410 protein-coding genes, 13 tRNA genes, 1 other RNA gene and 2 pseudogenes (1 of these 426 running past the window's edge) are annotated in these 450,959 nt (G+C 71.1%); 165 read left to right on the top strand and 261 right to left on the bottom strand.

What is annotated here, in order from left to right; all coding sequences use genetic code 11:
- Together glgC and serB are read left to right on the top strand one after the other, a co-directional pair.
- A protein-coding gene (gene glgC / locus CFK38_RS11010) for a glucose-1-phosphate adenylyltransferase (protein WP_096803108.1) crosses the window boundary here: on the top strand, positions 1-969 show its 3' portion. 273 nt of this gene lie to the left of the window's left edge; the window shows 969 of its 1,242 coding nt (coding positions 274-1,242); its start codon lies off the left edge, out of view; the stop codon is at positions 967-969.
- Positions 966-1,634: a phosphoserine phosphatase SerB gene (serB, locus tag CFK38_RS11005; protein WP_096803107.1), complete on the top strand. Its 669-nt coding sequence runs from the start codon at positions 966-968 to the stop codon at positions 1,632-1,634. The genes glgC and serB overlap by 4 nt, the downstream gene beginning before the upstream one ends.
- 22 nt (positions 1,635-1,656) lie before the next feature.
- Here the strand turns inward: serB and CFK38_RS11000 are convergent, their stop codons facing one another.
- Entirely contained in the window at positions 1,657-2,145 is a 489-nt protein-coding gene (locus CFK38_RS11000) for a SixA phosphatase family protein (protein ID WP_245851008.1), read from the bottom strand.
- An 84-nt stretch (positions 2,146-2,229) separates the two neighbouring features.
- Positions 2,230-2,955 carry a beta-ketoacyl-ACP reductase gene (locus CFK38_RS10995; RefSeq protein ID WP_096803105.1) on the bottom strand — a complete coding sequence of 242 codons (726 nt, stop codon included), beginning with the start codon at positions 2,953-2,955 and terminating at the stop codon, positions 2,230-2,232.
- A 184-nt stretch (positions 2,956-3,139) separates the two neighbouring features.
- On the opposite strand from CFK38_RS10995, the gene CFK38_RS10990 reads away from it, so the two are divergent.
- From CFK38_RS10990 to CFK38_RS10970, 5 genes are all read left to right on the top strand, one after another.
- Positions 3,140-4,822 carry a hypothetical protein gene (locus CFK38_RS10990; RefSeq protein WP_096803104.1) on the top strand — a complete coding sequence of 561 codons (1,683 nt, stop codon included), beginning with the start codon at positions 3,140-3,142 and terminating at the stop codon, positions 4,820-4,822.
- On the top strand, positions 4,819-5,331 hold the full coding sequence (locus tag CFK38_RS10985) for a hypothetical protein (RefSeq protein WP_096803103.1): 513 nt from the start codon (positions 4,819-4,821) through the stop codon (positions 5,329-5,331). Before CFK38_RS10990 ends, CFK38_RS10985 begins: the two co-directional genes overlap by 4 nt.
- A complete protein-coding gene (locus CFK38_RS10980; protein WP_096803102.1) occupies positions 5,328-6,284 on the top strand; it encodes an SURF1 family cytochrome oxidase biogenesis protein in 957 nt (318 codons plus the stop codon). Before CFK38_RS10985 ends, CFK38_RS10980 begins: the two co-directional genes overlap by 4 nt.
- Positions 6,256-7,068 (top strand): glycerophosphodiester phosphodiesterase family protein, encoded by an 813-nt coding sequence (locus tag CFK38_RS10975; RefSeq protein WP_096803101.1) that lies wholly within the window; start codon positions 6,256-6,258, stop codon positions 7,066-7,068. The genes CFK38_RS10980 and CFK38_RS10975 overlap by 29 nt, the downstream gene beginning before the upstream one ends.
- A gap of 168 nt (positions 7,069-7,236) precedes the next feature.
- Positions 7,237-7,587 (top strand): RNA polymerase-binding protein RbpA, encoded by a 351-nt coding sequence (locus CFK38_RS10970; RefSeq protein WP_096803100.1) that lies wholly within the window; start codon positions 7,237-7,239, stop codon positions 7,585-7,587.
- Positions 7,588-7,665: 78 nt separating this feature from the next.
- Here the strand turns inward: CFK38_RS10970 and CFK38_RS10965 are convergent, their stop codons facing one another.
- The 9 genes from CFK38_RS10965 to CFK38_RS10925 form a co-directional block, all read right to left on the bottom strand.
- Positions 7,666-8,238: an FxsA family protein gene (locus CFK38_RS10965; RefSeq protein WP_096803099.1), complete on the bottom strand. Its 573-nt coding sequence runs from the start codon at positions 8,236-8,238 to the stop codon at positions 7,666-7,668.
- Between the two features lie 36 nt (positions 8,239-8,274).
- A complete protein-coding gene (locus CFK38_RS10960) occupies positions 8,275-9,030 on the bottom strand; it encodes a polyprenol monophosphomannose synthase (RefSeq protein WP_096803098.1) in 756 nt (251 codons plus the stop codon).
- Position 9,031: 1 nt separating this feature from the next.
- Entirely contained in the window at positions 9,032-10,681 is a 1,650-nt protein-coding gene (gene lnt / locus CFK38_RS10955) for an apolipoprotein N-acyltransferase (RefSeq protein ID WP_096803097.1), read from the bottom strand.
- Positions 10,678-11,496, bottom strand: coding sequence for a hypothetical protein (locus CFK38_RS10950; protein ID WP_245851006.1), 819 nt, complete (start codon positions 11,494-11,496; stop codon positions 10,678-10,680). The genes lnt and CFK38_RS10950 overlap by 4 nt, the downstream gene beginning before the upstream one ends.
- A 35-nt stretch (positions 11,497-11,531) precedes the next feature.
- A complete protein-coding gene (locus tag CFK38_RS10945; protein WP_096803096.1) occupies positions 11,532-14,486 on the bottom strand; it encodes a DEAD/DEAH box helicase in 2,955 nt (984 codons plus the stop codon).
- Entirely contained in the window at positions 14,483-15,442 is a 960-nt protein-coding gene (locus tag CFK38_RS10940; protein ID WP_096803095.1) for a diacylglycerol/lipid kinase family protein, read from the bottom strand. The genes CFK38_RS10945 and CFK38_RS10940 overlap by 4 nt, the downstream gene beginning before the upstream one ends.
- On the bottom strand, positions 15,439-16,350 hold the full coding sequence (gene tatC, locus CFK38_RS10935; RefSeq protein WP_245851004.1) for a twin-arginine translocase subunit TatC: 912 nt from the start codon (positions 16,348-16,350) through the stop codon (positions 15,439-15,441). The genes CFK38_RS10940 and tatC overlap by 4 nt, the downstream gene beginning before the upstream one ends.
- A gap of 100 nt (positions 16,351-16,450) precedes the next feature.
- Positions 16,451-16,822, bottom strand: coding sequence for a Sec-independent protein translocase subunit TatA (gene tatA, locus CFK38_RS10930; RefSeq protein ID WP_096803093.1), 372 nt, complete (start codon positions 16,820-16,822; stop codon positions 16,451-16,453).
- 132 nt (positions 16,823-16,954) lie between these two features.
- The gene (locus CFK38_RS10925; RefSeq protein ID WP_245851002.1) at positions 16,955-18,970 is read right to left on the bottom strand and encodes a WYL domain-containing transcriptional regulator; all 2,016 of its coding nucleotides are present in this window, start codon (positions 18,968-18,970) and stop codon (positions 16,955-16,957) included.
- Between the two features lie 66 nt (positions 18,971-19,036).
- Between CFK38_RS10925 and CFK38_RS10920 the strand changes: the two genes are divergently transcribed.
- A complete protein-coding gene (locus CFK38_RS10920; protein WP_096803091.1) occupies positions 19,037-20,152 on the top strand; it encodes a DUF3866 family protein in 1,116 nt (371 codons plus the stop codon).
- Positions 20,153-20,164: 12 nt separating this feature from the next.
- On the opposite strand, the gene CFK38_RS10915 is transcribed toward CFK38_RS10920, so the two are convergent.
- The 16 genes from CFK38_RS10915 to CFK38_RS10840 all read right to left on the bottom strand — a co-directional run bounded on the left by CFK38_RS10915 (position 20,165) and on the right by CFK38_RS10840 (position 36,683).
- Positions 20,165-20,629 (bottom strand): PH domain-containing protein, encoded by a 465-nt coding sequence (locus CFK38_RS10915; protein ID WP_096804324.1) that lies wholly within the window; start codon positions 20,627-20,629, stop codon positions 20,165-20,167.
- Between the two features lie 7 nt (positions 20,630-20,636).
- On the bottom strand, positions 20,637-21,494 hold the full coding sequence (gene hisG / locus CFK38_RS10910; protein ID WP_096803090.1) for an ATP phosphoribosyltransferase: 858 nt from the start codon (positions 21,492-21,494) through the stop codon (positions 20,637-20,639).
- A gap of 96 nt (positions 21,495-21,590) precedes the next feature.
- The gene (locus CFK38_RS10905) at positions 21,591-21,854 is read right to left on the bottom strand and encodes a phosphoribosyl-ATP diphosphatase (RefSeq protein WP_157697014.1); all 264 of its coding nucleotides are present in this window, start codon (positions 21,852-21,854) and stop codon (positions 21,591-21,593) included.
- A 64-nt stretch (positions 21,855-21,918) separates the two neighbouring features.
- A complete protein-coding gene (pnuC, locus tag CFK38_RS10900) occupies positions 21,919-22,626 on the bottom strand; it encodes a nicotinamide riboside transporter PnuC (RefSeq protein WP_096803088.1) in 708 nt (235 codons plus the stop codon).
- A gap of 18 nt (positions 22,627-22,644) precedes the next feature.
- Positions 22,645-23,331 (bottom strand): ribulose-phosphate 3-epimerase, encoded by a 687-nt coding sequence (gene rpe / locus CFK38_RS10895; RefSeq protein ID WP_096803087.1) that lies wholly within the window; start codon positions 23,329-23,331, stop codon positions 22,645-22,647.
- On the bottom strand, positions 23,328-24,911 hold the full coding sequence (locus CFK38_RS10890; protein WP_096803086.1) for an RsmB/NOP family class I SAM-dependent RNA methyltransferase: 1,584 nt from the start codon (positions 24,909-24,911) through the stop codon (positions 23,328-23,330). Before CFK38_RS10890 ends, rpe begins: the two co-directional genes overlap by 4 nt.
- Entirely contained in the window at positions 24,908-25,861 is a 954-nt protein-coding gene (fmt, locus tag CFK38_RS10885; protein WP_096803085.1) for a methionyl-tRNA formyltransferase, read from the bottom strand. Before fmt ends, CFK38_RS10890 begins: the two co-directional genes overlap by 4 nt.
- A gap of 28 nt (positions 25,862-25,889) precedes the next feature.
- Entirely contained in the window at positions 25,890-28,079 is a 2,190-nt protein-coding gene (locus CFK38_RS10880) for a primosomal protein N' family DNA-binding protein (RefSeq protein WP_245851000.1), read from the bottom strand.
- Positions 28,049-28,432, bottom strand: coding sequence for an FKBP-type peptidyl-prolyl cis-trans isomerase (locus CFK38_RS10875; protein ID WP_096803083.1), 384 nt, complete (start codon positions 28,430-28,432; stop codon positions 28,049-28,051). Before CFK38_RS10875 ends, CFK38_RS10880 begins: the two co-directional genes overlap by 31 nt.
- 30 nt (positions 28,433-28,462) lie before the next feature.
- On the bottom strand, positions 28,463-29,416 hold the full coding sequence (locus CFK38_RS10870; protein WP_157773455.1) for an FKBP-type peptidyl-prolyl cis-trans isomerase: 954 nt from the start codon (positions 29,414-29,416) through the stop codon (positions 28,463-28,465).
- A gap of 105 nt (positions 29,417-29,521) precedes the next feature.
- A complete protein-coding gene (pafA, locus tag CFK38_RS10865) occupies positions 29,522-30,937 on the bottom strand; it encodes a Pup--protein ligase (RefSeq protein WP_096803081.1) in 1,416 nt (471 codons plus the stop codon).
- 4 nt (positions 30,938-30,941) lie between these two features.
- Positions 30,942-31,130 (bottom strand): ubiquitin-like protein Pup, encoded by a 189-nt coding sequence (locus CFK38_RS10860; RefSeq protein ID WP_096803080.1) that lies wholly within the window; start codon positions 31,128-31,130, stop codon positions 30,942-30,944.
- Between the two features lie 41 nt (positions 31,131-31,171).
- A complete protein-coding gene (gene dop / locus CFK38_RS10855; RefSeq protein WP_096803079.1) occupies positions 31,172-32,857 on the bottom strand; it encodes a depupylase/deamidase Dop in 1,686 nt (561 codons plus the stop codon).
- Positions 32,854-34,428: a proteasome ATPase gene (arc, locus tag CFK38_RS10850; RefSeq protein ID WP_096803078.1), complete on the bottom strand. Its 1,575-nt coding sequence runs from the start codon at positions 34,426-34,428 to the stop codon at positions 32,854-32,856. The genes dop and arc overlap by 4 nt, the downstream gene beginning before the upstream one ends.
- Before the next feature lie 28 nt (positions 34,429-34,456).
- The gene (locus CFK38_RS10845; protein WP_218192308.1) at positions 34,457-35,524 is read right to left on the bottom strand and encodes a tRNA (adenine-N1)-methyltransferase; all 1,068 of its coding nucleotides are present in this window, start codon (positions 35,522-35,524) and stop codon (positions 34,457-34,459) included.
- A 43-nt stretch (positions 35,525-35,567) separates the two neighbouring features.
- Positions 35,568-36,683: a M50 family metallopeptidase gene (locus tag CFK38_RS10840; protein ID WP_172895784.1), complete on the bottom strand. Its 1,116-nt coding sequence runs from the start codon at positions 36,681-36,683 to the stop codon at positions 35,568-35,570.
- Between the two features lie 94 nt (positions 36,684-36,777).
- Between CFK38_RS10840 and CFK38_RS10835 the strand changes: the two genes are divergently transcribed.
- The gene (locus CFK38_RS10835) at positions 36,778-37,587 is read left to right on the top strand and encodes a PAC2 family protein (RefSeq protein WP_096803075.1); all 810 of its coding nucleotides are present in this window, start codon (positions 36,778-36,780) and stop codon (positions 37,585-37,587) included.
- A 15-nt stretch (positions 37,588-37,602) separates the two neighbouring features.
- Here CFK38_RS10835 and mshC read toward each other — a convergent pair whose 3' ends face one another.
- The 3 genes from mshC to CFK38_RS10820 all read right to left on the bottom strand — a co-directional run bounded on the left by mshC (position 37,603) and on the right by CFK38_RS10820 (position 40,227).
- Positions 37,603-38,853, bottom strand: a complete 1,251-nt coding sequence (gene mshC / locus CFK38_RS10830) for a cysteine--1-D-myo-inosityl 2-amino-2-deoxy-alpha-D-glucopyranoside ligase (RefSeq protein WP_096803074.1) — start codon at positions 38,851-38,853, stop codon at positions 37,603-37,605.
- 34 nt (positions 38,854-38,887) lie between these two features.
- The gene (locus tag CFK38_RS10825) at positions 38,888-39,760 is read right to left on the bottom strand and encodes an undecaprenyl-diphosphate phosphatase (RefSeq protein ID WP_096803073.1); all 873 of its coding nucleotides are present in this window, start codon (positions 39,758-39,760) and stop codon (positions 38,888-38,890) included.
- 164 nt (positions 39,761-39,924) lie between these two features.
- A complete protein-coding gene (locus tag CFK38_RS10820; RefSeq protein ID WP_096803072.1) occupies positions 39,925-40,227 on the bottom strand; it encodes a DNA primase in 303 nt (100 codons plus the stop codon).
- Positions 40,228-40,392: 165 nt separating this feature from the next.
- Here CFK38_RS10820 and CFK38_RS10815 point away from each other — a divergent pair, with 165 nt between their 5' ends.
- Positions 40,393-40,671 (top strand): DUF5703 family protein, encoded by a 279-nt coding sequence (locus CFK38_RS10815; protein WP_096803071.1) that lies wholly within the window; start codon positions 40,393-40,395, stop codon positions 40,669-40,671.
- A gap of 6 nt (positions 40,672-40,677) precedes the next feature.
- On the opposite strand, the gene CFK38_RS10810 is transcribed toward CFK38_RS10815, so the two are convergent.
- Together CFK38_RS10810 and CFK38_RS10805 are read right to left on the bottom strand one after the other, a co-directional pair.
- Positions 40,678-41,025: a GntR family transcriptional regulator gene (locus tag CFK38_RS10810; protein WP_096803070.1), complete on the bottom strand. Its 348-nt coding sequence runs from the start codon at positions 41,023-41,025 to the stop codon at positions 40,678-40,680.
- Positions 41,022-41,933, bottom strand: a complete 912-nt coding sequence (locus CFK38_RS10805; RefSeq protein WP_096803069.1) for a hypothetical protein — start codon at positions 41,931-41,933, stop codon at positions 41,022-41,024. Before CFK38_RS10805 ends, CFK38_RS10810 begins: the two co-directional genes overlap by 4 nt.
- Positions 41,934-42,065: 132 nt before the next feature.
- Here CFK38_RS10805 and CFK38_RS10800 point away from each other — a divergent pair, with 132 nt between their 5' ends.
- Positions 42,066-42,569, top strand: coding sequence for a hypothetical protein (locus tag CFK38_RS10800; RefSeq protein ID WP_096804323.1), 504 nt, complete (start codon positions 42,066-42,068; stop codon positions 42,567-42,569).
- Between the two features lie 12 nt (positions 42,570-42,581).
- Here CFK38_RS10800 and CFK38_RS10795 read toward each other — a convergent pair whose 3' ends face one another.
- The 14 genes from CFK38_RS10795 to CFK38_RS10730 form a co-directional block, all read right to left on the bottom strand.
- A complete protein-coding gene (locus CFK38_RS10795) occupies positions 42,582-43,448 on the bottom strand; it encodes an RNA methyltransferase (RefSeq protein ID WP_096803068.1) in 867 nt (288 codons plus the stop codon).
- The gene (locus tag CFK38_RS10790) at positions 43,445-43,912 is read right to left on the bottom strand and encodes a tRNA (cytidine(34)-2'-O)-methyltransferase (protein WP_096803067.1); all 468 of its coding nucleotides are present in this window, start codon (positions 43,910-43,912) and stop codon (positions 43,445-43,447) included. Before CFK38_RS10790 ends, CFK38_RS10795 begins: the two co-directional genes overlap by 4 nt.
- 92 nt (positions 43,913-44,004) lie before the next feature.
- Positions 44,005-44,090 (bottom strand) — tRNA-Leu (locus tag CFK38_RS10785).
- 92 nt (positions 44,091-44,182) lie between these two features.
- Entirely contained in the window at positions 44,183-44,578 is a 396-nt protein-coding gene (locus tag CFK38_RS10780) for a hypothetical protein (RefSeq protein ID WP_096803066.1), read from the bottom strand.
- Between the two features lie 98 nt (positions 44,579-44,676).
- Complete coding sequence (locus CFK38_RS10775) at positions 44,677-45,537, bottom strand: shikimate dehydrogenase (RefSeq protein ID WP_096803065.1); 861 nt, start codon at positions 45,535-45,537, stop codon at positions 44,677-44,679.
- Positions 45,537-46,697, bottom strand: coding sequence for an endolytic transglycosylase MltG (gene mltG, locus CFK38_RS10770; RefSeq protein ID WP_096803064.1), 1,161 nt, complete (start codon positions 46,695-46,697; stop codon positions 45,537-45,539). Before mltG ends, CFK38_RS10775 begins: the two co-directional genes overlap by 1 nt.
- Positions 46,697-47,248 carry a Holliday junction resolvase RuvX gene (gene ruvX, locus CFK38_RS10765; RefSeq protein WP_096803063.1) on the bottom strand — a complete coding sequence of 184 codons (552 nt, stop codon included), beginning with the start codon at positions 47,246-47,248 and terminating at the stop codon, positions 46,697-46,699. The genes mltG and ruvX overlap by 1 nt, the downstream gene beginning before the upstream one ends.
- A complete protein-coding gene (alaS, locus tag CFK38_RS10760) occupies positions 47,245-49,953 on the bottom strand; it encodes an alanine--tRNA ligase (protein WP_096803062.1) in 2,709 nt (902 codons plus the stop codon). Before alaS ends, ruvX begins: the two co-directional genes overlap by 4 nt.
- Before the next feature lie 154 nt (positions 49,954-50,107).
- Complete coding sequence (gene rpsD / locus CFK38_RS10755) at positions 50,108-50,734, bottom strand: 30S ribosomal protein S4 (protein ID WP_096803061.1); 627 nt, start codon at positions 50,732-50,734, stop codon at positions 50,108-50,110.
- A gap of 148 nt (positions 50,735-50,882) precedes the next feature.
- Positions 50,883-52,268 carry a replication-associated recombination protein A gene (locus CFK38_RS10750; protein WP_096803060.1) on the bottom strand — a complete coding sequence of 462 codons (1,386 nt, stop codon included), beginning with the start codon at positions 52,266-52,268 and terminating at the stop codon, positions 50,883-50,885.
- Between the two features lie 104 nt (positions 52,269-52,372).
- Positions 52,373-54,085: an HNH endonuclease signature motif containing protein gene (locus CFK38_RS10745; RefSeq protein WP_157773454.1), complete on the bottom strand. Its 1,713-nt coding sequence runs from the start codon at positions 54,083-54,085 to the stop codon at positions 52,373-52,375.
- Positions 54,086-54,589: 504 nt separating this feature from the next.
- Positions 54,590-55,690, bottom strand: a complete 1,101-nt coding sequence (locus CFK38_RS10740) for a quinone-dependent dihydroorotate dehydrogenase (RefSeq protein WP_096803059.1) — start codon at positions 55,688-55,690, stop codon at positions 54,590-54,592.
- Between the two features lie 33 nt (positions 55,691-55,723).
- On the bottom strand, positions 55,724-56,164 hold the full coding sequence (locus CFK38_RS10735; protein ID WP_096803058.1) for a hypothetical protein: 441 nt from the start codon (positions 56,162-56,164) through the stop codon (positions 55,724-55,726).
- On the bottom strand, positions 56,161-56,523 hold the full coding sequence (locus CFK38_RS10730) for a hypothetical protein (protein WP_096803057.1): 363 nt from the start codon (positions 56,521-56,523) through the stop codon (positions 56,161-56,163). Before CFK38_RS10730 ends, CFK38_RS10735 begins: the two co-directional genes overlap by 4 nt.
- A 63-nt stretch (positions 56,524-56,586) precedes the next feature.
- On the opposite strand from CFK38_RS10730, the gene CFK38_RS10725 reads away from it, so the two are divergent.
- From CFK38_RS10725 to sucB, 3 genes are all read left to right on the top strand, one after another.
- Positions 56,587-58,065: a leucyl aminopeptidase gene (locus CFK38_RS10725; RefSeq protein ID WP_096803056.1), complete on the top strand. Its 1,479-nt coding sequence runs from the start codon at positions 56,587-56,589 to the stop codon at positions 58,063-58,065.
- Positions 58,066-58,212: 147 nt separating this feature from the next.
- Positions 58,213-59,616, top strand: a complete 1,404-nt coding sequence (gene lpdA / locus CFK38_RS10720; RefSeq protein WP_096803055.1) for a dihydrolipoyl dehydrogenase — start codon at positions 58,213-58,215, stop codon at positions 59,614-59,616.
- A gap of 28 nt (positions 59,617-59,644) precedes the next feature.
- On the top strand, positions 59,645-61,456 hold the full coding sequence (gene sucB, locus CFK38_RS10715; RefSeq protein WP_096803054.1) for a 2-oxoglutarate dehydrogenase, E2 component, dihydrolipoamide succinyltransferase: 1,812 nt from the start codon (positions 59,645-59,647) through the stop codon (positions 61,454-61,456).
- Between the two features lie 109 nt (positions 61,457-61,565).
- On the opposite strand, the gene CFK38_RS10710 is transcribed toward sucB, so the two are convergent.
- Complete coding sequence (locus CFK38_RS10710) at positions 61,566-62,999, bottom strand: hypothetical protein (protein WP_157773453.1); 1,434 nt, start codon at positions 62,997-62,999, stop codon at positions 61,566-61,568.
- An 81-nt stretch (positions 63,000-63,080) separates the two neighbouring features.
- On the opposite strand from CFK38_RS10710, the gene lipB reads away from it, so the two are divergent.
- From lipB to CFK38_RS10695, 3 genes are all read left to right on the top strand, one after another.
- On the top strand, positions 63,081-63,779 hold the full coding sequence (gene lipB, locus CFK38_RS10705) for a lipoyl(octanoyl) transferase LipB (RefSeq protein ID WP_096803052.1): 699 nt from the start codon (positions 63,081-63,083) through the stop codon (positions 63,777-63,779).
- A gap of 63 nt (positions 63,780-63,842) precedes the next feature.
- Positions 63,843-64,865 carry a lipoyl synthase gene (lipA, locus tag CFK38_RS10700; protein ID WP_096803051.1) on the top strand — a complete coding sequence of 341 codons (1,023 nt, stop codon included), beginning with the start codon at positions 63,843-63,845 and terminating at the stop codon, positions 64,863-64,865.
- 32 nt (positions 64,866-64,897) lie between these two features.
- Positions 64,898-65,653 carry a DUF4191 domain-containing protein gene (locus CFK38_RS10695; protein WP_096803050.1) on the top strand — a complete coding sequence of 252 codons (756 nt, stop codon included), beginning with the start codon at positions 64,898-64,900 and terminating at the stop codon, positions 65,651-65,653.
- A gap of 392 nt (positions 65,654-66,045) precedes the next feature.
- Here CFK38_RS10695 and CFK38_RS10690 read toward each other — a convergent pair whose 3' ends face one another.
- Positions 66,046-66,480 (bottom strand): RDD family protein, encoded by a 435-nt coding sequence (locus CFK38_RS10690; protein WP_096803049.1) that lies wholly within the window; start codon positions 66,478-66,480, stop codon positions 66,046-66,048.
- Positions 66,481-66,660: 180 nt separating this feature from the next.
- Here CFK38_RS10690 and glnA point away from each other — a divergent pair, with 180 nt between their 5' ends.
- The 11 genes from glnA to CFK38_RS17165 all read left to right on the top strand — a co-directional run bounded on the left by glnA (position 66,661) and on the right by CFK38_RS17165 (position 74,393).
- Positions 66,661-68,091: a type I glutamate--ammonia ligase gene (gene glnA, locus CFK38_RS10685; RefSeq protein ID WP_096803048.1), complete on the top strand. Its 1,431-nt coding sequence runs from the start codon at positions 66,661-66,663 to the stop codon at positions 68,089-68,091.
- A gap of 143 nt (positions 68,092-68,234) precedes the next feature.
- A complete protein-coding gene (locus CFK38_RS10680) occupies positions 68,235-69,395 on the top strand; it encodes a tyrosine-type recombinase/integrase (protein ID WP_096803047.1) in 1,161 nt (386 codons plus the stop codon).
- A complete protein-coding gene (locus CFK38_RS10675; protein WP_096803046.1) occupies positions 69,392-69,808 on the top strand; it encodes a hypothetical protein in 417 nt (138 codons plus the stop codon). The genes CFK38_RS10680 and CFK38_RS10675 overlap by 4 nt, the downstream gene beginning before the upstream one ends.
- A 154-nt stretch (positions 69,809-69,962) precedes the next feature.
- Positions 69,963-70,163, top strand: coding sequence for a helix-turn-helix domain-containing protein (locus CFK38_RS10670; protein ID WP_096803045.1), 201 nt, complete (start codon positions 69,963-69,965; stop codon positions 70,161-70,163).
- Between the two features lie 131 nt (positions 70,164-70,294).
- Positions 70,295-70,747 (top strand): hypothetical protein, encoded by a 453-nt coding sequence (locus CFK38_RS10665; protein WP_096803044.1) that lies wholly within the window; start codon positions 70,295-70,297, stop codon positions 70,745-70,747.
- Positions 70,748-70,944: 197 nt separating this feature from the next.
- A complete protein-coding gene (locus tag CFK38_RS10660; RefSeq protein ID WP_177371012.1) occupies positions 70,945-72,042 on the top strand; it encodes a recombinase RecA in 1,098 nt (365 codons plus the stop codon).
- A complete protein-coding gene (locus CFK38_RS10655) occupies positions 72,039-72,221 on the top strand; it encodes a hypothetical protein (RefSeq protein ID WP_096803043.1) in 183 nt (60 codons plus the stop codon). The genes CFK38_RS10660 and CFK38_RS10655 overlap by 4 nt, the downstream gene beginning before the upstream one ends.
- Before the next feature lie 89 nt (positions 72,222-72,310).
- Positions 72,311-73,045 (top strand): hypothetical protein, encoded by a 735-nt coding sequence (locus CFK38_RS10650; protein ID WP_096803042.1) that lies wholly within the window; start codon positions 72,311-72,313, stop codon positions 73,043-73,045.
- Positions 73,042-73,434, top strand: coding sequence for a helix-turn-helix domain-containing protein (locus tag CFK38_RS10645; RefSeq protein WP_245850997.1), 393 nt, complete (start codon positions 73,042-73,044; stop codon positions 73,432-73,434). Before CFK38_RS10650 ends, CFK38_RS10645 begins: the two co-directional genes overlap by 4 nt.
- The gene (locus CFK38_RS17170; RefSeq protein WP_157773452.1) at positions 73,431-73,592 is read left to right on the top strand and encodes a hypothetical protein; all 162 of its coding nucleotides are present in this window, start codon (positions 73,431-73,433) and stop codon (positions 73,590-73,592) included. Before CFK38_RS10645 ends, CFK38_RS17170 begins: the two co-directional genes overlap by 4 nt.
- A gap of 153 nt (positions 73,593-73,745) precedes the next feature.
- A complete protein-coding gene (locus tag CFK38_RS17165) occupies positions 73,746-74,393 on the top strand; it encodes a hypothetical protein (protein WP_157773451.1) in 648 nt (215 codons plus the stop codon).
- A gap of 27 nt (positions 74,394-74,420) precedes the next feature.
- On the opposite strand, the gene CFK38_RS10640 is transcribed toward CFK38_RS17165, so the two are convergent.
- Positions 74,421-74,750 carry a hypothetical protein gene (locus CFK38_RS10640; protein WP_096803041.1) on the bottom strand — a complete coding sequence of 110 codons (330 nt, stop codon included), beginning with the start codon at positions 74,748-74,750 and terminating at the stop codon, positions 74,421-74,423.
- Positions 74,751-74,987: 237 nt separating this feature from the next.
- On the opposite strand from CFK38_RS10640, the gene CFK38_RS10635 reads away from it, so the two are divergent.
- The 6 genes from CFK38_RS10635 to CFK38_RS10610 all read left to right on the top strand — a co-directional run bounded on the left by CFK38_RS10635 (position 74,988) and on the right by CFK38_RS10610 (position 81,579).
- On the top strand, positions 74,988-75,314 hold the full coding sequence (locus CFK38_RS10635) for a 2Fe-2S iron-sulfur cluster-binding protein (protein WP_096803040.1): 327 nt from the start codon (positions 74,988-74,990) through the stop codon (positions 75,312-75,314).
- A gap of 347 nt (positions 75,315-75,661) precedes the next feature.
- Complete coding sequence (locus CFK38_RS10630; protein WP_096803039.1) at positions 75,662-76,867, top strand: ROK family transcriptional regulator; 1,206 nt, start codon at positions 75,662-75,664, stop codon at positions 76,865-76,867.
- A 147-nt stretch (positions 76,868-77,014) separates the two neighbouring features.
- Positions 77,015-78,319: an ABC transporter substrate-binding protein gene (locus CFK38_RS10625; RefSeq protein WP_157773450.1), complete on the top strand. Its 1,305-nt coding sequence runs from the start codon at positions 77,015-77,017 to the stop codon at positions 78,317-78,319.
- Complete coding sequence (locus CFK38_RS10620; RefSeq protein WP_096803037.1) at positions 78,316-79,269, top strand: carbohydrate ABC transporter permease; 954 nt, start codon at positions 78,316-78,318, stop codon at positions 79,267-79,269. Before CFK38_RS10625 ends, CFK38_RS10620 begins: the two co-directional genes overlap by 4 nt.
- Entirely contained in the window at positions 79,262-80,128 is an 867-nt protein-coding gene (locus CFK38_RS10615; RefSeq protein WP_096803036.1) for a carbohydrate ABC transporter permease, read from the top strand. The genes CFK38_RS10620 and CFK38_RS10615 overlap by 8 nt, the downstream gene beginning before the upstream one ends.
- Before the next feature lie 26 nt (positions 80,129-80,154).
- The gene (locus tag CFK38_RS10610; RefSeq protein WP_096803035.1) at positions 80,155-81,579 is read left to right on the top strand and encodes a sulfatase family protein; all 1,425 of its coding nucleotides are present in this window, start codon (positions 80,155-80,157) and stop codon (positions 81,577-81,579) included.
- Positions 81,580-81,646: 67 nt separating this feature from the next.
- On the opposite strand, the gene CFK38_RS10605 is transcribed toward CFK38_RS10610, so the two are convergent.
- The 8 genes from CFK38_RS10605 to CFK38_RS10570 form a co-directional block, all read right to left on the bottom strand.
- Positions 81,647-81,988 carry a YciI family protein gene (locus tag CFK38_RS10605; RefSeq protein WP_096803034.1) on the bottom strand — a complete coding sequence of 114 codons (342 nt, stop codon included), beginning with the start codon at positions 81,986-81,988 and terminating at the stop codon, positions 81,647-81,649.
- 89 nt (positions 81,989-82,077) lie between these two features.
- A complete protein-coding gene (locus CFK38_RS10600) occupies positions 82,078-83,736 on the bottom strand; it encodes an ABC transporter permease (protein WP_096803033.1) in 1,659 nt (552 codons plus the stop codon).
- Positions 83,733-84,707 (bottom strand): ABC transporter ATP-binding protein, encoded by a 975-nt coding sequence (locus tag CFK38_RS10595; protein ID WP_096803032.1) that lies wholly within the window; start codon positions 84,705-84,707, stop codon positions 83,733-83,735. The genes CFK38_RS10600 and CFK38_RS10595 overlap by 4 nt, the downstream gene beginning before the upstream one ends.
- Complete coding sequence (locus CFK38_RS10590) at positions 84,704-84,940, bottom strand: helix-turn-helix domain-containing protein (RefSeq protein WP_096803031.1); 237 nt, start codon at positions 84,938-84,940, stop codon at positions 84,704-84,706. Before CFK38_RS10590 ends, CFK38_RS10595 begins: the two co-directional genes overlap by 4 nt.
- A 100-nt stretch (positions 84,941-85,040) precedes the next feature.
- Positions 85,041-85,958, bottom strand: coding sequence for an exosome complex component (locus CFK38_RS10585; protein ID WP_096803030.1), 918 nt, complete (start codon positions 85,956-85,958; stop codon positions 85,041-85,043).
- Between the two features lie 149 nt (positions 85,959-86,107).
- The gene (locus CFK38_RS10580; RefSeq protein WP_096803029.1) at positions 86,108-89,233 is read right to left on the bottom strand and encodes a bifunctional [glutamine synthetase] adenylyltransferase/[glutamine synthetase]-adenylyl-L-tyrosine phosphorylase; all 3,126 of its coding nucleotides are present in this window, start codon (positions 89,231-89,233) and stop codon (positions 86,108-86,110) included.
- A 28-nt stretch (positions 89,234-89,261) separates the two neighbouring features.
- Positions 89,262-90,599, bottom strand: coding sequence for a glutamine synthetase family protein (locus CFK38_RS10575; protein WP_096803028.1), 1,338 nt, complete (start codon positions 90,597-90,599; stop codon positions 89,262-89,264).
- A 39-nt stretch (positions 90,600-90,638) separates the two neighbouring features.
- Entirely contained in the window at positions 90,639-91,196 is a 558-nt protein-coding gene (locus CFK38_RS10570) for a hypothetical protein (protein WP_157773449.1), read from the bottom strand.
- 175 nt (positions 91,197-91,371) lie between these two features.
- On the opposite strand from CFK38_RS10570, the gene panB reads away from it, so the two are divergent.
- Positions 91,372-92,199: a 3-methyl-2-oxobutanoate hydroxymethyltransferase gene (panB, locus tag CFK38_RS10565; protein WP_096803027.1), complete on the top strand. Its 828-nt coding sequence runs from the start codon at positions 91,372-91,374 to the stop codon at positions 92,197-92,199.
- 25 nt (positions 92,200-92,224) lie between these two features.
- Here panB and CFK38_RS10560 read toward each other — a convergent pair whose 3' ends face one another.
- Positions 92,225-92,443, bottom strand: a complete 219-nt coding sequence (locus CFK38_RS10560; RefSeq protein ID WP_245850995.1) for an SPOR domain-containing protein — start codon at positions 92,441-92,443, stop codon at positions 92,225-92,227.
- A 37-nt stretch (positions 92,444-92,480) separates the two neighbouring features.
- Between CFK38_RS10560 and map the strand changes: the two genes are divergently transcribed.
- Positions 92,481-93,368, top strand: coding sequence for a type I methionyl aminopeptidase (gene map / locus CFK38_RS10555; protein ID WP_096803025.1), 888 nt, complete (start codon positions 92,481-92,483; stop codon positions 93,366-93,368).
- Positions 93,369-93,497: 129 nt separating this feature from the next.
- On the top strand, positions 93,498-94,325 hold the full coding sequence (gene ppgK, locus CFK38_RS10550) for a polyphosphate--glucose phosphotransferase (RefSeq protein ID WP_096803024.1): 828 nt from the start codon (positions 93,498-93,500) through the stop codon (positions 94,323-94,325).
- 43 nt (positions 94,326-94,368) lie between these two features.
- Here the strand turns inward: ppgK and rnpB are convergent.
- Positions 94,369-94,731: RNase P RNA component class A (gene rnpB / locus CFK38_RS10545), an RNA gene on the bottom strand.
- Between the two features lie 199 nt (positions 94,732-94,930).
- Between rnpB and CFK38_RS10540 the strand changes: the two genes are divergently transcribed.
- The 3 genes from CFK38_RS10540 to CFK38_RS10530 all read left to right on the top strand — a co-directional run bounded on the left by CFK38_RS10540 (position 94,931) and on the right by CFK38_RS10530 (position 96,670).
- Positions 94,931-95,254: a PadR family transcriptional regulator gene (locus CFK38_RS10540; protein ID WP_096803023.1), complete on the top strand. Its 324-nt coding sequence runs from the start codon at positions 94,931-94,933 to the stop codon at positions 95,252-95,254.
- Between the two features lies 1 nt (position 95,255).
- Positions 95,256-95,786: a PspC domain-containing protein gene (locus CFK38_RS10535; RefSeq protein ID WP_096803022.1), complete on the top strand. Its 531-nt coding sequence runs from the start codon at positions 95,256-95,258 to the stop codon at positions 95,784-95,786.
- A gap of 104 nt (positions 95,787-95,890) precedes the next feature.
- Entirely contained in the window at positions 95,891-96,670 is a 780-nt protein-coding gene (locus CFK38_RS10530) for a YaaA family protein (protein WP_157773448.1), read from the top strand.
- A 25-nt stretch (positions 96,671-96,695) separates the two neighbouring features.
- Here the strand turns inward: CFK38_RS10530 and CFK38_RS10525 are convergent, their stop codons facing one another.
- Genes CFK38_RS10525 through CFK38_RS10515 form a run of 3 tightly spaced genes read right to left on the bottom strand, consistent with a single transcriptional unit; the run spans position 96,696 to position 99,282 of the window.
- A complete protein-coding gene (locus CFK38_RS10525) occupies positions 96,696-97,544 on the bottom strand; it encodes a Nif3-like dinuclear metal center hexameric protein (protein WP_157773447.1) in 849 nt (282 codons plus the stop codon).
- A gap of 5 nt (positions 97,545-97,549) precedes the next feature.
- Positions 97,550-98,008, bottom strand: a complete 459-nt coding sequence (sufU, locus tag CFK38_RS10520) for a Fe-S cluster assembly sulfur transfer protein SufU (protein ID WP_096803019.1) — start codon at positions 98,006-98,008, stop codon at positions 97,550-97,552.
- On the bottom strand, positions 98,005-99,282 hold the full coding sequence (locus CFK38_RS10515; RefSeq protein ID WP_096803018.1) for an aminotransferase class V-fold PLP-dependent enzyme: 1,278 nt from the start codon (positions 99,280-99,282) through the stop codon (positions 98,005-98,007). Before CFK38_RS10515 ends, sufU begins: the two co-directional genes overlap by 4 nt.
- 111 nt (positions 99,283-99,393) lie before the next feature.
- Between CFK38_RS10515 and CFK38_RS10510 the strand changes: the two genes are divergently transcribed.
- Complete coding sequence (locus CFK38_RS10510; protein WP_245850993.1) at positions 99,394-99,708, top strand: hypothetical protein; 315 nt, start codon at positions 99,394-99,396, stop codon at positions 99,706-99,708.
- Between the two features lie 66 nt (positions 99,709-99,774).
- Here CFK38_RS10510 and CFK38_RS10505 read toward each other — a convergent pair.
- Positions 99,775-99,848: transfer RNA gene (locus tag CFK38_RS10505), tRNA-Val, on the bottom strand.
- Between the two features lie 34 nt (positions 99,849-99,882).
- Positions 99,883-100,302 (bottom strand): DUF3052 domain-containing protein, encoded by a 420-nt coding sequence (locus CFK38_RS10500; protein ID WP_096803017.1) that lies wholly within the window; start codon positions 100,300-100,302, stop codon positions 99,883-99,885.
- A 311-nt stretch (positions 100,303-100,613) separates the two neighbouring features.
- Between CFK38_RS10500 and aceE the strand changes: the two genes are divergently transcribed.
- The 5 genes from aceE to CFK38_RS10475 all read left to right on the top strand — a co-directional run bounded on the left by aceE (position 100,614) and on the right by CFK38_RS10475 (position 107,133).
- Positions 100,614-103,361 (top strand): pyruvate dehydrogenase (acetyl-transferring), homodimeric type, encoded by a 2,748-nt coding sequence (gene aceE, locus CFK38_RS10495; RefSeq protein WP_096803016.1) that lies wholly within the window; start codon positions 100,614-100,616, stop codon positions 103,359-103,361.
- Positions 103,362-103,476: 115 nt separating this feature from the next.
- Positions 103,477-104,430, top strand: coding sequence for an ACP S-malonyltransferase (locus CFK38_RS10490; RefSeq protein ID WP_096803015.1), 954 nt, complete (start codon positions 103,477-103,479; stop codon positions 104,428-104,430).
- A 1-nt stretch (position 104,431) separates the two neighbouring features.
- Complete coding sequence (locus CFK38_RS10485) at positions 104,432-105,433, top strand: beta-ketoacyl-ACP synthase III (RefSeq protein WP_096803014.1); 1,002 nt, start codon at positions 104,432-104,434, stop codon at positions 105,431-105,433.
- Positions 105,434-105,569: 136 nt separating this feature from the next.
- Entirely contained in the window at positions 105,570-105,818 is a 249-nt protein-coding gene (locus CFK38_RS10480; protein WP_015775709.1) for an acyl carrier protein, read from the top strand.
- Between the two features lie 73 nt (positions 105,819-105,891).
- Positions 105,892-107,133: a beta-ketoacyl-[acyl-carrier-protein] synthase family protein gene (locus tag CFK38_RS10475; protein ID WP_096803013.1), complete on the top strand. Its 1,242-nt coding sequence runs from the start codon at positions 105,892-105,894 to the stop codon at positions 107,131-107,133.
- A gap of 122 nt (positions 107,134-107,255) precedes the next feature.
- On the opposite strand, the gene CFK38_RS10470 is transcribed toward CFK38_RS10475, so the two are convergent.
- From CFK38_RS10470 to CFK38_RS10450, 5 genes are all read right to left on the bottom strand, one after another.
- Positions 107,256-107,747 carry a DUF3145 domain-containing protein gene (locus CFK38_RS10470; RefSeq protein WP_096803012.1) on the bottom strand — a complete coding sequence of 164 codons (492 nt, stop codon included), beginning with the start codon at positions 107,745-107,747 and terminating at the stop codon, positions 107,256-107,258.
- A gap of 89 nt (positions 107,748-107,836) precedes the next feature.
- A complete protein-coding gene (def, locus tag CFK38_RS10465) occupies positions 107,837-108,328 on the bottom strand; it encodes a peptide deformylase (protein WP_096803011.1) in 492 nt (163 codons plus the stop codon).
- Positions 108,325-108,807: an OsmC family protein gene (locus CFK38_RS10460; protein WP_096803010.1), complete on the bottom strand. Its 483-nt coding sequence runs from the start codon at positions 108,805-108,807 to the stop codon at positions 108,325-108,327. Before CFK38_RS10460 ends, def begins: the two co-directional genes overlap by 4 nt.
- A 72-nt stretch (positions 108,808-108,879) precedes the next feature.
- A tRNA-Asn gene (locus tag CFK38_RS10455) sits at positions 108,880-108,951 on the bottom strand.
- 67 nt (positions 108,952-109,018) lie between these two features.
- Complete coding sequence (locus CFK38_RS10450; protein ID WP_157773445.1) at positions 109,019-110,155, bottom strand: LacI family DNA-binding transcriptional regulator; 1,137 nt, start codon at positions 110,153-110,155, stop codon at positions 109,019-109,021.
- A gap of 168 nt (positions 110,156-110,323) precedes the next feature.
- Between CFK38_RS10450 and CFK38_RS10445 the strand changes: the two genes are divergently transcribed.
- Positions 110,324-111,595 carry a glycoside hydrolase 5 family protein gene (locus CFK38_RS10445; protein WP_245850991.1) on the top strand — a complete coding sequence of 424 codons (1,272 nt, stop codon included), beginning with the start codon at positions 110,324-110,326 and terminating at the stop codon, positions 111,593-111,595.
- 82 nt (positions 111,596-111,677) lie between these two features.
- A tRNA-Ile gene (locus CFK38_RS10440) sits at positions 111,678-111,751 on the top strand.
- Between the two features lie 116 nt (positions 111,752-111,867).
- On the opposite strand, the gene CFK38_RS17160 is transcribed toward CFK38_RS10440, so the two are convergent.
- From CFK38_RS17160 to CFK38_RS10430, 3 genes are all read right to left on the bottom strand, one after another.
- Complete coding sequence (locus CFK38_RS17160; protein WP_157773444.1) at positions 111,868-112,032, bottom strand: hypothetical protein; 165 nt, start codon at positions 112,030-112,032, stop codon at positions 111,868-111,870.
- A 172-nt stretch (positions 112,033-112,204) separates the two neighbouring features.
- A complete protein-coding gene (locus CFK38_RS10435; RefSeq protein ID WP_157773443.1) occupies positions 112,205-112,867 on the bottom strand; it encodes a class I SAM-dependent methyltransferase in 663 nt (220 codons plus the stop codon).
- On the bottom strand, positions 112,864-114,288 hold the full coding sequence (locus tag CFK38_RS10430) for a dihydrolipoyl dehydrogenase family protein (protein WP_096804317.1): 1,425 nt from the start codon (positions 114,286-114,288) through the stop codon (positions 112,864-112,866). Before CFK38_RS10430 ends, CFK38_RS10435 begins: the two co-directional genes overlap by 4 nt.
- 160 nt (positions 114,289-114,448) lie before the next feature.
- Between CFK38_RS10430 and CFK38_RS17790 the strand changes: the two genes are divergently transcribed.
- Positions 114,449-114,580: a hypothetical protein gene (locus tag CFK38_RS17790; RefSeq protein WP_275542277.1), complete on the top strand. Its 132-nt coding sequence runs from the start codon at positions 114,449-114,451 to the stop codon at positions 114,578-114,580.
- 105 nt (positions 114,581-114,685) lie between these two features.
- Positions 114,686-114,844: pseudogene (locus CFK38_RS17895) on the top strand (helix-turn-helix domain-containing protein); the annotation flags it as partial.
- Positions 114,845-115,050: 206 nt separating this feature from the next.
- Here the strand turns inward: CFK38_RS17895 and CFK38_RS10420 are convergent.
- Positions 115,051-115,383, bottom strand: a complete 333-nt coding sequence (locus CFK38_RS10420) for a transposase (RefSeq protein WP_420835777.1) — start codon at positions 115,381-115,383, stop codon at positions 115,051-115,053.
- Positions 115,384-115,452: 69 nt separating this feature from the next.
- Positions 115,453-116,046 carry an OsmC family protein gene (locus CFK38_RS10415; RefSeq protein ID WP_338025006.1) on the bottom strand — a complete coding sequence of 198 codons (594 nt, stop codon included), beginning with the start codon at positions 116,044-116,046 and terminating at the stop codon, positions 115,453-115,455.
- A 253-nt stretch (positions 116,047-116,299) separates the two neighbouring features.
- On the opposite strand from CFK38_RS10415, the gene CFK38_RS10410 reads away from it, so the two are divergent.
- Positions 116,300-117,136, top strand: coding sequence for a CHAD domain-containing protein (locus CFK38_RS10410; RefSeq protein WP_157773442.1), 837 nt, complete (start codon positions 116,300-116,302; stop codon positions 117,134-117,136).
- Between the two features lie 10 nt (positions 117,137-117,146).
- Here the strand turns inward: CFK38_RS10410 and dnaG are convergent, their stop codons facing one another.
- From dnaG to dusB, 3 genes are read right to left on the bottom strand one after another with little or no spacing between them, the layout of a single operon-like run.
- On the bottom strand, positions 117,147-119,114 hold the full coding sequence (gene dnaG / locus CFK38_RS10405; RefSeq protein ID WP_096803005.1) for a DNA primase: 1,968 nt from the start codon (positions 119,112-119,114) through the stop codon (positions 117,147-117,149).
- Between the two features lie 4 nt (positions 119,115-119,118).
- A complete protein-coding gene (locus tag CFK38_RS10400) occupies positions 119,119-120,456 on the bottom strand; it encodes a deoxyguanosinetriphosphate triphosphohydrolase (RefSeq protein WP_096803004.1) in 1,338 nt (445 codons plus the stop codon).
- Positions 120,457-120,460: 4 nt separating this feature from the next.
- Entirely contained in the window at positions 120,461-121,708 is a 1,248-nt protein-coding gene (gene dusB / locus CFK38_RS10395) for a tRNA dihydrouridine synthase DusB (RefSeq protein ID WP_275542276.1), read from the bottom strand.
- Between the two features lie 195 nt (positions 121,709-121,903).
- Between dusB and CFK38_RS10390 the strand changes: the two genes are divergently transcribed.
- Positions 121,904-122,998, top strand: coding sequence for an LLM class flavin-dependent oxidoreductase (locus CFK38_RS10390; protein ID WP_096803003.1), 1,095 nt, complete (start codon positions 121,904-121,906; stop codon positions 122,996-122,998).
- Between the two features lie 25 nt (positions 122,999-123,023).
- Here CFK38_RS10390 and CFK38_RS10385 read toward each other — a convergent pair whose 3' ends face one another.
- Positions 123,024-124,415: a glycine--tRNA ligase gene (locus CFK38_RS10385; protein WP_096803002.1), complete on the bottom strand. Its 1,392-nt coding sequence runs from the start codon at positions 124,413-124,415 to the stop codon at positions 123,024-123,026.
- A 138-nt stretch (positions 124,416-124,553) separates the two neighbouring features.
- Between CFK38_RS10385 and CFK38_RS10380 the strand changes: the two genes are divergently transcribed.
- From CFK38_RS10380 to CFK38_RS10360, 5 genes are read left to right on the top strand one after another with little or no spacing between them, the layout of a single operon-like run.
- Entirely contained in the window at positions 124,554-125,582 is a 1,029-nt protein-coding gene (locus CFK38_RS10380) for a metal ABC transporter substrate-binding protein (protein ID WP_245850990.1), read from the top strand.
- Positions 125,579-126,343 (top strand): metal ABC transporter ATP-binding protein, encoded by a 765-nt coding sequence (locus CFK38_RS10375; RefSeq protein ID WP_245850987.1) that lies wholly within the window; start codon positions 125,579-125,581, stop codon positions 126,341-126,343. The genes CFK38_RS10380 and CFK38_RS10375 overlap by 4 nt, the downstream gene beginning before the upstream one ends.
- On the top strand, positions 126,340-127,263 hold the full coding sequence (locus tag CFK38_RS10370; protein WP_096803000.1) for a metal ABC transporter permease: 924 nt from the start codon (positions 126,340-126,342) through the stop codon (positions 127,261-127,263). Before CFK38_RS10375 ends, CFK38_RS10370 begins: the two co-directional genes overlap by 4 nt.
- Positions 127,264-127,298: 35 nt before the next feature.
- Positions 127,299-127,778, top strand: a complete 480-nt coding sequence (locus tag CFK38_RS10365) for a Fur family transcriptional regulator (protein ID WP_096802999.1) — start codon at positions 127,299-127,301, stop codon at positions 127,776-127,778.
- On the top strand, positions 127,775-128,350 hold the full coding sequence (locus tag CFK38_RS10360) for a DedA family protein (protein WP_096802998.1): 576 nt from the start codon (positions 127,775-127,777) through the stop codon (positions 128,348-128,350). Before CFK38_RS10365 ends, CFK38_RS10360 begins: the two co-directional genes overlap by 4 nt.
- A 79-nt stretch (positions 128,351-128,429) precedes the next feature.
- Here the strand turns inward: CFK38_RS10360 and CFK38_RS10355 are convergent, their stop codons facing one another.
- Positions 128,430-129,239, bottom strand: coding sequence for an isoprenyl transferase (locus tag CFK38_RS10355; RefSeq protein ID WP_096802997.1), 810 nt, complete (start codon positions 129,237-129,239; stop codon positions 128,430-128,432).
- 29 nt (positions 129,240-129,268) lie between these two features.
- The gene (recO, locus tag CFK38_RS10350; protein WP_096802996.1) at positions 129,269-130,003 is read right to left on the bottom strand and encodes a DNA repair protein RecO; all 735 of its coding nucleotides are present in this window, start codon (positions 130,001-130,003) and stop codon (positions 129,269-129,271) included.
- Between the two features lie 211 nt (positions 130,004-130,214).
- On the opposite strand from recO, the gene CFK38_RS10345 reads away from it, so the two are divergent.
- Positions 130,215-130,931: an EcsC family protein gene (locus CFK38_RS10345; RefSeq protein WP_096802995.1), complete on the top strand. Its 717-nt coding sequence runs from the start codon at positions 130,215-130,217 to the stop codon at positions 130,929-130,931.
- Complete coding sequence (gene thpR, locus CFK38_RS10340) at positions 130,931-131,521, top strand: RNA 2',3'-cyclic phosphodiesterase (RefSeq protein ID WP_096802994.1); 591 nt, start codon at positions 130,931-130,933, stop codon at positions 131,519-131,521. The genes CFK38_RS10345 and thpR overlap by 1 nt, the downstream gene beginning before the upstream one ends.
- 28 nt (positions 131,522-131,549) lie before the next feature.
- On the opposite strand, the gene CFK38_RS17785 is transcribed toward thpR, so the two are convergent.
- Together CFK38_RS17785 and CFK38_RS10330 are read right to left on the bottom strand one after the other, a co-directional pair.
- On the bottom strand, positions 131,550-133,862 hold the full coding sequence (locus CFK38_RS17785; RefSeq protein ID WP_275542275.1) for a M28 family peptidase: 2,313 nt from the start codon (positions 133,860-133,862) through the stop codon (positions 131,550-131,552).
- An 86-nt stretch (positions 133,863-133,948) separates the two neighbouring features.
- A complete protein-coding gene (locus tag CFK38_RS10330) occupies positions 133,949-134,875 on the bottom strand; it encodes a LysR family transcriptional regulator (protein ID WP_096804313.1) in 927 nt (308 codons plus the stop codon).
- 91 nt (positions 134,876-134,966) lie between these two features.
- On the opposite strand from CFK38_RS10330, the gene CFK38_RS10325 reads away from it, so the two are divergent.
- Positions 134,967-136,031 carry an EamA family transporter gene (locus CFK38_RS10325; RefSeq protein ID WP_157773441.1) on the top strand — a complete coding sequence of 355 codons (1,065 nt, stop codon included), beginning with the start codon at positions 134,967-134,969 and terminating at the stop codon, positions 136,029-136,031.
- 33 nt (positions 136,032-136,064) lie between these two features.
- Here the strand turns inward: CFK38_RS10325 and leuA are convergent, their stop codons facing one another.
- From leuA to CFK38_RS10295, 6 genes are all read right to left on the bottom strand, one after another.
- On the bottom strand, positions 136,065-137,888 hold the full coding sequence (leuA, locus tag CFK38_RS10320; RefSeq protein ID WP_096802993.1) for a 2-isopropylmalate synthase: 1,824 nt from the start codon (positions 137,886-137,888) through the stop codon (positions 136,065-136,067).
- A gap of 184 nt (positions 137,889-138,072) precedes the next feature.
- Positions 138,073-139,071, bottom strand: a complete 999-nt coding sequence (era, locus tag CFK38_RS10315; protein ID WP_245850983.1) for a GTPase Era — start codon at positions 139,069-139,071, stop codon at positions 138,073-138,075.
- The gene (locus tag CFK38_RS10310) at positions 139,061-140,395 is read right to left on the bottom strand and encodes a hemolysin family protein (protein WP_096802992.1); all 1,335 of its coding nucleotides are present in this window, start codon (positions 140,393-140,395) and stop codon (positions 139,061-139,063) included. The genes era and CFK38_RS10310 overlap by 11 nt, the downstream gene beginning before the upstream one ends.
- 45 nt (positions 140,396-140,440) lie before the next feature.
- A complete protein-coding gene (gene ybeY / locus CFK38_RS10305; protein ID WP_096802991.1) occupies positions 140,441-140,902 on the bottom strand; it encodes an rRNA maturation RNase YbeY in 462 nt (153 codons plus the stop codon).
- Entirely contained in the window at positions 140,899-141,951 is a 1,053-nt protein-coding gene (locus tag CFK38_RS10300; protein WP_096802990.1) for a PhoH family protein, read from the bottom strand. The genes ybeY and CFK38_RS10300 overlap by 4 nt, the downstream gene beginning before the upstream one ends.
- Complete coding sequence (locus CFK38_RS10295) at positions 141,948-142,322, bottom strand: histidine triad nucleotide-binding protein (RefSeq protein ID WP_096802989.1); 375 nt, start codon at positions 142,320-142,322, stop codon at positions 141,948-141,950. The genes CFK38_RS10300 and CFK38_RS10295 overlap by 4 nt, the downstream gene beginning before the upstream one ends.
- A gap of 75 nt (positions 142,323-142,397) precedes the next feature.
- Between CFK38_RS10295 and CFK38_RS10290 the strand changes: the two genes are divergently transcribed.
- The 10 genes from CFK38_RS10290 (at position 142,398) to CFK38_RS10245 (ending at position 151,344) form a co-directional block, all read left to right on the top strand.
- On the top strand, positions 142,398-142,940 hold the full coding sequence (locus CFK38_RS10290; protein WP_096802988.1) for an NADPH-dependent FMN reductase: 543 nt from the start codon (positions 142,398-142,400) through the stop codon (positions 142,938-142,940).
- Between the two features lie 603 nt (positions 142,941-143,543).
- Positions 143,544-143,768, top strand: a complete 225-nt coding sequence (locus CFK38_RS10285; RefSeq protein ID WP_096802987.1) for a Flp family type IVb pilin — start codon at positions 143,544-143,546, stop codon at positions 143,766-143,768.
- A gap of 131 nt (positions 143,769-143,899) precedes the next feature.
- The gene (locus CFK38_RS10280; RefSeq protein ID WP_096802986.1) at positions 143,900-144,289 is read left to right on the top strand and encodes a TadE/TadG family type IV pilus assembly protein; all 390 of its coding nucleotides are present in this window, start codon (positions 143,900-143,902) and stop codon (positions 144,287-144,289) included.
- A complete protein-coding gene (locus CFK38_RS10275; protein WP_096802985.1) occupies positions 144,286-145,269 on the top strand; it encodes a pilus assembly protein TadG-related protein in 984 nt (327 codons plus the stop codon). Before CFK38_RS10280 ends, CFK38_RS10275 begins: the two co-directional genes overlap by 4 nt.
- Entirely contained in the window at positions 145,266-146,057 is a 792-nt protein-coding gene (locus CFK38_RS10270) for an RcpC/CpaB family pilus assembly protein (protein ID WP_096802984.1), read from the top strand. The genes CFK38_RS10275 and CFK38_RS10270 overlap by 4 nt, the downstream gene beginning before the upstream one ends.
- Positions 146,054-147,244, top strand: a complete 1,191-nt coding sequence (locus CFK38_RS10265; protein ID WP_096802983.1) for a CpaE/TadZ family protein — start codon at positions 146,054-146,056, stop codon at positions 147,242-147,244. Before CFK38_RS10270 ends, CFK38_RS10265 begins: the two co-directional genes overlap by 4 nt.
- Positions 147,245-147,426: 182 nt before the next feature.
- A complete protein-coding gene (locus CFK38_RS10260; protein WP_096804310.1) occupies positions 147,427-148,872 on the top strand; it encodes a TadA family conjugal transfer-associated ATPase in 1,446 nt (481 codons plus the stop codon).
- A complete protein-coding gene (locus CFK38_RS10255; protein WP_096802982.1) occupies positions 148,869-149,798 on the top strand; it encodes a type II secretion system F family protein in 930 nt (309 codons plus the stop codon). Before CFK38_RS10260 ends, CFK38_RS10255 begins: the two co-directional genes overlap by 4 nt.
- 6 nt (positions 149,799-149,804) lie before the next feature.
- Positions 149,805-150,695 (top strand): type II secretion system F family protein, encoded by an 891-nt coding sequence (locus CFK38_RS10250; protein ID WP_096802981.1) that lies wholly within the window; start codon positions 149,805-149,807, stop codon positions 150,693-150,695.
- Between the two features lies 1 nt (position 150,696).
- Entirely contained in the window at positions 150,697-151,344 is a 648-nt protein-coding gene (locus tag CFK38_RS10245; RefSeq protein ID WP_096802980.1) for a prepilin peptidase, read from the top strand.
- A gap of 83 nt (positions 151,345-151,427) precedes the next feature.
- Here the strand turns inward: CFK38_RS10245 and CFK38_RS10240 are convergent, their stop codons facing one another.
- From CFK38_RS10240 to hrcA, 3 genes are all read right to left on the bottom strand, one after another.
- Complete coding sequence (locus tag CFK38_RS10240; protein ID WP_096802979.1) at positions 151,428-152,216, bottom strand: 16S rRNA (uracil(1498)-N(3))-methyltransferase; 789 nt, start codon at positions 152,214-152,216, stop codon at positions 151,428-151,430.
- A 36-nt stretch (positions 152,217-152,252) separates the two neighbouring features.
- On the bottom strand, positions 152,253-153,380 hold the full coding sequence (gene dnaJ, locus CFK38_RS10235) for a molecular chaperone DnaJ (RefSeq protein ID WP_096802978.1): 1,128 nt from the start codon (positions 153,378-153,380) through the stop codon (positions 152,253-152,255).
- Between the two features lie 102 nt (positions 153,381-153,482).
- Complete coding sequence (gene hrcA, locus CFK38_RS10230) at positions 153,483-154,520, bottom strand: heat-inducible transcriptional repressor HrcA (protein WP_157773440.1); 1,038 nt, start codon at positions 154,518-154,520, stop codon at positions 153,483-153,485.
- A gap of 145 nt (positions 154,521-154,665) precedes the next feature.
- On the opposite strand from hrcA, the gene CFK38_RS10225 reads away from it, so the two are divergent.
- Positions 154,666-155,547: a DUF3097 domain-containing protein gene (locus tag CFK38_RS10225; protein ID WP_096802976.1), complete on the top strand. Its 882-nt coding sequence runs from the start codon at positions 154,666-154,668 to the stop codon at positions 155,545-155,547.
- 156 nt (positions 155,548-155,703) lie between these two features.
- A complete protein-coding gene (locus tag CFK38_RS10220) occupies positions 155,704-156,468 on the top strand; it encodes a DUF4870 domain-containing protein (protein WP_096802975.1) in 765 nt (254 codons plus the stop codon).
- Positions 156,469-156,537: 69 nt separating this feature from the next.
- Here CFK38_RS10220 and CFK38_RS10215 read toward each other — a convergent pair whose 3' ends face one another.
- From CFK38_RS10215 to CFK38_RS10185, 7 genes are all read right to left on the bottom strand, one after another.
- Entirely contained in the window at positions 156,538-156,918 is a 381-nt protein-coding gene (locus CFK38_RS10215) for an iron chaperone (RefSeq protein WP_096802974.1), read from the bottom strand.
- A gap of 22 nt (positions 156,919-156,940) precedes the next feature.
- On the bottom strand, positions 156,941-158,110 hold the full coding sequence (gene hemW, locus CFK38_RS10210; RefSeq protein WP_096802973.1) for a radical SAM family heme chaperone HemW: 1,170 nt from the start codon (positions 158,108-158,110) through the stop codon (positions 156,941-156,943).
- Entirely contained in the window at positions 158,107-158,862 is a 756-nt protein-coding gene (locus CFK38_RS10205) for an MOSC domain-containing protein (RefSeq protein WP_096802972.1), read from the bottom strand. Before CFK38_RS10205 ends, hemW begins: the two co-directional genes overlap by 4 nt.
- A 40-nt stretch (positions 158,863-158,902) precedes the next feature.
- On the bottom strand, positions 158,903-160,783 hold the full coding sequence (lepA, locus tag CFK38_RS10200) for a translation elongation factor 4 (protein ID WP_096802971.1): 1,881 nt from the start codon (positions 160,781-160,783) through the stop codon (positions 158,903-158,905).
- Positions 160,784-160,903: 120 nt separating this feature from the next.
- A complete protein-coding gene (locus tag CFK38_RS10195; protein WP_096802970.1) occupies positions 160,904-161,536 on the bottom strand; it encodes a M23 family metallopeptidase in 633 nt (210 codons plus the stop codon).
- A gap of 11 nt (positions 161,537-161,547) precedes the next feature.
- Positions 161,548-162,465, bottom strand: a complete 918-nt coding sequence (locus CFK38_RS10190) for an alpha-E domain-containing protein (protein WP_245850979.1) — start codon at positions 162,463-162,465, stop codon at positions 161,548-161,550.
- A complete protein-coding gene (locus tag CFK38_RS10185; protein ID WP_157773439.1) occupies positions 162,452-164,098 on the bottom strand; it encodes a circularly permuted type 2 ATP-grasp protein in 1,647 nt (548 codons plus the stop codon). The genes CFK38_RS10190 and CFK38_RS10185 overlap by 14 nt, the downstream gene beginning before the upstream one ends.
- On the opposite strand from CFK38_RS10185, the gene CFK38_RS10180 reads away from it, so the two are divergent.
- Together CFK38_RS10180 and rpsT are read left to right on the top strand one after the other, a co-directional pair.
- Positions 164,097-164,774: a type II toxin-antitoxin system PemK/MazF family toxin gene (locus tag CFK38_RS10180; protein WP_338025005.1), complete on the top strand. Its 678-nt coding sequence runs from the start codon at positions 164,097-164,099 to the stop codon at positions 164,772-164,774. The two genes, CFK38_RS10185 and CFK38_RS10180, sit on opposite strands and share 2 nt — an antisense overlap.
- A 320-nt stretch (positions 164,775-165,094) precedes the next feature.
- The gene (gene rpsT, locus CFK38_RS10175) at positions 165,095-165,361 is read left to right on the top strand and encodes a 30S ribosomal protein S20 (protein ID WP_096802967.1); all 267 of its coding nucleotides are present in this window, start codon (positions 165,095-165,097) and stop codon (positions 165,359-165,361) included.
- A gap of 100 nt (positions 165,362-165,461) precedes the next feature.
- On the opposite strand, the gene holA is transcribed toward rpsT, so the two are convergent.
- The 8 genes from holA to CFK38_RS10135 form a co-directional block, all read right to left on the bottom strand.
- A complete protein-coding gene (gene holA / locus CFK38_RS10170) occupies positions 165,462-166,448 on the bottom strand; it encodes a DNA polymerase III subunit delta (RefSeq protein ID WP_096802966.1) in 987 nt (328 codons plus the stop codon).
- Between the two features lie 34 nt (positions 166,449-166,482).
- On the bottom strand, positions 166,483-168,846 hold the full coding sequence (locus CFK38_RS10165; protein ID WP_096802965.1) for a ComEC/Rec2 family competence protein: 2,364 nt from the start codon (positions 168,844-168,846) through the stop codon (positions 166,483-166,485).
- A complete protein-coding gene (locus tag CFK38_RS10160; RefSeq protein ID WP_096802964.1) occupies positions 168,843-169,643 on the bottom strand; it encodes a ComEA family DNA-binding protein in 801 nt (266 codons plus the stop codon). Before CFK38_RS10160 ends, CFK38_RS10165 begins: the two co-directional genes overlap by 4 nt.
- Positions 169,644-169,780: 137 nt before the next feature.
- Positions 169,781-170,476, bottom strand: coding sequence for a vitamin K epoxide reductase family protein (locus CFK38_RS10155; RefSeq protein WP_096802963.1), 696 nt, complete (start codon positions 170,474-170,476; stop codon positions 169,781-169,783).
- 49 nt (positions 170,477-170,525) lie between these two features.
- Positions 170,526-171,518: an NAD-dependent epimerase/dehydratase family protein gene (locus CFK38_RS10150; protein WP_096802962.1), complete on the bottom strand. Its 993-nt coding sequence runs from the start codon at positions 171,516-171,518 to the stop codon at positions 170,526-170,528.
- Entirely contained in the window at positions 171,515-174,217 is a 2,703-nt protein-coding gene (locus tag CFK38_RS10145) for an alpha/beta fold hydrolase (RefSeq protein ID WP_420835776.1), read from the bottom strand. Before CFK38_RS10145 ends, CFK38_RS10150 begins: the two co-directional genes overlap by 4 nt.
- Positions 174,211-175,242: a 3-oxoacyl-ACP synthase III gene (locus tag CFK38_RS10140; RefSeq protein ID WP_096802961.1), complete on the bottom strand. Its 1,032-nt coding sequence runs from the start codon at positions 175,240-175,242 to the stop codon at positions 174,211-174,213. The genes CFK38_RS10145 and CFK38_RS10140 overlap by 7 nt, the downstream gene beginning before the upstream one ends.
- Positions 175,243-175,349: 107 nt before the next feature.
- The gene (locus CFK38_RS10135) at positions 175,350-176,330 is read right to left on the bottom strand and encodes a sugar phosphate isomerase/epimerase family protein (protein ID WP_096802960.1); all 981 of its coding nucleotides are present in this window, start codon (positions 176,328-176,330) and stop codon (positions 175,350-175,352) included.
- Positions 176,331-176,396: 66 nt separating this feature from the next.
- Here CFK38_RS10135 and CFK38_RS10130 point away from each other — a divergent pair, with 66 nt between their 5' ends.
- Positions 176,397-177,638 carry a GNAT family N-acetyltransferase gene (locus CFK38_RS10130; protein ID WP_096802959.1) on the top strand — a complete coding sequence of 414 codons (1,242 nt, stop codon included), beginning with the start codon at positions 176,397-176,399 and terminating at the stop codon, positions 177,636-177,638.
- Between the two features lie 27 nt (positions 177,639-177,665).
- Positions 177,666-178,274 carry a thymidine kinase gene (locus CFK38_RS10125; protein ID WP_096802958.1) on the top strand — a complete coding sequence of 203 codons (609 nt, stop codon included), beginning with the start codon at positions 177,666-177,668 and terminating at the stop codon, positions 178,272-178,274.
- Between the two features lie 47 nt (positions 178,275-178,321).
- Here CFK38_RS10125 and CFK38_RS10120 read toward each other — a convergent pair whose 3' ends face one another.
- A complete protein-coding gene (locus CFK38_RS10120; protein ID WP_096802957.1) occupies positions 178,322-178,708 on the bottom strand; it encodes a hypothetical protein in 387 nt (128 codons plus the stop codon).
- Between the two features lie 302 nt (positions 178,709-179,010).
- Between CFK38_RS10120 and CFK38_RS10115 the strand changes: the two genes are divergently transcribed.
- Together CFK38_RS10115 and CFK38_RS10110 are read left to right on the top strand one after the other, a co-directional pair.
- A complete protein-coding gene (locus CFK38_RS10115; protein ID WP_245851296.1) occupies positions 179,011-182,466 on the top strand; it encodes a bifunctional proline dehydrogenase/L-glutamate gamma-semialdehyde dehydrogenase in 3,456 nt (1,151 codons plus the stop codon).
- Between the two features lie 272 nt (positions 182,467-182,738).
- Positions 182,739-183,821: an acyltransferase family protein gene (locus CFK38_RS10110; protein WP_096802956.1), complete on the top strand. Its 1,083-nt coding sequence runs from the start codon at positions 182,739-182,741 to the stop codon at positions 183,819-183,821.
- A 94-nt stretch (positions 183,822-183,915) separates the two neighbouring features.
- Here CFK38_RS10110 and CFK38_RS10105 read toward each other — a convergent pair whose 3' ends face one another.
- Both CFK38_RS10105 and CFK38_RS10100 read right to left on the bottom strand, forming a co-directional pair.
- Entirely contained in the window at positions 183,916-184,815 is a 900-nt protein-coding gene (locus CFK38_RS10105) for a hypothetical protein (RefSeq protein WP_096802955.1), read from the bottom strand.
- 721 nt (positions 184,816-185,536) lie between these two features.
- Positions 185,537-186,925 (bottom strand): UTP--glucose-1-phosphate uridylyltransferase, encoded by a 1,389-nt coding sequence (locus tag CFK38_RS10100; protein ID WP_096802954.1) that lies wholly within the window; start codon positions 186,923-186,925, stop codon positions 185,537-185,539.
- 119 nt (positions 186,926-187,044) lie between these two features.
- On the opposite strand from CFK38_RS10100, the gene metG reads away from it, so the two are divergent.
- The gene (gene metG, locus CFK38_RS10095) at positions 187,045-188,844 is read left to right on the top strand and encodes a methionine--tRNA ligase (RefSeq protein ID WP_096802953.1); all 1,800 of its coding nucleotides are present in this window, start codon (positions 187,045-187,047) and stop codon (positions 188,842-188,844) included.
- A 76-nt stretch (positions 188,845-188,920) separates the two neighbouring features.
- Positions 188,921-190,138 carry a Fic family protein gene (locus CFK38_RS10090; protein WP_096802952.1) on the top strand — a complete coding sequence of 406 codons (1,218 nt, stop codon included), beginning with the start codon at positions 188,921-188,923 and terminating at the stop codon, positions 190,136-190,138.
- A 22-nt stretch (positions 190,139-190,160) separates the two neighbouring features.
- On the opposite strand, the gene CFK38_RS10085 is transcribed toward CFK38_RS10090, so the two are convergent.
- From CFK38_RS10085 to CFK38_RS10065, 5 genes are all read right to left on the bottom strand, one after another.
- A complete protein-coding gene (locus CFK38_RS10085; protein ID WP_096804307.1) occupies positions 190,161-192,032 on the bottom strand; it encodes a transketolase in 1,872 nt (623 codons plus the stop codon).
- A gap of 107 nt (positions 192,033-192,139) precedes the next feature.
- Complete coding sequence (locus CFK38_RS10080) at positions 192,140-192,871, bottom strand: PIG-L deacetylase family protein (RefSeq protein ID WP_096802951.1); 732 nt, start codon at positions 192,869-192,871, stop codon at positions 192,140-192,142.
- A gap of 62 nt (positions 192,872-192,933) precedes the next feature.
- Positions 192,934-194,238 (bottom strand): O-acetylhomoserine aminocarboxypropyltransferase/cysteine synthase family protein, encoded by a 1,305-nt coding sequence (locus CFK38_RS10075; RefSeq protein WP_096802950.1) that lies wholly within the window; start codon positions 194,236-194,238, stop codon positions 192,934-192,936.
- Between the two features lie 68 nt (positions 194,239-194,306).
- Complete coding sequence (locus CFK38_RS10070) at positions 194,307-194,945, bottom strand: DNA-3-methyladenine glycosylase I (protein WP_096802949.1); 639 nt, start codon at positions 194,943-194,945, stop codon at positions 194,307-194,309.
- A gap of 16 nt (positions 194,946-194,961) precedes the next feature.
- Complete coding sequence (locus tag CFK38_RS10065; protein ID WP_096802948.1) at positions 194,962-195,813, bottom strand: siderophore-interacting protein; 852 nt, start codon at positions 195,811-195,813, stop codon at positions 194,962-194,964.
- A gap of 75 nt (positions 195,814-195,888) precedes the next feature.
- Here CFK38_RS10065 and CFK38_RS10060 point away from each other — a divergent pair, with 75 nt between their 5' ends.
- Positions 195,889-197,388: a phytoene desaturase family protein gene (locus tag CFK38_RS10060; protein WP_096802947.1), complete on the top strand. Its 1,500-nt coding sequence runs from the start codon at positions 195,889-195,891 to the stop codon at positions 197,386-197,388.
- 147 nt (positions 197,389-197,535) lie between these two features.
- Positions 197,536-199,002 (top strand): peptide MFS transporter, encoded by a 1,467-nt coding sequence (locus tag CFK38_RS10055; RefSeq protein ID WP_420835793.1) that lies wholly within the window; start codon positions 197,536-197,538, stop codon positions 199,000-199,002.
- Between the two features lie 13 nt (positions 199,003-199,015).
- Here the strand turns inward: CFK38_RS10055 and CFK38_RS10050 are convergent, their stop codons facing one another.
- Positions 199,016-200,416 carry a hypothetical protein gene (locus CFK38_RS10050; protein WP_096802946.1) on the bottom strand — a complete coding sequence of 467 codons (1,401 nt, stop codon included), beginning with the start codon at positions 200,414-200,416 and terminating at the stop codon, positions 199,016-199,018.
- Positions 200,417-200,580: 164 nt separating this feature from the next.
- Here CFK38_RS10050 and CFK38_RS10045 point away from each other — a divergent pair, with 164 nt between their 5' ends.
- Positions 200,581-201,108 (top strand): HNH endonuclease, encoded by a 528-nt coding sequence (locus tag CFK38_RS10045; RefSeq protein WP_096802945.1) that lies wholly within the window; start codon positions 200,581-200,583, stop codon positions 201,106-201,108.
- A gap of 85 nt (positions 201,109-201,193) precedes the next feature.
- The gene (locus CFK38_RS10040; protein WP_157773438.1) at positions 201,194-202,729 is read left to right on the top strand and encodes a UDP-N-acetylglucosamine 1-carboxyvinyltransferase; all 1,536 of its coding nucleotides are present in this window, start codon (positions 201,194-201,196) and stop codon (positions 202,727-202,729) included.
- Between the two features lie 58 nt (positions 202,730-202,787).
- On the opposite strand, the gene CFK38_RS10035 is transcribed toward CFK38_RS10040, so the two are convergent.
- Together CFK38_RS10035 and CFK38_RS10030 are read right to left on the bottom strand one after the other, a co-directional pair.
- Entirely contained in the window at positions 202,788-204,434 is a 1,647-nt protein-coding gene (locus CFK38_RS10035; RefSeq protein WP_096802943.1) for a sodium:solute symporter family protein, read from the bottom strand.
- Entirely contained in the window at positions 204,431-204,871 is a 441-nt protein-coding gene (locus CFK38_RS10030; protein WP_157773437.1) for an OsmC family protein, read from the bottom strand. Before CFK38_RS10030 ends, CFK38_RS10035 begins: the two co-directional genes overlap by 4 nt.
- 116 nt (positions 204,872-204,987) lie before the next feature.
- On the opposite strand from CFK38_RS10030, the gene CFK38_RS10025 reads away from it, so the two are divergent.
- The gene (locus CFK38_RS10025) at positions 204,988-205,710 is read left to right on the top strand and encodes an MgtC/SapB family protein (RefSeq protein WP_096802941.1); all 723 of its coding nucleotides are present in this window, start codon (positions 204,988-204,990) and stop codon (positions 205,708-205,710) included.
- 21 nt (positions 205,711-205,731) lie between these two features.
- On the opposite strand, the gene CFK38_RS10020 is transcribed toward CFK38_RS10025, so the two are convergent.
- From CFK38_RS10020 to CFK38_RS17295, 6 genes are all read right to left on the bottom strand, one after another.
- The gene (locus CFK38_RS10020; protein WP_096802940.1) at positions 205,732-207,645 is read right to left on the bottom strand and encodes an FAD/NAD(P)-binding protein; all 1,914 of its coding nucleotides are present in this window, start codon (positions 207,643-207,645) and stop codon (positions 205,732-205,734) included.
- Positions 207,642-208,457, bottom strand: a complete 816-nt coding sequence (locus tag CFK38_RS10015; RefSeq protein WP_096802939.1) for an ABC transporter ATP-binding protein — start codon at positions 208,455-208,457, stop codon at positions 207,642-207,644. The genes CFK38_RS10020 and CFK38_RS10015 overlap by 4 nt, the downstream gene beginning before the upstream one ends.
- Positions 208,454-209,554, bottom strand: coding sequence for a FecCD family ABC transporter permease (locus CFK38_RS10010; protein WP_096802938.1), 1,101 nt, complete (start codon positions 209,552-209,554; stop codon positions 208,454-208,456). Before CFK38_RS10010 ends, CFK38_RS10015 begins: the two co-directional genes overlap by 4 nt.
- Positions 209,551-210,618, bottom strand: a complete 1,068-nt coding sequence (locus CFK38_RS10005) for an ABC transporter substrate-binding protein (RefSeq protein ID WP_096802937.1) — start codon at positions 210,616-210,618, stop codon at positions 209,551-209,553. Before CFK38_RS10005 ends, CFK38_RS10010 begins: the two co-directional genes overlap by 4 nt.
- A gap of 32 nt (positions 210,619-210,650) precedes the next feature.
- The gene (locus CFK38_RS10000; protein WP_096802936.1) at positions 210,651-211,820 is read right to left on the bottom strand and encodes a peroxidase-related enzyme; all 1,170 of its coding nucleotides are present in this window, start codon (positions 211,818-211,820) and stop codon (positions 210,651-210,653) included.
- A 220-nt stretch (positions 211,821-212,040) separates the two neighbouring features.
- Entirely contained in the window at positions 212,041-212,196 is a 156-nt protein-coding gene (locus CFK38_RS17295) for a hypothetical protein (RefSeq protein WP_089063947.1), read from the bottom strand.
- Positions 212,197-212,527: 331 nt separating this feature from the next.
- On the opposite strand from CFK38_RS17295, the gene CFK38_RS09990 reads away from it, so the two are divergent.
- Together CFK38_RS09990 and CFK38_RS09985 are read left to right on the top strand one after the other, a co-directional pair.
- Positions 212,528-214,081 carry a DUF1846 domain-containing protein gene (locus CFK38_RS09990; protein ID WP_096802935.1) on the top strand — a complete coding sequence of 518 codons (1,554 nt, stop codon included), beginning with the start codon at positions 212,528-212,530 and terminating at the stop codon, positions 214,079-214,081.
- An 18-nt stretch (positions 214,082-214,099) separates the two neighbouring features.
- The gene (locus tag CFK38_RS09985) at positions 214,100-214,345 is read left to right on the top strand and encodes a hypothetical protein (protein WP_096802934.1); all 246 of its coding nucleotides are present in this window, start codon (positions 214,100-214,102) and stop codon (positions 214,343-214,345) included.
- Positions 214,346-214,370: 25 nt separating this feature from the next.
- Here the strand turns inward: CFK38_RS09985 and CFK38_RS09980 are convergent, their stop codons facing one another.
- The 10 genes from CFK38_RS09980 to CFK38_RS09940 all read right to left on the bottom strand — a co-directional run bounded on the left by CFK38_RS09980 (position 214,371) and on the right by CFK38_RS09940 (position 224,679).
- Positions 214,371-215,123: a ZIP family metal transporter gene (locus tag CFK38_RS09980; protein ID WP_096802933.1), complete on the bottom strand. Its 753-nt coding sequence runs from the start codon at positions 215,121-215,123 to the stop codon at positions 214,371-214,373.
- Positions 215,124-215,186: 63 nt separating this feature from the next.
- The gene (locus CFK38_RS09975) at positions 215,187-216,017 is read right to left on the bottom strand and encodes an endonuclease/exonuclease/phosphatase family protein (protein ID WP_245850977.1); all 831 of its coding nucleotides are present in this window, start codon (positions 216,015-216,017) and stop codon (positions 215,187-215,189) included.
- A 106-nt stretch (positions 216,018-216,123) separates the two neighbouring features.
- Positions 216,124-217,392 (bottom strand): hypothetical protein, encoded by a 1,269-nt coding sequence (locus CFK38_RS09970; RefSeq protein WP_096802932.1) that lies wholly within the window; start codon positions 217,390-217,392, stop codon positions 216,124-216,126.
- A 52-nt stretch (positions 217,393-217,444) separates the two neighbouring features.
- Positions 217,445-217,573: a hypothetical protein gene (locus CFK38_RS17780; protein WP_275542274.1), complete on the bottom strand. Its 129-nt coding sequence runs from the start codon at positions 217,571-217,573 to the stop codon at positions 217,445-217,447.
- On the bottom strand, positions 217,570-218,703 hold the full coding sequence (locus CFK38_RS09965) for a cysteine desulfurase family protein (protein ID WP_096802931.1): 1,134 nt from the start codon (positions 218,701-218,703) through the stop codon (positions 217,570-217,572). Before CFK38_RS09965 ends, CFK38_RS17780 begins: the two co-directional genes overlap by 4 nt.
- Positions 218,704-218,712: 9 nt before the next feature.
- Positions 218,713-219,594, bottom strand: a complete 882-nt coding sequence (nadC, locus tag CFK38_RS09960; RefSeq protein WP_096802930.1) for a carboxylating nicotinate-nucleotide diphosphorylase — start codon at positions 219,592-219,594, stop codon at positions 218,713-218,715.
- On the bottom strand, positions 219,588-221,180 hold the full coding sequence (gene nadB / locus CFK38_RS09955) for an L-aspartate oxidase (protein WP_096802929.1): 1,593 nt from the start codon (positions 221,178-221,180) through the stop codon (positions 219,588-219,590). The genes nadC and nadB overlap by 7 nt, the downstream gene beginning before the upstream one ends.
- 2 nt (positions 221,181-221,182) lie before the next feature.
- A complete protein-coding gene (gene nadA / locus CFK38_RS09950) occupies positions 221,183-222,490 on the bottom strand; it encodes a quinolinate synthase NadA (protein WP_096802928.1) in 1,308 nt (435 codons plus the stop codon).
- A 27-nt stretch (positions 222,491-222,517) separates the two neighbouring features.
- A complete protein-coding gene (locus tag CFK38_RS09945; protein WP_096802927.1) occupies positions 222,518-223,204 on the bottom strand; it encodes an NUDIX hydrolase in 687 nt (228 codons plus the stop codon).
- A gap of 209 nt (positions 223,205-223,413) precedes the next feature.
- Entirely contained in the window at positions 223,414-224,679 is a 1,266-nt protein-coding gene (locus CFK38_RS09940; RefSeq protein ID WP_096802926.1) for a hypothetical protein, read from the bottom strand.
- Between the two features lie 196 nt (positions 224,680-224,875).
- Here CFK38_RS09940 and CFK38_RS09935 point away from each other — a divergent pair, with 196 nt between their 5' ends.
- From CFK38_RS09935 to CFK38_RS09925, 3 genes are all read left to right on the top strand, one after another.
- Positions 224,876-226,525, top strand: coding sequence for an NERD domain-containing protein (locus tag CFK38_RS09935; RefSeq protein ID WP_096802925.1), 1,650 nt, complete (start codon positions 224,876-224,878; stop codon positions 226,523-226,525).
- A 159-nt stretch (positions 226,526-226,684) separates the two neighbouring features.
- Entirely contained in the window at positions 226,685-228,010 is a 1,326-nt protein-coding gene (locus tag CFK38_RS09930; RefSeq protein WP_096802924.1) for a M20/M25/M40 family metallo-hydrolase, read from the top strand.
- Positions 228,010-229,416, top strand: coding sequence for a DUF3100 domain-containing protein (locus CFK38_RS09925; RefSeq protein WP_096802923.1), 1,407 nt, complete (start codon positions 228,010-228,012; stop codon positions 229,414-229,416). The genes CFK38_RS09930 and CFK38_RS09925 overlap by 1 nt, the downstream gene beginning before the upstream one ends.
- A 13-nt stretch (positions 229,417-229,429) precedes the next feature.
- Here CFK38_RS09925 and CFK38_RS09920 read toward each other — a convergent pair whose 3' ends face one another.
- The 3 genes from CFK38_RS09920 to CFK38_RS09910 form a co-directional block, all read right to left on the bottom strand.
- A complete protein-coding gene (locus CFK38_RS09920) occupies positions 229,430-230,812 on the bottom strand; it encodes a short-chain fatty acid transporter (RefSeq protein ID WP_245850975.1) in 1,383 nt (460 codons plus the stop codon).
- A 192-nt stretch (positions 230,813-231,004) separates the two neighbouring features.
- Positions 231,005-232,300: a TM2 domain-containing protein gene (locus tag CFK38_RS17600; RefSeq protein WP_096802922.1), complete on the bottom strand. Its 1,296-nt coding sequence runs from the start codon at positions 232,298-232,300 to the stop codon at positions 231,005-231,007.
- Between the two features lie 224 nt (positions 232,301-232,524).
- Positions 232,525-234,054, bottom strand: coding sequence for a polysaccharide pyruvyl transferase family protein (locus tag CFK38_RS09910; RefSeq protein ID WP_096802921.1), 1,530 nt, complete (start codon positions 234,052-234,054; stop codon positions 232,525-232,527).
- A 116-nt stretch (positions 234,055-234,170) separates the two neighbouring features.
- On the opposite strand from CFK38_RS09910, the gene CFK38_RS09905 reads away from it, so the two are divergent.
- The 4 genes from CFK38_RS09905 to CFK38_RS17775 all read left to right on the top strand — a co-directional run bounded on the left by CFK38_RS09905 (position 234,171) and on the right by CFK38_RS17775 (position 238,076).
- Complete coding sequence (locus CFK38_RS09905; protein WP_096802920.1) at positions 234,171-235,172, top strand: MDR family NADP-dependent oxidoreductase; 1,002 nt, start codon at positions 234,171-234,173, stop codon at positions 235,170-235,172.
- A 109-nt stretch (positions 235,173-235,281) separates the two neighbouring features.
- Positions 235,282-237,165, top strand: a complete 1,884-nt coding sequence (recQ, locus tag CFK38_RS09900) for a DNA helicase RecQ (protein WP_096804303.1) — start codon at positions 235,282-235,284, stop codon at positions 237,163-237,165.
- Positions 237,162-237,359 carry a hypothetical protein gene (locus CFK38_RS09895; protein WP_096802919.1) on the top strand — a complete coding sequence of 66 codons (198 nt, stop codon included), beginning with the start codon at positions 237,162-237,164 and terminating at the stop codon, positions 237,357-237,359. Before recQ ends, CFK38_RS09895 begins: the two co-directional genes overlap by 4 nt.
- Before the next feature lie 48 nt (positions 237,360-237,407).
- Entirely contained in the window at positions 237,408-238,076 is a 669-nt protein-coding gene (locus CFK38_RS17775; protein WP_275542273.1) for a (deoxy)nucleoside triphosphate pyrophosphohydrolase, read from the top strand.
- Between the two features lie 6 nt (positions 238,077-238,082).
- Here the strand turns inward: CFK38_RS17775 and CFK38_RS09885 are convergent, their stop codons facing one another.
- The 5 genes from CFK38_RS09885 to CFK38_RS09865 form a co-directional block, all read right to left on the bottom strand.
- The gene (locus CFK38_RS09885) at positions 238,083-239,777 is read right to left on the bottom strand and encodes an ABC transporter ATP-binding protein (RefSeq protein ID WP_096802918.1); all 1,695 of its coding nucleotides are present in this window, start codon (positions 239,775-239,777) and stop codon (positions 238,083-238,085) included.
- Positions 239,774-240,805, bottom strand: a complete 1,032-nt coding sequence (locus CFK38_RS09880) for an ABC transporter permease (protein WP_096802917.1) — start codon at positions 240,803-240,805, stop codon at positions 239,774-239,776. The genes CFK38_RS09885 and CFK38_RS09880 overlap by 4 nt, the downstream gene beginning before the upstream one ends.
- Before the next feature lies 1 nt (position 240,806).
- Positions 240,807-241,889 carry an ABC transporter permease gene (locus CFK38_RS09875; RefSeq protein ID WP_096802916.1) on the bottom strand — a complete coding sequence of 361 codons (1,083 nt, stop codon included), beginning with the start codon at positions 241,887-241,889 and terminating at the stop codon, positions 240,807-240,809.
- A complete protein-coding gene (locus CFK38_RS09870; RefSeq protein ID WP_096802915.1) occupies positions 241,886-243,532 on the bottom strand; it encodes an ABC transporter substrate-binding protein in 1,647 nt (548 codons plus the stop codon). Before CFK38_RS09870 ends, CFK38_RS09875 begins: the two co-directional genes overlap by 4 nt.
- Before the next feature lie 175 nt (positions 243,533-243,707).
- Positions 243,708-244,670 carry a squalene cyclase gene (locus CFK38_RS09865; protein WP_096802914.1) on the bottom strand — a complete coding sequence of 321 codons (963 nt, stop codon included), beginning with the start codon at positions 244,668-244,670 and terminating at the stop codon, positions 243,708-243,710.
- A 61-nt stretch (positions 244,671-244,731) separates the two neighbouring features.
- Between CFK38_RS09865 and CFK38_RS09860 the strand changes: the two genes are divergently transcribed.
- The gene (locus tag CFK38_RS09860; RefSeq protein ID WP_096802913.1) at positions 244,732-245,928 is read left to right on the top strand and encodes a benzoate/H(+) symporter BenE family transporter; all 1,197 of its coding nucleotides are present in this window, start codon (positions 244,732-244,734) and stop codon (positions 245,926-245,928) included.
- Here CFK38_RS09860 and CFK38_RS09855 read toward each other — a convergent pair.
- The 3 genes from CFK38_RS09855 to CFK38_RS09845 form a co-directional block, all read right to left on the bottom strand.
- On the bottom strand, positions 245,902-246,276 hold the full coding sequence (locus CFK38_RS09855; protein WP_096802912.1) for a DoxX family protein: 375 nt from the start codon (positions 246,274-246,276) through the stop codon (positions 245,902-245,904). The two genes, CFK38_RS09860 and CFK38_RS09855, sit on opposite strands and share 27 nt — an antisense overlap.
- 78 nt (positions 246,277-246,354) lie before the next feature.
- Complete coding sequence (locus tag CFK38_RS09850) at positions 246,355-247,374, bottom strand: NYN domain-containing protein (protein ID WP_096802911.1); 1,020 nt, start codon at positions 247,372-247,374, stop codon at positions 246,355-246,357.
- A gap of 38 nt (positions 247,375-247,412) precedes the next feature.
- Positions 247,413-247,763, bottom strand: a complete 351-nt coding sequence (locus tag CFK38_RS09845; protein WP_096802910.1) for a cupin domain-containing protein — start codon at positions 247,761-247,763, stop codon at positions 247,413-247,415.
- Between the two features lie 111 nt (positions 247,764-247,874).
- On the opposite strand from CFK38_RS09845, the gene CFK38_RS09840 reads away from it, so the two are divergent.
- The 6 genes from CFK38_RS09840 to CFK38_RS09815 are packed head-to-tail and all read left to right on the top strand — an operon-like array spanning position 247,875 to position 252,468.
- A complete protein-coding gene (locus tag CFK38_RS09840; protein ID WP_096802909.1) occupies positions 247,875-248,297 on the top strand; it encodes a TOBE domain-containing protein in 423 nt (140 codons plus the stop codon).
- Positions 248,294-249,064, top strand: coding sequence for a molybdate ABC transporter substrate-binding protein (gene modA / locus CFK38_RS09835; RefSeq protein ID WP_096802908.1), 771 nt, complete (start codon positions 248,294-248,296; stop codon positions 249,062-249,064). Before CFK38_RS09840 ends, modA begins: the two co-directional genes overlap by 4 nt.
- Positions 249,061-249,831, top strand: a complete 771-nt coding sequence (locus CFK38_RS09830) for an ABC transporter permease (protein ID WP_096802907.1) — start codon at positions 249,061-249,063, stop codon at positions 249,829-249,831. The genes modA and CFK38_RS09830 overlap by 4 nt, the downstream gene beginning before the upstream one ends.
- Positions 249,828-250,838 carry a sulfate/molybdate ABC transporter ATP-binding protein gene (locus CFK38_RS09825; protein ID WP_096802906.1) on the top strand — a complete coding sequence of 337 codons (1,011 nt, stop codon included), beginning with the start codon at positions 249,828-249,830 and terminating at the stop codon, positions 250,836-250,838. The genes CFK38_RS09830 and CFK38_RS09825 overlap by 4 nt, the downstream gene beginning before the upstream one ends.
- The gene (locus CFK38_RS09820; RefSeq protein WP_096802905.1) at positions 250,835-251,455 is read left to right on the top strand and encodes an endonuclease III domain-containing protein; all 621 of its coding nucleotides are present in this window, start codon (positions 250,835-250,837) and stop codon (positions 251,453-251,455) included. The genes CFK38_RS09825 and CFK38_RS09820 overlap by 4 nt, the downstream gene beginning before the upstream one ends.
- The gene (locus CFK38_RS09815; RefSeq protein WP_096802904.1) at positions 251,452-252,468 is read left to right on the top strand and encodes an NAD(P)H-dependent flavin oxidoreductase; all 1,017 of its coding nucleotides are present in this window, start codon (positions 251,452-251,454) and stop codon (positions 252,466-252,468) included. Before CFK38_RS09820 ends, CFK38_RS09815 begins: the two co-directional genes overlap by 4 nt.
- Before the next feature lie 83 nt (positions 252,469-252,551).
- Here the strand turns inward: CFK38_RS09815 and CFK38_RS09810 are convergent.
- From CFK38_RS09810 to CFK38_RS09755, 12 genes are all read right to left on the bottom strand, one after another.
- Positions 252,552-252,624 (bottom strand) — tRNA-Ala (locus CFK38_RS09810).
- A 52-nt stretch (positions 252,625-252,676) separates the two neighbouring features.
- Complete coding sequence (locus CFK38_RS09805; RefSeq protein WP_096802903.1) at positions 252,677-253,309, bottom strand: histidine phosphatase family protein; 633 nt, start codon at positions 253,307-253,309, stop codon at positions 252,677-252,679.
- Positions 253,306-253,683 (bottom strand): ribosome silencing factor, encoded by a 378-nt coding sequence (rsfS, locus tag CFK38_RS09800; RefSeq protein ID WP_096802902.1) that lies wholly within the window; start codon positions 253,681-253,683, stop codon positions 253,306-253,308. Before rsfS ends, CFK38_RS09805 begins: the two co-directional genes overlap by 4 nt.
- Positions 253,680-254,270, bottom strand: a complete 591-nt coding sequence (locus CFK38_RS09795) for a hypothetical protein (protein ID WP_096802901.1) — start codon at positions 254,268-254,270, stop codon at positions 253,680-253,682. Before CFK38_RS09795 ends, rsfS begins: the two co-directional genes overlap by 4 nt.
- Positions 254,267-254,842 carry a nicotinate-nucleotide adenylyltransferase gene (gene nadD / locus CFK38_RS09790; RefSeq protein ID WP_245851294.1) on the bottom strand — a complete coding sequence of 192 codons (576 nt, stop codon included), beginning with the start codon at positions 254,840-254,842 and terminating at the stop codon, positions 254,267-254,269. Before nadD ends, CFK38_RS09795 begins: the two co-directional genes overlap by 4 nt.
- A 35-nt stretch (positions 254,843-254,877) precedes the next feature.
- Positions 254,878-255,066, bottom strand: coding sequence for a hypothetical protein (locus CFK38_RS09785; RefSeq protein ID WP_096802899.1), 189 nt, complete (start codon positions 255,064-255,066; stop codon positions 254,878-254,880).
- An 89-nt stretch (positions 255,067-255,155) separates the two neighbouring features.
- Positions 255,156-256,427 carry a glutamate-5-semialdehyde dehydrogenase gene (locus tag CFK38_RS09780; RefSeq protein ID WP_096802898.1) on the bottom strand — a complete coding sequence of 424 codons (1,272 nt, stop codon included), beginning with the start codon at positions 256,425-256,427 and terminating at the stop codon, positions 255,156-255,158.
- Between the two features lie 94 nt (positions 256,428-256,521).
- Positions 256,522-257,667, bottom strand: coding sequence for a glutamate 5-kinase (gene proB / locus CFK38_RS09775; protein WP_096802897.1), 1,146 nt, complete (start codon positions 257,665-257,667; stop codon positions 256,522-256,524).
- A complete protein-coding gene (obgE, locus tag CFK38_RS09770; RefSeq protein ID WP_096802896.1) occupies positions 257,664-259,196 on the bottom strand; it encodes a GTPase ObgE in 1,533 nt (510 codons plus the stop codon). Before obgE ends, proB begins: the two co-directional genes overlap by 4 nt.
- A 101-nt stretch (positions 259,197-259,297) precedes the next feature.
- Positions 259,298-259,552 carry a 50S ribosomal protein L27 gene (rpmA, locus tag CFK38_RS09765; protein ID WP_089063990.1) on the bottom strand — a complete coding sequence of 85 codons (255 nt, stop codon included), beginning with the start codon at positions 259,550-259,552 and terminating at the stop codon, positions 259,298-259,300.
- 34 nt (positions 259,553-259,586) lie between these two features.
- The gene (gene rplU / locus CFK38_RS09760; RefSeq protein WP_089063991.1) at positions 259,587-259,895 is read right to left on the bottom strand and encodes a 50S ribosomal protein L21; all 309 of its coding nucleotides are present in this window, start codon (positions 259,893-259,895) and stop codon (positions 259,587-259,589) included.
- Positions 259,896-260,146: 251 nt separating this feature from the next.
- Positions 260,147-262,921 (bottom strand): Rne/Rng family ribonuclease, encoded by a 2,775-nt coding sequence (locus CFK38_RS09755; protein WP_096802895.1) that lies wholly within the window; start codon positions 262,919-262,921, stop codon positions 260,147-260,149.
- A 370-nt stretch (positions 262,922-263,291) separates the two neighbouring features.
- Here CFK38_RS09755 and CFK38_RS09750 point away from each other — a divergent pair, with 370 nt between their 5' ends.
- The 5 genes from CFK38_RS09750 to CFK38_RS09730 are packed head-to-tail and all read left to right on the top strand — an operon-like array spanning position 263,292 to position 270,453.
- The gene (locus CFK38_RS09750; RefSeq protein WP_096802894.1) at positions 263,292-264,848 is read left to right on the top strand and encodes a cytochrome ubiquinol oxidase subunit I; all 1,557 of its coding nucleotides are present in this window, start codon (positions 263,292-263,294) and stop codon (positions 264,846-264,848) included.
- Positions 264,849-264,867: 19 nt separating this feature from the next.
- Complete coding sequence (gene cydB, locus CFK38_RS09745; RefSeq protein WP_157773435.1) at positions 264,868-265,950, top strand: cytochrome d ubiquinol oxidase subunit II; 1,083 nt, start codon at positions 264,868-264,870, stop codon at positions 265,948-265,950.
- Complete coding sequence (gene cydD, locus CFK38_RS09740) at positions 265,950-267,635, top strand: thiol reductant ABC exporter subunit CydD (RefSeq protein WP_096802893.1); 1,686 nt, start codon at positions 265,950-265,952, stop codon at positions 267,633-267,635. The genes cydB and cydD overlap by 1 nt, the downstream gene beginning before the upstream one ends.
- Positions 267,632-269,296 (top strand): thiol reductant ABC exporter subunit CydC, encoded by a 1,665-nt coding sequence (cydC, locus tag CFK38_RS09735; RefSeq protein ID WP_096802892.1) that lies wholly within the window; start codon positions 267,632-267,634, stop codon positions 269,294-269,296. The genes cydD and cydC overlap by 4 nt, the downstream gene beginning before the upstream one ends.
- Positions 269,293-270,453 carry a sensor histidine kinase gene (locus CFK38_RS09730; RefSeq protein ID WP_096802891.1) on the top strand — a complete coding sequence of 387 codons (1,161 nt, stop codon included), beginning with the start codon at positions 269,293-269,295 and terminating at the stop codon, positions 270,451-270,453. The genes cydC and CFK38_RS09730 overlap by 4 nt, the downstream gene beginning before the upstream one ends.
- A 3-nt stretch (positions 270,454-270,456) precedes the next feature.
- Here CFK38_RS09730 and CFK38_RS09725 read toward each other — a convergent pair whose 3' ends face one another.
- The 10 genes from CFK38_RS09725 to CFK38_RS09680 form a co-directional block, all read right to left on the bottom strand.
- Positions 270,457-271,092, bottom strand: a complete 636-nt coding sequence (locus tag CFK38_RS09725) for a response regulator transcription factor (protein ID WP_096802890.1) — start codon at positions 271,090-271,092, stop codon at positions 270,457-270,459.
- A 13-nt stretch (positions 271,093-271,105) separates the two neighbouring features.
- A complete protein-coding gene (gene mutM / locus CFK38_RS09720; RefSeq protein ID WP_096802889.1) occupies positions 271,106-272,056 on the bottom strand; it encodes a bifunctional DNA-formamidopyrimidine glycosylase/DNA-(apurinic or apyrimidinic site) lyase in 951 nt (316 codons plus the stop codon).
- A 4-nt stretch (positions 272,057-272,060) separates the two neighbouring features.
- On the bottom strand, positions 272,061-272,813 hold the full coding sequence (gene rnc, locus CFK38_RS09715; RefSeq protein WP_096802888.1) for a ribonuclease III: 753 nt from the start codon (positions 272,811-272,813) through the stop codon (positions 272,061-272,063).
- Positions 272,813-273,400 (bottom strand): YceD family protein, encoded by a 588-nt coding sequence (locus CFK38_RS09710; RefSeq protein ID WP_096802887.1) that lies wholly within the window; start codon positions 273,398-273,400, stop codon positions 272,813-272,815. The genes rnc and CFK38_RS09710 overlap by 1 nt, the downstream gene beginning before the upstream one ends.
- A gap of 31 nt (positions 273,401-273,431) precedes the next feature.
- Positions 273,432-273,923 carry a pantetheine-phosphate adenylyltransferase gene (gene coaD / locus CFK38_RS09705; RefSeq protein WP_096802886.1) on the bottom strand — a complete coding sequence of 164 codons (492 nt, stop codon included), beginning with the start codon at positions 273,921-273,923 and terminating at the stop codon, positions 273,432-273,434.
- A gap of 32 nt (positions 273,924-273,955) precedes the next feature.
- Positions 273,956-274,336, bottom strand: a complete 381-nt coding sequence (locus CFK38_RS09700; RefSeq protein ID WP_096802885.1) for a DUF3224 domain-containing protein — start codon at positions 274,334-274,336, stop codon at positions 273,956-273,958.
- A 3-nt stretch (positions 274,337-274,339) separates the two neighbouring features.
- Positions 274,340-274,912 (bottom strand): GNAT family N-acetyltransferase, encoded by a 573-nt coding sequence (locus CFK38_RS09695; RefSeq protein ID WP_157773434.1) that lies wholly within the window; start codon positions 274,910-274,912, stop codon positions 274,340-274,342.
- 53 nt (positions 274,913-274,965) lie between these two features.
- The gene (locus tag CFK38_RS09690; protein ID WP_245850973.1) at positions 274,966-276,579 is read right to left on the bottom strand and encodes an HNH endonuclease signature motif containing protein; all 1,614 of its coding nucleotides are present in this window, start codon (positions 276,577-276,579) and stop codon (positions 274,966-274,968) included.
- A gap of 413 nt (positions 276,580-276,992) precedes the next feature.
- Positions 276,993-277,571 (bottom strand): 16S rRNA (guanine(966)-N(2))-methyltransferase RsmD, encoded by a 579-nt coding sequence (gene rsmD / locus CFK38_RS09685; protein ID WP_096802884.1) that lies wholly within the window; start codon positions 277,569-277,571, stop codon positions 276,993-276,995.
- Position 277,572: 1 nt separating this feature from the next.
- On the bottom strand, positions 277,573-279,792 hold the full coding sequence (locus tag CFK38_RS09680) for an ATP-dependent DNA helicase RecG (protein ID WP_096802883.1): 2,220 nt from the start codon (positions 279,790-279,792) through the stop codon (positions 277,573-277,575).
- A 274-nt stretch (positions 279,793-280,066) separates the two neighbouring features.
- Between CFK38_RS09680 and rpmB the strand changes: the two genes are divergently transcribed.
- Complete coding sequence (gene rpmB, locus CFK38_RS09675; RefSeq protein ID WP_096802882.1) at positions 280,067-280,264, top strand: 50S ribosomal protein L28; 198 nt, start codon at positions 280,067-280,069, stop codon at positions 280,262-280,264.
- A gap of 94 nt (positions 280,265-280,358) precedes the next feature.
- A complete protein-coding gene (locus tag CFK38_RS09670; protein ID WP_096804299.1) occupies positions 280,359-281,102 on the top strand; it encodes a Type 1 glutamine amidotransferase-like domain-containing protein in 744 nt (247 codons plus the stop codon).
- A gap of 3 nt (positions 281,103-281,105) precedes the next feature.
- Here CFK38_RS09670 and CFK38_RS09665 read toward each other — a convergent pair whose 3' ends face one another.
- From CFK38_RS09665 to thiL, 3 genes are all read right to left on the bottom strand, one after another.
- Positions 281,106-282,053 (bottom strand): GNAT family N-acetyltransferase, encoded by a 948-nt coding sequence (locus CFK38_RS09665; protein ID WP_096802881.1) that lies wholly within the window; start codon positions 282,051-282,053, stop codon positions 281,106-281,108.
- Positions 282,054-282,063: 10 nt separating this feature from the next.
- Positions 282,064-283,140, bottom strand: a complete 1,077-nt coding sequence (locus tag CFK38_RS09660; protein ID WP_096802880.1) for an NAD(P)-dependent alcohol dehydrogenase — start codon at positions 283,138-283,140, stop codon at positions 282,064-282,066.
- Positions 283,141-283,203: 63 nt separating this feature from the next.
- A complete protein-coding gene (gene thiL, locus CFK38_RS09655) occupies positions 283,204-284,229 on the bottom strand; it encodes a thiamine-phosphate kinase (RefSeq protein WP_096802879.1) in 1,026 nt (341 codons plus the stop codon).
- 39 nt (positions 284,230-284,268) lie between these two features.
- Between thiL and CFK38_RS09650 the strand changes: the two genes are divergently transcribed.
- Entirely contained in the window at positions 284,269-284,766 is a 498-nt protein-coding gene (locus tag CFK38_RS09650; protein ID WP_096802878.1) for a DUF3515 domain-containing protein, read from the top strand.
- A gap of 17 nt (positions 284,767-284,783) precedes the next feature.
- Here the strand turns inward: CFK38_RS09650 and CFK38_RS09645 are convergent, their stop codons facing one another.
- The 7 genes from CFK38_RS09645 to leuC all read right to left on the bottom strand — a co-directional run bounded on the left by CFK38_RS09645 (position 284,784) and on the right by leuC (position 291,806).
- Complete coding sequence (locus CFK38_RS09645) at positions 284,784-285,899, bottom strand: D-alanine--D-alanine ligase family protein (RefSeq protein WP_096802877.1); 1,116 nt, start codon at positions 285,897-285,899, stop codon at positions 284,784-284,786.
- 14 nt (positions 285,900-285,913) lie between these two features.
- Positions 285,914-286,924, bottom strand: a complete 1,011-nt coding sequence (locus CFK38_RS09640; protein WP_096804298.1) for an NAD(P)H-dependent glycerol-3-phosphate dehydrogenase — start codon at positions 286,922-286,924, stop codon at positions 285,914-285,916.
- On the bottom strand, positions 286,924-287,727 hold the full coding sequence (locus CFK38_RS09635) for a lysophospholipid acyltransferase family protein (RefSeq protein WP_096802876.1): 804 nt from the start codon (positions 287,725-287,727) through the stop codon (positions 286,924-286,926). The genes CFK38_RS09640 and CFK38_RS09635 overlap by 1 nt, the downstream gene beginning before the upstream one ends.
- Positions 287,724-288,302: a DUF2867 domain-containing protein gene (locus CFK38_RS09630; protein WP_096802875.1), complete on the bottom strand. Its 579-nt coding sequence runs from the start codon at positions 288,300-288,302 to the stop codon at positions 287,724-287,726. The genes CFK38_RS09635 and CFK38_RS09630 overlap by 4 nt, the downstream gene beginning before the upstream one ends.
- Positions 288,303-288,304: 2 nt before the next feature.
- The gene (gene murA / locus CFK38_RS09625) at positions 288,305-289,624 is read right to left on the bottom strand and encodes a UDP-N-acetylglucosamine 1-carboxyvinyltransferase (protein WP_096802874.1); all 1,320 of its coding nucleotides are present in this window, start codon (positions 289,622-289,624) and stop codon (positions 288,305-288,307) included.
- Between the two features lie 109 nt (positions 289,625-289,733).
- Positions 289,734-290,342 (bottom strand): 3-isopropylmalate dehydratase small subunit, encoded by a 609-nt coding sequence (gene leuD / locus CFK38_RS09620; protein ID WP_096802873.1) that lies wholly within the window; start codon positions 290,340-290,342, stop codon positions 289,734-289,736.
- A gap of 24 nt (positions 290,343-290,366) precedes the next feature.
- Positions 290,367-291,806, bottom strand: coding sequence for a 3-isopropylmalate dehydratase large subunit (gene leuC, locus CFK38_RS09615; RefSeq protein ID WP_096802872.1), 1,440 nt, complete (start codon positions 291,804-291,806; stop codon positions 290,367-290,369).
- A 141-nt stretch (positions 291,807-291,947) separates the two neighbouring features.
- On the opposite strand from leuC, the gene CFK38_RS09610 reads away from it, so the two are divergent.
- Positions 291,948-292,682, top strand: coding sequence for an IclR family transcriptional regulator (locus tag CFK38_RS09610; RefSeq protein WP_096802871.1), 735 nt, complete (start codon positions 291,948-291,950; stop codon positions 292,680-292,682).
- 24 nt (positions 292,683-292,706) lie between these two features.
- Here the strand turns inward: CFK38_RS09610 and CFK38_RS09605 are convergent, their stop codons facing one another.
- From CFK38_RS09605 to CFK38_RS09580, 6 genes are all read right to left on the bottom strand, one after another.
- Positions 292,707-293,525 (bottom strand): universal stress protein, encoded by an 819-nt coding sequence (locus tag CFK38_RS09605; protein WP_096802870.1) that lies wholly within the window; start codon positions 293,523-293,525, stop codon positions 292,707-292,709.
- A gap of 91 nt (positions 293,526-293,616) precedes the next feature.
- Positions 293,617-293,689, bottom strand: a tRNA-Glu gene (locus CFK38_RS09600).
- Positions 293,690-293,717: 28 nt separating this feature from the next.
- Positions 293,718-293,790 (bottom strand) — tRNA-Glu (locus CFK38_RS09595).
- Positions 293,791-293,825: 35 nt separating this feature from the next.
- Positions 293,826-293,897: transfer RNA gene (locus CFK38_RS09590), tRNA-Gln, on the bottom strand.
- Positions 293,898-294,079: 182 nt separating this feature from the next.
- Entirely contained in the window at positions 294,080-295,600 is a 1,521-nt protein-coding gene (gene gltX, locus CFK38_RS09585) for a glutamate--tRNA ligase (RefSeq protein WP_096802869.1), read from the bottom strand.
- Between the two features lie 46 nt (positions 295,601-295,646).
- Positions 295,647-296,423 (bottom strand): fumarylacetoacetate hydrolase family protein, encoded by a 777-nt coding sequence (locus tag CFK38_RS09580; protein ID WP_096802868.1) that lies wholly within the window; start codon positions 296,421-296,423, stop codon positions 295,647-295,649.
- Positions 296,424-296,556: 133 nt separating this feature from the next.
- Here CFK38_RS09580 and CFK38_RS17155 point away from each other — a divergent pair, with 133 nt between their 5' ends.
- Positions 296,557-296,733, top strand: a complete 177-nt coding sequence (locus tag CFK38_RS17155; protein ID WP_157773432.1) for a hypothetical protein — start codon at positions 296,557-296,559, stop codon at positions 296,731-296,733.
- Between the two features lie 150 nt (positions 296,734-296,883).
- Positions 296,884-297,561: a PH domain-containing protein gene (locus CFK38_RS09575; protein WP_096802867.1), complete on the top strand. Its 678-nt coding sequence runs from the start codon at positions 296,884-296,886 to the stop codon at positions 297,559-297,561.
- 201 nt (positions 297,562-297,762) lie between these two features.
- Here the strand turns inward: CFK38_RS09575 and CFK38_RS09570 are convergent, their stop codons facing one another.
- Positions 297,763-298,305, bottom strand: a complete 543-nt coding sequence (locus CFK38_RS09570; protein ID WP_157773431.1) for a DUF2199 domain-containing protein — start codon at positions 298,303-298,305, stop codon at positions 297,763-297,765.
- A gap of 178 nt (positions 298,306-298,483) precedes the next feature.
- Here CFK38_RS09570 and CFK38_RS09565 point away from each other — a divergent pair, with 178 nt between their 5' ends.
- Positions 298,484-299,467: a 3-methyladenine DNA glycosylase gene (locus CFK38_RS09565; RefSeq protein WP_096802865.1), complete on the top strand. Its 984-nt coding sequence runs from the start codon at positions 298,484-298,486 to the stop codon at positions 299,465-299,467.
- Between the two features lie 21 nt (positions 299,468-299,488).
- The gene (locus CFK38_RS09560; protein WP_096802864.1) at positions 299,489-302,050 is read left to right on the top strand and encodes a DEAD/DEAH box helicase; all 2,562 of its coding nucleotides are present in this window, start codon (positions 299,489-299,491) and stop codon (positions 302,048-302,050) included.
- 78 nt (positions 302,051-302,128) lie between these two features.
- Here CFK38_RS09560 and CFK38_RS09555 read toward each other — a convergent pair whose 3' ends face one another.
- From CFK38_RS09555 to ilvD, 16 genes are all read right to left on the bottom strand, one after another.
- Positions 302,129-302,437, bottom strand: a complete 309-nt coding sequence (locus tag CFK38_RS09555; protein WP_096802863.1) for a hypothetical protein — start codon at positions 302,435-302,437, stop codon at positions 302,129-302,131.
- Positions 302,438-302,535: 98 nt separating this feature from the next.
- Positions 302,536-302,820 carry a DUF6457 domain-containing protein gene (locus CFK38_RS09550; protein ID WP_096802862.1) on the bottom strand — a complete coding sequence of 95 codons (285 nt, stop codon included), beginning with the start codon at positions 302,818-302,820 and terminating at the stop codon, positions 302,536-302,538.
- The gene (gene narI, locus CFK38_RS09545) at positions 302,820-303,551 is read right to left on the bottom strand and encodes a respiratory nitrate reductase subunit gamma (RefSeq protein WP_096802861.1); all 732 of its coding nucleotides are present in this window, start codon (positions 303,549-303,551) and stop codon (positions 302,820-302,822) included. Before narI ends, CFK38_RS09550 begins: the two co-directional genes overlap by 1 nt.
- The gene (narJ, locus tag CFK38_RS09540; RefSeq protein WP_096802860.1) at positions 303,548-304,369 is read right to left on the bottom strand and encodes a nitrate reductase molybdenum cofactor assembly chaperone; all 822 of its coding nucleotides are present in this window, start codon (positions 304,367-304,369) and stop codon (positions 303,548-303,550) included. The genes narI and narJ overlap by 4 nt, the downstream gene beginning before the upstream one ends.
- Entirely contained in the window at positions 304,369-306,006 is a 1,638-nt protein-coding gene (narH, locus tag CFK38_RS09535; RefSeq protein ID WP_096802859.1) for a nitrate reductase subunit beta, read from the bottom strand. Before narH ends, narJ begins: the two co-directional genes overlap by 1 nt.
- 35 nt (positions 306,007-306,041) lie before the next feature.
- Positions 306,042-309,794 (bottom strand): nitrate reductase subunit alpha, encoded by a 3,753-nt coding sequence (locus CFK38_RS09530; protein WP_096802858.1) that lies wholly within the window; start codon positions 309,792-309,794, stop codon positions 306,042-306,044.
- Between the two features lie 63 nt (positions 309,795-309,857).
- On the bottom strand, positions 309,858-311,081 hold the full coding sequence (locus CFK38_RS09525) for an MFS transporter (RefSeq protein ID WP_096802857.1): 1,224 nt from the start codon (positions 311,079-311,081) through the stop codon (positions 309,858-309,860).
- Positions 311,082-311,330: 249 nt separating this feature from the next.
- Positions 311,331-311,873, bottom strand: coding sequence for a glycine cleavage system transcriptional repressor (locus CFK38_RS09520; protein WP_096802856.1), 543 nt, complete (start codon positions 311,871-311,873; stop codon positions 311,331-311,333).
- Between the two features lie 48 nt (positions 311,874-311,921).
- Complete coding sequence (gene cimA / locus CFK38_RS09515) at positions 311,922-313,550, bottom strand: citramalate synthase (protein ID WP_096802855.1); 1,629 nt, start codon at positions 313,548-313,550, stop codon at positions 311,922-311,924.
- A 5-nt stretch (positions 313,551-313,555) separates the two neighbouring features.
- Positions 313,556-314,647, bottom strand: coding sequence for a branched-chain amino acid aminotransferase (locus CFK38_RS09510; RefSeq protein ID WP_096802854.1), 1,092 nt, complete (start codon positions 314,645-314,647; stop codon positions 313,556-313,558).
- Positions 314,648-314,696: 49 nt separating this feature from the next.
- A complete protein-coding gene (locus CFK38_RS09505; protein ID WP_096802853.1) occupies positions 314,697-315,794 on the bottom strand; it encodes a 3-isopropylmalate dehydrogenase in 1,098 nt (365 codons plus the stop codon).
- A 35-nt stretch (positions 315,795-315,829) separates the two neighbouring features.
- Positions 315,830-317,437, bottom strand: coding sequence for a phosphoglycerate dehydrogenase (serA, locus tag CFK38_RS09500; RefSeq protein ID WP_096802852.1), 1,608 nt, complete (start codon positions 317,435-317,437; stop codon positions 315,830-315,832).
- Positions 317,438-317,607: 170 nt separating this feature from the next.
- Positions 317,608-318,639, bottom strand: coding sequence for a ketol-acid reductoisomerase (gene ilvC, locus CFK38_RS09495; protein WP_096802851.1), 1,032 nt, complete (start codon positions 318,637-318,639; stop codon positions 317,608-317,610).
- A 105-nt stretch (positions 318,640-318,744) separates the two neighbouring features.
- Positions 318,745-319,260, bottom strand: a complete 516-nt coding sequence (gene ilvN / locus CFK38_RS09490; protein WP_096804297.1) for an acetolactate synthase small subunit — start codon at positions 319,258-319,260, stop codon at positions 318,745-318,747.
- Between the two features lie 71 nt (positions 319,261-319,331).
- Positions 319,332-321,089 carry an acetolactate synthase large subunit gene (locus CFK38_RS09485; protein ID WP_096802850.1) on the bottom strand — a complete coding sequence of 586 codons (1,758 nt, stop codon included), beginning with the start codon at positions 321,087-321,089 and terminating at the stop codon, positions 319,332-319,334.
- Between the two features lie 323 nt (positions 321,090-321,412).
- A complete protein-coding gene (gene ilvD / locus CFK38_RS09480; RefSeq protein WP_096802849.1) occupies positions 321,413-323,245 on the bottom strand; it encodes a dihydroxy-acid dehydratase in 1,833 nt (610 codons plus the stop codon).
- Between the two features lie 118 nt (positions 323,246-323,363).
- Here ilvD and CFK38_RS09475 point away from each other — a divergent pair, with 118 nt between their 5' ends.
- Positions 323,364-324,194 (top strand): helix-turn-helix transcriptional regulator, encoded by an 831-nt coding sequence (locus tag CFK38_RS09475; RefSeq protein ID WP_096802848.1) that lies wholly within the window; start codon positions 323,364-323,366, stop codon positions 324,192-324,194.
- A gap of 150 nt (positions 324,195-324,344) precedes the next feature.
- Here CFK38_RS09475 and gatB read toward each other — a convergent pair whose 3' ends face one another.
- Genes gatB through CFK38_RS09455 form a run of 4 tightly spaced genes read right to left on the bottom strand, consistent with a single transcriptional unit; the run spans position 324,345 to position 328,512 of the window.
- Complete coding sequence (gene gatB, locus CFK38_RS09470; protein WP_096802847.1) at positions 324,345-325,856, bottom strand: Asp-tRNA(Asn)/Glu-tRNA(Gln) amidotransferase subunit GatB; 1,512 nt, start codon at positions 325,854-325,856, stop codon at positions 324,345-324,347.
- Positions 325,856-327,376, bottom strand: coding sequence for an Asp-tRNA(Asn)/Glu-tRNA(Gln) amidotransferase subunit GatA (gene gatA, locus CFK38_RS09465; RefSeq protein ID WP_096802846.1), 1,521 nt, complete (start codon positions 327,374-327,376; stop codon positions 325,856-325,858). The genes gatB and gatA overlap by 1 nt, the downstream gene beginning before the upstream one ends.
- Positions 327,377-327,380: 4 nt before the next feature.
- Positions 327,381-327,677 carry an Asp-tRNA(Asn)/Glu-tRNA(Gln) amidotransferase subunit GatC gene (gatC, locus tag CFK38_RS09460; protein WP_096802845.1) on the bottom strand — a complete coding sequence of 99 codons (297 nt, stop codon included), beginning with the start codon at positions 327,675-327,677 and terminating at the stop codon, positions 327,381-327,383.
- A 10-nt stretch (positions 327,678-327,687) separates the two neighbouring features.
- Complete coding sequence (locus tag CFK38_RS09455; protein ID WP_096802844.1) at positions 327,688-328,512, bottom strand: GNAT family N-acetyltransferase; 825 nt, start codon at positions 328,510-328,512, stop codon at positions 327,688-327,690.
- A gap of 87 nt (positions 328,513-328,599) precedes the next feature.
- Between CFK38_RS09455 and CFK38_RS09450 the strand changes: the two genes are divergently transcribed.
- Positions 328,600-328,836: a hypothetical protein gene (locus CFK38_RS09450; RefSeq protein WP_096802843.1), complete on the top strand. Its 237-nt coding sequence runs from the start codon at positions 328,600-328,602 to the stop codon at positions 328,834-328,836.
- A 62-nt stretch (positions 328,837-328,898) separates the two neighbouring features.
- The gene (locus CFK38_RS09445; protein WP_096802842.1) at positions 328,899-331,094 is read left to right on the top strand and encodes a RecQ family ATP-dependent DNA helicase; all 2,196 of its coding nucleotides are present in this window, start codon (positions 328,899-328,901) and stop codon (positions 331,092-331,094) included.
- Positions 331,095-331,138: 44 nt separating this feature from the next.
- Here the strand turns inward: CFK38_RS09445 and CFK38_RS09440 are convergent, their stop codons facing one another.
- The 3 genes from CFK38_RS09440 to mnmA all read right to left on the bottom strand — a co-directional run bounded on the left by CFK38_RS09440 (position 331,139) and on the right by mnmA (position 336,045).
- On the bottom strand, positions 331,139-333,718 hold the full coding sequence (locus CFK38_RS09440) for an NAD-dependent DNA ligase LigA (protein WP_157773570.1): 2,580 nt from the start codon (positions 333,716-333,718) through the stop codon (positions 331,139-331,141).
- 69 nt (positions 333,719-333,787) lie between these two features.
- Positions 333,788-334,912 carry a hypothetical protein gene (locus CFK38_RS09435; RefSeq protein ID WP_096802840.1) on the bottom strand — a complete coding sequence of 375 codons (1,125 nt, stop codon included), beginning with the start codon at positions 334,910-334,912 and terminating at the stop codon, positions 333,788-333,790.
- The gene (gene mnmA / locus CFK38_RS09430; protein ID WP_096802839.1) at positions 334,909-336,045 is read right to left on the bottom strand and encodes a tRNA 2-thiouridine(34) synthase MnmA; all 1,137 of its coding nucleotides are present in this window, start codon (positions 336,043-336,045) and stop codon (positions 334,909-334,911) included. The genes CFK38_RS09435 and mnmA overlap by 4 nt, the downstream gene beginning before the upstream one ends.
- Positions 336,046-336,366: 321 nt before the next feature.
- Between mnmA and CFK38_RS09425 the strand changes: the two genes are divergently transcribed.
- Positions 336,367-336,831, top strand: coding sequence for a phosphotransferase family protein (locus CFK38_RS09425; RefSeq protein ID WP_096802838.1), 465 nt, complete (start codon positions 336,367-336,369; stop codon positions 336,829-336,831).
- A 27-nt stretch (positions 336,832-336,858) separates the two neighbouring features.
- Here CFK38_RS09425 and CFK38_RS09420 read toward each other — a convergent pair whose 3' ends face one another.
- The 7 genes from CFK38_RS09420 to CFK38_RS09390 all read right to left on the bottom strand — a co-directional run bounded on the left by CFK38_RS09420 (position 336,859) and on the right by CFK38_RS09390 (position 343,663).
- Positions 336,859-338,061 (bottom strand): cysteine desulfurase family protein, encoded by a 1,203-nt coding sequence (locus CFK38_RS09420; protein WP_275542271.1) that lies wholly within the window; start codon positions 338,059-338,061, stop codon positions 336,859-336,861.
- A 43-nt stretch (positions 338,062-338,104) separates the two neighbouring features.
- Positions 338,105-339,031 carry a hypothetical protein gene (locus CFK38_RS09415; protein WP_096802837.1) on the bottom strand — a complete coding sequence of 309 codons (927 nt, stop codon included), beginning with the start codon at positions 339,029-339,031 and terminating at the stop codon, positions 338,105-338,107.
- Positions 339,028-340,023 (bottom strand): vWA domain-containing protein, encoded by a 996-nt coding sequence (locus tag CFK38_RS09410; RefSeq protein WP_096804295.1) that lies wholly within the window; start codon positions 340,021-340,023, stop codon positions 339,028-339,030. The genes CFK38_RS09415 and CFK38_RS09410 overlap by 4 nt, the downstream gene beginning before the upstream one ends.
- A complete protein-coding gene (locus CFK38_RS09405) occupies positions 340,023-341,039 on the bottom strand; it encodes a vWA domain-containing protein (RefSeq protein WP_245850971.1) in 1,017 nt (338 codons plus the stop codon). Before CFK38_RS09405 ends, CFK38_RS09410 begins: the two co-directional genes overlap by 1 nt.
- Positions 341,036-341,554, bottom strand: a complete 519-nt coding sequence (locus tag CFK38_RS09400; RefSeq protein ID WP_096802835.1) for a hypothetical protein — start codon at positions 341,552-341,554, stop codon at positions 341,036-341,038. Before CFK38_RS09400 ends, CFK38_RS09405 begins: the two co-directional genes overlap by 4 nt.
- On the bottom strand, positions 341,541-342,437 hold the full coding sequence (locus tag CFK38_RS09395) for a DUF58 domain-containing protein (RefSeq protein ID WP_096802834.1): 897 nt from the start codon (positions 342,435-342,437) through the stop codon (positions 341,541-341,543). Before CFK38_RS09395 ends, CFK38_RS09400 begins: the two co-directional genes overlap by 14 nt.
- Positions 342,438-342,508: 71 nt before the next feature.
- Positions 342,509-343,663 (bottom strand): AAA family ATPase, encoded by a 1,155-nt coding sequence (locus CFK38_RS09390; RefSeq protein WP_096802833.1) that lies wholly within the window; start codon positions 343,661-343,663, stop codon positions 342,509-342,511.
- A gap of 271 nt (positions 343,664-343,934) precedes the next feature.
- On the opposite strand from CFK38_RS09390, the gene glgX reads away from it, so the two are divergent.
- The 3 genes from glgX to glgB all read left to right on the top strand — a co-directional run bounded on the left by glgX (position 343,935) and on the right by glgB (position 350,493).
- On the top strand, positions 343,935-346,169 hold the full coding sequence (gene glgX, locus CFK38_RS09385) for a glycogen debranching protein GlgX (protein ID WP_096804294.1): 2,235 nt from the start codon (positions 343,935-343,937) through the stop codon (positions 346,167-346,169).
- A 63-nt stretch (positions 346,170-346,232) separates the two neighbouring features.
- The gene (locus CFK38_RS09380) at positions 346,233-348,260 is read left to right on the top strand and encodes an alpha-1,4-glucan--maltose-1-phosphate maltosyltransferase (protein ID WP_096802832.1); all 2,028 of its coding nucleotides are present in this window, start codon (positions 346,233-346,235) and stop codon (positions 348,258-348,260) included.
- A 1-nt stretch (position 348,261) separates the two neighbouring features.
- Positions 348,262-350,493 (top strand): 1,4-alpha-glucan branching protein GlgB, encoded by a 2,232-nt coding sequence (gene glgB, locus CFK38_RS09375; protein ID WP_172895780.1) that lies wholly within the window; start codon positions 348,262-348,264, stop codon positions 350,491-350,493.
- A gap of 68 nt (positions 350,494-350,561) precedes the next feature.
- Here the strand turns inward: glgB and CFK38_RS09370 are convergent, their stop codons facing one another.
- The 3 genes from CFK38_RS09370 to CFK38_RS09360 all read right to left on the bottom strand — a co-directional run bounded on the left by CFK38_RS09370 (position 350,562) and on the right by CFK38_RS09360 (position 353,410).
- Positions 350,562-351,461, bottom strand: a complete 900-nt coding sequence (locus tag CFK38_RS09370) for a co-chaperone YbbN (protein WP_096802831.1) — start codon at positions 351,459-351,461, stop codon at positions 350,562-350,564.
- A gap of 75 nt (positions 351,462-351,536) precedes the next feature.
- The gene (locus CFK38_RS09365; protein ID WP_096802830.1) at positions 351,537-352,625 is read right to left on the bottom strand and encodes a DUF8094 domain-containing protein; all 1,089 of its coding nucleotides are present in this window, start codon (positions 352,623-352,625) and stop codon (positions 351,537-351,539) included.
- On the bottom strand, positions 352,622-353,410 hold the full coding sequence (locus CFK38_RS09360) for a hypothetical protein (RefSeq protein WP_245850970.1): 789 nt from the start codon (positions 353,408-353,410) through the stop codon (positions 352,622-352,624). The genes CFK38_RS09365 and CFK38_RS09360 overlap by 4 nt, the downstream gene beginning before the upstream one ends.
- A 204-nt stretch (positions 353,411-353,614) precedes the next feature.
- Between CFK38_RS09360 and nucS the strand changes: the two genes are divergently transcribed.
- Together nucS and CFK38_RS09350 are read left to right on the top strand one after the other, a co-directional pair.
- Positions 353,615-354,331: an endonuclease NucS gene (gene nucS / locus CFK38_RS09355; protein ID WP_096804292.1), complete on the top strand. Its 717-nt coding sequence runs from the start codon at positions 353,615-353,617 to the stop codon at positions 354,329-354,331.
- 74 nt (positions 354,332-354,405) lie between these two features.
- A complete protein-coding gene (locus CFK38_RS09350) occupies positions 354,406-355,635 on the top strand; it encodes an N-acetylglucosamine-6-phosphate deacetylase (RefSeq protein WP_096802829.1) in 1,230 nt (409 codons plus the stop codon).
- A gap of 30 nt (positions 355,636-355,665) precedes the next feature.
- Here CFK38_RS09350 and CFK38_RS09345 read toward each other — a convergent pair whose 3' ends face one another.
- The 22 genes from CFK38_RS09345 to lysA all read right to left on the bottom strand — a co-directional run bounded on the left by CFK38_RS09345 (position 355,666) and on the right by lysA (position 379,019).
- Positions 355,666-356,112 (bottom strand): DUF2550 family protein, encoded by a 447-nt coding sequence (locus CFK38_RS09345; RefSeq protein WP_096802828.1) that lies wholly within the window; start codon positions 356,110-356,112, stop codon positions 355,666-355,668.
- Positions 356,113-356,130: 18 nt separating this feature from the next.
- Positions 356,131-356,412 carry a F0F1 ATP synthase subunit epsilon gene (locus CFK38_RS09340; protein WP_096802827.1) on the bottom strand — a complete coding sequence of 94 codons (282 nt, stop codon included), beginning with the start codon at positions 356,410-356,412 and terminating at the stop codon, positions 356,131-356,133.
- Positions 356,409-357,881 carry a F0F1 ATP synthase subunit beta gene (gene atpD / locus CFK38_RS09335; RefSeq protein ID WP_157773430.1) on the bottom strand — a complete coding sequence of 491 codons (1,473 nt, stop codon included), beginning with the start codon at positions 357,879-357,881 and terminating at the stop codon, positions 356,409-356,411. Before atpD ends, CFK38_RS09340 begins: the two co-directional genes overlap by 4 nt.
- Positions 357,882-357,943: 62 nt before the next feature.
- Positions 357,944-358,855 (bottom strand): F0F1 ATP synthase subunit gamma, encoded by a 912-nt coding sequence (locus CFK38_RS09330; RefSeq protein ID WP_096802825.1) that lies wholly within the window; start codon positions 358,853-358,855, stop codon positions 357,944-357,946.
- A 72-nt stretch (positions 358,856-358,927) separates the two neighbouring features.
- Positions 358,928-360,553, bottom strand: coding sequence for a F0F1 ATP synthase subunit alpha (gene atpA / locus CFK38_RS09325; RefSeq protein WP_096802824.1), 1,626 nt, complete (start codon positions 360,551-360,553; stop codon positions 358,928-358,930).
- Positions 360,554-360,651: 98 nt separating this feature from the next.
- A complete protein-coding gene (locus CFK38_RS09320; RefSeq protein ID WP_096802823.1) occupies positions 360,652-361,467 on the bottom strand; it encodes a F0F1 ATP synthase subunit delta in 816 nt (271 codons plus the stop codon).
- Positions 361,468-361,476: 9 nt separating this feature from the next.
- Positions 361,477-362,022: a F0F1 ATP synthase subunit B gene (locus CFK38_RS09315; RefSeq protein WP_096802822.1), complete on the bottom strand. Its 546-nt coding sequence runs from the start codon at positions 362,020-362,022 to the stop codon at positions 361,477-361,479.
- A gap of 11 nt (positions 362,023-362,033) precedes the next feature.
- Entirely contained in the window at positions 362,034-362,264 is a 231-nt protein-coding gene (gene atpE, locus CFK38_RS09310; RefSeq protein ID WP_089064063.1) for an ATP synthase F0 subunit C, read from the bottom strand.
- Between the two features lie 79 nt (positions 362,265-362,343).
- Positions 362,344-363,087, bottom strand: coding sequence for a F0F1 ATP synthase subunit A (atpB, locus tag CFK38_RS09305; protein WP_096802821.1), 744 nt, complete (start codon positions 363,085-363,087; stop codon positions 362,344-362,346).
- Between the two features lie 269 nt (positions 363,088-363,356).
- Positions 363,357-363,857, bottom strand: a complete 501-nt coding sequence (locus tag CFK38_RS09300) for a Cg1360 family ATP-synthase-associated protein (RefSeq protein ID WP_096802820.1) — start codon at positions 363,855-363,857, stop codon at positions 363,357-363,359.
- On the bottom strand, positions 363,841-364,965 hold the full coding sequence (locus CFK38_RS09295; protein WP_096802819.1) for an MraY family glycosyltransferase: 1,125 nt from the start codon (positions 364,963-364,965) through the stop codon (positions 363,841-363,843). The genes CFK38_RS09300 and CFK38_RS09295 overlap by 17 nt, the downstream gene beginning before the upstream one ends.
- Positions 364,962-365,960, bottom strand: a complete 999-nt coding sequence (locus CFK38_RS09290) for an L-threonylcarbamoyladenylate synthase (RefSeq protein WP_096802818.1) — start codon at positions 365,958-365,960, stop codon at positions 364,962-364,964. The genes CFK38_RS09295 and CFK38_RS09290 overlap by 4 nt, the downstream gene beginning before the upstream one ends.
- A complete protein-coding gene (gene prmC, locus CFK38_RS09285) occupies positions 365,957-366,862 on the bottom strand; it encodes a peptide chain release factor N(5)-glutamine methyltransferase (protein WP_096802817.1) in 906 nt (301 codons plus the stop codon). Before prmC ends, CFK38_RS09290 begins: the two co-directional genes overlap by 4 nt.
- Positions 366,862-367,998, bottom strand: a complete 1,137-nt coding sequence (gene prfA / locus CFK38_RS09280) for a peptide chain release factor 1 (protein ID WP_096802816.1) — start codon at positions 367,996-367,998, stop codon at positions 366,862-366,864. Before prfA ends, prmC begins: the two co-directional genes overlap by 1 nt.
- A gap of 225 nt (positions 367,999-368,223) precedes the next feature.
- Complete coding sequence (rpmE, locus tag CFK38_RS09275; RefSeq protein WP_096802815.1) at positions 368,224-368,436, bottom strand: 50S ribosomal protein L31; 213 nt, start codon at positions 368,434-368,436, stop codon at positions 368,224-368,226.
- A gap of 131 nt (positions 368,437-368,567) precedes the next feature.
- On the bottom strand, positions 368,568-369,551 hold the full coding sequence (locus CFK38_RS09270; RefSeq protein ID WP_096802814.1) for a LacI family DNA-binding transcriptional regulator: 984 nt from the start codon (positions 369,549-369,551) through the stop codon (positions 368,568-368,570).
- Positions 369,548-371,560, bottom strand: a complete 2,013-nt coding sequence (locus CFK38_RS09265; protein ID WP_096802813.1) for an aldo/keto reductase — start codon at positions 371,558-371,560, stop codon at positions 369,548-369,550. Before CFK38_RS09265 ends, CFK38_RS09270 begins: the two co-directional genes overlap by 4 nt.
- A gap of 230 nt (positions 371,561-371,790) precedes the next feature.
- Complete coding sequence (rho, locus tag CFK38_RS09260; RefSeq protein WP_218192307.1) at positions 371,791-373,815, bottom strand: transcription termination factor Rho; 2,025 nt, start codon at positions 373,813-373,815, stop codon at positions 371,791-371,793.
- A gap of 329 nt (positions 373,816-374,144) precedes the next feature.
- A complete protein-coding gene (gene thrB / locus CFK38_RS09255; RefSeq protein WP_096802811.1) occupies positions 374,145-375,059 on the bottom strand; it encodes a homoserine kinase in 915 nt (304 codons plus the stop codon).
- Complete coding sequence (thrC, locus tag CFK38_RS09250; protein WP_096802810.1) at positions 375,056-376,114, bottom strand: threonine synthase; 1,059 nt, start codon at positions 376,112-376,114, stop codon at positions 375,056-375,058. Before thrC ends, thrB begins: the two co-directional genes overlap by 4 nt.
- Before the next feature lie 4 nt (positions 376,115-376,118).
- Positions 376,119-377,486: a homoserine dehydrogenase gene (locus CFK38_RS09245; RefSeq protein ID WP_096802809.1), complete on the bottom strand. Its 1,368-nt coding sequence runs from the start codon at positions 377,484-377,486 to the stop codon at positions 376,119-376,121.
- Between the two features lie 120 nt (positions 377,487-377,606).
- Positions 377,607-379,019, bottom strand: coding sequence for a diaminopimelate decarboxylase (gene lysA, locus CFK38_RS09240; protein WP_096802808.1), 1,413 nt, complete (start codon positions 379,017-379,019; stop codon positions 377,607-377,609).
- Positions 379,020-379,359: 340 nt separating this feature from the next.
- Between lysA and CFK38_RS09235 the strand changes: the two genes are divergently transcribed.
- The gene (locus CFK38_RS09235; protein WP_096802807.1) at positions 379,360-381,636 is read left to right on the top strand and encodes a bifunctional alpha,alpha-trehalose-phosphate synthase (UDP-forming)/trehalose-phosphatase; all 2,277 of its coding nucleotides are present in this window, start codon (positions 379,360-379,362) and stop codon (positions 381,634-381,636) included.
- Between the two features lie 52 nt (positions 381,637-381,688).
- On the opposite strand, the gene CFK38_RS09230 is transcribed toward CFK38_RS09235, so the two are convergent.
- The 3 genes from CFK38_RS09230 to CFK38_RS09220 form a co-directional block, all read right to left on the bottom strand.
- Positions 381,689-381,764 (bottom strand) — tRNA-Arg (locus CFK38_RS09230).
- 78 nt (positions 381,765-381,842) lie between these two features.
- Positions 381,843-382,901 (bottom strand): tRNA (adenosine(37)-N6)-threonylcarbamoyltransferase complex transferase subunit TsaD, encoded by a 1,059-nt coding sequence (gene tsaD, locus CFK38_RS09225; RefSeq protein WP_096802806.1) that lies wholly within the window; start codon positions 382,899-382,901, stop codon positions 381,843-381,845.
- Entirely contained in the window at positions 382,898-383,707 is an 810-nt protein-coding gene (locus CFK38_RS09220) for a M23 family metallopeptidase (protein WP_096802805.1), read from the bottom strand. The genes tsaD and CFK38_RS09220 overlap by 4 nt, the downstream gene beginning before the upstream one ends.
- Before the next feature lie 375 nt (positions 383,708-384,082).
- On the opposite strand from CFK38_RS09220, the gene CFK38_RS09215 reads away from it, so the two are divergent.
- The 5 genes from CFK38_RS09215 (at position 384,083) to CFK38_RS17890 (ending at position 390,912) form a co-directional block, all read left to right on the top strand.
- On the top strand, positions 384,083-384,904 hold the full coding sequence (locus CFK38_RS09215) for a response regulator transcription factor (protein ID WP_096804291.1): 822 nt from the start codon (positions 384,083-384,085) through the stop codon (positions 384,902-384,904).
- Positions 384,901-385,995, top strand: a complete 1,095-nt coding sequence (locus tag CFK38_RS09210; protein WP_096802804.1) for a sensor histidine kinase — start codon at positions 384,901-384,903, stop codon at positions 385,993-385,995. Before CFK38_RS09215 ends, CFK38_RS09210 begins: the two co-directional genes overlap by 4 nt.
- A 123-nt stretch (positions 385,996-386,118) precedes the next feature.
- On the top strand, positions 386,119-389,991 hold the full coding sequence (locus CFK38_RS09205; protein ID WP_096802803.1) for a multifunctional oxoglutarate decarboxylase/oxoglutarate dehydrogenase thiamine pyrophosphate-binding subunit/dihydrolipoyllysine-residue succinyltransferase subunit: 3,873 nt from the start codon (positions 386,119-386,121) through the stop codon (positions 389,989-389,991).
- 81 nt (positions 389,992-390,072) lie between these two features.
- A complete protein-coding gene (locus tag CFK38_RS09200; RefSeq protein ID WP_096802802.1) occupies positions 390,073-390,717 on the top strand; it encodes a GDSL-type esterase/lipase family protein in 645 nt (214 codons plus the stop codon).
- 120 nt (positions 390,718-390,837) lie between these two features.
- Positions 390,838-390,912, top strand: a complete 75-nt coding sequence (locus CFK38_RS17890; RefSeq protein ID WP_369832988.1) for a 50S ribosomal protein bL37 — start codon at positions 390,838-390,840, stop codon at positions 390,910-390,912.
- A 122-nt stretch (positions 390,913-391,034) separates the two neighbouring features.
- Here CFK38_RS17890 and rsrA read toward each other — a convergent pair whose 3' ends face one another.
- Together rsrA and CFK38_RS09190 are read right to left on the bottom strand one after the other, a co-directional pair.
- Positions 391,035-391,379 carry a mycothiol system anti-sigma-R factor gene (rsrA, locus tag CFK38_RS09195; protein WP_096802801.1) on the bottom strand — a complete coding sequence of 115 codons (345 nt, stop codon included), beginning with the start codon at positions 391,377-391,379 and terminating at the stop codon, positions 391,035-391,037.
- Complete coding sequence (locus tag CFK38_RS09190) at positions 391,376-392,101, bottom strand: sigma-70 family RNA polymerase sigma factor (protein WP_096802800.1); 726 nt, start codon at positions 392,099-392,101, stop codon at positions 391,376-391,378. Before CFK38_RS09190 ends, rsrA begins: the two co-directional genes overlap by 4 nt.
- A 277-nt stretch (positions 392,102-392,378) precedes the next feature.
- On the opposite strand from CFK38_RS09190, the gene CFK38_RS09185 reads away from it, so the two are divergent.
- The 6 genes from CFK38_RS09185 to CFK38_RS09160 all read left to right on the top strand — a co-directional run bounded on the left by CFK38_RS09185 (position 392,379) and on the right by CFK38_RS09160 (position 398,491).
- Entirely contained in the window at positions 392,379-392,945 is a 567-nt protein-coding gene (locus CFK38_RS09185) for a hypothetical protein (protein ID WP_096802799.1), read from the top strand.
- A gap of 4 nt (positions 392,946-392,949) precedes the next feature.
- Positions 392,950-394,275 (top strand): 3-phosphoshikimate 1-carboxyvinyltransferase, encoded by a 1,326-nt coding sequence (gene aroA, locus CFK38_RS09180; RefSeq protein WP_096802798.1) that lies wholly within the window; start codon positions 392,950-392,952, stop codon positions 394,273-394,275.
- Complete coding sequence (gene rsgA, locus CFK38_RS09175; protein ID WP_096802797.1) at positions 394,272-395,339, top strand: ribosome small subunit-dependent GTPase A; 1,068 nt, start codon at positions 394,272-394,274, stop codon at positions 395,337-395,339. The genes aroA and rsgA overlap by 4 nt, the downstream gene beginning before the upstream one ends.
- A 99-nt stretch (positions 395,340-395,438) precedes the next feature.
- Positions 395,439-396,233 carry an inositol monophosphatase family protein gene (locus tag CFK38_RS09170; RefSeq protein WP_096802796.1) on the top strand — a complete coding sequence of 265 codons (795 nt, stop codon included), beginning with the start codon at positions 395,439-395,441 and terminating at the stop codon, positions 396,231-396,233.
- Between the two features lie 117 nt (positions 396,234-396,350).
- The gene (locus CFK38_RS09165) at positions 396,351-397,571 is read left to right on the top strand and encodes a pyrophosphate--fructose-6-phosphate 1-phosphotransferase (RefSeq protein WP_096802795.1); all 1,221 of its coding nucleotides are present in this window, start codon (positions 396,351-396,353) and stop codon (positions 397,569-397,571) included.
- A 32-nt stretch (positions 397,572-397,603) separates the two neighbouring features.
- Positions 397,604-398,491, top strand: a complete 888-nt coding sequence (locus CFK38_RS09160) for a C2 family cysteine protease (protein WP_157773429.1) — start codon at positions 397,604-397,606, stop codon at positions 398,489-398,491.
- Between the two features lie 34 nt (positions 398,492-398,525).
- Here the strand turns inward: CFK38_RS09160 and CFK38_RS09155 are convergent, their stop codons facing one another.
- The 3 genes from CFK38_RS09155 to CFK38_RS09145 all read right to left on the bottom strand — a co-directional run bounded on the left by CFK38_RS09155 (position 398,526) and on the right by CFK38_RS09145 (position 402,571).
- Positions 398,526-399,155 (bottom strand): SGNH/GDSL hydrolase family protein, encoded by a 630-nt coding sequence (locus tag CFK38_RS09155; protein WP_096802793.1) that lies wholly within the window; start codon positions 399,153-399,155, stop codon positions 398,526-398,528.
- A gap of 67 nt (positions 399,156-399,222) precedes the next feature.
- Positions 399,223-399,296: transfer RNA gene (locus CFK38_RS09150), tRNA-Met, on the bottom strand.
- Positions 399,297-399,469: 173 nt separating this feature from the next.
- Positions 399,470-402,571 carry a UPF0182 family membrane protein gene (locus tag CFK38_RS09145; RefSeq protein ID WP_245850969.1) on the bottom strand — a complete coding sequence of 1,034 codons (3,102 nt, stop codon included), beginning with the start codon at positions 402,569-402,571 and terminating at the stop codon, positions 399,470-399,472.
- A 154-nt stretch (positions 402,572-402,725) separates the two neighbouring features.
- Here CFK38_RS09145 and CFK38_RS09140 point away from each other — a divergent pair, with 154 nt between their 5' ends.
- The gene (locus CFK38_RS09140; RefSeq protein WP_096802792.1) at positions 402,726-403,253 is read left to right on the top strand and encodes a PPA1309 family protein; all 528 of its coding nucleotides are present in this window, start codon (positions 402,726-402,728) and stop codon (positions 403,251-403,253) included.
- Positions 403,254-403,292: 39 nt separating this feature from the next.
- On the opposite strand, the gene CFK38_RS09135 is transcribed toward CFK38_RS09140, so the two are convergent.
- Complete coding sequence (locus CFK38_RS09135) at positions 403,293-403,784, bottom strand: single-stranded DNA-binding protein (RefSeq protein ID WP_096802791.1); 492 nt, start codon at positions 403,782-403,784, stop codon at positions 403,293-403,295.
- Positions 403,785-404,074: 290 nt separating this feature from the next.
- The gene (locus tag CFK38_RS09130) at positions 404,075-404,704 is read right to left on the bottom strand and encodes a superoxide dismutase (protein ID WP_096804289.1); all 630 of its coding nucleotides are present in this window, start codon (positions 404,702-404,704) and stop codon (positions 404,075-404,077) included.
- A gap of 182 nt (positions 404,705-404,886) precedes the next feature.
- Here CFK38_RS09130 and CFK38_RS09125 point away from each other — a divergent pair, with 182 nt between their 5' ends.
- The 4 genes from CFK38_RS09125 to CFK38_RS09110 all read left to right on the top strand — a co-directional run bounded on the left by CFK38_RS09125 (position 404,887) and on the right by CFK38_RS09110 (position 410,939).
- Positions 404,887-409,599 (top strand): ATP-dependent helicase, encoded by a 4,713-nt coding sequence (locus tag CFK38_RS09125; protein ID WP_096802790.1) that lies wholly within the window; start codon positions 404,887-404,889, stop codon positions 409,597-409,599.
- The gene (locus CFK38_RS09120; RefSeq protein WP_096802789.1) at positions 409,599-410,522 is read left to right on the top strand and encodes a DNA-formamidopyrimidine glycosylase family protein; all 924 of its coding nucleotides are present in this window, start codon (positions 409,599-409,601) and stop codon (positions 410,520-410,522) included. Before CFK38_RS09125 ends, CFK38_RS09120 begins: the two co-directional genes overlap by 1 nt.
- A gap of 43 nt (positions 410,523-410,565) precedes the next feature.
- Positions 410,566-410,641 (top strand) — tRNA-Arg (locus tag CFK38_RS09115).
- 28 nt (positions 410,642-410,669) lie between these two features.
- Positions 410,670-410,939 carry a hypothetical protein gene (locus tag CFK38_RS09110; RefSeq protein WP_096802788.1) on the top strand — a complete coding sequence of 90 codons (270 nt, stop codon included), beginning with the start codon at positions 410,670-410,672 and terminating at the stop codon, positions 410,937-410,939.
- Here the strand turns inward: CFK38_RS09110 and CFK38_RS09105 are convergent.
- On the bottom strand, positions 410,893-411,420 hold the full coding sequence (locus CFK38_RS09105) for an acyl-CoA thioesterase (RefSeq protein ID WP_096802787.1): 528 nt from the start codon (positions 411,418-411,420) through the stop codon (positions 410,893-410,895). The two genes, CFK38_RS09110 and CFK38_RS09105, sit on opposite strands and share 47 nt — an antisense overlap.
- Positions 411,421-411,535: 115 nt before the next feature.
- On the opposite strand from CFK38_RS09105, the gene orn reads away from it, so the two are divergent.
- Positions 411,536-413,434 (top strand): oligoribonuclease, encoded by a 1,899-nt coding sequence (gene orn / locus CFK38_RS09100; RefSeq protein WP_096802786.1) that lies wholly within the window; start codon positions 411,536-411,538, stop codon positions 413,432-413,434.
- A gap of 13 nt (positions 413,435-413,447) precedes the next feature.
- Here the strand turns inward: orn and CFK38_RS09095 are convergent, their stop codons facing one another.
- Positions 413,448-413,798: a thiamine-binding protein gene (locus CFK38_RS09095; RefSeq protein WP_096802785.1), complete on the bottom strand. Its 351-nt coding sequence runs from the start codon at positions 413,796-413,798 to the stop codon at positions 413,448-413,450.
- Between the two features lie 181 nt (positions 413,799-413,979).
- Between CFK38_RS09095 and CFK38_RS09090 the strand changes: the two genes are divergently transcribed.
- The 3 genes from CFK38_RS09090 to CFK38_RS09080 all read left to right on the top strand — a co-directional run bounded on the left by CFK38_RS09090 (position 413,980) and on the right by CFK38_RS09080 (position 416,407).
- Positions 413,980-414,963, top strand: coding sequence for a diaminopimelate dehydrogenase (locus CFK38_RS09090; RefSeq protein WP_096802784.1), 984 nt, complete (start codon positions 413,980-413,982; stop codon positions 414,961-414,963).
- Between the two features lie 155 nt (positions 414,964-415,118).
- Positions 415,119-415,194: transfer RNA gene (locus CFK38_RS09085), tRNA-His, on the top strand.
- A gap of 469 nt (positions 415,195-415,663) precedes the next feature.
- Positions 415,664-416,407 carry an SDR family NAD(P)-dependent oxidoreductase gene (locus CFK38_RS09080; RefSeq protein WP_096802783.1) on the top strand — a complete coding sequence of 248 codons (744 nt, stop codon included), beginning with the start codon at positions 415,664-415,666 and terminating at the stop codon, positions 416,405-416,407.
- 63 nt (positions 416,408-416,470) lie between these two features.
- Here CFK38_RS09080 and CFK38_RS09075 read toward each other — a convergent pair whose 3' ends face one another.
- Positions 416,471-418,081: an FAD-dependent oxidoreductase gene (locus tag CFK38_RS09075; RefSeq protein WP_096802782.1), complete on the bottom strand. Its 1,611-nt coding sequence runs from the start codon at positions 418,079-418,081 to the stop codon at positions 416,471-416,473.
- A gap of 240 nt (positions 418,082-418,321) precedes the next feature.
- On the opposite strand from CFK38_RS09075, the gene CFK38_RS09070 reads away from it, so the two are divergent.
- Complete coding sequence (locus CFK38_RS09070; protein WP_096802781.1) at positions 418,322-420,841, top strand: GcvT family protein; 2,520 nt, start codon at positions 418,322-418,324, stop codon at positions 420,839-420,841.
- 40 nt (positions 420,842-420,881) lie between these two features.
- Here the strand turns inward: CFK38_RS09070 and CFK38_RS09065 are convergent, their stop codons facing one another.
- A complete protein-coding gene (locus tag CFK38_RS09065) occupies positions 420,882-421,655 on the bottom strand; it encodes an IclR family transcriptional regulator (RefSeq protein ID WP_096802780.1) in 774 nt (257 codons plus the stop codon).
- A 104-nt stretch (positions 421,656-421,759) separates the two neighbouring features.
- Here CFK38_RS09065 and CFK38_RS09060 point away from each other — a divergent pair, with 104 nt between their 5' ends.
- The 5 genes from CFK38_RS09060 (at position 421,760) to CFK38_RS09040 (ending at position 426,938) form a co-directional block, all read left to right on the top strand.
- On the top strand, positions 421,760-423,016 hold the full coding sequence (locus CFK38_RS09060; RefSeq protein ID WP_245850968.1) for a glycine cleavage T C-terminal barrel domain-containing protein: 1,257 nt from the start codon (positions 421,760-421,762) through the stop codon (positions 423,014-423,016).
- A 1-nt stretch (position 423,017) separates the two neighbouring features.
- Complete coding sequence (locus CFK38_RS09055) at positions 423,018-423,857, top strand: methylenetetrahydrofolate reductase (RefSeq protein WP_096804287.1); 840 nt, start codon at positions 423,018-423,020, stop codon at positions 423,855-423,857.
- 107 nt (positions 423,858-423,964) lie between these two features.
- Complete coding sequence (locus tag CFK38_RS09050) at positions 423,965-424,741, top strand: GTP pyrophosphokinase (RefSeq protein WP_096802779.1); 777 nt, start codon at positions 423,965-423,967, stop codon at positions 424,739-424,741.
- Between the two features lie 97 nt (positions 424,742-424,838).
- On the top strand, positions 424,839-425,630 hold the full coding sequence (locus CFK38_RS09045; protein WP_096802778.1) for an NAD-dependent epimerase/dehydratase family protein: 792 nt from the start codon (positions 424,839-424,841) through the stop codon (positions 425,628-425,630).
- A gap of 123 nt (positions 425,631-425,753) precedes the next feature.
- The gene (locus tag CFK38_RS09040) at positions 425,754-426,938 is read left to right on the top strand and encodes a cytochrome P450 (protein WP_096802777.1); all 1,185 of its coding nucleotides are present in this window, start codon (positions 425,754-425,756) and stop codon (positions 426,936-426,938) included.
- Positions 426,939-426,998: 60 nt separating this feature from the next.
- Here the strand turns inward: CFK38_RS09040 and CFK38_RS09035 are convergent, their stop codons facing one another.
- Positions 426,999-427,838: a maleylpyruvate isomerase family mycothiol-dependent enzyme gene (locus CFK38_RS09035; protein WP_096802776.1), complete on the bottom strand. Its 840-nt coding sequence runs from the start codon at positions 427,836-427,838 to the stop codon at positions 426,999-427,001.
- A gap of 143 nt (positions 427,839-427,981) precedes the next feature.
- Here CFK38_RS09035 and CFK38_RS09030 point away from each other — a divergent pair, with 143 nt between their 5' ends.
- The 5 genes from CFK38_RS09030 (at position 427,982) to CFK38_RS09015 (ending at position 432,042) form a co-directional block, all read left to right on the top strand.
- Positions 427,982-428,197, top strand: coding sequence for a heavy-metal-associated domain-containing protein (locus CFK38_RS09030; protein WP_096802775.1), 216 nt, complete (start codon positions 427,982-427,984; stop codon positions 428,195-428,197).
- Positions 428,197-428,334 (top strand): hypothetical protein, encoded by a 138-nt coding sequence (locus CFK38_RS17150; RefSeq protein ID WP_157773428.1) that lies wholly within the window; start codon positions 428,197-428,199, stop codon positions 428,332-428,334. Before CFK38_RS09030 ends, CFK38_RS17150 begins: the two co-directional genes overlap by 1 nt.
- A 56-nt stretch (positions 428,335-428,390) precedes the next feature.
- On the top strand, positions 428,391-430,730 hold the full coding sequence (locus CFK38_RS09025) for a heavy metal translocating P-type ATPase (protein WP_096802774.1): 2,340 nt from the start codon (positions 428,391-428,393) through the stop codon (positions 430,728-430,730).
- Entirely contained in the window at positions 430,727-431,080 is a 354-nt protein-coding gene (locus CFK38_RS09020) for a metal-sensitive transcriptional regulator (protein WP_096802773.1), read from the top strand. The genes CFK38_RS09025 and CFK38_RS09020 overlap by 4 nt, the downstream gene beginning before the upstream one ends.
- Positions 431,081-431,238: 158 nt before the next feature.
- On the top strand, positions 431,239-432,042 hold the full coding sequence (locus CFK38_RS09015; protein WP_245850967.1) for a TetR/AcrR family transcriptional regulator: 804 nt from the start codon (positions 431,239-431,241) through the stop codon (positions 432,040-432,042).
- Positions 432,043-432,133: 91 nt separating this feature from the next.
- On the opposite strand, the gene CFK38_RS09010 is transcribed toward CFK38_RS09015, so the two are convergent.
- Positions 432,134-433,027: an SDR family oxidoreductase gene (locus CFK38_RS09010; protein ID WP_096802771.1), complete on the bottom strand. Its 894-nt coding sequence runs from the start codon at positions 433,025-433,027 to the stop codon at positions 432,134-432,136.
- 59 nt (positions 433,028-433,086) lie between these two features.
- Entirely contained in the window at positions 433,087-434,289 is a 1,203-nt protein-coding gene (locus CFK38_RS09005) for an alcohol dehydrogenase catalytic domain-containing protein (RefSeq protein WP_096802770.1), read from the bottom strand.
- A gap of 265 nt (positions 434,290-434,554) precedes the next feature.
- Between CFK38_RS09005 and CFK38_RS09000 the strand changes: the two genes are divergently transcribed.
- The 4 genes from CFK38_RS09000 (at position 434,555) to CFK38_RS08985 (ending at position 437,597) form a co-directional block, all read left to right on the top strand.
- Positions 434,555-435,295 (top strand): GAF and ANTAR domain-containing protein, encoded by a 741-nt coding sequence (locus CFK38_RS09000; RefSeq protein WP_096802769.1) that lies wholly within the window; start codon positions 434,555-434,557, stop codon positions 435,293-435,295.
- A gap of 85 nt (positions 435,296-435,380) precedes the next feature.
- On the top strand, positions 435,381-436,430 hold the full coding sequence (locus CFK38_RS08995; protein ID WP_096802768.1) for a TetR/AcrR family transcriptional regulator: 1,050 nt from the start codon (positions 435,381-435,383) through the stop codon (positions 436,428-436,430).
- 130 nt (positions 436,431-436,560) lie between these two features.
- The gene (locus CFK38_RS08990; RefSeq protein WP_096802767.1) at positions 436,561-437,334 is read left to right on the top strand and encodes an ABC transporter ATP-binding protein; all 774 of its coding nucleotides are present in this window, start codon (positions 436,561-436,563) and stop codon (positions 437,332-437,334) included.
- Between the two features lie 186 nt (positions 437,335-437,520).
- Positions 437,521-437,597 (top strand) — tRNA-Lys (locus CFK38_RS08985).
- 74 nt (positions 437,598-437,671) lie between these two features.
- Here CFK38_RS08985 and CFK38_RS17885 read toward each other — a convergent pair.
- Positions 437,672-437,896 (bottom strand): annotated as a pseudogene (locus CFK38_RS17885) (helix-turn-helix domain-containing protein); the annotation flags it as partial.
- A 301-nt stretch (positions 437,897-438,197) separates the two neighbouring features.
- On the opposite strand from CFK38_RS17885, the gene CFK38_RS08975 reads away from it, so the two are divergent.
- Both CFK38_RS08975 and CFK38_RS08970 read left to right on the top strand, forming a co-directional pair.
- Positions 438,198-439,304 (top strand): IS110 family RNA-guided transposase, encoded by a 1,107-nt coding sequence (locus tag CFK38_RS08975; protein ID WP_096802321.1) that lies wholly within the window; start codon positions 438,198-438,200, stop codon positions 439,302-439,304.
- Positions 439,305-440,052: 748 nt separating this feature from the next.
- A complete protein-coding gene (locus CFK38_RS08970; protein ID WP_096802766.1) occupies positions 440,053-442,158 on the top strand; it encodes an endo-beta-N-acetylglucosaminidase in 2,106 nt (701 codons plus the stop codon).
- Between the two features lie 202 nt (positions 442,159-442,360).
- Here the strand turns inward: CFK38_RS08970 and CFK38_RS08960 are convergent, their stop codons facing one another.
- Positions 442,361-442,906, bottom strand: a complete 546-nt coding sequence (locus CFK38_RS08960) for an ATP-binding protein (protein WP_245850966.1) — start codon at positions 442,904-442,906, stop codon at positions 442,361-442,363.
- 105 nt (positions 442,907-443,011) lie between these two features.
- Here CFK38_RS08960 and CFK38_RS08955 point away from each other — a divergent pair, with 105 nt between their 5' ends.
- A complete protein-coding gene (locus CFK38_RS08955; protein ID WP_096802764.1) occupies positions 443,012-443,323 on the top strand; it encodes a hypothetical protein in 312 nt (103 codons plus the stop codon).
- A 20-nt stretch (positions 443,324-443,343) separates the two neighbouring features.
- Positions 443,344-443,682, top strand: coding sequence for a hypothetical protein (locus CFK38_RS08950; RefSeq protein ID WP_096802763.1), 339 nt, complete (start codon positions 443,344-443,346; stop codon positions 443,680-443,682).
- 97 nt (positions 443,683-443,779) lie between these two features.
- Here CFK38_RS08950 and CFK38_RS08945 read toward each other — a convergent pair whose 3' ends face one another.
- The 4 genes from CFK38_RS08945 to CFK38_RS08930 form a co-directional block, all read right to left on the bottom strand.
- A complete protein-coding gene (locus CFK38_RS08945; RefSeq protein WP_157773427.1) occupies positions 443,780-445,195 on the bottom strand; it encodes an integrase core domain-containing protein in 1,416 nt (471 codons plus the stop codon).
- Between the two features lie 77 nt (positions 445,196-445,272).
- On the bottom strand, positions 445,273-446,535 hold the full coding sequence (locus CFK38_RS08940) for an IS256 family transposase (RefSeq protein WP_096802761.1): 1,263 nt from the start codon (positions 446,533-446,535) through the stop codon (positions 445,273-445,275).
- Positions 446,536-447,089: 554 nt separating this feature from the next.
- Positions 447,090-448,571, bottom strand: a complete 1,482-nt coding sequence (locus tag CFK38_RS08935) for a beta-N-acetylhexosaminidase (protein WP_275542298.1) — start codon at positions 448,569-448,571, stop codon at positions 447,090-447,092.
- A 365-nt stretch (positions 448,572-448,936) separates the two neighbouring features.
- On the bottom strand, positions 448,937-449,191 hold the full coding sequence (locus CFK38_RS08930) for an ATP-binding protein (protein WP_275542268.1): 255 nt from the start codon (positions 449,189-449,191) through the stop codon (positions 448,937-448,939).
- Positions 449,192-449,481: 290 nt separating this feature from the next.
- Here CFK38_RS08930 and CFK38_RS08925 point away from each other — a divergent pair, with 290 nt between their 5' ends.
- Complete coding sequence (locus tag CFK38_RS08925; RefSeq protein ID WP_096802759.1) at positions 449,482-450,378, top strand: NAD-dependent epimerase/dehydratase family protein; 897 nt, start codon at positions 449,482-449,484, stop codon at positions 450,376-450,378.
- A 103-nt stretch (positions 450,379-450,481) separates the two neighbouring features.
- Entirely contained in the window at positions 450,482-450,898 is a 417-nt protein-coding gene (locus CFK38_RS08920; RefSeq protein WP_096802758.1) for a YchJ family protein, read from the top strand.
- Positions 450,899-450,959 lie beyond the last annotated feature (61 nt).

Raw genomic sequence — 450,959 nt, 5'->3', positions numbered from 1 at the left:
CGCATGGGCAAGCACTGGTTCCGCGGCAGCGCCGACGCTATCGCCCAGTCGCTGAACCTGATCTACGACGAGAATCCCGAATACGTCATGGTGGTCGGCGCCGACAACATCTACCGCATGGACTTCTCGCAGATGCTGGAGGCCCATATCGAGTCGGGGAAGTCCTGCACCGTCGCCGCGATCCGGCAGCCGATCGAGATGTCCGACCAGTTCGGCGTGATCGAGACCGATCCGTCGGACCCCACCACGATCAAGGCCTTCGTGGAGAAGCCGACGGAGACCGCCGGACTGGCCGACGACCCGAGCTCGATCCTCGCCTCGATGGGCAACTACATCTTCACCGCCGATGCCCTGGTCGAGGCCGTCACCCGGGATGCGGGGGACGACTCCTCCAAGCACGACATGGGCGGGGACATCGTCCCCTCCTTCGTCGCGCAGCAGGATGCCGCGGTCTACGACTTCATCCACAACGACGTGCCCGGCTCCACCGATCGCGATCGGGACTACTGGCGGGACGTCGGCACCCTGGACGCGTTCTACGAGGCGCACATGGATCTGATCTCGATCCATCCCGTCTTCAACCTCTACAACGACGAGTGGCCCACCTTCACCGGGCATCGCAACGCGCCCCCGGCGAAATTCGTGCATGCGGGGCCCGGGCGTGTCGGCTCCGCGGTCGACTCCGTCATCTCCCCCGGCGTGGTCATCTCCGGTGCCCAGGTCTCGAACTCCGTGCTCTCCCCGGGCGTCCGCATCAACTCCTGGTCGAACGTCTCCGATTCGGTGCTGATGGACGACGTGACCGTGGGCCGCCACTGCCAGATCCATCGGGCGATCATCGACAAGTCCGTGGTGGTGCCGCCGCGCACCCAGATCGGACTGGACGCGGAGAAGGATCGCGCCCGCGGCTGGGTGGTCACCGAGTCCGGCATCACGGTGCTCGGCAAGGGCACGGTCATCACGCCGTGACGGTGCAGCGGCCGGTCCCGGCGACCGGGCTGCTGGTCTCCGACGTCGACTCGACCTTCCTCACCCAGGAGGTGATCGAGCTGGTCGCCGAGCATGCCGGGGTGCGCGACCAGGTCGAGGAGATCACCACCGCCGCCATGCGCGGCGAGCTGGACTTCGCCCAGTCGCTGCGCGCCCGGGTGGCGCTGCTGGCGGGCTTGGAGGAGTCCGTGCTCGCCGAGGTGCGGGCCGTGCTGGTGCCGACGCCGGGAGCCCTGGAGCTGGTGCGTCGTGCGAAGGAAGCCGGCTGGGTGACCGCGCTGGTCTCCGGGGGGTTCCACGAGGTGATCGACGAGCTCGCCGCCCAGGTGGGGATCGACCACGTGCGCGCCAACCGCTTCGAGATCGTCCAGGGCCGCTTCACCGGGAGGGTGACGGGTCCGATCATCGACGGCGCCGCGAAGCGGCGCACCCTCGAGGAGCTCGCACGGCGTCACGGCGTCCCCGCCGCACGGATCGTCGCCATGGGCGATGGGGCCAATGATCGCGAGATGCTCGCCGCCGCCGGGACCGGGATCGCCTTCCGGGCCAAGCCGGCGCTGCGGGAGGTCGCCGACGTGGTCATCGACGGGCCCTCGCTGCTGGAGGCCTGGCCGCGTCTCGAGGCGGCAGCAGCGCACCGCTGAGCCCGCTGACGCGGGCGTCCGTTCAGGGGCGGACGATGGTGTGCAGCGTCAGCGAGGCCTCCTCGAGGCTCCTCCAGCCCTCCAGAGACCCCGAGAGCACCGCCATCGCACCGGTGGGCATCCCGATCCGGGCCTGGGCGACCGCACCCGCCTCGGAGTCGTCCGCGGCCAGCAGCGAGGTGAGGGTGGAGATCGTCGGCTCGTGGCCGACCACCATCACCACCGGGTGATCGGCTTCCACGCCGTGCACCAGGGCCAGCACATCGGCTGCCCCACCGGAGTAGATCTCCTCATGGAAGGAGACCTCGCCGTCGAACCCCGGCATCGCCGCAGCCGTGGCCTCCCAGGTCTGGATGGTCCGCACGGCGTCGGAGACCAGCACCCGGGAGAGCTGCACGTTCTGCGCGTCGAGGTACTCCCCCACCAGCTGTGCCTGGGTCAGTCCCCGATCGGCCAGCGCGCGTTCGTGGTCCGGCCGGCCGGAACCGCTCTCCGCCTTGCCGTGACGCATCAGGAGCAGCAGACGACTGTCAGGGTCGGAAGATGACATCGGGTTGGGTTCACGCCTTACGTCGGAAGTGGTGCGAGGACTGGGTCAGTGTCCCATGCCGAGACCGCCGTCGACGGGGATCACCGCACCGGAGATGTAGGCGGCATCATCGCTCGCGAGGAAGGTGACCGCCTTGGCGACCTCGACGGGGTCGGCGAAGCGACCGGCCGGGATGGCCTTGCGATAGGTGTCCTGGAGCTCCTCCGGCAGGGCCTGGGTCATCTCGGTGTCGATGTAGCCGGGGGCGACCACGTTCGCCGTGATGCCGCGGGAGCCGAGCTCGCGGGTGAGCGCGCGGGCGATGCCGATCAGACCGGACTTGGAGGCGGCGTAGTTGACCTGGCCGGGAGAGCCGTACAGCCCCACCACGGAGCTGATGAGCACGATGCGGCCCTTCTTCGCGCGCATCATCGACTTGATGACCCGCTTCACGGTGCGGAAGGCACCGGTGAGATTGGTGTCCAGCACCTTCTCGAAGGAGTCGTCGCTCATCCTCAGCAGCAGCTGGTCGTCGGTGATCCCGGCATTGGCGACCAGCACCTCGATCGGTCCGTGCGCCTGCTCGACGGTCCTGATCGCGGCATCGAGGCTGTCGCCGTCGGTGACGTCCGCGGCCACGGTGAGCGCACCCTCCGGGCCGCCCACGCCGGACCTGCTGGTGACGGCCACCTTGTGCCCGCAGCGGAGGAACTCCTCGGCGATCGAGCGGCCGATGCCCCGATTCCCTCCGGTGATCAGGACACTGCGCGGCTCGGTGATGGCGTCGGTCATGCGAACTCCTGGGTGAGTGATCGGGGTGAGTGATCCGTGAGGCCTTGATCGGTCTCGAGGGACGATGTCAGAGCACAGGGCTGACGCCTCGACGCAGCCCTGTGCTCTACGATACGTGGCGAGAGAGTGTCGGGATCCGAGGGGGAGCCCGTCCATCCCACATCGCCCCGGAAGGTGCTACCCGATGGCTTACCGCTTCAACCCTCCGCCGAACTGGCCGATCGAGGATGCGGGCTGGAGCCCGCCTCCCGGATGGCAGCCCGATCCGTCCTGGGGACCGGCACCGGAGGGGTGGAACTTCTGGGTGGCCGAGGAGCAGCCGCCCGCTGCTCCGGCCCGGTCCGACGTGCCGGCTCAGTCCGACGTGCCGGCCCAGTCCGAGGCACAGGCTGCGGCCGCCGCCGAGGAGGATGCCACCCGGGTGGTCTCCACCGGCCCGCGCGACGAGGCCGCCGAGCCCACGGAACCGGCAGCATCGCAGGCACCGGCCGGTCAGTACGGGACGACGGATCCCTATGGAGCGGCGGCGCAGCGGGCGGACGCACCGTCTGCTCAGGACTCCCCCGGCCACCGGGCGGCCGCGACGGAGGGCGTCGCGGCTGGTGACGGTGCCGCTGACGACGACGCCACCCATGTCGCAGGCTCGGGCCAGCACGCTGCCGGGACCGGCCCGCAGGAGGGCCAGGCCGGCGACGGCGCCCCGCAGACGGCCGAGTACCAGGGCCCCGATCTGGAGGCCGACCTCGCACAGCAGGCCCCCTACGAGTCCGCAGCACCTGCTGCCGGTGCCGCGCACGACGCTCCCGCAGCGCAGGACGGACAGCACGGCGAGGACTCCGGTGCCGCCGCGGCCGGTGGCATGGCCGCAGGTGCCGCCGCAGCTCATAGTGCCGGGGACTCCGCTCAGCAGCCCACCGGCCAGGCAGCCGCCGCGCCGGGCTACGGCCAGGCCTCTCCCGCTCCCGGCTACGGCCAGGCCTCCCCGGCCCCCGGCTACGGCCAGGCCTCTCCCGCCCCCGGCTACGGCCAGGCCTCTCCCGCCCCCGGCTATGGCCAGGCGTCGCCCTCGGGCTACACGGGCCAGGGCTCCGCTGCGGACTACCCGGCCGCGGGATACGGGCAGGCCTCCCCCGGCGTCGACTCCGGCTCCCACTGGACGGCCTCGACCGGCGCCGGCGAACCGCCCCAGAAGGGCTTCCTCCGGCGTTTCTGGTGGCTCGGCTGCCTGCTCATCCTGCTGCTCGTGCTGATCCTGCTGATCGCCGGTGGCATCTGGCTGTTCACTCGCGACGGCGACAGGGAAGCCGGTGGCGGTGGCCAGACCACCACCAGCCAGGAACAGACCACCGGTGATGAGACCACCGAGGCCGCCACCTCCGCGGAGGAGGAGCCCACCGAGGAACAGCCCACCGAGGAGGAGACCACCGAGGAGGAGCCGATCCCCACGGATCTGCCCACCATCGATCCCTCGGCCGAGGCCACGGAGGTCGTGGGCTCGGACGGCAGCGGCACCCTGGCCGTGCACATGACCTATGTGCCTGCGACGGAGCTCGAGACGACGTACGGCACCGTCGAGGAGCCCACGAACGGCGAGGAATACCTCGTGCTCACCGCCAAGATGACCGTCGAGGAGGGCATGATGAGCTTCAATCCCGCGCAGTTCGACGTCATCACGCCCTACGGTGGTGCGGTCTCGCGCTCCTCCGAGAGCTACTCCCTGAAGGGCGCCGGCACCGGTGGTCCCCTGGAGTTCAGCGCGGGTGAGGAGTACACGTTCCGGATCATCTTCGATGTCAAGCGCGCCGAGGGCCTCACCCTCCAGTTCGACGCCTACGTCGACCAGTACCGGTGGGACGTTCCTGCGTGACCCAGGGCCGGAGCTTCAACCCGCCGCCGAACTGGCCGGAGCCGCCGCACGACGGCTGGATCCCGCCGGCCGGCTTCAGCCCCGGGCGCTCCTGGGGGCCGGTCCCGGCCGGGTGGAGGCTCTGGTCGTCGGCCACGCCCGAGGGGCGCGGGTCGGCACCGCTGCAGGCCTCTGAGGACGTCCCGGCCAGCGGGGCCCGGCCGCGCCGTCGGGTCGACCGCTACCCCGTGGCCGTCCTCAACCCCGGCATGTGGGCGGACAACCACCTCGAGAGCGAGGACTACGGCTTCCCGCCCGCAGCGCCCCGCACGGACCGCCCCCGCCTGCGCCTCGGCGTGACCATCGCGGTCACGGCGCTGGGCTTCGTGCTCGCCGCCGCCACCGCGCTCATGTTCGTCATGATCGTGGACTTCGGGATCGAGGACCTCGCCGGGGTGCTCGACGGTGCCGCCGGGCACCTGGACGCCGCCGCAGCCGGAGCCGGGGCCGGCTCACCGGTCCACGGATGAGGACGACCTCCTCCCGTCGCGAGATCCTGCTGAGCCGCGAGACCCTGCTGGGTCTGGTCGCCGTGCTGGTGCTCGCAGCGGCCTGCGTGCTGCTGGGCCTGTGGCAGTTCGGCCGCTATGAGGACCGTGCGGAGCAGGCCGCGGTGATCGAGTCCCACTACGACGCCGCCCCCGTGGCCCTCGACGAGGTGCTGCCGGACATCGAGACTCCGCTGCCCGTGAGCGACGAATGGACCCCGGTCGAGCTGCACGGCAGCTACTGCACGAGCGATGACTGCGTGCTCTACGTGCGCAACCGGCAGCTCTCGGGCCGGGTGGGCTTCTGGCAGCTGGTGCCCTTCCGTGCCCAGGACGGCGCCACCGTGCTGGTGGTGCGCGGCTGGGTGCCCTCGGTCAGCGGCACCTCCCAGCCGGCCGATCCGGCCCCGGTGCCCGAGGGCGAGATGACCGTCACCGTCCGGCTGCGCCCCGCCGAGCCGGTGCTGGACCGCGAACCACCGCCGGGGCAGACCCATTCGGTCAACCCCCGCCAATCCGCCGAGCTGATGGGCATATCGACCCAGGAGCTGGTCACCGGCGCCTACGGGGAGCTGGCCGCAGAGGAACCGCCCGGGGTGCGGCCCACCGCGCTGCCCTATCCCGACACCTCGCTCGGCCCGCACCTGTCCTATGCGTTCCAGTGGTGGGTCTTCGCGCTCTTCTTCCCCGCCGCGCTGATCTACCGCACCCGCCGCCAGTTCCAGGACCTCGCGGCCGAGGAGCAGCAGGCCGCAGAAGCGGACACCTCGCCGCGCGGCGGCCCCGGCACGGCCCCCGGCGAGGACGGCCCCCCGCCCGCGGCGCGGCCCGCCCGTCGCACCGCAGATCATCGTCCCCGACGCGCCGTCCGCACCCGGCGCCGGGGCCAGGACGAGGAGGAAGAAGATGCACTCATCGACGAGCAGCGGCCCTGAGCGAGGACGGGCGTCCCGCTCCCGGTTCCTCCCCGGCCCCCGCCCGCGTCGCATCGCCCATCGCGGGCTCGCGACCGACGGGGCCGAGAACACCCTGCGCGCCTTCGAGGACGCGCTGCGGGCCGGCGCCGACATGCTCGAGACCGACACCCGCGCCACGCGTGACGGGCTCGCCCTCGCGGTCCATGACGAGGACCTCCGACGCATCGCCGGGGATCCTCGCCGGATCGCTGAGCTCAGCGCTCACGAGGCGGGCTCCGTGCGGCTGGCCGGCGACGAGCCGCTGGCCATGCTCGAGGACGTCCTGGGCACCTTCGGCGACGTGCCGGTCAACATCGACATCAAGGCCGCCTCGGCCATCGGCCCCGCGGTCGCGGCGATCAGCCGCACCCGCAGCGCCGACCGGGTGTGCGTGGCCGGCTTCGACGGGGATGTGGTCCGCAAGACCCTCGCGACACTCCACGCCGCCACCGGCGTCACCGCGATGCGCAGTCCCTCGCGCGGAGCGATCGGCAGCTTCCTCGCGGCCCGTGCGGTCGAGGCCCCGCAGGCCGTGATCTCCCGGCTCCTCGCCCCCTACGGCGCGCTCCAGGTCCCCGAGGCCCACCGCGGTGTGCAGATCGTCACCATGGCCAACATCGCCGCCGCTCACCGGGCGGGCTGCGAGGTGCATGTGTGGACCGTCGATGACCCGCGGACCATGCAGGAGCTGCTGGTCAAGGGCGTGGATGGTATCATCACCAATCGTGTCGATCTGCTCTCACAGCTGCTCGACGGCGCCTGAGAACCAGCGCTCTGCCGGGACCGGTCACCGGTGCCGGGAACAGAATCGGTCCCGCCGGCGTTGACAGCACCGGGTATCGCCGACGCGCCACCCACAGACCTCACCCGCCACAGATCCCACCGGACGGCCCGCCGTCCGACACCACCCCCGGCAGGAAGCGAGAACCGTATGAACAGCCGCAGCCTGCGAGGCACCCGACTGGGCTCCCTCTCCATGGAGACCGACGAGGGCGTCCTCGCCGCACCGCGCCAGGAGGCCGTCTACGACTGCCCCAACGGCCACACCATCGTCCTCCCCTTCTCGGTCGAGGCCGACGTCCCCGCCACCTGGGTGTGCCGCTGCAACGCCTCCGCGCTGCTGCGTGACCACGAGCGGCCGGAGGCGAAGGTCGGCAAGCCCGTGCGCACCCACTGGGACATGCTGCTCGAGCGTCGCAGCGAGGAGGACCTCCAGGTGCTCCTGGACCAGCGCCTCGAGCTGCTGCGCGCCGGCAAGCTCCATCAGCGCCGCAACCTCTGACCAGCTCCTCCGAACAGCGCCCCCGCTGCCGCCTCTCGGCGGAGCGGGGGCGCTCGTGCTGTGGGACGCGCCCGGTGATCAGTCCTGGATCAGGGTGGGCGGGGAGTCCTCGCCCCGGCCTCGCGGCTCGTTGTCGAGGATGATCTCACCGTCGATCACGCCGGTGCCGGAGCGGCGGTAGAGCACGGTCCGTGCCCCCGCGGCGCCGCTGCCCAGGCCCATCGCCTTCACGGAGCGCCGCTGGACGGGGGTCAGCAGCAGCACGACCCCGATGAGATCGGTGAGGATGCCGGGGAAGAAGAAGAACAGCGCGGCCACCAGGGTGAACGCGGGCCGCGAGAGGTGGTCCTGGACGTCGCCGCGGCCGCTCACCGCCCGCAGCAGGGAGCGCAGGCGCACGAACGACTGCTGACCGGCGGCGACCAGCAGAGCGATCCCGATCACCCACCCGACGGCGATGGCCAGCACCGCCCACCACAGGCTGGTGCTGATCCCGATGAGCACCAGGATCGTGAGCTCGACCAGGCCCAGCACGACGACCAGGACGGGCCCCAGCGAGCCCCATCGCGAGCCGCGGCGTGAGGCGGGAGTCCCCGCCGGGGTGGTGGGGCGCGACGAAGCGCCCTGGCTGGAGGGCTGCTGTGCGGTCACGAATGCTCCCTTCCTGGGGCGTCGGATGGGTCCAGGCTAGCGCAGGGCCTTGCGAAGGCCCTGGGTGCGACGTGTCAGTCCCCAGGACGTCACCTTCACCAGCGCCTCCCGCACGATGCGTCCGGACATCTTGCTCGCGCCCGCAGTGCGTTCGTCGAAATCGATCGGGACCTCGGCGATCGCGGCGCCCAGATCCCGGGCCCGGCGGGTCATGTCGATCTGGAAGCAGTAGCCCTGGGAGGCGATGTCCGTGGCGATCAGCTGCGCGAGCAGCTCGGCACGGAAGACCCGGTACCCGGCGGTCGCATCACAGACGCCGAGGCCGAGCAGCGCGCGGACGTACAGGTTCGCGCCGCGGGAGAGCAGCAGGCGGTGCAGCGGCCAGTCGTGCACCGCTCCGCGCGCCACCCAGCGCGAGCCGATCGCCAGGTCGGCGCCGCGCCGCACCGCCTCGAGCAGACGGGGCAGCTGCTCCGGGCGGTGGGAGGCATCGGCGTCCATCTCCGCCAGCTGCCGGTAGCCGCGCTCGAGGCCCCAGGCGAAGCCCGCGAGGTAGGCCGGTCCCAGACCCTGCTTCCCGGCCCGGTGGAGCACGTGCACGGCCGGGTCCTTCGCCGCGACGGAGTCCGCCCAGTCACCGGTCCCGTCCGGCGAGGAGTCGTCGACCACCAGGACGTCGGCCGTCGGCACCGCCGCGCGCAGGCGCGCGAGCGTGCCGGGCAGCGCCTCCCGCTCGTCGTAGGTGGGGATCACCACGAGAGTGGGCGGCAGGGGGGCGTTGGACGGATGCACGTCAGTCTCCTCGGCGGCGGCGGCGGCGGGTGGTGGTGCGGGCGAGGGCCCGACGCTCGCCGCCCAGTGCGGCGAGCAGGCCCACAGCGCCGACGGCGCTGAGCCCGATGGCGATCCAGGGCCCGGCGGCGACCGCAGGGGTGATGCCGGTGCGCAGCGGGACATCGGCCAGCAGCGCCCCCTGCTCCCAGTGATCGATGAAATCGATCCGTCGGCCGGTGGGGCCGTAGATCGCCGAATGCCCGACGGTGGAGATGTGCACCACGCTGCGACCGGACATCACGGCCATCACCTTGGCCTGGGCGAGCTGCTGGATGGCTTCGTGGGAGTCGCCGAACAGGGCATTGTTGGACTGGACCACGATCACTTCGGCGCCGCCCTCGACCACGTCGTGGACCAGGGAGTCGTAGGCGATCTCGAAGCAGATGAGGATCCCGACCCGGTCCTGCCCCTGTCCCAGGGCGTCGAGATCCATCACCCCGACCTCCTCGCCCGGAATCATGTCGAGGGAGACCAGATCGACCTTGTCGGAGAGCCGGCTGAACAGTCCCCGCATCGGGATGTACTCGCCGAAGGGCACCGGATGGCGCTTGGAGTACGCGTACGGGGAGGTGTGCTCGGGGGTCAGCAGCACCGATTGGTTCAGGCGCTCCTCCTCCCCCACCCGCACCTGGGTGCCGACGAGGAGCGGGGCGTCGGCTTCCGCCGCGACCCCCGTCAGCTGCCGCGCCAGCTGCGGGTCCTGCCGCGGGTCCCAGCCCGTGGAGTCCTCGGGCCAGACGATCAGGTCCAGCTGGATGCCGTTCTGGTCGGTCCGCTCGAGCACGTCGCGGGTGACGGCGAGATGGTTGGCGAAGACGTCCTCGGGCATGGTGTACGAGACCGGGTCGATGGCGCTCATCGAGCCCTGGATCGCGGCCACCGTCATCGTGGGCCGGTTCACCGGAGCCCGGTTCACCGGATGCGGTACCACGACGGTGGCCAGCACCGCGGCGACCGCGATCGCGAACGGCCACACGCCCGAGAAGCCGGTGAAGCCGCGGCGGCGGCGTCCCAGCACGGCGAGGGCACCGAACAGGAGCAGCTGGCCCAGCAGGGCGACGACGAACCCGAGCCCGGCGATGCCGATCCAGGGGGCGAGATGCAGCAGCGGGGAGTCCGCGAGGGCGAAGGCGCTCGCGCCCCACGGCAGGCCTCCCCAGGGGGCGCTGCTGCGCAGGGCCTCGAGCGCCACCCACAGCGCGGAGACGACGATCGCGCTGGTCAGGCACAATCCCCGGCGCACCATCACGGTGCGGGCCAGCAGACCGAAGACCACGATGTACAGCGCCTCGAACACGCCGAGCGCGATCCAGGGCGTGGCCCCGGCATAGGTGCTGGCCCACGCGGTGAGGGGGACGAACAGCGCCAGCCCCCACAGCAGCGAGACCAGGGCGGCGAGCCAGAGGGAGCGCACCAGGAGACCGGCGCCGAGCAGGGCGATCGCAACCGGCAGCAGCATCCAGAGGTCATAGGGCGGGAAGGCCAGCAGGGCGCAGGCTCCGCCCCCCGCCCCGCACAGCAGCGCGACCGGCCACGGGGTGGGGTCGAACTCGTCGCGGGCCCTCGCCGAGCGCCGACGGGTCCCCGCCGCCGCAGCGGTCGCCGTCACGCCTCGGCCCGCCCGCGGGGAGCGTCCGCGAGGCGGTCATGGAGGATCCTGCCCTCCACCACGGTGCGCAGCGCGCGCGGGGTGCCCTGGTCGAGATCCGGCAGCAGCGGCGTGCGCGAGCGCGGATCGGTGGACCAGCTGTCCACGCGCTCGGCGCGGGACTGCACGGTGAGGTCCCAGGGCTCCCAGAGCACGAAGGTGGCGGGCAGGCCCGTCTGCAGGCTGCCGGGGTGACGGTTCCCGGCGACCCGCTGACCGCCGCGGGTGGCGGCGAGGAAGGCGGCGCGGTCGCTGATCCGCTGCTCGGCCGGGCTGGTGCGAGCGGCACCGCGCACCCAGTCCCAGGGATCGGCGGACTCGGGCACCCCCGCGGAGCCGAAGGCGAGCGGGGTCCCCTCGGTGACCAGGTCCAGGTAGTCCGCGCTCTCGGTGACCGGGGCGATGATCCGCACGCCCTCCCGCTCCCCGGTGGGGCCGGGCAGGCGCAGCACGATGCCCCGGGCGGCGGCGTCCGTGGCGGTGGCCGGGTCCGGGTCCTCGCCGTCCGCGGTGGCGGCGGCGTCGACGAAACCGGGCGTGACCAGGCAGCCGGTGGCATCGATGCGCTGGACGTCTCCGTGGAGCATGCGGCCGGTGTCCTCCGGGCCGGTCCAGGCGATCAGCCCGTCGGCGACCAGCATGGCGGAGGCCTCGGGGTCCTTGGCGCTGTACAGCACGATGCCCGTGTAGAGCGTCGGGGGCGCGATCCGGCCCGCGGCGTCGTGCGGGTCGGCGGTGTCTGCGGCGGCGTTCGCGAAGGTGTCTTTCTGGCTCACGGTCCCCAGCCTCTCGCGTTCTCCTGGGAGAAAGCTCAGCGGTCGATCTCCTGTGCCACCAGGCCCCGGCGCACGGCACGGATGGACTGCCGGGCCACCGGGCCGAGCTCCTCGTCGGCGGTGAGCTGATCGAGCAGGTCGATGACCTGTCGGCAGTGGCGCACGAAGTCCCCGGGCGGCAGGTCGTTGCCCTCGAGCGCCGCGGCCAGGTGCGCGCCCCGCGCCCAGCGGTGGACGATCGCGGCGATCGCCGGATCCGGAGCGGTGGTCGGGGTGATGCCGTGGCGGGCCTCGGCGGACTGCAGCGCGGCGGCCAGACGCATCGAGGCCGCGAGCGCGGCGTCGACAGCGGGATCGGGGATCAGCTCGGGAGCACGGTCGTCGCGGCGGGTCTCATGGACCGCGGCGGAGACCACGGCCGCCAGCCCGGCGGGATCCAGACCCGTCCAGGCGCCGTGCTCGAGGCATTGCGCGATGAGCAGGTCGCGGTCGCTGAACAGCCGCCGCAGCCGCAGCCCGCTGGCGGTGGGGTGCAGCTCCTCGCCCTCGGGGCCCGCGGGCGCGAGATAGCCGAGCTCGCTCAGCAGATCGGTGAGGCGGTCGAACTGCCGGGCCAGGGAGCTGGTGCGGCCGCGGATGCGCCGCTGGACGCCCTCGAGCTCCCCGCGGGACTTCCGCCACCGGCCCACCCAGCGCAGATGGGACTCGAGATCGGGGCAGGCGGCGCAGGGATGCGCGGCGAGCTGCTCGCGCAGGGCGAGCAGCTGCTCGTCGGTGGCGGCGGTCGACGGGCTGCGACCGGCGCGGCGACGCACCTCGGCACGAGCATCGTCGTCCTGCCCCGCCAGGCGCTGACGCAGGGCGGCGGCGGTGTCCTTGCGCACCCTGCCGCTGCCGAGCGAGTCCTGGCGCGGGAGCCGCAGCGTGTCGATGACGGCGGGTGGGGAGGGCACGTCCCCGGGGCGGAGGCTGCGCCGGCGTCCCTCGGTGTCCAGCAGGTCCACCTGCGGGCCGCCGAGCACCGCACGGTCGACCTCCAGCACCACCGCATAGCCGCGGCGCTTCCCGCCGGGCAGGGCGATCACCTCGCCGCGGCGGAGGTCGCCGAGCACGCTGCGGGTGCGGTCCCGGTCCCGCTCGGCCCGGGCCCGGGAGAGGGCCTTCTCCCGGTCGGTGAGCGCCTCCTGGAGCCGTGCGTACTCCAGCAGGTCCCCGCGGTCGCAGGTGACCGCGGCACGGTAGTCGTCGGCGGTGTCCTCCAGCTCGCGGGCGCGACGGGCCAGGCCCACCACGGAACGGTCGGCCTGGAACTGGGCGAAGCTGGTCTCGAGGGTCTCCCGGGCGCGGGAGAGGTCGAAGCGGTCCAGCAGGTTCACGGCCATGTTCGGGGTGGGCCGGAAGGCGGAGCGCAGCGGGTAGGTGCGCTTGGAGGCGAGGGAGGCGACGGCCGGGGCATCGAAGCGCGGACCGGCGAGCACCACGGCGTGACCCTCGGTGTCGATGCCGCGGCGGCCCGCCCGGCCGGTGAGCTGCGTGAACTCCCCCGGTGTGAGGTCCGCGTGATCGACGCCGTTGAACTTCACCAGCTTCTCGAGCACCACGGAGCGGGCGGGCATGTTGATCCCCAGCGCCAGCGTCTCGGTGGCGAAGACCACCTTGATCAGGCCTCGGGCGAACAGCGCCTCGACGACGCTCTTCAGCAGCGGGAGCATCCCGGCGTGATGGGCGGCGAAGCCGTCCAGCGCGGCCCGCCGGAAGGTGTCCAGCGAGAGCACCTCCTCGTCCTCGATGCCGATGCCTCCGAGCTGCTCGTCCAGCACCGCGCGGATCTCCCGGCGCTCGCGGTCGTCGGTCAGGCGCAGCCGGGCCCGCGCGCACTGCTGCACCGCGCCGTCGCAGCCGGCGCGGGAGAAGATGAACATGATGGCGGGCAGCAGCGCGGCATCGTCCAGCAGCTCCACGACGTCCGGCCGCCGCGGCGGGCGCAGGGCACCGCCGGATCGGTCCCCGTGGCGGTGCGGTCCGGCTCCCGGGCCACCTCCCCCGCTCCGCTCGCCCCTGCCGCTGTCGCCGCCGCCCTCGTACGGGCCGCGGCCCTTGCGCAGGTGCGGCGGACGGTGCTGGCCGGAGCCGCGGGGGCGGTGCCTGCCGCCGGTGCCCTTGCGCCCCCGGTATCCCCTGCCCCGGGCACCACCGGTGCGCTCATCGACCGGGAGGGAGAAGGAGGTGACGCGCTCGATCTCAGGATTGACCCGGCGGTCCCCGCGCGCCCCGGGGCCCTGGGAGACCACCGCCTCCCCGTCGGCGTCGACGAACAGGTCCAGCAGCTCGTCGCCGACCACGACGTGCTGCCACAGCGGCACCGGCCGGGTCTCGGAGACGATGATCTCGGTGCTGCCGCGGACCTCCTGCAGCCAGGCGCCGAACTCCTCGGCGTTGGACACGGTCGCGGACAGCGAGACCAGCCGCACCGAGCCGTGCAGGTGGATGATGACCTCCTCCCACACCGGGCCGCGCATCCGATCGGCGAGGTAGTGCACCTCGTCCATCACCACGAAGCCCAGCCCGACCAGCAGGTCCGAATCGGCGTACAGCATGTTGCGCAGCACCTCGGTGGTCATCACCACCACCTCGGCCTCGGGACGGATCGAGGTGTCCCCGGTGAGCAGTCCCACCCGGTCCGCACCCAGCCAGTCGACCAGCTCGCCGAACTTCTGGTTCGACAGGGCCTTGATCGGGGCGGTGTAGAAGACCTTGTGCCCGCGGGCCAGGGCCAGGTGCACGGCGAACTCGCCCACCACGGTCTTGCCGGCTCCGGTGGGTGCGGCGACCAGCACGGAGCTGCCCCCCTCGAGGGCGCGGCCGGCCGCGAGCTGGAAATCGTCCAGGGTGAAGGGATAGCGGGCGGTGAAGGCCGTGAGCTCGACAGCGGCGCGTTCCTGCTCCGCCTCCGTCTTCCATCGCGCGTAGCGTTCCGCGGGTGAGGTCACTGCGAGTCCTTGGGATCGGCGGTCATCGACCCTGACGGCTCCGCGAGCAGACGGACGGCGCCGGGCAGCACGCGGGCGGTCAGCGGCAGCAGCTCGCGCGGCTCCCCGTCAGCGTAGGCGCGCAGCATCCGCCCGTGGCGGAGGCCGATGGTGAGCTGCTCGACGGGGCGGATGTCGACGGCGGACAGCGAGGTGTGGGTGCCGGCGAAGACCCGGGGGAACAGACGCAGCAGCTGCCGACGGCCGATGCCGGAGACGGTGGCGAGCTCGAGCACCCCGTCGTCGATGCGGGCGTCCGGCACCATCCGCATCCCGCGGCCGAACATTCCCGTATTGCACAGGGTCAGCACCGTCGCGTCCAGCTCGATCCGGTCGCCGCCGTCGATCTCCATCCAGAACGGCAGGGGCGTGAACGCGCGCAGCTCGCGCAGCACGGCGGTGGTGTACCGGACGGTGTGCCCGGACCGGGCCCGGTTCGCACGCGCGTTGACCAGGGCGTCGAAGCCGAGGTTCAGGTTGCCGAGGGCGAGGGAGCGATGTCCCGGCCCGGAGTGCCCGGCGGCGGTGATCTCGATCGCATCGACGCTCACCACCGGCCGGGACAGCGCGTGCAGCAGTGCCCGCGTGGAGCTCTCCGGGTCGTTGACGGCCAGCCCGAGCGAGCGGGCGAAGTCGTTGCCGCTGCCGACCGGGACCACGCCGAGGCGCACCGGGCTGCCGGCGACGATCTCGGCACCGAGCGAGACGGTGCCGTCCCCGCCCACGACCACCAGGGCGGTCAGCGAGTCGCGGATGTCCTCCGCGCGCGCCCGGGCCACGGCGGCCGACGGGCCCGAGAGGTCGACCACGGAGATCCCGGCCAGGCGCAGGAGGTGATCCACCTGCCGGCCGATGCGGTGAGCGGTCCCCTGTGCCGCCGTCGGGTTCGCGAGCAGGCCCACCCGGAGCCTGCTCACCGCCGGTCCTCGTCAGTGTCGTCCAGACGCGACGGCCCCTCGACCTTCTCCACCTCGTCATCGATGCTGCTCGCTTCATCGTCCGCGAGGTCGGCGTCGCCGGAACGGCGACCCACGCGGCGGTCGTGGAGCAGTGCGATGACGATCGCGCCGAAGAAGAGGCTGGCGATCGCGGCGGACATCGCGATCAGGGTCACCGGCTCGGGGGTCGGGACCATGACCGCGGTGAAGGCGAAGCTGAGGAAGATGATCCAGCGCCATGCCTTGAGCATCGCCTTGCCGCTGACCAGGCCCATGAAGTTCAGCAGCACCATCACCACCGGGATCACGAAGGCGACGCCGAAGGCGAGCATCGTCTTGATCAGCAGTGCCAGGTACTGGTCGTAGGGGATGATCTGGGAGGTCGAGCCCTCGGTGGGGGTGAAGCTCATCAGCACCGGCACCAGCTGGTTCACGGCCCAGTAGCCGGCGAGGCAGCCGAGGAAGAACAGCGGGATCGCGGTGCCGAAGAAGCCGATCGCGTACTTGCGCTCGTTCTTGTGCAGACCCGGCATCACGAACAGCCAGATCTGCGCGATGATCATCGGCGAGGACAGGATCAGGCCGATGTAGGCGGCCATCTGCAGCTTGACGTTCAGACCCTGGCCGACGCCCTGGAAGTTGATCAGCGCCTGGAGGTCGGAGTCCTCTCCGGCGGCCTCGATCGGCGCCTTGACGGCCTCGAACACCCAGGGGAACAGGAACCAGCCACCGATCGAGAGCAGCAGCACGGTGATCGCGCTGATCATCAGCCGGTTGCGCAGCTCGACCAGGTGCTCGCCGAGGGACATGCGTCCCTCGGGATCCCGGCCCGGCCTCGTCACGGGCTTCGCCTCGGCCGGCCCGCGTCCCTGCGTATCACTCGCCACGGATCTGCTTCCTCCCAGCGCTCCGGGCCCGATCGATCACTGGACCGGGTCCGTCGTCGAGGGCGCGGTGCGCGCCCAGATGCTCGGTCGCGACGCCGTCTCAGTCGCGACGGTAGGAGTCGTCGTCATCGCGGGACCGGATCGGCTCGCGGTCGTGATCGCGGTCATCGCGGGGGTCGTACTCGCGGTCATCGCGCGCGCGGCGATCGTCGCGATCGTCGCGGGTATCGCGGGCATCGCCCTCGCGGCGGTCGTCACGTGAGCGCGAGGAGCGGGACGGGCGGTCGAGCTCCTCGTCCTCATCGGCCTCGGCGGGCTTGTCGTCACCGCGGAGCTCCTCGACCTCGCTCTTGAAGATGCGCATCGACTTGCCCATGTTGCGGGCGAGACCCGGGAGCTTGTTGGCTCCGAACAGGAGGATCACCAGCACGATCAGCAGGACGATTGCCCAGGGGTTGCGGAAGAAGTTCATGGAAGTACCTTTCAAAAGCGCCATGACACAGCGCGGGCACCCCTATCATCCCACAGCGGACGGGGCGCCGAACGAACCGCCCCGGTGACGATCCGGCCCACCGCGCGGCGGGCCGTCCCAGAGTAACGGCAGTTACCGGGTGTGACGTACAGCGCCGCCGCGTGCCACGGTCACGATCGTGTCTCTCAGCGGGTCCGGCGCGAGCACCTCGGCGGCGCCGGCGGATTCCAGCACCGCATCCACCAGGGGAGCCAGCACCGGCTCGACCAGGCGCGCGTAGGTCGCCCCGCTCCCGCCCTCGGCCCCGTCCGCGGCATCCCGCAGCTCGACGGCGTCGAAGGATTCGGCGATCCAGTGCGCGGCCGGGGCCAGCCGCAGCCACACCTCTCCCTCGACGCGACCGGCCAGCACCGGACCCTCTCCCGGTGCCGGACGAGTCATCTCGGTCCCGGCGGGCAGCAGCTCCACGATGCGGTCCAGGCGGAATCGGCGCTCCCCCTGCGCCAGCTCGCAGTGCGCGAGCAGGTAGGAGCGTGCTCCCACGGTCTCGATGCGCAGCGGCCTGATCCGCCGCACGCTGGTGCCGGCGCGGTCCGTGGAGGAGTAGCGGATCGTCAGCCGGGCGTCCTCGGAGCCGGGTTCGGCGCGCAGGGCAGCGTGCACCGCCGTGAGCACCTGCTCGGCCCGGTCCGCGGTGCGGGCGGCCCGCTCGTCGGCCGAGGTCGCTGCGGCGATCTCGCTGCGGGTGGGGACCTGCGGCCCCTCCGACGGCTCCGCCGTGCCCTCCACCACGGCCAGCAGCTTGGCGCGGGCGGACTCCACCACCTGCGCGGTCTGCCCGGCGGCGGGCTCGAGCGCCGCGAGCCCGGCGAGCAGCGCCGTGCTCTCCACCGCGCTGAGGCTCAGGGCGCGGCGCAGCGGCTCGGCGTTGCGCACCCGCACCGTGCCGTGCTCCCATTCGGCCTCGATGAGGTCCTCCCAGCCGGTGCCCATGTCGCCGCAGACGAAGAGCACCTGCAGATCGGTGATCAGCTGCTTCTCGGTGATGCCCAGCGCCTCGGAGAGCTCCGCCAGCTGGACCTCGTCGCGGGACATGACGTACGAGGCGACGGAGATCAGCCGGGAGAGATGGTCTCCGCTCTGCGGCGAGACCCGGATCCGGGCCGGGAGCCGGGCGGCCGCACGGTCGAGGGCCGTGAGGTCCGCCGCCCCCTCGTGCGCCTCGGCGATCACCGTGAGCACCGCGGCGAGCTCCTCGCGCCAGCCGATCGGCGCGAGCAGTTCGAGCCAGCGGACGTCGGACAGCAGCAGGCGGCGCACCGCCGGCCGCGGCAGCTCCGGCAGGCGGAAGGTCTCCGCCTCCAGGGTCGCGCCGGCGCGGTCCCGCAGGGACAGCGCCTTGAAGGGTGCGGCGCGGAGCAGCGCCGAGTCCCGGTCATCGCTGTCGAGCATCCTCTCGAGCACCTCGGCGAGCTCGATCTGCTCGGGACGCAGCCTGACGGCGACGCCCGCCTCGGTGGGGAACGATTCGATCCGGGAGGCCCGGAACACGCGGGGCGCCTCGCGGTCCCGGTCCCAGCCGTGGAGGTACCAGTGGCCGTCGTGGACGCCGACCACCCACGGCTCGATCCGACGCTCCGCCGGAACGCCGTGGGTGCCGCGGTACATGAACCGGATGCCGTGCCCGGAGACCACGGCCTGGAGCAGCGGAGTGAGCACGGGCAGGGACTCGACGGCCCCGCGGGGTGTGCGGCGCAGCAGATCGGGGTCCGCATCGTGGCCGAGGCTGAGGAGCTTCGCGCGCACGCGGCGCGCCGCTCCCCCGGCGGCGGCGGTGTCCCAGGCGCGGCTCGCCGCGAGCAGCACCGTGTACTCCTCGGTGGTGAGATCGAGCACCGCGCCCGAGCGGGCCGCGTCGATGCGGTAGTGGACCGTGTTCTCGTCCAGCAGGTCGCGCTCGGTCACCAGCGGCAGGCCGAGCTCGATGATCGCGGCCTTGTCACGCTCGAACATCCGCTCCGCGGCCTGGTCGGAGACCGCCTGGGCATAGTCGGGGATCACCCGGAACAGCTTCGCGCGGTCGATCCGACGGCGCGAACCGATCGTCATGATGACGTTGAGCAGTCTCTCCACACTCTTCGAAGCCACGGCGTCAGCGTATCTCCCCGGGAGCGCGGGGCGGGACGATATGCCGTCGCGGCCTAGGCTGGGGCCATGCTGCGATGGGAACGGGGAACCGTGAAGGCCGCTCTGGGGTCCTGGCCCGGGGTGGATCGGCTCGAGATCGAGCTCGAGGGCGGCGCGGAGATCCTCACCGCGATCGCCTACCGGGAGCTGACCGGGTGCCCGGAGCCGGGCGAGACGGTGCTGCTGAACACCAATGCCGTGCGCCGCGAGCTGGGCACGGGCGGCGACGCCATGGTGGTGGCGCGCCCGGAGGTGCTGCCGGAGGCGGAGGCGATCGACGGGCACATGGTCAAGGCCCGCTACACCCCGATGCAGACCATGGTCGAGGCGATCGACGACCCCGCCAGCGAGCACTACGAGACCCTCCGCTCCGCCAAGCGCCTCGAGGGCATGCCGGTGATCGTCGCGGATCTGCACTCCTCGCTCCCCGCGCTGATCGCCGGGATCCGCGCCCAGCGCCGCTCCCTGCGCATCGCCTCTGTGCACACCGACGCCGCGGCGCTCCCCGCGGCCTACTCCCGCAGCGCGGCCCGGCTGCGCGAGGCGGACCTGCTCTCGGCGGTGATCAGTGCGGGGCAGTCCTTCGGCGGCGACCTCGAAGCGGTCACCGTGCACTCCGCCCTGCTGGGGGCCAAGCACGTGGTGGGCGCCGATGTCGCGATCGTCATCCAGGGACCCGGGAACCTGGGCACCGGGACCGGCTGGGGCTTCTCCGGGGTGCAGGCGGCGGAGGCCCTCCACGCCGCCGCGGTGCTCGGTGGCCGGGGCGTGGCCACCCTGCGGGTCTCCGAGGCCGATGAGCGGGAGCGGCATCGCGGGCTGTCCCATCACTCCTCGACCGTCTACGGACGGGCTCTGCTCACCCCGGTGCAGCTGCCGGTGGTCCCGCGCCACGACTCCCGTTACAACGGTTTTCATGAGTCGGTGCGTAAACAGGTGAAATCCACGATCCTCAAGCCGGCGAAGAAGCGCGGCGTCCTCCATCAGCTCACCGAGGTGGATGCGAAGGGTCTGCGTGATGCGCTCGAGGAGATGCCGGTGCGGATGACCACGATGGGCAGGACCCTCGCCGAGGACCCCTCCCCCTTCCTGTATGCGGCGCTGGCCGGGCGCTGCGCCGCGAAGCTCGCCCCCGGTGAATGAGGCAGGGACGGCTCAGGAGGGCGGGGCCTCCCCGCGCTCACGGATCAGCGCCTGCAGCTGATGGGCGGCCGCGATGGCCCGCTTCCCGTCATAGCGCTGGAGCGCCTGCAGCGGATGGGTGTGGCCGTCGGCCAGGTCGAGATGGGCCCACGGATCCCCCATCGGGAAGCTGATCCCCAGCACCTCCGGCCATTCCAGCGTGCGCGTGCGCATCAGGTTGCGCACCTCGAGCTCGTCGGGGCGGGCGGTGATCTTCACCGAGGCCTCGAGGTGGCAGAAGAGGAACACCAGCACGCCGACCGCGAGCAGACCGAGCCGGCCTCCCCACTGGAAGCTGGTGATCATCACCGCTCCGCCGATCATGCCCGCCATCACCACGACCGCGCTGAAGTAGGCGGCTACCCGCACCGCGCGGGGGCGCAGCACGATCGTGGCCCGCTGCTCCCCGCCGACGGCGTCCGCTCCGGGGGTGCGCATCGACATCTCAGATGCGGCAGGCCTGGATCGCGGTGACCAGGATGGCGCGGGCGCCGGCATCGTAGAGCTCGTCCATCATGCGGTGGGCGGAGCCGCTGTCCACCATCGCCCGCACCGCGGACCACTCCCCGCCGTGCAGCGGCGAGACCGTGGGCGACTGCAGCCCGGGCGTGATCTGCACCGCCCGCTCGAGGAGGGCGGAGGGGATGTCGTAGTCGAGCATCACGTACTCGCGGGCCACCAGCACGCCGCGGATGCGACGGGCGAGCACGTCCAGGGAGTGGGCGGCCTCCTCGTCGAGCTCCATGCCGGGGCGGGAGAAGAGGACGGCCTGGCTGGTCATGATCGATTCGCCGAAGGGCTCGAGCCCGGCCTGGCGCAGCGTGGTGCCGGTCTCGACCACATCCGCGATGACGTCCGCGACGCCGAGGCGGATCGAGGACTCGACGGCGCCGTCGAGGTGGACCACCTCGGCGGTGATGCCGCGCTGGGCGAGGTAGTCCTCGACGAGGTTCTCGTAGCTGGTGGCGATGCGGGCGCCCTGCAGCTCGGAGACGTCGCTGCGGGTGCCGGCGGGGGCCGCGAAGCGGAAGGTCGACCCCGCGAAGCCCAGCGGCAGGATCTCGTCGGCCGGGGTGCGGGAGTCCAGCAGCATGTCCTGGCCGGTGATGCCGACGTCGACGGTGCCGGAGCCGACGTACACCGCGATGTCGCGCGGGCGCAGATGGAACAGCTCCACGCCGTTGTCCTCGTCGACCACGACGAGCTCCTTCGCCGTGCCGCGGCGCCGGTATCCGGCCTCCTGCAGCAGGTCGGCGGCGGGTTCGGAGAGAGCGCCCTTGTTGGGGACGGCGATGCGGAGCACGGATCCTCCTCGGCCGCTGCGGCGGCCATGGGACGGGATGGGACGGGAGATGCGGGAGGGACAGCGGCGTCAGGGCCGCGACGAGCGGCCGACGGCTCAGAGCTGGCGGTAGACGTCCTCGAGGGAGATGTCCTTGGCGATCATCATCACCTGCAGGTGGTAGAGCAGCTGGCTGATCTCCATCGCGGCGTCGTCCTTGGACTCGTACTCGCAGGCCATCCACACCTCGGCGGCCTCCTCGACGATCTTCTTGCCGATCTGATGGACACCGCCGTCGAGTTCGCGGACGGTGCCCGACCCCTCGGGTCGGGTGCGGGCCTTGTCGGTGAGCTCGGCGAACAGCGCCTCGAAATCCTTCACGCCCCCAGGGTACGCGTCCGGGTCGGGCGCGCGCGCCGTCGCCCGCCCGCCGGACAGCAGCAGCTCAGTCCCGGCGCACCGTGGGATCCAGGTGGGCGGTCTCGACCGTGACCCGGGCCTGCTCCAGATCGTGGCGGTTGCGCACTCCCCACCAGATGAAGAAGCCCATCAGGGTGAAGGCGCCGTAGAAGAGATACATGAACGCACTGGCGTAGTAGCCGGCGCTCAGCAGCAGCGGGACGCCGACGATGTCCACGGCCACCCAGATCAGCCAGAACTCGACCCAGCCCTTGGCCATGCCGAAGGTCGCCAGCAGGCTGCCCATGAAGATCCAGGCATCGGCCCAGACCGGCTCGTAGGAGCCCAGGATGCGGAACAGCGGGGTGAGCGCGGCGGTGCCGCCGACCAGCACGACGATGAGCAGGGCGCGGGTGCCCCAGGAGGCCCAGCGCGGCTCGACCGCGGTGCCGTTCGCGTCCCGGGCCTGTCGCCAGCGGACCCAGCCGTAGACCGCGGTGGCGATGAACATCACCTGGCGTCCGGCCTGGCCGTAGAGGTCCACCGGGTTCGGGCTGCCGAACACGGTGCCCAGGAACACGGTCAGCAGCAGGGCGTTGCCGATGATGCCGACGGGCCAGGCCCAGACCTTCCGTCGTATCCCGCCCAGCGCGCTGAGCAGTCCGAAGACGTTGCCCAGCACTTCGCGCAGGAGCAGGAACTGGCCCCCTTCGAACTGGATGCGGGCATCGAAGAGCCACTGCAGAAGGTCCATGTCGCCGTTGCCGCGGGGTCAGTGGGTGGGGTGGCGCTGTGCGAGCTCGCGCAGGGCGGAGATCTCGTCCGCGGCGTCCTGGGCACGGTAGATCGCCGACCCGGCGACGAAGACGTTCGCGCCGGCCTCCGCGCAGCGCTCGATGGTCTCGCGACTGACCCCGCCATCGACCTGGATCGACACCTCCAGGTTCGACTCGCTGATCGCCGCGCGGGCGCGGCGGATCTTCGGGAGCATGGACTCCAGGAAGCTCTGCCCGCCGAAGCCCGGCTCGACGGTCATCAGCAGCAGCATGTCGAACTCGCCGATGATGTCCAGCAGGGGCTCGACGGGGGTGGCCGGTCGCAGTGCGACCCCGGCCTGGACGTTCTTGCGGCGCAGGTCGCGGGCGAGCTTGACGGGCGCGCGGGCGGCCTCCAGGTGGAAGGTGACCGAGGAGGCCCCGACCTCGGCGTAGGCCTGGGCCTCGGTGTCGGCCTCGGCGATCATCAGGTGCGCATCGATGGGCAGCGTGCTGCGCTGCACGATCTGCTCGACCATCGAGGGGCCGAAGGTCAGGTTCGGCACGAAATGGTTGTCCATCACGTCGACGTGGACGCTGTCGGCGGTGGAGATCCGCTCCAGCTCGGTGCCGATGGACATGAAGTCGGCGTTGAGGATGCTGGGGTGGATGAAGTGGCCGTCGGTCGAGTACGGGGTGTTCATGCCGCGGTGGTTCCTTCCTCGGTGGGGGCGGGCCGCTTGCGCAGCAGATGGATGTACATCGCGTCGGTGCCGTGGACGTGGGGCCACAGCTGCACGGCGGGCCCGTCGCCCAGCTCGATGTCGCCGCGCGCGGCGGGCAGCACCCCGGCGCGCACGGGGTCTCGGGCGTCGAGCTCCTCGATGTCCTGGCGGGTCTTCAGCACATCGGCGACGATCAGGCGGGTCTCGGCCAGGTGCGGGGAGCAGGTCACGTAGGCGACCACTCCCCCGGGCGCGGCGGCATCCAGGGCGGAGGTGAGCAGCGCGCGCTGGAGGGTGGTGAGCTGGCCGATGTCGGCGGGGGTGCGGCGCCAGCGGGCCTCGGGGCGGCGGCGCAGCGCGCCCAGGCCCGAGCAGGGGACGTCGGCGAGGACCCGGGAGAAGCGGCCGGGCAGCTCGGCGCCGATCGCGGTGCCGTCGGCGGTGCGGGTGGTGATCTCGCAGCCGGCCTCCTGCAGGGTGGCGACGGCCCGGTCCACCAGCTGAGTGCGGTGCTCGGCCAGCTCGACGGCGAGCAGGTCCGCGTCGTGGTCGACGGTGAGCCCGCCCAGCAGCGCGGCCTTCCCGCCGGGTCCCGCGCAGAGGTCGAGCCAGTGATGGTCCTCGGCGAGGACGAGGTCATCGGCGCCGAGGGCGAGGGCGAGGGCGGCCAGCTGACTGCCCTCGTCCTGCACCGCGACGCGTCCCTGCGTGACCGGGTCCATGCCGCCGGGATCGCCCGAGGGCCAGGAGGCGGCGAAGACGGACAGCCGGCCCGGGCTCGCGCCGTGGTCGATGAGCTCGTCGAGGTCGGTGAGGCCCGGGCGCATCACCAGCGAGACCGCGGGGGCCGCGTTCTGGGCCGCCAGCAGCTCGTCGATCTCGTCCCGGGAGCGGCCGTGACCGGCCAGGGCGTCGCTGAGGGCGCGCACCACCCAGCGGGGGTGGGAATGGACGACGGCGAGGTGGCCGGTGGGGTCCGTCGAGCGGTCCGGGGCGACCTGGGCGATCCACTGCTCGCGGTCCTGCTCCCCCACCCGGCGCAGCACGGCGTTGGCGAAGCCGGCGGCGCCGGCGCCCACCACGGAGCGGGCCAGGGCCACGGTCTCGGAGGTGGCGGCGTGCCGCGCGACGCTCATGTCCAACAGCTGGTAGGCGCCCAGGCGCAGCACGTCCAGGAGCGGAGGATCGAGCTTCTCCAGCGGGCGGTCCACGCAGGCGGCGAGGATCGCGTCCAGCCGGCCCTGGGCGCGCAGCGCGCCGTAGAACAGCTCGGTGGTGAAGGCGGCGTCGCGGCCGGAGACCTGATGGGTGCGCAGCAGGCGGGGCAGCACCAGGTTCGCGTAGGAGTCCTCCTCGCGCACCAGGCGCAGGCCTTCGAACGCGACCTGGCGGGAGGGGGTGGAGCGGCGCGAGCGCTCGGAGGGGCGGGAGTCGGAGTAGCCGCGGCGCGGCCCGCCCTGGCCGCGGGCGCCGGAACGGGTGCGTCCCTGCTGGTCGCGGGGGCGTCCGTGGTCATCGCGTCGGCCGCGGCCCTCGCCGCCTCGTCGTGCCTCACTCATGCGGTCTCTCCGTCCTGCTGGTCCGTGGTGAAGCGGGCGTGCTCGGCCAGGGCCGCGCCGCGAGCCCAGTCCGCAGCCCGCATCGGCCGCTTGCCGGCCGGGGCGAGGGTGGACAGGGCGATGACGTCGGTGCCGGTGCCCACCAGCACCTGACGCTTGGTGGTCTCGATCCGGCCGGGCGCCAGCGGCGCGTGCTCGGGGGCCAGTTCGACGCCGAGGAGCTTGGTCCGCGCGCCGTCCAGCAGTGTCCAGGCGCCGGGCTGGGGGCTCATCCCGCGGATATGGGCGGCGACCTGCTCGGCGGGTCGGGTCCAGTCGATGCGGGCCTCGGCGGTGGACAGCTTCGCGGCGTGGGTGGCGAGGGAGTGATCCTGGGGCGTGAACGTCGCGGTGCCGTCCGCGAGGGCGTCCAGCGCCTGCAGCAGCACGCTCGCGCCGTCCTCGGCCATCCGCTCCAGCAGCTGCCCGGCGGTCTCGAACTCGCCGATGGTGGTGGGGGCGGTGGTGAGGAGGTCGCCGGTGTCCAGGCCCTGCTCGATCCGGAACACGCTCATCCCGGTCTCGCGCTGCCCGGCGAGCACGGCCCGCTGGGCGGGGGCGGCGCCTCTGAACTGCGGCAGCAGGGAGAAGTGCAGGTTGATCCAGCCGTGGCGGGGGATGTCGAGCGCGGCCTGCGGGATCAGGTTCCCGTAGGCGACCACCGGGGCGACATCGGGCGCGAGGTCCCGCAGCTGCTGCTGAACCGTCTCGTCGCGCAGCGTGGCGGGGGTCAGCACCGGCACCCCGGCCTCGAGGGCGAGGGCCTTGACCGGGGAGGGGGCGAGCCTGCGGCCGCGTCCGGTGGGGGCGTCGGGCTGCGTGAGCACGCCGACCACCTCGTGGTGGGAGTCGAGCAGGGTGCGCAGGGAAGGGAGGGCGGCCTCGGGGGTGCCGGCGAAGAGCAGACGCATGATGCTCCCAGTCTACGGGGCCGCCGGCTCAGAAGACGTCGGGCGGATCCAGCCGCACCCGCAGCGAGCCCTTGGCCTTGCGGGCGCTGCGGGCGGCGATGCCGGCGCGCAGCGCATCGGCGAGCTCCCGGGAACGGGACGGTTCCAGGCGCACCACGGCGCGGGAGCGGCCGGCGGCGTCCGGGCCCTCGAGATCGACCGGGCCGAAGACGTCCGTGCCGTCGGGCAGCTCGACGGTCTCCAGGAAGGTTCGGCAGGCCTCCCGCTCCCCCACGATCTCCGCGACCCGGGAGAACGGCGGCAGGTCCAGCTCGTGGCGGTCCGCGAGCACCCGGTCGAGGAAGACGGTGGAGCGGTGGGCGACCAGGTCCCGGATCGCGGGCAGGGTGGAGGTGCCCACCACCAGCACCTCTCCCCCGTCCTCGGCGCTGCGCACCAGGGAGATCGCGCCGCGCCAGCGCCGCACCGCCTCGACGTCCGCATCGAAGGCGGCGCGGCCCAGCAGCGCGTCCGCATCCAGCAGCAGGCCCGCGGCAAAGCGGCCGGCGGGTGCCGGTTCGGCGCCGGGGGTGGCGACGATGATCGCCCGCTCCGGGACCGCGTCGTCCGCCAGCGCCCCGTGCGCGCCGCCGGCGACCTTCAGGGGCGTGTCGGGGAAGGCGCGGTGCAGCTCCTCGGCGGTGCGGGTGGAGCCGACGACCATGGCCCGCACCTGGGTGCGGTCGCATTCAGGGCAGCGGTAGCCGTCCTCCCGGCGGCCGCAGACCCGGCAGTGCAGCGGGCCGTTGCGTCCGCTGAGGGACAGCGGGGCGGAGCAGTGGGGGCACTGGGCGCGGGTGCGGCAGAAGGTGCAGGCGATCGCGGGCACGTAGCCGGAGCGGGGCACCTGCACCAGCACCGGGCCGTGCTCGAGGCCCCGCCGGATCACCTTCATCGCCTCCTGCGGCAGGCGGGAGCGGCCCGAGGGCCCTTCGCGCTCGCGCAGGTACTCGTCCATCGCCACGATCCGGGGGCGGACGGCGGTGACCGGTCCCGGCACGGGCTCCAGGCGGGCGAGGTAGCCGTGGTCGGCGAGGGCGCGCAGCGTCACCGAGTCGCTCGCGGCGAGGAACAGCAGCGCGCAGCGCTCCTCGGCGGAGCGGCACTGCAGCACGGTGCGGGTGTGGGGGTAGGGGGCGCGGGGCTCCTCGAGCAGGTCGTCCGCCTCGTCCCAGCAGATGGCCAGGGCCAGGTTCGCCACCGGGGCGAAGGCGGCGGAGCGGTTGCCCAGCACCACCCGGGTCGCGCCGCGCAGGATGCGGCGGAAGATGCGATAGCGCTTCTCCGGACCCTCGGCGCCGGAGAGCACCTCATGCTCGATGCCGCGCTCGGTGAGCACGCGGGACAGCCGGGCGACGTCCCGCTGGTCGGGGGCGACGACGAGGGCACCGAGAGCGGCGTCGAGGTCGGCGATCGCGTCGGCGGCGACGGTGGTCCAGGTGTCGGCGGCATCGAGGGTGAGGCTCGCGCGGGGCACCGGGCCCTCCGGGCTGCCGGCCCGGGCGAGCAGCGCGGAGAGGCCCACATAGCGGTCGCCGGGACGGGGAGCGGCGGCGGGGTGCTCGGTGCCTCCTGGGTCCTCGGCCTCCGCGTGCTTCTCCTCCGCGTCCTTCTCCTCCGCCGCGCGATCGGCCTTCTCGGCGCGGGCGTGGCGCGGGGGCAGGGCCAGGCGCAGCACGTCGCCGACGGTGCCGGCGCTGCGTGCGGCCACCTCCTCGCACACGCGCATCATCGCGGGGGGGACGACGACATCCTCGGAGACCAGGCGGTGCAGCGGGGCCAGGGCCCGGTCGGTCGAGGGCCGAGCGAGGCGCTCGAGGATGATGCCCTCGGTGTCCTTCCCGGAGAACCGCACGCGCACCCGCATGCCGGGTCCGGCAGCCGCGGTGGTGGGGGTGACCGCGTACTCGAAGGGGCGGTCCAGGTGCGGCAGCACGCCCACCAGGTGCACGCTGGCCACCGGCAGGTCGTCGACCACCTCGAAGCCGGCCGTGGTGCGCAGCCCGGAGGCCCGGGTCGCGGCATCGCGGCCCGGGTCGCTCGGCGGGGCGGCCGGCGGGGAGGGAGCGGGAACAGGAACGGCGGGGGCCGCGAAGAGGGACTCCTGCCCTCCTGCGTGCTCCCCCGCCGTCCCCTCGGCGGAACTGCTCAGCGCTTGTGCACCGCCACCAGGTCGCACACGAAGATCAGCGACTCGTGCGGGGCGATCACCGGCGGGGCGCCCTGGGCGCCGTAGCCGAGGGAGGCGGGGATGTCGAGGCGGCGACGACCGCCCACCTTCATGCCCTGCACGCCCTGGTCCCAGCCGGAGATGACCTGGCCCACGCCGAGCTGGAAGCGCAGCGGCTCGCCGCGGTCCCAGGAGGCGTCGAACTGCTCGCCGGTGGAGTGGGAGACGCCCACGTAGTGCACGTCGACGACGTCGCCGCGGCCGGCCTCCTCGCCGTCACCGACGATCTCGTCGGTGCTGAGCAGCTCGGTGGGCGCCTCGCCCTCGGGGAAGTCGACCTCGGGCTTGCTGCGATCGGTCATGCGGTCCTCCTGTGTGGTGTGGGGGATGGTTCAGTCGTTGGTGTGGGCGGCATCGAGCACGTCGATCACGAAGAGCAGGGTCTCCCCGGCGAGCTCGCCCTGGTCACGGTAGGCCTCCGCGGGCGGGATCACCAGCATCACCTGGGAGCCGACGGGCAGGTCCAGCAGGTTCTCGTCCCAGCCCTGGATGACGCCGCCCTCGCCCTGCACGAAGGAGAACGGGGCCCCGCGCTCCCAGGACGAATCGAACTGGGAGCCGTCGGACCACTTCCAGCCGGTGTAGTGCATGGTGAGGTAATCACCTGCCCGGGTGGTGTCCCCGGTGCCGACGATCAGGTCCTCGCGCACCGTCGAGGTGGGCGCCTCGCCCTCCGGCGGTGCGTCCAGGGACGGGGCGCCGTTCTCGGCGAGGGTGACGGTGGGGAACGTCCCGGAGGGCTCTGCGGGCTCGCCCTCCGCGCGCAGCGGGGAGACGATGCGGTCGACGTCGGCGACCTGCAGCAGCGAGTAGGCCTGGCCGTCCGCGGACTGCTGCCACCCGGCCATCACGAAGCGGGAGCCCACGGCCATGGTGGTGAACACGTCGAAGGCGGCCTGACCGATGCTCTCGGCGGTGACCTGGACGCCTCCGGCCGGTGCTCCCTGCCACCAGGACTGCAGGGTCTTCCCGGTGGAGGCGTCGACGTACTTGTGGCGCCAGATGATGGTGTCACCCTCGGCGATGGTCTCCCCGTCCCCGGGGACGACGACCTTCGCGTCGGCGGCCGTGATCTCGAGCGGGGCGGTGAACTCGACCGTCGGCTCGGCGCCGAGTTCCTCGCTGACGGTGACGCCGGCCAGCGGGTCGCCGCCGCCACCGCCGTCGGAGGCCCCTCCGGCGTCGGAGGCCCCGCTGCCGTCTGTGCCCTCATCGGTGCAGGCGGCGAGGCCGATGGCGGCGGTGGCGGCGAGGGCGGTGGTCAGCAGCGTGCGGCGGCGGATCAAGTGAGGGCCTTTCGGATCGGTGGGCCCGTAGCGGGCACGGCACCAGGGTACGGGGCGGAGGATGAGCGTTCGCGGAGTGTGGCGGAGCGCTCGGTCGGCACCCGCTCAGGCGAAGGGCATCGGCTGCGCCGGCGCCGCGGTGCCCTGGGAGCGGATCTCCGCCAGCAGGGCATCGACCGCCGGCAGCTCGGTGGTGAAGGGGTCCAGCACCTGGATCGGCATCGCGCCGGGCCGGGTCAGACGCAGCGTGGTCCAGTCCACGACGTGGTCCACCCCGTGCTCCTGGGCGGCGGTGACCACCTGGCCACGGAGATGCGCCCGGGTGGTGGTGGGGGCCGTGGTCCGGGCCGCCTCGATCCGTGCCTCCGCGAGCCGCTGCGGGGCGAGGCCGCGGCGCTGCAGCGCAGCGAAGACGCCCTGGCCGGGATCGATGTCGTGGTAGGCCAGGTCGAGGCGCTCGATCGCGGGATCACCGAGGTCGACGCCTCGGCGCTCGGCGACCTGGGTGAACAGCCGCTCCTTGATCGCCCAGTCCAGGTTCTGTGCGGCCCAGGTGCGGTCGCCGGTGCGGACCGTATCGAGCGCCCGCTGCCAGGTCTCCAGCACTGCCTGCTCGGACTCGTCGGCGAACTCGGTGACATGGTCCAGCCACCGCTGCTGGACCTCGAGCGCGGTGGTGGTGCCGCCGCCGGCGAGCGGCAGCGGGGCGGTGCCGGTGAGGTCGCGGGCCACGGCCCGGATGGCGGTGATGTCGTCGTGCAGCGCGAGCTCGGGCAGGGCGCGACCGGACTCGATCGCGCGCAGCACCAGGTCGGTGGTCGCGAAGCGGAGGTGGGTGGAGACCTCGCTCATGGTGGAGTCGCCGACGATCACATGCAGGCGACGGAACCGGGTGGGATCCCCGTGCGGCTCGTCGCGGGTGTTGATGATCGGGCGGGTGCGGGTGGTGGCCGAGGAGACCGCCTCCCACATGTGGTCGCTGCGGCGGGAGAAGACGAACTGCGCCGGCGCGCCGCCGGCCGCGCCGTCCTCCGGCTCGGAGCGCACCACTCCCCCGGCACCGGTGACGATCTGGCGGGTGACCAGGAAGGGCAGCAGGTAGCGGGGCAGGCGGGTGAACTCGCCGCGGCGGTCCACCAGGAAGTTCTCGTGCGAGCCGAAGGCGTTGCCGGCGGAGTCGACGTTGTTCTTCAGCAGGTGGATGCGGGCGTCCTGGCCGTCGGCGGCGAGGCGCTCGTTGGCCTGGGCGGCGAGGTCCGCGAAGATCCGGTCCCCGGCGCGGTCCTGGGCGACCAGGTCCCACCAGTCGTCGCATTCGGCGGTCGCGTACTCGGGATGCGAGCCGACGTCGAGATAGAGGCGGGCGGCGTTGCGCAGGAACACGTTCGAGCTGCGGCCCATCGCCACCACCGGGCGGAACAGCTCCCGGGCCGCAGCCTCCGGCTCGAGCGCCCGCGAACCGTCTGCCCGCACGCACACCAGTCCGTACTCGGTCTCCAGACCTCCCACGCGACGCTTCATCGGGTCACTGGCCGCCCTTCTGCACGAAGGAGCGCACGAAGGTCTCGGCATTGGATTCGAGCACCGAGTCGATCTCGTCGAGCAGATCGTCCGCCGCCTGGGCGGAGGCGAAGGTCTGCCCGCCGGTGACGGCGTCGGCGCTCTGCTCGTCGTCGCCGCCTCCGCCGGGGGCGTTCAGGGACTGCTGGGACATGATGTCCTCCTCTTCTCTGTCATCGATCGATTGCCAGGGGGTCAGCTGTGCTCGACGGCTCGGCGCAGGGCATCGAGGATCCTCTCGGGATCGTCGGCAGGGTCGATGCCGTGCTGGGCGCACCAGGCGGCGGAGCCCAGAGTGGGGTCGGCCAGGCGCAGCCGATGCCCGCCGGCCGGACCGGCCAGGGTGATCGCATCCCAGCCGGCCGAGGGGACCTGGGCGCGGTGCGCGGCGATGAGCCCGCCCCGCAGGTGGGCGCGGGTGCTGGTGGGAGCGGTGCGCACGGCGGCGTCGACCTCGTCCTGGCTGACCAGGGTGGGCACGGCGCCGGCGGTCCGCAGCTTGTCGTACAGGCCGCGGCCGGGCCGCAGATCGGAGTACTGCAGGTCCACCATCGCCAGGCGCGGGTCCTCCCAGTCCAGGCCGTGGCGGGAGCGAAAGCGCTCGAGCAGCTGGAGCTTGGCGACCCACTCCACCCTCTCGGCGGCACGCATCGGGTCCTCCGCGAGCAGGTCGAGGATCTCGCCCCAGCGGCGCAGCACCTCGACCGTCTCCGCATCGTCGGGGTCGGCGACCGCGGCGAGGGCGTCGAGCAGGAGGCGCTGGATCTGCAGCGCCGTGAGCTCGCGCCCGTCGCTCAGCGCGACCGTGGTGCGCAGGCTGGGATCGTGGCTGATGGCCCGGACCGCGGCGACCGGATCGGCGAGCCTCAGGTCGGGGAGGATCGCGGTGCCGGTGCGATGCTCCGCCTCGAGTGCGGCGAGCATCAGCGAGGTGGTGCCGAGCTTGAGGAAGGTGGACTCCTCCAGCAGGTTCGCGTCACCGATGATCAGGTGCAGGCGGCGGAAGCGGGTGGGGTCGGAGTGCGGTTCGTCGCGGGTGTTGACGATCGGCCGGTTCAGGGTCGTCTCCAGCCCCACCTCGGCCTCCATGAAGTCGGCGCGGGAGGAGAGCTGGAAGCCGGCACGCTCGCCCCGGGTGCCGAGTCCCACCCGTCCCGCGCCCACCAGCACCTGCCGGGTCGTCAGGAAGGGCAGCAGTGCCGTGACCACGCGCTCGAAGGGCACCGCGCGGTCCACGAGGTAGTTCTCGTGGGTGCCGTAGGAGGCGCCCTTGCCGTCGGTGTTGTTCTTGTACAGGGCCACCTCGGGGATGCCGTCGGCCGCGGCGAGGATCGCCATCGCCCGCCGGGCGATCTGCTCCCCCGCGCGGTCGGTGACCACGGCCTCGCGGGCGCGCAGCACCTCGGGCGCGGAGTACTCGGGATGCGCATGGTCGACGTACCAGCGGGCCCCGTTGCGCAGCACCGCGTTGCCGATCGAGCGCTGGGTGGCCCAGGCGAGCACCTCGGCGTCGTCCCCGTCGGGGGCGATCTCCGGCCCGGCCAGCGGCAGGTCCCTCTCGACGCTGGGCACGTGGGCGTCGCGCACCTCATCGGTGAGCTGGCTGGGGTGGGCGGCGGCGCGCTGCAGCTCGAAGCCGCGGGCGTCACGCAGCGGGGTCTCGTCGCCGTAGTCCCAGCGCACGCGGCGGCCGCGCTCTCCCTCGAGGGGGTCGAGCAGGGCGTAGGCGCCCACCACCAGGTGGGAGAGCAGGATCGAGGAGCCGGCGCCCGAGCGGGCACGGTCCTCCATCTCGGCATGGACCACTCCGAACTCGGTCTCGATGCCCATCACCCGCTCGGTGGTCAGCGCGGGGACGGTGTCCTGGGGCAGCTGGGTCATGCCGTGCCCTCCTCCTCGGTGGAGCTGTAGGTGCGTCCCTGCAGCGGGACGATCGCCTCGACGCGGCGCCTCCCGCCGCCGGGCAGACCGGTCACCCGGGCCCAGTCCTCGGGGTGCGCGGCCGAGGGCATGTCCTCGTTCTCGACGAACTCGGCGGTGATCGCGTCGTGCAGGTGCTGGGAGCCGACACCGACGTCGCCGGTGGCCAGCTGGTCCTTCACCGCCCTCTTCTTCGCCCGGTCCACGATGTTGCGCAGGGTGGCACCGGAGACGAAGTCGCGGAAGTGGAGGGTGTCCTGCCCGCCGTCGGAGTACTCGACCCGCACGAACGCGGAGGCCGGGCCCTCGTCGTAGATCTCGCGGGCGGCGAGATCCAGCAGCTGCTCACGGTCCTCGCGCACCGGTACGGTCTCGTCCAGGTAGAGGGAGAGGATGTCGCGGCCGGCGCGCTGGTTGGGGCGACGCACCCGGATCTTCACGTCGAGCCGACCCGGTCGCAGGATCGCCGGGTCGATCATGTCCTCGCGGTTGGAGGCGCCGATGACGATGACGTTGTCCAGGCCCTCGACACCGTCGATCTCGGCCAGCAGCTGGGGCACGATCGTGGTCTCGACGTCGCTGGACATGCCGGTGCCGCGGGTGCGGAACAGCGCCTCCATCTCGTCGAAGAAGATCACCACCGGGTGGTCGGCCGCCGCCTTCTCCCGGGCGCGCTCGAACACCAGGCGGATCGACCGCTCGGTCTCGCCCACGTACTTGTTCAGCAGCTCGGGGCCCTTGACGTTGAGGAAGGCGGAGTTCTCCAGCGCCTCGGCGACGCTCACCCCGCGCACCTCGGCGCTGCGCAGCACGAGCTCATGGGCGACCGCCTTGGCGATCATCGTCTTGCCGCAGCCGGGCGGGCCGTACAGCAGCACGCCCTGCGGCGGGCGCAGGCCGTAGGTGCGGTAGAGGTCCTGCTGCAGGAAGGGCAGCTCGACGGCATCGCGGATCGCCTCGATCTGCTCGCCCAGCCCGCCGATCTGGTCGAAGGAGACCTCCGGGACCTGTTCGAGGACGAGGTCGGTGATCTCGGCGCGGTCGATCCGCTCCAGCACCAGCTGGGACTTGAGGTCCACCAGCACGTGGTCGCCGGGGTGGAGCTGCTCGTCGGTGAGGGTGCCGGCACGGCGCAGCACGCGGGTGTCGTCGGGGGCCACGGCCACCAGCAGCCGGGAGTCGGCCAGCTCCTCGACCACGGGCACCACGTTGCCGGCGTCGCTCGGGGCGACCGCCTCCACCGCGGCCAGGGCCTCGTTCAGCCGCAGCTCGGCACCCGGGGTCAGCGCCTCCAGGTCCAGGGAGGCGGAGGTCGCCACCCGCAGTCGGCGGCCGTGGTGGAGCACGTCGATGGTGGTGCCCTCGCAGCGGCGCAGGAAGGTGGCGTAGGAGTTCGGCGGGTCGCCGACCCGTTCGAGGTCGTTCTTGAGCTCGACGATCTGCGCCCGGGCGGAGCGCAGACCCGCGATCAGGCGGTCGTTGTGGTCCGCGAGCTGCTCGAGCTCGGTGGTCATCTCGGCGTAGGTCTTCATCCTGCGGCGTTCTCCTTCCCGAGGGCGATCAGCGGTCGCGTCCCTGTCGGATGTCGCGCAGTGCGCGCTTGAGCTTGCGCGGGGCGACGCCCCGCTCGCCCACGTCCTGCGTGCTCCATTCGCCCTCGGAGCCGCCGAAGCCCTCGTTGTCGGGATGGCTCAGCTCCTCCTCGAGGCGGGAGCCGGGCGCCGGGCGGGTGGTGCGGCGCAGCGCCTGAGTGCCGTGGGCGGTGCGACGGGCGGTGAGCAGGAAGCCGGTGTGGGCGTTCATGCGGTGCTCGGGGCGCACGGCGAGCCCCTCCAGGTGCCAGGGGCGCACGAAGGACTCCCAGGCAAAGGGCTCGGTGAACTCGCCGTGGGCGCGCAGCGCCTCGGCGGTCCGCGAGAGCTGGGTGACGGTCGCGACGTATGCCAGGAACACGCCGCCGGAGACCAGGACCTCCGCGGCGGAGTCCACGCACTCCCAGGGGGCGAGCATGTCCAGCACCACACGGTCCACCGCGGGTTCCTCGGGCGAGAGCGCGGGGGCGAGATCCTGGAAATCACCGACGGACAGCTCCCAGGCGGGGTGCTCGCCGCCGAAGAAGGTCTCGACGTTCTCCCGGGCCACCTCGGCGAAGTCCTCGCGCCGTTCGATCGAGTGCACCGACCCCTCGGGGCCGACGGCACGCAGCAGCGCAGTGGTCAGGCCTCCGGAGCCGACGCCGGCCTCGAGCACCCGGGCCCCGGGGAAGATGTCCCCCCACATCAGGATCTGGGCGGAGTCCTTGGGGTAGATGATCGCGGCACCGCGGGGCATCGCCAGCATGTAGTCGGCGTAGAGGGGCCGCAGCGCCTGGTACACGATGCCGTGGGAGTTCTCGACCACGACCCCGTCCTCGGCGCCGATGAGCTGGTCGTGGCGCAGCACCCCGCGGTGCGAGTGGAACTCGCCGCCGGGCCTGAGGGTGATGGTGTGCAGTCGGTTCTTGGCGTCGGCGAGCTGGACCTTGTCGCCGAGGGCGAAGGGTCCGGTGCGATCCAGACCGCGTCGGGGCGCGCGGGGCGCGGGACCCGGTGCCCCGTCGTGGGCGGCGGGCTGCGGCTGATCAGTCATGCGTTCCAGCATATGGCCCGGGCCGTCGCAGCCACCATGATGTTCACCGTCCGCGCAGGAGTGCGTTGACGTCCGCGCTCAGGATCACACCGCGGGCGGTGCCGTCCTCTGCCAGGACCAGGTAGGCGGGGGCGGGATGCGCGAGCATCGCGCCGATCAGGTCATCGCCGCGCAGCGTGGCGGGCAGCGCCCCGATCTCGCCGATCGCCCCGGCGACTGCGAGGACCGGGGTCGCCGCGCGCTGTGCGAGGGGGACGGCGGCGGCCGCGGCCGGGTCGATCCGGGAGGCCCGGCCGACGGTGCCCGGTCCCGTGGCGGTGCGGTCCAGGATCAGCACCGAGGAGAGATCGGCGGAGGGGTCGAGGTCCGACAGCGACGCCTGGTGCGGGATGATCCGCACGGGCGTGGCGAGGGAGGCGGCGTCCAGGGAGCGGATGCGGCCCTGCAGCGCGGCTCCGGTCAGCGCCTGCGTGGCGCCCTGCCAGAGCATGCCGGCGATCAGCAGCGCCCAGACCAGGGTCAGCAGGGAGAAACCGCCGGCACCGCCGGCGCGCACGATCCGCCACAGCGGATAGGCGACCACCGCGACGGCGATCCCGCGTCCGAGCCAGGCCGTGATCCGGGTGCCGAGCTCAGGGCTCCTCAGGACCGCTCCGAGCAGCGTCTCGAGGGCGCGGCCGCCGTCCATGGGCAGCCCGGGCAGCAGGTTGAACACCGCGAGCACCAGGTTCAGCCAGGAGCTCACCGAGAAGAACACGTCCGGGGAGCTGCCGGGATCGGCCTGCTGCACGGCGGCGAAGCACAGCCCGGCCAGCAGCAGGTTCGCGGCCGGACCGGACAGCGAGACCAGCAGGGAGCCGAGCGCCGGCATCTGCCGGGAGCGGTACTGCGTGTGCCCGCCCCACAGGGTCAGGGCGATGTGATCGACGCTGGCACCGAAGGCGCGGGCGACCAGGGCATGGGCGGCCTCGTGCACGAGGACCGAGACGATCATGAACAGCCCGATGCCGATCGCCAGCAGCACCGCCGTGGTCGGTGCGATGCCACCGCGGGAGAGCGAGGGGTACATGATGACCGCGAAGAGCAGCACGGTGAGCAGGGTGCCGGGGCTGACCCGCACCGGGGGCAGCGGCCCGAGGCGCACCGTGGGGCTGGTCATGATCGGTCTCCTCCGCCGCCGGGGCGGGGATCCCCAGGCAGGCCGAGGATAGCCCGTGATCCTGGACCGGGGATGAGGTGCCTATGATGGGGTGATGAGTCGAATCGCCATCACGGCTTTCAGCGGATGGAACGATGCCGGCGAGGCAGCCACCGGGGTGATCGAGCATCTGCACGAGGTCTGGCCCACCCGGCCGGCGGGCGCGGTCGATGCTGAGGAGTTCATCGATTTCCAGGTCAACCGTCCCGAGATCCACACCACCGAGGACGGTCTGCGGGTCGTCGACTGGCCGGACACCCGTGTGCACCTGGTGACCCCGCCGCGCGGGCCCGAGATCGTCACCGTGATGGGTCCTGAGCCCTCGTTGCGCTGGAAGCGCTTCTGCGATGAGGTGCTCGAGCAGCTGCAGGCGCTGGATGTCAGCTCCGTGATCGCGCTCGGGGCCCTGCTCGCCGACTCGCCCCACTCCCGGCCGCTGCCCGTCTCCGCCCATGTGGAGCCGGTGCCCGCCGAGCCCGTGAAGGGGTCCGAGCTGTACACCGGTCCGATCGGGGTGCCCACGATCCTGGCCCGGCGCACGGCCAGCGCCGGGCTGCGCACCACCAGCATCTGGGTGCAGGTCCCCCATTACGTCTCGCAGAACTTCTCGCCGAAGGCGGTGCTGGGACTGATGCGGGAGGTGCAGGACCTCGTCAGCGCGCCCATCCCGCTCGACGAGCTGATCGAGGACGCGGAGGCCTGGGAGCGCGGGGTCGACGAGCTGGCGCGCACCGACGAGGACGTGGCCGAGTACGTCGCCCGTCTGGAGCGTGCCCAGGACGCCGCCGGGCTGCCGGAGGCCAGCGGCGACGCGATCGCCAGGGAGTTCGAGCAGTTCCTGCGTCGGCGCCGCGAGTCCGAATGAGCTCGTGCCCGGCGCTCAGCTCTCGAGCGTGATCCCGAACAGCGCGTCGAGCGCGGCGGGGACATCGTCGGGCCCGGGGGCCGCATCGTCCGCGCGGGGGACGGGCCTGCCCTCGGCCCAGGCGTCCAGCGCCTCGAGCGCGCGAGCGGTGTCGAGGTCGTCGCGCAGGGCGGCCCGCATCTCCTCGACCGTCGCCGGGCAGCGCTCGCCGCGGCGGGCGGCGTCGCGGTAGCGCTCCAGCCGGACGGTCGCCTGCTCGAGCTCCTGCTCGGACCACTCCCAGTCGCTGCGGTAGTGGTGCGCCATCAGCACCAGGCGGATCGCCATCGGATCCACGCCGTCGCGCACCAGGCGGTGCACGAACACCAGGTTGCCCAGTGACTTGCTCATCTTCTCGCCCTGGTGGGCGACCATGCCGCTGTGCGCGTAGGCGGCGGCGAAGGGGCGTCCCAGCGCCACGGAGTGGGCGGCGCTGAGGTCGTGGTGGGGGAAGATCAGATCGCTGCCGCCGGCCTGGATGTCGAAGGGCAGGCCGATCGCCTCCTCCGCGATGCACACGCACTCCACGTGCCATCCGGGCCGGCCGCGGCCGAGCTCTGCGGCGTCCCAGGCGGGCTCGCCCTCGCGCTCGGCCCGCCACAGCAGCGGATCGAAGCGGCCGCGCTTGCCGGCGCGGTCCGGGTCGCCGCCGCGCTCGGCGAAGACCTCGAGCATCTGCTCCTCGGACCAGCCGGAGACGTCCCCCAGGGCTCCGTCGACGGAGAGGTCGAGGTACCAGTCGGGGCCGGCGGCGTCGTTCGCCTCCACCGGGTAGGCGCGGCCCCGCTCGTGCAGGGTGCGGACCACGGCGATGATCTGCTCCATCGCCTCGCTCACGGACCGGTAGGTCTCCGGAGCGATGATCCGCAGCGACTCCATGTCCTTCGTGAACAGCTCCACCTGGGAAGCGGCGAGCTCGCGCCAGTCCACCCCGTCGCGGTCGGCGCGCTCGAGCAGCGGGTCGTCGACGTCGGTGATGTTCTGTGCCGTCTCGACCTGGTACCCGGTGTCGTGCAGCGCCCGTCGCATCAGGTCGGCGGCGTGGTAGGTCGCCGCGTGGCCCAGGTGGGTGGAGTCGTACGGCGTGATGCCGCAGACGTACAGCCGGGCGGTCCCCGGGGTGAGCGGGAGGATCGGCACGACCCTCCCGGCACGGGTATCGAACAGCCTCAGCGGCACACCGGAGGCGGGGAGGGGATCAAGAGCGGGGGAGGTCCAGGAATGCACCCGTCGATCATACGATCAGCCCGCCGTGAACTGCTCAGGCTCCGCCCAGCGGGTCGATCACACCGAACCAGAGCAGGCCCAGCAGCAGCAGTCCCGCGATGACGCGGTAGACCACGAACATCAGGTAGGAGTGATTCGTGATGATCCGCATGAACCAGACGATCACGGCGTAGCCCACGCCGAAGGCCACCACGGTCGCCACCACGATCGCCATCAGGGAGGGCTCGCCCGCAGCGGCGGCCGCAGCCCTGCCGTCGGAGGTCAGCAGCGCCGGCACCTCCTTGGCCGCCTTGTACAGGCCGGAGGCGAACACCGCCGGGACGGCGAGCAGGAAGGCGTAGCGGGCGGCGGCCTCGCGCTTAAAGCCCATCAGGAGCCCTGCGGTGATGGTGCCGCCGGAGCGGGAGACCCCGGGGATCAGCGCCAGCGCCTGTGCGAGGCCGAAGAGGATGCCGTCGCGCACGGTGAGCTGGGTGAGCTCCTTGCGCTGCGGGGCGATCCGGTCGGCGAGCCCCAGCAGCAGGCCGAAGAGGATCAGCATCGCGGAGGTGATGTAGAGGTTCCGCAGGCTGTAGTCGATCTGGTCCTCGAACAGCAGCCCCAGCACACCGATCGGGATGGAGCCGAGGATCACCAGCCAGCCCATCCGCACGTCCGGATCGGAGTGCGGGACCTTGCCCGCCAGGGCCCGGAACCACTTGCCGATGATGCGGCTGATGTCGTTCCAGAAATAGATCAGCACCGCCGTCTCGGTGCCGAGCTGGATGATCGCGGTGAACGCCGCGCCGGGGTCCTGCCCGGGATCCAGCAGCTCGCCGACCACGCGCACGTGGGCGCTCGAGGAGATCGGCAGGAACTCGGACAATCCCTGGACCAGCCCCAGGATGACCGCCTCGATGAACGACATGAACTCTCCTCGATCGATTCAGGGATCCGACGCTGACGCGGTGCGGCGACTGCGGGCCCCGCACAGAGTACGCGGCGCCGGGCGGTGGGCCCGGCGCCGCGCAGCGCAGCAGTGGTGAAGAGTACGTGGAGGTACCGGGGAGGAGCCCCGGGTGGAGCCGGCGATCAGCGGCCGGAGTCGTCCTCGTCGTCGTACTCGCCCTCGTCGTCCTCGTCGTCCTCGAAGTCGTCGAGGTCGTCGAAGTCGTCATCGTCGTCATCGTCGTCATCGTCGAAGACGATCAGCGGCGTGGCGATCTCGTAGGCGTCGAAGAGGGCGTCGTCGTAGGCGTCGAAGGCCGTGGCGAGCTGCTCCGTGGCCGCATCGAGAGCGGGATCGTCATCACCGCGCGAGGCGGCGGCCGCCTCGTAGTGACGTTCGAAGGCAGCGATCAGCGCAGCAAGAGCGGAGCGAGGATCCGAGTTCATGCTTGGACGGTACATCGTCCGACGGCACAATGGACAGTGGGACGAGCTTCTCGTGATCGGGAGACCGCTCACGGATCGGGACTCGCCCCCGGGACAGCCCGCCGATGCGGCGCGAGGACGGCTGTCGCAGGTCATGACACAGCGCATCGAGCACAGGAGAACAGGTTGATCCGACCCCGCACACCCCTCGTCGCCGGCGTCCAGCACGTCGCTGATCCTCGCCAGTGGCGTGATCTCCCCGTCGAGCGGGGACGGCGCGCCGAGGACTACGAGTTCCGGATCCTGACCGTGCCGAGCGGCACCTCCATCGGGCAGGTGCGGGCGGAGCTGGCCGAGCAGGCGGAGTACGGACGCTGGGAGCATGCCCGCACGCGCCTGTACGTGGGCGGGGGCCGGAAGGTCTGGATGCGGCGGCGCATCATCCGCGTCAGCTCCACGCTGTAGGGCACGTCACCAGGTCATGCGCAGCACCCGCGCAGCCTCCTCGAGCGAGAGGCCCTCGCTGCGCGCCGCGCTCGCCAGCCGGCGGGCCGCCTGAGCGACGGTCGAGGACACCGGCGCCGCCTGGTCGCTGACCCGGGTCCCGGAGCCGACCCGGGAGACGAGCAGACCGTCGGCCTCCAGCGAGCGGTAGGCCTTCGCCACCGTGCCCGGCGCGACCCCGAGGTCCGAGGCGAGCTGACGGACGGACGGCAGATGCTCGCCCCGGCCCAGCCGACCGGTGGTGATCAGGCCGCCGATCTGATCGTGGATCTGCCGGGCGGGGCTCCCCTCCGCGGCGGACAGCGTGATGATCATGACGGCACGGAGACGCGGGAGGCCGACGGAGCGGGCACCGCGGTCAGCAGCGTGAACACCCACAGTGCGAGGCCGAGGATGCCGGCCACCTGCGCCAGGACGTCCAGGGGCCCGGTGAGGGCGGAGAACGGCGTGGAGGCGGAGAAGGGCAGCCGCTCGCCGGAGACGAAGGAGCCGCTCACCCGCGAGGTGTTCGCGAGGGAGTGCAGGATCGACTCCAGGTGCAGCAGCAGTGCCCCGAGCGCGACCCGCACGGCATTCGTGCTGCGCAAGCGCCGCTCGGTGACGTCGGCGGCCTGCGCCGTGGCCAGCGGTGGTCGCGCGATCCGCGACAGCGTCCACCAGGTGGCCGCGCACAGCAGCACCCACAGCACCGACGGCACGAGCGAATAATGCCATCCATAGATGGTCGCGCCGATCGCGCCGGGCCCGACATCGACGATGTACATCGCGTACTCACCTGCATCGTTCGGCTGCGAGGCCATGCCGGCCGCGAACGTGAGGCCGACGATCAGGGCGAGGACGCCCAGGAGCGCGCCGAGCCACCGGGTGCTGAGGAACGAGCGCCAGGTGCGAGGCGCCAGACGTGCCCCGGTCGGGGTGCTGGAGCGCGGGCGGACCACGGCGAACGGGATCAGGACCAGCAGCCCGAGGACCAGCGGCAGCGCGAAACGCCAGTCGATCAGCGACCGCCACAGCGCCGAGGGCGCGTCGATCCACAGCGGGGCCGCGCCGAGGAGCGGGTGCACCGCCATGACCAGAACCGCGACTCCCGCCATCGCTGCAGTGGGGACGCGGCCGACGAGGACGGGACGGGCACCGCGCCGGTTGACCGACCAGGCGGCGGCGCCGAGCAGGATGCTCGCCAGCGTCGGCCAGAGCAGTGTCCACAGCAGCATCCAGGGCATCACGCACCTCCAAGGTGTATCAGTGTCATGATACGCAACGTCACAGTTCCCTGGTACATATGGGGCGCTCGGGCCGTCCACAGTCGCGCCCCGGACTCCCCGGTGCCCGCCTGCTTCTGATGCAATGGCGTGGTGCCCGAGATCTCCCCGTCCCTGATCGGCGTGCTGCTGGTGGTGTATCTGCCGCCCGCGGCAGTGCTGTCCTGGGTCGACGGCCGGGAGCATCGGCTGCCGAATCGCTGGGTGGCCCTGCTGACCGGTGCCGTGGGGACGGCGCTGCTGGTGATCGGGCTGCTGCAGCCCGCGCTGCGCGAGGGCCTGCGCACTGCGGTGGTGCTCGCCCTGGTGCTGGGTTCCGGGGCGATCCTGGTGGCGCTGATCGCCCCGACCCTGCTGGGCATGGGCGATGCGAAGACGCTCCCGGTGGTGGCGCTGATGGCGGCGTCGCTCGGCGGCGAGGTGCTGATCGCGGCCCTGCTGGGCATCGCGCTGCTCGCCGGCATCCTGGGGATGGTGGTGATCGCCGTGACCCGACGGTCCGGGGTGCGCTTCGCCCTCGGCCCGGTGCTCCTGGCCGGACCGTTCCTGGGCCTGCTCGGCGCTCCGCTGGTCCGTGCCGCGCTGGGCGGGGCCTGAGGTGCTGAACGCTCAGCCGTGCCGGGTGCTGCGGCGCTGACGCCGGATCTCGTAGAGCGCGATGGATCCGGCCACTGCCGCGTTCAGCGAGGACGCGGAGCCGCCGATCGGGATCTCGGCGACGACGTCGCAGGCCTCCCGCCAGCCTGCGCTCATGCCGACGGTCTCGTTCCCGATGACCACCAGGGTGGGCCCGGAGAGGTCCTCCGCGGACAGCTCGTGCCCGCCCGCCTCATCCAGCCCGAGCACCGTCCACGGCTCCCCCAGCGCTCTGCGGGTGCCGAGCCAGTCCAGCACCTCCCGGTGGGAGGGCACCCGCAGCACGGGAAGGGCGAAGATCGACCCGGTGCTGGCACGGATGGCCGCAGGATCCCAGGCATCGGCACTGTGGCCCGTGATCAGCAGTGCCTCGGCGCCGAGGGCATCGGCCGAACGGGCCAGCGATCCGATGTTCCCCGGACCGGAGGGACGGTCGAAGACCACCACCACCGCGGTGTCCGTGGGGGTGAGCCGGTCGAGAGCGTCCGAGGGCACCGCGGCCAGAGCCAGCAGCTCCGGCGCACCGTCCTCCCGCTCCCCCAGCTCGGCCATCAGCTCGGGGGCCAGCTCCACCACCGGGCCGGGAGGGTCCTCGAGCAGGTCCCTTGCCCAGCGGGAGGGCTGGGCACGGCCATCGGACAGCAGCGCCCTGATCTCCACCCCGTGGGCGATCGCCAGGGTGATCGGGCGCACGCCCTGGATGATCATCTCCCCGCTGCGGGAGCGCTTGGTGCGATTGCTCAGCAGCGACTGCCACTGCTGGAACAGGGCGTTGCGGCGCTCCAGCCGCGCCGGCAGGGACGAGCGGTGCTCGCGCGCCGCCGGGTGTCGGCGGCTCATGCTCCGGCCCCGTCGTAGCCGAGCTGTCGCCAGGCCTCGTAGACGGCAATCGAGACGGCGTTGGCGAGGTTGAGCGACCGCCGTGCGGGCAGCATCGGGATCCGTACCCGGGAGGTGATCCGCGGATGGGCCAGCACCTCCTCGGGCAGTCCGGTCGGTTCGGTCCCGAACAGCAGTATGTCCTCGCGGGAGTACTCGATGCTGTCGAAGGTGACGTCGGTGTGCGCGGAGAAGGCGAAGACCCGGGCCTCCGGCAGCGTCGCCAGCGCCTGCTCGGCGTCGGCGTGGATGCTCACGTCGGCGAGATCGTGGTAGTCCAGCCCGGCCCGGCGGAGCTTCGCGTCCTCGAGGTCGAAGCCGAGCGGTTCGATCAGGTGCAGACGGGCGCCGGTGACGGCGGAGAGCCGGATCGCGTTGCCGGTGTTCCCGGCGATGACCGGTTCATGGAGGAAGACGTGGACCATGACGCAGATTCTCCCACGCAGGCGAGAACGGCCGAGCATGCGGACGGACGAAGAACCCCGATCCACAGCAGTGGATCGGGGCTCATATCGAGTGTCCGAGGGGGGACTTGAACCCCCACGCCCTAAAACGGGCACTAGCACCTCAAGCTAGCGCGTCTACCAATTCCGCCACCCGGACGGGTGTTCGCCGCAGCGACGAGAGCAGATTAGCACGGCATCCGGGGTCCGCCGACACCGAAAGCGGCCCTGCCAGCGGGAACGTGAAGACAATCACGCCGGGACGTCGACCCGGTGACGCACCATGATCCCCTGCAGCACGTCCAGCACCGCATCGGTGCTGGTGGTGAGCGCAGACGGAGTCGGCTCCTGACGCTGCTGGGCGAGGTGCAGGCGCTCTGCGAGGTCCTGGAGCGCGGCCGCCGCGAGCACAGTCATCGTCGGGTCGGGGGTCCCGAGGGCCGCAGGGTCCCACGACTCCATCTGGGCGAGCAGGTCGAGGAGCTCATCGGCGGCTTCGCACCGGCTCGGCGTGAGCAGATCCACCCGGGCACGCGCCGCCAGGGCGGTGCAGCGACGCAGCAACATCGTGGCCGTCTCGGAGTCGGGCTGGATCAGATCCCCCGCATCGACCAGATCGTCGTGACGTGCCCCCCGCGCGAGCTCCATGGATGACCTCTCGTGTTCTGTACGGGCTCCCCAGGAGCCGATGCGACGCCCATCACTTTACTCAAGCTTGACCCTCTCGGGCAAGCCCCCGACGGCCGTCAGCCCGGTGGTTCCTGCGGTCGGCGACCCAGCTCCTCACGAGCTGCGGCGAGCATCTGCGCCACCGGTGCGGCGGGGACCCCGAGCATGGAGCGCAGCTGCATATCGGCCTGGTGGGCGAGCATCTCGAGCCCGTCGGCGACCTCTCCCCCGGCCTCGGCGACCACGGCCGCGAGCGGAGCGGGCCAGGGGTCGTAGAGCACGTCCAGCAGCACGCCGGTCCGCGGGAGGGACGGCAGCGTCCGCCACTGCGCCGCCACCGCACGCGCACCGTCGATCGCCAGGGCGCTGACCACCATGTCGGCCGTGAGCACCTCGTGCTGCCGGTCCCAGGGGATGCGCCGGACCTCCGCACCGAGCCCCCTCGCGAAATCCTCGAGCGGGGTCAGCTTCTCCGCCGATCGGGCGGAGAGCAGCACCGTGTCCACGCCGAGCCCGATGAGAGCGGCGACGGCACTGAGCGCGGTCGCTCCGGAGCCGAGCACGGCCCCGCTGCCGCCGGTCCCCCCGCCGTGGTCCCGCAGCGCGGCCATGATGCCGTGCACGTCATGGTTCTCCGCACGCCAGCTGCCGTCGTCCCGGCGCAGAAGGGTGTTGGCCACCCCGAGGGACCGAGAGGTGGCGTCGGTCTCCGCGGCCAGGGCGAAGGCCTCGGGTTTGCCGGGCATCGTCACGCTGAGCCCGGACAGCTCCCGGCCGGGGCCGTGCACCAGGAACTCCTCGAGCATCCCGGCGGGCACCTCGAACCGGGTGTACTGGGCATCACGGATCCCGAGTGCGGCATATGCGGCGCGGTGCAGTGCGGGCGAGAGCGAGTGACCGACCGGGGAGCCGACCACGGCGAAGCGGCGCGGTCCCATCAGTTCGCTGCTTCCCAGGCCTGCCACTCCTCGACGTTCTCGGTGTGCTCCGCCCAGGTGGCCGCGAACTTCGTCTCCCCGGTCTCCCCGTTCACGCTCACGAAATAGAGCCAGTCGCCGGCCGGCGGATCGACCGCGGCATCCAGGGCGCCCGCTCCGGGGGACGCGATCGGACCGGGCGGGAGCCCCGCGTGGCGGTAGGTGTTGTAGGGGTCATCGGAGGCACGCTCCTCGTCGGTGGTGGCGACGCTCCCGGACTTCCCGGTCGCGTAGTGGACCGTGGAGTCGAACTGGAGCTTCATCGGGGAACCGTTCGCCTCCCCCACGCCCTCGAGCCGGTTCTCGATGGTGCGCACGACCTTCCCGTAGTCCTCGGGCCTGCGCACCTCCATCTCCGCGAGCGAGGCGATGGTGAGAGTGCGATGCCACTGGTCCTCGGGGATCTCCCGGGCGGTGAGCTGCTCCTCCATCCGGCTCCACATCGTCGCGATGACATCCTCTGCGGAATCGTCCTCGTAGATGTCGTAGCGGCCGGGCCACAGGTAGCCCTCGAGGCTGCCCGCCTCGTTCTCGGGGACGCCGTAGGAGGTGTAGTCCTCCGCCGCGGCCTCGAAGTCCTCGACGGGGATCTCGGTCTCGGCGGCGAGCACCTCCCAGATCTCGCTGAGCCGCTTCCCCTCGGGGATGATCACCCGGTGCCCGGCCAGGTTCGACGGATCCATCAAGGCGTTCAGCGCATCCGCCGAGGTCATCTCGAGGCGGAGCGAATAGATGCCGGGCTCGATCGTGGAGGCGTCCGGGGTGTTGCTGAAGAGATTCACGAACGGCCCGGTGGCTTTGATGACCCCCTGCTCCACCAGCGTGTTCGCGATCTCGGCGCCGGTATCTCCCGAGGCGACCTCGACCTCGACCTCACCGTGGCCGGGTCCTTCGAAGTCCTGGGCCTCGTTCTCGACGCTGACGTTGGAGGTGATCCAGCGGTAGCCCTCGAACCCTCCGTACGCGAGACCTCCCACCACCAGCAGCACCAGCAGCACCGGCAGCGTGCGCCGCAGGAATCCCCCGCGTCGCGGAGCCCGCCGACGACCGTGCTCCGCGCTCTGCTTGGGCTCGCCCTGCGTCTCCGCGAGCTCGCGGAAGGAGAGGTCCTCCTCGTCCATCACGCATCCTCCTGGCTCGGTTCCTCGGCGATCGCGGGCTCGGCGGGCTCAGCCTCGACCCTCTCCCCGGCGCGCGCACCGGTGGACCGCTCGATGTCCAGCGCCTGCTGGAGGATCATCACGGCGGCGACCTGATCCACGACCTGGCGGTGCTTCCGTCCCTTGCGGCCCGAGCTGTGCAGCGCCTTGTGCGCCGAGACGGTGGTCAGTCGTTCGTCGATGAGCCTGACCTCGATGCCCGAGGCATCTCCCGCCAGCGACTCGGCGAGCTCCGTGGCGAAGTCCCGTGCCTTCTCGGCGGCAGCGCCCTCCGAGCCGTTCAAGGATCTCGGAAGCCCCACCATGATGGCATGCGCCTCGGATTCTCGCGCCTCCTGCACGACCCGCCCGACGGCCGTGCCGCGCTCGAGGGTCTCGACGGGGGTCGCGATCATCCCCTCCAGGTCGCTGCGCGCCAGCCCGACGCGGACGTCTCCCACATCGACCCCGAGCCGGGTGCCCCGGGGCAGGCCCGGGCGCTCGTCGGCGGACTGGCTGCCGTGCGCGCTCATGCGGTGCGCGCCGCCGCGATCGCCTCGCGCACCGCGGTGAGCGCCGAGGGGATGCGCACGGGATCGCCGCCGCCGCCCTGCGCCATATCGGGCTTGCCGCCGCCGCGGCCGCCCATGGCCTCAGCCGCGCCGCGCAGGATCGCGCCGGCCGCCAGCCCCCGCTCACGGGCCGCGGCGTTGGTGGTGATCACCAGTGCCGCTCTACCGCCCTCGTGGCCGGCGACCGCCACGGTGGCCGGCTGATCCTCACCGAGACGGCTGCGCAGATCCAGGGCGAGGGTGCGCAGGTCGCCGGCGGCGACGCCCTCGCCGGCGTCGTGGGCGAGCAGACGCACGCCGTCGACGTCGACCGCGGTCTCGACCAGCTTGCCGGCCTCGGCCTGCAGCTGCTGACCGCGCATCGCCGCCAGCTGCTTCTCCATGTCCTTCATCCTCTGGGTGAGGGAGCGGACGCGCTCGGGCAGCTCCTCGGCCGCACCGACCTTCAGCAGCTCGGACAGCTGGGAGACGAGGGCGTGCTCCTTGGCCTGGTGGCGGTAGGCGGACAGACCCACCAGCGCGTCCACGCGCCGCACCCCGCTGCCGATCGAGGCCTCACCCATCAGCTGCACGGTGCCGATCGCACCGGTGCTGTCGACATGGGTGCCGCCGCACAGCTCACGCGACCAGTCTCCCCCGATGGACACCACCCGGACGATGTCACCGTACTTCTCACCGAACAGCGCCTGCGCGCCGAGAGCCTTCGCCTCGTCCAGCGACATCTGCTGGTCGGTGACGGTCAGCTCGTCCTGCAGGAGCGTGTTCACGCGGCCCTCGATCTGCTCGAGCACGGACTTCGGCACCGCCTGGCCGTACCGGAAGTCGAAGCGCATGCGTCCCGGCGAGTTCTCGGAGCCGGCCTGGGTGGCGCTGCCGCCGAGCTCCTCGCGCAGCGACTCGTGGACCATGTGGGTCGCGGTGTGTGCCCGGGCGATCGCCCCGCGCCGCTCCGCATCGATGGTCGCGACCGCAGCGGCGCCCTGGGCGAGTTCCCCCTCGACCAGGCGTCCGCGGTGCACGATCAGCCCGCGCACGGGCCTCTGGACGTCATCGACCTCGATCAGGCCGCCGCCGGTGAGGGAGATCTGGCCCTGATCGGCGAGCTGCCCACCGGACTCGGCGTAGAACGGCGTGGAGGCGAGCACCACCTCCACCTGGGCCGGCGCCTGGACGGAGTCGACCAGTGCCCCGTCCACCAGCACGGACTCGACCGTGGTGGCGACCGTGTCCTCGGTGTAGCCGAGGAAGGGGACCTCGCCTCCGCGCTGAGTGAGCAGGCGGTTGTAGAGAGCGGTGTCGGTGTGTCCGGCCTTCTTCGCCGCGGCGTCGGCCCGGGCCCGCTCTCGCTGCTCCTGCATCGCGCTGCGGAAGGCGTCGGCGTCGACCTGGAGCCCCACCTCGCCGGCCATCTCCATCGTGAGGTCGATCGGGAAGCCGTAGGTGTCGTGGAGGCGGAAGGCGTCCTCGCCGGGCAGCACGCGACCGCCCTCCTTCTTCACCGCGCCGGCGACGTCGTCGAAGATCGTGGTGCCGGTCTCCAGAGTGCGGCGGAAGGCCTCCTCCTCGGCGTAGACGATCTCGCTGATGCGCACGAAATCCGCCTCGAGCGCCGGATAGGACTCGACCATCAGGGACTTCGAGATCGGCAGCAGCGCGGGCATGGTCCGCTCGGAGTAGCCCAGCAGCCGCATCGAGCGCACCGCGCGACGGATCAGGCGGCGCAGCACGTAGCCGCGGCCCTCGTTGCCGGGGCGCACCCCGTCGGCCACCAGCATCAGGGCGCTGCGCACGTGATCGCCGATGATGCGCAGGTGCACGTCGTCCTCGCCGTCGGCGCCGTAGACGCGACCGGAGAGCTCCTGGGCCTTCTCGATGACCGGGAAGATCTGGTCGATCTCGTACATGTTGTCCACGCCCTGGAGCAGGTAGGCGACGCGCTCCACCCCGAGGCCGGTGTCGATCGACTTCTGGTCGAGCTCGCCGAGCAGGGGGTAGTCCTTGCCCTTGCCCTCACCGCGCAGGAACTGGTCGAAGACCAGGTTCCAGATCTCGATGTAGCGGTCCTCGGCCTTCTCGTCTCCCGGCCATTCGGGGACGGTCCCGGTCACGGCATCAGGCCCGTACTCCGCGCCGCGGTCGTAGTGCCACTCGCCGCAGGGCCCCGCCGGTCCCGGCTGGCCGGTGTCCCAGAAGATCTCCTCGCGGGGCAGGCGCACCACCCGCTGCGGGTCCAGGCCGACGACCTCGGTGACGTGGCGGTAGGACTCCTCATCCTGCTCCCAGACGGTGAACCACAGCCGCTCCGGGTCGAAGCCGAGCCCGCCGTGGTCCTGATCGGTGGTGAGGAACTCCCAGGAGTAGTCGATCGCACCGGTCTTGAAGTAGTCGCCGAAGGAGAAGTTCCCCGCCATCTGGAAGAAGGTTCCGTGGCGCGTGGTGCGGCCGACGTTCTCGATGTCGTTGGTCCGGATGCACTTCTGGACGCTCGCCGCGCGCGGGTAGGGCGCCGTCTCGGTGCCGATGATGTACGGGATGAAGGGCACCATCCCGGCGATCGTGAACAGGATCGAGGGATCGGAGGACACCAGCGAGGCGCTGGGCACGATCTCGTGGTCCTTCTCGGCGAAGAAGTCGAGCCAGCGGCGGTGGATCTCGGAGGTGCGCATGAGGGTGAGGTGTCCTTCCTGGGCTGCGCGCGGCGCGGCAGCGGCGGAGTGCGAGAGGGACGGAGGTCAGGGAGCCGTCAGTGGTGACACGAAGGCCCCGGTCAGGGTACCGGAGTACACCCGCCGGGGCCTGTCGCGCCGCGGTTCTACGAGGTCAGCGCGCGTAGTACTCGACGACCATCTGGACGTCGACGGTCACGGGGACCTCGGCGCGCTTGGGGCGCGCGACGAGCTGGGCCTTCAGGTCCGACAGCTCGACCGAGAGGTACGACGGGACGGTGGCCAGCACGTCCGAGTTACCACCCTCGGCGGCGATCTGGAAGGGCTCCATCGCCTGTGACTTCGGCTTGATCTGGATGGTCTGGCCCGGCTTCACGCGGAAGGAGGGACGGTCCACCAGCTTGCCGTCGACCAGGACGTGACGGTGCACGACGGCCTGACGGGCCTGCAGGGTGGTGCGGGCGAAGCCGGCGCGGAGGACGAGCGCGTCCAGGCGCATCTCCAGCAGCTCGACCATGCTCTCACCGGTCAGACCCGGCTCCTTCTTGGCGTCCAGGTAGGCGCCGTGCATCTGCTTCTCGCGGATGCCGTACTGGGCGCGCAGACGCTGCTTCTCCTTGAGTCGCACGGCGTAGTCGGACTCGGTGCGGCGGCGGGCACGGCCGTGCTCGCCCGGGGGGTACGGGCGCTTCTCGAAGTACTTGACGGACTTCGGGGTCAGCGGGAGCCCGAGGGCTCGGGAGAGACGCGCCTGGCGGCGCGCACGGTTGACGTTGGTCACGAGGTGTACCTCTTGTTCGCGTGTGGTGAATCCAGTCTTGCAGCCGCGGATTCAGCGACCCACACTACCGCAGCCGACACTCCCGGTCCACGACCGACGGCCCTGGTCACACGGAACCTCCTGTGTGGTCGCTCACGCTGGGCGGAACTCAGCTCGTCGTCGTGCCCGGAGGCCGCGGCCGCAGGATCCCGCGCAGCACCTCGACCCGGCGGGCGGTGCGCTCCTCGTGCCCGTGGGTGGTGGGCCGGTAATAGTCCACCCCCACCAGGTCGTCGGGGGCGTACTGCTGGGCGGCAACGGCATGCGGCGCGTCGTGAGCGTACTGGTACTCGACCCCGTGGCCGAGCTTCTCCGCCCCGGAGTAATGGGCATCGCGCAGGTGGGCGGGCACGCCCTGCCCCCTGCCGGCGCGCACATCGGCGATCGCGGCGTCCAGCGCCTTGTAGGAGGCGTTGGACTTGGGCGCCGTGGCGATATGGACGACGGCCTGGGCCAGGGGGATCCTGCCCTCGGGCATGCCCAGCATCTGCACGGCCTGCATCGCGGCGACCGCGACCTGCAGGGCAGAGGGGTCTGCCATGCCCACCTCCTCGCCGGCGGCGATCACCACCCGGCGGGCGATGAAGCGAGGATCCTCCCCCGCCTCGATCATGCGGGCCAGGTAGTGCAGGGCGGCATCCACGTCGCTGCCGCGCATAGATTTGATGAACGCGCTGGTGACGTCGTAGTGCTGATCGCCGGCCCGGTCATAGCGCACGGCGGCACGGTTGACGGCCTGCGCGAGGGTGGCGGCATCGATCTCCGCGGAGTCCTTCATCAGCGCCGCGGCGGCGGCGGCCTCGAGGGAGGTGAGGATCTTGCGGGCGTCCCCGCCGCCCAGTCGCAGCAGCGCCTCGCGGGCGTCGTCGGTGAGAGAGACGGAGCCCTGCAGGCCTCGCTCATCGCTCAGCGCGCGATCCACGAGCGCATCGAGGTCCTCCCGCTCCAGCGGGTCGAGGGTGACCATGATCGAGCGCGACAGCAGCGGGGAGATCACGGAGAACGAGGGGTTCTCGGTGGTCGCGGCGATGAGGGTGACCCATCGGTTCTCGACGCTGGGCAGCAGGGCGTCCTGCTGGGACTTCGAGAAGCGGTGCACCTCGTCGACGAACAGGACGGTCTCGCGCCCGATGGTCCGCAGGCGGGAGCGGGCCTGGTCCACGACCTCTCGGATGTCCTTGACCCCGGCGAGCACTGCGGAGACCTCCACGAACTCGCGATCGCCGGACTGTGCGACCACGTAGGCCAGAGTGGTCTTCCCGGTGCCGGGCGGGCCCCACAGGATGACGGAGGCGGGCGCGGTGCGGGAGTCGTCGGTGGAGACGAGCCGCCGCAGGGGGCTGCCCGGTTCGAGGGCGGCGTGCTGACCGACGACCTCCTCGAGGGTGCGCGGGCGCATCCGCACCGCGAGCGGTGCCCGGTGGTCCCGGTTGCGGTCCGACAGGGTGCGCGGCGCCGGCGCGTCACCGCTGAGGGAGAAGAGGTCCTCGTCCATCCCCTCAGGGTAGGCGGGATCCCTGACGGCCCGCGTCACAGCCCGGCCGCACCGCAGAACGCAGGCTGCACCGGGCCCGGGGCAGGGGGCTTCCCCGGGCCACATCAGAAGGGTGGTGGGCCCAGTTCTCCCCAGGGTTCCGGGGGCTTCTCGGGCTCCTGCGGTGGCGGGCGGTGTCCCCCTCGCAGCAAGGGTGGTTCCCAGGCGAAGTACTCGAGCGGCGGATCCTCCGCGATCTCCGTCGGTTGCTCGGGAGGGAGCACCTGACCTGGACTGCTGGATCCCGGGGGTTCGGGGCCAGCCGATCCGGGTTCTGTCGGCACCGAAACGGTGACCGGCTCCCCGGCATGGGTGCCGCGCAGGAAGCAGGTCCAGGCGCATGCGAGGTCCTGGGCGATCTGGAGGCTCGCGGTGTCGAGATCATCGATCACGGTCACGACATCGCCGTCGCGACTGACGACCCAGCGGGTGCGGCCGGGCTCGGTGACGGCGGTGGGCAGCCGGGTGGGGTCCAGCAGGCCGGCCGTCTTGTCGAGGTGGTGCTGCCAGCACAGCAGGTGGAGGTTCTCGATCTCGGTGAGGGCTCCCGCGTCAGGCGTGCCGCGCCGGCATTCTTCGATGTGATCGCATTCGGAGGCCCAGGAGGTGGGCCGGGTGCATCCCGGCACCGCACACAGGCTGTTGCGCATCCGAAGATGCTCGAGCATCGCCGTCGAGGGCAGGTACCTCGTCGCCGCCAGCGGCAGGAAAGCACCACTGGTGGGATCGGTCAGCACGCGGTACCAGGCACCGGTGCTGCCGGCGAGGGAACGGGCCATCGACGGCGGCAACGGGATGGTGCCCTCCAGACTGCCCGGCTCATCCGAAGCACCCAGCAGCGTGAGCGCAGGAACCGTGATGTTCAGCCGGAACCGCTCGGTGGGGATCTGGACTCCGTCGACGTCCAGCGTCGCCGAGCTCATCAGCGCGAAGCGCAGCTGGGTCAGGGGCGTGGCCTTCCCCGAGGCCAGGACGAGACCGTCCGGGTCATGCGGAATGGGGGTGCCCTCCCGCAGGGCGGTGCGCTGGGCGGTCTGGACCGCGCGAGCGGACTCGTCCAACTGCTTCCACTGCGCGAGGATGTCGGGGATCGGACCGCTGATCTGCACGGTCCCCATCCCCGGCTCGTTGCTGGGCAGGAGCTCGACACTGCGAGTGAGACCGTCGAGAGGATCAGGCCGCTCCTCGCGCTGCTCGAGCAGGGCGATGAGCTTCTTCAGCAGGGTGAAGAAACGTTCCGGACTGATATCCGGGGACCAGGACGCGACAGCGACATCCAGATTCCTGCGAGAATCATCCGTCAAAGAGCGTGAGGATTTCAGCATCTTCTGGAACCAGGTCGACGGCAGAACCCCGGACTCCAAAGCTGCGAGGCAGCGCGGGAACAGGTGCACCGCCTGATAAGCATCGCGGAGATACCAGCCAGCAGCACCGGTGGTCACTCGCAGAGCGAGGGCGGCACGCGTGGCGTCCACGGAATCGACCTCGGTGACCTCCTCGTACTCCCCGTCGTGCTCGTAGAGCTCGGCCAGGGCCCGATGCTTCTCCGCCAGGCAGCGGGCCTCCTGCTTCTCCGCATCCCAGACGCGCTGGGTCGCGGCGCTGAGCTGGGGATCATCCATGCTGCGGCCGCGCAGGGGAAGGTCCTCGCGGGTGAGTTCCTGACGCGCATCGACGTTCCGCAGCCGCGGCGGCAGGGACGCCAGGAACGCCGCTTCAGCAGCCTCATCGCGGCCGTCCGCGTCGAACGGCGACGGCGGTTCCTCGATCGCGCTCATGCCCCATCACCCCCTCGACTACCTCGCGTCGGCCCGCTGTCCGAGCGAACCACGAGCGACGGGCTCCGATGCCCATCCGACACCCCGATTCTATCGAGACACCCCGACACTCGACAGCGGCCAACTCAATTGTGGATAACCCCGTGCAGGCGAGCAGGGAGAGATTCCGGAATGCGCAGAGCAGGAGGCCACGAAAAGATCCCGAGGGATCGGAGAGACATTCTCCCCTCCACAGCACTGGGTTATCCACACTGGGCTGGTGCGGGGCGCGGCCACGTACACAGAGAGCCGCCCGCAGGCCCTTCTCGCGCCGGGGTTTCATGGGCGAGCGCCCGGAGCAGCGCGGCGCCCTCGCCCGCTCACGAGCTCCCGGTGCACGCCCGGGGGCGTGCGCGGACGCGCTCGCGAGCGTCGACACGGACACGCGGACGTCGACACGCAGTCGCCGACAGGAGGAGAGCCGGCGCGACGCCGCCATCCCCACCGTCAGCCCACCAGCTCGACTCAGCCGACGAGCTCTCGGGCGATCCGGCCGGGCCAGGCCGGACCCTCGTAGATCATCGCGGTGTAGCCCTGGACCAGGTCCGCGCCGGCGTCGAGCCGCTCCTGCACGTCCTGGGCGGTGCTCACTCCCCCGCAGCTGATGATCACGGCGTCCTCCGGAAGTGTGGCGCGCAGCAGCGCCAGCACCTCCCGCGAACGTGAGGCGAGCACCGGGCCGGAGAGCCCACCGGCGCCGATCTGCTCGATCCGGGCACGGTCGGTGTTCAACGACTCGGGACGCGCGATGGTGGTGTTCGTGGCGATGACGCCGGCCAGTCCGGCCTCGGTGGCGAGACGGGCCACCGCCTCCACGTCCTCGTCGTGCAGGTCGGGGGCGATCTTCACCAGCACCGGCACGTTGCGCCGCAGGCGGGTGCGGGTCCGCTCGGCCTCCTGGACCACGGCCTCGAGGATCGGGCGCAGCATCGCGACGCTCTGCAGGTCGCGGAGGCCGGGAGTGTTGGGGCTGGAGACATTGATGGCGAGATAGTCGGCGTAGGGGGTGAGCAGTCGGGCGGAGAAGCGGTAGTCCTCCGCGGCGTCCTCGAGAGCGGTCACCTTGGACTTGCCGATGTTCACCCCGATCACGGCCCGCTGGCCGCGCTCGGAGCGACGGGCCCGGGCGAGTCGCTTCGCGAGGGCTCGTGCCCCGTCGTTGTTGAAGCCCATGCGGTTGATCAGTGCTCTGTCCCCCACCAGCCTGAAGGAGCGCGGTCGCGGGTTGCCCGGCTGCGCCTTCGCGGTCACAGTGCCCACCTCGACATGGCCGAAGCCGAGGTCCAGCAGCGCCAGCGGCACCTCGCCGTCCTTGTCGAAACCGGCGGCCAGTCCCAGCGGGCTGCGATGCTCGGCGCCGAGCACGCGCCGGGTGGCGCGAGCGTCGTGCATCGGATCCGGGACGGAGAACGCGGCGCGCAGCAGTGCGGGGCCGCCCGGCATCGCGTGGGCAGCGGCCAGCGCCCGCACCGTCAGCCGATGCGCCTGCTCAGGATCGAACCTGCGGAGGACGTGCCGGAAGAGGAGGGAGTAGGGCCCACGGTGCAAGGGGTCGTCGGAGGTCACGAGGAGTACGGTACGCGGTCGGCAGGGCGTGTTTCAGGCCACAGGTCCCGCGGCCCTGTCGTGCCGCCTGCTGCGGCGCAGATACAGGAGTGCGACCACCGGCAGCAGCAGGGGGACGAAGCCGTAGCCCTGCCCGAAGTGGCCCCAGACCGTGGCATCGGGGAACAGTGCGGGATCCAGGAGCGTCAGCGTGCCGACGATCAGCACGCCCGCCAGCTCCGCCAGGCACAGCCTGCGGGCCAGCGCGGAGCGTCGACCGTGGCGGACCAGCGCGATGGTCACGGCGATGTAGGTGACGGCCGCCAGCAGGGACAGCACATATGCGAAGGGGGCGAAGGAGAAGTCCCGCAGCACCTGCACCAGACTGCGTGCGGTCGCCGAGATCGCGAAGATGCCGTACACGGCGATCAGGACGATCTCGAACCCGCGGCCGCCGCGACCGGTGGCCGCCTCGGTGGTGTGCGGAGCGGTCATGCGAAGCCTCCTGGCCAGATCTGGTGCAGTCTCATCAGCAGCACGGCGCTGACCAGGGCTCCCAGCCCGGTGACCAGGCTTCCCCAGCGGCTGCGCTCGAACAGGCCCATCCAGCCGCCGCCCACCACGAGCACCACGGCGGTGATCAGATAGCCGTACAGCGTGATCGGGTCCTCAGGAGTTCCGCCGCCGAGATCGCGCAGACCCAGCGCGAGCCCGAGCACCACCCAGCCGACGGCCAGCAGCGCGCAGGCGCCCAGCAGCACCAGGTCCGCGTTCAGCTCCCGCAGCGCGTAGTAGAGACCCAGCAGAGCGGTCAGCCCGCACAGCACGGCCACCACGATGCTCAACGCCGCCATGGGTCCTCGGTCCTCCTCCGTGGGGCGCGGACACCATGTCCGACCCGCCCCTACGATAGAGGCATGCCCACCATCACCATCACCGAAGCATCAGTGCGCGACGTCGACACCGACGTCCTCATCCTCCCCCTGCTCGCCGGCGCCGACGACGCCCCGGCGACCGTCCCCGGATCCCCCGAGATCTCCGAGGCCATCGCCGGTCTCGACGCCTCTTCGGCGCGCGGCGATCTGTACCGCATCCCGTCCTTCGGACTGGCCGCCGCGAGCTCGCTGCTGCTGGTCGGCGTGGGTGACGAGGATCTCGCCGAGGTCTCCGCCGAGGACCTGCGCCTGGCCTTCGGCACCGCCACCCGCTCCCTGAGCGGCGTCGAGCGCGCCGCCGTCGCGCTGCCGACGGGCTCCGCCGACCAGCGCGCCGCTGCCCTCGAGGGCGCCGCACTGGGCGCCTACGCCTTCGTGGCGCACAAGTCCGGCACCGGCGCCTCCGCCCCCAAGGCCGCGCTCGGCTCCCTGAGCCTGGTCGCCGAGGGCGAGGCCGACGCCGCCCGCGCCGCGGTGGACCGCTCCACCCTGCTCTCCGAGGTGGTGGACACCGTCCGCGATCTCGTCAACACCCCGCCGAACCTCCTCTACCCCGCCTCCTTCGCGCAGCGCGCGGAGGAGCTCGTCGCCGATCTGCCCGTGACGGTCACGGTGCTCGACGAGGAACAGCTCGCCGAGGGCGGCTACGGCGGCATCGTCGGGGTGGGCCAGGGCTCGGCCCGTCCGCCGCGCCTGGTGCGTCTCGAGTACGCCCCCAAGACCGCGAAGCGCTCGGTCGCGCTCGTGGGCAAGGGCATCACCTTCGACACCGGCGGCATCTCGCTCAAGCCCGCACCCGGCATGGACGACATGACCTCCGACATGACCGGCGCCGCGACCGTGCTCGGCGCGACCATCGGTGCCGCCCGCCTGGGCCTGGACGTCAAGGTCACCACGTATCTGGCGCTGGCCGAGAACATGCCCGGCGGCGGCGCCCAGCGCCCCGGCGACGTGGTCACGATGCGCAACGGCAAGACCGTCGAGGTCCTCAACACCGACGCCGAGGGCCGGATGGTCATGGCCGACGCCCTCGTCGACGCGGTCGCCGAGGAGCCGGATCTGGTCATGGACGTGGCCACGCTGACCGGTGCGGCCGTGGTCGCCCTCGGCAAGCGCACCGCCGGTGTGATGGGCACCGAGGACGCCCGCGCGCTGGTGCTCACGGCCGCCGGGACGTCGGGCGAGCCGTTCTGGGCGCTGCCCTTCCCCGCCGAGCTGCGCGCGGACCTCACCGGGCGGGTCGCCGACCTGCGCAACATCGGCGAGCGGCCGGGCGGCGCGCTCTCGGCCGGCATCTTCCTCTCCGAGTTCGTGGACGAGACGCCATGGGCGCACCTGGACATCGCCGGCCCGGGCTTCGCCTCCTCGCCGCTGGGCTACATGGGCAAGGGCGCGACCGGGATGAGCACCCGCACCGTGCTGCAGGTCCTCGAGGACCTCGCCACGGGGCCCGCAGCGTGATGCTCACCGCATTCAGCACGACCTGAACAGGCCGAGCGGTCTTCTCGGCGCCGCCCGGTGGCCTAACATGGGGCACGCAGGCGGCGCCGTCGGCCAATCGGGTCCGAGCGGGTCGCGGAGTACACGTAGACACCGAGGAGCACACAGGTGGCGGAGACAAGCACTGACCAGTTCGACGTCGTGATCCTGGGCGGTGGCAGCGGCGGCTATGCGGCCGCGCTGCGCGGAGCCCAGCTCGGCCAGAAGATCGCGCTCGTGGAGAAGGACCAGCTCGGTGGCACCTGCCTGCACCGCGGCTGTGTCCCGACCAAGGCGATGCTGCACGTCGGCGAACTCGCCGACGCCCCCAACGAGGCGGCCGCCGCAGGCGTCGACCTCACCCTCAACGGCATCGATGCCACGAAGGTGCTGGGGTTCAAGGACAAGATCATCGGCAGGCTCCACAAGGGCCTGCAGGGCCTGGTGAAGTCCCGCAAGGTCGAGTACGTCGAGGGCTTCGGCACGCTCACCGGCCCGAACACCATCTCGGTCGAGACCGGGTCCGGCACCCGCACCCTCACCGGCAAGAACATCATCCTCGCCTCCGGCTCCTACTCGAAGACCCTCCCGGGCATCGACCTGGGCGGGCGCTTCCTGGACTCCGAGGCGGCGCTGCAGCTGCCGGAGATCCCGAAGAACCCGATCATCCTGGGCGGCGGCGTCATCGGCGTCGAGTTCGCCTCGATCTGGAAGTCGCTCGGCGCGGAGTCCGTGACCATCGTCGAGGGCTTGCCCCACCTGGTCGCCAATGAGGACGAGGCGCTGTCCAAGGCCCTCGAGCGCGCATTCAAGAAGCGCGGCATCACGTTCTCGCTCGGCGTCTTCACCGAGAAGGCCGAGCAGACCGACACCGGTGTGAAGGTCACCCTCGCCGACGGCAAGGTCTTCGAGGGCGACTACCTGCTGGTCGCCGTCGGCCGTGGCCCCGCCACCTCAGGCGTGGGCTACGAGGAGCAGGGCATCGAGATGGATCGCGGCTTCGTGCTCGCGGACAAGGAGACCCTGGAGACCAACGTCGCCGGCGTCTACGCCGTCGGCGACATCGTCCCCGGCCTCCAGCTCGCCCATCGCGGCTTCGCGCAGGGCATCTACGTCGCCGAGCGGATCGCGGGGCTGAACCCGGCTCCGATCGTCGAGTCCGGCATCGAGCGCATCACCTACTGCGAGCCCGAGGTCGGCTCGGTGGGTCTGTCCGAGAAGCAGGCGAAGGAGCAGCTGGGCGAGGACGCGGTCGAGGTCTACGAGTACAACCTCGGCGGCAACGGCAAGTCCCAGATCCTCAACACTGCCGGTTTCATCAAGCTGGTCCGCGAGAAGGACGGCCCCATCATCGGCGTCCACATGATCGGCTCGCGCACCTCGGAGCTGATGGGCGAGGCACTGCTCATCGTCAACTGGGAGGCGTACCCCGAGGATGTCGCCTCCCTCGTCCACGGCCACCCCTCGCAGCACGAGGCCCTGGGCGAGGCCGCGCTCGCGCTCGCCGGCAAGCCGCTGCACGCCCACGCCTGAGCCCGTCTTCCCAGGAGGAGAGAACCCCATGTCTGAAACCGTGAAGATGCCGGCACTCGGTGAATCCGTCACCGAGGGCACCGTCACCCGCTGGCTCAAGGCCGTCGGCGACACCGTCGAGATGGACGAGCCGCTGCTCGAGGTCTCGACCGACAAGGTCGACACCGAGATCCCCTCCCCCATCGCGGGGACCGTCGAGAAGATCCTGGTCGAGGAGGACGAGGACGCCGAGGTCGGCGCCGATCTCGTCGTCATCGGCGACGGCTCCGGGTCCGAGAGCTCCGGCTCCGACGACTCCGATGCCGAGGCATCGACCGAGGAGGAAGAGGCGCCCGCCGAGGGCGAGGACCTCGCCTCGGACGACACCGTCGCCCCGTCGACCGACGATGAAGAGGCCCCCTCCGCCGAGTCGGAGAAGCCCGCTGATGACGCAGATGACGCCGACTCCGGCGCATCCGGTGGTGCCGCCTCCGGCGAGGACATCACCATGCCCGCGCTCGGCGAGTCCGTCACCGAGGGCACCGTCACCCGCTGGCTCAAGGAGGTCGGCGACACCGTCGAGGTCGACGAGCCGCTGCTCGAGGTCTCGACCGACAAGGTCGACACCGAGATCCCCTCCCCGGTCGCCGGCACCCTGCTCGAGATCAAGGTGGCCGAGGACGAGGACGCCGAGGTCGGCTCCGTGCTGGCCGTGATCGGTTCGGGCGATGCCGCTCCGGCCAAGGCCGAGGAGAAGCCGAAGGCTGAGGAGAAGAAGCCCGAGGAGAAGCCGAAGGCCGAGGAGAAGAAGCCCGAGGAGAAGCCGAAGGCCGAAGAGAAGAAGGCCGAGGAGAAGCCGAAGGCCGAGGAGAAGAAGGCCGAGGCACCAGCAGCTCCCGCTCCGCAGGCGGCTGACGCTGTCTCCGGGGCCGAGTCCTCCGGCTACGTCACCCCGCTGGTGCGGAAGATGGCGTCCGAGGCGGGCGTGGACCTCTCCTCCGTGAAGGGTTCCGGTCTGGGCGGTCGCATCCGCAAGCAGGACGTGCAGGAGGCGATCGAGGCGCAGAAGTCTGCCGCCGAGGCACCTGCCGCCGCTGCTCCCGCCGCTGCTGCCCCGGCAGCAGCGAAGGTGGAGGTCTCCTCCAAGCGCGGCACCGAGGAGAAGATGCCGCGCATCCGCAAGGTCATCGGCCAGCGGATGACGGAGTCCCTGCACGAGATGGCGCAGCTGACCACCGCGGTGGAGGTCGACCTGACCCGTATCGCCAAGCTGCGTGCCCGTGCCAAGGAGGACTTCGCCGCCCGTGAGGGTGCGAAGCTCACCTACCTGCCGTTCCTGATGATGGCCGCGATCGAGGGTCTGAAGACCTACCCGCAGCTGAACTCCAGCATCGACGGCGACAAGATCGTCTACCACGGCTCGGAGAACATCGGCATGGCCGCGGACACCGAGCGCGGTCTCGTGGTCCCGGTGATCAAGAACGCCGGCGACCTGAACCTGGCGGGCCTGGCCCGTCAGATCGGTGACCTCGGCGGTCGGGCCAAGGGCAACAAGCTGGTCCCCGACGATCTGTCCGGTGCCACCTTCACCGTCACCAACACCGGTTCCGGCGGAGCACTGTGGGACACCCCCATCGTCCCCGCGCCGCAGGTCGGCATCCTCGGCACCGGCACCATCACCAAGCGTCCGGCGGTCGTGCAGAACGCCGAGGGCGATGACTCCATCGCCATCCGCTCGATGATGTACCTGTTCCTCTCCTACGACCACCGCATGGTCGACGGCGGCGACGCCGCCCGCTTCCTCACGTACATGAAGAAGCGGCTCGAGGAGGGCGCATTCGAGGGTGAGCTGGGTCTGTGATCCGGTGAGTCGCTGAGCGACATCGACGCGAGCTGCCGCGGCGGCGAGCGTCCGGGGAGGGCCCCGGCACCACCTGGTGCCGGGGCCCTCCCCGTCGTCGGATGACCGTTCAGGATGCCCCGGACTCCCGGTTCGTCGTGAGCGCGGCGGCGCTGACGACGCGCCACTGCTCCCCGTCCCACCGCAGGAGCATCCGGATCGTGGCCGGCTCGGTGGCAGGCACCGTCGCGGTCCCACCGTCGGCCTCCTCGAGATGGAGCTCCTCCATCGAGGTGACGGCATGCAGCACTGCGGTATCTGTCGCGCCCGGCTGCTCGATGACCTGTGCGGCGTGCACCACGGGCCCTCCCGCCCGGACCGTGATGCCGGAGTAGGCGTCGCGGATCCGCTCGTCCTCGACCAGCGCGACGCTGCCCCGGGCCGAGGTCGGCAGATCGGACATGCCGGTGACGTAGGCGTGGCGCGAGCCGGCCAGTTCCGCCACGAGCAGCTGCGGATCCTCGATTCGTGGTGCAGGTCGGGGCGCGGCGTCGGCGGGAGCCGTGGCCACGGGATGCTCTCCGTCGGTGCTCGTGACGGCCCGGTCCCGGGCCCACCAGGCCCCCCAGCCCATGGTGCCCATCAGCAGCACCAGTGCGCCGCTGAGCACAGCGGTGCGGCGCAGGCGCGGCTGCCGCAGCACCTCGTGGATCGAGGACAGCACCCGCTGTCCGGCTCCGGAGCGAGCGGGGGACGATGCACAGCGTTCCTGGGCGACGGACGGCGGCGGACGCGTGTCCTCGGTGTCCCGGCGGCGCCTGCGCGGGACCGGCAGGGTGGGCTGCGGAGGAGCTGACAGAGACGGAGCCTCCCCCGCCCCCGCGGCGGGCAGCTGCGCGGGGTCATCGCCCAGCAGCAGTGGGTCCTCCTCGGTGCGCCGGGGGTCGAGGTGCACGCGTCGACGCAGGGTGCGGTCCTGGTCCTCGAGCACGGAGTCCGCCCAGCGACGATCCTCCTGACGGGCGGAGAGGCCCTCGTCGCGGCGCAGCCCGCGCAGGTCCAGCAGCAGCACCGTGCCGTCGGCTCGCGCCCCCAGCCCGCGGGCGTGCGGTGCACCGAGCACCCAGCCGCGCTCGTGCACAGCACCGATCAACGCATCCACCGACTCCCGGGCACGCGCCAGGGCGCGCCGCTCCCCCGTCGGCGGTGTTCCCCTCTCGGCCGCCCGTCGGCCGCCGTGGCGGCTCAGCGCGGGGGCCGCCTCCCGCAGATACCCCTCCTCCTCGAGCTCGAGCACCGCCGGTGCAGCGGTGATCCCGGCGACCTCCAGCGCCGCCAGCAAATGGACCTCCTCCCGGATCCGCCCGCGCTCCTCCTCGTCGAGACCGCGCACGCGCACCGCATGCGAGGACGTACCCGCTCCCAGCAGCTGCTCCTCGCGGCTTCCGTCGACGCTCCGGTGCCCGGCCTCCTCGAAAGCCGCTGTGGCCCGTCTCACGTGACGCGCCGCCGGCTGCGAAGACAGGGCCGGTCGCGAGAACCTCTCGTCATCGAAGTCGTCCATACCGGCAGTGAACCCCATCCGGTCCCGCCACCCTCGTGGCTATCCACAACGTCCAGGTGAGGCGCGGAGTAACCTGGGCGGGTGCTCGACGTCATACGCCTCGGATTCAGCGAACCCCTGCCCGGTGGAGACCGCCATGCGGAGTTCGGCCTGCCGCCGGGGCCCGTCGACTACCGCGCCGCCTGGGCGGTGCAGCGCGCACTGCATGCCGAAGTGGTGGCCGGGACCCGCCCGGACACCCTGCTGCTGCTCGAGCACCAGCCGGTCTACACCGCAGGCAAGCTCACCCGAGACCATGAGCGCCCCCGGGACGGGGCCGAGGTGGTCGACATCGACCGCGGCGGGAAGATCACCTGGCACGGACCGCAGCAGCTGGTCGGATATCCGCTGGTCAAGCTGCCGATCCCGATCGACGTGGTCGGATTCGTGCGCGATCTCGAGCGTACCCTCATGGGCGTCTGTGCCGCCGTGGGCGTGGACACCGTTCCCGTCGAGGGGCGCAGCGGAGTATGGGTGACCCCCCGGGACGAGGAAGCTCGCAAGGTGTGTGCCATCGGCATGCGGGTGTCGAAACGTGCGACGATGCATGGGTTCGCGCTGAACTGCGCGAACGACCTGTCCTGGGCGCAGAACGTGATCCCCTGCGGCATCGATGACGCCGGGGTGACGAGTCTGAGCCGCGAGGCCGGACACCGCATCGCGGTGGCGGACGTCGTCGAGATCGCCGCGGAGGCGGTGCACGAGCTGGTGGCGCACCGCACCTCGGCCCGCCCGGTCTGAGGCGACGGAAGAGCACGGCAGGTCGATAGACTCCATGGAACGTCGAGATGAGGAGGCAACAGGGTGACTACCGCCCCCGAAGGCCGGCGCCTGCTGCGCATCGAGGCACGCAATGCCGAAGTCCCGATCGAGCGCAAACCGGAATGGATCAAGACCCGCGCCGTGATGGGTCCGGAGTACACCGCGATGAAGAAGCGGGTGCACGGTCAGGGCCTGCACACGGTGTGCGAGGAGGCCGGCTGCCCCAACATCTTCGAGTGCTGGGAGGATCGCGAGGCGACCTTCCTCATCGGTGGCGACACCTGCACCCGCCGCTGTGACTTCTGCAACATCGCCACCGGCAAGCCGATGGCCGTGGACCCGATGGAGCCCTTCAAGGTGGCGCAGTCCGTCCAGGAGATGGGTCTGCGCTACTCGACCATCACGGGCGTGGCCCGAGACGATCTCGAGGACGGCGCGGCCGGCCTCTTCGCCCGCACCTGCGAGCAGATCCACGCGATGAACCCCGGCACCGGGGTCGAGCTCCTGATCGACGACATCAAGGGCAACGGCCAGCACCTGGAACAGGTCTTCGAGGCGAAGCCGGAGGTGTTCGCCCACAACCTGGAGACCGTGCCGCGGATCTTCAAGCAGATCCGCCCCGCCTTCCGGTACGAGCGTTCGCTCGATGTGATCTCGATGGGCAAGGCCGCCGGGATGATCACCAAGTCCAATCTCATCCTCGGCATGGGTGAGACGGACGACGAGATCCTGGACTCGCTCCAACGCCTGCGCGACGCCGGCTGCGACATCATCACGATCACGCAGTACATGCGCCCCTCCAAGCTGCATCACCCGATCGACCGCTGGGTCAAGCCCCAGCAGTTCGTGGCGCTGTCCGTGGCCGCCGAGGAGATGGGGTTCCTCGCCGTGATGGCGGGGCCGATGGTCCGCTCCTCCTACCGCGCCGGCAAGCTCTGGGCGCAGGCGATGCGGAAGCTCGGCCGGGAGATCCCGGAGAACCTCCTTCATCTCGATTCGAACCAGCCCGCCCGTCAGGAAGCTGCGAGCGTCGTCGCTCGCACCCAGCAGGCCGCCGCGAGCTGACGCCCGCCCGGCCCCGAGAGGACTCACCGCCCATGGCTCGCACGTCCGAGACCAAGCCCGAGAAGGGCTCGAAGAAGAAGCAGAAGCTGAACCCTGACGGCACCAAGAAGCAGGGCCGCATCAAGCAGATCATCGAGGTGTTCAAGTACACCCAGGAGGTCGACCGCACCACCCTGCCGTGGATGATCGCGGCGATCCTCGGTGCGATCGCGCTGGGTGTGCTGGTGAGCTGGCTGGTGCTGAACAGCCCCTGGTACGGCATCTTCATGGGCCTGGCGATCGGCCTCCTGATCGCCATGATGATCCTGGCCCGGAAGGCGGAGCGGGCGGCGTTCGGCCGCATCAAGGGCCAGTCCGGTGCGGCGCTGGCGGCGATGCAGTCCATCCGCCGGGGCTGGAACGTGGACGAGGAGCCGGTCCAGATCGATCCCCGCAGTCAGAAGATGCTCTTCCGCGCCTCGGGCCGGGCGGGCATCGCGATGGTGGCGGAGGACTCCTCGAGCATCTCCATGAAGATGCTCGAGAAGGAGCGCCGCAGCATCCGCCGGGTGCTCCAGCACGACAACGTCCCGGTCCACCAGATCGTCGTCGGCGACGGTGACGGCGAGGTGCCCCTGCACAAGCTGCCCAACTACATGCAGCGCATGAAGAAGCAGCTGACCAAGGATGAGGCCGCCCAGGTGACCAAGCGCCTGAACGCGCTGCGCCGCTCGCTGCGTCAGTCAGTGCCCAAGGGCGTGGACCCGATGCGCGCCCGACCGAACCGCAAGGCGATGCGCGGCCGCTGATCCCGGTCCGGAACCGCTCACAGCCCTCTCCCGTCACGACGGGAGGGGGCTGAGTGTTTCCCGCCCCACCACTCGACGACTGCTGCACACGGCACGCCCCTTGCCCTCTGAACGGGACGGAAGGTCGCACTCGGTGCTCGCCACGCGCTGCTCGGTACTCGCCACGCGCTGCTCGGTGCTCGCCACGGGCCACGGGCTCGTGATCACCTCCGCCACCCGACCCCACCGTGACCTCACCGTGACGTTCGTTACCGTTTCGTGACACACTGCGTCTGCGCAGGTCAAAGGGATGTCGGGTCAGCGGGGGTGCGGGGCTCGACACCGTATCGCGCAGGTGTCGCGGGGGCGGCGGAGTGCCGAGCGGAGCATGCCGCGAGCTCGACCGGCAGGCGTCAGACCGTGACGACCGCGGTGCCCGCGACCACATCGTGCAGCGGCTGGGAATCACGGTTCCAGACCACCGCCGGCAGCAGCAGGAGCATCAGGGTGGTGCGCACCAGCGCGCGCAGGACCATCGGGGAGCGACCGGTGACCGGCAGCACCCGCAGCCTGAGCACGAACTGACCCGGCGTCGCCCCGAAAAGGCTCAGGAACAGCACGTTCACCGCGAAGAACAGGACCAGGTTCGCCAACGCGTCCCCGGAGAACACCAGGGCGGAGACGAGCATGCACAGGCCCCAGTCGATCGCCAGCGACAGCGGCCTCCTCCAGAAGGGCGCGACGGAGCCCGGGCCCTGCGGGGGCAGGCCGAGGGAGGAGCCCTTGACGTATCCCTCCTCCACCGGAGGGCCGTCCATCCATGAGCCGAGGTCCTTGCGATCGATCACGCCCCGAACCCTAGTTCCCGCACCTGGACGTCCGGTGCGCTCGCGGAGGTGCCGCGCGCCACAGCGCCTAAGCTGGGGGCACCCGAGTTCGGGCCCCACGCGGGTCGCCGGAGCTCGCCAGGTGATGCCCCTCGGGGTCCGACAGCACAACACGCGCCGAACGGCGCGGATGGAGGAGATGTGTTCAACAGTCCCAGCGAGGTCGTGAAGTACATCGAGGAGGAGGACGTCGAGTTCATCGACATCCGGTTCTGCGATCTTCCCGGCGTGATGCAGCACTTCAACATCCCCGCGAGCACCTTCGATGAAGAGGCGATCGCCACCGGCCAGCTCTTCGACGGTTCCTCGATCCGCGGGTTCCAGGCGATCCACGAGTCCGACATGAAGCTGATCCCGGATCTGGAGACGGCCTACCTGGACCCGTTCCGCGAGCGCAAGACGCTCATCATGAACTTCTCCATCGTGGACCCGTTCACGGACGAGCCCTACTCCCGGGACCCCCGCACCGTCGCGAGCAAGGCCGAGGAGTACCTGAAGTCCACCGGGATCGCGGACACCGCGCTCTTCGCCGCCGAGGCCGAGTTCTACATCTTCGACGACGTCCGCTTCAAGACCGGCGTGAACTCCGGTTTCTACAGCATCGACTCCGACGAGGCGGTGTGGAACACCGACCGTGACGAGTCCGAGTTCGGTGGCAATCAGGGGTACAAGACGCGCCTGAAGGGCGGGTACTTCCCGGTGCCGCCCAACGACCAGATGGCGGATCTGCGTGACGAGATCTGCGCCGTGCTGGAAGAGACCGGCCTGCAGGTCGAGCGCGCTCACCACGAGGTCGGCACGGCGGGCCAGCAGGAGATCAACTACCGCTTCAACACGCTGCTGCAGGCGGCCGACGACGTCATGAAGTTCAAGTACGTCGTGAAGAACACCGTCTGGGACGCGGGCAAGACCGCGACCTTCATGCCCAAGCCCCTGTTCGGCGACAACGGCTCGGGGATGCACACCCACCAGTCGCTGTGGAAGGACGGCGAGCCGCTGTTCTTCGACGAGCGCGGCTACGGCGGCCTCTCCGACATCGCCCGCTGGTACATCGGCGGGATCATCGAGCACTCCCCCTCCCTGACGGCCTTCACCAACCCCACGGTGAACTCCTTCAAGCGACTGGTGCCCGGCTTCGAGGCCCCGGTGAACATGGTCTACTCGGCCCGCAACCGCTCGGCCGCGATCCGCATCCCGGTCACCGGTGCCTCTGCGAAGGCCAAGCGCGTGGAGTTCCGTGCACCGGACCCCTCGGCGAACCCGTATCTGGCCTTCGCCGCGCAGCTGATGGCCGGTATCGACGGCATCCGCAACCGGATCGAGCCGCCCGAGCCGATCGACAAGGACCTGTACGAGCTGCCGCCGGAGGAGCACAAGGCGATCAAGCAGCTGCCCGAGTCCCTGGGAGCCGCACTGGACGCCCTCGAGGCGGATCACGACTTCCTCACCGAGGGCGATGTGTTCCCCGAGGACATGATCTCGACCTGGATCGAGCTGAAGCGCACCACGGAGATCGACCCGTTCCGCTTCCGCCCGCACCCGCACGAGTTCGAGCTCTACTACGACATCTGAGCCGTAGGGGCCTGGGAATGCTTCGCTGACCTGCCTGTTTCCGGGGTGCTGCCTGCACAGTAGCACCGTCGTGCAACAGAACCGAGTGGAACCGAGTAGCCTCGGTGTATCGCACGGTTATTGCACGAGCAGGAGGCAGCCCCATGGCAGCGAAGCGACGACGGACCCGCCGATCCTTCGGGGCGGTGCGGAAGCTCCCCAGCGGGAGATACCAGGCGAGCTACCTGGACCCCGCAGGGCAGCGCCGCGCCGCCCCGTCGACGTTCACCGCCAAGATCGACGCCGACGCGTGGCTGTCCGTGCAACGCGCCGCCCTGGAGACCGGATCATGGCGGGGCCGCGACGACCGGGTCACCGTGGGCGAGTACGCGCAGCAGTGGCTGCCGACGCACCAGGTGCGCGAGCGGACCCGCTACCACTACGGCGTGCAGATCGACCGATGGATCGTCCCCACGTTCGGCACGACGCCGATGGTCGACGTCACCCCCGCGATGGTCCGCAAGTGGCTGTCCATCTTCCCCGCCGACAAGCCCGCCGCCCGCGCCAACGCGTACCGAGTCCTGGCCCAGCTGTTCCGTGCAGCAGCCGATGACGGGATCGTCGCCGAGTCCCCCGTCAGGGTGCGCGGGGCAGGCCAGTACGAGCGCAAGCGCGAGGGTCACGCGCTCACCGTCGCCGACGTGTCCGCCCTCGCCGGGAAGGCCCCCGAGGGGCGGCAGCTGGCGATCCTGCTGGCCGCGTACTGCGCGCTGCGCCCCGGGGAAGTCCTCGGGCTGCGCCGCCGTGACGTCGACACCAGAGCGCACGCCCTGAACGTCCGAGAGACAGCGTCCGCTGTGCATGCCGGATCAGCGCGCATCGGCCCCGTCAAGACGTCATCGAGCGTCCGCACGGTCCACTACCCCGCCGAGCTGCACGAGCAGGTGCTGGCACAGCTGCGCGACCATGCGACCGATGGGCCGATGGGGCACCTGTTCCCCTCGCCGCGTGACCCGGCGCAGCCGCTGTCCTACACCGGCTACCTATACATGTTCCGGCGTGCTGCCGAGGCTGCGGAGCTGCACGACGTGAAGCCGCACGACCTGCGCCACACCGGGGCGACGCTTGCAGCCGCGACGGGGGCGACTACGCGGGAGCTGATGTCCCGCCTGGGGCACACCTCCCCCACCATCGCGATGGGCTATCAGCACGCCGTCAGGGAGCGTGACCGCTCCATCGCGGACGCCCTGGGGGCAGCGCTCGCCACGGTGAGCACGAGCGATGAGACGACCAGCAGCGAGACGGCCGGAGGCGATGACCGATGAGCAGCATGCAGCAGATGATGACGGCAGCGCTGGCAGCTGAGCCGGGCGTGCCGGACCTCCTGGACCGGCTGTGCGGAGACACGGGGCGGTCGCCGTTGATCCGGCTCACGTGCAAGGGCCGCGAGCGCCGGACGCAGCGGCACGACACCGGGGCCGCGCTGCGGTTTAAGCGGACCGGGGACGGCTGGACGCTCACCGGGGGCCGCGACAGCGTGGCCGGTCCCGGCGTGGACACGGACGGGCACGTCACGGTCACGGTGCAGTGCGCCGAGTGCAGTACAGCAACGCTGCGGGCAGGCCGCGAGGCACTGGGGCCGATGCTGACGGCCCTGGTCACGTGGGAGAAGCGCCGGGTCGAGTTGGCAGTGCAGGGCATCACAGACCCGGGGACAGTGCGCGTCGCCTGGCACTGACCGGAACCGACGCGTGCTAGCGTGAATGCTCCAACGTTCGGCGAGCACGGTCGCCACCAGTACAGGGCCACCAGCAGGTGGAACGGCGGCGCGCAGGCGTAGCAGCTCCCGGTGACATAGCGCAGCATGCGCTGATCACTCGGGAGCTTTTCTCATGCCTGACACCCTGACAGGCCGGTACGTCACGCAGTCCACAGCGGCTGAGTACCTGAACGTCACCGACCGCACGATCCGCAACCTCATTGCACGGGGGGACCTCACCGGGTACCGCCTCGGAGCACGCGCGATCCGCGTCGACCGGGCCGAGCTGGACGCCCTGCTGACCCCGATCCCCACGGCGGGTGATCACCGGTGACCACCGCAACAGAAAGCCGCCCCGGTCAGGCAACCGGGGCGGCCCAGAACGACCGAACACGCACCCCTGAGTCTATCGTCCCCATCCCCGTCAGCGTCGACCTGAGCACCCTCCCGCGAGTCGAGGTCGCAGTGGCCGGGGCGATCCTGCACACGATCCCGCAGGAGGCCCGTCAGGCGTTCCGCAGGATCACAGCGGGCGACTTCACCAGTGCCCCGCTGCGCGTCGCTGTACGGGCCGCACACGCCGTCCTGATGAGCGGTGACCGGGTCGAGCCGATGACGCTGGGGCAGCACGCGCAGGACCGTGCGTTCATCCGCCCCCAGGACCGGCACCGGTTCGACGCCCTGGTGTTCGATCTGCACGGCGTCGACGGGTCCCCCATGGCTGCGGGCGGGCTGTGCATGATCCCGGCACTGATCGAGGCGACCGTGCGCCGCCGCGCCGAGGAGTACGCGCAGCGCGTGCAGCAGGCCGTGGACGAGTGTGCCGCCGACGAGCTGGCCGTGGTGCTGGTCGACCAGGGCCGCGCCCTGGAGGACGCCGCCCGCCGTCTCACCGGGGAGGAGGTGGCACCACGATGAGCCGCGAATACCTGGCCGACGAGGACCGGGCAGCCCTGGACGCTGTGACCGCACAGTGGGCCACCGCCCCCGACCTGACCAGCAGTTCCCAGGTTCCCGAGCGGTTCCCGGAACCCGGAACCGGTGGGAGCAGCGCAGCGGTTCCCGGTTCCCGACCCCCTATGTGGGAACCCGGGAACCGCACAGACCGGTCCGATGTGTCAGAACCTCATCCCCTGTACGCCGATGTCGCCGCGCTGCTGAACGGCACCATGCCGGACCCTCCAGCACCGGCGATCCTCGCCCGGTCCGACGGGCACGCGCTGTTCTACACGGGACAGGTCAACCTCGTGTTCGGTGATCCCGAGTCCGGGAAGACGTGGGTAGCGCTCGCAGCAGCCGCCGAGGCTCTGCGCGACGGCGGCAGCGCCCTGGTCCTGGACCTTGACCACAACGGCATGCAGGCCACCGTGCAGCGGCTGCTGATGCTGGGGGCACCCGGCGGGGCACTGTCCGACCTCCAGCGGTTCCGGTACGTCGAGCCGGAGGACGCACCGCACCTGGTGGACGTCGTCGCCGACGTCGTGGCCTGGCGACCCGATGTCACGGTCCTGGACTCCATCGGGGAACTACTCCCCCTGTTCGGTGTCAGCTCCAACAGCCCCGACGACTTCACCATGGTGCACTCCCGCGTGATGAAGCCGCTGGCCGCGAAGGCTGACACGGCCCTGATCGCGATTGACCACCTGGCGAAGAACAGCGAGTCCCGGGCATTGGGAGCGACCGGCACCGCAGCGAAGCGCCGAGCGATCGGCGGTGTGTCCCTGCGCGTGAAGCTGCTGGAGGCGTTCACCCCGGGCCGGGGCGGCGCAGCCCTGCTGACGATCCACAAGGACCGGCACGGCGGTCTGCGCGCCGTCTCCCCCGCCGAGGACAAGGAGCCGGTGGCGGGGACGTTCAAGCTGTCCACCGTCGACGGGGCGACGTCCTGGAGGGTGCACGCCCCTGCGGGCGGGGAGCGGAACCCTGCCGAGGCTGCGGACCCTGCCGACGTCGACGCGCTGCGGCAGATGGACCCGCAGCCGGTGTCGGTCCGGGACGTGCAGGAGCGGATGACGTGGCGACGCTCCCGGGCCGCTGACGCGCTGCGGGAGTACCGACGAGTTTCTGACACATCGGCGGAGTCTGTGCGGTTCCCCGGTTCCCACACCCAGGGTGCGGAACCCGGAACCGCTCCCGGCGCGACCCGCTGCGCGGCCTGCGGTGAGCCGTCCACCTACCCGATCCACCCCACCTGCGAGGAGGCCCCCCGATGAGCCCCCTCGCAGGCCCCGTGCGGGTCACCCCGTATCTGTGGAACCGGCACCAGGTCGACGCCGAGGCGGGCGTCATGCTCCAGGGCCGGAACGGGCGCGTGTTCATCCCCGGCGACGAGCTGCGCAGCCTCGCCGACGAGCTGCACGACATGGCCGACCTCCAGGGGGTCGACCAGTGACCCCCGCAGCACGGCCCCGGGCACCACCACCAGGCCCCGCCACCGACCACCAGCAGGACCACTCACCACGTCCCGAAAGGACACGCACCATGATCAACACCAGCCAGCTCCAGGGCGCATTCCTCCAGTACCGCGCCGACCAGGTCGCCGCCGAGAAGATGCACGACCCCGACCTGACCCCCGAGGCGAACCGGCAGCGGCAGACCGAGGCCCGCGCAGCAGCCCGCGCCAAGCTGCGCGAGGCGATCCCGCAGCGGCCCGACGGACCGGACCCCCGCGACGCCGTCACCGCAGCACTGGCCCCCACCACGGCGGACGGCATCGCCGTGCTGGCTCACCAGCGGGCGAAGGTAGACGCCCTGATGGACGCGGGCAGGAACATCCTCCAGGTGATCCAGCAGGCCGACGTGACCCGCCTCGCCGCGATCCTGGACGCCGCCGAGACCAGCGAGCGGGTCCTGTCGTCGTCCGACCCCGAGGGCGTGCAGGCCGAGCTGCGCGGGGCCGTGTTCGATCGCCTCGCCGACCTCGGGCACGAGGACGCCGTGAAGGCCGCCGAGTCCCACGCCGACCAGGAGGCCACCACGGCATGGGCCGACGCCCTGGAGGCCCTGGCAGACGGTCAGGAGCCGGACGGGGCGGTGCAGTCCGCGATCTACCGGCACGACGTCGCCGCCTACCGGGGCACGTTCGGGCTGGTGTCCTCGCCGGAGGAAGCCCGCACCCTCGCCGACGCGCAGAGGCGCGCCGCACAGGACGGCATTCGCGAGCGGGTAGCGCAGCAGGCGGACCGCTCCAGGGACCTCATGGGGTCGGACCGGTGACCGGGCGCAGCGTGGCCCGGATCGAGCGTGCGAAGCGTGACGCAGCGATCCTGGAGTCCCTGGCGCAGGGCCGCACGCAGCGGGAGGCAGCCGAGCGGCACGGCGTGTCCAAGACGACCGTGCAGCGGGTCCTGTCCACCATGCAGGAGACCCTGCCTGAGCAGACCGTAGCCCGTGACCTGATGATGTCGAGGTTCGCCACCTACCGGGCGCACCTGTGGCCCCTGCTGGAGCAGGACCCCGTGCGGACAGTCCCGCGGCTGCTGGAGGTCGACCAGCTGGAGGCCCGCACCCGCGGCCTGATGGACCCGCAACAGGGCAACGGCACCGCCGAGGTGCAGGGCATGCTGGCAATGCTGATCGGACGACCTGCAGGGGGCACGGCATGACCCGGCTGGAGCAGCTGCGCGAGCAGTGGGCGGGCGACCTCGCACGGCTAGAGGACGGTTACGCCGAGGCCCTGGAGACCGGAGCGGACCAGGGCCGAGTCGCGCAGCTGGAGGGCATGATCGCCGCGTACCAGCAGACCATCCGCGACGCGGCCTGACAGGGCACAGGACGGCCCCCGATCCCATCACCGGTACCGGGGGCCGTCCCCTATCTCCTGGCCCATCGGAGCGAGGGACTGCGCCGTCGGATCTCATCTCTCGATCCCGACACTTATGCCGAGGCGCAGGCCCCGAACAGCTAGCATCCAGACATGGAGAACTCACTCAGCATCTGGATCTCAGGTGGCTCTTTCGTTCTAGCTTTCGCCGCCTTCCTTGCGGTGATCTGGCAGATCATGCGCGAATACGCCTCGCGCCCAATTGACGGAATGTATGTCGGAAAGAATGAGATCCTGGAGGCGGAGCAATACACTGACTACTTCGTGAACGTTGGAATTATGGGCCCGAAGAATGCGCATGAGGTGCAGTTCGTAGTGTGGGGCGGTTCCGTAATCGGCCCCTGGCCCGAGATTCGCCGGTCTATGACCGCCGATTCTGAACCGATGGCCGCCATAGTGCGAGTCCACCACGGCGAAAGAGTACAGGTTGGCCTCTCATACTTAGACAGTGGCTTGCTCCTTGCGAGGGGAGTAGGTCGAGCCTCAAGAAGGGACCTTGAGCGGGGACCGGAATCGTACGAAGTCTGGCAATGGTCGCTCTGGCAAGGGTTGCCTCGACGTGGCGCTAAGGCCGAGCGCGGCAAGTGGCGGACAGTAGACAAACATTACATTCCATCCAAAATGGGTTTCCCGGCAAAAGAGCGGCCTTACGCCCGACACCTCCCCATACCGGACGACTATGCAAGCAATATCCCTGGATTCCAGGATTTCCTTGACGAAGAGGAAGTGAATGATGCGTGACTATACAGCGCGGAGCAGGACTTCTCGTCAGCCGAGTGCGTCATTGCCATAGGCCGTAGGGTCCTGCAGGGCCGCCGGGTCACCGTCGTCGCTAAGGACGTGCAGCAGCACGCCGAGGTGATCCCGCAGCGCCGCGGCACCAGCAGGGGTGAGAGCGACGTCGCCGACGTGGATCAGTGGTCCGCCGTCGGCCGCCCCACCGAGGACGGCCTGGACGTCGAGCACGGGGGTGAGCCGTTCGGCGGTCTCGAAGTAGCGGGATTGGGTGGCGGGGCAGCCTGACAGGGTGTCGGTGAACATGCGGGCGCGGAGCTGGTGGACGATCTGACGGGCGGCGTCGTCGTGCATCTCGGTCATCGTGAGTCCTCTCGTCATCACCCCGTGAAGCACGCTAGTTGCACGCGATTCTGTTCGTGCTGGTCAGCGACACTCCGTGCGTTACTACGACATCTGAGCCGCGAGGCCCGTCTGTCGACGAAGGCCCCCGCTCCCAGCGCTGCTGAGGGCTGGGGCCTTCTCCGTGCGCGATGGGCGCGGCATGCCGCAGGAAGGAACCGATTGGCCCTGAGCGCCTCGAGGGTATGGAATAGGGGCATGAGCACCATCATGATCACCGTCATCGACCGCGAAGGCGCCGAGCACTCCGACGTCGACTGGGAGGACGACGAGTCCCTCATGGAGTGCCTCGTGCGCAACAGCTTCCCGATCCTCGCCACCTGCGGCGGGAATGCCTCCTGCTCCACCTGCCACTCCTTCCTCGACCAGGTCTCCTTCGAGACCGCCGGGGAGATCGACGAGGACGAGGCCGATGTGCTGGATTCCCTCACCGAGGACGAGCGCGAGCCCACCTCACGGCTGACCTGCCAGGTCCCCTGGGACGAGGACCTCGAGGGCGCCGTGGTGAGGATCGGACCCTTCTGATCCCACCGGTGCGGCCGGGCGCACCATGCGCGACGACGGATAGCCCAGCTCCCCTCTTCTCGCTGCTCAGATCGGCCAGGAGCCCGGTGTCGGCCGCAGCGCCCCTCCTCGTACCCCTCGACAGCGTTCTTCCCGCGTCCGCGGTCACGGTCCTGCGCGCACGTCGGTCGGAGGACGCCGGGACCCGCTCGAGGGTCCCGGCACCGAGGAGGGCGTCCAGCAGGTCGGTGAGCACGACCCGGCCCATGCCCGGATCGGGCAGACGGTGCACCTGCGGTTCGACCGGTGGGCCGTCGCAGATCAGGGCTGTCCATGCTGTCCGGAACCGCGCCGATTAGCATGCAGCCATGACGCAGCGAAACTCCGTGACCCCGCTCATGCGCACTGTGCGGGACCAGCACGTCGGAGCCATCCTGCGCTGCATTCTCAGCGGCCCGGTAGCACGCAAGGAGCTCGCCCGCCGCACCTCCATCAGCTTCACCACGATCACCCGGCTGGTCTCGGCACTGCTGGCGGCCGGTGTCATCGAAGAACTGCCCGTGCAGCAGAACGGCCGCGGCGCATCGGGCCGTCCGCAGATCCCACTCGGCTTCCCCTCCCCCGGACGACTCGTCGTCGGGACCCACGTCCACGCCCATTCGACCACCGCCACAGCCTTCACCCTGACAGGTGAGCCCATCACCTCCGCGCTCGTCGAACATCCGGCCACCGACCCGGCCCCGGTCCTCGCGGCGAGCGTGGCCCTCACGGAAGAACTGGTCGCGAAGGTGGGACGCGAGAACGTGGTCGGGGTCGGCGTGAGCACGGGCGGTGTGGTCGACTTCGACTCCGGTGCAGTGCTGTCCAGCCCGCAGCTGGGATGGACGGACGTCTCATTGCGCACGCCCTTCGAAGCGGCGCTCGAACTGCCGGTCGTCGCGGACAGCTCCGTGCGCGCCCTCGCCATGAGCCAGCTGCAGCAATCGGGAGACGGCGAGACCTCTGTCCTCGTGATCCACACGGCCGGATGGATCAGCGCCGCACTGATCGTGGACCACCAGCTGCATCGCGGCCCCGGGGCGAGCGCCGGCACGATCGCACACCTGCCCGTTCCCGGCGGGCCCGGCGCCCCGTGCCCATGCGGGTCCGTCGATTGCCTCGGCGTCGTGGTCACCGACGAGGCCGTCCTGCAGCAGGCGATCGGCCTGAACGCCCTGCCGGGAGGTTCCGAATGGTCAGACATCTACCGAGCACAGGCGACGAATGCACAGGTCGGTGCGCTGGTGCGTCGACGGGCCGAGCAGCTCGGCCGCGCCGTCGCCCATCTGGTGGAGGTGATGAATCCGGATCTCACCATCGTGGCAGGGCTGATCGGGGCTCCCGAGGATGTCGAACTCTGCTTGGGCACCGCGACCGCCGCCTGCACCCGCTCGCTCGGCGACATGCCGCGGATGATCCGCCATTGGCGGGTGGTGGGGAACGAATGGGATCGCGCCTCGGCGGCCCTCGTCCTGGACGATTACCTGCGGCGCCCCACGCATTACGAGGCCGCTCTCGTCGGCGGAGGCCGGTGAGCACAGAGCGCTTCGGCAATTAATCGCCCCCTTGACACTAATGTCGGTCGGCGAGAGGATCGGGGTGTGCGGGAAGGGTCACCACCCCGTGCGAGGCAGAGCATGAACCACGGGGCGATGATGCCCCCCACTCGAGGGAGAACTCTCATGCGATCACTCACCCGCCGCTCACTCCTCGGTCTGACCACAGCAGCTGCCGTCTCGGGTCTGGCCGCCTGCGGCGGTTCGTCCTCGACTCCCGGCGGCTCGGACACGACCTATTCCGCCGCGCCGGAAGACCTCACCGCAGAACTGCGGTACGCGATCTGGGACAAGGCGCAGGAGCCGGCGATGCAGAAGATCGTCGACGGCTTCACCACGAAGTTCCCCAACATCACGGTCTCCATCGACGTCTCCGAGTTCGGCAGCTATTGGACGAAGATCCAGACCGAGGCATCGAGCGACTCCCTGCCGGACGTGTTCTGGATGAACCCCCCGAACTTCCAGCTGTACGCACAGAACGAGATCCTGATGCCGTTGACCTCGATGGTCGACGGCGGCGCTCTCGCCAAGGAGAACTACACCCCGGCGGTCTGGGATCTGTACCGTCTCGACGATGTCCAGTACGGCGTGCCCAAGGACAACGATGCGATGGCGATCTGGTTCAACAAGAAGCTGCTGAAGGAGTACGGGGTGGACGAGCCCGCCGAGGGGTGGACCTGGGAGGACCTCCGGGCTTCGGCGGAGGCCGTCGTATCGGGCTCCGGGGGCGACGTGTACGGATTCAGCGGCCCCGTCAACTCCGCCGGCAATCACTCCTGGTACAACTCGGTGCACCAGGCCGGCGGCTACATCCTCAACGAGGATCACACGGCCTGCGGGTACGACCAGCCGGGCACCGTCGAAGGGGTGACCTTCTGGCGGGATCTGCTCGCCGATGGGCTGTCGCCGAGCATCAAGCAGCTCACCGACACCTCCTTCGACGACTGGTTCTCCTCGGGCAAGCTCGCGATGGCCGCCGGCGGGACCTGGCAGACCCAGCCCTTCCTCGAGGCGCTCGGCGACGACCTCGGGGTCATCTCCTGGGCGGCCGGCAGCGCCGGCAATCAGGTGTGCGTCAGCGGGCTGAGCAACGTCATGCCCGCAGTCTCGAAGAACCCTCAGGCGTCGATGGCCTTCCTCGAATACCTGGGCGGCGAAGAGGCTGCGATCGCGCAGGCGGAGTCGGGTGTGGTCATCCCTGCGTTCAACGGTGCCGCGGATCCGTTCTACGACTCGATCGAGACCCTCGATCTGAGGGTCTTCGAGGACGCGATCGCCCAGGGATTCTCGAACCCCGCGACCAAGAACACGAAGGAGTGGCAGAGCGTCGAGCTGGAGATGCTGCTGCCGGTGTTCACGGGCGAGGCCGAGGTCGAGAGCACCTGCGAGGAGCTGTTCACCACGATCAACAACCTGCTCGCGAAGGAATGAGCGCCCCGCCGACGGCTCGGTCCTCCCGCAGTGCTCCCTCGACGGACGCCGGTCAGGCCCGGCGCCGCTCGCGCCGACTGCGCGGTTCACCACTGTGGCCCGCGCTGTTCCTGGCTCCCACGCTGCTGATCCTCGGCGTCTTCCATCTGTGGCCGGGCGTCCAGACGCTCTGGTACAGCTTCACCGAGTGGGGCGCCTTCGGTGGGACGACCTTCACCGGCATCGCGAACTACGCGCGCATGCTCAAGGATCCGGAGATCATCAGATCCTTCCTCAACACGGCGGTCTTCACGCTGATCGTCATGATCAGCATCCCGATCGGCACCGTCCTGGCGTCGATGATCGAGCGTCCCGGCATGCGGTTCCGCTCGCTGTACCGGACGTTGTACTTCATCCCGTTCGTGACCATGCCGGCCGCCGTCGCGATCGTCTGGAAGATCATCTTCAACGGCGATTTCGGCGTGGCGAACTGGCTGCTGAGCCTCATCGGGATCAGTGGCCCCTACTGGCTCTCGACCCCTCCCTTCGCACTGATCGCGGTCTCGATCGTGGGGATGTGGAGTGCCATGGGTTTCAATCTCATCCTGCTCAGCGCCGGGGTGCGGGAGATCCCACGGGAGCTCTACGAGGCCGCCGAGATAGACGGAGCCTCTCCGCTCAGGCAGTTCTTCTCCGTGACGGTCCCGCTGATGACCCCATCACTGTTCTTCGTCACGATCATCACCGTGATCCAGGCATTCCAGCAGTTCGACCTGATCTTCATCATGCTCGGTACGAACAACATCGCCCTGCCCGAGACCCAGGGTCTCGTGTTCATCTTCTATGCCCAAGCGTTCATCAACAACGACAAGGGCTATGCGGCCGCGATCGGAATTCTGGCCCTCGTGGTGATCGGCCTGCTCACGATGCTGCAGTTCCGACTCCAGAAGCGATGGGTGCACTATGACTGACCTCGCGACGAAGCCTTCGCATCCACCGACGCGCCGCCCCGGCCGCCGCAGCTACGGGACCGCTCTGACACACACCGTGCTGCTCGTCGGTGGCGTGGTCATGGTGATGCCCCTGCTCTATCAGCTGATGATGAGCCTGTCCTCGAACGCCGAGGTGCAGTCCGTCCCGCCCAGCCTGTGGCCGGAGCGGCTTCAGTGGCACAACTACGCCGACGTCTTCTCCACCATCAATTTCGGGCACCAGCTGTACATCAGCATCCTCATCACCGTCATCCGCGTGATCGCACAGGTGCTCCTCGCGTCTCTGTCCGGCTATGCCTTCGCGCGCATGCGCTTCCGCGGCAACGGGGTGCTGCTGGCGATCGTGCTGTCGGTCATGATGATCCCGCCCCAGATCTATCTGATCTCCCAGTATCAGCTCATCCATCAGCTGGGCTGGTTGAACACCGTCATGGGCATCGTCACTCCCGGCCTCGCCACCGCGTTCGGCACGTTCCTGATGCGGCAGTTCTTCCTCGGCCTGCCCGATGAGCTCGAGGAAGCGGCACGGCTGGACGGCGCGAATCCGTTCCAGATCTTCTCGCGGATCATGATGCCGCTGGCGCGCAACGGGATGTTCGCGCTCGGGATCATGACCACGATGTGGTCGTGGAACGAGCTGCTGTGGCCGCTGGTGATCACCACCGATGACACCGTCCGGCCCTTGAGCGTGGGCATCGCCAACCTGCAGGGACAGTACGAGAGCGAGTATCCCCTGATGATGGCGGCCTCTCTGATGGCCATCGCCCCGATCCTGATCCTGTTCATCGTCTTCCAGAAACGCGTGATCGCCGGCGTCGCTCGGACCGGCATCAAGTGACGTCCCCACCCGTGAGTCGAGGCCCCATGTCCCGCCCGAACATCCTGCTCATCCATTGCCACGACCTCGGCCGGCACCTCGGCTGCTACGGCGTGGACAGCGTGGTCTCACCGCATCTGGACGCCCTGGCGGCACAGGGCGTCCGTGCCACCAACATGTTCGCCGCAGCTCCGCAGTGCAGTCCGTCCCGAGCAGCGCTGTTCACCGGGCGCTGGCCTCATGCCAACGGGGTGATGGGGCTGACCCACCGATCCTTCGCCTGGGACCTGCACCCCGAGGAGAAGCATCTGGCCCAGCTGTTGCGCGCCGGTGGGTACCGCAGCGAGCTGATCGGTGTGCACCACGAGTCGCGAGCCGCTTCCGACGAGGTGATCGCCGAGCGCCTCGGCTTCGATCGCGTCCGCACCGGGGGCCTGGCGGAGGTCGTCGCCGAACGAGGGGTCGAGGCGCTGCATCGCTTCGCCCGCAGCGATGAACCGTTCTATCTCCAGGTCGGGTTCCAGGAGCCCCATCGGCTTCCCGGTCACCGGGACGAGAAGGGGGTGATGGGTTTCCTCGGGGATCATCTGTCTCCCGACACCAGCCGGGGCGTGCACGTGCCCGGCTATCTCGCCGACGACGACACGGCCCGGGCGGAGCTGGCGGAGCTGCAGGGCGCGATCCGGGCGATGGACGCAGCGGTCGGCTCCGTGCTGAGGGCGCTGGACGACCTCGACCTGGCTGAGGACACGATCACGATCTTCACCACCGATCATGGACTCGCCCTCCCTCGCGCCAAGTGCTCGTTGTACGACCCGGGATTGGAGATCGCGTTCATCGCCCGCTGGCCCGCCGGCGGCTGGAGCGGAGGGAGCTCGATCACCGGGGCGCTGAGCAACATCGACGTCGCGCCGACGCTGCTGGAGGCCGTGGGCCCGCCCGCCGGACCTGGACGCACGATGCACGGCGAGAGCTTCGCGGCGGCCCTGGCCGGTGAGCAGCCCACCATCGGCCGGGAACACGTCTTCGCGGAGATGACCTACCACGACTACTACGATCCTCGGCGCTGCGTGCGCACGGACGAGCTCAAGCTGATCGCCAATTTCAGCTCCGCTCCGGGGTACATGGACCCCAGCCAGTCGTGGCGGCGCCGCTGCACACCTCGCGAGCCCAGCTACGCGCACGAGGACTACCACCCCAGCCTCGAGCTCTACGACCTGCGGAACGACCCATGGGAGCAGCACGACCTCGCCGAGGACCCGAGCCACGCCGATCTTCTGGCGGAGCTCAGCGAACAGCTGTTCGCATGGATGCAGCAGACAGGTGACCCATTGCTCCACGGCCCCGTCGGGAATCCCCTGGCGTCTCACACCCGCACTCTCCTGCAGGCTCCGAGACAGGACGGGGAGCGGTTCGGCTCACGGCCGACCGTCGTCGCTGACGGACCCGTACGTGAGATCCTCGACGGCTGAACGGGCCCCGCGGTGGATGACGGCGAGCGTCGCTGCCCATCACAGCGTCGTGGTGCGGCGCCGCTCCTCAGCTCTCGGGATCATCCCCGAACACCCGCACCTCCTGCGCGCAGCGGCAGGCGGCGGCGAGCTTGCGCGCCCACTCCAGCGCCTCCTCGCGAGTGGCGACCTCGAGCACAGCGAAGCCGCCACCCAGATGGCGGGTCTCGGCGTAGGTGCTCTCGAGCACACCGCCGGTGCCGTCGACCATCACCGGCGGCACGCTCTCGTCGATCCCGCCGCCGAAGATCCAGGCACCTGCGGCCTTCGCCTCTCGCACCACAGCATGGGAGTCGTCAGCGACCTCCTGCAGGTCGGGCTCCTGGACCCTCATCGCGCGGCTGGGGAAGGAGATCAGATACGTCGCCATCGGGTCCGCCTCTCATCGGCCCCGGGGCTCTGCCGCCGCCGGGACTCTGCCTGGTGTCGGGGAAGTCTCCTCCCCCGGCGTCGGCGCCGCTACCCCGCGGCCAGATCCCGTCGCCGCACCGCCACCAGGCCCACGGTCACCAGCACCACGGCGAGGACGCCCATCACCAGCAGCGGGAGCCAGTCGAACTCCGCCGAGGGCAGCAGCGGGACGTGATGCAGCGGAGAGACGTCCAGCGCCGCCTCGGGCAGTCCCAGCAGGTCCCCGAGGAAGACGACCAGCGCGGCATAGACCACCCACGCCCAGGCGAGACCCGTCAGGCGCAGGTGCAGGCCGTACAGGGCGAGCGCGAAGGCACCGCAGAGGGCGATGGCGGGCAGATAGGCGAGCGCGGCGAGGGTCATGTCGCCGATCCAGACGGTGTCGTCGGTCGCGGCCCAGACCCCGAGCCCCACGCCGAGGCCCAGCAGCACCTGCAGCGCTGCCGCCTCCAGCAGCACCACCAGGAACCAGGTCCCGGCCAGGCGCACTCGAGAGGTCCCGCCCGCCAGCGCACCGGCCAGGCGCCCGGCGGTCTCCTCGCTGCGCATCCGCAGTGTCCCGGAGACGATCAGGACGGCCGGGCCGATCGCCAGCATCCTCAGCACGTACGCGGAGAACGAGCCGGTGAGGTCGTCCATCGAGATCGGTGCCCACTCCCCGATCGCCGGGATCTCCGCGACGACGTCCGTGAGCGAGGAGGCGAGCGAGCCGAAGGCGAGTGCGAAGAGGAACAGTCCGATCGCCCAGGCGATCATCGTCCCGGTCACCAAGCGTCGGGCGAGCCCGCCCGGGGCGAGCAGCGCGGCAGATGCAGAGGCCGGGCCTCCGGTGGCGGCCCGGAGCCCCGAGCCCACGTCACGACGACGGGACAGCACCCCGGCCACCACCAGCAGGGCGATCACCGCCGCGAGGGAGACCAGCAGCGGCCACCAGCGAAGGTCCACGAACACGCGGGTCTGCTGGGCCCAGGCCAGCGGCGAGAACCAGGACAGCCACGAGCCCTGCCGGTCGATGACGTCCCCGATGCCGCGCACCATGAACGCGAGTGCCAGCAGCCCCAGCGCCATCCCGGTGGCGGTGCCGGCATGCTCGGTCAGCTGAGCCGTCACCGCCGCGATACCGGCGAAGACCATCCCCGTCAATGCGGTCGCGAGCCCGAAGGCGAGAGAGTCCGCCGTCGCACCGCCCACCAGCAGGGTGCCGATCGCGACTGCGGCGCCGGGGGCGGCGTTCGCGATCGTGACGACCACCAGGGCCGCGACGCCGGGGGCGAGCCGCCCGGTGGGCAGAGCCCGGGTCATCTCCAGCCGTCCCGCCTCCTCCTCGCCGCGAGTATGGCGCACGGTCAGCAGCACGCTCATGATCGCGGCCGGGATGAGGATGTACAGGAACAGCTCATTGGCCACCATCGCCCAGAGGGTGTACCGGTCCATGGCGAAGGCAGGGCCCGTCATCATCACGGCGGAGGGGTTGTCCAGCAGGGCCGCCCGGGCGTCGAGCGCGCTTTGATCGGGATAGGCCTCCTCGATGGCGAGGATTGAGGCGGGCACCAGGACCAGCATCGCGAGTGTCCACACGAGCACCGCGCGGCGGGAGAGCCGTCCGTACAGCCGCTCCAGGGATCCCAGCCCCGTCAGCGGGGAGGCGGGGACCGGAGCGGCCCGATGGGTGGGCCGAGTCGACGGCCGACGGGCAGCGGTGGTCAAGACTCCTCCTCTCCGTCGGTGTCGGCGGCGAGGTCGTCGCCGTAGTGGCGCAGGAAGAGATCCTCGAGGGAGGGCGGGGTGATGGTGAGGCTGGTGGCCTGCATCTGTGCCAGCACGGGCAGCACGTCGTGGACGGCGGCGTCGTCGACGTCGAAGCGCAGGCGGTCCCCGTCGACGACCAGATCGTGCACACCCCCGGTCGCCGCGAGCTGCGCGGTGTCCGCGCCGCTCGTCGCGGCGACGGTGGAGCGGGTGAGGTGGCGCAGCTGGGCGAGGGTGCCGGACTCGACGTCCTTGCCGGCGCGGATGATGGTGACCGTGTCGCAGAGCTTCTCGACCTCGGCCAGGATGTGGCTGGACAGCAGCACGGTGCGCCCGTCGGCCCGCAGACGGACGACCTCGTCGGTGAAGATCGCCTCCATCAGCGGATCCAGTCCCGAGGTGGGCTCGTCCATGATGTACAAGTCCACGTCCCGGGAGAGCGCGGCGACCAGCGCGACCTTCTGCCGGTTGCCTTTGGAGTAGGTGCGGGCCCGCTTGGTGGGATCCAGCTCGAACCGTGCGATGAGCTCCTCGCGACGGCGCCGATGCGCAGCCCCCCTCTCGCCGCGGGTGAGCACGTCGATCGCCTCTCCCCCGGTGAGGTTCGGCCACAGGTTCGTGTCCCCCGGCACGTAGGCGAGGCGGTGGTGGATCTGCACGGCGTGGGTCCACGGATCCATCCCGAGCACATCGGCGGTGCCGGAGGTCGCCCGCAGCAGTCCCAGCAGCACGCGGATGGTGGTGGATTTCCCGGCGCCGTTGGGCCCCAGGAATCCGGTGACCTGCCCGCGCGGCACGGTGAGGTCGAAGCCGTCCAGGGCGCGGGTGCGGCCGAACGTCTTGGTGAGATCCCGCACCGTGATCGCGGCATCGGGGGTGGCGGAGACAGGGGTGGCGGGTTCCGGGCTGGTGCTGCCGGTGGTGGTCATGCGGCGTTCCCGCCGGTCATCAGGTCGAGCTCGTTCTCCCTGGTGACCTCCGGTGCCCGTCGGTCGCAGGCAGCGAGCAGCTGCTCGCGGGAGCCGTAATGGTGGATGAGCAGGCCCGCACTGACCCGGGCGCCCGAGGCGACGGCCCGCAGCGACGCCGAGAGCCCGTCGGCCGCGAAACGCTGCGGTGCAGCGCGGAGGATGCGCTCGTCGGCGGATGTCGCAGGTTCCATGGCGACCTCCGAACGATGGTCGAACTGACGTTCAATACACCATACGCGTGGTCGACGGAGGGCACGGGAGTTCGCTGTCTCGTGTCGGTGGAGCCGGAGCTCAGCCCAGCGCGTCCATCCCGCCCTTGGCCTTCAGCAGCGACAGCAGCAGGTCCTTGGGGCCGGTGGCGGGCTGCAGCGCGCACTGGTCGGGATCGAAGGACCAGCTGGCCCGCAGGGCGCGGAACACCTCGAACTCGGCATCGCCGGTGCGCAGCGGCACCGCCTGGTAGCCGCCGGCCTCCGGCAGGTGGATCACGAAGGCACCGGTCAGGTCCGGCATCTCCCGGGTGGTGCCGTCGTTGTCCAGCAGCAGCTCCGCCCGGCACACCGCCACGCCCTGCAGCGCGTAGTCGCCGCGCACCTTCTTCGAGGTCTTGATGTCGGCGCTGAGCTGGGTGTTGCCGATCTTCACGATCGCATCGGTGGTCCCGGCATAGCCCACGGTGTGGTTCACGACGGTCTGCTCGACCTCGAGGAACTCGGGCTGGAAGTCGTCCAGGAAGCGGGCGTAGCCGTCCAGCCGCACCGCGACCCGGGCCAGCAGCGCCTGCGGATCCTGCTCGGCCGCGAAGCAGCCCTGCTCGGTGCGCATCTGCTCGACGATCGCGCCGATCCCCGCGGCGTCGGGGCGGGTGCCGCTGGTCCCCCACTCCTCGCACACCGCGTGCACCAGGGTGCCGAAGTCCGCAGCGGTGCGGGTGTACTCCGGGGCGGCGGCCGCGATGCGCTTCTGGCTGCCCCAGCGGTCCCGGGTGACGCGGGAGATCTCGGCGGCGGCGCGGTGGGGATTGCGATCCAGCCAGGAGTACATCTCCAGCGCCCGCTTCGAGGCCATGGTCGCGTACCAGCCCTGCAGGAAGTCCTTCGCCCGCGCTCCCGCGACGGTGGTGATCGAGGGGTACATCAGCGGGCCGTCGGGCTCGAGGCGGTACATGCGGCCGCGCGGGGTGTCGGCACTGAGGGAGGGCGTGGTCATGGGTCCTCACGGTGGCGGGCGACGCCGGACGGCGTCGGGACGATCGATGGACACCGTACGCCGCGGGGCGCGCGGCCGGGGCGGGATCCGCAGCGGACGCGCCGAGGCACGACCACGGATCACATCGCGCGGTGTCGTCGGGAGGGGGATCAGTCCTGCGGACCGAAGATGACCTCCTCGGCGACGCTCCGCGCCCGACGGGTCACGCGCAGGTAGCGCTCCTCGAGCTCGGAGGCGGAACCGTCGGCCCCGTCGATCAGCAGCGCCAGCGCGCGCAGGTCGTGGCGGTCGGTGGGCAGCACATCGCCCTCCTTCCCCTTCCACAGGAACAGACTGCGACGGATCTGCCAGCCCAGCGTCCAGGCCTCGGTGAGCTCCTTGACCTCCCGCACCGGCAGCAGCTCCGCCTGCGCCGCCGACTCCAGCTGTTCGAGGGTCCGCGGGGTGCGCAGCCCCTCGACCTCATGGCCGTGCTCGAGCGCGAGGATCTGCGCGGTCCACTCCACGTCCGTCATGCCGCCACGGCCGAGCTTCACGTGACGGGACGGGTCCGCATTGCGGGGCAGTCGCTCGGACTCGACCCGCGCCTTCATCCGGGTGATCTGCCGCCGCGCGGAGGCCGACAGCCCGCCCGCGGGGTAGCGGTGCCGGTCCATCTCCTCGCGCAGCTGCTCGGCCACCGCCTCGGAGGCGACGACGGGCCGCGCCCGCAGCAGGGCCTGCTTCTCCCAGGTCTCGGCGTCCCGACGGTAGTAGTCCCTCCAGGACTCGAGGCTGCGCGCGAGCGGCCCGACCTTCCCCTCGGGTCGCAGATCCGCACTGACCCGCATGTCCGCGCGGGCGGTGGGAGCGTTGAGGATCTTCTGGGTCTGGGTGGCGACCGCCCCGGCGATCTCCACGGCAGCCTTCCCGGCCCCGCGGTCGACCACGACGAACTGCACGTCGGCGTCCGAGGAATACCCCATCTCGCGGGCACCGAAGCTGCCCATGGCGATGATCGCCATCTCGATGCGCAGCGCCCGGGCGGGATCGGAGCGCTTCTCGCGCAGGCGCAGCGCCGTCCCGACGTCGATCTCGGGCTCGCTGTCGAGGGTCTCGGCGTCCTCTCCCACCGCGTCCCGCTCGCGGGCCACCACGTGCAGCGCCACCAGCATCCCGGCCTCGAGCACCGCTTCGGCGAGGTCGGTGAGGGCCCGTGCGACCTCTGTCGGGCTCGCCACGCCGGTGAGGTGGGCCAGGGCGATGCGCAGCAATTCCCGATTGCGGGTGCGGCGCAGCACGTCGCGGGCCTCCTCGGCCTCGTCGACCCGGGAGATCACGGCGAGGAACTCGCGTCCCAGCACGTCACGGGCGAGCGGTCGCAGCTGGGAGTCGCGGGCGAGCCAGCGCACCCCCTCGGGGATCTGCTCGAGCTGCTCGCCGACGTAGCGGCCCGCGGAGAGCACCCCGGTGAGCCGTTTGGCGGCGAGCCCGGAGTCGCGCAGCAGGCCCAGGTACCAGTGCGCCGAGCCGATGGTGTCCGAGAGCCGGCGGAACGCCAGCAGCCCCAGATCCGCATCGACGCCGTCGGCGAACCATTCGAGCATGGCCGGCAGCAGCTGGCGCTGGATCTTCGCCCGCCGGGAGATGCCCTCCGTCAGTGCTGCGATGTGGCCCAGGGCGCGGGCGGGATCGCGGTAGCCGATCGCGGCCAGCCGGGCGGAGGCGTCCTCCGTGCTCAGCCGGATCTGGCCGTCGCTGAGCCGGGAGGCGGTCAGCAGCAGCGGCCGGTAGAAGATCTCCTCGTGCAGCTGTCGCACCCGGCGCCGGGTGCGCTGATACCGCTGGTGGAACTCGTCGGGCGTCATCCGCAGGCTGCGGGCGAGGCGGCGCAGGTCCGACGCGGCCGTGGGCAGCACCTGGGTGCGGCGCATCCGGTGCAGCTGCAGCCGGTGCTCGACGCAGCGCAGGAAGCGGTAGGCCATATCCATCTCGGCCACGTGATCGCGCGAGATGTACCCGCCCTCGCCGAGCCGGGCGAGGGAATCGAGGGTGGAGCGGCCCTGCAGCACCTCATCGGCGCGGCCGTGGACCATCTGCAGCAGCTGGACGGTGAACTCCACGTCCCGCAGCCCGCCCGGGCCGAGCTTCAGGTTGCGCTCCACCTCGGCGCGGGGGATATGGGCGACCACCCGGCGGCGCATCGCCCGGGCATCCTCGACGAAGCCCTCGCGGGTGGAGGCCTGCCACACCCAGGGCTCGACCATGGTCTCGAAGCCGTCGCCGAGCTCCCGGTCGCCGGCGGCCGCCCGGGCCTTCAGCAGGGCCTGGAACTCCCAGGACTTCGCCCACTCGGTGTAGTAGCGGCGGTAGGAGGCCACGGTGCGCACCAGCGGGCCGTCCTTGCCCTCGGGCCGGAGGTTCGCGTCGACCTGCCACAGCGATCCCTCCCCGGTCCGTTCGGAGCAGGCGCGGGCGAGCTCACGGGCCAGGGCGGAGCCGATGGCGACGAGGTCCTCCTCGACCTCGGAGCCGATCTCGCCGTCCTCGGCCACCAGGTGCGCGGCCGGGGCGACCACATGCATGACGTCGACGTCGGAGAGGAAGTTCAGCTCACGTGCGCCGGTCTTGCCCAGCGCGATCACCGCCCAGCGCACGCTCCGGTGATCCTCCACGGTGGCGCGGGCGATCGCGGAGGCCGCCTCGAGCGCCGCATCGGCGAGGTCGCTGAGGGCCCCGGAGACGCGGGGCTGGAGGTCGACGGGATCCGCGGAGCAGACGTCGGCCGCGGCGATCTGGGTGAGCCGGCCGTGATAGGCGATGCGCAGGGCGTCGCGCACCTCCCGACCGGAGTCCCCCGCCACCGGCACCTCGGCATCGGGATCAGCGCCGACGGCCTCGAGCAGGTCCCGTCGCACCGCATCGGCCGCGACGGCCAGCTCGTCGTCCCCCTCGCGCAGCAGGGCGAGCTTCTCGGGATGGCGGGTGAGGAAGTCACCGAGCGCCACCGAGGTGCCCAGCAGGGTGATCAGCCGCTGCCCGGCCGAGCCCTCCTGACCGATCCCGTCGAGGAACTCCGTCAGCAGGGCGTCCTGACCGTCCTGCTGCGCCGATTCCGCCAGCCGGAGCAGTCCCAGCACGGCGTCATCGCCGTCGGCGGTCCGGCCCAGCGCCGCCGCGGCGCCGTCCCCGAGTCCGGCCAGAGCCGGCTCGTCCAGGAACCGGCGCACCCGGTCGGTGCTGCTGAATCCCAGGCGGGCGAGGACTCCGGTGGTGGTGGGTGGGTCGGTGCTCACGGGCTCTCCTCTCTCTGACGCGGCGCCCTCAGACGCGGCTGAAGGTCGAGCGCAGCTCGTGGTCGGTCACCTGCTCGCGATAGCGCTGCCACTCCTGGCGCTTGTCCCGCAGGAAGAACTCGAAGACCTGCTCCCCCAGGGTGCCGGCCATCAGCTCCGAGCCCTCGAAGGCCTCGAGCGCACGGAAGAGGTCCGTGGGCAGCGGCTCGATGCCCATCGCGCGACGTTCGCGCTCGGTGAGATCCCAGACCGCGTCCTCCGAGCCCTCGGGCAGCTCGTACTCCCCCTCGATGCCCGCCATCCCGGCGGCCAGCAGCGCGGAGAAGGCGAGGTAGGGATTGGCCGAGGAGTCCAGCCCGCGGAACTCGACCCGGGAGCTGGTGCCCTTGGTGGGCTTGTGGAACGGCACCCGCACCAGGGCGGAACGGTTGTTGTGGCCCCAGCAGATGTAGCTCGGCGCCTCCTGCGCTCCCCAGAGGCGCTTGTAGGAGTTCACCCACTGATTGGTCACGGCGCTGTACTCGGGGGCGTGCCGCAGCAGTCCGGCGATGAACTGCCGGCCCATCCGGGAGAGGCCGTACTCGGCGCCCGGGGCATGGAAGGCATTCTTGCCGCCCTGGAACAGGGAGAGGTGGGTGTGCATCCCGGAGCCGGGCTGGTCGATCATCGGCTTGGGCATGAAGGTGGCCACCTGCCCCATCGACAGGGCGACCTCCTTGACCACGGTGCGCAGGGTGAGGATGTTGTCGGCGGTGGTGAGCGCATCGGCGTAGCGCAGGTCGATCTCGTTCTGACCGGGGCCGTTCTCGTGGTGGGAGAACTCGACCTGGATGTTCATCGCCTCCAGGTGCTGGATGGCGGTGCGGCGGAAGTCCTGGCCCTGTCCGCGGTGGACGTGGTCGAAGTAGCCGGCATGGTCGATCGGCCGCAGCGGTTCCCCCTGCCGATAGGGCTCCTCGAAGAGGTAGAACTCGATCTCGGGATGGGTGAAGAACTCCAGCCCCTTCTCCTCGGCGCGGCCCAGCGCGTCGCGCAGCACGCGGCGCGGATCGCTGGCGGCGGGCTCGCCGTCCGGGGTGAGCACATCGCACATCATCCGGCCGGTCGCGTTGGTCTCCCCTCGCCAGGCCAGCAGCTCGAAGGTGGCCGGGTCCGGGCGCAGGATCATGTCCGACTCGAAGCTGCGGGTGAGGCCCTCGATGGTCGAGCCGTCGATGCCGATGCCCTCGGTGAAGGCGGTCTCGAGGTCCGACGGGGAGATCGCGATGGACTTCAGCGTCCCGGCGATGTCGCAGAACCAGAGCCGGATGAACCGCACATCGCTGTCGGAGACCGTGCGGATGACGTCGTCGTGGAGATGTCCCATGCGCCCAGTGTGCCTCAGCGCGGTGGACGAGAGCAGCGCTCAGAAGGGGATGACGAGGTACCAGCGGCCGTCGTCCCCGGGGGCCATCGGGATGCCGAGGTCGTTGCCGAGCACGCTGAGGGAGACGGTGCCGTCCCCGTTATCGCTCGCCTCGACCATCGAGGTGTCGATCGCATCGAAGGCCCCGGGCGCGAGCTGCTCGGCGCGATCGCCGATGACCGGCTCCACCCCGTCGACGCAGTCCTGGAGGCGCTCGCCCTCGGGGGCGGTCCCGGTGGAGGGGTCCAGGACCATGCCGCAGGCGGCTTCCCAGTCCTGATCGTCGAGCACCTGCAGCACCTCGACGAAGCGCTGGGAGGCGGCCTCGAGCTCCGCGTCGCTGAAGGGGCTCTCCCCTCCCCCGTCGCTCGCCGGGTTCTCGGTCGCGGCCTCGGTGGTGGGGGCGTCGGTCGGCTGGTCATCCGCCTCCGCCGACGGGGACTGCGGTGCGCTCGGGGACGCCTCCTCGCCGCCGGTGCAGGCCGCGGCTCCCCACAGCAGGGCGATGGCCCCCATGCCGGTGGCGGTGCCCCGCAGAATGCTGCGCATCGTCGTCACGACGGCTCTCCTCCCAGGCCGCCGCGGTGGCGACCGGCACCAGACTCGCACAGTCCGGCGCGCCGGTGACAGCGCCGCCGGGTCGCGGCGGCGGGATCGACGAGGATCGGTGAGCAGGCGACGAGGATATGCTGGCCCGCAGACCATTCGTCCCGTTCACCGCCAGGAGCGTCCCGTGAGCACTGAGCCCTCGGCCGGCATCGCCGGCCCGGCCACGATCCGACTGCGACACCTGAAGCAGGCCAAGGAGCAGGGTCGGCCCTTTGCGATGCTCACCGCCTACGACCAGTTCGCGGCGAAGGCCTTCGAGGCCGCCGGGGTCGAGGTGCTCCTGGTGGGCGACTCCGTGGGCACCACGGTGCTCGGCTACGACTCGACCACCTCCACCACGCACCAGGACATGCTGACCTTCACCGGCGCAGTGGCCCGCAGCGTCACCCGTCCCCTGGTGGTCGCCGATCTCGCCTTCGGCACCTACGAGGCGGGTCCCGACGATGCGCTGCGCCACAGCGTCGAGCTGGTGCGCGCCGGGGCCGGCGCGGTCAAGCTCGAGGGCGGTGAGGAGGTGGCGCCTCAGGTGCGGGCGCTGGCGCGGGCGGGGATCCCCGTCTTCGGCCACCTCGGCTTCACGCCGCAGTCGGTCAATTCGCTGTCCGGGCACCGGGTGCAGGGCCGGGACCCGGAGGGCGCGCAGAAGATGCGCGAGGATGCGCTCGCACTGCAGTCGGCGGGCGCGGCGGCGATCGTGCTCGAGCTGGTCCCGGCGGCGGTCGCCGCCTCGGTCACCGCGTCGCTGGCGGTGCCGACGATCGGCATCGGGGCCGGCCCCGACTGCGACGGTCAGGTGCTGGTGTGGCAGGACATGGCCGGGCTCTCCGGCTTCCAGGGGAAGTTCGTGAAGACGTTCGCGCAGCTGCGCCCGCAGCTCGAGCGGGCCGCCCAGCAGTACCGGGCCGAGGTGGCCGAGCGCAGCTACCCCGGACCCGAGCACTCCTTCGAGTGAGCCTGCGGGAGACGGATCGGACAGCTCAGCGCGGCCCGTCGGAGCCCGAGCCCTCGCTCCCGTAGCCCTCCCACTGCGCGTTCTCCTCATCCCAGGACTGATTGCGCTCCGCCGCGGTCTGCAGCGCGCGCTCGGCCTCCGCGCGCGTGGCGTAGGGGCCCATCAGCTCCGTGCCCGGGGACTGGTGCCCCTCCTCCACGGTGCCGTTGGTCAGGTTGAAGTAGTACTGCGTGCCCTCGGTCACGTCGGTCTCCTTCGAAGTCGGTGAGAGACTGGTAGGCATGACTGTAGAGCAGGAATGGTTCCGTCCCGAAGACCGCGAGGTGCTCGTGCCGGGCGTCCCCACCCCACGCCGCCCCGTCCCCGGGAACATCGAGCGCCCGGAGTACGTCGGCAAGGACGAAGCCGTCTCCGACTCCGGTCCGTTCGTCCAGAGCGCCGATGTGATCGCCCGGGTCCGGGAGGCGTCACGGATCGCGGCGCTCGCGCTGCAGGCCGCCGGCGAGGCCGCACAGCCGGGCGTGACCACCGACCACATCGATGCGGTCGTCCACGACGTGCTGCTCGAGCACGGCGCCTACCCCTCGACGCTCGGCTACCTGGGCTTCGAGAAGTCCTGCTGCACGAGCCTGAACGAGGTGATCTGTCACGGGATCCCCGATTCCACCGTGATGCGATCCGGGGACATCCTCAACGTCGATGTCACCGCGTACATCGGCGGGGTGCACGGCGACTGCAATGCGACCTTCCTGGTGGGCGATGTCCATCCGCGCGCCCAGGAGCTGGTGGAGCGGGCCCACGAGGCGATGATGCGCGGCGTCAAGGTGGCCCGCCCCGGCCGTGAGGTCAACGTGATCGGGCGCGTGATCGAGAAGTTCGCCGCCCGGCACGGCCTGGAGTCGGTGCAGGACTACACCGGCCACGGGGTCGCCGAGGGGTTCCACAACGGACTGATCATCCCCCACTACGATTCCGCCCCGCTGTTCGACGACGTGATCGAGGAGCACATGACCTTCACGATCGAGCCGATGATCACCCTCGGCTCCCAGGCCTGGGAGATGTGGGACGACGGCTGGACCGTGGTGACCAAGGACCGTTCCTTCAGCGCGCAGTTCGAGCACACGATGCTGATCACCGCCGAGGGCCCGGAGCTGCTCACGGTGGTCTGAGACCGCGCGCTGAACTCCCCCTCCCCGGGGTCGGCGCGCGGGTATCCTGGGCCGCCGTGAGCACCGCCGCATGCGGTGCCTCGACCTGCAGGGCGACCTCTCGCCCGCCCACGGCACACAGGAGACGCGATGAGCAAGAAGGCCTTCGGGATCGACATCGGCGGGAGCGGCATCAAGGGGGCCCCGGTGGATCTGTCCAGCGGCGAGCTCGCCGCGGACAGGCTGCGCATCCCCACCCCGCAGCCCTCCACCCCGGAGGCCGTGGCGGACACGGTCGCGGAGCTGATCGCCTCCTTCGACATCGCCACCGATATGCCGGTGGGCGTCACCTTCCCCGCCGTGATCAAGGCCGGGGTCGCCCAGACCGCTGCGAACGTCGACAAATCGTGGATCGGGACCGACGTCGACGCGCTGCTGACCGCGCGCACCGGCCATGATGTCTTCGTGGTCAACGACGCGGACGCGGCCGGGATCGCCGAGATGAAGTACGGCGCCGGGCGCAGGACCTCCGGTGTGGTCCAGGTGATCACGCTCGGGACCGGCGTGGGCAGTGCGACCTTCGTGGACGGCACCCTGGTCCCCAACACCGAGCTCGGCCATCTGCTGCTGCACGGCGACTCCGCCGAGCGCTACATGGCCAGCTCCATCAAGGATGAGCAGGATCTGGACTGGGAGACCTGGGCGGGCCGACTCCAGGAGTACTTCTCCCACCTCGAGTTCCTGTTCAGCCCCACCCGCATCATCGTCGGCGGCGGGGTCTCGAAGAAGCACAAGCATTTCCTGCCCCTGCTGGACCTGAAGACCGAGATCGTGCCGGCGACGCTGCGCAACGGGGCCGGCATCGTCGGTGCCGCGGTGCTCGCGCACCGCGAGGAGAAGGCCCTGCTGAAGGCCGATGAGAAAGCGGCGAAGAAGGCGGAGGAGAAGGAGCGGGCGAAGCGCGGGGCGGCGAAATAGCCCCGGCGCGCACCCCGCGCCGCACCCCGTGCAGGGTGCGGGGCGGACCAGCCGGCCTGTAAGCCGGGTTCTGTGATCGGCAGCCATCCCTCTACGATCGCCGTCGCCGACGACCTCCAGCGGTCCACCCGGGAACTCGGGCCGGCGCCCTCGAACGTTCCCTGTCTGACCTTGCTCCCGGTGGGGTTTACCGTGCCGACCTCGTCACCGAGGCCGCGGTGGTCTCTTACACCACCCTTTCACCCTTACCGCCGCGCCCCGAGGGGTGCGGCGGCGGTCTGCTCTCTGTGGCACTGTCCCGCGGATCACTCCGGGTGGGTGTTACCCACCACCGTGCCGGATGGAGCCCGGACTTTCCTCGGCCCCGGGGCCGGAGCCCCGAGGACGCGGCTGCCCGGCCGACTGGTCCAGAACTCAGCATACCGGTCAGCCTCAGCATCTCTGGCCGGGACGTCCCCGCCGAACTCCCCCGACACGGAGCTCCACGCCTCCACCTCGGCGACGCACCAGAGCTGCGCCTCCCCCCACGCGCTGAGGAGAGGCCCATCGCCCGCGCGAACCCTGGGGTGTTGCACACAGGTACTAGGACGCAATACAGTACCGGCATGGAGAACAGCTCGAAGCTGACGGCCCTCCGTCGAGGCCTGCTCGAGCCACTGGTCCTGGCCGCGATCGAACCCCACCCCCTCTATGCGGCGGAGATCGCCGCAGCGCTGCGCGAGGTCGGCTTCCCCGTCCAGGAAGGGACGCTGTACCCGCTCCTGAACAAGATCCGGCGCGATGGGCTGCTCGCCCATGAGTGGCAGGAGTCCCCGGCCGGACCGCCGCGCAAGTACCTGAGACTCACGGAGTCCGGCACCGCGCAGCTCACGGAATTCCGCGCGTACTGGATCCAGCTCACCCACATGCTCGAGACGATCGGACCCTGACATGGACGAGACCGCACGTATCCGCCTGAGCGGACATTCCGACGCCTTCGAAATCAGCAGAAGCGCCCGGGAGCTCCTTCTCGACTACCTCGCCGACGCACGCTCCTCCCTGGCGACGGAGCCGGACGGCGATGAGACCGTCCGAGAGCTCGAGTCCGTGATCGGTGAGCGGCTCAGACAGCTCTCTCACGACGCGACCGGACCCCTCGACACCGCCCGGATGACCGAGGTGTTGACCGGCATGGGACCGGTGGAGAGTCCGCACTCCGCAGCCGCCTCGCCCCTCAGAGAACCGCGGGGTCGGTTCTGGTGCCGCATCGACAGCGGGAAGTGGTTCGGCGGGATCTGTCTGGGCCTCGCGGCACGAGGCGAGTTCAGGGTCGATTGGGTGCGCACCATCCTCTTCTTCCTCCTGCTCGCCTCCGGCGGCCTGCTCGCCCTGGTGTATCTCGCACTCCTGCTGGTCCTGCCCCGTGTCCCGTCGGTGGAGGATTATGAGCGACTGGTCGAGTCTCCGCGCTCGCCCGCATGAGCGGACGTCCACCCCACCCGTCCGCACTGGACGCCGTCGCGACGTGCCGAACATCTCCCGGACCCTGACCAGCACCTGCCATGCCAGCGGCCCAGAATGGTCATGTGCTGATCCTGCTGCCGCCCTCGGAGGCCAAGACCCGTCCCACCGCTGATGGCGCTGATCGCCTGGATCTCGAGACGCTCGGCCTGCCGGAGCTGACCGCGGCGCGCAGCACCGTCCTGCGGGCCGCCCAGCGCACCGCAGTCGGGGCGGACGGCGCCGCCAAGCTCGGGGTGCCTGACTCGTCCCCCGAGCTCCTGGACCGCATGGCGCGGATCGAGTCCGAGCCGACCGCCGAGGCTCTGTCCGTCTACTCCGGTGTTCTGTACGAGCAGCTCCGGAAGGACCACTCCCCCGCCGAGGATCGTCGGGTGCTGGTCCAGAGTGCACTGTTCGGGCTGGTCGACGCCGGCGCCGACCGGATTCCCGCCTATCGGCTCTCGGCCGGCTCGACCCTCTCCCGCCTCGGCAAGGCCGGGTCCTGGTGGGCCCCACGTCTGAAACCACTCGTCTCCGAGCTGCACAGGGAACAGGCAGAGGGCGACTCCCCGCTGGTCATCGACTGCCGCTCCGGCTCGTACCGCTCGATGATGGCGATGCGCAGCGGCCAGGGCGTGCGCGTGCTCGAGGTGTCTCCGGTCCAGGAGCGCTCCGGGGTGAGAAAGGTGATCTCCCACGACGCCAAGAGGTATCGAGGATTGGTGACCAGAGCCCTGCTGGCAGCGGAGCGGACACCGACCTCGGCTGATGAGCTCGTCGACGTCGTCCGCAGCACCTTCGACACGCACCTGCAGGTCGAGCTCGACGGCGACCGGCTGGTCGTCGTGGACCGGGTGGGCTGAGACCGTCCTCGGCCGGCGTGGGCATTCAGCCGACGCGCCCGCCCCAGGGGTCGGTGGTGTGCTGGCTGAGGCGCACCTCGAGGCCGGGCAGCGCCTCGGCGAGCAGCTCCTGAGCCAGCGGCAGCCAGAGCGCCTCGCTCGCGGCATGGGGCACATCGATCAGCGCCGGGACCGCCGCTGGATCGGCGGCGGAGTCCAGATGCTCGAGCGCGGGGTGATGGCGCAGGTCCGAGGTGATGTACATGTCGGCCCCGGTGGTCGTGGCCGCCTCGAGGAAGGAGTCGCCGGCCCCGGGGCAGACGGCGACCGTGCGCACCTCCCGCTCGGCGTCACCGGTGTGCAGGATCCCGCGAGCGGTGGCCGGCACACGGTCCGCGATCGTGGCCGCCAGCTCCCCCACGGTGGTGGCCACGGGCAGGGAGCCCACAGCGCCCAGGCCGAAGCGGCTCGAGCCGTGCGCGGCCTCCTCCGCGGTCTCCCCCGGCAGCAGCGGCTGCGCCGCGCGGAGATCCAGCAGCGAGATCCAGGCTCCGACGGTGCCGCGGGTGGAGCGGTCCACGTTGGTGTGCCCGCACCACAGGGCGGTGCCGTGCCGCAGCAGGTGGGTGACCACGGCGCCCTTGCCGTCGTCGGCCGGGAGGAAGCTCGCCCCGCGCAGCAGCAGGGGATGGTGGGTGATCAGCAGCTCTGCGCCGCGGTCCACCGCCTCGCGGGCCACCGCGACCGTCGGATCCACCGCGAGCAGCACCCGCTGCACGGCCGCGCCCCGCTCCCCCAGCACCAGACCCACCCGGTCCCAGGCCTCCGCCCAGTCGAGCGGGTAGGCGGCCTCGAGGATCCCGGTCACGGAGCCGACGCTCTGCGGTGCGGTCACCGCGCTCACGCTCCCAGGGCGCGGGTCTCGACCAGCGCCGCCTGATAGGCCTTCCAGGGCATCAGCACGCACTTGACGCGGGCCGGGAACTTCGCCGCCCCCAGCAGTGCGATCCCGTCGCCGATGAGCTCCTCGTCCCCGTCGATCCGCCCGCGCGAGCGCATCGCCTCCTCGAAGTGAGCCTGGACGGGCTCGATCTCGTCGACTGTCCGCCCGATCAGCAGGTCGGCCATGATCGACGCGGAAGCTCGGCTCATGGCGCAGCCGACGGCGTCGTAGGAGATGTCCTCGATCCGCTCCGTGCCGTCCGCGGACAGCTGCAGGCGCAGGGTGATCTCGTCCCCGCAGGTCGGATTGACGTGCTGGACCTCGGCGCCGAACGGTTCTCGCAGACCGGCGTGCAGGGGGCGCTTGTCGTGCTCGATGACGAGCTCGGTGTACAGGGCGGAGAGAGGTGTGCTCATGAGAAGGATCCGAAGAACTCGACGGTGTGGGCGACGCCCGCGACGAAGGCCTCGACCTCCGCCTCGGTGGTGTGGACGGAGAAGCTGGCACGGGTGGTGCCGTGCAGGCCGAAGCGGCGGTGCAGCGGCCAGGCGCAGTGGTGGCCCACCCGGACCTGGAGGCCGAGCGAGACCAGCACCTGACCGACGTCGTGCGGGTGACGGCCGGCGACGTCGAAGGAGACCGCACCGGTGCGCTGCGGGGAGGCGGCCGGACCGATGACCCGCACCCCGTCGATGCCGGCGAGGCCGGTCAGCGCCTGCTGGGTGAGCGCCTGCTCGTGAGCGGCGACGGCTTCCATGCCGAGGGCGTCGAGATAGTCGCAGGCGGCGGCGAGGCCGACGGCCTGGGAGACCGGCGGGGTACCGGCCTCGAAGCGGGCGGGCGGCTCCGCATAGGTGCTGTGGTCCATCTCGACGATCTCGATCATGGAGCCGCCGGTGAGGAACGGCGGCATCTGTTCGAGCAGCTCATAGCGTCCCCACAGCACGCCGATGCCGGTGGGACCGAGCATCTTGTGCCCGGACAGGGCGACCAGGTCGACCCCGAGCGCGGCCACGTCGACGGGCATGTGGGGCACGGACTGCGCCGCGTCCAGCACGGTCAGGGCGCCGACCGCCCGGGCGGCCTCGACCAGGCGCTCGACGGGAGTGATCGTGCCCAGCACGTTGGACTGGTGGGTGAAGGCGACGACCTTGGTGCGCTCGGTGACCAGGGAGGAGAGGTCCGTGAGGTCGAGGGTGAAGTCCTCGGCCACCGGGATCCAGCGGAGCCGGGCCCCGGTGCGGCGGGCGAGCTCCTGCCAGGGCACCAGGTTCGCGTGGTGCTCCATCTCGGTCACCAGGATCTCGTCGCCCTCGCGCACCCGCAGCCGCTCGGGGGTGGAGTCGTCCCCGCTGCCCAGGGAGTGGGCGACGAGGTTCAGCGCCTCGGTCGCGTTCTTGGTGAACACCACCTCGTCCGGCGAGGGCGCGCCGAGGAAGTCCGCGACCCGTTCGCGGGCGCCCTCGTACGCATCGGTCGCCGCGCCCGCCATGCGATGCGCGCCGCGCTTGACCGCGGCATGGTCGTGGGTGAGATACGCGACCTCGGCGTCGAGCACCGGGCGCGGCCGCTGCGAGGTGGCGCCGCCGTCGAGGTAGATCATCGGGGTGTCCGGATCGAGCATGCGGGACAGGATCGGGAAGTCTGCTCGGATCGTCTCGACGTCGAACTCTCTGCTGCGTGCACTCACCTGCGCGACTCCTCCTCCACGTCGGCCCTGCCGGGGCTGCGCGGGGTGCGGAGCGGACCGGCCCGGGGGGCCGTCCCAGTCTAGGTCCCCTCCCAGGAGGAGGTCCGGGCCATGAGACCCTGGGCACGGACGGCATCCGCCGCCGGCCCGCATCCGATCCTCAGCCCGTCCGGAGGCAGCACCATCGACACCCTCATCCTGCTCGCCCTGTTCGTGGCGATCCTGGTCTCCGTGGTCGTCCTCATCGGTCGCATGCTCGTGCGGCGTCGCGAGCAGCGCGAGCGCTGGGAGGCCGACGGGCGTCCGGAGCCGGTCCCCCGCACCGCCGAGCAGCGGGAGCAGGATCGGAAGACTGCGATCACCTGGGGCTGCCTGCTGATCGCGGTGCCGGTCGCGCTGGTGCTGCTGTACACGGTGACCCGCTGATCGGTCCCGTGCGACACGGAAGGCCCCGGCCTGCACCATCGGTGCTGGGCGGGGGCCTTCTGTGCGTGGGTCGTGAGGGGCTCGAACCCCCGACCTTCTGGGTGTAAACCAGACGCTCTGACCAACTGAGCTAACGACCCGGGCGGGGGCGCACCCCCGTGACCGCGGCGGCGGTCAGTTGGTCCGGCTGGCCAGGCGGGTGCCGGTCCAGTCCGGGGCCAGGCTCATCGAGCTCATCACCCGCAGACCGGCGACCCCGGCGCTCTCCTGGATCTCGCCGGGCATCACGTGCCCGTCCCGACCCGCCTTCGGGGTCAGCACCCACACCGGGGCTCCGGCGTCGATGTTGCGCAGGGTGTCGACCATGGCGTCGGTGAGGTCACCGTCGCCCTCGCGCCACCACAGCACGACGGCGTCCACGATCTCCTGGGTGTCCTCGTCCTCGAGCTCGTCACCGATGAGGTCCTCGATCGCGTCACGCAGATCAAGATCGACATCATCGTCGTAGCCGATCTCCTGCACGATCTGTCCCGTGGTGAAGTTCAGCGCCTCGGACAGGGAGCTGGACGAAGGGGCGTCGGACGACGGTGACAAGAAGGGACTCCTTACGAACGGTGGCAATGCATGAATGCGCCGCGTCCATGAGGGCACAGTGGCCCGAGGTCGGGTGGCGCGCGGCTGAGTCTATGTCACCTCACACCTGGACGCATCACGGGACGAGTGTCCCGCTCCGGGCACCGCGGAACAGCGATGTCCGGTGTGTCACAGAGGTGAGGGGAGTGTGAACGTCCCGCGCCGCCACGGCGACGGTAGGCTTGAGCGCACCGAGGCCGAAGGAGCCGGGCCCACCGGCGATCCTCAGCTCCCACGGCCGGTCCGTCGCCTCCCGTAGAGAGAAGGACAGTGTGACTTCGCACGAGACTCCTCGTCCCATCGGCATCAATCTGCCGAGCCATGCCCAGGATCCGGATCCGGAAGAGACCCGGGAATGGCTGGATTCGTTCGACGGTCTCGTCGAGCATCGCGGCTCCGAGCGCGCGTCCGAGATCGTCCAGAGCGTGATCCAGCACGCGCGCGAGGAGGACATCCATCTCCCCGAGTCGCTGACCACGGACTACGTCAACACGATCGACGCGGATCAGCAGCCCGAGTACCCCGGTGACGTCGAGCTCGAGAAGGAGCTGCGGAACATCAACCGCTGGAACGCGGCGATGGTCGTGCACCGCGCGCAGGCCCCCGGCATCGGCGTCGGCGGCCACCTCTCCAGCTACGCCTCGATCGCCACCATGTACGAGGTCGGCTTCAACCACTTCTTCCGTGGGCGCAACCACCCCGGCGGCGGTGACCACGTCTTCTTCCAGGGCCATGCCTCCCCCGGCATCTACTCGCGCGCCTTCATGATGGGACGCCTCTCGCAGGAGGATCTCGACGGCTTCCGCCAGGAGGTCTCCAGCGAGCACGGCATGCCCTCCTACCCGCATCCCCGCGCGATGAAGGACTTCTGGGAGTTCCCGACCGTCTCGATGGGCATCGGCCCGGTCGCCGCGATCGAGCAGGCCTCCTTCGACCGCTACCTGCAGAACCGCGGACTGAAGGACACCAGCGAGCAGCACACCTGGGCCTTCCTCGGCGACGGCGAGATGGACGAGGTCGAGTCCCGCGGCGCGCTGCACATCGCCGCCAAGGAGCACCTGGACAACCTCACCTTCGTCGTCAACTGCAACCTGCAGCGCCTGGACGGCCCGGTCCGCGGCAACGGCAAGATCATCCAGGAGCTGGAGAGCCAGTTCCGCGGTGCCGGCTGGAACGTCATCAAGGTGATCTGGGGCGCCGGCTGGGATCCGCTGCTGGAGAAGTCCACCGACGGTGCGCTCATCGACCTGATGAACGCCACCCCGGACGGCGATTACCAGACCTACCGTGCCGAGGACGGCGCCTTCATCCGTGACAACTTCTTCGGTCGCGACCCGCGCACGAAGGCGCTCGTGGAGGACCTCTCCGACGAGGACATCTGGTGGAAGCTCAACCGCGGCGGCCACGACGCGAAGAAGATCTTCGCCGCCTTCCAACAGGCCACCACCCAGCGCAACGGCAAGCCCACCGTGATCCTCGCCCACACGGTCAAGGGCTACCGTCTGGGCAAGAACTTCGCGGGTCGCAACGCGACCCACCAGATGAAGAAGTTCACGGCCGAGGACCTCAAGGGACTGCGCGACGCCCTGCGCATCCCGATCAGCGATGAGCAGCTCGAGTCCGGCGGCGTCTACGACGCGCCGTTCTACCTGCCGGACGACGACACCCCGGTGATGAAGTACCTCAAGGAGCACCGTGAGGCCCTGGGCGGCCCGGTCCCCTCGCGCCGCACCGAGCACAAGCCGCTGAACCTGCCCGGCGACAAGGCCTACGAGGTGGTCAAGCGCGGCTCCGGCAAGCAGGAGATCGCCTCGACGATGGCGCTGGTGCGCCTGCTGAAGGACCTGATGCGGGACAAGGAGACCGGCAAGCGCTGGGTGCCGATCGTCCCCGACGAGGCCCGCACCTTCGGCATGGACTCGCTGTTCCCGACGGCGAAGATCTACAACCCCGACGGTCAGAACTACCTCTCGGTGGATCGTGACCTGCTGCTGGCCTACAAGGAGTCGACCTCCGGTCAGATCAAGCACATGGGCATCAACGAGATCAGCTCCACCGCGGCGTTCACCGCGGCCGGCACCTCGTACGCCACGCACGATCTCCCGATGATCCCGTTCTACATCTTCTACTCGATGTTCGGGTTCCAGCGCACCGGCGACTTCTTCTGGGCCGCCGGTGATCAGATGGCCAAGGGCTTCGTGATCGGTGCGACCGCGGGCAAGACCACGCTCGCCGGCGAGGGCCTGCAGCACATGGACGGCCACTCGCCGATCCTGGCCTCCACGAACCCCGGCGCGGTCATCTACGACCCCATCTACGGGTACGAGCTGGGCCACATCATCCGCGACGGCCTGCAGCGCATGTACGGCGAGGACGACCGCGTGGCGGAGGTCTTCTACTACATCACGGTGTACAACGAGCCGATGGTGCAGCCGAAGGAGCCGGAGGACCTGGACGTGGAGGGGCTGCTCAAGGGCATGTACCAGCTCGAGGCCAAGCCCGAGGGCGACGGTCCCGAGGCGCAGCTGCTCGCCTCCGGCGTGGGCGTCCCGTGGGCGCTGCACGCCCGTGAGCTGCTCTCCGAGGACTGGGGCGTCCGCGCCAACGTCTGGTCGGTCACCTCGTGGACCGAGATGCGCAAGGAGGCCCTGGAGGTCGAGAAGCACAATCTCCTGCATCCCGAGGACCAGCGCACCCCGTGGATCTCCCAGCGTCTCGAGGACGTCCCGGGACCGTTCGTCGCCACCTCCGACTACGACTTCATGGTCCCGGACATGATCCGCGAGTGGATCCCGGGCGCCTACGGCGTGCTCGGGGCCGACGGCTGGGGCTTCTCGGACACCCGCCCGGCCGCCCGTCGCCACCTGAAGATCGACGCCCACTCGATGGTCGTCAAGGCCCTCCAGCTGCTCGCCAAGGAGGGGAAGGTGGACCCGTCGGTGGTCCGCGAGGCCATCGACAAGTACGACCTGACGAACGTGAACGCCGGCCAGTCCGGCTCGTTCGGCGGCGAGTCCTGATCATCCCGTCGGGCCGCCCGTCCTCGGCGACGGGCGGCCCGGCGGTCCCTTCCATCGTCGGCCCGTCTCGTCGTGCGAGCGGGCCGTCCCCCGTCTCTCCCCCCTGGAGGTCCCCGTGCTCGCGATCGTCTGTCCCGGACAAGGGGCGCAGAAGCCCGGTTTCCTGAACCCGTGGCGCGAGCTGCCCGGCGCGGAGGAGGCGCTGGCTGCGATGTCGGCACCGGCGGGCATCGATCTGCTGCGCCACGGCACCGAGTCCGATGCGGACACGATCCGCGACACCGCCGTGGCCCAGCCGCTGCTGGTGGCGGTCGGCATCATCGCCGCCTCCTCCCTGTACCAGGACCAGGACCTCCCGGCGCCCGAGGCGTTCGCCGGCCACAGCGTCGGGGAGCTGACGGCCGCCGCGCTCGGCGGAGTGCTCAGCAACGAGGATGCGATGCGCCTGGTCGCGGTGCGCTCGCAGGCGATGGCGAAGGCCGCCGCGGCCGAGCCGACCTCGATGGCGGCCGTCGTCGGCGGCACCCGCGAGGACGTCCTGGCGACGATCGAGCGCCACGGCCTCCATGCGGCCAACCTCAACTCCGCCGCCCAGGTGGTCGCCGCCGGCTCGGCCGAGCAGATCGCGGCCCTGGCGGAGGACGGCCCGGTGAAGGCGCGCGTGATCCCGCTGCCGGTCGCCGGCGCCTTCCACACCCCGTACATGGCCGGTGCCCGCGAGGAGCTGGCCGCCTTCGCCCCGAGCCTGTCCCCTCAGGATCCGACGGTGCCGCTGATCTCGAACGCGGGCGGCGAGGTCATCAGCTCCGGTGCCCGGTACCTCGAGCTGATCGTGGACCAGGTCGCCTCCCCCGTCGACTGGGAGGCCTGCATGGCGGCGCTGCGCCGTCGCGGCGTCACCGCGATGATCGAGGTCGCCCCCGCCGGCACCCTGACCGGGCTCGCCAAGCGCGAGCTCAAGGGCATCGCCCTGATGAACCTCAACACCCCCGATGACCTCGACGCCGCCCGCACCCTGGTGCGCGAGCATGCCGGCATCACCGCCGCCCCCACCGCCCAGGAGAACTGACATGGCCGTCTCCCTCACCACCCAGCCCACCGTCGCCGGTTCGCAGGTGCTCGCCTTCGGCGCGGCCCGCGGTGACCTGGTCGTGCCCAACGACGACCTGGTCGGGCCGATCGACTCCTCCGACGAGTGGATCCGCCAGCGCACCGGCATCATCACCCGCAAGCGGGCCAGCAAGGACGTCGGCGTCAAGGATCTCGCGCTCACCGCCGCGCAGGAGGCGGTCCAGCGCTCCGGCATCGACCTGGAGACCCTCGACGCGATCATCGTCTCCACGATCACCTTCCCGTACCAGACGCCGTCGCTGGCCACGCTGCTGGCCGGGCAGCTGGGCCGGCCCGACGTCATCGCCTACGACATCTCCGCGGCCTGCGCCGGCTTCGCCTACGGCATCGGCCAGGCCGATGCGCTGATCCGCTCCGGCGCCGCTCGCAACGTGCTGGTGATCGGTGCGGAGAAGCTCTCCGACGTCGTCTCCCCCACCGACCGCTCCATCTCGTTCCTGCTCGGCGACGGCGCGGGCGCCGCGGTCGTCGGCCCCAGCGAGACGCCGAAGATCGGCCCGACCGTGTGGGGCAGCGACGGGGACCACTGGGACACGATCCGCATGACCGGCTCGCTGACGGGCTTCCGCGACGGCGAGAACGGATGGCCGACCCTCGAGCAGGACGGCCGCACCGTGTTCCGCTGGGCCGTCTGGCACACCGCGGAGAAGATCCGCGAGATGCTCGACAAGTCCGGTCTGGCCGTCGAGGACATCGACGTGTTCGTGCCCCACCAGGCGAACATGCGAATCATCGACGAGCTCGCCAAGCAGCTGAAGCTGCCCGAGGACGTCGTGATCGGCCGCGACATCGCCGAGACCGGCAACACCTCGGCCGCCTCGATCCCGCTGGCCACCCACCGGTTGATCGAGGAGGGAGCGGCGAAGAGCGGTGACGTGCTGGTGCAGTTCGGCTTCGGCGCGGGCCTCGCCTATGCCGGCCAGGTGCTGATCCTGCCCTGATCCGGCCCCGATCCGTCCTCAGTGACTGTCAGCCGCGTCACGCCACGCGGTGGACACATTCCCCACCGACCAGTTACCCGCCGGTAGCATGGGTAGTCTGTGACCGCCACACATCCGCACACCTGAAGGAGCACCCATGGCACACACCGAGAACGAGATCCTCGAGGGCCTCGCCGAGATCGTCAACGAGGAGACCGGTGTCGCCACCGAGGACGTCAAGCTCGAGAAGTCCTTCACCGACGACCTCGACATCGACTCCATCTCGATGATGACCATCGTGGTCAACGCCGAGGAGAAGTTCGACGTCCGCATCCCCGACGAAGAGGTCAAGAACCTCGCCACCGTCGGCGACGCCGTCAAGTACATCGAGGGCGCTCAGAACTGAGCCCCGCCTGACGCCCGGGACGCTCCCGTCCCGGGCGTCGCCGTCTGCCTGCCGCCCCGACCCGGAGGTCCGTATGCCCGCTCCCCGTTCCCGTGTCGCCGTGACCGGCCTCGGCACCGTCAGCCCGCTCGGCGGTGACGTGACCTCCACCTGGGAGGCAGCCCTGGCCGGGACCTCCACCGCGCGCACCTTCGACAACGACTGGAAGGAGCGCTACGGGCTGTCCGTGGACTTCGCCTGCCAGCTGGTCCCCGGTGCGCTCGACTCGCTCAGCCGCCCGGAGTCCCGGAAGCTGGACCCCTCCGGTCAGTACTCCATGGTCGCCGCGCGCGAGGCCTGGGCCGACGCCGGCGCCCCCGAGGTCGCCCCCGAGCGGCTCGGCGTCGTGGTCGGCACCGGCATCGGCGGGATCTGGACGACGCTGGACCAGTGGGACGTGGTGCGCGAGCGCGGCGCCCGCCGGGTCAATCCGTTCACCGTCCCGATGCTGATGGCCAATGGCTCGGCCGCGCAGATCTCCATGGAGCTCGGTGCCCGTGCCGGCGCGCATACCCCCGTCTCCGCCTGCGCCTCCGGCGCCGAGGCCGTGGCGCTGGGGATGGCGATGATCCGCGACGGCCGTGCGGACGTGGTCGTCGTCGGCGGCACCGAGGCGTCGATCCATCCGATGACGATCGCCGCCTTCGCGAACATCCGCGCCCTCTCGACCCGCACCGATGACCCCGAGCACGCCTCGCGTCCCTACGACGTGGACCGCGACGGATTCGTCCTCGGCGAGGGCGCGGCCATCCTGGTCCTGGAGAGCGAGGAGCACGCCGCCGCCCGCGGGGCCCGCGTCTACGCCTACGCCGCCGGTCGCGGCATGGCCTCGGACGCGCACCACATCTCGGCGCCGTCGGCCGAGGGCCAGGCTCGCGCGGTGCGCGAAGCCGTGGAGGATGCCGAGCTCACCGCCCGCGACGTCGTCCACGTCAACGCCCATGGCACCTCGACCCCGCTCGGCGACATCAACGAGCTGTGCGCGGTCTCCGACGCGCTGGACGGGGTCACCGACCAGATCGTGGTCACCTCGACCAAGTCGATGACCGGTCACCTGCTGGGCGGCGCCGGAGCACTGGAGTCCGTGTTCTCGGTGCTGGCCGCGCACCACCGGACGGCACCGCCGACCATCAACATCGACACCCTCGATCCCGAGGCGCAGATTCGGGTCGCGCAGAACACCCCGGCCGAGCTGCCCGGCGGCGACATCGCCGTGCTGAACAACGCCTTCGGCTTCGGCGGCCACGACATCGCCGTGGTGTTCACCAGCGCCTGAGCGGCACTGCCGCGCCGACGCGGGCGGCCTGGGACGGCACGAGGCGTCACGGCCTCGAGAACGAGGTGCGGAGCACCTTCCTCACCGGAAGGCGTTGCGCACCTCGTCCTCGTGCGGGGAGCTCAGCTGACGCGGTGCAGCCAGCGCATCGGCACGCCCTCGCCGGCGTGACGGTAGATCTCGAGGTCCTCGTCCCAGGGACCGCCCAGGGCGATGCCGAGCTCGCGGCGCAGCGCCACCGGATCGTCGCCGGCCCGTTCCAGGCAGGTGCGCACATGGTCCTCGGTGAGCACGATGTTGCCGGCGTGGTCCGTCGCCGCGTGGTGGATGCCGAGCTCCGGCGTGCAGCTCCAGCGCGCGCCGTCTACCGCGGAGGTTGATTCCTGGGTGACCTCGAAGCGGACCTCGTGCATGCCGCGCAGGGCGCTGACCAGGAGCGCGCCGGTGTCCTCGCGTCCGCGCCAGGTCATCTCCGCCCGCTGCAGCCCGCGACTGACCGGCTGGTCCTCCCAGCGGATGCGTGCGGGCGCGCCGAGGACTCCGCTGGCGGCCCATTCGATGTGCGGTGTGAGGGCCCGCGGAGCGGAGTGGATGTACAGAACGCCCTGGGTCATCTCGTTCCTTCCGGTGTCCGATGCGTCTTCCCCAACGAATCGGTACTGCGGAGGGATCTGATGACAGCGAGTGCCTGTCCATGCAGAGCTTAGAGGGTCTCCCTGATCTGGCGCAATGCGCGCTTCTTCACGGAGCGTTCGAGGCCGTCGATGTAGAGGACCCCGTCGAGGTGCCCGACCTCGTGCTGGATGAGCCGCGCCACGAGGCCCTCCCCCGCCAGTTCGATCTCCTGCCCCTCGACGTCCATGCCCACGCAGCGTGCGTAGGCGGAACGGGTGCGCGGGAAGAACAGCTCGGGCACGGAGAGGCAGCCCTCGTCGTCGTGCTGCAGCTCCTCGGAGAGCTCGACGATCACGGGATTGAGGATGCAGCCCAGGCCGCCCTCCTCCCCGAGGTTCCAGGAGAAGGCGCGCAGGCTGATCCCGATCTGGTTGGCGGCCACGCCCGCGCGGCCCTCGTCGTCGACGGTGTCCAGCAGGTCCTGCACCAGGGCACGGGTGCCATCGGTGATCGTCCTGATCGGATCGCAGGGGGTGCGCAGCACCGGATCGCCGACGATGCGGATGGGGCGGACGGTCATGCCTGTCCCGTCTGCGGGGTGTCGGGCTCCTCGGTGCCGAGGACGCGGTGGGTGACCTCCGCGCCGCCCGCGACGGTGCGCTCGACCGTGCAGCCGGCGGCGACCGCGCGCCCGAAGACCGTCACCACGGCGGCGATCTCCTGCGCGGTGAGCCCCTCGAGCGGGAGCTGCACCTCCTCGGCGATCGTGAGGTAGCGGTTCTGCTCGTCGTCGGAGGTGCCGTGCGCCCACAGCCGCATGTCGTGGTCCTCGCCGAGGCGGCGGGAGAGGTTCGCGTCGCTGCTCATGCCGGCGCAGCCGATCAGGGCGAGCTTCAGCAGCTCTCCGGGGCTGATCTCCCCCTCGCCGTGCCCGATCGGGATCTCGACGCCGCGCTGGTTGCAGCCCTTCAGCGTGCGTTCTCCGGTGCGGTCCGCCCAAACGCTGCCGGGACCGAAGTTCCCCGGGAGCTCGAAGCGATCATCGGGGACGGTGTGCATCGTCCTTCTCCTTCGCGAGAACCATCTGGACATGAGACAGCCCCGGGGATCCCCCGGGGCTGTGCTCCTGTGCTCCCGCACTTGGATTCGAACCAAGAACCGCTCGATTAACAGTCGAGTGCTCTGCCGTTGAGCTATGCGGGATCGACCTGCACGACGATAGCAGGGATCCGGGGCGCTCCGCATCCCGGAACCCCGCCTCGACCGGCCACTATGACGAAGGTAACCCCGCGTCGGAGGCCTCAGGGACCGCCGGTGCGGGCGCCGCCCCCTCGGGCCGCGTGGAGTCGCGCACCACCAGCACGGGCTCGATCGCCCGGGACTCCTGGACCGACTCCGCAGAGGAGCCGCGCCGGTTCCGGCTCGCCCCGATCACCTCGAGCAGGCGGGTCGCGGCGACCCGGCCGTACTCGATGGCCGAGCGGCCGATGGCGGTGATCGGAGGGCGGTGGGTGCGGGTCAGCGCCGAGTCCTCGTAGCTCGCGACCGCGACGTCCTCGGGGATCCGGGACCCGGCCTCCTCCAGCACATGGGTTCCGGCCAGTGCCATCTCGTCGCTGTCGAAGACGATCGCGGTGGGAGGCTCCCGGCGGGCCAGCAGTGCGGCGGTGGCGACCTCGGCACCGCGCGTGCCGAAGCCGGCGTCCTGCGTGATCGCGTCGATGCCGAGCTCGGCGCAGCGCTCGGTGAATGCACGATCACGCAGCAGGGTGTGGAGGAAGTCCTCGTTGCCCGCCACGCGTGCGAGACGACGGTGGCCGAGTCCCGCCAGATGATCCACCAGCAGACGGGTGGCGTGGGCGTCGTCGACGTAGACGGAGGGCAGGGAGCCGTGGTGGCCAGGGCCGCCGACGACGAGTGCGGGCAGCCCGAGGTCCTCGAGCGCCGGGATGCGGGGATCGTCCTGCCGCAGATCCACGACCACCACGCCGTCGACCCGGCGCTGCGCGAACCAGCGGCGGTAGGTCTCGATCTCCGCGTCGGTGGTCTCGACGATCTTCATCTGGAGCGAGTAGTCGCGGCGGCTGAGGACCTCCTGCAGCCCGGCGACGAAGGCGCCGAAGAACGCCTCGGTGCCGAGCACCTCCGCCGGCCTGGCCAGCACCATGCCGACCGTGAGCACCGGGGCCCCGGCGAGGGCGCGGGCGGCGGGCGAGGGCTCCCACCGCAGCTCCGCAGCGATGGCCATGATCCGCTCCCGGGTCGCGTCCGAGACTCCGGACCTGCCGTTCACGGCGAGGGAGACGGCCGCCGGGGTGACCCCGGCGCGACGGGCGATGTCCGCGATCGTGACGCGCTGGCCCCGGCCGCTGCCCGACTGCCGCGGCTGCTTGCTGGTGGTCATCATCCACCCTCTCCGGCCGACATCACGGCATCGGCCCACAACGTCAACTAAACCGCTATAGTAGCAGGAAGCGCCCGAGACGGCACCGGGCCGACGATATCCGGCGATCCGGCGACCACCTCCGGCGCGTCGCTGCGCACACCGCCCCCGAGCATTGTCCGACGGAAGGACATGATGTCTGCCTCCCCGCATACCCCGACCGGCACCGCTCCGGTGCGTTTCGGTGTGAACTACACTCCGCGGCAGGGATGGTTCCATTCCTGGCTCGACCTGGACCTGGACGCCGTCGGAGAGGACCTGACCGCCGTCGCGTCCCTCGGCGCCGATCATATCCGTCTGTTCCCGCTGTGGCCGCTGCTCCAGCCCAACCGCACCCTGATCCGCCCCCGCGCCCTCGATGACGTGCGCGCCGTGGTCGACATCGCCGCGCAGCTCGGGATGGACGTCGTGGTCGACGCGATCCAGGGACATCTCTCGAGCTTCGACTTCGTCCCCAGCTGGTTGGCGACCTGGCACCGCCGCAACATGTTCACCGACCCCGAGGTGGTGACGGCCACCGCCCAGCTGGTGCGCGCCCTCGCGCAGCGGCTGGCCGACGCCCCGAACCTGCTGGGCCTCTCCCTGGGCAACGAGGTCAACCAGTTCTCCGCCTCCAACCATCCCGACCCCGACGGCCTCACGGTCCCGGAGGCGGAGGCCTGGACGCGGACGCTCCTGGACGCCGCCCGCGACGGTGCCCCTCAGGGGATGCACACCGTGGCCAACTACGACGCCGCCTGGTTCATGGACGACCACGCCTTCACCCCGGACCAGTCCGCACAGCTCGGCGACGCGACCGTGGTCCATTCCTGGATCTTCGACGGCACCGGCCAGCGCTACGGCGCCCGCTCCCACGAGGTCGCCCATCGCACCGAGTACTACCTCGAGCTGGCTCGTGCCTTCTCCCCCGCGCCGGAGCGTCCGCTCTGGCTCCAGGAGGTCGGCGCCCCCCGCAGCATCCTCGAGGAGACGGACGTCCCGTGGTTCGTGCGCAGCACCGTCGAGAACTCGCTGCAGTGCCCTGAGCTCTGGGGCATCACCTGGTGGTGCTCGCACGACGTCTCCCGCTCGTTGGCGGACTTCCCGCCGCTCGAGCACACCCTGGGCCTGTTCGACGAGGACGGCCGGCTCAAGAACTCCGGCGCCGCCTTCCGGGACGCCATCGCCGCGGCTCGCGAGCAGCCTGCCCCGGCTCCCCGGGGACGTGCGATCGACCTGCCCGTCGGCCCGGACCCGCTGCTGCTGCGCAGCGCGGCAGCGCCCGGCGGCTCGGTCTTCGAGCAGTGGATGGAGGCCTCGCGCGCCGGGGAGCGGCCCACCCTCCGTGTGGTCCGCGAGCTGGCCGACGTCACCGCCGGTGACACCCGCACCGGCGGGGCGGCAGCGACGCGCGTCAGCCTCTGACCGCGACGGATGGCTCCCGGTGGCCGGGCAGGTCACCGGGGGTCTCCGTGATAGATTCCTGACCGCCCTGCACGCAGGGTACGGGCCAGTAGCTCAGCCGGTCAGAGCAGCGGACTCATAATCCGTCGGTCGCGGGTTCAAGCCCCGCCTGGCCTACCTGACCTGCAGTTTCACTCCATTCGGGACGTAGCGGAACCTGCAGGAGCGAGTTGAGAGCGCGAGATGATCTCTCTGTCTCGCATGCGCGACTGCTGCGGCACCGCGCGTGCGCATCAGCCGGACCGGGTGCCGTGGCCCTCGGCATCCGGTTCGGCGCGGAGCCGGTCGGCGATCTCCTCCTCGGGTCGGGGCGCGATCTTCTCGTCGTCCTCGAGCTCGGGGATCGGTTCCTCCCCCGGAGCGGGGTCGTACTCAGGCTGCTCACGTGGTGCGATCATCACAGGTCCTCCGATGCCGTGGCACTCCAGAATACGTTCACCGTCCCGCCACGTCGGCTCCTTCGTCGTCTCACGGGCGATGAGCCAGGATCCGTCGGATAGGGATGGGCATGGTGCGACCACGCCGCGACATCCTGCGCAGGTAGTGAGCGACCTCGCTCTCGCGCGCCGCCTAAGGTCCGCGCAGATAGAACGATGCGGCTGCCTCGGCTGCGCGATCGGCGCTGAGCTCGCACCGATACGTGCGGCGGATGTCCTCCCTCACCGCAAGGCCGTTCTCGGCGAACAGGCGACGAGGCCGCCGCAGCAGCGGGTCGTTGCGGTAGCTGAGAGGTCCGCGTGCGGCGCGGACCAGCCCGGCTCCGAAGACGAGATCACCGAGCCCGGTCGGTGTCGTCGGGACGATCGCGACGAAGACCCCGCCGGGGCGGAGGGCGCGGCGGACCTCTCCGAGCACGGCGGAGAGATCGGGCAGGATCATGAGCGCCATCGAGCAGACGACCGTGGCGGCGATGCCCGTCTGCACCGGCAGTGCGTGTGCAGATCCCTGGGTGATCCGGTGTGCACCACGGTGCCGAGCGAGGTCGAGTTCGGCGCTGGAGAGATCCACGCCGAGGTATCGACCCGCGAGGCGCGGGCTCCAGAGCGGCGCGCTCCCGCAGGCGACATCGACGACGAGCCCGCTGCCACCGACAGCGTCGGCCACCCAGTCGTACGGCGTGGTGCCACGGGCGTCGAGGCTGTGGGAGAGGAGGCGTTCTGTGATGCCCGGGCGGTCCGCATGGAAACCGGCGAGGTAGGCGTCCCACTCCGCGCCTGCGCCTGGCTCATTCATCTGCGCTTCACGCCCCGCCGGGCGCGCCATGAGGCACGGCGGCGCATCAGCGAGGCGAGACGGCCGGCCATGCCTTCTCGGAGCCGACGCTGCGACTCCTGGATCGCAGCGTTCCAGAGCCCGTCGCTGTAGGTCGGGTACGAATGCATGACGGACGTCAGACGCTGGACGGTGATGCCCTGGTCCACGGCCAGGGTCAGTTCGCCGAGGGTCTCGCCCGCTCGCGGGCCGACGATCGTGCCGCCGAGGATCCGACCGCGCCGGTCGACGATGATCCGGGTGAAGCCTGCTGTGTCGTCCTCCGCGACGGCACGGTCCACGTGCACGTGTCGCACGGTGGCGACGCGGTCACGGCCCGTCGGCTCCTGCGTGCCGACGGACGCGATCTCCGGTGCCGTGAACAGCACTCGGGGCGCTCCTGCGTCGTGCATCGTCCTGCGGGTCCCGAGCAGTGCGTTGCGCGCCGCGACGGCGCCGCTGACGCCGGCCACATGGGCGTGCTTCGGGAGCCAGGTCACATCACCTGCGGCCCAGATGGACGGGTTGTCCGTGCGCAGGGTGGGATCGCAGGAGATCCAGCCGCAGTCATCGGTCTCCACGCCGGTGGCGATCAGCCCGAGCTGATCCACGCCGGCTCGTCGCCCGGTCGCGACGAGGACCCGGTCGGCGTCCACGCGGGTGCCGTCGTCGAGCAGCGCCGCACACTCCTGGCTCGCGTCGCGATGGAACCGGACCACGCAGCGGCCGGTGAGGACGCGGACCCCGTCGACCTCGAGAGCCGAGCGCACGAGCTCCCGAGCCTCAGGGATCTCGCCCGGGAGGATGTCTGGGCCACGGAGGATGATCGTGACCTGCACGCCGAGGCGGGCCAGCGCCTGCCCGAGCTCACAGGCGATCGCACCGCCCCCGACGACGACCATCCGTTCGGGAAGCTCACGGAGCTCCCAGATCGTGTCGCTGGTCAGTGGGTCCACCTCGGCCAGGCCCGGGATCCCGGGCACGCTCGGACGCGATCCGGTCGCGACGATGGCGCGGGTGAACTCGACCGAACGCCCGCCGACGATCATGGATTGGTCCCCGGTGAACATCGCCTCGCCCTGCAGCGTCCTCACGCCGATGCCCCGCAGGGCCTCGGGAGAATCATCCGGCGCGATGCTCTCCCTCGCGCTGTCGATGCCGGTGAACACGTCGTGAGCCTCGAGAACTCCAGCGCTCCGACGGCGGGCAGGTGGCGCCCGGCGCGCCTGGGCGATGAGCGACTTGGACGGCACGCACCCCGTCCACAGGCAATCGCCGCCCCAGCGGTGCCGCTCGATCAGCAGCACCTCTGCGCCGAGCAGCCGTGCGGTCCTCGCAGCGGTCAACCCGGCGCTGCCGGCACCGACGACGACCAGCTCCCAAGGCTTCTCATCAGGCTCCATCGGCATCCCTTCCGGTCATGGATCGTGTCTGGAGGATCGATCGCCATCGCATTCCGGCAGACTACGCACCGTCACTCTCGGCTCCTGTGCGCTCGATCACCGAACGTCGCCCGCGAGATCTCTAGTGTCAGGCCATCAGATCAACGATGGGAGAGACACCATGACTGCTCACACTCTCGACTCCACCGGTCATCGCACCGCAGCCGCAGGACGTCCGACCCTGGCCGGTGCGCTCGGCGGCGTTGCCGGCGGGCTCGTCTTCGGCACGATGGTGTCTCTGATGGGCCCCTGATCTTTGCGCTCCTCACCGCAGAAGTCACCATCCTGATCAGCAGGGGGCGGGCATGAACGAGATCGACCCACGGGGCGCTTCTCACGCACCCCGCACGTCCAGCTCACCCACGAGCAGGTCGCCGGAGTGATCGGAGCGACCTGGGAGGCCACCAGCCGGGTGTTCGGCGACTTCGCCGTGCGCGGGCTGATCCGGTCAGGACGAGGCCGCGTCCTCCTCACAGACCCCGCCGGACTGCGTCTGCTCGGACGAGACACGGCTTGATGAGCCCTCTCGAGGGGTTCCGGTGTCATTCCGGGGCCGACGACTGCTGTCCAGTCGGCTCGGATGATGTGGTGACTGGACACGCCAACTGCCGGCGGCTCCGCTGCCGTGACACCACAGAATACGTTCCGCAGCCCGGGTGCGGGTCCGGCCAGGGGTCCGAGGGCGGCAGGGTGTCCAGGATCGCGGCCGTCACACCGGTGGCCTCAGCGATGGCGAAGGCGGGGTGCGGCGGGTCCATTCCCGGTAGCGGCGGTCGATGTCGGCGCGTTTCGCCATGGGCCCAGGGGGTTGTGCGCGGCAAACACCTCGACCACCCCGGCGTGCACGTCGGACCTGACCAGACGGACTCCACCACGCCCGCGGCCGACCTGGTCAGCGACGAGCCTGCACCAGGCTGCGCCCATCTCGAAGGTGGCGACGTGCATGCCGGGGAATTCGCGATGCCCGTCGCCGTTGACGCCGGTCGCGACCAGGACAACGGCGTTGATCACCCGTCCGCCCTCGCAGCGCTTCGTCGGCAGCACGTCCGCGGCCACGAATATGAGCGGGCCACAGAGCTGATGGACGCCGGCCCGATGTCCGTGATCAGTTCGGCATGACAGTGATCAGGCGCGGATGACGGTGGTCTTGACCGGGGTCGGATTCTGGAAGATGTCGAGCACCGGGCAATGGGCATCGACGGCTTCGCGCAGCTCGTCATAGCGCTCGTTCGTCTCCGGTCCGGAGATCTCGATGTCGAGCCGCACCTCGGAGAACCCGGCGCGCACGGACTCGTCGGCGCCGAACAGTCGCGCCGCGTCCAGATCGGCCTCGGCCCTGATGACGATGTCGTCGAAGGGAATTCCGAGCTGCTGCGCGTAGAGGCGATAGACGACGACCTGGCAGCCGACCAAAGCGCCCAGGGCGTATTCGACCGGGCTGCTCCCGATGTCATCGCCGGCCAGCACCGCAGGCTCGTCGACGACGAAGGAGTGCTTGCCGGCACGCACTGTCGTCGCGACTGAACCGGCGCCGATTCCTTCGACCGCGTAGTTCAGATGGGCGTTCGAGCGATTGGCATCGATACGCTCGGCCCACGCGTTTCCGGCGTCCGTGAGCCGGGCGGCGCGATCCTCGACGGTGATCTCGGGGACGGCGGACTGGATGCTTGCGGTGATCGTCATGACGTCGACGATAGAAGTGCCTGCTGCGGGCGCCAAGAGGAGCGAATTCTGCCGTCATCGAGCGTCATATGGCGCCATTGTGGTTGCCGACCGGATCCACCTCATCGACTCTCTCGAAGGGGGATCTTGGCGCCCGTCTTCGCTGGTCATGAGAGGATGGTGCCGTTGATCCGTCAGTCGCGGATTCACGCCCCACCTGGCCGACCGGACCGTACACCGCATGGTCGATGCGTCGGTCAGTTCTCCGTGGTGAGAGCCGACCGGCGTCTCCGTCTCGCAGGAAGTGTCGATGTCTCACGAGGATGCACTGACCGCTTACGTCCATGAGCACGCCGAGCGCGCGGCCCAGGGGCTGCTGCGCATCGAGCGCGCCGGTGAGGACGAACTGGAGCGGGAGCTGACGGTCGAGGCCGTGCACGAGACCCGCACCTCGCTGCGCCGCCTGCGGGCGACCCTGCGCACGTTCCCGGAGTCCTTCGCGCACGCCCCCGTCGCCGCCACCACGACCGACCGCGACCTGCGGTTCGTCGCCCGCACCCTCAGCGAGCTGCGCGACACCGACGTGCTCGCTCAGGATCTGCTCGCGCAGGTCGAGGCCCTGCCCGCCTCGCTGGTCCTCGGCCCGGTCCGGGAGGAGCTCGCCGACGCGCTCGCCCAGCGACGTCGGACCGCGGTCGCCCACGTCGCCGCACGCCATGGCAGAGCGCGCTGGCGCGGTGCCGTGGACCAGCTCGGGTCGTGGCAGCAGGATCCGCCGCGCCTCGTCGAGCGGGAGCCGCTGCGCCTGCTCGAGGGCGTACGGGACGAGGTCCGCGCACGGCTCCGGTCGGCGGACGGCGAGCCGCACGCCCTGCACTCGGCCCGCAAGGCCGCCAAACGCTGGCGCTATGCCGCGGAGCTCCTGCTCCCGGTGGAACCGGGCGCCGCCGCGCACTACGACGCTGCGACGACGGTCCACGTCCAGCTCGGGTTGATGCAGGACGCGGTGGTGGCCACGGGATTCCTGCTCGAGCATGCGCACGCCGGCGGAGCCCGCGGTCACAACGCGTTCACGACCGGGCTGCTCCACCAGCGCGCCCAGCAGCGGATCCAGGACATCGCCGCACAGGCTCCGCATCTGCTCTGAGCGTCGTCGGTCAGTCCTGCAGCGCACGCAGCGCTCGGCGGCGGCCCTGCACCTGAGCCAGACGCGCCATGATCTCCTGGTGGCGCTCGGCGTCGGAGGGGTCGGTGCGCTGCAGGCGCTGCTTGAGCACCGAGTACTCGCGGGTGAGGGACAGCTCCGCGAGCCGGTCCAGCAGGGAATGCGCGAGGCGCCGCAGCCCGTCCTCGTCCCGCGCCGGCAGGTCGAGGTTCGCGATCTCCACGATCAGCGGGCGCACCGTCTCACCGGCGATCTCCAGGACCTGTTCGAGATAGCGGGCGGCATGGAGCTGCCCCTCCACGGCATCCAGCAGGGTGCCGGCGGCGAGCATCACGTCCCAGACTCCCTGCAGCGCCGAGACGTGGAAGGCGTCGTCCGGCAGGGTGGCGACCTTCTCGGCCTCCAGTAGCCGCGGGGCCTGGAGCATCACCGCGAGCGACTGGGTCTCGACCTGGCCCACGGGGTCGCGGGGGCTGACCACATCCGCGAGGCGGGCGGCCGGGATCGCAGGCTCCTCGCCCGCGGCTCCGGCGGCCGGGGTCTCCGGGGCGGGCCGCTGCGGCTCCGTCCGCTGGGCGGCGCGCCCCTCGCTGCGGGCGGCGTCGTGCACGGCCCGCAGCACCGTGCCCTCGTCCATCCCCAGCCAGCCGGACAGCCGCCGCGCGTACTCGGGCCGCATCGCCCGGTCGCGGATGCGGGCGACCACCGGGGCGGCCATCCGCAGCGCGGTGACCTGGCCCTCGACGGTGTCGAGGTCGACCTGGGAGATGGCGGTGCGGATCGCGAACTCGAACAGCGGCCGACGGGTCTCGATCAGTTCCCGCACCGCCTGGTCGCCCTGCTGGATCCGCAGCTCGCAGGGGTCCATGCCGCTGGCCTCGACCGCGACGTAGGTCTGGGCGACGAAGCGCTGGTCCTCCTCGAAGGCGCGCAGCGCGGCCTTCTGCCCGGCGGCGTCGCCGTCGAAGGTGAAGATCACCTCGCCGGCCAGTCCTCGGCCGTCCGTGTTCAGCCGCAGTCCGGCCGAGGGGTTCGAGTCCCCCATCACCCGGCGCACGATCTTCACGTGCTCGGGGCCGAAGGCGGTGCCGCAGGACGCGACCGCGGTGGTGACCCCGGCCAGATGGGCGGCCATCACGTCGGTGTAGCCCTCGACCACCACCACCCGGTGCTGGGAGGAGATCTCCTTGCGGGCGATGTCCAGGCCGTACAGCACGCTGGACTTGTGGTAGATCGCGGTCTCGGGGGTGTTGAGGTACTTGGGACCCTTGTCGGACTCCAACAGGCGGCGCGCGCCGAAGCCGATGGTGTTGCCGGTGATGTCGCGGATCGGCCAGACCAGACGGCCCCGGAAGCGGTCGTAGACCCCGCGCTGGCCCTGGGAGACGAGCCCGCTGGCGGTCAGCTCCGCCTCGGTGAAGCCGCGTCCCCGCAGCACTCCGGTCAGCGACTCCCAGCCCTCGGGCGCGAACCCGACCCCGAAGTGGGCGGCGGCCTCCTGGTCGAAGCCGCGCTCGGTGAGGAATCGGCGCCCCACCTCGGCGGCCGGGGTGCCCAGCTGCTCGCGGTAGTACTCCTCGGCGATCGCGTGCGCGTCCAGCAGCCGGCGCCGGGTGCCGAAGTCAGGACGGTCGCCGCGGCCCTCGCCGGTATCCTCGTACTGCAGCTGGACGCCGTAGCGGGCGGCCAGCATCTCGACCGCTTCGACGAAGCTGAGGTGGTTGACCTTCTGGACGAAGGAGATCACGTCCCCGCCCTCGCCGCAGCCGAAGCAGTGCCAGTGGCCCAGCTGCGGGCGGATGTTGAAGGAGGGGGTCTTCTCGTCGTGGAAGGGGCACAGGCCCTTCATCGAACCGATCCCGGCGGTGCGCAGCGTGACGTGCTCGGAGACCACCTCGTCGAGCCTCGCGCGTTCGCGCACGGAGTCCACGTCGGCGCGACGGATCAGTCCCTGGGCCACGGGCTCAGAGCTCCGGTCCGAGGCCCGGCAGCGGGGTGTCCGCGGCGGTCACGTGGGAGACGGCGCGGTCGAAGAGCGCGCCGTGCAGCTGGCGCGCGGTGACATCGGTGAAGGAGGCGATCTGATCGACCACCACGCGGCGGCGGCCGTCGTCGTCGCCCGCATCGTGCCAGAGCTCGGTGAACAGGGGGCTGAGGTACTGGGTGCCGGTGTTCCACAGCCGCGAGTAGAGGTCCTGGATGATCTCCTCCTGCGCCTCGTAGACCGGCTGCTGCGAGGCGGCGGACATCACGTACGCAGCCGCGAGGCCCTTGAGCACCGCGATCTCGAGATGGGTCTGCTCGGGCACCACCATGTCGCCGCTGTAGCGGGAGAGCGGGCCCTCGCCGTGGGCGCTGCGGGTCGCGACGATCGCGGAGCGGGTGAAGCGCCCGATGAGCTGGCTGGCCATGTTCTTCAGCGCAGCGGCCGAGCGCATCGAGCCGGTGAAGGAGGCCAGCCAGCTCGGTTCGGCCTCGAGCCGGGTCAGCGCCGCATCGAGCTCCGCGATGGACTCGCCCGGCATATACCAGTCCTGGACCACGTACAGGGCCGCGGCGCGCTCCATCGGGTCCTGCAGCGCCTGCAGATCTATGGTGCGACCGGTGATCGCGTCCTCGATGTCGTGCACGGAGTATGCGATGTCGTCGGCGAGGTCCATCACCTGCGCCTCGAAGCACTGGCGCCCCGGCACCGCGCCCTCGCGCGCCCAGGTGAAGACGTCCAGATCGTCGGCATAGGCACCGAACTTCGGCGAGGCGGGGTTCGGGCCCTGCCCTCGGGTCCAGGGGTACTTGATCGCCGCATCGACGCTCGCCCGGGTGAGGTTCAGTCCGTAGGGCCGCTCCTCCCCCACCAGCTTGGGCTCCAGCCGCGTGAGCAGGCGGAGGGTCTGCGCGTTGCCCTCGAAACCGCCGAAGTCGGCGGCGAGGGAGTCGAGCACCTTCTCCCCGTTGTGGCCGAAGGGCGGGTGGCCGAGGTCGTGGGAGAGGCAGGCGGCATCGACGATGTCGGGATCGCAGCCGAGCTCCGCCCCGATGTCACGGCCCACCTGCGCGACCTCGAGGGAATGGGTGAGGCGGGTGCGCACGAAGTCGTTCGCCCCCGCGCCGAGCACCTGGGTCTTGGCACCGAGCCGGCGCAGCGCCGAGGAGTGCAGCACGCGGGCACGATCGCGCTGGAACGGGGTGCGGGCCTGGGACTTGGGCGGCTCGGACACCCAGCGCTCGAGATCGTGCGCGGTGTAGACCGCAGGCGGTGGCACATCGCCCACCGCCGACGGTGGCGCGGGGTGCAGGGACATCGGCTCAGCCCCCCGACGTGTCGAGCTCGGCCTCGTGGAGGCGGGCGGCGTGCTCAGTGCTGAGCTCGCGGGAGGTCATCCAGCCCTCGGGCACGTGCGCCTTCTTGGGCGTGCCGGCGCGGCCGCGCGGGCCCTCCACGGCGGCGCCCGGGTAGGGACTGGCCAGGTCGAGCTCGGCGAGCTTCGCGTCGAGGTCGGCGAGGGACTCCATGGTGGCCAGGCGGTGCCGCATCTCCCCGCCGACGGGATAGCCCTTGAAGTACCAGGCCACGTGCTTGCGCAGGTCGCGCACGGCGCGGCCCTCGTCCTCGTAGTACTCCACCAGCAGCTCGGCGTGGCGGCGCAGGATCGTCGCGACGTCCCCCAGCGTGGGGCGCACCCGATCGGGCTTCCCGGCGAAGGCGGCGGCCAGATCCGCGAACAGCCAGGGCCGGCCCTGGCAGCCGCGGCCGACGACGACGCCGTCGCAGCCGGTCTGCTCCATCATCTCGATCGCGTCCTCAGCGGACCAGATGTCGCCGTTGCCGAGCACCGGGATGTCGGTGACCAGCTCCTTGAGCTCGGTGATCGCCTGCCAGCGCGCCTGGCCGGAATAGTGCTGGACCACGGTGCGGCCGTGCAGCGCGATCGCCGCGGCCCCGACCTCCTGGGCGATCAGCCCGGCGTCGCGGAAGGTGCGGTGCTCGTCGTCGATGCCGATGCGGGTCTTGACCGTGACCGGCACCTCGGGGCCGGCGGCCTGGACGGCGGCGCTGACGATGCGGGTGAACAGCTCGGTCTTCCACGGCAGCACACCGCCCCCGCCGCGACGGGTGACCTTGGGGACGGGGCAGCCGAAGTTCAGATCGATGTGGTCGGCGAGATCGCGCTCGCGGATCATCTCCACCGCACGGCGCACCGTGGCGGGGTCCACTCCGTACAGCTGCACCGAGCGGGGCGTCTCCCGCTCCCCCATGGTCACCAGGCGCCAGGACTCCTTGTGGTCCTCGACCAGGGCGCGCGTGGTGACCATCTCGCCCACGTACAGGCCGCCGTCGTCCTCGCTGTGCAGCGCACCGAACTCACGGCACAGCAGGCGGAACGCCATATTCGTGATCCCGGCCATCGGTGCCAGCACCACGGGGGTGTCGATGGTGTGCGGGCCGATCGTGAGGGCGCGACGGGCCGCGCCGGTGCCCGGCACGGACGTGGAGCCGCGGGCCGGGGCGACGGTGGGGCGGAGCGCCTGGGGTGCGGTGTCGAGGGTGGTCATCGTCTCGATTGTCCCATCTGGCACTGTCACCCGGGAGGGGTGGCGGGGGTGATGTGCATCGGCACCCGATGGGGAGGAGGGAACCGGGCTGTTGGTCCTGGGCCGGAGGCGGGAGCGACGGGATGATGGGAGCAGCGGCGCACCCGTCCCTTCCCCGCCCTCGCGCCGACCGTCGCACGACGAAGGAGGCACGAGATGACCGCCAGGACGCCCGGACTCCGCGAGGCCCCGCGCATCGGCTTCGTGGCCCAGATCGAGCACACCGGCATCCGCTCCGAGGGAGGGACCGTCACCAGTGACGGCCTCGAGCAGGGCATCGAGCTGTTCCTCGCCGCCGAGGACCTCGGGTACGACGTCGGGTACGTGCGCACCCGGCACCTGCAGGACACGCTCTCCTCCCCGCTGCTGTTCCTGGCGGCGCTGGGGCGGCGCACCGCCCGGATCGAGCTCGGCACCGCGGTGATCCCGCTGCGCTTCGAGAACGCGGGCCGGCTCGCGGAGGACCTCGCCACTGCGGACCTGCTCACCGGGGGCCGGCTCCGACCCGGCGTGAGCTCCGGCCACTCGGCGCACGAGGCGATGTACACCCGCGCCTTCGGGGCGGTGCCGGAGCGCGCCGAGCACGTGGACCGGGTGCTGCACGATCTGGTCTCGCTGCTGGACGGGGAGATCGTCGCGGGCGCCGACCGCCACGTCGAGGAGCTCGCGGCCGGCAGCCCGCTGCGCCTGCAGCCGCAGGTGCCCGGGCTCCGCGACCGGCTCGCCTACGGCGCCGCCGATCCGCGACGGGCGGCGAGGGCGGGAGCTCTCGGCCTCCGCCTGCAGCTGGCCACCATGGCGCCGGACGACGGCTCGGGGCGTCCGTTCGCCGAGCTGCAGCTCGAGGCGCTGGAGGCGTATCGCAGCGCCTCGCGGGAGGCGGGCCATGGCGAAGGGCACGTGATGGTCAGCCGCCAGATGATCCCGGTGCGCAGCGACGCCGAGCTGGAGCGCTACCTGACCCTCCTCCCCCGGGAACGTGCCCCGGAGGCCCGGATCGTCGGCGAGCACCGGGGCCGGGAGATCGGCGGGCACGAGGCGGTGTTCAGCGAGGTGGTGCTGGATCAGCCCGCGGCGGTCGCCCGGGCGCTGTGGGAGGACCCGGTGGTCCGCGCCGCCGACGAGATCGTCCTCGTGCTGCCGCTCGGGGCGTCGCTGAGGGAGCAGCAGGACCTGCTGCGGACCTTCGGGGCGCTGGTGGTCCCGCCGCTGCAGATGGTGCTCTCCCGCGGCGGCGGGGCGGCGGGCTGAGCCGGCCGCGCCGCCGCGAGGCCGTTCAGGCCCCGATGAGGCGCGCGGCGAGGTAGGACTCGACCTGGTCCAGCGCCACCCGCTCCTGCGCCATGGTGTCGCGCTCGCGGATGGTGACGGACTGGTCCTCGGCGGTCTCGAAGTCGACCGTGAGGCAGAACGGGGTGCCGATCTCGTCCTGGCGACGGTAGCGACGACCGATCGCCTGGGTGACGTCCAGGTCGACGTTCCAGTGCGTGCGCAGCCGGTCGGCGAGCTGGGTGGCGCGCGGCACGAGGTCCTCGCTCTTGGACAGCGGCAGCACGGCGACCTTGACCGGGGCGAGGCGCGGATCGAGCTTGAGCACGGTGCGCTTGTCGACCCCGCCCTTGGCGTTGGGGGCCTCGTCCTCGCAGTAGGCGTCGACCAGGAAGGCCATCATGGCGCGGGTGAGTCCGAAGGAGGGCTCGATGACGTACGGCGTGAAGCGCTCATCGGCGGCCTGGTCGAAGTACTGCATCTTCGTTCCCGAGCCCTCGGTATGGCTGTTCAGATCGAAGTCGGTGCGGTTGGCGATGCCCATCAGCTCGCCCCATTCGCTGCCCTGGAAGCCGAAGCGGTACTCCAGGTCGATGGTGCCGGCGCTGTAATGGGCCCGCTCGTCCTCGGGGACATCGAAGCGGCGCAGGTTGTCCGCGTCGATGCCGAGGTCGATGAACCAGTCCCAGCAGGCCTCGACCCACTCCTTGAACTGCTGATCGGCCTGGGCCGGCGGGGTGAAGTACTCGATCTCCATCTGCTCGAACTCCCGGGTGCGGAAGATGAAGTTGCCGGGGGTGATCTCGTTGCGGAACGCCTTGCCGACCTGGCCGATGCCGAAGGGCGGCTTCTGGCGGGTGGCGGTGACGACGTTGAGGAAGTTCACGAAGATGCCCTGCGCGGTCTCGGGACGCAGGAAGTGCAGGCCCGCCTCGTTGTCGACCGCGCCGAGGTAGGTCTTGACCAGGCCGGAGAACTGCTGCGGCTCGGTGAACTCGCCGCGGGTGCCGCAGTTGGGGCAGGCGATCTCAGCCATGCCGCCCTCCGGGGCGCGGCCCTTCTTCTCCTCGAAGGCCTCCAGCAGGTGGTCCTCGCGGAAGCGGTTGTGGCAGCTCTTGCACTCCACCAGCGGGTCGGTGAAGGTCTCGAGGTGACCGGAGGCCTCCCACACGCGCTTGGGCAGGATGATCGAGGAGTCCAGGCCCACCATGTCGCCGCGGGACTGCACGAAGGTGCGCCACCACTGCTTCTTGATGTTCTCCTTGAGCTCCACGCCGAGCGGGCCGTAGTCCCATGCGGAGCGGGTTCCGCCGTAGATCTCACCGGCCGGGAAGACGAAGCCGCGCTTCTTGGCGAGTGCGATGACGTTGTCCAGCGTGCTGGCGGGGGCCTTGGCCACGGGGAGACTCCTGGTGACGGTGGGGGGACGGAACCGTCCCAGCATAGTCATCCGGCAGGCTGTGACGGTCCCCACGCGAGGCGTCCCGGAGCGGTAGTCGACTTGCGCAGCTCCGGCCCGCTGGTGAGAATGATTGTCATGATGCTGTTGCCCCGCCCCTCCCGGCGCACCCTCCTGTCCGCCGCCGGCCTCGGTGCCGGTGCCGCGCTCCTGGCCGCCTGCGGCGGCGAGAGCGGGGCGGCGGAGGGCAGGCTGTCGGTCGTGACGTCGGCCTATCCGCTGGCGTACCTGGTCACGCGGATCGGCGGCGAGCATGTCGCCCTGGTCGATCTCACCTCCCCCGGGGTGGACGCCCACGGCCTCGAGCTCTCCATCAAGCAGGTCCTCGCCGTCGAGCAGGCTGATCTGGTGCTCCAGATCCCCGGCTTCCAGACCGCGCTCGACGATGCCATCGCCTCCCACGGCGGGGACAACGTGCTGGACATCTCCTCGGTGCTCACCCTGCTGCCGGCCGCCGCCGCGACCGCCCATGAGGAGCACAGCGGGCAGAGCGAGGAAGAGCATGCCGAGCACGCCTCCGACGGCGGCGGCGATGCCCCTGAAGGACGGGAGGGACATGAGGGCCATGAGGGCCATGAGGGCCACGACCATGGCCCGGACGACCCTCATCTCTGGCACGACCCGGTGCGGATGGCGGAGCTCGCGGACGCCATCGGTCGACGGCTGGGAGAGCTCTCCCCGCAGAACGCGCAGGTCTTCACCGACGCGGCCACGGCGCTGCGCACCGAGCTCGAGGCGCTCGATGCCGAGCTGGCGGAGTCCTTCGGCGCGATCGAGGGCGAGAAGGCCTTCATCACCAGTCACGCGGCCTACGCCTACCTGGCCGAGCGCTACGAGCTCCACCAGATCGGCATCGCGGGCGTGGACCCGGAGACCGAGCCCTCCCCGCAGCGGCTGCTCGCCCTCGAATCCGTCGTCCAGGAGGAGGAGGTCACCACGATCTTCTTCGAGACGTCCGCCTCGCCGAAGGTCGCCCGGACCCTCGCCCGGAACCTCGGCCTCGCCAGCCAGGAGCTGGACAATCTCGAGACCCAGCAGTCACCGGAGAGCGATTATCCTCAGGTGATGCGGAAGAACTGTGCCGAGCTCGTCGCGAGCTGGACGTGAGCGACCACCCCGTGCCCGTCATCGAGGTGGCCGGGGCCTGTGTGGACCGCGCCGGCCAGCGGGTGCTGCACGATGTCGACCTGCGCATCGACTCCGGCGAGCTGGTCGCCCTGCTGGGAGCCAACGGCTCCGGCAAGTCCACGCTGCTGCGAGCCGTGGTGGGGGTGCTGCCCCTGGCAGCGGGTTCCGCGCGACTCTTCGGAGCCCCGGTCCAGCGCGGCACCTCCCACGACCGTCTCGGCTACGTCCCCCAGGAGACCTCCGAGACCGGATCGATCCCGGCCACCGCCAGGGAGACGGTCGCCAGCGGTCTGCTGGGTGCCCGCTCCTGGTGGCCCAGCGCCCGGGACCCCCGGGTGATGTCCTCCCTCGAGGCCGTCGGGATGGCTGATCTCGCGGGCCGTCCCATCACCCGGATGTCCGGCGGCCAGCGCCGCCGCGTGATGATCGCCCGCGCCCTGGTGCGCGACCCCCGGCTGCTGGTGCTCGACGAGCCCTTCTCCGGGGTGGACGTGCCCACCCAGGACCTGATCGCCGAGCTCTTCCGGGAGCTCTCCGCCGCAGGGACCACCATCCTCGTGGTCCTGCACGAGACCGGGCCGCTGGCCGGCGACATCCGCCGCGCCGTGGTGCTCGACCACGGCCATGTCGTCCACGACGGCGCCGAGCGCGACCGCCCCCGTCTGGACCCCGGCCACGACCACCCCGAGGACGCCGCCCCGCTGGACGAGTGCCTCGGACAGGAGATCCACCCCCTATGATCTCGCCCCTCGACATCCTCACCTCCGACCTGCTGCGGTATCCGCTGATCATCGCGGTGCTCATCGGGCTCACCGCGCCCGTGGTCGGCACCTACCTGGTCCAGAAGCGGCTCTCCCTGCTCGGCGACGGCCTCGGCCACGTGGCCCTGACCGGCGTGGCCGTCGGCTGGCTGGTGGGCGCATGGACGAGCGCCACGCCGGCGGACCTGCTGGCGATCCCCGGGGCGCTGGCCGCCTCGGTGGTCGGCGCGCTGCTGATCGAGTACGTGCGCGAGGTCAGCCACACCAGCCGCGACGTGGCGCTGGCGATCCTCTTCTACGGCGGCATCGCCGGCGGTGTGGTGATCATCCAGCTCGCCGGTGGCACCTCCCAGAACCTGATGGCCTACCTCTTCGGCTCGCTGTCCACCGTCACCGCACCCGACGCGCTGATCTCCGTCGTGCTCGCGCTGGTGGTGCTGGGGATCGGGGTGGGGCTGTCCGGCCTGCTCGCCGCGGTCACGGCGGATGAGGAGTTCGCCCGCGCCTCCGGTCTGCCGGTGCGCACCGTCAACATCCTCGTCGCGGTCATGGCCGCCTTGACGGTCACCCTGTCGATGCGGATCGTCGGCGCGCTGATGGTCTCGGCCCTGATGATCGTGCCGGTCGCGGCCGCGCAGAATCTCGTGGTCGGCTTCACCCGCACCATGCGCACGGCCATGGTGATCGCGGTGCTGTGCTCGCTCGGCGGGCTGCTGGTCACGGTGTACGTGGACCTGCCGCCGGGCGGTGTGATCGTGCTGCTGACGATCGCGGTCTACGCCCTCGGGCTCGTCGTCCGCGCGCTGCGTCCGGCCCGGGAGCATCCGGCGGTCACCGGTCCCGGACCCTCCCGCTCCGGCAGTGCGACCCTCACCGCTCGTGCAACGCACCACCACTGATAGAAGTCCCGATGAGCTTCAGGAACAATGAGGCCATGCAACGGAACACCCGCCAGCGCGCCGCGATCCTGGAGACGCTCGCGCGGCAGGACGACTTCCGCAGCGCCCAGCAGATCCATGAGCAGATGAAGGCCGACGGGGAGACCGTGGGCCTGGCCACGGTGTACCGCAACCTCCAGGTCCTCTCCCGCTCCGATCGGCTCGACGTGCTGGTCGCCGGCGATGGTGAGGCCCTGTACCGCCAGTGCGAGGACACGGGGCACCATCATCACCTGGTGTGCCGCGAGTGCGGCCGCACGGTCGAGTTCCTCGCCCCGAAGCTCGAGAACGCGATGACCGCGATCGCCGACGAGCACGGCTTCACCGACGTGGACCACACCCTGGAGGTGTTCGGACTGTGCGGCGACCATGCCGGAGGCGAGGCGGCGGCCGATGAGAGCCCCGACGGGCACGCGGAGACGGACTCCGAGGACGACGACGCGGAGCCCGACGAGGACGGTGCCCGGACCCGATGATGGAGTGGATCCAGGAGATGCCGCTGCTGCCCGCGGTGGCATTCCTGTACGTGGTGATCTGGTGCCGTGCCGGCGCCACGTATCTCCTCGGTCGCGGGGCCCGCAGGGCCGCGAGCCGTGGCCGCGTCGCCGACTTCCTCGACTCGCCGAGAGTCACCCGTGCCACCGGGCTGATCCACCGCTGGGGCGCTCCCGTGGTCGCGCTGAGCTTCCTCACCGTCGGCTTCCAGACCGCGGCGAACGCGGCAGCGGGCCTCACCGGGATGCCCGCCAAGCGCTACCTGCCGGCCCTCGCGATCGGCGGGCTGGCCTGGGCACTCATCTACGCCACCGTGGGCCTGGTGGCGTTCACGGCCTGGTTCGAGCTGTTCCTCGTCTCACCGTGGGGCGCGGTCGCGGTGCTCGCGCTGCTCGTGGTGCTGATCGCGGTGCTGCTGCGGCACAGGCGCCGCACCGCAGGGCTCAGCGGCACAGGGCTCAGCGGCGCCGAGACCTCGCGGTCGGTGGCCGAGGAGCAGTCGGCGGAGCTCGGCGCGGAGTCGGCGGCACCGACCCAGGAGCCGCGCCCCTGAGCAGCCCGGGCCGAGGGCGTCGCCAGGGGTGGCCGGTGGTAGCCGGCGGCGATGCCGGGAGGTCCTCGAGGCCGCCCGCTCAGCCCGGCGCCGTCTCCTGATCGGGAGCGTCGACCGCCGCCCCGTATCGACGGTCCCGCCGGGCGTACTCGGTGATCGCGCGCCACAGCACACGGCGGTCCACATCCGGCCAGAGCTCGTCGACGAAGACCAGCTCGGCGTAGGCGGCCTGCCACAGCAGGAAGTTGGAGGTGCGCTGCTCACCGCTGGTGCGCAGGAACAGATCCACATCCGGCATGTCCGGGTCGTCCAGGTGGCGGGCGAAGCTCTTCAGCGTGATGCCCCGGCCGCTGATCCGCCCGGCGCGGGCCTCCTCCGCGATCTCGCGCACGGCGTCGACGATCTCCGCCCGACCACCGTGGTTCACGCACATGTACAGCGTCATCCGAGTGTTGGTGCGGGTGAGCTGCTCCGCCTCCCGCAGCTCCTTGATGACGCTCCCCCACAGCCGCTGCTCGCGGCCGATCCACTTGATCCGCACGCCCCAGGAGTTCAGGGTGTCCCGCTGGCGGCGCAGCACGGAGCGGGAGAAGCCCATCAGGAAGCGCACCTCCTCCGGGGAGCGCTTCCAGTTCTCGGTGGAGAAGGCGTAGGCGCTCAGGTGCGTGACGCCGATCTGGAGGGCGCCGGCGACCACGTCCAGCAGGGCCGCCTCCCCGGCCTCGTGCCCTGCCGTGCGGGGCAGTCCCTGCCGGTTCGCCCAGCGCCCGTTGCCGTCCATGACCACTGCGACGTGGCCGGGGACGGTGGGCGCGGGCAGCTGCGGGGGCCGGGCACCGCTGGGGTGCTCGTACGGCTCCTGGTACCCGTGTCGGGTCGCAGCGGGCATCTGTCCTCCTGAGGGGTGGCGGCGGGCGCTCAGCGTTCTACGTAGTGCAGGGAGCGCACCGAGCGCTCGAGGTGCCAGGTGATCGTGTCGGTGATCAGACGGCCCGCCTCATGCTGGACCGCGTCCTCGGCGCCGAGCACATTCTCCCAGTCCCCGGCGAGGAGGAAGATCATGTGCTCGATCGCGGCCTGGCGCACGGCGATCGCCCCGGGCCGGCGGCACGGCGTGCACACCAGACCGCCCGCCCGGATGTCGATCGCGTGGTGGGGGCCGGCGGCCCCGCAGGAGGCGCAGACCCGCAGCTCCGGCGCCCAGCCGGAGACGGCGAGGGTGCGGATCAGGAACGAGTCCAGCACCAGGGGCGGCGGGATCCGGCCCTCCCCCATCGCGCGCAGTGCCCCGACCAGCATCAGGAAGCCGCGCTGATTCGGGTCGACCATCTCGTCGGTGAGCCGGTCGGTGGTCTCGAGCATGGCGCTGGCGGCCGTGAAGCGGCCGTAGTCGGCACTGATGCCCACGGCGAACGCCTCGATCGTCTCCACCTGGGTGACGGTGTGCAGGGACTTCCCGGCGTGCAGCTGGAGGTCCACCAGGGTGAAGGGTTCCAGGCGCGCCCCGTAGCGGCTGCCGGTGCGGCGCACGCCCTTGGCGACCGCGCGCACCTTCCCGTGGCGGCGCGTGAGCAGCGTGATGATGCGGTCGGCCTCACCCAGCGGGTGGGTGCGCAGCACGATCGCATCGTCACGGTAGAGCTTCTGGAGCATGGTGGTCAGAGCCTACGGCCCGCGGCCGTCGGCGCCGGGCATGCAGGCATGGTGTCGGCCGGGAGGTGGCTCACCCCAGTGCCTGCTCCCCGGCTCTCCTGCCGCACCGAACGGTCAGGAGGGTCACCCGCGAGCACGCGGCACGGCATGATGGCGACATCAACTGTCGCACCGTGCTCGGGCGGTGCCTCACCACAGGAGGGCAGCCGCCATGGGGATCTTCTCGATGCTGAGCCGTGACGAATCGGCCAGGAGCACCGCGCGCGAGGCGCTGCAGGAGGCTCGCCGCGGCGGGGAGTCGCCGCAGGGCGGAGCCCTGGAGCGGGTGGTGACGCTGATCCGCGACATCGGACTGGACGGGAAGCTCACCTATGCCTCGGCCACGGACATCGCCCAGCGGGCGCAGCGCGGACGCGGACGCCGTCGTCCCCGGGTCGCGGTGCGTCGCATCGTGCGGCGGCACCGCCGGGGAGTGACCGCGGGCGGTTTCGTCACCGGGCTCGGCGGTTTCGTCACCCTGCCGCTGCTGCTGCCCACCAATGTGGTCGAGTTCTACGTCCAGGCCACCCGGATGGTGGGGGCGATCGCGGCGGTGCGCGGCTACGACCTGCAGGACGAGGAGGTCCGGGTACGAGTGCTGGCGGCACTGCTCGGGGAGGAGTCCGGGGACGTGCTGAAGAACGTCGGCCTCGGCCCGATCGCCGGGGTCGCGACGCGCAGCCTCGCCACGCGCCTGCCGTCCTCCCCGCAGTCGCAGGTGGCCAGCGCCATCGGCGGGCGGCTGCTGCGCCGCTTCGGTCTGCGCTCCTTCCGGCTGTTCGGCAAGGCGATCCCGGGGCTGGGTGCCGTGATCGGTGCGCTCTCCGACCGGTCCCAGCTGAACCGGATCGCCGCCGCCGCGAAGAAGAGCTTCCCGCCGGTGTCCTGATGCGGGTCTTCGTCGCGCTGCGGCCCGCCCCGGCGGCGCTGGAGCATCTGGACTCGGCGCTCGAGGAGGTGCGCGCGGGCGCGGGCCGGGCGCTGCGCTGGGGTGACCCCGCTCAGTGGCACCTGACCCTCGCCTTCCGGCCGGACCTCCCCGGCGGAGCGCTCGCGGACGCCGTCGATCATCTCGCCATCCTCGCCGCCCATCATCGGCCGCTCCGGCTCGAGCTGAGCGGGGCGGGGGTGTTCAGCGCGCGTGCGCTGTGGATCGGGGTGGCCGGTGACACGGAGGCCCTGGCCGCGCTGATGGGCGAGAGCCTGCTGGAGGGTGAGGGCCGTGAGCGTCGGCGCGCGCATCTCACCGTCGCCCGGGTCTCCGCGCGCGCTCCCCGGGCGCCGCGCCGGCGGCGTCGTGGCGAGGCCCCGCCCCCGGATCCGACCCAGCTGCTGCTGGCGGACGCCGTGCGGGCGCTGTCGGTGTATCGGGGGCCGACGTGGGAGGCGAGCGAGCTCGAGCTGGTCGAGTCCGTGCTCGGCCAGGGCCGTTCCGGCGGGCCCCGCCACGAGGTGCTCGCCACCGTGCCGCTGGGGTGAGGCGCGGCGACGGACGGTCGAGCACCGCTCAGCGGGGCACGGGGACGCTGACCTCCATGCGCGGCTGGACCAGGGAGACGTCCGCCCCCGGCGCGGTCCAGCCGGCGGCGAGCGTCGGGTCATAGCTCCGCTCGACCAGCGTGAGCTGCGCCGCCGGGGCGGCGGTCGCCGTGATGCTCACGCGCTGCCCGGCGCGGACCCCGTGGACCCTCAGCTCCTGGACGCCGTCACCTGAGGCCACGGGGACCCCGTCGACGGCGATGTCCCTCAGCATCCCGCCGTCGGCCTGCAGCGCGAGCGATGAGGCGTCCCGCGGGGCATCGATCGTGATCTCGAGGGCGCCGTCGGCGGTGTCCTGCACCTCGACGGTCGGCGCGGCGACGTCCGAGTCCGCGGAGGTGCCGTCCAGGGCGCGCCCCCAGGCGGTGGTGCCGGTGACCTCCCAGGTGGTGGCCCCGGTGATGCCGTCCACCTGCGCGATGACCTGCTCCTGGGTCGGTTCCGGGGCGGCGAGGGTCCAGGCGGTGCCGCCGATGGCCAGGCCGAGGGCGAGGACCGCGGGCAGCACCGGGATCAGCAGGCGGTGGGGCCGACGCACGGGCCGGTCCTCTGCCGCAGCGACCGCCCGTCCGTGACGGGCGGGGGCGCCCGCGAGCAGCAGCGGCCCTGCGGCGCCGAGCCCGATCAGCGCCGTGCCGGCCAGACCCCCGGCCGCGGAGGCGATGCCGAACTCGGCCAGCGCCGACAGCTGGGTGCCGAGCATCCAGGCCGTCGGCAGCAGCGCGAGCACCCGCACCACCAGGCCCGGCAGCGGCGGCAGCACGGTCGCGAGCAGCACGCCGAGCGCCGCGATCGCGGCGGGCAGGATCATCGAGCTGCCGAGCGTGGGCGAGGAGATCGCGAGCACGGCCAGCAGGACCGTGACGCTCAGAGCGCCGCCGAGCAGGGCGGAGGCCCGTGTGATCAGCAGCCGGGCGAGCACCCAGCCGGCCACCGCCGCGGTCGCGGCGACCAGCAGCTCGGCGATGAGGAAGGGTTCTGCCCGCACCGGTTCATGGGTGGACCGGGAGAGCATCGCGGGGGTGGCCTCGGCCGTGGCCGACCACAGGAAGAACGCGCCGAGCGCCCCGCCGACGAGCACCAGCAGTCCCAGCACGGCACCCAGGGCGGCGCCGGGCAGGGACGCCTCCCAGCGCCTGCGGCGCACCAGCAGCGCGGCGAGGATCGCGAGCGGTGCCAGCACGCCCAGGAGGGTGACCAGCAGTGGCGGCACCTGCACCACGCCCCAGGGGGCGGTGGTCTGCACCGGGTGCTCGTCGGCGCGCTGGCGGAGGTCGGTGAGGTCCCGGTCGCCGAGGTCGCGGGACAGCGCCAGGGTGAGGTCGCCGTAGTGCTGGAGGGTGGCGGGGTCGAGGTGCGCGGCATCGTCCTGCGCGGAGTGGTACGCCCAGGAGTCGTCGATGATGGCCATGTCCATCCCCCACCAGCCCGCGTCCCGGTAGGAGCTGAAATCCGTGTAGTTCGGGATGATCGCGAACAGCGCGTCGGTGAAGGACTCGAACTCGGGGCTCGGGGCCGCACCGATCACAGCGTGCATCGGTCCGCTCGCCCGGGTCACCAGCGGTCTGCCGGAGATGCCGCGGGCCTCGTGGTTCAGCACCACCACCGGCGCGGTGAGCTCCTGGCCGGGGCCGGCCAGGTACGCGTCGGAGCCCAGCAGTCCGCGCTCCTCACCGTCGACCAGCAGGATCACCAGGTCGTTGCGCACCGCCTCGGGGCCGAGCGCACGGAGGGTCTCGAGGATCACCGCGAGACCCACGCCGGCGTCGGCCGCTCCGGGGGCGCCTGGCACCGAGTCGATGTGGGTGGCCAGCACGAGGGTGCCGGTGGGGTCGCTGCCCGGGCGGGTGGCGATCAGGTTCCGCACGTACCCGGCGGAGGCCTCGCCCTCGCCCGTGCGCAGGCCGCGGCCGATCCCCTCCTGGGTCTCGGTCGAGAAGCCGAGGGCGGTCAGCTGGACGGCGAGCTCCGCATGGGCCCGGTCGTTCTCGCTCGAGCCGACGGGGCGCGGCTCGGCGACGATCGGGGCGACGGCCTGCTGGGCCCGCTCGGCGCTGAAGACGGACTGCGGGGCGGAGGCGTCCCGGGGTGCGGGCAGACCGCGGAACGCGAACCCGGCCACGACCACGGCGAGCAGCACCAGCAGCAGGAGCCCTCCATGCCAGCGGGGCGCCGGGGCGAGGTGGACCGGTGCGGCGCGGTGGCTCGGGGCACCGCTCATCACGGTCGCGTCGGTCGCAGCACGCCTGCCGGAGGCACCGTCGTCGGGCGAAGTCGTCATGGGGACTTTCTATCCCCTGCGCGGCGCAGCAGCCCCCGCCTTCCGACAACGATGCCGGATCGTGTCGTCTCGCCGCCGACAGAGCCTCAGGAGCCGAGGGCCTCGAGGCCGTCGAGCCCGGTGAGCCCTCCGGCCGCCTCGAGCAGTGCCGTCCGGAAGGCGAGCAGCGAGGGATGCCCGGCCGCACCGGCCCGGGCCGCGGTGTAGAGCGACCGGTGGGGAGCGCCGGGCAGGCGCACCACCCGCGTGCCGCCGAGGTGCTCCGAGGCGATCAGCCCCGGCAGGAAGGCCACGGCATGCCCGGTGCGGACCAGGTGCACCTGCAGCAGCGGGTCGGGCGTGTCGAAGCGGACCCGCGGCTCGATCCCGGCCTCCCGCAGATAGGTGCGCGACCAGGTCCCGGTCCGGGAGGGGGAGGGGTCCAGCGCCCAGGGGGCGTCCGCGAGTTCTGCGAGGCCGTGGACATCGGCCCACGGGCCGGAGTCCGGCAGCACCAGCAGCAGGGGGTCCCGCAGCACCGCCTCCCGGTCGGTGCCGCGCCGCACCACCTGCTGACCTCCCGGGTAGTCCTCCCCCAGGATCACGTCGTAGCGGTGGGCGAGCAGACCCTCGTAGGCGGCATCGACCTCCTGCTGGGCCATCTCGAGATGGAGGTCCGGATACTGCTGGGCGAGCACGCTGACGGCCGCGGGGGCGAGGGCGATCATCGGGGTCTGGAAGGACGCCACCCGCAGCAGCCCGCTCGCCTCCCCCTGGGCGCGGGCGAGCTCCGCCTCGGCCGTCTCCAGCAGGCCCAGCATCTCCTCCGCGCGGCGCGCCAGCTGCACACCGGACTCGGTGAGCACCACCCGTCGCCCCACCTGCAAAAAGAGGGTGACCTTGGTCTCCCGCTCCAGTTGGGAGAGCTGCTGGGAGACCGCGGAGGGGGACATCGAGTGGGCGCCGGCGACGGCGGTCATGGTCTGCAGCCTGCGCAGTTCGTGCAGCAGGAACAGACGGTGCAGGTTCAGCATGGATCCCCCGACTATCGTGAAGTTCTGCTTCAGTGTATAGGTGGGGAACATTCGCTGGACCTGGCGGGATCGGAGTGGGCACAGTGGAGCCGTGACGACTTCCTCCCCCTCTGCCCCGACGTCCTCGACCGCCGCCGCCCCGACGCCCTCGGGTCCCTCCCGCGGGGTGCCGATGACGCCGGTCCTGTTCATCCTCGGCTCCTGCTTCTCGCTGCAGTTCGGGGCGGCGCTGGCCACCCAGCTGTTCCCGGAGATCGGCTCGTGGGGCACCACCGCTCTGCGCCTCGGCATCGCCGCGATCGTGCTGCTGGTGATCGTGCGCCCGAAGCTGCATCGATTCACGCGCCAGCAGTGGATCGCCGTGATCCTCTTCGGCGTCACCATCGGCGCGATGAACGGCGCGTTCTATGCCTCGATCGAGCGGATCCCGCTGGGCACGGCCGTGGCGATCGAGTTCCTCGGCCCGCTCACCGTCGCCGCGGTGCTCTCCACCCGCCGCAGCGACCTGCTGTGGGTGCTGCTGGCCCTGGCCGGTGTGGGCCTGTTCGGCGTGGAGTCCTTCACCGGGGCGGCGTCACTGGACGCGATCGGCGTGGTCTTCGCTCTGGTGGCGGCCGTGTTCTGGGGCCTGTACGTGCTCTCCAGCGCCCGGGTGGGGCAGCTGGTGGCCGGGCAGGACGGGCTCGCCGTCGCCATGGCGATCGGGGCGCTCGCGGTGCTGCCGCTGGGTGCCTCGGGCGCCGCCGCCGGGATCATGGACCTGCGGCTGCTGGGCCTCGCCGCCGGCACCGCGCTGCTCGCCTCGGTGCTCCCGTACACGCTCGAGCTCACGGCGCTGCGGCAGCTGCCCCGTCACGTCTTCGGCATCATGCTCAGCCTCGAGCCCGTGGTCGCCCTGCTCGCCGGTGTGCTGCTGATCGGTCAGGACGCCACTGCGCTGCGCATCACCGCAGCGGTGCTGGTGGTGGCCGCGAGCACCGGCGTGACCCTCACCGCCCGCCGCAGCACCCCCGAGGAGCCGCAGCCGGTCGACGAGGCCCCCGGGTGGGACCTGCCCACACCCACCCATGCCACGGTCACCGGCGAGATGCAGGCGCTCACCGAGGAGGAGCTGTGGGCGTCCGAGGACGCACCGGAGACGGAGCGGCGCGGCTGAACGCCGCGCCGCGCCGCCCCAGGCGCCGGCGGCTCAGTGCCGGGCGCGGTGCTCGCGGTTCAGCGCCGAGGTGATCGCCTCGAGGGACGCGCGGGTGATCGAGCCGTCGATGCCCACGCCCCAGAAGATCCGGTCACCGATCTCGCACTCGACGTAGGAGGCGGCCAGGGAGTCGTCGCCCTCGGCCAGCGCGTGCTCGGCGTAGTCGAGGATGCGCACGTCGATCTTCCGCTCGGCGAGGGCCTTGACGAAGCCGTCCAGCGGGCCGTTGCCGATGCCGGTCACCTCGTGCACCTCGCCGTCGACCACCAGCGAGACGGTGATGCGGTCCGAGCCGTCGCCGGTGGATTCCTGGCGCACGTCGCGGAAGCTGTAGTGGCCCCAGCGCTGCGATGCGTCGCGGGTGGGCAGGTACTCGTCGGTGAAGACGTCCCACAGCGTCGAGGGGCTCACCTCGCCGCCGTCGGCGTCCGTCCTCTCCTGCACGATGCCGGAGAATTCGATCTGCAGGCGCCGCGGAAGTTCCAGGCCGTGCTCGGTGCGCAGCAGGTAGGCCATGCCGCCCTTGCCCGACTGCGAATTCACGCGGATGACGGCTTCGTAGGAGCGGCCCAGGTCCTTGGGGTCCACGGGCAGGTAGGGCACCCGCCAGACCAGAGAATCGACGTCCGCTCCTCGGGTGGCGGCATCGACCTCCATGCGCTCCAGGCCCTTCTTGATGGCGTCCTGGTGGGAGCCGGAGAAGGCGGTGAACACGAGGTCGCCGCCGTAGGGGCTGCGCTCGGGCACCGGCATCTGGTTGCAGTGCTCGACGGTGCGGCGCACCTCGCCCAGGTCCGAGAAGTCGATCTGCGGGTCGATGCCCTGGGTGAACAGGTTCAGGCCCAGGGTCACCAGGTCCACGTTGCCGGTGCGCTCCCCGTTGCCGAACAGGCAGCCCTCGATGCGGTCGGCGCCGGCCAGGTAGCCGAGCTCCGCCGCCGCCACGCCGGTGCCGCGGTCGTTGTGGGGATGCAGGGAGAGCACCAGCGAGTCGCGGCGATCCAGGTGCCGGTGCATCCACTCGATCGAGTCGGCATACACGTTCGGGGTCGCCATCTCGACGGTCGCCGGCAGGTTGATGATCATCTTGTCGTCCGGCGTGGGCCCCACGACCTCGATCACGGCATTGCACACCCGCAGCGCGTACTCGAGCTCGGTGCCCGTGTAGGACTCCGGCGAGTACTGGTAGGTGACCCGGGTGTCCGGGACGGTCTCCTCGTACTTCTTGCACAGCAGCGCGCCCTGCACGGCGATGTCGAGCACCGTGTCCTCGTCGGCGCGGAAGACGACGTCGCGCTGGACGACGGAGGTGGAGTTGTACAGGTGCACCACGGCGCGCTTCGCCCCGGCGATCGACTGGTAGGTGCGTTCGATGAGGTGCTCGCGGCACTGGGTGAGGACCTGGATCGAGACGTCCTCGGGGATGCGGTCCTCCTCGATGAGGGTGCGCACGAAGTCGAAGTCGGTCTTGGAGGCGGAGGGGAAGCCGACCTCGATCTCCTTGTACCCCATCTGCACCAGCAGCTCGAACATCCGCAGCTTGCGCTCGGCGTTCATCGGGTCGATGAGGGCCTGGTTGCCATCGCGCAGGTCCACCGCGCACCAGCGGGGGGCGCGGGTGATGCGGCGGGTGGGCCAGGTGCGGTCCGGGAGCTCGACCTGGATCTGCTCGTGGAAGGGCAGATACTTGTGGATCGGCATGCCCGAGGGCTGCTGCGGTGCGTCGCCGGTGGTGCCGAGGACGGGCGCGGCGGGGTCGCCGTCCGCCGCCACCGGGGCGACCGCGGTGGTGCTGGTGGTCGTGGAGTCAGTCATCTGGGGGTCCTTCTCGCTGGAGTACCGGTCGCCGGACAACACTTCAGCCGCGGCGGGGTCCCGGCGTTCAGGTCCCGTCGCGGCGGCTAAGCAGGAGCAGCGATCCAGGCATGTGCGTCACGGTAGCACCGCGCGCGAGCCGGTTCGGCCCTGCTCACGATACGAACATCGTCTGCGGGGCCGGTCAGAATCCCAGCCGGCCCAGCTGCTTGGGATCGCGCTGCCAGTCCTTGGCGACCTTGATCCGCAGGTCCAGGTGCACCTTCCGGCCCAGCAGGTGGTTGATCTCGGCGCGGGCGCCGGCGCCGACCTCCCGCAGCCGGGAGCCGCCCTTGCCGATGATGATGCCCTTCTGGCTGTCGCGCTCGACGAACAGGCTCGCCCGCACCACGAGACGCCCGGTGCCGGGCTCGACCGGGGTGAACGCATCGCCGTCGGGATCCACCTCGACGACCTCCTCGACGACCACCGCGATGGAGTGCGGCAGCTCGTCGCGCACGCCCTCCAGGGCGGCCTCGCGGATCAGCTCCGAGATGCGGTCGTCGCGCGACTCCTCGGTGAGCTGATCGTCGGGGTAGAGCTGCGGGCCCTCGGGCAGCTGGGCGGAGATCACGGCCAGCAGCACGTCGACCTGGTCGCCCTTCTTCGCGGAGATCGGGACGATCTCGTCGAAGCCCATCAGCTGGTCCACCGCCATCAGGTGCGCGGCCAGCACGTCGCGGCCCACCAGATCGGTCTTGGTGACGACGGCGACCACCTTCGGGCCGCGGCGGCCGCTGCGCAGCTCCACCAGATCCTCGGCGATGAAGCGGTCGCCCGGGCCGATCTTCTGGTCGGCGGGCAGGCAGAAGCCCACCACGTCGACCTCACCGAGGGTCTCGCGCACCAGGTCGTTGAGCCGTTCGCCGAGCAGGGTGCGGGGGCGGTGCACGCCGGGGGTGTCCACCAGGATGATCTGGGCGTCGTCACGGGTGACGATGCCGCGGATCGCGCGGCGGGTGGTCTGGGGCTTGGTGGAGGTGATCGCGACCTTCTCCCCCACCAGGGCATTGGTGAGGGTGGACTTGCCGACGTTCGGCCGGCCCACCAGGGCCACGAAGCCGGAGCGGTGGGCACCCGCACCCCCGTCGTCCTCCGTCCGTCGCTCCTGGTCCTGCTCGTCGTGCTGCTGCTCAGCGGTCATCGTCGTCCTCCTGGGCATCGCCCGGCTGCTCGTCGTCCTGCGGGGCCCTGCGCACCAGCACGGTGGACAGGCGTTTGCGCCGGCCGGCACTCTTCTCGGCCTCGAGCTCGAGGCCGAGGACGATCACCTGGGTGCCGGGGATCGGCACCCGCCCGGTCGTCTTGGCCAGCAGCCCGCCGACGCTGTCGATGTCGTCGTCGTCGAGCTCGAGATCGAACAGGTCGCCGACCTCGGAGAGTCCGGCCCGGGCGGGCACCCGGTAGCGGCCCTGGCCGAGGGCCTGGATCTCCGGCTCCTGGCGGTCGTGCTCGTCGGCGATGTTGCCGACGATCTCCTCGAGGATGTCCTCGATGGTGACGATGCCGGCCACTCCCCCGTACTCGTCCACCAGCACGGTGATGTGCACGTGGCTGGTCTGCATCTGCGTGAGCACGGCGTCCGCCGCGACGAACTCGGGCGCGAAGCGTGCCGGGCGCATGATCTCGTGCACCGGGCGCTGCGGTTGCGGGTCCCACGGGGAGTGGATCGCCTGCATCACGTCCTTGACGTAGAGGATGCCGCACAGGTCATCGACGTTGTCCCCGATCACGGGGATGCGCGAGTAGCCGGAGCGGACGAACAGCTGCATCGCCGTCTCGGCGCTCGCCTCCGCGGAGAGGGTGAGCATGTCCGGCCTCGGCACCATCAGCTCGCGCACCATGGTGCCGCGGAGGTCGAAGACGCCCTGGATCATGTCCCGCTCGCCGTCGCGCACGTGCTCGTCCTCGAGCGCGCGGTCGACGTTCTTGCGGGCCTTCTCGGCACCGTCCTCGGGCTTCTCCGGCCCTCCCGAGCGGGCCTCGAGCGAGGCACCCACACTGGTCAGCGCCCCGGCGGGCACCCACAGCAGGCCCCGCACCAGGGTGACCAGCCACCGGTTGGAGATCAGCACCGACTCGGGACGGCTGCGGCCGATGGTCCGCGGCGAGATGGCGAGCACGATCAGCACCAGCAGCCCGGCGACCACGACGGTCGCGATCCCCGGCAGCACCAGGCCCGAATGGCCCAGGTGATCGCGGACGGCCACGGTCACCCCGGCCACCGCGGCGACCATCACGGTCTCCGCGAGCATCCGGCCCAGCGACACCGAGGCCAGGGTGCGGGCGGTGTCCTCCTGGTGCGCCAGCACCCGCGCACGCACGGACTCGGGCCGGGTGGACAGCGCCTTGTCCAGCACGCCGCGGGAGACGGACAGCTGCGCGGCATCGACCGCCGTGAGCACGGCGGCCACCACCCCGGAGAGCACGATCAGCGGGATCAGGACGAGCAGGGCGGGTGTCAGCACGGCGCCGTCCGGGGGGTGCGTTGCGGAAGAGTCATGAGCGGGCGGTCAGCGAGCGGTCCGCGAGGCGAGGAAGGTGAGCAGCAGCGTGCGCTGGAGATCGAACATCTCGGTGCGCTCGTCCTCCTCCATGTGGTCGTAGCCCAGCAGGTGGAGGATGGAGTGGACGGTCAGCAGCAGCATCTCCTCGACGGCGCTGTGACCGGCCTCGGCGGCCTGCGTGGTGGCGACCGCCGGGCACAGCACCACATCGCCCAGCAGGCCCTCGGGTGCGGGCTGCTGCGCGGTGCCGGGGATCAGCTCGTCCATCGGGAAGCTCATCACGTCGGTGGGGCCGGGCAGGTCCAGCCACTGCACGTGCAGCTTCTCCATCGCCTCCTCGTCGACGAACAGGATCGACATCTCGGTGGCCGGGTGCAGGTGCATCGCCTCGAAGACGAAGCGCGAGAGCTCGACGAACTCCTTCTCGTCGACGACCGCGGTGGTCTCGTTGCGGATCTCGATGGTCATGAGCGGTTCCCCTTGGTCGGGCGGTGGCGGGAGTCTCGGCTGCCCCCCGGGCGGATCTCCCAGCGGCCGTAGGCCTCGACGATGTCGCTGACCAGGCTGTGGCGCACCACGTCGCGGGAGGAGAGACGGCAGAAGGAGATGTCGTCGATGCCGGAGAGCACCTGCTCGACGATCCGCAGGCCGCTCTGCTGGGCACCGGGCAGGTCGACCTGGGTGACGTCGCCGGTGACCACCATGGTGGAGTTGAAGCCGAGACGGGTCAGGAACATCTTCATCTGCTCGGGGGTGGTGTTCTGCGCCTCGTCGAGGATGATGAAGGCGTCGTTCAGGGTGCGGCCGCGCATGTAGGCCAGCGGCGCGACCTCGATGGTGCCGGCGGCCATCAGGCGCGGGATCGACTCCGGGTCGAGCATGTCGTGCAGCGCGTCGTAGAGCGGCCGCAGGTAGGGGTCGATCTTCTCGTTGAGCCCGCCGGGCAGGAAGCCCAGCCGCTCTCCCGCCTCGACCGCGGGGCGGGTGAGGATGATGCGGTTGACCTGCTTGCTCAGCAGCTTCTGCACCGCCATCGCGACGGCGAGGTAGGTCTTGCCGGTGCCGGCCGGGCCGATCCCGAAGGTGATGGTCGAGGACTCGATCGCCTCGATGTAGCTCTTCTGGCCCATCGTCTTGGGGCGGATGGTGCGGCCCCGGGAGGACAGGATGGTGCGCGAGAGCACCTGCTCGAGCTTCCTCCCGTTCGCGCGGTCATCCCCGTAGAGGTTCGCGGCGCGCTGCACGGCCTCGACCGTGACGGCCTGGCCCGTGCTCGCCAGTTCGATCAGGGAGCGCACGATGTGCTCGCTGCGGCGCAGCGCATCCTCGGTGCCGCGCAGGGTCACCTGGTGCCCGCGCACGTGGACATCGGTGTCGGGGACCGCGTCCTCGAGGGCGGCGAGAGCCTGATCGTTCTCCCCGAGCACCTGGAAGGGGCTGAGGTGCTCGGGGATCACGAGCGTGGACTCGCCGACCTCCGGTGGCCGGCCGGGGGCCGGGGTGAGGGCGTCGGTCACAGTGCTCCTTCTGCGAGCTTCCCGCCCGCCAGGACATGCGCGTGCACATGGAACACGGACTGTCCCGCGCTCGCGCCGGTGTTGAAGATCAGGCGGAACTCGCCATCGGCCTGCTCGGCCGCCACGTCGGCGGCGACCTGTGCGGTGTGGGCCAGCAGCTCGGGGTCCTCGGCGAGCTCGGTCACATCGCGGCGGTGCGCGCGGGGGACGACGAGCACGTGCACCGGCGCCTGCGGATGCAGGTCCTTGAAGGCGATGACCCGATCATCCTCGTGGACGCGCTCGGAGGGGATCTCCCCGGCGATGATCCTGCAGAAGAGGCAGTCCGGATCGTGGCGCGGTGCGGCGGGTTCGGTGACGCTGTTTCCCATGCAGGGAGTCTACGGGAGCGAGGAACACCACCCCGGCTTGGGAACCTCAGGAAGGTATGAGAAGTTTTAATCACTATGACAAAACTTGGAATCATCCTCGCCAGTGCCCGCCCCAACCGCGTCGGAGAGAAGGTCTCCGGCTGGGTCCACGATCTCGTCCCCGCCGGCGTCGACGTGGATCTCATCGACCTGCGCGAGATCGCGCTGCCCGCGTTCGACGGCACGAGCAGCCCGAAGGCCGGCCTGCCCAAGGAGACCGACCACGCCCGCACCTGGGGTGAGCGGATCGCCGCCCTCGACGCACTGGTGATCCTCACCCCGCAGTACAACGGCTCCTACCCGGGCCACCTCAAGACCGCACTCGACTACCTCTACGAGGAGTGGAACGAGCTGCCCACCCTCCTGGTCGGCTACGGCTGGGCCTCCGCCGGTGAGGTGCTGCCGCAGCTGGAGACCCTCATGACCCGCCTCGGCGCCGACGTGATCGGCGCGATCGGCCTGGGCTTCGGCGAGGACCTCTCCGTCGAGGGTGAGCTCTTCGTCGCCGAGGAGAAGACCGTCGCGCTGCGCGAGCGGCTCACCGCGATCACGTCCGAGGTGCCTGTCAGCGTCGGCTGAGCCCACAGAGACATCGCTTCCGGCCCCGTCGAGACCCCTGGTCTCGACGGGGCCTTCATGTGCCCTTCGTCACTGTGCGAGGTGTCGATGCATCCCTGAGGGCACCAGTGCGAGCATCCTCCGCTATCTTCCGCGCCCGCTACCTGAAATCTGAATCATTTCTGGGTATTGCCCGAGAACAGAAACCCACGAGACGGCGGCCCTCCGCTCGGCGACTCAGCGCAGAGCGTGTCCAGAGTGCGGACACGCCTGCTGACGCGGGCGCACGTGTGCCTAACCGAGCGCCGCCGTTCGGTGATTTGTTCCTGATGTCCTTTTCGTCCGGTTGGGCGCAGACAAAGAATCACATTTCAGTGAATGCGCGAAGAGCATTCGCGCCCGGGATCACGAAACGCTCACGCCGGCAATCTTCGACGGGGTGCGCGCCCCTTATTGTCATCCGTCTATTTTCCAGTTATATCGCTGTGACCTGCATGGGCGGTGTGACGCGGAGCGGGCAGACGTCCTCTTGCGGGCGCCACGACTTGGAGGCACTCTTGTCCTCAGGACGGCCGCACCGGTCGAATCCAACACCCCCACCCCCATTCCTCTCAGGAGTTCACCATGCGCGCTGCCGCTTTCCTCAGCACCCTTGTCGCCCTCGCCTCCGACCGCATCGAGGCCCGCTCCGAGCGCGGCGCCACCGCCGTCGAGTACGGCCTGCTCGTCGGCCTGATCGCCGTCGTGATCATCGTTGCTGTCGCGCTGCTCGGCACTCAGCTCGAAGCCCTCTTCGGCAAGCTCACCACTGCGCTCACGGACCCGTCCGGCAAGGGTGCTGCAAGCTGACAACACCCCGCACCGGCCACGCTTCCCCTGGTCACTCCGCAGGGCGGCGCCATCCTCGGCGCCGCCCTGCGCTGTTCGGGCCCCAGTGCATCACCCACTCATCAGACCACCGCACCTCCCGAGGGACCCCCATGCGCAGACTCCGCTCCGATCGCGGTGCCGAGGCCGTCGAGTTCGCCCTCCTCGCCCCGATCCTGATCCTGCTGCTCGTGGGCATCGTCGAGTTCGGCCGGGCGTACCACGTCCAGTCGATGCTCTCCGCCGCCGCGCGCGACGGCGTGCGCGTGATGGCCCTCGAGGACGATCCGGCGGCCGCGACCGCGGTCACCGTCGCCAGCGCCTCCCCCGTGCACCTCGCTCCCGGGGACATCTCGGTCAGTCCGGTCTCCTGCCAGGACGCGTCCGCCGGCACCATCCCCACGGCCCAGGTCGTGGTGACCTACCAGTTCGAGTTCCTCGCCGGCATGCTCGGCCCGGACATCACCCTCACCGGGAAGGGGACCATGCGGTGCTTCGGATGATCAACTCCCGCCTGCGCGAAGAGCGTGGAGCCTCCTCCGCCATCGTCGCGCTCTTCATGGTGGTGATCCTGCTGGTCGCCGCCGTGGTCATCGATATCGCCGCGATGCAGCTCGAGCGCCAGCAGCTCCAGACCGGGGCCGACGCCGCCGCGCTCGCCATCGCCCAGGACTGCGCCCACGGCGACTGCGGGGACGCCGCCGCCACCGCCGAGAGCTTCGTCGGCGCCAACCGCACCTACGGCGGCGATGATGACACCCTCTCGCTCGCCGCGATCCCGGATGCGAGCTCCGGCACGGTGACGGTGCGCGCCTCGAGCCCGAGCCAGCACTTCTTCGCCCCGATCATCGGGATCGACGAGTCCGTCGTCGGCGCCTCCGCGACCGCACGCTGGGGCGCTCCCTCCGGCGGCACGCTGGATCTGCCGCTGATCTTCTCCTGGTGCGATTTCATGAACGCCACCGACCAGGGCACGCCGTCGGACACCACCACCTACACCCTCGCGCTGCCCAAGCACGGCAGCGAGGGGTGCGTGGATCAAGACGGCACCGCACTCTCCGGCGGGTTCGGCTGGTTGGATCCCGATGCCGCCAGCTGCACCCTCGACGCGACGATCTACGAGGACGAGGGCGACGCCGTCGGCTCGGACCCCGGCAGCAGCAAGCCCAAGGAGTGCGGCGCCGACGACTTCGCCGCGATCCAGGGTCGCACGATCCTGCTGCCCGTCTTCGTGGAGACCCGCGGCACCGGCAGCAACGGCGAGTACAAGATCTACGGCTTCGCCGCGTTCCGGGTCACCGGCTACGCCTTCGACAACAAGCACACCTGCTGGAACATGGCCTGCAACGGCGGGGACAAGATCCAGGGTCATCTGGTCGACTACATCGCCTACGACGGCTCCGTCGCCTATGACCCCGATGCTCCGAACCTGGGCACCGTCGTGGTGCGCCTGGTCTCCGGTCCCGAGGAGGACACCCCATGAGCCGCCGACTGCTCGCCCTCGTGGCCGCCCTCGTCCTCGCCCTGATCGGCGGCGGCCTGGTGCTCGGCATCGTCCGCACCGCGGACGAGCGTGCCGTCGCGACGCTGGATCCGGTGGAGGTGCTCGTCGTCGGCGAGGAGCCGATCGCCGAGGGCACCGCCGCCGCGGACGTCAGCCAGCTCGTCGTCCGCACGACCATCCCGGGCAGCGCCGCCGTCCCCGGCCACCTCACCGATCTCACCGAGGTGCAGGACCTGGTCACCGCCACCACCCTGCAGCCCGGTGAGCAGCTGCTCGCCGAGCGCTTCGTCGCGCCCGAGGCGCTCGATGACGCCCCGGTCCCCACCCTGCCCGAGGACAAGCACGAGGTGACGATCCCCCTCGAGGGCCATCGGGCGCTCGGCGGCCGCATCACTCCCGGGGAGACCGTCGGCGTGGTGCTCTCCTTCGACGACTCCACTACCCGCCTCGATCTCCACCAGGTCCTGGTCACCAGCGTGCAGGGTGCCCCGATGCCCGTCCCGGCGCCGGCGGAGGACCCGGAGGCTGAGACCGATCCCGAGGCGGAGCCGACCACCGACGCCCCGGAGGCACCCGCATCGGACCCGGTGCCCGAGAACTCGCTGCTGGTCTCCCTCGCCCTGGACACCGAAGACGTCGAGGAGCTGGTCTACGCCGCCGAGTTCGGCACCATCTGGCTGACCCGAGAGGGCGAGGCCGTGCCGGACGGCCCGACCGCCGTCGTCTCCCCCGAGGACTTCGCACCGGATGAGAGGAACGACGGATGACCCGCGTCCTGCTGGCCCCGGCCTCCCCGCTGGTGGAGTCCCTCGTGCGAGAGGCGACCGGCGGCGGGCACCTCGCGCTGCCTCCGGGTCCGTTGGCGACCGACGCGAACCAGCTGTTCGCGTTCGTCGCGGCCACCGGCCTGCCCGACGTCGTGGTCGTGGACACCACCACCGTCGGCATCGAGCCGGCGCTCGCGCTCTCGGCCAGCATCGACCACTGGTTCCCCGGCATCACCACCGTGCTGTTCAGCGACCGTGCCGTCGAGCTGGGGCTCGCGGCCCTGCGCGTCGGCGTGCGGGACATCCTGCCGCTCGAGGTCACCGCGGACCGGGTGCGCATCGTCTTCGACCGAGCGGGGGCCGCCGCCCGGGCGCGCCGCATCGCTCACCTGCCCCAGTCCGCGGCCGCGCCGCAGCCCGCCGCCCCCGCGGACCGGCACGGACAGGTGATCAGCGTCCTGTCACCCAAGGGCGGGGCCGGGCGCACCAGCATCGCCACCAATCTCGCCCTGGGACTGGTGCGCACCACCGCGATGCCGACCGTGCTGGTGGATCTCGACCTCCAGTTCGGGGACGTCGCCCTGACCCTGGACCTCGCCCCCGAGTACGGGCTGCCCGACGCCATCAGCGGGCGGGGCACCCTGGACAGCATGCTGCTGAAGACGTTCCTCACCAAGCATTCCTCGGGCCTGTACGTGCTGCCCGGGGCGAGCGCCCCCGAGGCGGCCGACGCCGTGCGCGCCGAGGACATCGGCCAGCTGCTCACCGTGCTCGCCGGCGAGTTCCGCTACGTCGTGGTCGATACCGCCGCCGGGCTCACCGAGCACACCCTCGCGGCGGTCGAGAAGAGTCACGACCTGGTGTTCGTCGCCCCGTCCGATGTGCCCGGCCTGCGCGCGCTGCGCACCGGGATGCAGACGCTGGTGGCGCTGGACCTGATGAGCTCGACCCGGCACGTGGTCCACAACGACGCCCACCGCCGCACCGGGCTGACCCGCTCCGACGTGGAATCCACCCTGGAGCACGAGGTCCACGTCGAGATCCCCCGCAGCTGGGGCATGATCGCGGCGATGAACCAGGGTGCTCCCCTGCTGCTGGGGCGCTCCAGCGACCCGGCCGCCAAGGCGCTGCAGCAGCTGGTACGGCGCTTCGTGCCCGCTCCGACCCGCACCGGGAGGCCCCGTTGATGAAGCTCTCCGACCGTCTGCGCGCCGCTCGCGGCGAGGCCCCGCGGCACCCGGACGACTCGCCCGACCCCACGGCCGAGGGCGCTGCGCAGCCTGCGACCCCGTCGGCTCCGCAGCGTCCTGCCCCGTCCGCCGCGCAGGACGCCCCGGCACCGCACCCGGCGCCGGAGGCGGCCGACGGCATGGCGGCCCCCGCCCCCTCGGCACCCGCAGCGACGCCCGGTGCGTCGGCCGCGTCCGAGCAGTCCTCGGCCGCCACCGCAGCGCAGGCCACCGCGCCGGCCGCACCCGTGGCCGACTCGAGCCCAGAGACTCCGCGGGGCCAGGCCATCGGCGCGCCCGACCCGCTGCTGCGCCTGAAGTCCCGCGCCACCCAGAACCTGTTCGACCGCATGGGCTCCCGGATGACCGACCCCACCCTCAGCGAGGACCAGCTGCACGATCTGGTGCGGCGCGAGCTGAACGCGGTGGTCGAGGACCTCGCGGTGCCGCTGAGCGGTGAGCAGCGCAAGCGCCTCATGCACGCCGTGCTCGACGACGTCCTCGGCTACGGGCCGCTCGAGCTGCTGCTGTCTGATCCGGACGTCACCGAGATCATGGTCAACGGACCGGACATGGTCTACGTGGAGCGCGGCGGCAAGCTCACTCTCAGCGGCACCATCTTCACCTCCGAGGAGCATCTGCGCCGCGTCATCGAGCGGATCGTCTCCCGGGTGGGTCGTCGCATCGACGAGTCCTCCCCGCTGGTCGATGCGCGCCTGGCCGACGGCTCCCGCGTCAACGCGGTGATCCCGCCGCTGGCCTTCAACGGCTCCTCGCTGACGATCCGCAAGTTCTCCCGCGACCCCCTGACCGTCACCGACCTCCTCGGCTTCGGCACCCTGAGCCCGGAGATGGCGCAGCTGCTGCACGCCTGCGTGCGGGCCCGGCTGAACATCATCGTCTCCGGCGGAACCGGCACCGGCAAGACCACCCTGCTGAACGTGCTGAGCTCCTTCATCCCCACCGACGAGCGGATCATCACCATCGAGGACGCGGTCGAGCTGCAGCTGCAGCAGGACCACGTGGTGCGGCTGGAGTCCCGCCCGCCGAACATGGAGGGCAAGGGCGAGGTCACCATCCGCGACCTGGTGCGCAACTCGCTGCGCATGCGCCCGGATCGGGTGGTGGTCGGCGAGGTCCGCGGCGGCGAGACCCTCGACATGCTGCAGGCGATGAACACCGGGCACGACGGCTCGCTGTCCACCGTGCACGCGAACTCCCCTCGTGACGCGATCGCACGGCTCGAGACCCTGGTGCTGATGTCCGGGCTGGACCTGCCGCTGCGCGCCATCCGTGAGCAGATCGCCTCCGCCGTGGACGTGGTGGTCCAGCTGACCCGACTGCGCGACGGCACCCGCCGCATCACCGCGGTCACCGAGGTGCAGGGCATGGAGGGCCAGACCGTCACCCTGCAGGACGCCTTCGTCTTCGACTACTCTGCGGGCGTGGATCCCTCCGGCCGGTTCCTGGGCAGCTCCGTCTCCACCGGGGTGCGGCCGCGCTTCGTCGAGCGCTTCAAGGACCTCGGCATCGACCTGCCGCCCAGCGTGTTCGCCACTCCCGCCGAGCGGGCGGGGCGCCGATGAGCGCCCTCGTCGCCGCGGTGCTGCTGGCCATCGCCCTGGGTCTGGCGGGCTTCGCCCTGCTGGCGCCCGGCCCGCCCCGCCTCTCGGCGTCCCGGCGCCGGCCTGCGGACGTCCCGCAGGAGAGCCTGCTCTCCCGCGCGGCGAACGCGCTCACCGCAGTGATCGCCGCCGTGCTGCGCCGCCGCGGGCAGCGCACCGGGATGACGATGATGGAGGAGGCCGGGCTCGCGATGCGCTCTCAGGACTTCGTGTTCCTGGTGATCATCGCCATGATCGTGCTCGGCGGAGCCGCCCTGGTGGCCGCCGGGCCGCTGCTGGCGCTGCTGGTCGCCGTGGTGGTGCCGGTCCTCGCCTGGGTGATGCTGGGAGTCCTCGCCGGGCGCCGCCGCAAGGCCTTCGCCGACCAGCTCGAGGAGACCCTGCAGCAGATGGCCAGCGGGCTGCGCGCCGGGCACAGCATGCTCACCTCGATCGCCTCGGTCACCGAGGAATCGGACTCCCCCACCCGTGAGGAGTACGCCCGCATCCTCAACGAGACCCGGGTGGGCCGCGACGTCGGCACCGCCCTGTCGGAGACGGCCGCCCGGATGCAGTGCCAGGACTTCGAGTGGGTGGCCCAGGCCATCGCCATCAACCGCGAGGTGGGCGGCAACCTCGCCGACGTCCTCGACGGCGTGGGCGACACCATCCGCGAGCGCGGCCAGATCCGTCGCCAGGTCGAGGCGCTCGCCGCCGAGGGCAAGCTCTCCGCCGTCATCCTGATGGCGCTGCCCTTCGGCGTCGGCGGGTTCCTGATGCTCACCAATCCCGACTACCTGCGCCCCTTCATCGAGAATCCCCTGGGCTGGATCCTCCTCGGCGTGAGCACGGTGATGCTGATCGTCGGCGGTCTCGTGATGCGCAGCACCGTGCGCGTGGTGTTCTGAGCCGAGATGACGATGACAGCGCTCCTCGCCGCCCTCCTCCTCGCCACCGCCTGCGCGCTGGCGGCCCTCGCCCTCGCCACACCCGCGATCAACGCGCGCCGCGTGCGGGCCCGGCTGCAGCCGCAGATCAGCGCCCCCTCCCGGCCGACGGAGCAGGAGGGCGAGGACCAGCCCGGTCTCCTCACGCGGCTCGCGCTGCGACTGATGCTGCCGCCGAGCCGGCAGCTGCTGCAGCGGCTGATCGGGCGCGCCGGGCATCCCGACGGCTGGACGATGGAGAAGTCGGCGCTGCTCAAGCTCGGCCTGCCGCTGGTGCTCGGCCTGCTGCTGCTCCTGGTGCTCTCGGGCGCCCCGAGCCCGCTGCTGTTCCTGATCGGGATCGTGGTGCTGCTGGTCTCCTACGTCGTGCCCGAGCTGCTGCTGTACAGCCGCGGCATCGAGCGGGCCGAGCAGATCACGCTCGAACTCGCCGACACCCTGGACCAGATGCTGATCTCCGTCGAGGCGGGGCTCGGCTTCGACGCCGCGATGGAGCGCGCCGGCCGCAACGGCAAGGGCCCGCTGGCCGAGGAGCTGGTGCGTACCCTGCAGGACATGCAGATGGGCCACTCCCGCCGCGAGGCCTACACCTCCCTGGGCGATCGCACCGATGTGCCGGACCTGCGCCGCTTCACCCGCGCCGTGATCCAGGCGGACAAGCACGGCGTGGGCATCGCGGGCGTGCTGCACACCCAGGCCGACGAGATGCGCCTGAAGCGCCGCCAACGGGCCGAGCACAAGGCGATGCAGGTGCCGGTGAAGGTGATCTTCCCACTGATGCTGTTCATCCTGCCGGTGCTGTTCATCGTGATCATGGGCCCGCTGGCGATCGATCTGGTCTCCGGCGGGGTGCTCTGAGATGGCGGCCCTGGCGCAGGAGGCTCCGGGGATCGCGGCCGCCCTGCTGGCGGGGCTCCTGGCCGGACTCGCCGCCGTGCTGCTGACGGGGCGCCTGCGTGCGGTGACCGAGCAGCCCTCCGGGCTCTACCGCCACCATGTGCACGTTCCCCTGGCCGCGCTGCTGGGCGCCGGGGCGGGCGTGCTCGCTCCCAGCTGGCTGCTGGTGCTGCCGGCCGTGGTGCTCGCCGTGGCATGCGCGCTGCTGGTGGTGGTCGACCTCGCCGAGCACCGGCTGCCGAACCGACTGCTCGCCCTCGCCTACCCGTCGCTGCTCATCTCCCTGCTGCCGGCGGCGCTGCTCGGCCCGGACTGGGCGCTGCTGGGCCGGGCACTGCTGGCCGGGATGGTCGTGATGGTCGTGTACCTGGTCCTGGCCCTGATCTCCCCCGCCGGGCTCGGGATGGGGGACGTGAAGTTCTCGGGCCTGCTGGGACTCGCGCTCGGCTGGGCCGGGTGGCAGTCCGTGATACTGGGCGTGCTCGCCGCTTTCGTGCTCAACGCCGTGATCGCGCTGCTGGTGATGGTGGTCCGCCGGGACCGTCGCGGCGAGGTGCCCTTCGGCCCGGCGATGGTGGCCGGGACCGCGCTCGCGCTCGCGGTCACCTGAGCGGCTCGTCCCTCACCAGTTCGTCGCTCAGCCCCAGCTCTCCCGCTGATCTCCTCCCGGCTCGTCCCTCGCCGGTTCGTCGCTCAGCCCCAGCGACCCACCAGAGCGCTGAGCACCGCGATCGCGGCGGGTCCCGCAGTCGAGGAGCGCAGCACCTCGGGCCCCAGCAGCACGGAACGAGCCCCTGCCTCGCGCAGCTGCTCGAGCTCCGCAGTGTCGATCCCGCCCTCGGGGCCGACGATCACCAGGATCTCCTCGACCCCGTCCTCGCTCGCCGAGCGCAGCTGAGCGGCGAGGCTCATCACACCCACGGATTCCTGCTCGTGCAGCACCAGCACCAGGGCGCCGTCGGCCGCTCGTCCTTCCAGGTCGGCGACCAGCTGCGCGGTGGTGACCGGTTCGCCGACCGCCGGGATCCCCGGCCGGCGGCACTGCTTCACCGCTGCGCGCACGGTCGCCTCCCACTTGGCGCGGCCCTTGCGCAGCTTCTCCCCGCGCCAGACGGACACCGAGCGCCGCGCGATCCACGGCACCACGGCGTCGACGCCGAGCTCGGTGGCCGATTCGACGGCCTGCTCGTCACGGCCTCCGGTGGCCAGGGCCTGCACCAGGGTGAGGCGCGGCAGGCGCTGCACGGCGGGCGTGGGATCCGCGAGCAGGCGCAGGTCCAGCGCCTCCTTGCGAGCGGCGGTCACCTCGGCGAGGACCTGACGGCCCGGGGCATCGGTGAGCAGCACCTGCTCCCCCACCCCGATCCGGGCGACCTTCGCGGCATGGCGGCCCTCATCGCCCGCCAGCTCCAGCGAGTCACCGGCGACGGCGGAGGCCAGCGCCTCATCGAGGATGAGGAAGCCCGGCGGCGTGGTGGGCATCAGGTGCTCTCCGGTCGTCTCAGATGCAGGTCGGGCTCAGAACTCGCGCAGGCGCTCGCGGAGCTTCGCGAACGGTCCCCGCTGCCCCTTGGAGCGGCGGGTGGTCTCGTCCCCGCGCAGCGCGGCCAGCTGCTCCAGCAGGTCCCGCTCCTCGTCGGTGAGCGAGGAGGGCACGTCCACATCGAGCACCACGCGGATGTCGCCGCGCCGCTCACGGCGCAGCGGCGTCACACCGAGCCCCTTGAGGGTGATCTCCTCGCCGGGCTGGGAGCCGGGGCGCACGTCCAGCTCCTGCTCGCCGTCGAAGGTGTCCAACGGGATGGTGGCGCCGAGCGCGGCGGTGGTCATGGGCACCGCGATGGTGGTCACCAGATCGTCGCCGTGGCGATCGAACATCTCATGGTCGGTGACGGTGAGCTCGACGAAGAGATCGCCCGAGGGACCGCCGGCCTCGCCGGTCTCGCCCTCGCCGCGCAGCTGGATGCGGGTGCCGTTCTCCACGCCGGAGGGGATGCGGACGGTCACGCTGCGCTCGGTGGCGGTGCGGCCGTGGCCGGAGCACTCGGTGCAGGGGCTCTCGATGACGTCGCCGTGGCCGTCGCAGGTGGGGCACGGCGCCATGGTGACCATCTGGCCCAGCAGCGACTGGGCGACCCGCTGCACATGGCCCGAGCCGGAGCAGGCGGTGCAGCGCGTGGGGCTGGTGCCCGGCTCGCAGCAGGAGCCGGAGCAGCGCTCGCACAGCACGGCGGTGCGGAAGGTGACCTCCTCCTCGGTGCCGAAGACGACGTCGCGCAGCTCGATCCGGACCCGGCGCAGCACATCCCCGCCGCGGCGCTGGCGCGGCACGGGGCCCTGGCTGCGGCCGCGCATCCCGGAGGCGCCGGCGAACATGTCGAAGATGTCGTTGAAGTCGAAACCGGCCCCGCCGCCGCCGGGGAATCCGCCCATGCCCGGGCCGCCGCCCATGTCGTACTGACGGCGCTTGTCCGCATTGGCGAGGGTCTCGTAGGCCTGGGAGACCCGTTTGAACTTCTCGGCGGCCTCCGGATCCGGGTTCACGTCCGGATGCAGGGTGCGGGCGAGCTTGCGGTACGCCTTCTTGATCTCGTCGGTCGATGCCTCGCGGGAGACGCCGAGCAGGTCGTAGTAGTCCTCGTTCACAGGGGTGGATTCCTTCGCAGGGAGTCGGGGTGGCCGGGCCGCAGCGAGCGGCGGGCGGAGACAGGGGTCGAGCGGGGCGGGCCCGGTGGACCCACGGCGCTCCTATTCGAGGTAGCGGGAGACGTAGCGGGCGATGGCCTGGACCGTGGAGATGCCGGTGACGTAGTCCATCCGGCGGGGGCCGAGGATCGCCAGATGGGATCCCGCCCCGTAGCCGGCGCCGACCACGGCGGTGGAGTGCAGGGCACGGTCCTCGAGCTCCGAGCCGATGCGCACCTCGACGGCCCCCGGGGAGACGTGCATCGCGGTGAACAGGCGCAGCAGCACCAGCTGCTCCTCGAGCACGTCCAGCAGCGGTTCGACATCGCGGGCGAAGTCCTGCGCGGAGCGGGCGATGTTCGAGGTGCCGGCCATCATGATGCGGTCCTCGGCGCGGTTCGCGGCCAGGGCCACGAGGCTCTCGGCCACCTCGGCGGCGGCCGCGCGCTCGGGCGGCGACAGCGACTCGAGGTACTCGCCCAGCGGCACCGTGAGATCGGTGACCTCCCGGCCAGCGACGACCCGGTTCAGATGGTCGCGCAGGACCGCGTAGTACTCCGCCGGCCTGCCCGCCATGACCGGGACGGTGCGCTGGTCCACCCGCCCGGACTCCAGGATCAGCACCACCAGGAGCAGGGAGTCGGCCACCTTGACCAGTTCGACGTGGCGGATCCTCGCCTGCCGGCGCGCGGGGTACTGCACCATGGCGACCTGCTGTGTGAGCTGTGCGAGCAGACGCACGGTGCGGGCCAGCAGGTCCTCGACGTCGCCGGCGTCCTCGAGCAGGGCACGGATCGCCCGACGCTCGGGGGCCGACAGCGGCTTGATGGTGGCCACGTGGTCGACGAAGGCGCGGTAGCCCTTGTCGGTGGGGACCCTGCCGGCGGAGGTGTGGGGCTGATGGATCAGCCCCTCCTCCTCCAGCAGCGACATGTCGTTGCGCACGGTCGCGGCGGACACGCCGAGCTCGTGCCGCTCCAGCAGCGACTTGGAGCCGACGGGCTCGCGGGTGGCGACGTAGTCCTCGACGATCGCGCCGAGGATATGGAGCTTGCGGTCCTCCGTCTCCCTCACCTCCTGCGCTGCGTGCTGTCGTCTCATGGTCGGGGCGGATGCGTGTCCGGTACGGTCGGTGTCCGGAAACGTGGCCGGTCCAGACTGGCACTCTGCCGTGCCAAGTGCCAATCGTACGCCGCCCCGGCGCGCTGCGCAGGGAGGCGTTCGCCACGGGTGTACGGTGTCGCGCGTGCCTGCGAACTTCCCCGACCGGTACGGCCGCGACGTGCTGTCCGCCGGTCCCCCCGCCCACCATCGTCGCCGTCCCGTCGCCCAGGAGGTCCCCGCTCGACGGGACCTGGTCGTCGAGGAGGCCTCGACCGGTTTCACCGGTGCCATCACCCGGGTCGAGAAGATCGCGGGCGAGCTGGTGGTCGAGCTCGAGAACGGCCGCGGCACGCGCCGCACGTTCCCGCTCGGACCCGGATTCATGATCGACGGGAAGCCCGTGGTGCTCCACCGCCCCCTCGCCGCGGCCCCGACCGGCCCGGTGCGCCGGCGCTCGGCCTCGGGCTCGGTCTACGTCGAGGGCGCGCAGGCCCGCACCGCGCGCGCCTCCCGGATCTGGGTCGAGGGCACCCATGACGCCGAACTGGTGCAGAAGGTCTGGGGCCATGACCTGCGCATCGAGGGGATCGTCGTCGAGCAGCTCGAGGGCGCGGACAACCTCGCCGAGCGAGTGCGCGAGTTCGGCCCCGCGCCGGATCGACGGCTCGGGATCCTCGTGGATCACCTGGTGAAGGGCTCGAAGGAGTCCCGCATCGCCGCCGAGGTGAGGGCTCTGCCGGGGGCCCGCGGCAACGTCACCGTGCTCGGCCACCCCTACGTCGACGTGTGGCAGGCGGTCAAGCCCGCGCGGGTGGGTCTGCGCGAGTGGCCGCACGTCCCCAAGGGCACGGACATCAAGGTCGGCTCCCTCGCGGCGCTCGGCTGGCCGCGCGCCGACAAGGCCGACATCGGCCTGGGCTGGAAGCGGATCCTGTCGACCGTGCGCTCCTATGCGGACGTCGAGCCGACCCTCTCGGGCCGCATCGAGGAGCTCATCGACTTCGTGACCGTCGACCCGTCCTGACCGTCGACCCGTCCTGACCGTCGCAGGCCCCCTGTCTGGGGGCTATCCCCCACACGATCCGGCGGTTCGCCACGGTGACGACGCCGCGGATGCTCTCTAGGCTGGATCCATCAGCCCGCCGCCGGCTCCCTGCCGGCCCGTGACGAAGAAGGAATCATGAGCCAGACACCGCACCCCCACGATCCGTATGCCGCCGAGCCCGGCGGTCCGGACGCCCCGCGGCCCCCGCAGGCGGAGCAGGGCGCTCCGACCTCCGATCCGAACCTCCATCCGCACGATCCCTACGCCTACGACGCCGACGCCGACGCCGCGAGGAACCACCCCCTGGACATCGACGCCGCCCCGGCCTCGCAGCCGGCACCGCAGGCTCCGGCGCAGCAGCCGTCCCCGGGCGGGCAGGCTCCGTACGCCGCACCGGCTCCGCACGCCCAGCAGGCACCCCATGGCCAGCAGGCACCCTACGGCTCCGGGCCGGCAGCGCAGGGCGAGAACCTGCCGCCGGCCGGCACCCCGGGGATCTACGACGGGCCGCTGACCGGGCAGGCCGTGAGCCAGTCGGACTCGCGCCTGTGGGCGACGATCGCCCAGGCCGCGGTCGCCGTCGGGCACGTGGTCAGCTGGGGCTTCCTCGGCTGGGTGGGCCCGCTGGTCGTCTACCTGATGTACAAGGACCGGGACCGCTTCGTGCGCTTCCACTCCGCCGAGGCGCTGAACGGTGCGATCGCGGTGTTCGCCGCCCAGATCGTCCTGACCATCGTGATCACCATCCTGACCATCTTCACCTTCGGGATCGCCACGATCCTGTACCCGCTGGTCGGTCTGCCGGCCCTGGTGCAGCTGGTGTTCTCGATCATCGGCGCGGTCAAGGCGAACCGGGGCGAGTACTGGAACTACCCGGTCAACCTCCGTCTGGTGAAGTGAGCGTCGCGGCCTCCGCCGCCCGCTGACCGTGCACGCCCCTGAGATCGCTCGCCGATCTCGGGGGCGTTCTCACATCCAGTTCACGCCCTCGTCCTCGAACTCGCGCAGGCGATGGGTGATCATACGGCGCAGCAGCGGCACCGGCACCGGGGCGACATAGGGCAGCTTGACGCTCCCCTTGCCCGTCTCGAAGGCGGCCAGCTCCTCGGCGAAGGCCTCGCGCGTGCTGGGGGTGAACGTGACGTTCGCGTGGCGACGGTGCGCACTGCAGACGAACAGGATGGTGCCCCGCGGATGCACGAAGGCCGGGGCGCCCCACTTCATGGCCTCGTCCGCCTCGGGCACGGTCTCCCGGGCCACGGCCCGCAGCTCCCGCATCCGCGCAGCGGCAGGCTCATCGAGCCGCGCGATGTACTCGTCGATCGTGGCAGGCTTCGCAGCAGCGGTCATGGTCCCAGTCTGCCCCGAGCCGTCAGGGCACCAGGTCCCGGATCACCGCGTCGGCCAGCAGACGCCCGCTGCGGGTCAGCACCGCCCGGCCGGCCTCGAGGGCGGCGGGCTCGAGGTGCCCGCGGTCGCGGTGCACGGCGAGCATCCGCCGGCGGTCGACCGGGACCACCTCGACGGCGAGGCCGTCGGCGATCCGCAGCTCGAGCATGATCCGCTCGACCAGCCGGTCCTCGGCGGTGACCTGCTCGGAGTCCGCCACCGGCATCTCCCCCGCGGCGAGCATCCTCGCGTAGCGGCTGGGGTGCTTCACGTTCCAGGCACGCAGTCCGTCGCGGTGGCGGTGGGCGCCGGGTCCGATCCCCCACCAGTCGGTGCCGCGCCAGTAGGCGAGGTTGTGGCGGGAGCGCTGGGCCGGGGTGCGGGACCAGTTGGAGACCTCGTACCAGGACAGCCCGTCGGCCCTCGCGAGATCGTCGACGAGCTCGTACTTGTCGGCCATGTCGTCGGGATCGGGGGCCGTGAGCTCGCCGCGGCGCAGCTGCCGGGCCATCGCCGTGTTGCCCTCGATGATCAGCGAGTACGCGGACATGTGGTCGACTCCGCAGGCCAGCGCCGACGTCACGGACGTCTCGACGTCGGCGATCGTCTCGCCCGGGGTGCCGTAGATGAGGTCGAGGCTGACATCCAGGCCGGCCTCGCGCGCCCAGGCCACGGCCTGCGGCACCTTCTCGGGGTCGTGGGTGCGGTCCAGGGTGGCGAGCACCGAGGGCACGGCGGACTGCATGCCGAAGGAGACTCGGGTGATGCCGCCGGCGGCGAGCCGGGAGAGCGAGGCGCGGGTCACCGAGTCGGGGTTCGCCTCGGTGGTGACCTCGGCGTCGTCCGCGAGCGGGAGCAGGGTGCGCAGGTGCTCGAGCATCGCGACCAGATCGTCCGCAGGCAGCAGCGTGGGGGTGCCGCCGCCGAAGAACACGGTGGAGACCTGCCGGTAGTCGTAGCCGGCCGCGCGGTCCGCGGCGAGGGTCAGGTCCATCTCGGTCATGGCGTTGTGCGCGTACTCCGCCTGGGACCCGCCACCGCCGAGCTCGGTGGCGGTGTAGGTGTTGAAGTCGCAGTACCCGCAGCGCACGGCGCAGAAGGGGACGTGGATGTAGACCGACAGGTCACCGTCTGCGGGGCGCACCGTGCTCACAGGCCCATCCCCAGTCCGAGCCCGCGGCCGGTGGAGCGCAGCGCGGCAGGGAAGTCAGGGTGCTCCCCCGCCCGGGACAGCACCGTGAGCGCGGACTGTGCCAGCGAGTCGTAGAGCACGGTGCCGGTCTCCTCTGCCCAGTCCAGCAGGGCGCGGGCCTGCTCCGCGGTCAGGCCGCGGAAGGCGTCCGCGATGGTCACGCCGTGGGCGGGGCGTGCCAGGACCTCGATCGCATCGCCCGCGGTCACCTCACCGTCGGTGAGGACGCGGAAGTAGGCGCCGCAACGGCCCTGAGCGGTGAAGGTGCGGCCCCAGCGCCGGTCCCCCATCCTCGCGGAGAAGGTGCCGCATGGGGTCCGGGGGCAGGTGGCCTCGATCTCGGCGCCGCCGATCCGCCAGCGCTCGCCGATGACCGTCTCGTCGGTGTCGTGGTCGACCGTCACCAGGTTCTCGCCGAAGAACCCGTCCGGCAGCTCCTGCCCGGCCAGGTCGACGAAGGCCTCGCGGACCTCCCGGGAGAAGGCGTAGACGGCCTTGAAGATCCCGCCGTGGTGCTCGCGGTCCCCCTGGACATCACCGAGCACGCCGTGGGTGAGCAGCCGGACCGGCCCGGGGGCCGGTCGCTTGTCGATCCCGCTCATGAGGCCGCTGGCCGGGACCGGGAACAGCTCGGCGACGGTGCACACCGCGGCGATCCGTCCGGTGGCGGCCGGATCGAACGCCACCTCGAGGGTGCTGGGTGCGCTGGTCATCTCGGGGCTCCTCCCGCGGCGTCGGGCCGTCGCCCGGGCGTCACTTCTTCTTGCTGTCCTTGGGCATATCGCCCTCGTCGGAGGAGAGCGCGGCGATGAACGCTTCCTGCGGGACCTCGACGGAGCCGATGTTCTTCATGCGCTTCTTGCCCTCCTTCTGCTTCTCGAGCAGCTTGCGCTTGCGGGAGATGTCGCCGCCGTAGCACTTGGACAGCACGTCCTTGCGCATCGCGCGGATGTTCTCGCGGGCGATGATGCGGGCGCCGATGGCGGCCTGGATCGGCACCTCGAACTGCTGGCGCGGGATGAGCTTCTTGAGCTTCCCGGCCATCTCGACGCCGTAGTTGTACGCCTTGTCGCGGTGCACGATGGCGCTGAAGGCGTCCACCGGCTCACCCTGCAGCAGCATGTCGACCTTGACCAGGTCGGCGACCTGGGAGCCGGAGACGTCGTAGTCCAGCGAGGCGTAGCCGCGGGTCTTGGACTTCAGCTGATCGAAGAAGTCGAAGACGATCTCGGCCAGCGGCAGGGTGTAGCGCAGCTCGACGCGGTCCTCGCTGAGGTAGTCCATGCCGCCGAGGTTGCCGCGCTTGGACTGGCACAGCTCCATGACGGCGCCGATGAATTCGCTGGGCACCAGGATGGTGGCCTTGGTGATCGGTTCGGTGATGGAGTCGACCTTGCCGGCCGGGAAGTCGGAGGGGTTCATCACCTCGACCTCGGTGCCGTCCTCCATCGTCACCTGGTAGACGACGCTGGGCGCGGTGGAGATCAGTTCGAGGTTGAACTCGCGCTCGAGCCGCTCGCGGACGATCTCCAGGTGCAGCAGGCCCAGGAAGCCCACGCGGAAGCCGAAGCCGAGGGCGGTGGAGGTCTCGGGCTCGTAGTTCAGGGAGGCGTCGTTGAGCTTGAGCTTGTCCAGCGCATCGCGCAGGACCGGGTAGTCGGAGCCGTCGATCGGGAACAGCCCGGAGTACACCATCGGCTTGGGCTCGGAGTAGCCGGCCAGGGGCTGCTGGGCGCCGCGGATCGAGGTGGTGATGGTGTCGCCGACCTTGGACTGGCGCACGTCCTTCACGCCGGTGATCAGATAGCCCACCTCACCGGGGCCGATGCCCGGGGTGGGGTGGGGCTCGGGGGAGCTGACCCCGATCTCGAGCAGTTCGTGGTGCGCGCCGGTGGACATCATGTCGATGCGGTCGCGGGACTTCAGGGAGCCGTCGAACACGCGGATGTAGGTGACCACGCCGCGATAGGTGTCGTAGACGGAGTCGAAGATCATCGCGCGGCACGGGGCCTCGACCTCGCCGTGCGGGGCGGGCAGGGTCTCCACGACGTGGTCCAGCAGCTCGGGCACACCCACCCCGGTCTTGCCGGAGACGCGCAGCACGTCGTCGGGGTCCACGCCCACCAGCTGACCGATCTCGGCGGCGTACTTCTCCGGCTCCGCGCCGGGCAGGTCGATCTTGTTCAGCACCGGGATGATGGTGAGGTCGTGCTCCATCGCCAGGTACAGGTTCGCCAGCGTCTGCGCCTCGATGCCCTGCGCGGCGTCGACCAGCAGGATCGCGCCCTCGCAGGCGGCGAGGGAGCGGGAGACCTCGTAGGTGAAGTCGACGTGGCCGGGGGTGTCGATCATGTTCAGGGCGTAGTTCACGCCGTCGACCTGCCACGGCATGCGCACGGCCTGGCTCTTGACGGTGATGCCGCGCTCGCGCTCGATGTCCATCCGGTCGAGGTACTGGGCGCGCATCGCGCGCTCCTCGACGATCCCGGTGATCTGCAGCATCCGGTCGGCCAGGGTGGACTTGCCGTGGTCGATGTGCGCGATGATGCAGAAGTTGCGCAGGCGCTCCTGGGGTGTCGACGCGGGCAGGATGTCCCGGGCCTCATCGACAGCGATCCTCGGGCTCACCGGCATACGTCCTCTCCTGGGTTCGTGGTCGGGCGCAGCAGCGCCCGGGCATCGGCCCATCGTCTCATGGGAGCCGCCCTCGGCCCGCTCCCCGCCGCGCGCGAGGACAGAGGTCACAGGGAGACCTCAGCCCCCGTCCACGACCTGCCCGCCCCGGGGCAGCCCGTCGGGCAGCGTGAAGGGCACGGCGCGGGCGACCGACGGGTCCGCCGCGCTCATCGCCTGCAGGTGGAGGTGGGGCTCGGTGCTGTTGCCGGAATTGCCGCAGCTGCCGAGGGGCGCTCCGACGCGGATCTCCTGCCCCGGACGCACGGTGACGCTCCCTCGACGGAGGTGGCACAGCGCCACGTACACCTCGGTGCCCCGGTGGCGGGCGCGCAGGATCACGTGGTTCCCCGCGAGCGCCGTCCATCCCGCCGCGGCCCGGCGTCGCTGGGTGAGGGCAAAGCCGATCGAGGGGAGCCCCCGGCCGGCGTGGTGATCGTCCAGGCTGTCGAGGAGGCTGTGGATCACGCCGTCCACGGGGCTCAGCGCCTCCCGCCCGAATCCGGGGAAGGCCTCGGGCGGCTCGGGCAGCACCAGGCTCCTGAGGCCGAAGGGCGCGGTGCGGCCGTGCTCGTCGACCGGGACGAGATCGATCGAGTGGGCGAGGGCGAACTGCGCGGTCCCATGGCTCGGCACGCGATCCGCCGGAGAGTTCTGGACCTTCCACCGCCCGCGGAACGGGAGTGCGAGCACGAGCGGGCCCCCGCTGCTCATCCGCCGAGAGCTCAGTGCGCCGGGTGGAAGTAGGTGGTGCCCAGTGCCCGGGTGACGGCGCCGGTGACCATCTGCAGCTGCTCCATCTCCTCGTCGAAGTCGGCGATGATGTCGTCCAGCGCACGGAACCGCAGGCTGGCCAGGGCGCGGCCGACGATCCTCCGGCCGGGTTCGGCCGCGCCGAGGCGGTCGAAGCTGTTGCCGTGGAGCTTGGCGAGGGTCTCGAGCGCCTCGTCGAGCTCGCTGAGACAGTGCACCGCCGAACGGGGGAAGATCGAGTCCAGCAGCAGGAACTCGATCGCCCGGTAGGAGCGGACGCGTCCCCGGTAGGTGCGGATATATGCCTCGTGCGCGCTGCACGACCGCAGCAGCATCACGGTCCCTGCGGAGGAGGAGTCCTCCAGGTCGTGGTCCTGCAGGTTGCGGGCCAGCATGTCGACCCGTTCGAGCAGCTGCCCGATGCGCAGGAACAGCCAGGCCTCGTCACGGGTCATCGACGAATCCACCAGGCCATTGACCACGGCGCAGCGGTCCTTGGCGAACTGGAAGGCGCCGTGCATGCGGGAGGGGCGCACCCCGCGCGGCAGCCCGAGCGTGGTGGTGTTCAGCGATTCCCACACCTCGGTCGAGAGCGCCTCGCGCACGCCTCGGGCGTTCTCCCGTGCGGTGAGCAGCGCACCGGCCACGGACGACGGGTTCATCCGGTCGGTGACCAGGCGGTCCAGCACCCGCTGGACCGTGCAGTCCTCGTCCTGGACCTGCTCCACCCCGAAGATCTGGTAGACGGCGGCGCAGGCCGCGGGGAGGTCCTCCGGGGTGTCCTCGGTGATGGTCTGCAGCGTCACGTCGAGGATCCGGGCGGTCTGGTCGGCGCGTTCGACGTACCGACCGATCCAGAACATCGCGTCGGCGATCCTACTGAGCATCATGGGGTGCCTCCTCGACGTCGATGATCGGGATCGCGGAGGTGACCGGGTCGGGCTCGGGTGCCCGCTCCTCGACCGGTTCCTCGCGCACGTCCTCGAACTCGTCGTAGCTGTCGTCGGTGGGGTCCTCGATCCCCTCGTCGCGGGTCTCCTGCGTCTGCGAGGACGAGGAGGCCGGGCCGGTGTCGGCGCTGCGCTCCGCGGCGAGCACCCAGGTGTCCTTCGAGCCGCCGCCGCGGGAGGAGTTCACGATCATCTCGCCGCGGGGCAGCGCGACCCGGGTGAGCCCGCCGGGCAGCACCCAGACATCGTCGCCGCTGTTCAGCGCGAAGGGGCGCAGGTCGACATGACGCGGCTCGGGCCCTTCTTCGACCAGGGTCGGGATCGTGGACAGCTGCACCACGGGTTGGGCGATCCAGCCGCGAGGATCGGCCTGCAGCCGCGCCCGCAGCTCGTCGAGCTCCTCGGTGGTGGCCGCGGGGCCGATGACGATGCCCTTGCCGCCGGAGCCGTCGACGGGCTTGACCACCAGCTCCTCGAGCCGTTCCAGCACCTCCGCCCGGGACTCCGGCTCCTCCAGGCGCCAGGTGTCGACGTTGGGCAGGATCGGCTCCTCGGCCAGGTAGTAGCGGATCAGATCGGGCACATAGGTGTAGGTGAGCTTGTCGTCCCCGATGCCGTTGCCGATGCCGTTGGCGACCACCACGTTGCCGGCGAGGACCGCGCGCACCAGACCGGGCACGCCCAGCATCGAGTCCGGACGGAACACCTCGGGGTCGATGAAGTCGTCATCGGTGCGCTTGTAGATCACGTCCACCCGCCGCAGCCCGGCGGTGGTGCGCATGTAGATGCGCTCGTTGCGCTCGACCAGGTCGGAGGCCTCGACGAGGTCCACGCCCATGGTGCGGGCCAGCAGGGAGTGCTCGAAGTAGGCGCTGTTGAAGCGGCCCGGGGTGAGCACCACCACCGTGGCCTCCTCGTCGGCGATGTCCGGCGCGGCGGCCTGCAGTGCGGCCAGCAGCCGTCCCGGGTACTCGCCGACGCGGCGGACCGGCCGGTCGGCGAACAGCTCCGGGAAGCCCTGCGCCATGGCGCGACGGTTCGAGAGCACGTAGCTGACCCCGCTGGGCGTGCGCACGTTGTCCTCCAGCACCCGGAACTCCCCGTCCCCGTCACGCACCAGGTCGATGCCGGAGATGTGGATCCGCACCCCGTTGGGCGGGGTGTAGCCGCGCATCTGATCGACCACGTAGGTCGAGGAGGTGACCAGCTCCGCGGGGATCACCCCGTCGGCGATCGCCGACTGGTCGTTGTAGAGGTCGTCGAGGAAGCGCTCGAGGGCCCGCACCCGCTGGGAGATGCCTGCGGAGACGCGCGCCCATTCCTCGGCCGCGATCACCCGCGGGATCGCGTCGATCGGGAAGGGACGCTCCTCTCCCGCATGGTCGAAGGTGATGCCCTGGTCGAGGTAGCTGCGGGCCAGCGACTCCGAGCGGGAGCGGAACTCCTCGGGTCCGAGTCCGGCCAGCGCGTCGTGCAGGGCGCGATAGGTGGGCCGCACCGTGCCGTCGGGCGCGAACATCTCGTCGCCTCCGGCACCGGTGCGGGCGCTGTGGAACAGCGAGGTGGCAGACATGCCTACCATTCTCGCACCACCCCTGCCCCGTGTGGCGCGGAACGCCCCGGAAGCGAGCACCATGTCCCTGATCCCCCGATTCCTCCGCACCGCCCTGCGCTCCCCCGCCGCCCGCCGCGGCGTGCGGGACCTCGGTCGTGCCGCGCTCCGCGCGGTGAGGCGGAGCGCGCAGGACGACCAGCGGCCGCACGGCGCCTCCGCAGCCGATACCGGCCTCGGCGAGGGCTCCCCCGCTCTCGCCGACCGCCGCACCGGTGGCCCGCCGGCCCTCGCCTATGCGCCGCATGCCGACGGCCGCCCCGATCCGGGCGAGGTCGTCTGGTCCTGGGTGCCCTTCGAGGAGGACATCACCCAGGGCAAGGACCGCCCCGTGCTGGTGATCGCGGAGGAGGACGCCGGTCGGGGCGGCTCCGACGGCTCCGGCACGGTCCTGGTCGCGCTCATGCTCACCTCCCGCGATCGCACCGCGCCGGGCATGACCGTCACGGACCAGCACGGCTCGACCTGGGTGGACATCGGCGCCGGGGACTGGGACCGCCGGGGGCGCCCTTCCGAGGTGCGCGCCGACCGGCTGCTGCGGCTGTCGCCCGAGGCGGTGCGCCGCGAGGGCGGGCGCCTGGACCGACAGCGGTACGACCGGGTGGCCGCCGCGGTGCGGGAGGTGCACGGCTGGTGACGGCTCACCGCCGCTGCGGGCTCACCGCCCGGGTGCGACCCGTCCGGGCGAGCACCGGCGCACGAGACGCGGCGCACACCCGATGCGGTGCGGGGCCTCTGCTCTGGTAATGTTCTGCACCGTATGTGTGACATACCGTTCGGTGTGCGCATGACGTGGTCCCGCCGTGTCAGGGGCGACGATTCGTGCGACCCGGGCGAGTACCCGTGGCAGCGACCCGGTACCGACGTCTCCAGGCGAATCCCCACCGCCGTCCCCGTCGGCTCCGTTCCTCGGCCGTCTCGGATGATCCACCGCAGCAGCACAAGAGAAGAGTCTTCGTGGCAAACATCAAGTCCCAGATCAAGCGGAACAAGACGAACGAGAAGGCGCGCCTGCGCAATCGCATCGTCAAGTCCGAGCTCAAGACCTACACCCGCAAGGTGAAGGCCGCGGTCTCCACCGGCGATGCCGACGTCGCGGGCGAGGCGCTCAAGTCCGCCTCGCGCAAGCTCGACAAGGCCGTCTCCAAGGGCGTCATCCACCAGAACCAGGCCGCGAACCGCAAGTCCGGTCTCGCGAAGCTGGTCGCCGGCGTCAGCAAGTGACGTCCGGCAGCCGTTGAGCTGCCGTCCCGCCTGACGGGGTGAGCCAGGAGCCCGGTGCGCAGCGATGCGCACCGGGCTCCTCGCTGTCCCGGGGACCGGGTCAGTGCGCGCGGCGGGCGCGGCAGATGCCCATCACCATGCGCTGCACCGACCACCGGGCGTCGCGCCCGGCGCCCTTGACCTCATGGTCGGCACGGGCCACCGCCTCGAGCGCCCGGGCCAGCGAGCGGTCGTTCCAGTGCCTGGCCTCGCGGCCGAGGCTGCGCAGCATCCAGTCGGGCATGCCGAGGGTGCGGGCGCTGGCCTCAGGGGCGGTGACCTTCGCCAGGGACCGCATCTTGGAGGCGATCGCGGCGACGATGGGGACGGGGTCGGCACCGGCGAGCTGCGCCTGCTGGAGCAGCTGCAGGGCGTCCTGCTCGCGACCGGCGATCGCGGCGTCCGCCACGGCGAAGGCGGTGGATTCGACCCGGCCGGCGGTCAGCGCGTGGACATCGGCCACGGACACCTGCGGGGCCTGCTCACCGGGCTCCGGGGTGCTGTCCTCGATCAGCTGCCGGCTGATCGCGGCGAGCTCGGCCAGGTCGGTCCCGAAGGCGTCGACGAGCGCGATCAGCGCCTCGGGCTGGATGCGGCGCTGCGCCCGCGCGAACTCTGCGGCCACGAAGCTCTGCTTGTCACCTGCGCGCTTGACGGGGCTCGCATCGACCCGCGGCACGCCGGCCTTCTTCAGCGCGTCCAGCAGCTTCTTGCCGCGGTTGCCGCCGCGGTGGACGAGCACCAGGGTGACGTCCTGCTCCGGGGCTCTGAGGTAGTCCAGCAGCTCGAGGACCAGGGTGTCCGGGGCCGACTGCAGCTCGGGCACCACCACGAAGCGGGGCTCGCCGAACAAGGACGGGCTCGCCACCTGGGCCAGCGCCCCGGGGCCGGCGGCGTCCCCGGTGAGGTCATGGACCTCCACCGTGGGATCGGCCTCGCGGGCGAGGCCGCGCAGGCGCTGGACGGCGCGGTCGGCGATCAGGGTCTCGGTGCCGTGGACCAGCACGATCGGTGCGAGGGCGACGCTGTGCCACTCGACATCGCTCACGGGGGCTCCTCACTGCTGGGGGGACTGGCTGATCCTATCGGGCCGGGCCGACGCTGCGCGGCGCGGCGGCGTCATCGGCCGGGAGCACCACGGTGCCGTGGACGTCGGTGCGCAGCACCTGGGCGCCGACGGCGTGCAGCAGGCCGAGCGCCTCCTCGGTGGGGTGGCCGAAGTCGTTGTGCTGGCCGACGGGCACCAGCGCGAGAGCGGGGTCGAGCTGCCGGTACAGCGGGGCGTGCTGGAACCGGGAGCCGTGATGGGCGACCTTGACGATGTCCGCGGGGCCGGGCCGGAGCGCGGCGAGCTCCTGCTGAGCGGTGGGTTCGAGGTCACCGAGGGAGACCAGGCGGGTGCCGTCGCCCCAGAGCGCCTCGAGCACGATCGAGCAGTCGTTGGCGGCGTCCCCCTCTCCCCCGCCGTGCTCGGCGGCGCTGGCGCGACGGGCGTCCTCGGCGGAGCCCGGCCACAGCACGCGCAGGGCGAGCTCGGGACGCTGCCAGGCCTCCCCCGTGGTCGCGACCGTGGTCGGCACCCGTGGCACCGATTCCGGTGCGGCCCCGGGCAGCGGACAGATCCACTGTCGCTGCGGGGTGCGGCGTCCGGTCAGCGCCGCCCGGCCCCCGGTGTGGTCCTGATGGGGGTGGGTGAGCACCAGCAGGTCGATCTCGCGCACCTGCAATCGGTCCAGGCAGCGCCTCAGCATCGCGGGATCGGGTCCGGTGTCGATCAGGACGGTGCTGTCCTGCCCGTCATCGGGGTGCGGGCGCAGCAGCAGGGCGTCGCCCTGGCCGACCGCGCACAGGGCCAGCGTCCACTCCGGTCCCGTGCCGAGCGGGAGCAGACGTCCCGCCCCGGGGGCGAGGACCGCGACCAGCAGCGCGGCCACGACCCAGCGCGTCAGGGGCAGTCGGCGGGCGGCCACCGCGATCGCCACGGCGAGCAGGACGGCCAGCACCAGCAGCACGCCGGTGGCTCCGGCGGGGACGGGGATGCGGGATCCCGGCAGGGCGTCAGCCCCCCGCGCGATCAGCAGCACCAGGTGCGCTCCCCCGGCGGCGAGCGTCCACAGCAGGGCGGCTGCAGCGGGCCATACCGTGCCGATCACCAGGGCGAGCAGCCCGATCACCGTGGACGGTCCCACCAGGGGGCCCACCAGGATGTTGACAGGCACCGCCCAGGCCGAGACCTCCGGGGTGAGCAGGATCAGCACGGGGGTGCAGGCCAGCTGGGCGACCAGCGGCACGGCCAGCACGAGAGCGGCGGTGCGGCCGAGCCTGCCGCCGCTGAGCTCCTTCAGAGCGGTGGCCAGCGGCGGAGCAGCCAGCAGGATGGCCGCGGTCGCCAGGGCGGAGAGCAGGAACCCGATGGATGCGGCGGTGACGGGGTCGAGCACGGACCACAGGGCCACGGTGAGGGCGAGAGCGGCGATCGGGGAGGCTCGCACCCCGGCGAAGCGGGCGGCCAGCAGCGGGACCGACATCGTCGCCGCGCGCTGGACGCTGGGCTCGTCCCCCACCAGCCACACGTATCCCGCGAGCACGATCCCGGCGACCAGCAGCCGGGGTCGTCGCCGCACCCCGCACAGCAGCAGCGGCCCCAGCACCGCGGCGAGCACCAGGGCGATGTTGGCCCCGGAGACGGCGACCAGGTGGGAGATCCCTGCCCGGCGCATGATCTCCTCGGTCTGCTCCCCCATGCCGCGGGTGTCCCCGAGGGTCATCCCGCGCACCAGGGCGGCTTCGTCCGAGGGCAGGTGCGAGGTCGCCTGCCGTGCCTGCCGCCGCAGCGAGTGCCGAACGGACCGGGCAGCCCCGGACGGACCTGCCTGCGCCGCCGGCCGCACCTGCGAGGCTCGCAGGATCACCAGGGAACCGCTGACCGCGACACGTCCCCGCAGGTGCGCGAGGTCGCCGTCCCGCACACGGGCCAGGTCGCGGGCCGACGCCCCCGACGCTCGCACCAGGACGGGCAGCGAGGCGGGCAGCACCACGGCGTCTCGCCCCACCCGCGCCGGGCCGCGCACCGTCCGCGCCGTCATCTGCTGACCCTCGCGGGCCCAGGACGGTCCGCCGCCCGGAGGTGCGGGGTCCGCGGCCGCCACGACCGTCAGCTCCATGATCAGACCCTCCTGCTCCGCGAGCTCGAAGGCGGCGTCCGTGCTGCCATGTCGCTGCAGGGCAGGGAACAGCAGTGCACCGGCCAGCACCACGATGCCGAGGTGGGCGAGGATGCTCCGGGCGGTCCGTGGTGACCCGGTGAGCGTGACCGCGGTCAGGGCGAGCGCAGCCAGCACCGCAGCACCGGCGACGGCCGCTTCGGTGCCTGCGGTGATGCCGAGCACCGCCAGTGCCCATACGCAGGCCGCGCCCGGGAGCAGGCGCAGATCGGCCCGGGTCATACGGTCGCCCGTCCGCGGATCTCCTCGAGGGTGGCCGGTCCGATCCCGGAGACCTCCAGCAGGCTCTCCACCGAGGTGAAGGAGCCGTTCTTCTCCCGATGCTCGACAATGCGCTGCGCGATCGCCGGCCCCACCCCGGGCAGCTCCTCGAGCTCGGCGACGCCGGCGGTGTTCAGGTCGATCGGTGCCCCGCTCCCGGACTCCTGGGCTCCCCCCGTGGATCCGGGTTCCGCGGCCGCTCGGTCGCGGGGAGGCTCACCCGGCTCCGGGACGTGGATCTGCTCCCCATCGGCGAGGGGGCGGGCCAGGTTCACCACCGAGAGGTCGGCCTCGTCCGTCGCACCGCCGGCGGCGCGCAGCGCGTCATCGACGCGGGCATCGCCCGGCAGCTGCACCACGCCCGGTGCCGCCACCGCCCCTGAGACGTGGACCACGATCTCGGGCCGGTCGGTGGTTGCGGCGGCTGCCGGGTCGGACGGCGGCGGCGGGGCCGCAGCCCCGGTCGCAGCGGCGGTGGTCCGTTCCGGGGAGGCGGCCTCGAACGCCTCGTCGTGAGGCGTCGATGCCGTCTGCAGAGGAACTGCGGAGCCCGTGCCGGACAGATGCACGACCCCGACCGCGATCAGCACCAGCACGGCGAGACCCACCAGCGCCGACGGCGACGGGGCGGGCAGGCTCAGGCGACGCGTCCGCTGCGGTGCGCAGTGATCCCGGCGCGCCACCAGCGCCTGCCCGGACCGGCGATGCTTCCCGGCTCGACCGCGCCGCGGCCCCTCGGATCCGGTATGTGCTCCCATGCCAGCGAAGCTAGGTCGCCCCTCGCGCCGACTTCTACGGGCGGCTCCTCATTGGGGACAACCACCGGCTGGGGAGGAATGGTCGGCACTGGCCGCTCCGCCGAGCTCCTGCCGCGGAGGCTCTCACCGGGACTCGCTCATCCGAGTCCCAGCATCACCAGCCACTGCTGCCGGAACGCGAGCGCGATCACGACGATCACCAGCAGGTACCACCCCAGAGTGAGCACCACCCAGCGGCGCAGCAGGTTCGCCAGCGGCGCCGGGATCCGCAGCTCGCCGCTCTCGATGGTGTGGGCCAGGGTGGCGAAGAACATCGGGGCCGTGACCGTCCAGATCACCATGCACCACGGGCACAGCGCACCGATCACGAAGATCGTGGAGATCGCCAGGAAGTGCACATAGCCGAAGGCGAAGGTGATCCCGCCCAGCCGGGCCCAGCGGCACCAGGTGGGCAGCCGGGTTCCGGAGGCCATCAGCGCACCGATCGCGCCCATGATCGCGAAGCCGCCCAGCCCGATCGCCATGTTCGGGATGCCCAGTGCCGAGGACTGCCAGGTCATCATCACATTGCCGCAGGAGATGAAGGGGTTCACATCGCAGGCCAGGCTGGCGCCCGGGTTCGCGAGCAGGAACTCCTTGCCGACCTGCAGCTCGAGCGAGCCGATCCAGCCGACCAATGCGCCGATCAGCAGCACCAGTCCGGTAACCCGCTGCCCGGCACGCGGCTTCGCGGAGCGCTCGGCGGCCAGCTCGGCGTCGATCTCGGCCAGCAGCGCCGCCTCGTCGTGCACGTCATCCGCGCCTGCCGGGTCCGTGGTGGGGTTCTCGTTCATGCGGTGACCGTGCTCTTCCGTGCGGGGGACGGGGCGTCAGGAACAGCTCTCAGCTGACCGGGTGCTCGCGGAACCAGGCCGCGAGGAGTGCATTGCCCTCGTCCATGCTCACCCGGGGCGTCCACTCCAGCCGCTCGCGGGTGCGGCGCTGGTCGAACCAGTGCGCGGTGGACATCTGCTCGGCGAGGAACTCCGTCATCGGCGGTTCGTCGTTCCCGGGGCGCTTCTCCCAGATCCGCTCGATCACGCGACCGGCGAAACGGGCCGCAGCCCCGGGGACCTGCAGGGTCGGTGCCGGGACGCCGGCCGCGTCGCACCAGCCGGCGAAGACATCGCGGACGGTGCGGGGTTCACCGTTGGAGACCACGAAGCTCTCCCCGTGCACGGCCTCGATGCGGCCCAGACCGGCGACGATCGCGTCGGCGGCGTTGGTGACGTAGGTGGTGTCGATCAGCGCCATGCCGTGGTCCAGCAGCGGCAGCCGGCCGCGACGGGCACGGTCGACGATGCGGCCCACCAGCTGGGTGTCGCCGGGCCCCCACACCACGTGGGGGCGGATCGAGGTCACCAGCAGTCCGTCCGTGCCGTCGGCCTGCATCGCCAGCAGCTCGGCCGCGGCCTTGGTGCGTGCGTACGGCCCGCGGGCCATCGCGGGGTCCGCGGTGGTGGCGTCGGCGCCGACGATCGCGCGGCCCAGATGGGCGACCGACGGGGAGGAGACGTTCACCAGCGCTCCCCCGCCCTGGGCGCGCAGGGCGTCGACCACGTGGCGGGTGCCCTCGATGTTGATCGCCCGGTACTCGTGCTCGGGTCCGGAGATGGAGACCTTCGCGGCGAGATGGATCACCGCATCGACGCCCTGCACGGCGCGGCGCACGTCACCGGCCTCGGTGAGGGAGCCGGTGACGTCCTGGACCCCGTCGATTCCGGCGGGGCGGCGCTGGAAGGCGCGCACCGCGGCGCCCTGGTCGCGCAGCGCGGTCGCGACCGCGCCGCCGAGCATGCCGGAGGCCCCGGTGACCAGGACCGTCGGCGCACTCACAGGGCCTCCGCCCGCTCGCCGGCGAGGGTCTGGGCGGACCAGCGCGACAGCGCCGCCCGGTCGATCTTCGAGTTGTGCCGGATGTCGGTGGGCAGCGCGCTGGTGGTGAACACCGCGACCACATCGGCCCCCGAGCGGTCCCGCACGGCGCGGCGCACGGCCTCCTGCAGGGAGGGATCGGCGGGGCGGGGACGGCCGGGCCTGCCGGGCCGGTAGCCGTCCGTGGTCTCGAGGATCACCACCACCTGCTGGGTGCCGCGGGGTCCGACGACGGCGGCGCCGGCACGGCGCACCGTGGGCACGGACTCCGCGGCGTCCTCGACCTGGACCGGGGTGAGCAGCCCGGAGGCCGTGGCGAGCACGTGGGCCGCACGGCCCTCGACCCACAGCCGGCCCTCCTGATCGAGGTGGCCGACGTCGCCCGTGGCATGCCAGCCCGTGAAGCGCATCGCAGTGTGGGTGGTGCCCCAGAGCATCAGGTACCTATCCCGCACATGCGGCGCGCGCACGAGGATCTCCCCTCTCTCCCCGGCGTCCCGGGTGATCTCCCCGGTGGTCTCCCCCAGCTCGTCCATCACGGCGATCGCGATCTCGACGCGCGGCACCGGAGGGCCGACGCACACGCCGGAGCCCTCCCCCGCGGCCTCGATGCCCTCGAGGTCGATCGCGGCCACGGCCAGGCACTCGGTCATGCCGTAGGGGGTCAGCGCCCGCGCGCTGGGCATCAGGGTGCGCAGTGCGCGCAGCAGGTGCGCGGGGATCGGCGCACCGGCGGAGAAGAAGCTCGCCGCCCGGCCCATCGCGGCACGGCCGGCCTCGTCGAGCTGATCGGCGGTGTCGATGATGTTGCGCAGTGCTGCGGGGGCGGTGAACACGGCAGGGCTGCCGAGGGCGGCGATCGCCGCCGCCAGTGCCGGGGCGGTGAGGTCGCCGGGACGCATGATGTCCATGTCCGGCACCACCGTCGGCGCGCCGAGGGCCGGGCCCAGCAGGGCGAAGGTGGCGAAACCGGCGACGAGTCCGCGCTCCGGGGCCAGGTCCAGGGTGTCCCCGACGGCCGCGAACATGGCGCCCAGCTGGCGGTGGGTGAGCACCGCACCCTTCGCGGGCCCGGTCGAGCCGGAGGTGAACAGGATCGCGGCGTCCGCGTCGGGCGCGGGCCACGGCGCGGTCAGCGGCGCCCCGAGCTCCCGCATCATCGACCCGGAGCGGGCCAGCTCGGCGATCGACGTCTCCACGCCCAGGGCGGTGCGGTCCACCGTCGGCAGCTGCTCGACGGAGAGGCGGCGGCCGGGCCAGCCCAGCGCCCGGGCGCCGACCAGGGCGCGCTTGATGCCGATGAACCAGTCCGGGTGGGAGCCGATGGTGGCGCGCGTGAGCCCGGGCAGGCCCAGGCCCGCGTCGGCGATCACGGCGACGGCACCGATCCGGAAGCAGGCGTAGAGCACCCCGGTGAGGTCTGCACCGGGCGTGATCAGCAGGCTGACCCGGTCCCCGGGCCGCACCCCGTGGGCGAGGAGGCCGGCGGCGATGTCGTCGACGCGGCGGTTCAGCAGGGACCAGGAGATCTCGCGGGTCTCGCCGTCCGCACCGCCCAGCTCCACCACGGCCGCGCGGTGGGCGTGGCGGGGATCGTTCGCGAGCTCGGTGATCGGCGCGCCGATCGGTCGCTCGGGCGCCTGCTCGGCGAACGCCGAGACGGGCTTCCATCCGGGTGCTGCCGTGCGCGGCTGCTCGACGGTGCCGAAGGTGGTCTCCAGCCAGTCGGCGACCAGCCCGGCGACGTCGGCGTCCTCCCACACCAGGTGGGAGGCGCCCTCGAAGCGGTGCACGTCGGCGTGCGGGACCCGCTGGATGAGGTCACGCAGGAAGCGGTCGGAGAAGGTGATGTCCCGCGGGCCCCAGGCGAAGAGGGTGGGGACGTCCAGCTCGGTGATGCCCGCGGCGACCCGCTCGAGGGTGGCGCGGGAGGGGTGCTCGGCGCCGGCCGGGATGTCGGCGACGAACTGGTCGATGCCGCGGCGGCGGGCACGGCCCCGGTACGGGGCGAGATAGGCGTCCTGGACCTCGCGCGGCAGCGGCGGCCTCGACAGGGCCAGCGTGGTGCGCAGGAAGGTGTCGGTCACCGAGGTCGAGGGCGTGCGGAACCAGGGCGCGGTCGCCAGCTGCAGCGCCTTGGGCAGTGCCTGCTCGAGCTTCTGGTGGACCCCGGTGTTGGTGAGGATCATCCCGGCCAGATCGTGGCGGTTGTCCAGCGCCCAGCCGGCGGAGATCAGCCCTCCCCAGTCGTGGCCGACGGTCACCACCGGGCCGCGCAGCGACAGTGCGTCGGTGAGCAGCGAGAGGTCGGTGATGCGGTCCTGGTAGCGGCGCTTCAGCCCGGTGCGCTCGGAGTAGCCCATCTCCAGCTGGTCGACCGCGATCAGCCGCCAGGGGATGTCGTCCCTGACCAGGGAGCGGAAGAGGAAGGAGTAGGTGGGGTTGCCGTGCACGGCCAGCAGGGTGCCGCGCGGGGTGATCCCGCGCTCGGCGAGCAGCGGACCGGAGTCCAGCAGGTGCCAGCGGCGCGCCTCACCGGTGTGGTCGCGGACCTCGACGGTGCGGTTCAGCCGCGGGTCCACGCCGGGCAGGTCCGGGATCTCGGGCCCGGCGGGGGATGGCGCCCGTCGGCGCCCGGTGCTGCGGGTGGTGTTCACCACTGGACCTCCATCATCGCCGTGTTCAGTCCGGAGCCGACGCCCATCAGCAGCACGCGCTGCCCGCGCTCGATGTCGTCCTGGATGTGCGCGAGCGTCATCGGCACCGCCTCGGCGGCGACGTTGCCCCAGTCCGCGAGGGTGACCGGGATGCGGTCCATCCCCACCCCGGTGATCGTCGAGAAGTTGCGGATGTAGACCGTGGAGACCTGGTGCGGGATGACGAGGTCGAGGTTCTTGAAGTCGTAGCCGTCCTCGTTCGCGCCCTTCCACGTGTCCAGGATGAGCTGGATGCCGTTCTCGAGCAGTCCGGCGGAGTCGGTGCGCATGTCCTGCATGTTCGCCACGCACAGCTCGTGGTGCTCGGTGCCGGCGCGTGCCTGGGTGTGCCTCAGCCGGTGGCCCTCGGGGTGCTCATCGGTCGGGCCGAGCACGGCGGCGGCGGCGCCGGAACCGAGGGTCAGCGAGGCGAACTGGTTGTTGAAGTCCGCCCGGGTCGAGGTCTTGGAGTTCAGCCGATCGACGGTGCCGCGCTGCACCTGCTCGACGTCCTCCGCACCGACGACCAGGGCATACTTGATCTGCCCGGAATCGATCATGGCCGAGGCCATCGTCATCGCGTTGACGAAGCCGAGGCAGGCATTGGTGATGTCGAAGTTCATGGCGCTGCTGGGCAGGCCCAGGGAGTGGTGGATCCCGGTGGACACCGCCGGCTCCAGATGCTGGCGGGAGACGGAGGCGTTGATCAGCAGACCCACCTGGTCGCGCATGATGCCGGCCTTGGCCATGGCGCGCTCGGCGGCGAGCACGACGCCCTGCTTCCAGCCGTTGTCGCGATCTCGCCACCAGCGACGCTCGTACACACCGGCCACGCGCTGCAGCACGCCCTTGGGCAGCCGCAGTCGTTTGCGCGCCGGGGTGAGCATCTCGTCGATCTCGTCCGAGGTCACCGTGACCTGCGGGAGGCTCATCTCGATCGCGAGCAGGCTGGTGTTCCTGTGGACGATCCCTGTGTTCCCGTTCGCCATCAGAGTGCGCTACCTCGTCGTTCCGTGTGGATGTCGTCGTCGCAGGGCGGCCGGGACGGGCCCGACACCTGCGAGCGTCATTGTCCCACCTGCGTCTGGGGGTTCCCTCAGGGGGTGGTGGATCCCACGTCGCCCCCCTCGTCCACCTCGTCCTCGAGGTGATGGCCGAGATGGTGACGGGCGAAGGCGAGGCTCTGGCGCAGCGTGCGCTCCCGGACCTCGGCATTGTTGCTGGTGGTGACCTCGAGCAGCACCGAGCCCTCCCAGCCGCGGTTGGCGAGGCGCCGCAGCACCTCGGCGCAGGGCTGATTGCCCTCCCCGGGCGGCAGGTGCTCGTCCTTGGTGGTCCTCCCGGAGCCGTCCGTGAGGTGCAGGTGGGTGAGGCGGTCACCGAGCCGCTCGATCATCTCCAGCGCGTCATCACCCGCGGTCGCGGCATGGGAGAGGTCGACGGTGACGTGGGAATACTGCTCATCGGTCGGATCGTGGTCGGGGAAGTAGTTCAGCAGCTCCCGCACCCCGAGCCGCCACGGGTACATGTTCTCGACCGCGATCGCGATGCCGTGCTCCTCCTCGAGCGCCGCGACGCCCTCGACGAAGCCGTGCGCGTACTTCCCCTGCCAGCGGAACGGGGGATGCGCCACGATCGTGGGGACGCCGAGCTCCTTGGCGATCTCGATGGTGCGCTCGATCTTCACCCAGGCATCGCGGCCCCACAGACCCTGCAGGAAGAACAGGGTGGGAGCGTGGAGGGAGAGGATCGGCAGCTCATAGCGTTCGGAGTACTCGCGCAGGAGCGCGGGTTCCTGGCTGTCCTTGGGGTAGGAGACCATCACCTCGATGCCGTCGTAGCCGATCTCGTGGGCGAGGCGGAAGGCCTCCTCGACACCGGCGGGGAAGACGGAGGAGGTGGACAGCCCCACCGGGATCCTCCGCTGCGGGTGCTGGTCGCTGCGCGGATCCCCTGCCGAGAGGCGCTTGGAGAGCGTCTCGCGGGCGGTGCGATGGGCACTGCTGGGGCGGGTGTAGGGCTTGCGGGCACCGGTGCGCGGCGCATCCGTGGACGGACGATCACGGCGTGGGCTCACGACATCTCCTCTGGACTGGACAGGCGTGGTCAGTATGCAACAAGCCCGCGCCCTAGACTCTCCCGCATGCCCGTTCGAGATCTCACCGCCGAGGACTTCGTCAGCTATCGGACCCTGGCCTCCGGCGCTTTCGGCGGGGGCGTCGACCCGGCCTCCCCGACCGCTCCCCGAGACTTCTCCGCCGGCCAGATCCCGCTGGGCATCGATGCCTCCGCGCTGCCGGGCGGGCCCCGCGGCGTGATCGCCGCAGGTGCCAGGATCCGCCGCGACCAGGTGGCGTTGGGCGGCGGCGTGGCCCGCTGCGGAGGGATCGCGGGGCTGGCGGTCCATCCTGCATATCGCGGGGAGGGACTGTTCGGGACGCTGCTGGCCGCCGTCATCGCCCGCTGCCACGCCGAGGGGATGGAGCTGTCGATGCTGTATCCCTCGAATCCGTCGATCTACCGCCGGTACGGCTACCAGGTGGTCGCGCGGGGGCGGTCGCTGCTCGTGCCGCTGGTGGATCTGCAGCGGATCCCCGCGGTCCCGGGGCGGCGCCTGGTGCCCGTCACCGCCGAGTCGATGCCGCGGCTGCGCCGGTTGTATCACCAGCTGACCTCGGGCGACAACCTGATGCTGCGCCGTGAGCCGCCGCTGTTCCCCGTGGCCGTGCCCGCCCACCCCTGGTCCGCGCTGCTGCTCGAGGACGACGCCGGCACCGCGCAGGGCTATGTGTCCTGGACACGGCGCACCGACGCCGCCGACGGCCCCGGCCTCGAGGTGCACGAGCTCCTCGGCCGCACCCGTGCGGACCGGCAGGCGCTGCTGCGCTCCCTGGGCTCCTGGTCCACGGTGACCGAGCGGGTCCGGATCCGGCTGCGCACCGAGGATCCCGTCCTGGACGTGCTGCCCGGTGGCGGTGCCCGCCCCGATCCGTCGCCGGAACCGCTGGTGATGATGCGAGTGATCGACACGGCCGCGACCCTGCGCGCCCGCCGAGCTCCCGCCGCCCTGGACGGCACGTTCGAACTCGTCGTCCAGGACGCCACGGTCCCTGCGGGCACCTGTCGGGCCGCCGGCACCTTTCTGGTCTCCGTGCAGCACGGCACGATCACGGTGACGGAAACGGACGAGCAGGCGGGAGCGGCGGCGCCGGTGCTGGGCACCTGCCGGCTGGACATCCACTCCGCCTCGCTCCTGCTCGTCGGCGGCCGCACCCTCGCCGACGCCCGCCGCCTCGGCCTGCGCGCCGACGCCGATCCTGCGGCCGAGTCCTTCCTGGACGCGCTGCTGGCCGGTCCCCGACCCAGCGTCCTGGACGCCTTCTGATCCCTCCCCGACCTCCGGAGCACCCGCATGGCCAAGCTGCACTTCAAGTACGGAGCGATGAACTCCGGCAAGTCCGACACCCTGATCAAGACCGCGTACAACTACGACGAGCGGGGCCTGGCCACGCTCACCGTGAAGCCGGCGCTGGACACCAAGGGCGAGGACTGGGTGGTCGCCCGCGGCGGTGCCAGGCGTCGGGTGGATGTGCTCGCGGCGAGCGGTGACGACCTGCGCACGCGCGTCGGCGCCGCGGCCGACGAGCGAGGACTGCGCCCGCTGCACTGCGTGCTGGTGGACGAGGCGCAGTTCCTCGCACCCCACCAGATCGACGATCTCTTCCGGATCGCGAAGCTCGACGGGGTCTCGGTGATCTGCTACGGGCTGCGCGCGGACTTCCGCACCGCGATGTTCCCCGGTGCCGCGCGCCTGTTCGAGCTCGCGGACAACATCGAGAAGCTGCCCACCATGTGCCGCTGCGGCTCCCAGGCGGAGTTCAACTGCCGTGCCGTCGACGGCCGCTTCGTCTTCGAGGGTGCGCAGGTCGCGATCGACGGGGAGACGGTGGCCTACATGTCGCTGTGCGGGTCCTGCTTCATGGAGGAGCAGGAACGCGCCGGCGTCACCGTCCTGGGGTGATGCCGGCGCGTCCGGGTCCTGCGCATGCCCAGAGCTGAGCGACCCGCTCAGGAGCTCAGCGGCTTGTCCTCGCCCACCTCGGCGTCACCGCCGGCGTGGGCGCTGTCCGCGGAGTTCTCGGCCACGGCCGCGGCCTCGTCGTCCAGCTCGTCGGAGGAGCGAGCGTGGAGGCGCTCCTTGGCGGAGCCGGCGGCACCGGCCACCGCCCCCTGCGCCTTGGAGGCGACCTCCGGGCCCTTCTCCTTGACCGCACCGGCCGTGTCCTGCGCGACCCGCGAGGCGGTCTCCTTCGCCTGTGAGGCGCGCCGCTGGAGCTCGGGGTCCTCGGCGACCCGGTGGGCCGTGCGCTCGAGGGACTCGTAGGGCCCGCGACCCATCCGCGAGCCGACCACGAAGCCGATCGCGAGTCCGGCTACGAAAATGAACCTCTTCATCACTGCCTCCTGCATCGTCGGGTGTGTGCCCTGCATCGTGCCACAGCCCCGCAGCGCCGCGCCGGAGCGCCGACCAACCGGTTCCGCCCACCGCCCCGGACGCCCTCTGTCTCTGCAGTCCCACTTCAGTCCCACTTCGGTCACACAACCTCCACGAACAGGCCCTGATCGCGGTGTCGGAAGGCGGCGGGAGGTCTTACGCTCTAGGGACGGGGACACCGGTCGCATCGACCCTCCTGTCGCCCGCCCTCACAGCACCGTCGCCGTGACCTTCGAACGAGGAGAAGACTCCGTTGTCCCCTGTGCCCCACTCGCAGTCCCCGCGCGATGCCGACCGTCCCGTCCCGACCCTCGACGAGGTCTCGGCACAGGTCCGCTTCTGGGTGGACGCCGCCGCCATCCGTCCGGTCCCGGGCCCGGCGAAGATGCTCTCGGATCTGCTGCAGGACCCGAAGGGGCTGGATTTCACCCTGGCCTTCGTGGACCGGGTGATCCGACCGGAGGACCCGCGCGCCGCGGCCGTGGAGCTGCAGCGACTGGCCCAGGACCCGCCCGCCTTCCTGCCCGCTCCGCTGCGCCGGGTGATCGCTCTGGGCGGTGCCGCCTCCACACTCGCCCCCTCGCTCGTGGTGCCCACCGCACAGGCCACGATGCGCCGCATGGTCGGGCATCTGATCCTCGATGCGCGCCCCCGCCCGCTGAGCAGCGCGATCCAGCGCCTCACGGCCGACGGCACGAACCTGAACATCAACCTGCTGGGTGAGGCGGTGCTCGGTGCGCAGGAGGCCGACCGCCGCCTCCAGGGCGTGCGCGAGCTGGTGGCCCGCGAGGACGTCGACTACGCCTCGATCAAGGTGTCCTCGATCGTGGACCACCTGCCGCTGTGGGCGGCGGACGAGACCGTCGACCACATCGTCGAGACGCTGCTGCCGCTGTACCTCGAGGCCGCCCGCGGCCAGAACCCGACCTTCCTGAACATGGACATGGAGGAGTACCGGGACCTCGAGCTGACCCTGCAGGTCTTCGAGAAGCTCCTGGACCGTCCCGAGCTCTCCTCCCTGCACGCCGGGATCGTGCTGCAGGCCTACCTGCCCGACGCCCCCTCGGCGATGGCCCGCCTGCGCCGCTTCGCCGAGCGCCGCGTGGCCGAGGGCGGGGCGCCGCTCAAGGTGCGCCTGGTCAAGGGGGCCAACCTCGCGATGGAGCAGGTGGACGCCTCGGTGCACGGCCTCACGCAGGCGCCGCTGCTGTCCAAGGAGGAGACCGACGCGCAGTACAAGCGCATGCTGCTCGAGGCGCTGGACGCCGAGAAGCTCGAGGCGGTCCACCTCGGCGTCGCCGGGCACAACCTCTTCGACGTCGCCTTCGCCCACCTGCTGATGCAGCACCGCGGCATCCCCGCCGGCCCCGGGCACGGGGTCGAGTTCGAGATGCTGGCCGGCATGGCGCCGGGCCAGCAGGCGGTGGTGCGCGAGACCACCGGCACGATGCGCCTGTACGTGCCGATCGTGCACCCCCGCCACTTCGACGTCGCCGTCTCCTACCTGGTGCGACGTCTCGAGGAGAACGCCTCCTCGCAGAACTTCCTCTCCGCGGCCTTCGAGCTGGACAGCTCCGAGGAGCTCTTCGCCCGCGAGCAGCAGCGCTTCTCCCGGGCGCTGCAGCGTGCGCTGGCGGAGACCTCGCCGCCCACCCACCGCGACCAGGACCGCAGCGCGGAGGTCGCGGGAGGGACGACCTCCCTGGAGCTCGGCTCCCCCGGCCTGCCGGCGGTCCCCGGGGCGTTCCGCAACACCCCGGACACCGATCTGTCGACCCCGATGAATCAGGAGTGGGCCGCGCGCGTCACCCACCGCATCCGCGGCTCGCAGCTCGGCGTGGCAGAGGTCCGTGCCGCACGGCTCGAGACCGTCGAGGCCGTGGAGACGACCCTCACCAGCGCCCTCGACGCGCAGCCGGCCTGGGCCGCGCTGGGCGTCGAGAAACGGGCGATGATCCTGCGTCGCGTCGCCGGGACCCTGGCCGCGCACCGCGGTGAGCTGCTGGAGGTGATGGCCTCCGAGACCGGCAAGACCCTCGAGCAGGGCGATCCGGAGGTGAGCGAGGCGATCGACTTCGCCCTCTACTACGCCGAGCAGGCCGAGCAGCTGGCCCGCCTCGAGGACGTGAGCGCGCAGGCGCGCCCCCTGACCCTGGTCACCCCGCCCTGGAACTTCCCCGTCGCGATCCCCACCGGCGGCGTCCTCGCCGCGCTGGTGACCGGCAGCGCGGTGATCATGAAGCCGGCGCCCCAGTCCCGTCGCTGCGGCGCGCTGATCGGCCGGCTCATGCACGAGGCCGGGGTGCCGAAGGACGTGCTCACCCTCGTCGACGTCCCCGAGAACGAGGTGGGGCGCGCCCTCGTCTCCGATCCGCGGATCTCGCAGCTGATCCTCACCGGTGCCTCGGACACCGCCGCGATGTTCGCCTCCTGGCGTCCCGAGCTGCGGATCCTCGCCGAGACCAGCGGCAAGAACTCGATCATCGTGACCCCGCAGGCCGATCTCGATCTCGCCGCGCACGACGTCGCCGCGAGCGCCTTCGGCCACGCCGGCCAGAAGTGCTCGGCCGCCTCGCTGGTGATCACGGTCGGGTCGGTCACCACCTCCCGCCGGTTCTCCGCGCAGCTCGCCGATGCGGTGCTGAGCCTGCACGTGGGCCGCCCGACGGACCCGACGGTCCAGATGGGGCCGGTCATCGAGCAGCCCGGCGAGAAGCTGCGCTCGGGGCTCACCGAGCTCTCCGAGGGGGAGGAGTGGCTCTCCCGGCCGCGTCAGCTCGATGAGTCGGGCACGCTGTTCTCCCCCGGGGTCCGCACCGGGGTCGCGGAGGCCTCGCCCTTCCACCTCACCGAGTACTTCGGCCCGGTGCTCGGCGTGATCCACGCCGAGACCCTCGAGGACGCGGTGCGGATCCAGAACGGCACCGCCTTCGGCCTGACCGCCGGGATCCATTCGCTGGAGCCCACGGAGGTCGCCTGGTGGACCGAGCACGTCGAGGCCGGGAACCTGTACGTCAACCGAGGGATCACCGGCGCGATCGTGGAGCGCCAGCCCTTCGGCGGCTGGAAGCGCTCGGCGATCGGGCAGACCGCGAAGGCGGGCGGCCCGAACTACCTGGTGCACCTGATGGACTGGTCGGACGCCGACGGGGCTCCCGACCGTGCGCAGGATGCGGAGGCCTGGCTCGCTGCGGCGCGCCACAGCGACCGGGAGCAGTGGGCGAGCACCTTCATCCCGCGTGATGCGCAGGAGCTCCACGGCGAGATCAACCTGCTGCGGTACCTGCCGCTGCCGGTGATGATCCGGGCCGCCGGCGGCACCTCGGCGCAGGAGCTGCAGCGGGTGCTGCACGCCGCCGCGACGGTCGGTGCCGAGGTCGAGGTCTCGGTCGCCTCCGAGGAGCTCGCTGCGGTGGCACGGGAGGCGGACCGGACCGTCCGGGTCGAGGACGCCGCGGAGTTCGCGGGCCGGGTCCCCGCCCTCGAGCAGTCACGCATCCGCTTGCTCGGCGAGAGCGATCCCGCCCTGCGCGCCGCCATCGCGGACCGCATCGAGGTCGCCCTGTTCACCGGCGAGGTGGTCGTCGACGGCCGGGTGGAGCTGCTGCCGTTCCTGCACGAGCAGGCGATCAGCGCCACGAACCACCGCTACGGCAACCCGCTCCCGCACACGCTGGACCTCACCGGCGGCCAGGGCTGGGCCCGCGGCCGGGCCTGAGCCCGCGGGGCCTGAGCCCGCGGCCGGGCCAGAGCTCGGCGGGGCGCCGGGATCCGACCTCGACGGAGCACCGGGGCCCCGCACCCACCGCCCACTGCGACGGACCGCACGCTTCCGGTCAGGAACGCTGAGCCGCGCGTCGCACTCGGTGGCCGGTGAGCGCCGACGGCAGGGAACAGTTCACGCGGTCGCCCGGGCGTGCCGTGCCGATGACGGCCACGGCACGCCGTACGGTGCTGCGATAGTCCCCGGCGCCTCCTCGAAGGACCCTGATGTCGACCACCGAAGCGACCACCCGGCCCCGCCGGCCGCGCGACCCCTACCTCGACAATGCGCGCGGCCTGCTGATCGCGCTCGTCGTGGTGGGCCACACCATCGAATGCTTCGAGAACACCGCCGATGTGCTCGGCGGCACGCTGTACACGGCGATCTACTCGTTCCACATGGCCGCGTTCATCATGATCTCGGGGTACCTCTCGCGCTCGTACCGCAACGAGCCGCGCCAGGTGCGGCGCCTGCTCACCGCGATGGTCGTGCCGTACGTGATCTTCCAGATGGTGCACGAGACGGGCAAGGCCCTGCTGCTCGGGAGCGAATTCGAACTGCAGCTGCTGCTGCCGGCGTGGACGCTGTGGTTCCTGGTCGCGCTGCTGGGATGGCGTCTGCTCACCCCCGTGCTGCGGCAGCTCAAGCATCCGCTGATGTTCGCGGTCGCCATCTCGGTGATCGCCCCGCTGGATCCCGATCTGGGCTCCGTGCTGAGCGTGGGCCGGCTGGCGGAGATGCTCCCGTTCTTCGTGCTCGGGCTGATCGCCACGCCGGAGATGCTCGAGCGCGTCAAGGCCTTCCGGCACCGGTGGCTGGGCGGTGCGGTGCTGCTGGCCGCCGTGGCGGTCGCCTACCTGGTGGACGACCGGGTGCCCACCTCGATCTTCTACCTGCGCTCGGGGTACGAGGACGACAGAGGACTCCTGCTGAGCATGCTCCTGCAGGTGATGGTGCTGCTGGCGGGGGTCGCGGGGAGCCTGGCCATCCTGCTGGTCACGCCCCGCGGCCGCTCCCCGCTGACCGCGATGGGCGAGCGCTCGCTGACCATCTATCTGCTGCACCCGGTGCTGCTGCTGCCCATCCGCTATGCCGAGGAGCTGCCGGAGTGGCTGGTGAGCTGGTGGGGCACCCTCGGAATGGTCGCCGCCGCACTGCTGCTCACGGCGATCCTGTCCACCACCGTGGTCGGCAGAGTGACCAGCTGGCTGACCGACCCCCCGATCGGCGACCTGTTGGTCCGCTCCCAGGACGACGGCCCGCGCGAGCCCCGACCGACTGCTGCGAACGGCATCCCTCCCCGCACCTGAGTCACGCCGTGGGCGACACCCGATGCTGCGAGACCCATGCTCACAGCGCCGGGGCGCACGTCGCAGCCCACGCCGCACAGCACCGGAGCTCCGCTCATCCGGCTCTCCAGCCCTGCATCTCCAGGGCTCTGCACATTCTCGCGACGGCCGAGCGGCAGCCGTGAGGAAGGTCCGCGTAGGTGGTGCGCACCTCGATCCAGCCGGCGTCGCGTCGTCGCTCTCCGCGGGCGATGTCCTTGGGCACCTGTTCCCGGTCCAGGTGCGTCGGGCCCTCATGCTCGAGCGCCACGCGCCATTGCGGCCAGTGCAGGTCAGGTTCTCCGAGGTCCAGGACGGTCCCCTCGGGCTGGATCTGCTCCGCGCGGACGTTGGCCAGCGGTTCGGGCAGACCGGCTCGGACCGCCGCCAGTCGCAGCGCGGTCTCGGGCGGCGAATCGCTGCTCATGCGCACCAGGGCGACCGCCTCCCTGAGTCTCCGGGCCCCGCGACCGCGATGACCGGTGGCGGCCTCGGCGAGCTCGACGACCGTGGCGAACGGAGTGTCCCGGCCCTCGTACCGCGGTCGGGGCTGTCGCACCAGGTGATCACCGACGGCGACGAGGGCATCCCTGGCGAGAACGTCCCCGAGGTCCAGGAAGGTGCGGATCCGAGACGTGGTGCGCACCGTGGGCGCGCCCCGCAGGAGGAGCAGATCCTGATCGAGGATGTCCGCAGCGCGCAGGCTCCACCGCATCAGTGAGGTGTCTCGGCGGCGCGACTGCCCGGTCCCCAGATGGATCCTCAGGTCGACGCCGCCCCTGCCGGGGCCGTGAGCGGAGCGGCCCGTACCCCGATGCTCCTGCTCGGGTGCCGCCACGACCTCCTGCGCGACGACGCCCGGCAACGGGAAACCGAGGAGCCGCGCAGCGGTGAGCCCCATCGCGAACACCGCTGGATCACGACGACAGAGCGCGGCGACGATCTCGCGTTCGGACAGGACTCGATCGCCGCGCACCCAGAGCCCACGTGACAGGGACCTGAGATCGCGAGCACGGAGCCTCCCCCGCGTCACTCCGGCACGGCGTGCCTCCTGCGTGCTGAAGACTGCGGACGAGAGCCCGTCCGGGAGCGGAGTCGGTGTGGTCGGCATCGCCACAGCATCCGCGGACCGACGCGCAGTCGTTCACTCGCTCCACAACGACCTGGTCGCAGCCGCGTCGACGCATCCTCCCCAGGCATGGCCCGAGGGCGAGCGAGCTCCGAGACGGGAAGCTGGTGGCGTGCTCGCCGCTGTTCGGTCGGGTAGGTCGGGCGCGGCGTGGCGCGGGAGCGGACGCGGCGCGGGCGTGGCGTGGCGCGGGAGCGGGCGCGGCGCGGGCGTGGCCGGGCGCGGCGTGGCGCGGGAGCGGGAGCGGGAGCGGTAGCGGGCGCAGCGTGACACTGCAGGGATCCCGCTCGGGCAACCACCCGATGCTGCGTACGGCACCCTTCACGCTGCGCCAGTGATGCCGTACGTCGCAGTCGGCCACCACAGCACACACCGAGTGCTGCGTTCGGCACCGTATCGAGCGTCTGAGCGGTGCCGTACGCAGCAGTCGCCGCACCTCGGGCGCCCGGGGCCGCAGCAGTCGCCGCACCTCGGGTGCCCGGGGCCGCAGCAGTCGCCGCGCCTGGGGTGCCCGAGGCCGAGGCCGGGGCCAGGGCCAGGGCCGCACCTCGGGCGCCCGGGGCCCGGCTCAGCCGGCGGAGGCGGTGCCGACGCGGGCGCCCTCGGGCACCTCGCCGCCCTCTTCGCCCAGCACCGCGTCACCGACCACGGAGACGTCGGCCCCGAAGGTCCAGTCCCCCTGCACGTCGAGGCTGACGGCGTCCTTGAGCGAGGGCACACCATGGGGGAAGCGCGGCTCGAAGTCCTGGATGAGCTTGTAGGAACCGCTGTGCAGCGACACCGTGGGCATCGCGTCGATCTGCTGCACGAGGGCCGCCCGCTCGTCGAGGGCGTAGGCGTCCGAGCGCACCAGCAGCAGGTCGCTGGTGGCCTTGACCGGCAGGAACCGGTCACGACCCACGACGATCGCGGTCGCACCGTCGAACACCTCGATCGCCGCGCCCATGGCGGACTCGATCTGGTAGACGGGGGTGCTGGTCTTGTCGGCCGGGTCCACGGTCTTCTCATTGCGGATCAGGGGCAGGCCCATGATGCCGCCGCGCTCCTCGAGCACCGCCGCCATCTGCTCGAGGTCGAACCAGAGGTTGTTGGTGTGGAAGAACGGATGACGGTGCTCGTCGGTGAAGTAGTCCATCTCCTCGGCCGGGGTCTGCGCGGTGTCGCGCAGGATGAGCCGACCGTCGGACTTGCGCACCGCGAGGTGTCCGCCCTTGCGATCCGCGGGGGTGCGGCGGCACAGCTCGGCGGCGTAGGGGGCGCCGGAGGCCGCGAACCAGGAGGCGATGACGGGGCTGGGGACGGTGCCGAGGTTGTCCGAGTTGGAGACCGAGGCGTACTTGAAGCCGGCGTCGAGCAGCTGCTGCAGCAGGCCCGAGGTCTGCAGCGCGGTATAGATGTCGCCGTGGCCGGGCGGGCACCACTCGAGCGCGGGATCCGCGTCCCAGTCGACCGGAGCGAGGTCGTCGGTGCGGAGCTTGGGCTCCTTGTTCTGCAGGAAGTCCAGCGGCAGGTCGCCGACGGGCAGATCGGGGTACTTCGCGAGCACCTCGAGGGTGTCCTCGCGGGTGCGGAAGGAGTTCATGAAGACCAGCGGCAGGCGGGAGCCGGTGCCGCGCCGGGCGGCGAGGACCTGCTCGACGATGATGTCCAGGAAGCTCTTGCCGTCCCGCACCGGCAGCAGCGACTTGGCCTGGTCCAGGCCCATCGAGGTGCCCAGGCCGCCGTTCAGGTTGATGATCGCGAGCTGGTCGAAGACCTGCTTGGCGTGACCGACGTCGACCTTCACGTCCTCGAGCTGCGGCGGGTCGAGGAACGGATCGATCGTGTCCTCGGGGATGGAGCCGGTGACCCCGTCCTCGAGCTGTCCGTAGTAGTGGGAGAAGACGTCGATCGCGGTCTGCGCGACACCGGCCTCGGCCATCTTCTGCTGCGCTGCGGCAAGTCCTTCAGTGCTCATGGGACCAGGGTATCGGGACGGCCGGGTGCTCGGCACCGCCTGCCCCGGCGCGCCCCGGTGCGAGGTCTCCCCCGCGCTCTCGTCGGGGCGCGGCGCCGACTCCCCTAGAATCGACTGCTATGAGCACAGTCCTGTCCGCGGTCGCCTGGCCGTATGCCAATGGTCCCCGCCATATCGGTCATGTCGCCGGCTTCGGCGTCCCCTCCGATGTCTTCTCCCGCTACATGCGCATGGCGGGGAACGATGTGCTCATGGTCTCCGGCACCGATGAGCACGGCACCCCGATCCTGGTGGCCGCCGACGCCGAGGGCATCTCCGCCCGCGAGCTCGCCGACCGCAACAACCGCCTCATCGTCGAGGACCTGGTCGCGCTGGGTCTCTCGTACGACCTGTTCACCCGCACCACCACGCGCAACCACTACCAGGTGGTGCAGGACATGTTCGTCACCGTGCGGGACAACGGCTACATGGTGGAGGAGACGACCTCCGGGGCGATCTCCCCGTCGACCGGTCGCACCCTGCCGGACCGTTACATCGAGGGCACCTGTCCGATCTGCGGCGCCGGCGGTGCGCGCGGCGACCAGTGCGACAGCTGCGGCAACCAGCTGGACCCCACGGACCTGATCGATCCGGTCTCGCGGATCAACGGCGAGACCCCGGAGTTCATCGAGACCTCGCACTGGTTCCTGGATCTGCCGGCCCTGGCCGGAGAGCTGGGCCGCTGGCTCGACGAGCGGGAGGCGACCGGGCTGTGGCGCCCCAATGTGATCCGCTTCAGCCAGAACATCCTGGGCGACATCAAGCCCCGCGCGATGTCCCGTGACATCGACTGGGGCATCCCGGTGCCGGGCTGGGAGGATCAGCCGAACAAGCGCCTGTACGTCTGGTTCGACGCGGTGATCGGCTACCTCTCCGCCTCCATCGAGTGGGCCCGCCGCTCCGGCGATCCGGAGGCGTGGCGGACGTGGTGGAACGATCCGGAGACCCTCGCCTACTACTTCATGGGCAAGGACAACATCGTCTTCCACTCGCAGATCTGGCCGGCGGAGATGATCGCGCAGAACGGTCAGGGCGACAAGGGCGGCGAACCCGGCCGCTTCGGCGAGCTGACGCTGCCCACCGAGGTCGTCTCCAGCGAGTTCCTCACCATGGAGGGCAAGAAGTTCTCCTCCTCCAAGGGGGTGGTGATCTACGTGCGCGACGTGCTCGAGCGCTACCAGCCCGACGCGCTGCGCTACTTCATCTCCGCCGCGGGGCCCGAGAACCAGGATTCGGATTTCACCTGGACGGATTTCGTCTCCCGCACCAACAACGAGCTGGTCGCCGGCTGGGGCAACCTGGTCAACCGCACCGCCGCCATGATCGCGAAGAACGTCGGGGAGATCCCGGCGGCGGGCGAGCTCGAAGAGATCGATCGGGCACTGCTGGATCAGCTCCGTGAGGGCTTCTCGACCGTCGGCGGCCTCATCGAGGCGCATCGTCAGCGGGCCGCGATCACCGAGATCATGCGCCTGGTGGGCGAGGCGAACGCCTACGTCTCCCGCACCGAACCCTTCAAGATGAAGGCCGAGGAGCAGCGTCCGCGCCTGCTCACCGTGCTCCACGTGCTCGCGCAGGCCGTCACGGACCTCAACACGATGATGTCTCCGTTCCTGCCGCACTCGGCCAACGAGGTCGAGAAGGCGCTGGGCGGGAGCCGCCAGATCGCGCCGATGCCGCAGATCGTGGAGGTCGAGGATCTCGACGGCGGTCCCGGCTACCCGATCATCACCGGTGACTACACCGACGTCCCGGCCTGGGCGCACCACCCGGTGGGGGTGGGCCAGACGGTCACCAAGCCCACCGGCATCTTCGTCAAGCTCGACCCCAAGACCGCCGAGCAGGAGCTCGAGCGCCTGGAGGCGGCCGCCGAGGGCTGAGCCGCTCGAGCCGAAATTGTGACTCCTCCCCGGCCGTAGTAACACTTTCTGAACAAAGTGTTACTACACTGGCGGCATGGGAACACTTCCGGCACGACGACCGCTGGCGGTGTCCCCCGTCGGGCACCGGACGGGGCACTGGACCGTCGCCGACGACGGCCTCGCCTCCCGATCCGCCCGCTCCCGGGGGACCGGCACCTACGAGACGACGCTCCCCGCCGCGCTCGGCGCCTCCGAGTTCGCACTGCCCGGGGAACTGGCGGCCGACGTGGCCGATGCGGAGACCGTGCTGGCGGCGTTCGACGCCCACGCCGCGGCCCGCCTGGGTGCCGACAACCCTGCGCTCGGCCCGATGAGCGCAGTGCTGCTGCGCACCGAATCCGCCTCCTCCTCGCAGATCGAGGACCTCACCGTCGGCGCCCGACAGCTCGCCCTCGCCGAGCTCGACGAATCGCGCAGCGGCAATGCCCGCGCCGTCGTCGCCAACGTCCGCACGATGGAGGCGGCGCTGCGCCTGGCCGCGGACCTCGATCTCGAGGCGATCCTCGCGATGCACGCCGAGCTGCTTGCCGGTGCAGAGGACGCGGGCCAGCTGCGCCGACAGCTGGTGTGGGTGGGCCGCAGCGGACTGAGCCCCCTCGGCGCCGTCCACATCGCCCCCGAGGCCGAGGACGTGCTCCCCGCCATGGACGACCTGCTCACGTTCCTCGCCCGGGACGACCTGCCCGTCCTCGTCCACGCGGCGCTCGCCCATGCCCAGTTCGAGACCATCCACCCCTTCGCCGACGGCAACGGTCGTACCGGCCGCGCACTGGTGCACGCGCTGCTGAGCGGCAAGGGCCTGCTGACCACCACTGCCCCGGTCTCCGCCGGCCTGCTGACGGACCTCGAGGCATACACCGCAGCGCTGACCGCCTTCCGCGCGGGGGACGCCCGCCCGATCGTGGAGGAGTTCGCCCGGGCCGCACGGTATGCCGCGACCACAGGCAGCCGGCTGGTCGATGATCTCGCCGAGCAGCTCGAGAGGGACCGGGAGCGGCTGTCCGGGGTGCGTCGGCATGCTCTCGCATGGTCTGTGCTGCCTCTGCTGATCGGCCAGCCGATCGTCAACGCCGCGCATCTCCAGCGCACGCTGGAGGTGCCGGCGATGACGGCCCAGCGCGCTCTCGCCCAGCTGACCGAGTCCGGCATCCTGCAGGAGGCGACAGGCCGCTCGCGGAACCGCGTCTGGCAGCACACCGGGATCCTCGGCCTCCTGGACGCCTACGCCGCCGAGGTCCGCCGCGCGGGCTGACCGCCCGCGCCGGGGCAGCGGCTCAGCCCTCCAGCGCGGCGCGTGCCGCCGCGGCGATGTGGGCGGCGTCGATCCCGGCCCAGGCGAGCAGCTGCTCGGTGGTGCCGGATCCCGGCACGCCGTCGACGGCCAGATGCCGCAGGTGCAGGTCCGTGACCGGTTCGGAGGCCAGCGCCGCGAGCACAGCGGCGCCCAGCCCGCCCTCGGCATGGTGGTCCTCGGCCACCACGACCCGGCCAGCGGTCGCCGCGACGGCTTCACGGATGCCCGCGCCGTCGAGCGGCTTGATCGAATAGGCGTCGATCACCCGGGCGTTCACACCGTCCTCGGCCAGGGCCTCCGCGGCGGAGAGCGCCTCGTGGAGGGTCACGCCGGCCCCGATGAGGGTGACGGCATCGTCCTCGGAGCTGCGCAGGGTCTTCGACCCGCCCACGGGGAAGGACTCCTCGGAGCCGTAGAGGACCGGGTAGCCCCCTCGGGTGGTCCGCAGGTAGCTCACACCGGACAGCTCGGCCATCTCCGCCACCAGCGCCGCGGTCGAGGTCGCATCGCTGGGGTAGAGCACGGTCGAGCCCTGGGTGGCGGCGATCATCGCGAGGTCCTCGAGCCCCATCTGGGAGGGCCCGTCGGCGCCGATCTCGACGCCCGCATGGGAGCCGACCAGCCGCAGATCGACCCGGGAGACCGGAGCCATCCGGATGAAGTCGGCGGCGCGGGTGAGGAAGGCCGCGAACGTCGAGGCAAAGGCCAGGTAGCCGCGGGAGGAGAGACCGGTGGCGGCGGCGACCATCTGCTGCTCGGCGATGAACATCTCGAAGAAGCGCTCCGGGTGCGCCTCGACGAAGTCGGCGACGCCGGTGGAGTTCGAGACCTCTCCGTCCAGGGCGACCACCCGCGGGTCGACCTCCGCGAGGGCGGTGAGCGCCGGGCCATAGGCCTTGCGGGTCGCGACCTCCTCGCCGGGCGTGAAGACGGGCAGCTCGACCGCGCCGCGCGGGGAGTGCGGGGCCGGCTCGAGCGTGGGCGGCTTCGGTCCGCGCACCTGCAGGGAGCGCTCGCCGCCGAGGGCATCGATGGCCTCCTCGGCCTTGTCCTCGGGCATCGGCTTGCCGTGCCAGCCGGATTCGTTCTCGACGCCGGGGATGCCCTTGCCCTTGAGGGTGCGGGCGAGGATCACCAGGGGCCGGTCCAGCTCGCCGTCGGCCAGCGCCAGCGCCTCGTCGATCTCGTCCAGGTCGTGGCCGTCGATGACCACGGCCCGGGCGCCGAAGGCCTCGACCCGGGCGGCGTAGGTGTCCATGTCCCAGCCCAGCGCGGTCTCGCCCCGCTGTCCCAGCCGGTTCACGTCCACCAGGGTGACCAGGTTCGTGAGCTGGTAGTGCGAGGCGGTGGCGAGGGCCTCCCACATCGATCCCTCCGCGAGCTCGCTGTCCCCGGTGAGGACCCAGACCCGGTACGGGGACTTCTCCAGGTACTTGCCGGCGAGCGCGATGCCGACCCCGTCGGGAAGGCCCTGACCGAGCGAGCCGGTGGCGACGTCGACCCAGGGCAGCACCGGGGTGGGATGCCCCTCGAGTCGCTGGTCGAAGCGGCGGTAGCCCTCCATCAGCTCCTGCTCGGAGACCACGCCGGCGGCGCGGAAGACGGAGTACAGCAGCGGCGAGGCATGCCCCTTGGAGAAGACCAGGTGGTCATTGCCGGGTGCCTCGGGCTCGTCCCAGTCGTAGCGCAGGTGGCGCGCCATCAGGGTGGCCAGCAGGTCTGCGGCGGAGAGGCTGGAGGTGGGGTGCCCGGAGCCCGCGCTGGTCGACGAGCGGATCGAGTCCACCCGCAGCTGGGCTGCCAGCTCGGAGACCTGTTCGAGGTCGAGGCCGTCGTGCAGTGACGTGGTCATCATGACTCCTTCCGTGATGATGCCTGATGCCCCCACCGTAGGAGCCTGCGCCCGACACCGCCAGCGCTCCGCGACCGTCCGGTCGGCCCGCGCGGGGCTCGCACCGCTCAGAGGTCGAAGACGCGCAGCACCACCGCGTGCTCGCTCCCGGCGGCCTCTCCCCCGCCGCGCAGGATCTCGGGGATGAACTCCTCGGGCAGCGGATGCCCCTGGACGTGCGCGAGGTACGCCTCATGCGCCTGCAGCGACTCCACGGCGGCCTGCACCTGCTCGGCGTCGACCCGCTTCGCGTGGGTCGGCCGCGGGTGCCCGGCCACCAGCAGTGCACGGGCGCGCCAGGGGGCGAGGCCCTCGCCCTCGGCGAGCTCGCGGAACACCCAGGGGTTGGCCGCATCACGGGTGCCGTCGGCCGCGGCCAGCCCCGCCACCCGATGATCGGCCTGGTTGAGACCGCCGTAGGCCTCGACCTCGAAGTTCGCGGTCAGCACCAGATCGGGACGCACCTGGCGCACCACCCGGGCGATGTCGCGCCGCAGGGCGAGGCCGCCCTCGAGCATCCCGTCGGGGTGGTCGAGGTAGCGCAGGTGCTCGACGCCGACGCGCGCACACGCGGCCCGCTGCTCCTGCTCCCGCAGCGGTGCGACGACCGCGGGGTCCTGCGCCATCCCGGCCTCGCCGCGGGTGAGCAGCAGATAGCTCACCTCGATCCCGGCTCCGCTCCAGGCCGCCACGGCGGCCGAGGTCCCGTACTCCATGTCGTCGGGGTGGGCGACGATGCACAGAACGCGGCGCACCCCGTCCTCGGGCAGCGGCGGCAGCGGGGCGGGTGGGGTGTTCATGTCCACCACCCTAGTCGGGGACGGGGCGCGCGTCCGGTCGGGAGCCCGGTCCGCGAGCCGCCTCATGCCGCCGTGGAGAGCTCCTCGCCCACGGCGTGCGCCGCGCTCAGGGCCTGTGCGAGATCGGCCCAGAGATCCTCGAGGTCCTCGAGTCCGACGCTGAGCCGCACCGTGCCCTCGCGCACCCCGCACGCCTCGCGCTGGGCACCGGTGAGGTGGGAGTGGGTGGTGGTCCCGGGATGGCAGACCAGGGAGCGGGCGTCGCCGATGTTCACCGCGATGGTCCACAGCGCGAGCGCATCGCAGAACGCGGCCGCGGCGGCCTCACCCCCGGTCAGCTCCATGGAGAACACCCCGGACGTGCCGCGCGGGAAGTCTCGGTCCGCGAGCGCCGCGTCCGGGCGGCCGGGGATGGTGGGGTGCTCGACCCGGGCCACTCCGGGCAGCCCGTGCAGACGGGCCGCGAGGGTGGCGGCGTCGGTGCTCACCTTGCCCATCCGCAGGCCGAGGGTCTCGATGCCGACCAGGATCTGCTGGGCGCTGGCGGCAGGCAGGGTGGCCCCGAAATCGGTGACGTACTTGGCGCGGGCGTACCCCAGCAGGCCGGAGCCGCCGCGGGCGTACTCCTCCGCGAAGGTGACGCCGAAGCGTCGGTTCCTCTCGGTCAGCTGCGGCCAGCGCCGGGGACATCGCCGCGGGTCGAAGCGCCCGGTGTCCACGATCAGCCCGGCGATGGTGGTGCCGTGCCCGCACAGGTACTTGGTCGCCGAATGCACCACCACGTCGGCGCCGTGCTCGCCGGGCCGGTAGAGGGCGGGGCTGGCCAGCGTGGAGTCGACGACGACGGGCACGTCGCGGGCGTGGGCGATCGCGCACAGCGCCGGCAGGTCCACCAGCTGCGCGCCGGGGTTGGCGATCGATTCGACGATCGCCGCCCGGGTGTCCTCGGTGAACGCGGCCTCCCAGGCCTCGAGATCCCACGGATCCGCGACGGTGCAGCTCACCCCCGCGTCGGCGAGCGTGTCGTCCAGCAGCTCGGTGGTGCCGCCGTAGAGCCGTGAGGAGGCGACGATATGACCGCCCGGGGCGGCCAGCGCATACAGGGCGATCGTGGTCGCCGCCTGTCCTGAGGCGACCGCGATCGCGCCGATCCCCTGCTCGAGGGCGGTGATGCGCTGCTCCAGCACTGCGGTGGTGGGGTTGCCGGAGCGGGAGTAGGCGAAGCCGTCCCCGCGCCGCTGGAACAGTGCCTTGAGCGAGGCGTGGGAGGTCTGGGCGAAGGCGCTCGCGGTGTGGATGGGCGGGGTGAGCGCCCGGTGCCCATCGGCGGCGGCCACCCACCCTGCATGGATCGCTGCGGTGCTCATCGCTGCTCCTCCCCCTCTGTGGTGCTGACCGGTCCATCCTCCGGCCGCCCCGCGGGGTCGGGCGAGCTCTATGACGGAGTGTGGCCCTCCGCGACCGGGAACCCGTCCGTCGACCACACCCCGGAGGTGCCGCGGCGGTGGGAGCCGAGCAGATGGGTGTCCACCACCCCGAGCGCTTCCATCAGCGCGAACATCGTGGTGGGGCCGACGAAGCGGAAGCCGCGGCGCTTGAGCTCCGTGGCCAGCGCCACCGATTCGGCGCTGGTGGTGGGGACATCCGCCGCCACCACGGGCATCGGGGTGCGAGCGGGCCGGTAGGACCACACCAGGTCCGCGAGCGTGGTGCCGGGACCCTGCTCATCGCGCAGCTCGATGCTCGCCCGGGCGTTGGTGATCGTGGCCTCGATCTTGCCCCGGTGGCGGATGATCCCCTCGTCCGCGAGCAGCCGGTCCACGTCCGCGGGGCCGAAGGCCGCCACCTCCTCGACGTCGAAGCCGGCGAAGGCGCGGCGGAAGCCCTCCCGGCGGCGCAGGATCGTGGCCCAGCTCAGACCCGACTGGAAGCCCTCGAGGGCGAGGCGCTCGAAGACACCGCGCTCGTCCCGCACCGGCATGCCCCACTCGGTGTCGTAGTACTCGCGCAGGTCGTCGTGGACGGATGCCCAGGCGGGCCGGGCGAGTCCGTCGTCCCCGATGCTCAGGTCCATGCTCGAGGGTCCGTGCTCAGTCGTCGATCCTCCCGATCGGTTCCCGCTTCTCGGCCTGGAACTGGTCCTCGATGCGGCCCAGCGCCCAGTAGGCGGAGATCGAGATCTGCGGGCGCGGAATGCCGGCGTCCTTGACCAGCACCTGGCGCAGCTGCTTGGTGGTGGCCCGCTCGACGTGGCAGAACACCTGCAGTCCCTCGGCATCCTCGAGGTCCAGGGCGCGCACCGTGGGGACCAGCGCCTCCCGCGGGCCGATCACCCAGCGCAGCTCCACCCCGGCGGGACTTTCGAGCTCCAGACGGTCCTCCTCGTCCTCGAGGTGGATGAGCGCCAGCCCGGAGGCGTCCGCCGGCATGGACTCCAGCGCCGCGGCGATGGCGGGCAGGGCGGCATGGTCGCCGATCAGCAGATGACGGCGGGTCTCCGGATGCGGGCTGTAGCCACCACCGGCACCGTTCAGGGCGATGAGATCGCCGGGCTGGGCCTCATCGGCCCAGCGGGCGGCGATGCCGCTGTCCTCGCCGTCGCCGTGCAGCACCACGTCGATGTCGAGACGCTGATTCCCGTCGTCCCAGTGCCGCACGGTGTAGGTGCGGCGGGTGGGCAGCAGCTCGGGGCTGTGCTCGCGCAGCGCCTCCATGTCGAAGGGCGGGTGCAGGCCGGAGGCGGGATCGGGCAGGAGCAGCTTGACGTAGGCGTCGGCGCTCTCGTTGCGGTGCAGCGCGCTGTAGCCGTCGCCGCCGAGGGTGAGGCGCAGCAGGCGCGGCGAGATCCGGGTCTTGCCCAGCACCTCGAGCACGGCCTGCTTCTTCGCGGGGCGCTTCGCGGAGGCGTCGGCGGGGCTGGTCTGGTCGGTGAGGGTCTGCATCCCCCCACATTACGCTACATACTGCTTCCGTAAATCCCCCGGGGAGGACTCGCGCACCTGCTCTAGGCTGGGACGATGAGCATCCGTCCCGTCCCCGAGGTCGATGTCGCCGTCGTGGGCTCCGGTCCCAACGGGCTCGCCGCCGCGGTGACCCTCGCCCGTGCCGGTCTCTCGGTGCAGGTGCTCGATGCCGAGGACACGGTCGGCGGCGGGGCCCGCACCCTGGACCTCGGCCTCGCTCCCGGGATCGTGCACGACATCTGCTCCGCGGTCCATCCGCTGGCGCTCGCGAGCCCCTTCTTCGCGGCCTTCGACGTGGAGGCCCGCGGGGTGCGGGCGATCGCCCCCGTCGCCTCCTATGCGCAGCCGCTGGACGACGAGCCGGCCGCGATCGCCTGGCGCGATGCGGAGCGCACGGCCGCCGGGCTCGGCACCGACGGACGTGCCTGGCGGGCGACGCTCGGCACGCTGTCCCGCCATCAGGACCTGGTGGTCGCGCTCGCCCTCGGGGACAAGCGCTCCCTGCCCCCGGCACTGCTGGATCCGGCGGCCCTCGCCGTGGCTCCCCTGTTCGGCGCACTGATCGGAGCGCAGGGGAGCCCCGCCTGGAACCTTCCCTTCCGCACCGAGCGGGCGCGGGCCCTGCTGGGCGGGGTCGCCGCCCACGCGATCGGCCCGATGCCCTCGCTCGCGATGGCGGCGACCGCCGGCCTGCTGGGCACGATCGCCCACGGCGCCGGCTGGCCGCTGCCCGTCGGCGGCTCCCAGTCGATCATCGACGCCCTGGTGGCGGACCTGCGGGCCCACGGCGGGCAGATCCGCACCGGCCACCGCGTGCGCACCTGGCGGGATGTGCCGCCCGCCCGTGCTGTCCTGCTGGACACCCCCGCCCCCGCCGCGGCGGACATCCTCGCGAACCGTCTGCCGGCCCCGTTCGAGCGCGCGCTGCGCCGCTTCCCGCACGGCGACGGGGCGGCGAAGGTCGACTTCGTGCTCTCCGGTCCGGTGCCCTGGCGCGACCCGGAGGTGGGCGAGGCCGGGACCCAGCATCTCGGCGGCACCCGCGCCCAGATGGCGCACGCCGAGGCGGAGGTCGCCGCCGGCCGACTGCCCCAGCGGCCGACCACCCTGGTCAGCGACCCGTCGGTGGTCGATCCGGGGCGGATCCATGACGGCCTGCGGCCGCTGTGGGCCTATGCGCACGTGCCCGCCGGGGACACCACCGATCCCACCGAGCTGGTCACCGCCCAGATCGAGCGCTTCGCCCCCGGATTCCGCGATCTGATCGTCGCCGCCCGCGGCATCCCCGCCTCCGAGATGGATGCTCACAACCCGGCCCTCGTCGGCGGTGACATCTCGATGGGCCGGGTCACCATGACCGGGATGATCGCCCGTCCCACCGCGCGCTGGGACCCGTACCGCTTGGCCGGGACCGGCTGGTACCTGTGCTCCTCGGCGACGCCTCCGGGGCCGGGCGTGCACGGCATGTCCGGCTGGCACGCCGCCCGCCGGGTGCTGGAGCGCGAGTTCGGCATCACGGCAATGCCCGACCTCTCCCCCACCCGATCCTCCTGACACCTGCCCCGGAGACTGACTTCTCACACCTCGGGCCCCCACGTTGAGATCGTGCATCCCGATGCCACAGCATTGCTCTCCGTGAATTCTCCCGAGATCCCCGTTCCGCGTCCGAGCGGGTCCCAGCCCCCTGCCGCCGACGGCGGGATCGCCGTGCAGACGCCGGCGCCGGACGCCCACAATCCCTCCGGACGCACCTTCCTGGGACAGCCCGGCCCGCTCGCGAACCTGTTCAGCGTCGAGCTGTGGGAGCGCTTCAGCTTCTACGGCATGCAGGGCATCCTCGCGATCTACATGTACTTCGCGGTCGCCGACGGCGGCCTCGGGATCGACGAGACCGCCGCCCTGGGGATCGTGGGCGCCTACGGCGGCTCGGTCTACCTCTTCTCGATCCTGGGCGCGCTGGTCTCCGACCGGCTGCTGGGCGCCGAGAGGACGCTGCTGGGCAGCGCCGTGATGATCATGCTGGGCCATATCGCGCTCGCGCTGGTGCCCGGGATCCCGGGGCTGATGGCCGGACTGCTGCTGGTGGGCGTCGGCTCCGGCGGGCTGAAGTCCACCGCCGCGACCCTGGTCGGCTCCCTCTACTCGCGCGATGACCCGCGGCGGGATGCAGGCTTCTCGATCTACTACATGGGCATCAACATCGGCGGACTGCTGGGCCCGCTGATCACCGGCGTCGCCCAGCAGCAGTGGGGCTTCCACCTCGGCTTCGGTCTCGCCGCGATCGGGATGGCCGTGGGCCTGACCCAGTACGTCCTGACCCGCAAGGGCCTGCCGGCGAGCGTCCACACCGTTCCCGACCCGCTGCCCCGTGCGCAGTACTCGCGGTGGGCCGGCATCGGGATCGGCACCGTGGTGCTGGTGCTGGTGCTGGTGCTGACGGGGGTGCTGAACGCGCACAACCTCGCCACGGTCGTGGCGGGCCTCGCGGTCATCGGCGCGGTCGGGATCTTCGCGCTCCTGCTCACCTCGAAGAAGCTGGACGGCGACGAGCGCTCCCGAGTGGTCTCCTTCATCCCGCTGTTCGTCGGCACCTCGGCGTTCTTCGCGCTGTTCCAGCAGCAGTTCACGGTGATCACGCTGTACTCGGACACGCGGCTGGACCGCGAGGTCCTGGGCTGGGAGATGCCGATCTCCTGGGTGCAGTCCTTCAACCCGTTCTTCATCATCGTGCTCGCCCCGCTGCTCGCGGCGCTGTGGACGAAGCTCGGCCCCCGCCAGCCCGGCACCCCGCGGAAGTTCGGCGTGGGCATCATCCTGATGGGCTCCGCGTTCCTGCTGTTCCTGCCGATGGCCTCCGTGGCCGCGGTGCCGGTGCTGTGGATCGCGATGATCATGCTGGTCGCGACGATCGGCGAGCTGTGGCTCTCCCCCGTCGGCCTCTCGCTGGCCACCAAGCTCGCGCCCCGCGCCTACCCGGTGATGATGATGGCGCTGTACAACCTGGCGGTGGCGCTGGGCACCTCGCTCTCCGGTGCGCTGGCCGGCTTCTACTCCGCCGAGACCGAGGTGGCCTACTTCGGTGCGCTGGGCGCGGTCACCATCATGATCGGGGTGGTCATGCTCGTGATCGCCAGGCCCGTGAGTCGCGGCATGCGCGGGGTGCGCTGAGCACCACCGGCGCTCACCCCAGGGTGAAGCCGTGCTCCGCGCCCCGGTCCCGGACGAGCGCGACCAGCGCCCCCATCACCGCGGCGGAGCCCGCGAAGCGGCGGCCCTCGCAGTCCAGGACCCCCATCCCCGCGAGGTCGTCGAGGTCCCGACGGACGGCGAACAGCCGACGCAGCTCCGTGCGGTCCCACTCGCCGGTGTCCGGATCGACCGGGATCTGGGGCTCCTCGGCCGGCGGTGGCAGAGCGCCGGGCATCAGCAGTCCCTGCGGGCTGCAGGCCACGAGCAGGGCGGCGAGGGTGCCGGGCATGCCGCGGAACCCGCCGTCCTCGGCGGCACGGGCGTCCTTCCCGAACAGGGCCGCGGAGAGCACGGCGTGGCCGAACTCCACGAATCCCTCGACGCGTGCCGTGCTGTCCCCGTCCGCGGAGGGGGGCACGTACGGGACCGGGCCCGGCAGGCGGCGCACCTTCCCCCCGCTGATCTCGAGCCACCCGCCGTCCAGCAGCGTGACCCAGGCCCCGGCCAGCTCCGGCCGCTCCCACATGGTGCGCGGCGAGGACCGCAGCCCCAGCCGATCCAGCACGGCCGCGGAGTCCGCACGGTTCAGGGCGCCGGTGCCGGTGACCTTCCGCGGCTGCTCGCCGATGTGCTCGAGCAGCGCGACGGCCCGCTGCACGAAATCGTTCATGGCGTAGGGCGCATCGTCCTCCACCGCGGCTCCGTCGACGAGCAGGGCGCCGCCGGAGTCCTCCGGCTCGGGGAGGAACCAGGGCCAGGCGCCGGGGACCGGTCCCTCCGCCTCCGCGGTTCGACCCTCGGCCTGCACCGCCCGGAGCGCCGCCTCCCGGTCGTACGGCCGCGCCGGGTCCTCGAGACGCCCGGTCTCGCTGAGGGTGAGCCGCTCGTCATCGGGCAGCGAGTTGTACCAGTGCATGAAGGCCGCGAGCTCGTCCTCGTCCTCGAGGTCGACGCCGAGGGCCATGCCGTGTCCGAGGATGTTGGTGGAGAAGGAGCGGCGGGTGGGGTCGTCGGCCGCCTCGAGGGCCGCGAACTCCAGCCCGCCGAGGATCCCGGCCGCCTCGGTGGCGCTCATCGAGGCCGGATGCCAGCGCCCGGTCTCCCGCAGGTAGGTGACGAAGCGGATCAGCGTGGGCACCAGGTCCATCACGTGCTCACGCGGCTGTATGACGGTGCGCGGCACCACGACCGTGAGCAGCTCCGTGGCCAGCTCCTCGGTCCACCGCCCGGGGTCCGGGCTGTCGAGCTGCTCGGCCTTGAGCCGCAGCAGGGTCTCCAGGGTGCGGATCTCCTCGGCGACGGGCGCGTCCTCGTCGGCGGTGAGCCGCCAGCTGCCGTACTCGGACAGCACCTGCTCCCGCTCCGATCGCTGTGCCCGCTGTTCGTCCGTCATCCCCCCAGCATGCCTCAGGAGAGGTCTCCCGGGTGGCACCGGCGGCGACTGCGGCGGGGACGAGGGCAGGGACTCGGACCAGTTCGATCGGCGCACAATTGCCGTGACACCGCTCACCGGGCCGGGGCACACTTTCCTCGACGACGCGACCAGGAGGTGGAGGCATGGCACAGGTCAGGGTCTTCAACCTCGGATACGACCCCGAGACGGGGATCGGCGAGCTCCTGCACACCACCACCGTGCGCCACGCCTTCGGGATGATCCGCCGCGAGGTCGCCGACCCGGTCGAGCTCACGATGCTCGGGGACCGCATCGTGCCCACCGCCCTCGAGCTCACCCGTGAGCTGAGCGGCGCCTGGGTGGAGGGCGTCGGCCAGCGCTCCGTCGGCTTCTCCTACCGGGCGGTCCACGAGCGGGATCACTGGAGCTGTGCGTACTGCGGCCGCAGCGTCTCGAAGACCCCGGCCTGCGAGGCCCTGCTGGCGACGGTCGACCACATCCTCCCCTCCTCCCGCGGAGGGCTGTCGAGCTGGACCAATCTTGTCTCCGCCTGCAAGGAGTGCAACAACCGCAAGGCCGATCGCACCCCGTCGGAGGCCGGGATGCCGCTGCGGGCGGAGCCCTATGATCCCGCTCTCTCCCACCGGGTCACCGGGCACGTGGGCGGGCTCCCGGTGCTGGCCCGCCTCTGATCCTCACCTGGCCCCCGGCGCAACGTGAGGAGCACCGCACCGTCTCCCAACTGCAGATATCTCATCTGTGAGTTACGGTCGCGATATGACAGACAACGAGGACTATCTGGCCCGCATCGGCACCCTGATCCGCGATGCCCGTCAGCACTCCGGCCTCACCCAGGCTCAGCTCGCCACCGAGCTCGGCACCAGCCAGAGCGCGGTGAACCGCATCGAGAAGGGCCAGGAGAACCTCACTCTCGAGACGATCTCGCGGATCGGCTCCGCGCTGGACTCCGAGCTGGTGGGGCTGGGCAGCTCCGGCCCGAGCCACCTGCGGGTCCGCGGCGAGACCACCCTGTCCGGGGCGATCGACGTGAAGTCCTCGAAGAACGCGGGTGTCGCGCTGCTGTGCGCCTCGCTGCTCAACACCGGGACCACGGTGCTGCGCAAGGTGGCGCGCATCGAGGAGGTCAACCGGCTGCTCGAGGTGCTCACCTCGATCGGGGTGAGGGCGACCTGGCTGAATGAGAACAACGACCTCGAGCTGCGTGTCCCCGCCGCTCTGGACCTCTCCTCGATCGATGCTGCCGCCGCCCGTCGCACCCGGTCGATCATCATGTTCCTGGGCCCGCTGCTGCACCGGGCGGGCACGTTCCAGCTCCCCTACGCCGGAGGCTGCGACCTGGGCACCCGCACCGTCGAGCCACATATGTCGGCGCTGCGCCACTTCGGCCTCGACGTGGTCGCCACCGACCACCACTACCAGGCCACCACCACGGCGGTGACCGGGGCCCGGCGCCCGATCGTCCTCACCGAGCGCGGGGACACCGTCACCGAGAACGCACTGCTGGCGGCCGCGCTGTACGAGGGCGAGACCGTGATCCGCAACGCCAGCCCCAACTACATGGTCCAGGACCTGTGCTTCTTCCTGGAGCAGCTCGGGGTGACGATCGAGGGCATCGGCACCACCACCCTGCGGGTGCACGGGAGGGCGCAGATCTCCAAGGACGTGGAGTACGCCCCCAGCGAGGACCCGATCGAGGCGATGAGCCTGATCTCCGCCGCGATCGTGACCCGCTCGAGCATCACGGTGCGCCGGGTGCCGATCGAGTTCATGGAGATCGAGCTGGCGCTCCTGGAGGAGATGGGCCTGCGCTACGACCGCTCCGAGGAGTACATGGCGGAGAACGGCCGGACCCGCCTGGTGGACGTCACCACCCATCCCTCGGACCTCAGGGCGCCGATCGACAAGATCCACCCGATGCCCTTCCCCGGCCTGAACATCGACAACCTGCCGTTCTTCGCAGTGATCGCCGCGACCGCGGACGGACAGACGATGCTGCACGACTGGGTCTACGAGAACCGGGCCATCTACCTCACCGAGCTCACGAAGCTCGGCGCGAACGTGAAGCTCATGGATCCTCACCGGGTGCTCATCGAGGGGCCGACGCGCTGGAGCGGTGCCGAGCTGGTGTGCCCGCCGGCGCTGCGCCCGGCCGTGGTGATCCTGCTGGCGATGCTCGCCGCGAAGGGCACCTCCGTGCTGCGCAACGTCTACGTCATCAACCGCGGTTACGAGGATCTGGCGGCCCGGCTGAACAAGCTCGGCGCGCGGATCGAGACCTTCCGGGACATCTGAGCGGACGGGTCTCGCAGACCACCGGGGAGTTCTCCCTCGACTCTCGCGCCGGTGCTGCTCAGAGGGTGGCCGCGCGTGCCGCCGGCCGGAGGTCCTCGCAGCGGGTTCCGCGCCGCCCGGCGGCGTCCCCTCCGTGGTGCACGCACCGCACCGCCGCCACCAGCACGAGCACGGTCGTGGCGAGCACCGCCGGCCCGGTGAGCCCGAGGGGGTGGAGCACCGGTGCCCCGAGCGCGGTGACGACCGGCAGGATCAGCGCACCGACCAGTGCGAGAACTCCGCCGCGATCGGCCCGCCAGGCGGTCCGGGAACCGGCCTGCACGAGCGTGACCAGCACCAGGACGATCACGTTCACGCTCATCCCCACCCAGACCGGATGCACACCCAGGTGGAAGTCGCTCACGCTCCAGTCCGAGAGCTGGTACCAGGCCAGGCCCGCACCGAACCCGGCGATCATCGAGGTGCCGGCTGCGGTGCGGGTGGCCAGGGGCCACGCGAAGGCGGCGAGCACCGGGGCGAGGGTCGCGCCGTTGCGCAGCGTCCAGGCCAGGATGTTCCACCAGGCCGACTGCTCGGTGCGCAGCACGGCGAAGAGGATCATCAGGGCGGTCAGCGCGACCAGCGACCATCGGGTCCAGCGCACCAGCTGCTCGGGGGTGGCGTTCGGGCGCAGGGCAGAGCCGACATCGCGGCCCAGCGAGGTCGCGCCGGAGAACTGGCAGGGGCCGGCCCAGCCCAGCGCGCAGGCCCAGATGCCGAGGAAGAACAGCGCGACCAGCGGGGCGGGGAGGGCCTCGGCGAGGAACCGGGGCACGGCCTCGAGGCCGCGGTCGCCGCTCGGCACCGCGATCGCGGCGGCACAGCCGATGATCGCGCCGAGCACGATGAACGGGGCACCGAGGGCGGCGGCGCGGACCATTCCCCGCTGGCCCTCCTCGGGGCTGCGGGCCGAGAGGGACATCTGGAAGGCGGCCTGCGCCAGCGGGACGTTGACCAGGAAGGTGCCGAACCAGGCCAGGATCAGTGCCGGTCCGGTGGCCAGCGGGTCCAGCAGGTCGGGTCGCTGCACGGGCAGCTCCGCGAGTGCGGCGCGGCCTGGTGCGGACAGCAGCGCGCTCACCCCGACCACCGCCATCACGGCGAAGAGCAGGCAGTTCATGGTCTGGTTGAAGCCGACCGACTGCATCCCTCCGGCGGAGAGGAAGGCCAGCAGCAGCACCGCCGTCACCGTGACGGACAGCGGCAGGGAGAGATCGGTGAACACGTGCAGCGCCGAGGCGAAGGCGATCGTGGTGGCGACCGACCACATGGGGAAGGTGATCGCGGTGATGGTCCCGGCCACGAGTTTCGCGGCGCGCCCGAAGCGGTCCCCGATGATCCCGGTGACGGTCACCACCAGCCGCTTGCGCAGCGGTTTGACCAGCAGCAGCGCGATGAGCAGGATCTGCACGGTCTCGGCGACGCCGTACCAGAGGGCCGAGACGCCGGTCAGGTAGGACAGCTCCAGGACCGAGATGAAGCTGGAGCCCGAGAACAGCCCGGTGATGCAGAACGTGACCGTCCAGGCGGAGAATCGTCGGCCCCCCACGAAGAAGGAGGCGGCGCGATCCTCGGCAGGCCGGCGGGCCAGTCGCCGGTTGGCGAGGACCAGGAATGCGGTGTAGGCGGCGGCCAGGCCGAGGGTCCACAGGCCGACCGCGCTCATGCGGCGGTCCAGACGACGTCGACCTCGACCTGGGCATCGCGCAGCAGGTTGACCATCGGGCACCGGCGCTCGACCTCGGCGGCCAGCTGCTCGAGCGCCCCCGCCTCGGCGGAGGAGGTGAGCTGGACGTCCAGGCGCACCGAGGTGAAGTGGGTCCGCACGCCGGGGACGCCGGCGATGCCGTCGCGGTCCTGCTCGGCGACCGCCGTGCTCACCACGTGCTCGACAGCGATCCCGAGGTCTGATGCGACGAGGTCGACGAGCACCGTGACGCAGCCGTTCAGCGCGCCCACGACGTACTCCAGCGGGGTCGGGGCGGTGTCGGTGCCACCGGCGGCCACCGGTTCGTCGAGCGTGAAGGTGTGGCGACGGATGGTCACGTCGGTGCGCTCGACGCCGGTGCGCTCACCGTGGCTGCGGATTCTCTTGAGGGCCATGGAGCAATGATGCGGAGCCGGTCCGGCACGGACAAACGCCACGACACAGACCGTCATGCGCGGCGCCTCCCCCGGCGGGACCGCGGTGCTAGTTTGACCGGGGGAGGTGAGATCCCATGGATGGCCTCATCGGGTTCGCCACGAGCACGACGCTCGTGGAGGTCGAGCTGCTCCTGGCCGCGTTCGTGCTGTGCTCCCTGATCGGGCTCGAACGGCAGTTCCGCCAGAAGGCGGCAGGGTTCCGCACGCACGTGCTGGTGGGCCTGGGGTCCTGCGCCTTCACCCTGGTCTCCGTCTACGGGTTCTCCGCAGTGATCGGCGACGACGTGCGCCTGGACCCCTCGCGCATCGCCGCCCAGATCGTCTCCGGCATCGGCTTCCTCGGCGCCGGCGTCATCTTCAAGGGCCGCAACGTGGTGCGCGGGCTGACCACCGCCGCCACCATCTGGGTGGCGGCCGCGGTGGGGATGGCCTGCGGGGCCGGAATGCTCTCCCTCGCCGTGATGCTCACGGCGCTGCATCTGCTGACGCTGTTCGTGATCGCCCCGCTGCTGCACCGGCTCCCTTCTCCCGACTCCAAGCGTCTGCTGCGCATCACCTACGTCGACGGCGCCGGGGTGCTGCGCGACCTGCTGGCGGTGGCGACCTCGATGGGGTTCACCAGCTCGATCGAGCACAGCCGCCGCACCGAGCAGGACGGCCTCCGGCTCGTGGTGATGGAGGTGCAGTTCCATGGCCGGCCGCCCGTGCGCGAGCTGATCCCGCCGTTCATGGAGCTCGACGGCGTGGAGCGGGTCGCCCTGCGCCGCGACGAGGACCCCGACGACGACCAGTCCTGACGGGCACGGTCGCGCCGGGGCTCAGACCCTGACGGTCGCCCGCACCCGCGCCAGGATCTGTCTCGCGGCGACGTCCGCGCCGGCCAGCAGCGGCGAGGGCACCCCCGGGGCGGCGCCGATCGCGGAGCCGGGCTGGGTGGAGGCCGCAGGGATGCCGAGCACCACCACGGAGCCGTTCACGGTGCCGTCGGCCGCGATGAGGTTGTGACCGCCGACCGCCTGCTCGGAGTGCTCGGCACGGGTGGCCTCCAGGGAGTGGGTGGGCACGCCGTCGACGGTGTGGATGCGGGCCCGGCCGGTGGCCAGCAGGGCGCGCAGCAGCGGGTCGCTGGTGCGGGGGATCCTCCCCTTGGACATGCGGGTCTCCAGCAGCACGGCGGAGGTCGCCACACGCCCGGTCAGCGGCGAGGCGGCGCGGAAGAGCCCGGTCCTCCCGTCGGCCTCGATGCTCATCTCGGGGCCGATCAGCTCGATGATCCCGGCCTCGATGAGCGCCAGGACCAGCCGGACCCGCTCGGCGGGCGGTCCGGAGGCGAGCGCCAGGGAGTCGCCGTCGAACCAGCCCAGGACATCGCGGGCGAGGGACGCTCCTGTGAAGGCGCCGCGCCCGGTCAGCCGTCCGACGCGTCGACGCAGCGCTCCCATCGCGCCGTTGACGGCGGCGCGGGGATGGTGCCAGGGATCGGCGAGCGAGCCCAGCTCGTCGGCGATCAGTCGCCGCACCAGGCGCGACCAGTCCTGCGCGGAGACGGGACGGCCGTGAGTGGGGCGGTGCAGCTCCTGGAGCGTCCAGCGCCAGCGCGGGTCGGTGATCGCCTGCGCGAGCACGGTGTCGACGTCGGCGACCGTGGCCGCGGCGTCGAGCCCGAGGAGCCAGTCGCCGTGCACCGCGGACGGCGCCAGCTCGGCGAGGGCCTCGAGATGGACGCGGGCGAACTCGCGGGCGAGCACCGGCCACACCTCGCCGGCGAAGTCCACGTCGGTGCGCTGCTCGAGTGCGTCGAACCAGGCATCGCTCGCCCAGACCGGGGCGAAGGGGCGCACCGAGCGGCCGCCCTCGGGCTTGGAGCGGTACGGGATGCCACGGCGGGAGCCGACCACGAGATGCGGCTCGCGGCCGCTGGGCAGATAGCGCAGGCGCCCGCGCGGGTCTCCCGCCACCGCCTCGAGAGTGCCGCCCCAGTCGACGACCAGCTGCCCGATGACATCGAAGAAGTTCGCGCCCAGCCCGCGCACCAGCACGGTCTCCCCCGCCGGCAGTCCGGTGTACTCCCGTTCAGCGGGCATGCCGGGGGCGGCATAGCGCAGGGAGCACCGCTCGGCGAACGCCGTCAGCGCGGCGACCTCGGCGTCCGGCTCGGACTGGACCATGCCCTGGGCGAGCACCACCGTGGGAGCGGCGAGCCGGCGCCCGTCCTCGAGGACCACCGCGGTGTCCTCTCCGTCCCGGTCGAGGTCGACGGCGCGGGCCACGATCTCGGTGACCTCGACGATGCCGCTCGCGATCGCGGCATCGAGCTGGTCACGGAAGTACACGCCCTGCAGGCGACGGGTGGGGAAGGTGGCGCCGGTCAGTGCCGCGGCCTCCTCGAGCACCCACTGCCCCGCCGGGTGGCCGCCGTCGGCGCGGACCCGTCGGGCCCAGTCCACCAGATCCGGGCCCGGTGCGGCGGGACCGCTCATCGGGGTGGAGTCGTCGGGGTGGACGGTGGTGGCGTCGGCCTGGGTGTTGTTGAGGTACTGGGCGGGCTGGTCGATGAGCCAGGTCGCGCCGGGGCCGACGGCGAGGGCGTCGATGATCGCCAGTCGCACCGGCCCGCCGCCCGCCGCGGCGGCGCGGGCGGCGGTGCGCAGCACGGTGGCCACGCCGCGCGGGCCGCCGCCGACGATGACGGCGTCGACGTGCGCAGTCTCCGGATGATCCACTCCGCTCATGTGGTCACCAGCTCCTCGAGCCGGCTGCCGGTGCGGGTGAAGCCGGCCTCGTCCACGCGAGGTCGCACCTCGACCGCGCCCTCCCGGGCGGCGACCTCGACATCGACCTCGTAGACGCCGCGCAGCGTCTCGGCCCGCAGCGCCTCGGTCGGGGTGCCGTCGGCGACGAGATGGCCGCCGTGCAGCACGATCACCTGGTCGCAGTAGCGGGCGGCATGGTTCAGGTCATGGATGGCGATGAGCGCGCTGATGCCCTCCTCGCGGGTGATCTGGCGGACCAGCTGCAGGGTCTCGATCTGGTAGCGCAGGTCGAGGGCGGAGGTGGGCTCGTCCAGCAGCAGCACCCGGGTGTCCTGAGCGAGGGCCCGGGCGATCAGCGCGCGCTGCTGCTGCCCGCCGGAGAGCTCGGACAGGGACTGCTCGGCGATCTCCACCAGGCCCATCCGCACGATCGCGTCCTCGACCTCTGCGCGGTCCCGGGCGCGGGGCGTGAGACCGAAGTGCGGGGTGCGGCCCAGCATCACGGCCTCGCGCACGGTGAGGTCGAAGGGGGCGTCCCCGGCCTGTGGCACATAGCCGACGACCTTCGCGAGCTCGCGGCGGCCCAGCCGCGCGGTCGCGCGGCCCTCGACGGTGACGGTGCCCGTCCGGGCGCGGTGCACGCCGGCGATCGCCTTGACGAGGGTGGATTTGCCGGAACCGTTGGGACCCAGCAGCGCGCAGAACGCGCCGGGGGCGACCTCGAAGGAGACCTCGTCGAGGATCCGCGTGGTCCCGTAGGAGAAGGAGAGGCTGTCGACGGTGAGGCTCACGTGAGGGTGTTCCTTCGGGTCAGGATCAGGGAGATGAACACGGGGCCGCCGATGAAGGCGACCACGATGCCGACGGGCACCACCGCAGGGGCGATGACGGTGCGGCCCACCGCGTCGGCGACCAGCAGCAGCAGGCCACCGGAGAACGCCGCGAAGGGCAGCAGATGGCGGTGATCGGCACCGATCGCGAGGCGTGCGATGTGGGGGCCGACGAGGCCGACGAACCCGATGATCCCGCAGAAGGAGACCACCACCGCGGCGAGGCCGACGGCGAGGGCGATCAGACCGACCCGCACCGGGCCCACGTTGACGCCGAAGCTGCGGGCGGCGTCGTCACCGGCGAAGGCGATGGCATTGAGGTCCTTGGAGAACAGCAGCGTCAGCGGGATCGCGATGACGGTGAGGATCCCGACGATCATCACATCGGACCACAGCGCGTCGTTCACCGAGCCGAAGGTCCAGCGGATGATCGCCTGCAGGGTGTTCTCGTTGGCGGTGAACTGGAGCGCGGAGGTGAGGGCCTCGAAGATCTGGGTCATCGCGATGCCGAGCAGCAGCAGGGTGGCCACCGCCATGCGGCGCGCGGTGGCGATGCCGAGCACCACGGCCGAGACCACGAGCGCCATGACCATGGCTCCGACGATGGTGGCCCAGGCGGGCAGCTGCTGGGTGCCGGCCAGGGTGATCACCAGTGCGGCGCCGAAGGCGGCGGCCGGGGAGACGCCGAGGGTGAACGGGCTGACCAGGGGGTTGCGCAGCAGGCCCTGCATGAGCACGCCGGAGACGGACAGCGCGGCGCCGGCGGTGAAGGCCAGCAGCACGCGCGGCAGCCGCAGCTGGGTGATCACCGCATAGGTGGAGGCGAAATCGGCGCTGATGGTGCCGCCCAGCAGGCTCACCCGCAGCGAGTGGAGCACGTCGCCCATGCCCACGCCGGCGGTGCCGATGGTCACCGCCGCCACCAGGGAGACCGCGGAGAGGACCGTTCCGGCGGCGAGGATGAGCAGCTTGCGCGTACCGCGGCGGCGCGCGGTCCGGGCGCCGCCGGTCTCAGCTGCCTCGGGCGCGGGGGCGGGACGGTCGAGGGTGGTGCTCATGCGCCGGGCCCCCGGATGTAGTCGGCCGGGTCGGACAGCGCGGTGTCCTGGAACTCGGTGACCCAGCGGGTGAGGTACGCGTCGGGATCCACACCGTCCATCTGCGCGGGATGCAGCCAGGAACCGAGGTAGAGGGCGCCGATGGACTTGCCGAGCGCACTGGTGGCCCAGCCGTTCGCGATCGCGACGTTCCCCTGGTCCAGTGCTGTCATGCCGTCCCAGCCGGGCCGGGCGGCGATGTCCGCGCGCAGGGCGTCGAAGCGGTCGACGGGCTCCGCGGAGGGCTCGAACTCGTGGAACACGAACTGCGGATCGCGCAGCACCACCTCGGCGGGATCGACGGTCAGCTCCTCCTGGGCGTCGCCTCCGGCGGCATCGTCGAAGACGTTCGCGCCGCCGGCGGCGAGGATCATCGCGTGGAAGCCGGAGCCGGGCAGGGTGGTGAGGTACGGCTCGACGGTCTCGAGGTAGACCGGGACCGGCTCGACGTCCGCGAGGCGGTCCTGGAGGATCCCGGAGATCTCGGCCTTGAAGTCGAGCACCGTCCGTGTGCTCTCCTCGAGGCCGAACACCTGGCCCAGCAGGGTGAGGGTCTCGTCCACGACGTCGGTGTCCCAGGCAGTGGCGACGATCAGCGGGATGCCGAAGGCCTCGAGCTGCTCCGCGGCCTCCTGCCAGACGGCGTTGCGCGGCATGACCACGACGTCGGGCTCGAGCCCGGCGATCGCCTCGTAGTTCAGCTGGTCCAGGCCCTCGGCGATGATCTGGTCCTCGCCGAGATCGAGGTAGGGCAGGCGGTCCAGCGAGGCCCGGTCCACGCCGACGACGCGGTCGGCGGCGCCGATGGCGCGCAGGAACTCGTTGGTGTAGCTGTTCAGGACGACGGCCTGCTGGGCGGGGCCGGGCAGGATCACCTCGCGGTCCTGGTCGTCGATGATCGTCAGCTGCTGGGCCGCCTCGGCCTGGCCCGCGACCGTGACCTCGCCGCAGGCGGCGAGACCCAGGACGGGCAGGGTGGCGAGGGCGGCGCCGAGCACGGTGCGGCGGCGGGGTGCGAAGGTCATGGGAATCCTCGGGACAGAAGGGACGGAGCAGGTCAGGAGGGGTCGATCGGGTCGCCGAGGCTGAGCATCAGTCGGTTCGCCCAGGCGAAGAAGGCGGCGGCGCACAGCAGGTCGGCGATCTCGGGGTCGGGGATGCCCAGCGCACGCAGCGGCGAGATCGGTACGGTCGACGGGCGGGGACGCGAGAGCTCGGCGGCAGCGGTGACGATCGCGGACCAGCGTGCGTCCGCTCCGGCGGCCAGCGGCGCGAGATCCGCAGCGATCCAGTCGGCATCGCGCTCGAGGACGGCGGCCAGCAGCGCATCCACCTGGCCCTCGCGCTCGGCGAAGGCGGCGGCCTTGCGGGCGTGGACGGAGGCGCAGTAGATGCAGTCGTTGACCTTGCTGGTCACGGCGGCGGCGAGCTCCCGCTCGGCCTTGGGCAGGCCGTCTCGTGGCAGGAAGATCGCGTTGTCGAGCTCGCTGCGAGCCCTGGTGATGCCGGGCGTGAGCGAGAGCATCCGGAAGTAGACGCTGCGGGTGCTCGCCTTGGAGGCGAAGGAGTCCCGCTGCTCGGGGGTGAGTGCGTCCTCGGCGGGCACCTCGATCCAGGGTTCCCACTGCAGCTGCTCGCGGGTGAAGGCCGACGGGCGGGTGCCTCCGCTCGGGGTGGTGCCGCCGTGCTGTGCGGCGCGGTCGCGGGTGCGCGGAGCGCGGACCGGGGCATCGGCCGGCGGCAGATCGAGGTCGTGGAGTGCGGCGAGGCCCGTGACCAGGCGTTGGAGGTAGCTCTCGAAGGCGACGAGCTGGCTGATGAGCACCGCGGTGCGGGGACCGTGCCCGGCTGCGGTGAGACGCTCCTGATCGGCGGGCGTGACCAGCGCCGGGGAGAGCGAGAGCAGGTCCACGTGATCCCGCAGGGCTGCCAGGCCCGGGTCCCCGGTCAGCGGGTCGGCGGCGGTCAGCGCCTCGGAGGCGCCCTGGGCCCGGTGCCAGGCGGCGAGCGGTCCGCTGCCCTGCCAGTCCGCGGTGACCGCGGCCAGCGCATGCAGCACGGGCAGCGACAGCACCTGCGGCTCCCGGTAGAGCGCGTCGTAGGCCGCGCGAGTGTGGGCCAGCACCTCGGGGCGGAGCACCTCGAGGGCGGCGCGGCCCTCGGGGGACTCGGTGAGGAGTGCATCCAGGAGCAGCTGGGAGTCAGGGGGAGCAACCAGAGAAGTCATACGTAGACCTTAGGGCCTACCAAAGCATCCATTGGCTTTGTGACAGAGTGTGGACGCTCACGTCCGCGCACGAGGAGAGGCCCGTGGTCCCCCGCGACGACGATCCCTCTCGTCATCGCAGCGGTCCACGGGCCTCTGCACGCGGTGACACCGCGGCCACGCCTCGGCTGCCGAGCCGCCTCAGCGGCCTGCACTCACCTCGGCGGCGCGACCGGAGCCGTCAGAACCAGGTCTTGCGTCCCCCGACGGCGCGGCCGAGGAAGCCCAGCACCGTCAGGACGATGCCGATCACGACGAGGAGCCCGCCGAGGGCGTAGAGGAAGGAGAGGTCGGTCAGCGCGCCGACGATCAGCAGAATGACACCGAGAATGATCATGGAGAACCTCGCTAAGCAGAGCTCGCGCCGCAGGGGGTCCTGGGCACCTAGGTGGTCACCGCTGCGCGGAGACGGGAACTGGGACCCGCGGTACCCGTGACGCAGCGCCGACCGGGAAGACCCTCCACGATACCTGAGCATCTGCTCAGAACGATGCGCACCACGGCGCGCCCTGCCCTCGCACAGTCCTCCCCGACATGGCCGTGACCAGGGGTTCCGCCGAGTGGGAAGGAGGCGTCCAGGGCTGGGCTACCGTGCGGTCCTTCCCGCGCCGGCCCGCCGGTCACCGCGAACGCCCGCCTGGGCGCGTCGTCGGTGCTAGCGTGCCGGAGTGACCGACTCGGATTCCCGCTCCCCAGCATCGTCCGCCTCCACCGCCCAGGAGGCTCGGAGCGGTGGCACGATCGGCTTCGATCGCGAGCAGTACATCGAGCTCCAGTCCCGCCACATCCAGCACCGTCGTGAGGAGATCGGGGGGAAGCTGTACCTGGAGATGGGCGGGAAGCTCTTCGACGACCACCATGCCTCCCGCGTGCTGCCCGGCTTCACCCCGGACAACAAGATCGCGATGCTGCACCGGCTCAAGGACGAGCTGGAGATCCTGGTGTGCCTGAACGCCAAGGACCTGCAGCGCCAGAAGGTCCGCGCAGATCTGGGCATCCCCTACGAGGACGACGTGCTGCGGCTGATCGACGTGTTCCGCGAGCACGACTTCCTGGTGGAGAACGTGGTGGTCACCCAGTTGGAGCCCGCCAACCATGTCGCGCACGCCTTCATCGAGCGGCTGCAGCGGCTGGGCCTGACCGTGGCGCGGCACACCGTGATCCCCGGATATCCCCAGGACACCGACCGGATCGTCTCCGAGCAGGGCTTCGGCGCGAACGAGTACACCCACACCACGCGCGACCTGATCGTGGTGACCGCGCCGGGCCCGGGCTCGGGCAAGCTCGCCACCTGCCTCTCGCAGATCTATCACGACCATCAGCGCGGGATCTCCTCCGGGTACGCGAAGTTCGAGACCTTCCCGATCTGGAACCTGCCGCTCGAGCATCCGGTGAACCTCGCCTACGAGTCCGCGACCGCGGACCTGGACGACCTCAACCTCATCGACCCGTTCCATCTGGCGGCGTACGGGCAGCAGGTCACGAGCTACAACCGCGATGTGGAGGTCTTCCCGCTGCTGCGCACGCTGCTGGAGCGCCTCACCGGGACCTCGCCCTACGCCTCCCCCACCGACATGGGCGTGAACCTGGCCGGGGACTGCATCGTCGACGACGAGGTGTGCCGGGAGGCCTCCCGGCAGGAGATCATCCGCCGCTACTACAAGGCGCTCATGCACGAGCGGATCAATGACGAGGACGACGTCGTCTCGCAGCGGATCGGGATGGTGATGTCCAAGGCGGGCTGCGCACCGACCGACCGCGCCGTGGTGCAGCCCTCCCTCGCGATCGAGGCCCGCACCGGGGAGCCGGGGGCGGCGATGCAGCTGGGAGACGGCACACTGATCTCCGGGAAGACCTCGGCGCTGCTGGGCTGCTCGGCGGCGATGCTGCTGAACGCCCTGAAGCACCTCGCCGGTCTCGAGGATTCCGTGCAGCTGCTCTCCCCCTCCTCGATCGAGCCGATCCAGACTCTGAAGACCGAGCACCTGGGCTCCCGCAACCCGCGCCTGCACACCGATGAGGTGCTGATCGCCCTGTCGGTCTCCGCCTCGAGCGACGAGAATGCCCGGCAGGCCGTGGAGCAGCTGCGCAACCTCGCCGGCTGCGATGTGCACACCACCACGATCCTCGGCACCGTCGACGAGGACATCTTCCGCAACTTGGGGATCTCCGTGACCTCCGAGCCGCGGTTCCTGCACAAAGCGCTCTACCACAAGCGCTGAGAGACCCGGAGGTCCGTCATGCGTCGCCCGCTCATCGCTCTCGCCGTCCCGCTGCTGCTGCTCGGCCTCTCCGCCTGCGGGCCGGAGGAGACTCCTGAGGAGGAGACCACGACCCCGACCACCGAGGCGGAGACCACCACGACGTCACCGCCGGTGGAGGTCTCGGACGGCGGCGGCGACCTCGGCGACGATGACGACGAGGTGGTCCAGCCGACGGAGACCACGGAGTACGTGGAGCAGGGCGAGGGCACCGACGGCGAGTAGACGTCGCTGCGGCCCCGGCCGACTCTCACCCCATCGCGTGCAGGGTCAGTGCGGCGAGGAAGCCGAGGGTCGCCAGCAGCCCCGTGTACAGGGAGTCCTTCGCGAACGCCTCGGGGATCATGGTGTCGGTGATCATGGCGAGGATCGCGCCTGCGGCCAGGGCGTTGACCACCGCGAGGGTCGCCGGGGCCGCGCCGTCGAGCAGCACGAAGCCGGCGAGCGAGGCGAGCCCTGAGGCCAGGGCGATCGCACCCCAGATCCCGAACACGTACCGCCGACTGCGACCGGCGCTCTTCCAGCCGGCGCTGCTGGAGAGCCCTTCGGGGAGGTTGGAGATGAACACGGCGGCGAACATCGGCACGCTCAGCCCGGGACCGACGAGCACGCTGAGCCCGAGCACCATGGATTCGGGGACCCCGTCCAGCAGGGCGCCGATGGCGATCGCTCCCCCGCTGCCGCTCTGCTCCTCCTCGGAGGTCTGCAGATCGCCGGAGCGCTTGCGGTGGCGGGCTCCGCGGCGGGCCAGCAGAATGTTCAGCCCCACATAGATGACGGCCCCCGCGAGGAATCCGCCCGCCGTGGAGACCAGCCCTCCCTGGTCCATGGCGTCCGAGACCAGCTCGAGGGTGAGGGCGGAGATCAGCACTCCGGCCCCGAAGGCCATGATGGCGGCGACGACTGCGGCGGGGACCTTCACGAACCAGCCGATCGCGCTGCCCAGCAGCAGGGCACCACCGGCGACCAGTCCGGCCAGCAGGGCGAGCAGCCAGGGTTCCATCTCGTCTCCTCGACCTCGACGCTGCGATGTGGTGACGACTCTAGCCCCCGCTCGCGCGGGGGTTCAGCGCAGCTCGAGCAGCGCCTGCACGGCGGCGTGGTCGGAGTGGGCACGGGAGTCCGCGCCGGCAGTGGTGATCGCGGCCTGCAGCGCGATGAGGTCCGGGGTGGTGAGGATCCAGTCGATGCGCTCGCCCTGCTCGATCGGCGGGAGGTAATCGGTGAAGGTGCCCCAGGCGGGGGTGAGGCGTTCACGGGCGGAGTCCCAGCTGTCCCGCATCGGCCCGTCGGTGACGAGGGTGGAGTAGGCGCTGGAGTCTCGCGCGGCGGCGTTGAAGTCGCCGGTGAGGATCGTGGGGCGGGAGGTGTTCGCGACCAGGTCGGCCAGGAGGTGGGCGGCGCGCTCTCTAGCGGTCTCGGACTCGTGATCGAGGTGGGTGTTCAGGACGGTCAGCTCCCGGCCGGTGACCCGGTCGCGGAGGTCCGCGCGGACCACGATCCGGGTGACGGTGTGCCCCCAGGTGACCGAGCCGATCACCTCCGGTGTGTCCGAGAGCCAGGACTGGTCCCAGGCGATCACCTCGAAGCGTCCGGGATCGTAGAGGATCACGGCGTGCTCGCCGTGGCTGCCGCCCTCTCGGCCGTACCCGAGACGGCGATGGCCGGGCAGCGCCTCCTCCAGCGCGGAGAGCTGTCCGTGCAGCGCCTCCTGGACTCCCAGCAGCGCGGGGCGCTCCCGGGCCAGCAGCTCGACGAGCAGCGGGCGGCGCTCCGGCCAGTGGTCGGGGTCGCCCGGGCGGGTGCTGCCGTCCCCGGAGCGGTCGCAGCGGATGTTCATGCTCATCACGTGCAGCTGCTCGGGTGTCGTGGGAGTCAGAGCGGGAGGTGTCGTCACAGCCGTCCTTCCAGAGAGTCCGGCGTGCCACGCCGGTCGCCTTCGATCGTCACCGGCACCACCGTAGCCCGGAGGGCCGACGGGGACTGTCGTGGCGGGCCGGGCGTCATCGCACCTCCTCCTTCCATGTGACCTGCGCGCAGCCGTGGCGTTCGGCCCACGTCGCCAGAGAGACCGTGTCCGTCGACGGCGGATAGGTCAGCTCGTCGGTGCCGGCCGGCCGGCTGACGCGGATCGAGGTCCGCACGCTCGCACTCCACGCGGGCCGGCGCCGGCCGGGGCGGTCCCCCCGGTCGCGGTCGAAGTTCAGGACTCTCGGCGCGCGCGGGAGCAGGACCACGGTGACCACCCGGGCGTGGACCTCGATCCGGTCGATCTGCTCCCACGGGATCAGGCGCCTGCGGTGGAGGATGTCGAACCACCCCAGCTCCGTCGCGCCCGCGAACGGCTGTGCCGACCGCAGGGAGGTGAAGATCCTCGGAAGGAAGACGGCCAGCCCCACCACCGGCATCCAGCCGAAGAGCACCACCAGCCACCAGGGCGCCTCCCCCGTCGCGATGCCCCAGACGAAGATGCCTCCGAAGCCGGCCAGCAGCACGCTGCCCCAGGCGTAGAAGACCGACTGCCGGAGACGCGCGAGCAGCGGGGTGGCGTCGACCCGCGGATCCGGCGACCATGCGGGCTCCAAGCCGAAGCGTCTGGTCTCCTCGAACGTCGGCGAGAAGCCCTCGGTCGACCATCGCCCGATCGCCTCCTGGGCCCCGGGTCGCCAGCGCACCCCCGGACCGAGCCCGTTCCCCGCCCCCGCCGGCAGGGAGCGGTCGACCTCCCGGTCCAGCCTCACACGACGCAGGTCCTCGAGGAGCACCTGACTGCTGCCCCTGCCGCCGTGCCCGGTGACGATCAGCCCGCCGGGGCAGATGGCCACCGTGCCCTGGCTCGTGGACCACGCCCGGCTCAGGCGGGGCAGCACGGTGGCGACGATGACGCCCACCGCGGCCGCGACACCGGAGATCGCGACGAACCGAGCGGAGTGCTCGACGCCGAGGAGGGCCCCGAAGCCCACCGTCCCCAGCACCGCAGCGACCAGGCCGACCCAGGACAGCGCCACGGCCGCGCGCCGGGGCCGCCACGCGATCAGCACGGCACCGTCCGGGCGACGGGGCGGGCGCAGATCACGCAGGAAACCGTCGAGGGTCCACACCCAGGGGAGCGCGGCGAAGAGGACGATCACCACGATGATGACCAGTGTGAGCGCCAGGTCGTCCATCTCGGGGTGCGTCGTGATGGTGCCGATCAGGCCCAGTGCTCCCAGGGAGAACCCGGCCCTCACCGGCGGCATCTGCATCAGACGCTGCGCCATGCTCGCATTCATCACACGCTCCGAATCGACCGCAGAGCGGCAGGTGGGGTCCATCGACGAAAGGTCACTGCAGCGGCCCGGGCCCGCCGTCCGCCGCCGAGCGCGCACCTCGGCCGGGAGTCATGCGGGGGCGGTCCACCCCGCGGATGACGCGCTCGGCGGATCCCGCGTCGGCGTCGATCAGGACGCTCACCCTCGGGCGAGGACCTCGTCGATCACCGTCGCGGCCTCCTCGACCTCGGCGGCGGTGGTCCTCGCACCGAGCGTGAAGCGCACGGCGGTCTGCGCGATCTCGCGCGGGATCCCCAGCGCCATGAGCACGTGGGAGGGCTCGTCGCTGCCGGCGGCGCAGGCCGAGCCGCTGGAGGAGATCACGCCCTGCTCGGCGAGGTCCAGCACGATCGACTCCCCGCTGCGGCCGGGGACGCAGAAGGAGGCATGGCCGGGCAGGCGCGTCCCGGGCCGGTCGATCTCCGCTCCGGTCAGCCGCACGCCGTCCCGCGCGGCCAGCACGCGGCGGACCAGGAGATCCCGCAGCGGCAGCAGCCGCGCCGCCGCCTCGTCCCGTTCCGCCTCAGCCAGTTCTAGGGCGGTCGCGAGCGCGACGGCGAAGGCGACGTTCTCGGTGCCGGAGCGTCGGCCCCGCTCCTGCCCGCCGCCGTGGACGAGCGGCTCCACGGGGAGCCTGCCGCGGATCATCGCCAGGCCGCTCCCCTTCGGCGCGCCGAGCTTGTGACCCGACAGCGTCAGAGCGTCCGCACCGAGGCCCCGCAGCTCGAGCCGGCCGGCGGCCTGCACGGCGTCGGTGTGCAGGAGGGCGCCGGAGGCGTGAGCGACCTCGGCGAGCGCAGGGATGTCGTGGACGGTGCCGATCTCGTTGTTGGCCAGGGCCAGGGAGACCAGGGTCGTGTCCTCCCGCAGTGCGTCCCGCAGCGTCTCGGGGCTCACGGCACCATCGGGCGCCACCTCGAGGTACGTCACGTCGAAGCCATGGACGCGGTGCAGGAAGTCGATGCTCGCCAGCACCGCCTCATGCTCGGTGCCAGCGGTGACCAGATGCTTCCCGCGCGGGGCGGCGAGTGCGAGCCCCTTGATCGCGAGATTCGCCGCCTCGGTGCCGCCGGCGGTGAAGACGATGTCGCTGCGGCGCACGCCGAGCACGGCGGCGGCACGGGCCCGGGCGTCCTCGAGCCCGGCGGCCGCCGCCTCCCCCACCGGGTGATGGCTGGAGGGGTTGCCGAAGGTGCCGGTGAGATAGGGCCAGGCGGCTTCGAGCACCTCCCGGCGGACGGGGGCGGTGGCGGCGGTGTCGAGGTAGATCATCAGCGGCGCTCAGGCGGTGACGGTCATGTCGAGGCCGAGGTCCAGGTGTCGGGCGCTATGGGTGAGGGCGCCGGAGGAGATGACATCCACCCCGGTGCGGGCGATGTCGGCGACCGTCTCCAGGGTCACGGTGCCGCTCGCCTCGACGATCGCGCGCCCGGCGATGATCTCCACGCCGCGGGCGAGGTCCGGCAGCGCGAAGTTGTCGAGCATGATCACGTCGACGCCGCCGGCCAGCACGGGCTCGATCTGCTCGATGCGGTCCACCTCCACCTCGAGCGTGGTGGTGTGGCCGAGTCGGGAGCGTGCCTGTCGGATCGCCGCGGTGAGGTCCAGACCCTGCTGCCGGAGCACGGCGAGGTGGTTGTCCTTGGCCATCACGGCGTCGGAGAGGGAGAAGCGGTGGTTGACCCCGCCGCCGCAGCGCACGGCATGGCGCTCCAGGGCGCGCAGGCCCGGGGTGGTCTTGCGGGTGTCGGTGATGGCGGCGCCGGTTCCCTCGACCGCGTCGACGACACGACGGGTGAGGGTCGCGATGCCGGTCATCCGCTGCAGCAGGTTCAGGGCCACCCGCTCGGCCTGGACCACGGCGCGGGCCGGGCCGGTCACGGTCGCCAGCACCTGGCCGGCGGTGAAGCGGTCGCCGTCGGCCCTGTGCGCGCGGACCTGCACGGCGGGGTCGGTGAGGCGGAAGGCGGCGGCGAACACCTCGATCCCCGAGAGCACGCCCGGTTCGCGGGCGGTGAGCTCGGCGGTGGCCACAGCCTCGGCGGGCAGGAACACCTCGCCGGTGAGGTCTCCCCAGGGCGCGTCCTCGACCAGCGCGGCGGAGACCACGGCCTCGATCCGGGCTGCCGGGAGCGTGGGGGCAGGGGCGGTGGTGGTCAGCATGCGTGGTCCTCCTGGACGGGGATGGCGGGGGTGTCGAGGCGGTGATGGGCACCGAGGGAGTCGGGGCGTGCTCTGGCCCGGGCCACGAGCAGGCGGGCGAGGTCGAGGAGGTTGCGGTCCTCGAGCGCGGCGACGGTGGAGAGCTCGGCAGGATCGTCTGCCTGCCAGGAGGCGAGGGCGTCGGCGGCCTCGTCCAGCTCGGCGCCGGTGCGCAGCAGCCCGGCGCGGCGCCACATCAGCTGCTGCAGGTCGCCGCGGGTCCAGCCGGCGCCGGCGGTGCGGGACGGGGAGACAGCGCGGACGCGGCCGGGGTGCGGCGCGGTGACCGGCCTCGTTCCGGTCCGGGCGACGGCTGCCGCGGCGTCCCCCGCCCGGGCACCGAACACGGCACCCTCGAGCAGGGAGTTCGAGGCCAGCCGGTTCGCTCCGTGCACCCCGGTGCGGGCGCACTCTCCGGCTGCGAGGAGACCGGGAAGCGAGGTCGTGCCGTCCAGGGCGGTGCGGATCCCACCCATCCAGTAGTGGGCGGCGGGGGTGACGGGCACCGGTGCGCGGGCCCAGTCGATCCCGCGCGCACGCAGCTCGGCGTCGATGCTCGGAAAGCGCCGCCGCAGCCGCGCTCCCCCGATCGCGGTGGCGTCCAGCAGCACCGGGCGACCGGCCTGTGCCCGCATCACCCGGGCGATGGCGCGGGCGACGACGTCGCGCGGTGCGAGCTCGGCGCGCGGGTCGAGGGCGGGCAGGAAGCGCTGGCCCCGCTCATCACGCAGCGTCGCGCCCTCGCCGCGCACCGCCTCCGAGATCAGGAAGCTGCCCGGACCGGCGAGCGCGGTGGGGTGGAACTGGAAGAACTCCAGGTCCTCGAGCTCGGCTCCTGCCCGCCAGGCGGCGGCGATCCCGTCCCCGGTGGCGACGGCGGGGTTCGTGGTGTGGGCGAAGAGCTGACCGGCACCGCCGGTGGCCAGGACGGCCACCGCGGCGCGGTGCACGAGCCGGGTCCCGTCGGCCCCGAGCAGCTCGGCCCCGACGACCCGGCCGGTCTCGAGCAGCAGATCCACCAGGGTCGTGTGCTCTCGCACGACGAGGCTCCCGGGCCCGGCGACCGAGCACGCCTCACGCGCCACTGCCCGCACCAGCGCCTCCTGGATGGCGCGCCCGGTCGCATCGCCGCCGGCGTGGAGGATGCGCGCACGGCCGTGGGCACCCTCCAGCCCCAGCGCGTACGGCGAGGCGCCCGCCCCCGAGCCGGCAGTGCTCGCCTCCCGGTCGAAGCGGACTCCGTGGCCGATGAGCTCGTCGATCGCCTCCGGCCCCTCCTGGCAGAGCACCCGCACCGCCTCCGCCGCGCAGAGCCCGGCCCCGGCCTCGCTCGTATCCCGGGCGTGCTGGGCGGGGGTGTCCCCGGGGCCCACCGCGCCGGCGATCCCGCCCTGCGCGCAGGCCGTGGCGCCGTCGCCGAGCGCGCCCTTGGTCACCAGCATCACGTGGGCGGTGCGGGAGGCGCGCAGCGCGGCCGTCAGCCCCGCGATGCCGGAGCCGACCACCAGCACCTGCGCGCCGGCGCCGCGTACCTCGCGTCCGGTCATGCTCAGCGCTCCGTGGTGGTGCGGGCCGGGGCGGGCTTCGCGCTGAGCATCCGTTCCAGGGCGAGCCGAGCGGGCTCGGCGACGTCCTGGCCCACGGTGATGCGGTTGACGACCTCGCCGGCCAGCAGGGACTCGAGCACCCAGGCCAGGTAGCCGGGGTGGATGCGGTACATGGTCGAGCAGGGGCACACCACCGGGTCGAGGCAGAAGATCGTGTGCTGCGGGTGCGCCGCGGCGAGGCGCTGGACCAGGTTGATCTCGGTGCCGATCGCGAAGGTCGTCGGCTCCTCGGCCCCCTCGATCGCGCGGCGGATGACGTCGGTCGAGCCGGACTCGTCGGCCGCGTCGACCACGGGCATGGGGCACTCGGGGTGCACGATCACGCGCACGCCGGGGTGCTCGGCGCGGGCCTTGTCGATCTGGGCGGTGGTGAAGCGCTTGTGCACGGAGCAGAAGCCGTGCCACAGCACCACCTTCGCCTCCAGCAGGCCCTGGGCGTCGTTGCCGCCCAGCGGTCGGCGCGGGTTCCACATCGGCATCTGCTCCAGCCCGATGCCCATCGCCTTGGCGGTGTTGCGCCCGAGATGCTGGTCGGGGAAGAAGAGCACCCGTCGGCCCCGCGCGAAGGCCCAGTGAAGGACGGTGGTCGCATTGGAGGAGGTGCACACGATGCCCCCGTGCCGGCCCACGAACCCCTTGAGCGCGGCCGAGGAGTTCATGTACGTGACCGGGATGATCGGCATCAGCCCGTCGGCGTCCTCGCTCTCGCCGCCGTAGACCTCCATCAGCTGCTCCCAGGCCTCCTCGACCTGGTCGATATCGGCCATGTCCGCCATCGAGCAGCCCGCCGCCAGGTTGGGCAGGATCACGGCCTGCTCGGGACCGGAGAGCAGGTCTGCGGTCTCGGCCATGAAGTGCACGCCGCAGAAGATGATCGCCTCCGCCTCGGTGCGGGCCTTCGCGGCGGTGGCGAGCTGGAAGGAGTCGCCCACGTAGTCGGCATACCGGATGACCTCGTCGCGCTGGTAGTAGTGGCCCAGCACGAGTGCGCGGTCCCCGAGCGCGGCCTTCGCGGCGAGGATCCTGCGGTCCAGCTCCTCGGCGCTCGCGTCGCGATACTCCTGGGGGATCTCGCCCTGGGCCGGGGCGCCGGCGGGGATCGGGTCCGCCATCGAGGCGCCGGGGCCGTAGCCGGGATCGGTCGCATCGACGTCCCAGGGGGCGTCCAGCAGGCGGGTCGAGCAGCCGGCGTCCGCGGCGCCGCGGGTGCTGAGGTCGCGCAGGGTCAGGTCGACGGAGGCGCTGGTCATGGGATCTCCTGAGGGTCGGGGCTGAGGTCAGCGTTCGGTGAGCGGGCCGTTGTCGGACAGCTGGATCGAGCGATCGTGCCGGTACAGACGAGCGGGACGGTGCCGGCCTCCGGTGCGATAGGCGTCGGTGGCCACGAGCCGTCCCGAGGTCTCGATCTGTCGGCGGAAGTTCGAGGGTTCGAGGGAGCGCTGGAGCACCGCTTCATGGACCCCGCGCAGCTCGGCGAGGGTGAAGCTCTCGCCGAGGAAGGCGGCGGCGATGCGGGAGTACTCGACCTTGTTGCGCAGTCGCCACAGCGCGTACTCGACGATCAGCGAATGGTCGAAGGCGAGCTCGGGCAGCTCGTCGGCGACGAACCACTGGACGTTCACCCCGACGGCGCCGGCATCGGCCTCCTCCGGCCGCACCAGCGCCCAGTAGACGACCGAGACGGTGCGCTCGGCCGTGGTCGGCGCCCGGTCCGTCCCGCCGAAGGCGTAGAGCTGCTCGAGGTATCGCGGGCTCAGCCGGGTGGTCTCCTGCAGCGTCCGGGCGGCCGAGGTCGCCAGTCCCTCCTCCGCGCCGAGCGGTCCCCCGGGCAGCGCCCATCGTCCCTGGTGCGGCTGTCGGATACGGCGCACCAGGGGCACCCAGAGCACCGGCAGGCGGGTCCTGGGGTGGGGGCGCAGGGCGAAGATGACGGTCGAGACCGCCAGGGAGAGCGAGCCATCCATCACAACACCTCCTGTTAAGGTCACGGGGACCTTTACTCGTGACGAGGAGGTTAGTTTCCTCTCGACCAGAAGGGCGGGCTGCGCCTGCGCGATGTGAGCGGGGTCACCGCTCCGGTGACACTAACTCCTCGCCCGAGAGGCGCCCTGCGCCCCCTGCTTACTCGGTGGGCGCGCCGATGAGGCCGCCCCGATGAAGGCTGCCGTCGACCTCAGTTCCGCAGCACGAGGGCCCGCCCCTGCTTCTCCACCTCGAGGACCAGGGCGAAGGCCCCGGACTCCGGGGGATACTCCAGCCGGCGCGGACCGATCGCGCGGAACAGCGGACCGGCGCTGCGCAGCTGCACGGGCGAGCGGCCCTGCAGCCTCTCGAGGCGATGGTTCATCCGGTTGCCGAGGTCGCGATCGATGAGAGGAGGCGCGTCCGCGCGGAGGGTCACCAGGGTGTGCTGATCCCGCACCTCGATCGACTCGATGTCCTCCCAGGCCACCAGCCCCTGGCCGTGCAGATGATCGACCCATCCTGCCGGGCTCACCTCCGCCGGGCCCTTGCCGTCGGTGCGCAGGGTGCGCAGCAGGCGCGGGGCGAGGATCGCGACGCCGAGCAGCGGCGCCCAGCCGAGCACGAGCAGGATCCACCACGACGCCTCGTCCACCACGACCGCCCAGATCAGCGCTCCGGCCAAGAGCGCGCATGCGAGCGTCGCCCAGCTCTGGAAGGCGATCAGTCCCCAGCGGTCCCCCCGGGAGGACGTCACCGTCGACGGGTCGGAGGACCACCGGGGCTCGAGGTGGAGGGCGCGCATCTCCTCGGCGGTCGGGTCGAAGCCCTCGTCGGCCCAGCGTGCGACGGCCGCACACGCACCCGGTCGCCAACGCACGCGACCGCCGAGATCCTCGGCCAATGCTGTCGGCAGCGACTGAGCGGCCGACGACGACGGCAGGACCGTTCCGAGCTGCGGCCACGGGATGGTCCTGTGCTGGTCACCGCGATCAGGGACGAGCCGGAGCCCATCGGGGGAGACCGCCACCAGCCCGGCGCCGTCGGCGTACCAGCGGCTGAGCCGCGGCAGCAGCGAGGCGACCGGCAGGGACACTCCGAAGGAGAGCGTGCAGAGGACGAGGGCGACGTCGTTCACCTCGGTCGCTGCCAGCGGGACGAAGGTCAGTCCGGCGAGGATCACCACCCCCAGCGCGGTCCAGGACAGCACCCGTGCCAGCCGTCGCGGCCGGTGCGCGACCACCACCGCATCATGCAGCGGCCGCGGCTCGCGCACATCGCGCACGAAACCGGACAGGGTGGCCGCCCAGATGACGAGGCCGAGCAGCAGCACGACCACGACGGTCCCGATCCGTGCCGCGAGCCCCAGCTCGCTGTCGACGAAGGGCACGGCGGTGACCAGGATCAGGAACAGCACGGCGAAGAATCCCCGCACCGGGGGCAGGGACAGGAAGAACCTCGCGGTGTGCGGGCTCATCGCCGTCCCGGAGCTGCCCGGAGGGCACCGGGTGCCGGGCGGTCGCAGCGCATGACGTCACCCTAGGCCATCCGGGACCGCTGACGATCCGGCGAGCCCACCGGTGCCCGGGTGCCTGCACCACCACTGCTCCCCCTGCCGGGACGACTCGATACCCTGGCATCACCAGCGATGAGGCGAAGCGCAAGGAGCCGTCATGCCGATCACCCACCCCGACTCCCCCGGCTTCGCCTCCGCGGCCGAGCAGACTGTCTGGGAGCACCTGAGCGCCCAGCTGCCGGAGGACGCAGTGCTGATCGCCGGCCAGCGCGTCACCCGGGACGGCGCGGATGTCGAGGCGGACCTGCTGGTGCTGTGGCCGGGGATCGGGATGGCGGTGATCGAGGTCAAGGGCGGGCGGGTGTCCCTGCGTGAGGGCCGCTGGTACCAGGCCGACCGTTCCGGCGAGCGCGAGCTGAAGAAGTCCCCGATCGCGCAGGCGCAGACGGCGAAGCACCACCTGATCGCCTACCTCAACAACGCTGCCTCGACGCCCATCGGCCGCGCCGTGCACCTGGTGGTGCTGCCCTATACCGAGCTCCCGGAGACGTGGGACCCGCCGGAGGCCCCTCGGGCGATCACGCTGGACTCGACCGACCTGCCGCATCTGACCGACAGGATCGTGCACGCCCTGAACGCGCAGACCCGTCTCGGGTACGCACCGCTGGACGCCCTGCAGTGCGCCTACGCGGTGAAGCTCCTGCGGCGCACCCATCGCGCGATCGAGAACCATCAGCTGCTGGCCCGGGAGATCGCGGACGAGGGCAATGCTCTGACCCGCGAGCAGGAGCGGGCGATGGCCCTGCTGCGCTTCCAGGACCGGGCGCAGATCATCGGTGGCGCCGGTTCCGGCAAGACGCACCTGGCGATGATCAAGGCCCGGAACCTGACCCGTCGGGGCGCCCGTACCGCGCTGCTGTGCTATTCCCGCGGCCTCGCCCGCCATTTCCAGCTGCTGACCTCGACCTGGCCCGTCGAGGAGCGGCCCGCCTACGTGGGACTGTTCCACGACCTGCCGGTGCTGTGGGGTGCCGGGACCGAGGCGGACTTCGGTGGCACCGCCGTGACCTACTACGAGGAGCACCTGCCGCGCCGCCTCGCCGAGCTCGCCGCCGTCCAGGACCCGAGCGAGCTGTTCGACGCGATCGTGGTGGACGAGGCACAGGATTTCGCGGACATCTGGTGGGACGCTCTGCAGCCCTGCCTGCGCGATCCCGAGCGGGGAGTGCTGTTCGTGTTCACCGACGAGCATCAGACGGTGTTCGACCGCGAGGGCCGCGCCCCGATCACCCTGAACCCGTTCCCGCTGGACGACAACCTGCGCAGCACCCGGACCATCGCTCGGACCTTCGCGCCGCTCACTCCCCTCGAGCAGAACGCCCGGATGGAGAAGGGCACCCCGGTGCGGTACGTCGCGAGCACGGCCCCGGAGGCGGTCGCCGCCGCCGACGACGTGGTCGAGACGCTCATGGACGAGGGCTGGGCACCCGGGGACATCGCCCTGCTCACCACCCGCAGCCGCCACCCCGAGCAGAAGGAGCGCATCGAGCACTTCGGGTACGACGGGTACTGGGACGAGTTCTTCGCGGCGACCGACGTGTTCTACGGGCACGTGCTGAACTTCAAGGGCCTCGAGCGGCCCGTCGTGGTGCTCGCCGTCAACGGCTTCGGCTCCGCCGAGCGCGCCCCGCAGCTGCTCTACGTGGGCCTCTCCCGCGCACGATCGCTGCTGGTGGTGGTCGGCGACGGCGCCGAGATCTGGGACGCCGGTGGCGGTGTGGTGTGGGAGCGCATCAGCGGAGGGTGACCGCGCCCGATCCGGATGACAACAGGTGGACACCTGCGGACACCGACGGCGCGTCCTCGTACGCTCACCTCGTCGGACTCGACGCGCTGAGCCGTCCCTGCGCGTGTCGGTCGAGGTGCGTGCAGCGCCCCTCGACCCGCCCAGGAAGAGCACCCCGCCATGTCCTTCGAGCATCTCTATCCCGAGGTCCACGCCCTCGTCACCGAGCTCTGGGAGCACCCCGAACTCGGGTACTGCGAGCACCGCACCGCCCAGGCCGTCGAGCAGTTCCTGCTCCGGCACGGCGACGGGCTCGCCATCGAACGCTTCTCCACCACCGGGCTGAAGGTCTCCCTGCCATCGGCCGCCCCCGAAGACCGTGACCGTCGTCGCATCGCCGTCGTCGCCGAGCTCGACGCGGTGATCTCCCCCGCCCATCCCGCGTCCGACCCCGCCACCGGCGCTGTCCATGCCTGCGGCCATCACACCCAGGTCGGGATCGCACTGGCCGTGTGCGCACATCTGGTGGGCACCGGCGCCTGGAAGCAGGCGGACGTGGACCTGAGCTTCGTCTTCGTCCCCGCCGAGGAGTTCGTGGACCTCACCCACCGGGCGCAGCTGCGCCAGGACGGCACCATCACCTGGTTCGGCGGCAAGCCCGAGGCGATGATGCTCGGCGTGTTCGACGACATCGACGCCGCCGTCTGCCTGCACGCCATCGGCGGCCTGCAGCACGAGCCGACCATCGAGATCGATTGCGACCTCGCCGGATTCCTCTACAAGACGGTCGAGTTCGAGGGCACCGCCTCGCACGCCGGACTGGACCCCTTCAGCGGCACCAATGCCTTCGCCATGGCGACTCTGTTCACCACCGCGCTCGGACTGGGCCGCCAGCAGCTGCGCGAGGACGTGCTGGTGCGGATGAATCCCGTCATCCCCGCGACCGAGATGACGACGAACGTGGTGCCGCACCGGGTCACCGTCGGCACCGACGTCCGTTCCACGGACCTCGACTACCTCGGTGAGGTCGCCGCCCGCGTGGACCGCGCCGCGCACGGCTGCGCCGCCGCCCTGGGCGGCACCGCCCACGTCACCACCGAGATGGGCTATCTCCCCTTCGTGCAGGACCGCACGCTGAACGGGGCGTTCCGCGACGCCTTCGCAGCGGATCCGCGGATCAGCCATCTCATCGACGACCGCGGCGCGATCGCGGCGGCCGGCGACGCCGGTGACCTCTCGTTCATGATGCCGACGGTCCAGCTCTCCTACGGCGGCTTCGACGGCACCATCCACGGCAAGGACTTCCGGATGGTCGATCCCGAGCACGTGCTGATCGCCGTCCCGCGACTGCTGGTCCGGGCGCTGCTGACCATGGGGGCCCATCTGCCCGCACCTCTCCCCCGCCGCAGCTATGCGGACTACGTCTCCACGCTCGCCGCGATCGCGCCCGTGCCCGAGGCCGCGCTCGAGACGCAGCCCTCCTCCGACCCCACTCAGGAGCACTGATGACCACCGTCTCCCCCACCCCGACGACCGCCGCCCCGGCGCGCCGCGGAGTCGCCCTGGACATGGTGCTGCTGCTGCTCCTGGTGCTGCTGACGATCACGATCTCCGAGGGCATCGGCATCCGTTCCCTGCAGGTCACCTCCTCGATCACGATCACCGTGCTGCCGCTGGTGTTCGCCGTGATCCTCACGATGGCGCTGGGCGTCCCGGTGTGGCGCAAGGGGATCCTGCGCCGTGTCTACTCCGGGCGCAACGTCGCCTTCTCCGGCGCGTTCCTGATCATCATCATGCTGCCGCTGATGGCGCGGTACGGGGCGGACGTCGCCCCGCGGCTGGGCGAGATCATCTCCATCGGCTGGGTGTTCCTGCTGCAGGAGCTCGGCAACCTCGGCACCGTGGTGCTGGGCCTGCCGATCGCGCTGCTGCTCGGCCTGCGCCGCCACGCGATCGGCTCGACGCTGGGCCTGGGGCGGGAGGGGGAGCTCGCCTACATCACCGAGAAGTACACCCTGAACTCCGATCCCGGCCGCGGAGTGCTCTCGATCTATCTCATCGGCACCCTGTTCGGCGCGCTGTTCTTCTCCTTCCTCGCCCCGATCCTGCTGGGGACGGGGCTGGACGTCCGCGCTCTGGCGATCGCCTCGGGGATGGGGTCGGCGTCCATGATGACCGGATCCTCCTCGACGCTCGCCGCCCAGCTGCCTCAGATGCAGGACACGATCATCTCGTACGCGGCCGCGAGCCAGCTGCTGACCAGCTTCATCGGCACCTACACGATGGTCTTCCTGGCCGTCCCGCTGCAGCGGGCGATGTACAACCTGCTGATGCGGGGCAAGGATCGGCTGTCGGCGCCGAGCGCCGCCGCGACCGTCCGCACGGGCGGCTCCGGGGCGAGCGGTGGGGCCGGTCCGGGCGTCGGCGAGCTGTTCGCCGTGCGCCGCTACGGGATGTTCATGGGCGTGCTCCTGCTCTCGGTCTCCCTGGTGCTGTTCACCCAGCAGCTGAAGCTGTGGGTGAACCCGGAGTCGACGCCGATCACGGCTCTCACCCTCGGCGGACTGGCGACGCTGTGGCTGTTCTCCCTGCTCGGCCTCGTCATCGGGGACCTGATGACCCTCAGCCGCCTGCCGGTGGTAAGGGATTTCCCGGTGCTGGGCTGGGTCTCCTTGGTCTCGCTGGCCGGCTGCCTGGCCTGGAGCGGTTTCGTCGGCGCCATCGGTGCGGTCGACTTCCTGTCGCTGACCACCCCGATCCTCGCCTTCGCCGGGATCAGCGTCGCGGACCGTCTGGTGGATCTGTCCAGGACCTCGTGGAAAGTGGCGATCACCGCCATCTTCGTGTTCATCGGCACCTACGTCGGCTCTGCGCTGCTGGCACAGTTCGGCCTGTCCGTCACGGGGGCGTGACCGCGCGGCCCCTTCACAGCGACACGATCAGCAGCGTCCCCGCGTACACCAGCCCGGAGGCGATCAGCACGATGGTGGTGTAGCCGAGGATGTCGCGCATCTTCAGCCCGGCGATGGCCAGCAGCGGGAGCGCCCAGAACGGCTGGATCATGTTGGTCCACTGATCGCCGTAGGAGACGGCCATGATGGTGACCGCCGGATCCACGCCGAGATCGGCGCCGGCGCTCAGCATGATCGGGCCCTGCACCGCGAACTGTCCGCCGCCGGAGGGCACGAAGAAGTTCACCAGCCCTGACGCGAGGAACGCGAAGAGACCGAAGGTGGTGGTGTTCGAGATCGAGACGAAGGCGTCGGAGAACACCTGCACGAGCCCGGAGCTGACCATCATGCCCAGGATCCCCGCGTACAGCGGGAACTGCAGCAGGATCTCGCCCACGTTGGAGGCGGCGTTCTTGGTCAGGTGGATCAGCTCGAAGGGGTTCTTCACCAGCAGCAGGATCAGGGCGAGGAAGGACCAGTTCACGGTGTCCAGGGTCAGGGTGCCGCCCTGGACGAAGTGCAGCACCAGATACACCACCAGCGCGAGTCCGATCAGACCGGTCACGATCCGACTGGCGTCGAGCCGATCCGCCGGGGTGACGATCTCTTCCTGACCGTCCTTCACCTGCTCGCGGGCATCGACGGTGAGTTCGGTGACCCGGTCACCGCGTCGGGGAGCCACCAGGTAGAGCGCGAGCGCGACCACGAGGATCGTCACCGCGGCGGCGATCATGTTCCACGAGGAGAAGACGGTCTCGGTGATCGGGAGCGGCTGCCCGCCGAGGGGTTCCATGAGGAACGACTCCTCGGTGGCGGCGGTCAGCGGGCCGGAGGCCGAGTAGCCCATGTGCCAGACCACGAATCCGCCGAAGCCCGCGGCCACCAGCATCGGGAAGTGCAGCATCAGTCCGCGCTCCCGGCCCTGGTAGGCGACCTCGCGCGCCAGCAGGCCTCCCACCACCAGCCCGAGGCCCCAGGTGATGAGCGAGGCGATGGCGGCGACCACGAAGACGAAGACGTAGGCGGTCAGTTCGGTCCTCGGGAGCGAGGCGAGGAAGCCCAGGATCCTGCGCACCGGACCGGTGTTTGCCAGCATGTGCCCCAGCAGCAGGATCAGCGCCATCTGGGTCATGAAGGCCAGCAGACCGGACAGTCCATCACCCCAGTGCACGACCAGGTCCGTCGGGCCGGTGTCGGTGAGGATCAGCCCGAGGGCCGCGACGATGAAGGTCAGGACGATCGAGAACACGAGGGCGGAGGGGATGAACCGCTCCACCACGTGGTTCAGAGGGCGCATGGCGCGTGAGATCGCCGTGCCCTGCTTCCGGGTGGGGTCGGTCTCGGGTGCGCTGGACATGCAGTGGACTCCTCGGGCGTGGGGCCGGCCCGCACGACGTCGTGCCGAGGACCTGGGCCTGAACTGATGTGACTGCTGCCACCTTAGAACTTTCCGGGTATGACGAGGGGGAAACGGTCTGTCGCGCCGATCGGGACGCCGACGGGCCTCGGCGATACGCCGAGGCCCGTCGGCGCTTTCCTGCTGCCGGGGTCACTGCACCGGCGTCAGCTCCGAGAATTGGATCTTGAAGTCCGGGGACTCGATCGACATCACCTCGGTGAGATTCGAGGTTCTGTAGCAGGTGTCGTTTCCGTCCGTACCGGAGATGAGAGTGCCGGAGAAGGTCACCGTGTCCCCAGGGGCCAGGCCCAGGGCCGCGTCGTAGAGCTCGGTGCCCTGCTCGATGAGGGTCTCGTCCCCGATATCGGAGAGCGCGTTGTTCCAGGTGCCGATCTCGATGTCGTCCTCGATCTCGAGCACGACGACGGCCTTGCCCTCACCGTTGGCATCGACCGACTTCACGGTGCCGACCCAGTTCTGCACCTCGCCGTCGGGCACGGAGACGCACATCGCCTCACTGCGCACGTTCAGCACATTGGCCCGCTGCAGGTCGGTCTCGGCGGCCTCGGCCTCGGTACGCCCCTGAGCGACCGCGTCGGCCATCGCCTGCTGCGCCGCGGGAACGTCGACGGCGGGTGCCTCGGCGACCGGATCCTCGGCAGGCTCCTCCTCGACGACGGCTTCCTGAGCTGCCGGCTCGTCGGCAGCGGGGGCATCGTTCACCGCCTCCTCCGTCGCGGGCTCGTCCTCGACGACGGCCTCCTCGGAAGGTTCGGCACCCTCGTCCTCGACGGCCGACGCCGCGGCGACGACCTCCTCGGGCTCGGGCACCGCCGAGTCGTCACCGCTGCCGGCAGCCCCGTTGATCATGGCCATGATCAGGCCGAGCACGAGGACGATGGGCGTGACGATGAACGCGACCTTCTTGTTCTTCTCGTAGCCGGCGAGCTGCTGGCCGGTGCTGTCCCGCCCGCCGGTGAACACGATGATCAGGAGGTCGACGAGCGTCCAGATGCCGGCACCACCGCAGGTGATCAGCTTGAGGATGCCCAGCCCGATGAATCCGCGGTAGAAGCGGTCCACGCCCAGGAAGCCGAGGAAGAGCGCCAGCAGCCATGCCACCACGAAGTCCTTCGGCGGCTTCTGCATCGGCGCGTACGGGCCGGGCCCGCCCTGGTAGGAGCCGGGAGCGAACTGCGGAGCACCGGGAGCCTGCTGGCTGAAGGCAGGCTGTGCACCGTACTGCCCGTCCGGGGACGGCGCACCGTACGGCGAGGCACCGTACTGCGACTGCGGCTGCAGCGGCTGCTGCTGCGGCTGCCATCCACCGGGCTGCTGCGTGTGCTGGGGAGCCTGCCCGCCGGAGCCGGGGCTGTGCGGGGAATGCGGGCCGAAGCCCGGCTGCTGAGGGGAACCGCCGTGGGGCGGAGGCTGGGACGAGGACATGGAGGCTCCTTGGAGGAATCGGGCAGGCGAGCATCGCCCGAGGAGGAAAGAGGGGTGGCCCGTTCGGACGGAGTCGCTGGTGGATCACCGCATGTCCGATCGAGCTGTATGGATCATCAACGATCGGTACGACAGACGAAGGACAGGTCCACTTGGTGGATGGGTCCAGCCGGCAGGAACTGTGCCTTCACCTGCAGCAGAGTCGCCTGATGAACGGGCCCCGGTCAGCGATGCCGGCGCGAGCGCGTCAGCGCATCCCTGAGGCGGGTCGGGATCCGCAGTGCCCGCTGCGCCCGATCGTCGGCCTCGGCCACCCGGCGGGAGACGGTGCGCAGGCGCTTGTCCGTCGCCGCGAGCCGTGCCTCGGCCACGGCGGCGCGCTTCTCCGCGGCCTCCATCCGCTGCAGCGACTCCTCGAGGCGTTTCTCAGCCTCTTCGACCCGGCGACCGAGCTGCGCGAGCTGCTCCTGGGTCCGCTTCTGCCGTGCGGCGGCCTCCCGTCGGATCGCGGAGTGGGTCTGCTTGCGTCGGGCCTCGCGGTCCTGCAGCACGGCATGGCGGTGGGTGGTCTCCGGTGTCTCCCCGAGCCAGGTGGGACGGACGGCGGGCGGGAAGGACACCTGCCTGATCCGCTGCTCGTACTCGTGGCGCGCGGACTCCTGGCCCGGGTCGTAGATGTGCGCGAAGCCGTTGTCGTGCAGGAAGCTGCTCAGGGTGTCGAAGCGGTCGGCGTGGCCGCGGTTGAACTCCGTGAAGTCGGCTCGGGCGTACAGCTCCTCGACGGTCCCCGGAACCTCGTCACGCCCCCACGTCAGGGACGGGATGCCGTGGTAGCGCGCGAGCTCCAGGGTCCGGGAGTCGTGGGCCAGCATGACGCTGGGTGTTCCCGCGAGCACGGCGGCGATGTTGCCGTGCGCCCGGGCCCCGAAGGAGAAATCCATCTGCGAGAGACGCTCGATCCACGGATAGGCATCGATGAACATCTCGGCCCGCGCCGCCGTGAACTGGGAATGCGAGCGCTCCAGCGGCAGGCGCGGATCCGCGGTCTCGTAGGGAGAGGTCGCCCAGAGCATCAGCTCCAGGGTGCCGTGCTCCTGCGGGATGTAGGTGGCGCGATAGTGATGCTCCGCGTCCGCGATGAGGTCCCCGCCGAAGGGATCCTTCGTCTCCATGTTGTAGGCGACCTGTGCGCCGGCCTCGAGCTCTGCGGGCACCTCGACCCGGTGTCCGGGGCCGTGGAGGGTCAGGGAGGGGCATCCCACCACGAGCACGTCCTTGAACCCCAGGGAGTGGAGATAGTCCGCGGTCATCTCGCCCCGCACGGTCAGTGCGCTGGATCCGTTCAGGACCGCCCGGGCGAACCGCGTGATCGTCGGCTCCATCGCCTTCAGCTCCGACGGGTCGCCGTCCAGGGGCAGCTGCGCCCCGCCGGAGAGCATCACGAAGGGGATCGTGAGCCGTTCGAGGAAGTCCGCCGTGCGTCGCAGCTGATCCTCGAAATTCGGGCGGAAGGCGTTGGCCAGCGGCAGGATGAATCCGTCGTACTCGGCGTTCACCTCGGCGGCGTAGGCGCCGTTGATGCGGTAGTGGCTCGGTTCGACGACCGTGTCCCGCGTGGACAGCAGCTTGTGGGCGGCGGCACCGTAGATCAGGTTCCCGCTGTTCGTGCCGAGCAGGTTGTGATCGAGCGTATGGAAGGCATCGGCGACCTCGAACGGCGATTTGCCGAGCCTCATCAGATACCGCGTGGTCATGGAGTCTCCGCTCTGGCACGGAGCCGTGCTCCGCGCGGCGGGCCGCATTCGGGCCCTCTGCCCGAGGCTACCGGTCGCACCTCGAGTCGGCGGGACCTCGGCTGTAGGCTCATCTGATGATCAGTCGCGAAGTGCAGTTGGTCGCCGTGCCGGACGGATCCGTCCGGGCGGAGAGTTTCGGAGTGTTCGAGACCGAGGTCGACGCCCCGGGGGACCAGCAGGTCCTCGTGGAACTGCGACGACTCGGCCTGAACGCCGGACTCGCCCACCGTCTCGGCGGTGAGGGCACCGCCTACGGGCCGGGGATCGGCGTGGGCGATGTCCCGTCCAGCGACGCCGTCGTCGAGGTGCTCGAATCCGCTGCCGAGGGTTTCGCCCCCGGGGATCTCGCCGTCGCCAAGGTGCCGTGGTGCACGGCCGCCGTCGTCGATGCCGATCAGCTGCGCAGGATCGACCGTGCGACGCCCGAGCAGGACCTCGAGGCGTACCTGACGGTCCTGGGACACGTCGGCTTCACCGCCTACACCGGACTGATCCACATCGGCGAGGTCCGGCCCGAGGACATCGTCTGCGTCTCCGGTGCGGCCGGCGGCGTGGGCAGCTGCGTCGTGCAGTTCGCGAAGGCGCGCGGCGCGAGCGTCATAGGCGTCGCCGGCTCCGCGGAGAAGGTCGCGCTCCTGACGGACGTGCTCGGCGCGGACCGGGCGATCAACCGCCACGACGGGCCCGCCGCGGAGCTGCTGCGCGATGCCTCCCCCGACGGTATCGACCTGTACTACGACAACGTCGGCGGGGAACAGCTCGACGCGGCGCTCGAGGTGCTGAACGCCCGCGGTCGCATCGTGATCTGCGGCGCGGTCGCCGCCGGATCCGGCGGACCGTCCAACTACCGCCGGATGATCTACCAGGAGCTGTCCATGCGCGGGTTCACTGTCACGGCGCACGAGGATCTGCGGGCACAGTTCGAGTCCGAGGTCGGCGGCTGGCTGCGAGAGGGTGCGGTGCGCAGCCTGCACACCGTCTTCGACGGCATCGATCGGGTTCCCGAGGCCTTCGCCTCGCTCCTGGCCGGCGGCAGCTCAGGCCGGGTGATCGTCGCAGTCGACGGTCCCCGGTGACCGCTCCCCGTCGACTCCGCGTGTTCTCTCCCCGGCAGATCTCGGCCGTCCGTCCACAGCCTCCCCGGTCGGTCGCCACCCGCCGATCGGGCCGAATACAGTGGCCACCATGAGCACTCCGCCCGCCGCCGACCCGATCTCCGCACTCCGCGAGGGCGATGCCGGCCAGACCGACCGCGCGCTGGAGATCCTCTCGACGGTCTTCGGCTATGACGCCTTCCGCGGGGAGCAGGCGGAGATCATCGCGCAGCTCGCCTCCGGGGGCGACGCGGTGGTGCTGATGCCCACCGGTGGCGGCAAGTCGCTGTGCTATCAGATTCCCTCCCTGCTGCGGGCGGGCACCGGGATCGTGGTCTCCCCGCTGATCGCGCTGATGGCGGACCAGGTCGCGGCGCTCGAGGGCGTCGGCATCCGTGCCGCGTTCCTGAACTCCACCCTGGACTTCCACGAGGCGCAGGCGGTCGAGCAGCAGCTGCTGGCCGGGGAGCTGGACCTGCTGTACATGGCGCCGGAGCGGCTGGTCCTCCCCCGCACCCAGGAGCTGCTGCGCCGCGCGGAGCTGGCGCTGTTCGCGATCGATGAGGCGCACTGCGTCTCCCAGTGGGGCCATGACTTCCGCCCCGACTACCTGGGCCTCTCGGTGCTCGCCGAGACGTTCCCGCAGGTGCCGCGGATCGCCCTGACCGCGACCGCCACCGAGGCCACCCACCGCGAGCTCACCGAGCGCCTGCAGATGCAGCAGGCGACGCATTTCGTCTCCAGCTTCGACCGCCCCAACATCCAGTACCGCATCGAGCCCAAGGCCGCCCCGCGCGAGCAGCTGCTGCGGCTGATCACCTCCGAGCACGAGGGCGAGTCCGGGATCGTCTACTGCCTCTCCCGCAAGAGTGTCGAGCAGACCGCGGAGGCGCTGGTGGCGCGCGGGATCCCCGCCCTGCCCTACCACGCGGGCCTCGATGCGGCCGTGCGTCAGGACCATCAGGAGCGGTTCCTGCGGGCCGACGGGCTGATCATCGTGGCGACCATCGCCTTCGGGATGGGGATCGACAAGCCGGACGTCCGCTTCGTGGCCCACCTGGACCTGCCCAAGTCCATCGAGGGCTACTACCAGGAGACCGGTCGTGCGGGGCGTGACGGGCAGCCCTCGACCGCCTGGATGGCCTACGGCCTGGGGGACGTGGTCAGCCAGCGGAAGTTCATCGACACCGGTGAGGGCACCGAGCTGTTCAAGCGCAATGCCCGCTCCCATCTCGACGCGATGCTCGCCCTGTGCGAGACGGTCTCCTGCCGGCGCGTGCAGCTGCTGAGCTACTTCGGTCAGGACAGCGAGCCGTGCGGCAACTGCGACACCTGTCTGTCCCCGCCGCAGACCTGGGACGCGACCGTCGCGGCGCAGAAGCTGCTCTCGGCGCTGATCCGTCTGGACCGTGAACGGGGCCAGAAGTTCGGCTCCGGGCAGGTCATCGAGGTGCTGCGGGGTCGGGAGAACCAGCGCTCCAGCCAGTCCCGCCACCACGAGCTCAGCGTCTGGGGCATCGGCGAGGAGCTCAGCGAGAAGGAGTGGCGCACGGCGATCCGGCAGCTGCTGGCCCGCGGCATCGTCGAGGCCGAGGGGGACTACGGCGTCCTCGTGCCGGGCCCGCAGGCCGGTCCCGTGCTGCGCAGCGAGACGACCGTCGAACTGGCGGTGGACCGCAGCCCGCAGCGCGCCGCGCGCGGAGGCGGCCGACGGGCCGCAGGCGCCTCCCGCGCCGCCGAGAGCCTCGAGCCCGCCCAGCGCGAGCGCTTCGAGGCGCTGCGCACCTGGCGCACCTCGGTCGCGAAGGAGAAGCAGATCCCGCCCTACCTGGTCTTCTCCGACGCCACGCTGGTGGGGATCGTCGAGGCCGAACCGGAGACGGTCGCCCAGCTCGGAGCGGTCAGCGGGGTCGGGGCGAAGAAGCTCGCCGAATACGGTGAGGCCGTGCTCGAGGCGCTGCCGGGGTCGTCATGACCCCGCCGGAGTCGCCGGAGCCGGAGCCCGCATCCCACGAGCGCTTCACCCCGCCGCCGGCGGAACCGGTCTCACAGACCGAGGCCCGCTCGAACTTCTTCCTCGCCGTCGTCCTCAGCGGAGCGGGGTGCCTGCTGGTGCTGCTGGTGGTGCTCGCGCTGCTGCTCACCGGCGCCGTGGGCATGCCCCTGTGAGCAGCTGAGCCGCTCTCGCCTGTCCCACCCGTGCCGCAGACTGGTGCCATGACCATCGACTGGGTGCGCGGCACCTGTCCCCGCTGCGGGAGCGGCCAGGTGCTGCATCGCGTGATCGGCATGCCGGTGCTCGAGGCCTACGAGTCCTCTCCGCCGTGGGTGCTCTGGGAGGGGTGCATGGGCCTGGGGCCGGAGCGGGAGTGCCAGGAGTGCGGGCACGCCTGGCGGCCCGAGGACGTCGGCTTCGCCGAGGAACCGGAGCCCTGGTACGACCCCCGGACGGAGGCAGAGCACCCGGGCGATCCCGCGCCGCTGCGCGTGGTGGGCGCGGTGCTCGTCGACGGTGACCGCGTCCTCGCGGCCCGTCGAGCGCCCGAGAAGCACGCCGCCGGGCTGTGGGAGTTCCCCGGCGGGAAGATCGAGCCGGGCGAGTCCCCGCAGCAGGCGCTGTCCCGGGAGCTGGGCGAGGAACTGGGCACCGAGGTGGAGGTGGGCTGGTTGATCGGCCGCGGCGAGGGCCGGGCCGGGGACCGGGCGCTGCACCTGGACTGCTACTGGGTCCGCCTGACCGGCCCGGCACCCACCGTCAGCACCGACCACGACCTGCTGGACTGGGTGGCCCGCCGGGAGCTCGCCGGCCGGGCATGGGCCGGCCCCGACGTGCCGATCGTGGAGAGGATCGTCGCCGGGGCCGTGCCGCGGTTCCGGAGGGCCTGAGCTCTCTCAGCTCGGCGCGCCGCTGCCCCACTGGGCGATGAATGCCTCGCGCCGCTTCGCCTGCTCGACCGGGTCCGGCACCGGCAGGGAGGCGATCAGCTTGCGGGTGTACTCGTGCTGCGGCCGCTGCAGCACGTCGGGCCCGTGGCCCTGCTCGACCAGGTCGCCGCGGAACAGCACCCCGATCCGGTGGGCGAGGGTGTCGACCACCGCCAGGTCGTGGCTGATGAACAGCGCCGCGAAGTGCAGCCGCTCCTGCAGCTCCCGGAACAGGTCCAGCACCGTGGCCTGCACCGAGACGTCCAGCGCGCTGGTGGGCTCGTCGGCGACCAGCAGCTCCGGCTCGAGCACCAGGGCCCGGGCCAGGGAGATGCGCTGGCGCTGCCCGCCGGAGAGCTCATGGGGGAAGCGTCCGGCGTAGTGTCCGGGCAGCTCCACCGCCTCCAGGAAGGAGCGCACCTGCTGGCTGCGGGCTGCCGGGCTCAGCTGCGGCTCGTGCACCACCAGCGGCTCGGCGATGCACTGCTCGATGGTCAGGTGCGGGTTGAAGGAGGTGGCCGGGTCCTGGAACACGAAACCGATCCGGCGGCGCAGCGGCTTGAACGCCTTCTCCCTCATGCCGTTCATCTCGTGGCCCAGCACCGACAGGCTGCCGCCGGTGGTGCGCTCCAGGCCGGCGATGGCACGGCCGATGGTGGTCTTGCCGGAGCCCGACTCCCCCACCAGTCCGTACACCTCGCCGGCGCGGATCTCGAAGTCCACGCCCTTGACCGCTCGGAACGCCGGTTTGCCCAGCCGGCCCGGATACTCGATGACCAGGTCCTTCGCCATCACCACCGGTTCCGCCTCCTCCAGGGCGGTCTGCTGCGGGGTCGACAGCGCGGTCCAGGCGGAGTTGCGGCCCAGATGCGGCACGGCCGCGAGCAGCTTCTTGGTGTAGGCCTCCTGCGGGGCGGCGAACAGCTCCCGCGACGGGGACCGCTCGATGATCTTCCCGCGGTACATCACCGCGACCGAGTCGGCGAGATCCGCGACCACGCCCATGTTGTGGGTGATCACGATGACCGCGGTGCCGAAGCGGTCGCGCACGTCCCGCAGCAGCTCCAGGATCTCCGCCTGCACGGTGACGTCCAGGGCGGTGGTGGGCTCGTCGGCGACGATCAGCTCCGCGCCCAGCGCCAGCGCCATGGCGATCATGATGCGCTGCTTCTGCCCGCCGGAGAACTCGTGCGGGTAGCGGTCGATGCGCTCGGTCGCGTCCGGGATCCCCACCGATTCGAGGGCCTTCACGGCTTCGGCGCGGATCTGCTTGCGGGTGATCTTCGGGCGGTGCGCGCGCAGGCCCTCGCCGATCTGCCACCAGATGGGGAAGACCGGGTTCATGGCGCTGGAGGGCTCCTGGAAGATCATCGAGACGTCCTCGCCGCGCAGGGCGCGCAGCTGCGCCTGCGACAGCCCCACCAGGTCGGTGCCGGAGACGATCACCGCCCCGGAGGCCTCGGCCGTCTCGGGCAGCAGGCCCAGCACGGAGCGCGCGGTGACGGACTTGCCGGAGCCGGACTCGCCGACGATCGCGAGGATCTCCCCGGGCGCGACCTCGAGGCTCACCCCGTCGACCGCGTGGACGTCCCCGCCATCGGTGGCGAAGTGGATGTCGAGGTCTCGGATGGTCAGGCGGGTGTCGCTGCTCGTGTCGGTCATGCCGCCACCTTCTTCCTGGCGCCGCGGCGCCGGCGACGGGTGCGCAGGCGCGGATCGTTGAGATCGTTGATGGACTCGCCCACCAGGGTCACCCCGAGCACGGCCAGCGCGATCGCGAGGCCGGGGAACATACCGGTCCACCAGATCCCGCTGGTCGCGTCCGCCATCGCGCGGTTGAGGTCATAGCCCCACTCGGCGGCGCTGGTGGGCTCGATGCCGAAGCCCAGGAAGCCCAGCGCGGCCAGGGTGAGGATCGACTCGGAGGCGTTGAGCGTGAAGATCAGCGGCAGGGTGCGGGTGGCGTTGCGCAGCAGGTGCGTGCCCATGATGCGGCGATGCCCGGTGCCCACCACCTTCGCGGCCTCCACGAACGGCTCGGCCTTCAGCCGCACCACTTCGGCGCGGATCACGCGGAAGTACTGCGGGATGAACACCACCGTGATCGAGATGGCGGCGGCGAGGATGCCGGACCAGGCGCCCGACTGGCCACCGGAGATGGTGATCGACATGACGATCGCCAGCAGCAGCGCGGGGAAGGCGTAGACGGCGTCCGCGACCATCACCAGCACCCGGTCCAGCCAGCCGCCGACGTAGCCGGACAGCAGTCCCAGCGCCACACCGAGGAACAGGGAGGCGGTGACGGCGCAGGCCATCACCGCGACCGCGGTGCGGGTCCCCCAGATCACGCGGGAGAGCACATCGAAGCCGGTCACCGTGGTGCCCAGCAGGTGCGCGGCCGACGGCGGCTCCTGGGTGCCGAAGCGCACTCCGTCCTCCGAGGTCTGTGCGAAGCCGTAGGGCGCGAGCAACGGCGCCAGCAATGCGGACAGCAGCAGCACCACCACCAGCACCACGCCGGTGATCAGCATGCCGCGCTGCAGGCCGACGGAGCCGCGCAGGTGGCTGATGATCGGCAGGCGCAGATACCAGGGGCGGCGGCGCGCGACGGAGGCGTCACCGGCCTCGGCGGCCAGGTCGGTCGCCCCGGGATCGTCCTCGCCGGGGGGTTCAGGGTTCGACAGAGTCATCTCAGTACCTCACTCGGGGGTCGATGAGGGCGGCGATCACGTCGACGACGAAGTTCGAGATCGCGACGATCACGGCGAGCATCATGACGATGCCCTGCACGGCGACGTAGTCGCGGGCCTTCATGTACTCGGCGAGCATGTACCCCAGTCCGTTCCACTCGAAGGTGGTCTCGGTCAGCACCGCCCCGCCCAGCATCAGCGCGATCTGCATGCCCATCACGGTGATGATGGGGATCAGTGCGGGCCGCAGGCCGTGCCGGGTGGTCAGGCGGGTCTCGGAGACCCCGCGGGAGCGGGCGGACTCGATGTACTGCATCTCCATCGTGCCGATCATGTTCGTGCGCACCAGGCGCAGGAAGATGCCGCCGGTGAGGATGCCCAGCGCGATCGCCGGCAGGACCGCATGGCTGAGCGCGTCCACGATCAGCTCGGTGTTCCCCAGCCGCAGCGCATCCAGCAGGTAGAACGGGCTGGGGTTCAGGATCCTGCTCATCGTGATCTGCCCCTCGGTGGACAGCCGTCCGGCCACCGGCAGCCAGCCCAGGCCCACGGAGAAGATCAGCTTCAGCAGCAGGCCCACGAAGAACACCGGGGTGGCGTAGCCGAGGATCGCCACGATCCGCAGCACCGCGTCCGGCCAGCGGTCGCGGGTGCGGGCGGCGATCATGCCCAGCGGCACGCCCAGCAGCAGCGCCACCACCAGCGAGTACAGCACCAGTTCGAGGGTGGCCGCACCGTAGGTGGTCAGCACCTCGGAGACCGGGGTGTTGTCGGAGTACGTGGTGCCGAAGTCGCCGCGCAGCACGCCCCACAGGTAGTCGAGGTACTGCACGAGCAGCGGTCGGTCGTAGCCGGCCTCGGCGCGTCTCTCGGCGAGCTGATCGGGCGTGAGCCGACCGCCCAGGGCGGCCGTGATGGGGTCGCCGGTGATCCTCATCAGGAAGAACACCATCGTCATCAGGATGAAGATGGTGGGGATGATCAGGAGGAAGCGGACCAGGACGTAGCGGCCGAGGCCCCCCGACGCACGCTTGCTCGTGCGCCGGGGGGCGTCCTCGACCTCGTTCTCGAGGGCAGTGCTCACTTCGACAGCGGCGAGACGCGGAACTTGAAGGACGAGTCCAGGGTGACGCCCTGGACCTCCGCGGTGGACACTGCGATCTGGGCGCCCTGCAGCAGCGGCAGGGTGGAGATCTCCTCGGCCACGAGATCCTGGATCTCGACGAACAGCGCCTCGCGCTCGGCCGGGTCCTGGGTGCCGCGCTGCTGGGTGATCAGCTCATCGACCTCGGGATTCGAATAGTGGTTGCCCAGGAAGTTCTCGGTCGCGAAGAACGGCGAGAGGTAGTTGTCCGCATCCGAGTAGTCCGGGAACCAGCCCAGCTGGTACGCGGGGTAGACGTCGTTGACGCGGTCCTTGGAGTACTGGACCCATTCGGTGGACTGGAGGTCCACAGCGAACAGATCGTCGGCCTCGAGCTGGTTCTTCACCGCGGCGTACTCGTCACCGGAGGAGGCGCCGTAGTGGTCCGGGTTGTACTGCAGGCTGAGCTGGACCGGGATCTCGACGCCGGCGTCCTCGAGCCGCGTGCGGGCACGCTCGGGGTCGGGGCCGCCGGAGCCGTCGCCGTACATGTCCTTGAACTGGGTGCCGGAGCCCGGCAGCCCCTCGGGGATGTAGGAGTACAGCGGGGTGTAGGTGCCGTTGTAGACGGTCTCCGAGATCGCCTCGCGGTCCAGCAGGTCCGCCACGGCCTGGCGCACGGCCTGCGCCTTGGCGGGATCCGGGTTCTCGGTCTTCGCCCCATAGGGGTTGGTGTTGAAGTTGAACACGATGTAGCGGATCTCGCCGCCGGGGCCGTTGTGCACGGTGACCGCGTCATCGGCCTCGAGATCGGCGATGTCGGTGGCGGACAGGGAGCGCCACACGCAGTCGATGTTGCCCTCCTGGATGTCCAGCTTCATGTTGTTCTGGTCGGCGTAGTAGGACATCACCACCGACGGGGTCGACGGCGTGCCGAACAGGCCCTGGTAGTTGTCGAAGGCCTCGTAGGTGACCAGTTCGTTGATCTTCCAGCTCGAGATCGTGTACGGCCCGGAGAAGGCCTCGGCGGCGACGATCTCGTTGTCCGGCAGCACCGCGTCGGCGGGGAACACGTCGGCGTCGACGATCGGACCCACCGGGCTGGTCAGGACGTACGGGAAGGTCTGGTCGTTGGGCTCCTTGAGGTGGAACTCGACGGTGAGGTCGTCGACGATCTCCACGGTATCGAGATTGCCCAGCAGGCTGGACGGGCCCGAGGGATCGTCGATGGCGCGGGTGCGGTCGAAGGTGTGCTTGACGTCCTCACTGGTCAGCTCGTTGCCATTGGCGAAGGTCAGGCCCTCCTTGAGCGTCACGGTGAAGACCGAGTCGCTGGTGAACTCGGCGCTCTCGGCGAGATCCGGTTCGGGGCGGCCGTCCTCGGAGCCGAGGGCGACCGACAGCAGGTAGCCGTAGCACTGCGTCCACACCGTCGAGGAGCCGTTGTCGTAGGCGGCCGCCGGGTCCAGGGCGGTGACCTTGTCGGTGGTGCCGACGGTCAGGGTCCCGCCGCCACCGCCGTCGGAGCCGCCGGAGCCGCCGCCGTCCTCGGTGGTCTTGGCGCAGGCGGACAGCAGGACGGGCACACCTGCCAACGACAGCAGCACGGCGCGGCGCTTGGGGGTGAAAGCGGCATCGAACATGGGGTCCTCCTGGGGGTGAGGAAGACGCCGCGGGGGTCACGGCGTCGTGAGCTGGGGCGCCCCATGTGACGGGGCACACCCATTGTGCCCTGCAACGTAACAGTCCGGTGCGCGATCGACCGACCCCCGGATCGCCGCGACGTGCGCCGTGACCGAACCGTGATCCCACGGAGGGTCATTCCCGGTTCCACCACCGCAGCACCCGCAGCGCCTGCATCGTCAGCCAGGGCGACGGCTCGCCGACGCGCACGTCGATCTCGAACCACACCTGGCCGGGCAGCACATGCTGCTGCAGCCAGGTCCCATCGGTCTGCTGCGCGTCCCGCACCATCTGCACCGCCTCCTGCATCCGGGAGTCGCGGCGGTCGGCCTCGCGGAAGTGGTCCAGCGCCCGCAGCGCCGTATAGATGTGCCGTGGCGGATACAGGAAGTGGTCCACCCAGGGGCCCACGATCTCGCCGGTGCTCAGGCGCCGGGTCAGGTTCCGCTGCAGCAGGTACTCCTCACCGGCGCGCTGGACCTCGCGGGCGGCATCGGTGCCCCCGGTGAGGCGTTCGTGCTCGTGCAGCGCCCGCAGCGCGTTGAGGGTCGAGTGGAAGCTCGCGCGCCTCGAACCGTGCTCCCACTCGCAGTTCCAGCCGCCCTCGTCCATCCGGTGCTCGCAGAACCAGTCCACCAGCGGCTCGACGTCGGCCCCCAGCCAGAGCCCGTTGGACAGCGTCATCGCGTTGATGCAGACGTCCACCTCGCCGCCCCAGTACGGCAGGGAGTCATCGAACTCCCACCGGGCGTGCTCGGCGAGCTTCGCGGCGGTGTCCCGGGCGATCAGCGGGGCGGCGTCCATGCCCCATTCCCGCAGGGTGGTCAGCGACCAGGTGGTCGCGGTCCAGGGCTGGCCGGGCAGCTCCTTGCTGGCCGGGTCCTCGAGGAAGCCGGCCGGGAAGAAGGCGCCGCCGGCCCAGAGGCCGGTGGCCGGATCCTGGTGGGCCAGCAGCGCGGCACCGTAGCCCTCCTGGGAGATCCGGGCGCGGGTGGCCTGCCACTGCTCCGGCGAGGCGTCGAGCAGGTCGCGTTCGACCTGCCAGCGCAGCGCCGGGTCGGTGTCCAGGAGCCAGGTGATCACATCGCTCGGTGCCATCCGGTGATCCTCCTCGTGAACCGGCGCCCGGGCAAGCCCTGATCCGGCCTACTGTGCCTCCATGCTCCGCCCTGTCTCCGCCGGGATCGTCTCCGGTCTGGTCGCCTTCACCAGCTCCTTCGTCGTGGTCCTGACCGGGCTGCACGGCGTGGGCGCCTCGGCGGACCAGGCGGCCAGCGGCCTGCTGGCGGTGAGCATCGGGATGGGGCTCGCCTCCATGCTGCTGGCGACCTGGACCCGCCTGCCGATCACGATCGCCTGGTCCACGCCGGGCGCGGCCCTGCTGGCCACCACCGGCGCGGTGGAGGGCGGCTGGCCCGCAGCCGTGGGGGCGTTCCTCCTGGTCGGGGTGCTGATCGTGCTCACCGGACTGGTGCGGCCGCTGGGCCGGCTGATGGCCCGCATCCCCACCTCGATCGCACAGGCGATGCTCGCGGGCGTGCTGCTGCAGCTGTGCCTCGGACCGGTGCTCGGGGTCGCGGCGAATCCGCTCGCCGTGGGACCGGTGATCGCGGTGTGGGCGCTGGCGCAGCGATGCGCCCCGCGCTGGGCCTCTCCGCTGGCCTTCGCCACCGCTGCCGTGGTGATCGGGGTCGAGATGGCCGCAGGGGGCGGCGGCGCGGCGTCGGTCCCGCTGCTGCCGGTGCTCGAGCTCACCGCGCCGACGCTGGGCCTCGGCGCGGTGCTGGGGATCGCACTGCCGCTGTACCTGGTGACGATGGCGTCGCAGAACGTGCCCGGGGTCGCGGTGATGAAGGGTCTGGGCTACGAGGTGCCGTGGCGGCGCACGATGGTGGTGACGGGCCTGGGCACTCTCGCGGGCGCTCCGGCCGGGGGCCATGGGATCAATCTCGCCGCGATCACCGCGGCGCTGGCGGCGGGGCCGGAGGCCGGGGAGGACCGGGACCGGCGCTGGATCGCGAGCCTCACCTCCGGGATGGTGCTGGTGATGCTCGGTCTCGGTGCGGCCGCCTGTGCGCACCTGATCGCCCTGGCCCCCGAGGGAGTGATCCCGGCCGTCGCCGGACTCGCGCTGATCGGCACGTTCGTGGTCTCGCTGCGCGCCGCGCTCGCGGAGCCGTCCGAGCAGCTGCCGGCCGGGGTGACCGTCCTGATCGCCGCCTCGGGGATCGCGGTGGGCGGGATCAGCGCCGCGTTCTGGGCCCTGCTCGCCGGGCTCGCGCTGCGGGCACTGCTGCGCCCGCGCCGCCGTCGTCGCCGGCGGGGCCCGTCACAGCGGGTAGGGGCCGAAGCGTGACCAGGCGACGAAGACCGACACGAGCGCCAGCCCGATCGACGGCATCGTGGCCGCGATGCCGTCCCCGCGACGGGTGTGCACGAGCGCGGCGAAGACCATGGTGATCGCGAGGCCGGCGCCGGCCAGCGGCACCAGCACGGTGGCGACATCCAGGAGCGCGGGGAGGAGCAGGCCGATCGCCCCGAGGATCTCGAGCACGCCGATCCCGCGGATCACGGCCTGCGGGAAGTCCTCGACGTACGGGGTCCGGTCGATCTGCTGGTCACGGGCGGTGACCAGCTTGACCACGCCAGTGGCCACGAAGATCGCGGCCAGCAGGAAGGCCAGGATCCACAGCAGCAGGTTCATCGGTGCGCCTCCTTCGACGGGGCCTCCCAGTATCCATCGCCGGGGTGGTGGGTGTCACGGGGCGCGCCGAGGCGGTCCTCAGTCCCGCGCCCTCACCAGGCGTTCGTGGCCGCTCTCCTCGAGCTCCGCGATGTCCGCATTGCCCTTGAGGAAGTCGTTGAAGGACTTGAAGCCGATGGCCTTCTCGCTGAACGAGGAGTCCATGCGCCGCATGTGGGACTTCACCGCCGAGGCGTGCAGCCACTCGCTGTCCCCGCGGTCGCCGAGCTGCAGCGCACGCTGCAGCAGACGGGTCGCGGCCTCGCGCGGATCCTCCCCGGTCTCCTCGTCCTCGGCCTCCTCCGCTTCCTCGGCGGCATCCGCCGCCTCCTCGGCGGCGCGCTCGGCCGCACGGGCCTTGGCGTCGGCGTCGGCCGAGCGCCGGGACCGGGTGCGCTGACCGCCGCTGTCGCCGGTGGTCTCGCTCTCACCGGAGGTCTGCGCGCTGCCGCCGCCCCCACGTCGCGAACGGCTCCGCTGCGGGGCCGCGGGCCGTTCCACGCCGGGCAGGTTCTCGTAGGACTCGAACTCGTCGCAGGCGGCGGCGAGGGATTTCGCGGTGGAGCCGGCCACCCCCATCGCGATCACGTAGCGGCCCAGGCGCCGGCAGCGCTGGGCGAGGGGGACGTAGTCGGAGTCGCCGGCGACGATCACCACGTGGGTGAGGTCGGGCATCAGGTAGAGGTCCTCGACGGTGTCGACGGCGAGGCGGATGTCGGCGCCGTTCTTCGCATATGCCGCTGCGGGGAACAGCTGCACGAGGTCCACGGCGCGGGCCACCAGCTGGGTGCGATAGATCGCGTTGACCGGGGAGGACCAGTCCGCGTAGGCGCGGGTGAGCATGAGCGAGCCGAAGGAGGCGGCGTAGTCGATCACCGCGCCGACGTCGACGGTGGCCTTCGCCAGGCGCTCGGCGATCTCGGGCTCGGTCGGGTCCTCGGCGATGCGCTGGCGGTCGCGGCTGTACGCCTGCCGTCCGTGCACCCGGTCGTACCAGGACATGACGATGTTGTCGAAGTCGAGGTACACGGCCACGCGGGAATCCTGAGTCTCTGCCATGGGTCCAGTCTGCCCTCTCCGTCGGGGTGCGGAGGACCTCAGTCGCGGGGCGGACCGCTCTGGATCCGCAGCGACTGCCGCCGACGATGGACCGTGAGGTAGTCGAGCCCATCCTCGCCGGCGCGGAATCCGCGCACCGTGCGCCGCGGGAGCAGGGCGACGTCACCGGGGCGCAGGCGCTCCTCCCCGGCATCGGTCACCAGGGCGCCGCCCCCGCGGACCACATGGATGAGCGTGTCGACCTCGGCACCGACGTGGGCGGGGATGGACTCCCCCGCGGGGAGGCGGATCAGGTTCGAGTCCAGCTCGCGCTCCGGCTCGGCGATGGACCAGACGGCGCCGCGGCGGGGCTCGGCAGGCTGCTCGGCGGTGTTGGTGAGGATCGGCATGTCCCGAACGTACACGGCGCGGTCAGCGCTCGGCCTGCGATCGGCCTGCGGGGGCGCCGAGCTCCGCTCCCCACCGCGCCGCGCCGCAAACGCGGTGCTATGGTCGCATTCATGACGCATCTGCGAGTTCGTGACGCCGCCGGGTTCCTCGGAGTGAGCGAGGACACCGTGCGGCGCTGGATCGACAGGGGAAGCCTCACCGCGAGCGTCGACGCCGCGGGGCGGAAGGTGCTCGCGGGCGCCGAGGTCGCCCGCCTGGCCCGGGAGCTCGCGGTCACGCCGGAACTGCACGGCGCCACCACGAGCTCCGCCCGGAACCGCTTCGTGGGGCTGGTGACGAACGTCGTGATGGACACGGTGATGGCGCAGGTCGAGCTGCAGTGCGGCCCCTTCCGCGTCGTCTCCCTGATGAGCAGCGAGGCCGCCCGCGAGCTGGGCCTCGCGCCCGGCAAGGTCGCCAGCGCCGTCGTGAAGGCCACCCATGTGACGGTCGACGCGGAGCCCGACCGTGCTCCTGCCGGAGACGGCGCATGAGGGGCCTCGTCCGGCGACTCCCGGGCGCGGCCGCGGTCATGCTGCTGGCCGCCGGCTGCGGAGGCGTCGCGGCCACCGAGGGGGCCGAGGACACCGTCCCCCTGCGGGTCTACGCCGCAGCGTCCCTGCAGCAGCCGTTCGACGAGCTCGGTGAGGCGTTCGAGGCCGCGCATGACGGGGTCGACGTCGAGTTCAACTTCGCCGGCTCCTCCACCCTGGTCCAGCAGATCCGCCAGGGCGCCCCGGCGGACGTCTTCGCCTCCGCGAATCCCGAGAACATGGACAAGCTCGTCGAGGCCGGGCTGCACGGCTCCGCGCCCGTGGACTTCACCGCCAACACGCTGATGATCGCGGTCCCGGCCGGGAACCCCGCAGGGGTCACCGATCTGACCTCGCTCACCCAGGAGGATCTGCACCTCGTCGTCTGCGCCCCCGAGGTCCCCTGCGGTGCGGCCACCGAGATCGTCGAGCAGGCCGCCGGGCTCACGTTCTCGCCGGTCAGCGAGGAGCAGTCCGTCACCGACGTGCTGAACAAGGTCACCAGCGGAGAGGCGGATGCCGGTCTCGTCTACGTCACCGATGTCGCACGGGGCGGGGACGCCGTCGAGGGCATCGCCTTCCCCGAGGCGCAGGAGGCCGTGAACATCTACCCGATCACCACGGTGAAGGATTCTGAGCACCTCGAGCTGGCCCAGGAGTTCGTCGACCTGGTCAGCGGTCCCAGGGGCCAGGAGATCCTCGACGGCTACGGCTTCGTCGGCCGGTGACCACGCTCCCCCGCTGGGTACTGGTCCCCGCCCTGCTCGGCGGGCTGTTCGTGCTGCTCCCGCTCGCGGCGATGGCGGCGCGCGTGCAGTGGGCGAGCTTCGGCGCGCTGATCACCAGCGAGGCCTCGCTCTCGGCACTGCGGCTGAGCGTGCAGACCTCGGGGACCAGCGCCCTGCTCTGCGTGCTGGTGGGGGTGCCGATGTCCGTGCTGCTGGCCCGCGCGGAGTTCCGCGGTCTCTCGCTGCTGCGCTCGCTGGTGCTGCTCCCCCTGGTGCTGCCGCCGGTGGTCGGCGGCATCGCGCTGCTGTACACCTTCGGCCGGCAGGGGCTCCTGGGCCGTCACCTGGAGATGCTGGGCCTCGAGATCGCGTTCTCGACCACGGCAGTGGTGATCGCCCAGACCTTCGTGGCCCTGCCCTTCCTGGTCATCAGCCTCGAAGGGGCGCTGCGCACCGCCGGCACCCGCTATGAGATCGCCGCCGCCTCGCTCGGAGCCCGGCCCTCGCGCGTGCTGCTGGGGGTGACGCTGCCGCTGGTGCTGCCCGCGCTGCTGTCCGGCACGGTGCTGGCCTTCGCCCGGGCGCTGGGGGAGTTCGGGGCCACGATCACCTTCGCCGGCTCCCTCCAGGGCACCACCCGCACGCTGCCGCTGGAGATCTACCTCCAGCGGGAGAGCGACCCCGATGCCGCTGTGGCGCTGTCCTTCCTGCTGATGATCGTCGCGGTGCTGGTCATCGCCGCGGCCCGGCGAAGGGTGAGCACATGAGCCTGCAGGTGCGGGCCCGGGTCCCCGAGCGGGGGGTCGAGCTCGACCTCGCGGTGGCGGACGGCCAGACCCTCGCTCTGATCGGTCCCAACGGGGCGGGCAAGTCCACGCTCCTCTCGCTGGTCGCCGGGGCGCTGCGTCCCGCGCACGGGCGTGTGGAGCTCGACGGGCAGCTGCTCTTCGGTGAGCGCTCCTGGACACCGCCCCATCACCGCCGGGTGACCACGCTCAGCCAGGACCCGGTGCTGTTCCCGCATCTGACGGTGCGCGGGAACATCATGTTCCCGCTGCGGTCCCAGGGGGTGCCCCGTGCTCGGGCCCGGGAGGAGGCCGGGCGGTGGCTGGCCGAGCTCGGGCTGGACGAGCTGGCGGCGCGTCGACCGGCGATGCTCTCCGGCGGGCAGGCGCAGCGGGTCGCGATCGCCCGGGCCCTGGCGGCGGATCCTCGCCTGCTGCTGCTGGACGAGCCGATGGCCGCGCTCGACATCGAGGTGGCGGCGGCCCTGCGGGGCCAGCTGCGGCGCTTCCTCGCCGACCGCACGGCGATCATCGTCACCCATGATGTCCTCGATGCCCTCACCCTCGCCGATCAGCTCGCCGTGCTCGACGGAGGGCGGGTCATCGAGCAGGGCCCGGCACGGGAGCTGCTAACCCGGCCCCGCACCGCCTTCACCGCCAGCTTCGCCGGGCTCAACCTCGTCACGGGTCGCTGGGAGGCCGGGGCCGTGGTGCTCGCCGACGGGGCCCGGCTGACGGCGCCCGGTCCGCATCCCCCGGGCCGGGAGGTGCATGCCGCGTTCCATCCCTCGGCCGTTCAGCTGGCGCCGACGGGAGGGATCCGCCGCACCGTGACCGGGCTGCTCCCGCACGGTGACCTGGTCCGCGTGCGCACGCCAGATCTCGCCGCGGATCTGCCACCGCAGCAGATCGCCGAGCTCCGCCTCGAGCCCGGAGCCACGGTGCACCTGGCGGTGCCGCGCGAGGCCGTGACAACCTACGAGGCATGATCGACCTGCGCGTCCTGCACCGCGAGCTGCGCGAGCGGCACGGCCCCCAGGGCTGGTGGTGGCCCGGCCAGGAGCCCTTCGAGATCGCCGTGGGCGCGGTGCTGGTCCAGCGCAGCCGCTGGGAGCAGGCCGCCTCCGCGATCGCGGCGCTGCGTGCCGCGTGGCTGCTGGCGCCCGCTCCCCTCGCGGAGGCCGGGGAGGAGACCGTGCGGGAGCTGGTACGCCCCGCCGGGTTCGCCCGCACCAAGCCGCGCCGCGTCCAGGCGCTCGCCCGCTGGTGGGCCGGACGCTCCGCGGCAGCCCGGTCGCTGGACGATGCGCGGCTGCGCAGCGAGCTGCTGAGCATCGAGGGCGTCGGTGAGGAGACCGCGGATGCGATCTCGCTGTACTGCTTCGGCCGGCCGGCCTTCCTGTGCGATGAGTACGCCCGGCGCCTGCTCAGGGCGCGGGGTGCCGACGTGCCGGGCTCGTACCGGGCGTTCCGTCGCGCGGTGGAGAAGCCCCTCGCCGACGCCGGCTTCACCGCCGCGGAGCTCGCCGAGCTGCACGGACTGATCGTGGAGGAGGGGAAGCGGCGCCGCCGGCGACGCAGTGCACCTGGGAGGATCGGAGCATGACCCTCCTGGACTCCCCTCTCCCGCTGGTCGCCGCCCCCATGGCGGGCGGCCCCTCCACGCTCGCCCTGGCCGGAGCCGTCTCCGCGGCCGGGGCGTTCCCGTTCCTGGCGGGTGGGAATCTGTCGCCCGAGGCGCTGGCGGCCGACATCGCCGCGGCGCGGGGACTGGGCACCGGCTTCGGAGTGAATCTCTTCGTGCTGCCTCCCTGGGAGATCGACGAGGAGGCCTTCGCCGCCTATGTGGAGGAGCTCGGCGAGGACGCGGCCCGGCTCGGGGTCGCTCTGGACCCCGTGCCGCGGCGGGACGACGACCACGTCGCCGCGAAGCTGGCGCTGCTGTGCGAGGCTCCGGTGCCGGTGGTCTCGTTCACCTTCGGCCTGCCGCCCGCGGCGACGGTGGCCGCGCTGCAGGCGGTGGGGACCACCGTGCTCGTGAGCGTCACCGATCCCGAGGAGGCCCGTGCCGCCGCCGGGCGCGGGGCCGACGGCCTGGTCGTGCAGGGCCCCGGCGCAGGCGGGCACAGCGCGACCCATCACCCCTCCCGGACCCCGGGTCCGATCCGCACCGAGGAGCTGGTGCGCCAGGTGCGCGCGACGGTCGAGCTGCCGCTGCTGGGTGCGGGCGGGGTGGACGGCCCGGACGCGGTACGACGGATCCTCACCGCCGGGGCCGAGGGCGTGGTGTGCGGCACGATGCTGCTGCGCACCGACGAGGCGGGCACCTCCCCCACCCATCGCGCCGCCCTGGCGGACCCCTCGTTCCGCACCACGGTGCTGACGCGGGCCTTCACCGGCCGGCCCGCCCGCTCCCTGCGCAACGACTTCGTGGACCGCCATCACGAGACCGCGCCGACGGGCTACCCGCAGGTCCACCGTCTGACCCGCGAGCTGCGGCGGAAGGCTGCGGCGGCGGGCGATGCGCAGCAGCTGCACCTGTGGGCGGGCACCGGCTGGCGCAGCGCCCCCGAGGGCCCCGCCGGCGAGGTCATCAGGTGGCTCGCCTCGGAGATCTGAGCCGGGCCGGAGCCCGGACAGCAGAAGGGCCCCACCCTGCGGTGGGGCCCTGCTGACGAGTCACTGTCTCACGGTTTCTCGAGTGGAGCTATGGGGATTCGAACCCCAGACCTCTTCCATGCCATGGAAGCGCGCTACCAACTGCGCCATAGCCCCGTATCGGGTGCCGCCCCCAGGGCGACGAGACGATATTACACGGCCTCCGAGATCAGAGGAAATCGGGGGCGAGGTTGTGTGACACCAACCTCATCAGGCCGTTCGCCGTCTCCCCGGTGAGCGGTTCGAGCACGGAGCGGTGGCAGTTCTCCATCCCGGCGAGACCGCGGAAACCGTTGGTGTCCAGGCCCAGCAGCGCGGTGATGCCCAGGGTGATCGCAGCGCCGTGGGCGACGACCATCACGGTCCCGCCCACGTGATCGGCGACCAGGGCGCGGCACGCGGCGGCGACCCGCGCCCCCACCTCGGGGCGGTCCTCCACGTCCAGCCCGAGCACCGGGCGGTGCGCGCGCCAGTCCGCATGCTGCTCGGGCCAGCGCATCCGGATCTCCTCGCCGCGGAGCCCCTCCCACCGGCCGAATCCGCGCTCGAGGAAGGCGTCGTCCGTCCTGAGCTCGACGTCGGTGCCGCGGCTCATCAGGCGGGCGGTCTCCACGGCGCGCTCCAGCGGCGAGGAGACCAGGACGTCCGGCGGGGTCGCGGCGACCACGGGCGCGAGCGACTCGGCCTGCCGGATCCCGGTGGGGTTCAGCGGGATGTCGACCTGGCCCTGGAGGCGGCCCTCCCGATTGAAATCCGTCTGTCCGTGGCGCACCAGGACCAGACGCGTGCGGGGGCCCCTCACGCCGTGCGGTCCGCGTCGATCTGCAGATCGATGACGGGGGCGTCGCGCCACAGGCGCTCGAGGGCGTAGAAGACGCGATCCTCGGCATGCTGGACGTGCACGACGATGTCGCCGTAGTCCAGCAGCACCCAGCGGGCCTCGCGCTCGCCCTCCCGACGCAGCGGTTTGCGGCGGCGCTCGGTCAGCAGGGCCTCCTCGATGCCGTCGACGATCGCGGCGACCTGTCGTTCGGTCTCGCCGCTGCAGACGAGGAAGGCATCGGTGATCACGACGAGCTCGGAGACATCGAGGCCGATGACCTCCTCGGCGAACTTGTCGGCGGCGGCCCGGCCGGCCACCCGGGCGAGGTCGAGAGATTCTTCAGGAGCGCTCACGCGGCAGGTTCCTCCAGGACGGGATGATCGAGGGACAGGTCGGACAGATGATCGGAGGGGACCGGGGACAGCGCGGACGCTGCCGTGTCGGGGCCGATGACCCCGGTCAGCAGCAGAGCGACCAGCACCACCAGGGCGATCGCGATGAGGATCCACACCAGCCACGGCAGCAGTCGGCCGCCGTTGCTCTCGGGGCGATGCAGCACCTTGCCGTCGAAGCGCGGTGCCGGGCGCGGCTCGGGGGCCTCGGTGACCGAGAGCTCGCCCAGCTCGACGCCGTCGTGATCGCGGCTGACCCCCGCGGCGGAGCCGTCCTCGGCCGTGGTGGCGGCGCCTCGTCCGGAGGCGGCGGGGGCTGCCTCGGGCTGCTCGCTGAGCTCGATGATGCGGGCGCGGCGACCGAACTTGCGCAGGGCGGGCACGGGGGTGTCCGCGGTGGGCGGGGCGACGGCGCCGCGCACGCCGGGCGCGGCCGCCTGCCCGCCGGGGGCCTCCCTCGCGGCGCGCGCCTCGAGGGCGGCCTGCTCCTCGGGGCTCAGCGCACGGGCGCGGCGCCCGCGGCGCGGAGTGGTCTCGGGCTCGGTCATCGGCCGTCACCTCCTGTGTAGAGCGCGTACTTGTTGATGTATTGGACGACCCCGTCGGGGACCAGGTACCAGACCGGTCCGCCGGCGGCCACGCGGGTGCGGCAGTCGGTGGAGCTGATCGCCATCGCCGGGACCTCGATCAGGGTCACGCCGTCCTCGGGCAGGCCGGAGGTGTCGAGCTCGTGCCCGGGCCTGGTGACCCCCACGAAATGCGCGAGCTCGAAGATCTCCTCGGTGTTCTTCCAGGTGAGGATGTTCTGCAGGGCGTCGGCGCCGGTGATGAAGAAGAGGTCGGCGTCCGGCTGCTCGCGGTGGAGGTCACGCAGGGTGTCGCTGGTGTAGGTGTCCCCCGGGCGGTCGATGTCCGCCCGCGAGACGGTGAACACCGGGTTCGCGGCGGTGGCGACGACCGTCATCAGGTAGCGGTGCTCGGGATCGGAGATCTCCTGGTCCGGCTTCTGCCAGGGCCTGCCGGTGGGCACGAAGACGACCTCGTCGAGCGCGAAGACGCTCTGCACCTCGCTGGCGGCGACGAGGTGCCCGTGGTGGATGGGATCGAAGGTCCCGCCCATCACGCCGATCCGTCGCCGCTGCAGCTCCACGGAGGTCAGTGGTCGGAGTCGGAGGAGTTCTTGCGCTTCTTGTCCAGGCTGCGGTGGTGCGCTCCGCCGGTGAGCCAGGTGAAGCCCAGCAGAATCATCAGGATGACGAAGATGCCGATGCCGACGGCCGGAGCGCTGAGCGCCTCACTGGTGTGCGCGCCGGACTCGGCGAGGATCATGAGCTGATCGATCATGGTCTAGAAGCCCTTTCCACGGGTGACCGGCCCATCATCCCACAGCGGCGCAGTCGGTCAGCACCCTGACGCGCATGATGGGAGTCGGGTCACGGCCTGACCTGGCCCTGCCCCACCACCAGCCACTTGCTCGCCGTGATCTCCCGCAGCCCCATCGGGCCGCGGGCGTGCAGCTTCTGGGTGGAGATGCCGATCTCCGCGCCGAAGCCGAACTCGCCGCCGTCGGAGAAGCGGGTGGAGGCGTTGGCCATCACCACCGCGGAGTCGACCTCCGCCAGGAAGCGCTGCTGGCTGGTCAGATCGCGGGTGAGGATCGACTCGGTGTGGCCGGTGGAGTGGGCCCGGATGTGGGCCAGCGCCGCGTCGAGGTCGTCCACCACCGCGACCGCGAGCTCGAGGGCGAGGTACTCGGTGTCCCAGTCCTCGGCGGTCGCGGCGACGACATCGGGGCCGGAGGGCAGCAGCGCCGCGGCCCGCTCATCGGCATGCAGCCGCACCCCGGCGGCGGCCAGCGGCGCCGCCAGACGCGGCAGCGCCTGCGCGGCGATGTCGCGATGGACCAGCAGGGTCTCCAGTGCATTGCACACCCCGATCCGCTGCAGCTTGGCGTTGGCGACGATGGCCACGGCCTGGTCGAGGTCGGCGCTCGCATCGACCAGCACGTGGGTCTTCCCGGTGCCGGTCTCGATGACGGGGACCAGCGAGTTCTCCACCACCCGCCGGATCAGCCCGGCACCGCCGCGCGGGATCAGCACGTCCACCAGGCCGCGGGCGCGCATCAGCACGTCCACCCCGTCGCGGCCGTGCTCGTCGATCCCGACGATCAGGTCCGCGGGCAGCTCGTGGGCGGCCAGCACATCGCGCAGCACTCCGATCAGCGCCGTGTTCGAGTGCAGCGCCGCCGAACCGCCGCGCAGCACCACGGCGCTGCCTGCCTTGAGGGCGAGGCCGGCGGCATCGACGGTGACGTTCGGCCGGGCCTCGTAGACCATGCCGATCACCCCCATCGGCACCCGCACCTCGCGCAGCTCGAGCCCGTTGTCGAGCACGGAGCCGCGGATCACCTCTCCGACGGGGTCGGGCAGGGCGGCGGCGTCCCGCAGCTGCTGGGAGATCGTCGCGACCCGCTCGGGGTCCAGCGCGAGCCGGTCCCGCAGGCCGGGGGCCATGCCCGCGTCGTCGGCGGCGGCGAGATCGCGCGCATTGGCACCGACGATCTCCTCCGCCCGCTCCACCAGCGCCGCGGCCATGGCCAGCAGCAGCTGGTCCTTGGCGCCGCGGTGCAGGCGGGCCAGCGCCGGTTGCGCATCCTTCGCGGCACGGGCGGCGGCGAGGACGGCGGTGGTCACGGGAGAGTCCATGGTGGGGAGTCTACGAGTGTGGTCGTGTCCCGAGAAGGGGCGTCCGACCAGCAGACATCGTGCTCAGCGCACGACCGGTCAGTGCCCCTCGGGCTCAGAGCACCACCAGCTGGTCGCGGTGGATGGCGGGGCGACGGAAGCGGTCCCCGAGCTGCTCGCGGGCGTCGAGGGTGCTGCGACCGGCCATGGCCCTCAGCTCGTCGCTGCTGAAGGAGGTCAGACCGCGAGCGATGATCTCGCCGTCCGGTGCGGCGAGGTCGACGGGGACCCCGGCCGGGAAGGTGCCCTCGACGCGGGAGATGCCGACGGCCAGCAGCGAACGGCGGCGGCTGCGCACCGCCTGGGAGGCGCCCTCGTCGAGATGCACGGTGCCGGCACCCCGGGTCGCGAAGCGCAGCCACACCAGACGGGAGCGCCGGCGGCCGTGCTGCGCCGGGAAGAAGGTGCCCACGTCCTGCCCCGCGAGCGCGGGACCGAACTGCTCGGTGGAGGTCATCAGCGCGGCGGTGCCGGTGGTGGAGGCGAGCTGCGCGGCCGAGAGCTTGGTGACCATGCCGCCGGTGCCGACCTTGGAGCCGACCGGGCCGATGCTCACCCCGGCCAGGTGGGCCACGTCGTCGACCTGTCCGATGCGCTCGGCGCCGGGATCTCTCGGGGGTGCGGTGTACAGGGCGTCGACGTCGGTGAGCAGGATCAGCGCATCCGCGCCCAGCAGCTGCGCGACCAGCGCCGCCAGGCGATCGTTGTCGCCGAAGCGGATCTCATGGGTGGCGGTGGTGTCGTTCTCGTTGACCACCGGCACGGTGCCCAGGTCCAGCAGCGCCTCGAGCGCGGTGCGCACGTTGCGGTAGGTCTGCGGGCGGATCACGTCCGACTCCGTGAGCAGCACCTGTCCGGTGATCCGCTGGTGTCGGGCGAAGGCCCCCTGCCAGGCGGTGGCCAGCAGCGCCTGGCCGACGCTCGCGGCCGCCTGCTGCAGCGCGACGGCGACCGGCCGCTCGGGCAGGCCCAGCGGACCCAGTGCGGCGGCGATGGCCCCGGAGGAGACGATCACCAGCTCCGTGCCGCGCTCGACGAGCCGGGCGGCGGTATCCGCGATGTGCTGGATCTGGTCCTGATCCAGATGCCCGTGCTCGTCGGTGAGGCTCGAGGAGCCGATCTTGACGACGATCCGGCGGGCGGAGGGAAGCGCGTCACGGGTGGTCAGCCGCTCGGGCTGACGCAGCTCCGTGATGCTCACCGCGTCCCCTCCTCGGAGGACGGGTCGGCCCAGTGGCCGGCCCTGCGCTCCGCCTCCATCGCCGAGATCCGCCCCATCCGCTCGGCGGTGCGGGCGCGCTGCTGCTCCTTCTTCATCTCCCGGGTGGGACGGGAGCGGTCCTCGAAGCGGTCGTCGGTGCCGCGGCGGCCCAGCATCTCGGCGCCGCCCACCATCGTCGGCTCCCAGTCGAAGACGACCGCGTCGTCGCCGGGGCCGATCAGCACCGTGGAGCCGGGCACGGCACCGGCGGCGTACAGCTGGTCCTCGACGCCGAGCTTCGCGAGCCGGTCGGCGAGGAAGCCGACGGCCTCGTCATTGGTGAAGTCGGTCTGTCGCACCCAGCGCTCGGGCTTGTCGCCCTGCACGCGGAACGCGGTGTGGCCGTCGTACTGCTCGGTGACGACGCGGGAGGCCCCCCCGTCGACGGCGCGGGGCGTGAGGACGATCGGTGCCGGTTCGGGAGCGGGCAGCGCGGCGCGCGCCTGCTCGACGAGCTCGCCGAGGGTGAAGGAGAGCTCGCGCAGACCCTTGTGGGAGACGGCGGAGACGTCCAGGACCGGCACGTCGCGCTCGGCGAGCTGATCGCGGACGATATCGGCCATGTCCTCGCCGTCGGGCAGGTCGGTCTTGTTCAGCACGACCACCGTGGGCCGCTGCATGAGCGGCACCCTGCCGTCGGTCTCCTCGTCGAGGCTCGCCGCATAGGTCGCCAGCTCGTGCTCGATCGTGGTGAGGTCGCTGAGCGGGTCCCGGTCGGATTCGAGGGAGGCGGTGTCCAGCACGTGCACCAGCACGTGGCAGCGCTCGATGTGGCGCAGGAAGTCCAGGCCCAGCCCCTTGCCCTGGCTGGCCCCGGGGATGAGGCCCGGGACGTCGGCGATGGTGAAGCGGTGCTCGCCGGCCTCGACCACGCCGAGGTTCGGCACCAGGGTGGTGAAGGGGTAGTCGGCGATCTTCGGCCGGGCGGCGCTCATCGCCGCGATCAGCGAGGACTTGCCGGCGCTGGGGTAGCCCACCAGCGCGACATCCGCGACGGACTTCAGCTCGAGCACCAGGGTGCGCTCCTGCCCGGGCTCGCCGAGCAGGGCGAAGCCGGGAGCCTTGCGCTGCCGGGAGGCGAGCGCGGCATTGCCCAGCCCGCCGCTGCCACCGCGGGCGGCCACGAAGCGGGTGCCGATGCCGATCATGTCGGCCAGCACGGTGCCGTCCTCGGCGGTGACCACGGTGCCGTCCGGCACCGCGAGGACGAGGTCCTCACCGCTGGCGCCATGGCGCAGGTCGCCCTTGCCGAAGCCGCCTCCGGTGGCGCTCTGGTGCGGGCGATGGTGGTACTGCAGCAGAGTCGTGGTGGAGGCGTCGACCTCGAGGATCACGTCCCCGCCGCGGCCGCCGTCGGCCCCGTCGGGGCCGGCCAGGGGCTTGAACTTCTCGCGGCGGATGGACGCGGCGCCGTGCCCGCCCGATCCGCCGACGACCTGCAGCTGGACGCGGTCGACGAATGTGGCCATGGATGCACTCCGATGCTGAAGGGGAGAAAAGCCTCGAGGGGCGGAGCGTTCGGCTCCGCCCCTCGAAGGACGCTGTGTGCCCCGCGACCCGGGGCGGGCGGTCAGACCGTCTCGACGACGTTGACCACCTTGCGGTCACGCTTGCGGCCGAACTCGACGGTGCCCGCGGTGAGCGCGAACAGCGTGTCGTCGTTGCCGCGACCCACACCGTCACCGGGGTGGATGCTGGTGCCGCGCTGACGCACGAGAATCTCGCCCGCGCCGACGACCTGGCCGCCGAAGCGCTTGACGCCGAGACGCTGGGAGTTGGAATCACGCCCGTTCTTGGAGGAGCTGACGCCCTTCTTTGATGCCATCTGGAATCAATCCTTGTCTAGTCGAAGGGATCGCTCAGGCGATGCCCGTGATCTTCAGCCGGGTGAGCTCCTGGCGGTGGCCCTGGCGCTTCTTGTAACCGGTCTTGTTCTTGTAGCGGAGGATCCGGATCTTCTCGCCGCGAAGGTCCTCGACCTTCTCGGCGGTGACCTTCACCTTCGCGAGCTCGTTCTGGGCGGAAGTGACCTTGTCGCCGTCAACCAGCAGCACGGGAGCGAGATCGACGCTGTCGCCCGCCTCGCCTGCCACGCGGTTGATCACGATGGTGTCACCGACCGACACCTTCTCCTGACGACCGCCTGCGCGGACGATTGCGTACACCACGTCAATGCTCCATCTTGTGATTCGGAATTGCTCTACGAGTCGAGTTCCCTGCCGGGTGTCACCGCGGACCTGCGACCGTCAACCTGACCCGGACCGTGAGGCCCGAGCGGGAGATGCGGTCGGCGATGTCCACCGGGAGCACGACTGCGACGCGTTTTGCGCCATGGAACAGCTTACGATCCCGCGACCTGCCGGTCAACCACCGGACACGGTCCGACCTGCGAGAACGCGGTCACATCCTGTGGAACGCGTCACCCCTGCTCGGGGGCGTCCTGCTCCCACGCCGTCGCGGCGGCCTCACCGGTCGGCTCCGCGCCCTGGGCAGGCTCGACCGTCTCCTCGGTCTCCGCGGGGTCCTCCGACTGCGAGGCGCTGCCCGAGGCCGCGGCGATCGAGGCGATCGTGGCCCGCGCCTGGGCACGGGTGGTCTCGTCGTCCTCGAGCCGGTGCACGTCGCCGCCGTTCTCCTCCGCGCCGTGCTCGCCGCCCTCGGCCTCGTCCTTGCCCCCGCCGCGCGTGCGCCGGCCCCGGCGCCGTGAGGACTTGGAGGAGTCCTCGCCGCCGTTGCCGCCGCCGGCGTGATGGTGCTCACCGTCGGCGTCCACGATCAGGCCGCGGCCGTGGCAGTGCTCGCAGGTGCTGGAGAAGGTCTCGACCAGGCCCTGGCCCACCCGCTTGCGGGTCATCTGCACGAGTCCCAGCGAAGTGACCTCGGCGACCTGGTGCTTGGTGCGGTCCCGGCCCAGGCACTCGACCAGGCGCCGCAGCACCAGGTCACGGTTGGACTCGAGCACCATGTCGATGAAGTCGATGACGATGATGCCGCCGATGTCGCGCAGCCGCAGCTGACGCACGATCTCCTCGGCGGATTCGATGTTGTTCTTGGTGACCGTCTCCTCGAGGGAGCCGCCGGAGCCGGTGAACTTGCCGGTGTTGACGTCGACGACGGTCATCGCCTCGGTGCGGTCGATGACCAGCGAGCCTCCCGAGGGCAGGTAGACCTTGCGGTCCATGGCCTTCAGCAGCTGCTCGTCGATGCGGTGCTTGGCGAACACGTCCTTCTCGCCGACATGCTTGGTGACCCGTTCGAGCAGGTCCGGCGCCACCTCGGAGACGTAGGCGTGGACATCGTCGTAGACCTTGCCGCCCTCGACGATCAGCGAGGTGAAGTCCTCGTTGAAGACGTCGCGGACCACCTTGATGGCGATGTCCGGCTCCTGGGAGAGCGCCACCGGCGCGGACTTGCTCTTCTGCGCCTTCTGGATCGTGTCCCACTGGGCGCGGAGGCGCTCGACGTCATGGGTGAGCTCCTCCTCGCTCGCCCCTTCGGCGGCAGTGCGCACGATGACGCCGGCGTCCTCGGGGATGATCTGACGCATGATCTTCTTCAGCCGCGCCCGCTCGGTGTCCGGCAGCTTGCGCGAGATGCCGGTCATCGACCCGGCGGGCACGAACACGACGTAGCGGCCGGGCAGCGAGATCTGGCTGGTCAGGCGCGCGCCCTTGTGGCCGATCGGGTCCTTGGTGACCTGGACCAGCACCGGATCGCCGCTCTTCAGGGCGAGCTCGATGCGGCGCGGCTGGCCCTCCAGGCCCGCCGCGTCCCAGTTGACCTCGCCCGCGTACAGCACGGCGTTGCGGCCCTTGCCGATGTCCACGAAGGCCGCCTCCATGGAGGGCAGCACGTTCTGGACCTTGCCCAGGTAGACGTTGCCGACCATCGAGGTCTGCGACTTCTGCGCGACGTAGTGCTCGACCAGCACATCGTCCTCGAGCACGGCGATCTGGGTGCGGCCGGGGCGCTCACGCACCACCATGGAGCGCTTGACGGACTCGCGCCGGGCCAGGAACTCGGCCTCGGTGATGACATTGCGCTTGCGGCCGGCGTCGCGGCCGTCGCGGCGGCGCTGGCGCTTGGCCTCGAGGCGGGTCGAGCCCTTGACGGCCTTGACCTCGTCCCGCGCCTCGCGGACCTTCACCACCGTGTTCGGCGGATCGTCCGAGGAGCCGGAGTCGTCGCTGCCGCCGCCGGAACGACGCCGGCGCCTGCGCCGACGCGAGCTGGAGGAGCCGGAGGCGGAGTCCCCGCCGGACTCCGTCCCGTTGCCGGTGGACTCGCCCCCGGCATCGTCCTGCGAGGAGTCCTCGGAGCCGTCCTGCGACTCCTCGTCGCCCTCGGCGTCCTCGTCCTCGCCGCGCCCGCGGCCACGGCGGCCACGGCCCCCGCGTCGGCGACGCCGACGGGAGCTGCCGCCCCCGGAGGAGCGGTCCTCGGAGCCGTTCTCGTCGGTGGCGTCGTCCTCGTCCTCGCTCTCGCCGGCGGACTCGTCACGACCCTCCTCCGCCGTGCCCTCGTCACGCTGCGAGGAGCGGCGCGAACGGCTGCGGCTGCGGCGGGAGGGGGAGCTGCGCTCCTCCTCCGGTGAGTCCTCGTCCTGCGTGCGGCCGGAGTCCTCGGCGTCGGTGGCGTCGGCGGAGTCCTGGTCGCCGACGGTGGTGCGCGGCTGCGGGGTCGGGGCCTGGAACAGCAGGGAGGCGAAGTCCATCTGGACCTGCTCGCGACGGCTGGCGCGATCCTCGTCGACGGAGGGCTCCTCCGCCGTCGCGCCGCGGGTGGAGGCCAGGGCGCGCAGATCGTCGACGACCGGGTTGCCGTCGACCTCCGGCGCCGCGACGGGCGCCTCCTCCACGGGGGCGTCCTCGAGGATCTCGTCCTCGACCGGGGCCTCCGCGGCCGGCTCGTCCGCAGCGGGCTCGGGCTCGACCGGGATCACGGGCGCCCCGGCAGGAGCCCCGGCGCGACGGCGGGGGCGCTTGGCGGTGGTGGTCGGTGCGGGCTCGCTGCTCGCCGCCTCCTGCGAGGCGACGACGGTGCGGGGCGCTGTGCTCTCCGGCTCCGCCACCGTCGGCGGGGTGAAGGCCGGGGCTCCTGCCGGGGCGCCGGCGCGGCGGCGACGCCGCGCCGGTGGCGGGCTCTGCGTCTCCTGCGACGAGTCGTTCTCGGGTTCGTGGGTGCTGTCAGCCATGGGGCCGTCTCCTTCTGGAGGACCAGCGCACCCTGGTCCCGTCTGGTCATCGTCCCTGGGGACGGAAGTCTCAAGCCCTCGCCGTCGCGCAGCTCCCCGCTGGAAGCGCTGCGATGCCGGCCGTGGAACATGACGGTCGCGGTGGTCCGCGTAGCCGATGCTCCGACGCCTCGACGCCGGGAGGTTCCCCCGCCCGGTACGGAGCAGGAGAGTGCCTCGGTCAGTATGGCACAGGGCATTTCAGCGTTCCGAGCCGACATGCGGCGCGGCGCGGTCCGGGATCACCGACGCAGGAGGACCATCGTCCCCATGCTCGACGCCGGAACGGCCGTAGGTTTCGTGACAGCTCGTCACCCACTCTGGAGTTCCCATGGATGCCCTCGACCTCGCACGGTGGCAGTTCGGCATCACCACCGTCTACCACTTCGTCTTCGTCCCGCTGACCATCGGCCTGTCGCTCCTGGTCGCGATCATGCAGACCCGCGCGGTCTTCGCGAAGGACGCCGTCCGCAAGGATGCCTGGACCCGGATGACGAAGTTCTTCGGCTCGATGCTGATCGTGAACTTCGGCATCGGCATCGCCACCGGCATCGTGCAGGAGTTCCAGTTCGGCATGAACTGGTCGGAGTACGCCCGCTTCGTCGGCGACGTGTTCGGAGCCCCGCTCGCGCTCGAGGGACTGGCCGCCTTCTTCCTGGAGTCGGTGTTCCTGGGGCTGTGGATCTTCGGCTGGGGGAGGCTGCCGGAGAAGATCCACCTGCTGACCATCTGGGCCGTCGCCCTGGGAAGCACCCTCTCGGCGTACTTCATCATCGCCGCGAACTCCTTCATGCAGCATCCCGTCGGGGCGGTCCTGAACCCGGAGACCGGCCGTGCCGAGCTGGATCCCTCGCAGGGGTCGATCCTCGCCGTGCTGAGCAACGTCACCGCGCTCGCCGCCTTCCCGCACGTGGTCTCCGGCGCCTGGCTGGTCGCCGGCGCGTTCCTCACCGGCGTCGCGGCCTGGCACATGGTGCGCCACCACAATCGCGCCCGGGAGCTGGGGATCGACACCGAGGAGGGTCAGGAGCAGCACCTCGCCGCCCGCGACCTCTACCGGCCCACGGTCCGCTTCGGCGTGCTCGCCATGGTCGTCGCGGCCCTGGTGCTGGTGGTCTCCGGCGACTTCCAGGCGCAGATCATGTTCAAGCAGCAGCCGATGAAGATGGCCTCGGCCGAGGCGCTGTGCGAGACCGAGACCGGGGCCTCCTTCTCGATCCTCACCGTCGGCGGTCCCGACGCCTTCTCCACCGACTGCGACGGCGTCACCCATCTGATCGAGGTCCCCTACATCACCTCGTTCCTGGCCACCCACACCTTCGACGCCACCCTGCAGGGGGTGGACGACCTCAACGCCCAGTACAAGGAGCAGTTCGGCGCGACCGCCCTGGACATCCACGGCAACGAGGTGGCCGTCGACTACCGTCCCAACCTCTTCGTGACCTACTGGTCCTTCCGCCTGATGATGGGGCTGGCCGCCTTCAGCGGGGTCCTCGCGCTGTGGGCGCTGTGGGTGACCCGCGGCAGGGGCGAGGCCGCCCGCACCACCGGTTCGAAGGCCTTCCAGTGGTTCGCGGTGCTGTCGATCCCGATGCCGTTCCTCGCGAACTCCGCGGGGTGGGTGTTCACGGAGATCGGTCGCCAGCCCTGGGTGGTCCATCCCAACCCCGACGACCCCGTGGTGCGACTGATGACGATGCAGGGCGTCTCGGCCCACCCGGGATGGATGGTGCTCACCTCGCTGGTCGCCTTCACCCTCGTCTACGGCGTGCTCGCCGTGCTCTGGTTCCAGATGATGCGGAAGGCGGCGCTGCAGGGCGTCCCGCTCGCGCAGCGTGATCTCGAGACCGACGAGCTCGACACCCCCACCCTCTCCTTCGACTACTGAGAAAGGACCAGATCCGCTCATGGACGCCATGCTCGAGCCCACGGTCCTCCAGACTCTCTGGTTCTTCCTCATCGCCTTCTTCTTCCTGTGCTACTTCGTGCTGGAGGGCTTCGATTTCGGGGTGCAGATGAACGTCGGCGCCCTCTGGCGGCGCGGAGACGGAGCCCGGGGCACGATCCTGAAGACCATCGGTCCCGTCTGGGACGGGAACGAGGTCTTCCTGATCACCGGCGGCGCGCTGCTGTTCGCGGCCTTCCCCGAGTGGTACGCGACCCTGTTCTCCGGCTTCTACCTCGCGCTGCTGCTCCTGCTGCTGGTGCTGATCGTGCGGGTGTGCGCCTTCAAGTGGCGCGGCAAGGTGGACAGTCTGCGCTGGCGGCGGGCCTGGGACGTGGTCCACGTGATCGGCGGCCTCGCCCCGGCGCTGCTGTGGGGCGTCGCCTTCGGCAACATCGTCGCCGGGGTGGAGATCGACCGGAACCACTGGGTGACCACCTCGCTGCTGGGGCTGCTGACCCCCTTCGCCCTGCTGGCCGGGGTGGTCTTCGTGCTGCTGTTCTGGTTGCACGGCACCCTCTACCTCGCGCTCAAGGTCGACGGACCGCTGCGCCAGGAGACGAACCGTCTGGCGGGGATCCTGGTGTGGCCGACGCTCCTGGCCGGTGCCGCCTTCCTGCTGTGGTTCCAGCTCGCGCACTCCCACACCCCCCTCACCTGGATCCCGGTGGCCGCAGCTGCCGCGGCGCTGCTCGCCGTGGTCCCGCTGAACCGAGCGCGCCGGGAGGGCCTGGCGTTCGCCGCGACCGTCACCGCGATCGCCGCGGCCTCGCTCACGCTGTTCGGCGGGCTGTTCCCCTACGTCCTGCCGGCCACGAACGATCCCGCGAACTCGCTGACGGTCGCCAATGCCTCCTCGACCGCGCACACGCTGACGGTGATGCTGGTGGCACTCGCCATCTTCCTGCCGATCGTCCTCGCCTACACGGTCTGGGCCTACCGGGTGTTCCGTCACCGGATCACCGACGACAGCTCCCCCGCCCCCGGCTCCGGGCTGCTCGAGGCGGCGAAGCAGAGCTACCGCAGCACCTTCGAGCAGCGCTGATGACGGAGCCCGCGATGCGACGCCGGCCGCCGCTGGATCCGCGCCTGGTCCGCGAGGTCGCCGCGGCACGGAGGCATGTGGCGCGCACGGTCGCCCTGGGCCTGGTGCAGGCCGGCTGCGTCATCGTCACGGCGCTGGTGATCGCGCGCCTCGGCTCCCGGCTGCTCCTCGACCGCGGCCTCCCGCAGGAGGCACCGGAGCTGCTGCTGGCGCTGGTCGCGGCGCTCGCGGTGCGCGCCGGCGCGGTGCTGGTCGAGGAGGCGACCGCCCACCGGGCCGCGACCTCCGCGATCAGCGAGCTGCGCGGGCGGATCGTCGGCCATGCCGCCCGGCTCGGCCCGCGCGGGGGTGCCGGACGCGGCGCGGATCTCACGGCGCTGGCCACCACCGGCATCGAGAACCTGCGCCCCTACCTGGTGGGCTATGTGCCGCAGCTGCTGCTGACGGCCACCGTGACCCCGCTGTGCCTGCTGACCATCGGCCTGCTGGACCCGCTCAGCGCCGTGATCGCGATCCTCACCCTGCCGCTGGTGCCGCTGTTCATGGTGCTGGTGGGGAAGCTGACGGCGGGCCGCTCCGAGAAGCTCATCGCGGACATGCGCTCCCTGTGGTCCCAGCTGCTGGATCTGGTGGAGGGCCTGCCCACGCTGCGGGCCCTGGGCCGCGAGCAGGGGCCGGAGGCGACGGTGCGGCGTCTCGGCGACCGTCACCGCGCCTCGGCGATGGGCTCGCTGCGCTACGCCTTCCTGTCCTCGATGGTGCTCGAGCTGCTGACCACCCTGTGCGTGGCGCTGATCGCCGTGAGCATCGGCATGCGCCTGGTGTACGGCCAGATGGACCTCGCACCGGCGCTCGCGGTGCTGGTGCTCGCCCCGGAGGTGTACCAGCCGCTGCGCAACGTCGGCTCCCGGTACCACGCCTCCACCGACGGCCTGGCCGCCGTGGACGCCGCCTTCGCGGTGCTCGGGGAGGAGCCCCCGGCCGACGGGGACCGCCCCGCCCCCGACCTGCGGACCTCCACCCTCGCCCTCCGAGAGGTCTCGGTGCGCTCCCGCGACGGCATGGCTCCGCACCGCGCCGAGCTCACGGTGCGACCCGGACGGGTGCTCGCACTGACCGGCCCCTCGGGCTCGGGCAAGACGACCGCGGCGCAGGTGCTGCTGGGCCTGCTGCCGGCGGATGCGGGCCGTGCCGAGATCATCGCCGCCGACGGCACCACCACACCCATCGATGCCCTGCAGCGCCGCAGCCTCTGGGCGCAGGTGGCCTGGCTCCCCCAGCGACCCGTGCTGCCGCCGGGAACCATCCGCTCCGTGCTCACCGGGGCGCGCCCCGGGGCCGGCGAGGACGAGCTGGAGGCGGCGGCCGCGGCGACCGGACTGGACGCGGTGATCGCCGAGCGCGGCTGGGAGGCGGACCTGGGACGGGCCGGCCGCGGCATCTCCCTCGGGGAGCGGCAGCGCCTGGCACTGGCCCGGGCGGTGCTCTCCCCCGCCCCGCTGGTGGTGCTCGACGAGCCCACCGCGCATCTCGACGGCGCCACCGAGGAGGTGGTGCTGGACCTCATCACGGCGCTGCGCGCCGCGGGGCGCACCGTGGTGGTGATCGCCCACCGCTCCGCGCTGGTGGATCTCGCCGACGAGGTGACCGGCGTGAGGACAGAGCGGGCGGAGGCCCTCCGATGACCGCCCCCTCCTCCCTCCGGCGGGCGGTGGACGCCCTGGAGATCCCCCGCACCCGGCTGCTGGCCGCGGTGCTCGCCTCGCTGGCGACCCTCGGCTCCGCCTTCGCCCTCGCCGCGGTCGCCGCCTACCTCGTCACCCGCGCCTGGACGATGCCGCCGGTCCTGGACCTCACGGTCGCCGTGGTGGCGGTGCGGGCGCTCGGCGTCTCCCGCGGAGCGTTCCGCTGGCTGGAGCGGATGCTCACCCATGACGTGGCCCTGCGCGGCGTGGTCTCCCTGCGCACCCACCTGTTCACCGCACTGGCCGCCCGCACCGACGACGCCCTGACCCGGCTGCGACGGGGCGATCTGCTGACCCGCCTCGGGGACGACGCCCAGGAGCTCGGCGACCACGTCATCACCGCGCTGGTGCCGGCGCTGGTCTCGGTGGTGATGGCGGTGGCGGTGCTGGCGACCTTCGCGCCGCTGTCCCTGAGCGCCGCCGCGGTGATGCTCACCGCCCTGGCGCTCGCCGGCGTGCTCGCCCCGCTGGCCGCCCACCGCGCCGCGAGGATCTCCGAGCAGGCGGTGCTCACCACCCGCGCCGGTCTCAGCGCGCAGACGCTGGAGATCCTCGACGACGCCACCTCCCTGCGCATCGAGGGCCGGCTCGACGGCTCGCTCGCCCAGCTGCGGCAGCGGCAGGCGGAGCACGATGCCGCCATCGACCGAGCGGCAGTGCCCGCGGCGGTGGCCTCCGCCGCCGTGCCGCTGACGATGATCCTGGCGGTGGCCGGCTCCCTGCTGGCCGCCGGGACGCTGTGGACGAGCGGCGGGGCCTCGGCCGGGCAGATCGGCGTGCTGCTCCTGCTGCCGCTGTCCTCCTTCGAGGCGGCCACGGCGCTTCCCGCAGCGGCCTCGCAGCACGCTCGCTCCCGGGCCGCGGCGGAGCGGCTCGCCGCACTGGTCGGGGACGCGCCTGCGAGGCCCGCCGGCCCGCCTCCCGAGCGCCCCGCCGCCGCCCACCTGCGTGCCGTCGACCTCACGGCCGGCTGGACCCCGGGGGCTCCCCGCGTCCGGGGGCTCGACCTCGACCTCCCGCCCGGGTCGCGCCTGGCGGTCATCGGCGCCTCCGGCACCGGCAAGTCCACCCTGCTGGCCACCCTCGCCGGGCTGCTGGAACCGCTCGCCGGGCATGTCGAGCTCGACGGTCGCGCTCTCACCGCCCTCGAGCCGGCCCGGGTGCGCGCCGGCGTGACGATGTTCGCCGAGGATTCGCACGTCTTCGCGACCACGGTGCGGGAGAACCTGAAGGTGGTGCGCGGCGACCTCGGCGACGAGGAGATCCGGGCGGCGCTCGCGGCGGTGGGCCTGGTCGACTGGGTCGCGGCCCTGCCGCACGGACTGGACACGATGCTGGGCCCGGACGGCACCACCATCTCCGGCGGGGAGCGGCGACGCCTGCTGCTGGCCCGGACCGTGGTGCGCAGGGGGCCGGTGCTGCTGCTCGATGAGCCCACCGAGCACCTCGACACCGCCCATGGCGACCGGCTGCTGGCCGCCCTGCTGGATGCGGAGGACACCTCGCTGGTCCCGGCGCGCAGTACCGTCGTGGTGGTCACCCACCGCATCGAGGCGATCCCCGCCGGGACCTCGATCCTCCGACTCGAGGACTTTCGATGAGCTCTCCCTCCCCGTCGTCCCCTCCCGCCCCGTCGACCGCTCCCCTGCGCGGCGACCGCACCCGGATCCAGGACCTCGCCGGCGCGGTCCTCGCCGGCGGCGAGGCCGAGGATCTGCTGGACCTGCTGCTCCACTCGGCCCGCACGGACCTCGCCGCACGCAACGCGGTGCTGGTGATGCCGCTGAGCACGGACCGCTGGGCGGTGGAGATGGTCGACGGGGCCGACGCGCCCGAGCTGCTGGGCACCGAGGTCCCCGCGGACTCCCCCACCGGTCGTGCCCTGCACCGCGCCGATGTGGACGCGCTCGAGGCGATCTCCACCCTGGTGATCGATCCGGGGTCCAGCCCCGCCCTGCTGGGCGCGGTGGATGCGGCCGAGCACGGCCTGGGGCTGCTCGCGGTGCTGCGGACCGCGGGCTCCGCCCCGTACACCACGGCGGACCGCGAGCGCCTCGATGCGCTGGCCGGCCTGATCGCGCTCACCCTGCGTGCCCCGACGCTGGGAGCCAGCACCGAGATCGACGACGAGCGCAGCCGTATCGCCCGTGATCTCCACGACCTCGCGATCCAGGAGCTGTTCGCGGTGGGGATGGAGCTGGAGGCCATGGTCGACTCGCTCGAGTCGCCGGGCATGACCCCGTCCAACGCGCGGATCCGCAGCTCGGTCGCGACCTCCGTGCAGGGGGTCGAGAATGCGGTCGCGCAGATCCGGCAGATCGTGCAGTCGCTGCGCCGGGAGCGCACCGCCGCGACGCTCACCGAGCAGCTGCGGCACGAGGTGGGGCTGGCCACCGCCGGCCTCGGCTTCGTCCCCTCGATGCGACTGCCCCCGCATCCGGCGGAGATGGACGCCGAACTGCCGCCGGAGATCGCGGAGGACGTGGTCGCGGTGGTGCGGGAATGCCTGGCCAACGCGGCGCGCCATGCGCACGCCACCGCGGTGGCGGTCTCGGTGAGCGTCTTCTCCGAGGGCGTGGACCGCGTGGTGCAGGTCAACGTCTCCGACAACGGCCGCGGCATCGACCCCTCGGTGCAGCGCCGCAGCGGGCTGGCGAACATCTCCTCGCGGGCGAGGCGTCACTCCGGCTGGGTGGATGCCCTGGGTCTCGAACCGGGCACCATGGTCTCCTGGCGGGTCACCCTGCCGCCGGCGTGAGGCTCAGGGCTGGTGCGGCTTCCAGCCGGCCCGTCGGCGGGCGGCGACCATCGCGGCCACCTGCGTGCGGCGCTGCATGTCGAAGGCCTGCAGGATGACCGTGACGCGGTTCTTCACGGTCTTCTCGGCGATGCCGACCGCCTCCGCGATCTCACGGTTGGAGTGGCCATCGCCGATCAGCTCCACGATCCTGTGATCGGACTCGGAGAGATCCGGGCCGTCGTCGACGTGGTCCGCCGGCCAGATCGTCCTGCCGCCGTGGACCGCCGTGATCGCCTCGACGATCTCCTGCGAGCGGGCCGACTTCAGCATCAGGCCGGAGGCACCGGCGGCCCTGGACTCGCGCAGTGCGGCGTCGTCGTCGAAGCTGGTGAGCACCAGCATCCGCTGCTCCGGATCGAGCTCGCGCGCCGCCCTCATCACCTCGATACCGGTGCCGTCGGGCAGCTGGAGGTCCACCACCAGCACCTCGGGGCGGATCGCGGGCAGGCGACGGGTCGCCTCGGCCACCGAGGAGGCCTCCCCGATCACCTGCAGGGACGGGCTGGCGTCGATCACGGTGACGATGCCCCGGCGGACCACCTCATGGTCGTCCACGAGCATCACGCGGATCGGGCCGGGCTGCTGGGTCGCTGTCACGGAGCGTCCTTCCTCACATCGTCCTGCGCTGGCACCGGGGGCAGAAATGACTGCTCCTGCCCTGGTAGATCACTCGTCGAAGCAATCTACCGCACCGCGGGCACGGCTCGCCCTCACGCCCGTAGGCGTTCAGTGACCGTGCGAAGTACCCGCTGCGCCCGTCGACGTTCACGTACAGCGCGTCGAAGCTGGTGCCGCCCACCGCCAGTGCCCGCTCCATCACCTCGCGGGCGGCGCGGAGGATCGCGAGCGCCCGGCGCTGGCTGAGCGCGGTGCCGGGGGTGTCGTAGCGGGTGCGGGCGCTCCACAGCGCCTCGTCGGCGTAGATGTTCCCGATCCCGGAGACGATCTCCTGATTCAGCAGCAGGGCCTTGACCGCACTGCGCCGGGCCCGCAGGGTCCGGGCGATCGCCCCCAGGTCAACGGCCGGGTCCAGCAGGTCGCGGGCGATGTGGGAGGCGCCCTCGGGCAGCAGCGCATCGGGGCTGCCGACCCCGGCGAGCGCGCCGTCGGCCGCCTCCACCAGCGGGCTGGTCCACACACCGCCGAAGAGCCGCTGGTCGATGAGGTCCACCCGCGTGCCGTCGTCGAGGTGGAGGGAGAGCCGGCGGTGGCGCTGCGGGTCGGGGGCGGGCCCCTCGGAGGGTGCGGGCGGTCCGCCGGGCGTGACGGTCGCCCCGTCGGCCGTCGCGATCCGCAGCTGGCCGCTCATCCCCAGGTGCCCCATCAGCGCCTCGCCGGTCTCGGCGCCGTCGGGGTCGGCGAGACGCCACCACAGGAACTTCCCCCTCCGCACCACGGCGGTGAGGGTCGAGCCCACGAGCCCGGCGCGCAGCCGGTCGATGCCCCCGTGCTGGCGGCGGATGATGCGGGCATCGAGCAGCTCGACGTCCGTGACGGTGCGGCCCACGGTGCGGGGGGCGAGGCCTCGCCGGACGACCTCGACCTCGGGCAGCTCGGGCATCCGCTCAGCCCCGTGGGATCAGGGGCTCGTCGCGCTCGGCGAGGACACCACGCACCGCGTTCTGGGCGGCGGCGAGCTCGGCGTCCTTCTTCGAGGCGCCGTCACCGCTGGCGGTGACGATGCCGGGAACGGTGACGGTGGCGGTGAAGGTCTTCTGGTGCTCGAGGCCGGACTCGGTGAGCTCATAGGTGACCATCGCCCCGCCGGCGGCGGCGATCTCCTGCAGGCGGGACTTGAAGTCGTAGCCGGTCTCGAGGAACTCGTCGGAGTCCAGCAGCGGGCGCAGCAGGTCCAGCACGAAGCGGCGGGAGACGTCCTGGCCGAGCGCGAGGTGGACGGCGCCGATCACGGCCTCGGTGGTGTCGGCGAGGATCGAGGACTTCGCCCGGCCGCCGGTGAGGTCCTCGCCACGGCCGAGGCGCACGTAGGCGCCGAGGTCGAGCTTGGAGGCGATCACGGCGAGCGCGCGGGTGCTCACGGTCGCGGCGCGGCGGCGGGCGAGGTCCCCCTCGGGCAGGGTGGGGTGGGTCGCGTAGAGGTGCTCGGTGACGGCCAGCTGCAGCACGGCGTCGCCGAGGAACTCGAGCCGCTCGTTGTGGGGCAGCGAGTCGTGCTCGTAGGAGAACGAGCGGTGGGTCAGAGCCAGTTCCAGCAGCCCGGAGTCCCGCAGATCGATCCCCTGCCCGGCATCCAGCGGGAGCCGGTCCAGCAGGCCCTGCGGGGCGGCTGCCTCGGTGGCGCGGCGCCTGCGCGCCATCAGGCCTCCTCGTCCTGCTGCGGGTGGTCCTGCTGCGGGTCGTCGAGCAGGCCCTGCAGCGCCGCGAAGCGGGGATCGATCACGTCGTGGTGGTGGTCCGGGTCCTCCTCCATGCGGAACCCGCACTGGGCGCACAGGCCCGGGCAGTCCTCACGGCACAGGGGGCGCTCGTCGGCCTCCATCGCGAGGGCGTCGCGCACCAGCGGGCCGAGGTTGACCTCGTCGGCCTCGAGGAGGGTGGTGTCCTCCTTCTCGTCGGCCTTGACCTTGTCGGGGAACATGAACAGCTCGTCGAGGCGGGCGACGACGTCCTGCTCGACGGGGTCCAGGCAGCGGGAGCACTCGCCCTCGAGATGCGCGGTGACGGTGCCGTGGGCGTAGATGCCCTCGACCACGGACTCGAGCTCGGCCTCGACGGCGAGGTCCTCGCCCTCGCGGACCTGCATCGCGACGCCACCGGCCTCACGGGGCGGGGCGGGGACGGTGCGCTCGACGCGCCGGTGGGAGCCGGTGCGGCCGACGAGGTCGACCGCGTCGAACCGCAGCACGGTCTCGAGCGTCGTGGTCGGGGTGTTCTCGGAAGACATCGGTGAAGATCCTGTTCGTTCGTGGGGTCGGTCAGGAGGTGGCCGCGGCGGTGCGCAGCGCCTCCAGGGAGGGGCCGGGGAGCATGTCGGAGACGTCACCGCCGAGGGCGTGGACCTCCCTCACCAGGGAGGAGGAGATGTGCGACCAGGCCGAGTCGGTGAGCAGGAAGAGAGTGTCGACGTCGGCGAGGTGGTGGTTCATCCGCGCCATCGGTTCCTCGTAGGCGAGGTCGAGCTGGGAGCGCAGCCCCCGCACCACGGCTCGGGCACCCACCTCACGGCAGAAGTCGACCAGCAGACCCTTGGGGAGGGTGCGCACCTCGACCGTACCGGAGAGGCCCTCCTGCACGAGGGTCCCCGTGATCGCGCCGGTGCGCGCCTCGAGGCCCAGCATCCCCTGCTTGGAGGGGTTGTGGGAGACCGCGATGATCACCTGGTGGCCGAGCGCGGCGGCCCGGCGGGTGAGGTCGAGGTGCCCCAGGGTGAAGGGGTCGAACGAGCCGGGCAGGACGACGGTGCTCATGGCGCCACTCTAGTGCGCCGGGGCTGGACGTCTCAGGTGAGCTCGACGGTGACGTGGTGGGTGCCGTCCTCGTCGATGGTGCCGATGGTCAGGGTGCCGGTGAGACCGACGAGATCACCGGTGCCCGAGCCGGGGGCGATGACGTAGCGCAGCTCGGGCTCCCCGCCCGCCATGGTGCCGAGCTGCTGGAAGGTGAGGGTGCCCTCCCGACCGTCGAGGGTGCCCTCGAAGGTCTCGGTGGCGATGTAGGAGGCGCTGCCGGCCGCCGGGTCTCCGGCGGTGAGCATGACGCCGCGCGAGGTGCCCGCGACCGTCCCGGTCCAGGTCTTGGCCAGGTCGAAGCGGTCGGCGGCGCCGAGGAGGACCTCGGCGGGGGTCAGGTCGATGGTGAAGGTGGCGGTGAGGGTGCTCATGGCTCAAGTATCGGTGCCGTGGTGCTCGCTGGCGAGCAGTGCGTAGCTCATGCCGTCGAGCCAGCGGCCGCTGCGGTGCAGGGACTCCTCGCGGAAGACGCCTTCGAGCCGCAGCCCGATCTTCTCCATGACACGACGGGAGGCGAGGTTCTCGGCGAAGCAGGCAGCCTCGATGCGGCGCACACCGAGCCCGTCGAAGGCGAGGTCGCGCAGGGCGGCCGCGAACTCGGTGCCGAGCCCCTGGCCCTGCACGGCGAGGTCGAGGACCCAGCCGAGCTCGACCTGCTGGCCGGCGGCCCGGTCCCTCATGTCCGTCTGGGACCAGGGGTCCTGCCGCTCGACCTTGCCGACGGCGACCACGACGCCCTGGTGCAGGCCGACCACGGCGGACCCGAGCCCTGCGTCCCAGTGCTCCTGGTGCGCCGCGAGCGTGGGGCTGAGCGTGGTGGTCCATTCCTGCACCTCGGGCTGCCGGTACCAGGGCCAGATGGCCGCGGCGTCCTCCGTGCGTCCCGGACGCAGCTCGAGCCGCTCGGTGTGCAGGGGCCAGTCGAGGTCGGCGAGCGAGAGTGTCATCGGTGCAGGGTAACGCTGCCGGGACGGGAAGGGAGCACGAGGCACGGCGAGGGTCAGTACGGCGGCGGCTCGTGACCGGGCGGCGGCGGGAGCGGTGGCGGGCCCGGGTCGTCGGCCTCGTCGTGCTCGGGGCGGGAGTAGTGGTCGATCAGGTGGCATCCCCACCGGTACGCCTCGTCCCGGTCGGCGTCCTCGGCGCGCGCTTCGTCGAAGAAGCCGGTCCGGGTCAGCGCTTCGAACTCGAGGTCGTCGGCGTATCTCTGCCAGGCCTCCCGGAGGCGGCCGCCGAGCTCGCGGGTCACGAGGTCCGTGTTCGCGGCGACATCGCACACCGCTGCCCCGAGAATGCGCCAGCGGGTGGTCCCGGTCGTCTCGTCCCGCTCGGGATCGAGCAGACCGGCGGTCTTCATCCGGTGGTGGGTGCGACAGATGCGGTGCAGGTTCTCGACGGAGGTGGGACCGCCGCGAGCAGGATTCTCGAGGTCGAACTCCTCGATGTGGTCCATCTCCCCGACGGTCATGACGTTGCGGGTGCAGCCGGGGACCGCGCAGACGGGATCGATCAGCCGGAGGTTCTCGGCCATCGCCGCGGACGGGCGGTAGGTGCGGGAGGCCGAGGGCAGGTGATCCCCCGAGACGGGGTCGGTGAGCACCCGCTCGAAGGCCGGTGCCTTGGCGACGAGCTCGCGCGCCATACGAGGCGGGATCGGGATGGTGCCGTCCAGTGTCGCGGGGGCGTTCGAGCGACCGAGCAGCGTCAGCACCGGCACCACGACAGAGATCCGGAAGGCAGGATCGGGCACCTCCACAGCTCCGGTGTCGAGCTGTGAGCGGACCGCGATCGCGTACTGCAGGGCCGCCAGTGAGAGGTGGCGCCCCTCGCGGGAGGCGTCCCCGTCGAGGTCGAAGGGGATCGGGGCCCCGGTCTCGAGTGCGTGGCGCTGGGCATCCTGGACGGCGCGGGCGGCGGCGTCGAGCCGCTGCCCGAAGGCCGTGATCTCGGGGATCGGGCCACGGATCATGAGGCAGGCGGTGCCGTCGGAGTCCGGGGAGGAGGCGAGGGAGACCGAGCGCTGCTCCTGCGGCGATTCCTGGACGGCGGCGCGACCGAACCACACGACCAGCGTGTGCAGCTCGCGGTAGAAGCGCTCGACGTCAATCGACTCGAGCTGCCATGCGGCGACCCGCTCGTCGACCTGACGGCGCTGGTACGCGGTGAGATGCAGGACGCTGCGGATCAGCCACTCGAACCATTCGACGGGAAGGGCCCCGCTCTCCACCCGTCCGAAGCAGGCGGGCAGATCGGTGACGGCGACATGCGCATCACGCAGACGGTCCTCGCCGCGGTGGAGCTTCGCCCGCATGCCCACGGAGGCGGCCAGTGCGTGCAGGGCCTTCTCGTCCCCCTCGTCCTCCTCGGACCACAGGGTGGCGAGATCGCGCGTCTCGGCGACGTAGAAGGCGGCATGCTCCTGCCGGCGCCGGTGGAAGATCCGCAGCACGGTCTCGGCCTCGGGGGTGTGGGGAGTGACATCGGCCCGGTCCACGAGCGCCTGCGCCGTGAGCGGGGTGCGCGACTGCACCGGCTTCCGCGGAGGCTCATCGGGGCGGGAGGCGGAGCGCTCCGGGCCGGGCGGGATGGCGGAGGGACCGGCATGGCGTCCCATGGTTCCCCCCTCCCTGACCTCGGCGTCGATCCTGCGTGCCGGCTTCTGCGCCGGCGGGTCGGCCTCTCGACCAGATGCATTCATTTTAGAACACCCGCTCGACTCGCGCCAGAGGGTGCGAGCAGATTGCGATAATTTGTGGATAACTGTGATGCGTGGAGGAACCGTCGATCTTTCCACATTGTCTGCACATCGTGTGGATACCCAGAGGTCATAAAAGTGATCCTGCGCGCCGACTGCGAGTCCTCACGGGGCGTCGATGGAGAATTCCTCGGAGATACTGCTGGTCATCGTCAGCGTCGCAGACAATGCATATCAGAGTTCGTTTCGCAACCGGTCGCCGATTTTGTGGACAGCCTGTGCGCTCACCCGTGGACGATCATCGGGCGCCTCGATGCGCCCCGAGCCGGCCCTCAGGCCGGCCCGCCGAACTGCAGCACGGTCTCGCCGTAGGTCTTGGTGCCGTCGTCGGCCCACCCCTCGGGCCATTCGAGCGGGCGCGTGCGCGAGGAGCGCTCGATCACGACCAGCGCGTCATCGGCCAGTGCGGGGCGCAGGGTGAGCAGCAGCTGCTCGAGCGCCTCGGTGGGCACGTCGTAGGGAGGGTCGAGGAAGACCAGGGTCGCGGCGGGCGCTGCCGGCTGCGCCGTGCGCTGCGCCGCGAGCTGGTCGGCGACGCCGGCCGCCTTCCCGACGCGGATCTCGACGCGGCCTCCCAGACCCAGCTCGCTCGCGGTGCGGCGCAGCTGCCTGGCGGTCGGGCCGTGCAGCTCCGCGAGCAGGGCGTGCGCGGCGCCGCGGGAGAGCGCCTCGAAGGCGAGCGCGCCGGTGCCGGCATAGAGGTCGAGCACCCGGGCGCCGGCGAGCGCGCCCCAGCCCTCGAGGCGGTTGAACAGGGCCTCGCGGACCTTGTCCGAGGTGGGGCGGGTGCCCTTGCCGGGCGGGCCGGGGATGGTGCGGCCACCGAGGCTGCCTGCGACGATGCGCGGCATGTCAGCTCCTCTCCACGTCGGGGTCGGCGTCCCGCAGGCGGTCCGCGATGGCACCGGCGAGAGCGGGGTGGGCCGCGAGATCAGGGTCGGCGGCGACGACCGCGAAGGCGTCCTCGCGGGCCTGCTCGATGACGCGGGCATCACGCATCACGTCGAGGTGCTTGAGCGTGCGCTGCAGTCCGGACTGCTCCTCCCCCACCAGGTCGCCGGCGCCGCGGCGGCGCAGGTCGAGCTCGGCGAGCGCGAAGCCGTCGACCGCCTCGGCGATGCGCCGGAGGTGCTGGGAGTGCTCCGCGCCGACCTCCGCGGTGGTGTCGAAGAAGGCGATGCCGGCGTGCTCGCCGCGGCCCACGCGACCGCGGAGCTGGTGGAGCTGGGAGACGCCGAAGCGCTCGGCGTCCAGCACGATCATCGTCGAGGCGTTGGGCACGTCGACGCCCACCTCGATGACCGTGGTGGAGACCAGCAGGTCGATCTCGCCGCGCACCATCTGCGCCATCACCTCCTGCTTCTCCTCGCCGGTCAGTCGGCCGTGCAGGATGCCGATCCGGGCGCCCGCGAGCTCGGGACGCTCTGCCAGGCGCTGCGCGGTCTGGGTGACTCCGCGGGCCGGTTCGAGCGTGGGCGGCTTCTCGTTGCCGTTCTCGTCGAGCTCCGGCGGGGCGGGGGCGTCGTCGGCGGCATCGTCCTCGTCGATGCGGGCGCAGACGACGAACACCTGGCGGCCCGCGGTGATCTCCTCCGCGGCGCGCTGCCACATCCGCTGCTCCCACTTCGGGAGCTTCTCGTGGACCACGAAGCTGGTGACCCCGGCGCGCAGTCCGGGGCTCTCGCGCAGGGAGAGCACGTCGAGGTCGCCCACGGTCGCCAGCGCCGCGGTGCGCGGGATGGGGGTCGCGGTCATCACGATGACGTGCGGGCTCTGACCCGCCGGGCCCTTGGTGCGCAGCCGTCGGCGATGGTCCACCCCGAAGCGGTGCTGCTCGTCGATCACCACCAGCCCCAGCGAGGCGAACTCCACGGACTCGGTGAGCAGCGCATGGGTGCCCACCACGATCCCGGCCTGCCCGGAGGTGACATCGAGCAGGGTCTCGCGGCGACCGGCGGTGCGCTGGGAGCCGGTGAGCAGACGGACCCGGGTCGCCGCCTCGTGACCGTCCAGCTGCCCGGCCCGGGCGAGGTCGCCGAGCAGGGTGAGCAGGGTGCGATGGTGCTGCTCGGCGAGCACCTCGGTGGGGGCGAGCAGCGCGGCCTGGTGGCCGGAGTCGACGGCGCGGAGCATCGCGCGCAGCGCGACGACGGTCTTGCCGGAGCCGACGTCCCCCTGCAGCAGCACGCTGGTGGGATGGCTGTTGCCGATCCGCTCCTCGATCCGTGTGCCGATCGCGCACTGGCCGTCGGTGAGGGTGAAGGGCAGGCGCGCGTCGAACAGCCCTTGCAGCGGCCCTTCGGCGGCGAGCACCGGCGCGGGGGTGCGCTCGTCCTGGCCTCGGCGCTGGGCGAAGATCGCCTGCAGGATGAAGGCCTCCTCATAGCGGAGGTGGGCCATGCCGTGCCGGGTGTCCTCGACGGTCAGCGGGGTGTGGACCAGGCGCGCGGCCTCCTCGAGCGGGGGCAGGGCGCGGCGGGCGATCACCTCGTCGGGGACGGGTCGGCTGAGCGAGCCGGCGAACTCCAGCCCCTTCTCGGTGGCCGAGCGCATGGTCGCCTGGGCGATGTTCTGCCGCAGCGGGTAGACGGGCCGCGGCCGCTGGGCCCAGGCCCGTCCCTCCTCCGTGTCCTCGACCGGCTCGTAGGCGGGGTGGGTGATCTGGAGGGCCTGGCGGTAGTCGTCGAAGCCGACAGTGCCGTGCACGATGATCCGTGCACCGACCGGGAGCCTGCCGCGATGCCACTGCAGCTGGTGCTGCTTGGTGAGGAAGAACGTCAGCACGATCTCCTCGACCCCGTCGGAGACGGCGACCTCGAGGATGAAGCCGTGGCGGCTGCGCATCGCCCGGTCCCGGAGCGAGACCACCGAGACGACGGCGCTGACCTCCTCGCCCCGGTTCACCTCGTGCAGGGATCGCAGGGGGGCGGGGACCACATAGCGCCGCGGGGCGAAGCGCATCATGGTGTCCAGGTCACGCACACCGAAGGAGGCCATCGCCGTGGACTCCTTGGAGATCAGCAGCTCCTTCAGCGGCATCGAGCCGCGAGCGGTCTCCTGCCTCCTGGCCATGCGGGCGTCTCCTCGTGCTCGGTGTGCGTGGTCCCGTACGGTGCGACCTGCGAGGCCCCATCGTGCCACTGCCCTGTGACGCTGTGGCGGAATCCACAACCCCTCGGAGCGCCCCTCCCCTTCAGGGACACGGCCATGTGGGCTATGATTCCGTGGTTGCCCTGACCGCCGGGGGCTCGCACCTCCGTGCTCACCCAGGTCACCGACCCCGCCGTTCCGGCGCGGGGGTGGAGCGGGCACCGCGATCAGAACATCGACGTACCAGGAGACGACAGTGGCTGCTTCCACGTGTGACATCTGCGCCAAGAGCCCCAGCTTCGGCAAGGCCGTGTCTCACTCGCACCGCCGCAGCTCGCGTCGCTGGAACCCGAACATCCAGTCGGTCCGCACTGTGATCAACGGCACCAGCAAGCGCGTGAACGTGTGCACCTCCTGCCTCAAGGCAGGCAAGGTCAGCACGCTCGGTGCCTGAGCGAGACCTTTCAGGACTCATTCATGAGAGCCCTCACCCTTCGGGGTGGGGGCTCTCGTGCCTCTGAATGCCTCTGGACATCGAGGAGAACCCCGTGCCCGCGTCTGCGCCCACCATCCTGGCCACCAGTGCCGGCTATCTCCCGCACGCCCGGCTGCGCTTCGGGTTCGGGCCGATGATGGCCTTCGCCCTCGAGCTCGCCAGGGAGCAGGGTCCCCGCACCGACCGTCCACCGCGGATCTGCAACATCGGCACCGCCAGCGGTGACGACAAGGGCTTCCAGCGCGACATGGAGGAGGCTGCGAGGGAGGCGGGGTACGTGCTGCACCACCTGAGCCTGTTCCCGCAGCCGAACGTCGAGGACATCGAGGACTACCTGCGCGGATTCGACGTGCTGTGGGTCAACGGCGGCTCGGTGGTGAATCTGCTCGCGGTGTGGCGGGCCCACGGGCTGCCGGAGATCCTCCGCCGGCTCTGGCAGGACGGTGTGGTGCTGGCCGGCATCTCGGCCGGGTCGCTCTGCTGGTTCGAGGGAGGGGTCACCGACTCCTTCGGCCCCGAGCTGCGGCCGGTGAGGGACGGGCTGGGCTTCCTGCCGGGCGCCAACGGCGTGCACATGGATTCCGAGCAGCGCCGCCGGCCGCTGCTGTACGAGCTGGTCGCCGCAGGGACGCTGGGCTCCGCGCTGTGCACCGACGACGGCTCGGGGCTGCTCTTCCGCGGCACCGAGCTGGTCGAGGCGGTCGCGGAGGTCGACGGCGCGCGGGTGACGCGGATCGAGCGCGGGGCCGACGGTGGGGCCATGGAGACCGATCTGCCGGTGCGGCGCCTGCGCTGAGCCTCAGGGCACGTCGCGCAGCACTGCGGTGAGGCCGTTCGGGATCTCGACCAGCTGCACCGGGTCGACCTCGGTGCGATCCAGGGTGGCCAGCAGCGGGGCGGTGTGCGGATCGGTGGGGTGGTTGTCGAGGTCCAGCGTCTCCGCGCCCAGCTCCCGCAGGTCCTCCAGCATGGCGGCCATGCAGAGTGCGACGTCGGCCCGGGCCTGCGGTGCCGCGGCGTCGACGGCCTCGAGGGCGCCTTCGCGATGGGGGCCGACGGGCCCGCCCGAGCCGCGCTCGTCGTCGTAGAGGTCGGCCAGCGCCGTGATCTCGCCGTCGCGGACCACGGCCCAGGAGTGCTCGCGCACGGATTCCTCGAAGAACTCCGCCCCCACCTTGCGCCGGAGCACCTCGCGCGGCGCGGTCGGCGACCAGCTGGCGTGCTGCCAGGCGTAACGGTCGGTGAGCGCGTCGACGAGCTGCTCGCGGTGCAGAGCGGTCCACGGCACCGCACGGGCCCCCTGCACCTCTGTCGCCCCGCGCACTGCGGCGCACCAGCGGGCGGTGCGGTCCGCGGTGACATCGACGCGCAGCAGCGGGACCTCGAGGTAGGTCACCGCTCCGTGGGAGCGCAGGAAGCTGTCGCGCTCGGAGCCGGGCTGCACCTTGCTGGACAGCGAATTATTGCTGTATGTGCCGAGTTCGTGAAGAAGCGCTGTGCCGTGGCCCTGACGGCGGTGCGCGGGATCGATCTCGAGCTCCACCAGATCGAGGCCGGGATGGACGGTGTTCGGGCCGATGCGGCCCACGCCGATCACCGTCGCGCCGCCGCCCCCGTCCTCGACCTCGAGCACCAGGGCGCGGAAGCTCTCCCGCCAGCCGTCGGGCTTCAGCCACGCGAAGCGGTGGCCGTCCCGGGCGGCGTCGGCCGGCGTGGCGGGGCGGAACCGGCGGGAGGGGGTGCTCACTCCGCCTCGCTCACTCCGCCGCGGCGTCCGCGAAGGTCGCGGTGTCGATCACGGCACGGAAGTGCACGTCACCGGCGACCACGCGGTCGTAGGCGGCATCGGCCTCGTGGACGCCGATGACCTCGACCTTCGCGGCGAGGCCGTGCTCGGCGCAGAAGTCGAGCATCTCCTGGGTCTCGGCGATGCCGCCGATGTTGGAGCCGGCGAGCACCTTGGCACCGCCGATGAGCGAGCCGAAGCCCACGGGCTGCTGCTCCGGCGGCAGGCCGACCACCGCCATCACCCCGCGGGGGGCGAGCAGGCCCAGGTAGCGGTCCACGGGGATGGAGGCGCTGATGGTGTTCAGGATCAGATCGAACTCGCCGCGGTGGTCGCGGAAGAAGTCCTCCTCGGTGGTGGCCAGCACCCGCGTCGCACCGAGTGCGAGGGCGTCCTGCTCCTTCTTCAGCGTCCGGGAGAGCACGGTGACCTCGGCGCCCATCGCCGCGGCGATCTGCACGCCCATGTGGCCGAGCCCGCCCAGGCCCAGGACGGCGACGCGCTTGGCGCGGCCGTCGACCGTCTCCCCGGCGCCCCAGCGGCGCAGCGGGGAGTACGTGGTGATCCCGGCGCAGAGCAGCGGGGCGGCGGCGTCGAAGGCGAGCTCGTCGGGGATGCGGCACACGAAGCGCTCGTTGACCACGACCTGCTCGGCGTACCCGCCCTGGGTCACGGTGCCGTCGACGTCTCTGGCGTTGTAGGTGCCGACATTGCCCTCCAGGCAGTTCTGCTCCTGGTCGGCGCGGCACTCCTCACAGCTCCCGCAGGAGTTCACCAGACAGCCCACGCCCGCGCGGTCCCCGACCTTCCAGTCGGTGACGTCCGCGCCCACGGCGGAGACGACGCCCGCGATCTCGTGGCCGACGGTCAGCGGGAAGCTGGCCTCGCCCCATTCGTTGCGGATGGTGTGGATGTCGCTGTGGCAGATCCCGGCGGCGCGGATGTCGATCACGACGTCATCGGGGCGCGGGTCGCGGCGCTCGATGGTGGTGACCCGGAACGGCTGCTCGGGTCCGGTCTTCTGCAGAGCCTTGACGGTGAACGGCATGGAAGAACCTCCGGAGGATCGTGGCGGTGGCGCGAAGAGCGCCGCCCGACAGCCTATCGGGGCTCAGCCGAAGTGGTCGAAGCCGGCCCCCTCGATGGGTGCCCCGTCCAGCAGCACCTCGGGGCCGTGGCCCGAGGGTGCCCGGACCTGACCGATGGGTCGGAAGCCCGCCGGCACGCCGCCGGGCGCGAAGGTCGCGAGCATCGCGTGCTCCTCGCCGCCGTGGAGGACCCATGACCAGGGGTCGGCGCCGAGCTCCGCGGCGAGCCCGCTGAGCTGCTCGACGTCGGGGGCGAGCGCCGCGCCATCCAGGTCGAGGGTGACCTGCGAGGCGGCGGCGAGCCGGCGACCGTCACGGACCAGCCCGTCGGAGAGGTCCATCATCGCGCGCGCGTTGCGGCCGACGGTCCAGCCCAGCGAGAGATCCGGATCGGGGGCGTCGTGCCATTGCACGAGACGAGCGGCGGAGGGGTCCTGGATGCCACGGAGCATGACGGTCGGCCTGCCGTCGGCTCCCGGCCTCACCAGGGCCCGCTCCCCCAGCACCAGGGCGAGACCCGCGGCGGAGCGACCCAGGCGGGGAGCGCCGATCGCGAGGACGTCCCCGGGCAGGGCTCCGGAGCGGCGCACCGGCTCCTGGTCCAGGGGGAGGGACCCCATCGCCGTGACGGTGACGGTGAGGTGCTCCGCGCGGCCGAGGTCACCGCCGACGAGGCTCGCACCCTCGGCCTCGGTGCGCGCCGTGAGACCGATCGTCAGCTCTTCGAAGACGGTGGCCGGGGTGCCGGCCGGGGCGGAGATCGCGACCACCAGCGCCAGGGGCACCGCACCCATCGCGGCGACGTCGGCGAGGTTCTGGACCGCGGCCTTGCAGCCGATCCAGCGGGCGGTGGTGGCGTGGCCGAGGAAGTCATGACCCTCGACCAGGGTGTCGGTGGTGACCACCAGGCGCGGCGACGGCAGGCGCACCACCGCGGCGTCGTCGCCGGGGCCCACCTCGACCTCGGGGCCGGGGCGCAGGTGCGGGAGCATGCGGGCCAGGAGCGCGGCCTCGCCGCGCGGGATGCTGTCGGAGTTTTCACCTGCCATGTGCCCAGTCTGCCTGACCGTGCCCGATAGGCTCGCAGGGTGCTCCGCTCTCGTCTGCTCGCCCTGCCCGTCACCGGCCTGATGGCCCTCGGTCTCGTCTCCTGCGGCACCGTGCAGGTGCCTCCCGGTCCCGAGGCCGCGGATCCCACCTGCGCCGACGTCGTGCTCGGTGCCCCGCCCGAGGTGCTGGGCTTGGAACGGACGGAGACCTCGAGCCAGGGCACCGTCGCCTGGGGCAGCGGCGAGGACACCATCGTGATGCGCTGCGGCGTCACCCCACCCGGTCCCACCACGGAGCTGTGCACCACTCTCGCCGACGGCAACGGGGTGGAGGTCGACTGGATCGTCCAGGAGCTCGAGGGCGAGGACCCGGGATTCCTGTACACCACCTACGGACGCGAACCGGCGGTCGACGTGTCGGTGCCGAGCTCGGCCGCGCCCGATCAGCCCTCCGGCGCGGCACTGGACCTCGCCCAGGTGATCACCCGGAACATCGAGGCCACGGAGCGCTGCATCGGCCCCGGGGATGTGCAGTAACCCTCAGCCCGCAGTTCTCAGCGCGCGCCGAGACGACGGGCACGGGCCTGCTCGATCAGCTCGGCGATGAGATCCGCATAGCTCAGCCCCATGTTCTCCCAGAGCACCGGGAACATCGAGTACGGGGTGAAGCCCGGCATCGTGTTGACCTCGTTGACCAGCACCCGGTGGTCGGAGGTGACGAACATGTCGACCCGCGCCAGTCCTTCCAGGCCCAGCGCCCGGAACGCGCGGCCGGCCACCTCGCGGGCCTCCTCGAGCACGGCATCGGGCAGTGAGGCGGGCACGTCGATGCTCACGGTGCCCTTGCCGAAGTACTTCGCCTCGAAGTCGTAGAAGTCGAGGTCCGCGCCGACCTTCACCTCACCGGGCAGGGTGGTGCTGGGCTCGCGGCCGTCCCGGCCCTGGAGCACGCCGCACTCGACCTCACGCGCGTCCAGACCCTCCTCCACCAGGACCTTGGGGTCCACGGCGAAGGCGCTCCCGATCGCCGCCTCCAGCTTCTCGGGGTCGCTCACCCGGGTCACCCCGAGGCTCGACCCGGCCCGGGCCGGCTTGACGAACCAGGGCAGCGGGTGGGTGTCGCGCAGGTAGGTGGCGACCCGATGGGACTCGGACGCCCAACCGTCCTCGTGGACCACGATGCCGGGGGCGCACTCGAGGCCGGCGGACCGCAGCACGAGCTTCGTGGCGGATTTGTCCATCGCCGTGGCCGAGGCGAGCACGCCGCTGCCCACGTAGGGGATGTCGAGCATCTCGAGCATGCCCTGGACCGTGCCGTCCTCGCCGTAGGCGCCGTGCAGCAGCGGCCAGAGGACGTCGATGTCGGCGAGGTCGTGGACGGCGCCGTCCCGCACGGTGCGCAGCGTGATCCGCTCCCCGGGACGGTGACGGGCGTCGGGAAGCAGCACTTCGTTGCCGGTGGGATCGACCTCCGGGGCGCGGCCGTCGACCAGCGTCCAGTCGCTGGGGTCGTCGGAGACGTGGATCCAGCGGCCCTCCCGGGTGATGCCGAGCGCGATCACCTCGAAGCGCTCGCGATCGATCGCGGCCAGGATGCCGCCGGCGGTGACGCACGAGATGCCGTGCTCGCCGCTGCGGCCGCCGAACAGGAGGGCGACGGTGGTTCTCATGCCTCAGAGCATATTCATTCGGGGCGGACCGAGCGGGACAACAGCGCCGTGGTGACCTCATCGATGCCCTCGCCATGGTCCACGACGGCGACCACGGCTCGGGTGATCGGCATGTCCACCCCGAGCCGCGCGGCGAGATCCGCGACCGCCCGGGCGGTGGCGACGCCCTCGGCGGTCTGGCCCACCTCGGCGGCGGCGGCCTCCACGTCCAGCCCCCGCCCGAGGGCGAGGCCCAGGCGGTGGTTGCGGCTCAGCGGGGACGCGCAGGTGGCGACCAGGTCGCCCAGCCCGGCCAGGCCCGCGAAGGTCTCCCCCTGGCCGCCGAGTGCGACGCCGAGCCGGGTGATCTCGGCGAGGCCCCGGGTGATCAGGCTGGCGGTGGTGTTGTGGCCGTGCCCCAGCCCGACCGCGGCGCCCACCGCGATCGCGATGACGTTCTTCACGGCGCCGGCGACCTCCACCCCGACCACGTCGGTGGAGGTGTAGGCCCGCAGGTAGGGTGCCCGGCACCAGGCGGCGAAGGTCTCCGCGAGCTGCTGGGAGGGGGCGGCGACGACGCTCGCGCAGGGGCGGCGCTCGGCGATCTCGGCCGAGAGGTTCGGTCCCGAGAGCACTCCGATGCGTGCCGGCGCCGCGCCCCCGGCCGCGGCGATGACCTCGCTGATGCGGGCGTCGGTGCCGCGCTCGATCCCCTTGGTCAGCGACAGCACCGGGACCTCGGGCAGGGCGGCATGGGGTGCGAGGGTCGCGCGCAGCGACTGGGCGGGGATCGCGATCACGACTCCGTCGACCCCCTCGAGCGCCGCGCCGAGGTCGGAGGTGCCGTGGATCGTCTCGGGCAGGGAATGGTCAGGGAGATAGGCGCGGTTGCTGTGCTGCTCGCGGATCTCGCGTGCGACCTCCTCGCGGCGGGCCCAGAGCACGACCTCGGACCCGCCGTCGGCGAGGACGCGGGCGAAGGTGGTGCCCCAGCTGCCGGCACCGAGGACGGCGAGACGGCGGGGAGCGGTCGGTGGAGTGGTCATCATGAGGTCTGCTTCCAGGCTCGATACCCGCGCTGGGGCCTGCCGACCTCGGGGCGGTGGGCGTCGCGGCGACCATCATGCAGCACGGTCGGCGGCTGCTGCCCGCGCAGCCGGCCGAGCAGCGCGGCGATGCGCGCCATCAGCTCCTCGGTGACGCGCCGGGCGGCCTGCTGAGAGGTCTCCCCCTCCTGCAGGGAGACGGTGTACGGCTCCCCCACCAGCATCTGCACGTGGCGGCCGGGGCGGGGGCGAGGGAACGGGGAGCCGACGGGCCACAGAGCACGACCGCCCCAGGTGGCGATCGGCAGCAGCGGGGCACCGGTGTCCAGGGCGAGCCGAGCGGCACCGAGGCGTCCCCGCATCGGCCACAGCTCGGGATCCCGGGTATAGGTGCCCTCGGGGAAGATCATGATCACCTCGCCGCGACCGAGTGCGGCCCACGCATCGTCCAGGGCGTCGCAGCTGCGGGCGGTGCCGCGACGCACCCTGATCTGGCGGGCGCCGCGCAGCAGCGCCCCGAGCACCGGGATGCGGAACAACGACTCCTTGGCCAGGAACCGCGGTGCGATCCCGGAGGCCTGCAGCAGATGACCGCAGCCGAAGGCGTCATAGGCGCTGAGATGGTTGCCGCAGACGATCGCCGCTCCGGTGGCGGGCAGGCGCGCGGTGCCGTGCCAACGGGGCCTGGCGAGCAGTGTGAGCAGCGGGCGCAGTGGGAGCTGGGCGACGCCGATGACGGCGCCCGCACGCCGCTGCGGGGCCCGGGCGGTGCCCACGTCCCAGCTGCGCAGCAGGCTCGTCATCGGCGCGTCGAGGGGCCCCGGCCGAGCGCCTTGCGGGAGACCTGTCCGCTCAGCGCGGCCCCCCGGGGATCGCTCGCCAGGGCACGTCGGCGCAGGGTGGTCGGTGCCCGACGTGCCAGGGTGTTGACCGCTGCGGCGTGCATCAGCCGACGCGGAGCGAAGGCGAGACGCCCGCGGACCGAGCGGTACTTCACCGCCGTGGTGACCTGCAGCAGGTCACCGCCCGGCAGCAGCGCCACCCCGATGCGGACGCGCAGCTTCTCGTCGTCGTCGATGATCAGGGCCTCGGAGCCGACCACCTCGTCGGTGACGAACTCCTTCTGCGGCGGCGGCACCATGTCGAACAGGCGGATGGTCTCATCACGCAGCGCCCGCAGACCGCGGGAGGACAGCGGAGTGTTCTCGTGGGAGAAGATCGCCTCGGCCCAGACCCGCGGATCGGTCTCGTCGACACCGGCGGTGGGCACGATCACCACATCGCAGTAGTCGGGGATCGGGATGTCCCGCAGCGCCAGGGAGCCGGCGGCTCCGGGAAGCGGGCCGGTGATCCGGTCCTCGTCGGGCAGATCGTTCATCCTCAGTCCTCTTCCCAGTACTCGGCGCCGAGCGCGGAGAGCTTCTCCCGGAAGGACTCGTAGCCACGATCGATGAGGTCGATGCCACGGATGGTGGAGGTCCCCTCGGCACCGAGCGCGGCGATCAGGTAGGAGAAGCCGCCGCGCAGGTCCGGCACCGTGATATCGGCGCTGTGCAGGGCGTGGGGGCCGGAGACCACCGCGGAGTGCTTGAAGTTGCTGCGGCCGAAGCGGCAGCTCGAGCCGCCCAGGCATTCGCGGTACACCTGGATACGGGCGCCCATGTCGTTCAGCGCCGAGGTGAATCCCAGACGGTTCTCGTAGACGGTCTCGTGGAGGATGGAGATGCCGTCGGCCTGCGTGAGCGCGACCACCAGCGGCTGCTGCCAGTCGGTCATGAAGCCGGGATGCACGTCGGTCTCCAGGGCGATCGCCTTCAGCGGCGTGCCGGGATGGAAGAAGCGGATGCCGTCCTCGCGGATCTCGATCCCTCCGCCCACCTTGCGGAAGACGTTGAGGAAGGTCGCCATCGGCTTCTGCTGGGCGCCGCGCACGAAGACGTCGCCCTCGGTCACCAGGGCGGCGCAGGCCCAGGATCCGGCCTCGATGCGGTCACCCAGCGCCGTGTGCTGGTAGCCGCCCAGGGTCTCGACGCCCTCGATGGTGATCGTGCGGTCGGTCTGCAGCGAGATGAGCGCGCCCATCTTCTGCAGCACCGCGATGAGGTCCTCGATCTCCGGCTCGACCGCGGCGCCTGTGAGCTCGGTGATGCCCTGCGCCCGGACCGCCGTGAGCAGCACCTGCTCGGTCGCGCCCACGCTCGGGTACTCGAGATGGATCTTGGTGCCGCGCAGACCGTCCGGCGCGGTGATGTAGATGCCCATCTCGCGCTTGTCGACCACCGCCCCGAAGCTGCGCAGCACATCGAGGTGGTAGTTGATCGGGCGATCCCCGATCCGGCAGCCGCCGAGATCAGGGATGATCGCCTCGCCGAGGCGGTGCAGCAGCGGACCGCAGAAGAGGATCGGGATGCGTGAGCTGCCGGCGTGCGCGTCGATGTCTGCGACGTGCGCCTGCTCGACGTTCGAGGGATCCATCCGCAGCGTGCCGGCGGTGATGTCGTGCTCGACCTTGACGCCGTGGATCGACAGCAGGTTCGAGACGATCCGGACGTCGCTGATGTCGGGCACCGAGCGCAGCACGCTGGGGCCCTCCCCGAGGAGGGCGGCGACCATTGCCTTCGAGACCAGGTTCTTCGCCCCGCGCACGGTGATCTCACCGTCGAGCGGGCGTCCTCCGCGCACATGGAATGTCGAACTCATGGTGTCCTTGCCTCGACGGTCGGGCATCCGCGGACGCCCCTCTCTGACCGGGTCACCATACCGGAGCGACCCCGGAGGGAGGCTGGGGGCGGACGCCCGGAGGCGGACCTCAGTCGGCGGTGCGGGCGGGCAGGGTCTTCGGCATCCAGGAGGGGCGCGTCGCCTCGAAGGCGGTGATGTCCTCCTCATGGCGCAGGGTCAGGCCGATGTCGTCGAGGCCCTCCATCAGGCGCCAGCGGGTGTAGTCGTCGATCTCGAAGCGGAAGGTGCTGTCCCCGGCGTGGGCCTGCCGGTTCTCGAGATCCACGGTGACCTCGGTGCCGGGGTTCTCCTCGAGGATCTTCCACAGCTGCTCGATGTCGTCCGGGGAGAGGATGCCCGCGACCAGGCCCTGCTTGCCCGCGTTGCCGCGGAAGATCTCCGCGAAGCGCGTGGAGAGGACGGCCTTGAAGCCGTAGTCACGCAGCGCCCAGACGGCGTGCTCGCGGGAGGAGCCGGTGCCGAAGTCGGGGCCGGCCACCAGCACCGAGCCCTTCGCGTAGGCGGGCCGGTTCAGCACGAACTCGGGGTCATTGGTCCGCCAGGCGTTGAACAGGCCGTCGTCGAAGCCCGTCTTGGTGACGCGCTTGAGGTAGACGGCGGGGATGATCTGGTCGGTGTCGACGTTGCTGCGACGCAGCGGGACGCCGATGCCGGTGTGGGTGGTGAAGGCTTCCATGTCAGGAACTCCTGGAGTGGCAGGTCAGGCGACGGGCTGGAGGTCGGAGGGGGCGGCATCGGCACCGAGGTCCGACGGGGAGGACAGGGTGCCGCGCACGGCGGTGGCCGCGGCCACCACCGGCGAGACCAGGTGGGTGCGTCCGCCCTTGCCCTGACGACCCTCGAAGTTGCGGTTGGAGGTGGAGGCGGCGCGCTCCCCCGGTGCCAGCTGGTCGGGGTTCATGCCCAGGCACATCGAGCAGCCGGCCTGACGCCACTCGGCGCCGAAGGCGAGGAACACCTCGTCCAGGCCCTCCTGCTCGGCCTGCAGGCGCACCCGCGCCGAGCCCGGCACCACCAGCACCCGCACATCCGGATGCTTGGTGCGGCCCTCGAGCACGGAGGCGAAGGCCCGCAGGTCCTCGATGCGGCCGTTGGTGCACGAGCCCATGAAGACGGTGTCGACCCTGATGTCCTTCAGCAGCGTGCCGGGGACGAGATCCATGTACTCCAGGGCACGCTCGGCGGCGTGGCGGGAGTTGTCGTCGGTGAAGTCCTCCGGGGCGGGGACCCGGCCGGACAGCGGAAGGCCCTGACCGGGATTGGTGCCCCAGGTGACGAAGGGCTCGAGAGTGTCCGCGTCGATGACCACCTCGGCGTCGAAGGTGGCGTCGTCGTCGGTGCGCAGCGTCCTCCAGTGCTCGACGGCCGTGTCCCAGTCCTCGCCCTGCGGGGCGTGGGGGCGGCCCTTGACGTACTCGAAGGTGGTCTCGTCCGGGGCGATCATGCCGGCGCGCGCGCCGGCCTCGATCGACATGTTGCAGATCGTCATGCGGCCCTCCATGGAGAGCGCGCGGATCGCCGCGCCGCGGTACTCGAGCACATAGCCCGCACCGCCGCCGGTGCCGATCTTCGCGATCACCGCGAGGATGATGTCCTTGGCGGTGACACCCGGCTTCAGGGATCCCGTGACGGTGATCGCCATGGTCTTGAAGGGGTTCAGCGGGAGGGTCTGGGTGGCCAGCACGTGCTCGACCTCGCTGGTGCCGATGCCGAAGGCGAGCGCGCCGAAGGCGCCGTGGGTCGAGGTGTGGGAGTCGCCGCAGACGACGGTGACACCCGGCATCGTCAGCCCCAGCTGGGGGCCGACGACGTGCACGATCCCCTGCTCCTTGTCCCCGAGGGAGTGGATGCGCACGCCGAACTCCTCGGCATTGCGGCGCAGGGTGTCGATCTGGGTGCGCGAGGTGATGTCCGCGATCGGCTTGTCGATGTCGATCGTGGGGGTGTTGTGGTCCTCGGTCGCGATCGTCTGGTCGATGCGGCGCGGGGCCCGCCCCTCCTGTCGCAGGCCGTCGAAGGCCTGCGGGCTGGTGACCTCGTGGAGCAGCTGGAGGTCGATGTACAGCAGGTCCGGCTCACCGTTCTCACCGCGGCGGACCACGTGATCCGCCCAGACCTTCTCCGCGAGGGTCCCCGCCATGTCGATCCTTCCCTGCGCCCGTCGTGGGGGCACGTTCCTGAATGCTGAGCAGCGCTCGGGGTGCGAGCGCTCACTCCATGGTGTGCTGGTCCACGATGCGATGCACTTGCGTCTCACACAATAAGACGGCAGTATCGGACCATGGACAAGACCTCGGAGGAGAACGGCAGCGGCGTCGGCGTGCTCGACAAGGCGGCCACAGTGCTCGGCGCCCTGGAGGCGGGCCCCGCGACACTCGCCCAGCTCGTGCAGTCGACCGGCCTGGCCCGGCCCACCGCCCACCGTCTCGCGGTGGCGCTCGAATTCCATCATCTGGTCGCGCGGGACATGCAGGGCCGATTCATCCTCGGTCCGCGCCTGGGTGAGCTGGCCGCCGCAGCCGGTGAGGACCGCCTGCTGGCCTCGGCCGGGCCCGTGCTGGCAGCCCTGCGGGACCACACCGGGGAGTCCGCCCAGCTCTATCGCCGCCAGGGCGACCACCGCATCTGCGTGGCCGCCGCGGAGCGGCCGATCGGCCTGCGGGACTCCGTGCCGCTGGGGGCGGCGCTGACCATGCGCGCGGGCTCCGCGGCCCAGATCCTGCTGGCCTGGGAGGAGCCGGACCGTCTGCATCGCGGTCTGCTCGGGGCCCGCTTCACCGCCACCCAGCTCTCGGCCGTGCGCCGCCGCGGCTGGGCGCAGTCGATCGGTGAGCGCGAACCCGGGGTGGGATCCGTCTCCGCCCCGGTGCGCGGACCCAACGGCCGGGTGGTCGCGGCGCTGAGCATCTCCGGACCGATCGAGCGGATCACCCGCCAGCCCGGGCGGCTGCACGCCGCCTCAGTGATGAGCTCGGCGAACCATCTCACCGAGCTGCTGCGTCGCGCCGGCTCCTGAGCTCCCGTCCGGCACGGAGGCGGCTCAGTCCCGTTCGATCCAGACCGGGGTGTTCGCGAAGCGCAGCACGTTGACCAGCTGCCGCGGCGCGGCGACCTTGCCGCCGGCACCGGGCGAGCGTTCCCCCGCGACCACCATCAAGCTGGCGTCCTCACTGGCCCGGATCAGCTGCTTGGGGTTGTCCGAGACGGCGATCGTCACCTCCTTGACGAACACCGAGGGGTGGGTCAGGGCGATCCGCTGCGCGGTGCCGGCGAGGATCTCCTGGGCCTCCTCCGGCGTGGTCTCCGGCCGCACCACCAGGTGGATGTCGCGCCCGTAGGCCTCGGCGAGGTCCGCCGCGCGAGCGACCACCTCGGTGGAGATGTCGTGGTGGACCAGCCCGATGGGGCCGCGCCCGTCGATCCTGCCCCGCACCACCACCACCGGGCAGTGGGCCCGCGCCGCCAATGCCAGCGACTTGGAGCCGACGATCAGCGTCATCAGTCGCCCCATGCCGCGCCCGCCGAGCACCAGCAGATCTGATTCCTCACTGGCCTCGACCAGCACCGGCACCGCATTGCCGTCGACGATCTCGGAGGTCACCGGGACCTCGACCCCGGTCTCGTGCACGAGTGCGACCGCGTCCTGGATCAAGGTGTGGGCGGCCCCCCGGAATCCCGAACCGGCCATCCCGGAGATCGGGTCGATGTTGACGTCGAGCTCGGTCCAGACGAAGGCGTGGACGAGATGGAGGCTGCCGCCGACGGCGGCGGCGTGGCGGGCGGCCCAGCGGACCGCTTGATCGGACTCGTCGGCATCGAACACACCGACCGTGATTCGGGGAGCAGTGCTGTGTTCCATGTCACGACGATACTCCGTGACGTGCGACGGTGCCCGGATAACAGCGGAATGCAGAAGAAGCCGACACCCGAAGGTGCCGGCTCCTCATTCGTACCCCGTACCGGATTTGAACCGGTGTTACCGCCGTGAGAGGGCGACGTCCTAGGCCGCTAGACGAACGGGGCCGGAGCGAGACCGTGAGATCTCGCATCGTACCCCGTACCGGATTTGAACCGGTGTTACCGCCGTGAGAGGGCGGCGTCCTGGGCCGCTAGACGAACGGGGCGCGGACTGCGCGACATCCGAGGACGCCGCGAAGCGCTGGGGTACCAGGACTCGAACCTAGAACGACGGTACCAGAAACCGCTGTGTTGCCAATTACACCATACCCCATGGTGAGAGCACGTTTTTCCGCTCTTCCCGTTCAGTGTCCCGAGTGGATTCCGGGGACTTTCCGGGCCGAACTTCCTTGCCGTACCGAGGTAAGACTCTACCGGGTCCTCCTCGACATGACAAAGCGAGAAGGGCCGATGACGCTGTGAGGCTGAGCACCCCGCCCCACAGCGCCCAGCGGCTCAGACCTCCGCGGCGAGACGGTCGCGCAGGGAGCGCAGGCGAGCCAGGCTCGAGGCCCTGCCCAGCAGCTCCATCGACTCGAACAGCGGCGGGGAGATCCGGCGGCCCGAGATCGCGCTGCGCAGCGGCCCGAAGGCCAGACGCGGCTTGATGCCCATCTCCTCGATGATCGCCGCCCGGAGCACCTCCTCGAGCGCGGCGGCGGCGAAGGAGTCCTCGGGGACCGCATCGATCTCGGTGATCGCCCGGTCGAGCACGGCGACCGGATCATCACCGAGCTTCTTCAGCGCCTCGTCCTGGACCACCAGGTCCTCATCGGCGATGAACAGGAAGCCCATCAGGTCCGGCGCCTCGCCGAGCAGGTTCATGCGGGTCCGCACCAGCGGGGTGGCCGCAGCGACCAGCGCCCGCTGCCCCTCGGTGATCTGCTCTCCCAGCACCCCTCCGGCCTGGAGGTACGGGAGCAGTCGCTCGGCGAGCTCCGCCTCCGGCAGCAGCCGGATGTGGTCGGCGTTGATCGCGGTGGCCTTCTTGAGATCCACGCGGGCCGGGTTCGGATTCACGTCCGAGGCGTCGAAGCGCTCGACGAGCTGCTCGCGGCTGAAGATGTCCTCGTCGGCGCTGAAGCCCCAGCCCAGCAGTGCGAGGTAGTTGACCATGCCCTCGGGGGTGAAGCCCTGGTCCCGGTAGTGGAACAGGTTGGCCTGCGGATCGCGCTTGGAGAGCTTCTTGTTCCCCTCCCCCATCACGTACGGCAGATGGCCGAACTCCGGGACCCGCTCGGCGACGCCGATCTCGATCAGCGCCCGGTACAGGGCGATCTGCCGCGGGGTGGAGGACAGGATGTCCTCGCCGCGCAGCACGTGCGTGATCCGCATGAGGGCATCATCGATCGGGTTCACCAGCGTGTAGAGCGGCTTCCCGTTGGCGCGCACCACCACGAAGTCCGGGGTGGAACCGGCCCGGAAGGTGATCTCGCCGCGCACCATGTCGGTGAAGGTGAGGTCCTCCTGGGGCATCCGCAGGCGCCAGGTGGGTTCGCGCCCTTCCGCGCGGAAGGCGGCCTTCTGCTCCTCGGTGAGCTCGCGGTCGTAGCCGTCGTAGCCCAGCTGCGGGTCACGGCCCGCCGCCCGGTGCCGCTCGACGATCTCCTCCGCGGTGGAGAAGGACTCGTAGATGTGGCCGGAGGTCTTGAGCTGCTCGATCACACCCTGATAGATGTCCCCGCGCTGGGACTGGCGATACGGGCCGTCCGGTCCCCCCACCTCGACGCCCTCGTCCCAGTCGATGCCGAGCCAGCGCATCGCGTCGAGCAGCTGAAGGTAGGACTCCTCGCTGTCGCGGGCGGCGTCGGTGTCCTCGATCCGGAAGATCAGCTTGCCGCCGTGGTGGCGGGCGTGCGCCCAGTTGAACAGGGCGGTGCGCACCATGCCCACATGCGGGGTGCCGGTGGGGCTGGGGCAGAAACGGACCCGGACCTCATCGGTCGGGGTGGGGCTCGGGGCGGGGACGGTGCTCACGCGGGGGACTCCTGGACTGGTCGGGAGGGTGGGGGCGGCATGCCGCTCAGCGGCGCACGATGGGGTTCGACAGCGTGCCGATGCCCTCGATCGTGATATCGACGGTGGAGCCGGCGGGGACGGTGCGAACGCCGGCGGGAGTGCCGGTGAGCACCAGGTCGCCGGGCAGCAGAGTGACGACGGAGGAGATCTCGGCGATCAGCTCGGCGACGGAGCGGACCATGTCCGCCGTGGAGCCCTGCTGTGCCCTCTCGCCATCGACGGTGCTGGAGATCGCGAGGGACGCAGGGTCCAGATCGGTCTCGATCCAGGGCCCGATCGGGCAGGAGGTGTCGAAGGCCTTCGCGCGGAACCACTGATTCTCCGCACGCTGGGCATCCCGGGCGGTGAGGTCGTTGGCACAGGTGTACCCGAGCACATGGTCCGCGACCTGCTCGGGGGTGACGTCCTTGGTCATCTGCTTGATGACCACGGCGAGCTCCGCCTCGAGGCTGACCTCCTCGGAGTAGGCGGGCATCACGACCGGGTCACCCGGTCCGACGACGGCGGTGTTGGGCTTGAGGAAGAACAGTGCCTGCTCGGGCAGCTCGTCCCCCATCTCGGCGGCGTGGGCGGCATAGTTCTTGCCGACACAGACCACCTTCGAGCGGGGGATGACGGGGGCCAGCAGGCGCACGTCCTGAAGCGGCACGATGGTGCCCGTGGGGCGGATCTCTGTGTACAGGGGGTCGCCGGTGATCCCGTAGACCATGTCCTGGCCGTCCTTGGGCTGGACGATGCCGTACATGGGATCGTCACCGGTGGTGAATCGAGCGATGCGCATGCGCGCCAGTCTAGGTCGTCGCCCGGCCGCGACGTCCCGCACCGACATCCCGCACCGCGACGCATCACTGCGTGCACGTCCGCATTCCACCTCGATACGATCGCTGCACCGTCCATAGTCAGGGGAGCAGCGCATGACGACCTCTCAGATCTCTGAGCACGAGCGCTCGCTGCTGGCTGCGGAGGCGCTCGCCAGCGACCTGGCCTCGACGCCACGCCTGCTGACGACCCTGACCGATGAGGAGCTGCTCGCACTGACCGGGCCCGATCGATCGGGTGAGAGACACCCCTGGATCGACGGACTGCGGTAAAGGGTTCCGGGCTATGGCCTGGAGGAGGCAGTCCTCTCCGGGGCGCGGTCCCTCCGTGCCCGTTGGCTCACGGCGCCCGAAGCGGCCCTCGCCCCGCGCGAGAGGCGTGCCCGGATCGGCGAAGGCTCCGCCGTGCGAGCAGGTCTGGTCGTGACCGGCATCATCGCGCGACGAGCATGCTCCCGGCGGCGCCTCACCGTCGGCCGCGAGAGCGATCCGCGCGGGCTCACCGTGATCTTCTACGCCGACGTCGACGGATCCGTGCTCCAGGAACAGGTCTCCGCGGACGGTCTGCATCATTTCCTGATCCAGGACCTGGAGTCCGCCCTGCGCGCCCTGCGGAGCCTGCTCGAGGAGGACGACGAGCACGTCGGCGAGGGTGGCGACGCCCGGAGCCTCGTCTCGGGAGGCTGGGAGGAGGTGAGCACGGCGCTCCTGGCCCTGCTGGTCCCGCAGCGGCCGCACCTCCTCCTCGCAGCCGTCGCCCTGATGCTGCTCATCGTGCTCGGCGGCGCGGTCGGCCTGCTGCTGCGCCCCGCCTTCCGGGTGACCACCGCGGGGATGGAGGTGCGCGGATATCTCTCCACACGTCGCCTCGACTGGCCCGAGGTGGCGGTCATCGCGATCGATCGCTCGGTGATGAACCGGGGCGCCGTCGTCATCGTCGCCAGGGACGGCAGGCGCGTGACGAGCGCGCTGACGGGCTCCCGCTTCGCGCTGTACCGCGGGGAATCAACGTTCGAGAACGGCCCGGACCTGCTGCAGCCCGCGCGCCCTGCGCGCGCCGCGATCGACACCCACCGCCGCTGGCTGCACGGGGCGCTCTGATCCCGGCTCGCCGGCGATCCTGATCCCGGCGGTGCCGACGACGAGACGGCACCTCCACCCACCGGCGGGCCCATGCCGCACTCGCAGCTGATGGAATCGATCCGGCTGTACGGCACCGAGGTGATCCCTCGGGTGCGCGAGCTGCTGTCGGAGCAGACCGGGCCACCTCGGCGTTCGACGAGAGCAGAGCGCGCGGCGACCTCACCGCTGCGGGTCGTCCAGCAGCATCGAACGGATCCGCAGCTCGGCCTCCCGCCTGCTGACGCCCTCGCGTGCTTCCTCCACCAGCGGATGCCCGCATCCCGCCTCCGGCGTGATCACCGGAGGCAGCCGACCGGGGGCGCTCACCCGCACCGGCACCGACAGCGAGTCCCCATGACCGGGAAGCTCGCTGGCGAGCGTGCCGCGGAAGTCGCCGCGGTACCGCGGATGCTCCCAGTGCTCCACCAGATCGAGGTAGTCGTTCTCCTCCACCTGCACCCACGGCACATAGATCAGCCGCGACCCACCCCCGTGCACGGCCAGGGACAGGAACCCCGTCAGGAAGCAGTCGACCGAGCGGCCGTTGTCGATCAGGCACAGCTCGTCCGTGGACCGGGTGCGCATCAGCTGCTCCCAGGGGCTCATCCGCAGGAACGCCTCGGGGCGGCCGAACTCGATCAGGGGCCAGGGATTCGCCGCGGTGCCGTCCGCCCCCTCATGGCGGCGGCCGCAGCCGGCGCAGTCGTAGTCGATGCCTGGCATCTGGATCGCCCTCCCCACCAGCGACACCCTGCCGCTCGATGACGACCACGCTAGGAACCGCCGGTGGGCCGAGGCCACGAGGCGCGTCCCGATGTGGACGACGAGCGCATGGGGAGGGACCGTGGGGCTCGTAGAATGGCTCCCTCTTCCACCCCGCACGCCAGGAGGTCCCGTGAGCATGTCGACCCTCGTCGCTCCGGTGCGCGTGCTCTCGGTCGCACAGGTCGCGACCGCTCGCCGCGCGCACCAGGAGCGTGCCGACGCCCTCACGGCGACCCACCGTGCGCGCAGGGCCCGGGGTGAGAAGCATGCCGTCGAGGACTTCCTGTTCACCTACTACCCCTTCTCCGCCGCACGGCTGCGCCGCTGGCACCCGGGCTGGGAGATCGCCTACGACGCGGCGGCCGACGAGGACGGGGACGGGACGAGCCTGATCGCGGACGTCGACGGGACCGGACGCCGCTCCTGGTACCTCGACACCTCCGACGACCATCCCGGCCCGGTGGTTCGGCGCCGTGCGGACATCGCTCGATTCCTCGCCGAGCGCGGCGAGGCCCTGGACTTCATGACGCGACTGCTCTCCGCCTCCTCGCTGACGCACCGGCGGCCCGAGTTCGGCTGCTTCGGCCTGCACGAGTGGGCGATGGTGCACCGGGTGCCCGACGGCGAGCAGCGCCACGAGGACCTGCCGCTGCGGCTCTCCCCGGCGGAGACCGACGCGGTGGTGGAGCGGGAGAAGCTGGTGTGCTCCCACATCGACGCCTTCCGGTTCTTCACCCCGTCGGCCGCGCCCCGCAATGCGTCCGAGCCCACGCGCGCCGCACAGGTCGACAACGACAATCCTGCCTGCCTCCACGTCGGGATGGATCTGTACAAGTGGGCCATGAAGCTCACGCCGCTGGTGCCCTCCTCGCTCGTGCTGGACTGCTTCGAGCACGCCCGCGAGACGCGGGTGCTGGACATGGAGGCGAGCCCGTACGACGTGCGTCCGCTCGGCTTTGGGGTGGTGCCGATCGAGACGCCCGCGGGCAAGGCCGAGTACGTGCGGCGTCAGCGGGCGCTGGCCGGGAGGGCCGACGCGCTGCGGGAGCGGCTGCTGACGGTGGTCGCGCCGCTCGCTGCGAAGGGCCGTGATGTGCGCAGGGGGTCCGGCACCGGCTGAGCTCCCTGGCAGACTGGGAGCATGTCGATCCTGATGCCGTTCCTGCCCGAGAGCTCCGCCGATGCCGGACAGGACGCGATCGTCGACGGTTTCGTCGAGGCCCAGGAGTCCGTCGGCCGCACCCTGTACCCGCACCAGGAGGAGGCGCTGCTGGCGATCGCGGCCGGTGACCACGTCATCGCCGCCACTCCCACCGGGTCCGGGAAGACCACGATCGCGTACTCCGCGCTCTTCGCCGCGATGGCCCGTGGGGAGCGCTCGTACTACACGGCCCCGATCAAGGCGCTGGTGAGCGAGAAGTTCTTCGACCTGGTCTCCCAGTTCGGGGCCGAGAACGTGGGCATGATGACCGGTGATTCGGCGGTGAACCACGACGCCCCGATCATCGTGTGCACCGCCGAGATCTTCGCCAACCATGCCCTGCGCGACGGCCCGGGCAGCGACGTGGGCATGGCGGTGATGGACGAGTTCCACTACTACGGCGATCCGCAGCGCGGCTGGGCCTGGCAGGTGCCGCTGGTCGAGCTGCCCGACTGCCAGTTCGTGCTGATGAGCGCGACCCTGGGCGACGTCGCGCGCTTCGTCGACGACCTCGAAGAGCGCACCGAGCGGGACGTGAGCGTCATCGACGACGCCCCGCGCCCCGTGCCCCTGGACTTCCGCTGGTCCCTCGAGCCGCTGCCGGAGACGATCCAGACGATCCTCACCGATCGCGATGCCCCCGTCTACATCGTCCACTTCACCCAGAAGGATGCTCTCGACCAGGCTCAGGCGCTGCAGGGCCAGAAGATCCTCGGCCCCGGGGAGAAGGAGCGGATCCGCGAGATCATCGGAGACTTCCGCTTCTCCAAGGGCTTCGGCCAGATCCTCTCCCGCCTGGTGCGCGAGGGCATCGGTGTGCATCACGCCGGGATGCTCCCGAAGTACCGGCGCCTGGTGGAGAAGCTCGCCCAGTCCGGGCTGCTGAAGATCATCTGCGGCACCGACACCCTCGGCGTGGGCATCAACGTGCCGATCCGCACCGTGCTGCTGACCGGGCTGGCGAAGTTCGACGGCAAGCGGATGCGCCTGCTGAACGCGCGGGAGTTCCACCAGATCGCGGGCCGTGCGGGGCGCGCCGGGTACGACACCATCGGTCACGTGGTGGTGCAGGCGCCGACCTGGACCATCGAGTTCGAGAAGGAGCGGGCCAAGCATCGGCTGCGGGAGGAGGCCGGCACGGTCTCCAACAATGCCAAGAAGCGCAAGAAGGAGCCCAAGCCCCGGGTCCCCGAGGGCGCGATCTCCTGGTCCGAGGCGACCATGACCAAGCTGGTCGAGAACGCCCCCGAATCGCTGCGGCCGCATCTGAAGATCACCGCCGGCATGGTGCTGGCCCTGATCTCGCGGCCGGGGGATGCGATCGCCTCCGGCCGGCACCTGATCATGACCAGCCATCAGACGACGGGTCAGAAGCTCGCGCTGGTCAAGGACGCGGTGGAGATCTTCCGCGGGCTGCGGGATGCGGAGATCATCGACGTGCTCGAGGGCCCGGACCACCTCGGCCGACGGTTCGCGCTGGTCGAGGACCTGCAGCTGGACTTCACCATGAACCAGCCGCTGGCGCCCTTCGCGATCGCGATGATCGACTCCCTGGACGAGGAGTCCGGGTCCCTCACCCTGGACACCGTCTCGATCATCGAGGCGATCCTCGAGGACCCCCGCCAGATCCTGCTGGCACAGCAGAACGCCGCCAAGGGCGAGCTGCTGGGAGAGCTCAAGGCCGACGGGGTCGAGTACACCGAGCGGATGGCGCGGTTGGACGAGGTGTCCTGGCCGAAGCCGCTCGCGGAGGATCTGGAGGGGGCGCTGGAGATCTATGCGCGCTCCCGGCCGTGGGTGCGGACCGACGACCTCTCCCCCAAATCCGTGGTGCGCGAGATCTACGAGACGGGGCAGACCTTCAGCGAGTTCGTGCAGCGCTACGGCCTGCAGCGCTCCGAGGGCATCGTGCTGCGCTATCTCTCCGATGCCTACCAGGCGATGCGCCGCACCATCCCCCAGGACCTGCGCACCGAGGGGCTCGAGGACATGATCGAGTGGCTCGGCGTGCTGGTGCGGGGCATCGACTCCTCGCTGCTGGACGAATGGGAGGCGCTCACCCATCCGGAGGAGCTCGAGGAGGACGGCGCCTCCGAGATCCGGCCCAGCACCCCGCGGGGGCTCTCGGCACAGACGAAGGTGCTGCGCACGATGGTGCGCGCCGCCATGTGGCAGCGCATCGAGCACTTCGCCTTCGAGCGGGAGGCGCGTCTGGCGGAGCTCGACGGCGACTCCGGCTGGGACCGGCCCCGCTGGGCCGCGGCGATGGACGACTACTACGACACCTACGACCACGTCGGCATCGACGGTCCGGCCCGCTCCCCGCAGCTGCTGCAGATCACCGAGGAGTCGAAGGTGTGGAGGATCCGCCAGGCGTTCGCCGACCCCGAGGGCAACCATGACTGGGCGATCGAGGCCGAGCTCGACCTCGAGGCGACCGACGAGAGCGGTGAACCGGTGCTGGCCATCACGCACGTCGGGGAGGCCTCGAGCCGGCCGTGAGCAGCGCAGCAGGCCGGCACCCCGAGGGGCGCCGGCCTGCGATGAGCGATCCGTCGTGCAGTGCGGATCAGTCGGGGATCACTGGGGGTTGATCTCCACCTGCGGGTTGATCTCCACCTGCGGATTGATCTCGACCTGCGGGTTGATCTCGACCTGCGGATTGATCTCCACCTGCGGGTTGATCTCCACCTGCGGGTTGATCTCCACCTGCGGAGTGGTCTCCACCGACTGCACGGAGGGCTTCTGCGGGTTGATCTCGACGGCCGAGGCCGCCCCGGCACCGGCGATGCCCAGTGCCACCCCCAACGTCAGTCCCCCGGCAAGTCTCGCGGCACGCCCGGTCCAGCGGCGAGCGCCCGCACTCGGCACGTCCTTGTCAGCAGTCACAGCATTCATCCTCTCGAGGCAAGGGAGCGGTGTCAGGGAAGTCCGCAGTGTCCAGGATACCCGTTGTGACAGTTACCACAAGGTCTCTTCGTGATCGGTCATCCGACGCCGGGGGCCTGGAGCGTCGCACCGGTGGCCTCCTCGACCGCGGCGCAGGCCTCCTCGAGGCTCGCTCCGCGGGCGACCGCCGCGCCCACCAGGAAGGCGGAGATCGGTGCCATCGACCGCTGGACACCCTCGGCGACCACTCCGGTCATCAGATGGACCCGATCCACATCCAGGTCCACGCACTCCACGTCCAGCTGCGCGGAGACCCGGTCCACCCACGGCTGCAGGGTGGTCGCCCAGTCCTCCTGGAGGGTCACCGGTGGCTTCGTCGCCATCAGAACTTCACCTTCTCCCAGCCGCGACGCTCGGCCTCCTTGCGAGGGTCCTTGCTCCGGTAGACGATGTACGGCCGGGTCAGGTACCCCAGCGGTGCGGCGAAGACGTGCACCAGGCGGGTGAAGGGCCAGATCCCGAACAGGGCGATCGCGCTGAGCACGTGCAGCTGGAAGAAGAGCGGCGCCTGGGTCATCAGCTCGACGGAGGGCCGCAGGGTCCAGAACTGGCGGAACCAGATCGAGACGCCCTCGCGGTAGTCGTAGGTGCCGAAGGCCGTGTGCACCACGGTCGCGAGCACGCCGCACACGATGGTCATCGCCAGCATCAGGTACATCAGCTTGTCCCCGGCGGTGGTGGCTCCGAAGACCCGCCGGTTGGTGCGCCGCCGGTACAGCAGGATCAGCAGCCCGCCCACGCACGCCACCGCTGCGGCGAGGCCGATGATGATGGCCATCAGGTGGTACATGTGGTCGGTGACCCCGAAGAAGCGCGTCCAGGACTTCGGGATGCCCAGACCCACGACATGGCCGAGGAAGATCCCGATGATGCCGTAGTGGAACATCGGGGAGCCGATCGAGAGCAGCTTGGACTCGTAGAGCTGACTGGAGCGCGTGGTCCAGCCGAAGCGGTCCTGGCGGAACCGCCAGATGTGCCCGAGCACGAACACGGCGAGCACCATGTAGGGGAACACCACCCACAGCAGCAGCTGGAGCGTCGTCGCGTCGATCATGAGGGTCGTCCTCTCAACAGGTCCACGGGGACAGGTCCGGGGGCGGCGGAATCGGAACCGCAGCCGCTCGAGGCGAAGGTCTGCCCGGCGAGGTCTCCCGCATCACCGTCGAGCCCGTAGCCGTCCAGGCCCACGCTCTCGTCCTCGGGGCCCTCCTCGGCCAGCTTCAGCACCGCTGCCCGATCGTCGGCATCCAGCGGCGGCAGGGTCGCGCACAGCGCCACCAGGGTGCCGTGCCATGGCGAGGAGATGTCCGCCAGGTGCAGGCGCAGCAGCTCGACTCCCGGACGGTTCGAGCGCAGGATCTTCGCACCCCGCTCGGCGTCATGGGCCGCGCCGAACTCGAGCACCACCGGCAGGTGGTCCGGCAGCTCCTCACTGCCGATCTCGAGCCCCGCGGTGCGGAAGTCCTGCTTGATGCGCAGCAGCGCCATCCCTCGGCGGCGGGTGTCGCCGTGGCTGAAGTAGGTCAGGTGCAGGCACCCCCGGCGGCGGGTGTCGAAGGTGTCGACGTACTCCTCCTGGACGGAGACCGCATCCCGTTCGATGAGCAGGTCGATGGTGCGCAGCAGACCGCCCCGCGCCGGCTCCGGCAGGTCCGCCGCCAGCTGACGCACCAGGGGATAGCGCGCCAGGGCCTCCTCGTCCGGATAGGTCAGCAGCCAGGACACCGCGATCCAGGTGACCCGCATCTGCTCGGTGCTCATCCCGGAGGCGTGCAGCAGATCCTTCGGCGCGCGACCGCGCGCCGGCAGGGTCGCCGTCGTCCCGGCGCCGGCATCGCTGCGTCGGCTCAGCAGGCGTGCGAGGGCGCCCATCAGATGCTCCCCGTCGCAGGAGCCGGGAACAGCCCGTCGGGCCGTCCGTTGCCGTCCCAGTTCAGCAGGTTGATCCGTACGCCCTCGGGGCGCTCGACGGCGTTCTCCTGCCGTTTGCTGGAGAATCCGGGGCCGGACATCCCCATCGAGTCCTCCGGCAGGGACATGCTGCTCATGCCGGGACCGCCAGGGGCGTTCAGCGGGCAGTCGGTGCCGGTGGACTCGAGATCATGGGCGGACTCGTGATGCCCCACCGGGATCACGTAGCGGTCCTCGTACTTCGCGATCGCGAGCAGGCGGTACATCTCCTGCATCGTCTCGCCGTCCATGCCGACGGCGTTCGCGATCCCCTCCCGGGGCTCGTTGCCGAGGTTGATGTCGCGCATGTACGAGCGCATCGCGGCCATCCGGTACAGCACCCGCTCCACCGTGGGGACGTCCCCCGCGGTGAACAGGTTCGCGAGGTACTCCACCGGGATCCGCAGCGCGTCGATCGCGGCGAACAGGCTCTCCGCGTCCTCGGCGTCGTAGCCGGTGTCCCGGACCACGTCCACCACCGGCGACAGCGGCGGGATGTACCAGACCATCGGCATCGTGCGGTACTCGGGGTGCAGCGGGAGCGCGACCTCGTACTCCTTGATGAGCTTATAGGTCGGGGAGTTCTGCGCGGCGAGGATCCAGTCGTGGTGGATGCCGGCTGCCTCGGCCCCGCGGATCACCTCGGGGTCGTGCGGGTCCAGGATCACTTCCATCTGGGAGCGGTAGAGGTCCTGCTCATCGGTGACGGAGGCGGCCTCGGTGACCTTGTCCGCGTCGTAGAGCACCAGGCCGATGTAGCGCAGGCGCCCCACGCAGGTCTCGGCGCACACCGTCGGCTCGCCCTGCTCGAGGCGGGGGTAGCAGAAGGTGCACTTCTCGGCCTTGCCGGTCTGGTGGTTGAAGTAGATCTTCTTGTACGGGCAGCCGGTGATGCACATGCGCCAGCCGCGGCAGCCGTCCTGGTCCACCAGGACCACGCCGTCCTCCTCGCGCTTGTAGATCGCGCCCGAGGGGCAGGAGGCCACGCAGGTGGGGTTCAGGCAGTGCTCGCAGATGCGGGGCAGGTAGAACATGAAGGTCTGGTCGAACTCGAACTGGACCTTGTCCTCGATGCCCTTGAGCATCGGGTCCTTGTCCTTGTGCAGGTAGGTGCCGCCGAGGTCGTCGTCCCAGTTGCCGGACCACTGGATATCCGTGCGCTCACCGGTGATCAGCGACTTCGGGGGCGCGGTGGGGATGGTGTCCTGCTGCGCCGGGGCGTGGAGCAGGTTGTCGTACTCATAGGTCCACGGCTCGTAGTAGTCCTCGATGCTGGGCAGCTTCGGGTTCGAGAACAGCTGCATGAGCTTGGTGAGGCGGCCGCCCGCCTTGAGCTTGAGGCGGCCGTTCTTCCCGAGCTCCCAGCCGCCCTTCCATTTCTCCTGGTCCTCGTAGCCGCGGGGATACCCCTGGCCGGGCCGGGTCTCGACGTTGTTGAACCACATGTACTCGGTGCCGGACCGATTCGTCCACGCCTGCTTGCAGGTGACCGAGCAGGTGTGGCAGCCGATGCACTTGTCGAGGTTCATCACCATCGACATCTGGGCCATGACTCTCATCGCGGCTCTCCTTCGCTCTGCGTTGTAGGTGGGGCTCAGTACTCGACGGGGGCGGTGCGCTTGCGGATCATCGTGACCTCGTCCCGCTGGTTCCCGGTCGGTCCGTAGTAGTTGAAGGCGAAGGACAGCTGCCCGTATCCGCCGATGAGGTGGGAGGGCTTGATCATGATCCGTGTCAGGGAGTTGGTGATCCCGCCCCGCTTGCCGTCCCGCTCGGTCAGCGGCACGTTGACCGTGCGCTCCTGACCGTGGTGCATGAAGGCCGTGCCCGGGGGCATCCGGTGGGAGACCACGGCGCGGGCGGAGACCACGCCGTTGCGGTTGGTGACCTCGACCCAGTCGTTGTCGGTGATGCCGACGGCCTCGGCGTCCTGCACGCTCATCCAGATGTTCTGCCCACCCCGGGACAGGTTCATCATGAAGAAGTTCTCCTGGTACATCGAGTGGATCGCCCACTTGTTGTGCGGGGTCAGGTAGCGCACCGAGATGGAGGTGCCATCGCTCTCCCCGATCGACTTCTCACCGAACAGGGCGGTCATGTCCAACGGCGGGCGGAAGACGGGGAGCGCCTCCCCCATCTCCAGCATCCAGTCGTGGTCGAGGTAGTAGTGCTGGCGCCCGGTCAGCGTGTGCCAGGGCTTCTTGCGCTCGACGTTGATCGTGAACGGGCTGTACCGGCGCCCGCCGCTCTCGGAGCCGGACCATTCGGGGCTGGTGATCACCGGAACCGGTGCCGCCTTGGTGTCGGAGAAGTGGATCCGCTTGCCCTCGTGCTCGGCAGCGAGGTCATGCATCGTGGTGCCGGTGCGCTTCTCCAGGGTCTTGAAGCCCTCGGTCGCCATGCGTCCGTTGGTGGTGCCCGACAGGCTCAGGATGAACTCGCAGGCGTGCAGATCGGTGACGAGCTTGGGACGTCCGGCGGCGGGCCCGGTGCGGTGGACGCCGTTGAGGTGGCCGAGCTCCTCGACGAAGTCCTTGACGTCGTAGGTCAGCCCCTTGGTGGTCATGCCCTTCTCCTCCAGCAGCGGGCCGATGGAGGTGTACTGGGCGTGGATCTGGGTATAGTCGCGCTCGACCTCCACCAGGGCGGGCATGGTCAGGCCCGGGACCGCCTCGCACTCGCCCTTCTTCCAGTCCCGCACCCGGCCGTGCGGGGTGGCCATCGCCCCGGGGCTGTCGTGCTGCAGGGGGGAGGCGACGACGTCCGTGCGGGTGCCCAGGTGCGTCTCGGCGAGCTGGCTGAAGCGCTCCGCGATCGTCGACCAGGTCTCCCAGTCGGTGCGTGATTCCCAGGGGTTGGAGATCGCCGGGTTGAAGGAATGCACGAAGGGATGCATATCGGTGGTGGAGAGGTCGTGCTTCTCGTACCAGGTGGAGGCCGGCAGCACCACGTCGGAGTGCAGGGTGTGGCTGGTCATGCGGAAGTCGAGGGTGAGCATCAGATCGACCTTGCCGATCGGCGCCTCCTCCCGCCAGCGCACGTCCTGGGGTCGGAGGTGCTCGGGGGTCTCCTCGCCGGTCGCGGAGCTGTCCACGCCCAGCAGGTGGCGGAAGAAGTACTGATCTCCCTTGGCGGAGGAGCCGAGGGTGTTCGCACGCCAGATCGACCAGATCTTCGGGTGGTTCTCCGGGGCGTCCGGGTCCTCGGCGGCGAAGCTGATGCCGCCGTTCTTGAGCTGGTCGACCAGGTACGGGATCGTCTCCTCCCCCGCTGCCGCGGCGCGGTCGGCGACGTCCAGCGAGCTGATGTCGAACTGCGGGTAGAAGGGCTGCCAGCCCAGCCGCTGCGAGAGGGCGATGGCGTCCGCCGTGGTCATGTCCGCGAAGGTGCCGGCCCCGGTGGTCGCGGCCAGGGTGTCCGCGCCGAAGCGGTCGTACCGCCACTGGTCGGAGTGCATGTACCAGTAGGTGGTCTGGGTCATCTGCCGGGGCGGGCGCACCCAGTCCAGGGCGTTGGCCAGGTGTGACCAGCCGGTGAGGGGGCGGACCTTCTCCTGGCCGACGTAGTGGGCCCAGCCACCGCCGTTGACCCCCTGGGTGCCGCACAGGTTGGTGAGCGTCAGGAAGGAGCGGTAGATGGTGTCGGAGTGGAACCAGTGGTTGGTGCCGGCGCCCATGATGATCATCGAGCGCCCGCCGGAATCGATCGCGTTCTGCGCGAACTCGCGGGCGATGCGCGCCACGGCCTGGCCGGGCACGCCGGTGATGGCCTCCTGCCATGCCGGGGTGTAGAGGGCCTCGGCGTCGTCCAGGCCCGTGGCCCACTGGCCGGGGAGCCCCTCCCGGCCCACGCCGTACTCGGCCAGCAGCAGGTCGAAGACGGTGGTGACCAGGCGGCCGTCGACCGTGCGCACCGGCACCCCGCGGGGCACGTCCCCGCGGCCGCCCTGACCCGCGGTGTCGAAGCGGGGCAGCAGCACCTCGGCGACGTCCTGGTGATGGCCCAGCAGCGACAGGGCGGGGTCGAGGTCCCCGAGCTCCAGGTTCCAGCGGCCCTCGCCGTCGGCGGAGAAGCGATGCCCGAGGGTGCCGTTCGGGACGGCGACATCGCCCCGGGCACGGTCGAAGAGCATCGGCTTGAAGTCCGCGTGCTCGGTGGTGGCCTCGGCGGTGCGGTGCTCCCCCGCCTCGCTCGCGACCAGGAACTTGCCCGGCAGCAGGGTGCCGTCCTCGCGGCGCTCGAGCTGGACCAGGAAGGGGAGGTCGGTGTACTGCGTCGAGTAGGACTCGAAGTACGGGACCTGCTGGTCCACGTAGAACTCGCGCAGGATCGTGTGGCCCATGCCCATCGCCAGCGCCGCATCGGTGCCGGGGTGCGGGGCGAGCCATTCATCGGCGAACTTCACCGATTCCGCGTAGTCGGGGGCCACCGAGATGACCTTCTGACCGCGGTAGCGCGCCTCCGTCATCCAATGCGCATCAGGGGTGCGGGTCAGGGGGACGTTCGAGCCCCACATGATCAGGTAGGCCGCGTCCCACCAGTCGCCGGACTCCGGCACGTCGGTCTGGTCGCCGAAGACCTGCGGGGAGGCGGGCGGCAGGTCGGCGTACCAGTCGTAGAAGGACTGCATGGGGCTGCCGATGAGCTGATGGAAGCGGGCTCCGGAGGAGAAGGAGACCTGGCTCATCGCGGGGATCGGGGAGAATCCGGTGGCCCGGTCCGGACCGTACTCCTTGACGGTGTGGACATAGGCGGCGGCCACCATCTCCACGGCCTCGTCCCAGGAGGCGCGCACCAGGCCGCCCTTGCCGCGGGCCCGCTTGTAGCGCATGGCCTTGACCGGGTCGGAGACGATCGCCTTCCACGCCTCGACCGGATCATGGCCCGGGGCCTTCGCCTTCTCCTCGCGGTACAGGCGCAGCAGCTCGGAGCGCACGTAGGGGTAGCGCACGCGGGTGGGTGAGTAGGTGTACCAGGAGAAGGAGGCGCCGCGGGGGCAGCCGCGCGGCTCGTACTCGGGCTTGTCCGGGCCCACGGAGGGGTAGTCGGTCTCCTGGGACTCCCAGGTGATGACCCCGTCCTTGACATAGACCTTCCAGGAGCAGGAGCCGGTGCAGTTCACCCCGTGGGTGGAGCGCACCACCTTGTCGTGGCTCCAGCGCTCACGGTAGAAGGAGTCGCCGCTGCGCCCGCCCACCTTGTGGGTCTCGCGGTTGTCCTCGCTGATCCTCTCCGCGCGGGAGAACATCTTGCGCGCGCCGATGAGGGCATCGAACAGCGGGGAGTCGATCCCGGGGGCGCGCCGGCCGGCGGGGTCCTGCGGCGACTGTCGGTCCTGGATGGTCATGGGTGCTCCTGGTGGGGGCGAGGGTGCGGTCAGCGGTGGCGGAACGGGGCGGGGCCGGTCGGGCTACGGCGCCGCGGAGGTGCTGGCGCGCGCTCCACGGGCGATGAACATGGTGACGACCACGGCTCCGAGCGTCGCCACCAGCAGCATGGCGATGCCGGGCGCGTAGCTGCCCCGGTCGGCATGGATCGCGGCCATCACCAGCGGCGGCACGAAACCGCCGAGACCGCCCGCGGCACCGACGAATCCGGTGACGGAGCCGACGACCGAGGGATCGGAGGTCTGGGCGACCAGCGCGAAGACCGCACCGGAGCCGAGGCCCAGGCCGGCGGCCATCACGATGAAGGCGACGGTGCCGATCGGCATCAGAGCGGGCTGGAAGGTCAGGGTCAGCGCCGCCAGTGCGACCGCGGCGTAGGAGACCAGGAGGGTGTTCGCGGCGCCCAGCCGATCCGCAAGGGTCCCGCCGAGCGGGCGCATGAGCACCGCGACGATCACGAAACCGGCCATCCGGAACGACGCATCGGTGGCCTCGAGCCCATACCAGTTCTGCAGCATCGTGGGCAGGAAGACGGAGAACGCGACATAGCCGCCGAAGGACAGCGCGTACAGGTAGCAGGCCTGCCAGGTGACCTTCAGCTTCATCACGGCGACGGACTGCTCGAGGATGTTCTTGCGCGACGGCTGCCAGGTGGGGGCATCGCGCATGAACAGCCAGCCCACCACCGCGTAGGCGACCAGGGCCAGCGCGGTGAGCACGAAGGGGGCGACGTCACCGATCGAGCTCAGCAGCGGCACGGTGGTGAAGGCGCTGATCGCGGTGCCGCCCATGCCCACGCCGTACAGGCCGGTGGCCATGCCCCGCTTGGCGGGCGGGAACCACGAATTCACATACGGGACACCGATCGCGAAGGTGGTGCCGGCGATGCCGAGGAAGAATCCGCCGAGAAGGAGGGTGGAGTACGAGTACTGACCGACGAATCCGAGAAAGAGCACAGGAATGACGGTGAGCAGCGAGACCAGCGGGAACATGAGGTGCCCGCCGAAACGATCACTCAGGGCACCCATCACGATGCGGCCCAGCGAGCCCACCAGCACCGGGATCGCGACGATCAGCGAGGCATCCGCGGCCAGCCCGCGCTCGACGTAGACGGGGCCGAGCGGGCTCAGCAGCGCCCAGGCCCAGAAGTTCACGCCGAAGCCGATCGTGACCAGGACAAGCGCCCTCCACGCCCCTGGCGGGACGGTGGTGTGCTGTGCAGAGGCGACTGCAGGGGACGTGGTCATCGATGGTTCTCCACGCTCGAGGGCGAGTACGCGAGCCGAGGACTGCCCGGCGGCGCAGCGCGGGAGCATCCCGCACCACCCAAGGGTCCTCGACCGGTGACCCCATCCTAGGGGACTTCGGTCCCGGAATTCAGGTATTCAGGAGAACGCGGACGGCCCCCTGCGGAAACGTCCGCAGTGGGGCCGGGGAATCCTCACGAAAAAGAATTCAGCAATGCCGACGTTTCGATATTCCGCCGCACGGCCGTCTCATTCGGTGGTGTCGAGCTCCAGGTCCACCATCAGCTCGGCGGCGATCGTCTCGAGGGCCTCGCGGACCCCGTCCTGGTCCGCATCGGCCGGCAGGCGCACCTCGGCCTCGGCCTCGAACAGCATGCCGCCGCCCTCCGGTGCTTCCCGGGTCCAGCTGCGCAGCCCGTCGATCGTGGCTCCCTGGGAGCGCAGTGCCGAGGCCACCTCCCGGACCATGCCGGTGCGGTCCTGGCCCAGCAGGTGCAGATGCAGCGCGCTGTGCGGCGCGACCTCGCCGGGGTCACCGGCGACGGTGGCCTCGACCTCCAGCCCCACCTCGTCGGCCAGGGCGGGCAGCGCCTCCAGGAACGACTGCGCGCGCTCATCGGGCAGCTCGACCTGCACGATCCCGGCGAACTTGCCGGCGAGCAGGGCGAGCTGGCTGTCGACCCAGTTCCCCCCGTGCTCGTCGACGGCGGCGGCCAGGGCGGCGACGAGGCCGGGGCGGTCCTCTCCGATGGCGGTCAGCACGTAGGCGGTGGTCGGCGCGTGAGTCGTCATGATCTCAGGGTAGCCTCCAGGGTCACCGGGGACCACGGATACCGGTGCTCAGACCCCGGATTTGAACAGGCCGTAGGTGTAGGCGTCGTAGATCGCCTCCCAGGAGGCTTCGATGACGTTCGGCCCCACTCCCACGGTCTGGAACTCGAGGCCGCGCCCGGAGGTGCGCACGAGCACCCGGGTGGTGGCGTCCGTCCCGTGATGGGCGTCCAGGATCCGCACCTTGAAATCGCGCAGCTCGAACTCGTCGACCTCGGGATGGCGCTCGCGCAGTGCCGCGCGCAGGGCGAGATCCAGGGCGTTGACCGGACCGTTGCCCTCGGCGATCGCCACCTTGCGCTCGTGGGGACCGTCCCCGTCGGCGAGGAGCTTGACCGTCGCCTCGGATTCGAGGGTGCCGTCCCGGCCCAGCTGCGAGATGGCCCGCCAGGACTCCACCGTCGAATAGCTCGGGACCCGCCCGAGCTGGTCGAGCAGGAGCAGCTCGAAGGAGGCATCGGCCGCTTCGTACGAGTAGCCGACCGCTTCGCGCTGCTTGACCGCGGCCGCCAGGCGCGAGAGCAGCTCGGGCTCACCGGCCAGGTCGAAGCCCAGCTCCCGGCCCTTGAGCTCGATGGAGGCCCGTCCGGCCATGTCGGAGATGATCATCCGCATGTCATTGCCGACCAGCTGCGGATCGGTGTGCTGGTAGAGATCGGGATCCACCCGGATGGCGCTGGCGTGCAGACCGGCCTTGTGGGCGAAGGCGCTCGCCCCGACGTACGGGGCGCGCGGGGTCACGGGCATGTTCACGATCTCGCCGAGGGCGTGCGCGATCCGGGTGGCCTCGGCGAGGGTCTCGGCGGGGAGCAGGTCCATGCTCATCTTCAGCTGGAGGTTCGCCATCAGGGTGATCAGGTCCGCGTTGCCGGTGCGCTCCCCGTAGCCGTTGACGCAGCCCTGGACATGGGTGATCCCGGCACGCACCGCGGCCAGCGCATTGGCCACCGCGCAGCCGGTGTCGTTGTGCGTGTGCGCACCGAGGCGGGCGTCGCCCGCTCCGGCCGCCTCGAGGCGCCCGCGCAGCGTCGCGATGATCTCGGTGACCTGATGCGGGAGCATCCCGCCGTTGGTGTCGCACAGCACCAGCACTCCGGCACCCGCTTCATGCGCGGCCACCAGCACGGCGGTGGTGTAGTCGGCGTCGTGGAGGAAGCCGTCGAAGAAGTGCTCGGCATCGACGAACACCTCATGCCCGCGCGCCACCAGATGCGCCACGGTGTCCCGCACCATGGCCAGGTTCTCCTCGGCGGTGGTGCGCAGCGCGCCGGTGACATGGCGCAGATCGGACTTCGCGACCAGGGTGATGGTCGGGGCACCGGAGTCCACGAGCGCCGCGACCTGAGGATCCTCCGCGACGGGGACCCCGGCCTTCCGGGTCGCGCCGAAGGCCGCGAGCCGGGCGTGGCGCAGCTCGAGCTCCCCCGCCGCGCGGGCGAAGAACTCGGTGTCGCGCGGGACCGCACCGGGCCACCCGCCCTCGATGAAGGTCACGCCGAGCTCGTCGAGGTGACGGGCGACGGCGAGCTTGTCCGCCACCGAGAGCGTGAGCCCTTCCTGCTGGGAGCCGTCGCGCAGCGTGGTGTCGTAGAGGTGGAATCCAGGGATCGGGGCGGTCGGGGCGGGCGAGTTCGGCATCGGGGTCAGACCAGCCGGGTCAGCCAGCCATGACGGTCCGGGATCCGGCCGTACTGGATGTCGGTGAGCTCGGTGCGCAGGGCGAGGGTGACCTCGCCGGAGCCGCCGTCGCCCACCGTCCAGGAGCCGCCCCGGGCCCGCAGCTCGCCGATGGGGTTGATCACCGCGGCGGTGCCGGCGGCGAACATCTCCGTGATCTCCCCGCGGTCGATCTGCCCCAGCACCTCGCTCATCACCAGCTGCTGCTCGATGACCTCGAGACCGCGGTCGGCGGCCAGGCGGAGGATCGACTCGCGGGTGACACCCTCGAGGATCGACCCGGTCAGCGAGGGGGTGAGCAGGCGACCGTCGGCGGTGACCGCGAAGACGTTCATGCCCGAGAGCTCGTCGATGCTGGAGTGCGTCTCGGAGTCCAGGAACATGACCTCGTCGGCCCCGTTCTCGGCGGCCTCCCGCTTCGCCAGCAGGGAGGAGGCGTAGTTGCCGCCGCACTTGGCGGCGCCGGTGCCCCCGGCCCCGGCCCGCGCGTACTCGTCGGAGATCCACACCACCAGCGGCTGCACCCCGCGCGGGAAGTAGGGACCCGCGGGCGAGGCGATCACGTAGTAGTCCACGCAGTGGGAGGCCCGCACCCCGAGGAACTCCTCGCTGGCGAACATGAAGGGGCGCAGGTACAGCGACTCCTCGCTGGTGGCCTCGGGCACCCACGGCTCGTCCGCCGCGGTGATCGCCATCAGCGAGCTCAGGAAGTCCCCCGCCGGCAGCTCGGGCAGTGCGAGGCGACGCGCGGAGCGCTGCATGCGCTCGGCATTGCGCTCGGGACGGAAGGTCCACACGGAGCCGTCGGCGTGGCGGAAGGCCTTCAGGCCCTCGAAGATCTCCTGGCCGTAGTGCAGGACCGCCGCCGCGGGCGAGAGCTGCACGGGGCCGAAGGGCACGATCTCCGCCCCGCCCCAGCCGTCCTCGAGGGTCCACCGGGCATGGACCATGAAGTCGGTGTAGTACCTGCCGAAGCCGGGCTCGGCGAGGATCCGGGTGCGCTCGTCGTCGTCGACGCGGCGGGCGGTGCTGGTCTGGGTGAAGTCGAGCGCGCTCACGGGGATCTCCTCGAATCGGGGGCAGGGACAGTCTGACAGGACCGGGCGTTCAGCGTCCGGCGATCGCGGCCACCAGGGCCTCACCGATCTGAGTGGTGCCGCGGGAGGCGAGATCCGCGGAGCCGGCACGGGCGGCGAGGTCGTTCTCGACCGCGGCGCGGACCGCCGCCGCCGGCTCGACATGGCCCAGGTGGTCCAGCAGCAGCGCCACCGAGAGCACGGTGGCGGTGGGATCGGCGAGATTCTTCCCGGCGATGTCCGGCGCCGAGCCGTGGACCGGTTCGAACATCGAGGGGAAGGCACCGGTGGGGTTGATGTTGCCGCTCGCGGCCAGGCCGATGCCGCCGCCCACCGCGCCGGCGAGGTCGGTGACGATGTCGCCGAAGAGGTTGTCGGTGACGATCACGTCGAAGCGGGCGGGGTCCTGGACCAGGTAGATCATCATCGCATCGACGTGGGCGTAGTCCACCTCGACCTCCGGATGCTCGGCGCCGACCTGCTCGACGATGCGGCGGTAGAGATGCCCGGCATGGACCAGCACGTTGTGCTTGTGGACCAGGGTGAGCTTCTGGCGGCGACGCTCGGCCTGCTCGAAGGCGAAGCGGACCACCCGTTCGACGCCGACCGCCGTGTTCAGGGAGACCTCGGTGGCGACCTCGAGCTCGGTGCCGGTGCGCAGCGAGCCGCCGTTGCCGACGTAGGGGCCCTCCGTCCCCTCGCGGACCACGACGAAGTCCATCTCGCCCGGGTTCGCCAGCGGCGAGGCGACGCCCGGGTACAGCCGGGTGGGGCGCAGGTTCACGAAGTGGTCGAAGGCGAAGCGGAGCTTCAGCAGCAGCCCGCGCTCGAGCACCCCCGAGGGCACGCCCGGATCGCCGACCGCGCCCAGCAGGATCGCGTCGTGCTCGGCCAGGGCCGCCATGTCCTCGTCGGTGAGCGTCTCCCCGGTGCGGTGCCAGCGGCCCGCACCGAGGTCGAAGTCGGTGGTCTCGACGGTGACGCCGATCGGCTCGAGTGCGGCGCGCAGGGCGCGCAGGCCCTGGGGCACGACCTCCTGGCCGATCCCGTCGCCCTCGATGACGGCCAGGCGCAGAGTGCTCGACTCCGCGGCGTCCGGAGCGGCAGCGCGGGGGGTGGTGGTGCTCATGGGGGTTCTCTCCTCGACGAGATGCAGGACGGGGATCAGTAGACGAGGTCGACGGCGTGGATGGACCGCGCGTCGATGGTGGCGCCGAGCTCCTCGGCGAACTCGCGGTCCACGGACTCGTCGAGGTCCAGGACGACCAGGGCCTCGGCACCGCGGGTGCTGCCTGCGCGGGAGACCTGCATGCCGGCGATGTTGATCCCGGCCTCGCCGAGACGCATCCCGTAGGTGCCGATCAGGCCCGGACCGTCCTCGTAGCGGATGATCAGCAGGTGGTCGCTCAGCGGCACGTCCAGCGCATGCCCGAGGACCTCGATGAGCTTGTGCTCCTGATCCACCCCGCTGAGGGTGCCGGAGACCGTGACGACCTCGCCGTTGCGCAGCGTGCCGCGCAGGCTGACGACATTGCGGAAGCGCTCGGAGGTCTCGTCGGTGACCAGCTGCACGGTGATGCCGCGCTCCTCGGCGAGGACGGGCGCGTTGACGTAGCTGACCTGCTCGGTGACCACCGAGCGGAACACACCGCGCAGCGCGGAGAGCTTGAGAGCGGTGACGTCGCGGGAGGCGATCTCGCCGTGCACCTCGATGTCCAGCAGCTCGGGCGACTCTCCCGCCACCACCGTGAACAGCTGACCGAGCCGATCCGCGAGGGCCACACCGGGACGCACCTCGTCGTCGATGGCGCCGCCGGCGACGTTCACGGCATCGGGCACCAGCTCGCCGGCCAGGGCCAGCCGCACGGACTTCGCGACCGCCACGCCGGCCTTCTCCTGCGCCTCCGCGGTGGAGGCGCCCAGGTGCGGGGTGAGGGTGACGTTGTCGAGGTCGAGCAGCCGCTTCGCGGTCTCGGACGCGGCCGGCGGCTCGGAGGAGTACACGTCCAGCGCGGCGCCGGCGATGCGGTCGCCGCTGAGCGCATCGAACAGCGCCTCCTCGTCGATCAGGCCGCCGCGGGCGGCGTTGACCACATGGAGGGACGGCTTGGCGAGCGCGAACTGCTCGGCACCGATCAGGCCGGTGGTCTCGGGGGTCTTGGGCATGTGCACCGTGACCACATCGGACTCGCGCATCAGCTCGTCGAGCTCGACCACGCGGGCGCCCAGCTCGGCGGCCCGGGCATGGTTGACGTACGGGTCGTAGGCCAGGAGGTTCACACCGAAGGGTCGCAGCCGCTCGGCGACCAGCTGGCCGATCCGGCCGAAGCCCACCACGCCCACGGTCTTGCCCAGCAGCTCGACGCCGGCGAGCTGCTTGCGCTGCCACTTCCCGGCCTTCACCGAGGCGTCGGCGCGACCGAGGTTGCGCAGCGAGGCGAGGATCAGGGCGACCGCGAGCTCGGCGGCGGAGGTGATGTTCGAGGTCGGGGCGTTGATGACCATGACGCCCGCGGTGGTGGCGGCGGGCACGTCCACGTTGTCCAGACCGACCCCGGCGCGGGCGACGACCTTCAGCTGCCGGGCGGCGGCGTAGACCTCGGCATCGACCTGGGTCGCGGAGCGGACCAGGAGCGCATCGGCGTCCTTCACCGCCTCCAGCAGCGCGGCGCGGTCGGTGCCGTCCACGTTCCTGACCTCGATCTCGGATCCCAGGACCTCGACGGTCGCGGGTGACAGCTCTTCGGCGATGAGCACGACGGGACGCGTCACGGGAACTCCTCCGGTAAGGATGGTTGTCGTCGCACGCATCCTCGGGAGCGACGGGTACCGGGACAGCTTAAACCGCTGTCCGCCATGCGGTCAGTCCAGTCAGGATGCGAGACGCACGACGGCGGGTGCACCAGGTCCCGGTGCACCCGCCGCTGTGGGAGAGGGGTCGCTCAGCGCGCGGCGCTGCCCTCGACGTAATCGGAGTCGACCGCCTGGGCGCTCCAGGAGAACATCTTGCGCAGGTCGCGGCCGACGGTCTCGATCTGGTGCGTGGACTCCTCCTCGCGCAGCTTCGTGAACTCGGGCGCGCCGGCGTCCTGGTCCTCGATGAAGCGCTGGGCGAAGGCGCCGCTCTGGATGTCCGCGAGGACGTCCTTCATGGCCTTCTTGGTCTCGGCGGTCACGACCCGGGGACCGGAGACGTAGTCGCCGTACTCGGCGGTGTCGGAGATCGACCAGCGCTGCTTGGCGATGCCGCCCTCGAACATCAGGTCGACGATCAGCTTGAGCTCGTGGAGCACCTCGAAGTAGGCGATCTCCGGCTGGTAGCCCGCCTCGGAGAGGGTCTCGAAACCGGCCTGGACCAGGTGGCTCATGCCGCCACAGAGCACGGCCTGCTCACCGAACAGGTCGGTCTCGGTCTCCTCGGTGAAGGTGGTCCTGATGACGCCGGCGCGCGTGCCGCCGATGCCCTTGGCGTAGGAGAGCGCCAGGTCCCAGGCGGAGCCGGTGGCGTCCTGCTCGACGGCGACGATGTCCGGGATGCCGCGGCCGCCCACGAACTCGCGGCGCACCGTGTGGCCGGGGGCCTTCGGAGCGATCAGCAGCACATCGATGCCCTCGGGGACCGCGATGTAGCCGAAGCGGATGTTGAAGCCGTGGGCGAAGGCGAGCGCCTTGCCCTCGCTCAGGTGCGGCTGGATGGACTCGGCGAAGACCTTCCGCTGATCCTGGTCGGGGGTGAGGATCATGATCAGGTCCGCCCACTCGGCGACCTCCGCCACGGTGCCGACGGTCAGGCCCTCCTCCTGGGCCTTGGCGGCGGACTTCGAGCCCTCGCGCAGGCCCACGCGGACCTCGACACCGCTGTCGCGCAGGTTCAGCGCGTGGGCGTGGCCCTGGGAGCCGAAGCCGACGACGGCGACCTTCTTGCCCTGGATGATGGACAGGTCGGCATTGTCGTCGTAGTAGATCTCAGCCACGTTGTGCTCCTTCGTGATGGGGTACGGGCGATAGGTCGATCCTATCGCCGTGTGTCTTGAATGGTGAGCGGCCGTCTCATCTGTGAAGACCCGCGTCGGGGAGAGTCAGTTCAGCAGGCTGCGATCGGTGATCGCGCGGCCGCCGCGGCCGATGGCGACCTCGCCGGACTTCACGATCTCGCGGATGCCGAAGGCCTCGAGCATCCCCAGCAGCGCGGTGAGCTTGTCCTGGGTGCCGGTGGCCTCGACGGTCACCGAGTCGGCGGCCGCATCGACCACCTTGGCCCGGAACATCTGCACGATCTCCAGCACCGAGGTCCGCGTCGCGTTGTCGGCGGTGACCTTGATCAGGATGAGCTCGCGCTGCACGGTGGAGCGGGCGTCGAGCTGGACGATCTTGAGCACGTTCACCAGCTTGTTGAGCTGCTTGGTGATCTGCTCGAGCCGGTGCTGCTCGACGTCGACGACCACCGTGATGCGGGAGATCTCCGGATGCTCGGTCGGTCCGACGGCGAGCGAGGAGATGTTGTAGCCGCGGCGGGAGAACAGCGCGGTGACGCGGGTGAGCGCACCGGGCTTGTTCTCCACCAGGACCGAGAGGGTCTGGCTGTCGGGGGTCATCACGTAGTCCGTGGTGCTCGTCGCCGCTGAGGTCTGTGCTGCGTTCTGGTCGGTCACGTTCGTGGTCATGATCAGATGTCCCTCTCCCACTCGGGGCTCATTCCCTGCGCGATCTGGATCTCGTCGTTGGAGACGCCGGACGGCACCATCGGCCAGACCATCGCGTCGGCGCTGACGGTGAAGTCCACCACCACGGGGCGGTCGTTGATCTCCATCGCCTGGGCGATGGTCGCGTCGATGTCCTCATCGCGCTCGCAGCGCAGCCCCGCACAGCCGTAGGCATCGGCGAGCTTGAGGAAGTCCGGGATGCGCCGGGAGCCGTGCCCGGTGTCCAGATCTGTGTTGGAGTAGCGCTGGTCGTAGAACAGGTTCTGCCACTGGCGCACCATGCCGAGGCTGGAGTTGTTGATGATCGCGACCTTGATCGGGATGTCGTTGATGACGCAGGTCGCGAGCTCCTGGTTGGTCATCTGGAAGCAGCCGTCGCCATCGATGGACCACACCACCTTGTCCGGCTGGCCGACCTTCGCGCCCATCGCCGCCGGCACCGAATAGCCCATGGTGCCCAGGCCTCCGGAGTTCAGCCAGGTGTACGGGTTCTCGTACTTGATGAACTGGGCGGACCACATCTGGTGCTGTCCCACGCCGGCCACGAAGATCGAGTCCGGGCCGGAGATCTCGCCGATCCGGGAGATCACCTTCTGCGGGGCGGTGAAGCCGTCCTCGGTCTCGGTCCAGCCCAGCGGGTAGTTGTCCCGGAGCATCTTCAGGGTGTTCCACCAGGTGTCGTAGTCCCGGGTGTCCGCGACGGCGAGACGCTCGCGCAGCTGCGCGGTCAGCGCCCGGGCGATCTCGGCGGCCTCGCCCACGATCGGGACGTCCGCGGTGCGGTTCTTCGAGATCTCCGCCGGATCGATGTCCGCGTGGACGATCTTCGCCGACGGGGCGAAGGACTCCAGGACCCCGGTGACGCGATCGTCGAAACGCGCCCCGATGTTGACGATCAGGTCCGAGCGCTGCAGCGCCGAGACCGCGGAGACCGTGCCGTGCATGCCCGGCATGCCCAGATGGCTGGGGTGGGAGTCGGGCAGTGCGCCGCGCGCCATCAAGGTGGTCACGAAGGGCACGCCGGAGACCTCGATGAGCTCACCGACCTCTTCGGTGGCCCGGCCGCGCAGCACGCCGCCGCCGAGCAGGAAGACGGGGCGCTTGGCCTCCAGCAGCAGCGAGACCGCCTCGCGGATCTGCTTGCTGTGCGGACGAGGGGTCGGGCGGTAGCCGGGCAGCCCCAGACCCTCGGGCCACACGAAATCGGTCATCGCCTGCTGGGCATCCTTGGTGACGTCCACCAGCACGACGCCGGGCCGACCCGTCGAGGCGATGTGGAAGGCCTGCTTGATCACCAGGGGGATGTCGTCGGCGTTCTTGACCAGGAAGTTGTGCTTGGTGATCGGCATGGTCATGCCGACGATGTCCGCCTCCTGGAAGGCGTCGGTGCCGATGAAGGCCGAGCCGACCTGGCCGGTGATCGCGACCATCGGGATCGAGTCCATCTGGGCGTCCGCGATGGCGGTGATGAGGTTGGTGGCGCCGGGCCCGGAGGTGGCCAGGCACACGCCGACCTTCCCGGTCGCGTGGGCGTAGCCGCTGGCGGCGTGGCCAGCGCCCTGCTCATGGCGGACCAGCACGTGGCGCAGGCCCTCGGCGTCCATCAGCGGGTCGTAGGTGGGCAGGATCGCACCGCCGGGGAGGCCGAAGACGACCTCGGCCCCGGCGTGCTTGAGGGACTCGACCAGCGCTTTGGCGCCGGTCATCTGCTGTCCGTTCATCGGAACTCCTTCGTCGTCTCGGACGGTGGTCATGGCGGTGCACTGCGGGTCTTCCCCTCCCCTGCCTCCCGTGACCCGGCCGGGGCACGAAAAAGCCCCTCCGCCTGGGGCTCAGGGAGGGGCGCGGGTGACGTGCTCGTGGAACGAACGGGCGTCAGCCGCGCTCGGGAACTACGAGAATCGTCGTGTGCATGACCTCACCATAGCCCGCCCCTGCACGAACGCCCGTCGAGTCCACCATGCGGACGTCGTCGACCGCGGGCATGCCGCGGCGCCCGGTCCGCGGAAGGGACGGGCGCCGCGGTGCGGGCCGGCGGTCATCGTCAGTCCAGCGGCCGACGGGTGGCGCCGTAGGTGGCCGAGCGCACCAGGTGCGCGTAGACCTTCAGGGCCTGGGAGACCTGGCGCTCGCGATGCGCGGGGCGCCAGGGCAGCGGGCCCTTCGCCGCGCGCCGGCGCTCGATCTCCGCCTCGGGCACGTCGAGCTCGAGCAGGCGCTTGTCGACATCCATGATGATGCGGTCGCCGTCCTCGATCAGGCCGATCAGCCCGCCCTCGGCGGCCTCCGGGGAGATGTGGCCGATGGAGACGCCGCTGGTGCCGCCCGAGAAGCGGCCATCGGTGATCAGCGCGCAGGTCCTGCCCAGCCCGCGGCCCTTGAGGAAGGAGGTGGGGTAGAGCATCTCCTGCATGCCGGGACCGCCCTGGGGGCCCTCGAAGCGGATCACCACCACGTCCCCGGCCTTCACGGTCTTGTCCAGGATCTTCTGGACCGCCTCCTCCTGGGAGTCGCAGACCACTGCGGTGCCCTCGAAGTGGAAGAGGTCCTCGGTGATCCCCGCCGTCTTGAAGACGGCGCCGTCCCGGGCCAGGTTGCCCTTCAGCACCGCGAGCCCGCCGTCCTTGGTGTAGGCGTGCGGGACGGAGCGGACCACCCCCTCCTCGCCGTCGGTGTCCAGCTCGTCCCAGGTGTTCGTGGTGGAGAAGGCCTGGGTGGTGCGCACCCCTCCGGGCGCGGCATGGAACAGGGCCTCGGCCTTCTTCGAGGCCGTGCCGCCGCGGATGTCCCACTCGGCGAGCCAGCTGGACAGGTCCGGGGAGTGCACGGTGTGGATGGTGTGGTCCAGCAGGCCGGCGCGGTCCAGCTCACCGAGGATCGCGGGGATGCCGCCGGCGCGGTGGACGTCCTCGACGTGTGCGGTGCCGTTGGGGGCGACCTTGGACAGGGTGGGCACCAGTCGTGAGATGCGATCGATGTCATCCAGGGTGAAGTCGACCCCGCCCTCGATCGCGACGGCGAGGATGTGCAGGATGGTGTTGGTCGAGCCGCCCATCGCCACGTCCATCGCCATGGCGTTCCCGAAGGCGGCCCGGGTGGCGATCGAGCGCGGCAGCACCGACTCGTCCTCGTCCTCGTAGTAGCGCTTCGCGAGCTCGACGATCGTCCGCCCGGCCTCGAGGAAGAGCTCCTTGCGGAAGGCGTGGGTGGCCAGCGTGGTGCCGTTGCCCGGCAGGGACAGGCCCAGCACCTCGGTGAGGCAGTTCATCGAGTTCGCGGTGAACATCCCCGAGCAGGAGCCGCAGGTGGGGCAGGCGTTCTCCTCGACCTCGGCGAGCTGCGCGTCGGTGATCGAGTCGTCTGCGCTGAGCGCCATGGCATCGACCAGGTCGATGCGGTGCTCGGTGACGCCCTCGATCGGTTTGCCGGACTCCGAGGGGCCTCCCGAGACGAAGACGACGGGGATGTTCAGGCGCATCGCGGCCATCATGTGCCCGGGGGTGATCTTGTCGCAGTTGGAGATGCACACCAGCGCGTCCGCGGTGTGGGCATTGACCATGTACTCGATCGAGTCGGCGATGAGGTCGCGGCTGGGCAGCGAGTAGAGCATCCCGCCGTGGCCCATCGCGATGCCGTCATCCACGGCGATGGTGTTGAACTCCTTGGAGACTCCGCCGGCCTCCGCGATCGCGCCGGCGACCAGGTCCCCCATGTTCTTGAGGTGGACGTGGCCGGGCACGAACTGGGTGTACGAGTTCGCGATCGCGATGATCGGTTTCCCGAAGTCGCCGCTCTTCATGCCGGTGGCGCGCCAGAGGGCGCGGGCGCCTGCCATGTTGCGGCCGTGGGTGGAGGTGCGGGAGCGGAGCTGGACCATACGGATATCTGACCACCTTCCGCACTCCGGCACCAAGACGCCGTCACTACTAGTGGTGGAACTGATAGTTTTCACGCCGGGACCGCACGGCGCCCACGACCCCCGGCGGAGAGGCAGCATGACAGACGGACCCCGCACCGAGCTCGGCACCTTCCTGCGACGACGCCGCAACGGAGCTCTGCGGGCCGACTACGACCTCCCGCCGCTCGGTCGCAAGCGCACCGAAGGCCTCCGCCGAGAAGAGATCGCCTTCCTCTCCGGGGTGAGCGTCACCTGGTACACATGGCTCGAGCAGGGTCGGGACATCAATCCCTCGCGCCAGGTGATCGACGCGATCGCCGTGAATCTGCGCCTGACCGAGCCGGAGCACGACTACGCGCTGGGCCTGGCAGGATTCACCCCTCCTCCGCGCCCGGTGCTCGCGGAGCCCGCGCCGGTCCCCGCGCACGTGCAGCATCTGCTCGACGCCCTCGACCCCGCTCCGGCCTTCGCGCTCACGCCGCACTGGGACATCGCTGCCTGGAACCGCGCCTACGAGGGACTGTTCCCCGCGGTCCGGGAGGCGGCAGCGAGCCAGCGGAACCTGCTGCAGTTCATCTTCACCGACCCGTGGGTGCGCTCGATGCTCCCCGACTGGGAGCACACCAGCAGGCAGTTCCTGGCCGAGTACCGTTCCGAGGCCGGCGGCCGCGCCGGCGGGCCGCAGCATGTGCGCCTGGTGGGGCATCTGCGCGCCGAGAGCGAGGAGTTCTCCCGCGCCTGGGACGCCCATGAGGTGGAGCGCTTCGCGTCACGGCGCCGCGAGTTCCTGCACCCGTCCGCGGGCAAGCTCGTGTTCGAGCAGGTCAACATCGTGCCGCAGGACGCCCCCGATCTGCACGTCGTCTCCTACCTCCCGCTTCCCGAGAGCGACACCCGCGCTGCGGCGGCGCGGCTCCTGGAGAACTAGCCCCGCAGAGAACAGCGCGGGTTGCGCCGAGTCCGTGGATCACGCGGCAGCCAGAGCAGATCTGCGAAGACAGGAGCGCCCGGGGCCGCCTCGTGAGGCTGCACCCGGGCGCTCCTGTGCTCCGGTGGCGTGCGATCTCTCCGCCCGGGCTCAGCTCACGCCGAGCTTGTCCATGATGATCTCGCGCACCCGGCCGGCGTCGGCCTGCCCGCGGGTGGCCTTCATGATCGGGCCGATGAGGGCGCCGATGGCCTGGACCTTGCCGCCCTGGATCTTGGCGACCACGTCGGGGTTGTCGGCGATCGCCTGGTCGACGGCACCGGTGAGCACCGAGTCGTCGGAGACCACTGCGAGCCCCTCGGACTCGACGATCGCGGTGGGATCTCCGCCGCCGTCGAGGATCTTGGTCAGCACCTGCTTGGCGATCTTGTCGTTGATCTGCGTGCCGTCCACCAGGCCCTGCAGCTCGGCGACCTGGGCGGGTGTGACCGCGAGCGCGGTGAGCTCGGTGTCGCGGTCCTTCGCGATGCGGGCCAGCTCGCCCATCCACCACTTGCGGGCGCTCTGAGCGGAGGCGCCGGCGGCGACGGTGGCCTCGATGAGGTCGAGGGCGTCGGCGTTGACGACGTCCCTCATCTCGAGATCGCTGAAGCCCCACTCGCCCCGCAGCCGGCGACGACGGGCCGCGGGCAGCTCCGGCAGGGAGGCGCGGATCTCCTCGACCCACTCCCGGCTCGGGGCCACCGGCACCAGATCGGGCTCGGGGAAGTAGCGGTAGTCCTCCGCGTCGGACTTCGGACGGCCCGAGGAGGTGCCGCCGGTGTCCTCGTGGAAGTGACGGGTCTCCTGGATGATCGTCTGCCCGGCATCGAGCACCCCCGCCTGGCGGGAGATCTCGAAGCGCACGGTGCGCTCGATCGAGCGGAACGAGTTCACGTTCTTGGTCTCGGTGCGGGTCCCCAGCGGCGAGCGGGCGTTCTCGCGCAGGGAGACGTTGATGTCGGCGCGCACGTTGCCGCGCTCCATCTTCGCCTCGGAGACGTCCAGCGCCCGGAAGATGTCGCGCAGGGTGCGCACATAGGCCGCGGCCACCTCGGGGGCCCGCCCCTTGGTGTCCGGGATCGGCTTGGTGACGATCTCGACCAGCGGCACCCCGGCGCGGTTGTAGTCGACCTGGGAGTGGGTCGCGCCGTGGATCCGTCCGGTGGCGCCGCCGACGTGGGTGTTCTTGCCGGCGTCCTCCTCCATGTGGGCACGCTCGATCTCGACCCGGATGATCTCCCCGTCCTCCAGCTCGACGTCGACCCAGCCCTCGTAGGCGATGGGCTCGTCGTACTGCGAGGTCTGGAAGTTCTTGGTCAGGTCCGGGTAGAAGTACTGCTTGCGCGCGAAGCGGCAGGTCTCGGCGATCGAGCAGTTCAGCGCCAGGCCGATCCGGATCGCGTACTCGACGGCCTTGCCGTTGACCACCGGCAGCGAGCCGGGCAGACCCAGCGAGGTGGGCGTGATCGCGGTGTTCGGCTCCGCGGCGAAGATGTTCGGCGCGCCGTCGAACATCTTGGTGGCGGTGCCCAGCTCGACGTGCACCTCGATGCCGAGCACCGGGTCAAAGCGGTCGATCGCGTCCTCGTAGTCGACGAGGTCGATGTCCGTGGCAGTCATCAGTGCGCTCCTCCGGTGAGCTCGGGGGCCTTCGCCAGCAGCGGTCCGCCCCAGGCGTCTTCGAGCAGCGCCTCCAGGGCGCCGCCCACCCGGTACAGCCGCTCGTCGGCCCGGGCGGGGGCGAGGAACTGGATGCCGGCGGGCAGGCCGTCCTCGGCGAGGCCGCTGGGCAGCGAGATGCCCGGCACGCCCGCGAGGTTGGCGGGGATGGTGGCGATGTCGTTCATGTACATCGCGGTGGGATCGTCGACCTGCTCGCCGAGGCGGAAAGCGACGGTCGGCGCGGTCGGCGAGGCGAGCACGTCGACCTGCTCGAAGGCGGCGGTGAAGTCGCGCTGCACCAGGGTGCGGACCTTCTGGGCACTGCCGTAGTAGGCGTCGTAGTAGCCGGCCGAGAGGGCGTAGGTGCCCAGCAGGATGCGGCGCTTGACCTCGTCGCCGAAGCCGGCGCCGCGGGTGGCCTTCATGACGTTCTCCGCCGTGGGGTGATCCTCCGGGACCACGCGCAGGCCGAAGCGCATGCCGTCGAACTTCGCGAGGTTGCTCGAGGCCTCCGACGGCATGATCAGGTAGTAGGCGCCCAGCGCGTAGGTGAAGTTCGGGCAGGAGACGCGCACGATCTCGGCGCCGGCGCGCTCGAGCTGGGCGAGCGACTCGGTGAAGCGGGCCCGGACCTCGGGGGCGAAGCCCTCGCCCTCGAGCTCCTCGATGACGCCCACGCGCAGGCCCGTGACGTCCTGGGCGCGGGCCGCCCGGGTGAAGGCGCCGACGGGGTCGGTCAGCGAGGTCGAGTCATGCGGGTCGTGGCCGGCGATGAGCTCGTGCAGCATCGCGGAGTCCTCGACCGTCCGGGTGACGGGGCCTGCCTGATCCAGCGAGCTGGCCATGGCGATCAGCCCGTAGCGGGAGACGGATCCGTAGGTGGGCTTCACGCCGACGGTGCCGGTGACGGCGCCGGGCTGGCGGATCGAGCCGCCGGTGTCGGTGCCGATCGCGAGCGGCGCCTCGAAGGAGCCGACGGCCGCGGCGGAGCCGCCGCCCGAGCCGCCGGGGATCCGGTCGCGGTCCCAGGGGTTGCGGGTGGGGCCGTAGGCGCTGGACTCGGTCGAGGAGCCCATCGCGAACTCGTCCATGTTGGTCTTGCCGAGGATCGGCAGGCCCGCGGCCCGGAGCTTCTGCACCAGGGTCGCGTCGTAGGGCGGGATCCATCCCTCGAGCATCTTCGAGCCCGCGGTGGTGGGCTGGCCCTCGGTGACCACGATGTCCTTGACGGCGATGGGCACGCCGGCGAGGGCGTGCAGCTCCTCACCGGCGGCGCGGCGGGAGTCGATGTCCTGTGCGGTGGCGAGGGCCGCGTCGGTATCGACGTGGAGGAAGGCGTTCAGGTCGCCGTCGACGGCCGCGATCCGGTCCAGATGGGCGCGGGTGAGCTCCTCGGAGGAGGTCTCCCCGGCACGCAGCGCGGCGGCCTGGGCGGCGGCGCTGGTGCGGATGATGTCGTTCTGCGGTGCGTGGTCCATCAGGTCACTCCTCCCCGAGGATCTGCGGGACGGCGAAGCGGCCGTCCTGCGCCTCAGGAGCGCCGGCGAGCGCCTGCTCCTGGGTCAGCGTGGTCTCGACGACGTCCTCGCGGAAGACGTTGGTCATGGCAATGGGGTGGGACGTCGCGGGAACATCCTCGGAGGCGACCTCGGAGACGGAGGCGACAGCGTCCATGATGGAGTCGAACTCGCCGGCGAAGCGGTCGATCTCCTCATCGGTGAGCTGGATCCGTGCGAGGTCGGCGAGGCGTGCGACGTCATCTCGTCCGATCGAAGGCATGAGGGTCATTCTAGGCCGCGGAAGCGGGCGCGGTGTGCACCCGGTAGTGGTAGCCGCCGATGCGGCGGAAGCCGAGGCTCCGATAGAGGGTGCGTGCGGGGGTGTTCTCGACCTCGACCTCGAGCAGTGCGCGGCGCGCGCCCTGGACGGCGGCGAGCGCGAGCAGGGTGGTGGACAGGGACCGGCCGAGCCCGCGACGACGCTCGGTGGGGTCCACAGCGATCATGTTCATCACCACCAGGGTCTCCTTGCCCGCACTGACCAGGGCGGCGCGGCCGACGGCGGCGTCCGCCGTCTCACCGGCGGGGAGGCGGACCTGGATCGCGGGTGTGCCGGCGAGGATGTCGTGCAGCGTCTCCCGGGAGTGCTCGCCCTCGCGAGGGGCCAGGCGCCAGGCCGCCTCGAACCATTCCTCGTCCAGGGCGCCGGTGGAGATCACGGCCGACGGGTGGGGCCGGGGCAGGGTCCCGGTCAGCGGCAGCTCGAGGATCTCGCTGGCGCCGGTTCTCGCGTCACCGCGCTCGGCGAGCAGCGTCTCCAGGGCGGGCGGGGTGATGCCCTCGAGGATGCGGTGCGTCGGGGTCTCCCCCGCCATCGCGACCAGCGACTCCACCCGGGCGAGGGCGGCGGCGAGCTCCTCCGCGGCGGTGGGCGGCTCGAGCGCGAGGATGCTGTGGGCCCGGCGGGTGATCCCGCGCGAGCGCAGCATCGCGAACCCCTCGGTGTCGAGACGCTGCAGCGGCTGCCAGCCGGCGATCAGCGCCTCTGCGAGGCGGGTGCCGGTCAGGGGGCGCAGGTCGGGGGCTGAGGTGGGGCGGCGGGAGCGGCGGTTCACCCGGGTGAGCCTACCGAGGGCAGGAGTGTGCTCGCCGGTCGATCTCGCTAGAATCGATGTCCTCAACGACCACGGAGGGACCTCGACATGTCCGTCGACCCGAACATCGACTATCACGCCCACGACCCGCAGGACGGGGAGCCGCAGTCGGAGGATCCCGCGCTCCGCGAGGCCCAGGAGCTCGAGGCGCGGATGCGCCGGGCGCTGGCCACCAAGGAGGATCCGCTGCACGACGACGAGTCGACCTCGGAGCGGCTGCGCCGCCTCGCGAGCGAGGGTGCGCGGAGCGCGGAGAGCGCGGACGAGGCGCCCTCGCAGTCCTGACCCCGGAGCGGGTCCCAGGCCCCGCGCGCCCGGACGTCGGCCCGGCTTGCCACACTGGGGGCATGGACTCCACCTCCCCCACTCTGCAGGACGAGGCGCTCGAGGCGCTGCGTGCCCTGACCGGCCGCGCCGAGGCGACCTTCCACGCCGGCCAGTTCGAGGCGATCGCGGCGCTGGTCGAGCAGCGTCGCCGTGTGCTGGTGGTCCAGCGCACCGGCTGGGGCAAGTCCGCGGTGTACTTCCTGGCCGCTCTGCTGCAGCGACGTCGCGGCTCGGGACCGGCGCTGATCATCTCCCCGCTGATCGCGCTGATGCGCGATCAGGTGGCGGCCGCGCGACGCGCCGGGGTGCGGGCCGAGGCGATCAGCTCGGCGAATCCCACCGAGTGGGCCCGGATCGAGCAGGCGCTGGACGGCGACGAGATCGACGTGCTGCTGGTCTCCCCCGAGCGGCTGGTCAATCCTCGGTTCCGCCAGGAGCAGCTGCCGCGCCTGGTGCAGCGCTGCGGGCTGCTGGTGATCGATGAGGCCCACTGCATCTCCGACTGGGGCCACGACTTCCGTCCCGACTACCGCCGGCTGCGGGACCTGGTCGCCGAGCTCGGCCCCGAGGTGCCGGTGCTGGCGACCACCGCGACGGCGAACTCCCGCGTGGTGGAGGACGTCGCCGAGCAGCTGGGGGTCCACGGCGACGGCGCCTCACCCGTGCTCACCCTGCGCGGCGCTCTGACCAGGGACTCGCTGCGGCTGGGCTGCCTCTCCCTGCCCGATGACCGGGAACGGCTGACCTACCTGGTGGAGCAGCTGGATGCGCTGCCCGGCTCGGGCATCATCTACACCCTCACCGTCTCCGCCGCCGAGGACCTCGCCGCCCTGCTGGACCGCCCGGAGCGACGCGTGCGCGCCTACACCGGGCGCACCGATGCCGAGGAGCGCGCCGAGCTCGAACAGGCGCTGAAGGACAACGAGGTCAAAGCACTGGCCGCGACCAGCGCGCTGGGCATGGGCTTCGACAAACCCGATCTGGGCTTCGTGGTCCACCTGGGGGCGCCGAGCTCGCCGGTGGCCTACTACCAGCAGGTGGGGCGCGCCGGGCGCGCCACCGACACCGCGGAGGTGCTGCTGCTCCCGGGGCGGGAGGACCGCGCGATCTGGGAGTACTTCGCGACCGCCTCCATGCCCTCGCAGGCCAGCGCCGGCGCCGTGCTGGACGCCCTCGCCTCCGCGGACCGACCGCTGTCCACCCCGGCGCTGGAGGCCCGGGTGGACGTGCGCCGCACCGCGCTCGAGCTGCTGCTGAAGGTGCTCGCGGTCGACGGCGCGGCGGCGAACGTCAAGGGCGGCTGGATCGCGACCGGGACGCCGTGGACCTATGACGGGCAGCGGTACGAGAACGTCGCCCGGGCCCGCCGGGAGGAGCAGCAGGCGATGCTCGAGTACGAGCGGCTGCAGCCCGGGGATCCTCAGCAGTGCCGGATGATGTTCCTCGCCCGCCAGCTCGATGACGACACCGCGACGCCCTGCGGCCGCTGCGACGTGTGCGCCGGGCCCTGGTACCCCATGCTCGGTGCACACGCCGAGGGAGTGCAGGACGCCGCCGCGCAGCGGGTCTCCGCGGTGCTGGACCGGGTGGGCGTGCCGGTGGCCCCGCGGGCGCAGTGGCCCCAGGGCCTGGACCGGCTGGGGGTGCTCGATGAGAACGGGAACGTCCCCCGGGGGAACCTCCCCGCCACCCTGCGGGCCGAGGAGGGCCGGGCGCTGGCCCGCACCTCGGACCTCGGCTGGGCGGGGGTGCTGCGCCAGGTGCTGCGCACCGATGAGGAGGGCCGCCCGATCGACTCCGAGGTCCCGGACGTGCTGGGACGGCGGATCGTCGAGGTGCTCGCCGCCTGGGACTGGCAGCAGCGCCCCGCCGCCGTCGTCGCGGTCCCCTCGCTGACCCGGCCGCAGCTGGTGGGCTCGCTCGCCGCCGGGATCGCCTCCGTGGGTCGGCTGACGGACCTCGGTCGGCTCGGGCTGGCTCCGCAGGCCGCTCCCCTGCGCTCCGGCGGCAACAGTGCCTTCCGCCTCGCGGACCTGTGGGACCGCTTCGTGGTCACCGCCGAGCTGCAGCAGTCGCTCGCGGGGCTCGACGGCGCCCCGCTGCTGCTGGTGGACGACACCATCTCCACGCGATGGACCATGACCGTCGCGGCCCGCGCCCTGCGCCGGGCCGGTGCCGGTCCCGTGCTCCCGCTCGCCCTGGCGCTGGAGGCCTGAGCCCGGGCCCGGGAGGGCACCGCGCCGCGGGCCTCACCGCCGCATCACTCCGCCGTCGGCCCCGGCTCGTCCCGGTCCGTCCGCTCCGCCGGATCGAGCGCGACCGCGTCCGCGCCGCCCTCGAGCAGGGCCACGAACCCGGCTTCGTCGAGGATCCGCAGTCCCAGGTCGCGGGCCTTGGTCTCCTTCGAGCCGGCGTTCTCGCCGACCACCACGACATCGGTCTTCTTCGAGACGGAGCCGGAGGACCTGCCGCCGCGGGTGATGATCGCCTCCTTGGCACCGTCCCGGGTGAAGCCCTCCAGACCGCCGGTGACCACCACCGTCAGGCCCTCGAGGGTCTTCACGAAGCCCTCGGCGACGTCCTCGGCCATCCGCACGCCCGAACGGGCCCAGCCGTCCACCAGCTCGCGGTGCCAGTCGACCGCGAACCATTCGACGACGGCCTCGGCGATGATCCCGCCGACGCCGTCGGTGTCGGTGAGCTGCTCGATGCTCGCCTCACGGATCGCGTCCATCGAGCCGTAGGCCGTGGCGAGCGAGCGGGCCGCGGCCGGGCCCACGTGGCGGATCGAGAGAGCCACCAGCACCCGCCACAGCGGCTGGTCCTTGGCCTTCTCGAGCTCCGTCATCAGCACCTCGGTGGACTTCAGCACCACCGGCTCCTTCACCGGCTTCCATGCGCTCTCGCGCTTGTAGTGACGGAACTGCGGGCGCGACCAGAATGCGGGCTGGATCCGCCAGTCCCCCGTCGGCACGCCGTCGCGCCGCTCGGGCTGCCAGACGACCACATCCCGCAGTGCCTCGGGGGTGAGGTCGAAGAGATCCGCGCCGGTGGAGATCACACCCTGCTGCGCACCCGGCAGCAGCGGATCCTCCGCCGCGGTGATCCGCAGCAGCGGGACACCGTCGGTGCCGGCGGTGACCTCCCCGTTCTTCACCACGACGAACTGCGCCAGCTCGGTGTCGGCGACGACCCGGATCGGCAGGTGGATGCTGTGGCCCGCGGAGAGCGCGGCGAGCGCCTCGCCACGGCGCTTGTCCGGATCGGTCAGCGCGATGGCGCTCTCCTCACCGAGCGATTCGATGTCGAAGGCGCCGCGGGACCCGGCATGCTCGACCCGCCCGGTGACCTGGGCGGGACAGCCTCGCTGATTGGGACAGCGCCAGTCCTTGTCCCCCTCCTTCTCGGGGCGGATCTCGGTGCCGCAGGCCGGGCACGCGGTGGGCATCACGAACGGACGCTCGCTGCCGTCGCGCAGCGACTCGACCGGGGCGAGGATCTCGGGGATCACGTCACCGGCCTTGCGCAGCACGATGGTGTCCCCGATCAGCACTCCTTTGCGCTCCACGTCGAACTGGTTGTGCAGCGTCGCCTTCTCGACCGTGGAGCCGGCCACGGTCACCGGCTCCATGATCCCGAAGGGGGTGACCCTGCCGGTGCGGCCCACCTGCACCTGGATGTCCAGGAGCGTGGTGGTGACCTCCTCGGGAGCGAACTTCACGGCGGTCGCCCAGCGCGGGGCGCGGGAGGTGGAGCCGAGCGCACGCTGCTGGGCGAAGGAGTCCACCTTGACCACGATCCCGTCGATCTCGTGCTCGAGATCGTGGCGGTGCTCGCCGTGGTGCTCGACATAGGCCGTGACCTCGTCGATCGAGTCGGCGACGGCCAGGTGGGCGCTGGTGGGCAGCCCCCAGGAGGCCAGCAGCTCGTACATCTCGCTCTGGGAGTCCACCGGCGGGTCCGGCCAGGCGCCGAGGCCGTGCACGGTCAGGCGCAGCGAGGCCAGGCGCGCCTCCCCCGCCTCGCGCTCCAGACCCTCCTTCTTCTCCAGCTGCTGGCGCAGTCCGCCCGCGGCCGTGTTGCGGGGATTGGCGAAGGTCGGGAAGCGTCGCGTCGCGGCGAGCTGCTCGCGCTGCTCGTCGAAGGACCGGCGGCCCGCCGCCTGCCGCGCCTCCCAGCGGGTGCGGGACTCGGCGACGGCGCGCTCGCGCAGCTCCACCTGGAACTCGTTGAGGCGCTCGAAGTCCGCGGTCGGCATGAACACCTCGCCGCGCACCTCGACCAGGGCCGGGTGCCCGGTGCCGGTGAGGCGCTGCGGGATGCCGTCCAGGCGCAGGGCGTTGACGGTGACGTCCTCACCGGTGCGGCCGTCGCCGCGGGTCGCGGCGGTGACCAGCGCGCCGTTCTCGTAGCGGAGGTTGATGGCGAGCCCGTCGATCTTCAGCTCGGTGAGGAACCTCGCCTGCCCGCCGAGCTCCACGGCGGCGTGGGCGCACCACTCCCGCAGCTCCTCGAGGGAGAAGACGTTGTCCAGGCTCTGCATGCGCTCGGCGTGCTCGATCGTGGGCAGTCCCGCCGCGGCCGCGCCGCCGACGGTGCGGGTGGGCGAGTCCTCGGCCGCGAGCTGGGGATGGGCCTCCTCGAGGCCGCGCAGCTCCTTCTCCAGCGCGTCGTACTCGGCATCGGCCATGGTGGGCGCGTCGTGCTCGTAATAGTCGGCGCGGGCCTGCTCGATCTGCGCGGTGAGCTCGGCGATGCGCTGCTGCGCGGTGTCGTCCTGCTGCGCGGTGTCGTCCTGCCGGGAGGAAGCGGCGGCTGTGCGGGGTCCCTGCTCGTTCATGGTCACCGGATCATTGTGACGCACCGGGGCGAGCGGTGCCCGTCTCCGGGCTGCCGGGCGGGCGTCGGCTCAGGGAGCCAGTCGCTCCGCCCAGGCGGGTGCGACCCGCAGCAGCGCCTCGAGCGCCGACTCGTCCAGCAGGGTGGAGTTCTTCGGCTGCGCGGACGGGTCGACGCGGCCGGAGTGGAGATCGTGCGAGGCGCCGGTGTGGGCGATCACCGCGACCCCGGCGGCGTCGGCATCGGAATGGCCGAGGCGGCGCCAGGTCTCCAGCATCATCTCCAGCTCGGGCGCGAGGTTGCCGCCCGGCCGGGGATCCACGACCAGCTCGAGCACGGCACCGTCGTCGCAGGCCTCGGCGATGCCCTCCCAGAGGGCGCGGCCGGTGTCGGTGGACAGCGGCGGCAGGCGGCGCGGGGCGATCGCCAGGCGGCGGATGCCGGCATCGCGGGCGGCGCGCAGCAGCCGCAGATCGGCGCCGACCCCGACGGTGACCGATTCGGGGCCCAGCCCGTAGTCCTCCAGGGCGACCATCAGGATGCGCCACAGCATCCCCACCTCGGGGGCCGGGACCGGGTCGTAGCGGCGACGTCCGGACGGGGTGGGGATGCGGCCCTCGTGGACCGCCGCCACGGCGTCCTCGCGCAGCAGCACGTGCTGACGCGCGCCGGGCACCCGCTCCGCCATCACGCCGAGATGCTCGACGAGGCCTTCGGCCAGCAGCATCGGCAGGTCACGGACCGCACCGGGATCGCCGAGGGTGCGCTCCCCCGACTGCAGGAAGGTCGCCCCGGCGAGGGTGGCCGGGCCCAGCGCGGTGGTCATCAGCGGTCCCTGGTAGCCCATCAGCGCGATCCGGGCGGCGTCGAGCATCCGCTCGCGCAGCTCCCGGGCGTGCCGCCATGCCTGTCCGGTGCCGGTGCCCAGTCGCCAGCCGTAGCTGACCAGGTCGCCCGTGGTGTCGGCGAGCAGAGCGAGGGTCGCGGGCAGCAGGTGGTCGGTCTCGTCCATGCCCAGGGCCGAGGGCAGGTACAGCCGGGTGGCGATCTGCTCCTCGAGATCATCGCCCAGCAGGGCCCGCACCCGCAGCAGGGCGGCGAGGTACGGATCATCGGGCAGCTCGCGGCGCAGCGCCTCCTCGGGCGTGGGGGCCCGGAAGGTGCCGTCGCCGGTGAGGGTGACCAGTGGCTTCATGAGCGGCGCTCCAGGGTGGCGGCGGCGAGGACCCGGTCGGCGTCGTAGAGCACGAGCGTCTGGCCGGGGGCGACCCCGCGGATCGGGGTGCTGAGCTCGACCCGCAGGACGGCACCGGCGGCGCTGTGCGCGGACTCGCCGGGATCGGTTCCTCCGGGCGCGGAGCCGGCGGTGGGGACCTCGAGGATCCGGGCGGGGGTGGCCTCGCCGTGGGCACGGATCTGGGCATGGACCCGGCGGCCCGCTTCGAGGGGCTCGAAGGAGATCACGTCCGTGGCGCGCAGCTCGCGGGTGGAGAGCAGTTCGGCGGCGCCGATCACGACCTGCCGGGAGGCGGGGTCGATGTCGACGACGTAGCGGGGGGCGCCGTCGGGGGCGGGCTGCTGGATCCCCAGGCCCTTGCGCTGGCCGATGGTGAAGCCGTGGGTGCCGCGGTGAGTGCCGAGCACGTTCCCGTCGTCGTCGAGGACCTCGCCGGGTGCCTCGCCGAGGTTCCGCTCGAGGAAGCCGCGGGTGTCGCCGTCGGCGACGAAGCAGATGTCGTAGCTGTCGGGCTTGGTGGAGACGCCGAGACCGCGGGAGCGCGCCTCGGCGCGCACCTCCTCCTTGGTCTCGAACTCCCCCAGCGGGAACAGGGAGCGGCCCACGGCCTCCGGTCCCATCACGGCGAGCACATAGGACTGGTCCTTGGCCATATTGCGCGAGCGATGCAGGGAGGGGGCGCCGTCCGGGCCGTCGGTGCGGATCGCGGCGTAGTGCCCGGTGCACACGGCATCGAAGCCCAGCAGGGTCGCGCGCTCCATGAGCGAGGCGAACTTGATCCGCTCGTTGCAGCGCACGCAGGGGTTCGGGGTGCGACCGGCGGCGTACTCGGACAGGAAGTCCTCGACCACCAGGTCGTGGAAGTCGTCGGAGAGGTCCCAGACGTAGTACGGGATGCCGATCTTCTCGGCGGCACGGCGAGCATCGGAGGCGTCCTCGACGGTGCAGCAGCCGCGGGACCCGGTGCGGGTCTGGTCGCGGTTCTTCGACAGCGCCATGTGCACCCCGACCACCTCATGGCCGGCCTCGGCGGCACGCGCCGCGGCAACGGCGGAATCGACCCCGCCGCTCATCGCTGCCAGCACCTTCACCCCGTCCGCCTTTCCTGGTCCGGCTGTCCAGTGTACGGAGCGGGGCCGCAGAGCCGAGGGCTGGGGAACGTGATGTTCGCCCCGGTCCCGAGGGCGGGGACCGCGCCGGATCGACGACAGCTTCTCTACGATCCCGCCATGGGAATGACCGCACTGACCGAGCGCCAGCAGGCTCTGCTGGCCCGGTGGCTGCCGGGCGCCGAGCTGGTGCAGGACCACTGCTGGTGACCGAGTTCCTCCCCGGCGCGCTGGTGGAAGGTCACGCGGCGCAGGACGTTCTGGATACCTATCGTCAGGCTGGGGAGCTGCTGTCCCGCTTCCATGCCCAGCACGTCGAGACCGTCGGGGACTGGCACTCCCGCGAGCCGGGCGCGGGGATGGCTCGAGCGACCCCACCGGATCGACGACGGTGCGGTCGCAGCGTTGAGTGCTGAGATCGACGGCTGGGGGCTGGAGGGTGAGGTGATGCTGGTGCCGACCCATGGCGACTGGCAGCCCCGCAACTGGCTCATCGATCACGGCGAGCTGAAGGTGATCGACTTCGGGCGGGCCGATCTGCGGCCTCGTGTCGAGGACTTCGCCCGGCTCGCCCGCCAGGACTTCGCTCGCGATCCCCGTCTCGAGGAGGCTTTCCTGAAGGGGTACGGCCACGATCCGCGCGAGGCCGATCTGTGGCGGCGCACCCTGGTGACCGAGGCGATCGGTACTGCGGTCTGGGCGTTCGGAGTCGGGAACGGGCCCTTCGAGCAGGCGGGACTGCGTCAGATCGCCCACCTGCTCAGCTGAGCGGGCCCGGGTTCCTGCGGGAACCCCTCACCCCATCAGCGCGCCCACGGCGCGGGCCCGGACGAGCGATTCGGGCAGCGCCGCCAGCAGGATCTCGATGTCACGCTCGGTGCTGGTCCACCCCAGCGAGAGGCGCAGCGCACCGCGCGCCTGCGCGTCGCTCACGCCCATCGCGGCGAGCACGGGACTGGCCTGCGTCACCCCGGCCGAGCAGGCGGAGCCGGCGGAGCAGTCCACCCCGCGCTCGTCGAGCAGGAAGAGCAGGGAGTCCGAGTCCGCGCCGGGGAAGACCACGTGCACGATGTGTCCGGACTGCGGGGCCGTCTCCTCCAGGGTGAAGCGGGCCTCCGGGTCGATCCCGCGGATCCCGTCACGGAGCGTCCGGGCCAGTCCGCGCAGCCGCGCGGACTGCTCCTCGCGCTCGACGAGCACCTCCTTCAGCGCTGCGGCGAAGGCGGCGGTGTGGGCGGCGTCCAGGGTCCCCGAGCGCACCCCGCGCTGCTGCCCGCCGCCGGTGCTGAACGCGGCGAAGGGCACCCCGGGCCGGGCCACCAGCACCCCCACCCCGACGGGTGCGCCGAGCTTGTGCCCGGACAGCGACATCAGATCCACGTCCTCCCAGCTCGGCAGCGGCACGTGCCCCACGCCCTGGACGGCATCGGTGTGCACCAGGGTGCCGTGCTCCCGGGCACGCGCCGCCAGCGCGGCGATGTCCTGCACGGCGCCGGTCTCGTTGTTCACCAGGGCTGCGCTGGCCACACCCACCGTCCCGTCGGCCAGGGCGTCGGCGATCGCCGACGAGCGCAGAGCGCCGTCGCGGTCGACCTCCAGTTCGCGCACCTCGAACCCGGCGGCCCCGGGGACAGCGCCCTCCGTCAGCGAACGGGCGGTGGCGAGGACCGCGGGATGATCGGTCGCGGCCACCGCGACGGCGGTGCGCGAGGGGTCCTGCGCATGCAGGCCCTGGGGAACGGCGCGCAGCGCCAGATTGTCCGCCTCGGTGCCGCCCGAGGTCATGATGACCCAGCTGCGCGGCACGTCCAGGAGGGCGGCGATCCGCGCCAGGGACTCGTCGAGCACCCCGCGGGCGCGCCGCCCCGAGGTGTGCACGGAGGAGGGGTTGCCCCGCACGGCGGAGGCCTCGAGGAAGGCATCCCGCGCCGCGGGGCGCAGCATCGTGGTCGCAGCGTGATCGAGGTACGCGCGCTCGTCACCGTCGTTCGTCGTCACCGGGTCTCCTCGTCCTCTCGTCCCCGTGCTCCGCGCCGCCGGCTCACCACGGCTTCACCGGATCCTCGGACGTCTCCCCGGGGTCGTCGTCGCCGTCGCCCCCCTGGGCGTCGCGGTTGCGCTGCTCGAGCTCGTCGTCCTTCTGCTCCTGTTCGGAGTCGCCGTCGGTGGGGGCCTCCTCCTCGGGCTCCCCGCCCTCCGGATCCTCGCGGGTGGGATCCCCGGGATCATTCTGACCGGGGGTCCCGGTCTGCTCGTCGCCACGGGCATCGGGATCGTTGCCGGCCTCCTCGTCGGCCTCGCGGCGCTTCTCCTCGACCCGCTCGCCGTTGCCCTCGGTGGTCTCGGAGTCCTCGTTGCCGGAGCCGCCACCGCCCTGGCTCTCGCCCTGCCCGCCCCCGCCGCCGCCGGCGCAGGGGGCCAGCAGCTGCTCGGCCTCGAAGAGACGGTCGGCACGCTGCTGCGGGTCCTCGATGAGGTCGGCCTGACGCTCGATGGAGAGGGCGAGGTTGTTGAGGATCTTGCACTGGGCGTGCATCGGGGAGTTCAGGTCGCTGTGGGCGGTCCACTCCTGCAGCGCGATCCTCAGCTCCTCCTCGGCCGCGGCGTCCTCGCCCTGCTGCAGCAGGGAGGTGCCCTTGGACAGGTGCGGCAGGTACGGCTCGAACCAGTTCGCGAACTCCACCGGGGCCAGTCGCTCCACGGCTGCGGGGTAGTCCCCGTCCTCGTAGGCGCCCAGATGCGCGGCCTGGGTGAGGGGCATCGACACGAAGCGCACCGCCAGCAGGGCCAGCAGCAGGATCAGCGGCGAGAGGATCGCCAGGACGATGATCCGGGTCCACCGCAGCCGCTTCACGTCCAGTCCGAAGTCCTTCGGGCTGCCGCTCACGTCCTGGGCGAGCGCGCCGCCGCGGGCCCCGGGTCCGGGCGGTGTCCCCGTGCGCGGTTCCGGTGCCGGTGGTGTGCTCATCGCTGCGCTCCTGAGATGTCGTGGCGGTCCAGCTTGCGCGGCAGGCGGTAGGTCATCTCCCCGAGCTCCCAGATCAGCAGTGCGGCCAGGGGGATCGAGGCGACCCAGTACCAGTCCTCGAAGCTCGTCACGTCCCGCCGCGATGCGCTCGGGACGGGGCGCAGCGTGATGCCCTCCATCGTGCCCTCGATCGGCGCCTCGGGATCGTCGCGGTGGAGGTAGGGGACGCCGAGCTCGCCGGCGATGGTCCGCAGCTGCTCCTCGTCGATGCGCGAGATGCCCTGCTGCCCGTCGGGGCCGGTGATGTACTCGCCGTCCTGGTCGCCGCCCTGGGCCTTCATCGGTCCGCCCTCCGCCGTGCCGTAGCCGAGCACCGCACCGCCGTCGATGAAGCCCGCCGCCTGGCTGAAGGACTCCGAGTCCCTCCCATCGGTGTTCTCGCCGTCGGAGAGGAAGTACACCAGCACGCTGGACTCAGGATCGTCGCGCTTCGCCTCGGAGATCTCCACCATCAGCGGCGTCAGCGCGCGGTCCACGTTGGAGCCCTGCGAATAGGCGGTGGGCTCGGTGGTGAGGGTGTCGATCCAGGCCGCCGCCGCCCCGGCATCGGTGGTCAGGGGGAGCTGCTGGGTGGCGGTGGAGTCGAAGGCGATGATCGAGTAGCGAGCGCCCTCGGTCATCCCCATGATCCGGGTCATGTCCGCCTTCACCCCCTCCAGCCTCGGCTGGTCACCCGCATAGTCCTCGGCGTTCATCGAGCCGGTGCGGTCCACCACGAAGAACACGTTGGCGTTCATCCGCTCGGTCTGCTCGCCCTCGATCGGGGTGACCGGACGCAGCGCCACCACCACCAGCAGCAGCACCATCAGCAGCCGGCGCCCCCACATGACCCGCTGCCGTGGACGGCGCACCAGCAGCACGACGCACAGGGTCAGCATCGCGCCGCACAGCGGGATCAGGGCCCACAGCGGCATCAGGAGCTCGAGACGCATCAGCGGGTCCTCCATCCCAGCACCAGGATCCCCACCAGGGCGAGGAAGGTCAGCACGAAACCGGTGGCGGGATGATCCGTCCGCACCACGGTCGGCGTCGCCCCCATCACTTCAGCCTGCGTCTTCTGGATCTCGTTGATGATCGAGGGGATCGCCTCCGGGTCCGAGGACTCGTACAGCTCGCCGTCCTGGTCCTCGGTGGCGGCCTCGAGCTCCTCGAAGCAGCGCGGACCGCACTCGAAGGCCCCGGGATAGAAGGTGTACAGGTCGATCTCCCGGTCGGCGACCCGCTGCGTCGCCTCGTCGAGGGTGAAGATCGGATCGCCGTTGACCTCGTTGTCGGTCGCGAAGATGATCGACCGCGAGCGGTCCTCCTCCGCCCGGTCGAAGACCTGCGCGCAGGAGGCGAGGCCGTCCGGGACGATCGAGGCCTCGTCGGGGATGCCGCGGGTGCCCTCCACGAACTCGACGTACTGGCGCACCTTGTCCTCGGAATAGTCCCGGTTCCCCAGGCGATACCCGAACTCGTCGAAGTCGATCGCCTCGGCGCCCGCCTCCAGCTCCCGCTCGATCAGGTCGTAGTCGTTGGTCAGCGGGAACACGGTGCGGCTGGTCGAGTTGAAGATCGACAGCGCCACCCGCTCCCCGTCGAAGGTGTCCACCAGCTGCGCGAAGGTGTCGAGGATCTCGGCGTCGTACTCGTACATCGACCCGGACACGTCCAGGCACAGCACGATGTCCCGCGACGAGAACTCCGGGGTCTGGATGCGCTCGCTGGCGATCCTCCCCGACAGCAGCGAGGCGGCGATCACCGCGAACACGGCGATGCCCACCTGGAGCACCCGCACCACCCGGGCAGTGCGCTGGGCACGCACGAAGCTGGGGATCCGGTCCATGTAGCGCGAGTTCGCCACCAGCACCGGTGAGCGGCGCATGGCCCGCCGGTGCCAGAAGGTGATCGCCCAGACCGCGAGCGCGGCCACCAGGAGCAGCCCGGTGACCCACCAGAAGATCATGACCACGTACGGATCACCTCCCGCCCCCGGCGCACCGATTCACGCAGGTCACGATCGGAGGTCAGCGCGAAGTCGGGCTCGTAGAGGTCCTCGATCAGCTCACCGACGGCTCGGGTGCGCGGATCGGCCAGCAGCGTCGCCAGATCCTGGCTGGTGACGTCGTGACCGGTGGTGCGGCGCACGAAGCGGCGCATCACCCCGGTGAGCTCGTGATGCCCCTCGCGGCCCTCCAGCGCTCCGGCCTCGTGGCGATCGGCGATGTCGTTGACCGCACGGAGGAACTCGGCCTTGAGCGCCTCGACGTCGTCGGGCCGATGCCGGTAGGCGATCCGCTTCTCGATCGCCCGGGTGATCTTCAGGGTGAGAACGATCAGCGCGATGATCACCAGCACGCACAGCACCGCGAGGATCACCCAGGCGATCGAGTACTGGGGCGGGGTGATGATCTCCGGCGGCGCGGGCGCGGCCAGCGGCCCGGGTGCCGCACCGAGCAGCTGCAGCTCAGGAACGCGCATTGCGGTACTCCCTCGACCGCAGCAGGGCGATCATGTCGTCCACGACGGTGGTCTCCCCCTGGGTGAGCAGGTGGCTGACGTGCAGGCGGTCCAGCATCTCCGCGATGCCCTCCCGGCGGGCGCCGCGATAGGCCTCGACATCGCGCGCGACCCTCTTCGAGGTCCGCGCCAGGGAGGCGATCTCGCGCGGGGAGTCCACGTCGACCACGTCGGAGTCGAGCGAGGAGCCCTGCAGCGGGTCGGCGTCGGCGATCCGGATCACCATCACGTCGTGCCGGGTCGTCAGCCGGCGCAGCAGCGTGAAGTCCTCCACGGTGGGATGGGCCTCGTCGGTGATGATCGTCATCAGCGTGGGCCGGGAGGTGACCCGGAAGGCGCGCTCGAGCAGCCAGGCGCTGTCCGCCGCGGCGGCGGCGGTGGTGGTCGCCTGCTGGGCGGTGCGCAGCAGCAGCTCGAGATGACCGTCGCTCGAGCGCGCCGGCAGCTGGATCGGCTGCTGCTCGTTCCCGGCGACCATGCCCACCAGGTCGCCGTTCTGCTGCGCCAGGAAGCAGACCATCCCTGCGGCCAGGATCATCGCGTCACGCTTGGAGCTGCCGTCGGCGGCGGTGGCCGCCATCGCCGAGGAGGTGTCCACGACGACGGACAGGTGCCGCACCCGCTCCTCGTTGAACTGCCGGATCAGCGGTTCGCCGGACCGGGCGGTGGCCTTCCAGTCGATGTCGGAGATCTTGTCCCCGGGCTGGTAGTACTTCAGGTCGTCGAAGTCCTCGCCGCTGCCCTTGAACATCGAGCGCCCGCGGCCCTGGATGAGCCCGCGCGCCCGGTTCGAGGTGTGCAGATCGACCCGGGCCTTGACGCGGGTCAGCAGCGAGGTGGCCATGAGGTTCTGTCGCGCTCCGTCCTTGTCGTCGTGGTCGTCCTGGTCGTCCTGGTCGTCGTCCTTCTCGTCGTTCAGGGCATCGGCACGGCGTGGAAGACCGCATCGATGATCTGCTCGGGTCTGATGCCGCTGGCCAGTGCGTCGAAGGTGAGCACCAGGCGATGGCGCAGGACGCCGTACCGCATCGCCCGCACGTCGTCGGGGGTGACGTAGTCCCGGCCCTGGAGGAGGGCATGGGCCTGTGCCACCCGCATCAGCGCGAGGGAGCCGCGGGGGCTCGCACCGACCCGCACCGACTGGGTGAGGTTCGGCACCGGGCGCGGTCCCGAGCCGCGGGTGGTGAAGATCAGATCGATGATGTAGCGCTTGACCGCCGGGTCCACATACACCTGGTCGACCATCGCCTGCAGGAAGCGCACGTCCTCGAGCGTCACCGTGCCCACGGCCTGCCGCGGCCCGGTGAGGCTGCCCGCGGTCGAGCGGTCGAGGATCTCGTGCTCCTCGGCCGGACGCGGATAGGTGAGGATCTCCTTCATCAGGAAGCGGTCCATCTGCGCCTCGGGGAGGACATAGGTGCCCTCCTCCTCGATCGGGTTCTGGGTCGCCAGCACCATGAACGGCTCCGGCAGGCGGTACACCTCGCCACCGATGGAGGTCTGGCGCTCCTGCATCGCCTCGAGCATCGCGGACTGCGTCTTCGCGCTGGAACGGTTGATCTCGTCCAGCAGCACGACGTTGGCGTGCACCGGGCCCAGCTGGGTGGTGAAGGTCCCCGAGCCGTAGTTGAAGATCTGGGTGCCGATGATGTCGTTGGGCATCAGGTCCGGCGTGCACTGGATACGGGCGAAGGTTCCGGTGATCGACGAGGCCAGAGCACTGGCCGCGGTGGTCTTGGCGAGGCCCGGCACGGACTCCAGCAGCACGTGCCCGCCGGCGGCGAGCGCGGCCACCAGGGTCAGGCGCAGGTTCTCCTGGCCGACCACGCGCGAGTGGAACACCCCGGAGATGGTGCTGATGATGGCACCGCTGCGCTCGAGGTCCGCCGGCGAGAGCGCAGGGCCCGACGGCGCGAAGTCACCGGGGCGACGCTGCGGCCCGCCCCCGGCTCCCGGACCTCCCGCAGGGTGTCCCGGACCCGGGGCGGAGGCCGCCGACGACGCCGACGGCGCGGGAGGCACAGCGGGGCGCCCCAGGTCCCCGGGCTGCTGGCTGGGTGGGTTGCTCATGCGCTGCGGTTCCCCCGTCGTGCGTTCTGCTCGTGCGGCTGTTGCCGCTGGTCCGTCCCTCGCTCGACCGGTGCTCGCGGCCCTCCCCCGGGGCGGCCGGAGGCCGCGACGGCCCTGGCCGTGCGGAGCGGTCATGCGGAACAGCCGGGCGGCTGCGTCCTGCCGGTGGCCCTGCCTCCGTCCGCGACGGATCCGGGACCACCGCGACGATCCTAGCGGCACGGACCACCTGAGAGGCCATCCACACGCTGTGCGATGGCAGAATGCCCTGGTGCCTGCAGATCGTGCGACTCCCCCCGTCGCCCCCACCTCCCCCGGCCTGGTGGTCGACGAGCAGGGCCGCGGAACCTTCGCCGTCGCCGCGCCCCGGGCCCACCGCGTGGACCTGTGCGTCCGCCGGGGTGCCGCCGAGCACCGGCAGCGGCTGCGCCACGTCGACGGCGGTCTGCACTGGGACCACGTGAGCGGGATGACACCGGGCACGCAGTACGGGCTGCGCGTGGACGGCCCCTGGGACCCCGCGGCCGGGCTGCTGTGCAACCCGAAGAAGCTGCTGCTGGATCCATGGGCGCGCGGCATCTCGCATTCCTCCCCGCTGCTCCGCTCGTTCTTCCCCTTCGAGGTGGACGCGATGCTCGACCGCGTCGGGGACACGGCGCAGCGCGACGGGACCGACAGCGGCGAGGACGCCCTGTGGTCCGTGGTCGTCTCCGATGCCTTCGACTGGCAGAACGATCTGCGACCGCTCGTGGACTGGGGCTCCACGGTGCTCTACGAGATGCACGTCAAGGGATTCACCCAGCTGCATCCCGACCTGCCGCCCGAGCAGCGCGGCACCTACGCCGGACTGGGTCATCCGGCGGTGACGAGCTATCTGCGCGACCTGGGCGTGACCAGCATCGAGCTGCTGCCGATCCACGCGGCGATGGACGAGCCCCACCTGACCCGGCTGGGGCTGACGAACTACTGGGGCTACTCGACGCTGTCGTTCTTCGCCCCGAACCCGTCACTGGCCACCGCCGCGGCCCAGAACGCCGGCGCACAGGCCGTGGTCGACGAGGTCCGGACCATGGTGCGCAGCCTCCACGCGGCCGGCTTCGAGGTCATCCTCGACGTGGTCTTCAACCACACCGCCGAGGGAGGAGCGGACGGTCCCTCCCTCTCGCTGCGGGGCCTGGACAACCTCGAGTACTACTGGACCGACCACGGCCGGTTCGTCGACGTCACCGGGACCGGCGGCACCCTCGACCCGCGTTCGGTGCACGTGATGGACCTGATCCTCGCCTCCCTGCGCTACTGGGTCCAGGAGATGCATGTGGACGGCTTCCGCTTCGACCTCGCGGCGACGCTGGGGCGCGACGACCACGGCTTCCGCCCCGACCATCCGCTGCTGCGCGCCATCGCCACCGACCCGGTGCTGCGCGGGGTCAAGCTGATCGCCGAACCGTGGGACGTGGGCACCGGCGGCTGGCAGACCGGGAACTTCCCGGTGCCCTTCGCGGAATGGAACGACGCCTTCCGCGACGACGTGCGCGCCTTCTGGCTCTCGGACCGGGCGATGCGCGAGCGCTCGGGGAACGACGCGATCGGCGGGGTCCGCGACCTGGCGACCCGTCTGGCCGGCTCCAGCGATCTGCTCACCGGCGGTGACCCGCTCGAGCTGCCCGCCGGGCGCAGCCTGCGCTCGCCCTGGGCCTCGCTCAACTACGTCACCGCGCACGACGGATTCACCCTGCGGGACCTCACCGTCTTCGAGACCAAGCACAACGAGGCCAACGGCGAGGACAACCGCGACGGCACCTCCGACAACCGCTCCTACCACCACGGCCACGAGGGCGAGCTGCCCCCGCGCGCCGAGGCGGTCGCCGAGATCGAGGCCGCCCGTCGGCGCACCGCCCGCAGCATCCTGGCCACGCTGCTGCTCGCCTCGGGCACCCCGATGCTCACCGCCGGCGACGAACGGCTGCGCACCCAGCAGGGCAACAACAACGCCTACTGCCAGGACAACGAGATCTCCTGGATGAACTGGGCCCGCACCCCCCGCATCGACGCCCTCGGCGAGACCGTGACCCGGCTGCTCCAGCTGCGCGGCGAGCACCTCCAGCTGCGCGCCCCGCATTTCCTGCGCCCCGCAGATCCCGCCGCGCTGGATGCCGACCAGGTCGCCTGGTTCGACGGCGAGGGCCGTCCGATGACCCATGAGGACTGGATGGATCCCTCCCAGCACCTGCTGGTGATGCTCCGGCCCGCGATCCGGGGACGCACCGGCGCTGAGCACCTGCTGGTGGTGCTCTCCTCGGAGCCGGACGCGATGCGGGTCACGCTGCCGGGCGCTCCCTGGCCGCAGGGCAGTGCCCGCGTGCTGCTGGACACCGCGCTGGAGACGCCCGAGGATCTGGCCCCCTCCCCGCTGACCGATCGGGCCGTGCTGGTCGCGCCCGGGGCCGTGGTGGTCCTCGGGATCACGCCCGACGCCGCAGAGGGGCCTGCGAAGCGGCTATCGTGAGGACAGTCACCGCGACCGTCGCAGAGTGCCTCGTCCAGGACGAGTGCTCAGGCAGGAGGGCCCATGTCCGAGACCGCAGACCTCACGGGACCGGGGGCCGGCATCGGCCGGATCCCGATCATGGGCGTGCAGCCGGTGGTCGACGGCGGGCGGTTCCCGGCCCGCTGCGTCGAGGGCGAGACCGTCACGGTCAGCGCCAACGCCTTCCGTGAGGGGCACGACGCGATGGGCGTGCAGCTGGTGCTGGTCTCCCCCGACGGTGCGGAGCAGCGGCAGGCCCTGCACTCGATCAACCCGGGCCTGGACCTGTGGGAGACCACCATCCGTCCCGGGACCACCGGTCACTGGAGCTTCCGGATCGAAGCGTTCTCCGCGCCCTACGACAGCTGGGCCCACACCGCCGAGGTGAAGATCCCGGCGGGGATCGACCCCGACCTGGTCTGCGCCGAGGGCGCCGTGGTGCTGCGGCGCGTGCTCGCCGAGATCGAGGCCGGCACCCGCCCGGCGGCCGACGGCCCGGTGGTGCGGGCCGCGCTGGAGAGCCTGCGCGCCCCGGGCCTGCCGGCCTCGGCCCGCGTCGCCCCGGCCCTGGCCGCGGACCTGCGCGGAGTCCTCGCCGAGCGTCCGCTGCGCGAAGGGGTCACCGTCTCCGGGCCGTACTCCCTGATCGTCCAGCGCCGACGGGCGCTGTACGGCTCCTGGTACGAGTTCTTCCCCCGCTCCGAGGGCGCGCACTTCGACCCCGAGCACGGCTGGACCTCCGGCACCTTCCGCACCGCCGCCCGCTCCCTGGACCGGATCGCCCAGATGGGCTTCGACGTCGCCTACCTGACCCCGATCCATCCGATCGGCACCAGCTTCCGCAAGGGGCGCAACAACACCCTGGATCCGCAGCCCGCAGATCCCGGCTCCCCCTACGCGATCGGCGCGGCCGAGGGCGGTCACGACGCGATCCATCCCGAGCTGGGCACGCTGGAGGACTTCGATGACTTCGTGGCCCGGGCCCGCGAGCTCGGTCTCGAGGTGGCCCTGGACATCGCCCTGCAGTGCTCCCCCGACCATCCCTGGGTCGCCGAGCACCCCGAATGGTTCACCGTGCGGGCCGACGGCACCATCGCCTACGCGGAGAACCCGCCGAAGAAGTACCAGGACATCTATCCGCTGAGCTTCGACAGCGACTACGAGGGGCTCTACGCCGCGATCCGGGACATGCTCGAGCACTGGGTCGCGCACGGGGTGACGCTGTTCCGCATCGACAACCCGCACACCAAGCCGGTGCGCTTCTGGGAGCAGCTGCTCGCGGAGTTCGACCAGAAGCATCCCGAGGTGATCTTCCTGGCCGAGGCGTTCACCCGGCCCACGATGATGCACACCCTGGGCAAGGTCGGCTTCCACCAGAGCTACACCTACTTCACCTGGCGCGAGAGCGCACAGGAGCTGCGCCAGTACCTCGAGGAGCTGGTGGAGTCGGCGCCGTACATGCGCCCCAGCTTCTGGCCCACCACCCACGACATCCTCACCCCGTACATGAGCGCCGGCGGTCGCAGCGCCTTCGTGCTGCGGGCGATCCTCGCCGCCACCCTGGTCCCCACCTGGGGCATCTACAGCGGGTACGAGCTGGTCGAGGATGTGCCCCGGCCGGGCGCCCAGGAGCAGATCGACAACGAGAAGTACGAGTTCAAGCCCCGGGACTACGCCGGGGCCCTCACCCGCGGGCAGAGTCTCGAGCCATTGCTGGGGACGCTGAACCGGATCCGCCGCGACCACCCGGCGCTGCAGACCCTCACCACGATCCGCTTCCACGAGGCGGACGACGAGCAGGTGCTGGTCTTCTCCAAGCACCTCGAGGCCGCCGCGAGCGGCACCGGCTGGCCGGACACCGTGCTGGTGGTCTCCCTGACCGCCCACGACCGCGATGCCCACACCACCGTCCACCTGGATCTCGACGCTCTCGGGGTGGGTGAGTCGTTCGAGGTCGAGGACCTGCTGACCGGGGAACGGTTCCACTGGGGACGCGCCCCCTTCGTGATCCTGAGCGCGGCCGACCGGCCCGCCCACGTCCTGCGGATCATCCGCCCAGAGGAGAGCTGACATGACCGAGACTCCCGACCGTCCCACGGCCACCGCTGCGGCAGCTCCGCCCGTCACCGCGGCGGTGATGCCGCTGGGTGAGCACGAGCTGGGCGCCACCGCGACCGGCAGCCACCACGAGCCGCATTCGGTGCTCGGCGCCCACGAGTACGACGGGGCCGTCACCGTCCGCACGCTCAAGCCGTTCGCGCACGAGGTCGCCGTGGTGCTCCCCGACGGCAGCTCCGTCGCCATGGAGCACGAGTACGACGGCATCTGGGTCGCCGTGGTGGAGCACGCCGAGCTCCCCGCCTACCGGGTCCGGGTCACCTGGTCCGCGCAGACCGAACCGATCGAGCTCGAGGAGCCGTACCGCTTCCTCCCCACCGTGGGCGAGCTGGACCTCCACCTCATCCGCGAGGGCCGCCACGAGGAGCTGTGGCAGGCGCTGGGCGCGCACGTGCGCACCCTCGACGGCGTGGAGGGCACCTCGTTCACCGTCTGGGCCCCGAATGCCCGGGCGGTGCAGGTGGTGGGCGCGTTCAACGGCTGGGACGGGCGCCTGCACGCCCTGCGCTCCCTCGGTGCCTCGGGCGTCTGGGAGATCTTCGCCCCCGGCAGCGGGGACGGCGACACCTACAAGTACCGGATCCTCGGGGCCGACGGCGTCTGGCGCGACAAGGCCGATCCGATGGCCCGCTTCGCCGAGGTCCCGCCCGCGACCGGCTCCGTGGTCACCCGCAGCGACTTCGAGTGGACCGACGACCACTGGCTGGCGACGCGGGCCGCGCACGACCCGCTCACCTCCCGGATGTCGATCTACGAGGTGCACCTGGCCAGCTGGCGACCGGGACTGGGCTACCGGGACCTGGCGACCGAGCTGACGGACTACGTCACGGAGATGGGCTTCACCCATGTGGAGTTCATGCCGGTGGCGGAGCATCCCTTCGGCGGCTCCTGGGGCTACCAGGTCACCGGGTACTACGCCCCCACCTCCCGGCTGGGCACCCCCGATGAGCTGCGCCACCTCATCGACACCCTCCACCACGCCGGCATCGGCGTGCTCCTGGACTGGGTGCCGGCCCACTTCCCCAAGGACGAGTGGGCGCTGGGTCGTTTCGACGGCACGCCGCTGTACGAGCACGCCGATCCGCGGCGCGGCGAGCACCCGGACTGGGGCACGTACATCTTCGACACCGGCCGCAACGAGGTGCGCAACTTCCTGGTCGCCAACGCCTGCTACTGGCTCGAGGAGTTCCACGTCGACGGCCTGCGGGTCGATGCGGTCGCCTCGATGCTGTACCTCGACTACTCCCGTGAGGACGGCCAGTGGGTCCCCAACCGCCATGGCGGGCGGGAGGACCTCGAGGCCATCGCCTTCCTCCAGGAGGCCACCGCGACCGCGTACAAGCGGGCCCCGGGCATCATGATGATCGCCGAGGAGTCCACCTCGTTCCCGGGGGTCACCCGCCCCACCGACGCCGGTGGTCTGGGCTTCGGCTTCAAATGGAACATGGGGTGGATGCACGACACCCTCGAGTATCTCGGACAGGACCCGATCCACCGCCAGTACCACCACGGCGAGATGACGTTCTCGATGGTCTACCAGTACTCCGAGAACTTCGTGCTTCCGCTCAGCCATGACGAGGTCGTGCACGGCAAGGGATCGCTGCTGCGCAAGGCCCCGGGCGATGACTGGCAGCAGGCGGCGACGCTGCGCTCCTACCTGGCCTTCCAGTGGACCCATCCGGGCAAGCAGCTGGTGTTCATGGGCATCGAGTTCGCTCAGGGCACCGAATGGTCCGAGCAGGCGGGGCTGCCCTGGTGGCTGCTGGAGTACCCGTTGCACCGCGGTGCCCAGCAGCTGGTGAAGGACCTCAACGCCGTGCAGGCGGAGTTCCCGGCGCTGTACGAGCGGGATCAGGATCCGGGCGGTTTCGAATGGCTGATCGGGAACGATGCCGCCCACAACGCGCTGTCCTTCGTGCGACGCGACGCCTCCGGTGACCCGGTGGTCGTGGTCCTGAACTTCTCGGCGGAGCCCTGGCACGAGTACCGCATCCCGCTGCCCGAGGGAGGGACCTGGCTCGAGGTGCTCAACTCCGACTCGCCGGCGTACGGCGGCAGCGGGGTCGGGAACCTGGGCCGGGTGCACGCCGAGCAGCTGCCCCTGCACGGCCGCGAGCATTCGGTGCGACTGTCGGTGCCGCCGCTGGCCGCGGTGATCCTCGCCCCCGAGCGTCTGCGGGACTGAGGGATGACGGAAGGGGCGGTGGCCGATGGCCACCGCCCCTTCCTGCGTCTCTGCTCAGAGCAGTGGGCTCAGAACAGCAGGTTCGCGAGCCGCTTGCGGGCCGGGGCCACACGAGGATCGCCGGGACCGGCCACCTCGAACAGCTGCAGCAGGCGGGCGCGGACGACGTCCTTGGTCTCCTGGTCCGCTCCCCGCAGCTGCTCGAGCAGGCGGGCGAAGGCGTCATCGACATGGCCACCGAGCATGTCGAGATCCGCGACCAGCAGCTGCGCCTCCAGATCACCGGGGCGCTGCGCCGCCGCGTCGCGGGACGCGGCGAGATCCGCGTCCTGGGTGCGATGCATGAGGGAGACCGTGGCCAGGCCTGCCTTCGCCTCCGCGTCGGCCGGGCTCTCCTGCAGCTGCTTCTCGTACGCCGCGACGGCGGTGTCGAGATCGCCGCGCTCGATCGCCTCGTAGGCCTCGGCGACGAGCGGCGGCAGCGGCTCCTCCTGCGGCTCCTGAGGAGTCTGCTCCCCCTCGGGCAGCTCCATGCCCTGCTGGCGTGCGACCTCCACCACCTGGGTGAGGAGGTTGTCGATCTCTGCGTCGGGGATCACCGACTGGACGATCGGCTGGAGCTGCCCCTGGATCAGCAGGAGCAGGGTGGGCAGCTGCTGGACCTGCAGGGCGCCGGCGACGCGCTGCTCGGTGTCCGCATCGACGATGCCCAGACGGACCGCTCCGCCCTTCGCATCGACCGCGCGGCGCAGTCCGCTGAGGAACTGATCCGCCTCCGGCACCCGAGCGCTGGTGACCAGCAGCAGGGTGGGGATCTGCTGGGAGTCGGCGATGAGCTGGTCGAGCCCCTGCTCGGTGACGGCGACCTCGTGGGCGGACGGCGTGCCCGCGGGGGCCGCCCCGCCCGTGGCGGTGCCGGCCGGCTGCTTCAGCGCGGCGAGGTCGATGATTCCGTACGGATCGGTCACAGGTGAACTCCTTCGATGTCTGCGGGACGCACCCAGTCTAGGGAGTCCGCCCGCTGCTGCGCTGTCGCGGCCCGGTCACTCCCCGGTGGCGCTGAGGGCGGTCTGGGTGGCACCGATGGGCTGGATCTGGCCGCCGGCGTCCGCCGAGGGGAGGTACACCGCGACATGGGTGCCGAACGTCCGGATGTACTCGGAGGTGAACTCCTTCTTCCCGATCACCTTCGTGTACTTGTTGTCCTCGGCGTAGCTCATGGTGGCGCCGTCCTTGATGTCGACCGTGCGGGTCGAGAGCAGGGTCCCCATCACGATCGCGCCGCCGTCGTCGGTGCGCAGCCCGGCGAACTCCTCCGTCTTCACGGAGAAGGACTCGTGGACGGTGGCCGCCTCGTCCTTCTCGACGCCGGCGTTGAGCTCCTTGCGCTCTCGCTGGATGCGCTCATGGGTCCCGGTCTGGAACGGATTCGGCGCCAGCTGATCGTCCGGGTCCTCGGCATCGCCGAGGGAGAGCACCCTCGCGTACAGCTCCAGGGCCTCGGCCGGGGTCATCACGAACCCCTCGCTGTCGACGGCGACCTGCTCGGAACCCACCGCAGCGTCGGCCACCATCGGCATCTCGATGCCCACGGCCTGCTGCGCCCAGCCCCAGGCCGCGTACGGTGACGTCGCATCGGACTGCTGGAGAGCCATGAAGTATGGCACGCCCTCCTCCTCGGAGTCCTCGACCAGGGCGATCGCCACCCGCGGGAACTCGGAGGTCACGGAGGTCAGGGGCACCAGGAGCTCCGCACCGGGGACCTGGAGCTCCTCCGCCCACTCCTCGGCCTTCTCGATCATCGCGTAGGCCGCGGTGCGGAAGTCGACGGCGGAACCGGAGACGCGGGGAGCGAGCTTCTGGGCGTCCAGTGCCTCATCCGCAGCCACCACCGCCGCATTCACCTCCGGCACGATGCTCGTGAGCTGCTCGGTGGTCTGGACCGGGGTCGGCGCGGCCAGCTCCTTGCCGGTGGGCGGAGCCGCGGGCGGCTCGACCTCGGAGCCGCAGGCGGCGAGGAGTCCGGTGGCGAGCAGGCTGCCCGCCCCCAGGAAGAGGCCGCGACGGCCGACGGGGCGAGTGCTCATCATCAGATCCTTCCGCGCACTGTGGCGCAGGTCGTAGCGGGTCATCGCCGTCCCTCCTCATCGTCGACGACGTCGATCTGCTCGGTCCGGTCGTCGTCGGCGTAGGTGCTGTCTGCGGGGGCGTCCTCGACGGACGCGTCGGCGGGGGGACGCGGGGCGTCCTCGACCGGCTCGGCCTCGTCCTCGTCACGGCGACGGCCGCCGAGCGAGACCACCAGCAGCACGAGGCCGATCACGGCGATCGCCGCGCCGCCCGCGTAGGCGAAGGGCCCCCACTCGTTCTCCGCGTCCACCGGCCAGGTGATGGAGATCTTCTCCGCACCGGGCTGGGTGCCGTCGGTGACGATCAGCAGGGCGCGGTAGGGCTGCTCGTTGTTCTCGCCGTTCGGATCGTTGTTCTCCCCCGCCCAGAACTCGTGGACGTCGAGCGTGAACGGGCTGGGCTCCGTCTCGACGGTGCGCCAGAGGTCCGAGGAGGTGGGATCGCTCAGCTCGTCCGCGCCGTCCGGGTTGACCTCCTGGGTGCTGAGCGTGGTCCAGTCGCTCGCCCCGGTGATACGGGTGTAGTGGACATCCTCGAGGTAGGCCTCGATGTCGCCGCCTCCGGCGGTGATCACGGAGACGTCGGAGGCGCCTTCGATGACGAGCTCGCCCTTCTCGCCCCCCACGTACAGCACGCCGGGGTCGATGACCACGGCGGGCCCGGCATCGGAGAGGTCCACCGTGGCGGTGGTCTCGGTCTCGGGTGCCCAGGTGGTCTCACCCAGGCGGCCCAGCACGAGCCCGGTGAGGCCGATCAGGACCAGGAGGACGGCCAGGAGTCGTTGCACGGTAGATGCTCCTTCGGAGTGGCTCGGCGCAGGCCGAACGGATGACCAGTCCACGATACGAGCGGGGTGCGGGGCCGAACAGTGCCGAGTGAGCATCTGCACCTGGGTAAAGCACTCCACATGATCGTCTCATCGGCCTCCCATGCGCAGGCCCATGTGCAGGCCAGGGACCCTGCGGTGCTGGTGGTGCCGTACCCTGGCCCTGTGCGTCTCGTCGTTGCCCGTTGCTCAGTCGACTACACAGGTCGGCTCACCGCCCATCTCCCGCTGGCCCCCCGGCTGCTGATCGTCAAGGCCGACGGCAGTGTGCTGGTCCATTCCGACGGCGGCAGCTACAAGCCGCTGAACTGGATGACCCCGCCCTGCACGCTGACCACCTCGCGGCGCGGCGACGAGGAGGCCGGCGAGGACGCTGGGGATGCCGGGGATGACTGGATCGAGCAGTGGGACGTGGTCCACGACAAGACCGGTGACAAGCTGCGGGTGCGCCTGGTCGAGGTGTTCGAGGACTCCTCCCACGAGCTGGGAGTGGATCCCGGACTGCAGAAGGACGGCGTCGAGGCCCATCTCCAGGCCCTGCTGGCCGAGAACATCGACACCCTCGGCGAGGGCTGGTCGCTGGTGCGCCGCGAGTACTTCACCGCCATCGGCCCGGTGGACATCCTCGCCCGCGACGACTCCGGCGGCTCGGTGGCGATCGAGATCAAGCGGCGCGGCGAGATCGACGGCGTCGAGCAGCTGACCCGCTACCTGGACCTGCTCAACCGGGACCCGCTGCTGGCCCCGGTGCGCGGCATCTTCGCCGCCCAGGCCATCAAGCCGCAGGCGCGCGTGCTCGCGGCCGATCGCGGCATCGACTGCGTGACCCTCGACTACGACGCGCTGCGCGGCATCGACGACGCGGAGTCACGACTGTTCTGAGCGCACTTGCCCGCTCCGGAGACGCCCGCAGCCGTCCTCCGCGATCCCTCGCCCCCCGAGCACCAGGAGAAGACATGAGCACCGCCCCCTCCCCGCAGTCCCCCACGGTCACCGCCGAGCTGGCCGTGCGCGGCACCGCGGTGCTCGAGCAGGGACTGGTCCCCGAGGCGCTGGTGCTGATCGCCGGCGGTGACATCCTCTGGGCCGGTCCGGCCGCCCATGCCCCGCGGCACGAGGCGCAGCGGACCCTCGTCCACGACGGCCTGATCCTGCCCGGCCTGGTGGACCTCCACTGCCACGGCGGCGGCGGCGCCTCCTTCCCGGACGCCGCCACGGCCGAGGACATGCGCATCGCGGTGCGCGAGCACCGCCGTCACGGGACCACCAGCCTGGTCGCCTCCCTGGTCACCGCCGACGCCGCCACCTTGCGGTCGCGGGTCGCCGAGCTGGTGCAGCTCGCGGCCGACGGGGAGATCGCCGCGATCCACCTCGAGGGGCCGTTCCTCTCCGTCGAACGGCGCGGCGCGCAGAACCCCGAGCACCTCACGGCCGGCGACGCGGAGCTGGTGCGCGAGCTCGCCCGGCTCGCCGGCGGGGCGCTGGCCACCATGACCGTCGCCCCGGAGGTGAGGGGCGCGGACGAGGTCATCGAGGCTCTCGCCGAGGCGGGCGCCGTGCCGTCGCTCGGTCACACCGATGGCACCAGCGCCCAGATGACCCATGCCGTCGGCCACGCCCGGGACTCGCTGCGCCGGGCGCACGGCCGCTCCGCACTGCCCACCGCGACCCATCTGTTCAACGGGATGCGGCCGATCCACCACCGGGATCCCGGACCCGCGCTCGCGGCGCTGGACGCGGCCGCCCGCGGCGAGCTGGTGGTGGAGGTGATCGCCGACGGCGTCCATCTCGATGCGCGCACCGTCGCCCACGTCTTCGCGATCGCCGCCGAGCAGAATGTGGTGCTGGTGACCGATGCGATGGCGGCGGCCGGGATGCCGGAGGGTCAGTACCGGCTCGGCGCGCTGGACGTCACCGTGGCGGCGGGGGTCGCAACCCTCACCGGAGCGTCCGCGATCGCGGGGGGCACCGCGCATCTGCTCGATGTGGTGCGCTTCGCCGTCACCGAGGCCGGAGTGGATCTGGTGCGCGCGGTGCGAGCCGCCTCCTCGGTGCCGGCGGCCGTGCTGGGGATGCAGGACCGGATCGGTGTGCTGGCCACGGGCCGACGCGCGGACGCGGTGCTGGTGGACTCCGAGCTGGCACCGGTCACCGTGCTGCGCGCGGGCACGGTCGTCACGGACTGAGCGCGCTCGCGGCACCGACCTGTCGGCTGCTCAGTCCGCGTCCCCGACCACGGAGCCCGTCGGCGCCGCCTCCAGCCAGGAGTTCAGGGCCGCCCCCGAGGCCAGGTCGACGATCGCGCTGACCTCGCGGCCGTCGCGCAGGGTGAACTCGATCAGGTACTGCTCCTCCCCGCCTTCGATCTGGGCGGGCAGTCGCTGCCGGCTGACGTCCCCGATCTCGCTGCGGCGCAGCACCAGCTCGGGACGCAGACGCACCGAGAAGGCGCGGAACCAGCGCAGCCGGTCGGTGCCGAAGCGCATCAGTCCGTGCTGCCAGCTGGACCCGCCCACCAGTCCGCGTCGGCGCACCGTGCATTCGAAGGCGCCCCGGCTCCGCGAGACCAGCAGCTGACGCAGCCCGAGCAGCAGCACCGCCGCCAGCACGACCACGAGCATCCCGATCCCCAGCAGGAGGATCGGGATGCTCAGGTCGTTCATGCCGTCTGCGCAGTCAGCTCAGAGGCGGGCGGACGTGGGCGCGACGACCGTGGCGTCATCGACACCGATGGTCACGATGTCCGCATCGACGGAGACGAAGCCGCCCTCGACGTCCAGCGCCTCGACGTGGCCGTCCTGATCGATGATCCGCACCACGCCGCTGCCGAGGATCGACAGGGTGGGCTGCATCTGCGGCAGGATGCCCATCGAGCCGTCGATCGCAGGCACGACGACCTGCGCGGCCTGCCCGGTCCAGACGGTGCGGTCCGCAGCGACGAAGGTGACCTCGAGCGCGCTCACGCGCCGAGCTCCTTGTCGATCCGCTGCTGGTTCTCCAGCACCATGTCGATGCCGCCCACGTTGAAGAACGCCTGCTCGGTGATGTGGTCGAACTCGCCGTCGCAGATGCCCTTGAAGCCCTCGATGGTGTCCTTCAGCGCGACATCGGAGCCGTCCACGCCGGTGAACTGCTTGGCGAGGTGGGTGTTCTGGGAGAGGAACTGCTGGATGCGCCGCGCGCGCGAGACGATCACCTTGTCCTCCTCGGAGAGCTCGTCGACGCCGAGCATCGCGATGATGTCCTGCAGCTCCTTGTTGCGCTGGAGGATCTGCTTCACGCGCACCGCGGTGTCGTAGTGGTCCTGGCCCACGTAGCGGGGATCCAGGATCCGCGAGGTGGAGGTCAGCGGGTCGATCGCCGGGTACAGACCCCGCGAGGCGATCTCGCGGGAGAGCTCCGTGGTGGCGTCGAGATGGGCGAAGGTGGTCGCCGGCGCCGGGTCGGTGTAGTCGTCGGCCGGGACATAGATCGCCTGCATCGAGGTGATGGAATGGCCCTGAGTGGACGTGATGCGCTCCTGGAGCATGCCCATCTCATCGGCGAGGTTCGGCTGGTAGCCCACGGCCGAGGGCATCCGGCCCAGCAGGGTGGACACCTCCTGGCCGGCCTGGGTGAAGCGGAAGATGTTGTCGATGAACAGCAGCACGTCCTGCGCCTGCTCGTCGCGGAAGTACTCCGCCATCGTCAGCGCGGACAGCGCGACCCGCAGACGGGTGCCGGGCGGCTCGTCCATCTGGCCGAAGACCAGGGCGGTCTTCTCGATGACGCCGGACTCGGTCATCTCCTCGATGAGGTCCCAGCCCTCACGGGTGCGCTCGCCGACGCCGGCGAAGACGGAGACGCCGTCGTGGTTGTTGGCCACGCGGTAGATCATCTCCTGGATGAGCACGGTCTTGCCGACGCCCGCGCCGCCGAACAGGCCGATCTTGCCGCCCTGGACGTAGGGGGTGAGCAGGTCGATCGACTTGATGCCGGTCTCGAACATGACCGTCGAGGACTCGAGCTGGTCGAAGTTCGGGGCTGTGCGATGGATGGGCCAGCGCTCGGTGATCTCGAGCTGGTCGACCGGCTTGTTCAGCGGATTGCCGACCACGTCGAAGACGGTGCCGAGGGTGACGTCGCCGACGGGCACCGAGATCGGGGCGCCGGTGTCGGTCACGGCCTGGCCCCGGACCACGCCGTCGGTGGGCTTCAGCGCGATGCCGCGGACCATGCCGTCACCGAGGTGCTGGGCGGTCTCGAGGGTCAGGGTCGAGGCCTCCAGCCCGGAGCCGGTGTCCTCGATCTGGATGGTGAGCGCGTTGTAGAGCGGCGGGATGTTCCCGGGAGGGAACTCGATGTCGATGACGGCGCCGGTGACGCGGGCGACGCGTCCGGTGGCACCGGCCGCCGGAGCGGCGGGGGCCTGACTGTCAGTGGTGGTGGTCATGTGCGTTCTCTCCATGTCGTGCCGACGCGGGGCCTCGTCGGCCAAGGTGTCGTCGGCCTGGGTCAGCGTTCGGTGCGGCCGGATCCCGAGAGGGCGTCGGCGCCGCCGACGATCTCCGTGATCTCCTGTGTGATCTCCGCCTGGCGGGCGGAGTTCGCCAGCCGGGTGAACTTGTCGATCTGTGTCTCCGCGTTGTCGGTCGCGGACTTCATCGCACGCTGCGTGGAGGCGTGCTCCGAGGCCATCGCCTGCAGCAGGATGTTGATGATCCGCGATTGGATGTAGCGCGGCAGCAGCTCGCCGACGACCGTCTCCGCGTCGGGCACGAACTCGTACAGCGGGTAGGTCTGCGCGTTCGCGCCGCTGACGTCGCCCAGGCCCATCGGCACCATGCGGACCGAGTGCGCCTTCTGGACGAAGCGGCTCTGGAAGCGTGTGGAGACGACGTAGAGCTCGTCGAGATGCACGGAGGGATCCTCGGAGACGAGGTCCTCGGTGACGGCCGCGGAGATCTCCCGGCCGAGGCGCGGCAGCTCGTCCTCCTTGTACGGCGTCCAGGAGCGCTGCGGCGTGCGGTTGCGGAAGCGGTAGTACGCCTCGCCCTTGCGGCCGACGACGTACATCACCGGCTCCTTGCCCTCGTCACGCAGGGTGTTCGCGAGCTGCTCGGCGGCGCGGATCACGTTGTGCGAGTACGGGCCGGTCATGCCGCGGTCCGCGGTGATCAGGAGGATTCCCGCGCGGCCCGTCTGCGACCGCTCGTTGTCCAGGAACGGGTGCGAGATCTCGTTGGAGTGCGTCGCCACCGAGCCGATCGCGCGGGTGAGCGCATCGGCGTAGGGCGTCGTCGCCTCGACCCGGGCGTGCGCCTTGGCGATGCGCGATGCCGCGACCATCTCCTTGGCCTTGAAGATCTTCTTCATCCCCTGTGCGGAGCGGATCTTCTGTTTATAAACCCTCTGCTGGGCTCCCATGTCTCTCCTCGTGCGGGATCGATGCGTCCTGGGCGGGAGCCGCCGCCCCGTCAGGGACGGCGGCCTCGCGCATCAGCCGCGGACGATCTGCTCCTGCTCGATCTGGTCAGCGGCGAGACGACCGTCCTCGTCGTTCCGCGCCGCATCCTGGCCCTTGCCGGCCAGGAAGTCCTGCTTGACCTGATCGAGGATGCTCGCGAGCTCCTCCTCGGTCGAGGACTCGAACTTGCCCGTGCTGCGGATCGCGTCGAGCACGCCGCCGTTGTGCCGCAGGTGCTCGAGCAGCTGGCCCTCGAAGTCGCGGACGTCCTCGACCTCGATGTCGTCGAACTTGCCCTTGGTGCCGGCCCAGATCGAGACGACCTGCTCCTCCATCGGGAACGGCGAGCTCTGGGACTGCTTGAGCAGCTCCATCAGGCGCGCACCGCGGCTGAGCTGCTGCTTCGAGGCCGCGTCCAGATCGGAGGCGAACATCGCGAAGGACTCCAGGTCGCGGAACTGCGCGAGGTCGATCTTCAGCGTACCGGAGACCGACTTCATGGCCTTGGTCTGGGCGGAGCCGCCGACGCGGGAGACCGAGACGCCGACGTCGACCGCCGGGCGCTGGTTGGCGTTGAACAGGTCCGACTGCAGGAAGCACTGACCATCGGTGATCGAGATGACGTTGGTCGGGATGTAGGCCGAGACGTCGTTGGCCTTGGTCTCGATGATCGGCAGGCCGGTCATCGAGCCGCCGCCCATCTCATCACTGAGCTTGGCACAGCGTTCGAGCAGGCGGGAGTGCAGGTAGAAGACGTCGCCCGGGTAGGCCTCACGGCCCGGCGGGCGGCGCAGCAGCAGCGACACGGCGCGGTAGGCCTCGGCCTGCTTCGAGAGGTCGTCGAAGATGATCAGGACGTGCTTGCCCTCGTACATCCAGTGCTGGCCGATGGCCGAGCCGGTGTAGGGGGCGATGTACTTGAACCCGGCCGGGTCGGACGCCGGTGCCGCGACGATGGTGGTGTAGTCCATCGCGCCGTTCTCCTCGAGCGTCGCGCGCACCGAGGCGATGGTCGAGCCCTTCTGGCCGACGGCGACGTAGATGCAGCGGACCTGCTTGTCGGGATCGCCGGACTCCCAGTTGGCCTTCTGGTTCAGGATCGTATCGATGCCGATCGTGGTCTTGCCGGTCTGGCGGTCGCCGATGATCAGCTGACGCTGACCACGGCCGATCGGGGTCATCGCGTCGATCGCCTTGAGGCCGGTCTGCATCGGCTCCTTGACGGCCTTGCGCTGCATGACGCCGGGCGCCTGCAGCTCGAGGGCACGACGGCCGACGGTCTCGATGGTGCCGAGGCCGTCGATGGGGGCGCCGGTCGGGTCGACCACGCGGCCGAGGTAGCCGTCGCCGACCGGGACCGAGAGCACCTGGCCGGTGCGACGGACCTGCTGGCCCTCCTCGATGCCCGAGAACTCGCCGAGGACGACGATGCCGACCTCGCGCAGTTCGAGGTTCAGGGCGAGGCCGAGGGTGCCGTCCTCGAAGCTGACGAGCTCGTTGGCCATGACGTTCGGGAGGCCCTCGACGCGCGCGATGCCGTCAGCGGCCTCGCTGACGCGGCCGATCTCCTCGCGCTCGGTGGCGCCTGCCTGGTAGGTGGACACCGCGGTGTCCAGGGCGTTCCGGATGTCCTCCGGGCTGATCGTGAGCTCCGCCATCTGCTGCTTCGCTTCCTCTCGGTCTCCCCGTGCCGGGGAGGGTCTGAACAATGCTGGGGACGCCGCGTCCTCGGGGAGGAACCGGTGTCGGGGATGAGTCAGGCCACGAGCTGCGACCGGGCTCGGGAGAGCCGGGCCAGCACGGTGGCGTCGTAGAGGTCGTCGCCGACCTGGATCTGGAGACCGCCCACGACCGCGGGATCGACCGTGAGGTTCAGCTGGATCTCACGACCGTAGATGGTCGCCAGGACCGCACCCAGCCGGGCCTGCTGCGCCTCGCTCAGCGGCATGGCGCTGGAGACGGACGCGAACGCGCGCCGACGACGATCGGAGGCGAAGCGGGCGAACTCCTCGACACGACGCGCCGGCTTGGTCTCGCTGCGGCGTCCGACGGCCCGGGCCGCCAGGGCGACCGTGAGCCGGTGCGTCCGGCCGTCCAGCAGGCGCTCCAGCAGGGACGCGCGCCGTGCGGGCTGTCCCCGCTCCCCGTCGAGCGCGGCAGTGAGGTCACCGCTGCCGTCGATCAGCCGCGAGACATCGAAGAGTTCGCCGTCGACCTGCTCGAGGACGCCCTCGGACTGCGCCTGCTCGAGCAGGGCCGTGACCCCGAGCAGCTCGAGGGCATCGAGGATGTCCTCCTGCTCGGACCAGCGGTGTCGCACGACCTCGAGGGTGGTCTCGAGAGTGCGCGGGCTGACCCGGTTCGCCAGCAGAGCGCGGACCGTGGACTCCTTGACCTCGGCCGGCCGGCCGGGATCGGAGAGGGTGCGCACGAGCTGATTGCTGGAATCGATGGCATCGGCCACCGAGAACAGCTCCTGGGCCTCGGCGTCCAGCGCAGCGCCGTCGGCCGCCGGGGCGGCTTCGACGTGCCGGAGCACCTCGGCGAAGGAGGTGGAGGAGGTTCCTCGCATCACGGTTCCTTATCGGGTGGTGGCCTGGCTCGACTCGAGGTCGTCCAGGAACCGGTCGATCACTCGGCGCGAGCGCTCGTCGTCGGTGAGGGACTCCCCGACGATCTTGGACGCGAGATCGCTGGCGAGCGTCCCGACCTCTCCGCGCAGCTCGGTCGAGGCGGCGATCCGCTCGGCGCTCAGCTGCTGGCGGCCGGAGGCGAGCAGACGCTCGTTCTCGGACTCGGCGCGGGTACGGGCCTCATCGACGATCTTCTGACCATCCGTGCGTGCCTTCTCACGGATCGAGGCGGCCTCCTGGCGGGCGGCAGCGAGCTCCTGCTCCTGGTCGCTCTTCAGCTGGTCGACCTGCTCCTGGACCTTCTCCGCATTGCGCAGACCGCCTTCGATCTTCTCCGCACGCTCGTCCAGCACGGCGTTGAGCCGCGGCAGGATGAACTTCATGAAGACGACCGCGAAGATCACCAGGAAGATGAGCGACCAGATGATCTCCGAAGGCAGGGGGACCAGAAGCCGCCAGCTCGGGACTGACTGTGCTCCTTCGGCAAGAATCATGGGAGCGGGCCTCAGCCGAAGAGCAGGCCGGTGACGATCGCCAGCAGGGTCAGGATCTCGGTGAACGCGATACCGATGAACATGGTGGACTGCAGCTGGCCGCGCAGCTCGGGCTGGCGGGCGGTGGCCTCAGCGGTCTTGCCGACGATGATGCCGATGCCGATGCCCGGGCCGATCGCCGCGAGACCGTAGCCGACCGAGGCGACGTTGCCGGTGAGTTCAGAGAGAATCATCGGGTCCACAGGGGGTTTCCTTTCGTTGTGCCGCCCGGGAGGACGGCGGACAGGGTGATGTCAGGGGGTATGGGAGGTCGTGGGCAGGTCAGTGCTCGTCGGCGGTGGCCATCTGGATGTACACCGCGGCGAGGATCGTGAAGATGAAGGCCTGCAGGGCGGCGACGAAGATCTCGAAGCCGTAGATGCCGATCGCCAGGGCGCCGGCGAAGGGAGAGATCGCGACCAGCCAGGTGCCCGAGAGCAGCAGGCCCTGGGTGAGGCCGATGAACACCACCAGCATGATGTGGCCGGCGACCATGTTCGCGAGCAGTCGGATGGTCAGCGAGGCCCAGCGGATCAGGACGACCTGCAGGAACTCGATCGGCACCAGCAGCAGGTAGATCGGCTTGGGCAGGCCGGGCGGGGCGGTCTCGTGCTTGAGATAGCCGGCGATGCCGCGCTTCTTCACGCCGGCCGTGACGTAGACCACGAAGGTCCACAGGGCCGCCAGCAAGGGCAGCCCGATCACCGAGGTGCCTGCCAGGTTGAGCCCGGGCACCACCCCGGCGAGGTTCATCGCCAGCAGGAAGAAGAACAGGGTGATGAGGAAGGGGGCGAAATGCTTGCCCGCGCGCAGTCCCAGCGTGTTCTTGATGATGGTGCCGTTGACGAACTCGATGAGCAGCTCGACGATGCTCTGCCCGCGGCCCGGCACCAGCTTGGCGCGGGAGGCGAGCACGCACATCACGATCAGCACGACGGCGAGCACGATCAGGCGCACCAGCTGGACGCGGTTGAACTCGAACCAGGTCCCGTCGAAGAGGATCGCGTCCGGGAAGAACTCGTCCAATGTCGGGACATGGAAGAGCGAATCGTCCTCGGCGTGCAGCGTGGGGCTGAGGTCTGCGGTGTTCAGCTCGATCTCCCGTGGTCGTGTGGTCCGGCGCCATTGCGTCGGCCGTGGCCGTCATTCTCCATCGGAGCCTCCCCGGATTGCGGCCACCGTGCGTACGGCGATGGACGACGCGTGAGCGTTCCGGGTGGTCGATCAGTGGTCGAGCGGACCTCGGTAATGCACCGTGATCAGCGGTCGAGCACCTCCGGAAGCATAACAGAGACTCACTGCTCGGCCGGTGGCTCCCGAGGGGTCCGGGCGGGCTCCACGTCCAGCGGCTGACGGGTCCTCATCAGCAGCGTGGCCTCGACGATCATCGCCGAGACCGCGCCCACCAGCAGTGCCAGCCCGATCCACTGGGTGGACAGCGAGGGGAGGTCCCGGACCAGCAGTAGGATCAGGATCACAACGAACATCTTGACCGCCCAGGAGCCGAGCACGGTGACGGCCATGCTCATCGGGCTCAGGCGCGGGCCGAGGAAGGCGATCCCCATCGAGGGCAGCACCACGATCAGGGTGAGGCCGGTGCCCACCAGGGCGCCCGCCAGGGCGGTCGACTCCGGGCGGGTGGCCGCGATGGCGAGCACGATCACGTCCAGCACCAGGCCGACGGCCACCGCGATCACCGTGGCCCGCTGCATCGAGCGGTCGCCCGCGGTGCGGCGTCGCGGGGCCGGGGCGGCTCCGCGCTCGTGCGCGTCGGGGGTCTCAGGCTGAGGGGACATCGGAATCCTTCCGGTGACGGCCGGTGCGCCATCTGAGGGGGTCGAAGGTGAGCAGGACGGCGAACAGCAGTCCGCTCACCCAGAAGATATAGACCGAACGCATCGGCAGCACGAGCGGGAGCAGCAGCCCTACGGAGATGACGACGGTCCAGGTGTACATGATCAGCACGGCGGTGAACTTGCTGTGGCCGAGGCTGAGCAGTCGGTGGTGGAGATGGGCCTGGTCGGCATGGAACGGGGACTTCCCCGAGCCGATCCGGCGCAGCACGGCGAGGCCGAAGTCCAGGAACGGCACGATCATCACGCCGATGGGCAGCAGGATCGGCAGGAACTGTCCGAAGAAATCCGCTCCCGACAGCCGCGCCGGATCGACCTGCCCGGTCACGGCGATGGTGCCGGCCGCCAGCAGCAGTCCCAGCAGCATCGAGCCGGAGTCGCCCATGAAGATGCGTGCCCGGGTGAGGTTGTGCGGCAGGAAGCCCAGACAGACGCCGATGAGCACTGCGGTCAGCAGCGCGGCGAGGGAGGAGTAGTCATCCGCCGAGGCGTCGCGGGTGAGCAGGTAGGCGTAGAGGAAGAACGCGGATCCGCCGATCGCCATCACGCCGGCCGCGAGCCCGTCGAGGCCGTCCACGAAGTTCACCGCGTTCATGCTCACCACCACGACCAGCACGGTGAGGATCAGCGCGGTGCGTCCGGACAGCACGGTCACGCCGTTGATCGGGAGGGTCACCAGGCTGACGCCCTGCCAGGCGAGCAGCAGCGCCGCCAGCACCTGACCGGCCAGCTTGGTGACCCAGTCGAGGTCCCAGCGGTCGTCGGCGGCGCCGAGCAGGCACACCAGGGTGCCGGCGGCGAGGATCGCCCAGGGCTGGCGGGTATCCCGGAACAGTCCCTCGAGGAAGGGGATGTTGCTGGCGACCAGCATCGCGCAGAGGACGCCCGCGAGCATGGCGAGGCCACCCAGGCGCGGGGTCACCGCGTCGTGCACATCGCGATCCCTCACCGCTGTCATCGCGCCGGCCCGTCGGGCCAGCAGCCTCACCCCAGGGGTCACCAGGAAGGTGACCGCCGCGGCGAGCAGCAGGAGGAACAGATAGATCCTCACCCGGGCGTGCTCTGCGATCCGCCCTCATCCGCAGCGGGCTCGGATGCGGTGGTCGGCGTCTGCTCGCCGACGCCCTCGAGGGGGGTCTCGGAGGCCGGTTCCTGCACGCCGGCAGCTGCGGCGTCAGGGGCCGGCCCGGGCTCGGCGGGAAGATCCAGCACCGACGTGCTCGCCGCCGGGGGTGCGGGCTCGGCGCTGCGGGGATCGGCCGCCCCGGGCTCGGCGGACGGCTCAGCCTCGACCGCCGTCTCGGCGCCGCTCTGCGCACCGTCCGAGCTCGCCTCAGAGGTGTCCTCGCCCGGGGACCCCTCCTCGGAGCTCTCGGGCGCGGATTCGGGCTCGGACTCGGGCTCGGGCGCGGCGAAGATGTCGCCGACCACCTCGATGATCCGCTCCTTGGAGATGGCGCCTTCGCGCACGATCTCCGCCGGGGTCACGGTGGTGTCCAGGATGGTGGAGCTCTCGCCGATGCGGGCCGGTCCGTCGTCGAGATAGATCTCGACGGCATCGCCGAGCTGCGTGGCGGCATCCAGCACGCTGAGCGCGGCGGGCCTGCCGTGACGGTTCGCACTGGAGACGGCGAGCGGACCGGTGCGGCGCAGCAGCTCGAGGGCGATCTCGTCATCCGGCATCCGCAGCGCCACGGTGCCGTGGGTCTCCCCCAGGTCCCAGGTCAGTGACCGCTGAGCCGTGAGGATCAGGGTGAGGGCGCCCGGCCACAGCTCGTCGGTGAGGTCCTCGACGTAGTCGGGGACGTCCGCGGCCAGGGCCAGCAGCACGGCATGGTCGCCGATCAGCACCGGCGGCGGGGTGTCACGGCCGCGGCCCTTCGCCTCGAGCAGGGCCTGGACGGCGTCCGGGGTGAACGCATCCGCCCCGATGCCGTAGACGGTGTCCGTCGGCAGGACGATCAGGTCTCCGCCGCGCACGGCGTCGACGGCGGCGGCGAGGGCGTCCTCGCGGGACTCTGGGTTCTGGGTGTCGTGCACGGTCACCGGGACAGTCTCTCACTTCCGCTGGTCGGTTCCCCGGGGGCGCGACGCGCCACCAGGAATCGGTCCCGACCGGTCAGGTCGGGGACAGTTCTGAGCAGGTCGAAGCCGCCGCAGTCCGTGGCGGCGGCGAGGGCCGCCTTCCCCTGCACGTCCGCGTGCTCCATGATCAGCACCCCACCGGGCCGCAGCAGCCGTCGCGCCCAGGTGATGACGGCACGGGGCACCTCGAGTCCGTCGTCCCCGCCGCCGAACAGGGCGCGGTGCGGATCGTGCTCGAGCACCTCGGCATCGCGCGGCAGGGCGTCGGGCGGGATGTAGGGAGGGTTGGACAGCACGGCATCCACCGGCGCGACCGCCGCCAGCTGGGGGATCTCCCCCAGCAGGTCGGCCTGCAGGACGCGGCCGCGTCCGGTGCCCGCCCGTTCGAGGTTGTGGGCGGTCAGCTCCGCGGCGGCGGCGTCGATCTCCACGGACAGCACGCGCGAGCGCGGCAGCTCGTCGAGGACGGCCGCACCCAGCGCGCCGGAGCCTGCGCAGAGGTCGACCACCTCGTGCGGCGGCCCGTCCAGGTGCTGGTGCATCAGGTCCACCGCGAGCTCGGTCTCGGGCCGCGGGATGAAGACGCCGGGCCGCACATCGAGCAGCAGGTGCCGGAACGGGGCGCGCCCCAGGATCAGCTGCAGCGGCTCGCGCTGTGCGCGACGGGCGGTGAGGTGCGCGAGCTGCTGCGCGAATCCCTCCGGCAGCTCCTCGACCATGACCAGCGGCCTCTCGGTCCCCGCGGCATGGGCGATCAGCGCCCGGGCGTCGACGCTGGGCGAGGGGACCCCGGCCTCGCCGAGCTGCCGCGTCGTGTCCGCCAGGGCGGAGCGCAGGCGGCTGCGGGCCTCCCCACCGGACATCAGGAGCGCTCCTGGTCGGTCCCGGCCTGGGCCTCGGCCAGACGCGCTGCGCGCTCGGCGTCGCGGGAGGAGGCGATGAGGTCGCCGAGGTCGCCGGCCAGGACCTGGGCGAGGTTGCCCGCCTTGAAGCCGGTGCGATGGTCGGCGACCCGGGACTCGGGGAAGTTGTAGGTGCGGATGCGCTCGCTGCGGTCCACGGTCCGCACCTGCGAGCGCCGGGTGGCGGAGGACTGCGCCTCCTGCTCCGCACGGCGGGCGTCCAGCAGGCGGGTGCGCAGGATCCGCAGCGCCTGCTCCCGGTTCTGCAGCTGGCTCTTCTGGTCCTGGCAGGAGACCACCACCCCGGTGGGCAGGTGCGTGATCCGGACGGCGGAGTCGGTGGTGTTCACGCTCTGTCCGCCCGGACCGCTGGAGCGGAAGACGTCGATGCGCAGGTTCGCCGGGGCCATCGCCTCGGCGAGCACGTCCGATTCGTCCGCCTCATCGGCCTCGGGCAGCACCAGCACACCGACCGCGGAGGTGTGGATCCTTCCCTGGGACTCCGTGACCGGGACGCGCTGGACCCGATGCACCCCGGCTTCGTGCTTGAGATGGGCATAGACGCCCGCGCCCGGGCCACCGGCACCTCGTGCGGCGATCGCGACGGTGACGTCCTTGAGGCCGCCGAGATCGGACTCGGCAGAGGTGAGGACCTCCACCCGCCAGCCCTGGGACTCGGCGAAGGCACGGTACATGCGCAGCATCTCCGCCGCGAAGAGCGCGGACTCCTCCCCACCGGCACCGGCCTTGATCTCGAGGATCACGTCCCGGGCGTCGTCGGGGTCGCGGGGGGCGAGCAGGTCCTCGAGATGCTCACGCTGCTCGGTGAGGCGGGCCTCCAGCTGCTCCGTCTCGACGGCCAGCTCCTCGTCCCCCTCCCCCAGCTCCGCGAGCTCCCGGGCGGTCTCGAGGTCCGCCGTGGTGGCGTCCAGCTGCGCCGCGGCCTCGAGGATCCCCTCCAGCTCCGCGTAGCGGCGACCCACGCGACGGGCGCGGGCGGCATCCTCGTGCAGGGCCGGGTCCGCCATCGACTCCTGCAGGCGAGCATGCTCGTGGCGCAGCGGCGCGAGACGATCGCCCGCGTGGTGCTCGCTCATCGATGCTCCTTCGTCAGCCACCCGACTCCTCCGTGCTCACATGCGACGACGCCGGTGCACGCCCTGGGGCGCGCACCGGCGTCGGAGAATGCTCTCTGCTGCTAGGACGTCGCGCGGGCTCAGGCTGGGTCGTCGCCCGAGCTCCTGCCGCTCGTCCCTCGCAGGACGTCGCTCAGGCTCTGCTCAGTCCCGAGCTCCTACCGCTCGTCCCTCGCAGTACGTCGCTCAGGCGTCCTTCTTGCCGTAACGGGCCTGGAAGCGGGCGACGCGGCCGCCGGTGTCCAGGATCTTCTGCTTGCCCGTGTAGAACGGGTGGCACGCGGAGCAGACCTCGGTGCTGATCGCGCCGTCGGTCTTGGTGCTGCGGGTGGTGAACGAGTTGCCGCAGGTGCAGGTCACCTGGGTCTCGACGTATGCGGGGTGGATCTCAGCCTTCATGTCTCTCCTTGCTCGGGGTCGCTGGGTCGGCGCCCGGCGGGCACCGTGAACCAGAACCGACGTCACAGTGTGCCACGCCCGGCCCCTCATGCGCGAGGATTCCGGGTGCGGCGTGCGCTACATCGCTCCGGTCAGCTCGAGGCGCGCACCTCGAGCTGGTAGGGCACCGCCCGATGCGCCGCCTCCCCGCTGAGCGGGACGGAGCCGTCGAGCATCCCGGCCACCAGCGAGACCGTCTCGCGGGCCACCGTCTCGATGTCGAGGCTCAGAGTGGTGAGCTCGGGGGTGACCAGCGAGGCGATCTCAAGACCGTCGACACCCACCAGACGCACCTGGCCCGGCACGTCCTTCCCGAGGCTGCGCAGGGTCCGCAGCAGGCGGACGGCGAGCTCGTCGTTGAAGGCGACGATCGTGTCCGTGCCGTCGGCCAGGATCTCCTCGAGGGCTTCCCGGTGCCGCTCACGCGCGTCCACCTCCCGCACCGGGACCACACCGCCGCCGACCAGCGGACGCAGCGCCGACGCGAGCGCGAGGCTGCGGGAGCGGCCGAGACCGCCGACGAGGTCGAGGACCACGGGCCGCCGCGCCCCGGCCTCGAGCAGGTGCTGGGCCAGCGCCGCCATGGCGGGCTCGCGGACCAGCTCGATGACGCCGCCCTCGGCGAGCTGCGACGGGCGGCCGTCCAGCTGCACCACCGGCATCCCGCCCTTGCCGCGGATGTCGGCGGTCAGCACGCCGTAGCCGACGAGCGCGTCGACCCGGCGCGCCAGGTCGCCCGCCACCTGGTCGGGGTGCGGGGCGTGCAGCGCCTCGGAGAGCACCACGTTCCAGCCGTACGGTGCGCAGGCGCGGACCACCGCGGCACCGAGCTCGGCGAAGTAGGCGTTGGAGAGATCCTCCACGACCAGGCCGAGGGTGATCGGCCCCTGCTCCACGAGACCGCGGCCGAAGCGGGAGGGGCGGTAGTTCAGCTCCCGCGCCGCCGCGAGGACACGTTCGCGGGTGTCGATGCTGATGCCGGACTGGTCGTTCATCGCCCGGGAGACCGTCTGCCGGGAGACCCCGGCCCGCTCGGCGACGTCGACGATCGTGGCCCTGCGCGCCTCGGCGCTCACCGGGCCGGAGCCCTCAGGTCGAGCCAGGCCAGCTCGCCCTCGGTCAGCTCGACTCCCAGGCCCAGGGTCGAGGAGCGCATCTCCGCGATGCTGCGCGGGCCGAACAGCGCGAAGGTCGGGAACTTCTGGTGCAGCACGAAGGCCAGGGCGATCGCGGTGGCCGGGACCCCGCGCTCACGTCCCAGCTCCTCCGCCCGGGCCAGTCGCTCGAAGTTGTCGTCGCTGTAGTAGCAGCGCACGAGCTCCGCATCCGAGCGGTCCTCGGGATGGGCACGGCCGGTGAAGAAGCCGCGCGCCTGCGAGGACCAGGGCAGCAGGGCGATACCGCGCTCCTCGAGCCACGCCTTGGACTGCGCATCGGCGGCGTGGACGCAGCCGGCCCACGGCACATCCAGCGCCTCGGCCAGGCCGAAGTGGTTGGACAGGATGGTGAAGCCGGTGCGGCCGTTGGCCTTCGCATAGGCATTGGCCTCGTCCACGCGCTCCGGGGTCCAGTTCGATCCGCCGTAGGCGCGGATGCGTCCGGCCCGCAGGTGCTCGTCCATGACGTCGACGAACTCGCCGACCGGGACCTCCGGGTTGTCGCGGTGCATCATGTAGAGATCCGCGTAGTCGGTGCCCTGACGCTCGAGGGACTCCTCGAGCTGACGGGTGATCGACGCCGGATCGCAGTGCGGGGTGTGCGCCCCCTTGGTGATGACCACGACGTCCTCGCGCGCGCCGCGGTTGCGCACCCACTGGCCGAAGAGCTTCTCGATGTGGCCGCCGCCGTAGACGTAGGCGGTGTCGAAGGTGGTTCCGCCGATCTCGACGTAGGCATCGAACATCGCGGAGGCGTGGGCCAGGTTCATCTGGTTGTCGCAGCCCATCACCAGGCGGGAGACCCGCTTGTCGACCCCGGGGATGCGCCCGTAGGTCATGGCCGGTCCGGCCTGCACACCGCCGGGGGCCAGGGGCCGGCCGGTCAGGGTGGGGATGTCCGCATCGTCGGCCTCGAAGGGGTAGCGCAGACCGATCTGCTCTCGCCACTGATCCAGTGCGCGCGCCTGCCCCCAGGAGTTCTCACCGGTGAGCTCGGGAACGCCACCGCCGTCACGGGCGGCGCGGGCGAGGGCGTCGGCCTCCAGAGCGTAGGCAGGGGCCGCAGGGATCTCGATCCGTCGGGGCTGCTCACCCACGACATCCAGCTCGATGCAGGTCTCCTCCCCCAGTCCCCATGGATCACTGAGGCGGATCACACCGCGGGTCCCGGTGATCGTCGCGGACTGCGGGTCCGCCAGGCGCACGCCCGTGCGCAGGCTCGCCGTGATCCCGCCGGGGAAGGTGAGCTCCGCGGTGGCCCATTCGTCCACGCCCGTCTCCCCCAGGGTGCCGCTGCCGGTGATCGTGGCCGGCTCGGCGGCGGCGCGGCCCTGGGCGGCGCCGGCGACGAAGCGGGCGAAGGACATCGGGTAGCAGCCCACGTCCAGGATGCCGCCCCCAGCGGTCCTCAGGTCGAACAGGCGGCCGCTGCGAGCGCCGGTATCGAAGGAGAAGGAGGCGTCCACGTGCGTGATCTCGCCGATCGCCCGCTCGGCCACCAGCTCCAGGACCCGGACGGTCTGGGGATGGAAGCGGTACATAAAGGCCTCGAGCAGGACCTTCCCGCTGCGGGCGGCGAGGTCGATCAGCGCCATGGTGGTGCCGGAGTTCGGGGTCAGCGGCTTCTCGCACAGCACGTGCTTGCCCGCCTCGAGGGCCAGCGCGGCCAGGCGCGCATGTCCGGTGTGGACGGTGGAGATGTAGACGGCATCGACCTGGTCGCTCGCGAGCACCTGCGCGTAGTCGCCGATCAGCGCCGGTCCGTCCAGGGGGAACTCCTCCGCGAAGGCCTTCGCCCGCTCGGCAGAGCTGCTGCCGACGGCCACCAGCACACCGTCCTGCGAGGAGGACAGCTGCGAGGCGAAGCGCCGGGCGATCCCGCCGGGCCCGAGGACTGCCCAGCGGAACGGGGTGGAGAGAGTGCTCATGTCGACGTCGACGTCCTTCGCAGGTGGGAGGCAAGGGGCCGTGAACGTTCACGGCTGGGATCACGCTATCCCGTCCTGTCCTCCTGGGCAATGCCGTCCGCCGTCGCGAGGGAGCGGGGCACCACGGAACGGTGGACTGCACGGCGCCGACACGAGAAGGGGCACCTCCACCGCGGTGGAGGTGCCCCTCGAGCTCCGTACCGTGCTCAGCACGGTGTGCGGTGCGGACGTCAGTCCGTGCTGCGCCCGCCCACGCTGGGCGTGTTCTTCTGGACCGTCATCAGGAACTCGGAGTTCGACTGGGACTTCTTCACCCGCTCCATGAGCAGCTCGAGCGCCTGCTGCTGCTCGAGGGAGCCCAGGACACGGCGGAGCTTCCACATGATGGCCAGCTCCTCCTTGCCCATCAGCGCCTCCTCCCGGCGGGTGCCGGAGGCGTTGACGTCGACGGCCGGGAAGATCCGCTTGTCGGCGAGGTGGCGCGAGAGCCGCAGCTCCATGTTGCCGGTGCCCTTGAACTCCTCGAAGATGACCTCGTCCATCTTGGAACCGGTCTCCACCAGCGCCGAGGCGAGGATCGTCAGCGAGCCGCCGTGCTCGATGTTGCGCGCCGCCCCGAAGAACCGCTTGGGCGGGTACAGCGCGGAGGCGTCGACACCGCCGGAGAGGATCCGGCCGGAGGCCGGGGCGGCCAGGTTGTAGGCACGGGACAGGCGAGTGAGCGAGTCCAGCAGGACCACCACGTCGCGTCCCATCTCCACCAGGCGCTTGGCCCGCTCGATGGCGAGCTCGGCGACGATGGTGTGGTCCGAGGCCGGGCGGTCGAAGGTCGAGGCGATGACCTCGCCCTTGACCGTCCGCTGCATGTCGGTGACCTCCTCGGGGCGCTCGTCGACGAGCACGACCATGAGGTGGACCTCGGGGTTGTTCACGGTGATCGCATTGGCGATCTGCTGCATGATGATCGTCTTGCCGGCCTTCGGGGGCGCGACGATCAGGCCGCGCTGGCCCTTGCCGATCGGCGAGACGAGATCGATGATGCGCGGGGAGACGGCATTCGGTGCGGTCTCCAGGCGGAGGCGCTCGTCCGGGTACAGCGGCGTGAGCTTGCTGAAGTCGACCCGCTGCCGGGCGCGGTCGGTCGGCATCCCGTTGACGGTGTCGACCTGGACCAGTGCGGCGTACTTGTTCTGGTTGCCGCCGCCACCCTTGCCGCGGCGGTTGCGGCCGCCGCCGTGCTGCTGCTGCTCGACGTGGTGGTCCTCGCCGTCCCGGGGTGCTTTGACCTGACCGGAGATGGCATCACCCTTGCGCAGGCCGGCGCGCTTGACCTGGTTCATGGTCACGTAGACGTCGCTGGCACCGGGGAGGTAACCGGTGGTGCGCACGTAGGCGTTGTTGTCGCGGATGTCGAGGATCCCGGCGATGGTCATCAGCTCATCACCCTCGCGGGCCTGGCCGTCGTCCTGCTGGCCGCCCTGGGAGCTCTGGCCCCCCTGAGAGTTCTGGCCCCCCTGGGAGTTCTGACCGCCCTGGGAGTTCTGGCTGCCCTGGTCGTTCTGGCCGCCGCGGCCACGACGCTTGCGATCGCGGGAGCGGTTGCGGCTGCGGGAGCGACCTCGACGGTCGTCGTCGTAGCCGTCACCGCCCTGGCGATCGTCGTCCTGCTCCCCGGAGCGGTCCGGGAGCTCAATGTCCTCCAGCCGGCGGCGCTGGTTGCCGCCGCGGCTGCGATCGTCGCCGCGGCCGCGGTCCTCACGCCGGTCGTCACCGCGGCTGCGGTCCTCACGGCGGTCGTCGCCGCGGGACCCCCGGCTGTCGTTCTCCCGACCGCCCTTGTCGTTGCCGCTGTCGTCGCGGTTCTCGGAGTCGCCGCCGCGCTCGTCCCGCTGCTGGCCGGCTCCGCCGGCGCTCGGCACGTCGATGCCGAGGTCCGGCGCGGCCTCGCCGTTCGATCCGCCGGAGTCGGTGGCGCGGGAGCGCGAGCGGGACCGGGACCGCTCGGGGCGCCCGGTCGCCTCCGCTCCGGCGTCGTCCGGCGCGGCGGGCGCCTCCTGCACGGGGGGCGTGGTCGCTGCCGCGGGTGCGTCGGCCGCCGCGGTGGCCGTCGGCGGCGTTCCGCCCCCGCGGATCGCCTCGATCAGCTCGCCCTTGCGCAGCCGACGGGCCCCCTTGATGCCGCGCTCGGCAGCGATGGCCTGCAGCTCGGGAAGCTTCTTCGCCGCAAGATCTGCGCCGGAGGTGGTGTCGTTCACCCGGGTTCCTTCCTGTTGAGCCGGTCTCGCCGGCTCGTTACTGGTCTGGGTGCCGCACAGCACCGGGAACGTCTGGTCTCCGGGTGCTGTCACGACAGGTCCGCACAGGGTTCTCCCCACGATGCAAGGCATCCTCGGGGGGCCTGCCGGTGTGATTCGGGGTGCGTCTACGGCGGCGCACGAGCCTGCATGGCACGTCAACAATGGTGCGCATGGTCCGTGCGGGGCGCTTGATCAGGGAGCACATCGGAACGCGGAGTTCTGCACACAGCATCCACCAGGGATCTGCTGCAGGGTTCAGCGTCGCGCGATGTCGCCTGGACGCAGGGTCAACCTACCACAGGCGCGGCGGGGGCCGTCCGCAGCGGCACCTCGGCGATCCGCCACGCGGCAGGATCGCCCACGAACCGGCGCACCAGGGGTGCCAGGTCCCTGCGGTCTCCCGCCATCACCAGCACAGACGGTCCCGCGCCCGAGACCACCGCGGGGTGGCCCTCCCGGCGCAGCACCCGCATCAGTTCGACGCTCTCGGGCATGCCCGGTGCGCGCCGATCCTGGTGCAGCCGGTCCTCGGTCGCCTCGAGCAGGTGCTCCGGTGCGCCGGCGAGGGCGTGGACGAGCAGGGCGGAGCGGGAGGCGTTGAACACCGCGTCGGAGTACGGGACCTCGTCAGGCAGCAGACCTCTGGCCCGGTGGGTGGAGAGGGTGGTGGTCGGCAGCAGCACCACCGGCCGCAGCACACCGCCTGCGACGCGCAGCGATGCTGCACGGGCCGCGGCGCCGCGCATCCAGGACAGCACCACACCGCCGAACAGCGCCGGAGCGGCGTTGTCGGGATGCCCCTCGAACTCCGTCGCCAGCTGCAGCACGGCCTGGTCGTCCAGCGCGTCGGGATCGGAGAGCATCCCCCGGGCCAGCAGCAGCCCGGCAAGGGTGGCCGCGGCGCTGGATCCCAGGCCGCGACCGTGCGGGATGCGGTTGGTGGCCTGCAGCCGCAGACCGGTCTGTGGAGCCCCGGCATGGTCGAGACCCCGCCGCAGGGCGCGCACCACGAGGTGGTCCTCGCCGGCGGGCACCGAGGCGGCGCCCTCCCCCGTCACGGTGATCTCGACCGCACCGGTGGTCGCCTCCACGCTCAGGTCGTCGCAGAGGTCCAGGGCGAGACCGAGGGTGTCGAATCCCGGACCGAGGTTCGCGGAGGTCGCCGGGATCCGCACCGAGACGCGGGTGTGCTGGATCCTCACAGGCCGATGGCCTCCGCCGCCGCGGCGATGTCCACCGGCACCACGGTCGGGGTGAGATCGTGCTGGCTCATCGCGGTATCGATGTCCTTGAGCCCGTTGCCGGTGACGGTGATCGCGATCGTCGCTCCGGCCGGGACCAGCCCCTTCTCGGCCTGCTGCAGCAGGCCCGCCACACCGGCCGCCGAGGCGGGTTCGACGAAGATGCCGACCTCGCCGGCGAGCAGCTTCTGCGCATCGAGGATCTGCTGGTCGGTGACCGCGTCGATGAGGCCGTCGGAGTCGTCCCGCGCCTCGACCGCGAGGTGCCAGGAGGCGGGGGCGCCGATGCGGATGGCGGTGGCCACCGTCTCGGGGTCGGGGATCGGGTGCCCGGCCACGAAGGGGGCGGCGCCGGCGGCCTGGAAGCCCCACATCTGCGGCAGCGAGTCGGTGTGGCCCGCCTCGCGGTACTCCCGATAGCCCATCCAGTAGGCGGAGATGTTCCCGGCGTTGCCGACGGGGAGGATATGGATGTCGGGGGCCTTCCCCAGCGCGTCGGCGACCTCGAACGCGGCGGTCTTCTGTCCCTGGAGGCGATACGGGTTCACGGAGTTGACCAGCTCGATGGGGTGCTCCGCGTCCAGCTTGCGGGCGATCTCCAGGCAGTCGTCGAAATTGCCGTCGACCTGGATCAGCTTGGCACCGTGGACCACGGCCTGGGCGAGCTTCCCGGCGGCGATCTTCCCCTGCGGCAGCAGCACCGCACAGGTCAGGCCCGCGGCGGTGGCATAGGCCGCGGCCGAGGCGCTGGTGTTGCCGGTGGAGGCGCACACCACGGCGGTCGCGCCCTCGCTCAGCGCCTTCGACATCGCCGAGACCATGCCGCGGTCCTTGAAGGAACCGGTGGGGTTCATCCCCTCGACCTTGACGTGGACCTCCGCACCGACCGCCGTCGACAGGGCCGGGGCGGGGATCAGCGGGGTGCCGCCCTCCCCCAGCGTCAGCAGGGTGTCGTTCTCGGCGAACGGAAGATGCTCTCGGTACTCGGCGAGGACGCCGCGCCACTGATGTGCCATGTGGTCATTCTCCTTCGATGCGCAGGACGGAATCGATGCTGAGCACCGTGGCGGTGGAGGAGAACACGTCCAGCGAGGCGGTCATCGCGGACTCCAGCGCACGGTGCGTGCTGATGCCGATGTGCGCCTGCGCCGGTTCGTCGGACCCCTCCTCCTGCTCGAGCAGCTCCTGATGGATGGTCGAGATGGAGATCCCGTAGCCGGACAGGGTGCCGGCGATCTCGGCGAGCACGCCGGGGCGGTCCTCCACGGTGAGCGAGATGTAGAAGGCGCTGCGCAGCTCCTCGAGCGGGATCGACTCGAGCTCGGCGTACCGCGACTCCCGCGGGCCCACCCCGCCGTGCACCCGGGAGCGGGCGGCGGAGACCACATCGCCGAGGATGGCCGACGCGGTCGGTGACCCTCCGGCGCCCTGGCCGTAGAACATCAGCGACCCGGCGGCGTCGGCTTCGATGAACACCGCGTTGTACGCCTCGGCGACCGCGGCCAAGGGGTGCTCCTCGGGGATCAGCGCCGGGTAGACGCGGGCGGAGATCCGTTCGCCGTCCTCCTCCTCGATGCGCTCGACGATCGAGAGGAGCTTGATGGTCCGGCCCATCCGCGCGGCGGCGGCGATGTCCTGGGCGGAGATGGTGGTGATGCCCTCGCAGTGCACCGCGGACAGCCGCACCCGGCTGTGGAAGGCGAGCGAGGCGAGGATCGAGGCCTTGGCCGCCGCGTCGTGGCCCTCGACGTCGGCCGTGGGATCGGCCTCCGCGTAGCCGAGCTGCTGGGCGGTGGCGAGCGCGTCGTCGAAGCTCGCGCCGGTGCGCGTCATCGCGTCGAGGATAAAGTTGGTCGTGCCGTTGACGATGCCGAGCACCCGCTGGATGCGATCCCCGGCCAGCGATTCTCGCACCGGACGCACCAGCGGGATCGCGCCGGCGACCGCCGCCTCGAAGTACAGGTCCACGCCGTGGATGTCCGCGGCCTCGTAGAGGGTGGCGCCGTCCTGGGCCAGCAGGGCCTTGTTGGCGGTCACCACGCTGGCGCCGTGCGCCATGGCGTCCAGCAGCAGGGTGCGCGCGGGCTCGATGCCGCCCATCACCTCGATGACCAGGTCCGCATCGTGCACCAGGGAGGCGGCGTCCTCGGTGAGCAGTGCGGCGGGCACGTGCTCCCCGCGGTCGCGGTCGAGGTCCCGCACGGCCACTCCGATCACCTCGAGGCGTCCGCCGACGCGGTGGGCGAGCTCGTCCGCCTGCTGGGAGATCAGGCGCAGCACCTCGCCGCCGACGGTGCCGGCGCCGAGGACCGCGACCCGGAGGGTGGGCAGCGACGAGAGGGAGGCGTGCTCTCCGGACGCTGAGAGGCCGGACGCGTGCTGTGACATGTGCGGAGTGGTCCTTCCACAAGGGCCGAGGGAGGGGGCGGGGACGGGCCCTCGAACTCTAACCGAGGGTCGCCTCACCATGTGTCCGGATGTGAACCAATGCGACGGGGCGCGGAGAGGTCAGCCGAGGTCCAGGCCGAGGAGGTCGTCCTCGGTCTCGCGACGGATCAGGGTGCGGATCTCGCCGTCGCGCACCGCGATCACCGGCGGCCGGGGCACGTGGTTGTAGTTGGAGGCCAGCGAGTAGCAGTAGGCACCGGTGACCGGCACCGACAGCAGGTCGCCGCGCTCCACGTCGCCGGGGAGGTACTCGTCCTTGACCACGATGTCGCCGCTCTCGCAGTGCTTGCCGACCACGCGGACCACCTCGGGCACGGCGTCGGAGACCCGGCCGGTGAGCAGGCAGGAGTAGTCGGCGTCGTACAGCGCGGTGCGCACGTTGTCGCTCATCCCGCCGTCCACGGAGACGTAGACGCGGTGGTGGGGGCCGCCGAGGCGCACGTCCTTGACGGTGCCCACCGAGTACAGGGTCTGGGTGGAGGGGCCGGCGATCGCGCGGCCGGGCTCGAAGGACACGTGGGGCACCTCGAGCTCGAGCTCGTGGCACTGCTTCTCCACGATCCCCGCGATCCCGGCGGCGAGCGCCTCGGGCGTGGCCGGTGTGTGCTGGGTGTTGTACATGACCCCGAAGCCGCCGCCCAGGTCGAGCTGGTCGATGGTGTGTCCGAGCTCGTCGCGGACCTGGGCGACCAGATCGAGCACGCGGCGGGCGGCGATCTCGAAACCGCCGGTGTCGAAGATCTGGGAGCCGATGTGGGAGTGCAGGCCCAGCAGGTCCAGGTGCGGGGCCTCGAGCACGCGGCGCACGGCGTCGAAGGCGCCGCCGCCGGTGAGGGAGAGGCCGAACTTCTGATCCTCGTGCGCGGTGGCGATGAACTCGTGGGTGTGGGCCTCGACGCCGGTGGTCACCCGCAGCATCACGGCGGCACGCCTGCCGAGCTGGGCGGCGAGCGTGTCGACCAGCTCGATCTCGTCGAGGGAGTCGATGACGATGCGGCCCACCCCGGCCTCCAGGGCGCGGCGGATCTCCGGTACGGACTTGTTGTTCCCATGCAGGGCGATGCGCTCGGTCGGGAAGCCGGCGCGCAGGGCGACGGCGAGCTCGCCGCCGGTGCAGACGTCCAGGCCCAGTCCGTCCTCCTCGACCCAGCGGGCGACGGCGCCGCAGAGGAAGGCCTTGCCCGCGTAGTAGACGTCGGCCCCGCGGTGGGGGCGGAAGGCGTCGGCGAAGGCCTCGCGGAAGCTGCGGGCGCGGTGGCGGAAGTCGTCCTCGTCGAGCACGAAGGCCGGGGTGCCGACCTCCTCGGCGATACGGCGCACGTCCACGCCGGCGACCTCGACAGCGCCCCCGGTGCTGCGGACGGTGTTCCGCGACCACAGGCCGTCGATCAGGTGGTTGACGTCCTGGGGGTAGGGCAGCCAGGTGGGGGCTGCGTCGTTGCCGTGTAGGGCTCCGGCCTCGTGGGCGCGCATGTCTGCTCCTGGTCTCGCACCGTCCCGCCCGCACGCTCCCGCCGGGCGGCTCGCGCCGTCGGCGCCCTCCGAGAGTAGGTGCGCGGCCGGCGCCCTCGTACTCCTGTCCGGCCTGCGAACAGTGCGGAGGGTGCTGCACCGTCCGCGCGGTAGGGACCGGTCCGCACAGGTCGGACGCGCAGTACACGGGATGGCGCGGGACCTGATGCCCAGCTGGTGAGCGAGAGCACTTGATAGTGTCGGGGCGTCGGCGCGGGAGTCGCGGTCCGACCCCACCGGGCGCCCCGCACCCGCTCCCTCGCCTCCGAGATCGATTCCCTGCGAAGGAGTTCCGGTACCCATGTCATCCTCGGTCAAGGACCGCCCCGGCGAGCATGAGCTGGTGGTCGTCGCCAATCGACTGCCGGTGGACTCGCGCACCCTCCCCGACGGCGCCACCGAATGGGTGACCAGCCCCGGCGGCCTGGTCACCGCCATGGAGTCGGTGATGCGCAACGTCGACTCCGGTGCCTGGGTGGGATGGGCCGGCTCCCCCGGAGAGGCCCCCGATCCCTTCGAGGCCGACGGGATGAGCCTGTACCCGGTGCGGCTGGACCAGGACGACATCGAGCGGTACTACGAGGGCTACTCGAACGCCACCCTCTGGCCGCTGTACCACGATGTGATCGTCGACCCGGAGTTCCATCGCGGCTGGTGGGACTCGTACGTCTCGGCGAACCGACGCTTCGCCGCCGAGGCCGCCCCGGTCGCGGCCCCGGGAGGGACCATCTGGGTGCACGACTACCAGCTCCAGCTGGTCCCGCAGATGATCCGGGACCGGCGCAGCGATGTGCGGATCGGGTTCTTCAACCACATCCCGTTCCCGCCGGTGGAGCTGTTCTCCCAGCTCCCCAAGCGCAATTCCATCCTGCGCGGGCTGCTCGGCGCGGATCTGCTGGGCTTCCAGAGGGAGAGCGATTCGCTGAACTTCCTCGCCGCGGTGCGCAAGCTGCTGGGCCACCACGTGGACGGGATGACGATCTCGGTGCCCGGGATCGGCGCCGCCCCGGTGCGAGAGGTCCAGGTGCAGACCTTTCCGATCTCCATCGACGCCTCCGCCGTCTCCACCCTCACCGCGGATCCCGAGATCCGGGAGCGTGCCGCCCAGCTGCGCCGGGACCTCGGCGATCCGGAGAAGATCGTGCTGGGGGCGGACCGCCTGGACTACACCAAGGGCATCCGGCACCGCCTCAAGGCCTGGGGCGAGCTGCTGGACGACGGCTCGATCGACCCGCATGACGCGGTGATGATCCAGATCGCCACGCCGTCCCGGGAGCGGGTGGAGGCGTACCGGCAGCTGCGCGACGAGGTGGAGCTGACGGTGGGGCGGATCAACGGCGAGCATGCCCCGCTGGGCCGGCCGGCCCTGTCGTACCAGCACCACTCCTTCGACCGGCGGGAGATGACGGCGCTGTTCATGGCCGCCGATGTGGTGCTGGTGACGGCGCTGCGCGACGGCATGAACCTGGTGGCCAAGGAATACGTCGCCTCCCGCCCGGATCTCCAGGGGGTGCTGGTGCTCAGCGAGTTCGCCGGCGCCGCCGACGAGCTGCGGGCCGCGGTGCTGGTGAACCCGCACGACATCGATGAGCTCAAGGCCGCGATCCTGCGGTCGCTGGCGATGCCGCCCGAGGAGCAGGAGGAGGCGATGCGCTCCCTGCGCCACCAGGTGATGGAGCACGATGTGCAGCACTGGGCCCATCAGTTCCTCGAGTGCCTGACCACCTCGGGGTCTCCGCAGGACGAGGCAGCGCAGATCGTCCGCCTCGCCGGGGACGCCCTGTCCGATCCTGCGGAGCTGGATGCGGCGCTGCGTGAGTTCACGGAGGTGCCGCGTCTGCTGATCGCCACCGACTTCGACGGCGTGATGGCGCCGATCGTCTCCGATCGCGATGCGGTCCAGCCCGATCAGGAGGCACTGGAGGCGCTGCGCGAGCTCTCCGATCTGCCGGGGGTCGCCGTCGCCCTGATCTCCGGGCGTGCTCTGTCCGATCTCGATTCCCACACGGCGATGCCCAGCTCGGTGGTGCTGGTGGGATCCCACGGCGCCGAGGTCGGGGCGCTGCCCCCGTGGATGCAGGCCGAGGTGCTGGACAAGTCCGCGCTGAGCATGACCCCGGAGAAGGAGGAGCAGCTCGCCGCGATCACCACCACGCTGCGGCGGATCGCCCGCGCCCACCCCGGCACGGAGGTGGAGACGAAGCCGACGGCCGCCGTGCTGCACACCCGCAACGCCAAGGGCCGCGGCGGGCTGAACGCCACGGACTCGGCGCTCGAGTACGCCACCACCCTGCCCGATGTCACGGTGACGCCGGGCAAGGAGGTCGTCGAGTTCGCGGTGGTGCACACCTCGAAGGGGGTGGCGATCGACGCGCTGTCCCGGGCCGGCGCTGCCGATGCCTGGCTGTACCTGGGCGACGACGTCACCGACGAGTCCGTCTTCGCACAGCTCGGCGAGCACGACGTGGGCGTGAAGGTGGGCGGCGGCGACACCGCCGCCGGCCTGCGGATCCCGGACACCGCGGCGGCGCGGGACCTGCTGCGGCGACTGCTGGAGCTGCGCGCCCAGCAGAGCTGAGCGAAGAAATCCCCGGTCACAGGCCGTGACGGCCCGTGACCGGGGATTCTCGTGGTGCCCGCGACAGGATTCGAACCTACGACCTTCTGCTCCGGAGGCAGACGCTCTATCCACTGAGCTACGCGGGCGGACTAGGGAAGTCTAGCAACATCTGAGGGGCACTGACCGCGTCGGCGCCGTGGAGCCCCGCGGGTGTGAGAGGGACCTCACCCCGGCAGCGGCAGCTGCGCCCCAAGGAGCACGGCGGAGGGGTCCGCGGCGATGCCCAGACCGCTCGGTTCAGCACCGGAGCGCACCAGCAGGTCGCCGACCGCCGCGATCATCGCGCCGTTGTCGGTGCACAGGCGCGGCGGCGGGATCCGCAGCTCGATGCCCGCTGCCTCGCACGTCGACCGCGCGACCGCGCGCAGGCGGGCATTGGCGGCGACGCCGCCCACGATGACCAGGGTGTCCAGGTTCCGCTCGCGCACGGCTCGTATCGCCTTCGTGACCAGCACGTCCACCACGGCCTGCTCGAAGGAGGCGGCGATGTCCGCGACCGGCACCGACTGCCCGGCGCGCTCGAGGGTCTCGACGGTGCGGGCCACGGCGGTCTTGAGCCCGGAGAAGGAGAAGGTGAACGGCGCATCTCTCGGCCGCAGCATCGCGCGCGGGAAGGAGAAGGCCGTGGGATCGCCGTCCACAGCGGCACGGGAGATCGCGGGGCCGCCGGGGTAGCCGAGGCCGAGCAGGCGGGAGACCTTGTCGAAGGCCTCCCCGGCCGCGTCGTCCAGGGTGTCGCCGAGATGCTCGATGGGGTCGCGCACCAGGTCGCCGACCGCGAGGAGCGAGGTGTGGCCGCCGGAGACGATGAGCACGATGCTGCGCTCGGGCAACGGGCCGTGCTCGAGGGTGTCGGCGGCGGCGTGGCCGGCCAGGTGGTGCACGCCGTAGAGGGGCTTGCCGAGCGCCCAGGCGATCGACTTCGCGGCGGCGAGGCCCACATGCACGGCCGTGGCCAGGCCCGGTCCGGAGGTGACGGCGACATGCGAGATGTCCGCCAGGTCGACGTCGGCGTCCTCGAGCGCGATCCGCAGCGTGGGGACGACGGCCTCGAGATGGGCGCGGGCGGCGATCTCGGGGACCACTCCGCCGAAGTCGGCGTGCTGGGCGGCGCTGGAGGCGAGGCCCTGTCCCAGCAGGACACCGTCGGAGACGAGGCCGAAGCCGGTCTCGTCGCAGGAGGACTCGACCCCGAGGATGAGCGGGGACCCGAGGGTCGTCACCGCAGGATCGTCATCGGGTTGGAGTAGTTGCCCGCCTCGTCCATCTTGGCGAAGTGCAGGTGGCACCCGGTGGAGCGGCCGGTGGAGCCGACATAGCCGATGGTCTCGCCGGCGGCGACGGTGGCGCCCACCAAGGTGTTGAAGCCCTGCAGGTGGTAGTAGCCGGTGACGACCCCGTTGCCATGGTCGATCTTCACCCGATTGCCGGAGGCGTGGTGGTACTCGACGGCGATGACGGTGCCGGCCCGGGCGGCGGCGACCGGGGTCCCGCAGGAAGCACCGAAGTCCACGCCGTCATGGCCCTTGAAGTAGCCGAGGACGGGGTGCATGCGCCCGCCGAACCCGGAGGTGATGGGACCGCTGACCGGACGCACATAGCCGTTGTCGCCCACCGGCTCGGCGGCGGAGGCCTCTTCGACGGGCTCGGGGACAGAGACCTCGATACCGGTGCTCGCCGCGTCCTCGGAGGCCTCGGCCTGCTTCTCGGAGTCGTCGGGGGCCGGCGCGGTGCGCGCCTCGGAGCGGCTGGCGTCGGCATCCTCGGGGCGGGTCTCGGCCGTCGCCTCGGCGGCGACATCGGCCACCGGGAGCGCGACGGGCGCGGGCGCCTGGGCGGCGGGGGCGGCGGGCTGGGCCTGGGCGATCGTCTCGCCCTGCGGGGCGGCCTCGTCGATCCCGGCCGCTGCGGCCGCGAGCGGTGCCGCGATCGTGGCCGTGGCGAGGACTCCGAGGACCCCGACCTTCACCGCTCCGGCGGAGACGACGGAGTCGCGATGGGTGCCTCCGACCAGACGGTGCTTGCGCACCGTTGCTCGTCCATCCGCGCGGTGATTCGCCACGTGCTGACCTCTTCCATTGCGACTGTGTAGATCTCGTCCAAGCGATCGTGACGCCGGACAGGGGAAGGACGCGTCGCCGAACAACCTGGATCAACCTACGTGCCCCCCACCTGGCATGACGACCACTCCCACGCGGTCATTGCCAAGTTTTTGCCCAGATGCCCCAAAGGTTGCCCGATCTTGACGAGCGCGGCCCGCCACGCGCGCACCAGATCACTCCGGCGGAGCTCGGGACGACCCGTGGATCACATTCCGTGCCGTCCTGCCCGCTTCCGGGGAGCGCCCCGCACGCCGCGTCACGGATCCCGTGTGCTCCCAGCCCGCGGCGTCTACAGTGGCGCCATGTCGACCCCGGACAAGAACGCCGCCCCCGGCACCGCGCCCGTGCGCGTGGTCGTGATCGAGGACGAGCTGACGATCACCCGTGCGATCACCGATCGGCTCACCGCCGAGGGCTGGGAGGTCACCACCGCTCCCGATGGCCCCTCCGGCGTGCGCGCCGTCGCCGAGGTGCGCCCCGACGTGGTGGTGCTGGACGTGATGCTGCCCGGCTTCGACGGCCTGGAGGTGTGCCGACGGATCCAGGCCGACGACCCCGTGCCGGTGCTGATGCTGACCGCCCGCGACGACGAGACCGACATGCTCGTGGGGCTCGGCGTCGGCGCCGACGACTACATGACCAAGCCCTTCTCCATGCGCGAGCTGGTCGCCCGGCTCAAGGCCCTGCTGCGGCGGGTGCGGCGGGTCGCGGCACCCGCCCCCAGCGAGTCCGAGAAGCAGGACGCGCTGGAATTCGGTGACCTGGTGATCGATCGCGCCGGGCGCCGGGTCATGCGTGCCGGCGCGCCCGCGCACCTCACCCCCACCGAGTTCGATCTGCTGCTGTGCCTCGCCAACGCCCCCGGCACCGTGCTGACCCGCGAGCAGCTCCTGGCCGACGTGTGGGACTGGGTGGACGCCACCGGCACCCGCACCGTCGACTCCCATGTCAAGGCGCTGCGGCGCAAGCTCGGCTCCGATCTGGTGCGCACCGTCCACGGCGTGGGATACGCCCTCGAGATCCCGGAGGACCCGGAGGACGGGAGCGGAGCGGCCAGCGGTGCCACCGGCACGTCGGACCTCTCCTCCATGCCCACCCCGAACCTGCCCGACGACGACTCATGACCCCAGCGGCCGATGGCGCGGGCGATGCTCAGCGGCGGGTACCGGATCGCTTGGACGTCCGCCCGCTGGACAGGTTCCACTCCTTCAAGGTCAAGCTCGGGATCCTGGTCGGGGCGAGCGTGAGCGTGGCCGCACTGCTGACCCAGGTGAGCATCCGCGCCGGGATCCAGCCGCTGCTGGCGCTGCCGCTGGTGGTGATCGCGGCGCTGGTGTTCACCCAGCTCCTCGCCCGCGGGATGACCTCTCCGCTGCGGGAGATGACCGGTGCCGCGCGCGCCATGGCCCGCGGGGACTACAGCCGCGCCGTCAGCACCACCAGCCGGGACGAGGTGGGTCAGCTGGCCTCCGCGTTCTCCACCATGGCCTCCGAGCTCGAGCAGACCGATCGGATGCGCCGGGACCTGGTCGCGAACGTCTCCCATGAGCTGCGCACCCCGGTGACCGGACTGCGCGCGCAGCTGGAGAACCTGGTGGACGGTGTGACCGAACCGGATCCGGCCGCGCTCGAGGTGGCGTTGACCGAGACCGAACGGCTCTCGCAGCTGGTGGACCACCTGCTGGATCTCTCCCGTCTCGATGCCGGGGTGGTCGAGCTGGACGTCGAGGAGGTGGAGCTCACGCCGTTCCTCCACGAGGTGGTCGATGCCGCCTCCCTCGCCTCGGGCGGCCGCGACGTGCGCTGGATCATCGACGTCGAGCCCGCCGACCTGGCGGTCCCCGCCGACGCCGCGCGACTGCATCAGGTGATCCACAACCTGCTGGAGAACGCCGCCCGGCACTCTCCGGCCGGAGGCCGGATCCACGTCTCGGCCGCCCGCACCGAGCAGGACGACGGGGTGCGCATCGATGTGCACGACGAGGGGCCCGGCATCGCCCGCGAGGACCGCTCCCGGGTGTTCGAGCGGTTCCAGCGCGGCGGCTATGCCGACACCTCCGGCGGCACCGGGCTGGGCCTGGCGATCGCGCGCTGGGCCGTGGGCCTGCACGGCGGTTCGATCGAGGTGCTCGACGATCCCCGCAGCGAGCATGCCCAGGAGGGACGCTCGTCCCTGATCCGGGTGATGCTGCCGGACACCGCGGCGACCCCGTGATGTCACGCACTCCACAGCATCTTCGCCGGTCGAGCACCGAGGACCGTGCACGGTGAGCATCTCCTGCCGCTAGGCTGGGAGCATTCCGTATCACCCGACCGTGAGAAGGCTGGCGATCTCAGAGTGTCACAGCAGACACAGGACTCCGACTCCGCGGAGTTCGGCCCGAATCAGTGGCTCGTGGACGCACTGCGCGAGCAGTGGCGCGAGGATCCCTCGAGCGTCGATCCCAGTTGGGCGGAGTTCTTCTCCGGCCAGGGCTCGGTGACCTCCGCCGCCTCCGCCTCCGAGACCTCCTCCGAGCCCTCCGAGTCCTCCCCGACGTCACCGTCGACGTCGACGGGCTCGGCCGCACCCTCCTCGGGAGCGACGTCGCCGGAGGCGCCGCCGACGAAGGCGGACCCCGGAGGACCGCCGCCGGCAGCTCCCTCGAGCTCCGCGCCCGCGAAGGGCACGTCGACCTCCTCCACCTCCTCGACCGCCGCCCCCGCGACCGTCTCTCAGTCTCCGAAGGAATCCCCTGCCGTGAACGCCGACACCTCCAAGGACTCCGCCGCCTCCGCGCAGCCCGCTGTCTCCACGACCTCGGACCGCCCGGCGAAGGTCCCCACCACCACCGCACAGATCCCTGTGGTCGAGCTGCGGGAGCCCGAGGCCGTCAAGCTCCGCGGTCCCGCTGCGGCGATCGTGCGCAACATGGCCGAGTCCCTCGAGGTGCCCACCGCCACCTCGGTGCGCGACGTCCCGGTGAAGCTGCTGTTCGACAACCGCCTGGTGATCAACAACCACCTCAAGCGCCATCGCGCGGGCAAGGTCTCCTTCACCCACCTGATCGGCTGGGCGATGATCGAGGCGATCACCGAGGTCAACGACATGAACAACGGCTTCGACGTCGATGAGAAGGGCAAGCCGCTCCTGCTCAAGCGCGAGGACATCAACTTCGGGCTCGCGATCGACATGCCGCGGCCCGACGGCTCCCGCGGCCTGGTGGTGCCGAGCATCAAGGCCGCCCAGCGCTTCGACTTCCGCGGCTTCTGGAAGGCCTACGAGGAGGTCGTGGCCAAGGCCCGCGCCGGCAAGCTCACGATGGAGGACTTCTCGCACACCACGGTCTCGCTGACCAACCCCGGCGGCATCGGCACCGTCCACTCCATCCCCCGCCTCATGCAGGGCCAGGGCGTGATCGTCGGCGTCGGCGCGATGGACTACCCCGCGCAGTTCCAGGGCGCGAGCCCCGCCACCCTCGCCGAGCTCGCGATCTCGAAGGTCATGACGCTGACCTCGACCTACGACCACCGCATCATCCAGGGCGCCGCCTCCGGCGAGTTCCTCAAGCGGATGGGCGACAAGCTGCTGGGCAAGGACGGCTTCTACGACCGGGTCTTCGCCTCGCTGCGTCTGCCCTATCAGCCGGTCCGCTGGGTGCCGGACAACCCCTTCCGGCACACCACCTCCGAGCGTCTGGCCCGGGTGATGGACATGATCCACGCCTACCGCGTGCGCGGGCATCTGATGGCGGACACCGATCCGCTGCAGTACAAGGTGCGCACCCACCCGGATCTGGACGTCGAGACCTACGGGCTGACCCTGTGGGACCTGGACCGCTCCTTCCCCACCCGTGGACTGGGCGGCAAGGACAAGATGTCCCTGCGCGACATCCTCGGCCTGCTGCGCGATGCGTACTGCCGCACCATCGGTGTGGAGTACATGCACATCTCCGACCCGGAGGAGCGCGCCTGGATCCAGCAGAAGATGGAGATCCCGCGCCGGCCGTTCGACAAGGCCGAGCTCACCCACATCATGGATCGCCTCAACTCCGCCGAGGCGTTCGAGACGTTCCTGCAGACGAAGTTCGTGGGACAGAAGCGCTTCTCCCTCGAGGGCGGCGAGGCGGTCATCCCGATGCTCGACGCCGTGCTGCACGGCGCCGCGCACGACGGCATGGAGGAGGTGGCCATCGGGATGAGCCACCGGGGCCGGCTCAACGTGCTCTCGAACCTGGCCGGCAAGAGCTACGGGCAGATCTTCCAGGAGTTCGAGGGCAACTACGGCGAGAAGCTCGGCTCCGGCGACGTGAAGTACCACCTGGGCACCGAGGGCTCCTACACCTCGCACGACGGCGAGAGCACCAAGGTGTACCTCGCCGCGAACCCCTCCCACCTGGAGGCCGTGAACCCGGTCCTCGAAGGCATCGTCCGCGCCAAGCAGGACCGTCTCGAGCGTCCCGAGGAGTTCCCGGTGCTGCCGGTCCTCGTGCACGGCGATGCCGCCTTCGCCGGCCAGGGCGTGGTCACCGAGACCCTGAACCTCTCCGAGCTGCGCGGCTACCGCACCGGCGGCACGATCCACGTGATCATCAACAATCAGATCGGCTTCACCACGCTGCCGGACTCCTCGCGCTCGTCCTTCTACTCGACCGACGTCGCCAAGTCCACGCAGCTGCCGATCTTCCATGTCAACGGCGACGATCCGGAGGCCTGCGTGCGGGTCGCCGAGATCGCCTTCGAGTTCCGTCAGAGGTTCCACCGCGACGTGGTCATCGATATGCAGTGCTACCGCCGCCGCGGGCACAACGAGGGCGACGACCCCTCGATGACGCAGCCCGAGATGTACAAGCTGATCGCCGAGAAGCCCTCGACCCGCAAGCTCTACACGGAGGCGCTCATCGAGCGCGGCGACCTCACCGAGGAGGAGACCGAAGGGCTGGTGCGCAACTTCCAGGAGCATCTGGACGAGGCCTTCGCCTCCATCCGCACGGCGCCGTCCACCGAGACCTCGTCGCAGGAGCACGTCCAGGGCCTGGACCTGCCGGATGCTCAGAAGGGCGGCGCCGACGATACGCCGGCGCAGACCGCGGTCGAGGCCGATGTGCTCGAACGGATCGGGAAGGCGCATTCGGAGGTCCCCGCCTCCTTCGAGGTCCATCCCAAGCTGATGACCGTGCTGCAGCGCCGCGCCCAGATGGCCACCGCAGGCAGCATCGACTGGTCCTTCGGCGAGCTGCTGGCCTTCGGATCGCTGCTGCTGCAGGGCCATCGCGTGCGCCTGGCCGGCCAGGACTCCCGCCGTGGCACCTTCGTCCAGCGCCACAGCGTGCTCATCGATCACGACAACGGCGACACCTGGACCCCGCTCTCCTACCTCTCCGACGACCAGGCGCGGTTCAACGTCTACGACTCCTCGCTCTCGGAGTTCGCGGCGCTCGGGTTCGAGTACGGCTACTCGGTCGAGAGCCCGCAGTCGCTGGTGCTGTGGGAGGCGCAGTTCGGGGACTTCGTCAACGGCGCGCAGACCATCATCGACGAGTTCATCTCCGCCTCCGAGCAGAAGTGGGGCCAGAAGTCGAGCGTGGTCATGCTCCTCCCCCACGGCTACGAGGGCCAGGGGCCGGACCACTCCTCCGCCCGCATCGAACGCTTCCTCCAGCTGTGCGCGGAGCACAACATGCGGGTCTCGGCGCCGTCCACCCCGGCGAGCTACTTCCACCTCCTGCGCAGGCAGGCGCTCACCGAGCCGAAGAAGCCGCTGATCGTCTTCACCCCGAAGTCGATGCTGCGCAACAAGGCCGCGGTCAGTGCGGTCGAGGACTTCACCACCGGGACGTTCGAGCCCGTCCTGCCGGATACCACCGTGGATCCGGCCGATGTGAGCCGGGTGCTGCTGACCTCCGGCAAGGTCTACTGGGACCTCGTCGCCCGGCGTGAGAAGCAGGGCATCACCGATACGGCGATCGTGCGGGTCGAGCAGCTCTACCCGTTGCCCACCGAGCAGCTGCAGGCGGTCCTGGAGAGCTACCCGGAGGCATCGCTGACCTGGGTCCAGGAGGAGCCGCAGAACCAGGGCGCCTGGAGCTTCATGGCGATGAACTTCGCCGTCGAGGTCGGCCGCACGCTGCGGGTCGTCGCTCGTGCCGCCTCCGCCTCCCCGGCGACCGGTTCGAACGCGAGGCACAAGCTCGAGCAGGAGGATCTGCTCGACCGGGCCTTCGAGGCCTGAGCACCGCCGCGGGTCACGGGTTCGCCCGTGGCCCGCGCCGCCGTTAGAGTTGACGATCCCGTCCCCGCCCAGGAGGTCCCGGTGCCCACAGTGCCCATGACGCCCACCCCGTCTCCGGAGTCCCGGATCCGCATCATCGCGCTCGGAGACGAGCTCCTGGCAGGGGTGGGTGACGCTCGGGCGCTGGGATGGCTCGGCCGTGCCGTGGCCAGCGAGCAGGGAGCGGCCAACCGCATCGACGTGTTCAGCGCAGCACTGCCCGCGGAGACCTCCGCCGAGCTCGCGGACCGCTGGGACGAGGACGTGCAGCGTCGCTTCTCGACGCAGGGGCAGGCCGATGGCTCCGTGGACAACCGCGTGGTGCTGGCGATGGGTCGTGCCGACGTCGGTGCCGGCATCTCCCTGGCCCGCTCCCGGCTGAACCTCGCCAAGGTGCTCGACGGGCTGGAGCGCCTGCGCATCCCGGCCTTCGTGGTGGGACCGACCCCCAGCACGAACCCCGGGACCACCGCCGCGGTGCAGGAGCTCTCCGGTGCGTTCGAGGACGTCTGCTCCCGGCGCCGCATCCCCTACGTCGACACGGTCGGCGGCCTGATCGGCCACGACCAGTGGGAGTCCGACCTCGCCCGCTCCGCCGGCGACCATCCCGGGCAGACCGGCTACGGCCTGATCGCCTGGCTGGTGCTCCACGGCGGTTTCGGCCGCTGGCTGGGCACCTCCTCCTGAGGCCGTCGCCTCCCGAGTGACCTCGGACTCAGCGCCGGGGGGACACCGCTCCCGGCACCGCCGCTCCCGGCGCGATGTGGCACAATCGTCAGGTCATCCGGGCGAAGGAAGGAGATCGTGATGAGCAAGCGAGGACGCAAGCGCAAGGCTCGCCGCAAGAACGGCGCGAATCACGGCAAGCGCCCCAACAGCTGACCGTGACGTCGCCGCGCGCGACATGACGACGGGCCGTTCCCTCTCGGGAGCGGCCCGTCGTCGTGCGTGCACCGGTCCTCCGGCACCTGGATCGGCTCCGCGCGGGCGGGGACAGTCGGCTGTCAGGGGGCCGGGAACCCGCGGCGGACGGTCTCGGTGCGGGTGAGGCGCACCGTGGTGCCGTCGGCATCCGTGCGGGTCACCGAGACGGTGCGGCACTGCACTGCGATGCGCTCGCGCAGCTCCGACGGGGCACGATCGGCGCAGCTGCGACGCACCAGCTCCTTCATCCGCCGCACTTGCTCCCACTCCTCGGCGCACTCCGGGCAGTCATCGGTGTGGCGCTGCATGCGCTGGACCATCTCCTCGGGCAGCTCACCGTCGAGCGCCTCCTCCAGCCCGAAGCGCAGATCGCGCCGCTCCCGCTTCCCGGGGCCACCGCGGCCGGTCAGATCGTCCTGAGTCATCGTTCGTCCTCCCGGTCCGTCGATCCGCTCGTGGTGCCCTCGGTCGTGCTGCCGCCGGTGGGTGGTGCAGCGGCGTTCGCCGGATCGCCGCGCAGGAAGCCGCTGCGGTAGGCGTAGTCCGAGAGCTTCTCCCGCAGCTGGCGGCGCCCCCGATGCAGGCGGGACATGACGGTCCCGATCGGGGTGTCCATGATCTCGGCGATCTCCTTGTAGGCGAAGCCCTCGACGTCGGCGAGGTAGACCGCCATGCGGTAGTCCTCGCGCAGCTCGCCCAGGGCGTCCTTGACCGCGGAGTCGGGCAGGTGGTCCAGCGCCTCGGTCTCCGCGGAGCGCAGTCCGCGGCTGGTGTGCCCGGCGACCTCGGCCAGCTGCCAGTCCTCGACGGTGTCGGTCCAGGCCTCCTTGGGGCGGCGCTGCTTGGTCCGGTACATCGAGATGAAGCTGTTGGTCATGATCCGGTACAGCCAGGCACGCATGTTGGTGCCGGGGGTGAAGCGGTCACGGGCGCGGAACGCTTTGACGAAGGTGTCCTGCACCAGGTCCTCGGCGTCGTGCGGGTTGCGGGTCATCCGCAGCGCACCGCCGTAGAGGGAGTCGAGGTGCGAGAGCGCCTCGGCCTCGAAGTCGAAGTCCAGGGCAGCGGCGGTCCCCGGCGCGTCCCCGACGGGGGCGGGGTCCGGGAGGCCCGCATCGGGGCCCAGGGCGGGATCTGTTCGGGTCATCACCCTCAAACCTACGCCACCGGGCCGGGCCGGAGCGTCCACGAGCGCCGAAGCCGTCATGGGCCGTCTGCCTCCCCGACGCCTGTGGGCGTCTCGTCCTGCGGTGGTCATGCGGCCGCCGCGCGGTCGTCATGAGGCGCGACCGCCGTGCCGCGCCGTCCAGTACAACGCGCACGGCACGGGAGATGTTCCCCGGGCGGTAGTCTGGACGCCGGTGACCTGGCCGACATGGCCGGATCGCCCGACCTCCTGACCCCGTCGAGAACGTGAGGACACCATGTCTCTGGTCCGTCGCATCGCCCGGCCGCTGCTCGCTGCACCCTTCGTCGTCGAGGGAGTGCGCACCGCTCTGCACCCCGAGCGCGAGATCGATGTCTACCCGCAGGCGTTCGACGCGGCCGATTCCGCGATCGCCAAGAGCTCCGCCCCCGGGTTCGTGGACGTGCGGACCGTCATCCGCGTCAGCGGCGCCGTCGCCGCCGGTGCCGGTGTCCTGTACGCCGCCAACCGCTGCCCGCGCGCCGCCGCCGTGACGCTCCTGGCCACCACGTCCGTCGGCTGGGCCGGTCGCAAGAAGGTCTGGGAGCTGCGCGGCGAGGAGCTGACCCAGGAGATCCGGTCCATCCTCACCGATGCCGGACTGCTCGGCGGCGTGCTGCTGGCCGTGGTGGACCACGAGGGTCGTCCCTCGCTCGGCTACCGGGCGACCACGTTCGTCGAGCGCAGCCAGAAGAAGGCCGCCGCGAAGCAGCGGGAGCTCGAGAAGAGGGCGGGGACGCTGGAGAAGAAGGCGAAGGGCGCGGTCGCGACCGCACAGAAGCAGCTCGCCGACCAGCGGGGCTGACGAGATGTCCTCTGAGGTGCTGTGGACCGCGCCGGTCGCCGACCAGCCGGTCGACGCTCTGGTGCGGGTGCCGGGATCGAAGTCCCTGACCGCACGATGGATGCTGCTGGCCGCCGCCGCCGCGGAGCCCTCGGTGCTCCGGGGAGCACTCGTCTCCCGCGATACGCGGCTGATGCGTGATGCGCTCGAGCGCCTCGGCGCGGAGCTCGAGGTGCGGGACGGGGCCCTGCACGTCACCCCGCTCCCGCCGCGCGCCGCCCAGCCTGCCGAGCCGATCGAGATCCATACCGGGCTCGCGGGCACGGTGATGCGCTTCGTGCCGCTGCTCGCGGCGCTGCATCACGGCGATGTCCGCTTCACCGGTGATGCCCCGGCGCTGCAACGGCCGATGGATCCGGTCGTCGACCTGCTCCGTCAGCAGGGGGTGGAGGTCACCGAGCACGGCGAGCCCGGTCGGCTGCCGCTGACCGTGCACGGCACCGGGCGGCTCCGCGGTGGTCGCCTCGAGGTCGATGCCTCCGCATCCAGCCAGTTCATCTCCAACATGCTGCTGGTCGCGGCCCATGCTCAGGAGGATGTCGAGCTGGTGCACGTGGGTGAGGTGCTGCCCTCGCTGCCGCACATCGACATGACCATGGAGACGATGCGCCAGGCCGGGGTCGAGGCCTCCCACCGGATCGATGAGCAGGGCCGCCAGAGCTGGCGGGTCCGCCGCGGCGAGATCCGGCCGGTGGCGGTCACCATCGAGCCCGATCTCTCCAACGCCGGGCCGTTCCTGGCCGCGGCGCTGGCCACCGGCGGCACCATCGCCGTGGACGACTGGCCCGAGACGACCACCCAGCCCGGCGATGCCTACCGTGACCTGCTGGCCCGGATGGGCGGCACGGTCTGGCGCGAGGGCCGCACCCTCTGTGTGCGCGGCAGCGGGGAGATCCATGGGATCGACGCGGACATGTCGGCGATGGGTGAGCTGGTGCCGACGATGTCCGCCCTGTGCGCGCTGGCGGACTCGCCGTCCCGGCTCACCGGCGTCGCGCACCTGCGCGGCCACGAGACCGATCGGCTGAAGGCGCTCGCCACGGAGCTGACCAAGGTCGGTGCCCGCACCGAGGAGCTGGAGGACGGGGTGGAGATCCATCCCGGCCGGCTGCGCGGCGCGGTCTTCGAGAGCTACGAGGACCACCGGATGGCGACCGCGGGCGCGATCATCGGCCTGCGGGTCGCGGATCTGCGGGTGGTCGACATCAGCACCACCCAGAAGACGCTCCCGGATTTCGTGGGGATGTGGCTGTCGATGCTGCACCCGGAGCCGGCGGCGGACGACGCGTGAGCCGCTCCGCGAGGGAGTACGACGAGAGCGATGTGCGGGTCCGCCCGCAGCGGCGCGGCTCGCGACCGCGCACGAAGGACCGGCCCAAGCACGAGGACGCCGTCACCGCCCGGGTGGTCTCCGTGGACCGCGGGCGGTGGCGGACCCTGCTCGCCGAGGGCACGGACCAGGAGCGGGCGGTCACCGCGATGCGCGCCCGCGAGCTGGGCCGCTCCCCCATCGTCCCCGGTGACCTGGTGGGTCTGGTCGGGGACACCTCGGGGCGGGACGGCACTCTCGCCCGGATCGTGCGCATCCGGGAGCGCAGCTCCTTCCTGCGACGCAGCGCGGACGACGACGACTCGACGGAGCGTCCCCTGGTCGCGAACGTGGATCTGATGGTGATGGTCACCGCCGTCGCGGAGCCGGAGCCCCGCGGCGGGATGATCGACCGGTGCCTGGTCGCCGCCTTCGTCGCCGGGATCGACACCCTGCTCGTGCTCACCAAATCCGATCTGCGCGCCCCCGAGCAGTTCCTCACCACCTATGCACCGCTGGGGCTCGAGCACGTGGTCACGCGCCGCGAGACGCCGGAGCAGGCTGCGGATCCCTCACACCCCTCGATCGTGGGACTGGAGCAGCTGCGGGCACGGCTCTCGGGCCGTGTCAGCGTGCTCATCGGCCATTCGGGCGTGGGGAAGTCGACGCTGCTGAACGCTCTGGTGCCCGGCACGGACCGCGCCATCGGCGTGGTCAACGACGTCACCGGGCGGGGCCGGCACACCTCCTCCTCGGCACTGGCCATGCCGCTGCCCGACGATGACGGCTGGGTGATCGACACTCCCGGGGTGCGCTCCTTCGGGCTGGGACATGTGGATCCCGAGGAGCTGCTGGACGCCTTCGCGGACCTCGCCGAGCTGGCGGAGGAGTGCCCCCGCGGCTGCACCCACCTCGAGGACGCCCCGGACTGCTCCCTGGACGAGCAGGTCGCCGCCGGCGATGCCGGCAGCGCCGGCCCGGCCCGGCTGCTCTCCTACCGGCGACTGGCCATCACGCTGCGCAAGAACGACCCCTGGGAGATGTGAACCGCGTCGGATCGGTGAGGCACCTCGTCGGCGGCCATGGCCCGGGACGGTCCCGCGTCGCTGCCCGGAGCCGACGGTTCGGGCCCGTACTGTAGGCGCATGCCCAGTCGATTCGCCGATGACCTGCGCCTGGCCCATGTGCTGGCCGATGCCGTGGACCAGCTGACCATGTCGCGCTTCAAGGCGCAGGACCTCGAGGTCTCCACCAAGCCGGACCTCACCGAGGTCACCGACGCCGATCGTGCGGCCGAGCAGCTGGTGCGCTCCCAGCTCTCCCGCGTCCGCTCCCGCGATCAGGTGATCGGGGAGGAGCTGGGCAGCACGGGCGCCTCCCCGCGGCAGTGGGTGATCGACCCCATCGACGGCACCAGCAATTTCGTGCGCGGCGTGCCCGTGTGGGGCACCCTCATCGGGCTCATCGAGGACGGCCGGCCCGTGGTGGGCCTGGTCTCCGCGCCGTCGCTGGGCCGACGCTGGTGGGGAGGCGAGGGCGTGGGCGCCTGGACCGGTTCACGGATCAACAGCGCCTCCCGCCTCCAGGTCTCCTCCGTCGACTCGCTCGCGGAGGCCTCGCTGTCCTACTCCTCGTTGCACGGCTGGGCGGAGCGGGATCGACTGCCGCAGATGCTGAACCTGATGCAGCGCTTCTGGCGCACCCGCGCCTACGGCGACTTCTGGTCCTACATGCTGGTGGCCGAGGGGGCGGTCGATGCGGCCTGTGAACCGGAGCTCGCACTGCACGACATGGTCGCGCTGGCCCCGATCGTCACCGAGGCCGGCGGTCGCTTCACCTCGCTGGACGGGGAGGACGGGCCCTTCGGCGGGAACGCCGTGGCCACCAACGGCCTCCTGCACGAGGAGATCCTGGAGGCCCTCGCGGCCCGGGAGTCCTGAGGCCGGGACCATGTCCTGGACAGAGCGTCCACGCCTGGAGCGCGGCAGGAGCCGCCCAGGTCTGCTCGGTAGACTCGGGACATCGTTGATCCCGAACCGTGAAGGAACTCCCTCTCCATGACCGTCAAGCGCGTCGCCCTCCTGACCGCCGGGGGCTATGCCCCCTGCCTGTCCTCCGCCGTCGGCGGTCTCATCGAGCGGTACACCGAACTGGTGCCGGACGTCGAGATCATCGCCTACAAGCACGGCTACTGGGGTCTGCTCTCCGGTGAGAAGCTCGTGGTGGACGACGAGGTGCGCGCGAAGGCGGGCCTGCTGCACAACTACGGCGGCTCCCCCATCGGCAACTCCCGTGTCAAGCTCACCAACACCGAGGACCTCGTCAAGCGCGGCCTGATCGCCGAGGGCGAGAACGCCCTGGAGGTGGCCGCGAACAAGCTCAAGGACGACGGTGTGGACGTGCTGCACACCATCGGCGGCGACGACACCAACACCACCGCCGCGGATCTGGCGGAGTTCCTCCACGAGAACGGCCACGAGCTGCAGGTCGTGGGCCTGCCCAAGACGATCGACAACGACATCGTGCCGATCCGTCAGTCCCTCGGCGCGAAGTCCGCCGCGGAGCAGACCAGCGTCTTCGCACAGAACATCATCGCCGAGCACGGCTCGAACCCGAAGATGCTGATCGTCCACGAGATCATGGGCCGTGCCTGCGGCTACCTCACCGCGCAGGCCGCCGAGTACTACCAGACCTGGCACTCCCAGCAGGAGTGGCTGCCCGGGATCGGCCACCGCGCCGAGCGCTGGGACGTCCACGCCGTGTACCTGCCCGAGCTCAAGCTCGACATCGACGCCGAGGCCGAGCGCCTCAAGGCCGTCATGGACGATGCCGGCTGCGTGAACATCTTCCTCTCCGAGGGCGCCGGCATCCCCGAGATCGTCGCCGAGATGCAGGCCCGCGGCGAGGAGCCGGAGAAGGATCCCTTCGGGCACGTCAAGATCGACACCATCAACCCCGGCCAGTGGTTCGCGAAGCAGTTCGCCTCCAGGCTCGGCGCCGAGAAGGTCATGGTCCAGAAGTCCGGCTACTTCGCCCGTTCCGCGAAGGCGAACGCCGAGGACCTCCGCCTGATCACGTCGATGACCGACTACGCGGTGCAGGTCGCCCTCGAGGGAGGCTCGGGTCTGGTCGGGCACGACGAGGAGCGCGGGGGCGTGCTGCGCGCCGTCGAGTTCGAGCGGGTCGCCGGTCACAAGGCCTTCGACATCTCCCAGCCCTGGTTCCATGAGGTCATGGAGCGCACCGGCCAGAAGATCGTCCCGGCCGAGAAGCACTGACGGCCGGTCGCCACCGACGGGCGGAGATGCTGATGAGTGCTCACCGCCCCCGCGTGCGCACCTGGCGCCGCACTCTTCGCGCGCTCGCCCTGACCGGGCGGGCGCGCGATGCGCATCTCGGGGACATCGGTGACCGAGAGCTGCCCACGGCACCACTCCCGCGCCGTATGAGGTGCCGTCGGTCGCAGTGGGGTGCTGGACCGGCGGATGCGGCGGGCGACGGGCCGGTGCTGCACATCGGCCCCGGTCCGCGCGCCGTCGCGCTGCGGGAGGACACCGGCCCGCTGCTGCCCCGACGCCTGCTGCGGCCCCGGCAGGGCCGGCTCGGGGACTGCTGGGTGATGGCCCCGATGCTCGCGATCCACGAGACCGCTCCGGAGCGGTTGCGCGCCCTGCTGACCGAGGAGGCGGACGGGATCGTCGCCGTGCAGCTGCCCGCGATGCCGAGCCCTGTCCGGGTGGATCGCCACCTTCCGGTCGATGCCCGGGGCGTCTTCCAGTACGGCCGCCGCGACGGTGCGAATCCCGGCTGGGTGGGCGTTCTCGAGAAGGCGATCGCCGTCCACGTGGCCGGCGGCTACGCCGTCCTGCAGCGGGGTTTCGCCCGCTTCGGCCTCGAGCTGCTGCTGGGTGAGCGCGTGCACTCGAGCCTGCGCATGCCGAGCGCCGCTCAGATCATCGCCTGGAGGGCCGAGGGCCGGGCGATCTGCGCCTCGACCCATCCGCTGAGTCCGCTGCTGGTGCCCACCTCCGCCGGACCGCTGCCGCCCAGCCACGTCGTCGCCGTGGTCGGCGCCGACGCCCGCACCGGTCACGTCCAGCTGCGCGATCCGGTGCGCCCTGCGGACGTGCTCGTGCTCGACGCCCGCCGCTTCCGCCGCGGGTTCCTCTCGGTGGACGTCACCGCACCGCTGGGCTGATCCGCGGCCCTCCCCGACGGGCCGCGCACCTCGTTCAGCGGCCGACGGCGTCGAGCCAGGCATCGGCGATCAGGCGGTGCCCGGCCGGGGTGGGGTGCACTCCGTCCTCCGCGATGGACTGCGGGGCGTGGCCGGCCGCGAGCGCCGTGGCCAGCACCTGCTCGAGATCCACGGTCCGGTGTCCGTGCTCCTGGGCGAGCGAGCGGATGATCGCCACCTTGCCGTCGAGATCGCTGTGGATCCGTGCCACCTGGTCATCGATGTCCGCGACGAAGGGGATGATCAGCACCACCGGGGCCTCCGGCAGCGCGGCGGCGAGCTGCGCGAGCAGGTGGCGGTATCCCTGCGCGAAGGAGTCCTCGGTGATCTGCTCACCGCGGGTGAAGCGGTGCCAGGAATCGTTCACGCCCACGTAGATCGTCACCGCATCGGGTGACAGGTCCAGACAGTCGGCGCCGAAGCGCGCCTCGAGATCCGCGACCCTGTCGCCACTGATGCCGCGGTTGATCACCGTGGCCGTGGGTTCATGAGCGGCGAAGTGCTCGGCCAGCAGGCGCACGTAGCCGTGGCCGAGCCCCTCGGGATCCTCACGCCGCCCGCAGTCGGTGATGGAGTCGCCGATGAACAGCAGCGTGCGGGGGGCGGGGGATGCGGTGGGGGTCATGGACGTCATCGTCCCAGACATGACAGAAGGCCCGGACAGTGTTTCCACTGTCCGGGCCTTCTCTTCGTAGCGGGGGCAGGATTTGAACCTACGACCTCCGGGTTATGAGCCCGGCGAGCTACCGAACTGCTCCACCCCGCGGCGACATAGATAACTTTACGACCCGCTCGCCCCCGCGTCCACTCAGGGGCGGCCCAACGTGTGCCATGACACGTTCATGGGCCGTTCACCTGCCTGAACGCCGGAACGCCCGAGCGGAGCCGGCGGTGGGCCGGCGCCGGTCGGGCGTCCTCGGAGTGGGGGTCAGCTGAGGATCAGCCGCCTCCGCCATCGGAGGGCTCGGCCGGCATACCGCTCCCGCCGAGCTCCTCATTGGCTGCGATCGCCCGGTTCAGGGCGTCGGCGAGTCGCTCCTGAGCCTCGCCGTAGGCGGCCCAGTCACCGTCGGCCATCGCGGTTTCCGCATCGGTGACGGCGGCGTCCATATCCGTCAGCGCCGACTCCAGGCGCTCCTGCGCCGTGCCGTCCGCGGGCGGTGCCGAGCTGGGCTCCTCGCCCTCGGCTGCAGGATCCTCCGCCTCCTCGCCGCTGCCTTCATCGGTGACGGCATCAGCGGTGCCGGAGGGGGCATCGGGGTCGGAGACCTCGGCGTCACCGGCCGTCGCGCCGGAGTCTCCGCCGAAGACCAGGTCCAGTGCCTCATCGAGCGTCGGTGCGAAACCGATCTTCTCGCCGAAGGAGACCAGGACCAGCTGCAGCAGCGGGTACTGGGTGCCACCGCCCGACGCGGAGGACTGCAGATAGACGGGCTGGACGTAGAGCAGCCCGCCGCCGACCGGGAGCGTCAGCAGATTGCCGTTGATCACCTCGGAGTTGCCCGACTTCAACAGGTTCAACGCCTTGGAGACGTTCGGCTCCGCGTTGAAGGTCGCCTGCACCTGGCCGGGGCCGTTGACCGGGTTCGAGGCCGGCAGCACCAGCAGGGTCATGTCCCCGAAGGAGTCCGCGGGGTTGCCACCCTGGTCTCCGGTCTCCGAATCCACCGCCAGGTAGCCGGTGAGCACGTTCTGTCCCTCAGCGGGGATGAAGCTCGAGGAGAGCATGAAGCGAGGGGACTCATCCGAGGGCATCTGCATCGTGAGGTACATCGGCGGCTGCGGCGCCTGCTCACCGGTGGTGCCGTCGGGGTTCGTCGGCGCCGGGACTGTCGGATCCGGCGGGACCTCCCAGAAGTCCTGCTGGGTGAAGAAGTCGTCCGCCTCGGTGACGTGATAGGTGGAGAGGATCTGCCGCTGGGCCTTGAAGAGGTCCGCCGGGTAGCGCAGGTGCGACATCAGCTCACCGCTGATCTCGGAGGCGGGCTTCAGCGCCTCCGGGAACACCTCTGCCCAGGACTTGAGGATCGGGTCCTCCGTGTCCCAGGAGTACAGGGTGACCGAGCCGTCGAAGGCGTTCACGGTCGCCTTGACGGAGTTGCGCATGTAGTTCGCCGAGCGGTCGCGGATGTCCGCGGTGGCGCCCGGATCGGTCTGCGAATCATCGACGGTCTGGTCGAGGTTCACCGACTGCGCATAGGGGTACTCCGACGTGGTGGTGTAGCCGTCGACCACCCACACCAGCTTGTCGTCGACCACGGCCGGGTACATCTGGGAGTCCAGCGACAGGAACGGCGCGACCTCACGGACCCGCTGCTGCGGTTCGCGGTCGTAGAGGATCTGCGACTCCTCGTTGAGGTAGTCAGAGATCACGATGTTCGGATCGCGGAACTTGATCGCGTAGAGCAGCTGATTCATGAACCCGCCGACGGAGGGTCCGCCATCGCCCTGGTAGGTGTTGTAGACCTGGTCGCCGCCCTCCGTGTCCTCGGTGCTGACGCGCTGGTAGTCGAACTCCTCGGGCTCGCTGCCCTCGGGGGCTCCCACGATCGAGTAGTCGGGCGAGTACTGGCCGAAGTACACCCGCTCCTGATACTCGCCGAACGCACCCTCACCGGGCACGCCGGATTGCAGGAAGGTGGGCTCGCCGTCCGCGTTGCGGCGGTTGCCGTAGGCGGCCGCGGTGCCGTAGCCGTGGGTGTAGATGATGTGCTGATCGACCCAGGAGCGCCCGGCCAGGCCGAACTTGTCCGGGCGCAGCTCGCGCACGCCGATGACGGTGTCCTGCAGCTGGCCGTCGATCTCGTACCGGTCCACGCTGAGCACGTCGTCGAAGCCCCAGTAGCGGCGGTTCGCCTCCCGCTGCTCGAAGGTGGGCGAGATGATGTGAGGATCCATCAGACGGATCTGCGCGGTGGTCGAGGCGTCCTCGCGCAGAGCTCCCGGCTCGGCATCGGTGCTGGCCGTGTAGGGCACCTCGTTGACCTCGTCGAGGTTGAAGGCGGCGCGGGTCGCATCGATGTTGTTCTGGATGTACGGCTGCTCGAGCGCACGCTCGTTGGGCTGGACCTGGAACTGCTGGATCGCCCAGGGGTAGAGGTTGCCCACCACCAGCGTGGACAGGATCATCAGGCCTGCGCCGATCGCGGGGATGCGCCAGTCCGAGCGGAAGACCCACACCACGAACAGTGCCGCCACCGCGATCGAGGCGATGGCGAGGATGGTCTGCGCAGGGAGGATCGCCTTGACGTCGGCGTAGGACGCGCCCTCGAACCGCGGGTGCGAGGCGGTGAGCAGGTCGTAGCGCTGGAACCAGTGCCCGGCGCCGAGCAGCAGCACGTAGACGGTGGCGAGAACGCCGAGGTGGCGGCGCGCGGAGCGGGTGACCTCGAGACCGCTCTCCTGGCCCCAGCTGACCCCGCCGTAGACGAAGTGGCCGATCAGCGCACCCACGATCGCGACCAGCAGGACGAACTGTCCGAAGGAGATGACCATGTCGATCAGCGGCAGTGTGAAGACGTAGAAGCCGATGTCGTTGCCGAAGATCGAATCGGTCTGCCCGAAGTCCTGGGGGTGGAGGAAGAGCTGCACGTCCTGCCAGCGGCGGGAGAGCGCCAGGCCGCCGAAGGCACCGATCACCACCGGGGCACCGTAGGTCAGGCCGCGCCGCAGCGGATCCACGGCAGCGCGGAACTGCTCGAGCGCCTCCTGCTCCCGGGTCACGGGCGGGTAGACGGGCCGCTTCATGTATGCCAGCCGCAGGCTGATGAACAGCGGCACCGCGAACACCACGGCACCGCCGAAGAACAGCCCGGCCTGGGTGCCCCAGCGCGTGAGCAGCACGTCCGTGTACCCCAGCTGGTCCGTCCACAGGTACTTGGTCCACACCTCGGAGGCGATGACCAGCAAGATGACCAGGAGGGCGACGACTCCGGCGCTGATCGCCAGCGGCGAGATCCGCCTGGGGCCGCGCGGACTCGCGTCAGGGGCCGGCCGGGGGCGCGGCCGGGGCATATCGCCGAACGGGGCGGAGAAGCTCACAGATAACCTCGGTGATTCGGTGTCGGAGCCGACGGTCCCGCCTGCCGCTGCGCAGGCAATGGTCCGAGAGCTCCGGGTACAGTGTGGTCCCGCCGCGTCACCGCGCCGGTCACCCCATTCTGTCAGGCAAACCTGTAAGGGACCTCTCGATCCGATGACGACTGCTTCTCCGGACCCTCTGGATGCCCCGACGGCCGCTCTGGCGGCGGCAGTTCTCGAGGTGGCCCGCCATGTGGAGGACGGCCCGCTGCCCGCTCCCCGCCTGTTCGCGCTGGCCCGCAGCGCAGAACTGATGGCGGCCTCACCCTCGCTCGCCGCCCTGCTGGGAGCGGACGGGGGCGAGGCCCAGGACGCTCTCCACCTCACGCCGATCGATCTCGAGGACGGCACCGCGGCTGCTGCGGACCCGCTGGCCGTGCTCGAGTCGGCGCGATGGCCGGATCTGGCCGCGGGCGGAGCGATCGCCTGCGACCTCGCCCCCGCCGCCTGGACCGTCCGTGATGACCAGGGAGATCGCCAGCTGCCGGCCGAGCGGCCGCTGCGCGTGGTGGTCGCCGCGCTGGAGGACGGCACCACCTGGTCGGCGGTGCACCACGGGGGCGAGGACGGCTACGTCCTCGGTGCCGCACTGCTCCCCGAGATCTCCCGAGCCCTGGTCCAGACCCTGCAGACCTCCGACTGAGGCCCGTGCGCGGGCGGGGTCACCCGGGCGCGGGCGGGGTCAGAAGGCCGGCGCGTACGAGCTCTCGCCGGCCTCCTCGTCCGCCGTGTCCGTCTCCTCGTCCTCGTCCGCCGGGCGCCTCGGGATGACCGTGGCGGTCTGCGGGTCGATGTCCGGGGTGTCCTTGTCCCGCAGCGGCTTCGAGAACGTGGCGGTGCCGTAGGTGAGGTCGTGGCCGATCGCCTCGGCCTGGATGTTCAGGGAGTGCCGGAGCGTCTCGTCCTCTCCCGTCCACTCCGAGGTGCTGAGCCGGCCGCTGACCACCAGCGGCTGCCCCCTGCGCACCGAGGCCAGCAGGTTCCGGGCCAGGTTCCGCCGGGCGAACACCGTGATGAACTCCGTCTTCCGGTCGGCGAAGTCTCCGGTGGCGGAGTTGAAGTAGCTGCCGGTGACTGCGATCCGCACGCTCGCGGAGGGGCTCCCGTCGGCCTGCTTTCGCTCGATGGGGTCAGCGGTGGCGTTGCCCAAGAGTGTGGTCTGGATGTCGCGCATGGCGGTGTCCTTCCTGAGGTGCCGGGGATCCCGGCGTCGGCTCCGTGCCGATGTGCCTCAGCGTTCCCTGCGTGCGCGGCTCGCTCCAGTGCCGGTCCGAGAATGTGGACGGTGAGGCGCTGGGGAGGAACCGTCCCTCGCGAGTCACCCACGATGCAGCGGACGGGCCGATGGTGCGGCGAGCCGGCACTATTGCCAGCTCTCCTCACCATCGGCCCGTCCGTGACACTCAGCGGTCCGTCCGCACCCGGCGCGAGGCGCGGGCAGCAGGTCGGGCCCGCAGTCGGAGCTCAGGCCGTGGGGACGACCAGCCCGGAAGCGCTCGAGCGCGCCGCCGCGAACCGCGCCTGGACATCCGCCCAGTTCACGATGTCCCAGATCGCCTTGACGTAGTCCGCCTTCACGTTCTGGTAATCCAGGTAGAACGCGTGCTCCCACATGTCCAGCTGGAACAGCGGGATCGTCGCCACCGGCACCCCGTTCTGCTGATCGTAGAACTGCTCGATCACCAGGTTCCCGCCGATCGGCTCGAACGCCAGCACCGCCCAGCCGGAGCCCTGGATGCCCAGCGCCGCCGCCGTGAAGTGCGCCCGGAAGCCGTCGAAGGAGCCGAAGAACTCATCGATCGCCGCCGCCAGCTCACCGGTGGGCTTGTCCCCACCCTCGGGCGAGAGGTTCTTCCAGAAGATCGAATGGTTCGTGTGGCCGCCCAGGTTGAACGCCAGATCCTTCGAGAACTGGTTCACCGTCGAGAAGTCGTTCGCCTCCCGCGCCGCCGCCAGCTTCTCCAGCGCCGTGTTCGCACCCTTGACGTAGGTCGCGTGGTGCTTGGAGTGGTGCAGCTCCATGATCTTGCCGGAGATCGAAGGAGCCAGCGCCCCGTAGTCGTAGTCCAGATCGGGAAGCGTGTACTCCGCCATGTGGATCATCCCTTCGTCGTGGTGGACGCAGGCCCAGCCGATGCGTGACCTGCCGTGCCATCCATCCTGCCACGAGGGAGCGCGTGGTGGCAGGGGGCCGCGGCGGCTGGCGCAGGTCGTCCCTCCTCGTCGGCCGGTGGCGGCGACACAAGGATGTCGGCGGTGCGGTCCACAATGGGGTGATGGACCCGTCCCGCCGGTCGCTCCCGTCGTCCTTCTCCCCCGCCACCCAGGCATGGTTCGCGGAGTCGTTCGCCGCTCCCACCTCGGCGCAGGTCGCGGCCTGGGAGGCGATCGAGCGGGGCGAGGACACGCTGGTGGTCGCGCCGACCGGATCGGGCAAGACCCTCGCCGCGTTCCTCAGCGCGATCGATCGTCTGGCACTGCCGCGCCCCGCCGGGCCGACCGGTCGGACGGTCCGCGCCCCGGAGGCTCGGCGGGCGGGCACCCGCGTCCTGTACCTCTCCCCGCTGAAGGCGCTCGGCGTCGACGTGGAGCGGAATCTGACCTCTCCCCTGGTGGGGACGGCACGCACTGCCCAGGGGCTGGGAATCCCGGCGTCCCCGCTCAGCGTGGGGGTGCGCACCGGCGACACCCCGGCCGCCGAGCGCAGGCGGCTGGTCTCCCATCCGCCGGACATCCTCATCACGACCCCCGAATCGCTGTTCCTGATGCTCACCTCCCAGGCGCGCGAGACGCTCCGCGACGTGGACACCGTCATCCTCGACGAGGTCCATGCGGTGGCGGGCACGAAGCGGGGCGTGCACCTGGCGCTGTCGCTGGCCCGTCTGGATGCGCTGCTGACGGTGCCCGCGCAGAGGATCGGGCTCTCGGCGACCGTCGAACCGGTCCAGGAGGTCGCCGCCTTCCTCACCGGCGCCGGCGGGTCCCGCGAGGCGACGGTGGTGAGACCGGAATCGACCAAGCGCTGGGATCTCACGGTGACGCTGCCGGTCGCAGATCTGCAGGCGATCGAGCCGCCCCCCGACGCCGTGGACGACGAGGACGTCAGCGGCACGATCTGGCCGCACGTCGAGCGGGCCGTGCTGGACAGGGTGCTCGCGCACCGCTCGACGATCGTGTTCACCAATTCCCGCAGCCAGGCCGAGCGTCTCACCGGCAAGCTCAACCGGCTCCATGCCCGGCGCCTCGCCGCCGAGGCGCCGTCCGACACCGTGCCCCCGGCCACCGAGCCGGCGGATCCCGAGCTCGAGGACATCGCCCGCGCCCACCACGGCTCGATGTCCAAGGAGGTGCGCGCCGGGATCGAGGACCAGCTGAAGTCCGGGACCCTGCGCTGCGTGGTGGCGACCTCCTCCCTCGAGCTGGGGATCGACATGGGCGCCGTGGACCTCGTGCTGCAGATCGCCGCGCCGATGTCCGTCTCGGGCCTGCTGCAGCGGGTGGGCCGCGCCGGGCACGACGTCGGCGCGATCTCCCACGGCTCGCTGCACCCGCTGCATGCCGCGGACGTGCTGCGCTCCGCCGTCGCGGTGCAGGAAGCGATGGCCGGCCGGATCGAACCGCTCTCGGTGCCGCGCAACGCCCTGGACGTGCTCGCCCAGCACACCGTCTCGGCCGCGGCGATGGATGACCTGCAGATCGACGACTGGTTCGCGCTGGTCCGCACCGCGCATCCCTATCGAGCCCTGCCCCGCTCCGCCTTCGACCAGACCATCGACCTGCTCGCCGGGAGGTATCCCTCCACCGCATTCTCCGAGCTGCGACCGCGGCTGGTGCACGATCACGGGACCGGGCTGCTGTCGGGCCGGCCGGGTGCCCAGCGCCTCGCAGTCACCAGCGGCGGCACCATCCCCGATCGCGGGCTCTACCCGGTGCATCTGGTCGCGGGCGATGACGACTCCCAGCCGCGGCGGGTGGGCGAGCTCGACGAGGAGATGGTCTACGAGTCCCGCCGCGGGGATGTGATCACGCTGGGCACCACCAGCTGGCGGATCGAGGAGATCACCGCCTCCCGGGTCACCGTCTCCCCCGCCTTCGGCATGAGCGGGCGGATCCCGTTCTGGCACGGGGACGGGGACGGGCGCCCGGCGAGCCTGGGCCGGGCGATCGCCACCGCGCAGGCGGAGCTCGCCACCGCCGACCGCTCCGAGGCCATCGCGCAGCTGGCCGCCCTCGGGCTCGACGACAATGCATCCGCCGTGCTGCTGGACCACCTGGCCGAGCAGCTGGCGGCCACCGGCACGGTCCCCGGTCCGCAGCAGCTGGTGGTCGAGCGGTTCCTCGACGAGCTCGGCGACTGGCGGGTGGTGCTCCACTGCGCCTACGGACAGCGGATCACCGGACCCTGGGCGCTCGCGGTCGGTGCCCGGGTCCAGGAGCGGTACGGCCTGGACGGCCAGGTGATGGCCGCCGACGACGGCATCGTGCTGCGCATCCCCCACGGCGAGGAGCCTCCCGGCGCGGACCTGTTCGTCTTCACCCCGGAGGAGATCGAGGAGGAGGTGCGGCGCCTGGTCGGCTCCTCGGCTCTGTTCGCGGCACGTTTTCGTGAGTGCGCGGCCCGCGCCCTGCTGCTGCCGCGACGCGATCCGAACCAGCGCGCGCCGCTGTGGCAGCAGCGCCAGCGCTCCGCACACCTCCTCGAGGTGGCCCGTCCCCACCCCGACTTCCCGATCATGCTCGAGGCGGCGCGCGAGTGCCTCCAGGACGTCTACGACCTGCCCGCCCTGGTCGAGCTGATGTCGCAGGTGGGGCGTCGCCGCGTCGAGGTGCGGGAGGTCGAGACCCCCTCCCCCTCCCCCTTCGCGCGCTCGCTGCTGTTCGGATATCTCGCCCAGTTCATCTACGACGCCGACGCACCGCTGGCCGAACGGCGCACCGCCGCGCTCGCGCTGGACCAGGCCCTGCTGGCCGAGCTGCTGGGCTCGGTGAGCCTGCGGGAGCTGCTGGACGCAGACGTCATCACCGAGGTCGAGCAGCGGCTGCAGGGCCTCACGGAGGAGCGGTCGCTGCGCGGTGCCGAGCAGATCGCCGACGCGCTGCGCCGGCTCGGCCCGCTCACCCGCGACGAGCTCGCCGCGCGCAGCGCCGAGGATCTCGACCTCGAGGCGGAGCTCGATGATCTGCGCCGGTCGCGCCGGATCATCACCGTGCGCCTGGCCGGGCAGGAGCATCTCGCCGCGGTCGAGGACGCCGGTCTGCTGCGCGATGCGCTCGGTACCGCCCTGCCGCCGGGCATCCCGCAGGCGCATCTGGCACCCGTGCAGCGGGCGGTGGCCCAGCTGCTCTCGCGCTGGGCGCGGGGCCGGGGACCGTTCCCGGCCGCTGCCCCGGTGGAGGCCTTCGGGCTGGCCCCCGGGGTCGCGCGAACCGCCCTCGAGCAGCTCACCGCAGAGCGGGTGCTGGCCCAGGGCGAGTTCACCCCGGGACGCGAGGGCGAGGAGTGGGTGGATGCGGAGGTGCTGCGGCGCATCCGTCGAGCGAGCCTGGCCGCGTCCCGGCGCGAGATCGCGCCGGTGGCGGGCCCGGTGTACGCCCAGTTCCTCGGGCAGTGGCAGCACCTCGTCCCCCGCCGTCCGGACGGCCGGCGGGAGAGCGCGCACTGGCGGGGCGGCGACGGGCTGCTCTCGGTCGTCGACCAGCTCGCCGGCGTCTCCCTGCCGCTGTCGGCGTGGGAGACCCAGGTGCTGCCCGCGCGGCTGCCGGAGATGACCCCGGCACTGCTGGACGCGGCCTTCGCGGCCGGGGAGCTGGTGTGGACCGGCCACGGCCGGCTCGGCCGTGACGACGGCTGGATCCGCCTCCATCTCGCCGACGCCCTGCCGCTGGGGCTGGACGCCGAGGTGCTCGAGGAGGCCGCCGCCGAGCTGCCAGCGGGCACCCCCGCCGCCCGCATCCTCACGCTGCTGCGCGGCACCCCCGGTGCGCTGCGGCACGGGGAGATCCTCACTGCGCTCGCGAGCGACGGCGATGCGGTCGAGCCCGCCGCCCTGCAGGAGGCTCTGTGGGACCTCGCGTTCCGCGCACTGATCACCAACGACTCCTTCGAGGCGCTGCGCAGCTATGGCCGCGGTCCGGCTCCCAGCAGGACGTCACGGTCAGGTGCCCGCTCCCGTCCGCTGACCCGTCGGGGCGCGGCACGACTGTCAGCGGCGATGATGCGCCAGGGAGCGGCCTCGGTCTCCGACCTCGTGCCCGGCCCCGTCGGCGCGGGACGCTGGTCCGCAGTGCGGGTGGACGGCGTCGACCCGGCAGCGCGGGCAGCGGCACTGGCGACCCTGCTGCTGGACCGGCACGGGGTGGTCACGCGCGGCGCGATGGACGTCGAGGACATCCCCGGCGGCTTCGCCGCGGTCTACCGCGTGCTCGCGACGCTCGAGGAGAACGGTGCCTGCCGTCGCGGCTACTTCGTCGACGGGCTGGGCGCCTCCCAGTTCGCTCCGGTCGAGGCGGTGGACCGGCTGCGGGACCGGGACCAGGAGGCGACGTCCGCACAGCTCACCGAGCAGGCTGCGAGCGGCTCGTCAGCCGGCACCGCGACCATCGCGCTGGCCTCGACCGATCCCGCCAACCCCTACGGTGCGGCGCTGTCCTGGCCTCCGCTGAGGATCCCCCCTCCCGCGGGGGCCACGGTCCGGCCGGCGCGCCGTGCCGGTGCGCTCGCGCTGCTCACGGGCGGGCAGCTCGGCGCGGTCGTGGACAAGGGGGCGAAGCAGCTGCTGTGGTGGGCCGAGGAGACGGCGACGCCCGCCCTCGCCACCCAGCTGGTGCGGGCCATCGCCGAGGACTCCCGCCTGCCCCAGCTGCGGATCGAGAGGATCAACGGCCACCCGATCGACAGCGCCCCGGTCGCCGCCGTCGGGGAGGCGCTGGTGGCGGCCGGCTGCTATCGCTCCCCGCGATCGATCCGGCTGCGCGCAGGAGATCGCTGATGCCGGAAGGGGACACCGTCGCCCGGCAGTGCCGGATCCTCCACGACGCCCTCGCCGGCGCCGTGCTCACCGCCTGCGACCTGCGGGTGCCGCGGGCCGCGACCACGGACCTCCTCGGCTGGACCGTGCGCGAGGTGCGTCCGCGCGGGAAGCATCTGCTGATGCGGCTGGACCCGCCCACCCCCGGACCGGGACCGCTGACGCTCCACTCGCACCTGATGATGGACGGGATCTGGCATGTGGACGGGACGCCCCTGCGCTCCAGCGACACCAGCGCCGGGCCTCGCCCGGCCCACACCATCCGCGTCGCCCTCACCGCTCGCCACCATGACGGTCATGAGACCCGGGCGATCGCCTATGACGTGAAGCAGGTCCGGCTGGTGCCCACCGCGGACGAGCACACGCTGGTGGGGCATCTGGGGCCGGACCTGCTCGATCCCGACTGGGACGCGGATCCGGGCCTGCGCGAGCGTGCGGTGAGGAATCTCGGCGCGGAGCCGGAGCGCCCGATCGGCCTCGCGCTGCTGGACCAGCGCCTCCTGGCCGGGATCGGCAACATCTACCGCAGCGAGCTGTGCTTCCTGGCCCGCATCCACCCGGCGGTCCCCGTCAGCGCCGCAGGCGATCTCGGCCGGATCGTCGACCTCGCGCACCGGCTGCTGAGGCTCAACAGCGACCGTGCGGTGCGGGTGACCACCGGCGGGATGATGGGTCGGGACGGCGACCTCTGGGTCTACGGACGCGGCGGGAGGCCGTGCCGACGCTGCCGCGCCCGGATCGTGCGCGGGGAGCTCGGCGATCCCCGACTCGAGGGCACCGCGCCGCGCGTGCTGTGGTTCTGTCCCCGCTGCCAGGACGGGTCCGGCATGCCGGGCCGTGAGCCGGTGCACGGTGGTGCGCGGGCCCGTCGCCGGGATCGGTAGACTTCTCCGGGTGCTCGCAGCCGTCCGGTGCGTGAGCTCCCATGCCTCCATAGCTCAGCGGATAGAGCAACGGTCTTCTAAACCGTCGGTCGCAGGTTCGAGTCCTGCTGGGGGCGCCATCCACCGCCGTCTCACCAGGAGCCACCCTTGATCCTGAAGGTCCTCACGTTCGGCGCGATCGCGCTGCTGCTCCTGCTGCGCCTGGCCCGCACCCGGGTCGGATCGCGCCTGCTCGGGGTCCCGCAGCGTGTGCTCGGGATCGTCTTCCTGAGCGCGCTGGTGCTCGCCGGCGTCCTCGCAGTGGTGTTCGAGCAGTGGGTCCTGCTCGTGGTGGTGGCGATCCTGCTGATCGCCAGCGGGGTCGAGGAGCTCAGAGCTCGCGGCCGTGGCGCGAGGAGCCCTCGTTCCACTCGGTGACCCACCGGGGCACCTCGAGATGATCCGGCAGCGGCCGCGCCAGTTCCAGCACGTCCTCCATCGGCACCGAACCGCCGGTCCGGCGCAGGAAGCGGGCGCGCACGATCGCATCGGCCACCACCGTCCCGTCGCGGCGGAAGACCTGCTCCAGGAAGATCCAGCGGTCGTCGTGCCCGATCACGCGCGAGGCGAGGTCGAAGGTCTCCCACAGCTGGAGGGACCTGCGGTAGGTGATGGTCTGGCCCGCCACCACCGGGTACCAGCCCTGGTCGGTGATGCGCTGCCAGAACCCCGAACGGACCATGAGGTCCATACGCCCCAGATCCATCAGCGTCAGGTACCGGCCGTTGTTCATGTGCCGCTGCACGTCGAGGTCCCCGGGGCTGACGCGGAAGCGCACGTGCGAGGTGTCCCAGATGCTGAGGCGGCCGCGGAAACGCCCCCGGACCATGAGCAGCAGCAGGCGGAAGTAGAGATTCACTGCAGGATCCTCCGGGGCTCGCGTCGGCTCATCGATGAGCTCTGGTAACTGAAGGGTAACCGGTGGTGCGGTCCTCGATCGGGCCCCGCGTGCGTCCCCGCGCTACTGTTGTCCGGTGACTTCCAGCTCCACACGTGCCATCAACGACCGCATCATCTGGGTCGACTGCGAGATGACCGGCCTCGACAAGCAGCGCGATGCGCTCGTCGAGATCGCGGTGCTCGTGACCGACGCCGATCTGAACATCCTCGGGGACGGTGTCGATCTCGTCATCAGACCGCCGGCGGACTCGCTGCAGGGCATGGATCCCTTCGTGGTGAACATGCACACCGTCTCCGGCCTGCTCGAGGAGCTCGACGGCGGGATGACGCTCGAGGAGGCGCAGGCGCAGTGCCTGGCCTACGTGCGCCGGCACTGCCCCGAACCCGGCAAGGCGCCGCTGGCGGGCAACAGCGTCGGCACCGACCGCGTGTTCCTGGACCGCGACGTGCCCGAGTTCGCCGCCTGGCTCTCCTACCGCACCATCGACGTCTCCAGCCTGAAGGAGCTCGCCAAGCGCTGGTTCCCGCGCGTCTACTACAACATCCCCGCCAAGCACGGCGGCCATCGGGCGCTCGCGGACATCCGCGAGTCGATCCAGGAGCTGAAGTACTACCGCGAGGTGCTGCTGGTGGACGAGCCCGGCCCCACCACCGCACAGGCCCAGATCGCCTCGAGGACCTTCGAGCTGCGCGATGAACCGGTCGCCGTCCCGACCCCGGCCCCGGGCCCGCACCAGCCGTGGCTGCAGCGCGCCTCCCACCGCTCCTGGCTCGAGGGCGAGTCCGACGCGCTGCTCGAGTTCGGCTCCGCCTCCGCCCGTGAGGACGGCGGCTTCGCCTGGCTGGACGAGGTGGGCGCGCCCGACCTGGACCGGCCCTCGGAGCTGTGGATCACCTGCCGGATGACGCACAGCTTCGCGCTCGGGCACCTGCTGGGCCGCCCGGGTCTCGGCCACCTGGTGGATCACGGCGTGGACTCCCTGCGCGGCGTCTTCCACGACGACGAGCACGGCGGCTGGTTCTCCGCCGTCGCCGGCGGTGCCCCGGTCGACGACTCCAAGCAGGCCTACGCCCACGCCTTCGTGGTGCTCGCGGCCTCCTCGGCCCTGGCCGCCGGCCGCCCCGGCGCCCAGGAGCTGCTGGACGAGGCGCTCGCCGTGCTCGATGAGAAGTTCTTCGAGCAGTCCGCGGGCATGAGCGTGGACACCTTCGACCGCACCTTCTCCGCCTGCGAGGACTACCGCGGGATCAACGCGAACATGCACACCGTCGAGGCGCTGCTCGCGGCGGCCGATGTCACGGGCGAGCGCCGCTGGCTGGACCGCGCCGTCGGCATCGCGACGCGCGGGATCGACGAGTTCGCCCGCGCCAACGACTGGGCGCTGCCGGAGCACTTCGACACCGAATGGTCCCCGTTGCTGGGGTACAACCGGGACCAGCCCGCGCACCCGTTCCGTCCCTACGGGGCGACGATCGGGCACTGGATCGAGTGGGCGCGCCTGGTGCTGCATGCCCGGGCCGCGCTGTTCGCGGCCGACGGCGAGGCGCCCGAATGGATGCTGGAGGCGGCCACCGCGCTGATGGAGAAGTCCGCCGCGGCGTTCGGTGCCGACGGCAACCCGGGCTGGGTGTACACGGTGGACTGGGACGGCACCCCGGTCTCCACGGAGCGGATGCACTGGGTGGCCGCCGAGGCCGTCGGCGCCGCCGCGGTGATGCATCAGGTGACCGGGGACCGGATCTGGGCCGAGCGCTATGAGCAGTGGTGGGAGTACATCGCCACCGACCTGCTCGACGCCGAGGACGGGTCCTGGTTCCACGAGCTCGATGCCACCGGTGCGCCGCAGGGCGTGACCTGGCCGGGCAAGCCGGACATCTACCACGCCCTGCAGGCCACGCTCATCCCGCGCCTGCCGGTGACGCCGACGCTCGCCGCCGCGCTGCGCGACGGGATGCTGGACCAGGACCTCTGAGCGGTCGGTCGGCTCAGCGGCCCTCCAGCCGGTCGACCGCGGATTCCATGCGCTCGACCTTGCCGTCGAGCTCGCCGGTGCGCCCGGGCCGGATGTCGGCCTTCAGCACGAGGGAGACGCGCGAGCCGTAGCGGCCGGCCTCGGCCGTGGCGCGCCCGACGACCTCCATCACCTCGTCCCACTCCCCCTCGACCTCGGTGAACATCGCCGAGGTGCGGGTGGGCAGGCCGGAGTCGCGCACGATGCGCACCGCGGCGGCGACCGCGTCGTGCACGCTCGCATCGTCCGAGCCCTCCGCGAGGTCCCGTACGACGGCGGGATCCGAGGGCTCACCGGTGGGCTGGATGGAGAAGGCGACGATCATGCCGCCAGTCTCCCCCGGAGCCACCGACGGCGCAACGCGCCGTGCGCGCGGTCGATGGCGCGGCCCGGCACCCGCAGGGAGGGCACCGGCCCCGGCGCAGGCCCGCAGCGAGGATCTTCCGTAGGATCGGCCCCGGCGGCCCGGACTCGGGCCGCTGTCACCATCGACCAGAATGAGGGCCATGACTGCGATCCGGATCGGCATCGTCGGCTACGGGAACCTGGGACGCGGCGTCGAGATCGCCGTCTCCCTCCAGGAGGACATGGAGCTGGTGGGCGTGTTCACGCGCCGTGACCCGGCCGCCGTGGACACCGTGCACGAACGGACCCCCGTGCATCCGATGGATGCGCTCGAGTCGATGCGGGGCGAGCTCGACGTGCTCGTGCTGTGCGGAGGGTCCAAGACCGACCTGCCCGAGCAGACTCCGGTGCTCGCGGAGCGCTTCACGGTCGTGGACAGCTTCGACACCCACGCCCGGATCCCCGAGCACTTCGCGAAGGTCGACGCCGTAGCCCGCGGGGCCGGCACCACGGCGATCATCTCCACGGGGTGGGACCCGGGCCTGTTCTCGATCAACCGCGTCTACGGGGAGTCGATCCTGCCTGCCGGCTCCACCTACACCTTCTGGGGCCGCGGCCTGTCCCAGGGCCACTCCGATGCGCTGCGCCGGATCGACGGGGTCGCCGCCGCCGTCCAGTACACGATCCCCTCCCAGGAGGCGATCGACCGTGTGCGCGCCGGTGAGCGGCCCGAGCTGACCAACCGGGACAAGCACACGCGGGAATGCTTCGTGGTGCTCCAGGACGGCGCCGACGCCGAGGCCGTGCGCCAGGCGATCGTGACGATGCCGCACTACTTCGAGCCCTTCGAGACGTCGGTGACCTTCCTCAGCGCCGAGGAGCTGGCGCAGGATCACCAGAGCATGCCTCACGGCGGTTTCGTGATCCGCTCCGCGGAGTCCTCCCCCGGCACCACGCAGACCATCGAGTACCACCTGCAGGAGGACTCCAATCCCGAGTTCACCGCTAGCGTGGTGGTCGCCTACGCCCGCGCCGCTGCGCGGATGGCCGCTGCCGGTCAGCACGGCGCATGGACGCCGTTCGATGTCGCTCCGGGCCTGCTGTCCCCGAAGTCTCCCGAGCAGCTGCGCGCCGAGCTGCTGTGAACGACCGCGCCCCGCGGGCCCGCTGAGGGCCCGCGGGGACCCGGCCCCGGCGCTCGATGCAACGTGTCTCACACCTCCGGGAGCCGGTTCGGACTGGGATGTGCCCTGGCGAACCGGTATATTGTTCTCTCGTTGCGGGCTTCGCCTCGCACATGGTGGTCGTAGCTCAGTTGGTAGAGCTCCTGGTTGTGGTCCAGGCGGTCGCGGGTTCAAATCCCGTCGATCACCCCAAGAAACGCCCTGGTGACAGGGCGTTTTTTCGTTTCCTGTCAGTGCTGCGGGCTACGGTCCGGACTACATCGACAGGAGAACACGCATGGCATCCCTCAGCCGCCGCCCCCGCAAGAACGATTCCACCGCCTGACGCGTCCACTACCGCGACCCCGGCATCCCCACCCCCGTGACAACGACGTTCGACGACGCCGAGACTGCCGAGGGGTTCGCTGATCTTGTCGACCGGCTCGGTGGACCCGCCGCGTCGAACGGAGTCCCGCGATCCGCGCGGACGTCGTTGTCCTCGCCACCGTAGATCTCCGTGAACAGTGCCTGCTTGCACAACCACCGGTTCGCATCATCAGCGTTCGAGCAGATGTCCGCTCACGAGGTGGCGGCGCCCCGCGCCGCGAGCACGGCACCCAGCGCCCGTCGAGGCGGAGCGTGGATACTCGGACGAACGCACCAGACGGAGGAGGACGTGGCCATGCAGCTGGAGAACAAGATCGTGATCGTCACCGGAGGTGCCTCGGGCATCGGCGGAGCGATCTCTCGGGTCCTCGTCCGTCGCGGCGCGAAGGTCGTCGTGGTCGACATCAATGCCGACGCGGGTGCTCTGCTCGAGGCCGAGCTCGGCGAGCAGGTGATCTTCCTCGACGGCGACGTCTCCCGCGAGGAGACCGCGCAGTCCGCCGTCAGCACCGCCATCGAGCGGTTCGGGGGACTGACAGGACTGGTCAACAACGCGCATGCCTCCCGTCAGGCGCCGTTCCTCGACCTCACGAAGGACATGTGGGACCTCTCCTTCTCGACCGGTTTCACCGCCACGCGGAACTTCATGCTCGCGGCCCATCCTCAGCTGGCGCGCTCCGGCGGATCGATCGTGAACTTCGGCTCGGGGGCCGCACTGGACGGGCAGCCGACCCAAGCTGCGTACGCCGCATCGAAGGAGGCGATCCGGGGACTCTCCCGGGTCGTCGCGAACGAGTGGGCGACAGAGGAGATCCGCGTGAACGTCGTGAGCCCGATGGCGCTGACCGACGGCGTCGAGGCGTGGAGCGAGGCCGCTCCGGAGCTTTATCAGAGATCGCTCGCCAACGTGCCGCTGGGCCGGTTCGGCGACCCGGAGACCGATGTGGCACCGATCGTCGCGTTCCTGCTCTCGGACGACTCGGCATACATGACCGGTCAGACGCTGATGGCCGACGGCGGCGCGCACAAGCTGTACTGATCACGGCCGATCGTCCTGCGGACGGTGCCGTCGGGACCGGAGGCGACCCGGGCCGCCGGGCCGTCAGCGAGCGGGCAGCCTGTCCGTGATCGCTGTGACGCCGCGCAGCAGGGCTGAGGCCCACCGCGCCTGAGTCGTCTTCTCGAGTTCCGCCACCTCGATGTCGATGCTGTGCTCGAGGCCCAGATGGTCGAGCGTCCAGGCCGCCGCCTGCCGGCCCGAGACCGCCGCCTGCTCCATCGTGGGGATCTTCCACCTGCCCGGGACGGTGACCACCTCTCCGGCCAGGAACACGCCGGGCATCCTCGTGACCGGCCCGACCTGAGGGTCCTCGGCGGAGCGCACGTAGATCTGGGCCTTGTCCACCCACCGCGTGCCGTCGGCGTGCTTGCGTCCGAATTCGGTGGTCTCCAGCTGCGCGTAGGGCTCCCAGTCGCTCGTGTACTCGAGGTAGATCGGGTCCGATACGGCTCCGTGGACGATCTCGGCCCGCGCAGCCTCGTCGTCCATCCCGAGCTGGAAGAGGATCTCGTGCAGCGCCTCCTCCGGCGTGCAGTCCATGAACCTCTTGCCGTGAAGCGACCCCTGGTGGTGCGGTGAGCTGCACGTGGCCGAGAGGGTGTACGGGGCCCCGTCGGGGAAGCGGATGTCGCGCCAGAAGCTCCCGTTGTGCTGCAGCTGGAAGACGATGTTCCACGGGGCGTCGAAGCACAGGTTGTAGGAGCGTCCGGCGAAGGGGGTCAGCACATCGGGCAGCTCGGCCAGCGGGAACTGCGATCCGAAGGACCACTCGTCGCTGAACGGACGTGCACTGTCGATGAGGCCGACGCTCCACATCACCTCGTGCGGGACAGCCATCACCACGGCGTCGAAGAGCTGATCGTCCGCAGCACCCACATCGGTCTGGACCTCGTACCGGTCTCCTCGGGGGACCAGGTTGGTCATCCGGGTCTCCTGGACGAACCGCACCCCGCGCGAGGCGAGGATCTCGACCAGGGCGGCTATCGCGTGGGACGTCGGCCGGTTGAAGCAGTAGGACGTGGAGGTCTCACCCGGCGGGAGGTTCGGCGACTCGGTCATCGGCATGAACATCAGCACGAAGCTGTCCATGATGTCCACGGCCTTGCTGTGCATGCGGGCGCCGGTCAGGATCCCGAACCAGTTGACGATGAACTGCCGGGTCGCCGGTCCGAAGTCATCGACGCCGATCACGTCGCCGGCCTGCTGGTGTGCCATCCGTTCGCGTTCGTCCTCGGACGCATTGACGTGGTGGAGGATCTTCTGGGCGAGGTGGATCATGTCGGGCATCGAGAGGTCGAACGTCTCGATCAGCTCGCGCACGGTCCCGGCGTCGAGGGGAGCCGTGCGATCGACGGCGACGCGCTTGCCGCTCGCACGCTCGAAGAAGATGTACTCCGCGACCGGGTCCAGGTGGTCCAGGATGCCGGCGCGCGCGAAGACGTCGAACAGCGAGCAGTACGTCGAGGAGAGCGCCCGGATCGAATGCTCCTCGAAGCGCCCGGTCTCCGCGTTGAAGTCTCCGCGCATCTTGCCGCCGCACTCCGGCGCGGCCTCGATCACTGTGACGTCGACGCCATCGTGCTCACTCAGCTCGAATGCCGCGACAAGACCGGATATTCCGCCGCCGACGACGGCGACCTGCTGATGTGCCATGGTGAACTCCCTCGTGGTGAGTGTTCCGCCGCTGCGTTCTTCACCTCGGACGCTAGCAGAGCGGGCACCACCCAGCTCCGACACGGAAGACGGTCCAGAACTCGATCATTCGGGTCCTTCCGGCGCGGTGGGTGACCCACGCAGGAACCAGCGAGCAGCGGAAGCTCTGACGCTCCGCCCCTGGTCAAACGCGCCGTCGAGGTCTAGCGTGAGCGGCCCACGGTGAAGCGGGAGGACGCCATGGCAGAGTTGCCCGATCGTGCAGAGATCGTCGTCATCGGAGCCGGGGTGGTCGGCAGCGCCGCCGTCCACCACCTGGCCGAGCTGGGATGGCGCGACATCGTCCAGCTCGACAAGGGACCGCTGCCGGATCCCGGCGGCTCGACCGGCCACGCCTCGAACTTCGTGTTCCCCGTCGACCACTCCAAGGAGATCACCGATCTCACGGTGGACTCGCTGCGGCAGTACGAGGAGCTCGGGGTGCTCTCCGTCTGCGGCGGCGTCGAGGTGGCACGCAGCCAGGAGCGGATGCAGGAGCTGACACGGCGGATGAGCTCGGCGCGGGCCTGGGGCGTGGAGGCGCACCTGGTCTCCCCCGCCGAGATCCAGCAGCTCGTGCCGTACTGCGACGCGAGGCTGCTGCGCGGCGGCTTCCACACCCCCACCGGGGCGATCGTCGATGCCCTGCGTGCCGGGGAGCTGATGCGGGAGCACGCCCAGCGGCTCGGAGCTCTGACCACGCTCCCCGGGACCGAGGTGCTCGATCTCCGCGTCGAGGCGGGCCGCATCCGGGGGGTGGTCACCGACCGCGGCGAGATCGAGACCGAGCGCGTGGTCATCGCCTGCGGGGTATGGAGTCCCCGCGTCGCCGCCCTGGCCGGGGCGCGGATCCCGCTGGCCGCCGCGGTGCACCAGATGGTCGACGTCGGCCCCATCCCCCAGCTCGCGCAGACCGAGGAGTGGATCAGCTTCCCGCTGCTGCGCGACATGGACTGCCTGATGTACGAGCGCCAGCGCGGGCCCGATCTGGAGATCGGCTCCTACGCCCACCGCCCGCTCCTGCACCTGCCCGAGGAGATCCCGCCGGTCGGCGACCACCCCGGGCAGGCCACCCCCACCAGCTTCCCCTTCACCGAGGAGGACTTCGCCCCGCAGTGGGAGCAGGCGAAGCAGATGTTCCCCGCGCTGCTCACCGACCCCGAGCCGCCTCGGCGCGCGGCGATCAACGGTCTGCTCGCCCTCACCCCCGACGGCGGGGCGCTGGTGGGCGAGACCCCCGAGGTGGGCGGGCTGTGGTCCGCCGCGGCCGTGTGGATCAAGGAGGCCCCCGGGGTGGGTCGCATGCTCGCCGAGCTGCTCACCGACGGTGCCAGCGAGATCGACCACCACGGCTCGGACATCGCCCGCTTCACCCCGGCGCAGCGCAGTGCCGAGCATGTGCGGGCCCGCGCCACCGAGGGCTTCCCGAAGACCTACGGGATCACCCACCCGCGGGAGCAGTGGCTCTCCGACCGGCCCCTGCGCACCAGCCCCTTCCATCCCCGCACCGAGGCTCTCGGAGCGCAGTTCTTCGAAGCCGCCGGGTGGGAGCGGCCGCAGTGGTACGAGTCCAACGCCGGGCTGCTCGAGGAGCACGGCGAGCGCATCCCCGCCCGCGAGGCCGAATGGGACCGCCGCTGGTGGTCGCCGATCATCGAGGCCGAGCACCTGGCGATGCGGGAGCGGGTGGCACTGATCGATCTGGGCGCCTTCGCGATCTTCGACGTCCGCGGCCCCGGGGCGCTGGATCTCCTCGAGCGGCTGGCCGTGGCCCGGATCGACGTCCCCGTGGGCCGCGTGGTCTACACCCCGCTGCTCACCCCGCGGGGCACCTTCCGCTCCGACCTGACGATCGTGCGCCGCGGCCCGGAGGAGTTCCGGGTCATCACCGGCGGCGCAGAGGGAGGCCGTGACCTGGCCTGGCTGCGCGCCCACCTGCCCGGCGACGGCTCGGCCCAGCTGGTGGACGCCTCCTCCGCCGTCGCCAGCCTGGGCCTGTGGGGCCCTCGGGCGCGGGACCTGCTCACGCGGGTGACCGACCACGACCTCTCGGATGCGGCGTTCGGCTTCGGCACCGCCCAGGACGTGCAGATCGGCTCCGTGCCCGCCTCGCTGCTGCGGATCTCGTACGTGGGCGAGCTCGGCTGGGAGATCCATCTGCCCACCGAGCACGGATTGCGGGTATGGGACGAGCTCTGGAGACAGGGGCAGGACCTCGGGCTGTGTGCCGCCGGGATCGGGGTGTACGGCACCACCGGACGCCTCGAGAAGGGCTACCGCCTGATGGGCGCCGAGCTCACCGGGGAGTACGACCCCGTGGAGGCGGACCTCGCGCTGCCGAAGGTCAAGACCCATGACTTCGTCGGCCGGGACGCCTACCTCGCCGCCCGCCGGGACGCGCCGGCGGCGCTGCTGTGCACGCTCGCGGTCGATGCAGGCTCCGAGCGCGGGGTCGCCCGCTGCATGACCGGCGGCGAACCGGTCCTGTCGCTGGAGGGCGCACCGCTGGTGGATGCGAAGGGCCGACACTCCGCCGTCACCTCCGCCGGGCCCGGGCCATCGCTCGGCCGCTACCTGCTGATGGCGTACCTGCCGCCGCAGCATGCCGTCCCGGGCACCGCGCTCCAGGTCGAGTACCTCGGCAGACGCCATCCGGTCACGGTGCTGACGGCCGGCCGCACACCCGCCTTCGACCCGCAGGACGCGCGGATGAAGGGCTGAGCACCGGGGCCGTCCTCGGCCGCGGACGGCTCAGGAGACGTCACCCGTCAGCCTCGGCGCGATGGCCGAGCCGGCGCGAGATCTGCGCCGCCCCGCGCAGCAGCACCTCAGCCGCCCGCGGCAGGTCCTCGGGCGCCAGCCGGTAGGCGGGCCCCGCGACGGAGACGGCCGCGATGACCTCCCCCTCCGGGCCGCGGATCGGGACCGCTGCGGCGTTCAGGCCTTCCTCGAACTCCTCGACCGCCTCGGCCCATCCCCGCTCGCGCGCCTCGGCGAACTGCTGTCGCAGGATCTCGGCGGAGGTGATGGTGGCTGCGGTGAAGGACTCCCGAGGTGCCTCGAGCGCGGCCTCCAGAGTCGCGGCCGGCAGGTGCGCCATGAGCATCTTCCCGCTCGAGGTGGCGTGCAGAACCGTCCGGTACCCCACCCAGTTGTGCAGGGCGACGGTTCTCCCGCCCTGCGCCTGGTGGACGTTGACGGCGGCGCCGTTCCGAAGCACCGCGACGTTGACCGTCTCCCCGAGCTCCTCGGCGAGCGCCTCGCACACCGGTCCCGCCTGGACGGTCAGATCCATCCCGTTCCGGGCTGCCGCCGCGAGCCTCAGCACCCCCACCCCGAGACGTGACCTGCCCCCGTCCCCGTCGCGTTCCACCAGGTCGTACGCCTCCAGTGCGGTGAGCAGACGGGACGCGGTGGACCCGTGCACCCCCAGCTCCCGGGCGATCTCCCCGACCCCCGCCGTCCCCTCCCGCGCGAGGATCTCCATCACCTGCGCGGCCCGTTCGACCGACTGCACCGTCCCGTTCTCGACCATCCCCCATAGTAACCACACCATCAGGAGGTTTGCGCTATACGCAGGCCATTGCGTATAGCGCACAGAGGTGCGAGAGTGGAGTACGGACCCGCCCAGGGAGGCCAATGATGACCGTGCACCAGGAACCCCGCGTTCTCCTCTACCCCCGCATCCGCAAGTCGCCGTTCTTCTACGCCTCGCGGCGTCACGGCGTGCAGATGTACAGCGTCTACAACCACACCTACCACCCCCGGCACTACGGCGACCCGGTCGCGGAGTACTGGGCGCTGCTGGAGGGCGTCACCCTCTGGGACGTCGGCGTCGAACGACAGATCGAGATCTCCGGCCCCGACGCCTTCGACTTCACCAACCTGCTCATCACCCGTGACCTCTCGAAGTGCGCGGTCGGGCAGTGCAAATACGTCTTCCTCACCGATCAGCACGGCGGGATCATCAACGACCCGGTCCTGCTGCGGCTGGAGGAGAACCGCTTCTGGCTCTCGCTGGCGGACAGCGACGTGCTGCTGTGGGCCCGCGGAGTCGCCATCAACGCCGGGGTGGAGGTGCGGATCGAGGAGGTCGACGTCGGCCCCGTGCAGGTGCAGGGCCCGAGATCCTTCGCCGTGATGCGCGATCTCCTGGGTGAGGAGGTGGCGGACCTGCGCTACTACTATCTGCACGACTTCACCATCGACGGGATCGAGGTGACCGTCTCCCGCACCGGGTACACCGGCGAGATCGGCTACGAGATCTACGTCCATCACGCCTCCCGCGATGCCGAGCGGCTGTGGGACCTCGTGCTCGCGGCCGGGGAGCCCCACGGTCTGAGGGTCATCGGTCCCTGCCACATCCGTCGCATCGAGGGCGGCATGCTCGCCCACGGCGCCGACATCACGGTGGAGACCAACCCCTTCGAGGTGGGCATGGGCTATGACTGGATGGTCGATCTCGAGCAGGAGGCGGACTTCATCGGCAAGGACGCCCTGCGCCGCATCAAGGCCGAGGGGCCCGCGCGCCGGCTCGTGGGCCTCGAGCTCGGCGGGGAGCGCCTGGGCACGTACAACGACGGTTCGATGATCGATGCCTTCCCAGTCCTCCATGGAGGCGAGGTGGTCGGCACGGTCACCTCCGCCTGCTACTCGCCCCGGCTGGAGAAGAACATCGCCCTCGCCCTGGTGCCCTCCGCGCTCTCGGAGATCGGGACCCGCTTCACGGTCGACGTCGGCGAACGCCTGGGGGCGCAGCTGCCCTCGGGCACGGAGCCGGTCGACGCGGTGGTGGTGCCCAAGCCGTTCATCGACCCCACCAAGGAGCAGCCCAAGGGAGATGTCGCGGCCCTCGGAGCGGGCATTCCGGTCGCGAGCGGCGGTGCCGGGTCCTGAGATGACGCAGTCCCCGCTCCCCGGCCCTGTGCCGCATGCCGCGGCGCAGGGCCGCGAGGTGCAGTTCGAGGTGATCCCGCTGCGCGGCATCCTCGACGAGGTGAGCACGCACCTGCCCCCGGGGGCGAGGGTGACCGTGACCGCCTCCCCCGCCCTGGGGCTCCCGGCGACGCTCGAGCTCGCCGGCGCGTTGGCACAGCGCGGCTTCCCTGCGATCCCGCACCTGGCCGCCCGCATGCTCCATGGCGCGGGTGAGGTCGAGGAGGTGCTGGCCCGCCTCACCGAGACGGGCGTGACGGAGGCGTTCGTCATCGCCGGCGACGCCCCGCACCCGGCCGGTGATCTCCCGGGCGCCCTCGAGCTGCTCGAGGCCATCGGCGCGAGCGGATCCGGGATCACGGTGGGGGTCGGCGTGCATCCCGAGGGGCACCCCTTCGTCAGCGAGTCGGAGGCGATGCGGCTGCTGCGGGCGAAGGCGGAGCACGCCTCCTACGCGGTCACCCAGATGTGCTTCGAGGCCGCCCCGCTGCTGGCCTGGGTCCGCCGACTGCGAGAGGGCGGCCTCTTGCTGCCGGTGCGTCCCGGGATCGCGGTCCCCGCCGGCACCGCCCGCCTGCTGCGGATCGGCACCAGGATCGGGGTGGGCCGCTCGCTGCGCATGCTCAGCGGCGAGGATGCCGGGGTGCGGCGTCTGCTCGGGCCGGGACACTGGTCACCGGGCCCCCTGCTCGAGGAGCTGGAGAGGGCACGTGCCGCGCAGCCCGAGCTGGGGCTGCACGGCCCCCACCTCTTTACCTTCAATGCAGTGCGGGTGGCCCGCGAGTGCGCCGCAGGACTCTGACCGGCTGGTCCTCGACCCTCGCCTCCCGTCCACCGCGGCCCCACCGTCTCCCCAGCCGTCTCTGGCATCGTGTGGGGTCCTGCCCTCCCCGGAAGGAACCCCGCGATATGGACGACACGGCATCGGATGAGCCCGCCCCGACGGACGCCGACACCGCAGAGGCGATCACCGCGCTCGTGACCGCGCAGCAGGAGCAGCTCATCCGCCGCGAGGTCGATCCGGAGGAGCTGACCGCGCGGATGCGCACGATCCATCAGGAGCTCACCACGCTTTTGATGCACTACCAGTTCGGGATCGACGAGGTGCGCACGAAGGTCGACATCCTGCGTCGCGAGTTCGAGCTGATCCACGACTACAGCCCGATCGAGCACGTCCGCACCCGGCTGAAGTCCACCGAGAGCCTCATCGAGAAGGCGGTGCGCACCGGCGGCGACATGACCATCCCCGCCATCCGCGAGCGGGTCATGGACATCGCCGGGATCCGGATCACCTGCAGCTTCGTCTCCGACGTCTACTGGATAGCGGACATGCTCAGCCGCCAGCGGGACCTCGAGGTGCTCACGGTCAAGGACTACATCGCCGCACCGAAGCCCAACGGGTACCGCTCGCTGCATGTGATCGTGCAGGTGCCGGTCTACCTCTCCTCGCACACCGAACTGGTGCCCGTGGAGCTGCAGCTGCGCACGATCGCGATGGACTTCTGGGCGAGCACCGAGCACAAGCTGTCCTACAAGTACCGCAAGAACCTTCCGGCGCCGCTGCGCGGCGAGCTCGACGATGCCGCGCGCGTGGCCGCGGAGCTCGATCAGCGGATGGAGCGGCTGCGTGATGAGATCCGGCCCCGCTCCCCGGGCTCCCCGACGGTCGAGGATCCCGCCCCCTGAGGGCATCACCGAGGCCCGCTCGCGGCCCCGGCACTCGATCTCCCCCGGGAGCGCACCCACGCCCCACACGCCGTGACCGCGGGCACATAATGGAGTCATGACGGATTCGACCACGACACGACGCGTACTGATCACCGGAGCCGCCGGAGGCGTCGGCTCCCACCTCGCCGAGACCCTGGCCGGCCACTATGACCTGGTGCTCCACGACCGCAGCCAGGACCTCGCCCCGCCGGGCGTCGAGCTGAGGACCGCCGAGCTCGGTGTGTTCGACGAGGTGCGAGCCCTGATGGACGGCATCGACACCGTCGTCCACCTGGCCGGCGCCGCCTCTCCGGAGTCGCCCTGGGACGCCGTTCTCGACGCGAACCTCATCGGGGTGCGCAACGTGCTGGAGGCCGCCCGGGATGCCGGGGTGCGCCGCGTGGTGCTCGCCTCCTCCAACCACGCGATGGGCATGTACGACCGCTACGAGCAGTGGCCGGTCTACCCCGACCAGCTGCCGCGGGCGGACTCCCTGTACGGCGTCTCGAAGATCTTCGGGGAGGCGCTCGGGCAGTTCTACCACGACGAGCACGGCCTGGACGTGATCAACCTGCGCATCGGCTGGTTCACCGATGATCCGCTCGCGGCGCAGGAGGACATCCTGCGCGCCATGTGGCTCAGCCCCGGCGACTGCACCCGGGTGGTGCGGTCCGCGATCGAGGCCGAGGTGACCTTCGGGCGTTACTACGCGATCTCCGACAACCCCAACCGTCGCTGGGCGATGACCAACACCCAGCTCGAGCTGGGCTACCGGCCGCAGGATTCCTGGACCCGTCTTCCCGGAGCCACCGAGCACGTCGTCGAGGGCGGCGCCGACGTGCGGGACACCTGGCCTCTCGGGTCGTGAGGGGGGTGCCGCGGTGGGACGACCTGCGCGGGGCGGTCGCCGCCGCCGGGCACCTGCTCGAGGGACGGGGACGGTCGCGGGAGGTCCCGGCCCTCGAGGCGCGGCCCGTCCTACGGTGAGGGGATGAGCACTGCGATCTTCGACCCCTCCGGCCTCGAGCCCCGCACCGCGACCGACGAGCAGCGCGCCGAGGCGCCGCTGGCCAGGACCCCGCAGGGGACCTGGGTGGTGCTCGGGCACGAGGAGGCGGTGGCGGTCGCGACCGACCACGAGAGGTTCTCCTCCTCCGTCTCGAGGTTCCTGCAGGTCCCCAATGGTCTGGACGGCCAGGAGCATGCCGCGTTCCGTGCGGCGACGGACCCCTTCTTCAGCGCGGAGCGGATGCAGGCCCTCGAGCCGACGGTCCGGACGATCGCCGCAAAGCTGCTCGCGGAGCTGCTCGCCGATGTCGGCGCCGCGGGGACGGAGATCGATGCCGTCTCGGCGCTGGGCGCCGTGTTCGCGGTCCGCGCCCAGACCGCCTGGCTCGGCTGGCCCGCGCGGCTCGAGCCGGAGCTGCTGCAGTGGATGGTCGACAACCATCAGGCCTCCCGCTCCGGGGAGCTCGCTCGGACCGCGGAGGTCGCCGAGCGCTTCGATGCGATCATCCGTTCGGTCGTCGCACCGCGCCGGGCGCTCGGCGCTGACGCCCCCGCAGATCTGACCACCGAGGTGATGCAGGTGCAGGTGCCGCTGCCGGATCCCGAGGTCCCCGGATCGCGGGAGCGCGCACTGAGCGACGAGGAGATCGTCTCGATCCTTCGCAACTGGACCGGTGGGGACCTGGGATCCATCGCGCTGTGCGTCGGCGTGCTGCTGACGGCGGTGGCCCGTGCCCCCGAGCTCGCCGAGCGACTGCGCCTGGGGTCGTTCGCCGAGGCCGCGGCGATCGTCGACGAGCTGCTGCGGATCGATGACCCCTTCGTCTCGAACCGGCGGGTGACCACCTGCCCGGTGACCCTCGCGGGGCAGGAGATCGGCGCGGGCGAACGGGTGCTGATCCATTGGACCTCGGCCAACCGTGATGAGCGCGTCGTCCCCGACCCCGACGAGATCGACCCCGCGGGCAATGCCGCGCAGAACCTGGTCTACGGCATCGGCACGCACGTGTGCCCCGGACGCCCTCTGGCGACCCTGGAGCTGGTGGTCGCGATGCAGGAGCTGCTCGCAGTGGCGGAGGTGCACCCGGCGCCGACGGCCGGCGAGCGGGAGGTCGCCCCGGTGGGCGGCTGGGCGCATGCACCGGTGGTGCTGGTCCCGCGCCGGTGACGGTCACCACCACGGCCGACGACCCGCCGGGCGCCCCCGCGCTCGCCCCCGGCCGTGCGCTCAGTCGTGGCCTTCGGCGATCAGCGCCTCCAGCGCCGTGATCGCTTCCGGGTCCCCTTGGATGCGGACCGACTCCGCTCCGTCGGCGAGGTGCTCGAGGGCCTGTTCCCGCCCCCATGCCCACAGGCACAGAGCGCGGGCGGATCCGCCGGCACCGGCTCGGGGCAGCTCGTCCGCGGGCGGGCCGTCCAGCAGTCGGCCGACGGGGACGTCGAACTCCTGCCCGTCGCGGGGCCGCGTGCCCGACCAGCGGCTGATGCCGAGCCACCGCGCCGAGCCGCCCTGGGGACGGACCTCGACCGCGGCCACCGGGGTGAGGACCGCCCAGTCGGGGATCCATTCGAAGGCGGCCGGCCACATCACCTCCAGCACATGGTCGAGGCCGGCAGCGGCGAGGCGGGAGTCGATCGCGCTGACGGAGTGTCCCGCCGTCAGCTCGGCGTCCACCCGGTGGATGGTCGCCTCGTGGGTCTGCATGCGTCGGGTGATGCCGACGCCCTGCTGCTCGGAGAACCAGAACCAGGCGGGCTCCTCATCGGCCCTGGTCTCGAGCTGGGCGAGCAGTGCCTCGGTCGCGGCGGCCCGCCTCTCCAGCAGCGCCTCGCGCTCGCCGGGGCGCGCCGCCGTCGCCGCCTCGATCGCCCTCACCTCGTCCTCGGTGGTGGCACCGGTGGCCAGGATCTCTGCCCAGAACTCGTGGACCTCGGTGAGGTGCCACAGCAGGTCGTCGGCGGTCCACTCCGGACAGGTGGGGACCCGCTGGTCGGGGTCGACGAGTGTCAGTGCGGTGGCCAGCCGCTCCGCCTCGTGCCGAATGGTGGTGATCGCATCGATGTCCATACCCCATGGAAGCACGTTCCTGTGACGGGCGACACCCGAGGTCCGGATGCTCCCGCCCCTTGCACGCCCGTACCCCTAGGGGGTATAACGGGACAGTACCGATACCCTGGACGGGTATACGACAAGCAAGGGAGGACCCCGATATGAGCGCGACCACCACCCAGTTCCAGGTGACCGGCATGACCTGCGGCCACTGCGAGATGTCCGTGCGCGAGGAGGTCAGCGAGGTCTCCGGCGTCCGGGGTGTCGAGGTCAGCCATGAGACCGGTCTGCTCAGCGTCTCCGCGGAGCAGGGAGTCGACGAGGCGGCGGTGCTCGCCGCCGTGTCCGAGGCCGGCTACTCGGCGGTCCGGGCCTGATGAGGGCCGCCTCCCGGGTGGCTCTGTACGGGCTGCTGCTGGCGGCGCTGTTCGCCGCCTCGCTCGTGCTGGGCGACCTGCTCATCCCCGCCTCCTGGGTGGAGGGCTGGTCCAGCGCCACCTCACCGGGCCACTGACCCCGCTCCTCACCTCGTCACCGTGAGCATCCGCCCACGAGAGAGAAGTCCGCACGATGACCACTCCCCCAACCGCGCCGCAGCATCCCTCCGGCGTCGATATCGAGCTCGAGATCGACGGGATGACCTGCGCCTCATGCGCGAATCGGATCGAGCGCAAGCTGAACAAGCTCGACGGCATCACCGCCGCGGTGAACTACGCCACCGAGAAGGCGCGGGTCTCCGTGCCCGTCGGCTACGACCCGCATGACCTGGTCACGGTGGTGGAGCAGACCGGCTACAGCGCCACGCTGCCGGGGTCCCGAGAGGACCCCGCCGCCGCGGAGGGCGGGCAGGAGCCGGAAGATCCGGAGCTGACCTCGCTGCGGCAGCGGCTGATCGGCGCCATCGTGCTGTCGGTGCCGGTCATCCTGCTCTCGATGATCCCGGTGCTGCAGTTCACCTACTGGCAGTGGGCGGCCCTCACGCTGACCGCACCGGTCATCATCTGGGCGGCCTGGCCCTTCCACCGCGCGGCGGCGCTGAACCTGCGCCAGGGCGCGGCGACCATGGACACCCTGATCTCCGTGGGCACCCTCGCCGCGTTCCTGTGGTCGCTGTACGCCCTGTTCCTGGGCACGGCGGGGCAGCCCGGCATGACCCACGAGTTCACCCTGGCCGTCGGCCCGTCCGACGGTGCGGCGAACATCTATCTCGAGGTCGCCGCCGGGGTGACCATGTTCATCCTGCTGGGTCGTTACTTCGAGAAGCGCTCCAAGCGACAGGCCGGCGCCGCTCTGCGCGCCCTGCTGGACATGGGCGCGAAGGACGTGGCCGTCCTCCGCGACGGCGCCGAGACGCGGGTCCCCGTCCGGGACCTCGTCGTCGACGACGAGTTCGTGATCCGCCCGGGCGAGAAGATCGCGACCGACGGCGTGATCGTCTCCGGCACCTCGGCGGTCGACGCCTCGATGCTCACCGGAGAGTCCGTGCCGGTCGAGGTCGGCGAGGGCGATGCCGTCACCGGCGCGACCGTGAATGCGGGAGGTCGCCTGCTGGTGCGTGCGACCCGGGTGGGCGGCGACACCCAGCTGGCGCAGATGGCGAAGATGGTCGAGGACGCCCAATCGGGCAAGGCCGAGATCCAGCGCCTGGCCGACCGGGTCTCCGGCATCTTCGTGCCGATCGTCATCGCGATCGCCGTGGTCGTGCTCGGTGCCTGGATCGGGGCCGGCTTCCCGCTCGACGCCGCGTTCACGGCCGCTGTCGCGGTGCTGATCATCGCGTGCCCCTGCGCCCTCGGCCTCGCGACCCCCACCGCACTGCTGGTGGGCACGGGCCGCGGCGCCCAGCTCGGCATCCTGCTCAAGGGCCCCGAGGTCCTGGAATCCACCCGTGAGGTCGACACCGTGGTGCTGGACAAGACCGGCACCGTCACCACCGGGAGGATGACCCTGACCGACGTCATCCCGGCCCGGGGCGTGGACCGCACCGAGCTGCTGCGCACGGCGGGCGCGGTCGAGGACGCCTCCGAGCATCCCATCGCCCAGGCCATCGCCCGCGGCGCCGCCGCGGAGGCCGGCCCCCTGCCCGCCGTCGAGGAGTTCGAGAACCTCGAGGGACGGGGAGTGCGCGGCACGGTCGAGGGCCGCTCGATGCTCATCGGCCGTTCCGCCCTGCTCGAGGACGGGGCGCTGCCCGAGGAGCTGGCCGCACCGAAGGCGGAGGCGGAATCCCGCGGCGAGACCGCCGTCGTGGTAGTCCGCGACGGCGCCGCCCATGGCGTGCTCGTGGTCGCCGACACCGTCAAGCCCACCAGCGCCGAGGCGATCTCTCAGCTGCAGGGCCTCGGGCTCACCCCGATCCTGCTCACCGGCGACCACCGTGCCGTCGCCGAGCAGATCGCCGGCGAGGTCGGCATCGAGGAGGTCATCGCCGAGGTCCTCCCGCAGGACAAGATCGACGTGGTCACGCGGCTGCAGGGCGAGGGCAAGGTGGTCGCGATGATCGGTGACGGCGTCAACGACGCCGCGGCCCTCGCGCAGGCGGATCTCGGACTCGCCATGGGCACCGGCACCGACGTCGCGATCGAGGCCTCGGACATCACCCTGGTCCGCGGCGACCTGCGCAGCGCGGCCGATGCGATCCGGCTGTCCCGTCGTACCCTGGCCATCATCAAGGGCAATCTGTTCTGGGCCTTCGCCTACAACATCGCGGCCATCCCGCTCGCCGCGCTCGGCCTGCTGAACCCGATGCTCGCGGGTGCCGCCATGGCCTTCTCCAGCGTGTTCGTGGTGGGCAACAGCCTGCGGCTGCGATCCTTCCGCTCCCGTGCACACGACCCCTCGCACGCCGCGGCGAACGACCCCGCCCCGTCCCGGCGGTCCGACCGCCCCGCTCCCCGGAGGAACCCATGACCCCCATCGACCCCTCGCTCGCCGAAGGTTCCGCCCCCACGCCCTCCCCGGATGCGGCCGCGGAGCATCACCACGGCTACATCTCCGACAAGGCCCGCTACCTCGCACGGCTCAAGCGCATCGAGGGCCAGGCCCGCGGGCTGCACCGCATGGTCGACGAGGAGACGTACTGCATCGACATCCTCACCCAGGTCAGCGCGCTGAAGAGAGCGCTGGACGGTGTGGCGATGGGCCTGCTGGACGATCACCTCCAGCACTGCGTGCTCGACGCCGCGCGCGCCGGCGGCGACGAGGCGGAGGAGAAACTCAAGGAGGCCTCCGCAGCGATCGCGCGACTCGTGCGCTCCTGACAGCCTCCGGTCCCGGTACGCGGACCGGCCGGAACAGCGCGGTGACCGGTGGGATACTGTTCACGGAGGTCGGACGTGGGAGATCGAGCAGGATCGCACCGGTGCTTCCAGCCGCTACCGCGGCGCTGGTCCGGACACCGCCCGGAATGAGGAGTGGCATGATGACAGAAGCTGTCCCGCAGAGCCATCCCGGTCAGCCTCCGGCCAGGACCGAGGGCGTGCTCGCGAGCGCCGGCGCCCCTGCCGCCGCACCCTCAGCATCGGGACCCGCCAGATCCCCCGGCCCCCCGCACGTCCGCACCGGCGCTCCTCCCAGCACAGGTTCGTCGGCGCCCGACACCGGCGCGCCGCGCAACCGCCGGGAGGAGATCCTCGACGGTGCCGCGGAGATGTTCGCCGAGCACGGCTACCACGGCTCGAGCCTGCGTGACATCTCCAGCCACATCGGTCTCTCGCACTCCGGCATGCTGCACCACTTCGAATCGAAGGACGCGCTGCTCGACGGGGTGATCGACCGGCTCGAGGAACACGCGCAGGCGGCCCTCGACCGCGTCCCCGAGTTCAGCACGGATCGGCGCTCACTGCTCCGCGGTCTGACCGAAGTCTGGCACCCCGCCTCCCTTCCGATCCGACTGATGGCCACGCTGGATGCGGAGTCGGTCAGCGAGGATCTCCACGGCCGATACCGGATGGCGCGGCTGCGGCGCGTTCACGAGCACGTCCTGGAGAGCTGCTTCAGCAGCTTCGCGGCCCAGGGGCTCCTGCGCGAGAACACGGAGCCCGCCTTCGCCGGACGCGCACTGCTGGCCGTGGTGCTGAACCTCGCCGTGCGCGAGAAGACGGTCCGTCCGCTGCAGCACCGCACCGACGACGACAACCCGCTGAACGATCTGGCCATGCAGGTCGACGCCTTCCTGATCGAAGAACCACCCGCACGCCACAGGACAGATCTGCGGCGCTGATCGCCATCGAGGATCCTCGTCGTCCCGGGGGCGACGCCGACGGCTGTGCTCGGTCGGGATCGGCGCAGCAGCGACGCTGTCCGCTCGGCGTTCACGGGGTCGGGCTCCCTCCCGTGACCGACAGGGTCTCCCCCAGCACATAGCTCGACTCGGCTGAGCTGAGGAAGACGTACGCCGGGGCCAGCTCGGTCGGCTGGCCCGCACGACCCAGCGGGGTGCTCTTGCCGAACTCGGGCAGGGCGTCCTTCGGCTGGCCGTCGGAGACCTGCAGCGCGGTCCAGATCGGCCCCGGGGCGACGGCGTTGACGCGGATGCCGCGGGAGGCGACCTGCTGGGCGAGGCCCTTGGTGAAGTTGTTGATCGCTGCCTTGGTCGAGGCGTAGTCCACGAGCGTGGGCGAGGGCTGATACGCCTGGATCGAAGTGGTGTTCACGATCGTGGAGCCGGCGGGCAGATGCGTCAGCGCCGCCCGGCAGAGGCGGAACATCGCGTGGATGTTCACCGCATAGGTGTCCTCCCACTGCTGGTCGTCGATCTCCTCGAGCGATTCCACGGCGATCTGGCGTCCCGCGTTGTTCACCAGAGCATCGAGTCCCCCGAGGCCCTCCACCGCATCCTCGACCAGCTGCCGGCAGACGGCGGCATCGGTGAGGTCGCCGGGCAGCAGCACCGCTGTGCGCCCCTCCGCACGGATCACCTCGGCGATGTGCCGGGCGTCCTCCTCTTCCTCCGGCAGATGGTTGAGCGCGACGTCGGCGCCCTCGCGGGCGAAAGCGATCGCGACGGCCGCCCCGATGCCCGAGTCGGCACCGGTGATGAGCGCTCGACGCCCTTCCAGACGCCCGGTGCCGCGGTAGGACTCCTCCCCGCGATCGGTGCCGGGGATCAGCTCGGCGTCCAGCCCCGGCTCCGGCTGGTGCTGCTTCGGCGGGGTGATGTCGGGGAAACGGGTGACAGGATCGGTGAAGGTGAGCTGGTCGGCCATGGGGGCCTCCTCAAGAACGGGTGGTCGGGTTCACAGGGTCGAGGCGTTGCCGGCGGCGCTCAGGCCATGGCGGGCACGGACGGCGCGGTGGGGTCCAGGACGACCTTCACGCACCCGTCGTGCTTGCGCTGGAAGAGGTCGTATCCGACGGCGGCCTCGTCCAGCGGCAGACGGTGGGTGACGAGATCGGCGACGCCGAGCGGATCCTCGGGATCCTCGACCAGCGGCAGCAGGGTGTCCGTCCAGGCGCGCACATTGCACTGGCCCATGCGCAGCTGGAGCTGCTTGTCGAACATCCTCAGCAGCGGCATCGGACTGGCCGCGCCGCCGTAGACCCCCGACAGGGAGACCGTGCCGCCGCGTCGCACGAGGTCGATCGCGGTGTGCAGGGCGGCGAGCCGGTCCACGCCGGCACGCTCCATCACCGGACGGGCGACCGCGTCGGGCAGCGTGCCCGCGATCCTCTGGGCGACGCCCGCCATCACGCTGCCCCTGGCCTCCATCCCGACGGCATCGATCACGGCGTCCGGGCCACGGCCCTGGGTGCGTTCACGGATCTCGCCCACGCCGTCCTCCCCGAGATCGAGCACCTCGATCCCGTGCCGCTCGGCCATCGCACGGCGCTCCGGCACGGGATCGATGCCGAACACCCTCGCGCCGAGGTGCCGACCGATCCGCGCGCACAGCTGGCCGACCGGACCGAGGCCGATCACCGTGAGCGTGCGGTGGCCGGGCACCCCGGCATAGTGCACGGCCTGCCAGGCGGTGGGCAGGATGTCGCTGAGGAAGAGGTAGTTCTCATCCGGCAGCTCGGTGCCGACCTTCATCAGCCCGTAGTCGGCATGGGGGACGCGCAGGTACTCGGCCTGACCACCGGGCACCTGACCGTAGAGCTTCGAGTACCCCAGCAGTGCGGCACCGGTGCCGTGCTCGGTGACCTGGGTGGTCTCGCATTGGGAGGGCAGGCCCTGCCCGCACATCGCGCAGCTCCCGCAGGAGATGGTGAAGGGGACCACGACGCGGTCGCCGGGGCGCACGTGATCGACCTCGGATCCGACCTCCTCGACGATCCCCATCGGTTCGTGCCCGATGATGTCCCCTGCGGTCATGAAGGGGCCCAGCACCTCGTACAGGTGCAGATCCGAGCCGCAGATCGCCGTGGAGGTGACGCGGATCAGCGCATCGGTGGGGCGATCGAGGATCGGGTCGGGCACGGTCTCGACGCTCACCTGCTCGCGGCCCTGCCAGGTCACTGCTCTCATGGTCCTGCCTTCCGGTGATGTTCCGGTCGTCTCCGATCACGCTAGTGTCGGGCTGCGCTGATGTCGTCGGTGCCGACCGAAAGGTCTGCGCTCCAGGAGGATCCGGTCGGCGTGCCGCGAGCCCGCCCGCACGACAGCGGGTGCACCGGTCCCGCACCGGGAGATGAGCGTTGTTGACGGCGGTCCGGAACCGGAGTGTGATGGGAGGGTCGCGCATCCTGCGGCCGTGTAGCGCGCCCTCATGCGCCTGACAGGAGGTCCTGCGATGCCGGATGACGTGATCAACACCCGGGACGATCAGCTGAGCACCATGCAGACCCTGCTTCTGGAGAGCGAGGACATCTCCGATTTCCTGCGCGACTTCACGGCCCTGCTGGCGGATCAGCTCTCCCTGACCGGCCCGGACCGGTGGTGCGCTGTCACGCTGCTGCGAGGCCGCAAGGCCGCCACCGCGGTGTCCTCGAGCGCCGAGGCGGCGGCGCTCGACGAGCTCCAGAACAGGTTCAGCGACGGTCCGTGCATGACCGCGATCCGGGGGAACACCGTGATCCGGGCGGGGGATCTGCGTCAGGACGGACGCTGGCCCGACTATCAGGACGCCGCGGTGCAGCAGGGCGTCCGGGCAGTGCTCGGGATCCCCTTCGACCTGGACGAGGACGCTCAGGCGGGGCTGAACGTGTATTCCGCGACCGCGCACGATTTCGATTCCGACACGATCGCCTCGATCGTGCTCGAGGTCGAGCAGGCCTCGAATGCGCTGCGGCTCGCCATCCGGATGGCCCACGACCGCGAGTCGCACAGCGACCTGCGCGCCGCGATGGAGCACCGGACGGTGATCGATCTCGCCGTCGGGATCATCATGGCCCAGAACAGGTGCAGCCAGGACGAGGCCGTCGCGCTCCTGAAGACCGCGTCCAACCACCGGAACATGAAGCTGCGGGAGCTCGCCTCCGACCTGGTGGCCTCCGTCAGCTCCGCACCGGCCACGACCGCTTTCGAGAGCTGATTGTGGCCGACTCCACAGCGGGATAAGCTCCAGCGAGGTCTAGCAGGAGGCCTCCCCGTCACGTCGCACGAAAAGGCCTCCGCACATGCCGCACACCCTCTCTGTCACGGTCCGTGTCGATCTCGACCTCAGGGAGGTCACGCTCGCCGTCTTCGGCTGCCTGACCGCCGAGACCCACGTCTCGTTGCTGTCGATCATCGCCAAGGCACGTGGTCTCGAACCTGCTCCGAGCATCACCGTGGACCTGCTGGGGACCGAGCACATAGATCTCGACGGTCTGCTGCCGTTGCGGCAGCTGATCGATCTGGAGCCGGACAGCGAGTTCGCACCGGTGACCTACCGGATCCCCGATCCCCTGCCGATCTGCCCGCGCAGGACGCCGTCGGCGCCGACGGACTGGGTCGGCGCGGCGTCCCCGACCCCGGGCGCTGTCGGCGGCGCGCCGCTGGCGCTGCTCCGCGGTGCCGAGCAGCAGTCTGCGGGCACCACTGCCGTCGAGGCTCCCCCGGCCCCTGCGCCGGTGACGCCGTCATCCCGCCCCCGCACGCGGAGCCGACGGGAGGAGATCCTCGAGGGCTCCGCGCAGATGTTCGCCGAGCACGGCTACTACGGAGCGAGCCTGCGCGACATCAGCCGACACGTGGGCATCTCGCATCCCGGGCTGATGCACCATTTCGCCTCGAAGGACGCCCTGCTGGAGGCGGTCGTCGATCTGCTCGAGGCCCATGCCCAGAATGCTCTGGACCAGGTGGAGGCGATGAGCACGGCTCCGGAGGTGATGCTGCGGGCACTGCCTGTGCACTGGCACCCCAGCGCGCTGCCCGTCCAGCTGCTGACCACGCTCGGCGCGGAGGCCGTTCGCGGCGACCATCCCGGACGGTTCCGGATGTCGCGGCTGCGCCGCGTCCACGAGCACATCTTCGAACAGTGCTTCGCCGGGTTCGCCCGGCAGGGTCTGCTGCGACGCGGCCTCGATCCCGCCTTCGCGAGCCGGGCCCTGTTCGGTCTCGTGCTCAACCTCGCGGTGCGGGAGAGGACCGTGCGCACCATGCAGAACGGATGCTACGACGATGCCCCGATCGAGGAGCTCTCGCGCCTGTCCCGTGCGTTCCTGAGGACCGACAGCGAGCGCTGAGACCCCGGACGCAGCGGGCAGGGCGAAAGACGCAGAACGCACCGGCTCGAGCCCCTCCCGCTGCTCGCAGTGGCGGCACAGCCGGACTGGCTAGAGTGCGTCGGGACCGTCCGCCACGAGAAAGCACCCGATGCCTGCACCCACCAGCCTCACCACCAGCTCTCTGCATGCCGGCTACCCCGGGGAGGAGGTGCTCAGCGGGATCGACCTCACGGTCCGTGCCGGTGACCCGCCGCTGGGGCTGCTTGGCGCCTCCGGGGCGGGCAAGACGACTCTGCTGGCGACGCTCAGCGGCGAGCACCGGCCGAGCTCCGGCCGGGTCACCTGGGAGGGTCGTGACGTGGTGAAGCTGCGCGGCACGGAGCGGCGCCGGTTCCGCGCGGCCGTCCGCTTCGTCTCGCAGTACGCCATGACGATCTCGGATCCGCGAGAGACCGTCCGCTCACGCCTCGAGCTGGCGGCGAAGGAGGCCCGCAAGGGCGGGCGCACCCACGCCGTCTCCGCTGCGGAGATGCTCGGGTCCGTGGGGCTGGCGGAGCACTACCTGACGCGCACCATGCGCACCCTCTCCGGCGGCGAGACCCAGCGGGTCGCGCTCGCGACCGCGCTCGCCACCCGGCCCGAGATCCTGGTGCTCGACGAGCCGATGACCGCCGTGGACCCGAACACGCGACGCCGGATCAGCGACACCCTCGCCGCAACGATCCGACACCTGGGCATCGGCACCCTCATCGCCTCCCATGACATCGAGCTGCTGCAGCGGCTGTGCCCGCAGATCCAGTTCCTCGGCGAGGGGCGGATCCTCGCCCGCGGGACGCTCGAGGAGATCCTCTCGCACACCGAGCACGAGGAGATCCGCGATCTCTCGGAGAACGCCGCGGAGGCCGTGCACCACTACCGCTGAGACAGGGTGCTGGGCAGGCCATTACGACCCACGAGGGTGGATCGGCGGGATCCTCGAGGAACGGCCAGGTCCGACCCGAGGAAGCGCTCGGGCTCCCCGCAGGACCGTCCCGCTGTTCGCTCGCTCACAGCGTGGCTCCTCGAGTTGGACGTGAGGGGACTTGGGGGTAAAGTTCTTTTCTGTTCGGCGCCATTAGCTCAGTTGGTTAGAGCGGCTGACTCTTAATCAGTAGGTCCGGGGTTCGAGTCCCTGATGGCGCACCAGCAGTTGAAGCCCCACCGGTCACCCGGTGGGGCTTCTTCGTGTCCCGGAACAGACCGAGGCCGTCGAAGAGGTCACCCACCGGCACGTCGAAGTACCGGGCCAGAGTCGCAACCTCGCTGGCCTTCCATAACGTCTCCCCCTTGAGCTTCGCGAAAACGGAGGCTCGATGGATGCCCAGCACGGGCGCCAGCTCAGCGTTCTTCAAGCCGGTACCGGCTGCCAACGCCCGCACTGCTGCGGAGATCCGCGAGTCGTCGTCGGTATCGCCTGCCTGGGGTCGTTCATTGATAGTGCTCATACAGGAATCCTACTCGCCAAGAGAGCTTTAGGCGAGAGATGACGTATAAACCTGATGCCGAGTCGCGAGGACGCGACTAAGGTCAGTTCTCATGAGAAGCCGGGCACCGTACGCAGATCTTCTCCTCCGTCAGTCCGACCACGGAAGGCTGTGGGAGTGGGCGATGGAGCAGCGCCGCTCAGACGCTATGAGGGTGGCGGGGTTACCGGCTGGGTCTTGTGGCCCAGGGCCTCGCTATGAAGACTCGTGGATCACCCTGGTCGATGGGCGGCCGGGGTGCACACATTCATAGGAGGCCCTGGTGTTCACCGAGACTACAAGCCTGGGATTGGATGTCCATGCCCGTAGCGTCAATGCCGCTGCGATCGACTGCTCCACCGGCGAGGTGATCGAGAAGTCCCTGCCGAATGATCTGGTCGCTATCAGCGAGTTCGTCGAGGACCTCGCCCGTGGCCACGGTCCCTTGCGGATCACCTACGAGGCCGGCCCCACCGGCTTCACGCTTGCCCGGTTCCTGCTCGATGCTGGACATTCCGTCCAGGTCGCGGCCCCGTCGAAGCTGTTGCGACCAACGGGTGAGCGAGTCAAGACCGATCGGCGCGATGCGATGCTGCTGGCCCGTCTGGCGCGCAACGATGACATCGTCGCGGTGCGGGTCCCCACGCTCGCGGAGGAGTCCGCCCGAGATCTGGTCCGTTCCCGGGACGATGCCCGCCGCGACTTGATGAGTGCCCGGCACCGGCTCGGGAAGCTGGTGCTGCGCCGCGGTCACGTCTTCCCCGGCAAGACGACCTGGGGCCGGGAGCATGACGCCTGGCTGCGGGCCATCCGCCGTGACCACTTGGCCGAATATGGTTCCGGGACCGTGGCCGCGTTCGATGACGCCTACGACGCCGTCACCCACACTCTCGCCCGCCGCGATCGCCTTGATGTAACGATCTTGAACCTGGCCGAGGACAGCGAATTCACCGAGATCACCCACCGCCTGGCCTGCCTGCGAGGGATCTCCACTCTGACCGCGTTCGGTCTGGCGGTGGAGATCGGGGACTGGGACCGGTTCACCGGCTCGACGATCGCGGCCTACCTCGGACTGGTCCCCTCCGAGCACTCCTCTGGACAGACGAGGTCTCTGGGCGGGATCACCAAGACCGGCAACTCCCACGCCCGCCGGTTCCTGATCGAGTCGGCCTGGCACCACAAACCCGGCTACTACCCCGGCAAGACCCTGCGACAGGACTGGGCGAAGGTCCCGGCCGTGATCGCCGAACGCGCCGACCGCGGGAACCGACGTCTCCATCACCGCTGGATGGTGCTGGAAGCGCGCCGCAAACGCCACGCCATCGCGAATACCGCGATCGCCCGCGAACTGGCCGGCTGGTGCTGGTCCCTGGCCACCATGGAGGAATAACCCTATAGACCGCGTTCACGGGCGATCCAGAGCCTCTCGGGACGCAGCGTGAGGAGGAGACCAGCGCTTGGACTGTGAGCAGCCCCGGCAACAGGGCCACGCTCGAGCTCAGACAAGCTCCGCCCCTCCCACCGAAAACAGCGTCATGCGGCACCCGACCCGCGCATATCAGACTGACCACGCGTCGACCAGACACGCGGCACCCGAGAAGCACCCCGCGAACGCCGAAGCGGGGGCACCCACCGGCCAGTGGATGCCCCCGCTTCACTCCGCCCCCTTGACAGAAACACCTACATATCAGTCCGGCCACCGAGCTGGGTCAAGCTCGCGGAACGACCCGCGGCGGAGACTGGGGCGCGGTCGCGATCAATGGCGACATGATGAGGAAATGGTTGCTCGCCGCTGAGGACGCTCGCCCGAGCATGCGGCGATCCGGGCCCAGCTCGAGGCCGAGTTGTTCCGTCTCCAGATTCAGTACCGCGACGAACCGTACGCCAGCTGATCTCCTCCTGCGCGCCCCGCGCCGGGGCGCCCGGGCGTCCGACCGCCGGGCGCGTGTCGCTCCACGGCTCTGGGCCTCGCCGTCGGCGGGCCGACCCGAACGCTTCGCCGATGTCGCGACCACCTCGGTAGGACCGGTCCCCACTGACGGAGCATCTCGTCTTGCCAGACCGGCATCGGACAATTACGGTGGGTAAATCGGTTAAGTAAATCGGTTGACGCTGACCGCTCGATGAAGAGGATCACCATGACGTCTCTATCCCGCCGCACCCTGCTCCGCGTCGGTGCCGTCGGAGCCGGCGCCGCCGCCCTCGGTGCCCACAGCTCCTCCTCCCCCGCCCGCGCCGAGACCGGCTCGGTTCTCGGCACCACCGAGCCCTTCGTCGCCCCCGCGATGACGCAGGCGGAGCCCGGGTTTCCCGCGGGCCCGCTCAGCCGCGGCTTCTTGATCGACGACCTCGCCGACTGGACCCCCGAGACCATCCAGTACGCCCAGAACTTCCGCAGCGCCGTGCCGCTGCGCGAGCGCATCCCCCACGATCCGGACACCCAGGCCCACCCTGACCTCAGCGCGGGTACGCAGTACATGGCGCTCGAGATCGACTACGAGGGCTCCTCCTACCAGCCACGCGCGCAGATCGACGGTGCTGAGGGCTACGCGTGGACGCAGCGGTTCTGGCCGTACTACGACGTGTGGGGCAGCTGGCACGGCCAGATGGTCGAAGACAGCACCTACGAGGACGGCCCCTACGGTCTGATCGACCTGCCCAACCCTGGGTTCGTGGAGATGGCGCACCTGCATGGCGCAAGAGCGATCGGGGGCTGGTTCTGGCCGCGCGAGGGCGAGTTCGGCGCCTACGTCCAGCAGCGGGAGGACGGCTCGTTCCCGGTGGCCGACGCGATGATCGCGATGCGCCGCTACTTCGGCTTCGACGGCTTCTTCATCAACCAGGAGGCGGCCATCACCGCCCAAGACGCCGAACAGCTCGCCGAGATGTTCCGCTACCTGCGCGCCGAGGATCCCGACCACTACCTGTGCTATTACGACGCGGTGCTGCCCGACGGCGAGCTGGACTACCAGAACTGCCTCAACGAGAAGAACCTGCCATGGCTGGGCACCCCGAAGGATCGCCTGGCCGATTCGATCTTCATCAATTACGACTGGCCGAAGGCCGACCCGGGCCTGTCCGGCAGTGCGGAGGCCGTGCGCGCGGCCGGGTTCGACCCGCTGCAGGTGGGCTTCGCCGGGGTCGAGCACCAGAAGGGCGGCTTCGATCCCCGCGAGGTGTTCGGCGACCTCGCCCATCCCGGCGCCGAGCCCCCGCTGAGCATGGCAAATTTCGTCTCGCAGTCCTACTGGTCCCGGGCGGGGGAGGACACGCTCACCGTCGAGGGCCGGCGGAGATTCCGCACTCTCGAGCAGCAGTTCTTCTCCGGCCCCTCGGGCAGCCCGGCCACCAGCGGCCGGGTCATCGACCCGACGCCCGACGGCCGTACCGATGTGCTCAACCCCGAGCGCTACGACGGCGTCGCCCACATGATCATCGAGAAATCCACGCTGGATGCGCTGCCGATCCGCACAACCTTCGGCATCGGCGTTGGCAGCCACTTCCGCCTCGACGGCCGCGTGGTCTCGACCCGGCCGTGGAACAACGCGGGCATCGGCCAGGTGAACCCGACCTGGCAGTACTGGACCGAGCCGGAGCTGCCCGTGGGCGAGGTGTTCCTCGACGAGACGATTGCCTGGGAGGACGCCACCTCGCTGGGCATCGACTCGGACGCGACCGAGGTCGAGCTGCATCTGTTCAAGACAGCGCTGTCGCTGCGGCCGGGCTCCTTCGCCTCCGCCAGGATCCGCTCGCCAGGGGCTGTGAAGGCTGCCGTAGTGCTCACCCACGACGACGGCTCCCGCTCGCAGGTCGCCCTGCACCCCGGCGCACCTGATGAAGGCGGCTGGGTGCTGCACCGAGGACCGATCCTGCCCCGAGCGACTCGGCGCACGGTCACGCGCGTGAGTCTGAAGCTCTCCTCCGAGGCGGCGTTGTCGCTGAACCTCGGCGAGGCCCTGCTGGTCAAGAATTCCGAGATCACCGTGCCGGCGGCACCGACCGGATTCAGCGGTGAGGTGGCATCCTCGGACGGCGACACCCGGGCCGTGCAGTTCGGCTGGGAGCAGCAAGACGCCGCAGAGTTCTGGGACCTCATCCACGTCGATGGCGAGCAGCGGACCTGGCTCGGACGCACCCGGCGCGACCGGCTGTACGTGCACGCGGTACCGGCCGGCGGGAGCATCCAGCTCATGGCGACCTCCGCCGACGGCAGCCGTTCCGAGGCCGCCTCGACCGCCGCCTGAGGGGCCGCGGCTCATGGTGCGCGGCTCCGGCGGCGACCACGGTTGCGGTCGGGGTCGCGCGCGTTGCGGGTGGAGGCGTGGACGTCGTCCGATTCGTGCTCGTCTTCACGCAGCCACCCCTCAGACTCGTGCTCGAGCATCCGGGCCAGGTCATCCTCCGCCTGCCGCTGCCTCGCATCGATGATGCGGGCGCGCGCCTGGTTCACAGTGCCCCGATCGACGGGAAGGTGCGGAGTTTCGTCGGCGATTCCCCTGACGCGACTGTTTTTCCCCAGTGTTGCTCGGTGAACTTCCCCAGGAGGTAGCCGAGCTCGTCGATGATCAGCGGGGTCGGGCCGGCGAAGAACCGCATCTTCGCAGACCACTTTCCCTCGATCGCGGCGAGGTCAGCCGCGAAGGTGAAGTAAACCCGGTAGCCAACATTCACGGCGGCGTGGCCGAGGCCGGTGGCGATATGGGTCCTGCCTACTCCGGGCGGGCCGATGAGCAGCACGTTCGTCGTGTTCTCCAGGAACCGGCAGGCCCCGAGCTCGGCGAGGAGGTTGGGGTCGAGGCCGGAGGCGGCGTCGTGGTCGAAGTTCTCCAGCGAGGCACCGGTGGGCGGGCTCGCAAACCGGAACCGGCCCCGAGGCGACGCTCCTCGGCGGCGCTCACCTCGATCGCCATCAGCTGCTCCAGGGCGTGGGTGAGGGTCCAACCCTCGTCCTGAGCCTGGTGGAGGATTCGGGGCGGGTGAGGTGGCGGTCATGTCAGGGCGTTCCTGTTCTTCGCGGCCTGCTCATAGGCGGCCAGGTCGATCTGAAGCATCCCGGGTTTGATGCCGCTTCTGTCTAAGTCCGAGAGGATGGACAGCATGTCGAAGAAGATCGATCCCCAGCTGCGCGCGAGGTGCGTGCGGCTCGTGCGCGAACACCAGCAGGAGTACCCCACCGTGACCGCGGCAACGGCCACGGTCGCCCGTCAAGAGGGCGTCTCGCGCGAGTCCGTGCGGAGTTGGCTGGCGCAAGCCGAGGTCGTCGAAGGATCCCGCCCCGGCGTCAGCAGTGAAGAGTCTGCCGAGGTCAAGCGACTCAAGAGCGAGGTCAAACGGCTACGGGTGGACAACGAGATCCTCCGTCGGGCCTCAATCTTCTTCGCGGGGGACCTCGACCCCCGCAACCGCTGATCCTCGCGTTCATCGACGAGATGCGCATCGAGGGTTTTGCAGTCGAGCCGATCCTCCGCGTCCTGCGCCAGCAGGGCCTCGAGATCGCTGCACTAGCCTCCCGAGCCTGGAAGAGACCAGCACGCATCGCTGAGCGTACCGTCACAGACGCCCTGGTCGAGGACAAGATCCGCTACCTCGCCTGGACCGTCAACCAGGTCACCGGAGCGGTCCAGATGACGCCAGAGGGCCTGTACGGGCGACGGAAGCCGGTTGCCCCACTCCGCCGCCAGGAAGGCTTGGCCGGCCCCTCCCGCGGCGCGGTGGACCGGGCGATGCTGATCGTGACGTCCCGGGGCGGGCGTAGCGTGCGGATTTAAGTTGAGTCCCGCACAGTGGTGTAGTGCGGTGGTCCCTGTGATGTCTCGGGAGATCGTGGACAGTTATGTCTCAGGACATCGTGGACTGTTCGGTGTCTCAGGACTTCGTGGACGGAGCTGCCTGGTGGGGGCCGTGCCAGCCATGGCGATGCTCGGGTTTTGGGTACTGGGCGATGGCGGTCTCGTTCGCGTCGGTGAGGGTCACGGTCTCGGCGTCCCAGGTGACGGTGATCTGCTCGCCTTTGCGCTTGTAGCCGGCGTAGAACTTGCTCGCCAGGACGCCGACGTAACCGCCCTTGGAGACACGGCGTACTGCGGTCCCGGTGATGCCGGCCGAAGGATTGTTCCCGGCTGTCTTCATGCGCGTGCCGCCGGGGGTGCGGGGCCCGTAGTACATTCCCGTGGTTGCCGGACGGGGATAGCTGACGATGTACTCGCCCTCGAGATCGAAGATCTCGACGGTGGTCTCGTTCCACAGGACGTGGACGGCCTGTCCTGCCCGGGGCGTGGCGATGTAGAACATGCAGCTGAGGGCTTTGATCTGCCCGTTCTTTTTCACCGTCAGGTCGGCTTCGCCCTCGCTGGTGTGGAGCGCGAGAGGGGTCCTGCTCGCGGGTAGCGGCACGCCTTCGGGACTGTTCGCCGCCAGCCGTGCCGAGGGTGGAACTTGTGGCAAACGCGGCTCCGGTATCGGCGGAGGGGCCGGGGTGGTGCTCTCCCACGCTTCGGCCGGGGTCTGGCCGTCCAGGGCTTGATGTTCACGTTCGTGGTTGTAGTAGACGTCGAACTCGTCGACCAGGTCCTGCAGCTCAGCGAGGGTCGAGGCGGGCGGGCGCGCGTTCAGCCACTTCTGCAGGGTCTGATGGAACCGCTCGTTCTTGCCCTGTGTGGAGGGGCGCTCGGGCTTCCCGGTGATGGGCTTGACTCCCAGATCGATCAGGTAGTCGACGAGCTTGCCGGAGAATCCTCGACGAGTGGGGTTGAACGCCACTCCGTTGTCCGACAGCAGCCGCTGCGGGACGCCCCATCGTCGGATCGCGACCGAGACGACCCGGATCGCGGCCTTCGCGGTTTCCCCCAGGGCCGCCAGGGTCGCCAGAGCCATCCGCGTGTTGTCATCGATGACCTGGTGGATCACGACCGGGGACCCGTCCGCGAGCGACCAGGCAAACGCATCGATCTGCCAGCAACAGTTCGGGGCGGGGTAGACAAACCGCCGGTTGGCTGCGCGAGGTCGCTTACGAGGTTCCGGGGCGGACACTCCCGCCGCGGCGAAGGCTCTTGCGAGAGTGGCACGAGAAGGCGGGTTCAGGCTCTGGCGCCGCATCCTCGCGATCACAGACAAGGGTCCGGCGTCCCACCCTTGCTCGACGAGCCATTCCCGGACTGCCAGCGCATGCTCGATCCTGCGTGGATCGGTGCGGCCTGGGCTGCCGTGGGGTCGTCGAGAGCCAGGTTCCGTCGCGCCCACCGGGCCGTGCTCGAGCGCCAGGCGGCGGATCTTGTAGAACACAGAGCGGCTGATGCCCTGCCGGGAGGTGTCAAATCTTCTGTGTAAGGGGCCGGTCGATCAGCCTCTCTGCCGGGTGGTCAGAGCGGAAGTCGGTTGGGGAACTGGACGGCGAAGGCGTTGAGGGCTTGGTGCCATCCCTGGGTGCCGGTTCCGAGCTTTCCACCACGGTGGGTCTCGATGTTCCGGATACCCAGATAGACCAGCTTGATCGCCGCCTCGTCCGAGGGGAATGAGCCCCTCGTCTTGGTGATCTTCCGGAGCTGGTAGTTGATCGACTCGATCTGGTTCGTCGTGTAGATGACCTTCCGGATCTCGGGGGTGAACGCCAGGAACGGGATGAAGTCTTCCCACGCGTTCCGCCACGCCAGCACCGCCCCCGGCGCCTTGCTGCCCCAGCCCTCGGCGAAGGCCTCCAGCGCCAACTCAGCGGCCGCCACGGTAGCCGCGGTGTAAATCGGCTTCATGTCCTTGGCCATGGTCTTGCGGTCGGAGTAGGAGGCGTACTTCATCGCCGAGCGCAGCAGGTGAACCACGCAGGTCTGGACCACGGTCTCGGGGTAGATGCTGTTCACCGCGGCCGGCAGCCCGGTCAGTCCGTCACAGCACAGGATCAGAATGTCCTTGGTGCCCCGGTTCCGGATCTCGGTCAGGACGTTGGCCCAGAACTTCGCGCCCTCGGTGACCCCCAGCCAGAGGCCCAGGACCTGCTTGCGACCCTCCAGATCCACGCCTACCGCGACGTGGCAGGCCTTGTTGGTCACGACTCCGCCGTCACGGATCTTGAGCCAGATCGCGTCGATATAGACGATCGGATACACCGTCTCCAAAGGGCGGGACTGCCACTGAGCCACCTCGTCAGCGACCACGTCGGTGACTCTGGAGATCGTCGCGGCGGAGACCTTCGAGCCGTAGATCTCCTCGAGGTGGGAGCCGATGTCGCGGGTGGTCATCCCGCGGGCATACAGCGACAGGATCATGTCCTCGACCCTGCCCAACCGGCGGGTCCTCTTCGGCACGATCACCGGCTCGAACGAGCCGTTGCGGTCCCGCGGGACGGTGAGCTCCACCGGCCCCTGGAGGGTATGGACGGACTTGGTGGTCTTGCCGTTACGGGAGTTGCCCGTGCCGGCACCGGCGGGGTCGCCGGCCTCGTAGCCCAGGTGGTCGCTCATCTCGGTCTCCAGAGCCCGCTCCAGCACGGCCTGAGTCATCCGGGACAGCAGCTCCTCGACCCCGTGGCGGCCCTCTCCGAGGTCCTCGGCAGCGTTGACGAGGGCGTCGACCTGGTCGGCGCTCAGCACCCCGGCAAGAGGGTTCTGGGCATCAGTGGTATCGGTCATGTCATCGGTCCTATTCAGAGGCGAGCCCGCAGGTCACACCTCGATTAGAGACCGGACCCTTACACAGTCAATGAAACACCCTCCCCTGCCGCTGGCAGAAGCGGGTCACCTCGCCCCGCTCAGCGTTCTCCGGCCAGTTCGCTATCGCCCAGCGCACGTCGGCGGGCACCGTGTTTGAGTCCATGCGACGAGCCAACCCGATGCCGGACTGTCCACGATGTCATGAGACCGACTGTGCACGATGTCCCGAGACAGAACCGTCCACGAAGTCCTGAGACTTCACATAGTGCGGTGGTCCCGTGGTCGTCCCAGACGAGGACGCGGTCACCGTGTGATCCTTCGAGTGAACCTCTCACAGCGCTCTCGAACGGAGTCATCACAACGACCGCTCCCCATGTTGTCGACCCTCACGGCCTGCTCAGCGAAGCCCTGACCGAAACCTCCCCGGATCTGATGCGCACGATGCTGAAAAAGATCGTGGCGGGCTCCTCAACCACGACGTTCGGGGTTCCAAGCCAGGGGCAGTCCGGCGGGCACGCCGACCGGTGCACCGGTCAGTCGATCGCGGCGGGAGCCGTGCCGACCTGCGGCAGGACGGCCGCGCGCAGATCCTCGAGCGTGGGGACGAGTTTGTCCGAGCCCCACGTCTGCTGGGCGAACACCTGGAGCCACTCCTGCAGAAGGGTGGCCACCTCGGTCTGTGTCAGGGCGTGCGGCGAGTCGCACCAGACTGAGAGGTGGGAGCCGAGCATCGGCTTCTCCGGAGGCAGGATGTAGTCGCCCTGACTACCGGCGAGACCCATGAACGTACGTGGCGTCCAACGCTCGTAGATACCTTTCGGGTTTTTGTACGGTCCTTGTCCGAGTCCCTCGGAGGTCAGGATGAAGTACAGGTAGTCGCCGTTGGCGTTGATGACCGAATGGCCGGCGTCGACGAAGTCTCCGGCGTCCGGCTTGCTGGCGTTCCAGCGGATCCAGACGTCGACTTCGGTGCGGGCGTCGAGTCGTCCGACGCCTTCGCCCGGGTAGACGTCATCGTTGAAGACTCGCGCGGTCTTTCCGGTCGAGCGCACCAATGCGGCGAGCTCGTTCAGGTAGTGCTCGTAGCCGTCGTGTGCCGTGGCGTTCGTCTGCCCGGTGACGGCTCGGGCGTACTCCACAAGCTGCGGCGCGCTCTCGTCGGAGACGACGTCCGGACCGGTGCCCTGCCATGGGGCGGGGAAGTATTCATCGCCACCGAGGTGGAAGACCGGACCGTCGAAAAGATCGCACATCTCGGCCACGATCTCGTGCACCAGCTGCCGGGCCTCGGGCTTGCTGAAGTCCAAGTGGCCAGCATGCCGTGTTCCGTTTGCCAGTACCAGTTGCAGCTCCGGGTGGAAGGACAGGATGTGATCCAGGTGACCCGGGGTGTCCACGTCCGCGTTGACCCGCACGTGATACGTCCGCGCGACGTCGAGAATGTCGCGCACCTGGTCCTTGGTCAGGTGCTCCTCGGAAACGATCTCGGGATGGCTCTCGCACTCCACCCGGAATCCGAGACCTTCGGAGATGTGTAACTGGAGGGTGTTCATCTTCAGATATGACATCTCGCGGATCAGAGTCTTGATCCACTCCGGTGAGAAGTACTTGCGGCCGATATCGAGCATGAGTGTCCGCTCCTCCAGCTCGGGCCAATCGACGATCCGGCCAGTGGGCCGGCCTCGACGCAGCACCTGGAGGAGCGTGCGTGTTGCCCAGAACATGCCGTCGTTCGTGGGGGCCCTGAGGGTGAGTCCGTACCGGTGGTCGGTGGTGATCGAGTAAGCCTCGCGGCTGTTCGTGTCGGCGACCGGACCGCGCTCCAGGACGATGTCGAGTGGCCTGATGCGCCCGCCGAAGACGATCGCGGGGTGGTCGACCAGATGCCCTTCGCTCACCAGCTCCTCGGCAAGGAGGTCAGCGACATCCTCCAAGTCCCTCGCGGACTCGGTCAGGACGATCCGGGTCGCTGGCGTCAATGGCTTGCCACGGGCGCCGTCCTCGAAGAGTTGGATTGCGGGAAGGGTCTCACCGGACGACTCGTGGCAGGGGCTGCCGGATCATGTCTGGGCGCGTCCGCAGCGGCGGGCCCGGCCCAGCCGGCGATGACTGGTACGGACATGCTCGCGGCCAGAAAGCCGCGGCGGCTAGTACCAAAAGGTTTCATTGTCTGTCTCCCGATGTGTCGAGGTAATTCGGTTAAGCGGAGCCTACATTTCATGGAGTGTGCCGAGACAGACGGGACTGGTGCGCCGTCAAGGGTCTTCGGGATCTCCCTGTGGGCGGACATTTGATCTCCCTGTCGGCGGTCAGTTGATCTCCCTGTGGGGTTAGGTCAGGGGGACGACGCCGCGTCCGGCGGTGGCCTCGGCCCGCCGCATCAAGGTCCCTTCGTGGTGATGACGTGGGCGTGGTGGAGGAGCCGGTCGACGATCGCGGTGGCGAGGGTCTTGGGCATGAAGGTGTCGAACCCGGCGGGGTGGAGGTTGCTGTTCACGGCCAGGCTCCGCCGTTCATAGGTAGCGTCGACGAGGCGGTAGAACGCTTCGGCGGCGGCTTGCCCGGCCGGCAGCATGCCGATGTCGTCGACGACGATCAGGTCGGCGCGGCAGTCCCGTTGCGCGATGGCGTCCATGGTCGTCACGGTGCCCGAAGCTCCGGGCTTGTTGCGAGGAACACCGAAGCCGACCTCGATCAAAGAACCCGGCGATCGTGCCGTGCCTCGAGACGCTACATCAGCGGGTCCGGGGTTCGAATCCCTGATGCCGCACCACCTGCAGAAGCCCCACCGGTGACCCGGTCGCGCTCCGTCATTCCGCAGGACGTTCGCGGGCACGCGGACCTGCTGCGATCCTCTAGACTCGACCCTCCCAGGAACGTCTGTTGGCGAGGGTCCGCTCGGATACCTCGCCGGAGGAGGTCGGAGTGAGGATCGCTGTCACCGGTGCCACAGGCGTGCTCGGACAGGAAGCCGTCGAGGCGCTGGTCGCCGCCGGGCACGAGGTCACCGGCATCACCCGCCGTGACTCCGGCGTGCCGATCGTCGAAGGGCGCGGCGGCAGCGCGATCGTCGCCGACGTGTTCGACCCGCACGATCTCGCTCGGGCGTTCCGTGGCCATGAGGTCGTGATCAACGCGCTCGCCCATGTCCCGGTCGGGATGTCGGGTCTGCGGCCGCTGGCCTGGCGCGAGGACGACCGGCTCCATCTCGAGGCCTCCGTGGCGATCGCGAGAGCCGCGGCGGAGGCGGGCGTGCGGCGGCTGATCCAGGAGTCCACGATCTTCCTCTACCCGGACAACGGCACCGAGTGGATCAGCGAGGACCTCCCCCTGAGCGTGCACAATCAGGCCTTCCGGCCACGAGTGAAGGAGATGCGGGCCGCGGTCGACTTCGCGACCTCGGGCCGCAGCACCGTGATCCTGCGGCTGGGTCAGCTCTTCGGCCGCGACCAGCACACCACCCATGCGCTCAAGGCCACCCGCAGCGGTGATCCGATCCTGCTGGGGAAGCCGGACTCCTACGTCACCCTGCTGCACCATTCCGATGCGGGCCGCGCGTTCGTGGCGGCGCTGCGGGCCAGCAGCGGGTTCTACAACGTCGGCGGCGAGCCGATCCTCAAGAAGCGCTGGGCGAAGGACCTCGCCACAGAGGCGGGCGCCGCGCAGCCCGCGAAGTTCTACCCGGAGATCACCCAGGCGATCGTCGGCACGCGACTGGACGTGCAGCGGCGCTCGCTGCGGGTCTCCTCGCTGCGGTTCATGTCCGAGACCGGATGGCGACCGACGGTGGGCCCCTCCACGCCGGGCTGGTCGCGACGCTGAGAGGCGTTCTCCGCGGCGGAGCGCTTGTGGGCCGCGCCCCGCGTCGACGTCCCCCTGGGAGAGCGCGTCCCCGCTCGCGTCGCGGGGGCGGGATACTGCAGGGGTGAGCTCCTCCGCTGCTTCCCTGCCCGACGCCTCCCGCTGCCCGTGCGGGAGCGGTGACACCTACGGTGCCTGCTGCGGCCCCGTGCTGCGCCAGGAGCGGCGCGCCGCCACCGCGGTCGCGCTGATGCGCTCGCGGTACACCGCCTTCACGGTGGGCGATGTCGACCATCTGCTGCGCAGCTGGCATCGCCGCACCCGTCCCGAGCGCGCTGAGCTCACCGCCTCGCCGGCGGCAGAGGTGCGCTGGCTGCGGCTGGACGTGCTCGCCACGAGCGCGGGCGGGCCCTTCGACGAGGCCGGCACGGTCGAGTTCACGGCAGTCTCGAAAGGTCCGCGCGGCCGCCAGCAGCAGCACGAGCTCTCGCGCTTCGTCCGGGTGGACGGCAGCTGGTTCTACGTCGACGGCGACGCCTGAGCCGGCTCAGCGCCCGTACGGAGCCGTCGGCCCCGCGACGGCCCGCACAGCACTCGGCGCC

Origin of the sequence: Brachybacterium vulturis (assembly GCF_002407185.1) — a bacterium.
In the GTDB taxonomy this organism is placed as follows: domain Bacteria; phylum Actinomycetota; class Actinomycetes; order Actinomycetales; family Dermabacteraceae; genus Brachybacterium; species Brachybacterium vulturis.
The sequence above is the reverse complement of the archived record's forward strand: the minus strand, read 5'-3'. Positions and strand labels throughout refer to the sequence as shown.

Excerpts from the sequence above, each read along its gene's own strand:
- CFK38_RS10875 (WP_096803083.1), bottom strand. The coding sequence starts at position 28,432 with ATGACCGATCGCAGCAAGCCCGAGGTCGACTTCCCCGAGGGCGAGGCG.
- CFK38_RS09245 (WP_096802809.1), bottom strand. The coding sequence starts at position 377,486 with ATGTCACAGCACGCGTCCGGCCTCTCAGCGTCCGGAGAGCACGCCTCC.
- pafA (WP_096803081.1), bottom strand. The coding sequence starts at position 30,937 with ATGAAGCGTCGCGTGGGAGGTCTGGAGACCGAGTACGGACTGGTGTGC.
- CFK38_RS10820 (WP_096803072.1), bottom strand. The coding sequence starts at position 40,227 with ATGAACTCGGATCCTCGCTCCGCTCTTGCTGCGCTGATCGCTGCCTTC.
- leuC (WP_096802872.1), bottom strand. The coding sequence starts at position 291,806 with ATGGCGGGGACCCTCGCGGAGAAGGTCTGGGCGGATCACGTGGTCCGC.
- prfA (WP_096802816.1), bottom strand. The coding sequence starts at position 367,998 with ATGAGCGAGCACCACGCGGGCGATCGTCTCGCGCCGCTGCGCCACGAG.
- CFK38_RS10255 (WP_096802982.1), top strand. The coding sequence starts at position 148,869 with ATGAGCGCCCTCGTCGCCGCGGTGCTGCTGGCCATCGCCCTGGGTCTG.
- CFK38_RS10045 (WP_096802945.1), top strand. The coding sequence starts at position 200,581 with ATGGCACAGGTCAGGGTCTTCAACCTCGGATACGACCCCGAGACGGGG.
- CFK38_RS10970 (WP_096803100.1), top strand. The coding sequence starts at position 7,237 with ATGAACAGCCGCAGCCTGCGAGGCACCCGACTGGGCTCCCTCTCCATG.
- CFK38_RS09170 (WP_096802796.1), top strand. The coding sequence starts at position 395,439 with ATGCCCAGTCGATTCGCCGATGACCTGCGCCTGGCCCATGTGCTGGCC.
- CFK38_RS10535 (WP_096803022.1), top strand. The coding sequence starts at position 95,256 with ATGGACGAGACCGCACGTATCCGCCTGAGCGGACATTCCGACGCCTTC.
- CFK38_RS10650 (WP_096803042.1), top strand. The coding sequence starts at position 72,311 with ATGATCAACACCAGCCAGCTCCAGGGCGCATTCCTCCAGTACCGCGCC.
- CFK38_RS10020 (WP_096802940.1), bottom strand. The coding sequence starts at position 207,645 with ATGAGCGGAGTGGATCATCCGGAGACTGCGCACGTCGACGCCGTCATC.
- CFK38_RS10620 (WP_096803037.1), top strand. The coding sequence starts at position 78,316 with ATGAGCGCCCCGCCGACGGCTCGGTCCTCCCGCAGTGCTCCCTCGACG.
- CFK38_RS10635 (WP_096803040.1), top strand. The coding sequence starts at position 74,988 with ATGAGCACCATCATGATCACCGTCATCGACCGCGAAGGCGCCGAGCAC.
- CFK38_RS09435 (WP_096802840.1), bottom strand. The coding sequence starts at position 334,912 with ATGAAGCCACTGGTCACCCTCACCGGCGACGGCACCTTCCGGGCCCCC.
- CFK38_RS09395 (WP_096802834.1), bottom strand. The coding sequence starts at position 342,437 with ATGGCCACCTCGCTGCTGACCCGCGTCAAGGCCCGGGTCGATCTGCAC.
- era (WP_245850983.1), bottom strand. The coding sequence starts at position 139,071 with ATGACCGCTGAGCAGCAGCACGACGAGCAGGACCAGGAGCGACGGACG.
- narH (WP_096802859.1), bottom strand. The coding sequence starts at position 306,006 with ATGAGAGTCATGGCCCAGATGTCGATGGTGATGAACCTCGACAAGTGC.
- CFK38_RS09520 (WP_096802856.1), bottom strand. The coding sequence starts at position 311,873 with ATGACGACTCACGCGCCGACCACCGCCTACGTGCTGACCGCCATCGGA.
- CFK38_RS09895 (WP_096802919.1), top strand. The coding sequence starts at position 237,162 with ATGACCCCGCCGGAGTCGCCGGAGCCGGAGCCCGCATCCCACGAGCGC.
- CFK38_RS10050 (WP_096802946.1), bottom strand. The coding sequence starts at position 200,416 with ATGACGGACGAACAGCGGGCACAGCGATCGGAGCGGGAGCAGGTGCTG.
- map (WP_096803025.1), top strand. The coding sequence starts at position 92,481 with ATGACTGTAGAGCAGGAATGGTTCCGTCCCGAAGACCGCGAGGTGCTC.
- CFK38_RS08970 (WP_096802766.1), top strand. The coding sequence starts at position 440,053 with ATGACGTCTCTATCCCGCCGCACCCTGCTCCGCGTCGGTGCCGTCGGA.
- gatB (WP_096802847.1), bottom strand. The coding sequence starts at position 325,856 with ATGACTGCCACGGACATCGACCTCGTCGACTACGAGGACGCGATCGAC.
- aroA (WP_096802798.1), top strand. The coding sequence starts at position 392,950 with ATGTCCTCTGAGGTGCTGTGGACCGCGCCGGTCGCCGACCAGCCGGTC.
- CFK38_RS09450 (WP_096802843.1), top strand. The coding sequence starts at position 328,600 with ATGTCCGTCGACCCGAACATCGACTATCACGCCCACGACCCGCAGGAC.
- CFK38_RS09485 (WP_096802850.1), bottom strand. The coding sequence starts at position 321,089 with ATGAACGGACAGCAGATGACCGGCGCCAAAGCGCTGGTCGAGTCCCTC.
- CFK38_RS09345 (WP_096802828.1), bottom strand. The coding sequence starts at position 356,112 with ATGAACGACCTGAGCATCCCGATCCTCCTGCTGGGGATCGGGATGCTC.
- CFK38_RS17790 (WP_275542277.1), top strand. The coding sequence starts at position 114,449 with ATGACTGCTCACACTCTCGACTCCACCGGTCATCGCACCGCAGCCGCA.
- CFK38_RS10605 (WP_096803034.1), bottom strand. The coding sequence starts at position 81,988 with ATGGCGACGTATCTGATCTCCTTCCCCAGCCGCGCGATGAGGGTCCAG.
- CFK38_RS09440 (WP_157773570.1), bottom strand. The coding sequence starts at position 333,718 with ATGAACGAGCAGGGACCCCGCACAGCCGCCGCTTCCTCCCGGCAGGAC.
- CFK38_RS10745 (WP_157773454.1), bottom strand. The coding sequence starts at position 54,085 with ATGAGCGCGATCGAGGAACCGCCGTCGCCGTTCGACGCGGACGGCCGC.
- CFK38_RS10995 (WP_096803105.1), bottom strand. The coding sequence starts at position 2,955 with ATGACCGACGCCATCACCGAGCCGCGCAGTGTCCTGATCACCGGAGGG.
- CFK38_RS10130 (WP_096802959.1), top strand. The coding sequence starts at position 176,397 with ATGCCCGTTCGAGATCTCACCGCCGAGGACTTCGTCAGCTATCGGACC.
- CFK38_RS10070 (WP_096802949.1), bottom strand. The coding sequence starts at position 194,945 with ATGGACCTGAGCATCGGGGACGACGGACTCGCCCGGCCCGCCTGGGCA.
- CFK38_RS09945 (WP_096802927.1), bottom strand. The coding sequence starts at position 223,204 with ATGGATGGCTCGCTCTCCCTGGCGGTCTCGACCGTCATCTTCGCCCTG.
- CFK38_RS10975 (WP_096803101.1), top strand. The coding sequence starts at position 6,256 with ATGCACTCATCGACGAGCAGCGGCCCTGAGCGAGGACGGGCGTCCCGC.
- CFK38_RS10825 (WP_096803073.1), bottom strand. The coding sequence starts at position 39,760 with ATGTCGTTCATCGAGGCGGTCATCCTGGGGCTGGTCCAGGGATTGTCC.
- thiL (WP_096802879.1), bottom strand. The coding sequence starts at position 284,229 with ATGGCAGGTGAAAACTCCGACAGCATCCCGCGCGGCGAGGCCGCGCTC.
- CFK38_RS09660 (WP_096802880.1), bottom strand. The coding sequence starts at position 283,140 with ATGCCGTTCACCGTCAAGGCTCTGCAGAAGACCGGACCCGAGCAGCCG.
- CFK38_RS09920 (WP_245850975.1), bottom strand. The coding sequence starts at position 230,812 with ATGTCCAGCGCACCCGAGACCGACCCCACCCGGAAGCAGGGCACGGCG.
- CFK38_RS09885 (WP_096802918.1), bottom strand. The coding sequence starts at position 239,777 with ATGACCGACACGAGCAGCGACACCCGCCTGACCATCCGAGACCTCGAC.
- CFK38_RS09710 (WP_096802887.1), bottom strand. The coding sequence starts at position 273,400 with ATGTCTTCCGAGAACACCCCGACCACGACGCTCGAGACCGTGCTGCGG.
- CFK38_RS09160 (WP_157773429.1), top strand. The coding sequence starts at position 397,604 with ATGAGTGCTCACCGCCCCCGCGTGCGCACCTGGCGCCGCACTCTTCGC.
- CFK38_RS10355 (WP_096802997.1), bottom strand. The coding sequence starts at position 129,239 with ATGCCCGCTGCGACCCGACACGGGTACCAGGAGCCGTACGAGCACCCC.
- CFK38_RS09795 (WP_096802901.1), bottom strand. The coding sequence starts at position 254,270 with ATGACCGAGCCCGAGACCACTCCGCGCCGCGGGCGCCGCGCCCGTGCG.
- leuD (WP_096802873.1), bottom strand. The coding sequence starts at position 290,342 with ATGGAAGCCTTCACCACCCACACCGGCATCGGCGTCCCGCTGCGTCGC.
- CFK38_RS09930 (WP_096802924.1), top strand. The coding sequence starts at position 226,685 with ATGTCCTTCGAGCATCTCTATCCCGAGGTCCACGCCCTCGTCACCGAG.
- CFK38_RS09095 (WP_096802785.1), bottom strand. The coding sequence starts at position 413,798 with ATGATCGTCGCCTTCTCCATCCAGCCCACCGGTGAGCCCTCGGATCCC.
- gatA (WP_096802846.1), bottom strand. The coding sequence starts at position 327,376 with ATGGACCACGCACCGCAGAACGACATCATCCGCACCAGCGCCGCCGCC.
- CFK38_RS17155 (WP_157773432.1), top strand. The coding sequence starts at position 296,557 with ATGACGACCTCTCAGATCTCTGAGCACGAGCGCTCGCTGCTGGCTGCG.
- CFK38_RS09210 (WP_096802804.1), top strand. The coding sequence starts at position 384,901 with ATGACCCCAGCGGCCGATGGCGCGGGCGATGCTCAGCGGCGGGTACCG.
- CFK38_RS09380 (WP_096802832.1), top strand. The coding sequence starts at position 346,233 with ATGTCCGAGACCGCAGACCTCACGGGACCGGGGGCCGGCATCGGCCGG.
- CFK38_RS09165 (WP_096802795.1), top strand. The coding sequence starts at position 396,351 with ATGACCGTCAAGCGCGTCGCCCTCCTGACCGCCGGGGGCTATGCCCCC.
- CFK38_RS17165 (WP_157773451.1), top strand. The coding sequence starts at position 73,746 with ATGGAGAACTCACTCAGCATCTGGATCTCAGGTGGCTCTTTCGTTCTA.
- CFK38_RS09425 (WP_096802838.1), top strand. The coding sequence starts at position 336,367 with ATGCCCAGCACGTCGAGACCGTCGGGGACTGGCACTCCCGCGAGCCGG.
- glgB (WP_172895780.1), top strand. The coding sequence starts at position 348,262 with ATGACCGAGACTCCCGACCGTCCCACGGCCACCGCTGCGGCAGCTCCG.
- CFK38_RS10285 (WP_096802987.1), top strand. The coding sequence starts at position 143,544 with ATGCGCGCTGCCGCTTTCCTCAGCACCCTTGTCGCCCTCGCCTCCGAC.
- CFK38_RS09970 (WP_096802932.1), bottom strand. The coding sequence starts at position 217,392 with ATGAATGCGAGCATGGCGCAGCGTCTGATGCAGATGCCGCCGGTGAGG.
- lepA (WP_096802971.1), bottom strand. The coding sequence starts at position 160,783 with ATGCCGGTGAGCCCGAGGATCGCTGTCGATGAGGCCCGGGACATCCTG.
- CFK38_RS10445 (WP_245850991.1), top strand. The coding sequence starts at position 110,324 with ATGATGTCTGCCTCCCCGCATACCCCGACCGGCACCGCTCCGGTGCGT.
- CFK38_RS10590 (WP_096803031.1), bottom strand. The coding sequence starts at position 84,940 with ATGGAACCTGCGACATCCGCCGACGAGCGCATCCTCCGCGCTGCACCG.
- leuA (WP_096802993.1), bottom strand. The coding sequence starts at position 137,888 with ATGACTGACTCCACGACCACCAGCACCACCGCGGTCGCCCCGGTGGCG.
- CFK38_RS10390 (WP_096803003.1), top strand. The coding sequence starts at position 121,904 with ATGACCGCCAGGACGCCCGGACTCCGCGAGGCCCCGCGCATCGGCTTC.
- CFK38_RS10675 (WP_096803046.1), top strand. The coding sequence starts at position 69,392 with ATGAGCAGCATGCAGCAGATGATGACGGCAGCGCTGGCAGCTGAGCCG.
- CFK38_RS09035 (WP_096802776.1), bottom strand. The coding sequence starts at position 427,838 with ATGGACATCGATGCGATCACCACCATTCGGCACGAGGCGGAGCGGCTG.
- CFK38_RS09640 (WP_096804298.1), bottom strand. The coding sequence starts at position 286,924 with ATGACCACTCCACCGACCGCTCCCCGCCGTCTCGCCGTCCTCGGTGCC.
- CFK38_RS09700 (WP_096802885.1), bottom strand. The coding sequence starts at position 274,336 with ATGAGCACCCTCACCGCCACCTTCACCATCGACCTGACCCCCGCCGAG.
- CFK38_RS10460 (WP_096803010.1), bottom strand. The coding sequence starts at position 108,807 with ATGCACACCGTCCCCGATGATCGCTTCGAGCTCCCGGGGAACTTCGGT.
- CFK38_RS09940 (WP_096802926.1), bottom strand. The coding sequence starts at position 224,679 with ATGAGCCCGCACACCGCGAGGTTCTTCCTGTCCCTGCCCCCGGTGCGG.
- dop (WP_096803079.1), bottom strand. The coding sequence starts at position 32,857 with ATGACCCAGCTGCCCCAGGACACCGTCCCCGCGCTGACCACCGAGCGG.
- CFK38_RS10670 (WP_096803045.1), top strand. The coding sequence starts at position 69,963 with ATGCCTGACACCCTGACAGGCCGGTACGTCACGCAGTCCACAGCGGCT.
- recO (WP_096802996.1), bottom strand. The coding sequence starts at position 130,003 with ATGCTCCAGAAGCTCTACCGTGACGATGCGATCGTGCTGCGCACCCAC.
- CFK38_RS09840 (WP_096802909.1), top strand. The coding sequence starts at position 247,875 with ATGACGCATCTGCGAGTTCGTGACGCCGCCGGGTTCCTCGGAGTGAGC.
- CFK38_RS09690 (WP_245850973.1), bottom strand. The coding sequence starts at position 276,579 with ATGGGACGCCATGCCGGTCCCTCCGCCATCCCGCCCGGCCCGGAGCGC.
- CFK38_RS10240 (WP_096802979.1), bottom strand. The coding sequence starts at position 152,216 with ATGCCCACCACGCCGCCGGGCTTCCTCATCCTCGATGAGGCGCTGGCC.
- CFK38_RS09125 (WP_096802790.1), top strand. The coding sequence starts at position 404,887 with ATGGACCCGTCCCGCCGGTCGCTCCCGTCGTCCTTCTCCCCCGCCACC.
- CFK38_RS10790 (WP_096803067.1), bottom strand. The coding sequence starts at position 43,912 with ATGGTCCACGTCTTCCTCCATGAACCGGTCATCGCCGGGAACACCGGC.
- CFK38_RS10795 (WP_096803068.1), bottom strand. The coding sequence starts at position 43,448 with ATGAGCCGCCGACACCCGGCGGCGCGCGAGCACCGCTCGTCCCTGCCG.
- alaS (WP_096803062.1), bottom strand. The coding sequence starts at position 49,953 with ATGCGCACCTCCGAGATCCACCGCCGCTGGCTCGACTTCTTCGCCGAG.
- CFK38_RS09185 (WP_096802799.1), top strand. The coding sequence starts at position 392,379 with ATGTCTCTGGTCCGTCGCATCGCCCGGCCGCTGCTCGCTGCACCCTTC.
- CFK38_RS09560 (WP_096802864.1), top strand. The coding sequence starts at position 299,489 with ATGTCGATCCTGATGCCGTTCCTGCCCGAGAGCTCCGCCGATGCCGGA.
- ruvX (WP_096803063.1), bottom strand. The coding sequence starts at position 47,248 with ATGAGCGCGCACGGCAGCCAGTCCGCCGACGAGCGCCCGGGCCTGCCC.
- CFK38_RS10215 (WP_096802974.1), bottom strand. The coding sequence starts at position 156,918 with ATGACCGCTGCTGCGAAGCCTGCCACGATCGACGAGTACATCGCGCGG.
- CFK38_RS10085 (WP_096804307.1), bottom strand. The coding sequence starts at position 192,032 with ATGACCACGTCACTGCACGACGGCCTCGACCTCGAACAGGTCTCCGAG.
- CFK38_RS10835 (WP_096803075.1), top strand. The coding sequence starts at position 36,778 with ATGAGTCGAATCGCCATCACGGCTTTCAGCGGATGGAACGATGCCGGC.
- CFK38_RS09780 (WP_096802898.1), bottom strand. The coding sequence starts at position 256,427 with ATGGACTCTCCCGTGACCACCGCCGTCCTCGCCGCCGCCCGTGCCGCG.
- CFK38_RS09730 (WP_096802891.1), top strand. The coding sequence starts at position 269,293 with ATGAGCTCTCCCTCCCCGTCGTCCCCTCCCGCCCCGTCGACCGCTCCC.
- CFK38_RS09065 (WP_096802780.1), bottom strand. The coding sequence starts at position 421,655 with ATGGTCGAGAACGGGACGGTGCAGTCGGTCGAACGGGCCGCGCAGGTG.
- CFK38_RS10430 (WP_096804317.1), bottom strand. The coding sequence starts at position 114,288 with ATGGAGCCTGATGAGAAGCCTTGGGAGCTGGTCGTCGTCGGTGCCGGC.
- CFK38_RS09980 (WP_096802933.1), bottom strand. The coding sequence starts at position 215,123 with ATGGAACCCTGGCTGCTCGCCCTGCTGGCCGGACTGGTCGCCGGTGGT.
- CFK38_RS10860 (WP_096803080.1), bottom strand. The coding sequence starts at position 31,130 with ATGTCCCAGCAGTCCCTGAACGCCCCCGGCGGAGGCGGCGACGACGAG.
- pnuC (WP_096803088.1), bottom strand. The coding sequence starts at position 22,626 with ATGGACCTTCTGCAGTGGCTCTTCGATGCCCGCATCCAGTTCGAAGGG.
- CFK38_RS09475 (WP_096802848.1), top strand. The coding sequence starts at position 323,364 with ATGACAGACGGACCCCGCACCGAGCTCGGCACCTTCCTGCGACGACGC.
- CFK38_RS09525 (WP_096802857.1), bottom strand. The coding sequence starts at position 311,081 with ATGACCACGTCCCCTGCAGTCGCCTCTGCACAGCACACCACCGTCCCG.
- CFK38_RS09910 (WP_096802921.1), bottom strand. The coding sequence starts at position 234,054 with ATGACCACGCGGTATCTGATGAGGCTCGGCAAATCGCCGTTCGAGGTC.
- CFK38_RS10125 (WP_096802958.1), top strand. The coding sequence starts at position 177,666 with ATGGCCAAGCTGCACTTCAAGTACGGAGCGATGAACTCCGGCAAGTCC.
- rpmA (WP_089063990.1), bottom strand. The coding sequence starts at position 259,552 with ATGGCATCAAAGAAGGGCGTCAGCTCCTCCAAGAACGGGCGTGATTCC.
- CFK38_RS09860 (WP_096802913.1), top strand. The coding sequence starts at position 244,732 with ATGCTCCGCCCTGTCTCCGCCGGGATCGTCTCCGGTCTGGTCGCCTTC.
- CFK38_RS10365 (WP_096802999.1), top strand. The coding sequence starts at position 127,299 with ATGCAACGGAACACCCGCCAGCGCGCCGCGATCCTGGAGACGCTCGCG.
- ilvD (WP_096802849.1), bottom strand. The coding sequence starts at position 323,245 with ATGGTCCAGCTCCGCTCCCGCACCTCCACCCACGGCCGCAACATGGCA.
- CFK38_RS09905 (WP_096802920.1), top strand. The coding sequence starts at position 234,171 with ATGATCAGTCGCGAAGTGCAGTTGGTCGCCGTGCCGGACGGATCCGTC.
- rsrA (WP_096802801.1), bottom strand. The coding sequence starts at position 391,379 with ATGACTCAGGACGATCTGACCGGCCGCGGTGGCCCCGGGAAGCGGGAG.
- CFK38_RS10160 (WP_096802964.1), bottom strand. The coding sequence starts at position 169,643 with ATGGGAGCACATACCGGATCCGAGGGGCCGCGGCGCGGTCGAGCCGGG.
- CFK38_RS09155 (WP_096802793.1), bottom strand. The coding sequence starts at position 399,155 with ATGACCCCCACCGCATCCCCCGCCCCCCGCACGCTGCTGTTCATCGGC.
- def (WP_096803011.1), bottom strand. The coding sequence starts at position 108,328 with ATGACCGTCCGCCCCATCCGCATCGTCGGCGATCCGGTGCTGCGCACC.
- CFK38_RS10540 (WP_096803023.1), top strand. The coding sequence starts at position 94,931 with ATGGAGAACAGCTCGAAGCTGACGGCCCTCCGTCGAGGCCTGCTCGAG.
- CFK38_RS09845 (WP_096802910.1), bottom strand. The coding sequence starts at position 247,763 with ATGCCGATCCTCACCAACACCGCCGAGCAGCCTGCCGAGCCCCGCCGC.
- CFK38_RS10625 (WP_157773450.1), top strand. The coding sequence starts at position 77,015 with ATGCGATCACTCACCCGCCGCTCACTCCTCGGTCTGACCACAGCAGCT.
- CFK38_RS09070 (WP_096802781.1), top strand. The coding sequence starts at position 418,322 with ATGGCAGAGTTGCCCGATCGTGCAGAGATCGTCGTCATCGGAGCCGGG.
- ilvN (WP_096804297.1), bottom strand. The coding sequence starts at position 319,260 with ATGACCCCCGACAGCCAGACCCTCTCGGTCCTGGTGGAGAACAAGCCC.
- CFK38_RS10725 (WP_096803056.1), top strand. The coding sequence starts at position 56,587 with ATGCCCACCATCACCATCACCGAAGCATCAGTGCGCGACGTCGACACC.
- CFK38_RS10005 (WP_096802937.1), bottom strand. The coding sequence starts at position 210,618 with ATGACCTTCGCACCCCGCCGCCGCACCGTGCTCGGCGCCGCCCTCGCC.
- CFK38_RS10810 (WP_096803070.1), bottom strand. The coding sequence starts at position 41,025 with ATGATCATCACGCTGTCCGCCGCGGAGGGGAGCCCCGCCCGGCAGATC.
- CFK38_RS10410 (WP_157773442.1), top strand. The coding sequence starts at position 116,300 with ATGTCTCACGAGGATGCACTGACCGCTTACGTCCATGAGCACGCCGAG.
- CFK38_RS09580 (WP_096802868.1), bottom strand. The coding sequence starts at position 296,423 with ATGCGCATCGCTCGATTCACCACCGGTGACGATCCCATGTACGGCATC.
- obgE (WP_096802896.1), bottom strand. The coding sequence starts at position 259,196 with ATGGCCACATTCGTCGACCGCGTCCAGCTGCAGGTCGTCGGCGGATCG.
- modA (WP_096802908.1), top strand. The coding sequence starts at position 248,294 with ATGAGGGGCCTCGTCCGGCGACTCCCGGGCGCGGCCGCGGTCATGCTG.
- CFK38_RS10360 (WP_096802998.1), top strand. The coding sequence starts at position 127,775 with ATGATGGAGTGGATCCAGGAGATGCCGCTGCTGCCCGCGGTGGCATTC.
- CFK38_RS09030 (WP_096802775.1), top strand. The coding sequence starts at position 427,982 with ATGAGCGCGACCACCACCCAGTTCCAGGTGACCGGCATGACCTGCGGC.
- fmt (WP_096803085.1), bottom strand. The coding sequence starts at position 25,861 with ATGCGTCTGCTCTTCGCCGGCACCCCCGAGGCCGCCCTCCCTTCCCTG.
- CFK38_RS10615 (WP_096803036.1), top strand. The coding sequence starts at position 79,262 with ATGACTGACCTCGCGACGAAGCCTTCGCATCCACCGACGCGCCGCCCC.
- CFK38_RS09985 (WP_096802934.1), top strand. The coding sequence starts at position 214,100 with ATGCGTCGCCCGCTCATCGCTCTCGCCGTCCCGCTGCTGCTGCTCGGC.
- CFK38_RS09080 (WP_096802783.1), top strand. The coding sequence starts at position 415,664 with ATGCAGCTGGAGAACAAGATCGTGATCGTCACCGGAGGTGCCTCGGGC.
- CFK38_RS17170 (WP_157773452.1), top strand. The coding sequence starts at position 73,431 with ATGACCCGGCTGGAGCAGCTGCGCGAGCAGTGGGCGGGCGACCTCGCA.
- CFK38_RS09015 (WP_245850967.1), top strand. The coding sequence starts at position 431,239 with ATGATGACAGAAGCTGTCCCGCAGAGCCATCCCGGTCAGCCTCCGGCC.
- CFK38_RS09025 (WP_096802774.1), top strand. The coding sequence starts at position 428,391 with ATGACCACTCCCCCAACCGCGCCGCAGCATCCCTCCGGCGTCGATATC.
- CFK38_RS10260 (WP_096804310.1), top strand. The coding sequence starts at position 147,427 with ATGGCGGCCCCCGCCCCCTCGGCACCCGCAGCGACGCCCGGTGCGTCG.
- CFK38_RS10380 (WP_245850990.1), top strand. The coding sequence starts at position 124,554 with ATGATGCTGTTGCCCCGCCCCTCCCGGCGCACCCTCCTGTCCGCCGCC.
- CFK38_RS10190 (WP_245850979.1), bottom strand. The coding sequence starts at position 162,465 with ATGATGCTCAGTAGGATCGCCGACGCGATGTTCTGGATCGGTCGGTAC.
- CFK38_RS10330 (WP_096804313.1), bottom strand. The coding sequence starts at position 134,875 with ATGCTGAACCTGCACCGTCTGTTCCTGCTGCACGAACTGCGCAGGCTG.
- CFK38_RS09190 (WP_096802800.1), bottom strand. The coding sequence starts at position 392,101 with ATGACCCGAACAGATCCCGCCCTGGGCCCCGATGCGGGCCTCCCGGAC.
- CFK38_RS10180 (WP_338025005.1), top strand. The coding sequence starts at position 164,097 with ATGCCTACCATTCTCGCACCACCCCTGCCCCGTGTGGCGCGGAACGCC.
- CFK38_RS10140 (WP_096802961.1), bottom strand. The coding sequence starts at position 175,242 with ATGGCGAACGGGAACACAGGGATCGTCCACAGGAACACCAGCCTGCTC.
- CFK38_RS10595 (WP_096803032.1), bottom strand. The coding sequence starts at position 84,707 with ATGACCACCACCGGCAGCACCAGCCCGGAACCCGCCACCCCTGTCTCC.
- CFK38_RS10730 (WP_096803057.1), bottom strand. The coding sequence starts at position 56,523 with ATGGCGGCGTTGAGCATCGTGGTGGCCGTGCTGTGCGGGCTGACCGCT.
- CFK38_RS09055 (WP_096804287.1), top strand. The coding sequence starts at position 423,018 with ATGACGCAGTCCCCGCTCCCCGGCCCTGTGCCGCATGCCGCGGCGCAG.
- CFK38_RS09350 (WP_096802829.1), top strand. The coding sequence starts at position 354,406 with ATGAGCACCGCCCCCTCCCCGCAGTCCCCCACGGTCACCGCCGAGCTG.
- CFK38_RS17150 (WP_157773428.1), top strand. The coding sequence starts at position 428,197 with ATGAGGGCCGCCTCCCGGGTGGCTCTGTACGGGCTGCTGCTGGCGGCG.
- CFK38_RS10400 (WP_096803004.1), bottom strand. The coding sequence starts at position 120,456 with ATGTCCCTGCACCCCGCGCCACCGTCGGCGGTGGGCGATGTGCCACCG.
- CFK38_RS10480 (WP_015775709.1), top strand. The coding sequence starts at position 105,570 with ATGGCACACACCGAGAACGAGATCCTCGAGGGCCTCGCCGAGATCGTC.
- CFK38_RS10775 (WP_096803065.1), bottom strand. The coding sequence starts at position 45,537 with ATGGGACCGCGCCGCTTCGCCGTGGTCGGCTCCCCGGTCGGTCACTCG.
- CFK38_RS10030 (WP_157773437.1), bottom strand. The coding sequence starts at position 204,871 with ATGGCCCTCAAGAGAATCCGCAGCCACGGTGAGCGCACCGGCGTCGAG.
- CFK38_RS10485 (WP_096803014.1), top strand. The coding sequence starts at position 104,432 with ATGGCCGTCTCCCTCACCACCCAGCCCACCGTCGCCGGTTCGCAGGTG.
- gatC (WP_096802845.1), bottom strand. The coding sequence starts at position 327,677 with ATGCCTTCGATCGGACGAGATGACGTCGCACGCCTCGCCGACCTCGCA.
- CFK38_RS09820 (WP_096802905.1), top strand. The coding sequence starts at position 250,835 with ATGATCGACCTGCGCGTCCTGCACCGCGAGCTGCGCGAGCGGCACGGC.
- nadA (WP_096802928.1), bottom strand. The coding sequence starts at position 222,490 with ATGACCAGCGCCTCCGTCGACCTGACCCTGCGCGACCTCAGCACCCGC.
- CFK38_RS10245 (WP_096802980.1), top strand. The coding sequence starts at position 150,697 with ATGGCGGCCCTGGCGCAGGAGGCTCCGGGGATCGCGGCCGCCCTGCTG.
- CFK38_RS10695 (WP_096803050.1), top strand. The coding sequence starts at position 64,898 with ATGGCTCGCACGTCCGAGACCAAGCCCGAGAAGGGCTCGAAGAAGAAG.
- CFK38_RS09785 (WP_096802899.1), bottom strand. The coding sequence starts at position 255,066 with ATGATCGATCAGCTCATGATCCTCGCCGAGTCCGGCGCGCACACCAGT.
- CFK38_RS10435 (WP_157773443.1), bottom strand. The coding sequence starts at position 112,867 with ATGAATGAGCCAGGCGCAGGCGCGGAGTGGGACGCCTACCTCGCCGGT.
- CFK38_RS09505 (WP_096802853.1), bottom strand. The coding sequence starts at position 315,794 with ATGAGCACCACCACCCCCCGCGCTGCCGCTCCGGACGCCGCGGAGTCG.
- CFK38_RS09850 (WP_096802911.1), bottom strand. The coding sequence starts at position 247,374 with ATGGCAGAGACTCAGGATTCCCGCGTGGCCGTGTACCTCGACTTCGAC.
- CFK38_RS10750 (WP_096803060.1), bottom strand. The coding sequence starts at position 52,268 with ATGGACGAGGACCTCTTCTCCCTCAGCGGTGACGCGCCGGCGCCGCGC.
- CFK38_RS17785 (WP_275542275.1), bottom strand. The coding sequence starts at position 133,862 with ATGACGACTTCGCCCGACGACGGTGCCTCCGGCAGGCGTGCTGCGACC.
- CFK38_RS09925 (WP_096802923.1), top strand. The coding sequence starts at position 228,010 with ATGACCACCGTCTCCCCCACCCCGACGACCGCCGCCCCGGCGCGCCGC.
- tatA (WP_096803093.1), bottom strand. The coding sequence starts at position 16,822 with ATGAACTTCTTCCGCAACCCCTGGGCAATCGTCCTGCTGATCGTGCTG.
- CFK38_RS09755 (WP_096802895.1), bottom strand. The coding sequence starts at position 262,921 with ATGGCTGACAGCACCCACGAACCCGAGAACGACTCGTCGCAGGAGACG.
- CFK38_RS10370 (WP_096803000.1), top strand. The coding sequence starts at position 126,340 with ATGATCTCGCCCCTCGACATCCTCACCTCCGACCTGCTGCGGTATCCG.
- CFK38_RS08995 (WP_096802768.1), top strand. The coding sequence starts at position 435,381 with ATGCCGCACACCCTCTCTGTCACGGTCCGTGTCGATCTCGACCTCAGG.
- CFK38_RS09550 (WP_096802862.1), bottom strand. The coding sequence starts at position 302,820 with ATGGCGACGAAGCCACCGGTGACCCTCCAGGAGGACTGGGCGACCACC.
- cydB (WP_157773435.1), top strand. The coding sequence starts at position 264,868 with ATGGACGCCATGCTCGAGCCCACGGTCCTCCAGACTCTCTGGTTCTTC.
- CFK38_RS09075 (WP_096802782.1), bottom strand. The coding sequence starts at position 418,081 with ATGGCACATCAGCAGGTCGCCGTCGTCGGCGGCGGAATATCCGGTCTT.
- CFK38_RS10920 (WP_096803091.1), top strand. The coding sequence starts at position 19,037 with ATGCTGCGATGGGAACGGGGAACCGTGAAGGCCGCTCTGGGGTCCTGG.
- CFK38_RS10990 (WP_096803104.1), top strand. The coding sequence starts at position 3,140 with ATGGCTTACCGCTTCAACCCTCCGCCGAACTGGCCGATCGAGGATGCG.
- narI (WP_096802861.1), bottom strand. The coding sequence starts at position 303,551 with ATGATCGACGCGACGACGCTCCAGCTGCTGCTGTGGGTGGTGTTCCCC.
- CFK38_RS09635 (WP_096802876.1), bottom strand. The coding sequence starts at position 287,727 with ATGACGAGCCTGCTGCGCAGCTGGGACGTGGGCACCGCCCGGGCCCCG.
- CFK38_RS10060 (WP_096802947.1), top strand. The coding sequence starts at position 195,889 with ATGAGCATCCGTCCCGTCCCCGAGGTCGATGTCGCCGTCGTGGGCTCC.
- arc (WP_096803078.1), bottom strand. The coding sequence starts at position 34,428 with ATGAAGACCTACGCCGAGATGACCACCGAGCTCGAGCAGCTCGCGGAC.
- recQ (WP_096804303.1), top strand. The coding sequence starts at position 235,282 with ATGAGCACTCCGCCCGCCGCCGACCCGATCTCCGCACTCCGCGAGGGC.
- CFK38_RS09140 (WP_096802792.1), top strand. The coding sequence starts at position 402,726 with ATGACGACTGCTTCTCCGGACCCTCTGGATGCCCCGACGGCCGCTCTG.
- CFK38_RS17775 (WP_275542273.1), top strand. The coding sequence starts at position 237,408 with ATGACCATCGACTGGGTGCGCGGCACCTGTCCCCGCTGCGGGAGCGGC.
- CFK38_RS09965 (WP_096802931.1), bottom strand. The coding sequence starts at position 218,703 with ATGATCTACCTCGACACCGCCGCCACCGCCCCCGTCCGCCGGGAGGTG.
- CFK38_RS09410 (WP_096804295.1), bottom strand. The coding sequence starts at position 340,023 with ATGCGTCTCGAGCTCCTGATGCCGCTGTGGGCCCTGATCCCGCTGTGC.
- CFK38_RS10475 (WP_096803013.1), top strand. The coding sequence starts at position 105,892 with ATGCCCGCTCCCCGTTCCCGTGTCGCCGTGACCGGCCTCGGCACCGTC.
- mutM (WP_096802889.1), bottom strand. The coding sequence starts at position 272,056 with ATGCCCGAGCTGCCCGAGGTCGAGGTCGTCCGGCGAGGCCTCGCCCCC.
- CFK38_RS10270 (WP_096802984.1), top strand. The coding sequence starts at position 145,266 with ATGAGCCGCCGACTGCTCGCCCTCGTGGCCGCCCTCGTCCTCGCCCTG.
- CFK38_RS09050 (WP_096802779.1), top strand. The coding sequence starts at position 423,965 with ATGGACGACACGGCATCGGATGAGCCCGCCCCGACGGACGCCGACACC.
- sufU (WP_096803019.1), bottom strand. The coding sequence starts at position 98,008 with ATGAGCACACCTCTCTCCGCCCTGTACACCGAGCTCGTCATCGAGCAC.
- cydD (WP_096802893.1), top strand. The coding sequence starts at position 265,950 with ATGACGGAGCCCGCGATGCGACGCCGGCCGCCGCTGGATCCGCGCCTG.
- CFK38_RS10155 (WP_096802963.1), bottom strand. The coding sequence starts at position 170,476 with ATGAACGAGAACCCCACCACGGACCCGGCAGGCGCGGATGACGTGCAC.
- CFK38_RS10250 (WP_096802981.1), top strand. The coding sequence starts at position 149,805 with ATGACGATGACAGCGCTCCTCGCCGCCCTCCTCCTCGCCACCGCCTGC.
- CFK38_RS10220 (WP_096802975.1), top strand. The coding sequence starts at position 155,704 with ATGAGCCAGACACCGCACCCCCACGATCCGTATGCCGCCGAGCCCGGC.
- CFK38_RS09565 (WP_096802865.1), top strand. The coding sequence starts at position 298,484 with ATGTCGACCCTCGTCGCTCCGGTGCGCGTGCTCTCGGTCGCACAGGTC.
- CFK38_RS17160 (WP_157773444.1), bottom strand. The coding sequence starts at position 112,032 with ATGATCGCACCACGTGAGCAGCCTGAGTACGACCCCGCTCCGGGGGAG.
- nadD (WP_245851294.1), bottom strand. The coding sequence starts at position 254,842 with ATGGGCGGGACCTTCGATCCCATCCACCACGGGCACCTCGTCGCCGCC.
- CFK38_RS08950 (WP_096802763.1), top strand. The coding sequence starts at position 443,344 with ATGCGCATCGAGGGTTTTGCAGTCGAGCCGATCCTCCGCGTCCTGCGC.
- CFK38_RS10025 (WP_096802941.1), top strand. The coding sequence starts at position 204,988 with ATGGATGGCCTCATCGGGTTCGCCACGAGCACGACGCTCGTGGAGGTC.
- CFK38_RS10510 (WP_245850993.1), top strand. The coding sequence starts at position 99,394 with ATGAGACCCTGGGCACGGACGGCATCCGCCGCCGGCCCGCATCCGATC.
- CFK38_RS09865 (WP_096802914.1), bottom strand. The coding sequence starts at position 244,670 with ATGGCACCGAGCGATGTGATCACCTGGCTCCTGGACACCGACCCGGCG.
- CFK38_RS10280 (WP_096802986.1), top strand. The coding sequence starts at position 143,900 with ATGCGCAGACTCCGCTCCGATCGCGGTGCCGAGGCCGTCGAGTTCGCC.
- CFK38_RS10110 (WP_096802956.1), top strand. The coding sequence starts at position 182,739 with ATGTCGACCACCGAAGCGACCACCCGGCCCCGCCGGCCGCGCGACCCC.
- CFK38_RS09235 (WP_096802807.1), top strand. The coding sequence starts at position 379,360 with ATGTCATCCTCGGTCAAGGACCGCCCCGGCGAGCATGAGCTGGTGGTC.
- CFK38_RS09010 (WP_096802771.1), bottom strand. The coding sequence starts at position 433,027 with ATGGCCGACCAGCTCACCTTCACCGATCCTGTCACCCGTTTCCCCGAC.
- murA (WP_096802874.1), bottom strand. The coding sequence starts at position 289,624 with ATGAGTTCGACATTCCATGTGCGCGGAGGACGCCCGCTCGACGGTGAG.
- rnc (WP_096802888.1), bottom strand. The coding sequence starts at position 272,813 with ATGGCGCGCAGGCGCCGCGCCACCGAGGCAGCCGCCCCGCAGGGCCTG.
- CFK38_RS09135 (WP_096802791.1), bottom strand. The coding sequence starts at position 403,784 with ATGCGCGACATCCAGACCACACTCTTGGGCAACGCCACCGCTGACCCC.
- CFK38_RS10100 (WP_096802954.1), bottom strand. The coding sequence starts at position 186,925 with ATGAGCACTGAAGGACTTGCCGCAGCGCAGCAGAAGATGGCCGAGGCC.
- CFK38_RS10980 (WP_096803102.1), top strand. The coding sequence starts at position 5,328 with ATGAGGACGACCTCCTCCCGTCGCGAGATCCTGCTGAGCCGCGAGACC.
- CFK38_RS10680 (WP_096803047.1), top strand. The coding sequence starts at position 68,235 with ATGGCAGCGAAGCGACGACGGACCCGCCGATCCTTCGGGGCGGTGCGG.
- CFK38_RS10840 (WP_172895784.1), bottom strand. The coding sequence starts at position 36,683 with ATGACCAGCCCCACGGTGCGCCTCGGGCCGCTGCCCCCGGTGCGGGTC.
- CFK38_RS08990 (WP_096802767.1), top strand. The coding sequence starts at position 436,561 with ATGCCTGCACCCACCAGCCTCACCACCAGCTCTCTGCATGCCGGCTAC.
- CFK38_RS09870 (WP_096802915.1), bottom strand. The coding sequence starts at position 243,532 with ATGTTCGATGCCGCTTTCACCCCCAAGCGCCGCGCCGTGCTGCTGTCG.
- CFK38_RS09000 (WP_096802769.1), top strand. The coding sequence starts at position 434,555 with ATGCCGGATGACGTGATCAACACCCGGGACGATCAGCTGAGCACCATG.
- CFK38_RS10610 (WP_096803035.1), top strand. The coding sequence starts at position 80,155 with ATGTCCCGCCCGAACATCCTGCTCATCCATTGCCACGACCTCGGCCGG.
- CFK38_RS09935 (WP_096802925.1), top strand. The coding sequence starts at position 224,876 with ATGCCGATCACCCACCCCGACTCCCCCGGCTTCGCCTCCGCGGCCGAG.
- CFK38_RS09005 (WP_096802770.1), bottom strand. The coding sequence starts at position 434,289 with ATGAGAGCAGTGACCTGGCAGGGCCGCGAGCAGGTGAGCGTCGAGACC.
- CFK38_RS08955 (WP_096802764.1), top strand. The coding sequence starts at position 443,012 with ATGTCGAAGAAGATCGATCCCCAGCTGCGCGCGAGGTGCGTGCGGCTC.
- CFK38_RS09060 (WP_245850968.1), top strand. The coding sequence starts at position 421,760 with ATGATGACCGTGCACCAGGAACCCCGCGTTCTCCTCTACCCCCGCATC.
- CFK38_RS09570 (WP_157773431.1), bottom strand. The coding sequence starts at position 298,305 with ATGCCAGGCATCGACTACGACTGCGCCGGCTGCGGCCGCCGCCATGAG.
- CFK38_RS10090 (WP_096802952.1), top strand. The coding sequence starts at position 188,921 with ATGGGAACACTTCCGGCACGACGACCGCTGGCGGTGTCCCCCGTCGGG.
- CFK38_RS09825 (WP_096802906.1), top strand. The coding sequence starts at position 249,828 with ATGAGCCTGCAGGTGCGGGCCCGGGTCCCCGAGCGGGGGGTCGAGCTC.
- rpe (WP_096803087.1), bottom strand. The coding sequence starts at position 23,331 with ATGAACACCCCGTACTCGACCGACGGCCACTTCATCCACCCCAGCATC.
- CFK38_RS17295 (WP_089063947.1), bottom strand. The coding sequence starts at position 212,196 with ATGATCATTCTCGGTGTCATTCTGCTGATCGTCGGCGCGCTGACCGAC.
- CFK38_RS09445 (WP_096802842.1), top strand. The coding sequence starts at position 328,899 with ATGGACTCCACCTCCCCCACTCTGCAGGACGAGGCGCTCGAGGCGCTG.
- CFK38_RS10000 (WP_096802936.1), bottom strand. The coding sequence starts at position 211,820 with ATGACTTCTCTGGTTGCTCCCCCTGACTCCCAGCTGCTCCTGGATGCA.
- atpA (WP_096802824.1), bottom strand. The coding sequence starts at position 360,553 with ATGGCGGAGCTCACGATCAGCCCGGAGGACATCCGGAACGCCCTGGAC.
- CFK38_RS10805 (WP_096803069.1), bottom strand. The coding sequence starts at position 41,933 with ATGCCCTGGATGCTGCTGTGGACACTGCTCTGGCCGACGCTGGCGAGC.
- CFK38_RS10290 (WP_096802988.1), top strand. The coding sequence starts at position 142,398 with ATGACAAAACTTGGAATCATCCTCGCCAGTGCCCGCCCCAACCGCGTC.
- thpR (WP_096802994.1), top strand. The coding sequence starts at position 130,931 with ATGCGGGTCTTCGTCGCGCTGCGGCCCGCCCCGGCGGCGCTGGAGCAT.
- CFK38_RS10470 (WP_096803012.1), bottom strand. The coding sequence starts at position 107,747 with ATGACCCAGGGCGTTCTGTACATCCACTCCGCTCCGCGGGCCCTCACA.
- CFK38_RS09750 (WP_096802894.1), top strand. The coding sequence starts at position 263,292 with ATGGATGCCCTCGACCTCGCACGGTGGCAGTTCGGCATCACCACCGTC.
- CFK38_RS10640 (WP_096803041.1), bottom strand. The coding sequence starts at position 74,750 with ATGACCGAGATGCACGACGACGCCGCCCGTCAGATCGTCCACCAGCTC.
- CFK38_RS09630 (WP_096802875.1), bottom strand. The coding sequence starts at position 288,302 with ATGAACGATCTGCCCGACGAGGACCGGATCACCGGCCCGCTTCCCGGA.
- CFK38_RS10585 (WP_096803030.1), bottom strand. The coding sequence starts at position 85,958 with ATGACCACGCCCTCCCTCAGTGCCGACACCCCGCGCGGCCGCATGTAC.
- CFK38_RS10655 (WP_096803043.1), top strand. The coding sequence starts at position 72,039 with ATGAGCCCCCTCGCAGGCCCCGTGCGGGTCACCCCGTATCTGTGGAAC.
- CFK38_RS10075 (WP_096802950.1), bottom strand. The coding sequence starts at position 194,238 with ATGAGCACCGCAGCGATCCATGCAGGGTGGGTGGCCGCCGCCGATGGG.
- CFK38_RS10575 (WP_096803028.1), bottom strand. The coding sequence starts at position 90,599 with ATGGGACATCTCCACGACGACGTCATCCGCACGGTCTCCGACAGCGAT.
- lysA (WP_096802808.1), bottom strand. The coding sequence starts at position 379,019 with ATGCGCGCCCACGAGGCCGGAGCCCTACACGGCAACGACGCAGCCCCC.
- CFK38_RS09605 (WP_096802870.1), bottom strand. The coding sequence starts at position 293,525 with ATGGAACACAGCACTGCTCCCCGAATCACGGTCGGTGTGTTCGATGCC.
- CFK38_RS09415 (WP_096802837.1), bottom strand. The coding sequence starts at position 339,031 with ATGAGCACACCACCGGCACCGGAACCGCGCACGGGGACACCGCCCGGA.
- CFK38_RS09880 (WP_096802917.1), bottom strand. The coding sequence starts at position 240,805 with ATGACTCTGTCGAACCCTGAACCCCCCGGCGAGGACGATCCCGGGGCG.
- CFK38_RS10040 (WP_157773438.1), top strand. The coding sequence starts at position 201,194 with ATGACAGACAACGAGGACTATCTGGCCCGCATCGGCACCCTGATCCGC.
- CFK38_RS10265 (WP_096802983.1), top strand. The coding sequence starts at position 146,054 with ATGACCCGCGTCCTGCTGGCCCCGGCCTCCCCGCTGGTGGAGTCCCTC.
- CFK38_RS09265 (WP_096802813.1), bottom strand. The coding sequence starts at position 371,560 with ATGAGCACTCTCTCCACCCCGTTCCGCTGGGCAGTCCTCGGGCCCGGC.
- CFK38_RS09120 (WP_096802789.1), top strand. The coding sequence starts at position 409,599 with ATGCCGGAAGGGGACACCGTCGCCCGGCAGTGCCGGATCCTCCACGAC.
- metG (WP_096802953.1), top strand. The coding sequence starts at position 187,045 with ATGAGCACAGTCCTGTCCGCGGTCGCCTGGCCGTATGCCAATGGTCCC.
- CFK38_RS10780 (WP_096803066.1), bottom strand. The coding sequence starts at position 44,578 with ATGGAGCTCGCGCGGGGGGCACGTCACGACGATCTGGTCGATGCGGGG.
- CFK38_RS09300 (WP_096802820.1), bottom strand. The coding sequence starts at position 363,857 with ATGTCCCCTCAGCCTGAGACCCCCGACGCGCACGAGCGCGGAGCCGCC.
- dusB (WP_275542276.1), bottom strand. The coding sequence starts at position 121,708 with ATGACCACCCTCGACACCGCACCCCAGGCGCTCCGCCCCACCGTCGCC.
- CFK38_RS09680 (WP_096802883.1), bottom strand. The coding sequence starts at position 279,792 with ATGGCCAGGAGGCAGGAGACCGCTCGCGGCTCGATGCCGCTGAAGGAG.
- CFK38_RS10345 (WP_096802995.1), top strand. The coding sequence starts at position 130,215 with ATGGGGATCTTCTCGATGCTGAGCCGTGACGAATCGGCCAGGAGCACC.
- CFK38_RS09330 (WP_096802825.1), bottom strand. The coding sequence starts at position 358,855 with ATGGGAGCCCAGCAGAGGGTTTATAAACAGAAGATCCGCTCCGCACAG.
- hrcA (WP_157773440.1), bottom strand. The coding sequence starts at position 154,520 with ATGAGACGACAGCACGCAGCGCAGGAGGTGAGGGAGACGGAGGACCGC.
- CFK38_RS09320 (WP_096802823.1), bottom strand. The coding sequence starts at position 361,467 with ATGCGAGGAACCTCCTCCACCTCCTTCGCCGAGGTGCTCCGGCACGTC.
- CFK38_RS09400 (WP_096802835.1), bottom strand. The coding sequence starts at position 341,554 with ATGCGCGTTCCTGAGCTGCAGCTGCTCGGTGCGGCACCCGGGCCGCTG.
- cydC (WP_096802892.1), top strand. The coding sequence starts at position 267,632 with ATGACCGCCCCCTCCTCCCTCCGGCGGGCGGTGGACGCCCTGGAGATC.
- sucB (WP_096803054.1), top strand. The coding sequence starts at position 59,645 with ATGTCTGAAACCGTGAAGATGCCGGCACTCGGTGAATCCGTCACCGAG.
- narJ (WP_096802860.1), bottom strand. The coding sequence starts at position 304,369 with ATGGGCGCCCTCGCACGCCTGCTGAGCCGACGCAGCGATGCCGGCGCC.
- atpD (WP_157773430.1), bottom strand. The coding sequence starts at position 357,881 with ATGACCACCACCACTGACAGTCAGGCCCCCGCCGCTCCGGCGGCCGGT.
- CFK38_RS10915 (WP_096804324.1), bottom strand. The coding sequence starts at position 20,629 with ATGCGCACCCCCGGAGCGGACGCCGTCGGCGGGGAGCAGCGGGCCACG.
- CFK38_RS10735 (WP_096803058.1), bottom strand. The coding sequence starts at position 56,164 with ATGACCGCTCCGCACACCACCGAGGCGGCCACCGGTCGCGGCGGCCGC.
- thrC (WP_096802810.1), bottom strand. The coding sequence starts at position 376,114 with ATGGCACATCAGTGGCGCGGCGTCCTCGCCGAGTACCGAGAGCATCTT.
- cimA (WP_096802855.1), bottom strand. The coding sequence starts at position 313,550 with ATGCCGAACTCGCCCGCCCCGACCGCCCCGATCCCTGGATTCCACCTC.
- CFK38_RS10080 (WP_096802951.1), bottom strand. The coding sequence starts at position 192,871 with ATGAACACCCCACCCGCCCCGCTGCCGCCGCTGCCCGAGGACGGGGTG.
- coaD (WP_096802886.1), bottom strand. The coding sequence starts at position 273,923 with ATGAGCACCGTCGTCCTGCCCGGCTCGTTCGACCCCTTCACCCTGGGG.
- CFK38_RS10065 (WP_096802948.1), bottom strand. The coding sequence starts at position 195,813 with ATGCAGACCCTCACCGACCAGACCAGCCCCGCCGACGCCTCCGCGAAG.
- CFK38_RS09130 (WP_096804289.1), bottom strand. The coding sequence starts at position 404,704 with ATGGCGGAGTACACGCTTCCCGATCTGGACTACGACTACGGGGCGCTG.
- CFK38_RS09045 (WP_096802778.1), top strand. The coding sequence starts at position 424,839 with ATGACGGATTCGACCACGACACGACGCGTACTGATCACCGGAGCCGCC.
- CFK38_RS10450 (WP_157773445.1), bottom strand. The coding sequence starts at position 110,155 with ATGATGACCACCAGCAAGCAGCCGCGGCAGTCGGGCAGCGGCCGGGGC.
- CFK38_RS09855 (WP_096802912.1), bottom strand. The coding sequence starts at position 246,276 with ATGAACCTGCTGCTGTGGATCCTGGCCTTCCTGCTGGCCGCGATCTTC.
- CFK38_RS09315 (WP_096802822.1), bottom strand. The coding sequence starts at position 362,022 with ATGATTCTTGCCGAAGGAGCACAGTCAGTCCCGAGCTGGCGGCTTCTG.
- nadB (WP_096802929.1), bottom strand. The coding sequence starts at position 221,180 with ATGACCGGACGCGAGGTACGCGGCGCCGGCGCGCAGGTGCTGGTGGTC.
- CFK38_RS10120 (WP_096802957.1), bottom strand. The coding sequence starts at position 178,708 with ATGAAGAGGTTCATTTTCGTAGCCGGACTCGCGATCGGCTTCGTGGTC.
- CFK38_RS09405 (WP_245850971.1), bottom strand. The coding sequence starts at position 341,039 with ATGATCTTCTGGTGGGTCACCGGGCTGCTCCTGGTGGCCGCGCTCGCG.
- prmC (WP_096802817.1), bottom strand. The coding sequence starts at position 366,862 with ATGTCCGGTGGGGAGGCCCGCAGCCGCCTGCGCTCCGCCCTGGCGGAC.
- CFK38_RS09530 (WP_096802858.1), bottom strand. The coding sequence starts at position 309,794 with ATGACCATCCAGGACCGACAGTCGCCGCAGGACCCCGCCGGCCGGCGC.
- CFK38_RS10845 (WP_218192308.1), bottom strand. The coding sequence starts at position 35,524 with ATGACTGATCAGCCGCAGCCCGCCGCCCACGACGGGGCACCGGGTCCC.
- CFK38_RS10295 (WP_096802989.1), bottom strand. The coding sequence starts at position 142,322 with ATGGGAAACAGCGTCACCGAACCCGCCGCACCGCGCCACGATCCGGAC.
- CFK38_RS09020 (WP_096802773.1), top strand. The coding sequence starts at position 430,727 with ATGACCCCCATCGACCCCTCGCTCGCCGAAGGTTCCGCCCCCACGCCC.
- nadC (WP_096802930.1), bottom strand. The coding sequence starts at position 219,594 with ATGCTGACCACCACCGCCCCTGCCCCCACGCTCCCGGCAGCCCGGATC.
- CFK38_RS09090 (WP_096802784.1), top strand. The coding sequence starts at position 413,980 with ATGACTGCGATCCGGATCGGCATCGTCGGCTACGGGAACCTGGGACGC.
- CFK38_RS10010 (WP_096802938.1), bottom strand. The coding sequence starts at position 209,554 with ATGAGCACCACCCTCGACCGTCCCGCCCCCGCGCCCGAGGCAGCTGAG.
- CFK38_RS10630 (WP_096803039.1), top strand. The coding sequence starts at position 75,662 with ATGACGCAGCGAAACTCCGTGACCCCGCTCATGCGCACTGTGCGGGAC.
- CFK38_RS10195 (WP_096802970.1), bottom strand. The coding sequence starts at position 161,536 with ATGAGCAGCGGGGGCCCGCTCGTGCTCGCACTCCCGTTCCGCGGGCGG.
- mltG (WP_096803064.1), bottom strand. The coding sequence starts at position 46,697 with ATGGACGAGGAGGACCTCTCCTTCCGCGAGCTCGCGGAGACGCAGGGC.
- CFK38_RS09815 (WP_096802904.1), top strand. The coding sequence starts at position 251,452 with ATGACCCTCCTGGACTCCCCTCTCCCGCTGGTCGCCGCCCCCATGGCG.
- CFK38_RS09610 (WP_096802871.1), top strand. The coding sequence starts at position 291,948 with ATGGACAAGACCTCGGAGGAGAACGGCAGCGGCGTCGGCGTGCTCGAC.
- CFK38_RS11000 (WP_245851008.1), bottom strand. The coding sequence starts at position 2,145 with ATGCGTCACGGCAAGGCGGAGAGCGGTTCCGGCCGGCCGGACCACGAA.
- CFK38_RS08930 (WP_275542268.1), bottom strand. The coding sequence starts at position 449,191 with ATGGACGCCATCGCGCAACGGGACTGCCGCGCCGACCTGATCGTCGTC.
- rsmD (WP_096802884.1), bottom strand. The coding sequence starts at position 277,571 with ATGCCGCGCATCGTCGCAGGCAGCCTCGGTGGCCGCACCATCCCCGGC.
- CFK38_RS09040 (WP_096802777.1), top strand. The coding sequence starts at position 425,754 with ATGAGCACTGCGATCTTCGACCCCTCCGGCCTCGAGCCCCGCACCGCG.
- CFK38_RS09390 (WP_096802833.1), bottom strand. The coding sequence starts at position 343,663 with ATGAGCAACCCACCCAGCCAGCAGCCCGGGGACCTGGGGCGCCCCGCT.
- CFK38_RS10035 (WP_096802943.1), bottom strand. The coding sequence starts at position 204,434 with ATGAGCGCGGTCGGCCTGTGGACCCTCGGCCTGGCCGCCGCCTACACC.
- CFK38_RS17600 (WP_096802922.1), bottom strand. The coding sequence starts at position 232,300 with ATGTCCTCGTCCCAGCCTCCGCCCCACGGCGGTTCCCCTCAGCAGCCG.
- CFK38_RS09215 (WP_096804291.1), top strand. The coding sequence starts at position 384,083 with ATGTCGACCCCGGACAAGAACGCCGCCCCCGGCACCGCGCCCGTGCGC.
- CFK38_RS08940 (WP_096802761.1), bottom strand. The coding sequence starts at position 446,535 with ATGACCGATACCACTGATGCCCAGAACCCTCTTGCCGGGGTGCTGAGC.
- CFK38_RS09645 (WP_096802877.1), bottom strand. The coding sequence starts at position 285,899 with ATGAGAACCACCGTCGCCCTCCTGTTCGGCGGCCGCAGCGGCGAGCAC.
- CFK38_RS10275 (WP_096802985.1), top strand. The coding sequence starts at position 144,286 with ATGATCAACTCCCGCCTGCGCGAAGAGCGTGGAGCCTCCTCCGCCATC.
- rpmE (WP_096802815.1), bottom strand. The coding sequence starts at position 368,436 with ATGAAGGCTGAGATCCACCCCGCATACGTCGAGACCCAGGTGACCTGC.
- CFK38_RS09695 (WP_157773434.1), bottom strand. The coding sequence starts at position 274,912 with ATGACACTCTCGCTCGCCGACCTCGACTGGCCCCTGCACACCGAGCGG.
- CFK38_RS10165 (WP_096802965.1), bottom strand. The coding sequence starts at position 168,846 with ATGACCCGGGCCGATCTGCGCCTGCTCCCGGGCGCGGCCTGCGTATGG.
- CFK38_RS10710 (WP_157773453.1), bottom strand. The coding sequence starts at position 62,999 with ATGGACGACTTCGATGACGAGAGGTTCTCGCGACCGGCCCTGTCTTCG.
- ybeY (WP_096802991.1), bottom strand. The coding sequence starts at position 140,902 with ATGACCATCGAGATCCGCAACGAGACCACCGCGGTCGTCGACGAGAAG.
- CFK38_RS08960 (WP_245850966.1), bottom strand. The coding sequence starts at position 442,906 with ATGACCGCCACCTCACCCGCCCCGAATCCTCCACCAGGCTCAGGACGA.
- CFK38_RS09365 (WP_096802830.1), bottom strand. The coding sequence starts at position 352,625 with ATGACCCGCTACGACCTGCGCCACAGTGCGCGGAAGGATCTGATGATG.
- CFK38_RS10185 (WP_157773439.1), bottom strand. The coding sequence starts at position 164,098 with ATGTCTGCCACCTCGCTGTTCCACAGCGCCCGCACCGGTGCCGGAGGC.
- CFK38_RS10890 (WP_096803086.1), bottom strand. The coding sequence starts at position 24,911 with ATGAGTGAGGCACGACGAGGCGGCGAGGGCCGCGGCCGACGCGATGAC.
- ppgK (WP_096803024.1), top strand. The coding sequence starts at position 93,498 with ATGAGCAAGAAGGCCTTCGGGATCGACATCGGCGGGAGCGGCATCAAG.
- CFK38_RS10205 (WP_096802972.1), bottom strand. The coding sequence starts at position 158,862 with ATGACCAGCGCACCCAGCACCCTCGAGGTGGCGTTCGATCCGGCCGCC.